Origin of the sequence: Pseudomonas gingeri (assembly GCF_013386165.1) — a bacterium.
In the GTDB taxonomy this organism is placed as follows: Bacteria; Pseudomonadota; Gammaproteobacteria; order Pseudomonadales; family Pseudomonadaceae; genus Aquipseudomonas; species Aquipseudomonas gingeri_C.
The window spans coordinates 694737-1156109 of the sequence record NZ_JACAOS010000003.1; the positions used below are offsets into that span (position 1 = coordinate 694737).

Below are 461373 nucleotides of genomic sequence, written 5' to 3' on the forward strand. Positions count from 1 at the left end.
GGACGACGGCAGTCTTCCACCGCCGAACCTTCCTTGAGGAATTCCGGGTTGGAGACGATATCGAATTCCAGGGTCCGGCCGACTTTGTCCAGGGCTGCCTGGATGTGGGCCCGCAGGGTGTCGCCGGTACCGACCGGAACGGTGGATTTTTCCACCAGGATCAGTGGGTCGACGCGGTGACGAACTACGGCGTCGCCTACCGAGAGGACGTACTTGAGGTCAGCCGAACCGTCTTCGTCCGACGGCGTGCCGACGGCGATAAACAGGACCTGGCCATGCTCGATCGCCAGCTTTTCGTCGCTGGTGAAGTGCAGGCGGCCGCTTTCCAGGTTGCTCTTGACCATGGTCTCCAGCCCTGGTTCGAAGATGGGGATGTGGCCTTTACGCAGCAAGTCGATCTTGTTCTGGTCGACGTCCATGCACACGACATCATGACCGACTTCGGCCAGCACAGTCGCCTGTACCAGACCGACATAACCGCTACCAATTACGCTGATTTTCATACGGAGTCCCTAGGACGGGGTATACGTGGAGAGTTGATCGTTAGCACGCCGAGAATGACCAGGGCCACTCCCAGCGATTTCGAAAGACTGAAGCTTTCATTGAAAAACGGCAGGCCGGCGGCCAACAGGTAGACCAGCGCATAACTGACGCTGAGCAACGAGTAGGCCCGGCCCAATGGCAGGTCGCGCAAGGCGGCCAGCCAGCAAAGCATGGACAGTGCGTAGGCGAGGATCGCTGCCGCCACCACGCCCAATGCGAGTAACGATACGTCCTGAGTCATCAGGGCGTCCAGCCACTGTGCCGGTTCCGGCAGGCGGGTCATGCTCCAGCGCATGCCCAACTGGGCAGCGCTGACCAGCAGGACGCTGCCGGTGGCCAGGGTAAAACCGCGAGCCTGGCTCATACGTGACGCCCCAACAGGACCACACCGGCGATGATCAACGCCACGCCCAACCAGTGGCGGGTGTCGATCGACTCCTTGAACAAGTAGTGCGCCACCAGGGTGATCAGGACAAAATTCAGGCTGAGCATCGGATAGGCAATCCCGACTTCCAGCCGTTGCAGGACCAGCAGCCAGACCAGCAGGCCGAAACCGAGGCTGGCCAGGGCCAGCCACAGCCAGGGCGAACGCAGTTTATGCAGCATGCCCTGGGAAGGACCGCGCCAGCTTTCGACGGCGAACTTCTGGGCGACTTGGCCCAGGCAGGTCAGCAAGCAGGCGCTGAGCAGCAGTATCAGGGTCATGGGGCGGTCTTCGAGAAAATCAGGATAACCATGTTGCCTTCTTCATAACGAACATGATCCTTGGGCAGTAGGTCGATCTCGTGCAGTTCGTCCTCATCCTTGACGCGCATCACCACACCCACCTGGCCTTCACGACGAGCGTTGTCCATCCAGGCCTGAATCTGGCTCAGGTCCTGGGAGCGCCCGGCGGTCTCGGGATAACCCAGGCCGTACTGCAATTCACCCTGGGTGTTGTAAAGGGTGATGTCACTGCGTTTCATGCGCCAGGCCAACGCCGAAGCGGCACCCAGGTCGTTGCTCAGGAAATGACGGCTCTGGCTCAGTTCTTCGGCATGGTGGGCGATGAACTGGTCGGGCATCTTGTTGTGCACGATCACGTTCGGCATCGCCGCCGGCAGCAGCAACACCAGCATGCCCATGCCCAGTGCCGGCGTGGCCCAGAAGGTCAGCGGCTTGAGCAAGGGCAGGAGGTTGACCAGGATCCAGCTGCCGATAAAGACGCAGAGCAGGGTCAGGTGCAACGGCTCGTTATCGTAGAACGGCTGCTTGATCTGGAAATACACCAGCGCCGCCAGTCCTGTCAGGCCCAGTACCAGGTTGATCAGGCCATTGAGACGGGGCACCTGGCCTTGGGCAAGCTGGAGACGCTCCATCAGCGAATGTCCCATCAACAGCGCCAATGGCATCAGGCACGGCATGATGTAGGTCGGCAGTTTGCCACGGCTGAGGCTGAAGAATGCCAGCGGCAGCAGCATCCACAGCAGCAGGAACACGGTGATGCGCTGACCCTTGGTGCGCCAGGCGTCCTTGAGGGTGACCGGCAGCAACACCGCCCAGGGCAGGCTGGAAACCACCATCATCGGTAGGTAGAACCACCACGGACGGGTGTGCTGTGCGTCTTCGGCGGCAAAACGGCGGATATGCTCGTGCCAGAAGAAGAAACGCCAGTAGTCCGGTTCCTGGAGGTGAACCGTCAGGACCCAAGGCAAGCTGATCAGCGCGGCCACGGCCACGGCCACCAGGCCATAACCCACCAGTTCGCGAAAACGCTTTTGCCAGATCATGTAGGGCAGGGCGATCAGCACCGGCAGCATCAGGGCGAGGAAACCCTTGGTCATGAAACCCATGCCACAGGCCAGCCCCAGGGCCACCCACGAATACAGCCGAGCCCGAGAGCTGCTGCTGTCGATGGCGAACCACAAGGCGACGAAGCTCAGGTTGACCCAGAAGGTGAACTGCGGATCGAGGTTGGCGTAGCCGGCTTGCCCGGCGATCAGGCCGAAGCTCATGTACAGCGCGGCGCAGGCAAATTGCTTGCGCTCGTTGTTCCACAGGCGGCCGGCGATCAGGTAGACCAGCAGCACGCTCAGCCCGGTGCTCAGGGCGGAAGCGAAACGCACACCGAAAAAATTCTCGCCGAAGATGGCCTGACCGATAGCGATCATCCAGTAGCCGGCGATGGGTTTCTCGAAGTAGCGCAGTTCCATGAAATGCGGCGACGCCCAGTGGCCGTGCGCGAGCATTTCCTGGCCGATCTGGGCGTAGCGGGTTTCGTCCGGAATCCACATGCCATGGGTGACCAGTGGCAGCAGGTAGAACAGCAGAAAAGCGAGAAACAGCAACGGCAAAGCCCAGCGCCTGGTCATCCCTGCTGTACCCCGAGCCAGCCTTCACGGCCGCCGAGGGTGCCACGTACCAGTTGCCCGGCAGGCAAACGGTCGAGTTGTGCGGGGAGCAGATTGACCAGCGGTTGGAACTCGATATCGCGTGCCTTGGCCTGGGCCAGGAGCTGGCGAAACTCGTTTGCCATCAGAATCCCTTCCACTTCTGCGTGAATCGTATAGACATTCAGGCGCGCCGGACTGAACCGGTCGAGGATGAACGCATTGAAATCTTTCGCGGCCAGATCCGCACCCACGACTTCGTCGAAGGTAGGAAGGTCCACGGGAATTTGTGGGGTGCCCAGGCTGCCATCCGCCAACCGTGGCAGAAACAGACCGTGCCCGCGGCAGTCGCTGTTATAGCGAAAACCGAATTGTTCCTTGGCTTGCACGACGCGCTCGTCCGCACGCCAACCGGCGGTGGCCGAACATTCGACGGCTTGCCCGGTGATATCGCTCAGGCAATCGACGCCGCGACGGATCTGTTCGATCAGTTCGGCTTCGCTCCAGCGCCCGGCATTGGCCTGCCAACCGTGGTGATCCCAGGCGTGCAGGCCGACCTCATGGCCGGCAGCCAGGGTCTGGCGCATCAGATGCCCCAGATCCCGACCGATCGGCTTGCCTGGCCAGGCAGTGCCGGCCAGCAAGATGTCCCAGCCGTAAAGGCTGGCAGCCTTGGAACGTAGCATCTTCAGGAGGAACTGGGGTTTGATGAGGCGCCACAAGTGGCGCCCCATGTTGTCCGGTCCAACGCTGAAGAAGAACGTCGCCTTGACCTGGGCCTCGTCGAGCAGTTCCAGCAACCGCGGTACCCCTTCACGGGTGCCGCGATAGGTGTCCACATCGATGCGAAGTCCAGCCTGCATCAGCGCTTGTCCGCGATTTCGAGCATGGCTTCCTTGAGGAAGAAGTCCAGGGTGTTACCGATGGTTTCGCTCATCTCGACGGTAGGCTCCCAGTTCAGCAGGCGCTTGGCGTTTTCGACGCTTGGTTTGCGGTGCGACACGTCCTGGTAGCCAGTACCGTAGAACGCCTTGCTTTCCACGTCGCGGAAACCGGCGAACGGAGGGAAGTTGCTGCGCAGCGGGTGAGCTTCGAACTGACGCAGCAGTTCTTCGCCCAGCTGACGGATGCTGGCTTCGTTGTCCGGGCTACCGATGTTGATGACCTGACCGTTGCAGCAGTCGTTCTCGTTGTCGACGATACGGGCCAGAGCCTCGATGCCGTCGGCGATGTCGGTGAAGCAACGCTTCTGCTCGCCACCGTCGAACAGACGGATCGGAGTACCTTCCACCAGGTTCAGGATCAGTTGGGTGATGGCACGGGAGCTGCCGATACGCGCCGAATCCAGACGGTCCAGACGTGGACCCATCCAGTTGAACGGACGGAACAGGGTGAAGTTCAGGCCTTTGGCGCCGTAAGCCCAGATCACGCGGTCCAGCAACTGCTTGGAAACCGAGTAGATCCAGCGCTGCTTGTTGATCGGACCGACGACCAGGTTCGAGGTGTCTTCGTCGAAGTTCTCGTCCTGGCACATGCCGTAGACTTCGGAAGTCGACGGGAAGATCACGCGCTTGTTGTACTTGACGCAGTAGCGAACCAGTTTCAGGTTCTCTTCGAAGTCCAGTTCGAATACGCGCAGTGGGTTGCGGGTGTATTCGATCGGGGTGGCGATGGCCACCAGCGGCAGGACCACGTCGCACTTCTTGATGTGGTACTCGATCCACTCGGAGTGGATGCTGATGTCGCCTTCGACGAAATGGAAGTTCGGGTGGCTGCGCAGGCGCTCGATGGCGTCCGAACCGATGTCCAGGCCGTAGACTTCGTACTTGTCGTCGCGCAGCAGGCGCTCGGACAGGTGGTTACCGATGAAGCCGTTGACGCCCAGGATCAGTACGCGGGTACGACGTGGCTTGCGGCCCGACTCGGCGCCACGCAGGAAGGAACCGTCAACCAGGCCCAGTTCGTTGGCCAGTTGCGGGCCGCTGAGGAACAGGCCGTTGTCGTTGCGCTGACCGGCGTTGATCACCAGGGAGTCTTCACCGCAAGCGATGCGCAGCGGATCGACGCTGATCACACGGCCAGGGGCCTGACCTTCGTTGCCCTTGACGACTTCGGCGCTCCAGACGATCAGCTTGTGCTCGCCCACGGCGCAGAAAGCACCCGGGTAAGGTTGAGTCACGGCGCGGACCAGGTTGAACAGCTCTTCGGCAGGCTTTTTCCAGACCAGCTTGCCGTCAGCCGGGGTACGGCGACCGAAGTAGGTGGCTTTGGATTCGTCCTGGGCGGTTTCGCTCAGTTTGCCGGCAGCCAGTTGTGGCAGGGCTTCACCCAGCAGGGCGGCAGCGCTGTCACGCAGCTTGGTGTGCAGGGTCAGGGCTGTGTCGGCACGCTCGATGGCGACGCGGTTCTGCGCCAGGATGCCACCGGCATCGGCACGCTTGACCATGCGGTGCAGGGTCACGCCGGTTTCGGTTTCGCCGTTGACCAGCACCCAGTTGGCCGGTGCGCGACCACGGTAGCTTGGCAGCAGGGAACCGTGCAGGTTGAACGCGCCGTTCTTGGCGGTGGCCAGCAGGGCTTCGCTCAACAGGTTGCGGTAGTAGAACGAGAAGATGTAGTCCGGGTTCAGCTTGGCGATGCGCTCGATCCACAGAGGGTGGTTAGCATCTTCCGGTGCGTGCACGGTAATGCCCTTGCGAGCACAGAGTTGCGCTACGGAACCGTAGAAGGCGTTCTCCTTCGGGTCGTCGGCATGGGTGAACACTGCGGCGATGTCGTAACCTGCGGCGAGCAGGGACTCGATGCCGGTGCAACCAATATCGTGATAGGCGAAGACGACAACTTTCGGATTCATGGTGCGACCTGATTGGAGGTAGTAGTAGAAGGGGTATCACCAGCAGCGCTGGCAGGAGACGGCTGACTACGCAGCACTTTCTCGATGAAGAAGCGCGGACGTGCACGCACGTCACTGTACATGCGACCCAGGTATTCACCCAGAAGCCCCATGCCGATGAACTGACCGCCGGTAAAGACGAACAGGATAGCAAACAGCACGAACGAACCGTCACCGGCCCAGGCAGCGCCGAAGATCAGGCGCAGTACCACCAGCAGCACGGCGAACAGTGCGCCGAGGCCGGCCATGGTGAAACCGATGATGCTCAACAGCCGCAGGGGCGTGGTGGTCATGCAGGTGACCAGGTCGAACATCAGGTTGATCAGGCGCATCGGGCTGTATTTCGAGTCACCGTGCTCGCGCTCGGCGTGCTGCACCAGGACTTCGGTGGTGTGCCGGGCAAAGCTGTTGGCCAGGATCGGGATAAAGGTGCTGCGCTCGCGGCAGGCCAGCATCGCGTCGACGATGGTCCGGCGATAGGCGCGCAACATGCAGCCGTAGTCGCTCATGGCGACGCCGGTGGAGCGTTGCACGGCCATGTTGATCAGGCGCGACGGCCAGCGGCGCAAGGCCGAGTCCTGGCGATTGTTGCGCACGGTACCGACCACGTCGAAGCCCAGTGCGGCCTGTTCCACCAGGCGCGGGATTTCTTCCGGCGGGTTCTGCAGGTCGGCGTCCAGGGTGATGACCACATCACCGGTGGATTGCTCGAAGCCGGCCATGATTGCGGCGTGCTGACCGTAGTTACGGTTCAGGATCACGGCGATGACCGGGCTGCCTTCACGCTCGGCGGCTTCCTGGAGAATGTCGGCGGAGCGATCGCGGCTGCCGTCGTCGACCAGGATGATTTCGACATCCTGGGTCAACTGCGCACAGGCCGCTTCGGTGCGGCGCAACAGTTCAGGCAAGCTCTGTTCTTCGTTATAGACCGGGATAACGATCGACACGCGCTGAATTGGATAAGGTTTCAAAGGCTTCTTTCCAGAATGGTTTCAATGGTGCGGCGATGCTTCAATCGAGCCGATAGCATGCCGGACTCAACGCTCAGGCACAATGAACGATGCCTTTTATGCGGGCAAGCATAGAGGCATGACCGTGGGATGATACAGGGCTAATAAAAAACATGCGGCGATTTAAGCCTGAAAAATGAAATGTCAAAGCTGCATAACAGCCTTATGTTCATGATTTTTATCAGTTCCCTGGCTCGGAGCGCGGGCAGGATTCTACGGTAAACGCCCAAATGTGAAAAGCCTATGAATAAGAGATGAACAACCTGTTGTTTTTGCTCAATAGACAGCCGCGATTCAGGTAACCTGTGTCGCTGCTGAAAAGATTCGACTTCCAGTGCTTGGAGCAGGGCCCCGGATGAACCAATACGCGCCCCACGACTGGCAGCCCCACGAGCGCCCCAGCCTGCCCGGATCGCCGTCGACGCCGCTGCACTCCACGCCCAGACGCTGGGCCTACGCCATGGTCGGGCTGCTGGTGGCCCTGACCGGTGGCCTCGGCAATTCGCTGGTGATCGCCAATTTGCCGTACCTGCAGGGCGCCCTGGGCGCGACCACGGCGGAAATGGCCTGGCTGCCGGCGGCCTATGTCATGACCAACGTCTCGATGAACCTGTTGCTGGTGAAATTTCGCCAGCAATTCGGCCTGCGGGCCTTCACCGAGGTGTTCCTGGTGCTCTATGCCCTGGTGACCTTCGGTCATCTGTTCGTCAATGACCTGAGTTCGGCGATTGCCGTGCGCGCGGCCCACGGCATGGTGGCGGCGGCCCTGAGTTCCCTGGGGCTGTATTACATGATCCAGGCCTTTCCGGCGAAATGGCGGCTCAAGGCCCTGGTGCTGGGCCTGGGCACCTCGCAGTTGGCGTTGCCCCTGGCCCGGCTGTTTTCCGAGGATTTGTTACAGATCGCCGAGTGGCGCGGGTTGTATCTGTTCGAGCTGGGGCTGGCCTTGGCGGCCCTGGGTTGCGTGTTCCTGCTCAAGCTGCCGCCGGGCGACCGTTTCAAGACCTTCGAGAAACTCGACTTCCTGACCTTCGCCATCCTGGCCACTGGCGTGGCGCTGCTGTGTGCGGTGTTGTCCCTGGGACGCATCGACTGGTGGCTGGAGGCGCCCTGGATCGGCATGGCCTCGGCGGCCTCGATCGTGCTGATCCTCGCGGGGCTGGCGATTGAACACAACCGCAGCAACCCGATGTTGATGACCCGCTGGCTGGGCAGCGGGGCGATGATTCGCCTGGGGCTGGCGGTGATCCTGATCCGCATGGTGTTGTCGGAGCAGTCCACCGGCGCTGTGGGGTTTCTCCAGGCGTTGAACATGGGCAGCGAGCAGATGCGCAGCCTCTACGCCGTGATGTTGCTGGGCAGCATCGCCGGATTGGCGGTCAGTGCCCTGACCATCCACCCCGATCATTTGCTCAAGCCGCTGATCATTTCCCTGGCACTGATGGCGCTCGGTTCGTCCATGGACAGCTTTTCCAACAACCTGACACGCCCGGCCAGCATGTACGCCAGCCAGTTCCTGCTGGCCTTCGGCGGGACCTTTTTCCTCGGCCCGACCATGGCCCTGGGCACCCGCAACGTGGTGACCAACCCGCGCAACCTGGTGAGTTTTTCGGTGTTGTTCGGGATCTGCAACAATCTCGGCGGCCTGATCGGCTCCGCCTTGCTGGGCACCTTTCAGGTGGTCAGGGAGAAATTCCACTCCAGCAACATCGTCGAGCACCTGACCCTGATCGATCCGCAGGTCGCCGCGCGCCTGCAAAGCAGCAGTGCGGCCTATGCCGGGGTGATTTTCGATCCGTCGGCGCGGACCACCCAGGGCATGCAGGCCCTGGCCACGTCCGCGACCCGGGAAGCGAATATCCTGGCCTATAACGATGTGTTCATGCTGATCGCGGTGATCGCGGTCTTGACCATGCTGTGGATCTTCGCCCGCAGCCTGTGGTTGCTCAGCATGAACAAGAAGATCGCCCGCAACCCCCCGTCTTCCACTCTCACCAGCGGTGCCCCCTCACGATGAGCGAACCTGCGACCACGACCAATGCGATTGCTGCCACCCCCGAAGGAGTCACTCCGGCCGGCGCCTCGTCCACCGAACCGAGGTCCCTGGGGGTTCGCATCGTTTCTTCCCTGGGCTTTGCCGCGATCGCCATCACCGGCGTGTTGATCGTGCTGTATGCCTGGCAGTTGCCGCCGTTCGGCAGCGCCATCGAAAGCACCGAGAATGCCCTGGTTCGCGGACAGGTGACGCTGATCGGCCCGCAGCTCAGCGGCTATGTGTTCGAAGTGCCGGTGCAGGACTTCCAGTTCGTCAAGGGCGGTGATCTGCTGGTGCGCCTCGATGACCGCATCTATAAACAGCGGCTGGACCAGGCGCTGGCCCAACTGGACGTGCAGAAGGCCGCCCTGGCCAACAACCTGCAGCAGCGTCGCAGTGCCGAGGCTACCATTGCCCAGCGCCAGGCGGCCCTCGACAACAGCCGGGCCCAGGTGCTCAAGAGCAGTGCCGACCTCAAGCGCAACGAAGCGCTGATCGCCGATGGTTCGGTGTCCCGGCGTGAGCTCGATGTGACTCGCGCCGACCATGCCCAGACCGATTCAGCCGTGGCCCAGGCGCGGGCGGCGCTGGATATTTCCCGCCAGGACCTGCAAACCGTACTGGTCAACCGGGGTTCGCTGGAAGCAGCGGTCACCAATGCCGAGGCGGCGGTGGAGCTGGCACGGATCGACCTGTCGAATACCCGCATCACCGCGCCCAGGGACGGTCAGTTGGGGCAGATCGGCGTGCGCCTGGGCGCCTATGTGAACTCTGGCGCGCAGTTGATGGCCCTGGTGCCGGATCGGCACTGGGTGATTGCCAATATGAAGGAAACCCAGATGGCGGCGGTGCGCGTGGGGCAATCCGCGAGTTTTACCGTCGACGCCCTCAACCATCGTCGCTTCAGCGGCCGGGTACAGCGCATTGCCCCGGCGACCGGCTCGGAGTTCAGCCTGTTGCAGGCCGATAACGCCACCGGCAACTTCGTCAAGATCGCCCAGCGGGTGCCGGTACGGATCATCGTGGACCCGGGGCAGGAGGAGATCGATCGGCTGCGCCCGGGGCTGTCGGTGGTGGTGAGTATCGATACCGCCAGTCAGGTCCAGCCGGTGGAGCCGGACTGACGGGCCGGAGGGCACTGCTCAGGGGCGACGGTTATCCATCGCCTCGACCAGGGCGTCGATACGTTGCAGGTGCTCGCGGTTGTCATGGTCCCAGGGATGGAAGCCGGGCTTGAAGTAGTCGAGCCAGGGCAGGGCGATCCGCGGAAACACGCCGTGGCGGCCGAACAGGTACTTCACCATGCTCCAGCAACCCTTCAGGTGATGGCCGGCCTTGCGGTCGGCGATCAGCAGGCGCACATGGAAATCGAACACCACCAGCCAGAACATCAGCGTGGTGCTCAGCATGCTGCCGACCCGGATCAGGTAGCGCCCCAACCCCGGCTTGACTGCGGCATTCCACACATCGAAGGCCACCGACTTGTGCTCGGTTTCCTCCAGCGCGTGCCACATCCACATCTGCCGATAACCCTCGACCGAGTCGCCGAAGCGACTCGGGTCGCGCAGCATCAGGTCGGCGAGCATCGCCGTGTAATGCTCCAGGGCGATGGTGATGCCCAGGTTGAAGGCGGGCGGGAAGTATTTCTTCTGGAAGTCGAGAATCATCCGCAAGCGCCGATCGAGCTTGTGCGCCGGCAGCCCGGCGGCTTGCAGCAGATCGTTGTAGCGCAGGTGCTCGCGGCTGTGCATGGCTTCCTGGCCGATAAAACCCTGGATCTGGCGCTTGAGCTCGGGGTCGTGGACCCGGTCACGGTAATGACGCACGCTGTCCATGAAGAACAGTTCGCCAGAGGGAAACAGCAAGGACAGGGCATTGAAGAACTGCGTGACCCACGGCCCCTGGGCATGCCAGTCCTTGGCACGTTCGGCGGGCAGGTCGACACTGACATCACGGCGTACAGGCAACATGACAGGCACTCCTTTCAATTGAGACCGCCCGGTTCCTTGGCTTCACTGGCGCCAGGCCGGGTCTTGCGTTTGCCCAGGGGCGACATCCGCCGGCTGATAAACACCACCAGGGCCTGATAGGCGCTGGGCAGCAGGCGCACCAGCCAGTCGAGGGCATGGGCGTCGCGGCCGATCAGCACGCGCCGACGGTTTTTCCGTACGCCGTGCAAGATCACCCGCGCTGCCTGGTCGGCATCGGTGATAAACAGCTTCTCGAAATCCGCCCGGGCCTGCTCCTCGTTGTCGATCAGCAGGCCCTTGACGTTGTCGCGGATCCGGCTGGAACGGGCGATATCGGTACGGATGCCACCGGGGTGCACACAGGTGGCCGAGACGCCGTAGGCCATCAGGTCGAGTTCCTGGCGCAAGGCTTCGGTAAAACCGCGCACGGCGAACTTGCTGGCGTTGTAGCCGCTCATGCCGGGTTGGGCGAACAGGCCGAACACGCTGGAGGTGTTGATGATGTGCCCGTTGCCGCTCTGCTTGAGGTAGGGCAGGAAGGCTTGGGTGCCATGGACCACGCCCCAGAAGTTGATCCCGAAAATCCACTCGAGGTCTTCCTGGCTCATGCCTTCGATGGTGCTCGACAGCGCCACCCCGGCATTGTTGAACACCAGGTTGACGCCGCCATGCTCGGCGGCCGTGGCGGCCGCCCAGTCGAACAGGGCCTGGCGCTCGGCGACATCGAGTACCTGGGTGGTGATGTGCAGCGGCAGCAGCGCGGCGGCCCGGGCCAGTTCCAGGGTCTGTGCCAGGCCTTGGGGGTTCTTGTCCGCGAGGGCCAGATGGCAACCTTCGCGGGCCAGGGCAATGGCCAGGGCACGGCCCATGCCGGACGCGGCGCCGGTAATGGCCGCGACTTTACCGTCGAAGGTCTTCATGGGCGGCCTCCGGGGGCTTGGGCCGGTTCCGGACGTGGGGATATCCGCGCAGAGACTTTGTAGTCGTTGAGCTGAAAGTGCCGCGTGACCTGGCGGAAGCGCCAGGTCGAGCCAGGCCAGAGGGTGGTGTTCTTGCCGGTGCGCGGGTCCAGATACCAGCTGCGACAGCCACCGGTTGACCAGATCGCGCGCTGCAGACGCTGCTGGAGTCGTTCATTGTAGCGCTGCTCCACGTCGGGCCTGACCTCCAGCGTTTCGATCCACTGGCTGCGCATCTGCTCAAGGGCCTGAAGGATGTAGGTGACCTGGGCCTCGATCATCAGGATCATCGAGTTGTACCCCAGCCCGGTGTTCGGGCCGATGATCATGAAGAAGTTCGGGTAGCCCGGCAGGCAGGTGCCCAGGTAGGCATGGGCGCCGTTGGCCCAGGCATCGAGTACGTCGAGGCCGTCGCGCCCGGTGATCAGGTCGCGGGGCAACGGCTCGGTGGCTTGGAAGCCGGTGCCGAAAATCAGGCAGTCGACCGGGTGGCGCACGCCATCGGCAGTGACCACGGCATCGGCCTCGATCCGTGTCACGGCCTGGCTGACCACCTTCACATGGCTGCGCGCCAGCGCCGGATAGTAGTCGTTGGAGATCAGGATGCGTTTGCAACCGATGGTGTAGTCGGGCGTCAGGGTCTTGCGCAGCGTCGGCGCGGCGACTTGCCGGTGCAGATGGCGCACGGCGACTTTCTGCACCAGCTTCATCAACTTCGGATAGCGGGCGAAGGCAATCACCCGGCTTTCCAGTGCCCAGTAAATGGCCGAGCGGGCCAGGCGTTGGGTGAAGGGCAGGTGCTTGAACAGCCAGCGTTCGGTCGTCGACAGTTCACGGTCCGGCTTGGGCAGAATCCACGGTGGCGTGCGCTGGAACAGGCTCAGATGCGCCACCCGAGGGGCAATCTGCGGCACGAACTGGATGGCGCTGGCCCCCGTGCCGATCACCGCGACCCGCTTGCCTTCCAGTGCATAGTCATGATCCCAGTGCTGGGAATGGAAACTTTTACCCTGGAAGTCCGCCAGCCCCGGAATATCCGGTAGTGCAGGGCGCGAGAGCCCGCCCATGCCGGAAATCAGCACCCGCGCCGACACCTGGCGTCCATCGGCAAAGCTCAGCGCCCAGCGCTGCCGGCTTTCGTCGAACACCGCGCGGCTCAGGGCCATGCCGAAGCGCAGGTGCGGCGTGACGCCAAAATTCTGCGCGCAACGCTCCAGATAGGTACGGATTTCCGCCTGCGGCGCAAATTGCCGGCTCCAGTGCGGATTGGGCGCGAAGGAGAACGAATAGACATGGGACTGCACATCGCAGGCGCAGCCCGGGTAGTGGTTGTCGCGCCAGGTGCCGCCCAGGCTGTCGGCCCGTTCGGCGACGAAGAAGTCGCCGATGCCGGCCTGCTTCAGGCGGATCGCCATGCACAGCCCGGCAAAGCCGGCGCCAATGATGGCGATATCAACGCTTTCGCCGTCTGGCGGGGGTGACGAGTACGCATTCATGGTGTGTACCTCGATTGTGGCAACGCCTGTCGGTGAGCGAAGGCGTTGAATGAATCGTTAGCATTGCATAATTAAATTAAATGTTTTAAAAAATAATTTAAATAACTTACCTGAAAATATCGCCTACGCTAGTGTTCTGTCGAACCCTGGCGACTCATCCGACCGATGGGCCTGTTCATCAGGTGTAGGCGATTCTCGAGGTGGCAGCCAATCCCGGCGCCGCGCCTTGGGGCAGGGATGCGAGGTTCGAACATGGGATGGGGTGTTGGGGTTGCACTCGTTGCGGCGGCGAATGTCGCGCTATGGGCTATCAGCTCGCGGATCAATCGGAATATCGAGGCCGCGGTGCCGTCCGAAGGGCGTTTTATCGAAGTGGGCGGCGAGTGGATTCATTACCTGGATGAGGGCAGCGGTCCGCCTCTGGTGATGATCCATGGGCTGTCGGGCTGTGGACGCAACCTGACCTATGCCTTGTCGCCGCGTTTGCGCGAGCAGTTCCGGGTGATCACCCTGGACCGACCCGGCTCCGGCTACTCTTCCCGACGTCCGGACGCCGGGGTCGATATTCCCGCGCAGGCCGGCCTGATCGCTGAATTCATCGATAAATTGAACCTGGACCGTCCCCTGGTGCTCGGGCATTCCCTGGGCGGTGCCCTGGCCTTGTCTCTCGCCCTCGATCACCCACAGTCGGTTTGCGGCCTGGTGCTGGTGGCGCCCCTGACCCATCCCCAACCCATCCTGCCTCCGGTGTTCCTGTCGCTGGCGGTCAGGCCGGCGTTAGTGCGGCGCTGGTTCGCGCAGGTCCTGGCCACGCCCATCGGCTGGCTCGGGCGCAAGGCTCTGGTCAAGGCCGTGTTCGCCCCCGAGTTGCCCCCCGATGACTTTGCCACGCGTGGCGGCGGGCTGTTGGGCCTGCGCAGCCGCAACTTCTATTGCGCCTCCAGCGAGATCGCCACGGTCAACCAGGATCTTCCCGGGATGGTCAGGCGCTACCCGCAACTGACGCTGCCGGTGGGCCTGATCTATGGCTCCAGGGATCGCGTGCTGAATTACCGCAAGCATGGCGAATCGATGCTCGGCAAGCTGCCAGGGCTAAGCCTGGAGATTATCGACGGGGCCGGGCACATGTTGCCCGTCACTGCCGTGGAGCCGGTGGCTGAACTGGTTCTCACCATCGCCCGGCGGACAAAGTCATCCCCCGATCTCGCCCCCAGCCTGGCAGCCCCGATACTGGGTGTTTCCTGATCGAGCCGCTTGCCGATTGATCGGCTGCTGCGTGATGACATTCACATTCAGTAAAAAAGTAGTTGACGAGCTAACGAAATCGGGCTAAATATTTAAAAAAATGTTTTGAATGTTTTTTTTAAAAATGCGATTGAGCGATTAAAATAATGAAAATAACGCTTTCTGACACATTTGCTTTCTCCCTGCCTGCCCAGCGTCCGGCTGCGCGATTGTCTTCCGTTGCGCTCCTGCGGAGGCAGCCATGAATGCTTCCGTGGCGGCACCTGGGATCTGGACCGATGGTAAACGGCATCTCTGGTGGTTGGGTGCCTTGCCGATGGCCACCCCCTTGTTGTCTGGCCTCTTCGCCCTCACCACCGGCATTCAGTCCTTGTGGTGGAGTGGGGTACTGGTGATCTTCGGGCTGATCCCGATGATCGATGGCCTGCTCGGCGAAGACCGCAGCAACCCACCGGAAACCGTGGTTCCGGATCTTGAAAAACAAACCTACTATCGCTGGATCATCTACACCTGCGTGGCTCTGGTCACCCTGTCGATGCTGAGCACTGCCTGGCTGGCTGCGGGCGGCATCGACTGGCTGATCGGCGGTGGCCTGTTACGGCTCAGCGAGGCGTTGTCGTTGCACGGCGCAGCGGCGACACTGTTGGCCTACATCACCGAGCGGGCCCAGGTGCATGGCAGCGTCAGTGCCTTCACTTACCTGGGCATGGCGATGTCCACCGGGGCCGCCACGGGCATCGCCATCAATATTGCCCATGAACTGGGACACAAGACCCGGCCATTGGAACAGTTCCTGGCCAAGTTGTCCCTGGCGCCGACCTTCTATGGTCACTTCTTCGTCGAGCACAATCGCGGCCACCATGTGCGGGTGGCGACCCCGGAAGATCCGGCCAGCTCGCGCCTGGGGGAAAGTTTCTGGAGCTTCCTGCCACGCTCGGTGTATCACAGCCTGCGTTCGGCCTGGCACCTGGAACGTGATCGGCTGGGCAAACTCGGACTGCCGGCCCTGCACTGGAAAAACACGGTACTCGGCGCCTGGATGTTCAGCGTGGTGATGTGGGGCGGCTTGATCCTGTGGCTGGGCAGCGCGGTGATTCCTTTCCTGCTGATCCAGGGCATCTACGGGTTCTCGTTGCTGGAAGTGGTGAACTATGTCGAACACTACGGCCTGCTGCGTCAGAAGTTGCCCAACGGTCGTTATGAACGTTGTTCGCCCCGGCACTCCTGGAACAGTAATCGGATTGTCACCAATATCTTCCTCTTTCAACTTCAGCGGCATTCCGATCATCATGCTTATCCGACGCGCAGTTACCAGGCCTTGCGTCACTTTGATGAGTCGCCGCAACTGCCTTACGGTTATGCGAGTATGATTGTCTGGGCCTATGTGCCGTTTCTCTGGCGGCGACTGATGGATCAACGGGTATTGGCGCACTATGAAGGGAATGTCCGCCTGGCCAACTTGCAGCCTTCCAAACGCATAGAATTGTTGAAACGCCACGGCACCCGCCACAGCGATTGAATAGAACCGTTGAATAACATGCCCACCTTGAAAAGTGTGCATGACGGGACAACTCACGTCGAGGTCGGCGGATGAGTCTCGGGAAAATATGAAGTTGACCCATAAAACAACAATAACGATCAGGAAGGACGTCAACCATGCATTCAATGCTATTAGCGGTTCGGGTACTTGCGGTACTGCTGGGTTTTTCGGCCGTGGCACCGGCGTTTGCCGCCGCGCGGATGGAACCGGCCAATAGCGAGTTCAGTGCCAAGGGCCCGATCAGTTTTGCCAAGAGCATCATCAATGCCGACTGCACCATTGAAGTCAGCGGCCGGATCAGCGCCGACGGCAGTTATGCCAGTGTCGAGAAAGTCGGTTTTGACGGTGGCCTGAAGTGCGGTCAGGTCGAAGCCACGCACTTGCCCTGGAAGCTGGTGGCCAGGGACGAGTCCAGCGGCTCGATGTCCGGCATCCAGGTCACGGTGCACGCGCCGCTTGTGGGCGGTGATTGCGGGCCGACCACAGCCCAGGGTTCCTGGAACAACAGCACCGGAAAACTCCAGGCGGCGGATGTGGCCCTGGACGGTGGCTGCACCATCAAGACGGTGTCGATCCAGATGCCGCCGAACTTTCGGGTTGTGCCCTGAATTGAATAATGCGTCGTTCAGCGCAGTTTAAAAGTTTTAGAGCGAATATTGAAAGTTTGGCTGGAAAAGGAAGCTCGGTCGCTGTTGCTGTCGTGGTACTCCGTGTTGCCCGTAAAGGCCATTATCCCCGGCGAAATGAATCGCCATACCATGTGAGGAATAACAACAATGAAAGGCATCAAAACTCTCGTATCGTTTACTGCCATTGCTGTCTGCTTAGGCGCGGCATCCATGGTTAACGCTGCAACCATTACTCCGATAAATACCACCTTCAGCGCACCCGGCACCATTACGGTGAAATCCCCGGCGTCGTTCAACCTGCCCGTGACCTGCAACATCACCTTTACCGGCAAGACCGCTGCTGACGGTTCTTCGGCGTCGATTACCGCGGCCACTGTCAGTGGTTCCAACTCCCTGTGCGGTGTGCCGGTGATGCAGAACCTGCCCTGGACGCTGACGCCTACCAGCACCAGCACCGCCACAGTGGCCGGCGTCAGCTTCAGTGTCATTTCGAACTGTGGCACCGCGACGATCAACACCAACTATGGTGGCGGCGCGCTGACCGTTCCAAGTGCCCAGGCCGTGGGCAGCTGCAGCATCACCGCACTCAGCGTCTCGCCTAGCCCGACCTTTGTGATTACCAACCCTTGAGGTTGAGTTGAGAACAACGTGCTGATCACTCGTTGATAAGACCGGCGCCTCCTCGGAGGCGTCTGTTGAGTGCTGGTGAGCTGGGATGACCTGTTGCGGTTGATAATAATAAGGAGTGGGGCATGAATAATAAGAAACAACAATTGCACGTCGCTATCGCACTGGCTGTTTTGGGCGGTTGGGTGACGGCAGGGCCTGTTCAGGCCGGTGGTTTTTCCACACCCACCTACGGTGCACCAGGCTGGGGGCGTGCTTTCGGTGGTGGCTCGCTGTTCAAGAACGACCCAAGCGCTGCCTACAACAACCCTGCGGCCATGGCCTTCATTGATCAGAGTGTCGGACAGTTCACGGTCGACTATGCGCGTATCAAACTGAAGTATACGGGGACGGCCACCGACTATCAGGGCAATCCTGCCTCGCAGACCCCTGTGGATGCCAATGGCATTCCCGGCGACCCCGTGCCCTTGACCGGCGATGGTGGCCAAGGCGGTTTTACGGCCTGGGTTCCAACCGGGTTCCTGGTCATACCGATCAATGATCGTTTTGCTTTTGGCCTTAGCCAGGTGGTCCCGCAGGGGATGCGCAGTACCTGGGATGAAGACTGGAAAGGTCGTGACTTTGCCGTGGATACCAAGATCGAGACCGTGGGGCTTACGGGCTCACTGTCGTTCAAGGTCAACGATGCCTTTTCGGTGGGCGGTGGTGTCATCGTGCAACACACCAACGGGTTCGTCAGCCAGAACCTCAACCTGACGGGCGCTGCAGCCTTGTCCCCGGGGCTGGGGGGCATTCCCTTCCCATCGGGCGTCGGCTCGAACCTGATGCGTGTCAAGGTAGACAACACCTCGCTCGGCTGGTTTACCGGGGTGGTTTGGAAACCGACCGATCGAGACACTCTCGGACTGAACTATCACGCCAAGATCAAGAACAAGCTGGAGGGTAAATACAATATCTACGCCGATGCGCTCGGTAGGCAGTACACCACCCAGCCGTTGGGGCCTAACGGTGAGACGCTGGTGGGGCTGGCCTATCCCGGGCTCAGCCTCAATCCGGACGGTGCCAACGCCAGTACCCAGCTGGATATCCCCGCCACGGCCGGCCTGGATTGGGTGCATGTGTTCAATGATCGTTTCACCCTGGGCGTCAGTGCAACCTGGACCCAGTGGTCTTCTTTCCAGAGTCTGACGCTGAAATCCGACGGCAATCTCATCGTCTCCATTCCCTATAACTACAAGGACACCATGATGTACTCGGTGGGCGGTGACTATCGGTTCACTGATCGCCTGACCCTGCGCGCCGGTGTGGCCTTCGACGAGACTCCGACCCGCAATTCGACCCGAGATCCGCGGATCCCGGACAACGACCGCTGGTTCACTTCCCTGGGTTTTGGTTATGAGGTCAAGGAGATACCGGGGTTGAGCATCGATGGGGCTTATTCGCATCAGTTTGTGAAGGACGCTCCGATCAATACCCAGAACGTGGATCGCCTGGGTGGCTCGACCCTGGATGGCAACGTGGAAGCTTCCGGCGATGTAGTCAGTCTGTCGACGACCTACAAGTTCTGATCGAAGTCGCCGCGAATGCTTTGAACGCGCGTAACGGTAGGAGCAGGGCTTGCCGGCGAAGCTTCTCGGCGTCCTCAAGGACGCCATCGCCGACAAACCGGCTCCTACCCGATGGCGATGAGTAACGCGTATTCAAGCCCAGATCATGCATCGGATTGGCAGACTCATGCGTTAAACTGATCAATCAGTTTCCGACGAGTCAGCCCGGTGGCCATCAACTTCGATTTGAACGACTTGCAGGCCTTCCGCGCGGTGGTCGAGCAGGGCAGTTTTCGCAAGGCCGCCCAGGCCATCAATATTTCCCAGCCGGCACTGAGCCGACGCGTGGACAAGCTTGAGGAAGCCCTCGGGGTCCGGCTGTTCGAACGCACCACCCGGCGGGTCAGCCTGACCCAGGTGGGCAGGGCGTTTGCACCCACCGTGGAGCGCTTGCTGGACGATCTCGACCTGGCGTTGCTGGGTATCACCGACGTGGCCTCGACCCGGCTCGGGCATGTCACGGTGGCGTGTGTACCGTCGGCGGCTTATTACTTCATGCCCAAGGTAGTGGCCCACTATCATCGGCAATACCCGAAGATCAAGGTCAAGGTGCTCGACTCCAGCGCCAATGACGTGCATGCCGCCGTGCTCAGTGGCGAGGCGGATTTCGGCCTGAGTTTCACCGGCAACCTGCAGGCGGAAATCGAGTTCGAGTTATTGGTCGAGGAGCGTTATGTCGTGGCCTGTCGCCGCGATCATCCGTTGGCCGGCCGTGCCAGTGTGACCTGGACCGAGCTGTACCAGCAGGACTACATCAGTCTCGACAAGACCTCGGGTAATCGTTTCCTGCTCGACCAGGCGCTGATGGGCATCGAGGCGCAGAAACCCAGCGTTTGCGAAACCCGACATGTCACCACCATGATCGGTCTGGTGGAAGCCGGATTGGGGATTGCGGCGGTGCCGACCATGGCGATGCCGGTGGCCAACGAGCATCCGATTCTCACCAGTGTGCCGCTGATCGAGCCGGAGGTGATGCGCAAGGTCGGTTTGCTCAAGCGCCGGGGCCGGGTATTGACCCCGGCGGCGCGGGAACTGGAGCGCTTGATTGTCGAGATGAAGGAGTCACACGGGTAGGTGCGGGCTTGCCCGCCGACATGTCAACGAGGGACGGAATCCAGCCCGGTGGCCTTCACGGTGGCCTGCGCCGCAGGCGCCGCGAGGTAGTCCAGCAAGGCCTTGGCCTGTGCGGGATGCTCGGCGCCCACCGGAATCCCGGCGGCAAAACGCGTGACGGACTGCACCGACTCCGGGATCTTGCCGACATAAGTCACCCCGGCTACCGGCAGCAATTCGCTGACCTGTTGAAAGCCCAGTTGATAGTCACCCGTCGCCACGACCGAGGCCACGGGGATCTTCGGTACCATGGTCGCCTTGGGCTTGAGTTGCGCTTCAATACCCAGGCGCTTGAACAGCTGAGCCTGGATATACACGCCGCTGGCACTGTCGGAGTAGGCCACGGACTTGGCCTTGAGCAAGGTGTCTTTCAACTCCTGCTCGGTGCCGATGGCCGGCTGGGCGCTACCGGCGCGCACCACCAGGCCGATCCGCGAATCCGCCAGCTCGACCCGCGAGCCGGGCAAGACCTTGCCTTGCTTGATCAACTCGTCGAGGGCGTAGCCGACCATGATCACCACATCGGCCTTTTCACCGCGCGCCAACCGATTGGGAATGGCTTCCGGGGCCTTGCCCATGGACGGCCCGAGAAAGGTGTCGAGGGTGTTGCCGCTGTCGGCGGCGAATTTCGGGCCGAGGAGTTTGTAGGCGGCGGTGAAACCGCCGGAGGTCATCACACGGATGTCCTCGGCCTGGGCGGCGATGCTCGCCAGGCCCAGGCCGCCGATCACGGCGAGTTTGAGAAACACTGTTTTCATCGGATCTCTCTTGTTATTGGTATTGAAGGGGCGGTTACACCGCCGGCTGCAACTGCATCCTGGACTTGCGATAGAGGAACAGCGTCGCGCACAGGGCGCACAGCGCGGCGAAGCTCATCCAGTAGCCCGGCGAGGCCTTGTCCCCGGTGTACTGGATCAGCGCGGTGGAAATCGCCGGAGTGAAACCGCCGAACACCGCAGTTGCCAGGCTGTAGGCCAGGGAGAAACCGGCCACGCGGACTTCCACCGGCATGATCTCGGTCAGGGCTGCAACCATCGCGCCGTTGTACATCCCGTAGAGGAACGAGAACCACAGCAGCACCAGTAGCATGCTGGTGAACGTCGGAGCCTGGACCAGCAGCGAAAGGGCCGGGTAGGCCGTGGCCAGAGTCAGGCCGGACATGGTCAACAGCACCGGACGGCGACCGATACGGTCGGAGAGGGCGCCGCCCAGGGGCAGCCAGCAGAAGTTCGAAACCCCCACCAGCAAGGTCACCAGCAGGCTGTCGGCGGTGCTCAGGTGCAGGACGGTCTTGCCGAAGGTCGGCGCATACACGGTGATCAGGTAGAACGCGGTGGTGGTCAGCGCCACCATCAGCATGCCGGCGACCACAATCACCCAGTTCTGCGCCAGGGTGTTGAACACCTCACGCATGTTGGGACGGTGCTTGCGCTTGGCGAATTCCTCGGTTTCCGCCAGGTTGCGGCGCAGCAGGAAGATAAACGGCACGATCATGCAACCGACCAGAAACGGGATGCGCCAGCCCCAATCGGCCAGCACGCTGGTCGACATCCACTGGTTCAAGCCGTAGCCCAGGGCCGCCGCGATCACCACGGCGACCTGCTGGCTGCAAGACTGCCAGGCGGTGAAGAAACCCTTGCGACCCGGGGTGGCGATTTCCGACAGATAGACCGAGACACCGCCCAGTTCGGCACCGGCCGAGAAGCCCTGGAGCAGGCGACCGAGCAGGACCAGGGCCGGGGCGAGCAGGCCAATGCTTTCGTATCCGGGGACCAGCACGATCAGGATGGTACCGCTGGCCATGATCGACAGGGTGACGATCAGGCCTTTGCGTCGACCGACGTCATCGATATAGGCCCCGAGGATCACCGCGCCCAGTGGGCGCATCAGGAAACCGGCGCCGAACACGGCAAAAGTCATCATCAGCGAGGCGAACTCACTGCTGGCGGGGAAGAAGGCGGCGGCGATATAGGTGGCGTAGAAGCCGAACAGGAAGAAGTCGAACTGTTCGAGGAAGTTACCCGAGGTAACGCGAAATACCGCGCCCGCCTTGGCACGGGCGGAACTGGCGGTCGGTGTTGTGGCGTGCATCGTAAGGTCTCCAGCATTTTTATGGCCTGCATCGCAGTGCAGATTTTTATTGGCCGGGATACTGGCGCAGCGCTATAGATTTGATAAGTGCATATTTAGAATGGATTGATGCGCTTGGCGAATTAATACCAAATATTTCTGTGCCCGGTGTGGCTGTGGCAGACCCGCTCGCCACAGTGTGGTTATTCGTCAGGCACAAAGAGCGTGCGGATCGTCTGTCGTAACCACATATGCCGCGGGTCCTTCTGGAACCGGGCGTGCCAGTGCTGCTTGAGGTCATAGCTGGGAAAATCGACCGGCGGTTCGATGGTCCTGACCGCCGACTCTTCGGTATACAGCCTGGCCACGGAGCGCGGCAGGACCACCACCAGGTCCGAGCGCTCGATGATCGCCGAAGTGCTCATGTAGTGGGACATCTGCAGCACGATATTACGTTTGACCCCGAGCGCCGCCAGATGGCTTTCGTACATCTCCTGGCTACGGCTGCCGTCGCGCACCTGCAGGTGTTCCAGGGCACAGAAGTCCTCCAGGGACAGGCGTTCTTCAGTGATCGGATGGTCACGCCGGATCAGGCACACCAGGTCGTGGGAGAACAGCCGCTGCTGGTAGATATTCGGCGCATCCAGGTCGGGAAAATAGCCCAACACCATGTCCACCTTGCCTTCGCGCAGGTGCTCGGTCAGGTCCTTGGGCGACAGGCTGAAGGTGCGGATCCGCGCCTTCGGTGCGACCTTGCGCAGGTGTTCGAACAGGGTCGGCAGAAACACCACTTCACCCACCTCGCTCAGGCAGAACGTGAACTCCTCGCTGCTGCCGGCAGGGTCGAAGGTCGGGTTGCTGAGGATGTCGCGGTCGATGATATCGATCACCTCGCGGGTCCGCTCGATGATGCTCTGGGCCCGTGGCGTGGCTTCCATGCGGCTGCCGGAACGGACGAACAACGCATCCCCCAGGGAATGGCGCAAGCGCGAAAGGGCGGCGCTGACCGCCGGTTGGCTCATGCCCAGGTGCTGGGCCGCCGTGGTGACATTACCGGCTTCATGGATCGCCAGCAGAACGCGAAGCAGGTTCAGGTCGGTGCGCATGCTCTATAACCAAATCAAATAGTCTGAATAAACAGAATTAGCTTCGATTATTTAAGCCGGGGCGCGAGGATTGTGTCCAGACAAAAATAATACCGAGGCTTCCCTCATGATCAATCTGCATGACATCCGCTACGTGCGTCTGGGCACGGCGGATATCGACCAGGCTCGCCAGTACGCCACGCAGGTACTGGGTTTGCAGGTCGCTCGCAGCGCCAACGGAGCGGTGTATTTTCGCTCCGACAGTCGCGACCACACCTTGTGTTACTACGAAGGTGATCCCACCGAAACCACCACCGCTTTCGAAATCAACTCCAGCGCCGAGCTCGACCACGCCGCCCAACTGTTGGAGGACAACGGCTTTGCCGTACGTCACGGCAGCCGTGAAGAAGCCGAGCTGCGCGCGGTCGCCGAATTGATTCACTTCCGCGATCCCAGTGGCAACCAGATCGAGCTGGTGCTCGCCCCCCACGCCTATGGCGGACGTTATTTCCCGTCACGGGATGCCGGGATCACCGGCTTCAGCCATATCGGTTTGCGGACCACCAATGCCAAGCGTGACGAAGCCTTCTGGACCCAATTGGCGAATGCCCGGGTCAGCGACCGGATCGGCGACGCACCGCTGCTGCGCATCGATGAGGTGCACCACAAGATCGCCCTGTTTCCCTCGGCGCATCCGGGGGTGCAGCACATCAACCATCAGGTCGAGACTATCGACGACGTGATGCGCGCCTATTACTTCCTGCGCGAGCGCGGTATCAAGATTCTCTTCGGGCCAGGCCGTCATCCGACCTCGGGCGCGGTGTTCCTCTACTTCGAGGGCCCGGACGGCATGACCTACGAATATTCCACCGGGGTCAGCCACATTGGCCCCGAGCAGGAAGCCACGCACCAACCACGGCAATTCCCATTGGCGCTGTCGTCGTTCTGCGCCTGGGGCTCGAAGCCGGATATCCCGGAGTTCAAGTCATGAGCCGGATGCCCGTTGCCACCCACAGCCAACAGATTGAATTACGCATGGCCGCCCGGGCGCTGTCCCGGGCCGGCCTGGCCCACGCCTACGGGCATTGCAGCCTGCGCCTGGATGCCGGGCACTTCCTGGTCTGCGCCGCCAAGCCCATGGGCCTGATTGCGTCGGGCGATGACGGTGTGGTGGTCGCCATCGATGCCGAACTGCCGGCCGGGGTGCTCGGCGAAGTGCGCATTCACCAGCAGATCTACCGCCGTCGGGCCGAGGTAGGTGCGCTGATCCGCAGCATGCCTGCCCAGGTGATGACCTTGTCCTGTGCCCGCCTGACCCCACAGTCGCGACACGGCATGGGCGCCTATTTCCACTCCTCGATCCCGCTGTGGGACGACCCGCAACTGTTGCGCGACGACCTCCAGGCCGCTGCCTTGGCCGAGCAACTGGCGGCCAATCCAGCGCTGGTGATGCGCGGTAACGGCGCCATTGTCGTCGGCGCCTCGCTGGTGGAGGCGCTGACCCTCAACTGGTACCTCGAGGACGCCGCCCGTATCGAGCTGCAACTACGGGCCGCCGGTCTCGTCGGGCCGGTGCTCTGTGCCGAAGAAACCGAGCGGCGCGCGACCAACTCGGGACGAATTTTCGAACGCATGTGGGACTACCTCACCGCCGGCGATGCCGAGGCGGCTGTCCGCTTACAAGAAGGAAACTGATCATGTCCAAACTGCCTTTGCGCGAGTTTCACAATTTCATTGGTAACCAGTGGGTCAAGGGTGTGCGCACCTTCGACAACCGCAACCCGGCCGACAACAGCCTGATCGGCCCGGTGCATGAAGCCGGCGAGGCCGAGGTGGATGCGGCGGTCAAGGCCGCCCGGGCGGCCTTGAGCGGGCCTTGGGGCAAACTTTCCGTGGCCCAGCGCGTGGCCCTGTTGCACAAGGTTGCCGAAGGTATCGAACGCCGGGCCGAAGAGTTTATCGCCGCGGAAATTGCCGACACCGGCAAACCCTACGGGCTGGCCAGTCACCTGGACATTCCCCGGGGGGCGGCGAACTTCAAGGTCTTCGCCGACCTGATCAAGAACGTGCCCACTGAAAGCTTCAGCATGGACACCCCGGACGGCGGCAAGGCCATCAACTACGCGGTACGTGCACCCAGGGGGGTTATCGCCGTGGTCTGCCCGTGGAACCTGCCGTTGTTGCTGATGACCTGGAAAGTCGGTCCGGCCCTGGCCTGTGGCAACACCGTGGTGGTCAAGCCTTCGGAAGAAACCCCGGCCACCGCCACCTTGCTCGGCGAAGTAATGCGCGATTCCGGTGTGCCGGCCGGGGTCTACAACGTGGTCCACGGTTTTGGCGAGCACTCCGCCGGGGCCTTCCTGACCGCGCATCCAGAGGTAAATGGCATCACCTTTACCGGTGAAACCGGCACCGGCGAAATCATCATGAAAGCCGCGGCCAAGGGCCTGCGTCCGGTGTCCCTGGAGTTGGGCGGGAAGAACGCCGGCGTGGTATTCGCCGATGCCGACCTGGACAAGGCGGTAGCCGGTATCGCTCGTTCGGCGTTTGAAAACAGTGGTCAGGTCTGCCTCGGCACCGAACGGATCTATGTCCAGCGGCCGCTCTTCGAGCGTTTTGTCCAGGCGCTCAAGGCCAAGGTCGAAACCCTGCGCATCGGCGCGCCGTATGCCCAAGGCACCACCCTGGGCCCATTGGTTTCCCTCGGGCACCGGGAAAAAGTCCTCGGTTACTACCGCCAGGCCGTGCAGGACGGTGCAACCGTGGTCAGTGGCGGCGGGATTCCCGAGATGCCGGCGGAATTGGCCGAAGGTGCCTGGATTCAGCCGACGATCTGGACCGGCCTGGCGGAAAACTCGGCAGTGATCCGCGAGGAAATCTTCGGTCCGTGCTGCCATATCGCCCCGTTCGACGATGAGGACGAAGTGGTGCGGCTGGTCAATGCCACCCCATATGGTCTTGCCGCCAGCGTCTGGACCAGCAACCTGCAAGTCGCCCACCGCATGGGTGCGGCGCTGGAGGTCGGGATCTGCTGGATCAACTCGTGGTTCCTGCGCGACCTGCGCACCGCTTTTGGCGGCGCCAAGCAATCGGGCATCGGCCGTGAGGGCGGGGTGCACTCCCTGGAGTTCTACACCGAACTTCGCAACGTCTGCGTTCGCTTGTGAGGCCGCCCATGAATTCCCCCCTGATTGCGCAACTCGGCGCCGAACTGCACCGGGCCCTGAGCGAGCACACAGCGATCGCCCCCCTGACCGAGCATCATCCCGCGCTGACGATCGAGGACGCCTACCAGATCCAGTTGGCGATGATCCAACCCCGGCTGGAAGCGGGCGAGCGGGTCATCGGCAAGAAAATCGGCGTCACCAGTCAAGTGGTGATGGACATGCTCGGGGTGGACCAGCCGGACTTCGGCCATCTGCTCAGCGGCATGCTCCTGGGTGATGGCGCATCCATTGCCTGTGCCGACCTGATCGCACCCAAGGCTGAAGGTGAAATCGCCTTTGTGCTCAAGGATGACCTGATCGGTCCCGGGGTGACCCTGGCCGATGTGCTGCGGGCCACCGCCTACGTGATGCCGTGTTTCGAGATCGTCGACTCGCGGATTCGTGACTGGAAGATCCGTATCCAGGACACCGTCGCCGACAACGCTTCGGCCGCCGCTTTTGTCCTCGGCGATGGCAGCGTCGCGCCCCATGAAGTCGACTTGGCCTGCGTCGGCATGACCCTGGAAAAGAACGGCGAAATCGTCGCCACCGGCGCCGGTGCCGCGGCCCTCGGACACCCGGCCAATGCCGTGGTCTGGCTGGCCAACACCCTTGGGCGCCTGGGCATCGGCCTCAAGCGCGGCGAGGTGATTCTCTCCGGCTCGCTGGCGGCCATGGTGCCGGTCAAACCCGGCGATCAATTGCGCATGAGCCTCGGCGGTATCGGCTCGGCCTCCGTGCGTTTCGTATAAGGAAAACCTGATGAACCTGACAGCACACACCATTGCCGGCCTGGCCGAGCACCTGGAAAACGCCGAACTGAACCGCGAAGCGGTGGCCAAGATCACCGACACCTATCCGGACATGGACTGGGAAGACGCTTATGCGATCCAGGATGCGATTCGCCAACGCAAGGAAGCACGGGGCGTACGCATCGTCGGCCTGAAGATGGGCCTGACCTCCTTCGCCAAGATGAAGCAGATGGGCGTTACCGAACCGATCCACGGTTTTCTCACCGACTACGGCTCGTGCATGGACGGCGCGGTGATCGATATCGATTCGCTGATCCATCCCAAGGTCGAGGCGGAAATCGCCTTTGTCCTCAAGCACCCGCTCAAGGGCCCGGGTTGCCACGTCGGCGACGTGTTGGCGGCCACCGATTTCATTTTGCCGGCGGTTGAGGTGATCGACTCGCGTTACGAGAACTTCCGTTTCGACCTCAAGAGCGTGATCGCCGACAACACCTCCTCGGCGCGTTTTGTCACCGGTGGACAGTCGCGCAGTGCCAACGGCATCGACCTCAAGTGCCTCGGCGTGGTGCTGGAGAAAAACGGTGAAGTGGTCGCCACCGCGGCCGGTGCGGCGGTACTCGGACATCCGGCGCAGAGCGTGGCGATGCTCGCCAATATGCTCGCGACCCAGGGCCGTGAATTACCGGCCGGCTGTTTCATCATGACCGGCGGCGTGACCGAAGCCATCGCAGTGGCGGCCGGCGACCAGATCACCGTGCGCTACCAGCACCTGGGCAGCGTTTCGATGCGCTTCCAGTCGCAATCATCCTGAGGAATCGGACCATGCCCATCATGCAGGTTTTCCTGATCGAAGGCCGTGACGAAGAACAGAAGGCTCGCTTGATCGCGGCCTTGACCGAGGCGGCGATCGAGTCGATCCAGGCGCCCCGCGAATCGGTGCGGGTGATCATCACCGAGGTCCCCAAGAGCGACTTCGGCATCGCCGGCAAGACCGCCAAGGCCCTGGGCCGCTGACCGCGAGGAACACGACATGAGCGAACACAAGAAAAAAGTCGCCATCATTGGCTCTGGCAATATCGGCACCGATCTGATGATCAAGATCCTGCGCCACGGCCAGAGCCTGGAGATGGCAGTGATGGTGGGTATCGACGCCGCTTCCGACGGCCTGGCCCGGGCCCAGCGCCTGGGCGTCGCCACCACCCATGAAGGGGTCGAAGGCCTGGTGCGGATGGCCGAATTCGCCGACATCGATTTCGTCTTCGATGCCACCTCGGCCAGCGCCCATGTGGCCAACGACGCGCTGCTGCGCCAGCACAAACCGGGCATTCGCCTGATCGACCTGACCCCGGCGGCCATCGGCCCGTACTGCGTGCCGGTGGTGAACCTGGAAGCCAACCTGCAGGCGACCAACGTCAATATGGTCACCTGCGGCGGCCAGGCGACCATCCCCATGGTGGCGGCGGTGTCGCGGGTGGCCAAGGTGCACTACGCCGAGATCATTGCCTCCATCAGCAGCAAGTCGGCCGGCCCCGGGACCCGGGCGAATATCGACGAGTTCACCGAAACCACCTCGCGGGCCATCGAAGCCGTGGGTGGGGCGGGCAAGGGCAAAGCGATCATCGTGCTCAACCCGGCCGAACCGCCGCTGATGATGCGCGACACGGTCTATGTGCTGTCGCAAGCGGCCGACCAGGGCGAAGTCGAAGCGTCCATTGAAGAAATGGCCCGGGCAGTGAAAGCCTATGTACCGGGCTATCGACTCAAGCAGCAGGTGCAGTTCGAAGTGATTCCGGCCGAAGCGCCGTTGAATATTCCCGGTCTGGGCCGGTTCAGCGGCCTGAAGACCACGGTGTTTCTCGAAGTTGAAGGCGCCGCCCATTACCTCCCGGCCTACGCCGGCAACCTCGACATCATGACCAGTGCCGCGTTGGCCACCGCCGAACGCATGGCCCGGTCCATGGCCCACTGAGGAGACTCCCATGACCTTCAATCCCGGTAAAAAACTCTATATCAGCGACGTGACCCTGCGTGACGGCAGCCATGCGGTGCGGCACCAGTACTCCATCGACAATGTGCAGACCATCGCCCGTGCCCTCGACAAGGCCCGGGTCGACAGCATCGAAGTCGCCCACGGCGACGGCCTGCAAGGCTCCAGTTTCAACTACGGCTTCGGCGCCCACACCGACCTGGAATGGATCGAGGCGGTCAGCGATGTGATCAGCCATGCCAAGGTCGCGACCCTGTTGCTGCCCGGCATCGGCACCGTGCACGACCTCAAGGCCGCCTACGATGCCGGGGCCCGTATCGTCCGTGTCGCGACCCATTGCACCGAGGCGGATGTCTCGCGCCAGCACATCGAATACGCCCGCGAGCTGGGCATGGACACCGTCGGTTTCCTGATGATGAGCCACCTGACCAGCCCGCAGAACCTGGCGGTCGAGGCGAAGAAGATGGAAAGCTACGGCGCCACCTGCATCTACGTGGTGGACTCCGGCGGCGCGATGAACATGCAGGACATCCGCGAGCGCTTTCGGGCGGTGAAGTCTGTGCTCAAGCCTGAAACCGAAACCGGCATGCATGCCCACCATAACCTCTCGCTGGGGGTCGCCAACTCCATCGTCGCCGTGGAGGAGGGCTGTGACCGCATCGACGCCAGCCTCGCCGGCATGGGCGCCGGGGCCGGCAACGCGCCGCTGGAGGTGTTTATCGCCGCCGCCGAACGCCTGGGCTGGAACCACGGCACCGACCTCTACACCCTGATGGATGCGGCCGACGATATCGTCCGGCCGTTGCAGGACCGGCCGGTGCGGGTCGACCGTGAAACCCTGGCCCTGGGTTACGCCGGGGTCTATTCGAGCTTCCTGCGCCATGCCGAAATCGCCGCCAGACGCTACGGACTCAAGGCCGTGGACATCCTTGTCGAACTGGGGCGGCGGCGCATGGTCGGCGGCCAGGAAGACATGATCGTCGACGTTGCGCTGGACCTGCTGCAAAGGTCGAAAATCTACCCGACCTGAACGCGCTGACAGCTGTTTCACCCCACTGACAAATCCAATAACAGGGGAAACACCATGAGTCACAAGACCGCCTCCATTGGCGAAATCATCGATGCCTGTGCGATATCCCGTTACCAGATCATTGTCCTGCTGCTGTGTTTCCTGGTGGTGCTGGTGGACGGTTTCGATACGGCCGTGATCGGCTATATCGCCCCATCCCTGCGCCAGGAATGGGGCCTGCAAGCGAGCCAACTGTCGCCGGCTTTTGGTGCCGGTCTGTTCGGCCTGATGTGCGGGGCCTTTCTGTTCGGTCCGATCGCCGACCAGTACGGACGCAAGAAGGTGTTGCTGGTGTCGGTGCTGATCTTCAGCCTCGGCACCCTGGCCTCGGCTTGGGCCCACTCCATCGACAGCCTCACGGCGTTGCGTTTTCTCACCGGGATCGGCCTGGGTGGGGCGATGCCGACCTGCATCACCTTGAGTGCCGAGTACTCGCCATTGCGGCGGCGGATGATCATGGTGACCCTGAGCTACAGCGGCTTCACCACCGGCCTGGCCCTCGGCGGGGCGGTGGCGAGTCAGATCATCCCGACCTTCGGCTGGCGCGGCGTGTTGCTGATTGGTGGGCTCGCGCCTTTGCTCCTGCTGCCGCTGCTGGCCTGGTGTATGCCGGAATCGGTGCGCTACATGGCCGCCCATCCGCGTTATGCCGTGGCTTTGCGCAAGGTGGTGGAGAAGATCAGCGGGCGTCGTGACTGGGATGCGGTGACCTTTGTCGAGGACCAGCGGCCGGCGCTCGAGCGCTCGCCGATCTCGCAGCTGTTCAGCGAGGGGCGGGCGCTGCGTACGCTGCTGTTGTGGGGCACCTTCTTCTGCTCGCTGTTTGTCTTCTACCTCCTGACCAGCTGGTTGCCGAGCATCCTCAAGGACGCCGGCTACGACATCGCCAGCTCGGCGCGGATCGGTGCGATGGTGCCGCTGGGTGGAACCCTCGGGGCGATTTGCATGGCGCTGCTGATGGACCGGGTCAGCCAGTACAAGGTGCTGGGACTGGCCTACCTCGGCGCGGCGCTGGTGATCGCGCTGGTGGGCTTCGCCCTGGGCCAGGCGGCCTGGCTGACGGTGGCGGTGTTCTTCGTCGGCTTCGGCGTGGCGGGGGCGCAGAACGGCCTGAACCTGCTCTCCGCAAGCATCTACCCGACCACGGCGCGGGCCACCGGGGTGAGCTGGGCCATGGCCAACGGCCGAGTCGGCTCGATCATCGGCTCGATGCTCGGCGCCTGGCTGATCGCCCAGTTGGGTCAACCCACGCTGTTCTTTATCGCCCTGGCGGTGCCGGCCTTGCTCGGCTCCATCGCGATTTTCTCGTTGCAGCGCTTCGCGGTACGGGAAGACGTGGGCGGCCCGCAGGTATCCGCCGCGCACTGAGGCACTGACGCCTACTCACTGACCGATCACCAACCATCCTGCCGTTCGCGGCGGGAGGGGCCGCGCTTTGCCCGCGTTCGGCCCCGGCTCCCAACAATAAAAAAACCAGGGGTGTAACTACCATGCGTCAACACAACATGCTCTCGTGTGCCTTCAAACCTGCGGCCTTGGGCCTTTCGCTGCTGACCCTGGTCACTGCGCAACAAACCCGTGCCGACGGTTTTATCGACGATGCCAAGGCCAAACTCGACTTGCGCAACGTCTACTTCAACCAGGACAACCGCAGCGGCGCGGCGGCGCCGTCGAAACTGCAGGAGTGGGGGCAGGGCTTTATCCTCAACTTCACCTCCGGCTACACCCAGGGACCGGTGGGTTTTGGCGTGGATGCGCTGGGCATGCTCGGGGTACGCCTGGACTCGGGCAAAGGCACCCATGGCAACCCGAACGCGGTGACCCAGGGCGGTTTCGTCTTTCCCAGCGACGCCAGCGGCCGGGCCGTGGATGACTTCGCCAGCCTTGGCCTGACCGGCAAGATCCGCATCGCAAAGACCGAACTCAAGGCCGGCACCTTGCTGCCGAAGATGCCGATCCTGATCTATAACGACGGGCGCCTGTTGCCGGAAACCTTCCAGGGCGTGCAGGTGACGTCGCGGGACTTCGATCACTTCACCCTGACCGGCGGGCAGGTCAGTGCGGTCAAGAGCCGCAACTCGTCGAACAATGAAGACCTGGCCATTTCCGGTGCCGGCGGGCCGGCCGGGCGCCGCAGCAATAAATTCAATTTTGCCGGGGTCGATTACCAGGTCGATCCGAGCCTGCTGTTGCAGTACTACTACGGCAACCTGGAGGACTTCTACCAGCAACATTTCCTCGGGCTGGTGCAGACACAACAACTGCCGCTGGGCAGTCTCAAGACCGACCTGCGTTTCTTCGACAGCACCTCCGCCGGCTTGAACGGGAGCCTGGCCGGGCGTCAGGAGGGTTATGTGAGCAGCGGTTATCACAACAACGGTGAAGTGGATAACCGCGCGCTGGCCGGGTTGTTCACCTACAGCCTGGGCGGGCATGCGCTGAGCCTGGGTTACCAGCACCTGAATGGTTCCAGTGATTTTCCGTTTCTCAATGAGGGCGATGGTTCGTCGACCTACCTGATCACCGACCGCCAGACCGGCGCCCGTTTCCAGCGTGCCGGTGAGAACACCTGGGTCGGGCAGTATGGCTACAACTTTGCGAGCCTGGGTTTGCAGGGATTGACGACGCAGGTGACGTACCAGCGCGGAGGACAGATCAAGTCCGATCAGGGCGACCAGCACGAGTGGGAGCGCGACCTGATGGTCAGTTATGCGTTCCAGGGTCCGATGTTGCGCGGCTTCGCCATGCAATGGCGCAACGCGATGCTGCGCAGCAGCGTGCCGAGCCAGAGGGCCCTGGACGAGAATCGCGTGTACCTGACCTACACCGTGGATCTGTTCTGAATCAGAGGAGGGAGGTGTTCATTCGTCAGGCAAACCGCCTGACCATGAACTCGATAAAACTGCTCAACTTCGGCGTCATCTGCTTGTCCGGCAGATAGACCAGATGCAGTGGCCGATCCAGGGTCTCATGATCTGGCAACAGGTGAACCAGGCGCCCATCTTTCAAGGCGTCCTCCACCAGTGTCTGCGGCAGCAGGGCGATGCCGATTCCTTCCAGCGCCGCGTTCATCAACGCGGTGCCATTGTTGGCCGACAGCTGGCCGTTGACCCGCACGCTTTCGCTGCTCACACCGTGGAACAACCAGTCACGCTGGGGCGTGGCCCGCAGGAACACGAGGCAGTTGTGCTGCAACAGATCCTCCGGCACCAGCGGCGTGCCGTGAGCTTCAAGATAAGCGGGCGAGGCGCAGGCAATACGCCGGTTCTTGCTCAGCAGGCGTCCGACCAAGCCGCTGCTGGGCAGCTCGCCGTAACGGAACACCAGGTCGAATCCATCTTCCACCAGGTCCACCACCCGATCGTTGAACTTCAGCTCGATCTCCACTTCCGGGTAGGCCTTGAGGTAGTCGGCGATCGCCGGGATCAGCCGGTCCGAGGCCAGGGTCGGCGAAGCACTGACCCGCAACCGGCCGCGGGGATGGGCGCGTTGTTCCCGGGCAATCAGTTCGGCGTGTTCGATCTGCCCGAGGATCGCCAGGCACTGGGTGTAATAACCCTGGCCGATCTCGGTCAGGCTCTGGCGGCGGGTAGTGCGATGCAGTAGCCGGGTGGCCAGGTGTTTTTCCAAAGCCTGGACATGGTTACCGACCATGGTCGAGGAAATCCCGATGGACTGCGCCGCGGCGCTGAAACTGCCGTGATCCACTACCTTGACGAAGACCTTCATGCTTGCCAGAACGTCCATTGCCAACCTTTTATTGGGAGTGATCCAAGAACGCGCTAGTTTATCAAGTGAAGCTAGGGGATCACCATGGGCGCGGGCGCCGGCTGAACCCGCGGTCGATGTCGTACAGCCGCGGTTCAGCAAAGCGTCGTCATCGATATTCGGCAAAAAGCTATGACCCGCTCTAGATAGCGGGTTTCGGGGGTGTGCGATCAGCGGGTCATCGGGAATTTTCAGGCCGCGTTTATCGCGTCAGGTCAGTGGCATGTTGGCGATTCTTATCTCCATCGCCCTGGCATCGCTGGACACCGCCATCGCCAACACGGCGCTGCCGGCGATTGCCACCAGCCTGCACACCACGCCGGCAGCCTCGGTGTGGATCATCAACGCCTACCAACTGTCGGCGGTAGCGACCATCCTGGCTTTCGCCTCGTTCGGCGGCGTGATCGGCCATCGCAAGATCTACCTGTTCGGCCTGGTCTTGTTCACCGTGTCGTCGGCGCTGTGTGCGATGTCCAGCACCCTGACGCAACTGACATTGGCCCGGGTCCTCCAGGGCGTCGGCGCGAGTGCGATCATGAGCGTCAACGCGGCGCTGATCTTCAGCCTGTTCCCGCCGGAAAAACTCGGCAAAGGCATGGGCCTCAACGCGCTGGTGGTGGGCATGTCGTTTGCCGCCGGGCCGACCGTGGCCTCGCTGATCCTCTCTGTCGCCACCTGGCCCTGGCTGTTCGGGGTGAATATCCCGATTGGCCTGATCGCCCTGGCCATGGCCATTCCCTCCTTGCCGCATACGCCGCCCAACGGCCAGCGCTTTGCCTGGGGCACCGCTTGCCTGAGTGTCGTGACCTTCGGTTCGCTGATCTATGCCCTGGGCGAGGGGGCACAGTTTGCCGGTGCGCTGCCGATCTGCCTGGCGTTGCTGGTCTGTGTCTGCGCCGGCGGCTTGATGCTGCGTCGTGAGGCCGGACACCCGGCGCCGATGTTTCCGATCGACCTGCTCAAGCGCCCGATGTTCGCATTGTCGGTCCTCACGGCGGTTTGCTCTTTCGCCACTCAGGGCCTGGCCTTCGTCTCGCTGCCGTTTTTCTTCGAGACGGTGTTGGGGCGTGATCCGGTCCAGACCGGCTACCTGATGACACCCTGGTCGGTGGTGGTGGCCTTGATCGCACCCTTTGCCGGGCGCTTGTCGGATCGTTATCCACCGGGCCTGCTCGGCGGTATCGGCCTGGGGGTGTTGTCCCTGGGCATGTTGTCCCTGGCGACGTTGCCCGCCGACCCGAGTGCCCTGGAGATCGGGGTGCGCATGGTGATCTGTGGCCTGGGCTTCGGTTTCTTCCAGTCGCCGAACCAGAAGGCCCTGATGACCAGCGCGCCGCGTGAACGCAGCAGTGGTGCCAGTGGCATGATCGCCACCGCGCGTTTGCTCGGCCAGTCCACGGGGGCTGCGTTGGTGGCGCTGAGCTTCGGCTTGTCAAGCCACTCCGGACCGATCCTGGCGTTGTATATCGGTGCCGGGTTTGCCGCCGTGGCGTGCCTGGCCAGCTTTTCCCGACTGGCTGCGAGCAGTTCAAACTGATCGGGGAACAGTCGGTTTTTACAAGGGCTCGTATGACTTTTAGGACGCTTCTTATTGTATTTTTCAAATGCGAGTAAATGGCAAATTGAAGTAATACATTGATCTGGCTGACCTCGTGAAATCGCGCTCGGGACTGATATCTTAATTGAAAATTCCCGGGCTTTTTAAACACGAGAGGTCAGCCGATATGAGTGTGGAGCAGGATAATTTTGCCGCCAGCTTGAAAGAACTTTCCAAGTACAGTTTCAAGGTGGATAGCATGATCATGGACACCGCCCTCGCGTTGTCCGGACTCGTCCCCCAGGGGGCTGGGGTCGTTGTGGCACCGATGGTGGGTGCCTACAAAATGGGGCAGCCGTCTTCGGCTTTGGTGGATAATCCTTATTTCAAGGTGAACGGTGTCGCGCGTCCTTCGCCCAAGACCAAACACCTGTTGCGCCATCGTAAAGTGCGTAATTACGTGCAGTCCTTTACCGGGACGGCGGCGTCGCTCGGAAGTATGGTGTTACCGGTCAACCCTTATGCGTTGATTCGTGATGGTAGTTCCGCCGGCGCTTCAATCGTGCACTTGTATCATTTTGCTGAAATGGCCAGGAACTGTCGGCAAAGTAAAACCTTGAGCCAGTGGTTTGAACTCTTGAAACTCATGAAGAGCCACAAGTTGTTCAACCGCGGTATCGGGTTCGGGTTGGCGACCATTCCCGGTGGGGTATCCCTGGCCGTCAGCGTTCCGATCAAGCTCTGCCTGTTGGCCAAGAATACCGGCGTGCTGGCTCAGGAGTCGGCGCTGTGCAAGATCATCGCCATGGAGTTGCACTGGCGCGCCTATCAGGAGCAGGGCCTGTTGAAAGGCAACGGCAGCGGCCCGGCAACCGCCATCGTCCGCGAACTCATGACCCGGCGCGGGGTCATGGGCGGTTTTTCCCATGACTACCCGGCATTGATCCAGGAGCCGGCCGGCTGGAATGCCTTTGCCGCCAAGATCATGGACATCTAGAGGGGCGTCGGCAGGTCGAGCTGGAGTGCGTCCTGTACCAGCACTTGCCTGAAGGTCGCCACCAGCGGTCGCAAGTTGATCCGATGCCAGGCCGCCCACAAGGGTGTGGTGTAGATCAGCCAGGGGAGTTCGCGCAGTACCACGCCCTGGGGCGTGTTGTGTCGCAGGCTCTGCTGGATCATGGTCAAGCCCAGCCCGGCCGCCACCAGCCCCAGCGCGGTCAGCGGCTCATTGGCCTGCAGCCGGACATTGGGGTTGAACCCGGCCTTGATACAGGCCTGAACAAAATCGTCCTGTTTGCCGGTGCGCTGGGGATGCTGCACGGCAATCCATTCCTGCTCCAGAAAGTCCGCCGGGGTCAATTCACTCAGTTGTGCCAGCGGGTGCTGTTCGGGCAGGGCCAGCAGCATGGGGTCGTTGAGCACGCGGGCGCAGTTCAGGTCCGGGTCATCGGCCATGGGCGGCTCGCTGACCAGGGCGATATCGAGGCTGCGCTGGCGCAAGCCTTCCAGTTGCTGCGCCGAGTTCAGGCTGTAGAGGGCGATATGCACATCCGGCCGGTCGACGCGCAAACTGCGCAGGGCCTGGGGCAGCACGCCCGCATGCATGGCGTTCTCGATGTAGCCGATGCACAGGCCGCCTTCTTCACCCCGGCCCAGCCGCCGGCCAAGGGATTCCAGCCGATTGGCATGGGTCAGGAACGCCCGGGTCTCGGCGAGAAAGGTCTGGCCGTCGGTGGTCAGGCGGATGCGTTGCAGGCTGCGCTCGAACAGCGTCAGGCCCAGGCGCTCCTCCAGTTGGGCGATCTGTCGGCTCAGCGGCGATTGGGAGATATGCAGCCGCTCGGCGGCCCGCCCGACGTGCTCTTCTTCGGCGACCGCCACGAAATAGCGCAGTTGGCGTAAATCAATCATGTCAGACCTTCCGGGACTCAAGTTGTGCAGATTATGTCTTGGACGGTCAAAAGTCTGCAACCTAGTATGGCTCCCGACAACGAGATCCGCGTCACCCCCGGCGGGTGAGGCGCACTCACCATTTCCAGTCAAAGGATCATCACTATGAGCATCAGAGACAAACTGCCGGGCACACTGGGTTTCGGCACTGCACCCTTGGGCAACATGTTCCGCGCCATTCCCGAGGCCGAAGCCATGGCCACCGTCGATGCGGCCTGGGACCAGGGCGTACGCTACTTCGACACGGCTCCGTTCTACGGTTCGGGGCTTTCGGAAATTCGCCTGGGTGAGGCCCTGGCCAAGCACCCACGGGATCAATATGTGCTCAGCACCAAGGTGGGTCGGCTGGTCCTCGATGAAGTGGAAGACGTCACAGCCCGCGACCTGGGTGAAAAGGCCGGGGTCTTCGAACATGGCCGTCCGAACAAGATGCTCAACGACTACTCCGCCGACGCCACGCTGCGCTCCATCGAAGGCAGCCTCGAACGCCTGAAGACCGACCGTCTGGACATCGTCTGGGTGCACGATATTGCCCAGGACTTCTACGGTGACGAATGGCTGGAGTATTTCAACCAGGCCCGTAAAGGCGCGTTCCGGGTGCTCAGCCGTTTGCGCGATGAGGGCGTGATCAAGGCCTGGGGCCTGGGGGTGAACAAGGTCGAGCCGTGCGAGCTGACCTTGCAACTGGACGAGGCGCAGCCCGATGGGTTCCTGCTGGCCGGGCGCTACACTTTGCTGGATCATGAACGGGCCCTGCAACGCTTGATGCCCGAGGCGCTGGCCCAACAAGTCGATATCGTCGTTGGTGGTCCTTACAGTTCCGGTGTACTGGCCGGCGGCGCGCATTTCGAATATCAACCGGCATCGCCACAAATCATGGCTAAAGTTGAACGGATAAAGGGCATCGCGCAGCGCTTCGGGGTGAGCCTCAAGGCGGCGGCCTTGCAGTTCTCCCTGGCCAACCCGGCCGTGGCGGCGGTGATTCCCGGCGCCAGCCGGCCGGAGCGGATCGCCGAAGATGTGGCGGCCTTGCAGGAGCGGATTCCACTGGCGTTCTGGCACGCGTTGCGTCAGGAAGGCCTGGTGGCGGGCAATGCGCCGTTGCCGCTGGTCTGAAATCAGAAAAGCGTCTATAGCTGTCAAACGGTCCGATCACGTCGCTGTCGTCAGCGTCGGGATCGGCCGGGTTATTCCACTTATTCCTGGAGAGTATTCATGGCCGCAACATCCGTAACCCTCGAAATCGGTGCGCCACCGGAACAGGTCTGGCAACTGATGGGCGGGTTCGACTCCCTGCCTGACTGGCTGCCGTTCATTCGTCAGAGCAGCCTCAGCGAAGGCGGGCGTGTGCGCAGCTTGCACACGGCGGACGGCGTACTGATCGTCGAGCGCCTGGAGGCGTTCGACAACCGCGCCCGGCGCTACAGCTATTCCTTTGTCGAGCAGCCGTTCCCGGTGGCCGACTACCTGGCCACGATGCAGGTTCGCGAAGGCAATGATCCACACACCTCGATCGTCGAATGGGCGGGGATCTTCACCCCCACCGGCGTCAGTGAAGAAGAGGCGGTTGATCTGTTTCACGGGATCTATGCCGACGGCCTGGCGGCTTTGAAGGCCAATTTCCCGGATTGAACACAGTGTTTGGCCCTGTGTTCAATCCACGGCAATCAGGTTGTCCCGGCAACTGAGGATCAAGCGTGCACCAGCCTGCTCGCTGGTGCCGATGTCGAGGGTGAAACCGTGCAGGTTGACGATGGCGGCGACAATCGACAAGCCGAGGCCGAAGCCACCGTGCTGGGCACCTTCGTCGCAGCGATAGAAACGCTGGAACACCGCTTCGCGCTCGGACACCGGGATACCCGGGCCGGAGTCGAGGACTTCGATACGGGTACTGCCCGCATCGTGGGTGGCCATCAATATCACCTCGCCACCCGGCGGGGTGAACTTGATCGAATTACTCAGGAGGTTGGCCAGGGCTTCGAACAGCAGCGCCCGATCGCCGGTGATTGCCGGCAAGGTCTCGGGGGCCTCGAGGCGCAGGTGGATCTCGGCTTCCTCGGCCAACGGCAGGTAGAAGTCATGCAGTTCGTGAAGTAACGGCAAGGGGTCGAGCACCAGGAAGCCGGAGCGGCGCTGGTGGTCTTCCAGTTCGGAAATGCGCAGCAAACCGCGAAAACGCGCCATCAAGGTGTCGGTCTCGGCAATCACCCCATCCAGTTGCAGGGACTCGGGCGAGCCGTCGACGGTCTGTTGCTGGATCCGATACAGCTGCGCGCGCAAGCGGGTCAGTGGCGTGCGCAGATCATGGGCGATGTTGTCGCAGACGCCCTTGACCTCGTGCATCAGCTTTTCGATCCGGTCGAGCATGGCGTTGACGATCGCTGCCAGCATGTCCAGTTCATCACGACGGTTCGACAGCGGCAGGCGATGGCCCAGGTCGCCGGCGATGATCGACTCGGCACTGGCCTGGATGGCCCGTATCCGTCGAATCGGCCGTCGCCGCAGCAGGTGCCAGCCGGCGACGCCGGGCAGAATGGTCAGCGACACCGCCCAGAACAGGGCATGGATAATAATCCGTGTTACACCGAACAACGAGCCGTTGTCGCGCACCAGCACCAGCCAGCGCCCGTCGTGGGTCTGGGTGACCACCGCGTCGCAACTGTCCTGGGGCAGGTTCGGGTCATCGGAGTCGATACAGTCGGCCAACTGATGGATTCGGCCGTCCATGGGCAGGTCGGGCGGAATTTCCTGGATCGGGCCACTGAGATGCAGCTTCTGTTCGTTGAACAGGCCATACGCATCCACCCCACGCATGTCGAAGGTCATGCTGGTGGTCAGCGCTTCCATCAGCGGTTGGCCCTGGAAGCGTGAAAACAGGTGCTGGCGTTGCATCAGGGAATGGCGGGCGAGGGTACTCAGGTAACCGGAAACCTCGTAGTACAACACCCCCATCAGGCTGCAGCTCCACGCCACGAACAGAAAGCTGTAGAGCGCCAGCAGCCTGCTGGTGGAGGAGCGCCAACCTTTAGAGGGGTTCGGCAATGACATAGCCTGAGCCTCGCACGGTACGGATCAGCGGCGCCAGGCCCGGGCCGTCGATCTTCTTGCGCAGGCGACCGATATGCACGTCGATCAGGTTGGTGCCGGGGTCGAAGTGATAACCCCAGACTTCCTCGAAAATCATCATTCGCGAGAGGATCTGCCCGGTATTGCGCATCAGGAATTCCAGCAGCTTGTATTCGGTGGGCAACAAGCTTAACAGCTGTTCGGCCCGGGAAGCTTCCCGGGTCATCAGATTGAGTTCCAGATCGGCCACCCGCAGCGAGGTTTCGAACTCCCGCGCCGGGCTCTTGCGCCGCAACAGCACTTCGACCCGAGCGGCCATTTCGTCGGAGGCGAACGGCTTGGTCAGGTAATCGTCGCCGCCGGCACGCAGGCCGCGCACGCGCTCGTCGACATCCGAGAGGGCGCTGATCATCAGGATCGGCGTGGCCACCCCGATGGTTCGCAGCGTGGTGACGATGGCCAGGCCATCGAGCTCCGGCAGCATGCGATCCAGGGTAATCAGGTCATAGTCGCCGCTGACAGCGCGGACCAGGCCTTCACGGCCATTGTCGACCCAGTCAACTTCAAGCCCGTGGCTGCTCAGTTCAGCCACGATTTCCTTGGCGGTTACAGCATCATCTTCGATGGTCAGGATGCGGGTCATGGGTTGCCTCGACGGACCTTCAAAACAAGTGGGCAAGTGTGCCAAGAACCCCGTGAAAACATTCTGAACAAATCTTCACGGGCCCTGGGCAGCTATTCACAGGGTGCCTCGAGTCTACAGAGAGGCTGGAAACATATAGCCACACCTTGGCTGAATAAAGCCTGTCAGTAAGTTTTCTGTAGGATATTGCGAACCGTCACGGGTATTTGTTATCTGTTACCTGTAGCCGCATTCGTTCGCAGTCTTGAACGAGCGCTTCTTTTGATCCGGCACCCAAGGGCGCCGGATGTCTGGTAGCTCCTGTACGGGTCTTTTTATGCACCGCCGCAATCTTTTGAAAGCTTCCATGGCCCTGGCGGCCTACACCGGCCTGTCGGCCAGTGGTCTGTTCGCGGCTCGGGCGCTTGCCGCCACCGCGGATGGCGAGATAGAACACTTCGACTTCGAGACCTTGCAGGCCCACGCGAAAACACTTGCGGCCAAGGACTATGTCAGCACCCGTCAGGTGTTGCCGCAGTCCCTGGCGGACATGACGCCGCAGCAGTTCAACGCCATTGAGTACGATGCCCGGCACTCGCTGTGGAATGAACTCAAGGGCCAGTTGGACATGCAGTTCTTTCACGTAGGCATGGGTTTCAAGCAACCGGTGCGCATGTACAGCGCCGACGCGCAGACACGTCAGGCCCGGGAAGTGCATTTCCGTCCGGCGTTGTTCAACTATGCCCGCAGTGGCATCGACCCATCGCGGCTCAAGGGCGACCTGGGGTTCTCCGGCTTCAAGCTGTTCAAGGCCCCGGAAATCGACCAGCACGACATTGTCTCGTTCCTCGGCGCCAGTTACTTCCGCGCGGTGGACAAGACCGGGCAATACGGCCTGTCGGCGCGTGGCTTGGCGATCGATACCTATGGGAAGAAGCGCGAGGAGTTTCCCGATTTCACCCATTTCTGGTTCGAAACCCCGGACAAGGACAGCACACGTTTTGTGGTCTATGCCTTGCTCGACTCGCCAAGCGCCACCGGTGCCTACCGTTTCGACATCGATTGCCAGGCCGAGCAGGTGGTGATGGCGGTCGACGCCCATATCAACGCACGTACCGCCATCGAACAGTTGGGCATCGCGCCGATGACCAGCATGTTCAGTTGCGGCACCCATGAACGACGCATGTGCGACACCCTTCACCCGCAGATCCACGACTCCGACCGCCTGGCCATGTGGCGTGGCAACGGCGAGTGGATCTGCCGACCGCTGAACAACCCGGCGCTGTTGCAGTTCAACGCCTTCGCCGACAAGGACCCGAAGGGTTTCGGCCTGGTGCAGACCGATCATGAGTTTGCCAGCTACCAGGACACCGTGGACTGGTACAGCCGGCGTCCGAGCCTGTGGGTCGAGCCGACCACGGCTTGGGGCGAGGGCTCCGTCGACCTGCTGGAAATCCCGACCACGGGTGAGACCCTGGACAATATCGTGGCGTTCTGGACGCCCAAGGAACCAGTGGCGGCGGGGGCTTCGTTGAACTACGGCTACAAACTCTACTGGAGCGCGATGCCGCCGGTGGGGACGTCGTTGGCACGGGTGCACGCGACCCGTTCGGGCATGGGTGGGTTTGTCGAAGGTTGGGCGCCGGGGGAGCATAACCCCGAGGTCTGGGCCCGGCGTTTTGCCGTGGACTTTACGGGAGGTGGGTTGGAGCGTCTTTCCCTGGCGGCCGAGATCGAGCCGGTGGTGACGACGTCCTGCGGTGAAGTGAAGGATATCGATGTCCTCAAGCTGGACGAGATCAACGGCTATCGGGTGACGTTCGACTGGTACCCGAGCGACGACCGGGTCGACCCGGTGGAGCTGCGGCTGTTCATTCGCACCCATGACCGGACCTTGAGCGAAACCTGGTTGTACCAGTACTTCCCGCCGGCTCCGGATAAGCGGCGCTATACCTGATAGGAAGATTTGCGGTCTGACACCGTCTTGTGGCGAGCGGGCTTGCCCGCGCTCGGCTGCGAAGCAGTCGCAAAACTGGTCATCTCGGCCTGTCTGACAGACCGAGTTCTCCGATTTCAGGGCCGCTTCGCGTCCCAGCGCGGGCAAGCCCGCTCGCCACAAGCCCTGGCCAGACTCAAGATCTGGCCTAGGGGGCTCGCCGTCAGTTGGCGTTCGGCACCAGCACCGGGTCAGCCTGGTACAGCTGCGGCTCAATGCGCTTGAGGTTTTCCACCTTCGGCAAATCATTGATGGCGATATACGGTGCGGACGGGTGCAACGTCAGGTAGTTCTGGTGATAACCCTCGGCCGGGTAGAACACCTTGCCGTCCTCTATCCGGGTGACGATCGCGGCAGGAAACGCCTTGGCCGCATCCAACTGGGCGATATAGGCCTTGGCGATGGTTTCCTGCTCGGCATTCATCGGGAAAATCGCCGAACGATACTGCGTGCCGCTATCCGGCCCCTGACGGTTAAGCTCCGTCGGGTTATGGGCCACCGAGAAAAACACCTGCAACAGCTGCCCATAACTGACCTTGCTCGGGTCATAGGTCACCTGTACCGATTCGGCGTGTCCGGTCGAACCTTCGCCCACCGATTCGTAAAGGGCGGTATTCGCCGCTCCGCCGGTATAACCCGACACCGCGTTCTCAACCCCGCGGACATGCTGGAACACCCCCTGGACGCCCCAGAAACAGCCGCCGGCAAACACTGCCGTGGCCTTGCCGCTGGCGCCGGCCGCTTGATCCAGCGCCGGTGGGGCGATCTGCACCGCATCCTCGGCCGACCAGGCCAGGCGCTGGAACATCAGCACCGACAGGGACAGGGTGGCGATCCCGGCGATTATCAGCAGCGGCGACTTGGTTTTTTGTTGCAGTACTGGCGTATTCATCGTGTTCATCCTCGTGGCGATCAACCGAAGGTAAAGGCGTAGGCTTGTACGCCGGGATCGAGAAATTCGATGGAGAAGGTGTGCTCGCCGATGTCCCCTGACTGGCGCACCAGTTGGTACAGACGCTGCTCGGTCACCATGCCGTCGCCGTTGGCGTCAGTATCGGTGCCGTGGTTGGCGCCCGGGACCGTGCCGTCGATGCGCACCTTGAAGTGCACCGGCTTGCCGTCCGCGCCAGGGCCCAGCACCAGGTGCAGGTCGCGGGCGTGGAAGCGGTAGACCACCTGGCCAGGGGCCTGGTTGAGCGTCACTTGTTCGGCGTGAGCGGTCCATTGACCGTCCAGGCCCCACTGGTTCAAGGCCGGCTGTTGCGGCGCCGCGTAGTTTTTCGATTTGTCCGCCACCTGGTCGCCCGGCGAGGCGAAGTTCTCGGCGCGGTCATAACCCAGGTAGGTTTCCGGCGATTTCACTTCGGCTTCATCGGCGGCCTGCATCACGCCCTGGGCCTGGTTACTGACCATGCCGCCGGAGACGTTCTGGTGACCGGCCTCTTTCAGCAGTTGCTGGATCACCTGCTCGGAGCCTTCGTAGTCGCCTTCACCGAAGTGGTGATAACGCACACGGCCCTGGGCATCGACGAAGTAGTGGGCTGGCCAGTACTGGTTGTTGAAACCGCGCCAGATCGCATAGTTGTTGTCGATGGCCACCGGGTACTGGATGCCCAGCTTGGTGACGGCCTGACGGACGTTGTCGATATCGCGTTCGAAGGCGAATTCCGGTGCATGCACGCCGATCACCACCAGGCCCTGGTCGTGGTACTTCTGTGCCCAGGCATTGACGTAGGGCAGGCTGCGCAGGCAGTTGATGCAGGAGTAGGTCCAGAAGTCGATCAATACCACCTTACCCTTGAGGTCGGCGGCGCTCAGCGGTGCGGAGTTGAGCCACTGCACGGCGCCCGACAGGTCCGGCAGGGTGCCTTCCACCGGCAGCGCACGTTCCGCGCCGCCGGTCTTGACGGCCATGGCCATCATGCTGCCGTTCGGTTGACCGGCATCGCTGTTGACCGCCGCCATCATGGCGCCGCCTTGCTCTGGTGCCTTCTTCGGCGTCAGGTTGTCGAGCAGCTTCTGTTCAAGGCCCGAAGTGGCGACCGTGGAGACTCGGGTCAGAATTCCGGTGTCCAGGCCCAGGGCGATGGCGACCACGCCGATCAGCATGGCCGCACCCAGCCCGCGACGCAGCCATTGGCCGGTGCCGAGGTTGCGCTTCATGGTGCTGAACAGCTTGCCACCGATCAGCAGCGCCCCGGCCAGGGACGTGGCGGCACCGGCGGCGTAGGCCAGCAGTAACAAGGTGGTGCCGATGTTCGCGCCTTGCAGGGCGGCACCGGTGAGGATCAGGCCGAGAATCGGTCCGGCGCAGGGCGCCCACAACAGGCCAGTGGCGATGCCGAGCACAAACGACGAGCGGGGGCTGGGCGAGCCGTCGTGGCTTTGTGCCGAGCGCGACAACCGGTCACCGGCCGCCACCAGCGGCTGGGTCAGGCGTTCGGCCAGGTGCGGAAACAGCAGGGTAATGGCAAAGAACGCCATCAGCGCCATGGCCAGCCAACGACCGTACTGGTTGGCCTGCACCACCCAGCCACCGCCGACCGCCGCCAAAGTGGCGACCAGGGCGAAGGTCAGGGCCATGCCGCAGAGCAACGGCAGGCCGCTGCGACGGAACGGCTCACCCGAACGGGCGAAGACGAAGGGCAGCACCGGCAGGATGCAGGGGCTGAGGATGGTCAGGAGACCGCCGAGGTAGGCCAGGATAAGCAGGAACATGATGGAGTCCTTGTTGAAACGTGGAAATCAGGCCGCGCCGGGGGCGAAGGTCATGGCGACGCCGTTCATGCAGTAGCGCAGGCCGGTGGGCTGCGGCCCGTCGGGGAACACATGGCCCAGGTGGCCGCCGCAACGGTGGCAGTGCACTTCGGTGCGCGAAACGCCGAAGGAAGTGTCGCGGCGAGTGGCCACGGCGCTTTCCAGCGGTGCGGTGAAGCTCGGCCAGCCGGTGCGGCTGTCATACTTGGCGGCTGATGAAAACAGCGTCAGGCGGCAGCCCGCGCAGGCAAACACGCCGTCGCGGTGCTCTTCATTGAGGGCGCTGCTGTAGGGCCGCTCGGTGCCTTCGTGGCGCAGCACTTCGTACTGCTCATCGCTGAGCATCGACTTCCACTCGGCGTCGCTGTGGCTGACTTCGAAAGTCTCATCGGTATCGGCCGAACGGCTGCCGCTGCCGAAGGTGGCACCCACGGCACGCCAGTCGAACAGGCCGGCGGCGAGCAGGGTGGCGGCACTGGAAACAAGAAATCGTCTTCTGGAGGACATGGCGTCGCGTCCACGGTGATTGATCAGGCTTTCATTGTCGGGCGGCGAGGGTCGCCAAATCCTCCCGTAAAGTTAACTTATTTGTGAACATTGCCCTGTGGCGATCCGGCACAATGACCCAGGCGTCGTTTCCGGCGCTTATCGATAGAGTGTCCCGCACGAAGGCTGCCCATGGATTCGCCCAAACGTATTCTGATCGTCGAAGATGACCTGCACCTGGCGGGCTTGCTGAGCCTGCACCTGCGGGACGAGGGTTATGACGTCACCCACTGCGCCGACGGCAACCTCGGTCTTGCCCAATTGAGCAAAGGCTCCTGGGATGCGCTGATCCTCGACCTGATGCTGCCGGGCGTCGATGGCCTGGAGATCTGTCGGCAGGCACGGGCCATGGCGCGCTACACGCCGATCATCATCACCAGCGCCCGCTCCAGCGAGATGCACCGGGTGCTCGGCTTGGAACTGGGCGCCGACGATTACCTGGCCAAGCCGTTCTCGATGCTCGAACTGGCGGCGCGGGTCAAAGCCTTGCTGCGCCGGGTCGATGCCTTGGCCAAGAGTTTGAAAATCGAAGCCGGAACCCTGGAGCAGGGCGGCCTGAGCCTCGACCCGCTGACGCGTGAGGCGATGGTCGACGGCAAGCTCCTGGACCTCACGCCACGGGAATTTGACCTGCTGCATTTCTTCATGAAAAACCCCGGTACCGTCTATTCGCGCATGGACCTGCTGAACCAGGTCTGGGGTTACCAGCACGACGGTTATGAACACACGGTCAACACCCATATCAATCGCCTGCGGGCCAAGATCGAAGCCGACCCGGCGCAACCCGAGCGGATTCTCACGGTCTGGGGCCGCGGCTATCGCTTCTCGCCGGTGAGTCGCCCGCAATGAACCTGACCCTTTCCCAGCGCCTGTCCCTCGCTTTTTCCATCCTCTTGCTGGCCTGCTGCGGCGCTTCGGTGTGGTTGCAGGTGCGGGCCAGCGACATGCATGAAAAGGAAGTGGTCCAGGGCCTGTCCCGGGACCTGGCCCAGAGCATTGCCCTGGACAACCGGCTGGTGGGCACCGAGGGCCTGACCATGGAGGGCGTGCGTGCGCTGTTCGGCCAGTTGATGAACGTCAACCCGAGCGTGGAAGTCTATCTGCTCTCACCCAACGGCAAGATCACCGGCGATGCCGCGCCGCAAGGCCACCTGCACCGCGATCACGTCGACCTGGCGCCGATTCGCCGCCTGCTCGACGGCCAGCCATTGCCGATCCTCGGTGACGATCCGCGCAGCGATGACGGGCGCAAGGTCTTCAGCGCCGCCGCCTTGCGCGGTGGCGGCAAGGATCTGGGCTATTTGTACGTGGTCCTCCAGGGCGAAGAACATGATCGCCTGGCGGCACAGGTCTCGGCCAGCTCGGTGCTGCGGACCACCTTGTGGGCCATGAGCCTGGTGGCCCTGTTGGGCCTGATCGCCGGTCTGATCGCCTTCCGCTTGATTACCCGTCCGCTGCGCCGATTGACCGAGACCATGCGCGATTTCGATACCGATGCCGCGCCGGCACAGTTGCCGGTGTTGTCCCGAGCCGGGGCCGGGCGTCGCGATGAGATCGAGGTGCTGGAAGCCAGTTTCGCGCAGATGGCCACGCGCATCGGTGAGCAATGGCGCAGCCTGACCCAGCTCGATCAGGACCGTCGCGAGCTGGTGGCGAATATTTCCCATGACCTGCGCACACCCCTGGCGTCGTTGCACGGCTACCTGGAAACCTTGTCCCTCAAGGACGCGGTGCTGGCACCGGACGAGCGTCGGCGTTACCTGGGAATCGCCCTGGCCCAGAGCAGCAAGGTCGGGCAACTGGCCCAGGCGCTGTTCGAACTGGCGCGTCTGGAGCATGGCGCGGTGCGCCTGCAGGTCGAAGATTTTTCCCTCAGTGACCTGATCCAGGACGTGTTCCAGAAATTTGAATTGATGGCCGAGACCCGCCAGTCGAAGTTGCTGGCGGCATTGCCCCGTGGCGCTTCGATGGTCAGCGCGGACCTGGGCATGATCGAGCGGGTGCTGACCAATCTGATCGACAATGCCCTGCGCCATACCCCCGAAGGCGGCACCATCGAGGTGGCGCTGGCCCATGGGCGCGGCAAACTCCAGGTCACGGTCAGCGACACCGGGCCGGGAATCGCCCCGACCTTGCTGGAAAATCTGTTCCGTCGGCCCTTCAACCAGGATGGCGACCGGCGTTCCGGTGGCCTGGGGTTGCTGATTGTGCGGCGTATCCTGCAACTGCACGACAGCCAGATTCGCCTGTTGTCGGTTCCCGGCAAGGGTGCGGTGTTCTATTTCGAGCTGACGGCGGTCGGCTGATCTTCAGGCGTCAGCGTCGGCCAGCAGAAAGGCCTTGGCGGCGTTCAGGAATTCGTCCGAGATCGCCTGGCCCCGGGTCGAGCGGGCCAGGGTCAGGGCGCCGACCAGCAGCGCCTGCTGCACCAGGGCCTTTTGCCGGACCTGCGGGTCGTTGGCGTCCAGCAGCGAGGTGTAAGTCTCGAGCAGGGTTTCCAGGCCCTTGACGTAGTTGTGGCGCAGTTCGGTGTCAGCGTTCTCGTGGGCCAGGTCACCGCAGAAGGCCGCCACCGGGCAACCTTCGCCGGGGGTATCGCGATGTTGGGGGCTGAGGTAGCGCTCGACGATGGCCTGGCGCGCGGCTTCGCCTTGGCCGTGGGTCTCGGCGGCCTGTTGCCAGCGCTCGTTCGACTGCTCGAAGCTGCGGCTGCAGGCTTCGGCGGCCAGGGCTTCCTTGGAATCGAAATGGCCATAGAAGCCACCGTGGGTCAGGCCTGCGGCCCCCATCACCTCGACCAGGCTCAGGCCTTTCAGGCCACGCTCACGAAACAACCGCGCAGCGGCGTCGGTAATGCTTTCGCGGTTGAGTTCGGCCTGTTTGCGCGATACGCGGGGCATGAGGGGGCTCCTGAAGGGACACGATTGATCCTATAGCATCCTTCAGATAATAAATTGCTGTAAACATCTATCTGTTTTTTCGTGCTTTGGCTGACTTCCTTGTCATGAGTTTCAGGGGGTTTCCCTTCCCTTAACGGGTGTTGAACACCTGTTCCAGATGCTGTTTGTAGCGCAGCAGATCGCTTTCATATTCGGGGTTTTTCACCACGTCGAAGCAGGCGAAGGTCGGCAGCGCCTCCAGTCCGATCAATTGATGAGCCTTGTGGAATGGGAAGTAGACGGCATCGATGCCTCGGCCTTCAAAAAAGTCATCCTGGGCCTCGAAGGCGTGCCGAGGGGCGTTCCAGGTGGATGAAATCATGTATTTGCGCCCCTGCAGCAAACCTCCGCTGCCATATCCGAGGGCGGGGGCTGCCGAACTGCGGCCGTCGTCGGCGAAGAGCTGGCCGTGGTCGACAGTGAAGACTTCATCGATGTATTTCTTCAGTGGCCAGGGCGCGCCCATCCACCAGGCCGGCATCTGATAGATGATCGCGTCGGCCCAGAGGAACTTGGCGACTTCCTCTTCTTCCCGGTAACCCTCTGTCAGATGAGTGGATTGAACCTCGTAGCCGGCGCCGGTCAGCAGGCTGACCGCGGCATCGTACAGGTTGCGGTTCAGGTCGCCTTTGGCAAAGGCATACGGGGTCCCGGCGTTGATCATGAAAACCTTGTCCATCAGGGTGCTCCGGTTGAGTTGACTGGGAGCAGACGATAGCGACGAAGATCGGCTGGAAAAATAGTGCACGGATCCGTTTAGAATGGACTCCAGAGTCATCAATGGATGAGATATGGACAGTCTGAGTGCAATCGGGGTGTTTGTGCAGGCCGCCGAAGCCCGCAGTTTCGTGGCGGCCGAACGGGTGCTGGGGATTTCGGCGTCGGCAGTCAGCAAAAGCATGGCGCGGCTGGAAGAGAAGCTGGCGGTGCGCCTGTTTCACCGCAGCACCCGAAGCATCGCGCTGACGGGCGAGGGGCTGCTTTATCTGGAGCGCTGCAAGCGGGTGCTGGATGAACTGGAGGCGGCCAACGCCGAGCTTTCGCAACTGTCGTCGCAGCCCCAAGGGCGTTTGCGGATCAGCTTGCCGCAGATCGGCAAGCCGTTTCTGCCGGTGTTTGCCGAGTTCCAGCGGCGTTATCCGGCGATCCAGCTCGACCTGGAGTTCACCGACCGGGTGGTGGACGTGATCGAGGAGGGTTTCGATGCGGTGATCCGGACTGGAGAACCCAAGGATTCCGGGCTCAGTGCCAGGCCGTTGGGAGGTTTCCGCATGTTGGTGGCCGGTTCGCCGGCCTATTTCGCCCAACATGGAGTGCCGGGCAAACCGGTCGATCTGTCGGCCCATGCCTGCATTCATTTTCGTTATCCGCTGACGGGCAAGCTGCAGAGCTGGGTGCTATCGGGAGAAGGGGGTGAGGCGGACTTGCCCTGCTCGATGATCTGCAACTCCATGGAAGGGCGAACGGCTTTCGCGCTCGAGGGTCTGGGCCTGATCTACGTGGCGGATTTCCTGATCGCAAAGGAACTGGACAGTGGTGACCTGATCGCCGTGCTGGACAGCTTCACCCGGGAAACCGGCCAGTTCAATGTGCTGTGGCCGTCGGGCCGGCATGTGGTGCCCAAGTTGCGGGTACTCATTGATTTTCTCACTGGGCAGCTGCCGTTTGTGCGGTGAGCATGCGCGGCATGATGATATTCAGTTCCTCCCCGAGAAAACTCTGCAGCGCCTGGACGGCGGCGGCCTGCACCGCCGGTACCCGACGGACATACAGGGCGAAATCGACGATCGGTGGCGCCGGCAGGCCATCGGCCGGCCCCAGCACGCGCATGCTCTCGCTGCGGATATTGCCTTCCAGCAACACCGTGATACCCAAGCCGGCTTCGACCGCCGACTGCACCGCCGGCAGGCTGGTGCTGCTGCAGACCACGCGCCAGGGAATGTGGGCCCGGTTGAGGATTTTCACCACCTGACCATGCCACAGGCAGCCGCCGCCGAACGTCACCAGCGGCAGGCTCTGGGTGCTGAGGTCGGCGGGCAGGCTCAGGCCACGGGCGCCAACCCAGAACAGAGATTGTGTCCAACAGGCCTGAGGCTGGGCGCTGATGGCCGAGGCGTCGCCGATGATCACATCCAGGGTGCCGTCGGCCAACTTGGCGGACATGGCCGCGCTGCTGTCGACAACGATTTCCAGCGAGATGTGCGGATAGGCCGCAGAAAAGCGCCGCAGTGCTCGGGGCAGGCTGCCCACCGCGATGTCCTCAAGCAGACCGAGGCGCACGGTGCCGGCGATCTGGCTGGCGGACAAGGCGCGCCGGGCATCGGTCCCGGCGCCCAGGATGCTGTGGGCGTAAGGCAGCAGCAGGTGACCGGCTTCGGTCAGGCGCAGGCCCCGTGGCGAGCGGTCGAACAGGCGGCGTTCGAGGTCGTCTTCCAGGCGTCGCAACTGCATGCTGACGGCAGCCTGTGTGCGTGCCAGGCGCTGGGCGGCGGCACCCACGGCACCGGTTTCGGCGACAGTGACGAAGGTTCGCAACAGGCTGCTGTCGAGATCGCGCATTATCAATATTCGTGAAGTCGGGATAAGAAATATCAGCTTATTTGAAGTCTGCGCGACTGGCTAGGATGGCTCGACATTCAACGGAGACTTCAGCATGCAGGACAATGCCAGCGGCCTGACACTTTCGGACACCCGTGGGGGACAGCGCCGCGCGCTGTTGTGGGCGGCGCTGTTGTGCGTGCTGTCCATGGTCAGCGTCCAGTTCGGCGCGGCGCTGTCGTCGCCGACCATGGACACCTATGGCTCCCTCAGTACCACCTGGCTGCGCCTGTGCTGGGCGGCGGCGATTCTGGCGCTGTTGGTGCGGCCGCGCCTGCGCAGGTTTTCGCTGTCGCACTGGCTGGCCGCCGGGAGTCTGGGTTTGGCGATGGCCGTCATGACCACCTGCTTCTTCGCGGCGATCCAGCGCATTCCGTTGGGATTGGCGATTGCCATCGAGTTCCTTGGTCCGTTGCTGGTGGCCAGTCTGGGTGTGCGCAGCTGGCGGGCATTGATCTGGCCGGCGCTGGCGGTGGCCGGGGTGCTGCTGTTGGCGCGTAACGAAGGTGGCTGGGTCGGCGACCCGCTGGGTTTGCTGCTGGCTTTCGGTTCGGCGGCGGGCTGGGCGGCTTATATCCTGATGATGAAAAAGGTCGGGCGGCTGTTCGAGGGATTTGAGGGACTGTCGATGTCGCTGTTGGCCGCGGCCCTGATTGCCACACCCCTTGGGCTTTGGCAAAGCGGCGGCCATCCGCCGTTGTTGCAGATCGCCAGTTGCGCGGGACTGGCCCTGTTCGTGCCGTTGTTGCCCTATGGCCTGGAGATGGTCGCCTTGCGGCGGATGCCAACGGCTTCGTTCGGCATCCTGATGAGCGCCGAGCCGGCGGTCGGTGCCCTGGCCGGTTACCTGGTGCTGGCCCAGCCGATGATCCCGATGCAGTTTGCCGGCACCGCCCTGGTGGTCAGTGCCAGCCTGGGTGTGCTGGCGTTGCCCTGAGTGTCTGCGGTTTACGAGAGCACAAGGGGCTCTGGCGTTTTCGCGGCCACGGGCAGCAGTGGGTACTCTCGGTCGGTCATTTGCGCCACCGCATGGCCATGCCGGGCGATACGTTCGAACACTTCGGGTTTGAGGCGGTTCAGGCTGGTGGGGAAGTGTGCGGCAAACTCGGCGTCGCTGCCTTTGGCCGGGTCGATCAGGGAACTGGCGATGCTCAGGTAACCGCCGCGCCCGGGGGCTCTCTTCAGGTATTCGACAAAGGTGCGGCTGCGCAGTGCACGGCTCTGGTCGGACATGATGTCGGCCAGGCGCTTGAGGCGCCACGGACTCAGCACCCCGGCGTCAAATCCCGGCTGCAGCGGTGCGCCGGCATCCGAGACGATGATCGGGTATTCGTAGCGTTTGGTCTGGCCGGTCGCCGCGTCGAAAAACGGTTCCAGGCCAAGGTTGTCGTAGACGCCACCGTCGTAGAGTCGCAGCTTCTTGAAGGGCAGGCGCACCGCGACGGCACTTTTCAGGGGGGCATCCCACAGACGCTGCATCCATTGGAAGCGGCGGGTCTTCAGCGACAGCGGGCCGATACCGCCGGGGAACGCCGCCGAAACCGCCAGGGCCTTGGCCAAGGGGAAACCGTGGGTGGCGGCATAACCGATGGAGTAGTCGCCCATATCGTTGCGCTTGAAGCGAAACCGTTTGCCGTTTTCCGCAGTGGTGCCGTTGATCGACCAATCGGGGCTGGCAGCAATCTCCGGCAGCAACGCAGTCACCCCCCATTCTTTTTGCAGGGCCAGGGCCAGCAGGTTGGCCCGAGACAGCAGGAAGCGCCAATTCAGCGGGTTGAGCAATTGACGCAAGGCACTCCAGAGCAGGCTGCGTGAACACAGCTTGGCTTGCAGGGCAGGGTAGATGCGTTGCAGGAAGGTCGCGGAGTCGGGCCATTGGCCTTGGTTTTCGTGAAACATCAGGCCCACCAGCAGGCTGCCGCCGGACACCGTGGAAATCTGCGTGACCCGTTCCAGGGCCTTTTGTTCGGCGAGGTACTTGAGCACGCCGAGGTGAAACACCATGGCTCGAACGCCGCCGCCGGAAAGGGCAAGGGCAAAATTCGAACGCTGGCCAATCGAGACTGCAGGAGACTCCATGTTTCCTCTCTGGTGGGGATTGTCGTAGGCAATGGCTTTTCGATGTTAGTGCTTTCCTGGAGCGCGGCATAGAGCCGCGAGCCAATGCCAGTCAGCCAGGCCGCATTCAATTTTCGACACACAATGAACCTTGCAGGCGCCGGATTTGCCCGCGAAGCTTTTGGCGGTGTCCGGAAAAAAGTTTTCGTGGGTTGTCGATTCCGCGCTCGCTTGTTCGATTAGTCGACAGAGCCACTGATTGGCTTGTTGAACTTGTCTACCACTGTCATCAGGAGATATGACCATGCGATTCATGGTGATCGTCAAAGCCAGCCCGGAATCGGAAGCCGGCGAAATGCCCAGTCAGGAACTGCTGGCGGCCATGGGCGCCTACAATGAGGAACTGGCCAAGGCCGGGGTGATGCTCGCCGGCGAGGGCTTGCACCCCAGTTCCAAGGGGGCCCGCGTGCAGTTCAGCGGTACGCAGCGCAGCGTGGTCGACGGACCTTTCATGGAGACCAAGGAACTGATCGCCGGTTTCTGGATCTTCAAAGTGCAATCGCTGCAAGAGGCCATCGACTGGGTCAAGCGTTGTCCGAACCCGATGGTCAGTGATTCTGAAATCGAAATCCGCCAGGTCTTCGAAGCCGAGGATTTTGGCGAGAACTTTACCCCCGAGTTGCGTGAGCAGGAAGAACAGCTGCGCGCGAAGATGTCCGGTCAATCCTGAAAACCTGCCAGAACAGGAGATCTATCATGAGCCTGAAAATTATTCCCTACCTGACCTTCAACGGTAACTGCAAGGAGGCCTTCGCGCTGTACCAGCAGGTCCTCGGCGGCGAGCTGTTTTCCCTGTCGTACGCCGATGCTCCGGCTGAGGCCTGTGTACCCACGGATGCCCCGAACAAGGACAAGATCATGCATACCCGCCTGACGGTGGGGGACTTCAGCCTGATGGCGTCCGATTGTCCGCCGCATCAACCGTTCAGCAAGATCCAGGGTATTTCGGTGTCGCTCAATGTCGATAGTGTCGCCGAGGCCGAACGTCTGTTTCATGGTTTGAGCGCGGGCGGCAGTGTGCATATGGCCCTGGGCAAGACCTTCTGGGCGGAGCGTTTCGCGATGTTCGAAGACCGTTTTGGCGTGGCCTGGATGGTCAACTGCGAGATTGCCCAGTAAACGTCGACGGCCGGGCTCCTTCGGGCCATGAATCGTAGGAGCCGGCTTGCTGGCGATCCAGGCGACGAGGTTTGACAGAACACCGCACCGATAGCATCGCCAGCAAGCCGGCGCCTACATGATCCTGCGCGACATGGGCCGTTCAGGTAATTGTCTTGCAGGAGTGAGACACTGTGCCCCTCGGTTCATGGGCGTAAAACAGCAATGACGATTTCAAACAGCGCCGTGCAGGAGCTTGGAACCTGTGTGGCCTTCGATTTTGACGGGACCATCACCACCACTGACAGCCTGCGGGATTTCGTCCGCTATCAGGTCGGCAACCGGCGCTTCCTGATCGGCGGCCTGCTGGTCTTGCCCTGGCTGGTGGGCATGGCGACGGGCTTGTGCGAGCGGGCCGAGGCCAAGGCGCGATTCCTGGCGGTCACCCTGCGTGGCAGGACCCAGGTCGAGCTTGAAGCGGCGGCGGCGCGTTATGCCGCCGAACGGCTGCCGACCCTGATCCGTCCGGAAATGCTCGAGCGGATCGAGGAACACAAACGCCTGGGTCACCGTCTGGTGCTGGTCAGCGCGTCACCCACGCTCTACCTCGGGCACTGGGCCCAGGCCGCCGGTTTTGATGCGGTGCTGGCGACGCAACTGGAGTTTCGCGACGGGCGTTTTACCGGACGCCTGGCGTCGCCCAACTGCTGGGGGCCGGAAAAAGTCCGGCAGTTGCAGCAATGGTTGGGCGATGCGCGTGGACGGGTGCTGTTTGCCTATGGCGACAGTCGCGGTGACCAGGAAATGCTGGCGTTTGCCGAACACGGCTGGTTGCGCGGGCTGAGTGCCTTGCCGTCACTCGATGCCTGGCCTGATGGGTTGCACCACGGCTGAAGGCTTCACGCCCTCAAGCAGCAGGCGGCGTTCTTGCAACACATTGCTCAGCGCCATCCGTGCGGACGGGTCCAACTGATGTTCCCGTTCCTTGAGTTCCAGCAGGATGGGGCTGGACCAATTGCGATAGGCGCGTTCTGCAGTACGAACTGCGGTCATCTCTCTCTCCTTGTTCAAAAGCCCGCTGAATAGTCGGGCGACTCCATGAGCAGAAAATCCTAGCCGAGAAATCGAGGCTGCGCTAATGCACCCGCCGTACGGTTGTCTGTTGACTTCGATCAAGGCGCCGTCGTGGTGACGCTTTACTGTAGCGGCTCCGGTCGGGCCATGGATTGCTCGTTGCAGCAGGGGCCCGGCGCATTGCTCAAGGAGGAGTTCAGTCATGCATTCGTTGAAAATCATTCTGCTGGCATCGGCATTCAATGGCTTGACCCAGCGCGCCTGGTTGGAGCTGCGCGAAGCGGGGCACGTGCCGAGCGTGGTGTTGTTCAGTGACGAAGAGGCGGTCTGCCAACAGATCGAGAACAGCCAGGCGGCCCTGGTGATCTGCCCGTTCCTCAAGGACCGCGTGCCGGCCCGGCTATGGCAGGAATCGCAGCGTCCGGTGGTGATCATTCACCCGGGGATTGTCGGGGATCGCGGGGCCAGCGCACTGGACTGGACGATCACCCGGCAGTTACCGGTCTGGGGGGTAACCGCCTTGCAGGCCGCCGAGGAAATGGACAGCGGGGCGATCTGGGCCACCTGCGAGTTCGAGATGCCGACGAGCATTCGCAAGTCGGAACTCTACAACGGCCCGGTGGCCGACGCGGCCATGGCCTGTATCCACGAGGTGGTCGCCCGGTTCGGCAGCGACTTTGTGCCCCAGCCCCTGGATTACAACTCGCCGCAGGTTCGCGGCCGTTTGCAACCGAACATGAAACAGAGTGACCGCGCCTTCAGTTGGCAGGATGACGCCGAACTGATTCAGCGGCGCATCGACGCCGCCGACGGGCAGCCCGGTGTACTGGCCGAGCTGCTGGGCGAAGCCTACTACCTCTATGACGCCCATCTCGACAGCCGTTGTGGCACGCCGGGCCAACTGCTGGCGGTGCATGACGATGCGGTATTGGTGGCGACCGGCGACCGCAGCCTGTGGCTCGGCTCGCTGCGGCGCAAACCCCGGCCAGGGGAAGAGACCTTCAAGCGCCCGGCGCGGCATGTGCTGGCCGGGCGGCTCGACAAGGTGCCGACCTTGAACTGGTCCGTCGCCAGCCACCCGTATTGCAAGGAGGCCTACCAACCGATCCGTTATCGTGAGCTGGACGGTGTGGGCGAGCTGACATTCGAGTTCTACAACGGCGCCATGAGCACCGAGCAATGCCGGCGGCTGGTCAGTGCCCTGCGCTGGGCCAAGGCCCAGAACACCCAGGTACTGCTGTTTAGAGGCGGGCGTGGCAGTTTCTCCAACGGTGTGCACCTCAACGTGATCCAGGCGGCGACGGTGCCCGGTCTTGAGGCCTGGGCCAATATCCGTGCGATCAACGATGTCTGTCGCGAGCTGTTGACCGCCCCGCAACTGGTGGTCAGCGGCTTGACCGGCAGCGCCGGCGCCGGTGGGGTGATGCTGGCTTTGGCGGCCGATGGCGTGTTCGCCAGGAGCGGGGTGGTGCTCAACCCGCACTACAAGAGCATGGGTCTCTACGGTTCCGAATACTGGACCTACAGCTTGCCCCGAGCGGTGGGCTATGAGCGGGCGCTGCAGCTCAGTGAAGACTGCCTGCCGATCAGCGTGACCCAGGCGCGGGAGATGGGTTTGGTCCAGGATGTCGGCCCGCGTTGCCCGCAGGCCTTTGGCAACTGGCTGATGGCCCAGGCGCAGCGCGTGGCCCATGACCCCCTGTATGAGGCGGTGCGCGAGCGCCGGCGAACCCGCAATGTGGCGGACATGGAGCGCTGCCGCGATGAAGAACTGGCGCAGATGCAACTGGATATGGTCCAGGACCGTCACCACTTTGCGCAAAAGTGCCGACACTTCGTGTTCAAGCAGCGGGTTTGCGGGACGCCAGGGCGACTGGTGGCGCCCTGGGCGAACAGCGCCGAAGTGGTGAGCGTCTAGCCGACGTTCTGCCGACCCAGCACATGGGCATGGCCGATGGCCGACACCCGCACCTCGCTGCCAACCCTGGGGGCCTGCATGCCGGAGCTGCGCACCAGCAACGAACGCTGCTGCCCGTCGGCGGCGGGTGCTTTCAGTTCCACGGTCAAGGTGCAGGTGTTGCCGCCGAAGTCGCATTCGGTGACCCGCGCCGGGCTACCGTTGCCGTCCGGCTGCCCGGGTACGTGGGGTGCGAGTTGCAACTGCTCGGGGCGCAACATGATCTGTGCCTGGCCATGGCGGCCCTCGTCGTTGACCGCCAGGCGGCCCAGGTCACACTGGGCCCAGCCGTTTTCGATCAAGGCGGGGAGGATCACCGCCTCGCCGAGGAACAGCGCGGTGTCCGCGTCGTCCGGACGCAGGTACAGGTCCATCGGCGGACCGGCCTGCACCAGGCGGCCCTTGCGCATCACCGCCAACTGATCGGCAAAGGACAGCGCCTCGGCCTGGTCATGGGTGACCAGGATGGTGGTCACCCCGGCTTCGGATAACAGGCGCGCAACCATCTTGCGCATGGACGCCCGCAGGCCGGTGTCGAGGGCCGAAAACGGTTCGTCCAGCAACATCAGGCGTGGCCGTTGCGCCAGGGCGCGGGCCAGTGCCACGCGCTGCTGCTGGCCACCGGACAGCTCATGGGGCCAGCGTTTGCCCATCTGCGGCTCCAGGGCCACGCTGTCCATCAACTCCGCGACCCGCTGTTGCCGGGTGGCCTTGTCGACGATCCCGAAGGCGATGTTATCGGCCACCGTCATATGCGGGAACAGCGCGCCGTCCTGCGGCACGTAACCGATCAGGCGCTGGTGGGCCGGGACCTGGGTGTTGGCATCCACCAGCGGCTGGCCGTTGAGGGTGATGCGGCCGGCATCGGGAAATTCGAAACCGGCGATCATCCGCAGCAGCGTGGTCTTGCCCGAGCCGGAAGGGCCGACGATGGCGGTACGGCTACCCGTGGCAATCGACAGGTTGATATCTTCCAGGGCCGCTTGCGAACCGAAGGACTTGTACAGCGCGTTGAGTTCAAGAGCGTTCATCGGCCAGCCGTGCGTTTGGATTGATGATAGAGAAGCCCGGTCAGCGGCAGTGACAGCAGGATCATGAGCAGCGCGTAGGGCGCGGCACCGGCATAGTCGATTTCACTGGTCATGGCCCAGAAGCCGGTGGCCAGGGTGCGTGTGCCGTTGGGCGCGAGCAGCAGGGTGGCGGTCAGCTCATTGGTAATGGCCAGGAACACCAGCGCGGCACCGGCGGCGGCACCCGGCGCGGCGAGGCGCAGGGTGATTGCCCAGAGGGCACGGACCGGTGAGCGACCGAGGCTGCGGGCGATATTTTCCAGCTCCACCGGCGCCTGGGCGATACCGGCGCGCAAGCTGACCAGGGCGCGAGGCATGAACATCAACAGGTAAGCCAGCAGGACGGTGATCGAGGTCTGGTAGATCGGTCGGGCGAAGTTGATGGTGACCGTGACCAGAGCCAGGGCCACGACGATGCCGGGCAGCGAGCTGGTGATGTAGTTGCAGCTTTCCAGCAGGCGATGCAGGCGTCCGGGGGAGCGGATCGACAACCAGGCCACGGGCACCGCCGCGCAGGTGGTCAACAGGGCACCGGCGGCACCCAGCAGCAGTGTCTGTTCCAGGGCCGGGAGCAAATCGTCCAATTGCCAGACCTCACGGCCTCCAGCGATCAGCCAGTTGCCCAGGGTGACCAACGGGACGCCGAGGGCGAGCACGCTGCTGATGAGCGGAATGCTCAATGCCAGCCCCTTGGTCATGGGGCTGAGGCGTACCGTGCGTTGCTGCCGGGCACTGCCGGAACCGACGCGGGCATAACGGGCCTTGCCACGGGCGGCCGATTCGACGGTCAACAGGCCCAGACAGCACAGCGCCAGGATACCGGCCAGGGTATGGGCCGCCGGGCCGCTGAAGGTCGACTTGAACTGGTCGAAAATGGCCGTGGTAAAGGTGTCGAAGCGGATCATCGCGTAGAGGCCGTATTCGGCCAGCAGGTGCAGGCCGACCAATAGCGCGCCGCCACAGATCGCCAAACGCAGTTGCGGCAGGACAATGCGCACAAACACCGCCCAGGGCTTGAGCCCCAGGGACTCGCCGACATCCTCGATGGCGGGATCGAGGCGCCGCAGGGTCGCGGCAATCGGCAAGTAGAGAAACGGGAAGTAGGCAATCACCGAGACCAGCACGCCGGCGAACAGACCGTTGATCGGCGGCACCAGGCTGACCCAGGCGTAGCTGTGGACGAAGGCCGGTACCGCCAGGGGCGCGGTCGCCAGCAAGGACCAGGCGCGTCGGCCGGGTAGGTCGGTGCGTTCGGTCAGCCAGGCCAAGCTCAGTCCCAGTGCCACGCACAGAGGAATGGTGATGACCATCAGCAACAGGGTGTTGACCAGCAGCTCGCCGACCCGAGGGCGCCAGATCAGGGCTTCAAGGGTGGTCCAACCGGTTTGCCAGGAAGAGAGGATCACGAAGGCGATCGGTAGCAACGCCAGCAGGGACACCAGCACTGACAGCCCGATAATCCAGGCATTGCCCTGGCGCCCGAAAAAGTTTCTGGATCGCTGATGCGAAAGCGCCGCAGGCGCGTGAGCGACTGCGGCGGTGTCCAGAGGAGAAGTGGACTCTGGGATCAATTACAGGATTCCGGCCTGGGTCATCAACTCCACGGCTTTCTTGCTGTCGAGCTTCGAGGCATCAACCTTGGGCGCGTCGAGATCCTTGAGCGGCACCAGTTTGGCATTGGAGGTGGCGCCCACGCCCACTGCGTATTCGAACGAGTTACCGTCCTTGAGAACCGCCTGGCCTTCTTTGCCGGTGATCCACTTGAGGAACGCCTGGGCTTCTTCCAGGTGTTTGCTCGACTTCAGCACGCCACCACCGGAGGTGCTGACAAAGGCGCCCGGGTCTTTGTGCTTGAAGTAGTGAAGGGCGGTGTTATTGCTGTTTTCGCCGGTCTTGGCCTGGTCGCCGAAGCTGTAGTAGTGGTAGATCACGCCGCTTTCGACTTGCCCGGCATTGACCGCTTTGAGCACCGAGCTGTTGCCGCGATAGACCGAAGCGTTGGTTTTCATTGCCTTGAGCCAGTCCAGGGTCGCGGCTTCGCCCTTGAGCTCCAGCACGGCGGCGACGATGGCCTGGAAGTCGGCGCCCGATGGCGAGGCAGCCCAGCGGCCTTTCCACTCAGGCGAGGCGAGGTCAAGCAGGGACTTGGGCAGTTGCGCTTCGGTCAGCTTGCTCTTGTTGTAGACGAACACGGTGGAGCGCGCGGCGATGCCGATCCAATTGCCGTGGGCCGGACGGTAGGCCGCATCGACCTGTTCCAGGGTGGTCGGTGCCACTGGCGCGAACAGCTTGGCATTGTCCACCAGGACCATGGCCGGGGAGTTTTCGGTCAGGAACACGTCCGCCGGCGACTTGTCGCCTTCCTGGATGATCTGGTTGCCCATCTCGGTGTCGTCGCCATTGCGCAGGGTCACCTTGATCCCGGTTTCCTTGGTGAAGCCGTCGATCCAGGACTTGGTCAGGCTTTCGTGCTGGGCGTTGTAGACCACGATGCCGTCGGCGCTCGGGGCGGCGTAGACATGCCCGGCACTCAGCAGCGCGGTGGCCACCAGGGCGGTTTTCAGAAACGAAGGAAGACGGGAAATCATTGCGTGGGTAGCTCCTGCGGTCTTTGATTGTCGAGATGGCTGACGATTTCTGGTGCATCCGCACACGCTTCGCCAGTCCAGTAAAACAATGGGAATCATTCGCATGTTTTGTCTGGACGGCAATTTAGAGGGGGAAATGAGAAAAAAGCGTCAAAACCAGCATGACGTCCAAACAAATCTTAATCAATGTCGTTCGTATTTTGACTAAGGTAATGCCGCAGATTGTGTCATGAATACTTCGTTATCGGTTTGTCTTGTTGCACCTGGGGGGTGGTTGGAGCGGCGAAGCGGATCACCAGACGGGCAAAGAACGCACCGGTGAAGATCACCGCCAGCAGTCGCAGGGTCTGCATCGCCAGGACCAGGCCGACATCGGAGTGGGTGTCGACCGCGATGATCGCCATGGTGTCGAGCCCGCCGGGGCTGGTGGCCAGGTAGACCGAGAGGAAGTCCTGGCCGAGCAGCTTGGCCAGGACCCAGGCCGAGGCCGCGCACAGAGCAATCAGCGTGATGGCGCTGAGGATCATCGCCGGCAGGCGTTTCCAGACATAGAGCACGGTGGGGCGGTCGAAGCGCAGGCCAACGTAGCAACCGATGGCCCCGTAGGCGGCCGCCAGCAGCCAGGCGGGCAGGGTGATAGAAAGCATGCCCGAGACCTGCAGGCTGGCCCCGAGCAGCAGCGGCACCAGCAGGGCACCGGCCGGTATACGGGTGCCCAGCAGCACGCCGATCACTGCCGTGACCAGGGTCAGCCCCAGGTTGAGCACGCTGAAAGAGTGCTGTAGCGCGCCGGCGGCCTGCAGTTCGCTGCCGTTGGCCGGCACTTCCAGCGCATGGCTGACCAGCGCGCCGATGACCACCACGCACACCACCCGCACATACTGCATGGTCGCCACGATCCGGGCATCGGCGCCGAAGTCATCGGCCATCGCGACCATGGCCGAGGCGGCGCCCGGCGATGTACCCCAGGCCGCAGTGCTGGCCTGGATCCCGCCGAAGCGCACCATCGCCAGGCCCACCAGCGAACTCAGGCCGATGGTCAGGACCGTGGCCACCAGCATCAGGTGCCAGGACTCGGCCATCGAAGTCAGCACCGCCAGGGTCATCGAGTGCGCGGCCAGCAGGCCGATGCAGCCCTGGCTCAGGCGGAAGGCCTCCTTGTGCAAGCGGATGCGGGCGCCGCTGACGCCAAAGCCGATCGCCACCAGCATCGGGCCGATAAATTGCCCGGCGGGCAGCTCGAAGTACTTGAGCAGTTGTCCGCTGCCGCCGGCCAGCAACAGCAGGGCCAGCCATTGCAGCGAACGGGGCCAAGTGCTCAGGGAAAAACGCGATGATGTGGACAAGGGGACCTCCAAAGCGCTGAACGCTCCTGTTGCAGGACGTTGAAAGCGGCGCGATGGGTAAATTATTGATAGCGCAATTGATCAAGTCCAGTTTCTAATTGTGATGAAACGATAACTTTGGTTGATCAATATGGATCTGCGGGACCTCACCTATTTCGAAACCATTGCCGAGCTCGGTCATCTGGGCCGCGCGGCGCAGAAACTCAATCGCAGCCAGCCGGCGCTGACCAAGAGCATTCAGCGGCTGGAAGAGTCGTTCGGCACCAAGCTGTTCGAACGCGAGGGCCGGCGGATCAAGCTGACGCCGGTCGGCGAGTTGTTGCAGCAGCGCGGTCGGCAGTTGCAGCAGAGCATTGCCGAGACCCATCGTGAGATCCGCGATTTCGCCAGTGGCGTGCTGGGCAATATCCGCCTGGGGTGTGCGGCGAGCATGGCCGAGTACCTGCTGCCGCAACTGACCGCCGCCTTGCTCGAACGGGCGCCGGAGATCACCTTGAGCCTGGCGATCGGCCAGGACGATATGTTGCGCGAGTCCTTGCGCTCGGGACGGTTGGATATGGTGATCTGCCCGCTGTTCGATAACGACCCGCAGTTGTCGTTCCATCCGTTGCTCGATGACGAGGTGGTGGTGGTTGCCAGCCGCAACCACCCGATCTTCGACGCGCCGATTCGCCTGAGTGAGTTGGGACGTTATCGTTGGGTGTTGCCGGCGGCGGGGGTATCGTCCCGGCGCTGGATCGACAATGTGTTCCTCGCCCATGATCTGCCGTTGCCCTCGGTGCAGATCGAAACCAACACGATTTCCCTGCTGCCGCGGCTGATCGGCGAGACCCGCTTGCTGAGCTTCCTGGCGCGCGCGACCCTGGAGGACGTCAAGGGCGCGACGCACCTGCGTGAAGTCCGGCTCAAAGAGACCACCATGAAGCGGACGCTGGTGGTTGCCGTGCGCGCGGGCGGGTACCTGTCGCCGGCGGCGCAGACGATGATGGATCTGCTCAAGCAGGATGGTCGGTTCTTTTTCAGTGAGCGTTGATTGCTTGTGGCGTCCTTGCGGACGCTATCGCGAGCAAGCTCGCTCCTACAGGAATTGCGTCGTGACGCAGACTTGTGAACGACATCGCCCCCTGTAGGAGCGAGCTTGCTCGCGATGAGGCCCTTGCGGCTAACGCTGCTCCACCCGATTGAGAAACCGCCGGGTCCGCTCATTGTCCGGCTCCACCAGGATCTCCCGGGGCGTGCCATCAGCGACGATCCGCCCGGCCTCCATGAACAGCACCCGGTCGGCGATGTCCTGGGCGAACTTCATTTCATGGGTCACCAGCAACATGGTGACCTTGTGTTCATGGGCGATCGAACGGATCACCGCCAGCACTTCCCCCACCAGTTCCGGGTCGAGGGCCGAGGTCACTTCGTCGAACAGCATCACCTTCGGGCGCATCGACAGGGCCCGGGCGATGGCCACCCGTTGCTGCTGGCCGCCGGACAGTTGCGCGGGGTAGGCATCGGCCTTATGGCTCAGGCCGACCATCGCCAGGTAGGCCTGGGCTCGATCCAGGGCTTCTTCACGGCTGACCTTGAGCACCTGCAACGGCGCCTCGGTGATGTTCTCCTGCACGGTCAGGTGCGGGAACAGGTTGAACTGCTGGAACACCATGCCGACCCGATGCACCACCGGCGCCTTTTTCGAACCGGGCCAGCGCCAACCGCCGCCCTTGGTGGTGACCGCCACACCGTCGACTTCGATGCGACCCTGCTCGTAGCTTTCCAGGCCCTTGATCAAGCGCAGCACGGTGGATTTACCCGAGCCGCTGGGGCCGATCAGCGCGACTTTCTGCCCTTGGGGAATGCTCAGGTCAAGGTGGTCGATGACCCGGGTCGCGCCGAAGTGCTTGACCACCTGGGTGAGGCGGATCTGCGCCGGCGCCGTGGCCGCGAGGTGTGCTACGTCAGACATGACTGCGCCTTTCCAGGTACTTGAAGAGCAGGGAGGTCGGCACGCTGATGATCAGGAACAGCACCGCCATCAGCGTATAGGGTTCGGTGTAGCGATAGCTCATGCCGGCCACCTGTTTGGCGGCCTGGAACAGTTCCGGAATGGTGATCACCGCCAGCAGCGGGGTTTCCTTGAACATGCCGATCAGGTAGTTGCCCAGCACCGGCAGCATGGGTTTCAGGGCCTGTGGCAGGACGATCCGGCGCCAGGTGGTGGCCGTGTTGAAATCCAGCGCTCGAGCGGCTTCCCACTGGCCCGCCGGTACGCCGTCGATGGCGCCGCGATAGGCCTCGGCGATATAGGCGCTGTAGTAGAGCCCGAGGCCGATCACCCCCGTGGAAATCGCCGGCAGGGTGATCCCGGCCGACGGCAGGGCAAAGAACAGCACATACAACTGGACCATCAACGGTGTGTTGCGAAAGAAACTCAGGTAGCCCTGGCAGGCGCGCCGTATCGCGCCGATCGATGAGCGTTGGGCAATCGCCAGGACCAGCCCGAGCAGCACCGCCAGCAGGAAGCCGAGCACCACCACTTGCACGGTCACCAGCAGGCCAAGCAGCAGGTCGGGCAGGATCGACCAGGCAAACTCGAAGTCGAATTCCATGTTTACTCCCGCACCTGTCGCCAGGCCGAACTGTGTTGTTCATAGCGCCGTACCAGCCAGCTCAGGGGCCAGGCCATGACGAAATAGCAGACCAGCACGATGCTCCAGATCAGCGTCTGCTGGCCCAGGGTGGTGACCAGCTGATTGCCGGCGAAGGTCAGGTCGCTGAGGGTGATCAGTGACACCAGGGAGGTGGTCTTCATCAGCTCGACCAACTGGTTGCCCAGCGGCGGCAGCATAAACGGCAGGGCCTGGGGCAGGATGATCCGCCGAAAGGCCGCCAGCGCTCCGAAGTCCAGTGCGCGCAACGCGTCACGTTGGCCGGCGCTGACATTCACCAGCGCGGCCCGGACGATCTCCGAACCGTAGGCCGAGAAGGTCAGGCCGAGGCCGATCACCCCGGTGGTCATCGGCGACAGGCTGATACCGAACAGTGGCAGGATGAAAAACAGATAGAACAGCAGCACCAGCGCCGAGATGCCGCGCAGCACCTCGACGTAGGCCGTGGCGAACCAGCGCGCGGCCCTCCAGGGTGACAGGCGCATCAGTGCGATGGCAAAGGACAGCACCAGTACCACCAGTTCGGCGAGGAAGGTGATCTGCACGGTCACCCACGCGCCATGGGCCAACTGGCGCGCGATGAACAGGGCCGTTTCCACGGCCGGGGTATCGAGGGACATGGCCTGTACTCGTGTGGGTTTGAGGCCGTTTCAGCGAGGGCTTACTGGCTGCAACGTTGGGCGGCGGTGACGTCCACGTCGGGCAGCTCGTTTTCGGTGTAGTCGTATTTCTGCAGGATCTTCAGCAACTCACCGGAGGCCCGCAGCTTGGCCAGCTGTTCGTTGAATGCCTGGGTGAAGGCCGGATCATTTTTCGGCAGGCCATAGGACTGGTAGTTCCAGCTTGGCTTGCCCTGGGCATCGGCGATCTGCTCGAAAGGCAGGGCGCGCTCGATGGCCGGGTTGGCGGCTTTCTTGAGCAGGCCGATGATTTCGGCGTCGGGGAAATACACCACGTCGATGCGTCCGGCCTCGAGGGCGGAGAGGGCTTCGGTGTCCTTGTCGAACAGCACCAGGTTGGCCGCTGGAACGCCGCTGTCGCGGGCTTCCTGGACCTGGTTGGTCCCGGCCTGGGTCGCCAGGCGGGCCTTGCCGCTGCTGGCCACGTCCTTGAGGCTGTGCAGGTTCAGCGGGTTGCCGGCCTTGACGATAAAGGCCCCGCCGGAGCGGGTGATCGGGTTGGAGAAACCGATCACCTTGCAGCGGTTGGCGTTGATGAACAGGCCTTCGCCGATCAGGTCGAAGCGCTTGGCGGTGACGCCGGGTACCAGCGAGCCGAAGTCGGTGATCGGCGTTTCGAGCTTGTTGATCCCCAGCGGACCGAGGATCGCCTTGAGCACGTCGACATAGGCACCGGTGACCTTGCCGTCGGTGCCGATGTAGGCATAGGGCTGTTCATTGGCGATACCGGCGCTCAGGCCTTCGCTACGACCCTTTTCCAGCAAACCCGCGGCCTGGGCCGAGGAGGTCGGGGCAAGGTTCAACAGCACGCTGACGCACAGCGCGGCCGACAACGACAGGGATTGGGTGGCGTTCATGGAGGACCTGGAGAGTAGTGAAATGGGGAGACGCGGTGCCAGTCAGTTAAGCCGAATTTACGACCTGTAGGAGCAGCCGGTCGACGCTCGATTGCTCGCGATCAGCCGGCAGGCTGGGGCGGCATTGAGGCCGCCATCGCCAGCAAGCCGGCTCCTACAGGTTTCGTCAGCGTTTTCAAGATCCCATTTCCTTAACTGACCGGTGTCGGTGACAAGCCCGTTTGTCACGTTATCCAGCCCTGCCCGAGGTCGCGTTCAGCCTCGACTGACAGAATCTGGAAATGATTTTATAGATATAAGCGAAAAGTTTTAAATACCGTTAGGTCATAAGCATATGTTGTTTGCCGGGGGATGCCCTGCGGTGTCTGGGTTACCATCGCGTCTTTCAGCTCCCACCCTCGCTACGACCGCTGCTGACCTCCGCGGGTACATCATCGCCGGCCATACGCTTGCGAAACAGCCCAGTCCGGGCCAACAGCAAAGTGGTCACCGGCACCGTGATCGACAGCAGAATCGGGATCAGCCAGGCGTGCACCACCGGCTCTGACTTGAGCGCCGAAAAGTACAGGATCGACGCCAGCGCCACGCACCAGGCGCCGAGGGTCGAGGCCAGTGCCGGTGGGTGCATGCGCTGGAAGAAGTCCTTCATGCGCAACAGGCCGATGGCGCCGCACAGGGCGAACAGGCTGGCCGCCACCAGCAACAAGGCCACCGGGATTTCGATCCACAGCGATAACGCATTCATTCGATCACCTCGCCACGCAGCAGGAATTTGGCCAGGGCAAACGAGCCGACAAAGCCGAACAGCGCAATCAACAGCGCCGCTTCGAAGTAGGTGTCACTGGCATAACGGATGCCCAGCACCAGCATCATCAGCATGGCCACCAGGTACAGGTAGTCCAGGGCCAGGACCCGGTCCTGGGCCGACGGTCCCTTGAACAGCCGGATCACGGTGATGACCAGGGCCAGGCTGAAGATGAACAGGCTCAGCAGGATCGCGTTGGCGAGCAGTCCGCTCATTCGAAGATCTCCATCAGGGGGCGTTCGTACGTCGCCTTGAAGTGCTGGATAAACGGCGCCTCACCGTCCAGGTCGAACACGTGCAACAGCAGCACGCTGCGGTCCAGGGCCAGTTCCGACCAGACGGTGCCGGGAATCACCGTGCAGATCATCGACAGCGCGGCCAGACCGTTGGCGTCGCGCAGGTCCAGGGGGATCTTGACGAAGGCCGAGCGCGGCGGGCGGCGGCTGGCGTTCAGCACGCTCCAGGCAACGGCGAGATTGGACAGCACCACATCGGCCCCAACCCGCACGAGCAGGCGCAGGATCACTCCGGGGCGACGGATGCGGATCGGACGCGGGCGCAACGGCGCCATCATCACCGGGGCGAAGATCCCGAGGGCCGCCCCCAGCAACAGGTTGCCGGGGCTGACCGACAGGTTCAGCACCAGCCACAACAGCGCGAGCGCCAGGGACAGCCAGGGCGCGGGGAACAGGCGCTTCATGGCTGCACCTCCACGGCGGCGCTCGGGTTCGGCACCGGGCGGGTGGCCTGCACGGCGCTGATGTACTGCCCCGGATTGTCGAGGGAATCCGCCGCCGCCTGGGTGTAGCGCAGCAGCGGCTCGGCCTTGACGGTCAGCAGCATGCACAGGCCCAACAAGGCAATGATCGGCAGGCATTCGAAACGCCGTAGCGCCGGCGAGGGGCGTTCCTGGGGTGTCCAGAAGCGCGAGATGCCCATGCGCGAGAAGGCCAGTAGCGAGGCGAGTCCGGACAGCACCAGCAACGCCAACAGGGCCCAGGCCGCAGGCGAGATCGGCGCATCGACGCCCAGGCCCCGTGGGTTGAGCAGGGCGCTGAGCAGGGCCAGCTTGCCGATAAAACCAGACAGCGGCGGCATGCCGATGATCAACAGGGCGCAGGCGATAAAACTGAGGCCGAGGAAGGCCATGGTCCAGGGAATGACCTGGCCGACCACGGCTTTCTGTTCATCGTCCAGGTTGGTGCCGGGCCGTGGGTGCAAGGACTCCAGCGGCCGTGGCAGCGGGTCGATGTCCTCGTCCAGAGGCAGTTCGTTGGCCGAGCGCGAGCGCTCGATCAGTTCGGCCAGGAGGAACAGCGCACTCAGGGCCAGGGTCGAGCTGACCAGGTAGAACAGCGCGCCGGCCATAAGGTTCGGCTGGGCGAAACCGATGGCTGAAAGCAGGATACCCGCCGAGACCAGGATGCTCAGGCTGGCCATGCGTTCCAGGCGCTGGGCGGCGAGGATCGCCACGGCGGCGCAGGCCATGGTTGCCATGCCGCCATAGATCAGCCAGTCGCCGCCGAAATGCGCCGAGGCACCGGCGTCGCCGGAAAACAGCAGGGTCCACAGACGCAACAGGGTGTAGATCCCGACCTTGGTCATGATCGCGAACATCGCCGCCACCGGAGCACTGGCCGAGGAGTAGGCGGGCACCAGCCAGAAGTTCAGCGGCCACATACCGGCCTTGGCCAGGAAGGCCACGGCGAGAATCGCCGCGCCAGCGTGCAGCAGGCCGCGATCGGCTTCCGGCACCAACGGAATCTTCAGGGCCAGGTCGGCCATGTTCAGCGTGCCGGTAACGCCATAGATCAGCGCCGCGCCAATCAGGAACAGCGACGAGGCCAGCAGGTTGATCGCGATATAGTGCAAGCCCGCCGACACCCGCGAGCGCCCCGAACCGTGCAGGACCAGGCCGTAGGAGGCGGCCAGCAGGACCTCGAAGAACACGAACAGGTTGAACAGGTCAGCGGTCAGGAAGGCGCCGTACAGGCCCATCAACTGGATCTGGAACAGCGCGTGGAAGCTGGCGCCGGCACGGTCCCAACGGGCCATGGCGAACAGCAGGGCGCTGACGCCGATGATCCCGGTCAGCACCAGCATCAGCGCCGAGAGGCGGTCGACCACCAGCACGATACCGAACGGCACCTGCCAGTTGCTCGGCAGGTAGACGCCGATGGAGCCGGTTTCGCCGGCCTGGGTGCCGATCAGCAATGCCACCGAGATGCCCAGGCCGATCAGGCAGGACACCAGGTTCAGGCGCGCCTTGAGCGGCCGGTGTTTCTCGCCGAGCATCAGCATCAGCGCCGCCGTGAGCAGCGGTAGCAGGATCGGGGCGATGATCAGGTGCGACATCGGGTTCATTCCTTGGGCTCCCGGCCGTCGACATGGTCAGTACCGGTCAGGCCCCGGGAGGCCAGCAGCACCACCAGGAACAGCGCGGTCATGGCGAAGCTGATGACGATGGCGGTGAGCACCAGGGCCTGGGGCAGCGGGTCGGTGTAGTGGAGCAGGTCCTGGGGCACGCCGTCCTTGATGATCGGTTCGTTGCCGATAAACAGGCTGCCCATGCTGAAGATAAACAGGTTGACCCCGTAGGACAGCAGGCACAGGCCCATCACTACCTGGAAGGTCCGCGGGCGCAGCACCAGCCAGACGCCGGAGGCCGCGAGTACGCCGATGGCAATTGCAATGACTTCTTCCATCAGGCGGCTCCTGGCTTGGGTTGGGCGGCGAGTTGCTGGCTCGGCCGATGGGCACGGACCGACTGGTGCGCCAGGGCGGTGAGGATCAGCAGGGTCGAACCGACCACCACCGCATACACGCCGATATCGAAGAACAGCGCGCTGGCGACATGGATATCCCCCAGCAGCGGCAGGTGCAGGTGGGCGGTGTGGGTGGTCAGGAACGGATACCCGAAGGCCATCGCCCCAAGACCGGTGACCGTGGCGAACAGCAGGCCGGTGCCCATCCAGCGCAAGGGCCGCAGGCTCATCTGCGCCTCGACCCACTGGGTGCCGGCAACCATGTATTGCAGGATAAACGCCACCGACATCACCAGCCCGGCGACAAAGCCGCCGCCCGGTTGGTTGTGGCCGCGCATGAACAGGTACATCGAGACCACGAAGGCGATCGGCAGCAGCAGGCGCACCAGCACCGCCGGCACCATCATGAAACCGAGGGCGGTGTCGCTGGCGCTGCGCGGGTTGACCAGATCGGTGGCCACGTCCGGGGCCAGCAGGCGCTGCTGGTTGGGCAGCTCCAGGCTTTCCTTCGGTGGGCGGAAACGCCGGAGCAGGGCGAACACGGTGAGGGCGGTCGCCATCAGCACGGTGATCTCACCGAGGGTGTCGAAGCCACGGAAGTCCACCAGCATCACGTTCACCACGTTGCTGCCTCCGCCTTCAGGCAGGGCGCGGCTGAGGTAGAACGAGGAAATGTCGTTGGGGGTCTGGCGGGTCAGCATGGCATAGGACAGCAGCGCCATGCCGCCGCCGACACCGACCGACAGCAGCAGGTCGCGCAGGCGGCGAATCCGCGCCTTGCGCAGGCTGCTCGGCAATGGCGAGACTTCTTCGATACGCCGTGGCAGCCAGCGCAGGCCCAGCAGGATCAGCACCGTGGTCACCACTTCCACCACCAGTTGGGTCAGGGCCAGGTCCGGCGCGGAGAACCAGACAAAGGTGATGCAGGTCATCAGGCCGCAAACACTGACCATGATCAAGGCGGCGAGACGGTGGTACTTGGCTTGCCAGGCGGCGCCCAGGGCGCAGGCGATGGCCAGCAGCCAGAGGGTGACAAAGACGATGGAGCCGGGGATCTTTGGCCGGTCGCCCCAGGACAGGCTGCTGTGCAGCATCGGGATCAGGCCGGCGACCACCGCCGCCAGCACCAGCAGGAACAACTGGGTTTGCAGACGCTGGGTGCTGACCCGGCGTTCGAGGCGCCGGGCGTAACGCATGATCAACACCAGGCTGCGTTCGAACAGGCGCTTGCCGTTGAGACGGCCGATCAGCGGCGGACGGCTGAAGCGACCGCGTTTGAGTTGCTTGCGCAGCAGCAGATAGAGCAGCACGCCGCCGGACATGGCGATCAGGCTCATGATCATCGGCGCGTTCAGGCCGTGCCAGATCGCCAGGCTGTATTCGGGCAAGGTCCCGCCGACCACCGGCAGGGCCGCGGTGGCAAGGATCGAACCGACCACCTGGGCCGGGAAGATCCCCACCAGCAGGCAGGTGAACACCAGCAGTTCCACCGGCGCGCGCATCCAGCGCGGAGGCTCGTGGGGTGTGTGGGGCAGGTCGGTGGCCTTGGGGCCGAAGAACACGTCGACGGTGAAGCGCAGTGAGTAGGCGACACTGAAGGCCCCGGCGACGGTGGCGATCACCGGCAGGGCCATTTCAACCCAGGCGGTGGAATTGATGAACACCGTTTCGGCGAAGAACATTTCCTTGGACAGGAAGCCGTTGAGCAACGGTACCCCGGCCATGGAGGCGCTGGCGACCATTGCCAGGGTGGCAGTGAACGGGATCAGCTTGATCAGGCCGCTAAGCTTGCGGATATCGCGGGTGCCGCTTTCGTGATCGATGATGCCGGCGGCCATGAACAGCGAGGCCTTGAAGGTGGCATGGTTGAGAATGTGGAACACCGCGGCGACGGCGGCCAGCGGGCTGTTCAGGCCCAGCAGCAGGTTGATCAGGCCCAGGTGGCTGATGGTGGAGTAGGCCAGCAGGCCCTTGAGGTCGTTCTGGAACATGGCGCAGTAGGCGCCGAGTATCAGGGTCGCGGCCCCGGCGCCGCCGACGATCCAGAACCATTCATCGCTGCCGGAGAGCGACGGCCACAGCCGCGCCAGGAGAAACACCCCAGCCTTGACCATGGTCGCCGAGTGCAGATAGGCCGAAACCGGTGTCGGCGCGGCCATGGCGTGGGGCAGCCAGAAGTGGAAGGGGAACTGCGCGCTCTTGCTCAAGGCGCCGATCAGGATCAGCGGCAGCAGGACGGGGTAGAGGACGTGGGCACGGATCCGATCGCCGGCCGCCAACACGGTGTCCAGGTCATAGCTGCCGACCACATGGCCGAGGATCAGCACCCCCGCCAGCAGGCACAGGCCGCCGGCGCCGGTGACGGTCAAGGCCATATAGGCACCGCGTCGGGCGTCGCTGCGGTGATGCCAGTAGCCGATCAGCAGGAAGGAGAACAGGCTGGTGAGTTCCCAGAAGAACACGATCTGGATCAGGTTGCCCGACAGCACCAGGCCGAGCATGGCGCCCATGAACGCCAGGAAAAACGCGAAGAAGCGTGGCACCGGGTCTTCGGGAGACATGTAGTAGCGGGCGTACAGCGACACCAGCGTGCCGATGCCCAGCACCAGCATCGAGAACAGCCAGGCAAAGCCGTCCAGGCGCAGGACAAAGTTCAGGCCCAGGCTGGGCAGCCAGTTGATGGTCTCTTGAATCACGCCGCCGTGGGCGACTTGCGGGTACAGCAGCGCCATCTGAAGAGTGCCGACCAGGGCAACCACACCGGCCAGGATGGATTCGCTGTTGCGTGCGTTATGCGGCAGCAAGGCCGCCAGACAGCTGCCGATAAAAGGCAGAAGCAGTAGAACTATCAGGGACATAGGCTTCTAATCTGCAGGAGTTTGCGAAGGATCATACGTGGCGCGCCGAGGATCACCAACAGAGAACCTGTGGCAGAATCCTACAAGGTAGGTGGTAAATGGCTGATGTGCCTGATCTCAATTGCCAGCAGATGACCGATTGATGAGGTCAATTGGCTAGAGGTGGCAAATTAAGGAAGTGTGAAACCGAGCGATATTTTGTGGCGAGCGGGCTTGTCGGAACGCCGCACCGCCGCTCTCGGCTGCGAAGCAGTCGTAAACCCTGTGATTGCGGTCTGCCTGATACACCGCAATCAGCGGTTTTAGGGCCGCTTCGCGCCCCAGCGCGGGCAAGCCCGCTCGCCACGGTCTATGGCTTGTTCGGGTCCAGGGCCTCTGTTTCGACATCGTCCTCGACCGGCTCGGCATTTTTGCCCTTGGTCTTCAACTCACTGACGATCACCGCCGCCACAATCAACGCTGCCCCCAGCAGTGCAATCCCCGGCAAGCGCTCACCGGCCAGACGCCCGACGATCCCGGCCCAGACCGGCTCCCCGGCATAGATCAAGGTCGCGCGGGTTGGCGAAACACTCTTCTGCGCCCAGTTCATCGCCACCTGGATCGCCGCACTGGCGGCACCGAGACCAACCGCGCTGGCCAGCAGCAGCCAGGAAAACTCCGGCAACGCCTCCTGGGTCGGGGCGATCATCAGAAACGCCAGGATCGACGCCGTGGCCAACTGCACCACGGTCACACGCCGCACATCGACCTTGCCGGCATAGTTGCTGATCAGGATGATTTCAGCGGCGATCGCGATGGCGCTGATCACCGTGGCAATCTCCCCGGAACTGAAATTCAGCTTCGCGCCATTGGGCCCGGACAACAGCATCAATCCGGTAAACGCCAACATGATCCCGATACTCGGCATCAGCCCCGGACGCTTGCCCAACACCAGCCATTGCAACAGCGGCACGAAGGGCACGTACAAGGCGGTAATAAAAGCCGACTGGCTGCTGGGAATGCTTTGCAGGCCCACGGTCTGCAGCCCGTAGCCGAGCATGATCGCGGTCCCGATAAAGAACCCCGCCTTCAGTTCGAAAGCGGTGATAGCCCGCAGGCTGCGGGCCGAGAACAAGGCGACAATGCTCGCCGCCGCCGCAAAGCGCAGGCCGACGAAGAACATCGGGCCGCTGACGGTCATGGCGTTCTGCACCAGCAGGAAGGTGCCGCCCCAGACCATGGTGATCAGGATCAGCACGCACTCGGCCTTGCTGAACCGCAGGGTCGAGGCAAACGAGGTGTTGGAGTTCGCCGCAGTCATGGCCTTGCACACTATCCGGGTGAGACGCACAATGCGCCGAAGCTGGGCAGTATACTGCGCAAACCAACCAAGTGAGCAATATAGTGCACAAAGAAACTTCGCAACGGGCTTCGGTACTGCAACATGTCAGCTTGAACGTGCGTCGCCTGCGCCATGAGGCTCAGTTGAGTCAGACCGCGTTGTCGGAAAAGTCCGGGGTCAGCCGCCGTATGTTGGTAGCGATCGAAGCGGGGGAAAAGAATGTCAGCCTGACCACCCTGGATCGGGTGGCCGAGGCGCTGGGTGTGGCGTTCAGTGACCTGATCCAGGCGCCGGACGCCCGCGACCCGAGCCGGATCAACGAACTGGCCTGGGCCGGGGTGATCCCGGGGAGCAAGGCGGTGTTGTTGGCCAAGGCCATGGCCAGCCGTGAAGTCGAACTCTGGGAGTGGCGCCTGGAGCCGGGCGAACGCTATGACTCGGAGCCGGACTACGACGGCTGGAGTGAGCAGATCTACGTCTTCGAAGGGTGCCTGACGGTGATGCTCGGGGAGCAGTCGCGACGGGTAGCAGAGGGGGAGTTCTTCATGTTTCCCAGCAACCAGCCCCATGGCTATCGCAACGATGGCGAAGTGGCGACGCGGTTTATTCGTAACGTAGTGTTGTAGACGCGAGCCGGCAGCAGGCCAGGGACGCAAAAGCCCCGCCGAGTGTTGCCAGGGCAACAGTGTCTGGACAGTTTGCTGTTCTGCAGTTGCATCTGATTCTAGGTTTTTCTCTTAATAGCCTGAAAAATATGGATTTTATTTTCAGGCACGACTCCTGCTATGTCCTTGTCATGCGTTTTGCATTTTCAAGGACTCGGGAGTCGGTCTATGACAACTGTCGCCAAACCTGCTTACACCGCCCATGTCATCCGCTCGGATGAAGAGGCCATTGCCGTGGCCAGAAGCCTCGCTGCCCGTTTTGCCGTCGAAGCCGGCGTGCGTGACCGCGAGCGACGCCTGCCCGCCGCCGAACTCGACGAGTTCGCCGCCAGCGGCCTGTGGGCCATCACCGTGCCCAAAGCCTACGGCGGCGCCGGGGTTTCCTATGTGACGGTGGCGGAAGTCATCAAGATCATTTCCGCCGCTGACTCGTCCCTCGGCCAGATCCCACAGAACCATCTCGGCGTGCTCGATATCCTTCTGCAAACCGCCAGCGAGGAACAAAAGCACTACTATTTCGGCAAGGTGCTGCAAGGCTATCGCTTCGGCAATGCCTTCTCCGAAGCCAAGAGCAAAAACGCCGGCACCTTCGACACGCGCATTCGCTTCATTGGCGACAGCGCACACATCGACGGTGAAAAGTTCTACTGCACCGGCGCCTTGTTCGCCCATATCGTTCCGGTGGTCGGACTTGATGAAGCCGGCAATGCCCAGATCGCCTTTGTCGAGCAGGGCACGCCAGGCCTGACCATCATCGACAACTGGGACGGCTTCGGCCAGCGCACCACCGCCAGCGGCAATGCTCTGTTCACGGACGTCAAGGTGCCGCGCAGCAGCGTGATTCCGGCCCACAAGGCCTTCGACCTGCCCACCGCCAACGGCCCGATTTCCCAGATCATCCAGGCGGCTGTCGATACTGGCATTGCCGTCGGCGCCCTTGAAGAAGCCAAACGGCATGCCCGTCAGGCGCGGCCGTGGATCGACAGCCAGCAGGAGCACGGCTGGCAGGACCCCTTCACCCAGGCCGCCATCGGCGATCTGGAGTGGCGGGTGCACGGCACCGAAGCGATCCTGGAAAAGGCCGGCGTGGCGATTGACCACGCCCTGGCGCAGCCCAGCGAAGACAGCGTTGCCCTGGCTTCTGTGGTGGTGGCCCAGGCCAAGGTGCTGTCTGCCGAAATCGCCTTGCTGGCCAGCAGCAAGCTCTTCGAACTGGCCGGTACCCGTTCGGTACTGGCCAAGCACAACCTCGATCGCCACTGGCGCAACGCTCGCACCCACACCCTGCATGACCCGGCGCGCTGGAAATACCACCTGATCGGCAACTACCTGCTCAACGGCGTCAAGCCGGCCCGGCACGCCTGGAACTAGGAGCCCACGATGAACGCATTGACTCATCCCGTTAGTCATAACCCCGCCCTGGCGCGGGTGGCTGGCGATCTGCACAACGCCCGCCAATCCCTGGAACGGACCCTGGATGTGGTGCGGGGCCATGCCCAGCTCGCCGCCGATCACCAGGTGGTCGGCAAGTTCGGCGACCTGCAGATTCGCATCGACGTGGCGGCGGCCCTGCTGGAGCGCGCCGAGCGGATCGTCGCCGGCACCCAGGACGAAGCCGAAAAAACCATTGCGGTCGCCGAAGCCAGCATTGCCATCGCCGAAGCCCTGGCCCAGGTCGGCCAGGTCGAACTGGAGCTGACCGGTCAACGCACTGAATGGCCGCCCAGCCATGATCCGCTGCAGGATCCGTTGCATCTCAAATACCGATTGATCGGTGACTTCCGCCTCAATGGCGTGGTTCCGCCGAGTGCCAGGAGTGCTGTCGATGTCCCGTGAAATCCGCCTCAACGCCTTCGACATGAACTGCGTCGGCCACCAGTCTCCCGGGCTCTGGGCCCATCCGCGGGATCGCTCCTGGCAGTACAAGGATTTGGAATACTGGACCGACCTGGCGAAGATTCTCGAGCGTGGCAAGTTCGACGGCCTGTTTATCGCCGATGTGCTGGGCATCTATGACGTCTACAACGGCAATGGCGATGCGGCGATTCGTCAGGCGGCCCAGGTACCGGTGAACGATCCGTTGCAGTTGATCCCGCCGATGGCACTGGTGACCGAACACCTGGGCTTCGGTCTCACGGCCTCGTTGTCGTTCGAGCACCCGTATCCCTTTGCCCGACGCCTTTCCACCCTGGACCACCTGACCAAGGGGCGCGCCGGCTGGAACATCGTCACCTCGTACCTGGAAAGCGGCGCCAAGAACCTTGGCCAGCACGCCCAGACCGAACATGACGCCCGCTACGACTATGCCGAGGAATACCTGGAGGTTTGCTACAAACTCTGGGAAGGCAGCTGGGAAGACGGCGCAATCCTGCGTGACCGGGCGCGCAAGGTGTTCAGCGACCCGAGCAAGATCCATGAGATCGAGCATGTCGGCAAACACTTCCAGGTGCCGGGCATCCACCTGTGCGAGCCGTCGCCGCAACGCACACCCGTTCTGTATCAGGCAGGCGCCTCCAGCCGTGGCAAGCAGTTCGCCGCCGAGCATGCCGAGTGCGTGTTCGTCGCTGCGCCGTCCAAAGTGCTGCTGAAAAAGGTCGTGGCGGATATCCGTCGGCGGGCGGCCGAGGCCGGTCGGGACCCGCGGAGCATCCTGATCTTCAACCTGCAGACGGTGATCCTTGGCGAGACCGACGCCAAGGCCAAGGCCAAGTTCGAGGAATACAAATCCTACGTCAGCTACGAGGGTGCCATGGCGCTGATCTCGGGCTGGACCGGGATCGACTTCAGCCAGTTCAAACCCGATGAGCCCCTTCGGCATGTGCACACCAACGCCATCCAGTCGGCGGTGGAGACCTTTTCCACGGCGGACCCGAACCGGATCTGGACCCCCAACGAACTGGCCGACTGGGTCGGGATCGGTGGCTTCGGGCCGTTGTTTGTCGGCAGCCCGGAAACGGTGTCGGACCTGTTGCAGGAGTGGGTCGAGGAGACCGATGTCGACGGATTCAACCTGGCCTATGCGCTGACCCACGAGACCTTTGTCGACGCGGTGGATTTGCTGGTGCCGGAGTTGCAGAAGCGCGGCGTGTACAAGACCGAATACGCCCCTGGGACCTTGCGCGAGAAGCTGTTCGGCGCTGGGCCGAAGCTGGCGGATATTCATCCGGGGGCGGGGTACCGGGATCTGGCGGCGCGGCGCGAGAAGAACGTGCGCTCGGCCTGATAGCGAGTGGGGGGCCGAGGCCCTCCAGATCGCCAGTTCCTCCAAAGACATACATGAATTCAACAGCCGCCAGCGGACCACCGCACGCCAAATGACTGAACGAGGTGAACCCATGAGCGTGCACGAACTGAAGCGTCCGCCGGTTATCCATCCGCCACAGCGTGAAACGGTCGCGATCTTCCCCGCGGCCCTTGAGCAACTGCGCCACTGGGCCCAGGTCAGCCCGTTGCAGAGCGCCTTGCGCCACAAGCGTCACGGGCAATGGCACAGCTGGCGCTGGATCGATGCCTTGCGCGAAGTCGAGCGCCTGGCCGATGGCCTGCGCCAACAGGGTTTCACCGCCGACTCACGCCTGGCTGTCAGCGGCGCACTGCAACCGAACCTGTTGCTGCTGGCACTGGCGGCCCATTCCATCGGCGCTCAGGTCCTGAGCCTGGCCCCGGACCTGAGTGCTGAAGCCCTGGCCCAGACCTTCTGGCGCCTGCACCCCAGCCATGGCTTTGTCGACAACCGTCAGCAACTGCTCGCTTGGCTTGGGGTCGCCGACTCAGACGCCGCTCCTGCCGTACTGATCGCCAATCAATTACCCGGCCGTCTAGTGGGTTCGTCAAGGCAAACCGTGCTCACCTTCGCCACCCTCAGCGGCGACAACCAGGAACCACGCCCGTTGCTGTTATGGCCTGCAACAAGCGCCCAGCCGCAGTTATGGAGCGAGGAGGACACCCATTGGCAGGGCGGCATCAGCGTGGTTCTGGAGCAATGGCTGAACACTGGCCACAGCCTGGCCTTCCCGGAGAGTCGCGACAGCGCCAGCCGCGATCGACGAGAAGTCGCGCCGTCCGGCCTGCTGCTGTCGGCGGAACGCCTGCAAGTGCTGGCGGACGAAATCGAACAACGCCTGGCCCCTCCAGGCAGTTGGCGTCGGCGCTTAAGCGAATGGGCGCTGGCCCACCCGGAACGACTTGTGGCCCGTCTGCTCAAGCAGCGAGTCCGACGCCTGCTGGGCTTTCAGCGCCTGCAATACCTCTGGCAACCGGCGACCTTGTCGCCAGTGCCGGCGGCCTTCAATCAATGGCGGGTCGATGCCCCCGGACGGAAAAGCGCATGAGTACGCTCGAACCGATTCTGCAAGTACGCGGCGTGTCGCTGTCGTTCAAGGGCGTGAAGGCCATCAATGAATTGTCATTCGACGTGCAGCGCGGAGAGATCTGCGCCCTGATCGGCCCCAACGGCGCGGGCAAGAGTTCGTTGCTCAACCTGTTGAACGGGGTCTATCGCTTCGACAGCGGCGAGATCGTCTTTGAACAGCGCCGTTTTCGCCGTATCGATCCCCTGGATGCGGCGCGCCAGGGCATTGGTCGAACCTTCCAGAACAATGCGCTGTTCAAGAAGATGAGCGTGATCGACAACCTTCTCACCGGACTGTCGCGGCATATGCGCAGCCATTTTCTCGAACAGGCCCTGGGCCTGCCCCGGGCGCGGCGGGAGGCCGAGGCCTTTCGCCTCAAGGCCCAGCACATTCTCCAGTTGCTGGAACTGCAGGCCCTGCGCGATGTACCGGTCGGGACCTTGTCCTATGGCCTGCAAAAGCGCGTGGAACTGGGTCGGGCGCTGATCGCCGGGCCCACGCTGTTGCTACTGGACGAGCCCATGGCCGGCATGAATGCCGAAGAAAAACAGGACATGGCGCGGTTTATCGCTGACGTCAATCGCGACCTCAGTACCACCGTGGTGCTGATCGAACATGACATGGGGGTAGTGATGGGCTTGTCCGATCATGTGGTGGTGCTCGATTACGGGCGCAAGGTCGGTGACGGCACGCCGGCCGAAGTGCAGGGCAATCCCGAGGTGATCGCGGCCTACCTGGGAGCGGTGCACTGATGGCTTTTTTCCTCGAAACCCTGATCGGCGGATTGCTCGCCGGGACCCTGTATTCCCTGGTCGCCATCGGCTTCGTGCTGATCTACAAGGCCAGCGGCGTGTTCAATTTTGCCCAGGGCTCGATGCTGCTGTTCGCCGCCCTGACCTTTGTCAGCCTGCACGACCAAGGCGTGCCGTTTGCCCTGGCACTGCTGCTGACGGTGGGAGTGATGGTGATCGGCGCGCTACTGATCGAGCGCCTGGTGTTGCGGCCGCTGGTCAATCGTTCGCAAATCACCCTGTTCATGGCGACCCTGGGCCTGTCGTTCATTATCGAAGGCCTGGCCCAAGGGCTGATGGGTTCGCAGGTCCGCGCGCTGGACCTGGGCATCGACGACGTGCCGCTGTTTGTCCACGGGGTGATGCTCAGTCAGTTCGACCTGATTGCCGCCGCGGCCGCCGTGGTCCTGGTGGTGGTCCTGGCGCTGCTGTTCAACAAGACCCGGATCGGCGTGTCGCTGCGGGCGGTGGCCGACGACACCACGGCGGCGTTGTCCATCGGCATCAACCTCAACCGCATCTGGCAGATCGTCTGGGCGGTGGCCGGCTGCGTCGGCCTCGTGGCGGGCCTGCTCTGGGGCGCGCGCCAGGGGGTGCAGTTTTCCCTGTCGCTGGTGGTGCTCAAGGCCTTGCCGGTGTTGATCATCGGCGGCTTCACCTCGATTGGCGGGGCGATTGTCGGCGGGCTGATCGTGGGCGCCTCGGAAAACCTCGCCGAAGTTTATATCGGGCCGCTGATCGGCGGCGGCATCACACCCTGGTTCGCCTATGTCCTGGCGCTGGCCTTCCTGTATATCCGCCCGGCCGGCCTGTTCGGCGAGCGGGCCATCGAGCGAGTCTGAAACATGTCTGTTCCCGTGATGAGTGAAACGGCGCCCTGGGTGCTGATTGAACGGCGCTTGCCGTGGTCGTTGCTCGGCCTGCTGGTGCTGGCGTTCGGCGTCGTGCCGTTGGTGGGCAACGATTATTGGTTGAGTGCGATCCTGATCCCGTTCCTGGTGCTGTCCCTGGCCGGGCTCGGGCTCAACCTGCTGACCGGCTATGCCGGGCAGACCTCGGTCGGTGCGGCGGGCTTCATGGCGGTGGGGGCCTTTGCCACCTATGGTTTTCTGCTGCGACTGCCGGAACTGGGCTTGCCCCTGGCGTTGCTGGGTGGTGGGATCATCAGCGGCTTTGTGGGCTTGTTGTTCGGCCTGCCGAGTTCGCGGATCAAAGGTTTCTACCTGATGGTCACCACCTTGGCCGCGCAGTTTTTCCTCGAGTGGCTGTTCGTCAAATTCCCCTGGTTCTACAACTACGGTTCGTCCGGGACCATTTCCGCGCCGAGCCTGTCGGTGCTCGGGCATGACCTGAATACCCCGGTCGGCCGCTACCTGCTGACCCTGGTCAGCGTGTTGCTGCTGACCTGGGTCGCACGCAATCTGGTGAACAGCCAGACCGGGCGCAACTGGATGGCGATCCGCGATATGGACACCGCCGCAGCGGTGATCGGTATTCCGGTGGCGCGCTACAAGCGCCTGGCGTTTGCCGTCAGCTCGTTCTACCTGGGCATTGCCGGGGCACTGTGGGCGTTCGCCTACCTGGGCACGGCGAGCGCCGGCAGTTTCGATATCAATCGATCCTTCCAGATCCTCTTCATCATCATTATCGGTGGCATGGGCAGCATCGCCGGCAACTTTGTCGGCGCGGCCTTTATCTGCCTGTTGCCGATCCTTCTCAGCCACCTCGGCCAGGCCTTGCTGGGCGGAGCGGTGGACGCCGGGCAGTTGCAGAACCTGCAGAAAATCATCTTTGGCGCGCTGATCATCCTGTTCCTGATCAAGGAACCGGAAGGGCTGATCCGTCTGCTGAGCAATACCCGTGAACGCCTTCGGCACTGGCCGTTGCGCTTCTGACTTGCCGACTTACCCTCCTTGGAGAACGATTCCACCATGCGTGCACTTTTCAAACGTTCACTGACGGCTGCGGCCCTGGCCCTGACGATTCTCGGCACCACGGCGCCCATGGCCCAGGCCTCGCCCGACCAGCAATTCTTTCCCCTGGCCACCTACCGGGTCGGTGCCTACGCTTCCAGCGGCGTGCAGGTCTGGGCCGGGATGATCGACTACCTCAACTACATCAACGAGGTGGAGGGCGGGATCAACGGCGTCAAGCTGGTCTGGCAGGAGTGTGAAACCGAATGGACGGCGGAGAAGGGCATCGAGTGCTACGAGCGCTTCAAGAACGGCCTGGATGGCGCGCCGGTGGCGGTCTATCAGCCTAACGGCGCCCCGGCCGCCTACGCCCTGAGCGAACGGGCGGAAGTGGACAAGATCCCCTTGATCACCCTCGGTTACGGGCGCACCGAAGCCACCGATGGCAAGGTTTTTCCCTATAACTTCCCGGTGATGCTGACCTTCTACAGCGAAGCCTCGACCCTGGTGAACTACATCGCCCAGCGCGAAGGGGGGGTCGACAAGCTCAAGGGCAAGAAGATCGCCACCGTCTACCACGACTCGGCCTATGGCCGCGAAACCCTCGGGCCGCTGAAACTGTTGGCGGAAAAATACGGCTTCGAAAATATCCAGATTCCGGTGGCCGATCCGGGCAACGAGCAGTCGGCGCAATGGCGGCAGATTCGCCAGCTCAACCCGGACTGGGTGTTCCTGCGGACCTGGGGCGTGTCGACGCCGGTAGCGGTGAAGACCGCCGCGCGTTTTGGTTTCCCGGTCGACCATATCGTCGGTGATATCTGGGCCAGCTCCAGCGAAGACGTGTTGCCGGCGGGCGCGGCGGCCAAGGGTTACCTGGCACTGACGCCGTATCCGGCGGGTGCTGACTTCGAGATCCACAAACGCCTCAAGCAGTACATCCTCGACAAGGGCAAGAGCGACCTCAAGGACCTGAGCAACTTCGGCAGCGTCTACTACAACTCGGGCTTGGTGAACGCGGCGATTGCGGTGGAAGCGATTCGCACCGGGCAGGCCAAGTTCGGCAATCGACCGTTGCATGGCGAGGAAGGCCGCTGGGGCCTGGAGCACCTGAATATTGACGATACGCGACTCAAGGCCATGGGCTTCTACGGCCTGATGCAGAACCTGAAACTGTCCTGCAGCGACCATGAAGGCGGCGGTTCGGCGCGGGTTCAGCAATGGGACGGCAGTCACTGGAGCCTGGTCAGCGACTGGATCGCGGCGGATCGGGCGCTGTTGCGGCCGTTGATCGACGAGAAGTCAGCGGCTTTCGCGGCGGAAAAACACCTGACTCCGCGCACCTGCGCGGCGGGCGAGTAAGCCATGGGCCTGCCCGTGCTTGAAACCAGCGGTGCCGCGCTGTTGCAGGTCTCGGACATCGAAGTGATCTATGACCGGACGATCCTGGCGGTGTCCGGAGTTTCCCTGAGTGTGCCCAAAGGCGGCATCGTCGCCTTGCTGGGGGCCAACGGTGCCGGCAAAAGCACCACCCTCAAGGCGATCTCCGGGCTGGTGCGGGCCGAGCGGGCCCAGGTGACGCGGGGCAGCATCCACTTCCAGGGCCGTGACAGCCTGGCGGTCGACCCGAGCCAGCGGGTGCGCGACGGCCTGGTGCACGTGCTGGAGGGGCGGCACGTGTTCGGTCAATTGACGGTGGAGGACAACCTGCGCAGCGGCGGGTTTGTCCGCGGCCTGAGTCGGCGGCAGATGCTCGAGGACCTGGAGCGGATCTATGCCTGGTTTCCGCGGCTGAAAACCAAGCGCAAGACCCAAGCCGGGCTGACTTCCGGCGGCGAGCAGCAGATGGTCGCCATCGGTCGGGCCTTGATGACGCGACCGACTTTAGTCTTGCTCGACGAGCCTTCCATGGGACTGGCGCCTATTATCGTTCAGGAGATTTACGAGATCGTCGCTCAGCTCAATCGCGAGCAGCAGGTCAGCTTCCTGATTGCCGAGCAAAACATTAATGTAGCGCTGAAATACGCGACCCAGGCCCATGTGCTCGACACCGGCCGGGTGGTACTCAGCGGGACCGCGGATGAACTGCTGGCTCGGGGCGACCTGCACGACTTCTACCTGGGCAAGCACTGACAAGAGAGTAAAGAATGAGTGAGACCCTGAGCGGACAGGCGACACACGCCATCCCGGCTGCCGATGTGTTGATTGTCGGCGGCGGCCTGAGTGGCGCGATGCTGGCGGTGCAGTTGCTGCGCCTGCCGGGTCGACGGCGAATCCTGATCGTCGAACCGCGTGCCGAGTTGGGACGGGGAGAGGCTTATAGCGCCACGGAGCTGGGGCATACCTTGAACGGCAACGCGGCGCGGATGAGCGTCGACCCGGACAATGCCGATGACCTGACGCAATGGTTGCAAGCCTATATCGCCGCCGGTGGCTGGCCCGAGTCGGATCAGCAACATGTGCCGGTCAGCGAGCTGTTCATGCCTAGGGGTATTTTCGGTCTCTACGTCCAGCAGCGCCTGGCCGAAGCCCGGGAGCTGGGGGCGACCCGGGGTTCGACGGCCGAGCATGTGCGCGGCGAAGTGGTCGATCTGCAAAGCGACAGTGGCGGTGTGCTGCTGACGCTGGCCGAGGGTGAGCGCTTGCAAGGTGCCCGCGCGGTATTGGCCACCGGCATGTTCCCGGCGGCGCGGACCCGGCAGAAACAATCCAGCGGCTTGAATGCGGCGGCGGTGGACCCTTGGGATGTGGCGACCATGTCGCGACTCGATCCCCAGGGGACGGTGCTGATCATCGGTTCCGGGCTGACCATGGTCGATGCCGTGGTCTCGTTGGAGCAGGCCGGGCATCGCGGGCCGATCCGGGTGATTTCCCGGCACGGGCTGTTGCCCCATGTGCGCCGTCAGCCGCCGACCTGGGTGGACTTCCTGGCCGCTGATCAGAGCATTCGTAGCCCACGGCAGTTGTTGCGTGAGGTGCGCCGTCAATGCGCCAGTGCGTTGGCGGCCGGGATCGACTGGCAGGCGCCCTTGGACACGGTGCGCGCCCATATCGGTCGGCTCTGGAGCCAGGCCAGCGATGTTCAGCGTCGGCAGTTCGTGCGGCATGTGCGGCCGTGGTGGGAGAGTCATCACCACCGTTCGCCGCCGCTGAGTGCCGAGTTGGTGGAGCGCTTGTATAAAGAAGGGCGGTTGACCATCGAGGCGGCGTCGCTCAAGGGGCTGGATGAACCACGGGATGGGCAGGTGAGTATTTCCATCCGGCCACGGGGAGAGGCGCAGACACGGACAGTGACCGGAGTGGCCTTGATCAACTCCACGGGCATTGAATATGACTGGCGCCGGGTAGACCGCCCGTTGCCCCAGCAATTGCTGGCACGCCGACTGATCCGGCCGGGGCCACTGGCGTTGGGCATTGCGGCTGATGTCGGCGGGGCGGTGGTGGACGCCGAGGGCGATGTCTCCACACGTTTGTTCGCCATGGGCCCGCCATTGCGGGGGCTGTGGTGGGAGAGCACGGCGGTGACCGATGTGGCCGCCCAGGCGAAGGCACTGGCGGCGCGTCTGGCGCAATCGGACGTCGCGCAGAAAGACTGAGGCTGACCTAAAAATTATTAGAATTCAGGGGGTTGCCAGTGTCATTCAACTAGGACATAATGCGCGCCATCAGCACGGACGGCAACGAACGTAAGCTGAAGAATCAAGGAGTTGCGGCAAGCCAGTCTTGCAAGGGCGCTCGATTCGACCTGAGGCCGAGTAGCAAAATGGTTATGCAGTGGATTGCAAATCCATCTACGCCGGTTCGATTCCGACCTCGGCCTCCACTATTCAAAAGCCCCGTAGATTAACGTCTACGGGGTTTTTTTTGCCTGTAGAAAATCAAAATCCAATGCATTTGGGACAATTCTGGGACAGTGAGAAAATTTGCCTGTCCCTTCACGCTTAGCGACTTGCGACGTGTGTGGGTGCCCATTTTCACGCTGCCAGCTTGTGCCAGTATCGGCTTGACGCCGTATCACCCAAGCTATTGCGGCATATACGTCTTCTGCCAGCGCCGGGGAATTATGATCGAAACCCCGGCGAGGCAGATAGCCATTGCGCCGTCGATTGCAAAGGCAAGAATGCCGAGCTTGCGCTCAAGCAGCGCACCTGCCACAGCACCCAGCAGCATTCCTGCCCATGGAATCAGTTGAACTCTCCATCCATGCTTTCGTTCACCTAACATCCAGCGTCCAAGGCCTCGTCCAAATCGTGACAAGGCACCCGTGACGTAGGTCAGTCCGATAGGAAGCCCATTTACCTCTTCTACCACCGCATTGATCATGCCCATGGACAGCACGGCACACACAAGTGCAAGGAACTGAGTCGGCATCAAGGTGGCCAGACAGAGCAGGGCGCCTACGCAAAAAAGCAACGGCCAAGAACGCCGGCGTACGATGCGGGCGACGATTGCACCCAGGGCATTGCCGAGGATGAACGTCAGGATCAGCGCGGCGATGGTGAAAGTGGTGGAGGAATCGTCAGCCCCAATTGAAACCGCGAGTCGAGTGGTATTCCCACTCATGAAGGACACAAAGTCACCTGTGGTGGTAAAGCCAATGGCATCTGTCATGCCCGCGAGAAAAGATAGCGCCGCAACGAAGTAAAGACCCACCTTTCCGCGTATCTGAGCGATACGTTTTGCCCGCACTGTGTAGAGATTTAACTCGGGTAGCATCGCAACTTCTCCCATCAGTCATCGCAAAGCAGACTATCACTCTGGTGAGTTGAGAATCGCCAGGGTCATGGTGATGAACTCCAGATTGTTGTCGAGCGGCCAGAGTGCGGCGCGGATTTTGTCAGCGACCTCGGTTGAACCACGTTGCTCGATCCAGTTGGCAAGTTCTTCGATGGCGGCGCCCAAGGCGAGTTGGTTCTCGTTGAGCTTCGTCAGCAGCTCGGGCAGAAGGTCGCTGTTGGGCATGGTTGTTCCTCCGTTATGGAAGAAGGGTATCAGTAAGAAGGGGGGATTGTGTTCGTTCGGCAGGACGCCGGAGAAGGGGGTAATCAGTTCCGCAACTCGCCATGAAAGGCTTGATTTTAAAGGCCTACAGAACAGATAAATTCGCTATGGTGCGGAACTGAATTTTTCGTAATTTATTGAAATATATAATATTACTCGTGGATTGCAAATCGATCTACGCCGGTTAGATTCCGACCTCGGCCTCCACTCTTCAAAAGCCCTGTAGATTAACGTCTACGGGTTTTTTATTGCCTGAAAAACAAGATCACCTCCGCAGCGACGCGGCGATAGGCCTTTTTCTTCACCTCTTCTTTCGAGCGCCCGAGCAACCTGCCTGCGTGCCCGATGTCCTCGATTTCGCTCGCAGCCTTTGGTCGGATGTCCCGAAACAGGGACTTCTTGATGCCCGGGCAGTGTGGTGGTTTGGTTTCTGAGATCGACTACAGTTCAGCGATCAGCCAGGCGGAGGCAGTGATGAGCAATTACGTGTGTGCGATCTGTGACGGGAAAGGCAAAGAGGTGTTTTCGGCTGGTGAGTTCAAAGATGTCGAATGCCCCGAGTGCGGGAAATACCTGATCTCAAGGACTGTCTTGGACGACATGAGAGCAAGAAATAGAAGGTTCAATGTCCAAGCGACCAGAGAGTGCATCAATGGATTTATCGCAGCAGGAAAACCAGCAGTAATTTCTCGCGCGGAGGTCGCGGTCTATCAGCTGTTCGCTACGTAGCCTTCAGTTGCGCTAAGAGGCGCTGGTCGATCCAGTGAGCAAGTCTATAGCTTATTGCGTCGGCGAAGGCTCTAGCCTGTCGGTCTTCGAAGGTACGCAACAGAATGTTATGGCCCTTGATGATAGAGAGGACGGATGCGCGTGAGCGCTCCATCTTTAACTCTTAAAAAGGTAGTTATTATGACTCGGCAATTGAAAACATTCATAAACTCTTACGGCGTTACGATTGAGTACGTGGAGGAGATCAAACCAACCTCAGAAGGCTTTGTATTCAGTCTGCTATCTGTCTGGAGGATCACAGCGGATGAGCTGAGAGCGCTTCGTAAGGAAGCAGAATATAGAAACAAGGTCTAGGACCGCGGGGGTCTCCGATGCCGGAGTTCCGGCATCGGTCAGGCTGCCTTATTATGCTGCTTCGGCGGCCATTTACTGAAGCCAACCTTCGGTGCTTTCGTCTTCGGGTTGATGATTGGCTCGACCTTGGCGTCGACTCGCACTGCCTTGGTCTTGACGCACAGGTCGTGGCACTTAAGGGGCTTGCAGGCTAGGTCTTCAGCAGCGCCCATCTAGTTTCTCCAAGGAAGTACAGAACAGCATAACGCCACTACGCCTTTGCCGATTCCCGGTATTGTCTTTCCACTCACGCTGGATGCCTGGCCAGGACGGTATGTTTGCCTCGTGATGGCAAATTGACGTATCTCAGCCGCAAATGTAGATTTAGCGGTGAAAGATCGGCACTCCCTGCACAAGCGGGAAAGCACTTATCGTATGAAGGGAATCAAGTTGGCTAAATTTATGTGGGGCGTCACCATCATCATGTCGTTGATCGGTGCAATTGTGGGTTTCGGTGGTATGCACGCGGCAACGAGCGCACCTCAAGAAGCAGCTGCTGCCGCGATGGGGCTTACCTGCGCAGTGATCCCATATTGTATTGCTCGGGCGTTCACTGAGCTTCGGTCTCTATAGAAAAAGCGGAAACGTATGGAACCCAGCACCCGCTGGGCTTTTTGCATCTGGCTTCCCCAGCGCTACAGTCCCGCCAAGCCAAAAGAGGGAGCGACATGCTGACTTTGATAGCGACGGTAGCAATGCTGGCGAGTGTTCTAACCCACAGCCAAACCGGATACGGGACTTTTTTATGCTTGAAAACACTGTTTGAAGACGACGGGATAGTGGCCTTTTGCTAAAGTCCGTTTTTTATAGGGACGAAACCAGATGAAACGGATGTTGCTTGTTGGGCTTATGGCTGTGTTGTTGGCGGGTTGTGGGGATCCCAAGCTCGATTCCACCACAGAGGCGACGTTGCAGGAGTCCACGAAAAAAGTCGCTGAAAAGCTCTCTCCTGAGGAAAAGAAACAGTTTGCTGCCGACCTGATGCTCATTGCATTGAGCAAAATGGACCTGATGAACAAGTCGGCTGACGTCATGCAACAGGAGATCAATTCGAGCTTGAACGGCAAGACCGCCGCCGAATTGAACACGATGGCCAACAACATTCGTTTTGAAAGGGATAAAAAGCAAAAGGAGCAGGCCTTGCTGGAGATCAAGGCGCTGCAGTCCAAGGTGGCCGCCGCCGCAGTCGCCAAAGCTGAGCTTTCGAAGTTCACCGTACCCAAGTCAAGGGTGCTGAGCCAGGCTGAAAAGTACTCGAAAATCCCTCAGCCAATTATTGAACTGACGGTTCAGAACGGCACCACCCACCCGATTTCCCGAGCCTATTTCAAGGCAACCATTGCCAGCCCTGAAAGGGCCGTGCCCTGGTTTGTTGATGTTTTCAGTTATGACATCGGTGGTGGGTTGGAGGCGGGCGAGGGCGCTGTCTGGAAGCTGCTGCCGGATAAATACGGCAAGTGGGGCCATATTGAAGCGCCTGCCAGCGCCTATGTCTCTGTTGAGGTCTATAGGCTTGATGGGCCAGATGGCAAGACGCTTTTTGACGCCAGTGGCCTGAGTGAGAGCGAGCAGGCGCGGTTGGATACCTTGCAGAAACAGTACGGCGCGATCTGATAGCGGCTTGTTTTCATGGGCCCGCCGTGGTGGGCTCATGAGGACTGGATTTTCTATTTTTTTGCCTTCAACTCAAGCGGTTAGCTGCTAAGTAAGCGCCATTCAAATCTGTCCCTGAGGGATCCCCACAAATCTACTCAAAGCCCTGCACCTGTTGATGCACCTCATCACGAAGGGCTTGCTCGGCTTTTTCCAAGGCTCTCCACGTGCTTGAGCCTCCCCGGCAGCGCCAGTATTCCAGACCCAGTCGCCAGAGTGACAAGACGTGCTTTTCTTTAACACTGTTGCTCTGGAAGCGTTGCTCGTGGCCTGCTGCACGAGCTGTAAGGCCCGTCAGAAAAATGATGTAGTTGGCGAGTGTAGCGATCAACAGCAGCACCTCAATCCGCTTCGGACAGTGGCTGCGGTGCAGGCTCAATCCGATGCCCAAGTGCTTGCTTTTAACATCTCGGAAGCCTTCCTCGATCTGCATTCGCTTTTTGTAAATCGCCACGACCTTCGCAGGATTCCATTCGGATTCGGGCAGGTTACTGGCCAGCAACCACGGCTCCCGTTCACGTCGTGCCGATTGCCGGCTAAGTTTGTTTTTGGCAATGGACCCCGTGACACGCTGGTGTTTACGGCCTTTGGCTGGATGTTTGACGCAATACAAATGGATGAAATGGGGAGCGCTCTGGGTCATTTCGATAAAGCCCAGTGACTTGGGCAAGTCTGTCGCCAGCGCATAGAGGCTCTTCACCGGTTCCCAGGTTTGCGAGTCGCGACGGCATAGCTCCCGGTTACGGATTCAACCGACGTAATACCAGCCCTGGGCCTCGACAGCCTTGAACCATGGGCGCCGAAAACCCGCATCGGAGACGAGGACCGGAATGCAGCCAGTTGGAAGCATGAGAGCCAATGCTTGAAGGAGTTGTTTCTGGTATTTCGGACAGCTCTCACGCTCATGAATACGCTCGTAAATGGGAAATGAACGCCCGGCCAAAGGGATCGCTGCCCTCAACACAAAGGCCTTGCCAGGTGCATCGATTCGAGACCAGTCGACCAGAATCAGCGGATGCTTTAACGACCCCAGCAGGGCTTGCAAAATGACCCAGTAAAACAGCGGGCGCTCGGCGTGGAGATGAACATTGCCCAATAAGCGATCCACTCGTTTGATGGCGTGTTTGGGATACGCCCGGCCCGGCATGGATCGGCCAATCCCGGTCAAGGTCAGACGCCGGCCTTGTAGTAATGCGCTGACACAACACATCAGTGCAGTCAGACGGCGGGAATGGAGAGTGGGCAGTGCTTGTGCGAACGCGTTGTGTAAAAATCGGATGGCCTGCATGGGTTCGGGATCTTGCTTTTGTGTGGTGCAAACCAAGCTGCCGACTCATGCAGGTCTCTTCAATATTCCAACTTCTTGATTTCCTGTGTGAAAAAGCGGGGATCCCTCAGAATCTGTCCCCTTTTCCTTGGCGATCCGCATCGACTCGATCTGGCTGGCGACCGAGCCGATGGATATGCGCTCTGGCACCGAGAACGCGCGCTCCCGTGTTGTGGCAACATGTCTGGTGTAAGACTTCAGTCCCAGCCGTTCAGGCGAACATGCACGCAACTTCTTGAGAGACTGGAAAGTCCTGTTGATCTGCGACGAAGTAGTTGCGCAAGACGGGATGCCCGAACGCTTACGGCCATACTACGCCGAGCTGATGAACACGTTTAACAGAAGGAACTCCTTAGGCGATCAAGTGCTTTCTTCAAGCGTTGAATATCCGCCTTGATGACCGATTATCGTTTTCTCTGTCAATTTCACTTATGCAGTGATTAGGCCACCTACTATTGATAAAGCGCTACTCGAGCGCTGGAACAGGTATGAGGACGTTTCCAGTTCCTAATCTTTTTACGATGCACTTGCTGCATAGGTGAAAAAAATGACCATGGAAATCTTTAACCAGAGTGGTAACTATACTTTTGTTATGCCTGAGGAAGTCGACAGGATGACAGTCACTGTGATTGGTGCCGGCGGTGGTGGCGGCGGCGGTGGTGGTGCCTTTGACCTGATTCTTAAAGGGCGTGGCGCAGGGGGTGGTGGAGGGGGTGGTGGCGCCATTCTTTCTCCCGGTCGTCCCGGTACGAGAGGCTATACTTTCAATATTCAGGTCGGTCAGGGAGGCTCGGGAGGTGATGGGGGCAGCTCTGGCGGTAGCGTGGGAGGTGATGGCGGCGCGACCAGTTACTCAGTCCGAGATGGTGATGGCGTCCTGCGTGATGAGGTATCTGCTGGTGGTGGATATGGCGGAGGCGGTGGCAGTTTAGGAGGGGTCATTCGTAACACCCCAGGTTCCGGCGGTAATGGCGGTCGTGGCGGCTCGAAATTTTCGGGCGGTCTTGGTCAGGACGGAGGCAACAATGGTGGCAGCCAATCCTCTGGTCGTGGTGGAGTTGCCGGCGGCGGACAGTTTCCGATTCCGGCCTCGTACGGAACGGCCGGTAATGGAGGTGACGGCGGCATGGGCGGCGAGATTAACACCAGCACCAATACAGGGATGGCAGGCCAGTCGGGCCTCTCAGGTTCAGACGGCTGTTGCATAATCGAATACTGAGAGAATTGGCTTCAGCTTTGCGGACAATGCGGTGGACTTGTGTTGCCGCCTTGGTCTTGGCCGCGTTGTCGGGAGGGTAGTATCGGAGTCCCCCCGACAACAATTTGATGAGTTGGCGTGCCGGGACAAAAATGGGACAGATTTGAATGGCACTTACAGCCTTTTTCAAGGTGGTTTTCCTCGGCGTGTGTTCGCAACTATCACCGTAGACCCATTCCAATCCGTCTTCATTTTTTCTCATCTCAACATCATCGGTTTTTTTGAAATCAGGCCACTCATATATTGATTTAAATCACGTAGATCCTGAATGCTCCAAGCGTACGGCGATAGCTTTACGCCATTCTCTTGCAGCGTTTTTGGAATCAGGTTTCCATTTGGACGAAGTACTACCGATGACACAATAACGCCCGGATAATCATTTAACCGTTTCTTGAAAGCGGCGGTTGTAAGGTCAGGTGTAGGCGGATTGCTTTTGTTGGCTAATGGTCCTGTTCCTTTGATATCTATGCCGTGGCACATGACACATCTCTGTAGATAGAGATTTTTCCCATTGATATTGTCTGCTGAGGATAACGATGCTTGAATTAGAGCTAAAATTCCTAGCAAGGTGATGGGTAGTGTTTTCATTGGGCGGAAACTGATAAGGTGCGGGGTATTTGGGGGGAGAGGGTAAGCGGAAGAGCAGACGTATTTGTAGCTGTGGTATGAAACATGCCAATCCCTTGAGCAATTGTAATTTTATAGATCGCAATGAATACGAGTCTTTGCTCGCGGGCGGTATTTTCCTAGTTGTTACAGGGTATGTCAATGCCGGAACTGAACAGTGATTGGGGGCTGGCGTTTCACTCTGCCCCTGCTAGGGCGAGTCACTGCTAGCTGCATAATTTTAGTGCTATGCATAAGGAGATGTGGATGCACTTGTTTGAAACGCAGAGACTGATTTGGCGACCACTTTCACAGCAGGACTTGCCCGCATTGGCGGAGATTTTGGGCGACCCTGAAGTCATGAAATACTCCGTGCGCGGTGTTTGTGATGAGAGTGCCACTTGCAATTTTATTGAATGGTGTTTGGGGTGTTATGTATCTCATGGTATGGGGCCATGGGCTTTGGTAGAGAAGGGCTCTGGGGCGCTTGTTGGGTTTTGTGGTGTGGGGCCAGAAATGGTTGGTGGGGTGGAAGAGGCTAATCTGGGCTATAGACTGGCCAGAAAATACTGGGGGCAAGGGCTCGGGGCCGAAGCGAGCCAAGGAGTGTTGGATTATGTTTTTACTCAGAAGCAAGTGGCCTCTGTCGTTGTTGTCATCGAGCCAGAGCATCTGGCTTCGCTGCGAGTAGCTGAAAAGGCGGGATTTAAAGACTTCAGCATTCTTGAATTTCATGGGCGCACTGTTCGTGTGTACCGAATAACGCTTGATGATTGGAAGAGTTCGATATTGCGATAGGGTCAGAATAAATATGTCCCGAATGGCAAATGAAATATTTGTTAGTTGTCCCAAGCCACTACGACGTCGACCATGCTCTGGAGTCAACGCCTATCACGCTACTTCAGCACGAGGGAAATTTGTTCCATGCATCAGAAGAAACATTTATCGCAGCACACTGTAATCCGCAGACTGAGCTTGCGCGCGGCGGGTGCTGTCGCAATCACCCTCGCTACCCTGAGCTGCGCGCAAGCGGCCACGTCCGCCACGGATACCATCAAGGCGTTCAAGCTGTGTACTGGCGCGGATAACGCTTCCCACGTCCTGGAAGGGACCATCGACCAGAACGTGCGCAACGACGTGACCGCCATTCACTTCAAGCAAACCCCAGCGCATACCTCCTATGGCTGGCATAAGGATCCAGAGCCTCAGTACGTCATAACACTGTCCGGCACTTTGGCGTTCGTGACCCGCACCGGCGAGAAGTTCACCCTGCACCCGGGTGAAGTGCTGATTGCCGAAGACAACACAGGCTCGGGGCATCGCTGGGATCTGGTCGATGATCAACCCTGGCGGCGTGGGTATGTAGTCCTGAAGCCTGGCGCGCCGGACTCGTTCATCCCGAACGATCCCGTCGCTGCGAAAGTGTGTAAAGCGCCTTAGTCCTGCCGATCACACCGGCTCTTCGCGAACACCCATTCGATAGCGTGATCGAGGTCAGTCGTTCACTGGGGCCGGTGAGTTTGCCCGATAGTCCATCTGCCAACACAGGCCTGGGGAGCGCGAACAGAGCGGTATCCCCATCGATCTTGGCATACTCGTCAGGTGGAAGGCTTGCCCAGGCGCTTACCCTTGTGGATGGCACTGTCATACTCTAGTCTTCGAACCCACAGAAGGTCGCGAGCATCGAGCATGGCTTTTTTATCCAATGGCATCGAAATAGACCCGCAGTTGCCGTTGGACGCTGAATGCCGCGTTGACGCCGGTGGTAAGCTTCTTGGATGGCTGTGTATCGTACTCTTCTTACCTATTGCCTGTTTTATGGTTTATGCATTTGCAGAGAATCTCAGAGAGCACTATTTTGCTCATGATCTGCATTTCAATTTTTCAATGGTTTTCGTGGCGCTGTCTTGCATGTTATTTGTCTGGGTTGCTTGTTCAAGTATCCAGCGAGTGCGCTCCGCTCACTTACCGGTGATACTATTGCGTCCGGGTGAGTTAAGATTTTGCAATAGCCTGGCACCGATAGCGCTGACGGACATACAGGCCATTGAATACTCGTTCTATCGGAACTCAGCGATCGTCACCTTGATAATCAAGCCGCAGGCTGCTCTACCGTTATTGGCTCCTCATCGGTTCGGCATGCCTGATGGCCGGCGTGTGTGGCGTAAGCACCGAGTTATGTTCTCGCTGCTCCAATCGACATACGCCGGTCAACTGGTAACAAACAGCTCCGTCATTCAGCGAATGGAACAGTATTGGGCCGCAGCTAATTCGCAGCGATCAGCCGGTTCTGTAACCTAAGCATGCGCCCAACGTACTTTGCAAAATGACAGAAACTGACAGATCAGCTTGATGGTTTTGAAAAGACGTTCACCAGACTTCCATCGGGATCACGGAGCAGCAGTGACGTATTGCCCCAAGGCATAACCGTGATTGGCATCACAACCTCCGCATCACTCACCCGAAGTAGCACTGCCTCGACATCATCCACTTGAAACTCCAGGATTGCCGAGCGATTGCTGGCGGCTACCGCCAGTCCGTTGTTATGAAGGCGGATCAAACGCTCATCACTTATCGCCAAGACGACTCCGTCGAAATGAATTTCGGCGAACCCTTCAGCAAGATGCTTGGGCTCAATAGTCGAGAGATTTTGATAGAACTGGACAAGGTGTTCAAATTTATTGGTAACGAGGCGAACAGACGAGAATTTCATGATTTGGCCTGGCAAAAATGAGAGGCCTTAATCTACTTCAAGCCAGTGTCAGTGTCTGACAGGATCGTTTTGCCAGAACCCAGACCGGCTGATCGGATGCGACCCTTATACCCCGGCGCAGATCAGCGCCAATCAGTACGCGAAATCACCTTCCAAAAAAACTCATATTTCCTACGCGTTTCAGGCGCGGGAGAACGTTGCGTGCGCCAAACCTCAGGGTTACTGTTCCACTGTCGCTGCAAATTCAGCGATACAGGTTTTGCAGCCTGGAATACAGAGTTCCTTTTCGTAACAGAGGAGCTTTACCGTGACCAAGAAAATCACTCCCGATCTACCTCCGACTCGCAAAACCCTAAGCACCGCTGACAGGGCGACATACCTACATAAGCTCCCAGACACACCATCCAACGACCCCGATCTGGCCCCGGCAAACACATCACGTTTGCTCGATACCCTCGCGCTCACCTGCTCCAAACCCGTCACGCCACATGCCCCATACAAGCCCACGCTGTTTGCCATCCAGCCGGGTATCAATGCCCAGGACGCGCTGACCTACGTTTCGAATCTGCTCGAAACGGCGGAACTCAATGGCGACGAAATCAGCCTGCATACCAATCCCGTCGAACGTGCGCTGTTCTGGGGCATGCTGCATTCGGTGGAGGTGGCACGTGCGGTGGTGGATGCCCTGCTTGAGGGCGCGCCTGCGTCCAACCCACTATCGTCCGCCGGCACAGGCTGCGGTTGTGGTCAGCAGACTTGAGGGGAGGGCGGTCGCTGCATTCAACCCGCGCATCGGGACACCCATTGCCCCGATGCGCGGGCGGTCATGATCAACACCCGCCTGATTGATCAGCCCTTGAGGGTGACCGGGCCGTGATTGTCGCAGTGGCTTCCATGGGGATGGTGCAGATGCCCCTCCACCAGATAGTCCACATGATCCCCATGTGTCACCGCCTCATGCCCACAGCCCGGACCATGCACATGATCCTTGGCATGTCCGCTGCAGCTATGATCCGGTGTGCAGCTATCGGGATTGCGCACATTGACCTCCAGGCTATGTTCATCGACATGATCGCCATGCACGTGGTGCAGATGACCATCGTGCAGGTAGTCGATATGGCCATTGTGCTCGATCGCCGTATGTCCGCAGCCAGGGCCATGTTGATGGGTGTGATCGGGATGCTTGTCACATGTGCTCATACCTGATTCCTCTTTCTCTTCGTAGTGGAGATTGGGTGTCTTCAGGTTAGGCACAGGTCCGGTTTCATGCCTCGATTACCTTTGAAACTGTCTACCAGTCGTCGCCTGTGATGGGCATGTAACCGACTGCGGTGGCGCACCACTTGCATGTGCTTGACCTTCTCTTTGGCAATTTCGCTCGGAATAAGGATTTTCCCCTTGGCACTGCACCTCTGGTTTACTTTCGCGCTGGCTTACTTGGCAACCACGCTATCCCCCGGCCCCAACGTACTGTTAGTCGTACGCAACGCCCTGCGTTATGGTCCCCCAGCCATGGCCGTGACACTGCTCGGCAATCTTGGCGCCCAGTTGCTGGTGACCAGCGGTGTGGCACTGGGCGTGGGTGCCATCCTGATTGCCGTGCCTACGGCATTTCTGGCGTTGAAGGTGGTGGGCGCCGGTTACCTGATCTATCTCGGGGTGCGCCAGTTGTTGGCCCGCACGCCTGTGGCCCGTCCAGCCGGAGAGGAGCCAACCAGCCTACCGGCCTCGAAATGGAAAATTGGGATGGAGGCGTTTCTGGTCTCCGCGAGCAATCCCAAGACGCTGATTTTTCTCTGCGCTTTTCTACCGCAGTTTCTTGATCATGATCAGCCGATTGCCGGGCAGTTCCTGACGATGTACCTCACCATCGCTGCCATCGTGGTGATCGTCCATTCGGTTTACTGCTACACCGCTTACCGATTCAGTAAGCGCCTCAGCTCCGCACACTGGGTGGCGGCGTTGAAGCGCACCACCGGGGCGATTTTCATTGGTCTGGGTGTGCGTTTGCTGAACACCAAGGCGCTGTGAGCCAACCCCCTCCCTCTACCGCACATGCCCAGGTTGGCCCGATTTGAGGTTGCTTAATACAATGGAGGTGAAACCTTCCTTTTTTGAGGAACACTCCATGACCCGCGCACAAGCCAATGGCCGTTTTGACGTTACGCTGAATCCCGAGCCCCTTAGCGATATCGCTGCGGGGACGGGCCTTGGACGCATGTCCATCAACAAGGCGTTTCACGGTGACCTGGTGGCGACCAGCCAAGGTGAAATGCTGTCCTTCCGTGGCAGTTTGCTGGGGTCGGCGGGCTACGTGGCAATGGAAACCGTGACCGGTACGCTGGGTGGTCGCAAGGGCAGCTTTGTATTGCAGCACAGCTCCACCATGACACGCGGGGTCCCCGAACAGTCCATTCAGGTGGTGCCCGATTCCGCTACCGGGGAGCTTGCGGGACTGGCCGGTCGCCTGGTGATCACGGTCGCGGAAGGTCAGCATTCCTATCGGTTTGACTACTCATTGTCCTGAGATCGGCAGGGAGAGGCGAGGAGGGTCACACCTCTCCTGCAAGCCTCACGGGTAGCTGACCGCCTGCACCCAGTTTGCCCCTTTGCCAGAAGGCGCGCTGGCGCTACGGGTGAGCGTGCCGTGCAGCGGATCGATGGCGTACACACCCACCTCAGGGCTTTTCTCTCCGGTCACCAGCAACCATTTCCCTGAAGGGTCGACGGTGATTCCCCGTGGTTGTTCTTCGACCTTGATGTTCTGCACAAAGCTCAGCTTGCCGCTTTTGCCGTCTACCGAAAAGGCACTGACCGTGCTGCCGGTGCGCTCCGAGGTGTAGAGGAAGCGCCCGTTGGGGGTGAGCTTGATGTCGGCGGCCCAGATCAGGTTGTTCGCCAGCGGCGGCGGTGTCGGTTGGCCTGGTTTGATCATCGGCCTTGCAATGCCACGCACCAGGCCCGAGTCGGCGGGTATGGCATTGACTTCGGACAGCGCTTTCAGGCCTCCGCTCTTCGGGTCGATGGCAAAGGTGGTCACGGTGCCGGCCATTTCGCTCAGCAGGTAGAGAAAGCGGTTGTCAGAGGAGATGACCGGATGGCGCGGACCACTGCCCTTGGGCATGTCGATATGGCCCAGTGGCGTGAGCTTGCCGCTGACGGCGTCGAACTTGAATTCCAGGTACTGATCGGAACCCAGGTTGGCGGCGTACACGAAACGATTGGTCTTATCGACAATGATCGAGTGGGCGTTCGGACCGGTCTTGATCACTTGTCGTACATCATCGCTGACAACGCCCTTGGCATCGATGGCGTTGACGCTGATCAGGTCCTCGCCGTAGGACGCACCGAACAGATAGTGACCGGCCTTGTCCGTCGAGATGTAGGCCAGGCTGTCGGCAACTGTGGCGTTCTTCAGGTGCTTGAGGGCGCCGTTGGCGGGGTTGATGGCGTAGGTTGCGACCGAATAGGGCTTGGCGCGTATGGACGCGTAAAGTTTGCTGTGGTCGGGGCTCAGCGCCAGGGGCATTACGCCAGCTCCGACGTCGGTGGTGGCCAGGGGTTGCAATTGCCCCTTTGCCGACAACGCATAACTACTGAGCGTGCCGTCGGTGGCGTTGGAAACGTAAATGTAGGTATTGGCCCAGGCCACGGGGGCGATCAGCAACAGGGCGGCACTGGCGAATCCTTGCAGGGTTTTGGTTCGGCTCATTTCGGGGACTCTTTATTGTTGTTTTTAATTGTCTGTCATCGTATGACTTGGTTTGATTGTTAAGCGGCCGTGCCTTCCTTGTCAATCCTGAGGTGGATCAGGGAGGGATGTGCCAAAGCGCTGCAAGTCGCCGTCAGAAGCCGTGTGTAAGGGTCGCGTAACTGACAAGAGTTTCACCATCAGCGTACCGGTCCAGAAAGCTTAGGTTCAGGTTGCCGGGCGCAACCTCGATAGCAGACTAACCTTCAGTGCACCGGCCAGTGGCCATGTCGGTGCAGCAGCGCGCCCCAGGGGAGAAATGAGTGAAGCACAGCAAGGGAACAAGAATTCTGCTGGTGGTCGTGGTGCTGGGGCTCCTGGTGGGCGGCTGGGCGCTTTATCACCGTACGAGCAAGCCCAGGGGCAAACCACCGTCGATGGGCGATCCGGTCACCGCCGTCGCCGTCAAACTGATGGATGTGCCGGTGTATATCGATGCCCTGGGCACGGTGACGCCGACCCGCAGCGTGACGGTGGTCAGTCAGGTCTCCGGGATTCTGTCCTCGGTGGATTTCAAGGAAGGGCAACGGGTCAGCAAGGGCCAGGTGGTGGCGCGCATTGATGACCGGGCACTGAAGGCCCAGTTGGCCCAGGCCAAGGGCGTGCTGGCCCACGATCAGGCGGTGCTGGTCAATGCCCAACGTGACCTGGCGCGCTTTCGCGAACTGATCAAGGTCGGCTCGGTCAGTCAACAAACCCTCGATACCCAGGTCGCCACGGTGCAAGAGCAAGTGGGCACGGTCGCGGCGGATGACGGTGCGGTGCAGAACCTGCAAGTGCAGGTGAGTTACTGCACCATCACCTCGCCGGTGGACGGTATCGTCGGGCTGCGCCTGGTGGACCCGGGCAACTTTGTGTCGGCGGGCAGTACCACGGGCATCGCGGTGATCACCCAGATGAACCCGGCGACGGTGGTGTTCGCCGTGCCGGAGGACGATCTGGGCGCCATTGACCAGGCCATGGCCAAGGGCACGGTCGATGTCCTGGCCTATGACCGCAACAAACACAACCTGCTGGCCAGCGGCACCTTGCTGGCCCTGGACAACCAGGTCGATACCACGACGGGCACGGTACGGGTCAAGGCGCAGTTCAACGACAGCGGTAACGCGTTGTTCCCCAATCAGTTCGTCAATGCCCGGCTCAAGGCCGACACCCTGCTGCAGGTCTCCGTGGTGCCGACCCTGGCGATCCAGCACGGCAGCAAGGGTGACTTCGTCTTCGTGGTGCAAGGCAACAAGGCCAGCCTGCGTAATATCAAGAGTGGCCCGGTCAGTGGTGACCTGACGGCGGTACTGGAAAGTGGTGTGAAAGTCGGCGAGCAGGTGATTACCGAAGGTGCCGACAAACTGGACAATGGCTCCGCGGTGAAGGTGGTCAGTCAGTGAGATCAGCGATGCGTCAGACCCTCCGTTTGTGCCGTCCAGGTAGTCACTGCTCATGAACATCTCAAGACCCTTTATCGAACGTCCCATCGCGACCACGCTGTTGATGGTCGCGGTCTTCCTGATGGGGCTGCTCGGCTACCATTTTCTCTCGGTCTCGGCCCTGCCGGAAGTCGACTATCCGACCATCCAGGTCTTCACCCAGTACCCCGGGGCCAGTCCGGATGTGATCAGCTCTTCGATCACCGCGCCGCTGGAGCGTCAGTTCGGCGAGATGCCCGGTCTCAAGTCGATGGGCTCCACCAGTTCCGACGGTGCGTCGGTGATCACCCTGCAATTCGACCTGTCGCTGTCGCTGGATATCGCTGAACAGGAAGTGCAGGCCTCGATCAACGCCGCCGGCACCTTCCTGCCGGCCAACCTGCCGTACCCGCCGGTCTACAGCAAGGTCAACCCGGCTGACGCGCCGGTCCTGACACTGTCACTGACCTCGGATGTGCTGCCGCTGACCAAGATCGAGGACCTGGCCGATACCCGCCTGGCGCAGAAGATTTCGCAGATTTCCGGCGTCGGCCTGGTCACCATCAGCGGTGGCCAGCGTCCGGCGGTGCGGGTCGAGACCAATACCTCGGCGCTCAACAGCATGGGCCTGTCCCTGGAGGATGTGCGCAGCGCCCTGGGCAGCGCCAACGTCAACCAGGCCAAGGGCAATATCGACGGCAAGTTCCAGGCGTTCTCCATCGGCGCCAACGACCAATTGCAATCGGCCGAGGAATACCGCGACCTGGTGATCGCCTACAAAAACGGTGCGCCGATCCGCCTGGCGCAGATCGCCACCTCGATCCAGGGCGCGGAGAACCCGCGGCAGGCAGCCTGGACCAACGACACGCCGTCCATTGTGCTGAATATCCAGCGCCAGCCGGGGGCCAACGTCATCCAGGTGGTCGACCGGGTCCAGCAACTGCTGCCCAAGCTGCGCGCCAGCCTGCCGGGGACCCTCAAGGTCAGCGTGCTGACCGACCGCACCCAGACCATCCGGGCCTCGGTCACCGACGTCCAGTACGAACTGGGGGTCGCGATCTTGCTGGTGGTGCTGGTGATCTTCCTGTTCCTGCGCAATGTGCCGGCCACGGTGATTCCGGCCGTTACCGTGCCCTTGAGCCTGATCGGCACCCTGGCGGTGTCCTACGTCCTGGGCTTTTCCCTGAACAACCTGACCCTGATGGCGCTGACCATTGCCATCGGTTTTGTGGTCGATGACGCCATCGTCATGATCGAAAACATCACCCGCTACCTGGAGGAGGGCGACACGCCGTTGCAGGCCGCGCTCAAGGGGTCGGCACAGATCGGTTTCACCATCATCTCGCTGTCGGTGGCACTGATCGCGGTGATGATCCCGCTGTTGTTCATGGGCGATGTGGTCGGCCGGCTGTTCCGCGAGTTCGCCATGACGGTGGCGGTGACCATCGTGATTTCCGCAATCATTTCCCTGACCCTGACACCGATGATGTGTTCGCGCATGCTACGCAATCACAGCGGCGAGCGCCGCCCGGACTTTTTCGACAAGATCAACAGCTACTACGTGCGGGGCCTGGACTGGGTCTTGGTGCACCGCACCCTGACGCTGATCTCCATTGTCTTCACCGCGCTGCTGACCCTGTTCATCATCGTGATCATGCCCAAGGGCTTTTTCCCCGAACAGGACACCGGGCTGATCCAGGGTATTTCCCAGGGTTCGCCCACCGTATCGTTCCAGCAGATGGAGTTGCAACAGCAGAAGCTTGCGGCACGGATTCTCAAGGACCCGGCCGTGGCGAGCCTGTCGTCCTTCGTCGGTATCGACCAGACCAACCCGACCATCAACCAGGGCAACCTGCTGATCAACCTCAAGGATCGCGGCGATCGCGACAGCGCGGCGACGGTGATTCGTCGGCTGTCAGACGCCAATGCCGATGATTCCGGAGTGCGTCTGTACCTGCACAGCGTGCAGGACCTGACCCTCGATGCGACGATCTCCACCACCAGCTACCGCCTCGGCCTGCAGGCGACTGACCCGCAGACCCTGGAAGAGTGGACCACCAAACTGCTGGCGGCCATCGGCAAGGACCCGCTGTTCAGCGACGTGCAAAGCCAGGCGCTGCAGTTCGGCAATCAGATCCAGATCAATATCGACCGCGCCACGGCCTCGCGCCTGGGCGTCACCCCGCAGGCCATCGATAACGTGCTGTACGACGCCTTTGGCCAGCGCCAGGTGTCGACCATCTACACCCAGCTCAACCAGTATCACGTGGTGATGGCGACCGACCGGCCGCCGCGCAATATCGCCGATCTGCTGACCGGGCTTTATGTCACCACCAGCAGCGGCGCCGTGGCACCCCTGGCGAGCATGGCCACCCAGCAGGTGATTCGCACCCCGATCACCATCAACCGGCTGGGCCAGTTCCCCTATGCCGACATCTCCTTCAACCTGGCCCCCGGACAGACCCTGGGCGCGGCCGTGACGCGCCTGGATCAGATTGAAAAAGACGTCGGCCTGCCCTTGACGGTCCAGGCCAACCTGGAGGGCGCCGCCGCGACCTTCCAGTCCTCGCTGTCAAACCAGATCTTCCTGGTGCTGGCGGCGATTGTCGTGGTCTACCTGATGCTCGGCATTCTCTACGAGAGCTTCGTGCACCCGGTGACCATCCTCTCGACCCTGCTCTCGGCAGCCCTCGGTGCCTTGCTGGCGTTGCTGGTCACCGGCACCCAGTTCGACATCATCGGTTTGATCGGCATTGTGCTGTTGATCGGGATCGTCATGAAAAACGGCATCATGATGGTGGACTTCGCCCTCGAACTGGAGCGCAAGGACGGACTCGACCCGGTGGCGGCGATTCGCAAGGCGGCGGAACTGCGTTTCCGCCCGATCCTGATGACCTCCATGGCCTCGCTGTTCGGCGCGGTGCCGCTGGCCCTGGGCACGGGCATCGGTTCCGAGCTGCGCCATCCGCTGGGCATCGCGATCATCGGCGGGCTGTTGCTCAGTCAGTTACTGACGCTGTTCTCCACACCGGTGATTTTCCTGGCGATGAATCAGCTGGAACGGCGCTTCAGCAAGCGTCAAGCCGAGACCGAGGGCTGATGCCATGAACATCAGCGCGCCGTTTATCCAACGTCCGATTGCAACCATTTTGCTGGCGGTCGGCCTGGCCCTGTTTGGCGGGCTGGCGTTCCTGCTGTTGCCGGTGGCGCCGTTGCCGCAAGTGGACTTCCCGACCATCAGCGTGCGGGCCTCGTTGCCCGGCGCCGATCCGGAAACCGTCGCCACCTCGGTGGCGACGCCGCTGGAACGGCAGTTCGGGCAGATCGCCGGGGTCACCCAGATGACCTCGTCGAGCAACCTGGGCTCGACCCGTATCAACCTGCAATTCGACCTGAGTCGCAATATCGACGGCGCCGCCCGCGATGTGCAGGCCGCGATCAACGCCGCCCGCAGCAGCCTGCCCAGCGATCTGGCGGGTAATCCGACCTACCGCAAGGTCAACCCGGCCGACTCGCCGATCATGATCATCAGCCTGACCTCCGACAGCGCCACGCCGGGCCAGATGTATGACGTGGCCTCGACCTTGCTGGAGCAGAAACTGCTGCAAACCAGTGGGGTTGGCGACGTGACGGTCGGCGGCGGGGCGCTGCCGGCGGTGCGGATCGAGCTCAACCCGGACCGGCTCAACCATTACGGCGTGAGCCTGGAGCAAGTCCGCGGGGTGATCACCGCCTCGAACGCCAACCTGCCCAAAGGCGCGTTGTCCATTGGCGATCGTTCCTACGGGATCGGCGCCAACGACATGCTGCTCAAACCCGAGGATTACGCGCCGCTGGTGGTCAAGCAAAGCAACGGCGACGTGGTGCATATTTCCGACCTGGGCTATGTCCGTGAGGATGTCGAGGACCTGCGCAACTTCGGCCTGTCCAACGGCCGGCCGGCAGTGCTACTGGTGGTGTTCAAGCAGCCAGGGGCCAACGTCATCGAGACGGTGGATGCGGTCAAGGCATCGTTGCCGTTCCTGCAAAGCTCGATTCCGGCCTCGATCAAGCTCAATATCCTGCTGGATCGCACCACCACCATCCGCGCGTCATTGCACGATGTTGAAGTCACCTTGCTGGCGTCGATTTTCCTGGTGACCCTGGTGACCTTCGGTTTCTTCCGCGACTGGCGCAGCACCCTGGTACCGGCCATCGTCGTGCCGTTGTCGTTGCTCGGCACCTTTGGCGCCATGTATTTCCTCGGTTACAGCCTGAATAACCTGTCGCTGATGGCGCTGACCATTTCCACCGGCTTCGTGGTGGACGATGCGATCGTCATCGTGGAAAACATCATGCGGCACCTGGAACGCGGCGAAAGCCGGGTGCAGGCGGCACTGGCCGGGGCCCGGGAGGTCGGCTTTACGGTGTTGAGCATCAGTGTGTCGCTGATCGCCGTGTTTATTCCGTTGCTGATGATGGGCGGTATCGTCGGGCGGCTGTTCCGCGAGTTCTCCATCACGCTGTCGGTGGCGATCCTGATTTCGATGCTGATCTCCCTGACCGTGACGCCGATGCTCTCCAGCATCCTGCTGCGCCCGAGCCAGGAGACCGGTTCGGATCACGAATACCCGGATTCGCGCTTCCATCGGTTCTATGACCGGACCCTGGTCTGGGTCGTCGAACATTCTGCACTGATGGGGCTGTTGACCCTGCTGGTTATCGTGCTCGCCGGCGTACTCTATGTGCTGGTGCCCAAGGGCTTCTTTCCCCAGGAAGACACCGGGCGCCTGCAGGGCAGTATCATTGCGCCGCAAAGCATTTCCTATGCGGCGATGCAGGAAGCCTTCAGCAAGATCAACCAGACTGTCTCCAAGAACCCGAATATCCAGACCGTCGGTGGTTTTATCGGCGGTGGTGGGGGCGGTGGCGGTGCGATCAACAGCGGGCAGATGTTCATTGCGCTCAAGCCGATAGGAGAGCGCAAGGACGGTGCCGACCAGATCATCGCCCAGATACGCAAGGCCCTCGGCGAACTGCCGGGGACCCGGCTGTACCTGCAATCGGCCCAGGACATCACCGTCGGTGGAAGGCAGAGCGGGGCGCAATACCAGTACACCCTGACCGCCGATGACCAGGACACCCTGGACGAATGGGTGCCCAAGGTCGTGGCCGTGCTGCACACCTTGCCGCAACTGACCGATATCAACACCGACCAGCAGGACAACAGCCTGCTGGCGAATATCAATATCAGCCGCGATACCGCCGCTCGCCTGGGGGTCAATATCGGCAATATCGACCAGACCCTCTACGACGCCTTCGGCCAGCGCCAGGTCTCGACCATCTACAAGGCGGCCAACCAGTACCATGTGGTGATGGAAGTGGCGCCGCCGTACTGGACCGATCCGTTGGCCCTCAAGTCGATCTATGTCCCGACCGGGGCCGTGGCGTCCAGCCAGACGGGGGGGGCGGCGACGCCACCAACGCTGGTGCCGCTGTCGGCCTTGTCGGGTACCGGCATCCAGCGCACGGCGATCTCCATTGCCCACCAGGGTACCTTCCCGGCGGTGACGGCCTCGTTCAACCTGGCGCCCGGTACCTCCATCGGCCAGGCCACGGCACTGGTGGAAAACGCCGTGGCCCAGTTGCGCATGCCGGCCAGTGTGGTCGGGCAATTCGCCGGCACGGCCCAGGTGTTCCAGTCATCGGTGGCCAGCGAGCCGCTGTTGATCGTTGCCGCGTTGTTGTCGGTGTATATCGTGCTGGGGATTCTCTACGAGAACCTGATGCACCCGCTGACCATCCTTTCGACCTTGCCGTCGGCCGGTGTCGGTGCGCTGATCGCCTTGCTGCTGACCGGCACCGAACTGTCGATCATTGCCCTGGTGGGGGTGATCCTGCTGATCGGGATCGTCAAGAAGAACGCGATCATGATGATCGACTTCGCCATTACCGAGCGGGTCCAGCACGGGCGCAGTGCCCGTGAGGCGATTCACCGCGCCTGCCTGATCCGCTTCCGGCCGATCATGATGACCACCCTGGCGGCCATTCTCGGCGCCTTGCCGCTGGTCCTGGGCAGTGGCTACGGTTCGGAATTGCGCCGGCCCCTGGGGATTTCCATTATCGGTGGGTTGCTGCTCAGCCAATTGCTGACGCTCTACACCACACCCGTTATTTATCTGTGGCTGGACAGCGCTTCCGAGCGGCTGCGTCGGCGCGGCAAGGAGTCTTGAAAATGCTGATGGTTCGACACGCCCCGTACCTGGTCCTGCTGCTCAGCCTGAGCATCAGTGGCTGCATGGTCGGGCCGGATTACCAGAAACCGCCAATCGAACTGCCGCAGACCTTCAAGGAAGGCGCGCAATGGCAGCGGGCGGCCGCCAATCCCCAGGGTGCATTGAACAGCCAGTGGTGGCTGGATTATCACGACCCGGTTCTCAACGACCTGATGGTTCGAGCGGCCAAGGCCAACCAGTCGATTGTTTCCGCCGAAGCGGCTTACCGCCTGGCCCAGGCGCAGGTCGCTTCCAGCCGGGCCGGGCTCTGGCCGACGGTGACCGCCGGCTTGTCCGGTTCCCGTGGGGTGGGCAAGAGCGGGAGCAGCGGCACGACGTCGAGCGCTTCGGGTGGCTCGGTCGAACAAAGTGTCAGCGCCACCCTCGGCGCCAGTTGGGAGCCGGACCTGTGGGGGCTGGTACGGCGCGGCATCGAATCGAGCCAGGCGTCGGCCCAGGCCTCCGATGCGCTGTTGGCCGGCGTGCGGTTGTCCATCGGTGGCAGTGTCGCCAGCAACTACTTCGGCATCCGCCAGCTGGATATCGATATCCGCCTGTTGGATGAACAGCAGCGGATCAATCAGCAGTTGCTGGACATCACCCAGGCCGCCTTCACCCAGGGCACCGCGTCCAACGACCAACTGCTGGTGGCCCAGGACCAGTTGACCACGGTAGTGGCGGCCTTGCAGACCTCCCAGCGTTCGCGGGAGCAGTTCGAGCATGCCCTGGCGGTGCTGGTGGGCGTGGCGCCGGCGCAGTTCAGCCTGGCACCGGTCGACAGTTTTGCCTTCAACCTGCCGGCGACGCCGTTGAACCTGCCGTCCGGGTTGTTGCAACGGCGTCCGGACGTGGTCGCCGCCGAACGTTCGGTGGCCGCAGCCAATGCGAAAATCGGCGTTGCCGACGCGGCGTTCTATCCCAATCTCGACCTGACGGCCCAGGTTGGCTACACCGGCAGCGCCCTGGGCGGCTTGTTCTCGTTGCCGAACCGGATCTGGAGTGTCGGCCCGGCGCTGGCCGAGACCCTGTTCGACGGCGGTGCGCGCTCGGCTGCGGTCAAGGAGGCCGAGGCCAGCTATGACGAGGAAGTCGCCAACTATCGCGGCACGGTGCTCAGCGCCTTGCAGAACGTGGAAGACAACCTCTCGGCGCTCAATCACCTGCAGACCCAGGCCCAGTCCTACCAGCAGATTTACCAGCGCAACCAGCAACTGTTCGGCAGCCAGCAGGCCCAGCAGAAGGCCGGGACGGTCAGCCTGCAAGACGTGTTGACCCAGCAACTGATCCTCTTGCAGACCGAACAGAGCCTGCGCGACACCCAGGGTCAGTTGACCCAGGGCAGCGTCAGCTTGATCCAGAGCCTTGGCGGCGGCTGGCAGGAGGCCCCTTTGCCCGCCAAGTGAGGCGTCATGGCCTATGCCGGTCTATCTCAAATCTGGCCGAAATGTGTGGCGAGCCCTGATGTCAGTCAGTTAAGGCCGTTCATGCCGAGCACGGTCTTGTGGCGAGCGGGCTTGCCCGCGCTCGGCTGCGCAGCAGTCGTAAAACCTGACTCCTCGCTGTGTCAGGCACAACGAATTCTCTGGTTTAAGGGGCGCTTCGCACCCCAGCGCGGGCAAGCCCGCTCGCCACAAGGCTCGGCCAGCCTTTAAGATGCACGCGCCCCAAGCGGTTTCTTTTATTCAACGAGCCTGAGCATGCCCTTTACGCACACAACCGGAGCATTGGCACCGCAGAGCGCCCTCGGTTATCAGGAGGCGATTTTTCCTCTGGTATCTCGTTCCTTCGCCCTCACCATCCCGCAATTACCGGCGCCGTTGAACACGGTCATGACCACCGCCTACCTGCTGTGTCGGATCGCCGACACCATCGAAGACGAGCCGGCCTTGTCGGTTTCCGAGAAACAGCAGTATGAAACGACGTATATCCGGGTGGTCCTTGGGGAGGTCGATGCCCGGCAGTTCTGCGAGGCGCTGACCCCTCGGCTGTCCGAGGCCAGTTCAGCGGCGGAACGGGCGTTGCTGGGCCAGCTGCCCCGGGTGCTTGAGGTCTTGCGTACGCTCGACAAGTCCCAGCAGGCGGCCATTGTGCAGTGCCTGCGGGTGATGTGCCCGGGCATGGGCGACTTCCAGCGTGCCGCCGGCCTGCAGGGGCTGCCAACCTTGGCCGAGCTCAAGCGCTACTGTTATTGCGTGGCCGGGGTGGTCGGTGAAATGTTCACCGAGTTGTTCTTCAGCTTTGCTCCGGAACTGGCGGCTCACCGGGCGCGCATGGACTCCCTCGCGCCGTCGTTCGGCGAGGGTTTGCAACTGACCAATATTCTCAAGGACCAATGGGAAGACCGTCAGCGCGGCGTCTGCTGGTTGCCGCAGGATCTGTTCGCACGCCATGGCGTGGACCTGCTGTCATTGCAGGCGAGTACGCAGCCCGGTTATGGGCCGGCGCTGAGCGAACTGATCGGTATCGCTCATGCCCAGCTGCGCCAGGCCTTTGACTACACGCTGTTGATCACCCCCGAGCATCGCAGCCTGCGGTTCTTCTGCCTGCACTCCATTGGTTTGGCGATACTGACGTTGCGCAACCTGCATCGCCGGGCCGACTTTCACTGCGGCGCGCAAGTGAAGGTGTCCCGAGGGCTGGCCGCGGCGGCCTTCAAGACCCTGAGTGCCTTGAGTGCCGATGACGCCGGCTTGCGGACGCTGTTTGAGCGGGCGACACGTTCGTTACCGCTGGCCCGTCCCTGAAGCGGGTGTTGAGGTAATATGCCGACGAAACAGGTCCGCCGCGTTCGATAAGGTTCGTATGTCCTTGAGTTTTTCTGCCCGCAGGCTGATTCCCCTTGGCCTGCTCCTGCTGTTCAGCGGCTGCCAGCCCGAACCCGCAACGGCCCTCGACCAACAACTCTACATCTGGCAACGCCAATGGCGTCCGGTCCATGAGCAGGCCCTGGCGCAGAGCCGCGCCGATTTCTCGACCTTGCGCGTCCTCGCACTTCAAGCCCAGCCCAAGGCCGGGTGGAGCAGGGCGCAGGTGGACTTGGCACAACTCAAGGCCGATGGCCGGCCGGTGATCGCGGTGGTGCGTCTCGATGGTCAGCTTCCGGCCCTGGATCTGGACCTGGCGCGCACACAGATTGCCCAGTTGCTCGAAGCTTGGCAGGCCGGCGGTGTGACGCCCGCCGGGCTGGAAATCGACCATGACAGCGGCAGCGCGCGCCTGTCGGGCTATACCGATTTCCTGGTCAAGCTGCGCGGCCTGCTGCCATCCTCATTGAAACTGAGCATTACCGCCTTGCCGGCGTGGCTCGACAGCCCGCAGTTGCCGGCCCTGTTGCAGGCGGTGGACAGCAGCGTGTTGCAAGTCCACGCCGTGAGCAACCCCAGGCTTGGCCTGTTCAATCCCGGACAAGCCAGGGACTGGGCTGATCGCTGGGGCCGGGTCAGCGACAAGCCGTTTTACCTGGCGTTGCCGGCGTACGGCATCGCCTTGCTGCCGGACGATCAGGGCGGGCTCGTGGTGGAAAGCGAAGTGCCGCTGAACCAGGGCGGTGAGCGCCGCGAGCTGTTGGCCGATCCGCAGCAACTGGCAACCCTGGCCCAACAACTGCGCAGCAAACCGCCGGCGCACCTGGCCGGGTTGATCTGGTTTCGCCTGCCGCTACCCGGTGATCGCCGGGCCTGGAGCCTGACGACCTTGCGTGCGGTGGCCCGTGGCGAGACGCTCTCGAGCCGATGGCAAGTTGAACTGTCGGCCCGAGACGGTCTCTACGACATAGCATTGGCCAACCTCGGCAATCTCGACCAGCCGCTGCCCGAGCGGGTGGTACTCAACGCCGAGCAGTGTGATGGCGTCGACGGCATCAATGGCTATACCTTGCAGCAAACCTCGAAGCAGCTCATTTTTACCCGCCAGTCCAGCGCGCGCATTGCCGCCGGTGGCCAACGTGCGCTCGGCTGGGCGCGCTGTACCCGAATCGATCAAGGAGCGTGGAATGTCTACCCGTAACTGGCCTCGGCACATGCTGTGCCTGTCCCTCAGTCTGCCGCTGTCGGCATTGGCCTGCGGCCCGGACTTCCCCTTGCGCCTGCTGAACGATCGAGCACAGTCCCTGGCCGATCTTCCGGAAACCAACTTCGCCTTCGAAGTCACGCGCTTCGCGCAAGCCGTCACGGGCTTGAAAGCGGCGACCGAGGCGACCCTCACGCCGTACTGGGAAAGCGACGACAGCAACAAGCCTTATCGCGAGCAACGGGACAAGGTGGAGGCCAGTGAGCTGCCGGAAAACCTGCGGGCCGAGGTGACGCGCCTGCGCAATCTGCAAGACCCGCAGCAGGTGGAAACCCAGGGCGCGAGCCTGCCGGCCGAACTGCGCCTGTACACCGCCGGTGCCGTGGCCTTCGAGGCTGGTGACGCGCAACGGGCCGTGGACTACTTTCGCCAGGTCCTGGCGTTGCCGGCCGATCAGCGCAAACTGCGTAGCACCTGGGCCGCGTATTCCCTGGGACGGTCTTTGGTCGCCCTGAGTGTCCAGGCTCAAGCTGGCCCCGACGGCGCCGAGGGTAGCGCTCCGGCTGCGGTGGTCACCGATGCCCAGTTGCTGGCCCAGGCCCGGCTTGCATTCCAGCAGACACGGGCCTTGAGTGCCGGGGATTTCAGCGATCCACTGGAACTGGGGATTGCCAGTCTCGGTGAGGAGGCCCGACTGGCCCTGCTCGACAACGACTGGGATGGCGCCATCGCGCTGTATGCCAGCCAGAGCCAGTTGGGGTCCAACACCGGTTACTCCTCGCTGTTGCAGGTCGTTGGTGAGTTGACGAAGAAGCCGGATGCCGAATTGAGCACCTTGCTCAAGGATAAAAATGTCCAGATGCTGGTGACCGCGTATGTGTTGAGCCGTGGCGGTGAATCTTTCGATGAGCAGCCGGAGCAGCAAAAGCGGCTTTCCAAGGTGTTGCTGGCGAGTGTTGCCGGTAGTGTGGACAACGCCGATCGCCTGGCGGCCCTGAGCTATCAGAAGGGTGACTACGCAGGGGCCAAGACCTTTGTCGAACATGCCGGCGATGGCGGCCTGGCCTGGTGGGTACGGGCCAAGCTGGCGCTGCGCGACGGCGACAAGGTTCAGGCCGCAGCCGCTTATGCCAAAGCGGCCCAGGCCTTTCCCAAGGATGAAGCCTGGGGCTCGCGGCGGGCGCCGGACTGGAGCTTCGAGACCGTGCAGCCCGGCTGCCGGGTCGAGGGTGAAAGCGCAATTCTCGCGCTGGACCGTGGCGACTACCTGCAAGCGTTCGACCAGCTCTACCGCAGCCAGGATATCTACTGGCTGGATGCCGCGACGGTGGCCGAGCGAGTACTGAGCACCGACGAGCTGAAAACCTACGTCGATGCCCATGTGCCCGCGCCGCCGGCGGCCAAGCTCGAGGACAAGGATAACTACGTGCGACGTCCGGTGGCCGCGCGGTTGCGCGAACTGCTCGCGCGTCGCCTGTTGCGCGAGGGGCGCTTTGATGAGGCGCCGCAGTATTTCGATAGCCCCGAGTTGCAGGCCACGGCGCAGGATTATGGTCGTGCTCGCCAGCAAGCGGTGTCGCGCTGGACCTCCACCGGGCGCGCCGAATCGCTATTTGCCGCCGCCACCTTGGCGCGCAAGTCAGGCATGGAAATCCTCGGCTACGAGATGGCGCCGGATTACCGCTCCCTGGACGGTTACTACAGCCTGGATGTGCCCCCGTTGCAGCCGGCTCCGTTTCTCGAAGCCGCGGAAATCCAGCGGCAACAGGCTACCGTGGCCAAGCCCGACCGGCGTTATCACTATCGCTGGATCGCGATGGACCTGGCCAACCAGGCCGCCGATCAGTTGCCCCACAGCAGCCAGGCGTTTGCCGCGGTGTTGTGCAAGGCGGCGAGTTGGGTGGCGGGGAGCGACGAGGAAATCCAGCTTTACCAGCGTTATGTCGAGCAAGGCCCGTATGTGAGCTGGGCGACGAATTTCGGCCAGCAGTGTCAGGAGCCGAACTTCGACCAGGCCAACAAGCGTTACCTGACCCAGCCGCTGAACGCCGTGCGTTCGGCGTTGCGACCTTACAAGGTGCTGTTGATCGTCGGTGTTCTGGCGGTGCTGGGCGCGGTGGCGGGATTGTGGGTGCGTCGGCGTAAAGCGAAGCTTTGAGGCAGGGTGGGCCGAGGCGTGCTATTGCTTAGGGATGCATCGCCTTGAACTTTTCATGAAGTTGGCGGCTCTGGTGCTTCATGTATTGCCCACAGACCCAAGAGGTGACGATATGCCGGTCAAGCACGATTTGCTCGCGGACCTGAAGTTGGACAAAGAGGCGCTTGCGCAGCACAGGAGCAAGGATCCGAGGCTCAACCAGTTGCTTGATCAGTACGACGATATCGACAAGGAAGTGCTGGCGGCCGAATCGGCCCAGGCGGCGGATGATCCGTTGAGGGTGCTGAAGGAGCGGCGACTGAAAGTGAAGAACCAGATCGTCGAGCGTCTCCAGGCGCTTTGATCCGGGTGGCAGCCTTGGTGCGCTTGCTGACGCCATCGCCAGCAAGCCGGCTCCCACCGTTCGGGGCCACGCCACAAATTACCGTTACTGGCCCGGCCCCTGTAGGAGCGAGCTTGCTCGCGATCAGCCGGCAGGCTGACTTTCAGCTGCGCCCCCGAAATCCCTGACTCAATCGACAGTTTCGATATTCTATTTCCATATATTTCAATATTTTGTAGGCGCTTTATAAAGCTTGTGTAAGGCTATGGGTGAGGCCAGGGAGTGCCGCACCATCGGAGGAAGGTACGCCTGGCCGTTTCCTCCGAGCACCATAAAAACAGGGAGTTTCAATGTCCGTCTTGTTCCAGCCGCTGTATCGGCACATCGTGCCATCCCCGCGTTTTACCCGTCTTGCGCTACCCCTGCTGTTCGGCAGCCTGGCGTTGTTGACCCACAGCGAGACCCAGGCCCAACCGGCCCCTGTCGATGAGTCCGCCCAGGGCGAAACACTCAGCCCCGAGGCCGCACCGCCGGCGAAGCAGGGTGCCTACCTGTCCGACTGGTTCAGCCAGGACCTGACGGTGATCGGCAGCAAGGACATCAGCTTCGGGCCACGCCCGGCTGATGACGTCTACCTGGAGTACGAATACTTCGGCCGCAAAGGCCCGTTCGAGCTGTACGGCTACGTCGATATCCCCAAGGTCTTCGGCGTCGGCAACAGCCACGACCAGGGTGCCTGGGACCACGGCTCGCCAGTGTTCATGGAGCACGAACCACGGATCTCCATCGACGCCCTGAGCGGACGCAGCCTGGCGATCGGCCCGTTCAAGGAATGGTATGTGGCCTTCGACTGGATCTACGACCACGGCAGCCGCACCGCCAACCGCGCCAACACCTTGTACAGCGGCCTGGGCACCGACATCGACACCCATTCGCGGGTCAATCTGTCGGCCAACTTCTATGGCCGCTACCAGTGGGAGAACTACGGGGCGAGCAATGAATATTCGTGGGACGGCTACCGCGCTCAACTCAAATACATCGTGCCCATCGACCACTTCAGCAACGGCGCGTCGCTGACTTATATCGGCTTCACCAACTTCGATTTCGGTTCCGATCTGCACAAGACCGACCCGGCGCGCACCGCCAACGCCACGGTGGCGACCAACGTGCTGCTGTATTCCTTTACACATTTGCGCTTTACGCTGGTGGGCCGCTATTTCCATAACGGCGGCAACTGGCGGGACGGCAGCCAACTGAATTTCGGCGACGACGATTTCCGCGCCCGTTCCAATGGCTGGGGTTATTACGCCGGCGTCGGCTACCAATTCTGAAACCTGAAACCCTCATTGATAGGAACGTTCATGCGCACAGTGACTCGTCATTCCCTGATCGCCGGCCTGCTGCTCGGCAGCCTCGCCGGACAGGCCGCCTGGGCCGCGCCAGCGGCACCGATCAAACCCAAGGTCATGCTTATCACCATGTTCGCGCCGGAAGCCCAGGCCTGGATCGAGCGCCTGGCCCTCAAGCGCGAAATTCCGCTGCCGGGCCTCAGCGCCGAGTACCCGAACATTCACTGCAATGACCAGGACACCTGCCTGTTGGTGACCGGCATGGGCCAGACCAATGCCACGGCGTCGACCCTGGCCCTGGCGTTGTCGCCGCAGTTCGACCTGCGCCAGTCGTATTTCCTGATTGCCGGGATTGCCGGGATCAACCCGCATCAGGGCACCATCGGCACGGCCGCCTGGGCCCACTACCTGGTGGAGTTCGGCACCCAGTGGGAGCTGGATTCGCGGGATGCGCCGAAAGACTGGCCCACCGGCTATATCGGCATCAACACCCGTGGCCCGAACGAAAAACCGCCGCTGGACTACAAGACCGAAGTCTTCGAGCTCAACCCCAAGCTGCAAGCCAAGGCCTTTGCCCTGTCGCATCAGGTCACTTTGAGCGAGAGCAAGGAATCGGCAGCCTGGCGGGTCAAATATCCCTACGCACCGGCCAACCAGGCGCCGGTCGTGACCCAGTGTGACACCCTGGCGGGCAACACCTGGTTTTCCGGGACGCGCCTGAGTGAGCGGGCCGAAGTCTGGACCCGGCTGCTGACGGACAACAAGGGGGTCTATTGCACCACCCAGCAGGAGGACAACTCGACCTACGAAGCCTTGCTGCGGGCGAGCAGGGCCGGGCGGGTGGACATCAACCGCCTGGCGGTGGTGCGTGCCGGCTCGGATTTCGACCGGCCTTATCCGGGTTACAGCGAAGTCGACAACCTGCTCAAGTACGCCGACCAGGGTGGCTTTGTCCCGGCCCTGGAGAACCTGTACCGCGCGGGCAACCCGTTGGTCCAGGCGATTCTCGGCAACTGGAAGGCCTGGGAACACGGCGTTCCCGAGAACTGAGTGGTTCGGTGGGGCGGGTCGCCAGTGCTAAGCTGGCCGCCCCACCGATCGCCCGGAGACCCCCGACCATGCTCAAACCCCTGGCCCTGGCCTTGTTGCTGGCCTGCACCGCCTCGGCGGCAGAGGCCGAACTGCTCGCCGATATGCCGTTGACCTACCAGGCGCAGGCCAATGCCGATACCCATGACCAGCCGCTGGTGATCTTCCTGCATGGTTACGGCAGCAACGAAGACGATCTGTTCGGCATCAAGGACGACCTCCCGGCCAACTACACCGTGCTGTCGGTGCGCGGCCGCCTGGAGCTGGACCTGGGCGCTTATCAATGGTTCCACAAGAAGGTCGGGGCGGCGCAGTATGACGGCGACAGCGACGACCTGCGCCAGAGCGCCGCGGCCATCACCGACTTTGTCACCCGGGTCACCGAGAAGTACCACACCCAGCCGGACAAGGTGTTCCTGGTGGGCTTCAGCCAGGGCGCGATGATGACCTATGAGGTCGCGCTGCGGCATCCCGAGGTCCTGCGCGGTATCGCCTCCCTCAGCGGCCGGGTGCTGCCGGCGTTGCGCGCGGAACTCAAGGGCGGGCCGAAGTACGCCGCGCTGAAGGTGTTTATCGGCCACGGCACGGCCGATCCGCAGGTGCCTTACGCCGGCGCGACCGAGACCCTGGGCGTGTTGAAGGGCCTGTCCATCGAGCCGCAGTTTCATTCCTACCCCGGTGTCGGCCACACCATCAGCGCCACGGAAGTCGAGGATCTGAAAAACTGGATCAGTGCTTCCTTGAAACACTGATCGGCCCATCGTTCTTCCGACTGCACTTGCACGTTGCCCCGGGGTCAGATGCTTGACCCTGTCGGCCATTTGGGAGAAACGATGAGCCAGGATGTCCTCGCGACCGAAACCAACCGCCGTCAATTGCAGCAGATCATCGCCGGCTTGTCCGAAGGCGTGATCCTGATCGAAGTCGACCAGAGCATTCTCTGGGCCAACGAGGCGGTGTTGGCCATGCATGGCGTCAGCCAGCTCAGCGAGCTGGGTGCCAATGCCGAGCAGTACCGCGAACGCTTCAACCTGCGTTATCGCAACAACCATCCGCTGAGCGCTGACCAGTACCCCATTGTCCGGGTCGCCAATGGCGAGACCTTTGACGATGTAGTGGTCGAGATGACTGTCCAGGCTGAAGAGGAACAGCGCCTGTGCGTGTTGCGTATCCGCAGCATGATCCTGACCAACCGCGCCGGCGAACCCGAGTCCCTGGTGCTGATCATCAGCGATGCCAGCGACTGGGCCAGTGCCGAGCAGCGCTTCGAGAAAGCTTTCGGCGCCAACCCGGCACCCGCAGTGATCTGCCGGCTCAGCGACCTGCGTTACGTCAAGGTCAACCAGGGCTTCCTGGAAATGACCGGCTACAGCCGCGAGCAGGTCATCGGCCGCTCGGTCTACGAACTCGATGTGCTCGAGGACGCCGAGCGCCGGGACCTGGCGATCCAGCGCCTGGGGGAGGGCGCGACCATTCCGCAGATGCAAGCCGAGATAAGGCTGGCGGACGGTAGCCGCAAACTGGTGATCGTCGCCGGCCAGCCCCTGGATATCCACGAGGACAGTTGCATGCTGTTTTCCTTCATGGACCTGGAGCCACGGCGCAAGATCGAAATCGCCTTGCGCCAGAGCGAAGAGCGTTTTGCCAAGGCCTTTCGCCTGACGCCGGTACCGACCCTGCTCTGCAGTGCGGACAACCAGGAGTTGATGGACGCCAACGAAGCCTTCCTGAACATCACGGGTTATTCCGCCGAAGCATTGCTCGGGCACAGCGTCCAGGCCGTGGGATTTATCGAGGACACCGGGGTGTGCGAGCAGCTGTTCGTGGCCCTGGAAAAAGCCGGTAGCCTGGAGGGCCTGGACCTCAGGATCCGCCAGAAAGACGGTGAGCCCATCGATTGCGTGCTGTCGGCCGACACCGTGCTGATCCAGGACGCACCATGCTACCTGCTGGTGCTGACCAATATCACCGAGCGCAAGCGTTCGGAGCAGGAGTTGGTAGCGGCCATCGAGGCGGCGATGCAGGACGCGTCCTGGTTCAGCCAGAAACTGATCGAAAAGCTCGCCACGGTGAAAAATGTCAGCGCGCCCAACCTGGCGGGCTTTTCCTTCGCCGACCTGACGCCCCGTGAGCGCGATGTGCTGGGCTTGATCTGCGAAGGTCTGGCGGACAAGGAAATTGCCGCGCGGCTCAAACTGGCCCTCAATACCGTGCGCAATCACGTGGCCACGGTGTACTCCAAGCTGTCCGTGCACAGCCGCAGTGAGGCGATTGTCTGGGCCCGCGAGCGTGGCCTGTTTGTCAGCAAGCGCTGACGGTGCAAATGCACCAGTGCCACCAGTGCATATACGGGTGTATAAGCGCCCCCGGTTTTTCTTAGCATGGTTGCCTGACGCGCGGGCGGGCCGCCCGCGTGACGAATAACCAGGTACGGGACTCACCGGTGTGCTCTCTCTAATGGAACTACGTAGCTTGCTCGAAAAGGGCTTTGCGCCCCTGGCCTGTGAATGTGTGCCGGGCGACGCTTCGCTGAGCGTCCGGGTCTATGATCCCGAGAGCGGGCGGGTCGACCTGATGGTCACGGGCATTTCCCTTAGCGTGTTGCACCAACGCGAAGGGGCGCTGCGGCTGCTTGAGGAACTGCGCGAGGAGCTTGCGGCCAATACGCTCAAGGCTGAACGGGAGTCCGCTGCCCGTTAGCCGACCCAGTGCAACCCGAGACTGGTTAAATCCTCTGGGCGTGGCAGACTGCCGGCTACCGCGAATCAACCAGGGTGGGGAGAAACAGGATGGACCGGCTGTCGGCGATGGAAACCTTTGTCTGTGTGGTCGAGACCGGCTCGTTCTCGGCGGCGGCCAGGCGGCTCGAGGTCGGCCAACCGGCGGTGTCCAAGACCGTCGCGCAACTGGAGGAGCACCTGGGAGTGCGACTGTTGTTGCGCTCCACCCGGGGACTGACCTCAACCGAAGCCGGTGCGGCGTTTTTCGAGCGGGCCAAGCGCGCCATTGAAGAGGCCAGCGAGGCGGAACTGGCCGCACGGGGCGCCGGCTCCAGCCTGACCGGAACCCTGCGGGTGTGCGCCGCCGTGACCTTTGCGCGGCTGCATGTGCTGCCGCACCTGGGGGGATTCCTGGCTTTGCACCCGGGGCTGGATATTGATGTGGTGCTGGATGATCGCAGCGTCAACCTGGTGGAAGAAGGTATCGACGTGGCGTTGCGCATGGGCGAGTTGAGTGACTCCGGGCTGACGGCGCGCAAGATCGGCGAATGCCCGCGTATGGTGTTGGGCACTCCGGCGTATTTCGAGCAGCAGGGCGAGCCGACGTCACCGGCGCAGCTGGTGGACCATCAAACGGTGATTTATTCGCAGAACGGCGGTGGCACCCACTGGCTGTTCCGCTGTGGCGACAGCGAACAAGCGGTCACTGTGTCGGGGCGGGTGCGGGTATCCGCGGCGGAAGGCGTGCGCACGGCGGTGCTGGCGCACCTGGGGCTGGCCATGTCGTCAGAATGGATGTTCGCCCCGGAACTGGCCAGTGGCGAGGTGCGTCAGGTGCTCCAGGACTGGCAACTGCCGGGCCTGGACCTGTGGGCGGTGTTTCCGAGCGGGCGCATGGCCAGCGCCAAGGCCCGGGCGTTTGTCACTTATGTCGAGCAGTTGCTGGCGAACCCTTGAGGCCGCCACCGCAGTGGCGGCCATGGCTTAACCGCGCAGTGCCGGCAGCAACTCGGACGGATCCGGACGCTGCGTGTAGTCGGGATTCACCTCCGCGTAGAGCAGGATACCGTCCTGACCAATCACGAAACGCCCCGGCATCGGCAAGCTCCAGCTCGGGTCATCGTTGAAGGTCGGCAGGTCGTTGCCAAAACCCTTGTACAGTTCCACCAGATAGTCCGGCAGTTCGAAGCGCAGGCCAAAGGCCGCGGCGACCGCACTGCGGGTGTCGCTGAGGATCGGGAAGCTCAGGTTGTTCTGGCGCACCGATTTGCGGCTGTTGGCTTTGATCTGCGGTGAGATCGCCACCAGATTGGCGCCCAATTCGTGGAAAGACGGCAAGGCTTCCTCAAGCGCCTGCAACTCCATATTGCAGTAAGGGCACCACACGCCCCGGTAGAAACTCACCACCAGCGGGCCCTTGGACAACAGCTCCAGGGAGGAAACCGGATGGCCGTCGGGATCGTCGAGGGTGAAGACCGGGGCTTTGTCGCCGACTTTCAGGGCGCGCTCGGCCAAGCCGCTGGCGATCAGTTCGTCGGTGGCGCGTTTCATCACCGCATGGACCTGGGGCGGTGCGTTGTAAGGCGGTTTGCCGCCGACGAAGTCGGCTTTGAAAGCATCGAGTTTTGCTTGCAGTGTCATGATGGTTTCCTGATAAGTCCCGGTGATTGATCGTTCAATCGCCAGGTCATGGTCACAGGCCGACCGTGGGCCCGGTAGGGAGTGCGTTGGCATAGCTCCTATTCTTGCCAGGAATGCCGGATAATCATTTTCGGCGTGCGGCCATCCGGTCGTTGTGCACCTGACCTCGCGGAGTCTTGAATGGCGTTGCCGGAATCGTCGCTACACACTGAAACCACGGTTCGTTCCAGAATCGTCCTCTGCCTGGTGGTGATCCTGACCGGCATCGGTGCCGGCCTCGGCGGTACGTTGCTGGCGATGCTGTTGCATGCAATCCAGCATTTGGCCTACGGCTATGGCCAGGATAGCCTGACCAGCCATGAAAGTTTCCTGATCGGCGTCAGCAGCGCCTCGACGTCCCGGCGGATTCTGGTCCTGGCGCTCTGCGGCCTGGTGGCGGGTCTGGGCTGGTGGGCGATCTACCGGTTCGGCCGGCCGCTGGTGGGCATCAAGAAAGCCGTGGCGCCCGACGGGCCGGCGATGCCGCCCAAGACCACGGTGTGTCATGCGCTGCTGCAAATCATCACGGTTGCCTTGGGCTCGCCGCTGGGCCGCGAAGTCGCGCCACGGGAGATCGGCGCCCTGGTCGGCGCCTGGTTATCGCGCAAGGCGCAATTGGCGCCCGAAACCCATCGTATGCTGATTGCCTGTGGGGCAGGGGCCGGATTGGCGGCGGTCTATAACGTGCCGTTGGGTGGCGCGGTATTTGTGCTGGAAGGATTACTGGTGGCCTTCAGTTGGCCGGCGGCAATCATGGCCCTGGCGACGTCGGCGATTGGCGCCGCGGTGGCGTGGGTCGGGCTGGGCGCGCAGGTGCAATACGTGGTGCCAAGCCTGACCCTGACACCGGGACTGCTGGCCTGGTCGGTGCTGGCCGGGCCGCTGTTCGGGCTCGGCGCCTATGGTTTCGTGCAACTGACCGGCCGCGCCCGGATCCATGCCGCCCGCGGCTGGCGTTTGCCGCTGCTGTCCTTGATCAACTTCACCCTGATCGGTTGCGTGGCGGTCTATCTGCCCCAGGTGCTGGGTAACGGCAAGGGGCCGGCGCAGCTGGGTTTTGACAGTGAGTTGACCCTGGGGCTGGCGGCCGCCTTGTTGGTGGCCAAGGTGCTGGTGACCAGCGCCAGTTTGCGCGCCGGGGCCGAAGGCGGGCTGTTGACGCCAGCCCTGGCCGTCGGCGCGTTGATGGCGATTCTTCTCGGTGGGCTATGGAGCCTGGCCTGGCCAGGTATCGCCCTGGGGGCGTTTGCCATTGTCGGTGCGGCGGCGTTCCTGGGGGCGTCGATGAGCATGCCGATCACGGCCATTGTGCTGGTGGCGGAGTTCACCCGGATCGATCACGACTTCCTGGTTCCGATCATCCTCGCGGTGGTGGGATCGGTGTGCATGAGTCGTTTGTGTGAAGTGATCGGCCGGCCAAAGCGCTGATTCCCCTGATGGGGACCTAGAGGTCGCGGACTGGCCGCAAACCGCTGGCGAGGATCCTGCTGGCCCGCTTGGCCTTGGCCAGGCCATCGGCATCGCCATTGAGCAGGCCTTGCAACGCCCCCGCACAGAGCCGCGACTGGAAGTCATCGCGTCCGGCGAATTGCTGATGCAGCAGTTCGACCCCTTGCAAGGCCATGGCCAGGATCGCCTCGACACCGCCCGGCCCCTGGATCGAACTGATCATCACATGGCGCAGGGCCTTCTTGTACTGGCTCTGGGTGCGGATCGCGGTGATATCGACACCGCTATCGGCAAAGACCTTCTCCAGCAACCCGCGCACGGCGTCGTCCTGGACAAAGGGTTCGCCGCAGTCATCCTCGAACACCAGGCCCTTGGCGGTGAGGGTGACCCCTGTGCTGTGCTCGGTCATTCTGGCTCCTTGTAGATCACGGCAGGTTTCCAGTTTGCAACCAACCGGGTGATCAGACAAATGAAAAGCGCTCGAAAAAGTGCTACTCGTCATGACTGTTCAAGAGTTTCAGGCAACGCTGCAACACCTCCGAGACATCGCCCGCGCGGTAACTGAGGACGATCGGCGAGGTGATGCTGCTGTCCTGCAACGACGTATAGCCGATGTCATCCCGGTGCAGGCGCTGCACCGACGCCGGCACCAGGGCAATGCCGACCCCGGCGGCCACCAGGCCGATGGTGGTCTGCAGTTCGTTGGCCATCTGCGCCACGTGGATACTCAGGCCATGCCCGGCAAACACCCCCAGGACATGGTCGGCATAACTCGGCCGAGGGCTGGCGGGGTAGAGGATAAAGGGCTGCGTAGCCAACTCTTGCAGGCTGACCGGCCGCCCGAGCAGCGGATGCCCGGCCGGTAAGGCCGCGACCAGAGGATCCTGGCGCAGGACTTTCTGCACGATGGCCGGGTCATCGAAGAGCATCCGGCCAAAACCGATATCGATCCGCCCGCTTTTCAGCGCCTCCAGTTGTTGCAGGGTAATCAGCTCCGACAGGCCCAGTTCGATATCGCCGAAACTGCGCAGGCGGCGAATCAGGTCGGGCAGGGCGCCATAGAGGGTCGACGGCGCAAAGCCGATACCCAGCCAACGCTTGCGACCGGCCGCCACGCGCCGGGTGTCCTCACAGACCCGATCCAATTGCTCGAGCAACTGGCTGGAATGCTCCTGGAAAAAGCGCCCGGCCTCGGTCAGGCGCAACGGCCGCGAGCGTTCCAGCAGCGCAACCCCCAACTCGTCCTCCAGTTGCTGGATCTGCCGGCTGAGGGGCGGCTGGGCGATATTCAACTGCTCGGCCGCGCGGGTGAAGTTCAAAGTCTGGGCGAGCACCTTGAAATAACGCAAATGACGAAGCTCCACGATACCTCCTGGGTATGAAGCGAGACTTATTCAATATTGGACCGGCGCCGCCTGGAGCGTCAATCATGGCCTGAAGACAAACACTCCGTAGATGGATACGCCATGAGCGCTGTAACGATCGAACACTTCGATACCCAGATTGTCGACTTGCCCACCATTCGGCCGCACAAACTGGCGATGCACACCATGCACGGGCAGACGCTGGTTATCCTGCGTATCCGTTGCAGCGATGGCATCGTCGGCATCGGCGAGGCCACCACCATTGGCGGCCTCGCGTACGCCGGGGAAAGCCCGGAAAGCATCAAGGTCAACCTCGATACCTGGTTCGCGCCGCTGCTGGTCGGCCAGGACGCCAGCAATGTCAACGCCGCCATGCAGCGGGTCGACCGGGCCATTCGTGGCAATACCTTCGCCCGTTCGGCGGTGGAGACCGCCTTGCTCGATGCCCAGGGCAAACGCCTCGGGCTGCCGCTGGCCGAACTGCTCGGTGGCCGGCTGCGGGACGGCGTGGAAGTGGCCTGGACCCTGGCCAGCGGCGACACCGCCAAGGACATCGAGGAAGCCGAGCGCATGCTCGACTTGCGCCGCCATCGGCATTTCAAACTCAAGATCGGCGCCGCTGAACCGGCCCGGGACATCGCCCATGTCGCGGCGATCAAGCGTGCCCTGGGCGACCGCGCCAGCGTGCGGGTGGACGTCAATCAAGCCTGGAGCGAGGCGGTGGCGGTGCGCGCCTGTCGGCAACTGGCCGATGCCGGGGTCGAACTGATCGAACAACCGCTGTCCCGGCATGATCGCGCGGGGATGGTGCGCCTGAGTGCCCACAGCCCGATCCCGTTGATGGCCGATGAAGCCATCGAGTCGGTGCAGGACAGCTTTGCCCTGGCCCAAATGGGCGCCGCGAGCATTTTCGCCTTGAAGATCGCCAAGACCGGTGGCCCCCGCGCGGTATTGCGCACGGCAGCGATTGCCGAGGCAGCGGGCATCGGCCTGTACGGTGGCACCATGCTCGAAGGCAGTATCGGCACCCTGGCAGCCGCGCATGCTTTCGCCACCCTCGACAAACTGGAGTGGCACACCGAGCTGTTCGGCCCGTTGCTGCTGACCGAAGACATTCTGATCGAACCGCCGACTTATCGTGATTTCCAGTTGCTGATCCCGCGTACCCCGGGGCTTGGCCTGCAACTCGATGAAGCACGCCTGGCGCGCTTTGCCCGCCACTGACTTCCTGAACCGAGAGGACCTTCACACCATGCTTTTTCACGTCCGCATGACCGTCAAACTGCCCACTGACATGCCCGCCGAACAGGCCGCGCAGCTCAAGGCCGAGGAGCGCGAACTGGCCCAGCGCCTGCAACGGGAAGGCACCTGGCGCCACCTTTGGCGCATCGCCGGCTTGTATGCCAATGTCAGCGTTTTCGATGTGCCGGATGCCCAGGCATTGCACGACACCTTGATGCAACTGCCGCTTTATCCCTATATGGAGATCGAGGTCATGGCGCTGTGCAGGCATCCTTCTTCGGTCCATGCCGACGACCGCTGAGCCCGGGTTTTCCAAGGTTTGCATCCACAAGAACAATGATGAGGAACACCAGCATGACCGTTCGTATTTCCCAAACTGCCGAAGTCCAGAGCTTCTTCGAAGGTGCCGCCGGTCTTGACCAACCGGCCGGCAACCCACGGGTGAAGCAGATTGTCCATCGCGTGCTGACCGACAGCATCCGCCTGATCGAAGACCTGCGAGTCACCCCTGAAGAGTTCTGGAAGGCGGTGAACTACCTGAACGAGCTGGGCAGCCGTCAGGAGGCTGGCTTGCTGGTCGCCGGCCTGGGCCTGGAACATTACCTCGACCTGTTGCTGGATGCCGAAGACGAGCAGGCCGGCCATGTCGGCGGCACCCCACGGACCATTGAAGGCCCCTTGTATGTGGCCGGCGCGCCGCTGTGCGAGGAGCAGGCACGGCTCGATGACGGTCTTGATCCGGGCACCTTGCTGTTGATGCGCGGCCAGGTCCGCGACCTGGAAGGCAAGCCGCTGGCCCACGCGATTGTCGATGTCTGGCACGCCAACACCGGCGGTACCTATTCCTACTTCGACCCGTCGCAATCGGAATTCAACCTGCGCCGGCGCATCCGCACCGATGCCGAAGGTCGTTATCGCTTTCAGAGCATCGTGCCGTCCGGCTACGGCTGCCCGCCGGACGGCCCGACCCAGCAGTTGCTCGATCAGCTGGGCCGACACGGCCAGCGCCCGGCGCATATCCACTTCTTTATTTCCGCTCCGGGGCACCGCCACCTGACCACGCAGATCAACCTGGCCGGTGATCCGTACCTGCACGACGACTTCGCCTATGCAACCCGCGACGAGTTGATTGCGCAGGTGGTCTTCAAGGAGGACGCCAGCGGTCGGCGTGCCGAGATCGATTTCGATTTCGCCCTGCAGTCGACCGACGCCGCCAAGGAGCAGGACAAGGGTGAGCGGGTGCGGGCCCTCGAAGCCTGACCCTCGCCGCGTTCCGGCGTAACAGGTCCCGCGTGCATTTGCCCGCGGGGCTTTTGTCGTGACGCCAGCCTTGAATAGAACAACAACAGAGGCTTATTCCATGACCACCCTGTTGAGTGAGCGCAGCCGAATCTTCGACCAGGCCGATGCCTACGCGGTCTCCGAATATGTCAATCAGCATGTCGGCAGCCATTGCATTCGCCTGCCGCCCAAAGGCCGTCCGCAGGCGAGCATCAAGCACCGCACGTTTTCCAGTCTCGACCTCTGCCGCATCAGCTACGGCGCCCGGGTCCAGGTGATGTCGCCGGCCCTGGAGACCATCTACCACCTGCAGATTCTCCTGAGCGGACATTGCCGCTCAAGCGCCCGTGGCGAGGAGCGGATCTATACCCCCGGTGAGATCCTGCTGATCAACCCGGATGACCCGGTGGACCTGACGTATTCGGCCGACTGCGAGAAATTTATCGTCAAACTGCCGGTGCGGCTGCTGGAAAATGCCTGTCTGGACCAACACTGGTTGCTGCCGCGCCAGGGCATCCGCTTCGACGCTGAGCGCCGCGACCTGGCCGGGCTGGACGGTCTGGTGCCGTTGCTGACGCTGATCTGCCACGAAGCCGAGAGCTGTGCGGCGCCCGAAGTGCAGGCGCTGTATGAGCGCATTGTCGCCAGCAAGTTGCTGGGGCTGATGGCGAGCAATGTCCAGCGGGTCTGCCCCAATACCGGGGACAGCAGCGGCTTTGAGGCGGTACGGCAGTTTATCGAAGCGCATCTGCGCGATGAGATCGGCATCGCGCAACTGCGCGAGGTGGCGCGGGTCAGCGAGCGCTCCCTGTACTTGCTGTTCGAGCGCCATGTCGGCCTCTCGCCCCGCGATTATGTACGCCAACGCAAGTTGGAGCGGGTGCACGCCGTGCTTCAGTTGCCGGGCGCCCGCAGCGTCACCGAAGTGGCACTGGACCATGGTTTTGTGCACCTGGGGCGCTTTTCCGAAACCTATCGCAAGCGCTTTGGCGAGCTGCCTTCGCAAACCTGGCGGCGTCGGCAGGAGGCGGTTGCGCTGGGCGGATAGCGATTTGCAGGGGGCGGATATTGTGACGGTCAGGGCAGGCATAAGGTGAGGGCGCCTGAGACAAGAACAATGGAGGGCCCAGCCCATGACCGAGACACTCGACAGACTCGCCGGCCAGATCCGCGAGTCGGTTCAGGACGACCCCGCTCGCGGAGTTTTCCGCTGCCGCCGCGATATCTTCACCGACCCCGAACTCTTCGCTCTGGAGATGAAACACATTTTTGAAGGCGGATGGGTCTACCTGGCCCATGAAAGCCAGGTCCCGGAGATCAACGACTACTTCACCACCTTTATCGGCCGCCAACCGGTGGTGATCACCCGCGACAAGCAGGGCGTGCTGCATGGCCTGGTCAACGCCTGTGCCCACCGTGGCGCCATGCTCTGCCGACACAAGCAAGGCAACAAAGGCTCGTTCACCTGCCCGTTCCACGGCTGGACCTTCAGCAATAGCGGCAAGCTGCTCAAGGTCAAGGACGGCAAGACCGGCGCCTATCCCGATCAGTTCGACTGCGACGGTTCCCACGACCTGCGGCGCCTGGGGCGTTTCGAGAACTATCGCGGGTTCCTGTTCGGCAGCCTGTCGGAGCAGGTTCCAACGCTGAAGGATTACCTGGGGGAAACCCGGATCATCATCGACCAGATGGTCGATCAGGCCCCCGAAGGCCTGGAGGTCCTGCGCGGCAGTTCGACCTATGTCTACGACGGCAACTGGAAGCTGCAAATCGAGAATGGCGCAGATGGTTACCACGTCAGTTCCGTGCACTGGAACTACTCGGCGACCATGCAGCGGCGCAATTATGAGTCCGAGGGCACACGCACCGTGGACGCCAATGGTTGGTCGAAAAGCCTGGGCGGCGTCTACGCCTTCGAGCATGGTCATATTCTGCTCTGGACCCGTTTGCTCAACCCGCAGGTGCGTCCGGTGCATGCCCATCGCCAGGCCCTGGTCGAACGCCTGGGTCAGGAACGTGCCGACTTTATCGTCGATCAGACCCGCAACCTGTGCCTGTACCCCAATGTCTACCTGATGGACCAGTTCTCGACGCAGATCCGCGTGGTGCGGCCGCTCGCCGTGGACAAGACCGAGGTGACCATCTATTGCATGGCGCCCAAAGGCGAAAGCGCCGAGGAGCGCACCACCCGCATCCGCCAGTACGAGGATTTCTTCAATGTCAGCGGCATGGGCACGCCGGATGATCTGGAGGAGTTTCGTTCCTGCCAGACCGGCTACCAGGGTTCGACTCCGTTGTGGAACGATCTCAGTCGCGGGGCGAAACAATGGCTGGAAGGCGCCGACGAGAACGCTCGGGCAATGGGCATGAACCCGCAGCTCAGCGGTATCAAGACCGAGGACGAGGGTCTGTTCGTACGCCAGCATGCGCACTGGGCCGCCAGCCTGCTCACGGCGCTGGAACGCGAGCGCCAGGGCTTGATTGCCACGGACAAGGAGGGCCAGGCATGAACGTCTCACGCGACCGACTGCTGGATTTCCTCTACCGCGAAGCCCGTTTGCTCGACGACCACCAATGGGACGACTGGCTGCAATGCTACAGCCCGCAGGCGCAGTTCTGGATGCCCGCCTGGGATGACCAGGACCGCCTGACCGAAGACCCGCAGCGCGAGATCTCGTTGATCTACTACCCCAACCGCGACGGCCTGGAAGACCGTGTGTTCCGGATCAAGACCGAGCGCTCCAGCGCCAGTACCCCGCAACCGCGCACCCTGCACCTGATCGCCAATCTGGAAGTGCTCGGCGGCGATGAACGTGAGGTCGAGTTGCGTTTCAACTGGCACACCCTCAGCCATCGCTACAAGACCACGGACGCCTACTTCGGGACCTCGTTCTATCACCTGGATGTCAGCGGAGAACAGCCGTTGATCACCCGCAAGAAGGTGATACTCAACAACGACTATATCCACCAGGTTATTGATATCTATCATATTTGAGGGTGACCACATGACCTACCGCATCGCCCTGAACTTCGAGGACGGGGTCACCCGTTTTATCGACTGCAAAGCCGGTGAAAAGGTGCTCGACGCCGCCTTTCGCCAGCGGATCAACCTGCCCATGGACTGTTCCGACGGCGTCTGTGGCACCTGCAAATGCCGTTGTGAAAGCGGCGTCTATGACCTCGGCGAAGAGTATCTGGAGGAAGCGCTGGGGGCCGATGAAGTCGAGCAGCGACAGGTGCTGACCTGCCAGATGGTTCCGCAAAGCGACTGCGTGCTGGCCGTGCCGGTGCCGTCCAGTGCTTGCAAGACCGGCACCTCGCGGTTCGATGCGACCTTGGCCGAGATCACCGCCCATGCCGATGCGGCCCTGGAAGTTCGCTTTTCACTCGACCAGGCTCCCGTGTTCCTGCCGGGGCAATACGTGAATATCGGCGTTCCCGGCAGCGAACAGACGCGCTCGTACTCGTTCAGCAGCTTGCCCGGTGACTGCCACGCAAGCTTTCTGATCAAGCATGTCCCTGGCGGGTTGATGAGTGGTTGGCTGGGCCGGGCGAAACCCGGCGAGAAGGTCTCGATGAGCGGGCCGCTGGGCAGTTTCTATCTGCGCGTAGTGACCCGGCCGCTGCTGTTTCTGGCCGGCGGCACCGGGCTGGCGCCGTTTCTGTCGATGCTCGAAGTCCTTGCCGAGCGCCGCGAACGTCAGCCGGTCCACCTGATCTATGGGGTTTCCCGGGACCAGGACCTGGTCATGCTCGACGCGTTGCTGGGGCTGTGCGAGCGCTTGCCGAATTTCAGCTTCGTCACCTGTGTCTCCGACCCGCAGACGTTGCATCCACGCCAGGGTTATGTGACCCAACATATCGCGCCCGAGATGCTCAACGCGGGTGAGGTCGACGTTTATCTGTGCGGACCGCCGCCGATGGTCGATGCCGTACGCCAGCATTTCAAGGCCGAAGGCGTGACCCCGAGCAACTTCCTGTATGAGAAGTTCACCGCCAATACCGTCGCTACCGGCCATGCCGCCTGAGGAGATCGTGATGAACCCACGTTTCAAGGACAAGGTCGCGCTGGTCACCGGCGCGGCCCAGGGCATCGGCCGGCGAGTGGCCGAACGCTTGCTGGAGGAGGGCGCCTGGCTGGTGGCCGTGGACCGTTCCGAACTGGTCCATGAGCTGCGCGGCGAGCGCACCCTCAGCCTGACCGCCGACCTGGAGCAGCATGCCGGCTGCACGGAAGTCATGGGCGCTGCTCATCGGCGTTTCGGGCGGATCGATATCCTCGTCAATAACGTCGGCGGAACTATCTGGGCCAAGCCTTTCGAGCACTACCAGGAGAGTGAGATCGAAGCCGAGGTCCGCCGCTCGTTGTTCCCGACCCTGTGGTGCTGTCATGCGGTGTTGCCCTATATGTTGGAGCAGGGCAGCGGGGCGATCGTCAATGTCTCGTCGGTGGCGACTCGCGGGGTCAATCGGGTGCCCTATGGCGCGGCCAAGGGCGGGATCAATGCCTTGACCGCGTGTCTGGCCTTCGAGACCGCCGGGCGTGGAATTCGGGTCAATGCCACGGCACCGGGCGGCACCGATGCGCCGCCACGGCGTATCCCACGCAACACCCAGACACCCAGTGCGGATGAACAAGCCTGGTACCGACAGATCGTCGAGCAGACCGTGGACAGCAGCTTGATGAAACGTTACGGCCGCATCGATGAACAGGCCGGGGCGATCCTTTTCCTCGCTTCTGAAGACGCCTCCTATATAACCGGGGTGACCTTGCCGGTGGGAGGCGGTGACCTGGGCTGACCCCCTTCTCCGTCCGGGTGTTTCGGCACTCGGATCGGCTTAAATCCGCTGTAGCGGAGCGGATTCCGCGCATAACCCCCTATTTTTCTCAGACGTTGGACGAGGAAGCCAGGGGTTTGTCGTCCTGCGAGGCGCAGACCAGAGCCTTCTGAAAAAGTTTCATCTTTCAAGGGTTAAGTTTCATCTGAAACAAATTGTATTAAAAAAACGTCAGGCCTACCATGCGCGCAATTCGAGACCGGTTCTCATTTCGATTCTCATTTTGACCCTTTTGCCATGGCCAAACCGTATTTGCCGTGTGCAGTAAGGATCAAGTCCTTCTGGAGTCATCGATGCGCGCAATGTCGTACCACCGATCCACACAGCGTGTTGTTCTGTCGACCGCCCTGGCTTGTTCTGTTGCCTGGTTATGGGTCAACCCCGCTTGCGCGGCAAGCGCTGCACCGGCAGCCAATCCGTCCGTCGCGGCGGACGACGTCAACCCTGCGGATCTGCCCGAGGCGGACCTGGCAATCAAGGCTGAGCCCGCGGGTCAGTGGACCGGTTTCCTGACGCGTCAGAACATGCTCGGCGATATCGGTGGGCTGCGCTCCAGCCTGGCGGCTTATGGCGTGACCCTGGGGCTGACGGAAACCAGCGAATACCTGAACAATGCCAAGGGTGGCTTGAATCGCGGCGGGGACTATGACGGTCTCACCACCATGACCCTGAAGCTCGACACCCTCAAGCTTTTCGGCCTGGCCGGCGGCACCCTCAACATCAGTGCGGTGAACGTTCACGGGCAAAACCTGAGCGCGAACAAGCTCGGCACTCTGCAAACCGCCAGCGGCATCGAAGCGGACACCGGCACCCGTCTGTGGGAAGCCTGGTACCAGCAGAAATTCCTCGACGAGACCCTGGACTTCCGGGTCGGCCAGCAAAGTATCGACCAGGAGTTCATGGTCAGTCAGTACGCCAGTACCTTCGTCAATACCATGTTCGGTTGGCCGGCAGTGCCGTCCTATGACATGCCGGCCGGTGGTCCTGCTTATCCGCTGTCTGCCCTGGGTATTCGTGTGCGGGTCCATCCGACCGATGCGGTTACCGTGCTCGCGGGTGTCTATGACGGTAACCCGGCCGGCACCAACGACGGTGATCCGCAACGGCAGAACGCCCACGGCACCAACTTCGACCTGCACACCGGCGCACTGTATATCTCCGAGCTGCAGTACGCCGTCAACCCGGCCTCGCTGGGTCAGACGGAGACCGCCAACCCTGGTCTGCCAGGTCTCTACAAACTCGGCGCCTGGTATAACACCCAGAACTTCGCCGACCAGCGCTACGGCACCGACGGGCTGTCCCTCGGCGATCCGAACAGCAATGGCACCGCCGCCGAGCACTCGGGCAACTACAGCGTCTACGCCGTGGCCGACCAGATGATCTGGCGCCAGGCCCCGGACAGCATGCGTTCGGTGGGTGTGTTCACCCGTCTGATGGGCGCGCCGGGTGATCGCAACCTGATCAGCTTCAGTGCCAACGCCGGTGTGACCCTCGCCGCGCCTTTCGAAGGTCGCGATGCCGATACGGTCAGCCTGGGCCTGGGTTACGTCAAGGTCGGTCGGAACGCCGCAGGTCTCGATCTCGACAGCGGCAACCGCGTGCGCAATGGCGAGACCTTTCTTGAAGCGACCTATCAGTACCAGCTGACCCCTTGGCTGCAACTGCAACCGGACATTCAGTACACGCTTAATCCAGGCGCGGGCCAGAGCCCGAACGATCCGACGCTGCGACTGGGCGACACGCTGGTCTGGGGTCTGCGGACCAACATCACCCTCTAGACCGGACGCTGGCTGGGCGCTTTGCGCCGGCCTGACTGCACCGATCCGCTTTGTTTGATTTCGGCCCTGCCTGACAGGGCCTGTCGACTTCGAGAAATCAGGAGTATTGCATGACGTATTCGAGCCTGCCGCGTCTGGGCAAAGGCCTTGTGGCCCTGGCCACGCTATTGACCTTCAATGTCGCTCTGCCGGCACACGCGGATGACGCCCAGGGTTTTCTGACCAGCATCCACAAGCACCAGCCCCTGACATCCACGGTCCCGGACAATGGTGACCAGAACCCGTACGCCATTGCCGTGGCACCGGTGTCCGCCGGGAAAATCCAGAAGGATGACGTGCTGGTCGACAACTTCAACAACGCGGCCAACCTGCAGGGTGTCGGCAGCACGATTGTCGATTACAACCCGACCACCAAGCAGATGTCGCTGTTTGCCCAATTGCCCCACGATCTGGCGCAGTGCCCGGGAGGCGTAGGCCTCAGCACCGCGATGACCATGCTCAAGAGCGGCTGGGTGATCGTCGGCAGCACACCGAGCAATGACGGCACCACCGACACCAAGGGCGCCGGTTGCCTGGTGGTGCTCGACCCGAACGGCAAGGTGGTGGATGTCTGGTCCGGGCCGAACATCAACGACCCATGGGGCAACATGGCGGTGATCGACAACGGTTCCACCGCGACCTTGTTTGTCAGCAACGCCGGCTTTGGTGTCGGCAGCGCCAAGGGCACGCCGCCGGTAGTGATCCAGTCCACGGTACTGCGCCTGGACCTGAAAATCCCGGAAGGCAAGCCACCGGTGATCGCCAACCAGACCGTGGTCGGCAGCGGCTTCAGCGCCCAGGCTGACAAAGGCGTGTTCCTTGTCGGTCCTACCGGCCTGGCGATGGGCAAGGACGACAAGCTGTACGTCTCCGACACGCTCGCCAACCGTATCAGCGAAATCTGGGATGCCACTACCCGGACCACCAGTGCCGGTGTTGGCCGTACGCTGACCAAAGACGGCATGCTGCTGCGTCCTCTGGCGCTGACCACCGCACCTAACGGCCACCTGCTGACCACCAACGGCTTGAACGGCAAGGTCGTGGAAATCGACCCGGACACCGGCAAGCAGCTCTTTGCCCAATGGATCGATGCCAACAAGGCCCAGGTTCCACCGGGTAACGGCGACCTGTTCGGCCTGGTCATCACGCCGACCGGTGACGGCTTCTACTACGTGGAAGACGATATAAACATGCTGGTCCTGGCCAAATGAATACGCACGACGACAGTGCTCCCGGCCTGTCTCGGCGTCGTTTCCTTGGCGCTGCCAGCAGCCTGGCGGTGGCTGCGGGCGTGATCGGCTCGGGCGGCGTTGCCGCCGCCGAGAGCCTGGTCAAGTCCCCGGCTGACCAGGCTCTGGCCGCGGTCGAGCCGTTCTATGGCGTGCATCAGGCCGGGATAGTGACGCCGCAGCAGACACACTCGTTGTTTGCCGCGTTCGATCTGGAAGCCACGGCCCGTGCGGACGTGATCGCCTTGCTCAAGCGTTGGACCCTTGCGGCCAACCGCATGAGCCACGGCGAGACCGCCCAGCCGCTGAAGGCACCCAAGGATGCCGCCGCGCTGGATGGCGGTTCGGCCGAGGGGCTCAGGCCGGCTCGGTTGACCGTGACCTTTGGCTTCGGCCCGGGCTTGTTCATGAGCGACGGCAAGGACCGCTATGGCCTGGCGTCGCGGCGTCCGGAAGCGCTGGTGGATCTGCCGAAATTCAATGGCGATCAACTGGTGCTCGAGAAGTGCGGTGGCGACTTGAGCATCCAGGTCTGTGCCGATGATCCGCAGGTGGCGTTCCATGCCCTGCGCGAACTGCTGGCCCTGGCGGACGGCGTGGCCCTGATCAAGTGGATGCAATCGGGTTTTACCAGCCCTCCGGCTGGCGGCGGCACCACACGTAACCTGATGGGCTTCAAGGACGGGACCAATAATCCATCCACTCGCGACAGCAAGATGATGGACGAAGTGGTCTGGGTCGGCGATGAAGGCGGCTGGATGAAGGCCGGCTCCTATGTCGTGGTACGGCGCATCCGTATTGCGCTGGAGCACTGGGACAAGACGGAGCTGGGGTTCCAGGAAGAAGTGGTCGGCCGTGACAAGGCCAGTGGCGCGCCGTTGGGCAAAACCCACGAGTCCGACCCGCTGGATCTTGAGGCGCAAGACAAGGACGGCAACTCGGTCATCCCGGACAACGCCCATGCGCGCCTGTCCGCCGCCGCTGAAAACGACGGCTCGCAGATTCTCCGTCGTGCCTACTCCTACAACGACGGCGTAGGCTTTTATGCCGAGCGCTGGCCGCCATGGCGCCAGGGCATGATGCTCGATGCCGGGTTGTTCTTCGTGGCTTACCAGCGCGACCCGCGTACAGGCTTTATCAAGATCAACAAGAAACTGGCCACCCAGGACATCATGAACCAGTTCACCACCCATGTCGGGAGTGGGATCTTTGCTTGCCCGCCGGGTGTCAGCGAAGGTTCGTATATTGGTGCCGGATTGTTCGAAGGGCTCGACAGCTAAGGGCTGTCGAGCAGGGCGCAGCCCCCATCGGGGTGCGCGCCTTGGGCTGTAATAATCGCTGTATCTGGAGTATTGCGCATGTCTTTCAAAGTTTTTAACAACAGGTTGCCACGCACTTTCCAATTCGCCTGCCTGGCAGCCGCGATGCTGGCCGGCGGTGTTGCCCAGGCGGCCTCACTGACCCTGTACAGTGCGCAGCATGAACAGACCGTCAATCAGCTGGTCAAGGATTTCGAAAAGCAGACCGGTATTTCGGTAAAAGTACGCACTGGCGAAGGCCCGGAACTGGCTGCGCAACTGCTGGCTGAAGGCAGTGCCTCGCCCGCCGACGTGTATTTCACCGAGAACTCTCCCGAGCTGATGTTGCTCGAAGAGAAGGGCCTGCTGGCGCCTGTGCAGCCTGCCACCTTGTCGACTATCCCGGCGCGCTACAACTCGCCGAGCGGTGAGTGGGTCGGCGTGTTGGCCCGTGAGAACGTGTTGGCCTACAACACCAAGCTGGTCCAACCGGCTGAATTGCCAGCCTCGCTGCTCGACCTGGCCGAGCCGGCCTGGAAAGGCAAGGTGGCCATTGCGCCGGCCGATGCCGACTTCCTGCCATTGGTCAGCGCGATGCTGGCGATCAAAGGCGAAGCCACCACCCTGCAGTGGCTCAAGGGCCTGCGCACCAACTCGCAGATTTTCAACGATGACGAAGGCGTCACCGCTGCCGTCAACCGTGGTGGTGTGGCTGTCGGCGTGATCAACAGCTACTACTGGGCGCGCCTGCACACCGAAGTCGGTGACAAAGGCACCCACAGTGCGCTTTATCACTTTGCTCACGCCGATGTCGGCGCGTTGATCAACGTCTCGGGCGTTGCGGTCCTGAAAACCGCCCGCAACCAGGAAGCCGCGAACAAGTTCGTTGCTTATCTGACCAGCGAGAGCGCCCAGCAGCTGATGGCCAGCAACAAGGTGACCTATGAGTACCCGCTGCGTGCCGGCGTTGCGCCTGATCCTCTGCTCATGCCTTTCAACCAACTGACGCCGCCGACGCTGGACATGAAAACCCTGGGTGACGATAGCCACGCGGTCAAGTTGCTGCGCCAGGCCGGCTTGCTGTAAATGGCCAGTTTGACCGTTGCGGTCAAGTCCGGACGGCGTACGCCGTTCGGACTTTTGCTTGTCTGCACCTGTGTCGCGCTGCTGGTGCTGATGCCGCTGGCGTTCACTCTGAAGCAGGCGACCAGCTTTGGCTACGATGATGCGATCGAATTGCTGTTTCGTCCTCTCGTCGGGGAACTGGCGGTCAATACCTTGCTGATTGTCGTGGCGGCCACCTTGGCCTCGGCGGTGATCGGCACGGCGGTGGCCTGGTTCGTCGAACGTACCCACCTGCCAGGGCGGGGCGCCTGGGCGGTGCTCGCGGCGGTGCCGCTGGCGGTGCCACCGTTCATCACCAGTTATGCATGGGTGTCCTTGAGCCTGTCGTTGCAGGATTTTGCCGGCGCCTTGCTGGTGGTCACCACGGCCTACTTTCCACTGGTTTACCTCCCGGTTTCCGCTGCGCTCAGGGGCATGGACCCGGCCCTGGAGGAAACCGCCCGTTCCCTGGGGCTGGGGCCGTGGCGCTGCTTCTTCCGTGTGGTGCTGCCACAGCTCAAACCGGCCTTGCTGGGCGGCGTGCTGTTGGTTGCCCTCAGTGTACTGTCCGAGTTTGGCGCGTTCGCGCTGTTGCGTTTTCGCACCTTTACCACCGAGATCTACGCCGAATACCGCGCCAGCTTCGACGGTGCCGGGGCGGCGTTGCTCGCCTGCGTGCTGATGCTGTTGTGCCTGATCTGCCTGGTGGCGGAGTTCAAGGTGCGCGGACTCACGCGTTATGACCGGCTCGACCGGGGTACCCGTCGATCGGCCAGCCGCTACGAACTGGGCAGGATGAAGTGGCTGGTCTGGAGCGGCTTTGCCGGTTTGACGATCACGACCCTGGGGGTGCCCCTGGGGATGATCGGCTATTGGTTGCTGCAACACAGTGAGGCGGCGGTGACACCCGTGGAGTTCTCGGCGGAGCAATTGATCAACACCACCTGCGCTTCACTGGGCTTCGGCCTGGCCGGGGCCGTGCTGACCACCTTGCTCGCGCTGCCGCTGGGCTTTTTGCTGGCGCGTTTCCCCAGTCGTATCAGCACGCTGCTGGAACGGATTGCTTATCTGGGGCAGGGCGTGCCGGGGATCGTGATTGCCCTGGCGGTGATTTCGATTTCGATCCGCTTCATCCAGCCGCTGTACCAGAGTGCGGCGATGTTGGTCCTGACCTATGCGATCCTGTTCCTGCCACTGGCCCTGGTCGGTGTGCACGCCACGCTGGTGCAGATCGAACCGCGTCTTGAGGACACCGCACGCTCGTTGGGCCTGCGCTGGTGGCAAACGGCATGGCGGGTAATTCTGCCCCTGGCCGGGCCAGGCATCGGAGCGGCGGCGTCGATGGTGTTTATCACCATCGTCACGGAACTGACCGCCACCTTGCTGCTGTCGCCCATCGGCACCCACACGCTCGCCACCCAGGTCTGGGTCGATACTTCGGCGCTGGCCTTTGCCGCCGCCGCGCCGTATGCGGCCATGCTGGTCGGTATTTCACTGTTTTCCACCTGGCTGCTGATGTCGTTGTTCGGCAAATCGGCGGTGCTGGGTAGCTTCCAATCATAGGGATCGACATGGCTGATGTAGAGATTCGCGGCCTGTGTAAAACGTTTGGCCACAGCCCGGTATTGCGCGGCGTCGACTTGTCGGTGGCCTCCGGTAGCCTGGTGGCCATTCTCGGCCCCTCCGGCAGCGGCAAGACCACCTTGCTGCGCCTGCTCTGTGGTTTCGAGCGCGGTGATGCAGGGACGATTCAGATCAATGGCCAGCGGGTCAGTGGCCCCGGGGTGTTTGTTCCGTCCGAGAAACGTCATATCGGTTATGTGCCGCAGGAAGGCGCGCTGTTTCCGCACCTGTCGGTGGCCGAAAACATCGTCTTCGGCCTGTCGCGGCCACTGCGCAAGGCCCGTCATCGCGTCGCCGAGCTGCTGGAGCTGGTCGGTTTGCCTGGCGACTTTGCCGATCGTTCACCGCATTCATTGTCCGGCGGACAGCAGCAGCGGGTGGCACTGGCACGAGCACTCGCGCCAGCGCCGGCATTGGTTCTGCTGGACGAACCGTTTTCCTCGCTGGATGCCGCCTTGCGTGTGGAGACCCGGCAAGCGGTGGCCCAGGCCTTGTCGGCCGCCGGCGCGACCGCGTTGCTGGTCACCCACGATCAGTCCGAGGCGTTGTCGATGGGCAGTCAGGTCGCCGTGTTATGGAATGGCGAACTGGTGCAAGTGGCGAGCCCCGAGAAGCTGTACCGGATGCCAGTGAGTCCCGAACTCGCCCGTTTTGTCGGCGATGCCATGCTGTTGCCGGGAATCGTCCATGGCGCCCATGTCGCTTCTGCCCTGGGGGCCTTGCGTCTGATGGCTGGCATGCCCGACGGGCCGGTGCGGGTGTTGCTGCGTCCGGAGCAACTCAGGCTTTCAGCCCTGCATGACGGCATGGGCATGGAGGCCGGCAAGGCGCGGGGCAGGGTGCTGAAAGTGGACTACTACGGGCACGATGCCTGTGTGCACCTCAGTCTCTTGGGGGAGGCGGGCTTATCGACCACACTGATTGCGCGTTTATCCGGCCACTCGTGTCCGCGCTCGGGTGATGAGGTCGCCATCAGCGTTGAGGGCGAGGTACTGGCCTATCCCGTGTGATGCTTCAGCACTCAACCAATGCCTGGGCCGGCGGCGCGCCGCCGGTCTTGATGGTCTTGGTCACGATATAGGTGAAGTAGCGTTCTATGCCCAGGTCTTCCAGTAGCAACTGATCGATAAAGCGCTGGTACTGATCGATGTCCGCCGCCTGGATCATGGCGATGTAATCCACACCGCCGCCGGTGGCATAACAGAACGCCACTTCCGCCGCGTCGCTCATGCGTTGTTCGAAGCGGCGCATCTCCTGGGCCGTATGCCGGGCCAGGGTGATCTCCACCAGCAATTGCTGACTCTTGAACACCTGGTTCCAGTCGATCATCGCTCGGTAGCCTTTTACCAGACCTGCGCTTTCCAGCTTGCGTACGCGCTCCCAGGCCGGGGTCACCGATAGGTTGATGGCTTCAGCCAGATTCGACTTGGTGATACGCCCGTCCTCGGAAAGGATCCGCAGGATTTTCAGGTCATAACGGTCAAGCTTGTGCATCGTGAACGAACTCCGCAGGCGACGGGTGGCTATCAGGCCATCAGTCGGGGCCAACTGCAACCGGGTGGTAACGGCTACGACAAAACCCCGATTTCCCGGGTTTTTGTCGTCTCTGCCGAGCGGCCTGGCTGAACTCAGCCGAGGATTTGCGTGGCGACCTGGTCAATCGCGCCTTTGGTGATACCAACGATCAGATCCGCCTCGGCCTCGGTCAGGATCAGCGGTGGGGCGAAGCCGAGGATATCGCCATGGGGCATGGCCCGGGCGATCATGCCGCGTTCGAGGCAGGCGGCCGACACTTTCGGGCCGACTTTCAAGGCCGCGTCGAACGGCGTGCGTTGCTCACGATCGGCCATGAACTCGACGGCGGCAAGCATACCGTCGCCACGCACTTCGCCCACCAGCGGATGGCCTTCGAGGGTTTCGCGCAACCGACGATTCAGGTAACCGCCAACCTGCTCGGCGTTGGCCGTGAGGTTTTCCCGCTCGAGGATATCCAGGTTGGCCAAGGCGGCCGCGGCGCAGATCGGATGCCCGGAATAGGTCCAGCCATGGCCCATGGCACCTTCGTTGGTCGAAGCCTTTTCAATCACGCTCCAGACCTTCTCGCCGATGATCACCGCCGACAGCGGCGCATAGGCGCTGGTCAGGCCCTTGGCGGTAGTGATCAGGTCAGGCCGCATGCCGTAACGCTGGCTGCCCATCTTCGAACCCAGGCGGCCGAAGGCGCAGACCACTTCATCGGCGATCAACAATACATCGTACTTGTTCAGCACCGCCTGAATGGCCGCCCAGTAACCGGCGGGCGGGACCACGATGCCGCCGGTACCCATGACCGGTTCGCCGATAAACGCCGCGACGGTATCCGCGCCCTCGGCGAGGATCATCTTCTCCAACTCATCGGCGCAATAACGGACAAAGGCCGCCTCGTCCATGCCGGCCGGGGCCTTGCGATACCAATGGGGGCAGACCGTGTGTTGGACGCCTTCCACTGGCAGGTCGAAATGCTGATGGAAAGCCGCCAGTCCGGTCAGGCTGCCGGTCATGATGCCCGAGCCGTGATAGCCCCGGTCACGGGAAATGATTTTCTTCTTCTGCGGCCGCCCCAGCACGTTGTTGTAGTAACGCACCAGCTTGACCTGGGTTTCGTTGGCATCGGAACCGGACAGGCCGTAGTAGACCTTTTTCATCCCCTCGGGCGCCCAGTCCATGATGCGGCTGGACAGCTCGATGATCGCTTCGCTCGAGTGGCCGACATAGGTGTGGTAGTAGGCCAATTCCTTGGCCTGTTTGTAGATGGCCTCGGCGACTTCGGTGCGGCCGTAGCCGATATTCACGCAATACAGCCCGGCGAAGGCGTCGATAAATTCGCGGCCCTCATGGTCGCGAATCCGGATGCCCGAGGCGCTCTTGATGATCCGGCCCTTGAGTGCACCACTGGCGTGGTCGTGGGCATGGGTCGAAGGGTGCATGAAGTGCGCGCGGTCTTGTTCGAACAGCGTGTCGAGTGCTTGGTCCATGGTGGATCTCCTTAGCATTAGCCCTGGTGGTGCAGGCAGAAGTATTTGGTTTCGACAAAGGCTTCGAAGCCCTCGGTGCCGCCTTCGCGGCCCAGTCCCGAGGCCTTCATGCCGCCGAAGGGAATCGGGTGACCGGTGAATTTCACGCCGTTGACCGCGACCATGGCGTGGTCGAGCCGGCGAATCAGTGGGTAGATCAGGTCCAGGCGGTTGGAGCAAATGTAGGCGGCCAGGCCGTATTCGGTGTCGTTGGCCATGTCGATGGCCTGCTCCAGGGTGTCGAACGGCATGACCCCGGCGATTGGCGCAAAGTTTTCTTCGCGATAGATGCGCATCTGCGGGGTGACGTCGGCCAGCACCGTGGGCTGGTAGAACAAGCCACCCAAGGCGTGGGCTTCGCCACCTACCAGGCGTCGTGCGCCCAGTTGCAGGGCGTCGGCGACACGCTCAGCCGTCACATCGAAAGCGGCCTGGTGCATCAGCGGGCCGATATCGACGGTTTGTTCCTGCTCGCCCAGCAGCGCCGGACCGACCCGCAGTTCACGCACGGCGGCGGCAAAGCGGCTGAGAAACGCCGGATAGAGCGAGCGCTCGACCATGATCCGGTTGGCCGCGCAGCAATCCTGGCCGGAGGTCTGGAACTTGGCCTCCACCGCGACCTTCACCGCCAGCTCCAGGTCGGCATCGGCGCAGACAATAAAGGGCGCATTGCCGCCCAGCTCCAGCGACACTTTTTTCACGTCAGAGGCCGCGGCCTGTAGCACCAGCTTGCCGACCCGGGTCGAGCCGGTGAAGCTGACCGAGCGTACACGGCTGTCCTGAACCAGGGTTTGCATGACCATCTGCGGTTCGCCCAGTACCACATTGAACACGCCCGCCGGGAAGCCGGCTTCTTCCGCCAACTGCGCCAGTGCCAGGGCCGAATAGGGCGTTTCATGGGCCGGCTTGACCACCACGGTGCAACCGGCGGCGAGTGCGGCAGCGGCTTTGCGGGTGATCATCGCCGAGGGGAAATTCCACGGAGTCAGCAGCGCGCAGACGCCCACCGGCTCCTTGACGGTACCCAGGTGCGCACCGGGTATATGGCTGGGAATGTTCTGGCCATAGAGGCGCCGTGCTTCTTCGGCAAACCAGGGAATGAAACTCGCGGCATAGGCGATTTCGCCGCGGGACTCGGCCAGGGGCTTGCCTTGTTCCTGGCTGAGAATGCGCGCGAGATCTTCCTGGTGTTCGAGGATCAATGCCGCCCAGCGCCGCAGGCTCGTGGCGCGGGCCTCGAGGCTCAGTGCCCGCCAGGGTGCGAACGCCCGGTGCGCGGCATCGATGGCCGCGACAATCTGCGGTTTTTCCAGCATCGGCACATGACCGATAAGGCTGAGGTTGGCCGGGTTGTGCACGGCGATGGTGCTGGCGCTGTCGCTGTGGACCCAATGCCCGTTGACGTAGCACAGGGCCTTGAACAATAGCGGGTGTTTATAGGTCATGGTGTTCACTCCGGATCGTCTGAGTGGAACTAATGCTAGGGGAGTGCGGTGCGCGGGATTACCGGTTTGGCGGGGTGGCGACAGTGGTTTTTTTCTGATTGCGGGCGAGCAAACAGCGGTTTTTGCGGTGGAGGCAAATGCCTCCTTGCCCAGCGATGACGGCCGCAAGAACTGTGCTGATTTCAAGGGCCGCATCGCCGGCAAGCCGGCTCCTGCTGGAGGGAATGCCAGGGTTATCGGGTTACTTGGCGGTTTTTGCCTGGGCCACCCACGCATCCAGCGTCGCCTTGTTTTCGCTCATCCAGTCATCCGCCAATTTGCGGATGTTGCGTTCGCTGGAGCCACCCTGGCTGATGGTTTTTTCCCAGTAGCTCCAGGTCGCCTGGGAGAAGCCCATCTGCTCCACCAGGGACTTGATCGCCGGGTTGGCGGCGACGAACTTCTTGTTGCCGATCGCATACCAGTTCCAGGCAGCCATCGCCATGCGACAAGGATCGGCGCCACCGGCACAGCCAGCCACCCCAGGGGTCAACGCCGAGGCCGCCGCGGATACCGAACCCGGCAAGGCATCGAACGGCGTCGGCAACCAGACCACGTCTTTGCCCGGCACCATGGTGTTGGTCATCCAGGACGGCGCCCAGGCATAGAAGAACACCGGTTCGCCACGTTTGAGGCGGGCGACGTTTTCGAACATCAGGGCTTCATATTTACCCCGCACCGGGTTCACCGTGTTCTTGAGGCCGAACTTGTCGAGCTGGTAGTCGACCACATCACCACAGCCCCAACCCGGATCACAGCTGATCAGGTTGGCCTTGCCATTTTTGCCAAACAGCCCGGCGATCTTCGGGTCTTTCAGCTGTTCCAGGCTGGTGATCCCGTAGGCATCGGCGGTTTTCTTGTCGATCATGTAGCCGTTGTAACCGGCGCCCTGAATAAAGCCCGCGCCCACCACCTCGGTGTTTTCCTTGACCTTGTCGAAGCTGGGTTGCAGTTGCGGCAGGGTGACGTCCATCGAGAGATCCAGATCGCCCTGGGCCGCCGCTGGAAAGAACAGGGTGGTGTTGACGGTGCTCAACTTGGTCTCGTAGCCCAACCGCTTGCTGGCTTCGATGGCGATCTTGGTCAGTACATAGTTACCACCGGTGCTTTCCGATTGCACAAAACGGATGGTTTTGCCGCTGCCTGGCAAGTCCTCGGCCATCACCTGCGAGCAGGCCAGGCCGATCAGGGACAACGTTGCTGCAAATCCAAGCAAGGCTTTGAATGGACGCATCATGATTTCCTCTTTTTTTCTCGTTATGGTTAAGGGATGGCAGTGAAGAAAAGCGCTCGACAACGGGCATTCATGATTGTTGTTCTTGTGCCGGCTCAGGCATTGACCGCGCGGGTATCGAGCAGTCGCCTGAACAGCGACTTGCGTTTGCGCACAGTGGGTTGAGCCAGTTTCTGGGTGATCCGGTCGAGCATCATCGCCAGCAGCACAATGGCGATGCCGCCCACCGCCGCGCGGCCGACGTCCATGCGTCCCAACCCCTGCAAAACCACCAGGCCGAGGCCTTCGGCGCCGATCATGGCCACCACCACCGACATCACCATGGCCGTGAGCACCGTCTGGTTGAGGCCGCCGAGGATGGTCGGGATCGCCAGGGGTAACTGGATTTCCCAGAGCAATTGCCGGTGATCGGCACCGAAGGCATGGCCGGCTTCCACCAGTTCGGTGTCGACCATGCGGATACCCAGGTAGGTAAAGCGAATCAGTGGCGGGCAGGCGGAAATCACCACCGCCACCTCACCCGACACGGTGCCCACGCCGAACAACATCACCACCGGCACCAGGTACACGAAGGTCGGTGTGGTCTGCATGATGTCGAGGATCGGCCGCATCACCCGCCAGACCCGTTCGCTGCGGGCACACCAGACGCCCACCGGAATCCCGACGAGCATGCAGATGACAATGGCCGTGGTGATCAGCGACAAGGTGGTCATGGCTTCGTCCCAGACCCCCAGGGCAGCGATGACCACCAGGGCGACGGCACTGAACAACGCCACCCCCAGGCTCGCGGCACGGTAGGCGATGAGGAACATCAGCAGCACCATGATCGGGAAGGGAATGGCGTGGATCAGGGTGTCGCTCAAGGCCAGCAGGTTCTCCACTGGCCAACGGATCGCCAGGAACATCGGTCGCAGATGAATGCCCAGCCACTCGACGGACTGGCTGATCCATTGGTCCACGGGAAACACCGCGAGGTCTTCTGAACTAAGCATGTTGGGCAACCTCCGCCGCGCTTGGGCGCTGGGCCGCGACGCTGGCAATGCAATCAAGAATGTGGGCGCTGTTCAGGGTGCCGGCAAACAGCCCGGCGCCATCGACCACCGCCACCGGCAAGCCTGGTTTGAGCAGGCGCGCCACTTCCACCAGCTTGGCGCTGGCCGGCACGCTGACAAACTGTGTCGACAACCGTTGCAACGCATCGGCCCCCCCGCCAACGGCCAGCAGCGCGGCCGAATCGAGCACACCGACCACCTTGCCGAGGCTGTTGAGGACAAAGGCGCTGGCGCTGTCATTGCCGACGACGCGGGTGTCGCCCTGGACCAGCAAGGTGTCGGCGGCTTGCATGATCGAGCGGGCATCGAACAGCCGCGAACGGTCGACATCCCGGGTGAAGGCGGCGACATAGTCACTGCCGGGGTCCATGACGATTTCCTGGGGCGTGCCTTCGCGCACCACCTGGCCGTCGGCCATGATCGCAATCCGGGTGCCGAGCTTCAGGGCTTCCTGGAAGTCATGGGTGATGAACAGGATGGTTTTCTTCAGGGTGCGTTGCAGGCGCAGCAACTCGTCCTGCATCTCCGTGCGAATCAACGGGTCGAGGGCGCTGAAGGCTTCGTCCATGATCAGCACATCGGCGTCGGTGGCCAGAGCCCGGGCCAGGCCGACCCGCTGGCGCATGCCGCCGGAGAGCTCATGGGGATGATGATCAGCCCATTTGGCCAGGCCGACGATGGCCAGCACTTCTTCGGCGCGTTGACGCCGTTCGGCCGAGGCGACTCCGCGCAGCTTGAGACCGAACTCGGTGTTCTCGATCACGGTTTTGTTCGGCAACAGCGCGAAGTGCTGGAAGACCATGGAGATGCGCGTCCGGCGGACCTCCCGTAGCTGGTTTTCGTCGAGCGTCACCAAGTCCTCGCCGTCGAGCAGGATCTTGCCCGCGGTCGGTTCGTTCAAGCGATTGATGCAACGGGCCAGGGTTGATTTTCCCGAGCCGGACAAACCCATGATCATGTAGATCGCACCGCTGGGAATGGACAGCGATACGTTGTTGAGGCCGACCACGGTGGCGGTCTCGGCCAGGATACGGTCTTTGCTGGCCCCAGCCGTCAAGAGCTGCATGGCCCTTTCCGGCGAAGAGGAAAAGACCTTGTAGAGGTTTTCAATCTTCAGTCGTTCGCTCACCCATTGCCTCCAATTGTTGTTTTGCAATCTGCGGAAAACTTCATTAATAGAAATTTTTGGGCTACTGGCAGTCAAAGGTCATTCAGTCATGCAAGGGTGCAGTTTCAAAAATTTCTTGTTGTGGTGCCAAGGCACTTACAGCATGAGCGGTGTGACGAGTGCAACGCCGAGACGCCGGTCGGTAGCACTAACGGCTTATCCATGGCCTACCTGCGAATCGAGCAGAAAGTCCCGCAGGATCGAAGCCACCTGTTCCGGCGCCTCGATCAGGATGCAGTGGCGCAGCCCCGGCAGGATCTTCAACTGTGAGCCGGCGATGCGTTCGTGCATGAACGCGGCCATCCGTGGGTTGGAACCGGCGTCGTCGGCGCCGGTGGCGATCAAGGTCGGGCAACTGATCTGTGGCAGTTGCTCGCCGAAATCCGACTCCGCCAGCACCCGATACGCCGCCGCGTAGCAGCCCGGATCGTTGTCGGCGTTTTGTTGGCGCAGACGGGCGACGGCTTCGGGATGGCGCGCCTGGAAGTCCTCGGTCAGCCAGCGTGACAGTGACGCTTCGTAATGGGCGACGGGCTCACCGCGTTGCAAGGCAACGAGGCGCGCCTGGACCCGCTCACGTTCCTCGGCGTTACGTCCGGCCACTGTCGACAACAGCACCAGGCGTCGAACCCGTGAGGGATGGGTCAAGGCCAGGCGCTGGGCGATCAGACCGCCCAGGGAAAAGCCGGCCAGGTCGAAGCGCTCGAAGCCGATATGATCGGCCAAGGCCAGCGCTTCGCCGACCAGATGATCGATCTCATAACGACCCGGTGTGCGCGAGGAGTGGCCGTGGCCGCGCAGGTCGAAGGTCAGAACGGTGAACTGTTCTTGCAAGTGCTCCACCACCCCGGCCCAAGCCTCAAGGCTGGAGCCGACGCCGTGGATACAAAGCAGTGCGCGCGGTCCCCGGCCATCGAGGCGATAGTTGAGGGTGACGCCGGCTACGCTGAAACGTTGTGCATCGCTCATGGTGCTTACCCTGTGACGTGGTCGCGGCGTTTGGCACGCTCACGCTCGGCGAATACCGGCATCACTTCATCGATAAACAGGCGCAAGGTCTGTTTCTGCAGTTCGAACGGCAGGTTGAAGGTCAGGCCCAGGCAATATTGGTCGACCCCGGCGGCCTCGTAATCGAGCAGCTTCTCGATGATTTCTTCGGGCGTGCCGAACATCAGGTTGCGCCGCAGGTTTTCCGGGTTGTAGTTGTCCTTGCCGCGCACGCTTTCAAAGGACACCGGTTCAGGAAAGCCGTTGTGCACGGTGCCGATGTTCTGCATCAGGTTTTCGAAGGCCCGGCCGAAGTCCATGCTGTGGCGTACCGGCAGCTCCCAGTCGCCGGGCTTGGCATATACGCAGGTACGCCGCTGCATCATGAAACGCGGACGGGGCATATGGGGGTTGTCGGCCAGCGCTTTTTTGAATTTTTCCCCAAGTACGGCGATTTCCGCAGCGGGTGCCGAGAGCGGGGTGGAGAGGATATTGGCGCCGATGCCCACCGCCCAGTCGAACGTGCCGGGATCCCGCGCGGCGACCCAGATGCGCGGATGATCCTTTTGCAAGGGCTTGGGCACCGCCGCCGTCAGCGGGAATTTCCAGTAATGGCCATCGTGGGCGTAATCCCCGGACCAGAGTTTTTGCACCGCTGGCACCAGCTCCTTCATATAACCCACGCCTTCCTGCTGTTGCAGGCCGGGGGTCATGCGGTCGAACTCATACTGGTAGGAACCGCGGGCAATACCGAATTCCAGGCGCCCGCCGGTCAGGTGGTCGCACAACGCGGCTTCGCCGGCCAGGCGGATCGGATGCCAGTAGGCGGCCGCCAGGGTCGCGGTGCCCAGGCGAATGCGCTGGGTGTGCTGGCCGAGCCAGACCAGGGTCTGGAACGGGTTGGGCGCAATGGTGCATTCGAGGGTGTGGTGCTCAGAGGTCCACAGGGTTTCGAAGCCGCCTTCATCGGCCATTTGGGCCAGTTCCAGCAGGTTGGCCATGACGGTCTGCATGGGCACGTCCGGGGAAAAGCGTTCCATGCTCAGGGACACGGCAAATTTCATGGGTAGCTCCTTGAATAACGGGCAGTGGGCAAAGAAGTCTCAGCGCAGGCGGATGACGAAGGGGTCCTGCATGTCCCCGGAGTAATCGATGATCACGTTCTTGGCCCGGGAAAATTCGCGCATCACGTCAAAGCCTCCGCGGCGGCCGTAACCGCTTTGCTTGAAGCCGCCATTGGCGGACATGTAGGCGGAACTGCGGTAGGTGTTGATCCACACCGTGCCGGCGTCGATCCGATGGGCGAAGCGCATGGCACGGTCGATGTTCTGGGTCCAGATCCCCGAAGCCAGGCCATAAGCGGTGTCGTTGGCCAGGCTGATCATCTGTTCTTCGGTGCTGAATGGCATGACGCCCACCACCGGGCCGAACAGTTCGTCACGCATAAAGGGCATGTCGTTGCTGGCGTTGGCCATGACGGTCGGTTCGAAGTACCAGCCTTCGGACAGGTGCGCGCTGCTCGGACGTTTGCCACCGATGGCCACCTGGGCCCCTTGTTGCACGCCGTTGGCGATATACCCTTCGAGCTTTTGCAGTTGGGCTTGCAGGGCCAGCGGGCCGATATCGGTGAACTCTTCCATCGGGTGGCCGAGGCTGATGCGCTCGGTACGGGCCACCAGGGCTTCAACGAACTGCTCGTAGATCGGCGCCTCGACAAAACAGCGCGAGCCGGCCACACAACTTTGTCCGGCGGCGGCGAAGATCCCGGAAACCACGCCGTTGACCGCTTTATCGATATCGACATCGGCAAACACCACATGCGGTGACTTGCCGCCCAGTTCCATCTGGCAGGGCACCAGGTTGTTCGCGGCATTGCCGGCAATCCGTCGTCCGGTATCGGTGCTGCCGGTGAACACGTACTTGGCAATCCCGGGATGGCGGGTCAGGGCCTCACCGGTGAGCCGACCGTTACCGCTGACGACGTTGACCACACCGTGCGGAAACCCGGCCTCGATGATCAATTCGGCCAGGGCCAGGGTGGAGGCGCTGGCGTGCTCGGACGGTTTGATCACCACGGTGTTGCCAATGGCCAGGCAAGGCGCCAGGGTGCCGGTGAGCAACATCAGCGGCGAGTTCCACGGGGTGATCATGCCGACCACGCCCAAGGGTTCGCGGGTGCTGTAGTTGAGCTGGTTGAGCTTGTTGATCGGAATGGTTTCGCCCTGCAGCTTGTCGGCCATGCCGGCGAAATAGATGTAGGCGTCCGGCAGGGCGTTCATCTGTGCGCGCATTTCCCGCAACAGCTTGCCGTTGTCGCGGGTTTCCAGGAGTGCCAGGGCTTCGGCGTTCTCCAGCACCAGCTGGGCCAGGCGATACAGCAGTTTGCCGCGGGCCGTGGGCGTCAGGTTGCGCCATTGCGGATCGTTGAAAGCCCGCTGGGCCGAGGCCACTGCACGGTCCACATCGCTGGCATCGGCTTCGGCGAACTGGTACCAGGACTTGCCGGTCGTGGGATCGAAACTGTCCTGGTAGGTGGCGCTGTTGGGGGCGACGAACTGACCGTCGATAAACAGGTTGAGGCGGCTGCCCTCAAGGGCACTGACCGTGGTTTTCATGCAGGAGTCCTGTGGGTGCGTATCAAAGGCATTCATGGGCCAGCGCGGCGTTCTCGATCATCTCCACCCGGCCGCTCTCGGCGGAGCCGGTGTAAATGCCGAACTGCTGGTTCTTGCGCTCACGGGCGTAACGGCGCACCACCGAGCGCAATTCGTTGACCGGCATCTGCTCGATGGGCAACTCGTCGAGGGGGAAGAAACGCAGGGTCTCGGGCAGCTCGAAAGGTCCCTGGAGGGGATCGAGTTGGGCGCGGTAGATCAGGTAGCCAGGATCGGTGTCGTCGACGTCGAATACCGAGTACAGAAAGGTCGACTCCAGTTCGATCGACAGGGCGTTCTGGCCCACGTCGATAAAGCCCTTGCGCTTGCCGGCCACGGGCAGGGTCCAGCCACCGGCGCCGTCGGCACGGAACAGGATCGCGTCACCAGCTTCGATCAGGTAGCCGATGATCATCTTGTGGGAGTCCAGCCAACTGGCCGGCAACGGGTCCTGGATATTGGCGTAGCGGCCTCGGCAGAAACACAGCGGCAACTTGGGACTGGTGCCAAAGGCGCGGACCTGGCCGATCAGCACCAGGTGGTCGCCGGCTTCGATACGCTGGTCCACGGTGCAATCGAACCAGGTCAGGCTGTCGGTCAGGATCGGCGCGCCGGTGTGGACCTTGTCGTGGTTGACGGTGTGGAACTTGTCCGGCGATTTGGAGGCAAAGGTCCCCGAAACGTCCACCTGTCCTTCATGCAGCAGGTTGACGGCGAAGTGCTCGGTGCCAGCGAACGCACTGTAACTGGCCGCCGACTTGCCGACGCACACCAGCAGCAGCGGCGGGTCGAGGGATACCGAGGTGAACGAATTGGCCGTCATGCCCCGTGGGTTACCCTCGGCGTCATGGGTGGTGATGACGGTAACCCCGGTCACGAAAGTGCCGAAGGCCTGGCGCAAAGCGCCGGGATCGACTGCTGCAAGGTGGGTGTTGACCATGCTGCTCGGCATCGGAGTACTCCTGTTTCTTGTGGTTTGATGCAGCCTACGAGGGCGGGAACCGGTAGGCTTGCGTCGATCAAGAGGAACCTGGGTGGAATTTTTGCTGCGCTTCGAAGGGGGGCTTCAGTCCTTTGGACGTTCCGCGTCCATCTCCGCCATGTCCTGGTACCGATCGGCAATGCGCGGGTGCGGGCGCGAGCCGTCGGCCGCACCGATGGCGATCAGCACTTCGTCCGGCCCCGGTGCATCGGCGATCTGGAAGTTGGCGGTGAGAAAGTGCGAGCGCTTGCCGGTTTCGCTTTTGTGCACCATCGGCAGGGCGAGCAGGGCGCCTGGGGCGTTGCGGGTGTTGGTGAAGCTCAGGTAGGCCGTGCCGTCTACCGCTTCGCGAAACAGGTTGCCAAAGCGCAGGGTGTGGATCAGCCCCGAGGCGTGCTCGATTTCACCGTTGACCCCGACGGCAGCGGCCTTGCCAAAGGCTTCGACCTTGTGGCCAGGCATCAGGGCCGTCAGACGTCGAGTCATTTCGTAGCCCAGGCCTGGCGCCAGGCGCAAGATCTCCGGGCGCAGGTTTTCGACGAAGCCCTGGCCGGCCCAGGGGTTTTTCAGCACGGCGGCTACCACGATCAAGGTGATGGGTTTGCCGGCGTCCTTGCCGCCTTCGATAAAGGTTTCCTCGATAAAGGTGGAATACTTTCTGACGCCCAGATTTTCCAGATTCATGATGACTCGTCGCCCTTGTGGTTGTTGGTTTTGACAAAGGCTATGGGCAAAGGCAAAACCCGTCTTCCGGGGTTCAGGAGTACAAATCATCTGGACATTGCTCGGAACCGGCGCAAGTATCAGCTCGGCCGGGCAGGCAAGTTGACGGCCATGACCTCCATGTTCAGGTGAGCGCCTTGAATCGAGAAATGCAGATACTGTCGTTGCGTGATGTGGCCAGTCAGATCAACTCCGGCGGCGATCTGCAGTCGATGCTGCACCAGTTGGTCTACGCCAGTTGCCGTCATACCCACTGGACCATGAGCTCGATCATGGCCATTGATATGGAGGCCGGTTTTGGCCATGTCATTGCCCGCCATGACCCGACCCTGGTGCAGCGCCCGCTGGTGGATTGCTGGGAGCTGTCTTCGAGCCCGGTGATGACCGCCTTGCAGCGTAATGAACCGGTGTTTATCCGCGACGTACGGGAATCCGAGTACCCCGGCTACCGCCGTGAGTCCCAGGAACGCGATTACCGTACGGTGATGGTGATGCCGATGAACTGCACCGATTTCGACGGCCGGCCCATGGTGCTCAGCGTGATTTCCCGCACGATCATGGACGTATCGGAAGAGGACCGGGTGTTCCTCGGCATGATCATCCACCTGGGCGCCATCGCGGTGGAACGTCAGCGTCAACTGGAGGCCGAGCGCCGCGCCGCCGAACGTATGCAGCAGGCGTTGCACGTACACACCACCTTGCTGGAACACGTGCTGGGCGGCGGCTCGGTGACGTCGCTGTCGCTGATGGTCGGCAACCAGTTGCCCAACCCGGTGATTGCCGTGGACTTCACTGCCAATCAGGTGGTGGCCGGCCGCTCGCCGGATACCGCACTGTTCGATGACCTCGCCTGGCAGGCGGCGGTCGCCGGGGTGCTGAGCGTGCAGATTTCCAAGGCGGCCCATGAAGGCCTGAGAAGTGTCCTCAGGAGCACGGTCAATCTGTTTCTCGACGACGGCCAGCGTCAGTTCACCCTGCGGGCGCAGATCGAGCCGCTGATGGTCGATCACGAACTGGTGGGGGCGTTGCTGCTGTTTCCCGTGGCCCAGCCGTTGAACGAGCTGGATCTGTTGATGCTGGAAAGCGCCAAGTTCGCCTTGAGCGTGCAGATGATGCGCAGCTTTATCCGCTTTCGCTTCGAAACCCGAACCCAGACCGAACTGCTCTTCGAAGTGCTCGAAGGCCGCTGGCGCGACGCCGATGATATCCAGCAACGGGCCCAACGCCTGGGCATCAGCTTCAGCACCGCGCAGCAGATGATCATTATCGACTACGGCGGCAAGGCCCGTGAGCCGAAGAATCTGCATCACAACGTGGCCCGTATCCTCCAGCGCGCGGCAATCCATTCAACGGTGATCGTGGTCGACAACGGCCTGGTGTGCCTTGTGCCCGTGGACGGTGAGAAGGGCCGGGAGCGACTGGCCAAGGTCAAGCGGCAGATTGCCGATGACCTGGCGCACTACCTGGGGAGCGAACCGATCTTGCTGGCGAGCGGCATTTGCACGGCGTTGAGCGATTATCCCGCGGCCTGGGAGCGCTGCCGGCGCTTGATCGATATTGCCCGTTCATTCGGCCGCAGTGGTCCGATCACCGACCAGGACTTCGGGCCGATACCGATTTTTGTGGCGGCGGTAGGCGGTGAAGATATTCGTACCTTCGTCAACGAAAGCGTCGGCGCCATGCTGGCCCATGACCGTAAGCATCACACGCCTTACCTCGAGACACTGACGGTCTATCTGAGGGAAAGCTGCCGCAGTCAGGCCTGCGCCGATGCCATGGGACTGCACGTAACGACGCTGAGGTACCGGCTGTCGCGGATTCAGGAACTGTTCGGGATCGATGTCGAGACCCCGGAACGGCGATTTGCCACGGAGTTGGCGATTCATCTGCAACGGGTGATTGACAGCTAAGGAGCCAACCGGCCGAAGACGGGCATGGGCTTCGTCGGCGTGCTCCTTTCAACTGGGCATCAAAGGTGGTCGGCGTCGATGACGGCCTGGGCGAAAGCCCGTGGATCTTCCTGCGGCAGATTGTGGCCGATACCGCCCTTGATCAGCCGGTACTCATATTGGCCGGTGAAACGTTTGGCGTAGTCCTCGGCCGCGGGGTGCGGCGCGCCATTGGCGTCGCCTTCAAGGGTGATGGTCGGCACGCTGATGGAGGGCGCCTTGGCGAGCTTTTGCTCCAGAGGGTCGTATTTCGTTTCACCCTGAACCAGGCCCAGGCGCCAGCGGTAATTGAACACGGTGATGGCGACGTGGTCGGGGTTGTCCAGGGCGGCGGCGCTGCGATTGAAGGTGGCGTCGTCGAAAGCCCATTTCGGCGAGGCCGTTTGCCAGATCAATTTGGCGAAGTCATGGGTGTTCTTTTCGTAGCCGGCGCGGCCCCGTTCGGTGGCGAAGTAGTACTGATACCACCACTGCAACTCGGCCTTGGGCGGCAAGGGCGCCTTGCCGGCTTCCTGGTTGCCGATCAGATACCCACTGACCGAGACCAGTGCCTTGACCCGCTCCGGCCAGAGCGCCGAGACGATGTCCGCCGAGCGTGCCCCCCAATCGTAGCCACCGAGCACGGCCTGCTTGATCTTCAGTGCGTCCATGAAGTCGATGACGTCACTGGCCAGCGCGGCGGGTTGGCCATTGCGAACGGTATTGGCGGAAAGGAAGTGTGTCTCCCCGTAGCCACGGGCATAGGGCATCAGCACCCGGTAACCCTTTGCCGACAGCAAGGGGGCGACTTCGTCATAGCTGTGAATGTCGTAGGGCCAGCCATGCAGAAGAATGACCACCGGGCCGTCGGCAGGACCGGTTTCGGCGTAGGCCACGTCCAGCAGACCGGCGTTGATATGTTTCAGCGGGCCAAACGGGGAGGCGGCGACCACGCTGGTGGCTGCGGGGGCGCTGACTTTTGCGTCGCTGGCCTGTGCGTTCGCCATGCCGAAAACACCGAATTGCATCAGGGTGAACGCGAGGACGGATGGGCCAATCAGGCGGCGCTTTTGCTCGGCATGGCTTTTCAGCGGATTCATATTCATGTTGAGGTCTCCTTTCAAGCGACGGGTCAGGTGTTCTGGCTGACTCACATTTGAGCGCGGTGAGGTATCTGGCTTGTTTCAGGATCTGCGTGGGGTGTAAACGGATGTACCGTCGTGGTTTGAGACACAGAGTGATACACAACACCTGCTGCCTATACAGGCGGAGAAACGCCCAGGAGGTGTAACCAATAACCGCACCAATCGGATCTCCAGCGCACACTATTGGGGCGTATGGGAACTGAGGGTGGCAGCGCGCCAGTCAGGTTTTACGCCGGTTAGAGGCTCTGGCACGCATGGTCCAGTGGGGCGACAGGGAGCGGCACGGTAAATGCTTTTAGCTGTATATACAGGAAGCCCCGATCGTTCTTTATTGCCCCTTGACCCCGACCTCAGGAGTGAACATGTCTTCGAGTATCCATCTACCTCTGATCGATATGTCCGGTGTGCGCGAAGGTGACCCGGCGAGCGTTCGCCGGGCCGCCGATGCCATCCGAACGGCCTGCTGTGATATCGGCTTCTTCTACATCATCAATCACGGCGTGCCGCAGTCGGTGATCGACAGGGCAATGGCGGCGGCCGGACAGTTCTTTGCCTACCCGGCCGAGGTCAAGCGCGAGGTGGCGGTGAATAAACGCCATCGTGGCTGGCACGCGCTGGGCGGGGCGACCATGTACGAAGCCAGCAAACCCGATCACAAGGAGTTTTTCAGTCTCGGGCTCGAGCTGGCCGAAGAGGATCCCAGCGTGCTCGCCGGTGAGGCGCTGCGCGGGCCGAACCAGTGGCCGGCGTTCATGCCGTCGTTGCGCGAGGTCCTGGCTGAGTACTATGAGGAAATCGGCAAGGCCGGGGCCGACCTGCTGAGGGTGGTGGCGGTGGGGTTGGGAATTGACGAACACTTCTTCACCGACAAATACACCAAGCCTTTGCAGCGCACCCAGATGGTCTATTACCCGCCGCAACCACCCCAGGCCGACGCCGATCAATTCGGGGTGGCGCCGCACACCGACTATGGTTGCATCACCTTGCTGTATCAGGACAACAGCGGCGGTTTGCAGGTCCGTGAGCTGGGCTCCAATCGCTGGATCGACGCCACGCCGATTCCGGGCAGCCTGGTGGTGAATGTCGGTGATCTGTTGGCGCGTTGGTCCAACAATCGTTTTCGCTCGACCCTGCATCGGGTGATCAACCGCTCCGGCCATGAGCGTTATTCCATTGCGACCTTCTATGATCCGACCTATGGGGCCCTGGTCGATCCCTGCGAGCTGGGGATCGAGTCGACCCTGAGTCTGTATCCGCCGGTGGCGGCGGGGGACTACATACTCAAGCGCATCGACGATTCGATGGCGTATCGCAAGAAGGCTCAGTGAACTCAAGGCTCACCGTGGCGATAAATAGCGCTCTTTTATCCGGGCCAGCGTCCCGTCCTGACGGAGCGCTTCAATCGCCTCGCGCAAGTCCTCTACCAGCTTGGCGGAACATTGCTTCGAACAGGCGAGATAGAGATCCATCGTGCTCATGGGGGGGCTCATGAGCAGTTTGCGGCGAGACACTGCGGACCAAATGTACGGGCTCTCGGGAACACCGTTGAACCAGGCGTCGATGCGACCTTTCAAGAGCATTTGCGCGGGGTTTTCGCCGATGGTCAACGGGTAGATCTGCTCGTCGCTGAAGCCTTGTGCACGGAGGATTTCCTCTTGCGCACTGCCCAGGCCAACGCCGATCAAATGGTAAACCCTCTTGGCTTCCGCAAAGCTGCTCACGCGATGTTCAAGGCTGAAAAAGGCGCGATCCATGGACATGATGGGTGCGATCCAGGTGAAGTGTTCTTCGCGTTCCGGCGTTCGGGACAAGGGGGCGATCAAGAGGTCGTGTTTCTCGCTGACGTATTTTTGCGATCGGGCCCAGGGCAGCGCCTGTATACGAGCGACATAGCCGGCTTGGGCAATCGCCATCAAGGCGGCGTCTCCGACGATGCCGTGACCTTTGGCATCATCGACCAGCGTCAGTGGGGGCGCATCGATGATAAACAGGTCGACCGGCAGAGGGGCGCCCCAGACGTGACCGGTCATCAGCAGGCTTATCGACAGGCACAGTCTACCAAGCGCTTGGCTACGAATATGGGATACGCGTGTGATCTGGCTCATGACTTGATCTCTCAAGCACGGCTGGCAGCTCCCGGAAATAGCCGAGGAAACCATGGCAACCGCTGCCTAAGCGTAGCGCGGATTCGAGCGTGGGCTTCGGGACGAAAATTCCTCTACCTGGCGGGGTGTTCCGCTGTTTTACATTCCGCCAGAAAGGCTTTTCCCATGGTGGTCATCTGGGCATCGCTGTAGACCAGTTGCTGGTGGCGGGTATCGGCAACAGCCTGCGCATAATTGAAGCTGATCAAGCGTTCCAGCGTATCGACCTCGGCAGGATCCTTGACTTCATTCTTGCCCTGGGAGATTTCATTCAGGAGACTGTAGAAGGCGGTGTCTTGTTTGTTCATGATCAAGCCTCTTTTCGGGGGAGCCCGCTAAAGTGGATCAGCCAGGTATCGAAGGGTTTCATTTATTTCAGGGCGCTCGACGTTTACTGCTCGCGCATCGGAAAGAATAGCTCGAAGCAGGTCAGTCCACCCTCGCTGGTGACCTGGTAGAGACCACTGTGCAGTTGCATGATGGTTGCTACGATCGACAGGCCCAGCCCGTTGGAATGAGCCGAGCGCTCACGTGATTGATCAACCCGATAGAACCGCTCGAAGAGTCGCGGAAGGTGTTCCGCCGGGATGTTTGCACCGTGGTTACGCACACGCAGATGGATGCCGGCGTCCGACGGTATGGCCTGGATCAACAGTTCGGAATGAGGTGCGCCGTACTTGATCGCGTTGGAACACAGATTCGCCAGGGCGCGCCGCAGCAGAACGGGCTCGGCCCAGATAATCCCTTCACCCTCTGCGCGGATGGTGATGCCGACATCCGCCGCCAGACCCTCAAAGTAGTCCGCGATGCGTTCCACTTCCTCGGCGGCGTCCAGTTCCTGACGTTGATGACGGGCACTGCTCGGGTCGGTGCGGGCGAGGAAGAGCATATTGTCGAGCATCCGCGCCAGGCGTTCGAGTTCCTCCACATTGGAGGCGAGTAGCTGCTGATAATGTTCGACGCTGCGGTTTTGTTGCATCGCGACCTGGGTTTCGCCCAGCAGGTTGTTAATGGGGGTGCGTAACTCATGGGCCATGTCGGTGGAGACCTGACCCAACTGTTCAAAGCCCTTGCCCAGGCGCTCAAGCATGGTATTGAAGGCGTCGATCATCGGTAACAGTTCTTTCGGAGCACCCTGGCTGTCGAGGCGCTCGGTCAGATTGCCGACGCCGATACCATGGGCGTGCTGTGCCAGCCGTCTCACCGGCAGCAAACCACGGTAAACCATCAGCCAGCCGGCCAGGGCCAGGACAATGGCCGCCAGGCTGGCGAGGATGTAGACGTTGAGACGGTAGCTGGCCAGCACGGCTGTGCGTTCGGTCATCAGGCGGCCAATGGTCAATTGCAGTTTGCCCGAGTCGATACTCGCGGACACTGCGGCGAAGGGTGCACCATTGACTTCCGCGACCTTCCGCACATCGCTCAGCTCCAGGGTGTGCTCCATCGCGACCGGAACCAGCTGGGGAATATTGAGGTGCCCGGGATTGACCTCGAGTAACGGAGGCCCGCCTGGAGCCCCGATACTGAGTACGGCTTCGCGATTGTCCATCATGTTCTGAAACAGCACGGGCTTGGTTCTGATCAGATCCCGGGTGTTGCTGTCATTGAGCAGGTTGCGTAACTGATTGACACGGTAGACGAGTGCGGCTTCGTCACGGCGTATCAGCTCGCTCTCCAGTTCGCGGTAGAGTGCGACACCCATGGTCGCCAGCAGGGTAAAGGCCAGCAAGGCAAAGACCACGGCCAGGCGCAGCGTCAGGGAGTAATGGCGACGCTTCATGGTTGCGTATCGAAGCGGTAGCCAATGCCACGCACACTGTGGATCAGCTTGAGCTGGAAAGGGTCGTCGACTTTCAGGCGCAGGCGGCGCACCGCCACGTCGACCACGTTGGTGTCGCTGTCGAAGTTCATGTCCCAGACCCGCGAGGCGATCAGCGAGCGGGACAGCACTTGGCCCTGATGTGTGGCAAACAGGTGCAGCAGTGCAAACTCCTTGTTGGTCAGTGTGACTCGCACGCCGGCGCGGGTGACGCGGCGTTTGATGACATCGATCTGCAGGTCGGCGATCTGCAGTTGCTCTTCTTCCCGGGTCGGACCGCGTCGGGTCAGGGTGCGCAGGCGGGCGACCAACTCGGCGAAAGAGAAGGGCTTGATCAGATAGTCGTCGGCCCCCAGTTCCAGGCCCTTGATGCGGTCGGCGATATCATCTCGCGCGGTGAGGAACAGGACCGGTGTATCAGCCTCCTTGCGCAGCTGGCGCAGGACTTCCCAACCGTCCATTTTCGGCATCATCACATCCAGCACGATGACGTCGAATGAGGTTTCCAGGGCCTGGTGCAAACCGTCAACGCCATCGCGGGCCAGGCTGACGGAGTAGCCTTGCTCCTGCAGGCCGTTGAGCAAATAGTTGCCCGCTTTGGGCTCGTCTTCTACGACCAGAATATTCATGAGTATTACCTTGGTTCAGTTTCGGTATTCGATTCACGAAAGCGGACCAGAAAGCCGCGAGCAGGTGGCGCGAGTATAGCCCGATCACTCGGTTGCGCCGCGCATTGCCCCTGCTCTTTATCAGTCATATTCGTAAACCTTCAATCAGTTCTGGTTGGAGCAATTGCCTTGAACTTGATAGTCCAGGACATGTTCCCGGCCCTGATGATCCAGGTAATCGAGACGCGCCGGAATCACGCCGCACTGGTCCGAAAGGTCAGTCGTGGACAGGACTTTCGCGACGTCCAGATTGACGTAGAAGCCGGTTTTGTCATGAATCACCGACGAGCTATCAGGGGTGGCGGCGAAGGCGGAACCGGTGGCGAGGAGGGCGGCGAATCCGAGGAGGAAAAGTTTCATGGCATTGTCTCTCTGTTCAAGTGGGCTGCCTGTTGTCTGGCAGTGAGTTCACAGTAACAACGCGACTCAAACAGCTAACGAACAAAACAATGACAAAGCTGTAATGCAATTTCGTCCGGGATCAGAGGGGGGGCCAGCGGCGTGTCAGCGATAAAAAATGACGGTCACAGGGGAAGGCCCCAGCTTGGGTTGCCTAGGATGAGGCTCTTCTATTGCTGAGTAAGGTGTGATCTGGCTTCCATTGCGTCATGCAGAATTCGGACAACCTCAATGACGTTGTCGTCAACCCGTCGATAGAAAACGACGTGGCGAGGCCTTTGGACAATGCCGCTGGAGCTTGCAGCGCGCTTACGTACATAGATCAGATGGAAACTTCTCAAACCGGGTGAGATTTCGTCACGGGGGCTGCTGCCGACCCTTTCCGGTGTGACTGCAAGGTCTTCGATCGCGGTACGTATAAGCGTCTGATATCTGATCCTGGCGCTTGTTCCAAACTGTGCCTGGGAGTACCTCAGAACATCCTCGACATCGACCAGAGCCGTATGAGCAATACGGTACTTCGCCATGCTCAACGCTTCTCGGTCACTGACAGGGCAGCCTTTTCACCGATGTCAGCGAAAAGTTGCCCGAGATGGTCACTTTCAACTTCGATGAAGCGACCTTGCTCAAGGTCCATGAGTCCCACTGAGGTGGCCTGACGTAGAACCTCGAGCTTGGCTGACTCTTCTGCTTCGCGTTGCTCCAACAGGCGAAGCCCTTCGCGCATGACCTCGCTGGCGTTTTGGTAGCGGCCAGAGATAACGAGATCATTGATGACCTTATCCAGGTGATCAGTGAGAACGACATTTCGGGTAGCCATGATGCGCTCCGGGTGCAAGTGATGTTGATTCGGATATTGGCATATTATGCCATCACGTTGATCGGCGCATAGTTCAAGTCTGTGTTTCATGTCGAGTGGCCTCTTTGCAGGGGTTGCCAAACTGAATGAGAGAGACGTGACAAATGGATCTGTCTGACGAGGTGTCAGGGGCGTCACGTTCGAACGAGCCTCCAACGGTGGCGCATCAAAGTCTTATCAATCTGCGGGTATTATTTTGGCGCTTTGCTGGGAATGGGCTCGGCGATGGTCAGCAACAGCACAAAGCTGATAAACGAGCCGATGGCCAAGTAGGTGAACACATAGTTCCAACCGTAACTGTCCAGTAGCAGGCCGGTTAGAAATGGCGTTGCGGCGGCGCCTAGTTGTCCGACCATGTTGATGATCGCGTTGGAGACCGGAAAGGTGGTCTTCGATGTAAGGCCCATCGGATAGGACATATAGGAGGAAAAACCCAGGCTCAGAACGATGCCGGTCAGCATCAGCAGAAGCCCGTAGGGCAGGGGGGCCGCAGGTGAGTTGATCAGCAGGTACATCATTGCGCTGGTGCCCGCGGCCGACAGGAGCATACCGGGTTTGCGTCGTCCGACAAGAAAGCGGTCAGAGCAAAAGCCGCCGAGTAAGTTACCCAGAACAGCCCCTACCCAAGGAGCCGCCGACACCAGCCCCATGTTCATGACGGAAAAACCCTTGACGGTCATGAGGTAAGTCGGGATCCAGGACAACAGGACGCTGGACACCCCTAACTGGAAGCAGTAGCTGGTGGCGCAGCCCCAAATATTCCAGGACTTGAACACCTGCCGGTTGGTGATGAGAGGGGCCTCGGCCCGACGCCTGATGAGGATGTCGAGTTTCCTCAGCCAGTTTGGGACAGGCCTGGCAACTACCGAGTGTTGCTGGGTAGCGATCTTGTCATCGTCAAGTATGTACTGGAGCTCCACCTTGTTGACGAAACGACTCTTCGAGGGATGATCGGCGACGAGGAAATACCAGACGAAAGACAGCACGATGCCGGGCACTGCGAAGAAGAAAAATACTTCCCTCCAATCCCATACCGAGATGATCACCGCACACAGCGGCGGCACGATGACCGGTCCGAATTTGACCGCAGAAAGGAAAATGCCCGAGGCGATACCTTTCTCCCGGGCGGGAAACCAGTTGTTGATCGTCGTGGTCATGCTGATCGGCAATGGGCCTTCAGCGAGTCCCAAGCCAAAACGATAGATTTTCAACGCAACCAGCGAACCGGCCGAGCCGACAAGGCCGGTGAGCAGCGAGGTCAAGATCATTGCCGTGGGTAATATCTTGCTGACGCCCATTCGAGCAAACGCGAAACCTGCGGGAATCTGAGCCAACGCATAGGCCAGGAGAAACAAACTCATCAACCCGCCAGCTTCTGCGTTGCTCATGTCGAACTCCTTGCGGATGAACGGCATTGCCACGCCAAGGTTGGCTCTGTCTGCAGCTGCGATGGTGTAAATGACGAAAATCAAACCGGCTACAACCCAGCGGTACTTACCGCTAGCCATAGATTCGGCAGTCCTGGAGTCAGCCATGATGCAACCCTTATTGTTATAGGTATTGGGGCGTAATTTACGGGTGGCCAATCAGTCAAAAAAAGCGACAAATACTCACGATATTCCATTTCTTTTGGTGATGATTTGCTGGTCAACGGGTGATTCGTGCCCCGACGGTTTGCCAATGCCTGAATAGGTGCGATGGGTTAAAGGTCCACCAATAGTGATGGGTGGGTGGCATAATCCAGTTGTTTTTTTCAGCCTGGGCACTGCAATGATCACGCTTAAACAGCTGGAAGCGATTTACTGGATTGTGCAGTTGGGAAGCTTCGAGGCCGCATCGATGAAGCTGAACATGTCTCAATCGGCGATCTCTAAACGGGTCCAGGAGTTGGAGGACGCGTTTGATGTCCCGATCTTCGATCGCTCCAAGCGCAGTGCCAGGCTCACCGAAAAAGGCGAGGAGCTTTTCGAGTGTGCCGTCGAGATGCTTCGCCAGAGGGATTACCTGTTGGAACGCGTCAGTTCCAAAGAGTCGTTGGTCAGGCGCTACCGCGTGGGAGTGACCGAGTTGACCGCGCTGACCTGGTTACCGGCGCTGGTTGAGCAGATTCGTGCGGCCTACCCCAAGGTTGCATTGGAACCGTCGATCGAGCTGAGTTCGGAGTTGTTCAAGAAGCTGGAAAACGATCAGCTGGACCTGATCATCGTTCCCGACATTTTCAGCGACTCCCGATTTGTCAGTACCGCCCTCAAGAGTGTGGAAAACGTCTGGATGAGTGCTCCGGACCTCTATGCGGACGATGAGCCTATGGACTTGCAGTCGTTGGCTTCGTATACCGTGCTGACCCAAGGTGGCAGCTCGGGGACCGGCCTTATTTATGAGCGCTGGCTTGCCGAACACAATGTCCGATTGAACAAGACCCTGATCAGCAACTACCTCGTCGCTCAAGTGGGCCTGACGATTTCTGGCGTGGGTATCAGCTACTTGCCTCGTGAGTGCCTTGCTCCGCTGATAGAACAGGGTCGATTGAAAGTCATTCAAACCCCATCACCCTTGCCGCAAATTCGCTATACCGCTGTGCATCGCGCGGACCGCTTGCAAGGCTTGAGTCTCGAGATCGCACGCCTGGCAGAGCAGTGCTGTGATTTCAGTCGCCTGATCCTGGAACCTTCAAGGTAATGCTGTTAATCATGATAAAAAGTAATCATTTTTCATAGATAAATATCGCTAAAAGTATCTATCGGCCTTCCATACCATCGAGTCAGCCCATGAGGGTTAACTCGTATACGGAGGTCATCATGTCTTTCCCTGGTTCTCGCATCCTCACATCACCCGCCTTGGCGTCAGTCGATCTGATCGAAGCGTTTCGTAGCGTTGTCACCCCTCACATCAGTGACAACATGGGTCGCCACATTGGTGCGCGCGGACTCAACCGCTACAACCGCACCGGAAAGCTGGTGGGAACGGCATTGACCGTAAAGACTCGTCCAGGCGACAACCTGTACATCTACAAGGCGCTGACCTTGTTGGAGGAAGGGCACGTCCTGGTGATCGATGCCCAGGGCGATAGCAACAATGCGGTGATCGGCGAACTGATCAAGCTCTATGCCCAACAACGCGGCTGTGTCGGTTTCATCGTCGACGGCGCCATTCGTGATGTCGCCAGTTTTGAAGACACGCCTTGCTACGCTCGCAGCGTCGTCCACTGCGGCCCTTATAAAAGTGGCCCGGGTGAAATCAACGTCCCGGTGTCGATCGGCGGCATGATCATCAATCCCGGCGACATCATCGTCGGCGACGAAGACGGCTTGGTTGCCTTCTCTCAGGCCGATGCAGAACAGGTTCTGGTCAAGGCGCGTCAGCACGAGGTCCATGAAGAAAAGGTGAAGGCGGAAATTGCGACCGGTGCGATCGACCAGTCCTGGCTGGACAAAGTTCTCGATAACGCCGGCCTGGCCAACTGAGTAAGCATGATGAGCAAGACATTTCTCTCTCGCCGCGTCCTCGGCATCGAACCTTCACCCAGCATCGCTGCCAACGCCCTGGTGACCCAACTGCGGGCTCAGGGCAAAGACATCATCAACTTTACCGTGGGCGAGCCGGATCTCGATACGCCGACGCACATCCTGCAAGCCGCGCAAAAGGCGATGTTCGGCGGTGATACGCATTACACCAGCACGTCCGGAACGCCGGCATTGCTTCAAGCCATTGTCACCAAGCTTCAGCGCGACAATGGCTTGAGCTATGGCGTTGATGAGGTCATCGCCGGGGTGGGCGGCAAGCACATCATTTTCCACGCGATGGCCGCCACATTAAATGCCGGTGATGAAGTGATCGTGCACGCACCGTATTGGGTTTCATACCCCGACATTGCCAAGCTCAACGACGCCACACCGGTGATTATTCCCGGCAACGAAGCCAGCGGATTCAAGCTGACGGCCGATGAGCTTGAGGCGGCAATCACCGCCAAAACCAAATGGGTGATTCTCAACACCCCGAACAATCCCAGTGGCGCGGCCTACAGCGCTTCGCAGTTGAACGAACTGGCCGAGGTACTGCGTCGGTATCCCCATGTACTGGTGATGTCCGATGAAATTTACGAGCACTTTGTCTACAGCGAGGCGGGTCACGCTTCGTTCATCAAGGTCGCGCCCGACCTGAAGGATCGCACGCTGATCGTCAATGGTGCCTCCAAAGGCTACGCCATGACGGGATGGCGCCTTGGTTTTGGCGCGGGTCCGAATTGGATGATCGCAGCCATCAGCAAGTTGCTTTCCCAGACCACGACCTGCCCAAGCTCTGTAAGTCAGGCGGCGGCTGTTGCCGCGTTTGCGGGCGACCAGGCTCCCATCGCAGCCATGCGCGAGATCTATACAGCGCGTCGTCGACGCATGCTTGAGCTATTGGCGAACATCCCCGGAATCAGCTTCAGCCCTCCTGATGGCGCGTTCTACGTGTTCGTCAATGTCAGCGGTTTGCTGGGCAAAACTACCGTCGATGGGGTGCGCCTGGAAACGGACACCGATGTCGTGGCCTATCTGCTGCGCGATGCCGGTGTTGCCTCCGTCGCAGGCGCCGCCTACGGCATGTCGCCGTACATCCGGTTGTCCTTTGCCAGTGCCATGGAGGTGATCGAGGAGGGCTGCGAGCGCATCAAACGTGCTTGCCAGGCGCTGCGCTGATCGACCAGAGAGTCGACGGCTTTACTGCGATTTACGCTTCAACACAAAAAAACTGCCCGAAACACCCCAGACGGTAATTTTTCAGAGGCAATCATGCATAAACCACGCATTCCCCTAGTCATGCAAATTCTGATCGGCCTGGCCGCCGGTATTTTAGTTGGTGTGCTCTTGAACCAGTTTCCGGAAGCTCGGCCTTGGTTGATTGCCAATGTGCTGCAGCCGGCCGGGGATATTTTCATACGGCTGATGAAAATGATCGTTATCCCGATCGTGTTCGCTTGCATGGTCGTTGGTATCGCCGGGAACAGCGACGCCAAGTCGCTGGGGCGTGTCGGTGTACGCACGTTGTTGTATTTTTTCGCGATCACCACCAGTGCGATCATCGTCGGTCTGGTAATAGGCAATTTACTGCAACCCGGTGCCGGGACGGATATTGCCAGTTTGAGGGCTGTTGCCGTGAGTGTGGTTCCGGTTACGAGTAGCGGGCACGGACTGGCGCAGATCCTGCTGAACCTTATTCCGGACAATGTCGTGGATGCGATGGCCAAGGGCAACATTTTGCCAGTGCTGTTCTTTTCGGTAATTTTCGGCGTCGGCGTATCGGGACTGAGTGAGGAGCGCAAGCGTCCCCTTGTCGAGGCCTTGCGGGGCCTGTCGGAGGGCATGTTCCGCGTGACCTCCATGGTCATGGCGTACTCACCGATTGGCGTTTTTGGCATGATCGCCGTGACGGTTGCCAACTTCGGTTTCAGCTCGCTACTGCCCTTGGTCAAGCTGATCGCAGTTACCTACCTGGCCATTGTTCTGTTCGCGTTCTTTGTGTTGGGCAGTGTGGCGCGCATTGCGGGTATCCCGTTCTTCAAGCTGATCAGGCATATCAAGGACGAGCTGATACTGGCGTTTTCAAGCGCCAGTTCGGCAGCCGTCATGCCGCAATTGATGGTGAAGCTGGAAAGTTTCGGCGTTCCACGTTCGATCGTCAGTTTCGTGGTGCCCGTGGGTTACTCGTTCAACCTGGATGGTGCATCGCTATTTCTGGGGATTGGTACGTTGTTCGTCGCCCAGTTGTATGGCATTGAACTGAGCCTTGCAGATCAGGCGATGCTGGTGGTGACGATGGTGCTGACGTCCAAGGGCGCCGCAGGCGTACCGGGTTTTATGTTTGTGATCTTGTCGGCGACATTGAGCAGCGCCGGCCTGCCATTGGAAGGCATTGCCTTCATCGCCGGGGTGTATCGGATTATGGACATGGGCACCACCACACTGAATGTCTTGGGCAATGCCTTGGCCCCCTTGGTCATTGCTCGATGGGAGCAAAAGAGCGGAAAAGTCCTGCTGCCAGATACCAAGGAGATCCAGGTTCACGCCGATCCGCAGGCCATGCGGTAATCGAGTTCCGCATCGTGATCTGCGGGCAATATCAGCGTCGAGACACAGATCACGATTCACCTGGAAACCTTACTTTTTCGTGCATTGAATCGTGTATCCGTAAACTTCCCATCAGTTTTGGTTGGAGCAGTTTCCTTGATCCTGATAGTCCAGGACATGTTCCCGGCCCTGATGATCCAGATAGTCAAGACGCGTCGGAACCACGCCGCACTGGTCAGAAAGGTCAGTCGTGGACAGGACTGTCGCCACGTCCAGATTGACGTAGAAGCCGGCTTTGTCATGAATCACCGAAGCGTTATCAGCGGTGCCGGCGAAGGCCGAACCAGTGGCGAGGAGGGCGGCGAATCCGAGGAAGAAAAGTTTCATGGCATTGTCTCTCTGTTCAAGTGGGCTGCCTGTTGTCTGGCAGTGAGTTCACAGTAACAACGCGACTCAAACAGATAACGAACAAAACAATGACAAAGCTGTAATGCAATTTTGATGCGGGATCAGGGCTTGTGGGCGTAGGTGACGTGACGGCGATTGCTCTGGTTTGGACGCGTGCAGGGGTGGGGTAGGAGAGGTCATTGTAATGCGCGCTCCACGCACGGCTCGGTAATACGCCATTGCCGGGGGCATTCTGTCTTTCAATGGGGTTTGCTCATAAACCAAGGGGCAAGCTCTTAGCTTGCCCCTTGGTTGTACTGAAAGTTTCAGTTATGCAGAGATGGTTTTGGAATGCGCGGCGAAGAGATCAGCCTCTTCTTTAAGCGCTTTCTGGACCGATGGCAGCGCGTCGATACGTGCTTTGTAGGCCATCAGGTGTTTCAGATGGTCGATCTGTGCACCGGAGCGTTCGTGCCACCAGGTGCCAAACACGTAAGCGTCGGCGACAGTGAACTTGTCACCGGTGAGGAACGCGCGGCCATCGGCAAGGCGAGCATCAAGGGTGGCATAGGCAGACACAACTTTGGCACGGGTCCAGGCGGCGCCGTCTTCGGTCAGCAGTTTGCGCATCAGCGGGATGTGTTTCTGGGCAATCTCGGTGGCGATGAAGGTCAGCAGTTGATCGACCTTGACACGATCCAGTGTGCCACGAGCAGGAATCAAGCCGAACTCTGGATGCTGGTCTGCCAGGTAGGAAGTGACGACGATCGTCTCGGACAGGATGTCTTGTTGATCGTTCTCCAGGGCCAACGCCGGAACGTAGAGCAGTGGGTTTACTTCCGCGAAGTTATCGCCGTTGGAAGTGCTTTTACCGAAAACGTCGAAATGAACCAGCTCAAGATCGAGGCCAATTTCGTTCGCGATGATTTGTACGGCTTGGGAACAGGTTTGGTTAGCGATGTAGAGTTTCATGGCTGGATTACCTTTGTGGTTTGTCGAGTTCAGGCCCGTGAATCGGGTCAGTGGGCACAGTCTGTTCTCGGCAAAAAAAACAATAAACACCGTAAATAGATACTGTCTGTAGCCTCATGAGCGACAATTGAACGTCCTTTTACCTCCCCTCGGCCTAATGAGTTTTGTCGCTTCGTAGGAGACAGAGCGTCGCTTTACGCCTGGCTTATCGCTCCTCGATATCCGGGCATAGTGAAGCCCTGTAAGCGACGGCTACGTTGCCGCCGATCCAATAAAGAGTGAGGAATTCATCATGTCCGAACACGCGCAACTCATCCCCTTCCATATTGACATTCCCCAGGCTGAACTCGATGAGTTGACGCGCCGTCTGGATACCACCCGCTGGCCAGATCGTGAAACCGTGGACGACCATTCTCAGGGCGCTCAGTTGGATGATGTCAAAGCGCTGGTCGACTACTGGCGCACCCGCTACGACTGGCGCCGCCTGGAAAAACGCCTGAATGGGTATCCGCAGTTCAAGACCGAAATCGACGGTCTGGGCATTCATTTTCTCCACATCAAATCGCCGCACGCAGACGCCATGCCGCTGATCATGACCCACGGCTGGCCAGGTTCGATCATTGAGTTTATCGACACCATCGATCCGCTGGTGAACCCTACCGAGCACGGTGGCGAAGCGAAAGATGCGTTCCACGTCGTTCTGCCTTCGATCCCAGGTTACGGTTTCAGTGATAAGCCCACTCGGAAAGGCTGGAACCGCACTCGTATCGGCACTGCGTGGCACGAATTGATGAGTCGTCTGGGTTACGCAGAGTACGTGGCACAGGGGGGGGATTGGGGTAGCGTGGTTACAACTGAAATGGGACGTCTCAAGTTGGAAGGTTTGAAAGCCATCCACGTTAACTTGCCGTTCGTTGTGCCCCAGGACCTGCCCGCGGAGTTGACCGCTGAAGAGCAAGCAGCATTGGATCAATGCGTGCTGTTCGCATCGGACGGTATCGCGTATCACGACCTTCAGACCACCCGCCCGGAAACAATCGGATACGCGCTGGCCGATTCACCGGTGGGCCAGGCAGCATGGATCTACGAGAAGCTTGCGCTGTGGAGCGACAGTGGCCGTAAAGCGGAAAACGTCTTCAGTTATGATCAGATGCTCGACAACATCATGTTCTACTGGATTACCAACAGTGGCGCTTCTTCGGCACGGATGTATGCCGAGCATCCGGGGCTGAACTTTGGAGCGGTGGCTGTCGACATTCCCGTCGCCGTTTCTGTGTTCCCGGGTGAAATCTATACCCCGCCAAAAGCCTGGGCCGAGAAAGCGTTCAGCCAGTTGATCTACTGGAACAGGGCCAGCAAAGGGGGGCATTTTGCGGCTTTTGAGCAACCGCAAATTTTTGCTCGTGAGATCCGCGCTGCCTTCGCGACCCTGCGTTGATCCTTGGCTGTCGCATCACTCAAAATAATCCTACGTTCTATTAATTGGCGCTGACCATGGGTGTTGCTTTGCAATGTCGAACTCGGTAGCGCGTTAATTAAATTAGGGCTCTACAGTCATGCTCATTAACGAAAAGCCATTTCTTGATCTCGACCTTAATTTGTTACTCGTCTTTCTGATTATTTTCAGAGAGCGCAGTTTGACCAGGACTGCCCAGCTCCTGGATGTTACCCAGCCTGCTGTCAGCGGCTCGTTGCTGCGACTTCGGCAGCATTTTGATGATCCGCTATTTATTCGCCTGCGCGGGCGAATGGAGCCTACTGCTAAGTCGATGACGGTCGCGCAAGTCTTGCTACCTGCAATGTTGCAGATTGAAGCCGTCCTAAATATGAGCGTGGCCGCTCGACCTCGCACGCTGGAGGTCAAGGAGGTGAAAGGTTGAGATTGTCTCTCTCGGGGCTACTTACAGTCTCGCTGAGCGTTGTTTATCCGAGACTGAGCGTAGGTCACTATTCGCTCATGGACCGCCAAAACACTGACCCGCGAACCATGGAGTTTCACCCAGGCGTTTTCGGCACCTGAAGGGAAGGGATCCCGAACCCACCACCCATAGGGGTGAGTTGAAGTAGAGGCCATCGATAATGCTGACAAAACAATTGATCATCTCTGGTGATTACTTACTGAATTTTGGTCATGTACCGGAAGACATTTTGTGGCCGCTTGAGCGCATCGAACAGTCGATGCACGACACCATGAAAGAGCGCCCTACACACGGTGATTTCTGGATTTTTGCTTATGGTTCTTTGATTTGGAACCCCTTACTGAATTTTGCAGGGCAGCAGGTTGCAACGCTCCAGGGCTGGCATCGAAGCTTCTGTCTACGAATGATCGCTGGGCGCGCGACGATGGATATACCAGGGCGGATGCTGGCGCTTGAACCAGGGGGGGCAACTCAAGGCATCGCGTACCGCCTGACAGAAGCGGTCGCTGAGGCGGAGTTGATCCTTCTGTGGGTCCGCGAGATGCCCACAGGCGCGTACCAGCCAGTCTGGACCGAAATTGAGCTGGAGGACGGGAGTGAGGTGACAGCCCTGGTTTTTGTCGCAGAACCCGATCACCCGCTTTATGAAAGCGATTCAGCTGTGGAGTCCATTGTCGACTGCATCACAAGCGCGGAAGGACCGATGGGCAGTAATGCGGATTATGTGCACAAGCTCTGCTCTGCACTTAGTGAAAGTGGAATTGCGGATGAATACATTGGTGCTCTGTCCGCAGAAATAATGTTTTAGACGTTTTAAATAACGACGGGAATGCCGGGCTGATTATTACCTTGGCCCTCTAATTCCGTTCTTTGAGTGATGTACTGATCGACATTTTGTGAAATGGCCGAACGGTATCGTTGCGCCCGCAGTTCGTAGTTTTCTGAATGATATTTAATGAGCAGGAGAGAGAAAATGATCGCCAACCGTAAACGGCTATCCGCCGCGTTAAGTGCGCTCTTAGTGGCCGGCATCGCCGGTATCGTTGTGAAGTATGGCGATCACTTCGAGCCCATCAGTTCTGCCCACGCAGCCTCAGATGTTGTCGCACCTAAGACTGAGGTGGACGTGGCCACTGTGGTCTTTAAAACCATCAGCGAGTGGCAGAGTTATTCCGGCCGCCTTGAGGCTGTAGACAGGGTCGACATTCGTCCGCTGGTACCAGGCACGATTGTCGCCGTACATTTCAAGGATGGCGCGCTGGTGAAAAAGGGCGATCTGCTGTTCACCCTGGACCAGCGTCCTTATCTGGCTGAGGTTGATCGGGCTGCCGGCCAACTGGCGGCTGCCGAATCCCGCGCCATCTACACGGCGACCGATGCGGCTCGCGCTCAGCGGCTGATCGAGCAGAACGCCATCGCCAAGCGTGATTTTGACGAGAAGCAGAATGCCTCCCGCGAAGCGGCCGCTAACGTCAAAGTGGCGAAGGCCATGCTCGACGCTGCCAAGGTCAACCTGTCCTACACCCTGATCAGTGCGCCTGTGGCAGGGCGTGTGTCCCGTGCCGAACTGACTGTGGGCAATATCGTCTCGGCGGGTACCTCGCCGCTGCTGACGACGCTGGTTTCGGTCTCGCCGATCTACGCCTCGTTTGATGTCGATGAGCAGACCTACCTGCGTTATCTCAATCAAGCATCCGGGAGTACCGCGCCTGTCTCGCTGGGATTGGCGGACGAAAACGGTTATTCGCGTAAAGGTGCTGTCGACTCCATCGACAACCAGCTGGACACCCAGTCCGGAACCATCCGTGTGCGTGCTCGTTTCGACAACGCCAACGGTGCTCTGCTGCCGGGCCTTTACGCGCGAATCAAGGTAGGTGGCGGCAAGCCGTTTGAAGCCGTGTTGGTCAACGACTCTGCCATTGGAACCGACCAGGCGAAGAAGTTCGTGCTGGTGGTAGGTGCCCAGGACCGCGTTGAGTACCGCGAAGTCACGTTGGGCAACCTGCATGAAGGGCTGCGTGTGGTGACCGCTGGCCTCAAGGCCGGTGATCGCGTAATCGTCAACGGCATGCAGCGCGCCCGCCCCAACGATGCTGTCCACGCCAACTCGGTGGACATGGCTGATGTCAGCCGCGCTGCCAAGCCTGCGGCTTAACGAGAACCCATCATGAACATCTCAAAATTCTTTATTGATCGGCCCATCTTCGCCGGCGTGCTGTCGGTGGTGGTTGTATTGGCGGGGCTGATTGCCCTGACCAAACTGCCCACCGCCGAGTACCCGGAAGTGGTGCCGCCCTCGGTGGTGGTACGCGCTGAATATCCGGGTGCCAACCCGAAGGTCATCGCCGAAACCGTGGCCTCGCCGATTGAGGAACAGATCAACGGCGTCGAAGATATGCTCTACATGCAGTCGCTGGCCAACAGTGACGGCAAGTTGACCACAACCGTGACCTTCAAGCTGGGGACCGACCCGGACAAGGCGCAGCAGTTCGTACAGAACCGCGTTGCCCAGGCGCTGCCGCGCCTGCCCGAAGACGTGCAACGCCTGGGTGTGACCACGGTCAAGTCGTCGCCGACGTTGACCATGGGCGTGAGCATCCTGTCGCCTGGCCAGCGTTACGACCTGACCTACCTGCGCAACTACGCCCTGATCAACGTCAAGGACCGCCTGGCGCGGATTCCAGGCGTGGGTGAGGTGGTGATGTGGGGCGCCGGTGATTACTCGATGCGCATCTGGCTCGACCCACAGAAAGTCGCGCGCCTGAACCTGACTGCGACCGACGTGGTGAAAGCCATTCGTGAGCAAAACGTGCAAGTCGCCGCCGGTATTGTGGGAGGCGCACCGATGCTGACCGACGTGCCGCTGCAACTGAGCGTCAACGCCCAAGGCCGTCTGAAAACCGAGCAAGAATTCCGCGACATCATCCTCAAGACTACCGGTGGGGCGGTGTCCCATCTGTCCGACGTTGCGCGGGTCGAGATGGCAGCGTCCGAGTACACCCTGCGGGCAATGCTCGACAACAAGCCTGCTGTGCAGATGATCATCTTCCAGCAGCCAAACGCTAACTCGCTGCAGATCTCCGATGACGTGCGCAAGGTCATGGAAGAGATCAAGCAGGACATGCCTGACGGTGTTGACTACGGCATCAAATATGACCCGACCCAATTCGTGCGTGACAGTATCCATGCAGTCATCACGACTCTGCTCGAAGCCATTGCCCTGGTGGTTTTGGTGGTCATCGTGTTCCTGCAGACCTGGCGCGCCTCGCTGATTCCCTTGCTGGCCGTGCCGGTGTCGATCATTGGTACGTTCGCGCTGCTGCTGGGGTTTGGCTACACCATCAACGCCTTGTCGCTGTTCGGCATGGTCCTGGCGATCGGTATCGTCGTGGACGACGCCATCGTGGTGGTGGAAAACGTCGAGCGCAACATTGCCGACGGCCTGTCGCCACGAGATGCGACCTACAAGGCCATGCAGGAAGTGAGTGGGCCGATCATCGCCATCGCCCTGACACTGGTTGCCGTATTCGTACCCCTGGCATTCATGTCTGGCCTGACCGGCCAGTTCTACCAGCAGTTCGCGATGACCATTGCGATCTCGACAGTGATCTCGGCGTTCAACTCGCTGACCTTGTCGCCGGCGCTGTCGGCCATCCTGCTCAAAGGGCATGGCGAGCCGAAAGACCGTCTGACCCGGGTCATGGACGCGCTGTTCGGGGGCTTCTTCAACGCCTTCAACCGCGTGTTCCATCGTGGCTCGGAACACTATGGCAGTGGCGTGCGCAGCGTGGTCAATCGCAAGCTGGTGATGCTGGTGGTCTACGGCATTCTGCTCGGCGGTGCCGTCCTGATGGGCAAGATCGTGCCCGGTGGTTTTGTGCCTGCGCAAGACAAAGACTACGTGGTGGCCATTGCTCAGTTGCCAAGCGGCGCAACCTTGGACCGTACCGAGAAGGTTGTCCGTGAAATGGGCGATATCGCCCTGGCTATTCCAGGGGTCAAGAACCTGCCGCAGTTCCCGGGGTTGTCGGTCAGTCTGGCCAACTCCCCAAGCAGTGCGCTGGTTTTCCCTGTGCTCGAACCGTCCAAGTACCGCTCCAAGGACCAAGCGGCCTCGGCCATCGTGGCACAACTGAATGCCAAGTACGCGGGGATCAAAGACGCTGCAATTGCCGTGTTTCCACCACCGCCAGTGGCCGGTCTTGGTACCGTTGGTGGCTTCAAGCTGATGATCGAAGACCGTGGCGCGCTGGGTTACGAGGCGCTGAACAAAGTCACTCAGGACTTCCTGGCGGCGGCGGCCAAGGCACCAGAACTGGGCCCGGCGTTCTCGACGTTCCAGATCAACATGCCGCAACTAAACGTTGACCTGGACAGGGTCAAGGCCAAGCAGCTGGGTGTCTCGGTGACCGATGTATTCGACACCCTGCAGATCTACCTGGGTTCGATGTACGTCAACGACTTCAATGCTTTTGGTCGTGTGTACCAGGTACGGGCTCAGGCCGATGCTCCATTTCGTGCCACTGCTGAAAGCATCGGCGTGCTGAAAACCCGTAACGACAAGGGGGAGATGGTGCCGCTGTCGTCGCTGGTGAAAGTCAGCACGACATACGGTCCAGAAATGGTCGTGCGTTACAACGGCTACACCGCTGCCGACATCAACGGTGGTCCAGCCCCGGGTTACTCCTCCGGTCAGGCGCAGGCCGCTGTTGATCGCATCGCCAAAGAGGTATTCCCTCGCGGCATCAAGTACGAATGGACTGACTTGACGTACCAGCAAGTGCTGGCCGGCAACTCGGCGCTGTGGGTGTTCCCAATCAGTGTACTGCTGGTGTTCCTGGTGCTGGCGGCGCTGTACGAAAGCCTGACGTTGCCACTGGCGATCATCCTGATCGTGCCGATGAGCATTTTCTCGGCGCTGGTCGGTGTATGGCTGACCAAGGGAGATAACAACATCTTCACCCAGATTGGTTTGATGGTGCTGGTGGGGCTGTCGGCGAAGAACGCGATCCTGATCGTCGAGTTTGCCCGTGAGCTGGAGATGCAAGGGCGGACCATCGCTCAGGCCGCCATCGAAGCCAGTCGTCTGCGTCTGCGGCCAATTCTGATGACCTCCATTGCCTTCATCATGGGCGTGGTGCCACTGGTGTTCTCCACGGGTGCCGGTGCCGAGATGCGCCATGCCATGGGGGTCGCGGTGTTCTTCGGCATGCTCGGTGTGACCCTGTTCGGCCTGATGTTAACGCCAGTGTTCTACGTGCTGTTGCGCAAGCTGTCGGGTGTCGAGCATTTGGTGGACAAACATGGCAAGCACCCGCACCTGGGGGCTGACCTGCCACAACAAGAACGTGCCCAGGCGACCCGTCTCGACAACCACAGTTCGCACACTTCGGCGCGCATCGCTGAAGCCGTGTCCGAGTGAGGAGAACGACATGAAAGTTTTTGCTTTGAACCGGATGCTGCTGGGTTCAGTGTGGCTGGTGACCGTGCTGGCAACAGCAGGTTGCTCGCTGGCACCCACCTACCTTAAGCCGAATGTTTCGATGCCTCCGGCTTACAAAGAGGAAAAGGTGCAGGAGCCTCGTACCGCGTTGTCGGCTGCTGAAGCTGGTTCGTGGAAAACGGCCGAACCGTCTGAAGAAGTGGCCCGTGGTGACTGGTGGGCAGTGTTCAAGGACCCGACCCTGAACAGTCTCGAAAATCAGGCCGCCAGCGCTAACCAGAACCTGGCCGCGGCCACCGCCCGACTGAACGAAGCCCGTGCACTCAACGTTGCTGCCCGTGCCGGATTGTTCCCGACGTTGGACGCGGGCATCGGCCCGACCCGGCAGAAGGTTTCCGGCGCTTCGCAAGGTCTGTCTAACAGTGCCAACGTTCCTGCGCAAACCCTGTGGCGCGCGCAGGCCGGGATATCCTACGAGGTCGACATGTTCGGTCGTGTTGCCAACACCGTGGAAGCGGCGAAGGACGACATGCAACAGAGCGAGGCGTTGTTCCGCTCAGTACACTTGGCGTTGCAAGCGGATGTCGCACAGAACTACTTCGCACTGCGTGAATACGACGCCGAAGCCAAGGTTTTCGCTGATTCTGTAGCCTTGCGCGAGCAGACGTTGAAGCTGGTGCAACAGCGATATGACATGGGGGAGATCAGCGAGTTGGATTTAGCTCGTGCACAATCGGAGCTGGCCTCGGCGCGCTCCGAGTCGATGACCGTCGAGCGTCTGCGCGCCACGTCGGAGCACAGCCTGGCAGTGCTGTTGGGCAAGGCGCCGGCAGAGTTTTCCATCGCACCGAATCCGCTGGTAGCGGTCAACTTGCGCATCCCCGCCGGGCTGCCGTCGTCACTGCTGGAGCGCCGTCCTGACATCGCTGCGGCAGAACGTGCAATGGCTGCGGCTAACGCGCGGATTGGTGTTGCCAAGGCAGCATTCTTCCCGTCGCTGACGCTGACTGGAGTTGGTGGGTTTGAGTCGGATTCGTTGGGCAGCCTGTTCAAGTGGAGCAGCAGAACGTTCCTGTTGGGGCCTCTGACGGGTACTGCGCTGAACCTGCCGATCTTCGACGGCGCAAAGCGCAAGGGCGATTTGGCTAACGCACGCGCCGTGTACGAAGAGAACGTCGCGACCTATCGTCAGCAGGTGCTGGTGGCGTTCCAGGAGGTCGAGGACGGGTTGTCGGACCTGCGTATCTTCGAGGACCAAACCCGCACCCAGGCTGAGGCTGTTGATGCAGCGGCCCGTGCGGCACAACTTTCCCGTGCGCAGTATAACGAAGGTGCGGTGAACTACCTCGACGTGATCGACGCTGAGCGCACCGTGTTGCAGTCGCGACGTACGGCGGTGCAGTTGCAAGGCCTGCAAGCTGCGTCGACAATCAATCTGATTCGTGCGTTGGGTGGCGGCTGGGGGGATGTCGTGCCCGTGAACGAAGCGCTCAAGGTTAGTCAGAAGTAAATGATGGGGCATTAAGTCTGGTGACAAACCGAAGCCTGTATGTGTAGGGCTTCGGTTTGACGAAGGACGTTATCTGAGCCGGTCGGCCAGGTAGTTGAGTACTGCTCGCGTCTTCGCAGGCATCCGGTGACCCAGTGGGATCAGGGCGTGCACGGGTGGGCCCGGTGTATCAACGGCGGGGAATATCCGAACCAGTTTTCCGCTGTCGACATAGGGCTGAGCGACCTTATCGAATATTTGCGCGATGCCCAAACCGACAACCGTCGAATCGATCAAAGCCTGACCGTCGGAAACAATCAGTACCGGGGCCGGGGAAAGCTCCCTGACATGGCCGTTTTCGGCAAGCGACCACGGGCGCAAGCGCCCTGTGAATCCCCGAAAGATGACGGCGTCGTGGTTGACAAGGTCCGACGCCGACTCAATGGGAGGATGACGAGTCAGGTAGTCAGGCGAGGCATATAGGCTCAGCGTGATGTTGCACAGTTTGCGTACTGTCATTTCACTGTCGTGAGGCAAGTCTCCGGCGCGGACCACAATGTCCCAGCCTTCACCGACGGCATCGGACATCCGGTCAGTCATGGACAGTTCGAGGGTTACCTGCGGGTACTTGTGGCGAAGCTCTGAAATAGTTGGAAGGAACAGCTGGCGAAACCCCGATGGGATATCCAACCGAACACGACCGATTGGTTCTTCTCTGCGCGCCGCGAGAGCCTGAGCTGCGTCCCGTAGGCTGTCCAGCGCTGCCTGCGCAGCAATCAAGTACGTCTCTCCGTCTTCGGTGAGACGCACGGCCCTTGTGGTGCGCTGAAACAGGCGAGTACCCAGGCGGCTCTCCAGACGCTGAACCGCCTTGCCGACGTTGGATTTGCTGGTGGCAAGGTTTTCGGCTGCGCGGGTGAAACTACCCGTTTGGGCGACCCCGACGAAGGCAGCGATATCGGGGAATGACGTGTCGGCACGTTCCATGATTGTCTCTCTTGAAGCGACTAAGCGTCTCATTCAGGTGTGTTTATCGATGATTCTTAGTCAGCAACAATGACACATCTTTTCGAAAAATAGGTGGTTACCCCATGACAAATATCGCCCATAAGGCGAGCGCGCGAGACAAGTTGCTCATTCTCGCCGCTATATGCCTGTCAGCGCTTGTCCTGCCCCTCAGCTTCACAGGAGGGGCTGTTGCCACCCCGGCAATTGGTCGTGAACTGGGAGGTAGCCCGGTTGCCCTGACCTGGATCACCAACGCCTTTATGCTGTCATTTGGCAGTCTGTTGATGGCCGCCGGCGCACTGGCCGATGTATACGGTCGCAAAAAGTTGTTCACCATTGGCATGATGCTGTTCACCGCCGCTTCTGTTGCACAAAGCCTGGCCCCTTCGGTGTTCTGGTTGGATATTCTGCGTGCGGTCCAGGGCGTTGCAGGTGCGGCGGCATTGGCCAGTGGTTCGGCGGCCATCGCCCAAGAGTTCGAAGGCCATGCCCGTACTCGCGCTTACAGCATGTTGGGCACGACGTTCGGTATCGGTCTGGCGTTCGGCCCCCTGGTGGCTGGCGGCTTGATCGAAGCGTTCAGCTGGCGCGCAATCTTTGTGTTCACTGCAGCCATTGGCGTAATCGCAATGGTTTTCGGTCTGCCGCGTATGCGCGAAACCCGTGATCCAGGGGCTCAGGGTTTGGACTGGCCGGGGACCATCACTTTCACCGGCGTGCTTGCACTCTTCACCTTTGGTGTCATCCAAGCGCCTGAAAGTGGTTGGGGCAGCCCGCTAGTGGTAGGGCTTCTGGTCGGCTCTGCGGTGCTGATGGCGTTGTTCGTGATGATCGAAATGCGCGTCAAGCGTCCGATGCTCGATCTCACGCTGTTCCGCTACCCGCGTTTCATCGGTGTGCAGATGCTGCCAATCGGCACTTGCTACTGCTATATCGTATTGGTGGTCATGCTGCCACTTCGCTTTATCGGTGTTGAAGGTCTGAGTGAGATCGATGCTGGCCTGCTGTTGCTGGCGCTGTCTGCTCCGATGTTGGTCATTCCGATGATGGCGGCGTCGATGGCGCGTTTTGTTTCACCGGGCATCTTGTCTGGTGTGGGCTTCTTGATTGCGGCTGTCGGTTTGCACTGGTTGAGTTTGTACAATGTCGGTGAGCCGAAATTTGGCTTGGTAGGGCCAATGCTGCTGATCGGCATTGGCGCTGGGTTGCCATGGGGGTTGATGGACGGTTTGTCGGTCAGCGTGGTTCCGAAAGAGCGCGCCGGTATGGCTGCTGGCATCTTCAATACTGTACGCGTTGCCGGGGAAGGGATCGCACTGGCCAGTGTGGCAGCCATTCTGGCTTCGCTACTGCAAACGCACCTGGTTGAAATCATGCAAAGCGCGCCGGGCAATATCGATATGGCCGCTATTGCCGAAACCGCTCAGCGTGTGACCACTGGGGACATGGCACATGCGATCAATCGCGTACCAGGTTTGGCAAACGAGACGTTGATCGCAGGCTATGCCCAAGCCTTCCAGTATCTGTTGCACATCCTGACCATAATCACTCTGTTTTCGGCAGCGGTGGTGTTGGGTCTGCTTAGCAAAGATCGCACAGTCGTAGAGGAGCCTGGTCGTAAAGCCGTGGCCTAATCGACTAGCTTGGTGTCTCCACAAGGCCGCCAGCAGCAGGGTTGGCGGTTTTTTCTCATATGTGTTTCCCAGCGTACATACCTTTACTCTGCCTAACTGCCCCCTACCAACTGGGTGGTGACTACAGCGTCGCGGATGCTTATTTGTATACCTTACTTCGATGGCTGAAATGGTTCGGATTTGGGCTTGAAAGATGGCCCAGCCTGCAGCGATTTCAGGAGCTAATTGCACTGCGCCCCGCCACTATTGAGGCTCTCGCAGCAGAGCCGTCGGGGGCGGCTGAGTCATCTCATTGATTCTGAGATGACTTAGCTATCGGGCGAATTGTCTCGCGGGAGTCCGAATAAGTGATCCGGGTGATTACCTTCAGATGGCAATGTCACCGGCACCGTTGATTCCTATCCGGTTGAAACACACCGACGTAGTACGCAGCCGCTGGAAATCGAGAGTGCCAGTTATGTCGAGTTTCTGGAACGATGGTCACCCTCTGTTCGGCCCTTGAGTGATCATTTGAGGTGAGTGCGAGTGTTGAAGAACATACCTTCTGATACAGTTCTAGATCCAATTTTGACGCATGGTAGACACCACTTCATGACGAAATTCTCGCGCCGTCAGATTATCGCATCCATGACGGTAGCCAGTGCAGCAATCGCGATCCAGGCGCCTGCTTTGGCTGTTCCATCTCCCTCGGCCACCACTGACAACGACCTAGAGAAACAGCTGCAAAAACTTGAGCGCGAGCATGAAGGAACGCTAGGCGTCGCATTGATGAACTGCTCTACAGGGGCCATCGCCAGCCATAGAGGCAATGAGCGAGTCCTGCTCAATAGTACGAGCAAGCTCTTCATCGCAGCAGCGGTATTGGCAAGGGTGGACAGCGGTAAAGAGAAGCTTGATCGTCTCCTCGTGGTCAGAGAGTCAGATCTTGGTGGGTGGACACCTATCACCGAGAAACGGCTCGGCGAGCCAGGTATGACGGTCGCAGAACTATGCCTGGCCGCTGTGGCGTGGACTGACAATGCAGCCTCCAACGTTTTAATTCGCAGCGTTGGAGGCCCGGAGGCAGTCACCGCCTATTTGCGCTCTATCGGTGACGATATCACCCGGTTGGATCGTTACGAGCCGGCCCTCAACGAACATGATCATGAAGGTGATGAACGAGACACCACGACACCACTGGCCATGATGAAAACGTTAAAAACACTGCTGCTCGGAGACGCGCTTTTGCCCTCTTCTCGACATCAGCTCGCAGCGTGGATGATAGAGGGCAAGACAGGAGCGACTCGCCTGCGCGCTGGCATGCCTGCATCCTGGCTGGTCGGGGAGAAAACCGGTACTAATGATGTAGGCAACGCCAATGATGTTGGTGTCGCCTGGCCTACTGATCGGGGCGCCGTGATAGCAGTGGCCTATACGTTTTTGCCAAAAGCATCGAAAGAGCAACGTGACAAAGCGATCGCGATGATCGGAGAGATGGCTTCCAAGCTGTGAGTCGGTACTGGGAAAGAGCCGGGCCCGACGCCGGGCAAGCGTGTTGACCTCAGGACTCAGGTTCAGTCGACGCCTTGTCACGGCGAATCTGCATGATCGCTGGCAGCTTTTCCTCGATCCAGTCCACCATGGCTCCGACGCGTTCGGCAGCCTCGTGCCCCAGGGGCGTGAGGCTGTATTCCACATGGGGCGGCACCACCGGCAATGACACGCGGCTCACCAGCCCATCGCCCTCCAGACCTTGCAGGGTCTGCGCGAGCATTTTTTCGCTGATCCCGCCAATCTTGCGGCGCATATCACTGAAACGATGCATGCCGCCCGACAGCAATACCAACACCAGAACGCCCCAACGGCTGGTCATGTGCTTGAGCACATCGCGCGAAGGGCAGTTGGCGTCGAGCACTTCACCTCGTTGGACCATTCTGGAAAACGTCGACGCGGGGGCCTCGGGAAGATTCATGACACTTACCTTTTTGTACGTACTTACTATTAGTTAGCTAGGTGTGTACGTTGAGCGCTCTTCCTCATTCACGCAAGGTGTTTCTTCATGATTGCTATTACAGGTGCGACAGGACAATTGGGCCGTCTGGTGATCGAGGCGCTGTTGGAGCGGGTGGCTGCCAGCGAGTTGGTGGCGCTGGTCAGGGATCCGCTCAAGGCGCAGGACCTCAGCGCCAAGGGCGTTACCGTTCGCCAGGCGGATTACAACCAGCCGCAGACGTTGGCCAGTGCGCTGAGCGGGGTCGAACGCTTGCTGCTGATCTCGTCCAACGAGCTTGGCCAACGCAGCGTGCAGCATCGTGCGGTGATTGACGCGGCAAAAGCGGCAGGCGTGAAACTGCTGGCCTACACCAGCGTATTGCGGGCCGACACCTCGGCATTAGGCTTGGCGGACGAGCACCGTGAAACCGAACAGGCCTTGAGCGTGTCGGGGCTTGAGCATGTGCTGTTGCGCAATGGTTGGTACAACGAAAACTACACCGCCGGTGTACCGACGGCGGTGGCGCACGGCGCCCTCCTGGGCAGTGCCGGTGAGGGCCGGATCGCTTCTGCCGCACGCGCTGATTATGCCTTGGCGGCTGCGGTGGTTCTGACCAGCGAGGGGCAAGCGGGCAAGGTCTATGAACTGGCTGGCGACACGGCCTACACCTTGAGCGAACTGGCCGATGACATCGCGAAGCAATCGGGCAGGGCGGTGGTCTACCAGAACCTGCCCCAGGGCGAATACCACGCGGCACTGCTGAGTTTCGGTTTGCCGGAAGGTATTGCCGCCTTGCTGGCCGACTCCGATGCCGCCGCCGCCAACGGTGCGCTGTTCGATGATCGTCGGCAACTGAGCGCATTGATTGGCCGCGACACGACGCCTGTCGCTACATCGGTAGCCGTGGCCTTGAAGGGCTGAAGCGCTGTGCCAAATGCCGGTTTCGAGTGTTCAGCCATTCGCCGCCGCAATACATTAAAAAAGAAGCGCCCAAAGGCGCTTCCATTGTTCACAAGGCAATAAAATCAATTGCTCGCCGGTAAACAGGCGACAGACAATTCCCCATCCAGAGTTTTCGTATATAGGTAATTGCAGTATGCCTGTGCCACTGGTATATCCGCGCCACCCGGCGGCGACGAATCGTTGCTTGGGGGAGCCAAGTTGGCCGCAGTTTGTGCTTGAGCAAGCGTGTAGGGAACGCCATTTGTTGACGGAAGGTTCATCGCGGCTACATGGGTCCCGAAATTCATCAGGTATCCAGCCACTGCTGCGCCGGTACGATTAACGCCCGAATCGCAGTGAATATAAATAATGGCATCCTTTATTGAGGTTAATGCCGAGGGAGCGTTGGGCAAGTTGGCCGTCTGACCTTGCAGCGCGTTCCAGATCGCCCATATCAGCCCGGAGTAATCGAAACCTTCCTTATCTGTCCCCGTGCCGATAGAGTTGGCTGGAGAAGGGTTCCAGGTCGCGCCAACCGTTTCCAGCAATTCGGTTCCCAACGCCTGAATCGGCCAATACATCATTGTGCTCCCGGCGGTAACCCCTGTGTTTGTCGCGCTGAAGTAGACGGGGTAAGGGCCCGAATTACCGTTGGGAGTGGTGCTGTTTTCGGTAAACCACTTTATCTCGGCCTCTACAATATATTTGTCTTTATCACTGCCAAACCCGATCAGGCAGAAGTCGATCACCATCGGATTGGCGGCGAGCGTGATACCGGTGCTTGAAAAATTTTCATCTTTCTTAATGGCGCCGACTAAATCAGAAATGGCAAATGGCTCATCAGTTTTAATGTTTGCACCGAAAGCAGAGCTGCCACGCACCAGAATATTATTGAAAAATGTATTGTAGTCCACCACTCGAACTGAACCAGGTATGAAGCTACCATCTCCGTGAATTTTCTTTCCTGAAGAATCCATGCCATCTCCCATGATGTTTTTTACCTCAATGTAAGGGTCAGAGGTTGTTGTGGTACGTGGTTGCTTTAACGTGTGCGCTAACAATAAGGTGAGCTGATACGTGCCGCAGGAGCGGAAATCAATAGATTCTTCAGGGCGCTCTCCGCAGACGGGCGCTGAATGATGGCCAGTGGCCTTGCCAGCCAAGCCTGAATATAGATGCCTTTTGCAGGACCGCAAGCCGATGTCGGGCTGAAATCGGAAGTTTCTCGGCAGGCACACAAATTACGGTGGGGGGCAGGGCACACAGGGTTCTAGCTCGCCCCACAGAACGGCACTGTCGAAGAGTCGGGCTGCCAATTGTTAGACCGTGACGATGAGGGTATGCCGAGCAAGGTATCGCCTGATACTGCGGTTCAATGGTTCAGAATAGAATCGCGCGACCGCTGCGCTTAGTGCCGCGGACAGCACGAAGAACATAACCAGAAGCAGCGTTTTTTCATCGCCGACGACGACGCGAGGCGGGAATATCGTTCTCATTGCGCCGAGCACGATGAGGTGAAACAGGTAGAGTTCGTAGCTAAGCCTTCCAAGCCATCCGAGCCCGGCCAGGAGGCGGGTGTGCTGGAGGTCGCTGCCTGACGGATGATGGTGCGCACCCAGCAACAGCACCGCGGTACCAAGCGCCATCGCAGTCACACCAAACACGTTTGATTGCCCAATCGGCCAATACAAATAGAGGAATGCCATAGCGCCGAGGGTCAGTGCCTGCAGGATCTTCGCTACAGAACCGTACAGAGGCATTCGCCCGGCAAGCAAGGCCGTGCAGCATCCAATGGCGATGCCGTCGAAGCACGCGAAATAGTCATAAAGGAAGCCTTCCTCATCGCCCTGATGAGTGAAGCGGTACAAGGGGGCGGCGATAATAATCATGCCCCAGAAGGCAAGCAGGCGCGACTCCCGCTGAAGGAGGCGGCAGAGAATCGGGAACGTGAGGTAGAACACTTCCTCGACCGACAACGACCACAGTACACCGAGAGGATAATTGACCCACCCTCGGGCGCTGATCAGCACATTCATCCAGAAGGTCAGGGACGCCAGATTCACGGTCCAGAACGAGACCGGTGTCCCGGCGGACATATTATTCTGGAAGATCGCCACACCGCCCAAAGCAAGCACGTTGACGATGACGACCAGCAACAGAAGGCACGGGACAATACGCGCGATACGCATTCCGTAGAACGCACGCGCACTGATGCCGACGAGCCCAGGCCAGCGACGATGAGCATTCGACGTAATCAAATAGCCCGAGATGACGAAGAACATCGTCACCCCATAGTTACCGTTGCGGGCGACAGCACGGACGGCATCCCAACCCAATACATCAGCAAGGGTCGTATCGTTTAGATGATAAGCGATGTTGAAATGGTGAAGCAGTACGAGAAAAATAGAGACGCCTCGAATCAGATCGATCCGAGGATTACGCAGGCCAACGCTCATCGTTAGATTATCCCTTTGCCCATTCTACAAATGCCGAACCGACCTCGTGCAAGACTGCCTCACGAGCGTCCAGGCTGAGTTAATGGGGTATCCATAAATATTATTGCAATCATTGTCATGCACTCGGTGCCGCTTAAGTTATCACAGGGGGAGCACGGCACGGTAAGCGTCAGGCAGGCATGCCTTTCTGAGGCATTCGTCAGTGACGTCTACAATCAACTTGGGAGTTGTCACGTTAAATTTAACTTTGCGTGAGGATTATGGGATGTGCAGGCCTACACAATCCCCGATAGACCTAACGCTCGGAGCCGATCATGTCAGCGTTGCCCACATCGACCCATGCACATCCGGTGACCAGCCATCCTCGATGGCTAAGGTTGACTCATTGGTTGAACGCCTTGGCCGTGCTGGTGATGGTGACCAGTGGTTGGCGAATCTATAACGCGTCCCCTCTGTACGATTTCAGTTTTCCCTCTTCGATCACGCTGGGCGGCTGGCTGGGCGGGGCGCTGCAGTGGCACTTCGCGGCCATGTGGTTGCTGGCTTTCAATGGCCTCGTCTATCTGTTCATCAATGCCGCCAGTGGCCGTCTGTCACGACGCTTTTTCCCGGTCTCACCCAAAGGTGTGCTGCATGACCTATGGGCTGCGTTGAGGGGCCGTTTGGGACATGCCGACTTGAGCCATTACAACCAGGTGCAGCGGGTTGCCTATCTGTTCGTAATGGTCGACATCACCATGATGGTTGTTTCCGGGTTGGTGCTTTGGAAATCCGTTCAGTTCGCAACGCTACGCGAGTTGATGGGCGGCTATGAAGGCGCACGCCATGTGCACTTCATCGCGATGGCGCTGCTGATGGGGTTCGTCGCGGTGCATCTGGTGATGGTCGTGCTGGTTCCTAAAACCCTCTGGGCAATGATCGTCGGTCGTAAGGAGCGCGTATGAACAAGCGAAATGAAAGGAGCGGACTGGATGAGTCGTCGATCCTGACAGACGCCAGGAAAATCATTGCGCCTCAGTTGCAAATAGAGGACCGCTCGCGCCGCTCGTTCCTGCTGCGGGGCCTGACCCTGGGTGGGGTGGCGATGTTGTCCGGTTGCAGCCTGAGCGACAGCGACAGCGTTGAAACCGCGCTGTCATCCATGTCCCGGTTCAATGATCGGGTGCAGGGCTGGTTGTTTAACCCCAACGCACTGGCGCCCACCTATCCGGAGTCGATGATTACGCGGCCGTTTCCCTTCAACGCCTTCTATAGCGTTGACGAGGCCCCGGTCGTCGAGGAAGCCGACTATCGACTGGAAGTGACCGGGCTGGTGGCGGACAAGCGCACCTGGCGGCTCGAAGAACTGCGAGCCATGGCGCAGACCGAGCAAATCACCCGGCACATCTGCGTCGAAGGCTGGAGTGCAATCGGCCGGTGGGGCGGGGTGCGCTTCAGCGATTTCCTGAAACGGGTAGGGGCCGACACCGACGCAAAATATGTCGGCTTCAAATGTGCGGACAATTACTACACCAGCATCGACATGCCCACCGCACTGCATTCGCAAACCCTGCTGACCCTGACCTACGACGGCGCTGTCCTGCCTCGCCAGTACGGTTTCCCGATGAAACTGCGCATGCCCACCAAGCTCGGCTACAAGAACCCCAAACACATTCAGGCGATATTCGTCAGCAATACCTACAGTGGCGGTTACTGGGAGGACCAGGGCTACAACTGGTTCGGTGGTAGCTGACGACGTCGCCGTCTCAGTGCCCTCGCACGGTCCAGGACACTAGCCGGGCAACGATCGGGCGCACGATGAGCACACAGATGAAGGCCGAAGGCATTGCCACTCGATACGCACTCATCACATTTTCCAGGTAATGTTCATTCATGCCAAATTCGGCGGCGGTGATCACCAGGCACATGAGAAACGCCATGATGGTCGCCATGTAGAGCGCGAATAGGTAAGGTGCCGTGTGTTTCGGAAAGCGAAAGCGTGCAGAATTTGCGGCTGTTCTAGCGGTCATCGATTAACCCTCGTCAACGCTGGTGGGTGAAAGAGCGGCCAACCTAACAAGCGCTCGGGCATGCGGGTAGTCGTGTCACGCTTGAATCATTATTAAGTAAAATCAACGAATTGAAGGGCAAGGGTTGGATGGACATCCTGGGCTTGATCAACAGTTACATCCGCGTGGTGGAAACCGGCAGCATCGCGGCGGCGGCCCGCGCCCAGGGCATGAGCGCGGCTGCCGTCAGTCAGAGCCTGGCGCGACTCGAAGCGCATGTGGGTGTGCGCCTGCTTTCGCGCACCACCCGCAGCATGGCGCTCACCGAAAGCGGTGCGCGCTATTTCGAAAAGGTGCGCCACATCCCGGGTGATATCGATCTCGCCTCGCAAGCGGCGGCCGTGGCGACCGAGCCCCAGGGGGGACTTTGCATCGCCACCACGGCGGCGTTTGGGCGTCATGTGCTCGCGCCACTGATGCCCGCGTTCAAGGCGGCCTACCCGCGTATCGATATCGAGTTGATCAGCACTGATCGGCGCGTTGATCATCGGTTGGAAGGGGTGGACATCAGTCTGCGCATCGAGGCGCAACTGAACGACCGGCTCGTTGCCCGGCGCATCGCATCGCGCCCGTTCGTGATTTGTGCTTCGCCGGATTATCTTGACCGCGCAGGTATCCCGGTCACGCCCGAGGAGTTGCAGCAGCACGCTTGCCTGGTCTTTCGCTACCCCACGGATGGGCGCTTTCTACCCTGGAATTTTGTGATGCAAGGCCGGCGCTTCGAGGCGAAGCTCAATCCTGCCTTTGTTTGCGATGACATCGACATGCTCGCACAGATCGCCGTCAACGGCGGCGGCATCGTACGCCTGGCCAGCTTCGTCGCACAGCCGCTCATCGACAGTGGAAGACTGCTGCCGTTGTTCGAGTCGGACAGTCGCAACGCCGCCGCTGCTGAGCTGGTGCCAATGGATATCTATGCGTGCGTCACCGAGTTGTCGGCATTGAATACGAAAGTGCGTGCGTTTATCGATTTTCTCGAGAGGGCGATGCAAGTCGAATCGAATTAGTGGCAACAGGGGCGGATGGCGGCCAGGTGCACCCCCTCAAAGCCCCATCATGTCGCGATGAACTTCAAGGGCGTTACGCTCGACCCAGTTATGGGCCAGCAAGCCGTCCGGACGAACCTCCCAAACGGCGGTACCCAGCATTTCGAAAGGCGTGCGGCATGACTGCCCACCGATGAACCCCTGGTTTTTCCCCGAAAGTTTCCAGCGTGAAGCCACGCGGGTGCCGTCCTTATTTTGAAAAGTCTCGATACTGCCAAAAGTGAAATCTTCGATTTTCGACAGAAAAATCCCGATCCACTGAATAAAAGCTTCACGCCCGACAATATCGACGCCTCCAGACGTGATGACAAAGTCTTCAGCCACAAAGCGCGCTGCCGCTTGTGGGTCTTTCGCCTGCCAGACTTCACGCCAAAAACTTTCAACAATTTCTACAGCTTTATTGTTCGCCATTTGGGGCTCCTAGATTTTTTTTGGGGGGGGGCTTTGCGGCCCGCTCAGTGGGACGCTGAATGGATTTCAGACATTCGCGGTTGGAGCGATTTCCTTCGCCTGCATGGGATATTGGTTGATCCCGTGACCCAATATTCGGAGTTTGCTATCAAGAACTCAAACGCATAAAGTTAATGGCATCTAGTTGAAAGACGAATTCATCATGCAAGCTGGAGATATTGAAATCGACCTGTTGCGGGCATTCATCGCCGTAGCGGAAACGGGTAGTTTCACCGCCGCCGCCGAGGTGATTTCCCGCTCGCAATCGGCGGTCAGCCAAAAGATCATCCGTTTGGAAGAGGTGCTGGGCCTGCGGGTTTTCGAGCGCACCAGCCGTACCTTGACCCTGACATCGGACGGGGAGCGCCTGCTGGTTGGCGTGCGCAAATTGATGGTGCACTTCGACCATTTCGTACGGGAAATCCGGGAGCCGGCGGAGGTGAATGTGCTGCGCCTGGGGATCTCCGAAAACCTCGTGCCCACCCAGTTGCCCAAGCTCTTGTCGCGGTTCAGCAAGCTCTATCCCGATGTCCAGCTCGAACTCACCACAGGCCTGAGTAACGACCTGCTGGACGACCACGAAGCCGGGCTGCTGGATGTGGTGATTGCCAAGCGCAAGATCAGCGTTAACGCTCAACGGGGTCGAGTCATCTGGCGCGAGCCGATGGTCTGGATGGCTGCGAAGGATTATGAAATCGAAGCTTCGCGACCGGTACGCCTGGTGATGATGCGTCCGCCGTGCGCGTATCGCGCAATCATGATCGAAGCGATGGCGTCGGTAGGGCGAGAATGGTCTTCGGCCTGCGTTGCCAGCAATCTGATGGGCGTCCAGGCCGCCGTCGCCGGCGGACTGGGTATTACCGCGCTGGGCACTTCATTCCTGCAGGAAGGCATGCGGATTATCAAGCCTTCGGAGAAACTGCCAACGCTGCCGTCGACTGAAGTGGCGGTGATCGGTGATGAGCCACGTACCCAGCATCTGGTTCAGCCGCTTGTGTCGTTGTTGACTGAAGGCTTGATGTCCGGTACTCGTTTGACCTGATGTGTCCGGGCAGGCATAGCTTCTGACACTTCGTATACTTTTACCCAGCGAGCAGGAATTATGAAGTCGACACTGGCATGCTCTGTTTTTTTGCTAACCGCTTTCAGCGGTGCACAAGCCGCTGAAATCAAAGTGCTGACCACCGGAGCATTCAAACCGGTGTTATCGGCTATTGCGCCGCAGCTTGAGGCCTCAAAACACATTACCTTGAACATATCAAACGGCACGGCTGGGGAACTGAGTAAGAGGATTGAGTCAGGAGAGCGTTTTGATGTGGCGATTCTGACTGATTCGCTGGTGAACAAGTTTGAAGCCACCGGGAGTTTGGAGAAAAGTACTGCAAAGAACGTGGCGAAGGTGGGGATCGGTGTCGCCGTTCCGTTGAACGCGCCGAAGCCTGCAATTTCCTCGGTCGATGACTTTAAGGCCATGCTGCATTCGGAAGCAAAAATTGCCTATATAGACCCCAAGTCTGGAGGCTCGTCAGGCATATACCTGGTGGGGCTATTCGATAAGCTCGGCGTTTCTGAAGAGGTTGCCAAGAAATCTGTCCTGGTGAACGGGGGATTGGTGGGTACGAAACTCATCGATGGAGAAGCAACCGTTGCCATTCATCAAATCAGCGAATTATTGGCCGTAGAAGGCATCCAGTTTGTTGGCGCGCTGCCGGCCGAAATTCAAAGTTATACGACCTATGTCGCCGCCATGGCTAAAAACTCTCAAAATACCAAGGACTCGCTTGAGCTGATCAAAGCGTTAAGCGAAGAACCAGCGGTGAGTTTATTGCAGGCAAAAGGGATGGAATGAGCCCATGGGCTTGAAGCGTCCCTGAGGTTCTTACAGGCTCGGCAAAAATGAATCTGCCGTTTCGGTCATCTTCTACACTGTGTTCAGCCGTCGGAACCCTCCGTCGGTGTGGTCGACCGAGTGAGCAAGTCGTGAGCGAGTCAACCGCAGCCAACTCGTCATCGTTCACAGAGTCCAGCCTGGAAAGCACTGCAGGCACATTATCAGACGCTGCACACACGGCATCTGCGGCAGCTGTTTGACGACGATCCAGGACGTGGCGAGCGTTTTAGCGTGGCGACGGGAATACCTGACTGGCTGGTAGCGCTCTCAGGCAGGGATAATCATCACCCTCATGGCGGCTGGACGATGGGGCAGGGTGGTCGTTGATTCGGTTTTTAACAAAAGGAGTTGAACATGAATACGCGAGCACTGATAGACATCACCAGGAGACTGGTCGCCGACCACAAAGGGTTGCTGGCCATGGACGAAAGCATCCCGACGTGCAACCGACGCTTCGCCTCTTTGGCGATTGCACAGACCGAGGAGGCCCGACGACTCTATCGAGATCTGATTGTCACCGCGCCGGGTCTGGGCCAGTACATCAATGGTGCGATTCTCTACGATGAAACCATTCGGCAGCGCACGACAGAGGGCTTGTCCTTCAGCGATGCGCTGAACAATGCCGGCGTTATTCCGGGTATCAAAGTCGACATCGGTGCAACAGACCTGGCCGCTCATCCTGGAGAAAAAATCACCGAAGGCCTGGACGGGCTGCGCAATAGGCTCAAGGAATACTTCCAGATGGGCGCCCGATTTGCCAAATGGCGCGCGGTGATCACCGTGGCCGGCGACATTCCCAGCACCGGTTGTATCGAGGCCAACGCCCAGGCATTGGCCCGCTATGCCGCGTTGTGCCAGGAGGCAGGACTGGTTCCCATCGTTGAGCCGGAAGTGCTGATGGACGGTGACCATAGCCTGCAACGCTGTGCAGCGGTAACGGAGGATGTTCTGCGCATAGTCTTCAAACAGCTGCACGCACAACGGGTGCTGTTTGAAGGGATGATTTTGAAACCTAATATGGTACTTCCCGGTTTGGCTTGTACCGCGCCGACAACCCTGTCCGAGGTGGCCGATGCGACGGTGACCTGTCTCCTGCGGACGGTACCTGCTGCTGTCCAGGGTATTACGTTCTTGTCAGGTGGGCAGTCAGCAGAATTGGCCTCGGCCCGCTTGAATGCCATGAATCTGGAGTTCAGGTCACGACTGCCCTGGGCCTTGGCGTTTTCGTTTGCCCGTGCCGTTCAGCAACCGGCTTTGGAGATCTGGCGCGGCGAAGCGGCCAATGTGCCGGCGGCCCAACAGGCCCTGTTACACCGACTCGCTTGTAACCACGCGGCCTGCCGGGGTGAATACGACGCGACTCAGGAGCGGTCCGCGGTATGAAAGAGCCGGTTCATCTCTATCTGGTCAGACACGGCGAGACTGAATGGGCGCTGTCTCGCCAGCATACGGGCCGTACAGATATTCCGTTGACGGCACACGGCGAAGACGAAGCGAAGAAACTTGCCCCGCAACTACGGGATATCTGCTTCACCCATGTGTTGAGCAGCCCACTGCAACGCGCGCGACAGACCTGCGTATTGGCGGGGAAGGGTGCGTCCGCCGTTATCGTCCCGGACCTGGTGGAATGGGACTACGGTGACTACGAAGGACGGCGCTCAGTCGACATCCTCAAGCAGCGGCCGGACTGGAGTCTTTTCCGCGACGGCTGTCCGAACGGTGAAACCCCGGTGCAGATTGCCGATCGCGCTGATCGGCTTATTGCCTATCTGAAGACGCTGGACGGCAACATTGCACTGTTCTCCCATGGCCAGTTTTCTTCCGTCCTGGCCATGCGTTGGGTGGGCTTGTCGGTGGTCGCCGCACAGCATTTCCCACTGGATACCGCGTCGCTCAGCGTCCTCACTTACGACGTCCATCACCCGGAGGTGGCGATCATCAAACGTTGGAACGTGTGATCGGATCACTGGGCTGTGATCGACGAATCAGCAGAAACGCACCCCCAACTCACGCAAACGTTCTTGCGTAGTGTCGGCGCCAGTGTGATGAATACCTTGCCAGCCGAGGGCGATCGCTGCTTCCACGTTGCTTGCAACATCATCGATAAACACCACTTCAGCGGGCTGGATATCCGGTAGATGTGCACGGACCTGATCCAGGCTGAGCTGGTAGATCGCCGCGCCGGGCTTGATCTGTTTTACTGTGCCCGAGACCACGATGTCGCGAAAATACTGGAGGAAGGGATAGTTGGCCCGTGCATAGGGGAAGGTCTCGGCCGACCAGTTGGTCAAACCGAACAGCGGCATTTTGGCCTCATGCAGCGCCTCCAGGATGGCCACGCCCTCCGGCAACGGGCCGCGCAGCATTTCGTGCCAGCGGTCGTAATAGGCCCGAATCAGCGATTCATGTTGCGGGTGCTGAGCAATCAGGCTGCGGGTGCCTTCGGCCAAGGTGCGACCGGCATCCTGCTCGGTGTTCCAGGCCTGGGTGCAGACGTTGTCGAGGAACCACTGCCGTTCCTGTTCATCGCTGATCAACTGGCGGTACAGGTGCTGTGGGCTCCAATCGAACAGGACTCCGCCGAAATCAAAAACTACTGCACGAATGCTCATAAGGTTCTTCCGTTGAGGGGTTAATTTAATCCAGGGGGAGGGCGGACGTACGACGTTCGCTGATGCGTTCGATCGTTTGCATATGCTCCGTGCCCCAAACACAAAGTGTTCCGAGCGCAGTCGCCAGAGATTGTCCGAAGGGGGTCAGGGAGTACTCGACTTTGGGTGGTATTTCCTGGAAGTCGATGCGCGTAATGATTTCATCACGCTCCAATTCCTTGAGTTGCTGGATCAACACCTTATCGGTCACGCCGCCAATCGCGCGTCTCAATTCGCCGTACCGATGAACACTCGTCGCCAGGTTATAAAGAACCAGAGGTTTCCATTTACCGCCAACCACCGCCAGGGCGGCCTCGAGCCCGCAATTGAACGTATTGTTCGCCATGACCGTGACCGCTCCAGGGTACTTACTAAAAGGTGCATACTATTCAAAAGAATAGCGCGGATCTACAGTTGGGCCTCAACATTCTTGGGAATTCATCATGAGCAGGCTCAACGGAAAAATTGCAGTGATCACCGGCGGCAACAGCGGTATCGGCCTGGCAACCGCCATTCGCTTTGCAGCGGAAGGCGCACAGGTTGTGATTGTGGGACGGCGTCAGGAGGAATTGGACAAGGCGCTGCACCTGATCGGCCCTGAAGCCATCGCCATCCAGGGCGATATTTCCAACCTGGACGATCTGGATCGCATTTTCACTCGAGTCAAAGCCGCCAAAGGCCGAATTGACGTGCTGTTCGCCAATGCCGGTCTGGGGGATTTCCAGCCGATCGGATCGATTACCGAGGAGTCGTTTGATCGCACATTCGGCATCAATGTCAAAGGCACGCTGTTCACCGTGCAAAAAGCGTTGCCATTGATGGGGGCGGGCGGCTCGGTGATTCTGACCGGCTCAACGACGGGCACCATGGGCACGCCGGCTTTCAGCGTATACAGCGCGACAAAAGCCGCACTGCGTAATTTCGCCAGGAGCTGGGCGCTGGACCTGAAAGGTACCGGCATTCGCGTCAACGTACTTTCACCTGGGCCGATCGCAACACCTGGTTTGGACCTGGCGCTTTCCGGCACGGGTCAGAAGGATGCAATCATTGACGGCATGACTGCGCAGGTTCCACTGGGCCGCATAGGCCAACCGGAGGAAGTCGCAGCGGCGGCGTTGTTCCTCGGGTCAGACGACAGCAGTTTCATGACCGGTGGCGAAATGTTTGTGGATGGCGGGTTTGCTCAGGTTTGAGCCCCGGCTCTCAGAACTGGAGTCGTGATTTTTTGCACTAAGGGCGCGCGATCTGCTCAACCGGAGGAGCTTGACTTCAAGCAGTATGCTCATCATGCTTGCGCCCACCAAGCAGTACGTCCGTACTGCTTGGTGGGCATCGGCGTGACAGCCGTACAGTCAGCGCTGGCATGCCTGTAGCCACCTAACTTCGGTCTATATGCGTCAGGAGTAGCTCATGAATACCTATCTGGTCAGCGGCGCCACGGGAGCGACCGGCGCTCCAACCGTCAAATACCTGCTGGAAAACGACCACCGTGTTAACGCATTCGTGCACCGCGAAGACGAGCGTTCGGAGCAACTCAGGGCGCTCGGTGCGACCGTTTTTGTCGGCGATGCGTTGAAATTGAAAGAGGTGCGCCCGGCAATGAAAGGCGTCGACGGCGCTTACTTCGTCTATCCGCTGGGCAATGGCCTGGTAGAAGCGGCAGCGGTGTTTGCCCAAGCGGCCAAGGAGGAGGGGGTTAAAATCATCGCCAACATGTCGCACAAACAATCGCGCCCCGATGCCCGCAGTCAAACCACTCTCAATCACTGGCTGTCTGAGCAAGTATTCACCTGGTCAGGCGTGCCAACCACCCATCTGCGCATCACGTTTTTTGCCCAGTGGATGCTTTATATCGCACCCTTGATTCGTAGTGGCCGCTACCTGACACCGTTCGACGCAGACAGCCGTTTTGCGCCGATCGCCACTCGCGATATCGCCAAAATCATTGCAGGTGTTCTGACCAACCCCGAGCTCCATGCCAATAAGGCTTACGTACTGAACGGGCCGATTGAATACAGCCACCGCGAATTGGCTGGCGTGATCGGCGACACCTTGGGTAAAGAGGTCGCCTTCGAGCAGGTTTCCCCGGAAGAGTTCGTCAAGATCCTGGGCCTGGATGCCGACCCGACATACGTCACGCACTTTTCCGCGGTGAAAATCGACCAGCAGGAAAAACGCCTGGAGGGCCTGGACAGCATCGGCTCAGCCATCATCGGTGGGCCGCTGCAGACACCCGCTGAGTTCATAGCGGAACATCGCGACCTGTTGAACTGACGCTGACGCAACACATTGAGCTGAACAGTCCGCTGACGCTTTCAGCTCGATATCCCACCAGCTTCCGTTAGCCAAACGCGATGAGTAGACTCATCTCCATTCAACATTTGTTCATGGGGTCTGAGAGCCGTAATGCGTTATCCAGCTGAAGAAACTGCCGAAAAGCACCGAAAAATCCTGCTGCAGGCGTCCATTCTGTTTCGCGAGCGTGGCTTCTCTGGTGTCAGCGTCAGCGAAATCATGAAAGCCACCGGGCTGACCCATGGCACGTTTTATCACCACTTCGAATCCAAAGATGCGTTGATCACGGAAAGCTTGAGCGACGCTTCATCCAGGGCTTTGGCATCCATGCAGGATGCCAAAGCGTCCACCGAACTGATGCACGCGTTCATTCAGGAATACCTCACCGAAGCGCACCGCGACAACAAGGGTGTTGGCTGCCTGATGACCGCGCTCGGCGCGGAGGTGGCGAGGGAACCCTTGGTACGTCCGCCCCTCACTCACCATATCAAGAGCATGATTGAAATCATGGCCGCACCCTTTGCCGCCGCGAAAAAACGCAATACCCGGCGCAAAGCCATTCACCAGGTCACCAGCATGGTCGGCGCCATTATCCTGGCCCGGGCGGTAGATGATCCTGAGTTGTCGGAAGAGATATTGCGTGAGGTGCGTGACGAGCTCAGCGACTGATGGTTGAGGCGACAGCGACCCTGAAGACGGCGTCGAGGATTTAGCCATAACGTCTATATTAAAATACCTCAACTTGTCGGGAGCAAGGACGCCATGGCTTGTGAACATCGACCAAGTCTTCGTGTTGTTGAAGAAGCGCGAGACTATTTAAAGGCTGCGCAGCTCATTGAGCAGCATGCCTACAGCGGCAATTCGAGGCTTTTTTGGCCTGCGGCAATGAATGCTGGATTAGCCTCAGAGCTGTACCTCAAATCATTTCTTGTCGAGTCTGACCCAGACCATCCAGCCGATATGGATGATCCCGAAGGGTTCCTGAAGCTGATGAGCGGTTTGCCCAGCAAGCACGATCTGCTTGCTCTCTATGAAGCAATTCCCGCCGAGTTGGCCAAGCAACTGCGTCAAATCTCGAATCGTCTTTCACCTGGTTTCCCGCTCGAGGAAAGGATCCGGACGTGCTCAAATCTTTTCGTCGAAACTCGTTATACGTACGAGGCCAGATCCGCTCAAAGATTTGACACCGAGGTGTTTGAACTAGCGCCGCACCTGGACCGAGTGCTGGAGGAAATGACGCGCCAACTAGTCAGCAACTGATTGTGAGGGATTCATTTTCGAGGACGCGAAAATGACTGACTGGAGACGGTGCCAGAGCTTCAAAGCTGACCGGGAGTCTCCTGGCTCAGTACAGTTAACTTCGCATAATGTATATTATGTTAAACCAGATGCCATGTTAGAAATGTTCATGAGGCTCGTAAGACACTGATTCGACAAACCCGCTTCTGACGTCCACTCTCTCAACGGGCCATGTACTCCATGTTCATGGCGAGCCCTTGAATGTCGCCATGGTTTCAACAATCAGCTGTCACCGGTAGAGTTTGAAAAGCGTTACGTAATGAGCTTGCAAGGTGTCCAGAGAATCCGGGGCGATTCAAGGTGTAGGTAGTCATTAATCATAAGGCTGGCGTCCACCTATACAGGAGATGCACCTAATCGCCAAATAGGCCTTTCATCCATTGCGGATCCCCAGATTGCACAGGGGAGCCTTGAAACATCGGCAGCCCCTCCTCAATCAAAACCTCTTGGCCCTGCCGTTCATCTCGAACACCTGCTCACGGCCAACGCCTTCCTGAGGCAGGAAAAGCCCTTCCTTCCAGAGCGCCAGGATCTCCTGAGCTTGTTCAGGGAGCCAGTCTTTTACCTGATCAGTTGCAGCGCCAACAACCGCGTCTAAGGGCCTCGCCCGGCCCAAATCCTGAAGCAGCCTGTAGAGCCAGGTAGCAGGCCTTAGCTGGATGCTGTGATCGCGGTTGTACCGAAGCGGGATGCTGATGCCCGTCGGATCGAGATCGCCGAAATATTCGGCACCAGCACCCTCGACTTCAAGCAGAACCTCATCCAGCGCGGTTCCCGTTGACGTGAACGCATTCCCGCTGCCGTACACGACCGCTGCATAACGGCCCGTTTCGACGTTCCAGGCGCCAAGGCTGGCAAAGGTGTGGTGATTTTCGATCACCAGCACAGGGCGACCAGGAAGGCCTGGGGATGGCCGGTACGCAAGCGGCATATCGACCCTCTCAGCACCTATGACAGCGAGAGGCAGACGCCCGCTGAAAAGCGATGAGCCCTTAACCCGGAGGTCGAGGAATTTCTCGTTGCCGAAGATATCCAGGGAGCGCTCCCGCATCGGAACCATCTGAAAGCGTCCATCGCGCTGGATCAGCCACTCATTAATCACCTTGGCGGTCGCCTTCTCCGACCCGGTCAGGTTCATCCAAAACCCGAGTTCAGGGCGCCAGGGGATCGCTGCCCAGTCCATTTTGATGGCCGTGATTGTTTCGATATTCATCGTCACGAACCTAGGCATCGCCGGGGAGCCAAAGCTCTCGAAGCTGCGGGGTGCAGGAAGCTTCAGGAGTCCACGGTGCGCGGCTACGTGCAGAGCCTTAAGGATCAGGCTGTCGCGGTTAGGGTGTTCCTGTTGCTCAGGATGCAGCTCCAGCCAAAGGGTGCGCAGGTAGAGGAGTTCTACACGCTTATTGCGACGCTTCTTAAGCACCTCAAAAAAGGATTCCACGGTTAAACACTCCAGGCAGGTTGTTGGATTTCCGTGTTGACGGTCGACTTGACCATCTGGAGCTGCGTCCGCTTGGTGACCGAGTTAACCCCTCCCTTACGCAGGCGGATGACCTTCTGGAAGCCGGCCAGTGTGTTCACCTCTTTAGTCGCCGTGAAGAAGATCAGTTGCACGCCGACGGCTTTAGCCAGCATCAACTGAACATCGATCAGGGCTCTGGTCTGCACCTTGGCAAACGGGTTATCGAGGATCAGCGGGCAACCACCATCCACCCCGGAAGAGACCCTTGAGTCAGCGCGGAGCTTCGAGATCAGCAGGTACAGGAAAATGGCGATCACCACGCTTTGGCCGCCCGACATTTTCAATGAGTTGGCGAACTGGTACTGGTGGCTAACGTTCTGCTCCATCTGCAAGATCTGCAGCCCGAACGCTCGTTGCGGCGCGAAGAGCACAAGCCCATCAGACACCAGGTTCGAGCCATTCTCTGGAATGTGGTTATCCTCGATCAGCTTGTTGAGGTAACCGGCGATAATCACCTTGCCAGACTCCTTAACGATGCCCGTGATTTGCTCCTTCATCCGGATGATGGGCTTGCCGCCGATATACGGAGCATCGATAGGCACCGCAACCTTCGCCGCCCGATTAAGCACCATGGCACCCTGCTCGATCAGTTGCTGTAACTCGCCTACGCACCGGTCAAAATCAGGCACCATTTCACTCAATTGAGACTCAGTGACCTTAATGCGTTCGTCCACGAGCTCCTGCAGATCGTCATAGTCGTTGCAGGCCTGGTCGAAGTTGAATTCATAGAGCTTCACCGACAGCTCGGGAGCCAGGGCCCTGAATTCCTGTAATGATGCGATACGCTGATACGTCCGGTACCCGGTATTAGCATCCGACCTTTTTGTTTCTACGACGGCACTGATCTCCCGATTGTGCCTCAGGAGTTCACCAACCTGGTCTTTGCCGCTGTCGATCAGTTCAATGTACTCGCCGGCCATGTTGTCGACCGCCATGGCATCGCGGAGCATCTTGAGGTTGTTGTTCAAATCCTTGAGCAAAAGCTCTCGACCTACCTTATCTCCCCTGGCTTTTTCATAGTCGACGCTATCCGTATCGACAGTGCGCTGCAGGGTCGAAATATCTTCGGCAAGCGCCTCGATACGCTGATGCACATCATCGTCAGACAGCTGCAGCATGGCCTCGGAAATCGGCGACGGGTTGTGCCGCTGAATGAACTGAGCACTGTTGTTGTCAGCCACCGCAAATTTACGGTTCAGCTCACGACTGACTTCCTCAAGCCGATCATTCTCGATCTCCTGGCTTTTCCGCTCCGGCACAAGCTCAAGGCCGAGCAATGGCTCAACCTCTGACTTGTCCACGCCGGCATGGTCTTGATCGAACGCCTTACGCGCCTCACTTACCTCGCAGCGATAATTTTCAACACTCTTCAGGCGGACTCCGATTTGGTCTTTTTCCGCATACTCGTAAACCGATTTGTCGCTCTCGTAGGTGCTGATCAGCACATCCAGGCTAAAGCCAGGCTCGAGCGCGCAACCTGGCGCACCCTGCGTATAGAACTGAACAGCAGACTTCTGCGCTTCCAGCGTCTTTAACCGCTCACTGAGGCGGTGAAAATTCTCCTGGGAGTCATTGATGATTTCGCCATTGCCCTCGACCAGATCATCCAGAACCTGCTTGCGGGCTAACAATTCCGCGAGCGCGCCCTGCACAACAACTAGTCGTGCAACCTTCCCTGCAAGGTGCTGCTCCCAATCGTTACGGTAGTCGGTCAGCCGGGTGATCAACAGATTGATCTTGGTGATGTCAACCGGGATTGTCCTCAGCTTCAGGTTAAGCTGGTTAGCGAGCTCCATTTCCTTGGCAGCGTCTTCCACGCATTCCTTTTCACTCGCCCTGAGGGCTTCGACTTGGTCGTTGAGGAGATTCTTCTCGCGACGCATCTCAGCCATACGGGCTTGGCCGTAGAGCTCCAGATAGCGGTCAAGCTTTCGGCTGGCCGTGCGGGCGTCCGAAAGGTTGCGCTTATAATCCCCTTGCTCTTCTTCTACCCGGTCGATATTGCGTTCGAAATTCTCCAGAACACTTTTCGCGGCCTCATGGTTGTAGGCGGCATCATCAGGGGAGCCGATGACCAGAAGATCCTCGGTAGACGCTGTTTGATCCAGCGTCGCGACGGCCACAGCGACAGGAGCGGCAAGGCTTAGATTCGCCTTCGATAGCAGGTTGCGGGTCTTATCCCACTCACCCTGTGCGACACAGACACCGAGAAAACGAGCTGGGTCAGACATCACCAGATCGCGAGACTTCTGGGCATCGGGGACGAGCTCGGCCAGGTAGGTGTTGGCCGCTCGGGCTGACTGCACCCGATTCTCCGTCAGAAACCGTACAACAGCCTCGACATCATGGCTATAACCACCCAACCCGGTTTCCGATATCGACTTTTTGGCCTCTTCAAGATTAGCCAGGAGGATGTCACACCGACGGATTTCATTCGTCAGTGACTGCTCGTAATCGTTAAGCAGCCTCGGCAGCGTTTCAGCATCAGGGTCGGCAAGCTCCAACTCCTGCAAACGGGCCAGGACGCTGGACTGCTCGAGATCCTCTTTAAGACACTCGGCAGAATCCAATCGGCCGTTGACAGCCTGCTTCTCCAACTCCGTAGCCTGAGCTTTCAGGCCAAGGTCTTTTGCTTGTTCATATAAACCCTTAGCCTTGGCCTCATGCTGGGCCTTCTCAGCCTCAAGACGCTCCTGGTTAGCATGCAGGGCTTCTACCTGAGCTTCGTGCCTGGTGATGGCCGATTCAGCATCTGGATCATAAGGATCGATGACCCCTTCATTGCGAAGCCGCTCCTGCTGTGCCGCTTCACCCTTAATAAAGGCGGCAAGGTCGATTTCCTCCCGCGTCAGAGCTTTTTGCTCGAAATCATTCGCGACGATCTCTTGCTTGGCTTTCGCGGTGGAGGCTTCGGCAGCCTTGCGTTTGTCTACAAAGCCATCTTTTTCAGTCGTGGCAAGCTCCAAGTAATGGTCGTAGCCGGCGCGCAGAAGTGCTCCCTGCTCATCAACCTTTTCCCTGATCGGCTTAAGACCTTCCTGCTCCTCTTTTAAGGATTCCTCTTCGATACGCAGCTTTTGCTGAGCCTCGAGCACCTTCTTGTGCGCGATGGCCGCATGAACAAGGCGCAAGTGTTTACGACCATGCTCGAGGTCAGTGGCAGAAGTCTCATACGCCGATTTGGCGCGTTCGCTGATGCGGGACAGCTCAAGGGCGTTATAGGTCAGGGACTGCGCCTGGGAGCTTTTGATCATCCCCTCATTTGCAGTGATCGTATCCTTTAGTGATTCGACGAACAGCTTGAGCTCGCCCACCGATTTAGAGACCTCACCGGCTGCGGTTTCGATGGCAAACGCAAGGCCCGAAGCACGGCTAAGCAGACCTTTTTGCTCAGCCTTCATGGCCAGATAGGATTTCGAGGCATGACCGAATGGCACCATCTGAGCCGACAGCCGATTAAGCAGCGCCAGGGTTTGATCCATTTGCGGCTTATTCTTCATCTTGTCCGCCACGTTGGCGACCATCTGCCTGACGTCAGCAACACGGTCCGAAGGCAGGGTGAGAACCATGAGCTTATTGACCAGATCGGCCTCATCTTTGAAGGCCAGGAAGCCCTCATCGACACCACCCTCCTGAGAGTTGAATTTGACCTGCATCTTAAGCAGCTCAATGTCGATCTTGCGGACTTCGCTTAGGTGCTTGACCCAGTCGTTATTTTGCCTCGTGTGAAAAAAATCGCCCTTGGATCTGCGCGCCGCCTGGTGAAGCCAACCGGTGAACTCCGCGAACGTTTTAATACCAGCGGTCAAGCCCAGACCGGGCGCAGGAATATCCTCGAAGGCGAGACCGGCCAGTGATTCGAAGGCGAAAAATACCCGCGGCAGATTGGCTTCGCGGTCGAGACCTTCTTGAACCGCGACAGCCTGCCCCAAGATCACTTTTATGTTAGGCGCGCCTGGGCGGCGCGAAGGCATCGACCACTCCACGAGGATGAACGACAGCTCGCCACCCTGATCGAAGTAGTCCTGCATCTTGTGGTTCGACTGCTGGATATGCTGAATAAACCTCGACTTGTGCGGGTCGAAAAGGCTGAACACATAGGACAACAGGGAGGTTTTACCACCCATGTTTTCCAGATTGATGATCGCGTTGACTGCCTCGCGCGTCACCGGATCGGTCAGATCAAAGTCATGTGAGTCATACCAGGCAGTGTTGGTACCGAAACTGCTGACGAAGAAGCGGCTGATGCATTTCATGGAAAGCCTTCCTTATGCGTTGACCTGGCCGCGGATGTAATCAAAAAGACGCGGCAGCGTGCGCTCGCGCAGATTGATCCTTAACCGGTGAGTTGGGGTGAAATCCCGCGAATCATCATCGTCATCACCGCGTGTGGCGGTGACCAAACCGCTTTCCTTCATTTGCCGCAAGACCATCCTGATGAGCCCATCGACTGAGCTAATCGAATTAGGTCGCTCAGGTTGCATAGGGGCTATCTGGAGGATGTAACCCCAGCCTGGCCGCATCTCTTCAATGACCAGATTGTCATCACCATCCTGCTCCTTCATGCGCTCGGCAAGCACCAGCAGCGAATCGCGAAACTTGGGTACCCTCGCCGGAATTGGGAATCGCGACTCGTCGTCGAGCAACTCCTGGGTGGGATAGAAAACCGCCGAGATGGCCAACATGCATAGGGCCGTTGCAACCTTCTGCTCCTCAGACATCGGTTGTTTACGCAGATCGCTCATGCGCAGGGAGAAGCGACTCTCTTTGCCAGTAGGGGCCACAATCAGCCCGCGCTCTGAAACATCCAGAACCTGCAGTTGCATGCCCTCCGCCACCTCGGCGAGTACCTGCTTTAAAACAGGGTTGCTTCGGTAACGCGCCAGCAACTCGCGATACTCGGCATCATTGGCCGGAGAAAGATTGATCTGCAGGGCCTTGTACAGCAGGCGTGAAGCATCACTGGCGTGGTTATCCATCAGAAGGTTCCTGGGATGCTGATTTAAGATCGAACCGAAGGTTGTCCCCGGACACGACAAAGGTTTCGAAGGTGCCATCGGCAACAGCGTGTCGAGCTGGGAATGCGGACTCGCTGTCCGGGTAGCTGAGGTACATCAGGATCCCAATGCACTGCAGGCGTTTGTGGTCAAAACCTTCTGCCTCCCCGGCGGCAATGAGCTCATCGAGCTTCCAGGGGCGGTTGGCCATGAGCTTCAGCTTGATCCAGGCGAGTACCTCCCCCACCAACTGCTCTGGGAACGGATCCGGCCAATCCTCGAACTCCTCGATATGCCCGTCCTTTTCGGGAGGCGCAGGCTCATTGGTGCTCCGGCGCTCCAGCAGCAGCGCCAGGAGATCAGATAGATCCGGAACCTTGGGAAAGACCGCAGGGAACACACTGAGGTAGATTTCCTCTGCGACCTGGGCGAAGTGCTTAATCGGAGCCTTAAGCACGGTCGGGAGGATGGTGGCATCCAGATCCGGAAGCCCTGAGTGCTTCTTCGGCCGGAAAGCTGAAATCTGTGCATCCAAAAAGTTCTTTTCGGTGCTTGTGATGTCTCTCTGCAGGCGCGCCCGCACGGCGCTGGACGCGCTGATGATTTCTTTAAGCTCAATCAGCTCATCTTTAGAGGCCTGGGTCTCAACGACATCCAGCTGCGATTCAACGGCCATCTTCAGCTTTAGGTCTTCACCCTGTCGCTCGCTCACGTGAGAGCGGGCCGAATTGAGGCGCGGTGCCAGGTCACGCTCCCATTTAACGCTGCCCGGCGAGCGGCGCATCTGCAGGAGGAATTCATTGATCTGCTGGGCGTACTCGATGGACAAGACCCGCGCGTTCCGGGCGACTTCCTTGGCCTGCTGGATACGCCCGCGCTCAATCAGGATCTGGAGCATCCGCTCCATCAGAATTTGCTGGTCTTCGACGTCGATGTCGAGCATGCCGATGAGCAGCAGGTAGCCTTCTTTACTCGGCCGGTACCGGTAGACGCTCTCCATGTCTGGCTCAAGGATCACGAGCCGAAAGCGGAAGGTCAGCATGGTCATGCTCGGGGCATGGAAATAGCCTGAAGCGAACTCCTCATGGTTGTTGTGAATGGCCTCAAGCACTACATCGGCTGCTTGTCGGCAGGTCGCATCGCTGTTTTCTGGACGGATCCGGCTAATGGTCGCTGTCAGGGAATCCCGCACATCATCCATGGTGCAGCCGGCGGCCATGGCCGAACCTTCCATGATAAAGTTCAGCGCCCACAGAAACAGGTACTGGGTGTCCAACCCATCGAATAGCGGCGTTTCACCCTCGGAGACGAACCGATTTCGGGAGAAATACAGCTGACTCACGGGCTGGGTCAGCAGCATCTTGCGTTGCTGAGAGCTCAGGTCGGTCAGCTCGCTGATGACTCCTTTGGAGGGAGCCTCGAGCGCTTTTTGCGCTAAATCGCTCATAGGGCTGGCTAGTGTCCGTGCCAAGTTTTAAATTTGGTCATCATTTTGATGATAATGCTCGCAGTCTATTGATGATCGTGTAGTATGGCAACTGTCGTCACTACCGAATTTTCAGCGCGCATGATTCACGACCTAAGCCAGCCGCAAAGAGACCGCCTAGCCTTCATCGACCTTCGCTTGCGGCTGCTAGGCGAGCTTCGGCGCCAGCACCTGATTGATCGGTTTGAGATCCAGGCTGCCGCCGCGACGCGAGATATCGCCCTGTACAAGGAGCTGGCCGGGGACAACATCGACTACGACACGAGCAGCAAAACCTACGTCGCGAGCGAAGCCTTCAAGGCCCTTTTCGACACACCCACGGCGTTGGCCATTAGCTGGCTGATGACGGGATTGGGGGATGGGGAGCCGCGCCAGCAGGCCCCCGGCATACCGATTGATTTCCCCGACCAGCTGTCGTGGCCAAAGATCGACATTCTCAGCGTGGTCACGCAAGCGATTAACAAGCCCTGCCCGGTCTTGATCAGCTATGAATCGCTCAATGGCTCGAGCACGCGGGTCATCTCACCCTTTGCCCTGATCGACAACGGTCTGCGCTGGCACGTACGGGGGAACGATAGAAAGACTGGTCAGTTCAGGGACTTTGTGCTGACACGCATCAGCAAGGCCGAGCTTTTACCGGATGCACCTGTCTTGGATCACGAACGCGGCGACCAAGACATCGAGTGGGTGCATATCGTAGAGATCATCCTGGTACCTCACCCCGATCAGCCCAGGCCGGAGGTCACTGTCTTGGACTACGGCATGGTCAACGGCTATCTGAAAGTGAATCTCAGGGCGGCAACCGTCGGCTATACCCTCCGAAAGTGGAGCGTCGACTGTTCGCCCGACCACAGCCTGAGAGGCCACGAGCACCGTCTGTGGATGAAGAATTGGCGGGTGTTGTATGGCGTAAGGAACGCCGTGCTGGCCCCAGGCTTTAAAGAACCTGAAGACTGATCAGCAGCGATTAGGATGCTTTGAACAGGCTGGGGATGTCGCAGTCGGCGAACACGCTCTTCATGCGCGCAATCAGGCCCGTGTAGCGCTTGTCGCTAACGGTGGTTTCCACAGCTCCCTTAAGGGCGCTCGGGCTCCCGATCATTAGCAACAAACGCTTAGCCCGCGTGGTGCCCGTGTAGAAGAGGTCCTGTACAGGAGCAAAAGGACTGAACAGGCCCTGCTTCCATAGAGACCTCCGAACCTCACACTTGAGGCTATTGGGAGGTGCCATGAGCAACCAGCTCCGGGACAAGCCAGACTGCTCAATTCTGAGCCTGCCAGGTTTTTCCCGATTTCCAACCAGATCCCCAAACATGTTTTTTTGAAAACCAGCATCCATCACCCTTTGGACTGCGACCGTCAGTGGTCGGGGCGGCGAGGCTAAGACGGGCGGGAGAACTAGGTCTATGAACATCAATCGATGAACAGCCGCATTCATTACGAGAGCATTGACCCAGTGACCTCAGGTCCGTGAGCTGCTTATGAACATATAACATCGCCCACTTGTTAAATCATATATTAGGCTTAGGCAGCGCCACCTGCCTGTCGTTACTCTGCATCAACCATTTGCATAACTATTGCTGCAAGCACCTCAAGTCTCCACCATCACTTGGCCCTACCATTGGCGGGCCAAGTGACTTCGGTTCGTCAGTGAGTTTCCACCAGATCTCTCTCAGCGGAATGTTCCAGCTGCCGTTTTGGCTTGATCTTGAACCAGATAGCGTACAACGCCGGTAAGAACACCAAGGTCATTATGGTCCCGCCAAAAGTGCCGCCGATCAGGGTGTAAGCCAAGGTGCCCCAGAACACAGACTGGGTCAGCGGGATAAAGGCCAGCACTGCAGCCATCGCCGTCAACAGCACCGGGCGTGACCGCTGAATGGTCGCTTCCACCACGGCATCGTATGGCCCAAGACCCTGCTCCTCATTGGTGTGAATCTGCCCAATCAGAATCAGCGTATTGCGCATCAGGATGCCTGCCAGGCCGATAAGGCCAATCAAGGCGTTGAAACCAAATGGCTGATGGAAAAGCATCAATGTAGGCACCACCCCGACCAGCCCCAAGGGGGCGGTTGCCAAGACCATTGCCATGGCCGCCAGCGACCTCACCTGGAAGATAATCACGATCATCGTCAACAACAGCATGATCGGAAACAGAGGTGCAAGCGCCTCATTGGCCTTACCTGCTTCTTCGATCGCACCCGCCATCTCGATTCGGTACCCGGACGGCAGCTTTGTAATCAACGGCTGGAGTTCGTTCCACACAATCATGGAAACATCAGGTGGCTGAGTGCCCTCTGCGATATCGCCCCTTACGGTGATTGTGGGTGTCCGATCTCGGCGCCGCAGAATCGGATCTTCCTGCCTGACCTGAACATCAGCAACCTGGGACAGCGGCACGCGCTTGCCCCCTTTGGCAACGAGCGTAAAGTCCTCAATTTTTCCCGGATCCAGGCGAGTGTTGCCTGAAGATCGCGCCATCACGTCGACTGTACGGATATCCTCACGCACCTGGGTGACCGCTACGCCCTTGAGCAGGAACTGCAACTGCTCGCCCGCCTCTTGCGAACTGAGCCCAAACGCCTGAAGACGATCCTGGTCGAGCACCAGGTGCACAGTCGGCACCCGCTCGGTCCAATCGGTATTGACGGTGCGCATGTTGGGATCAGCTTGCATGATTGCGCGTACGTTATCGGCGATTTCCCGCACCTTGTCGGCATCAGGACCCATGACCCTGAAGGCTACCGGGTACGGCGAGTAAGGGCCAAACACCAACTGGGTTACGCGCACCCGAGCTTGCGGAGCAAGACCGTTTGAGACCGCGTCGCGGAGTTTTAGCTTGAGCGCCTCACGTGCTGATTCGTTCTCGGTCAAAACGACTATTTTCGCAAATGACGGATCAGGTAGCTCTGGGGCCATAGCCAGGTAAAACCGGGGAGCACCCTGACCGACGTAGGATGTGACGATCCTGGTTTCCGGCTGTGTCTTCAGCCATGTTTCGATATCAGCCGCGGCCGCCCCCGTTTCGTTTATTGACGTTCCCTGTGGCATCTGAACTTCGATCAGGACTTCGGGCCGATCGGAGGATGGGAAGAACTGCTTGCGCACTGATCCCATCCCCATGATCGCCAGGCTGAACAAAAAGATCACGACAGCCGCCACGATCCATTTACGGCGGATGACCAAGCCTAGAAGCCTGCGAAAGCGGTTGTAGTTCTTGGTGTCGTAGATTGCCGTGTGGCCGCCTTCAACCTTTTTGATGTCTGGCAGCAGTTTTACACCGATGTAAGGCGTAAAAAATACGGCAACCAGCCAGGAGGTAATCAGCGCAAAGCCCACGATCCAGAAGATGTTGCCTGCATACTCGCCGGCCGTGCTGCGAGCAAACCCCACGGGCAAGAAGCCAATGATTGTCACCAACGTGCCTGAGAGCATCGGCGCTGCCGTGTGGCTCCAAGCGTAGGCGGAGGCTTGGATACGGTCATAGCCCTCCTCCATCCTGACCACCATGGTTTCGATCGCGATAATCGCATCGTCCACCAGTAGCCCAAGTGCCAGGATGAGCGAGCCCAAGGTGATCCTGTCAAAATCACGCCCGGTCGCGAGCATGATCACGAATACGGTTGCCAGCGTCAGCGGCACGGCAGCTGCCACCACCAACCCTACCCGCCAGCCCAGGCTGACAAGGCTCACAATCATCACAACGGTAAGCGCGACGAAGAACTTGAGCATGAACTCGCCAACGGCTTCATCGATGTTCACGGACTGGTCGGTGACTTTTGTCAGGCTCATCCCGACGGGCAGCTCCTGGTTGATGGCACCGGCTTCCTGCTCAAGCGCTTTGCCCAAGCTCAAGCCGTTCCAGCCATCGCGCATCACGACACCCAATACCAGGGCATCCTCACCATTGTTACGAATGAGGAACGTGGACGGATCTTCATAGCCACGTTTGACCTCAGCGACATCCGAGAGCTTGAGCGTATTTCCGTTCACCAGGATGGGCGTGTTACGGATCTTTTCGAGGTCGTTGAGGGCCCCATCCAGACGTACCTGTATCTCTGGCCCCTTGGCCTCGATGGAGCCCGCCGGCGTCATTGCGTTCTGCCCATGAAGGGCGATGAAGATGTCGTTGGGCGAGAGACCGAGTGTCGCCAGCCTGTCGTAGGAAATGTCCACGAAGATGCGCTCGGCTTGCTCACCGATGATATTGACCTTCTTTACTCCTGCCACATGAAGCAGGCGTTGACGCATGGTTTCAGCTTCGCGAGTCAGCTTTCGCTTGGGTTCGCCCGGAGCTTTCAATGCATAGAGTGCAAAGGTCACGTCCGAATACTCGTCGTTCACAAGCGTCGGAGAAACACCTGAAGGTCGACTGGAATCAGCATCCAAAATCTTCTTCCTGGCCTGATAGAACTCCTCCGGCACGTCGTGCGGCGGTGTACTGTCGAGCAAGTACAGAGTGGTGAACGCCAAGCCCGGACGGGTGAACGTCTCAGTGCGGTCATACCAGCGCAATTCTTGCATGCGTTTTTCAAGGGGCTCGGCAACCAGATCCTGCATTTCCTGGGCAGTAGCGCCTGGCCAAGCGGTCACCATCGTCATCTGCTTCACGGTGAAAGCTGGATCTTCAGCCCTGCCCAGCTTCAAGAAGGCAAGCGCTCCCGAAGTAAAAATGGCGATCAGGAGAAACAGCGTGATGGCTCGCTCTCGGACTGCAAACTCGGAAAGGTTAAAGCTTTTCATGGCCCTGCCCCTCCGCTACACGTACTTCTTCGCCTTCATGCAGTTGATGAGCGCCCAATGCCACAAGCGTTTGCCCATCCGTCAAACCAGAGCCAACGACGGCAGTTTCCTCATTGACCCGAATGACATTGACGGCCTTGTAATGGACTTTTTTATCGTCCCCCACCACCCAGACACCTGGCCCCTGCCCCCGGTCGTAGATCGCGCCGAGTGGAAGTTCTCGCTCATCGCTGATGCCCGGTTTTTCAAGCGAGATCACGACGGTTGACCCCAGAGGAATGGCTCGTGAATTGCCATCCAATACATACCGGGCCGCGAACGTCCTGGTTACGGGGTCGGCGGAACCAGAAAGCTCCCTCAACCGAGCGGCAAATTTCTGACTCTCATTTCCGTAAAGCCGTGCAGTGACCTGGGAGCCCAGTGCGGGACGGACAGTCTCAGGCAGCGCGATCCGCGCTTCGCGCGGGCCATCCTGAGCTACCACAACAACAGGCTGACCGGCAGAAACCACCTGGCCGGTATCGGCGAAACGGTCGACAACCACACCATCGACATCGGCTCGAAGGATCGCGTAGCCGTAAGCATTATGCGAAAGGTCCAACTTCGCTTTGGCGGCTTCCAGACCAGCATGGGCCGCGTTTTTTGATTGCTGGGCTTCATCGAATGCCTTTGCGGACACAGCCCCTATGGAAACCAGCCCCTGCAGCCGTCCAAAGTCTGCATCGGCTTTCACCACGGCAGCTTGGGCTGCGGCCACTGCCGCTTCTTGATCTTTGACATCCAGTCCGAAGTCGGTGATGTCGAGCTTCATCAGCGGATCGCCGCGTTTGACTTGCTGGCCTACGTCGACCATTCGCTGAGAAATTTTGCCCGAGACGCGAAAGCCCATTGAGCTTTCGACTCTTGCGGCGATAACGCCGGTGAATCTTCGCTCTCGTAATTGCGGGTTCGCTTTCACCGTCGCGGTGCTTACCAGCGGTGGGCGGTCGATCCTGGGATCGGGCGCGGTGTGCTCCCCACATGCCGAAAGAAGCGCGCAGAAAGCAATTGGGGTCAGGGTAAGGCGCAAGCGAGCGTGTGTGAACATAGAAGCCTCCGTCAGTTGGAGGCATTCTGTTTACAGGTTACGAATCTGTCAATATGAAAACTATAATTATGGCGCAAGGCTTCTCAAAATCATGCTCGTGGTGGCCAGCATCCCTGCTTCTAAATCTGGCATCTGCCGGCGATTCATCGCCGAAGGACGGGTATAGGGAATGAGCGCTTCCTGGATGCCGAGGACGACCTCATCCAGCGGCGTTTTGCGCTCAAACTCACCCTCGTTGCGACCCTGTTCGATGATGGAGCGGATGATGTCATTGAGCGCTTCCTGGTGGCCAGCGGTGGTGCACCAGCTCTCCTCCTCGGAAACCCGAACCAGTTCAAACAGCTTGTTCTCGTTCATGAACAGAGCATGACTGAGGTGCAAGGCATGCTTGGCAAACGCCCGTAGCTTGCGGGTTGGAGTCGATTCCAAATCACTCAGTCGACGTAACTCGGTGTCGAGATCGCCCAACACCATGGCGCAGATCGACTCACCGATGGCCTGCTTGGATTCGAAAAACCGATAGATGTAGGCGGTCGTGATGCCTATCGCTTTGGACAAATCAGCGACCGTGGTTTTGCGATATCCGTAGAGCCGGAAGTGGTCGTTGGCGACCTCCAGAATCTGCAGCCGCCGGTCGTGTTCAGCGGGGCCGCGCTGGCCGGACGCAGGCAATTCGATGCTGTCTTGCGTGGGAAGTTGTTTCATAAGGATCTAAACGTCCATTGACAGATTAGTAACTGTTTTACGATACTGTAAACACTTATTGGTGTTCGGGGAAACGAAAATGAATCGACATCTGGTCAAGAGTGCGCAAAGTGTACTCGCGTTAGTGATGCTGGGTGGCATCGATGGCTGCATGGTGGGCCCCGATTATCACCCTCCACAACCCGACGTAGCGACACAGTTCAACGGCACGCCCCTCCTTTCACAGAGGACCGCGCAGCCTTCTTTTGTCTCGATGGATGCCTGGTGGCAGGGCTTCAGTGACCCCGTTCTCAATAGCATCGTAGACACCGCACTGGCGCAAAACCTGACGCTGGCACAGGCCTTGGCACGCACCTCACAAGCTGCTGCTTACGCAGAAAGCGCCCATGCACAGTTATTACCCAATGGACAGGCCTCGGCGAGCGCAAGTCGTGCCAGGCAATCGTTGGAAGACCCGGTCGTCGCAGCTGAAAATGCATCGCTTCCCGGTTTTGATCGGACAGGCAATCTTTATGGCGCAGGCATCTCAAGCGCCTGGGAGATCGACCTTTCCGGGGGGTTGAGAAGAAGCTCCCACGCAGCGATAGCCGAGTATCAGGCTGCCCAGGCGGATGTGGCTGCAGCCAGATTGCAAGTCACGGCCAATGTCGTCGATCACTATTTGTTGGTTCGGCTGCTGCAAGCACGATTAGGCGTCGCCAGGGATCAGGTCAAGACTCAAGGCGACATTGAGCGGTTGGTCGACGTGCTGCGGTCGCGTGGCTTGGCTCCTGATCAGGACGCTAAACAGGCGAGTTCCGAGCTCTCCGTCGTACGTGCAAGCGTTCCTCTGCTTGAGGCTCGGTTGACGGCGGCCCGTAATGGTCTCGACGTTCTGCTTGGACGAACGCCTGGGACTGCCGCCCCAGACCTGGACAAAGTCGCACCGATTCCAAGCGCGCCCTCGATCGAGGCGGCAGGTGGAAGTGCTGCTCTTTTGCGCAGACGACCTGACCTGATTGTGGCGGAGCGTCGGCTGGCGGCCTCCAACGAACGCATTGGTCAGGCCATTGCCGAGTACTACCCGAAGGTTTCACTGTCGGCCCTGGTCGGGAGCACGACCACTCAGGGGGGCAACCTGTTCAATGGCGCGTCCAACGAGGCATTGGGCGCACTGGGCATTCGTTGGCGCCTGTTTGATTTCGGCCGTGTGGATGCTCAGGTAAAAGCCGCAAAAGGCGACTACGCCGTCAAGCTGGCGGGCTATCGCGAAAGTGTTCTTGAAGCGACCGCTGAGGTCGAAAACTCCATCTCCGCCTTGATTACAGGCGATGCCAGGGCCCAGATGCTGACCGATGGCGAACGAACCCGTGCCCAGGCTCGAGACCTGGTGCTGGCTAGCTATCAAAAAGGCAATAGCAGTTACATCGACCTACTCGAAACGCAATCGAGGCTCGAATTGATTCAAGCAGAGCGGCTGGATGCGTCTTACGCATCCTCGTCCTCTGCCGTCGCTCTTTACAAGGCACTGGGTGGGGGCTGGAACCAGCCAGTCATCGAGTAAGCGGCCACTTAATCACTGGAAAGTGTCGCCGTGGACGCAAGCCCACGTACGACGAGAGGAGTTTTAAAATGTCATCGCGTTTAGTGGTTACAGGCACCGGCATCGTTTGCCCATTGGGCTCAGGCACTGAGAATGTCTGGAAGCGCATGCTTAACGGCCAATCGGGCATTACTGCCTTGCCCGCGGAGTTCTCGGAGGGTCTGAGCTGTGCAGTGGGCGGTCGAGTGCCCACTCAAGTTGAAGATCCTGAAGCGGGATTCGATCCCAGCCAGGTTGTGCCAATAAAAGACTTGAAAAAGATGGATCGCTTCATTGTTTTCGCGTTGGGTGCCGCCAAAGAGGCCTTGACGCAGGCACAGTGGTTTCCCACCACAGACCGGGCTCGTGAAAGAACCGGTACGATTATCGCTTCTGGTATCGGTGGATTTGGCGCCATTGCCAACTCGGTAAGAGTCACTGACAGTCAGGGCCCCAAGCGACTGTCGCCCTTCACCATCCCCTCTTTTCTCGCAAACATGGCAGCAGGGCATGTCTCGATCACCCATGGATTGCGTGGCCCCCTTGGCGCTCCGGTAACCGCATGTGCCGCAGGTGTGCAGGCCATTGGAGACGCAGCCAGGATGATCCGCAATGGCGAAATTGACGTTGCCATCTGTGGTGGTGCCGAAGCAGCAATGGATCGGGTCAGCCTGGCTGGCTTCGCAGCCGCACGGGCCCTCTCCTCTTCATTCAATGACAACCCAGCCACAGCCTCTCGACCTTTCGATGTCGAGCGGGACGGTTTCGTGATGGGCGAAGGGGCTGGCATGTTCGTGATCGAGTCGCTGGATCATGCGCTGGCCCGTGGCGCAACACCACTGGCCGAGATTGTAGGGTATGGAACCAGCGCAGATGCCTATCACCTGACGGCTGGCCCGGAGGATGGAAGCGGTGCCGCCAGGGCAATGAAAACAGCTATTGAGCAAGCAGGCATTCAGGCCAGCGATATAGGCCACATCAATGCACATGCGACCTCGACCCCCGTGGGTGACAAAGGCGAACTCGCAGCGATCAGCAGCGTATTTGGTGACGCCAAACCTGCGATAAGCGCCACAAAGTCGTCGACAGGTCATTTATTGGGGGCGGCGGGCGGCATTGAGGCAATCTTTACGCTGCTCGCGTTGCGCGACCAGATGGCTCCGCCCACGTTGAACCTGGAAAACCCCGACTGCGCGGCGGACTACATGAATTTGGTCAGAACAAAGCCACAGAAATTTTCGTCGGAATATGCACTGTCCAACGGTTTTGGGTTTGGCGGCGTCAACGCCAGCATCATCCTCAAGCGCTGGGCGCAATAGTGCTGATCCGATGACTCACTCGGTGGGAGGTGCCTGATGCGCCGTAGAGGAAAGCGTGGGCTGGAAAGCCGTCAAAAAATCCTGGACGCTGCTTCAACGCTATATCGCCAGCATGGGTTCTCAGGTGTGGGTGTCTTAGCGATTGCGAGTGCGGCGGGCATGACCCATGGTGGTTTTTATACCCAGTTCCCTCATGGGAAAGAAGAGCTGTTAACGGCCGTAGTCGCGCAGGCTTTCCGTGATGGACAAAAAGATTGGGGCGAATGGATAGAACGCTTCCCTGAAGATCACGCATTGGTGACGATAATTGAGGACTACCTATCGAGTCGACACTGTGCCAATCCCGAAGTTGGCTGTCCGGTTGCAGCTCTGGCCGCCGACGTTTCTCGTCAGGGCCCATCGGTCAAGTCCGCGTTTACTGAGGGCGTCAAAGCCGAGTTGGAGGCATTAAGCGAGTTGCACTCGGACGGTACTGCACCGGAACGCCGGATCAATGCGATGAGGCTTCTCACCCGATTGGCCGGAACAATACTGATTGCCCGGGCAATTGACGATCCAGCATTGAGCTATGAGCTTCTGGCGGCGGCACGTATTCCCGACACTATATAGGCGTCCAATCTGGTCAGTTGCATTCATGCGGCCGTCTGAGCTTCGGATCATCGGCACGCTACATTGCTGCGTGCCTTTACTGCTAGGATGGCGGAAATAAACACTGTGAGATCGCAGTTCCCTCTCAGGGGCTCATCATGGCCACCCTCTATACCCTCGACAATCTTCACGCGAAGGAGCGCTTCGATTACTGGCACGAGGTTGTGTGCTCAACCTACGCGCCCGCAGAAAGCCGCAAGCTGATCGAGGGGCCGTTCGATGGTTCATTGAACGTAAAGAACATGGGTGAGATCACGCTGACGCAAATCAAGTCGCTGCCGGTGGAATACAAGCGTCGGCTGCGTGATGACGAGCGGGATCAGTTTTTGCTGTCACTTTCGCTAATCCCCGGGGCCTGCTTCGTGCAAAACGGGACTGAGTCCAGACAAGGCATCGGCGACATTGTGATCGTCGACAGCGCGCGACCCTATGAGTGTGGTTTCCCCCAGGGCGATAACCAGATTGTCGTTTCGGTGCCTCGTGCACTGTTTCTACGACACATTCCAACGCCGGAACTCTTTCTTGGGCGCACCCTTGAGTGCCAGACCCCACTTGGCAAAATCGCCAGCAATCTGCTGATGGAGATCTGGCAGCTGGACACGCTGTCAGAATCTGCTGGCGAACGCTTGAACACCTCGTTTCTGGATATTCTATCCACGGCCCTGGAAACGACCTTTCGTAACCCGGCCATGGAGCCCCCGTCTCATCAAACCCGTCAGTTGCAACGCGCAAAGCGCTATCTGCTCAATCACCTGCACGACCCTGAACTCAGTATCGACAGCGTTGCTCTCGCCATCCATGTCTCTCCAAGAACGTTGAATCGGCTGTTTGCCGCAGAGGGCACGACCGCCAGTCGCTGGTTATGGCGCGAACGTCTGGCAGCGTGCCATGACGTACTGCTCAAACGGCAACACCAAAGCGTCAGTGATGCGGCCTTGAGCTATGGCTTCACCAATTTGTCCCATTTCAGCCGAGCGTTCAAAAGCGTCTATGGCTACCCCGCGCAGCAACTGCTCCGCCAAAAAGTGAACAGATTGGCGCTGCGGGCAAATGGCGTGGCCGTTTAAGCAAAGCGCCCTCCTCCTTTTACTCCCATCATCACCCTGCAACCCGCGATAACGCTCAGTGAGCGTTCGCTGTGAGTTGTACAGAAATCGGTGCGCGTTCTGCGCTAAACCGAACCTGCAAGAAGATTACCCATTTCTCGATCCTTTTTTACTCGGAACAACTGCACCTTACCGACGGTATCGCGTTGGCCCTGGTGACGCTGTCCATCTTCGCCGCCGAGTCGCAGAAAAGCGCGCCTGCGCCCTTGGTGGTCGTCTGACACCCGCTGAGTACCTCGGCGCATATGAACGGCGTGGTACTCACGCGTTGATCCACGCCATTCAACCCTCATTTTCAAGGAAGCAGACCGTGACCCAAGCCGATAAAACCCTGAGACTGCTATTCCCTCAATGGCAAGGCGGCAACAACCCGCCCTACTTCTTCGGCGCGCAAATGCTCAACTGGCTGATGCCAAAAACCAGCGGCCCCGTTGAGCAGGTCGATGTCGCAGAGCCCGATGGACAGGCGCTCGCGATGGAGGATGGCATCGTCGGGCGTGCCGTGCTGCTCAAGCAACTGGCCGATGCGCGCAAGATCATCGATAAACACCAGCCTGACCGGATGGTCGTGCTCGGTGGCGACTGCCTCGTGGACTTGGCGCCGTTCGCCTATCTCAATGAGCGCTACGACGGCGAACTGGCGGTGCTCTGGATCGACTCGCATCCGGACGTCATGACCCCTAATGAATTCCCGCACGCCCATGCGATGGTGCTCGGCAACCTGATGGGCGAAGGCGATGCTGATTTTACTCAGGCCGTGAAGCGTCCGATCAAGCCCGCCAACGTCATGTACGCCGGCGTGCACAGCCTGCTGGCTAATGAGGTCGAAGTGATCAACCGCTTGGGGCTGCGCATTTCCGGTCCTGCCGAGATCGCCCAGAGTAGTGCCTCGGTGCTGCAATGGCTCAAGGACAGCGGTGCCCGTCACCTGGCCATTCATATCGATCTTGATGTGCTGGACGCCACGTTCTTCCGCTCGGTCTTGTTTGCAGAACCTGGCATCCCTGACAACCAGTACGACGGTGTGGCGCAAGGTCGTGTGACGATGGCTACCATTATCCGGTTGATCAGTGATGTCTCGAAAGTCGTCGACGTAGTGGGGCTGGGCGTCGCCGAACACCTGCCATGGGACGCTTTGGCGCTCAAGAACATGCTGGAAAAACTACCGCTGATTGGTACGCCGGATTGACGGCGAGTGTCCCTTCCCCTCTGTATCCATCAGACAATCCGACGCACCTGCCAGGCCAGAACCACGAATGAATGAAACCACCTTGCTCTTGAAAGACTACCGCAGTGATCGCAGTTTTATCGATCAGGCTATCGATAATGCCGTTCTGGATGAGATCATCCTTTGTGCACAACGCGCGCCTAGTTCGGCCAATGCGCAGCACAACTCGGTCATTGTCGTTAAAGACCCAGAAACCCGAAAACGCATTTCAGCACTGTGCGGCGGCCAGCCCTGGATCGCCGATGCCCCAGTGTTCCTCGCGATTGTCGTCGACTTCCATAAAACGGCAGTGGCGCTTGAAGTGGCGGGAGCCACTCAGGTCATCCATCAGCACATCGAAGGTACGATTGCCGCCAGTACCGATGCCGGTATCATCCTCGGCGCGATCCTCACGGCTGCACGCTCGCTTGGCCTCGGTACTGTGCCTATCGGCGGCGTGCGGGCCAATACCGCCTCGATGGGCGCGTTGCTGGGTTTGCCTGAGCAAAGCATGGTGCTGGTAGGTGTGGCACTGGGGCATGCCGACATCGGTAACCCGCGCAAGCCGCGTTTGCCGATGTCGACATTCCGGCACGACGAGAGCTACAACCGTACAGCCATCGTGCAGTCGGTCGCAGCCTATGACGAACAACTGCTTGCGCACTGGCAGGCATCAGCTCGTGTGGATGGTCAGGCGTGGTCTGAAAGCATCGCCAGTTATTACGCGCGAAACTACCGCCTGGAATTGAAGCAGGACATGCTTAGCGCTGGTATCGACACGCAATAACGTCACCGCAATGCCCGCGGGGCTCGAGAATTAAGGCTTGATCTTCTTCAGGTCGTCGAGCAACGCGAGCAATTCCTGCATTTTCTGCTCGCTGAACTGTCGCTGGATGCCCTGATAGCCACACTCATCCCTGCAAGTGGCCCGAGGAGCTATTCAACGCAGTCCGAACCCCATCCGCTTCAGCTCCTCAACCAGCTCCTCGCGCCCATGCAGGTTCGACACTCTTCGCAGCCTATTGATGACCTGCTCAGACCACCCGGAGGCCTTCATGCCTTCACGCTGATAGAACGCACCCAGGCGTTCATCATATTCTGCGAGAACGCCCTCCTCGCCGGCCGCCGAATAGGTTTCATGGTGAAGGACTGCGCGCTGGGGCAATCTCGGCTTCACCTTGGCCGGGCGATCTGTCGACGGGTACCCAACGCACAACCCGAAGACCGGGTAGACCTGCGGCGGCAATTCGAGCTCTTGGGCGACGCCTTCGATGTCGTTGCGGATGGCACCGATGTACACGCTTCCGAGGCCCAGCGACTCAAGAGCGACTACGGCGTTTTGAGCCGCCAGGGCGGCATCAATCGTCCCCAGCAAGAGGCTCTCCAGGTATGGCAGCGCCTCCAGCTCCGCATCGCTATGTTCGGCAATCCGCGAAACCCTGGAGAGGTCAGCAAGCCACACGAAGAACAGCGGCGCCTGGCAGATATAAGCCTGATTGCCTGCCAGTGCCGAAAGGCGATTCTTTCGCTCACCATCTTGAACCGCCACGACACTCCATACCTGCAGGTTCGAGGACGTTGACGCAGACTGCGCGGCGGCGACCAGCGTCTCGATCGTGCCCTCAGGCAGAGCCTGGTCAGTGAATGCCCGAACACTTCGATGGTCGAGCAGTTGATCCAGGGTTTCGTTCCATTGCCTAAGCGGCGCAATGTCCGGTGCGCCATAGCGAGCGGCCAGTTTCGGCTGGGAGTTGGCGGTCATGCGAGATCTCCAAAAGGAGACCGAGACTACCAAATCGTGCCGGGCGTGGCACACCTGACACGGGAAGTTTCATTTACCATGCCCTTAGTCTCGGCCAGATCAGCACAGCCTGGCGCAGAGTCGCACACGCCACTTCCTCCGATCCGAGCCCCCGACATCTCACACAGGAAGAGATCGTTTGTCAGCACAACCTCTCACCGCCCGCGAAACCTACCAAGTGCTTCGCGACATTGCCTTGGGTGTTCGTACCATGCACCGGCTAGGTACGCAGTCATGGGCAGAAATTTACTGCGGGCAGATGACTGTGGAAACGGATGGCTGGGTCATCACCCTGTACAACGATTGCGACACGCTGGATTACTGCGACAGTTGCTACAGCCCAGACGGCCGCGTGTATATATTTGACTCGATGCAGCGCTTCGGTACCGATCCGATTGAGCTGTTGAGCACCTGGGAGTACGCACAGCTCGAAAAGCTGTTGAGTGCCGCGTAGTTCCCATCTCGGGCATCTCGTCGTTGACCCCTCCTCTACTGCGACTGTCGTGATGCCGACCGGAGCGGTCGTTTACAGCAATGCCATGCTGATCAGTGCCCAGCACACCAGCGGCAAGCGCGCGCAATTGACGTTCGCAGACAGCAATGCGTTGAGCCGTTTGTTCGCGGTACCGGCAAAGTCAGGAGGTTTAGCCCTCACCATAGAATCCAGACGAGATCACCCCACTATGCGCATACTGGATGGTCAAGATGGCAATGTAGTATCATCAGGGTCGCAGATATTACTGCGCTAAATAAAGGACTATCGATATGCTTGGGTTCATTTTGGTTGTTGTAATTGCCCTTCTTTTCTTCATGGTGTGGGCTCAGCAGAAGGCGAAAACTAAAGCTCGTAAGGCATATCAGGCATCGTTGACCCATCTCAAAACTGACCCTCGAAATGCAGATCTGCGTCAGCAAACGCTGGCATTGGGACGTGCATATTCCAATCTTATGCGCGACAAGAAGGGGCGGACCGTTTTCGACGAGGTCGCGCTGATGAACGATATCAACGCCGCTTGCTCTGGTGCATCGGAGTTTCCGGTAAGCCAGCCGGCTCCCTCCGCTCCAGACGATACCGAAGCACGCTTGGAGAAGCTTCTGTCCCTCAAAAACCGCAATCTGATTGATGACAGTGAGTACTTGGTACGCCGCAAGGAAATCCTTGAGTCCATCTGAACTCAGGTTGCTACGGTGGGAGACAGAGGCCGCTCATTTCAACAACTTGCGAGACAACTCCCTTTCCATTGACTGAAATTTCCTAGAAAATCCCGGGCGCTTGTTTGAGCCGAATGTTGCGGATAGTCTCGACTTCGTCATCACCCTGCTGATGACACGGACGTGCAAGTCCGTTCATATCGGTGCTCACGCGCCATCAAGCAAGCTGCATCGAGGGGCTTTGTGCCTGCGATTCCTGCTTCATGGTGGCCGTGCGCAGGAGACTTTCGAGTCTGCCGGGGTCCGATATGCCCGGTCTTGCACACCTGCGTACGGCTGCCACCCTCATTCGCGTGCAAGCGAACGGTGACAGCTCCATTACATATCGGAGTTTCGCAATGTTCAAAGCAACCCCCAATCCCCCTGCAACAAACCACGTCGAGACCATCGACCCTCGTATCGTCGACCGGGCCTTGTCTCACTACAACCTCGGTCCAGATGCCGATTCGAAACCCGTCCATAGCACAACGCTGCCAGACCCTCGACCCGAACCCGGACATCAGGAAGACACCCTGGCCGATGTCTACTCAATTCTGCAATCGGCGGCGGCCACGGCCTATGAGCACGCCGACAACCAAACCGGTTCGAACCGCAAGGTGGCAATGGGTGTGGTTCACCTGATCGAGTTGGCGAAACTGAGGATGGACTCGGTACTGGACAAGTGGGCCGTCAACGGCTGACCAGGTGACACGCCGAACAACGGGAGGCCAAGCCTTAATATCAGTCAGTTAAGGCGATTTTGTAGGCGCAGCCGGTCGACTGCTCGCGATGGATTTGAGGGCGCCGCATTCGTCCAGAAAATGCTGCGTTATCGTTAACGTCCATCGCGAGCAAGCTCGCTCCTACAAGGGGCTGTACAGCCTCCCGTTTTCGATCATCACAGTAGCGAGATCAGGCGGGGGGCGATTGAAGTTTCAAACATCTCAAGAATCGCCAGCGTCACCGGCAGCTTGAAACGCCGCGGGCCTGCGCTTCCTGGGTTGAGATACAAGGTCTCATCGCGCCACTGTATGAGCGGCTTGTGTGAGTGACCGGTGATCACCAGCCTGACCTCCCCATCCAGCACGGCCGGCACATCGGCAATGTCATGTACCAACAACGTCTGCCATCCATTCAGCTCGAACCGCAGACGATCAGGCAAATGCTCCGCCCAGGGTATGTCCTGGTCGTTATTGCCGCGCACAACAATCAGTGGTGCGATAGCCGCCAGTTGATCAAGCACCTCAGGCCTGCCGATGTCACCCGCATGGATGATCCGCGCACATCCCTGCAAGGCGGCGACGGCTTCAGCACGGAGCAAGCCGTGGGTGTCGGAAATGACGCCAATTTTCATGTTCGTTCCAAAACAGGATCAAGCACCGTAAGACCGCGTAACGATATCAGCCAAAGGCAGACACCGACGCCCCGCCCCTTCATTGTTGGTCTCAGGCCTTATGATCATCACGAGGACTGCGCCCGAAAAAAGCCTTGTAGGCGCGGCTGAAGGCCGCTTCTGACTCATAGCCGATAGTGAAAGCTACTTCTCCTACGCGGCAGTTTTGCTTCGACAACAGGGTTCTTGCCAGCATCAAGCGCCATTCGTTTTGATAACGCAGGGGTGAGCGGCCTACCAGGGCGCTGAAGCGTTCGCAAAAACTGGACCGTGACATGCCGGCAATCTTCGCCAGCGCATCAATGCGCCATTGCTGCTTTGGCTGCTCGTGAATCACTTTCAAAGCCCGAGCTATCCGGCCATCTGATAACCCGCCCAACCACCCGGAAGCCTGCCCCTGATGAACCCAGGTTCGCAAGATGCGAATGACCGCCAGGTCAATCAGGCGCGAAACCATCAATGCGCCGCCAGGCTGTACGTCATCCGCCTCAAGCAGCATGAAATGCAGCAGGCCTTCAGCCCAGGGCGCAGCCTCGATCTGTTCGATATGAATCATCCAGGGCAAGGCAAAGAGCATCGCTTGAGAACTGCTGGCATCGAACCAAAACCGGCAGACGATCACTGTCGCCGGCGCCCCGCCCGCAGTAATCCGCAATCCAGGGGCATTGCGTGGCAACAGGAAGACATCGCCCTGTTCTACCCTCGCCCCCTGCTCTTCAGCGCTATCAACCTGCAACTGTCCTTGCTTGAGCACACAAACGTGCGCAGATCGCTCCTCCAGCTCAAGCGGCTCTCCAGCCCCCAGCACGCAGGAATAAACACAATCGCCAGTGAGACGAATCTGTGCCAGTACCTGAGATAACAGATCTCCCGCCGCAAGCCCCTCCAGCTGCATCTCCGGAAGAATGGTCAAGTTTTCGAGCGATTCCATCATGTCCGCCTTGCCGTATTTTCAATAGCCTACACGTCAATGGTAAAGCGCTCCAGGCCGCCCATCAGTAGCCAAGACGGACTTGTGCGGAGGGACATCGCTTGTGCCGATCATCCAATCATCAGAAGGAAATATTGATATGTTCGGGATATCGTCCCTTGGCTGGGTCCACACCCTCGGCAGCTTGCCGGCCATTCCCGTCGCAGCCTACATGTTCGCCCGTTACGGGCGGATCGTTCCCCGGTCTTCGCCAGGCTTGATTTACCTGGCGTCGATGATCATCGGTGCCGTCACCGTATTTCTGGTCGCTCATCAGCCGGTCAGCTACGTGATCGGTGTTGTCACGCTGGTGCTACTGCTGGCCGGTTACGCAGTCGGCTACGTTCGCCCGCTGGGACGTGCGATCGTTTACATCGAAACCGTCCTTCTGAGCTTGACGGCCTTTCTGCTGATGGTGCCGACCGTCACTGAGACTTTGCGTCGCGTTCCCGATGGCCACCCCATGGTCACGGATTTGAATTCGCCACTCCTGAAGGGCGCGCAAGCCTTCCTGCTCATCACGTTGATCATCGGCGTAACAGCGCAGATTTTTTACCTGCGCAAACGACGGGCACAAATATCACGGGGCGCCGCTAGCGCAGTGGAGATCCAGCACTAGGTGTTCAGCTTTCGGGAGTCATCACTATGGGACAGTCTTACCTTTTCGGTCGACATACCGATTGGTCCCCATGCCTTGAGACAAATTGGGATGAATCTCTTCCAGCTCATCGGTGCTCAGCTGTAGCGCCGTGGCTGCCAGCAGTCCATCCACTTGCTCAGGCGAGGCTCCCGGAAGTCCGCGCTGCGCATCGTCCTCGGGCAATTGCGCAATACGTGGGCACCACAACCATGAAGACGCCTTGGCCGACGTCTACTCAATTCTGCAAAACGCCTTCGCCGCCGACAACAGTCCCTGAAATCTCCGATACCGCTCCCGCAACACCGCCTGTTGTTCAATATCCGGAAAATACTGCGCCTTGACCGGCATCCCCGCCAGCAATAAATCCCCCCCCTTCCCGCACGCCACAAAACCCAGCTTGGCGGCCCCGATACAGGCGCTGAGTTCACTGCCGTACAGCGTAAAAATTTCCCGTTGCAGGATATTGGCCAGCAACTGCGCCCAATACTCGCTACGCGCTCCGCCGCCGACCAGCGCGCAACGCCCGACCGTCGCACCCGCCGACTGCACCGCATTCATCGCATCAAGCAGCCCAAAGCCCACGCCTTCCAGTACGGCATAACCCAGCATCGCCGGGGTGCAGTCGTGGCCCAGGCCCATGAAACCACCCCGCAGCAACGGATCATTGTGCGGTGTGCGCTCACCTGCGAGATAAGGTAGGAAAAACGGGGTCGACAGGGGCACCGACTGCCCCATCGGTAACGCGGCCTGTACTTGCTGCAACAGCGTCTGTTCATCGGCAGCCCCCAACAGGCGCGTGGCCCAACGCAAGCAACTGGCGCCCGCAAGCATCGCACCCATGGTGTACCAGCGGTTCGGCAACGCATGGCAAAAACTGTGCACGGCACTGGCAGGATTGCCCGCGGCGTGATCGGTGATTGCGACGATGGCGGCACTGGTGCCCAGCGTGATAAAGGCATCGCCCGCATTGATGGCTCCGATGCCGACCGCCGAAACCGGGTTGTCCCCTCCTCCCCCGGCGATCACCACGCCAGCAGGCAAGCCCAGTTGTATGGCCGCGGCAGCACTTAGATCCGCGCTGGCCGAACCACCCTCGACCAGCCTGGGCATCTGCGCTGGCTCAAGCCCGGTGGCACGCACCATGGGTTCGAACCACGCCCGTTTCGCCACCTCCAACCACAATGTCCCGGCCGCGTCCGAGACATCACTGATACGTTCGCCGCTCAATTTCAGCCGCAGGTAATCCTTGGGCGACAAGACACAGGCAATGGCCTCGAACACCTGCCGCTCATGCTCGCGCAACCACAACAACTTGGGCGCCGTCAGTCCCGCCATCGGCAGGCTGCCGGTGGCTTCGGCAAACGCGGGGTACTGCCGGGCCAGCGCCTCGGCCTCGGCAGCGGCCCGTGAGTCGTCCCAGAGAATCGCCGGATACAACACCCGATCATCATCGCCCAGCAGTACCGCGCCATGCATTTGCCCCGACAAGCCGATACAGCCGACGCGTGCGTATGCCTGCGGTTGACCGAGTCGCAATTGCTCCAGGGCACTGAGACAGGCCTGCCACCAATCCTGCGGATCCTGCTCGGACCATCCGCTGTGCAACCGCGAAACCGTCAGGCGGACACCCGCATGGGCCAGCACGGTTCCGCTCTCGTCCAGCAAGATCGCCTTGAGCTCCGATGTGCCGAGATCAATTCCAAGGGAAACAGCGCTGCTCATAAACATTCACTTCCACTGATCAAGGACAACCGCACGAATGGCGGATTTGCAACGTGGGTGCCAGGTGCACCGTCTGCTTTCTACTCGCGGGAGACTCAATCCGCTTGAGCAGCAAGTTGACCGCACGAGCCCCCAGCTCTTTGACCGGCTGTGCGATCAAGGTCAGGCGTGGGAGAAAGAAATCGGCCCAGTCGAAGTCATCGAAACCGACCAGCGCCATTTGCCCGGGGACGTTGATGTTCGCGTCACGCAACGCATGCATCGCCCCCAGGGTCATGAGGTTGTTGGCAGCCATGATCGCCGTGGGCGGCGTGTCCAGTAGCAGCAATTGCCCGGTGGCCTGTCGAGCCGGTTCACTGTTCGAACCCCCATCGACCAGCAACATCGGGTCAAAGGGCAAACCCGCCGCCCGCAATGCCGCTTTGTAGCCCTCGACCCTTTCATCGGTGGTGCTGAACCCGGCACGTCCGGCAATGAAGCCGATGCGCCGATGTCCATGTTCGATCAGGTGGGCCACCAGCGCCTGGGTCGACTGGAGATTCTCGACCCCGACCTGATCGAAACCCTTGGCAACCAGGCGATCTACCAACACCGCCGGAATATCGTTGGTTTGCAGATACGCCAGGGCCAGAGGCTGCGACCCGGTGGAGGGGGCCAGCAGGATCCCGTCGACCCGGCGATGGTGCAGGGCCTTGACCACGCGCAGCTCCTGCTCGGGATCGTCATGGGTATCGACGTACAGCATCATGATGCCGTGCTTGGCGCACTCGGTTTCAATCGCGTGCACGGTCTCGCTGAAATAATGGTTGGAGAGGGCCGAGATCGCCACGCCAATGGTGTGGGTCCGCGAGCGCGCCAGTGAACGGGCCAGGGTGTTCGGGATGTAGCCCAGTTCCTGGATCGCCGCTTCTACTGCGTGCACCGTGGCCGGGCTGACCTTGCGCGTGCCGTTCAGCACATGGGAGACGGTCGAGGCCGACACCTGCGCAATTTTTGCCACATCCTCCATGGTCACCACAGCGCGCTACCCTCCCCTTATCGACTCAGTGTTTGCTGGACCAGCCCGTGTAAGAACCGACATTGTCGCGGGTAATCAGCTTCGGTGTCAGCAAGGTCAGCGCCTGGGCTGGTGGTTTGCCGTTGAGCAGGTCATTGCCGATCATCACGGCCTGCTGGGCCATGGCCCACGGATCCTGGCTCGCGGAGGCCTGTACCAACGACTCGGTCTTCAAGGCGTTCTCGATATCCGGTGCGCCGTCGACGGACGTAATGATGATGCCGCTGCGTTTCAGTTGCCTGGCCGCCAGGTCACTGCCGATGGCCTGCGGGTCATTGATGGCGAACAGTCCGTCGATTTTCGGGAAGCGTGTCAGGTAGCCCTGCATCGCATTGAGCCCACCTTCACGAGAGCCCTTGGCATCCTGGTCATCGGACAGCACCTTGATCCCCGGCGCTGCCACCAGAGCAGTTTTACACCCTGTGACACGGTCGGTCACCGCAGTGACTTGCGGGCCGTTTTCGATGATGACATTGCCCTTGCCGCCAAGCTTGTCGACGATGAACTGGCACGCCAGCTTCCCGGCCTCGACGTTGTCGGTCTGTATGGTGGCATCCACGCCCTTGGCATTGACGTCCACCGCTACGACCACAACCCCGGCCTTGCGCGCTTTCTTGATGGCGGACTCGATGGCCGACGGATCAACCGCGTTCAGCAGGATCAGGTCCACGCCCGCCGAAATGAAGTTATCGATCTGGGTGAATTGCTTGCTCAGGTCATAGTCGGCCGACACCAAGGTGACCTTGGTATTTGGGTTCAGTTCCAGCGCTTTGGCCTTGGCGCCGTCGGCCAGGGTCACGAAATATGGGTTGCCCAACGACCCCAGGCTGATACCCAGCGATTTCAGTTCTCGGGCCTCGACGCCTTGGGACAACAATGCAGCCAGGCTCAGGGTGGCAACAACGGGGAAGATACGTTTGAAGTTCATGTTGGCTCTCTTGTGATTATGGGTGGCGCTTTTGGAATCGGTGATCGAGGACAGACGGTGAATTCAGGTGCGGGCACCCGACTGGCGATAGCGATCCAGCGCCACCGCCCCGATGATGACGATGCCCTTGATGATGTACTGCCAGATATCCGACACGCCGAGCAGCACCAGGCCATTGGTCAACACGGCAATGATCAGAGCACCGATCAGGGTGCCGCCGATGGTGCCCACCCCGCCGGTAAAGCTGGTGCCGCCGAGGATTACCGCCGCGATGGCATCGAGTTCATAGGATTGCCCCAGTTGCAGGCCGTTGGCGGCAAACAGCCGCGACGCGCTCATCACCGCGCCCAGCCCCGCCAGGGCGCCAGAGAGGGCGTAGACGAACAGCAGGACTTTCCACACCTTGATTCCGGACAGCCGCGCCGCTTCCGGATTGCCGCCCACGGAATAGATCTGTACGCCTATCACCGTGCGCCGCAGGATGAACCAGGAGAGACCGACCACCGTCACCGCGATCACCACCAGCCACGGGACACCGAGGATCGAATCGTTGCCGATAAAGGCAAAAGGCAAGTCAGGGTTGAAGACGGTCTTGTCATCCGCCAGCAGACGCGCCAACCCGCGCATTGCGGTCAAGGCACCCAGGGTCACGATAAACGGCGGCAAACGCATGAACGCGATCAGCCCTCCATTGACCAGCCCCAGCAACAAGCCGAAGCCAACGCCGGCAAAGATTCCGAGCATGCCGTATTGCGGCGACATCGACGCTTGCAGCGCCACCACCGCCGACGCCGCGAGGATCGCCCCTACCGACAGGTCGATGCCGGCGGTGAGGATCACGAACGTCATGCCCGCGGCCAGCACCACATTGACCGACGCCTGCTGGGTGATGATCGACAGGTTCTGCAAGGTCAGGAAGTTCTCGCTCGCCAGGGCGAACCCCACCAGCAACAGGATCAGCACTGGCAACATGCCGACCGTGCGCATCAGTTGACGTAGCTGCTCGCGTTTGCCAAGCACCGTCGTCACCGGGTTATCCAGGGTCAGCCCCATAACGTTCGTCTCCACTGTTTTTATTGTTGATGAAGGTGCGTTTGCCGATGCCTGGAATCAGACGGGCGCGGCCATCTGTTCGCCGCCGATGGCCAGGTCGATAATCACTTCCTGGGAAATCTCTTGGCCGGATGCTCCGCCGACTTCAGCCACCAACTGGCCTTCGCGCATGATCAGAACCCGATCACAGGTGCCGATGATTTCCGGCAACTCGCTGGAGATCACCACAATGCCGACACCGGCCTTGGCCAGCGTGTTGATGATTCGGTAGATTTCCGATTTGGAGCCGATGTCCACGCCCCGGGTGGGCTCATCGAGTATCAGTACATGCGGTTTGACTTCCAGCAGGCGCGCCAGCAGAACCTTCTGCTGGTTGCCGCCGGACAACGCACCAACACTCACCTTGCCCGAAGCGACGCGAATCGACAGCGACTGGATCGCGGCCAGCGCTCGTTGCGCGCCATTCGCGCGGTCCAGGACACCGCCGACATAGGCATCCGGGACACAGGCACAGACGTTGATGTTGTCGTTGACGCTCATGTCCAGGAACAGGCCCTGGGCCTTGCGGTCTTCGGTCAGGTAGACCACACCGGCACGAATCGCATCGGTGGGGTGGCGCAAGGGCGTCACCGTTTTGCCCGCCACTTCAAGCGTGCCGCTGACACGTGGGTCGGCGGCAAAGATCATCCGTGCCAGTTCGGTACGACCCGCCCCGACCAGCCCCGCGATACCCAGCACTTCACCGGTATGCAGATCGAAACTGCATGGGCGCACGCGCTTGCCGTCCGCCATATCGCGTACCCGCATCACCACGGCGCCCGGGTCATAGGCGGCGTGTTCCTTTTTATAGAACCCGGAAAGGTCCCGCCCCACCATCATTCTGACCAGCACCTCGGCCGACAAAGCGTCGCGCTCCAGCACGCCGACATACTCACCGTCGCGCAGCACCGACACGCGGTCCGACAACTCGTAGATCTCGGCCATCCGATGGCTGATATAGATAATCGCCAGGCCCTGGGTGCGCAGCTGCTTGATCAACGCAAACAGGCGGTCCGTCTCCCGTGACGACAAGGGCGTCGTGGGTTCGTCCATCACCAGGATTTTCGCGTTGGCATGCAGCGCCCGGGCAATTTCGACCAACTGGCGCTCGGCGATGGACAGCGTACTGACCTGGGTATTGGGCTTGAAGTCGGCTCCCAGGCGCACCAGCACTTCACGGCAGCCAACCTCCATGGCGTGGCGATCGATGGTCCAGCCGCGCCGCAGTTCACGACCGAGATAGATGTTTTCAGCCACGCTCAGGTTCGGGCACAGGCTCAACTCCTGATAGATCACCGCGATGCCGTGGGCTTTGGCCGCGCGCGGATCGTAGCGGGTGACCCGTTGGCCGTCGATGCGAATTTCGCCGCCGTCATCGGCCAGGTACGCACCCGAAAGGATCTTCATCAGCGTCGACTTCCCGGCACCGTTCTCCCCCATCAAGGCGTGGATTTCACCGGCATAGACTTTCAACCCGACGCTTTTTAGCACGCGTAGGCCGTTGAAGGTCTTGGAGATCCCGTGCATTTCAAGAATGGGAGCAGGAGCTGGTTGGGCGCTCATGGGCGAGGCCTCGCTTCATCGGCGAGCACGAACACAAGACGGATGATCTGGCCAGGAAAGGTGTCCATGGTTAACCCCGAGCTTTTTTATTGTTGTACCTGGATCACGACCGCCGAGGGGCGTCAGTTGACCTGGTTGAAAAAGACTCTAGTCAGATCAATTTGATTACGCAAGCGCTTGCGTCGGCATTTTTGTGAAAGATGAAACGTTTCACCTAGCGGAAATGGCGAGGGCTCTATAGACCTCGGAAATCACCTGCATCATTGCGTCTTCGACCGCTCCTTCATTACGGCATAAAACCCAGCCGTGATCTGCAATCGCTCGCTCGAACGCCTGGGTACAAGCGATATGTTCTTCCAGCTTAAGGAGCACGGTACTGCTCAACCCACGCCGTCGTGCCGCGGCTCTCGCCCATGAAAGATCGGGCGCGGTGACAACCCCGACATGCAGATCTGGCACGCGCACGTTTCGATCGATGTTCAACTGTAGAATTTCTGCAAACGGGACGATCCGGCGAAATGCTGCATCGGATGGGTACCAGCGATCGATCAGGATGATGCTGTCGGGTGGCTGTTTAGCCAGCACGTGTTGGGAGATCCAGGCACGGCTATCAGCAAGACGCTCGCACACCCTCAACTCCAGATCCCGGGTGGGATTTCTGACGAGTTGATTGACCAGGGCCATGGTTTCGCCCCTATCGGGATCGCTTTTGCTCTCGCAAAGCCGGATCACCTTCTTGTTGTCTGCCCTCAGTGCTTTCGTAACGGCCTCCAACAGTGTGGTTTTGCCGACGCCCTTGGGCCCATCGAGAGAAACAAACAACGGACGATTCATTCTTCACATATCGATTGATCTACGTTTTTTTGCCCTGTTCGTTTGCTGGAGCCGCTGAGCGCGACGACGCGAATCGAGTGGAGGGAGCCTTATGAACCGGTACTTTAGCATCAAGGGCAACGACAGCCGGCAGGCACAGGTCGGTCAAAGGCCGAGGCTCTCCTTCGGGCGTCTTATCGATTGCACTGATGATTACTATCGAAGGGCCGGCCTATAGGGTTGCCAAAACCGATTCCTATAATCGCCTCCACTTTCTCCCTCCCGTCTGGCTTCAGGCGAAACTCCCCCGGAACTCAACACCATGTCCAGCGCAAGCCAGGCCCCTCGCGGTCTTCCCGAACATAACCAACAGAGCGTCAAACAGCAGTGGTTGGCGATTCTCTCGGTCGCCGTGGGTGCTTTCGCCTTGGTGACCAGTGAGTTTCTCCCGGTGGGCGTACTCAACGACGTCGCCAGTGACCTGGGTATCAGTGCCGGCCACGCCGGGCTGATGGTGACCCTGCCCGGCATCATGGCCGCCCTCGCCGCGCCCTTGCTGTCTGTTGGCATTGGCGCCATGGACCGTCGTTATCTGCTGATCGGCCTGACGCTGATCATGATCATCGCCAACTCGGTCGTGGCCTACGCCAGCGACTTCAGTCTGCTGCTGTTTGGTCGCGTACTCCTGGGCATCAGTATCGGCGGTTTCTGGGCCACAGCCATTGCCCTCAGCGGCCGCCTGGCCCCCAAGGGAGTCGGCGTGGCCCAGGCCACCTCGATCATCATGGTGGGTGTGACATTGGCCACCGTACTGGGTGTGCCCGTGGGCACCTGGCTGAGTGGCCTGATGGGCTGGCGCATGACTTTCCTGGTCACCGCGCTGATGGGCGTACCGGTGCTGTTGGCGCAGATCTTCCTGCTACCGCGGCTCACCCCGGAAAAGGCCATTCGCATCAGCGACCTGCCGGCCTTGTTTATCAATCCACAATCTCGGGTTGGCTTGATCGCGGTATTGCTGATTGGCCTGGCGCATTTTGCCGCATACACCTATGTCGCGCCCTTCTTCAAACAAAGCGCCGGCTTCGACGGGCCGACGATTGGCTCGATGCTGCTGCTCTATGGCGTGGCCGGGGTGATGGGGAATATTTTCGCCGGTTTTGCCGCCAACCGCAGCGTACGTCATACCCTGTTGCTGGTGGCCCTGATGATCGGCACCAGCACCGCCCTGTTTCCCTACTTCGCCACCGGCATGACGGGCGCCGCGATGCTGATTGCGCTCTGGGGCTTCGCCTTCGGCGCCTTCCCGGCCTGCGCCAGCATCTGGATGTTTGTCGTAGCACCCAAGGATGTGGAACGCGGCATGCCACTCTTCGTCGCCTTGTTCCAGGTGATCATTGCCTTGGGCTCGTTCTTTGGTGGGCAGATCGTCGACAAACTGGGCAGCTCGGTGCTGTTGAGTCTGGCGACGGCCCTGGTGGGCTGCGGTTTTGTCACGGTGCTGGTGCTGGGGCGCAACGTCAGTAATAGCCTGGCGGCCCAACCCGCCTAACCCACAGAAGCGGGACTGATTTATTTCAGTCCCTTGGCATGGCTTATCATTCGAACTGCTGGCGATTCTCTGGAGTGATCAGTTTGAACGGCACCCAGATCAGCGGTGAATCGAGGCTCTCGCCCCGGGCCAGGCGCAATGCAACCTCCACCGCGCCATTCGCCTGGCCGATGGCGTCCTGGAACACACTCACGGCCATCTTGCCGTCGGCCATCAGTTTCAAGCCATCTGGGGTCCCATCAATGCCACCGACCCAATAGTCCTTGGCATTTTTACCCGCCTTTTCCAGCCCCATGATCGCGCCAATGGCCATCTCATCGTTATTGGCGGCGATGATCGAAAAGTCCAGGCCCGACTTGACCCAGTCGATAACAATGGCTGCCGCCTGGCTACGCTCCCAGTTACCGACCTTCTTCTGCACCACTTTCATATTCGGGTATTTAGCGACGACCTTTTCCACGTCTTCGGTGCGCATCAGCGAGGACTTGTTGTTCGGGTCCCCCACCAGGATCACCACGTTGCCCTTGTAGTTGGCACGGCGGGCCAGTTCTTCCATTTGCAACGTGCCGGACTCCACCTCGTCGGAACCGACGAATGCCGTCTGCGCCGGCCATTTGTCGGGGGTCGGATTACGGTTGACGAACACCAGGGGGATTTTCGCCGCACTGGCCAAGCGCAGCATCTCAGGGGCGCTCTTGGCATTGACCATGGCAACGACTATCGCGTCGACCTTGGAATTGACCAGGTTGCGAAACTGGCGCATCTGCAACTCGGTGCTGTCATGGCCATCCTCCATGAAGATATCGGCATCCAGCACGGCGGCGTGTTTCTGCACGCCATTGCGCAGGATGGTCTGGAAGTTGTCATCGTATTTGGCCATGGCCACACCCAATAGCGGCGTGGCGGCCTGGGCCAGGCCGGCCGTCAGGAAACTGAGACCCAAGGCAAGCGTTAACCACTGTTTCATGTTCGGTCTCCCCGGCGTCATACGCTGAAATGATGGAGCAGCTCGCGCTGCACCTTGGCCATGTCCGACAGGCCCTGGCTGCTGCTGGCCGTACGCTCGGCGCCCTCGGCGGCTTGTTGGGCGGAGTCGTTGATCTGGGTAACCATGCGGCTGGTTTCCTGCACCGTGGCACTCTGTTCCTCGGTGGCGGCAGCGATCTGAATGTTCATGTCGCGGATGGTGCCCACCGCCTCGCCCATGGCCACCAGCAATTCATCGGCGCCTGAGGCCAAGGTGACGCAGGTGTTGGATTGCGCCTGGCTTTCGTTCATCACCTGTACGGCAGAATGGATCTTGCCCTGCATCTGGCCGATCATTTCCTGGATTTCGCTGGTCGAGGCCTGGGTGCGGCTGGCCAGGGAGCGCACTTCGTCAGCCACCACCGCAAATCCCCTGCCTTGCTCGCCGGCACGGGCCGCTTCAATGGCCGCATTGAGCGCCAACAGGTTGGTCTGTTCGGCAATGGTGCGAATCGCATCAACGATGCTGTCGATGTTCTGGCCATATTTCTGCAGTTCGTCGGTGACCGCCGAGGCCTTGTTCACTTGCTCGGCCTGCTGGCGGATGTTGACGATCGTCTCGGCCACTCGCTGCTGCACCTTGTGGGTCAGTTCGCTGGTGTCGTCCACCGCGCTACGGGTGTCCTGTGCCCGTCGCGCGACTTCTTCGACGGTACTCTCCATCTCGGTCATCGCCGAAGCGGCGGAATGCAGGCGATCTTTCTGTTCATCGACGACCCGCGTGGTCTGCTCGCTGACCACCGCGTTGTCGCTCGCGGACTGGGCCAGGGTATCGGCGGAGCCGATCAGCTCACGGAAGGTGGTCTGCAAGGATTGGGTCAGTTCGTTGAGGTAGCCGCCGAGTTCACCGAATTCATCTTTGCGACTGACATCGAAGCGCACCCGCATGTCGCCCCGGGTAAGCTGCTTCAACACCTCGCGAAAGGCCGCCAGCGGTCGACGCAGGCTGAAGGCCACCCAGGTGCCGATCACCACGGCAGCCAACACCGCCAGCACGCAGACGATCAACAGCAGGCTGAGGCTGTTGCTGATGGTGACGTCAGCATCGCTTTTCGCCGCGCTGGCGACGTCAAGAGACTGGCCGCCAAACTCGCCAATCTTGTCCAGGGTCGCCTGCAGAGCGGCTTCCGTCGCCTGGCGTTGTTCGCGAACATGGTCGGCCAGGGTCGCTTGCTGCTGAAACGCACGGTACAGCCCATCGCTGCCGGTCAGGTCGTTGAGCAAACGGTTGACCATGACCGCGACGATGCGCCCTACCCTGGGGTCAACCGCCAAAAACGCCTGGACCCGCGAGCTGACCACCTCGTCCTGCAAGTTGAGCAGGCGCTGCAAGGTCACGATATCCGGCTTGGCGGCGTTGGCGGCCAGGCTGTCGTAGGATTTATTGACTTCCAGCAACAGCTTCTCTGCGGCGGCCAGCTGTTCATCGGCACCGGCACCGGCACTGCGCTCACGGGCGATATAGTCACGTAGATAGCTGGTCAGCTGGACGCCCTGGCTGCTGCTGTAACCTTGCAGCTCCTGGGTCTGGGCAACTTGCGCCACATACTGGCGATGGGTTGCCATCAGGTTCTGGGCCTGTTCGACATACGCCGCGCTGAGCTGGCGTTGTTGAGCCAGGTTGTCGCGTAGCTGCGGGTGATCGCCGATGTAGGTCGGAATGCTCTCGAGCAATTGGGTAAAGCGCACCAGGCTGTCGTTGAACGGCTGCTTGCCGTCGTCGATCTGCTTGGGGTCGTTGCTGATAAGCACAGCCAACAGTGCCTGATTGGCCCTGAGGATATGAACGTAAAGCTCGCTGGCCGCCCGGCTCAAGGGTGCAGATTGGCCGGTGATAATCGTCAAGCGTTCGCTGATCGAATGGGTGCTTCGATAGCTGATACCCACCATGGTGAGCAACACCACCAACAACACGGCAAACCCGCCAATCACTCGTTGAAGAATGGTCATGGCTATCCTCTTTATTTTTGTACTGACTCGAGCACGCGTTGCGCAGCGCACGAATCCTGCCGGTTTCGGGGTGACCTGGAAGGCTATCGGCGTGGCTATGGTCAACTTTAGACGCCGCTAGCCTTATCAACGCCTAATCAGTTGTATCGGTCGCAATGATGACCGCACTTTCATCGGTTATCGCCGCCGATCCGAATTTCTTTTCCCGCCGATCATTGATCCAGGTATCCACTTGAACGGGGAAGTTCGCCGGCGCTTTTCGTCCGAGTTTCCGGGCGAGATCAAGGATGGTTTGTTGAGCCAGGGCTTCTTCCATCCGGCTTTGTGCGGTCATCATCGCGACATGCACCGCGCAACCGCCCTCCAGTGCCCATGGAGGGGGGGAGCCTTCGAAAAGAGCACAACGCCCACGAATCTCGCGGCAATCGAAAATGAGCTTCTGGCCGTCAATTGCCCTGACGATATCCAGGACGCTTATTTCGTCAGCGGGGCGCGCCAGCTTGAACCCACCGCGTATGCCCTCAGTCGCCACCACCAGTTTTGCTTTCGCCAATTTGGTGAAGATTTTTGCCAGATAGTCCTGGGGCGCACCTTGCAACTCGGCAAGATCACGAACACTCGCTTCGCGGGTGTCCCCGCCAGGTCCTACCAGAAAAATCAGGCAGTGAATGCCGTACTCAACACCAGCGCTGTATAGAGACATGGGTATCTCCGACAAATTCAATCGCCGAATATATCGATTTTCACCGTTTTCGACAAGGTGCGGGTACAGCACTCCCCTGCCAATTTTCAGCGGTTAACCCCTTTAAACCTGGAAATTCTTGATGGATCTCCGCTCCGATTCTCAGCTGACCGACGAGGTACTGCACAGAAAAATCCCTTGCCTTTGTTAACGGCGACCAATATTGTCGTAGTTATCGAGTCCACATGAGCTGACTCAACGAAGGTTCATGGGGCTAGGCAAAACCTTTTTTTCCAGCGGAGAGTTAAAAATGAAGCAGCACATTTTGGTCATTGGCGCAGGTTTTGGTGGGATGTGGTCGGCACTCAGCGCCACGCGCCTGTTCAACCTCCATGGCCACAATGACGTCGAAGTCAGCGTCCTTGCTCCTCAAGCCGAGCTGCGCATACGTCCGCGCTTCTACGAGCAGAACGCTCATCTGCTGTCTGCACCGATCGGCGACCTGTTGAGTGCGGTGGGCGTCACATTCATCAAGGGCGCCGCAGAGTCCATCGATGTGCAGCAAAAACGCGTCGAGTACGTCGATGCCAGCGGTATGAAACTGTCCTGTCGCTACGACAAGCTGGTTCTGGCTACCGGCAGTCGACTCGCCATGCCGGGCATCCAAGGCGTAGCAGAGCATGCCTTCAATGTTGATCAGATCGAACAAGCCGTTCGCCTGGAAAACCATCTCAAATCGCTGGCACATCAGCCGCAAAGCAAGGCTCGCAATACCGTCGTGGTGGCGGGCGGCGGCTTCACCGGCATCGAAACGGCGGCTGAGATGCCAGCCCGCCTTCGTGCTGTCCTGGGTGAGGATGCCGATGTCAACGTGATCATTGTTGATCGTGGCGAAAAGGTCGGAGTCTCCATGGGCGCGGAAATCAGCACGTCCATCGCTGAGGCCAGCACAAAGCTGGGCGTCCACTGGCAGTTGGGGGCGTCGGTCGTGGCCGTTGATGAAAACGGCGTCACTCTGGACAACGGTCTGCACATCGAAGCCAAAACCGTGGTCTGGACCACCGGGGTGCGAGCCAGCGCCCTGACAGAGCAGATCCCGGGGGAGCGTGACTCCCTGGGCCGCCTGCATGTAGACGCCAATCTGAAAGTGATTGGGCAGGAGGATATTTTTGCCACCGGCGATGTGGCCTACGCGGCCACCGACGATCTCGGCAACCGCGCCCTTATGACGTGCCAGCACGCCATTATGCTGGGGCGCTTTGCCGGCAATAACGTTGCCGCACAGATCCTCGGGGTTGACGCCACACCGTATCGCCAACCGAAATACGTGACCTGCCTGGACCTTGGCGGGTGGGGCGCGGTTTATACGGAAGGCTGGGATCGCCAGGTAAAACTGGTCAAGGAAGAAGCCAAGTCGCTGAAAACACAAATCAACACGGTATGGATTTACCCTCCCGCGGCAACCCCTGAATTGGCATGGGCAGCAGCAGACCCTCTCATTCCAATCGCTTGATATTCCCGTCCGCGGATCCGTCGTTGCCGGCAATGGTGATGTAGTCGGTGTAGAGCTGCGGCGCACCGGAGAAAGAAGCCAGTTCACGCCATTCGTCGTACATGCGCTCGCTTTCCGGGTGCTCGCGGACGAATGTCAGGGCTTTTTCCGTTGAGACGTCCAGTTCCGGGTGAAAGGAGTTGAGGGAGTCCAGGCTTTCAATCTCCAGCATCACAGCGTATTGGTCGAGGCGGCTGCCGCCTTGCCCCTTGAGCATGTGAAACTTCCAGCCCGGATAGTCTTCGATCCGCTGAATATTGTCGGTGATGAACTGCTCGAACGTGTCTGCCGCCACGCCGGAGCGCAGGGCCAGGTTGTGGATTCCCACCACCCGGGCCAGCGGTTTCTGGCCAGGAGCGGCCTGGTAGTTGGGGCCTTCCGGCAGCGAGCTGTTGTTGTTCTCGGCCACTTGTGAATAGTGCGAGAAAATCGTCGGCAGCTCGGCAAAGGTCGAGAAGGTTTTCCACTCGGCAATCAGCGCCTGTGCCTGCGGATGATCGCGCCAGAACGCCTGCGCCTGGACGGTCTGGTCGCCGTTGCGGTCAATGTACTGGGCGTACTGTTCGGCGCCAGGTGCTTCATGGAGCATCAGGTACTGATTTTCCCTCTCGCCGCGCAGCCCTTTCAACAAGGTCCACTGCCAGCCCGGATAAGCCGGGATCCCGACACCGCGCTCACGCACGAAGTTTTCGAAGTGCTCGGCCGTCACGCCTTTTTTCAGGTTGAGGCCAATGTAGTGCAGGCTGAAAACCGGACCGGATAATTGACTCATAACGACTCCATTGATTAACAACGTCAGGCAGGATGAACAAGGTTTTGCCTTGAAACAGAAAACACCACCGCCATAGCCTCAACGCACGATGCGTCGGGCGCTGGAACAGACCAGCAACATAATCACCACCCCGGCACTGAACGCCGTGGTCAGGCTGGAATGCCGAGCGACCAGTCCGATCAGCGCAGGACCGCTCAACAGACCCGTGTAGCCGATCAGGGTCACCGCCGAAAGCGCGAAACTCGACGGGACATCTGGTTGGTTGCCGGCGGCGGTGAACAGAACCGGTACGATATTGGACAGGCCCATGCCGACCAGGATGAACCCCGCGAGGGCAACGCCCGGGAGATTGACCGCGACGATCAGCAGCAGCCCAGCAGCAGCGCACGAACTGCCCAGCATCAGCATGCGTTGCCGGCCGAAAGCGTTGACCAGGCGGTCGCCATACAACCGGCCCAGCGCAACGGCGATGGAATAAAAGGTGTAGCCAAAACCGGCGTGGCTTTGTTCCAGGCCACGCTCGGTGTGCAGGAAGACCGCCGACCAATCCAGCATCGCGCCTTCGATCATGAAGATGAAAAAGCACAACAGGGCAATGAACAGGGTCCCCGGATGCGCGAGCGCCTGAAACGTGCCGCCTGACTCGCCGGTTTCCGACGGGCATTTGGTGAGCAGGTGTGCGGATGCTTGAGTCACCACCAGCGCGATCAGCAGCACCACCAGCAAAATCGCCTGCAACGGCATCAGCCCCGCCCACAGCAGCAGGCTGACGCCCCCTGCCCCCGCGACACTGCCGATACTGTAGAAACCATGAAACCCGGACATCCTGGCCTGCCCGCTTTCCCGTTCGACAATCACCGCCTGGGCATTCATCGATACGTCCAGCAGGCCGTTCACCGCGCCAAAAACCAGCAATGCGCCGCCAAGCGCCATGGGAGAGCTGGCGCTCATCATGAACGGCAGGATGAGACAGAAGACCAGCGCGCAGGCGAGGATCAGTGCCCGGAAGCCGAACCTTGCGATGGCGCGTCCGGCAAACGGCATCACCAGCATGGAGCCCGCCGCAATACAGAACAGCAACAGGCCCAGCGTGCCGTCATCGATGTCGAGCCGGGATTTGACAAAGGGAATCAGCGGCGCCCAGGACGCCATTCCCAACCCGGCAATGAAAAAGATGCGGCGTGTGGCGCGCTGCTGGTGCAGATTCGAACCGGCCCCCATGAGGGATACATTTATAGTCATAGGCTTTGCGCCACCGACAGATAGTCGGTGTAGATCTGTGGTGAGCCAGAAAACGAGGCCAACTGCTTCCACTCTTCGTACATCTGCTTGGTGTCCCGGTGTGCCCGGGCAAATTTCGCCGCCTCATCGGTAGCCATATCCGGCTCGGGGTAAAACACATCGAGGGCTTCCAGGCTCGCGATCTCCATCAGCACCACGTACTGGTCCAGACGGTTGCCCCGCTCGCCTTTGAGCAGGTGAAACTTCCAGTCCGGGTAGTCCTCGATGCGGTGGTGGTTTTGCTCAATGAAAGTCTCGAAGGTCTGCGCCTGAACATCCGGGCGCAGCGCGAGATTGTGGATGCCGATCACCCGGGCGATCGGCGCCTCACCCGGCCGTTCCTGATAGCGTGGACCATGGGGCACGGTGCTTTTTCTGTTTTCCGCCAGCAACCGGTAGTCGGTGTACAAGGTGGGCAATTCGCTGAAGGTGCCGTAGCGCTTCCATTCCCCAAGAGTGTCCAAGGCTTGGGGATGCGCTTGCCAGAACTGGCGGGCCAGGGCGGTTTTATTGCCATCGGCGGCCACGTAGCGATCCCGGGCCTCGGCGCTGTCGATTTCAAACAGCATCAGGTATTGCCCTGCCCGCTCACCACGCAACCCGCGCAACAAGGTCCAGCTCCAACCTGGATAGCAGGGAATATGCACACCCTTCTGGCGAACAAAGTGCTCGAACTGTTCCGGTGTGACACCGGCTTCAGTATCGATCGCGATGTAGTAGAGGCTGAAGACCGGCGCGGACAGGATGTTTGGCTGTTCCATCGGCGGCCCCCTCAGGCTTGCGCTACAGCGAACTGGGTATTGATGACCGCTTCGACCAGCGTCACGCCGTCGGGCGTCAGGCTGACCAGGTCGCCATCAATGGTCACCAGGGCCTTATCCACCAAGGTATCGAGCGCACGGCTGATGATCGGATTGTCGTAAAGACTCCTGCCCTCAAAACGCTGTTTGAAGACCTTGTCGTCCACCGGAATCAGTGTCGAGAGTGCCATTTTGAAGGCGTTGACTTCACGCTGAAGCGGCGACATGCCACGGCTGCCTTCGATGGGCAGGCGGCCTTCGTCCAGGGCTTCCTTGTACTTTTTGTAGCCGGTGATGTTGATGGCTTCGGAGCGGGTACATTTCGAGCTGCCACCGAGACCGATCGCCACTTCCGGGTATTGGGAGTCGAGATCGGTGATGAGCCCTTTCCACTTCTCCGGCTGTCGATGGTTCTGGTGGAAGTACATGGTCGGGTGCTCGCGATACCCGGCGGACAGGTACTGCTCCACCAGCTCGCGCATCTGATACTGCTTGCCCAGGCCCGGGAAGGTCATGTTGTTGATATTGATCAGGCCTTTTTTCTGCCAATGGCTTTGTTTCTCCCCGGAGACGCCGGTCCGGGTTTTCATGAACTCTTCCATGTGCAACTTGCTGATGACCACATGGGAAAGCTCAAGCTCGAGGGACTTCTCCATGTCGTATTTCACATCGTCGACGCTCTGCCCGAGCATGCCGTAGATAAGGTCGACGCTGACCCAGTCCAGGCCGATTTCACGGGCGTGATGGATGGTTTCCACACATTCGTCGGCGGAATGCATACGTCCGCAGGCCGAAATAATGCTGTCGTTGAAGGACTGGGTACCGAAGCTGATCTTGGTGAAGCCCAGCTCCTTGAGCAGCAACAGATAGGTTTTGTTCAGGGTGCCCGGCTCGCCCTCAAAACGCAGGGTGGCGGCCGAGAAGTTGAAATGGCTTCGGTAAAACTCCATCAGGCGGCGCAGTTCCAGCTCCGGCAGCAGCGAGGGTGTACCGCCAAAGATGTTGAATTCGCCCACTTCCGCCTGCGCCAGGCCCGGGACTTTCTGAAGCCACATCGTGGCTTCCTTGATGTTGTAATCGACCAGATCCCGGAACACCTGCTGCGACGAAGCGGCCTTGGGGTTCAGGATAACCGTCGGATACTGGCAGAAATGGCAACGGTAGCGGCAGGTGGGGATATAGGCCCACAGGTGGATCTGCTTGGCCTGCTTGATCTCGCGATCCATGTCGGCAAAAAAGGAGCCCAGCGGATAATCGGGAATATCACCCGGGAACACGTGGCAGCCGAACGGGTCGTTGAACACATACTCGAGAAAGGCGCTGTTATCCGGCTGTGAGAGAAACTCGTATATCCGCGGCGTGGGATAGTTCGGGTCGATATCGTTCAGTGAGTTCAGAGCTTCGCTGGTCATCAAAACACCCCGCCATTGGCAAAATAGTTATGGGCTTCGCCGGACTCGCGGTCTTCGGAGAAGTAGTAGACAAACCGCTCGAAATCTTCGGGCTTGACCACATCGAAGCAGTCCGGCAATGGCGGCGGAAACCCGATGTCCTCGCCAACGGCGCGGCGCAGGGCCCCGAAAATTTCTTCACGAAACTCGAAATAGAGGCGATAAACCGGGGTTTTGTAGGCGTGGATCGGCTTGAAGTCGATGACGCGCGAGCCGTGTTTGATTTCATGGATACGCTGATACAAGCGGTCCGCCACTGGCCCGCTGAAGAACCCACGCACCTCCTGGCTTTCCAACAGGATCTGCGGGTTGAGCAGTGCCGGCAGCACGATGTTTTTCGGCACGAAGTCCTTGATGGAGTAATGCCAGGCCTGCTGTGACTGTACGGGGGTGGTGTCACGCAGCGTGGGGGTTTGCTCTTCCACGTCCGGGCGCACGTCCTTCATGATGATGATTCCGTCCTGCCCGTAGGCGTTACCGGTGATCACCTCATCCAGGATGGTATCCACCCGACGGCTATTGATTTCAATGCGCGACTCATGGGCATAGACCGGTTTGCCGCCCCAGGCGATCACCCGGATACCGAAATCCCAGTCATCGGAGAGGTGCTCCACAAAGCGGCCGTTGTTCAACTGGTAGAAAACTTCGATGCCGCCCACTTTGTCGTAGAGGCCCCGCTCCACGGCAAAACCCTTTCCGTCCGGGAAGCCGCCGAACAGTGAAAACGACATCTCGCGGCAGCGCAGGGTCTTCTGGATCTCGTTGAACAGGTTCGGACGTTTGCTGAAAGACGCTTCGTTGTAATAGTAATTACAGGTGCCCAGATCGCCGTTTTCCTCGATCATTGTTTCAATCAACGAATGCAGCCAGTCAGGGGCCACGGTGCAGTCCGCATCGGCGGAAGCAATGTAGTGTTTCTTTTCAACGCCCAGGCGAATATCCCGTTGTTTTGAGCGTAAAGAAGCGTAATCCATCCCGCATTTCCGGGCCGAGGAAACGCCCTGGACAGTCTCCCGGATAACATGAATATCCAGGGAGGGATTGTCTGCTCTGAAGGCGTTGATTTTTTCCACCGAATTATCCGTGGAATTGTTATCGACGATGATCAGCTCATAGGTGGATTGGCTGATCAGGTCGCCCTGTGTCGTCTGGTTGAACAGCGACGCCAGGACACTATCAATACGATCGCTTTCGTTATAAACCGGCAACACAACCGAGACAAAGACAGCATCACGCATATTTCCTCCTGAAGGACCCAAGTCCAGCATGCCAATGACGTTATTGGAGAGCACCTGCTGCCCGATGGAGAAGTTTTTACGCGCCACTTCGGCCATCAGTGCCTTGTTATTCAGCAATTGGTAGACATCATTGATAAAGGCATCGTCCGGCAGGCCATCCTGCTCTTCCGAGATCGGCATGACCGGCGCTTCGAATCCGTATTGGCCGTAAACTTCCTGATAGTATTCGTAGCGAGTCGTGATGTAACAACGCTGGCTGCTGATCGCCTCGCCCACCGGGTTGCCGTAGCTGTCATATCCCCAGGAAGTTAGAAAAGACACCAGGTCGCAGGAGTAATACAAGTCCTCGATGGTCGTGGACTTTTCCTTCGATGGCATGACGTCATGGGACAGTGAGCCAATGAACTTTATAAAGGGCTCGACCTCCAGTTCCCGTATCAGTTTATTGAGTTGTGCAAAATAAGCAGGGTGCTCATCAGGGTCGCCGGCGATCGCCAGGTAGACTTTTCGGCGGCTGCCGTTTTGAGCAAAAAGCTGGTTCAGCCGGTGCACCAGCTGGATATCCCGGTCCTGGCGTTTCTGCGGGATGATCCGGGTCGTGCGGGCGATCAGGACATCACTGTCGCGAATGTCCAGGCTTTCCTTGATGTTCAGGTACGTGCCCTGCCCGCTGAAATCATAAGTGTTCTTTCTCACCTGGACTTCAACCTCGTGATCACACCACTCCTCGAGTTTGTGCTTCAGGTGATTATTGAGGGTCACATAGGTGATGTACTTGGATTTGGCCGGTTTGATCGCGTGGGGATACGGCTCCGGACCGTACTTCATCACGGTCTTCTCACTGCTCCACATCAGGTCATGATCGCGCCAGATGACAAACTTGCCCAAGCCGTGCTTCTTTCCGTACGCCTCAATGGCCAGGTACAGCGCCTGGGTATAAATGATATTTTCCGGGAGCGTTCCATTTTCCACGATCACATAACGGATATTCAGCCTTTCCCATAACTGGAGCGCTCGTTGAGCCAGTGCCTGTGCAGACTCGTCAATCGCGCTCAAGAGCCGTTCCTGCTCTTCGGCAGAAACAGTTGTCTTGCGATTGATCAGAACGTTGTGCGAGTGCTCGATGAAACCCATGTTGTAATGGGGAACACTATCAATGCCGTCAATACGAACCAGGGTAAATACCCCTTGATAGATAGACTCTTCTTCACCATAAGGTTTGTTGAAATTGCCTTTGTCGACCTTGATGTCATAACCCAGATCGAGATAGGGCATGATCGAATTCTGCTCGAGGCGTTTAGCCATTTTTAACGCTTCGACGGTAATGCCTGAAACCGCAACAGCATCAAATGATATAAATATAGCGCCGGCATGCATGCTCATATCCTTCAATAGAGTAGGAAGTCATTGATTGCCATACATTCAAAACAGCTAGTTTTTATTACAGCCAGACGCCGGATAACGGCTCAGTGCCATCGAGGATGGTTAAAGTGCCATCATGTTAAAAGTGCTTCTCAAGCACCTCTTGTTGTTGGGGGGCAGCGTTGCGCTGTGGAAATAAAAGTACTCGTCTGTACGAGCTGAATCAACAGCCCGTACAGACGAGTTTGGCTTTTATTTATTCATGACCCGAGAAAGGGGGACATCGCCACTATGGAGTGATGGCACCGTTCAGTCAGCAACGGACCGGCCCCACGTCGTTGACATCTGTACAGTCACGCAATATTTTAAGTTACGTGATGTCGTCGGGATCGCCGAAGGGCCAATCCCGCCGCCTATTAAGCTAATGGACGCGCCGAGCGCCGTCGGAGCCGTGAACAACATGACTGAATTCTGGGAAAGCGCCTTCACCGAGAATCAACTGATGTGGGGGTTCGAGCCGACCCTCTCGGCCCTCTTCGCGAATGACTACTTCGTCAAGAGAGGCGTCAAGGATGTGCTGATACCCGGGATCGGGTATGGCAGGAATGCGAAGGTGTTCCTCGCGCACGGGATGTCGGTCACCGGGATCGAGATCTCTGACACAGCGATCGCCCTCGCCCGATCACAGCTGGATCTGCAGATCCCCATCCACCATGGTTCGGTGTCGGACATGCCGTACGACACCCGGCAATACGATGGGATCTTCTGCTACGGCCTCATCTATCTCCTGGACGCCGACGGGCGCGCGAAGCTGGTCCAGGACTGCTACCGGCAACTCGCACCCGGTGGGCAGATGATCTTCACGGTCATCTCGAAGCAGGCGCCGATGTATGGCCAAGGCACCAGGCTGGGTAACGATTGGTACGAACGGATGCCCGGCCTGAAGATGTTCTTCTACGACGCCGACTCGGTTCAGCGGGAGTTTGGTGCGTACGGTCTGGTGGAGTTCTCCGAGCTCGATGAGCCGACGCCCGGCGGTGGCTCTTTTCCGTTCATCAATGTGGTGTGCAAGAAAGTCTGAGCACCGGCGCTGAGCCCGACCTACTGCTGAGGCAACACGACACCCGACAACTCAGCGCAGGCGGATATAAAACGCTCCTGAACGGACGTATCGAAAGCTGCTTTCAAGGCTTCGGCGGGACGCTGGTGGTAGAAGTAGCCGCCCGTCACCTGGGTCTCGGCGGCAATGCCGGCGGCCAGCCAGGCCTGGGTACGTGGAGCAAGATCGAGATCATCGGGCGCGCTCGCCCCGCCCATCTTCGTCGGAACCCAGCCAGGCTCCAGGCCGTTGGAAAGGACCTCGGGCCAGCGGCGCGCCACGGCGAAAGCCAGAAGTACGTTATGCAGTTTTGCATCGGAATACGCCTGGGTTCCGTCCCATGGTCGCTGTTCCCAGGTGAGGTCTTGCAGGGACGGATCGCCGTTACGATGCAACTTCGAGCTGACGTAGATGAGTCGCTGGGGACGCTTCACCAGCGCGGTCAAAATGTAGGGGGCCAGCGCGTTGACAGCAAAGACATGGGGCAGGCCGTCGACGGTGGCAATACGTTTCGGCTCCTGATAACCCACCCCGGCATTGTGGATGATGGCATCAAAGTCACCAAGGGCATTGATCCGCTCGGCAAGGGCCTTGGTTTCGGCGATGCTCGACAAATCGGCGAAAAGCACCGTTTCAGCGCCCGGCACCTGCTCAATGGCAGACGCCGCCCGCGCTTCGTTTCGGGCGTGCAATACAACGCTGTGGCCTTCCTCCACAAGCAGCCGCGCGGCCATTTGACCGAGGCCATCAGAAGATCCGGTGATGAGGATGCGTGCCATGTTCATGATTCCCGTGTGTGCCAATACGGCGGTGTTCCAGGGCTAAGCCGCCTGCACACCGCATTGGAAGAATTCTGAGTGCCCGCTCGGGGAATGGCGATAGCGTGAATGTCACAGGACTGATGCTTGCGAATCAGTAATCGCGACAAAAAAGTGGGGGGGCTGGACCGGCGCCCTTCTCCCCCTCCAGAAGGCAGAACAATTATAACGCTATTAAAAAATATCAAGTCTATTTTGTTCTATGCACCTGCATTGACAGCTCTTTGATATCACACTTTAATCAGGCTTGCGTAACGCGACCTAATATCAGGAGTAAGCGCATGAGCAAGGACGTCGAAACCATCGAATCTCCCCCGCCGAAAATCCCATTTCCCAAATAAGCTGACTTAATACGCTCTCAGCCATCGGCTGACGTCTGTGCGTCACAGTGTCGCGCCCGAGGACAAAGGGTAGCGTACTGCCGAGCCAGTCATATGTACACCGCGGCTTTCTATATAGGCTGAAGTGGATCGGATCGAACAAACAACGGGAGAGGTATCATGCAGCATTACGAAGAAAAGCATAACGTATCTTCCCTGCCTTTCTGGGTATTGTCCGCGAGACAACTTTGCGATCTGGAGTTGATCGTTAACGAAGCCTTTGCGCCTCTCACTGGTTTCCTCGGACTGGAGGATTATCTCAGCGTTGTTCACCATATGAGATTGAGCTCCGGCGCCCTTTGGCCGATGCCCATTACCCTGGATATCCCGCAATCACTGGCTGATCAGCTAACCGCGGGCAGCGAGCTGGCGCTGCGTGACCCGGAGGGCGTGACGCTGGCCGTGCTGACGATCGACTCCCTCTACCAACCGGACCATCACATCGAAGCACAGCAGGTTTTTGGCACTCAGGATAAAGGCCACCCAGGCGTGGCGGCATTATATCGTCAGCATCCGTTTAATGTCGGTGGTGCCGTCAAGAAAGTTGAATCAGTAACACACTACGACTTTGTTGACTTACGTTTATCCCCCCGTCAAGTCAAGCGTGAAATAGCTCGCCGCGGCTGGGAAGCCGTTGTTGCCTTTCAAACCCGTAACCCCATGCATTGCGCCCATGTTGAATTAACACTTCGCGCGATGAAACAGGCCAATGCAGCGTTGTTGCTACAACCGGTAGTCGGTTTGACCAAACCGGATGATATCGATTACTACACCCGTGTCAGGTGTTACAAACATGCCTTGAAGTCTTACGCCACCGATACCGTGTTGCTGTCATTACTGCCATTGGCCATGCGCATGGGTGGCCCCCGTGAAGCGGTTTGGCACGCACTGATCCGCAAGAACTTTGGGGCAACGCATTTTATCGTTGGGCGTGATCACGCAGGCCCGGGCAATGATAAATACGGCAAGGCGTTTTATGCGCCCTACGCCGCCCAGGAAATGGCCTTGGCCCATGCAGAAGAAATCGGCCTGCAGATTCTGGCCTTCGAGGAAATGTTGTATCTCAAGGAGGAGCAGCGTTATGCCCCCGCCTCGGAGGTGCCACCGGGCGCCGCCGTGCTGAGCTTGTCGGGAACCGCCGTCAGGGAAAAGCTGGCCTGCGGCGCCGAGATTCCCGATTGGTTCAGCACACCCGATATCGTTGCCGAGTTGCGTCAGTCCTATCGACCTAAACAACAGCAAGGATTTGTCCTGTTCTTTACCGGCTTGTCGGGCGCGGGCAAGTCGACGATTGCCAACGGCGTTGCCGTACGGCTACGGGAAGACGGCAGACGGACCGTCAGCTTGCTGGATGGCGACGTGGTCCGACACAGCCTCTCCAAGGGGCTCGGATTTTCAAAAGAGGACCGCGAGGCCAATGTCGAACGCATTGGTTTTGTGGCCATCGAGATTGCTCGCGCCGGAGGCGTTGCCATCTGTGCGTGTATTTCCCCCTATGCGAGTACGCGCCAGGTCTGTCGAGACTTGGCCATGACCCATAAGACAGCCTTTTTCGAGATATACATCGCCGCGGATCTGGACGTCTGCGAAAGGCGTGACCGCAAGGGGTTGTATGCCAAGGCACGGGCCGGGAAGTTGATCGGCATGACGGGCATCGATGCCCCTTATGAAGCGCCGACTTGCCCGGATCTACAGATTGATACCGCCTCTGTGAGCGCGGCCCAGGCGGTGCAATTGATCATGTCCACCCTGGTGGAACTGGGCTATCTCCCCGCCTCTATCCTTCAGGCCTCCTGAATCGCAACAGCACTTTATGAATTCAATAACCTCCCGCCAGGTTGAGCCCGCGGTGCTCCAAAGGAGAGCAATGTGAACGTCACCGACAAACCCGCAACCCATGGCAATACCCGTCCAAGACCGATATTGATGATCCCGTTGCGTCGCTGTGGTAGTCACGCACTGCGGCTGCGTCTCAACCTTAATCCCCAGTTCTATTCCCCCTATCCATTGCATATCACGGACTTCATGCCGCTTGTCCCGCTCTATGGTGATATTGCCGACGACAAGGCTTATTTTCGCATGGTGGTGGATGTTGTCGGTCTGCAGGCAGCCGGTGTCGTCAAATGGCCCGGCCCCGCCTTTGATCCGATCGATATTTTCGAGAGGCTTCGCAACCAACCACGCAGCGTGCATCGAATTGCCTGGGAGTTATTGCTCTGCGCCGCTGAACAGCACCAAGCGCAAGTGGTGATGGATAAGTCTCTGGACAATGTGCACTACGTCGATGAACTCATGCAGCTGTTTCCAAACATGCTGCTGCTGAATGTTGTACGCGACCCACGGGCCCAGGTCGCGTCGATGAATCGCGCGATCATTCATGACTTTGACACCTTGATCAATGCGCAAACCTGGCTGGCCGCCCATCGAGCGGCCCAATCCTTGATCGAACGTTACCCGGAGCGCGTGCTGACCATACGTTACGAGGACTTTCTTCTTGACGAGGAAGCCACCCTCAAACAGATCTGCCAATTTTTCGGCATTCAATTCATGGATAAAATGCTGAATATCGCTGAATCGCAGGAAGCCCGGCAGATTTCACAGATATCGGCGCTTTGGTCATCCAACTGCTTTGCGCCGATTACCGCGAACATTGACAAGTTCAAGGAGCAATTGAAAACCCATGAAATCGAAATGATCGAAACCCTGACCAAGCCGTTCATGCTGCGATATGGATATGAACCCATGACGCAGGCCAACTTTGCCTTGGACACTCACACGCTGGCCGCCGCCGCCGAGCGCTCGGGCGACGCCAGGAAATGTGCCTGGCAAGACCTGGAACAGAAGAACTTCCAGGACTACCTCCTGCGTCAATACCGTGCCGATTACGTTACCTCAGTGCGCAACCGGCTCGACCGAAGCCGATAAGGCGGTTCCCTCCTCCAATAACCGCTCAATCAGGCGATTGACTTGATCCAATCGCCTGAACGGGCCTTTTGTCGCGATCAGGAAGCAGGATGTTATGCTGCGGCCCCAATTCAGGCACTCACTGTACGGTCCTCCCCTGGAGAGTCCGTACGAATATTGGGTGGGTGACTGAAACCAGATCACTGATCACTATGATGACCCAGCGGATGATCCCCATGGCAAACCACGACATCACCTTCCTTCCCGATCCCGACGCGGACTCCATCTCCTCCGACGTTGCCGGTTTCGGCGGCATGCTGGTCTCGACCCAGATCCCGACCCACGCCGACGGCAGCCTGGAATTGGGCGATATCACCCGGCAAAGTGAGTGCACCCTGCAAGCACTCAAAGTGGCCCTGGAACGCGCCGGCAGTTCCATGGACCGGGTTCTGCACCTGACCATCTACCTCACCGACATTGCCGACCGTCCGGCTTTCAACGAAGTCTACAAACGCTTTTTCGCCAAGCCCTGGCCGGTGCGCGCCGCCGTTGGCGTAGCGGCCCTGGCGGTCGAAGGCATGCGCGTGGAAGTGACAGCGATGGCGGCCAAAGGCTAAGTCCGGCGCTCTGGCTGGCGGCCCGGCCCAGCGAGTGGCCGCCACTGGCAAGTACACGGGTGTCGCCCAGGCGTTTCGCGGCTACAATGCGTGCCTTGACCGTGACAAGCCAGACTAAAAAAACATGTCCTTACCCAAGCATCACCTGGAATTGCTCAGCCCTGCCCGCGATGTCGCCATCGCCCGCGAGGCCATTCTGCATGGCGCCGACGCCGTGTACATCGGCGGCCCGAGCTTCGGCGCCCGCCACAACGCCAGCAACGAAGTGAGCGATATCGCCGAGTTGGTGGAGTTCGCCCGTCGTTACCATGCCCGGGTGTTCACCACGATCAATACGATCCTGCACGACAATGAGCTGGAGCCGGCCCGCAAGCTGATCCACCAGCTCTACGATGCCGGCGTCGACGCGCTGATCGTCCAGGACCTCGGCGTGATGGAACTGGATATCCCGCCGATCGAGCTGCACGCCAGCACCCAGACCGATATCCGCACCCTGGCGCGGGCGAAGTTCCTCGATCAGGCCGGTTTCTCCCAGTTGGTACTGGCCCGTGAGCTGAACCTGCAGGAAATCCGCGCCATCGCCGACGAGACCGAGGCGGCCGTCGAGTTCTTCATCCACGGCGCTCTGTGTGTCGCGTTCTCCGGTCAGTGCAACATTTCCCACGCACAGAATGGCCGTAGCGCCAACCGTGGCGACTGCTCCCAGGCCTGCCGCCTGCCCTACACCCTGAAAGATGACCAGGGTCGTGTGGTTGCCTTTGAAAAACACCTGCTGTCCATGAAGGACAACAACCAGAGCGCCAACATTCGCGCCCTGGTCGAGGCCGGTGTGCGCTCGTTCAAGATCGAGGGCCGCTACAAGGACATGGGCTATGTGAAGAACATCACGGCCTACTACCGTCAGCGCCTGGACGATGTCCTCGAAGATCGCCCGGACCTGGCTCGCGCTTCCAGCGGTCGTACCGTGCACTTCTTCCTGCCCGATCCGGAAAAGACCTTTCATCGCGGCAGCACCGACTATTTTGTCAGCGACCGCAAGATCGACATTGGCGCCTTCGACACGCCAACCTTCACCGGCTTGCCGGTGGGTACGGTCGAGAAAGTCGGCAAGCGCGACATGCAGGTGGTGACCCATGAGCCGCTGTCCAATGGCGACGGCCTCAATGTCCAGGTCAAACGCGAAGTGGTGGGTTTCCGCGCCAACATCGCCGAGGCCAAGGGTGAGTTCGAGGAAGACGGCGAGAAGCGCTATCGCTACCGCGTCGAGCCCAACGAAATGCCGGCCGGGCTGCACAACCTGCGGCCGCACCACCCGCTGAATCGCAACCTCGACCACAACTGGCAGCAGGCGTTGCTCAAGACCTCCGCCGAGCGCCGCATTGGCCTTTCCTGGGTCGCTCGTCTGCGCGAAGAGCGCCTGGAACTGACCGCCACCAGCGAAGAAGGCGTCAGCGCCAGCGTTGCCCTGGACGGTCCGTTTGGCTTGGCCAACAAACCGGAACAGGCCCTGGAACAACTGCAGGATCTGCTTGGCCAGTTGGGTACCACCCAGTATCACGCCACGGATATCAAGCTGGATGCGCCACAGGCGTATTTCATCCCCAATTCGCAGCTCAAGAGCATGCGTCGTGAAGTGATCGAGACGCTGACCACAGCGCGCATTGCGGCCCACCCACGGGGCGGTCGCAAGGCCGAGACGACACCGCCGCCGGTGTACCCGGAGTCGCATCTGTCGTTCCTGGCCAACGTCTACAACCAGAAGGCCCGCGACTTCTATCACCGTCACGGCGTCAAGCTGATCGATGCGGCCTTCGAGGCGCACGAGGAGACCGGCGAAGTGCCGGTGATGATCACCAAGCATTGCCTGCGTTTCTCCTTCAACCTCTGCCCCAAGCAGGCCAAGGGTGTGACGGGCGTACGGACCAAGGTCGCACCGATGCAACTGATACACGGTGACGAAGTGCTGACGCTGAAGTTCGATTGCAAGCCTTGCGAGATGCACGTGGTCGGCAAGATCAAGGGCCACATTCTTGACCTGCCGCTACCGGGCAGCGGCGTGCAACAGGTCGTTGGCCATATCAGCCCTGAAGATCTGTTGAAGACGATTCATCGGGCACCACACTGAGTGATGAACGGGGAGCACTGCTCCCCGTTTTCACCTGTTTACGCCATGCAATACAGCATCAGTCCTGATGCGTTCTTGAATACACCTTCATACGGTGCCTAAGCGTACGTCCCCTTGGGAAAAGTCCGACTACCTCTTCCAACTGGTTTAGCCGAGTATGCGAACTGGATCGCTGTTGTTCACAGCACTCGGCCAGGAAGGCTACGTTGGCGGCTACCCCCTTGGGGCTGCCGTCAGAGAATGCCTCCAGGTCGCGGGTCAATTGCAGGAGGCATGATGAAACTACCGCTCACCTTATATGATGCACTGACAGCTGCCACCATCCCAACCAACAGGGCCAAGGCGGTTGTAGATGCCTGGGAGGCCGATGTGGAAAATCTCGCGTCAAAATCTGACTTGCAACAAACCGAGACATATCTGAAAGCGTCCATCTCGGAGTTGGGCTCCGCCATCAGGGAGCAAGGCGTTGAACTGCGAGCGCTGATCAAGGAGCAAAGCGCCGAGCTGCGCGCACTGATCAAGGAACAAGGTTCCGAACTGCGCTCTTCCATTTCGGGGTTGGAGTCGCAGAACAAAATCCTGCGCTGGCAGTTCGGCCTGATTTTCATCTGCGTGGCGGTCCCAATCCTGAAAATGGGCCTTGAGCTGGTGGCCAGATCAGCCTGATCCGCCGGCTACACAAACATTGCCGCGACAACATGGCCGGCGGTGAAGGCTTGCCGTTCAGCGGCTGTCCAACCGATTGACGCATTGGCGGTATTGTTCTGAATGGCGAGTGCCGCTGCCTGCTGGGCCGCAGGTGTATTGCTCCAGGGTGCCAGGCCAAGGGGCTCCGGTGGCAACGGCGGTGGTGGCGGTAGATGAGCCTGGGGAATGGCTTGAATCCGGGCGGATCGAGGGCGGCCCAAGCCAGCAGCCATTTGTGCAGCGGCCAAAGCGGCTGCTTGCGCATTCAGGGCCGCATTCCTGGCTGCAGTGGCAGCCAGAGCGTAAGCCGCATGAGCGGTCCGCATCCAGTGTTTTACCATCATGATCTTCCATCGATTGCGATCTATCACAGGCATCGCGCCAATGGTTTCATCGAAGAAAGTCGCAAGGCCGTGCATAGCCGCCATCAACCCGTCGATGAGCAAATCTTTGTTGGCGTTGCTGGCAACGAGATAGTTCGCAATGGATCCCGCTCCCGCACCAGAGTTACTTGCCACCGCCCAGACCCGGAAGCGGGTCGGGATGTTGGGGCTGGTCCAATGAATCAATAGGTTGTTTTGATTGAACTGAAGTTTGTTGGCCACGTAGTTGTCACCTACGACGGCATAGTCGATTTCAACCACCATCACCTGCTGCGCTCCATTGCCCAGCGCCACCTCCATGTCGCGCCATGCACCACCCCCGGAACCCTGCCAGAGCTCGTATTGCGGCACGATATTCGCGCCAATGTCGCAGCCCCCCAGTTCCAACGCCATGATATGCCCCTTGGCAAAGGGCGTTCCGGCGGTATCGAAACCCGAAAGACAGTTCGGCGGTCCTGGCCGCAGAGCTGTTGCCTGGCGATAAATCTCTCCGACCAGGTACCTCGGTCTTCCAGTGGCATCGCTGTGAATAAAGCAATTGTGATTGATCTGGTTAAGCGCGTTTCCACTGTGTATTGGCATACGAAGATCAAACTCCAAGAAAAAATTCCGACACCTGAAAGCTATCAGCGCCCTTCCCGGGCCGGCACTCAAGAACAGACGGTCAAGTGCACCCATGATAAAGTCGAGGCCCTGCTCTTACAGTCAAAGGGGCTTTTACATGGGCTGTCCCCAAGTCTGCTCAGGCGCCACCCTGCAATGCACCTTCGGCCTGGCGCCCGGCGTACTCAACGTGCTGCCGCAGAACCGTACCCTGGTGTCCGGTATGCCCGCGGCCAACCTCATGGACCATATCCCGCTGGTCAACATCATGCCGTTCGGCATGTGCCAGAGCCTGGCCAATCCCATGGTGGTCGCTGCTACGGCGGCGGCACTCGGAGTGCTGGTGCCGATGCCGTGCATTCCCGTGACCGTCGCCCCCTGGATACCCGGCGGTGCACCTACCATGCTGCTGGGGCCGATGCCCGCGCTGGATGCCAACAGCACGCTGATGTGCAACTGGGCCGGGGTGATCAAGATCCTCTTCCCGGGCCAGGTGCAGATGCTGATTCCCTGATCAGGCATCGGGCGGTTGCCGCCATTTCAACCACCAGGCTTTGCAACGCGCCATGGGTTTTCCCGAAGCCTCTAGCGGGCGTCCGTCCGCAGCATAGGATTGCGCACCTTCCTGAGGCTGGCCCTTGTCGTATTCAATCCGCGCCGCCAACTGGCCGTTGCCATGGAAGCGCTGGTAAAGCCCCTGCAGTTGCCCTTGCCGATAGTGTTCGCGTGAGGCCAGCGTGCCGTCGTCGAAGTAACTGAGCACCTGCCCGTGCAGCAAGCCGGCGCGGTACTGCGCCTCGCGGATCAAGGCACCTTGCGGGTTGTGGAACACTGCCTGGCCATCGAGCTTGTCCTTGAGAAAATTCAGGCGCGCCGAGGGCTGGCCGTTGGGGTGATAAATCACCATGGGGCCCTCCAGCGTTCCCTGGTTATAACTGAGCACCGCTTGTGGCCGGCCGCTCTCCGTCACTCGAGCCGGTCCTTCCAGCTGGCCGCCGATCAGGGTGGCATTGAGTAAGCTGTCGCCGCTGACGACCTCAACCTTGGTGGTTTTGTCCATGCCCCCTCCTCAGTTGACCTTGACCAGGCCGCCCTTGATGGTCAGCATCGCGCCACCATCCACGGTCTGCGAAGCACCACCCTTGTTCATCAGGCTGACCCCGGCGTCGTTGGTCAGTGTGGTGCCGGCCTTGTTTTCCAGGGTGGTCCCGGCTTTGTTGCTCAAGGCGGTACCGGCCTGGTTGCTCAGGGCCATACCGGCCTTGGCGCTGAGGTTGGCGTCGCTTTTCGCCGTGAAGTCACCGCCGCTTTGCAGCGTCAGAGTGCCGGTCACCTTGATGGTCAGGTTGCCGTCCACGGTCAGTTGGTAGTTGCCGCTCACCGTGTGGCTGTAGTTACCCGTGGTGGTGTGGGTCTGGTCGCCGCCGACCTTGAGTATGCGGTCACCCTTGACGTCGAGGGTGTCGCTGCCGGTCTGCAGGGTCACCGTGCGCTTGCCCTTCTCCAGGGTGACGGTTTCATCGCCTTCCTTGACCGTGCGCGTACGGGCGTTCTGCACCGTGAGGGTTTCGTCGTGGCCGACGGTGGCGGTGGTGTCGTTGAGCACATTGAACTTGAGGTCCTTCTGCGCCTGGAGGAAAACCTCCTCCGCGTCTTTCTTGTCCTCGAAGCGCAGCTCGTTGAAACCCTCGCCTCCCTTGGAGGACTGGGTCTTGATCCCGGACTGGGTCTGGTTTGCCGGCAACGCATAGGGCAGCGTGTTTTCGCCGTTGTAGATGCAGGCGGTGACCAGCGGACGGTCGGGATCTCCATCGATAAAGGTCACCACCACTTCCTGGCCGATGCGCGGAATGAACTGCATGCCGAAGCCCTTGCCGGTCCAACCCTGGGCGACGCGGACCCAGCACGAGCTGTTCTCGTTCTTTTCACCCTGGCGGTCCCAGGTGAACTGGACCTTTATCCGCCCGTACTCGTCGGTCCAGATGTCCTCGCCGTCTTTGCCCACCACCCTGGCTGTTTGAGTATGCATGGTCGGCTTCGGGGTCAGGCGCAGCGGGCGGTAGTTGACGCTCTTGGGAATCGCCTCGAAGCGATTGCGATAGTGTTCGTGGCTGGCCTCATGGCTCACCGAGATCAGCAACCACTCGATGTTTGCGCTGCTGTCGTCATGCCCGGTCAGGGTGAAGGTGTAGCCGGGCAGCAACCAGCGGCAATCGCTTTCACCGATCAGGCGCAACGCCTGGGTCCGCAGGGCGTCCATACGCTGTTTGCCCAGGGCATCGCCCCGCGCCTTGGCCGTATAGCCACCGGGGTGTTCATAGACAGAAAGCGGCCCCGACTCGGCCTCGGCCCGGCCGTACAGCGAAGTGGTGGGAGTGACGAACTGATAGTCGGTGGCACTGTAGACACCGGACACCGCCTGCTGGCTGATTTGCGCCGAGCGAATGCCCTGCAACTCCCGATTGCCGATCTGCTGGCCGAGGTAGGCGATGCTCGCGCCATTCGGGCAAGCGACAAAAGCGCTGTTGCTGTCCGCCAGTATCAGGGTATGCAGCCCTTCGGCGTGACTGAAGAACCAGAAGATGCCCTCCTCCTCCAGCAACCGGCAGACAAAGGCGAAATCGGTCTCGCCGTATTGGATGCAGTATTCGCGCGGCTCGTAGCTGCCGGAAAGCTTCAACTCGTAGTCGCTGAAACCATGGGCCTTGAAGATGCTGGTGACGATGTCGCTGGTGGCCAGGTTCTGGTACACCCGGTTGTTGCTGGCCAGGGTCAGCCACCAGAGCCAGGGGCGCAATTGCAGGCTGTAGCGCTCGGCGGTGGCATCGGCCGGTAACTGGCGAATTTGTGCGCAGAGCCCGTCCACGGGACGTTTCAGCGCATCGTTATGCAGAGTCAGGGTCACATGGGTAGCCACGGCGCTGGCCATGGTCACCGTCTCGGTACTGTAGCCGGTAACACTGAACTCCCCCAGCTGATTCAGGGACTCTTCGCCGCTCAGGGTTTCGGGAAACAACGGCGCCATGACCGCGCCGCTCAATGACAGCGTGGTGTTGGTATCAATGGGACGTGGCATGGTGTTCCTTGAAGATCATCTTTGACTACCTGTATTCATTCCAGCACCCATTGCGCCAACTGCCCTGCCACCTGCTCCATCAGCACATGCTCCACATCCCGCGCGCCCGCCGTGCTGCAACGGGCCAGCACGGCCTTGACGATGCCGTCGTCGTAGTCGAAACGCTTGCCGGTGGCCGTCAGGTAGCGCGCACGCAGTTTCTCCAGCTTGGCCAGGACAATCCCTTCCAGGGTCACCTCATCAAGGGCGCGGTACGGTACCACGGTCATGCGTGCCAGAAAGGCCGGGCGGAAGGCTTGCAACAACACAGTGTGCAGCTGCTGGTTGAAGGCTTCGCTGGTTTGTTGCCCGGCGACGCTATCGAGGATCAGTTCGGCGCCGACATTGCTGGTTGCCAGCATCACGGTGTTCTTGAAGTCGACCACCAGACCGCTGCCGTCCTCCATCAGGCCTTTGTCGAACACGTTGTAGAAGGCTTCAAGCACATCCGGATGGGCTTTTTCGATTTCATCCAGCAGGACCACGCTATAGGGCTTGCGTCGCACCGCTTCAGTCAGCACCCCGCCGCTGCCATAACCGACGTAGCCCGGCGGCGCGCCTTTGAGTTGGCTGACGGTGTGGGCTTCCTGGTATTCGGAGAGGTTGATACTGATCAGGTTGCGCTCACCACCGTACAGCGCATCGGCCAGGGCATAGGCGGTTTCGGTTTTGCCCACCCCCGTGGGGCCCAGCAGCAGGAAGACCCCGACCGGCTTTTGCGGATCGGTCAGCCCGGCGCGATAAGCTTGCAGTCGTTGGACGATGGCGCCAAGGGCCGGGCCCTGGCCCATCACCCGCTGGCCCAGACGTTCGGCCAGGGTGCGCAACGCATAGGCTTCGTCGGCGAGCACCTTGCCTTGCGGAATACCGGTCCAGGCGGCAATCACCGCCGCGACGACTTTCGAGTCGACCTGTTCCGGGACCAGTGGATCGTCCTCGCGAATCGCGTTCAGACCGCTTTCCAGGCGCACCAGTTCGCTCGCCAGTTGCTCGAGGCGATTGTCCAGTTCCTCATCATCGCGGTTCGGATCGACACGTTCGTTAAGCGCGAGCATTTCGCGACGGGCCCTGAGCAACTCGGTCACCGCTTCGCGCTCCTTGTGCCAGCGGGTTTCCAGTTCGACGATGGCCTGGCGGTCCTCCTGCTCCTGCAATTCGAGCGGCCGGATCCGCAGGTCATGATCATGCCCGATGGCCTGCTCGCGACGCAGACGTTGCAGTTCATCGAGGGTCGCCGCCTGGCGATGGCGCAGGCTTTCCAGGGCCGGCGGCACGTCATGCTGGGCCAGTGCCACGCGAGCACAGGCGGTATCGAGCACGCTGATGGCCTTGTCCGGCAGTTGTCGCCCGGAAATGTAGCGCTGGCTGAGTTTCACCGCATCCTGGATCGCCGCGTCGAGGACTTCGACGCCATGGTGCTGCTCCAGCTTGCCGGCCACGGCGCGCAGCATCTGCACGGCGGTCTGCTCGTCCGGCTCCTCGACCTGGACCAGTTGGAAGCGGCGTGCCAGTGCCGGGTCTTTCTCGAAGTATTTCTTGTATTCCAGCCAGGTGGTGGCGGCCAGGGTGCGCAACTCACCACGGGCCAACGCCGGCTTGAGCAGGTTGGCCGCATCGTTGTGCCCTTCGGCGGCGCCGGCGCCGATCAGCGTATGGGCTTCATCGATAAACAGGATGACCTTGCCGGCGGCATTACGGACGCCCTCGATCACCCCCTTGAGTCGTTGTTCGAATTCACCTTTGACCCCGGCCCCGGCTTGCAACTGTCCCAGGTCGAGTACCCGCAGGCTGACCGCCTGTAACGGTGGCGGTACGTCGCCCTGGGCAATACGCAGCGCCAGGCCCTCGACCACCGCGGTCTTGCCAACCCCGGGAGCGCCCACCAGGATCGGGTTGTTCTGCCGACGGCGCAGGAGGATATCGATACATTGGCGAATCTCCCCATCGCGACCGATGATGGGGTCGATACGTCCCTGGCGGGCATCTTCCGTGAGGTCCTGGGTGTATTGCTCCAGCAAGGAAGCATCCGCGCCACCCGCTCGCGGCGAGGCTTTTCCGGGGCGGGCCGGCACGCCAGATTCGCAGGAGGGCTCGGTCAAGACCATGAATTGGCTGCGCAACGGGTCGCGGGCGATGCCGAGCAATGAGGGAATGCTGCCTTGCAGCAGCGCCCGATACTCGTCACGGTCGAGCAGTGCCAGCAACAACAGCCCGGAGCGCACCCCCGTCGAACCGAACACACTGGCCTCGACCACCGCGTCCTCGATCAGCGCCAGCAACGGCTTGGACAGCGTCGGCGTGCGGGTATTGCCGGTCTTGAACAGTTCCAGGGCAAGGTTGATTTCGCCCGCCAGACGGTCGCGCTCCAATCCCAGCGCCGGCAGCAGGCAGGCCAGGTCACCGCCTTCGATGTCCAGCAACTCCAGTAACAGGTGTTCGATTTCGACAAAGTGCTGGTTACGCTGCCAACTGCGCTGAGCGGCCCGCTCCATCGCGTCGCGACACGGGTGGTTCAAGCGCGAGATCAGCACGGCGATTTCCATCTCAGGTATCACCCTCTTCGTTCAGGCGCAGGTCGATCCGGAAATCCCCCTGGCGGGGTTTGCGCAGCAGCCAGGTGCCTTGACCCAAGGCACTTGGCTGCTGGCTGCCAATCTTCGTTTCTTCGGCCTGGGTCACGTGTACGGACACGCTGCATTGCAGTTGCGCGCCGAAGTAGAACGCCACCAGCTCCGCCAACTGGCGATGGGAGTCCTCCTCGGGCATGAAACCCTTGGCGATTTCGGGTTCCAGCGGACCCAGGCGAATATGAATGCCTGCATGCTCGTCCCAAACCCGTGTCCCACACAACGCGTCACGCCCCAGGCTGAGATTGCGTCCCTTGCGGCCCAGTACGCTGCGGTCGCTGCTGGCAATCTGTCGCCAGGCACCCTGGTAACCTTGCAGTTGAACGGGCAGATTGAAGTAATGCTTGAGCAGGTTCTGGAACCCGGCCAGGGATCGCCGCCCATTGGCCAGCAGTGCGGCGCGGGCGACCAGGGCTCGTTCCGGCAGCACGCTCGTCTGCTCAGCCGAACTGGACGACAACCCGCACAAGGCGCGCAACTGCTGATACACCGGGCCGAGCGTTGGCTGGCGGTAAGGCAAAGCCACCCGCTGGCGCTGTTCTACCCGATACAGCAGGCTCAACAAACGATGCTGGAACAGATCGAGAAAGGCCACCGTGCCCTGATCCCGATTGCGCGCCCGTTGCTGCAACCACTCCTGATAGGCATAGGGCAACGGGCCGTCCGGGCCGCCGAGGCCGAACACCTGGGTGTGCAAGGTCAACCGGGATCCGGGCAGTTTCGCATTCTTGACTTGCCGCAAGCTGCTGATCTCGCTCGGCGCGAACTCCGGCAGCAGCGGCCCGCGCAAGCGCACCACTTCGCGCCCGGGGTCACTGCCGGTACCCAGCGAGTCGGCCTCTTGCTGCTCGCGCTCGAGAATCATCAGCGCTTGCAGCAACTCAAAACGCTGGGGAACCTGACGCAGGAGTGCGCTTAGAGAGCCAGGATCGGGTTGCTGCTCGGACTCCATAGCTTGATCTCCTTATCGCCCTCTACCAGCAGGGTGCGAACAAAACAGTTGGCATTGGCATACAGCGCAAAAAAGTGCGCGAGCACGCCGGAGAACAGCACTCGACTGCTGCCGGAAAACTTGCTCGGATCCAGCTCCAGACGCACCTCCAGGCCATTGCGCCAGCCGCGCCAGGCATCTTTGCCGACACGGCCGACAACCCGTTCGGTGTTCAGCGAAAGAATGCCATTGATCTGCAAACGCGCGGAGGGTTCGTCCCGCAGATTGTGCAGAATCAGCATCTCTCTGAGCGCCTCCAGCGCCTGGGGGCCTTCCGTCAGCGACAGGTGATTGAGGTTGAGTTGCGAGATCAGGCGCCAGCGTGAAGCGCCGTCCAGTTCGGGCATTGACTGCGGCGTGGGGCTCCTCAGCAAGTTGATGGTCGCCACCGGACCGCTACGTTCGAACTTCAAGCCGCTGCCGCTCAACAGGTTTTGCGCCATATGCCGATTGGTGCACCAGACCTGCGCGGTAAAGGTGTTGTCAGGCGACGCGGAGCCGGGCTGGAAATCGCTGTCCACCAGGCTCAGGATCATGTCGGTACCGGCCCGCGCAATGCCGGGTGCGTTGATCCGCCGGGCGTGCCAGAAGAGGCCGTCATAGGCTTGCCCGTGCTGGTAGCCATAGTACTGCGGCACGGTCTGGTAGCCGCTGGCCGTACCCGCCACCAGCTTGCGGATGCTGTGGACTTCGACACTGTTGTCACGGTGCGAGTCGGCCACCAGGCGATATTCGCTTTGCGTGCCATCCGGGCGCAAGGTTTCGGCCGTACGGGAAAACAGGTTGATGACGGGGGTGCAACCCAGGGCGATGTCCTCGCGTTGCAGGCTCATGCGACTGGCGGGGACACGGTCGAGGGCGATGTAGACCTCAAGCAGATCGGTGGCCTGCGGCGGCACCTTCAGCGCGAGATCGAAAAACGCGAATTTCTGCGCAAAGGCAAAATACTCCACCAGCAGATGCAGCCCGGGATGCACGCCGTCTTCTTCCGGTAGCAGTCGCTCGGTATCGCTATAACCAACCGGCAAAGGCAGGGCATTGACGGCCTGGCCGAGAGTGCCAGGCAGGCCACAGACAATATTCAGGCTATGGGCGGCCAACAGATCATAGAGTTGTGAAGAATTGCCAACCGGCCCCGCCAGGTGAATACGCAAGGTCTGGATCGGTAGTTCGGACCAGGGCTTTCCATTGTTGCATTTCAAAATCAGGCGCAGCGCCGCCTCGGCATTGTCGATGCCGGTGACCGACTGTGCGGCGCTGCCCTCCACCAGGCTGACGTCCTGAACCTCCAGGGGCCATAAAGTGACATCGGCGCAGGTGCGGAAATACAGGCTGTCGAGCTGTTCTTTCTCGGGCGCCTTGAACACCTGTGTGCCTCTGGGCAGGTGGTAACCGGCGGCCAGGCTGCCTTTGCTCGGATCCGGTCCGAACTGCACGATGGCGCAGGAAGGCATCGGCCTTAATACCAGCGGGTACATCTGTTCCAGCAAGGCGTCGCTGAATTCGGAGTAACCGTCGTCGAGCCGGCGTTGCAAACGCGCCGCGAGCAAGGCGAAGCTTTCGATCAGGCGTTCGACATGGGGGTCCTGGGAACCACTGGACGACAGCTTCAGGCTGCTGGCCAGGTTGGGATGATTAGCGACGAAATCGCTGCCGGCACGGTGCAGCCAGGTCAGCTCGCGCTGGTAGTAATCGAGCAGTCGGGCATCAATCGAGTCACTCATGCCTGACCCCGAAGCCGCTTTCACCCAGCTCCAGGACAAACGACATGTTCGGAGTCGATTCGAGACCCCGAACATGCCCGCTCACCCGTACCGTCATGCGTGTACGTTGCCCCGGCAGCGCCTGCACGTCGACATCATCCAGCGCCAGGCGTGGCTCGAAACGGGTAATCGCACCGCGGATATCGCGGATCAATACGCGATGATCCTCTTCGCGGTCGGCATACAGGGTGCTCCAGTCGCTCATCCCGTAGTCGATGATGGTCGGGGCGAACCCATGTACCCGCTCGCTGCGCCGGGTGTTGAGCAGGCGCTCCAGCTCGAGGCGAATGGACTCGACGATCCGCAACGGATCACGGGCATCGAAGTAGCCCTCCGTGTCCCCCGCCAGGAGGTCGAACAGCGCAACACGCATGAAAATCTCCAGCCGGATGAAAACAGGCGATCAACCCTTGATGAGTTTGTTCGCCGCCAGGTCCCAGGTAGAGGCCGCGGTGCCTTCCTTGGTGCCGTCGTCTTTCTGGGCCGTCAGTTCCCACTTGATCTTGGTGAAGTTCAGCGACAGGGTTTCCACCGGCTTGCCACCGGCACCGCCGCTGACACTGACGTTGGAGACCACCACGTTGCTCAGGGTGTAGATGATGAATGGCATCAGTTGGCCGCTGCTCTCGGCGGCGTTGCGGCCGACGGTGACCTTGACCTCGGCGATCGGCTTGCCGCTGCAGCAATACTCGTTGATGCTCGGGGTGGCGGAGTCGATGAACTTGGTCAGGGTGAACTCACCGATATGTGGCTTGCCGGAAGTACGTTCCGAGTTGCTGACGTCGTTGGTGACTTGCATGGCCACGTTGTGGCTGTAGGACATGACTTCGATCTTGTCGGCGTAGCCTTCCAGCAGGGAGTCGCCTTTGATCGTGGTGCCCAGGTCGAGAATAATTGCATCCATGGGGTGTTGTTCCTTGCACGACTAGCAGAAATGGAGGGCCCGCCGGGTCACGGCGGGCGGGATGAGCGGGATCAGGCGGCGGCAGGTGCCGGCAACGCGGCAACCAGGCGAATCGAAGCCGTCAACTCTTCCAGCTGGAAGTGCGGCCGCAGGAACACCGTGGCGGTGTAGCTGCCGGGACGTCCAGGCACATCGCTGACATCGACCCGGGCTTCACGCAGTGGGTACTGCGCCTTGATTTCCTGGGGCGCGTTGTCGTTGATCAGCACGTAGTCGGCGATCCAGTTGTTGAGGTAGGTCTGCACATTGTCGCGCGTCGCGAAGCTGCCGACCTTGTCGCGCAAGATCACCTTCAGGTAATGGGCAAAGCGCGAAGCCGCCAGGATGTACGGCAGCATGCCGGAGATCCGTGCGTTCGCATTGGCCTCGAAGGTGTTGTAGAGCTGCGGCTTGTTGGTGGTCTGGCCACCGAAGAACACCGCGACATTGCTGTTCTTGCGATGGCACAAGGCGATGAAGCCCAGCGAGTCGAGTTCCTTTTCACGACGATCGGTGATCGCCACTTCGGTCGGGCACTTGATCGCCAGGTCGCCGACCTGGGTATTGAACTGGTAGACCGGCAAATCGCTGACCGTACCACCGCCTTCCGTTCCGCGAATCGCGGCACACCAGCGGTAATGGGCAAAGGCGTCGGTGATACGCTGGGTCAACAGCCAGGCGGCGTTGCCCCAAAGGAATTTCTGCGAATCGGGCTCGACCATCTTTTGCGCATCGACATCGGCGCTCTGAGGCGGGATACCGGCGGCTTTGGCTGCCGCAACGGCGGCAATGGCTGCCGCTGCCGCCGTCGCGCCGCTGGTGGTGTTGACATCCTCGACAAAGGTCGACATGCCCGGCACCGGATTGTTCAGCGGATCGTACGGCAGGCGTGACAGGTAGTGCGGCAGGACCATGGCGACATAGCGCGAGTCCTCGGTCTTGCGAAACGCGTTCCACTCGATCAGTGCGCCACTTTCGAAGACCTTGCTCAGGTCACGGGGCACGCCCAGGTCGGCGAAGGACTTGAGGTCGAACAGGGCCGGACTGGCCGCCGTGATCAGCGGTGCATGGGCTGCCGCCGCAACGCCCGACAGGTTGGTGAGCATCTTCACGTCGACACTGTTGCGACCAAATTCGTAGTCGCCCATCAAGAGGCTGAACGGGCTGCCACCGAGGGTGCCGTACTCTTCCTCGTAGACCTTCTTGAACAGCACGCTCTGGTCGAAATCGATGGCTTTTTCCAGGTCTTGCTGCAGCTCGCCCTTGGTGACGTTGAACAAGCGCAACTTCAAGGACTCGCTCGTTTCGGTGTTCATCACCAATTGGTGCAGGCCACGCCAGGAAGCTTCCAGGGCCTGGAACGAGGGGTCATGCAGCACCAGGTTGAGCTGTGCGTTGATCAGCGTGTCGAGGTCGGCGATCCGCTGGCTGATGGTGGTCAGCATGTTGCCGTTGGCCTGGACGTTTTTCTCGCCCACTTCGTCGGCGAAAACGCTGAGCATTTGCTGGGCGTATTTCTTCTGGACGCCATCCTGGGCCCCCAGGATCATCGCCTGGACGATGCTTTCGAGCAGTGGGGTTTGTGCGCTCTGGTCAGCTGCGGCTGCGGGTGCGTCCGCTGCTGGCGTAGATGCGGGCGTCAAAGCTGGGTCATTAGGCATCGCGATTCCTCCATGATGGGGAGCTGATCAACTAGGGTTTGGCAGGATCGACAACAGGCGCTGGGGGATCTACAGGCTTGTTGGGGTCCACAGGATCGACGGGCGCCACTGCGGGATCGGTCTTGACCGGATCCACGATCGCCGCCGGGTCAGCCTTGACCGGATCAGCCGGCACCGCCGGGTCCGCTACTGGCGCCGCGAGGGCCTTTTGCAGGTCGTCCTTGAAGGCCAGAACCGCTGCGTCATCGTGCAACCGGGCAATCAGGCTCTGGTCCAGATCATCGTTGCCATCGAGCTTGATCAACAGGTCCTGCAGCTTCTGACGTTTGTTGTAGAGATCCTTCAGCCCGTCAATCTGGGAAACGATATTTTCCGGGCTGAAATCCTCGATCGTCTTGAACGACAACGAGGCCCACAGGCCATCTTTTGACGTATCAATCAGGTTGGCTACCTTGAACTTCTGCTGCGGGTTGATGCGGCTCAGCACCGTATCGAAGCTGTCGCGGTCGATATCGACAAAACCGCGCAAAGACAGGGGGTCGGGCTTGTTCGGTTGATTGTTGCCCGAGAGGTCGGACAGGATGCCCACCACCAACGGCAGCTCTTGTTTGGTGGTGGCATTGCCGATTTCGACGTCATACGTGATTTGTACACGCGGCGGGCGATTACGACCCAAATACTTCTGCTTGCTTTCCTGATCAGCGGCCATGCCCTTCTCCTTCTGGCGCGCCTACCGAACGGCAACGCGCTCCTGGTGGTATAAACCTTTCCGACAGCTTGAGTGCGAATTTTCTGTAGGAAAATCGGCTGTGCAAAACCTTAGAAGAGGTCTATAAGACAAGCAAGGAATATCTGGCAAAATCTACTTTTGAATCCTATGAAGCGAATTAAGTTCCTCGGTACCCGCTGCGCGCTAGCTATTTTCATGATATTTCAGATAAGTGGTTGCAGCTTGTTTGCGCCCAAGGTCTCGCTGCAAAAAGTCATCATAGACGTCGAACCCTTGGCCAACAGCAATACGCCGCTGGCCCTGGATTTTGTCGCCGTTGCCGACCCGCAATTGCTCGAGCGCCTCAAGGGCACCCCGGCTGATCAGTGGTTCGCCCAGCGCGAGCAGTTTCGTCGCGATTTCCCCCTGGGCTTGAACGTGTGGAGCCTGGAGGTGGTTCCGGGGCAACTGGTGAAGTACGCGAGCAATCCTCTGCAAGGTGAAAAGGCCGAAGGTGTTTTGTTGTTCGCCGGCTACAGCACATCGGGCGCGCACCGGTTGCTGCTCGACAAACAACCTGATATCTGGCTCAAGGTGGGTGCCCGCGAGATGCGCCTGCTCGATGCCCAAGGTCAGTAAAACCCGTATTCCAGGAAGGCTTAGGAGTAAAGGATGCGCGCTATACCGGATGTAATCCCGGATGCGATCTGTTGGAGCGAAGGCATGCAACTGCTTCCACAGCATTTCCAGTTGCAGAACCTGCGAGCCGAAGGCCTGAGCGCCCGTCTCGCCGCCAATGCCCGGCCCTGGTATTGGGGCGTGCAGAACCTCGAGCAACAGATCTCGGACAGCGGCGAAATCACCCTCAAGGCCCTGGATGCGGTGATGCCTGACGGCCTGGTGGTCAATCTTGACCCGGTCAAGGACAAGGACTGCTACCCCCTCCAACTCAAGCTCAAGCCCGAAGATTTCGGCGATCAGACCACCCTGATGATCTACCTGGCGGTGGACCCGTTGTGGCGCGCAGGCGTACTCGGAATCAGTGGACGCCTGCGTTCACTGAACGTCGACGCCTTGGACTTGAGCGACAGCAAAAATCCGAGATCCGAAACCGTGAGCGCCTGGCGACCGATCCTGAATCTGGTGACCAGCAACCAGCGCTCCGACTACGTGTGCCTGCCGCTGTTCAGGATCAGCTACTCCAGCAGCGTCTTCAGTCAACTGGACTATGTGCCACCCTGCCCCATCCTCGAATCGGATTCGCTGCTCGGCAAACGGATCGGCGCGGTGTGTGCGACGGCCCGTGATAAATGTGAATTTCTCAGTGGGCGTTGGCGCCAGGCGCAAGAGTCCGGCAAGCTCCCGGAAAGCATCGAGTTGCGCGCCCAGTTGGTTGCCATCTGGTCTCGCCTGCCGGAATTGCAGGCGATGCTGGAGACCGATATCGCTTCACCGGCCGACCTGTATCTGCAACTGAACGGGTTTGCCGGGGCGCTGTACGGCCTTCAACCGGGGTCGGTGGTGCCGGCCTTTGGTCCATTGAAATTCGACGACCTGCTTGCCGGATTCGACCCGTTGCTGGGCTGGATCGAAACGCAATTGGGGAATATCCGCGCCAGTTACACCCGACGCAGCTTCGAGCACAAGGGCAAATATTTCGCCATCAATCTGAAGGACCAGCAGACGTCGATCCAGGAACTGGTGATCGGCCTGCGCATGCCTGCTGGCGCGAGCCCACAGGCTGCGGCGGACTGGTTGGAGAACGCGTTCAGGGCTTCACAGCCGCAATTGCCGGCCCTGGTCAAGCAGCGTTCCCAAGGCCTGGCATACAGCGCGCTGGGACGCACCGAACAAGCGGCCTATGTCGTCGCCGAGGACATCCGCCTGTTCAAATTGCAGGCCAGCGGCGGTTGTTTCGATCCCCAGGCCTACCTGTGCCTGTACATGCCGCCGGGTAGCGAATGGCGCGATCCTATTGAGATACTGATGTTCGACGCCACCCGGGACTGAACTTGATCAGGGATTGATGAGCAATGTTGGATAATGACTCACTACCGGCGTTCGACACATTCGAGGCGGCGCCGCTGAGCAGCGCTTTCAACCGGGCCTGGAATGAATGGCTGGTGTTCTGGCAGGCCCTGCCGCACACCACCGAGGCCTCGGTGCAGGTCACGCAAGTGGCCGGTCAAGTCAGTCAGATCGCCAGGCGGTTATGGCGCAGTACCTTCGCAGCCGTCGGTGATGCCCAGGGCCAGCAAGCCAAGGCAACGCTCTTCGCCTTCATCGGCCTGGTCGATGAACACCTCCTGTTCGAGGACTGGCCTGGGCAACCCGCCTGGCAGGATCGCCCCATGGAGGCCCGCCTGTTCGGCAGTCGTTCGGCCGGCGACCGGATTCCAGTCGCCATCAAGAAGCTCCTGGAAACCCGTGATCCGGCCCTGCGCGACCTGGGCAGCGTCTATCTCTGCTGTCTGATCCTCGGTTTCCAGGGGCGACTGCGCAATGGCAGCGGCCCGGCCCTGCACGAAAAATGGCGGCGCAGCCTGTTTATGTTCACCCATCAGCGCGGTGCCAGTGACAACGATATCGCCGCGCAACTGCAGCGTCCGAGCGCCATCGCCCCCCAACAGCTACCGGTGCGCCGCAGCCTGCCCGATGGCTACCGGCTGAGCTTGGCACTGGGGCTGGGATTGCTGTTGTTACTCGGCATCAGCCAGTTGTTCTGGTGGAATATTCAATACCGGGTGCAGCCCGGCATTGAGCAGGATCTTCAAGCACAGGCCACGGAGCTCAAGCGCTGATGGCTTACCTGGGTGAAATTCTCGCCGCTCTGCTCTTGCTGGTGTTGCTGGCAGCCTTGTTGTGGAAGTACTCCGCGCGACTGAACGGTGCCAATCGCAGCTTCTATGCCGCAGTGAACGAGTGGGAAGAGGCGCTGGGTGTACAGACCCGCTATGACACGCCGTGGTTGCTGATGCTCGGCGATGCGCCGCAGATCGAGGCACTGCTCACCGGCTGGGGGCTGACCAGCGTGGCACAACCGGCCTGGTTCGGACGCTGGTGGTACGGCCCCGACGGTGCGGTGCTGGTGGTGCCCGCAGCCCTGTTCAGCCATGGCGAGCGTGCCAGCGTGCAGCTCAAGCTCTGGCGCCAGCTCCTGGAACTGCTGGTCCAGGCCAGGGCCAACCGCCCGGCGGACGGTATCATCTGGCTGTGCGACCTGGAGCAACTGACACCCGATCAGGACACCGCCGCAGCCGGCCTCGCGGCGCGGCGCAAGTTCGTCGATGTGCAACAACGCCTCGGCCTGAGCCTGCCGGTCTACATGCTGCTCAGTGGTTTCGACAGCCTGCCCGGTAGCAGCGAGCTGCTGGAGGTGTTGCCGGTGGCGGCGAAGGGCGCGCCTCTGGGCTGGACCTCGCCCTACACGACACAAACCCCTTGGCACCCGGACTGGATCAACCAGGGCCTGGGCCAACTCGAACAGGCCATGGCCGACCTGCTGGTGGAAATCGGCACGCTGCGTGGCCAGGTCGGCGCCGAGCTGTACCTGCTGCCCCGGCAACTGCAAGCGCTGCATGATCCCCTGCGTTCCTTGTGCGACCCGGTTTTCCAAGCGAACGCCATGGGCGAAGCGCCGCGTTTGCGTGGCTTGTATTTCAGCGCCCAGGCCAGCCGCGCCGCGCCGGCAGCCGACGCCGACCCGTTTGCCGAAGGACCGACACCGATCCCGGCCCCCCCGCTGTTCACCCCGCGGCTGTGGCGCCAGCGCATCATCGCCGAACAGGGGCTGGCCCAGCCGGTCGCACGCATCCTGCAAGTACGCCAGCGCTCGCAACAACTGGTGGCGGTCGCCGTGGGGGTGATCGGCCTGTTCTGGGTGATCGGCATGCTCTGGGCCTGGCATGGCCGTAGCGATGCCGCGACGCAATTGAGTGCTCTGCTGCACGAGGATCAGTTGCACAACCCCGTGACCGATGACGACGCCGCCAGGCGCGAGCGTATCGCCAGTTTCTGGCAACTGCTCCAGGCCTCGCCGCGTTGGCATATGGGCACCTCGATTTTGCCAGGCTCCTGGTTTTCCGCACTCGACCAACAACTGGCGCAGGAACTGCGCAGCCGGGCCCGGGTGCAATTGTTCACCCCGCTCAAAGGCAGACTGCAGGATGAACTCAATAACCTGATCGCGCCCCGCACGGTGGCCCGTCCGCGAGCCGGCAGCAGCAACAATGAAGAGGCCTATCGCCAAGCCATGCAGGTGCTCGACCAGGCCCTGGCGGTGGAGAGTCACAACAAGCGTTTCGCCCAGAGCGTGCAAGGTGACCAGCGCCCGCTGGATGACGCCATCGCCCTGGCCAACGATTTGCTTGGGCTCAACTTCCAGACCAAGGGCCTGCCGCTGGGCGACGATTACAACCACCTGCTGGCCACGGCCGAGGTGCCACTGGCCAGTCCCTTGCAGTTGGACCCGGTGAAGCCACAGATAGCCACGCGCTACGTCGATAGCATGCGCTTGTGGCTCGACAGCCTGTTCGCCAGCTCCGACTTCACCACCACCGCCGCGGCCCTGAACAGCCAATTGCAGGCGTTACAGGGTGGCCAGCGCAACAGTCTCGCCGAGCTTGAAGAGCTGGACGCGTCCATCGTCCAACTGCGCCAGTTGCTGGCCCTGACCAATGCAGCCTGGAGCCAGGGCAATGGTGCGCAGTTGGCACCTGGCTATCAGGAGAGTCTTGAAAAGGCCCGGCAAAGCGCACTGATCGGGGTGGCCGCGGTCGACAAGGTGGAGAGTTATGCCGCGAGTTCCAAAGGGAACTTCCACGACCGCTGGTTGGCGAAAGGTGACGAGGACCAGGCTATCTTGCGCCAACAGAGCAGCGGCGGCCTGGAGCTGCAAACCAATGTCGACAAGCTCGGGCAGGTGGTCTCGGCGCTCCTGCACCAGGACTTCAGCCAGATGGCCCTGAACCAGGACGACGCCCCCCCGTTGAATGGCCAGGGGCTGCGCGAGCTCGACGGTGGCAAGTTGGACGCGGCGCTGCATTATCACGACAGCTACCAGCTGTGGCTGCAACAGAACGTCGCGGAACTGCCCTCGCCTTACCGCAAGGCGCTGATCGCGGCTGCCCGCTCGGCGACCTCCATCGCCATGTGGCAAAGCCTGAACAGTGTTTCCAGCCTGGGTACCGGCAAACCTGCGGAAGCCGATCGCGGTACCACCTTCAACCTGCCCGCCGACAAGGCTTTGCAGGTGCTGCAAGTGTTCAGCGACATCAGTGACACGCGCCAGACCGAGGCGCTGCGCCAAGAGCTGAATACCCGGGCACTGAATGACCTGCATCGCTCCATGGACGAGATCGATGCCTTGCCGCTGTTTCGCCAACCCATCGACTTCAGCCAATGGGACGGTACCCGCAACCTGTCGCTGCGGGCCTTCCGGGAAAATGATCCGCAGGCCTTGAAACAGGACTTGAACCGCCAGTTCACCCTGATCGGCGATTCGTTGAGCACCGCGCGTCCGGCCATCGAATGGCTCGACCAACAGCGTGATCGACTCTCGCCCAGTGATGATGGGATCCTCGACAGCTTTGTCGACATGAATGCCGAGCTCAAGAAGTACAGCGACCAGAATCCGGCCAGCTCGCCGCTGCAGTACCAACAGATGGTCCTGCGCGACTTCAATGACATGGACCTGGGCAACTGCGCCAAGACCCTGTCCGATTCGGTCTTGCCGATGGGCCGTGGCAATATTGCCCAGCTTGCCCGCAGCGCTCATGACCGGGCACGTCAACGTTGCGACAGCTTGCAGAATTACACGGCGGCGGTGGCCTGGAAGCGTCTGGACGACTACTTCAGGACTTACCTGGCCGGGCGTTTTCCCTTCAGTGACGACAGCACACCGGTCGATGCCAATCCCGACCGGGTTCGCGAATTCCTCGACCTGATCGACAAGAACCTGCCCAGCGCGTTCAGCGGCCTGGAGAACAACCATTCGGCGAAGTCGTCCGCGGCGGCCGAGTTCCTGTTCAACCTGCAAAACGCCCGGGCCTGGCTCGGCCCATTGCTGCTGCGTGACAAGGATGGCGTAAGGGGCCTGGATCTGGAGATACGCTGGCGCACCGATCGCGACGAAGAACGTGGCGCCGATCAGGTCATCGACTGGAACCTGAGCACCGGTGCGCGGGTCGTCAGTTATCCGGCCGAAAACCTCAGCCACGCCAATTGGACCGTCGGTGAGCCGGTGCGCCTGGCCCTGCGCTGGGCCAAGGGCAGCAACCAACGGCCCCAGGACGCTCCGGCACAATCGGCGCTGGCCGTGGCCGATCTGCAGGCCAGTTGGTCGTACGAGGGGGCCTGGGCCCTGTTGCGCTTTATCCACGCCCACCAGGCCGGCAATCACTTCACGACCCAGGATGAGGGTGACCGGCCGCTGGCCCTGCAACTGCCGTTGCGCTCGCCACTGCCGGGGAATGCCGATGCGCTGATGTTCCTGCGCCTGTCGCTCAAGGCGGTCGGTGGCAAGCAGCCGCTGATCCTGAGTACCCTGCCGACGCGCGTGCCGGCCTCGCCCTACGGGTCGGTCTTCCCGCTGCCAGTGGCCAGTACCGAGATTCAACCATGAGTAACGATGTGCCCTCCCTCGATCAACTGCGTCTGCGTTTGGCGGGCCTTATCGAGCCTTTGCACGGTCCTGACCCGGCCGGCATCAGCCTGCGCTCGGCACCGGAGATCGACGTATTGCGTGAGGCCCGGCGCGAGGACGATGCCAGCTTGCCCACCGGTGTCTGGCAGGCCGACCTTAAACGCGCGGACTGGTCCACGGTGGAAAATCTCGCCAGTGAGCTGCTGAGCAAAAGCAGCAAGGACCTGTTGGTGGCCACCTGGCTGGGAGAAGCCTGGCTGCAGCGCTATCAATTACCCGGCTTGTGTGTGGCGCTGGAACTGGTGGACGGGCTGTGTGAGCGTTATGGGCTGGCACTTTATCCCCGGGGTGACGACGCCAGTTGGCTGGCATCGCCCTTGGGTTTGCTGGTTCGTCAGTACAGCCTGTTGCTGAATATCCGCCTGCCCTTGCTGGGTGCTGCGGCGCGCGGGTTCGAAAGCCTGACACTGGAACAGTGGACACGGGCGCAGAAACAGCTGCTGAACAAAAGCGAGGAACGTAAGGCCAAGGCCTTGGCGCAGGAGTCCCAGGACTTGCTGCGTGATTGGCGCGAGGCGGTGCTGCGGGTTCCCGTCAGTGAGCTCGATGCACGCTTACAGTTGCTCAATGCCTGCTCGCAGAGCGTTGAGCGCCTGAACGACTGGGGCAACCGCCAACTGGGCGACGAAGCCCCGAGCTTTGCGGCCTTGCAAAATATCCTCGATCTACACGTCCAAGCTTTGCGGGAGTTTATCGCCATGCACCCGGAACCGTTGCCGGTGTTCGTACCGGACATCCTGCCTGCCGAACCGGCCACGACCGAGGAGCCGGTCCTCACAACGGCGGCTTTGCCGCTGTCGGCACCGGAGTCACGCCAGGCCGCCTATCGGCAGTTGAAGGTTATTTCCGATTATTTGAAGCGGGTCGAGCCCCACAGTCCGGTGCCCTACCTGATCAACCGTGCGGTCGATTGGGGGAATATGGAGTTGCCGGAATTGCTTGGCGAGTTGATCAAGGCCGACCCCGATATCCAGCGAATCTGGAGACTGCTCGGGGTCTTGCCTTAAGCACCAATGGTCTGGTCTTGCGCGGTCACTGTAGGAGCTGGCTTGCCAGCGATGAGGCCCGCAAGCATTGCATCGACTATCCGGCCGCCATCGCCAGCAAGCCGACTCCTACAGATTTGAAACCTGTATTGTCTCAGTGCATGTCGGCGTGATCGGCCATGCTGTTCAACGCCCGAGCCCGAGCCTTGACCTCGATCGACTCCTTAACACCCTGGGCATTTTCCACCACCAGCGTCAGCGGCACCTCATCGCCCTCCTTCACCTGCCCCACCAGATCAATCAGCATCACGTGATAACCCTCGGGCTCGATGGCCACGGTCTTGCCCGCCGGCAGCGCTACGAAAGTCACAGGCTGCATGCTCATGATGTCGTTTTGCATTTTCGACTCATGGATCTGCACGATCTTGGCCACCGGCGATTTCGCCTCCAGCAGCTTGGCGTTGTCACTTGAGGTGATCCGCATAAACGCCCCGGTCGAAGGCTGGCCCGGCACGGTGGCGCGCACCCAGGCATCGTCCACGGTGGTTTGCGCAAAAGCCGGGACGCTCAGCAAGGCGAGCAGGGAAAACATCAGGGCGTTCAAGGGTTTCATGGCAGTGACCTTCTTAATTCGAGTATTCATCAGCAGACTTCCATCACCGTGAGCAGATCCTCTGCACACTGTTTGGCCGACAGCGATGGCGACAGCCCCAAGCGCAACACGCCCCGCGTGTCATAGACAAAACTGGTGGCCGAATGGGACAGCGTGTAGGTCGAACCGCTGGGGATTTTTTCGTAGAACACCTTGAATTCCTTGGCGGTGGCCGCGGTTTCTTCCAGGGTGCCGTAAAGCGCGACGAAGCTGGGGTCGAAGGCTTTTACATAGGCATCGAGCACCTTGGGCGTATCGCGCTCCGGGTCCAGGGTGATGAAGATCACCTGCAAACGATCACCGTCCACGCCCATCAGCTTCTTGGCCTGGACCGCCCTGGCCAGCGCGGTCGGGCAGACAGCCGGACACTGGGTGAAACCGAAAAACACCATCGGCATCAGGCCGCGGTAGCTGGACAGCGTCTTGACGTTGCCTGCGGTGTCCTTCAGCTTGAAGGTCCGCCCGAGGATCTCGTCGCTCAGGTCCTTGCCGTATTTGTACGACAGGCTGTTGGAGCTGTCACAACCGGTCAGCGCGCCGAGGCCGAGCAGGCCAAGGCCGGCAACCACCTGGCGGCGAGTCAGCAATTCATTCATGTTCTGTAGTCCTTCGTATGGAGCGATGTCGCGGCCTTGCGCTACCGAAAAGGCCTATTGACGCACATCAGCGGGCGTCAGGGCGTATCAGGTAGCAGGCCGTCCCGACAATGATCGGTACAGCAGATCAGACGCTGGCCTGAGGCGGCGCACGGGAGCGGGCACCCGGGAAAACCGGGGCCGAAGCTTGCTCGGGGATGAAATGATTGTGCGCAAAGCTGACCGGGACCAGGGCCAGACGCGGCGCCAGGGCATGGGAGTCGCTGAGCGCCGGGTGCTGGAACAGCAGCGAGCAATAGCCGCATTTCTCCCAGAGCATCGTCCCGTGATGATCCGCCAGGCTCGGGCCGGGGACGGCGCCACAGATATCATCGTTCGCCGGGGCGGCGCCGTGGGCCAGACTCAGCCCCTGCCCGATCAGCGGGCCGGCGAAGACCAGCAGCATCGCCAGCAGGCTGAGCCAGGCGCCGATGCGACGGCGTCCGGACGATCGAAGGGACTGAATGGGTTTCATAGGCGCAGAATGTAACACCGTCGCCGTGGCCGGTGGTGCGACAAAATGGCACATCGAGCACCGCCCGGGGCCACAGGCTTCACGCCAACTTGACGTTCATGGTGATACGCGCCGTGAACACCTGCACGCCCTCCTCGTCACGAATGTCCACCACCACGACCTTGTCTCCCGGGCTCGACCAGTCGACGGCACTGCCATCGGCCACGGCGCGCACGTCGGTCTTGGCCTTGGCCAGGTATTCAACGCTCATGCCCTTGGGAATCCAGCGCGCCCCTGGCGGAATCGACACATCGGTCATCACTCCGGCCGCCAGCTCTGCGGCGTTGCACAGGGCAATGGCGTGGACGCTGCCCAGGTGATTGGTAATTTCCCGACGAAACGGTACCTGGACCTGCGAATGCCCCGCACGCAGCTCACTGATCAACGGGTTGATGGTGCTGAAGTAAGGGGCCATCTGGCAGGCCATCTGACTGAATTTTTCCGGACCGACGCTGGTGAACATGCTCAGGAACTGGCTCATGGGGTGTACCTCTGTGGATGTCTTGTTTGAGTTGCAGAATATTATTCTGTAAAAGAACAATATTCTGTTTGTTGAAAATCTGTCAAGCTCACTCCACCCTCCCCTCCGATTCCTGCCTTGCCACCGGACTTAGGTTGTTGCTTCCATGGAAAACCTTGATCTTCTCGAACGCTGTTACCCGGGCCGTCGGGCCGAATTGAAACGCGCGATCCTGGCGCAGGCGCTGTCCAGTTTTAACGAGCACGGGATCGAAGCCACGACCATCGAGACCATCCGCGCCGAGTGCGATACCAGTGTCGGGGCGATCTATCACCACTTCGGCAACAAGGAAGGCTTGGTGGCGGCACTGTTCTTCGCCGCGCTGGAAGACCAGGCCGGGTTGCGTGAGCGTTATCTCTCGGCTGCCCGAACCTTGCAGGACGGTGTTCAGGCACTGGTGCACAGCTATGTCGACTGGGTGGACGAGCAACCGCAATGGGCACGCTTCCAGTTCCAGGCTCGATTTGTCGTGGCCCAGGGGCCTCACGCCACGGAGTTGGCCAGCCGTAACAAGGCACGTAATCGGCAGTTACGCGAATGGCTGAGCGAGCCGGCCCACGCCGACGGCCTGAAGAACATTCCTGCCGAGTTGTTGCTGTCGTTGATTGTCGGGCAGGCCGAGAATTACTGCCGGGCCTGGTTATCCGGGCGGGTTCAGAGTCGCCCCGCGACGTTCAGGACCGAGTTGGCCGTAGCGGCCTGGCGTTCGTTGCAGGTCTAACGGATGGGTGGGAAATTGGCGGAAGGCAGCCGGAGTCGAACCTGCCCGGGAACAGATGCCGTCCCCAACCGGGTTTGAAGCCCGGCCGCGCCACCGGGCGCGATTGCCTTCCTTGAAATCTTCAGCGCAGGCCTTCACGGGCCAGCGCGTTGTCAGCGCGAATAAAACGCAGGTTGCCGACCCGCCGCGTCAGACCGATCCGGTCGAAAAACTCGAGTATCTGAATGCAGCGTTTACGCCCCAACCCCAACCGATCACGAAAGGCAATCACCCGCACTGTCGGGTTATCCGCCGCCAACTGCACCAGCATAGCTGCCAATTGCCGGACTGCCGCCTCCGTGTAAAAACGGTCGTTCACCACCTGGTAGACCTGCCCCAGTCTTGCCAGCTTGCGTAGCAACAGGCGCACGGCGGCTTCATCCTGCCCGGTGGACTGCGCCAGACTGCGTACCCACGGCGGATCGACGGCGCTCTGCTCCAGCAGTGGTTGCAGCTGTCGCCACAAACCATCGTCGTCATCGCTCAGGCGCACCTGGTGCTCGGGCAGATGCAACCAGGGGCCGCTGGCAACCAGCACGGCTTCTTCGAGCAAAGCGTCCAGCAGGCTGATAAACGCCGGGCGTTCCAGCGACAAGGCGGCAAAGCGCCGCAAGCGATCACGATCGGGCCCCAATTGATCGGGTTCCTGGGCGTGAAAGCGCGCCAGATGCGCCAGCAAGGCATCCTTCTGGGCTTGCCAACCCACGGTGCTGAACAGCAACGGCCCTTGCCGCGTGGTAATCACTCGGATGTCGGCGGGCAGGTTCCAGGTACCGCGCAGGCGATTGAACTGGCGCTCCAGCCGTTGCGGATCAAGACCGCCGGCGCTGCCGGCGAGCAATGTAGGCAACACCGCTTCCAGGTTCGGGGCCCCGGCCAAGGCCTGCAATTGCGCCAGACGCTCGGGACTGCGCCGGTGACGGGTCGGCGCAAAGGGGTCCAACACCCGGCCCCCGCCCAGGGTTCGTTGGGCGCTTTGATCACGTAACACCAGGCGATCGCCGTACACGGCGTGCAACGGTCCATGGCTGATCAACTGGGCAAAGGCCCGCCCTCCCGGTGCCAGCCGCGTGGTGTCCAGGAGTGCCACCCGGCCGAGTACATCCTGGGTCCCCAGATGAATGTGCACCGGGCTGAAATGTTCGAACTGGCGTATTTCGCTGGGAAGCAGTTGCAGCTCGATGTCCAGCCGCTGAGTCGGTGCGTGCAGCCACTCGGACTGCAACCAGTGGCCGCGGTGAATCTGCTCGAGTGTCAGGCGCTCGGCACTCAGGTTCAGCGCGACCCGTTGCCCGGCGAACGCCTCGTTCCCCGGCTGGTTCTGCGCGTGCAGGCCGCGAACCCGCACGGCTTTGCCCGTGGGGCCGAGTGCCAGGATGTCGCCGGTACTGACATGGCCGGACAACGCCGTCCCCGTGACCACGATGCCACTGCCCGGCACATTGAACGCACGGTCGATGGCCAGGCGAAAGCCGCCTTCGGCACTGCGTCGGCGAATCTCATCCTGGGCCTGGAGCAAGGCCTGACGAAGTGTCTCGATGCCTTCTGCGCTGACACTGGAAACCTCGATCAGCGGCGCCTGCGCATAAGGGCCAGAGGCCAATAGCGCCTGGATCTCGGCGCGCACCTGAATCCTGCGCACCGGTTCGACCCGATCGCATTTGCTGATCGCCACCAGCGCCTGGGGAATGCCCAGCAGTTCGACAATCGCCAGATGCTCACGGGTCTGGGGCATCACCCCATCGTCGGCGGCCACCACCAGCAATACCAGGTCGATCCCCTGGGCACCGGCCAGCATGTTATGGATAAACCGTTCATGGCCGGGCACATCGATAAAACCGGTCAGCGCGGCGCCGCTCGCCAGCGGGGCATAGAGGTAACCCAGGTCGATGGTGATACCGCGTTCGCGTTCCTCCCGGCGTTTGTCGCCGGCCTGGCCGGTCAATGCCTGGAGCAGGCTGGTCTTGCCATGGTCGATATGCCCCGCCGTGCCGACGATCACCCTACCCGACTCCCCTGCGACCCGCTTTTTGTAGGAGCAAGCTTGCTCGCGATAAACGATGACGCGGTCCCAAGGCTCAACCCCTCAAGCTGTGCCACCCAAGCCGCCTCATCATCCAACTGACGCAAATCCAGCCACAAGGCGTCATCATCGATTCGCCCCAACACCGGAATCGGCAAGCCCCGCAGCGCCGCCTCCAGTCCATGCAGACTACGTCCGCGCAAACGTTTCGAGGTATTGGCCCGCAGGCACAACGCCGCGCTGGGCAAGCGCGCCACCGGTTGGCTGCCGCTGCCGATCATGCCCAGCGCCGGCACTGCCGAGACATTCCAACCCTCCCCCAAGACAGCGACCAACAACGGGCGCAGACGCTCGGCCTGGGCCAGGATCTCCGCCTGGGGCCGGGTCAACAGACGCAAGCTGGGCAAACGCTCGGCCAATCGATCCGGATTACGGTACAACCCCAGTACCGCCTCCAGGGCGGCAAGGGTCAGTTTGTCGACCCGCAATGCCCGTTTCAGTGGATTCTTCTTGATCTTCGCGATCAGTTCCTTGCGCCCGACGATCAGCCCGGCCTGGGGGCCGCCGAGTAATTTGTCACCGCTGAAGGTCACGATATCGGCACCGTCTTCCAGCGCCTGGCGCACCGTCGGTTCGGCCGGCAGGCCCCAGCGTGTGAGATCGAGCAGGCTGCCGCTGCCGAGGTCTTCGAGCAATGGCAGCCCATGGCGATGGGCAATCTGTGCCAGCTCGGCGGTGGGCACCTGGGCAGTGAAACCCTGGATGTTGTAGTTGCTCGCATGCACCCGCATCAGCAGGCCGCTGCGTGGGCCGATGGCGGTTTCATAGTCACGGGCATGGGTGCGATTGGTGGTGCCCACTTCATGCAGGCGGACACCGGCGCGGGCCATGATGTCGGGAATGCGGAAGGCGCCGCCGATCTCGATCAGTTCACCCCGGGAGATAATGCCTTCCTTGCGTTGCCCGAGGCTGTTGAGGGCCAGCAGCACGGCGGCGGCATTGTTGTTGACCACGGTGACGGCTTCGGCGCCGGTCAGTTCGCGAATCAGACCCTCGATCAGATCGTCACGCTCACCACGCTTGCCGCTGTGCAGATCGAACTCCAGGTTCAGCGGGTAGCGGGCAGCCATTTGCACGGCGTCGATGGCTTCTTCCGGTAGCAATGCACGGCCAAGGTTGGTGTGCAACACCGTGCCGGTCAGGTTGAATACCCGTTGCACACGGCTACGGTGCTGGTTGAACAGACGTTCGCCAACCCGGCCCGCGAGAACCGGCGGGGTCAGTTCGGCGGCGCTGAGTTGGCCTGAGCGGGCCGGTTCGCGCAGTTCGTCGAGTAGCTGGCGCAGACTCGCCAGCAAGGCATCGCGGCCGTAACGCTCGACCAGGGGTTGGCAGGCGGGGTCGCGCAACAGGCTATCGATGGAGGGCAGACGGGGCGGGATAGCGGCAAGGCTTGAGGACATCAAGGGTTTCCTGAAAGCACGATGCGAAAACCTGAGTGTAGACGCCATCGCTCCCTGTAGAAGCAGCCGGTCGACGCTCGATTGCTCGCGATGGACGTCAACGATAATGCGCGCACTCTGACACCCAGCGGTGCCTGGACTACCATCGCGAGCAAGCTCGCTCCTACACGGTCAATCGCCGCCTGGGGCCAGCAGCAGGTTCGGGGCTTGACGCAGGTAGCCTTCCTGGTCGAGACGAATGTCCAGCGCCAGGCTGGTGATATCGGCTGACAGCGGCTCAGCCTCGGCGTCTTCTTCCAGGTAGATCAACTTGAGATAGCTGTTGCAACCCGGGCAGATTTCCGCGCGCAACGGCGCATGACCCGCCGCGTGCAGGTCATCCCCCAGGCTCAGGTACTTGAGCCCCTTGCTCTGTTCGCAGTAGATGCACTTGACCCGCACCACATGCCACTCGCAGGCGCACAACGAACACACCAGGTAACGCAGGCCATTGAACTTACCCCGGTGCCGAATCACCCCGGCCATCGCCGGCGAACCACAGGCCGGGCACTGGCTCAGGCTGTCACAGGGTTTCAAGGCGAGGTTCGGCACGCTCAACAACCAATGGCTCCAGGCCGCCTGCAACGCCGCGCCAAGAAACGGCACCAGCGCCGCCGGCAGCCCGGCATATTGGCCACCAAGCAAAGCCAGCGCCCAGACTTTGCGTTGCCCGGCCCGGCTGTCCCGCAAGGTGCCGATAGCCTGTCTTACGGCGGGAACGCTGCTGGTATAACCCGAGAGCAAGGCATCCAGCCAAGGCAGCCAGAGGTCTTCGCGCACCAGGCTGTCGGCGGCCAACGGTGGCAGGCCATGTTCCAGGCACAGCCGCTGGCGCTCAGGGTCGGGCAACAGATTACTCGGTGGCTGCTCCAGCAACCGCTGCTGCTCCTGGCAAAGCCCGGCCACCAAGGTGATGTACTCGGCCAATGGATGCCCGACCGCCAAATGCTCCAGCCGGGCCGCGCGCAGGGCGAACAGCGTCGGCGGCGGCAGGTGCAGGAACGGCGGCGAACTGGCCGAGGCTTCGATCTGTCCAGGTTCCAATATCGTGCTCAAGCGCTTATCCCTTTTTCCGTGGCTCGGCGGTCGGAGCTTCGCTGCGGGTGACTTCGCGGTACCACAACTCATGGTGTTTGCGCGCCCAGGAGCGGCTGACCCAGCCATGCAGCATGGCCCCGACCGAGCCCTTGATCCAGATGCCGGCATAAATATGCACGATGATGCTCAACACCAGCACGAACGCCGCCAGTGCATGGAGCAACACCGCCAGGCGAATGCTGCCGATACCGAAGTACTGGCTGAAATACGCCCGCCAGATCACCACCCCGCTGACCAGCAAGACCAGCATGCAAGCCAACAGCGTCCAGAACAGCAGCTTCTGTCCAGGGTTGTACTTGCCAATCGGTGGTACGCCCTCCTCCTCGTTGCGAATCACCCGGTCGACCCGCCTGAGCCACAGGCGGTCATTGGCGATAAAGAAGTTGGCCCGCCAGAAACGGATCACCAGCCCGAGGAACAGCAGGAACATCAGCAGGCCCATGAACGGATGCAGGATACGAGTCCAGGGCCCGCCGCCGAACAGTTGGCTGAGCCAAAACAACGACGGGTGAAACAACGCCAGCCCCGACAGGCCAGCCATGAAGAACAGGATCGCCACCAGCCAGTGGTTGGTCCGTTGGTTGGCGGTATAACGCAGGATCGGCTTGCCGCTCATGGCCGTGGCTCCTCACCGGTTTTCGGATCAAAGACATGCACGCTGGGGTCGACCTGATGGACGCTGCTGTCCGTCGGCGCTGCCGGCTCGTCCTCCTCCACCCGTTGCGGGCCGATGCGCACATAGTGGAAAAAGCCCGCCAGCACCGCCACGCCCATCGCCAACAGGCCCAGGGGCTTGCTGAGGCCTTTCCACAACTCGACAAAAGGACTGATGCTCGGCTGGTTCGGCAGACCGGCGTACAGTGACGGTTGGTCGGCGTGGTGCAGCACGTACATCACATGGGTGCCGCCAACGCCTGCCGGGTCGTACAAGCCGGCCTGGTCGAAACCACGGGACTTGAGGTCGACGATGCGCTCGGCGGCGTGTTCCTTCATGTCTTCCTTGCTGCCGAAGACAATCGCCCCGGTCGGGCAGGTTTTCACGCAGGCCGGCTCCAAGCCCACCGCCACCCGGTCCGAACACAAGGTGCACTTATAGGCCTTGTGGTCCTTTTGCGAGATACGCGGTATGTCGAAGGGACAACCAGTGATGCAATAACCGCAACCGATGCAATGATCCTGGTTGAAGTCGACGATGCCATTGGCATGCTTGATGATCGCCCCCGGACTGGGGCAGGCCTTCAGGCAGCCGGGGTCGGCGCAATGCATGCAGCCGTCCTTGCGGATCAACCATTCCAGGGTGCCCGCCGGGGTCTCATGCTCGGTGAAGCGCATCAGGGTCCAGCTTTCGGCACTCAGGTCCTGGGGATTGTCGTAGGTGCCATGGTTGTGGCCGACCTCGTCGCGCAGCTCATTCCATTCCGAACACGCCACCTGGCAGGCCTTGCAGCCGATGCACTTGGTGGTGTCGATCAGCTTGGCGACTTCTTCCTGCTGGCGCACGGAGGGCGGCAAGGTGGTGGTTGCCGAACGGGCAATGATGTCTTGGCTGGCCATCAGATTTTCTCCACGTTGACCAGGAACGACTTGGATTCCGGAGTCTGTGAATTACCATCGCCGAGGAACGGCACCAGGGTGTTGGTCAGGTAGCCGTGTCGCGCCACGCCGGTGAATCCCCAGTGCAGCGGGATACCGATATGGTGGACGACCTGATTGTTGACCTGCAGCGGTCGAATCCGCTTGGTCACCACCGCCACCGCTTCGATATGCCCACGCTTGGAGCTGACCCGCACCCGGTCGCCGGCAACAATGCCTTTCTCCTTGGCCAGCACCTCGCCGATCTCGACGAACTGCTCGGGCTGGACAATGGCGTTGAGCTTGCAGTGCTTGCTCCAGAAGTGGAAATGCTCGGTCAGCCGGTAGGTGGTGGCGGCATACGGGAAGTCCTTGGCCTGCCCCAGGGTGTCCCAGACCGAATCGAAGATCCGCGCCGCCGGATTGCTGGTGACTTTCTTGTTGTCCGGGTGCAGTGGGTTGATGCCGATGGGGGTTTCGAACGGCTCGTAATGTTCCGGGAACGGTCCTTCGGCCATCTTGTCGACGGCAAAGAACCGAGCAACGCCTTCGGGGTTCATGATGAACGGATTCATCCCGGCCTCCGGCGGCACATCGGGCTTGTAGTCGGGCACGTCGGTGCCGCCCCAGGCCTTGCCGTTCCACCACACCAGGCGTTTTTCCGGCGACCAGGGTTTGCCCTGGGTGTCGGCGGACGCGCGGTTGTAGAGAATCCGCCGGTTCATCGGCCAGGCCCAGGCCCAGCCCAGATGCTGTTTCATGCCGTAGGGGTCGCTGTTGTCGCGCCGGGCCATCTGATTGCCCTGCTCGGTCCAACTGCCACAGAAGATCCAGCAGCCCGAAGCGGTGCTGCCGTCGTCCTTGAGCTGGGCAAACCCGGCCAGTTGCTGGCCGGCCTTGATCGCGCTGCCCGTGGCATCGGTGAAGTCCGCGCTGGCATAGCCGTTGATTTCCCGGGCCAGTTCTTCCGGGGAGGGTTCATTGGCGATCTTGTAGGGCCAGCTCAGCTTGAGGATCGGCTCGGCAAAGGCCCCGCCGCTAGCCTGGTAACGCTGGCGCAGCCGCAGGAACAGTTCGCTCATGATCTTCACATCGGTGCGGGTTTCCCCCGGCCCCTCGGCGCCTTTCCAGTGCCACTGCAGCCAACGGCTGCTGTTGGTCAGCGAGCCGTCTTCCTCAGCGAAGCAGGTGGTCGGAAAGCGAATGACCTCCGTCTGGATACTGCCGGTGTCGACATCGTTGTAGGGCCCGGCATTGCGCCAGAACTCCGAGGTTTCGGTGGACAGCGGGTCCATCACCACCAGCCACTTGAGTTTGCCCAGGGCCGCGGTCACGCGGTTCTTGTCGGGCAACGCGGCAATCGGGTTGAAGCCCTGGCAGATATAGCCGTTGACCAGTCCGTGGCCCATCCGGTCGAACATGCGCAGGATGTCGTAGCCGGGGTTGTCGAGCTTGGGCAGCCAGTCATACCCCCAGTGGTTTTCAGCCGTGGCATTGGCGCCGTACCAGGCCTTCATCAGGCTGACATGGAACTTGCCGTAGTTCTGCCAATAGGACAGTTGGCCCGGACGCAGGGGCTTGAGGGCGCGCTTGGCGATATAGGTGTCGTAGTCCTGCTCGGCATCGGAGGCCAGGGTCAGGTAGCCGGGCAACGAGTTGGACAGCAACCCGAGGTCCGTCAGCCCCTGGATGTTCGAGTGACCGCGCAAGGCATTGACCCCGCCACCGGGCATCCCGACGTTACCCAGCAACAGCTGGACCATGGCGGCGCTGCGGATGATCTGCGAGCCGATGGAGTGCTGGGTCCAGCCCAGGGCATAGAGAATCGTCATGGTCTTGCCCGGTTGCGAGCAGGTGGCGATCTCGTCCCAGATCTTGCGCATGGCGTCCTGGGGCATGCCACAGGTCTGGCTCGCCAGCTCCAGGCTATAGCGGCTGTAATGCACTTTCATCAACTGATAGACGCAGCGCGGATCCTGCAGGCTCGGGTCGACCTTGGCGAAACCGTCCTCGCCCAGCTCATAACCCCAGGAAGACTTGTCGGTGTAGGTGCGGCTGGCCGCATCGTAGCCACTGAACAGCCCGTCCTCGAAACCGAAACCGGCTTTGACGATAAACGACACATCAGTGTAGTTGCGCACGTATTCGTGCTGGATCTTGTCCTCGGTCAGCAGGAAATTGATCAGCCCGCCCATGAAGGCGATATCGCTGCCGGTACGAATCGGCGCGTAGTAGTCGGCCACCGAGGCGGTCCGGGTAAAGCGCGGGTCGACCACGATCAGGCGGGCCTGGTTGTGGGCCTTGGCTTCGGTCACCCATTTGAAGCCGCACGGATGCGCTTCAGCGGCATTGCCACCCATCACCAGGATCAGATTCGCATTGGCGATATCGGTCCAGGTGTTGGTCATGGCTCCACGGCCGTACGTCGGGGCAAGACTTGCCACCGTCGGGCCGTGTCAGACACGTGCCTGGTTGTCGAACCCCAGCATGCCGAGATTGCGAATGACCTTGTGGGTCAGGTAACCGGCCTCATTGGACGCCGCCGAGGCGGCGAGAAAGCCGGTGGTCAGCCAACGGTTGACCGTCTGCCCCTGGGCGTTCTTCTCGATGAAGTTGGCGTCGCGGTCGGCCTTGATCAGGTCGGCGACGCGGTCCAAGGCTTCATCCCAGGAGATCCGGGTCCATTCCTGGCTGCCCGGCTTGCGCACCTGCGGGTACTTGAGGCGGTCGGGGCTGTGGATGAAGTCCAGCAGGCCGGCGCCTTTGGGACACAGGGTGCCGCGGTTGACCGGATGGTCGGCATCACCCTCGATATGGATGATGTTCTGGGCCACGTTCTTGGCGGTATCACCCTGGCTGTACAGGATCAACCCGCAACCGACCGAGCAATACGGACAGGTGTTACGGGTTTCATGGGTATGGGTGAGTTTGAAGTGGCGCACTTGCTCGGCAAAGGCAGGCGTCGGGGCCATGCCCAACGCGGCCAGGCTCGAGCCTCCAAGGCCGATAGCGGCGACCTTGAAGAACTGACGACGGTTGAGATCCATCGTGTACTCCCGATCAGGTGGTGGGCCCGGTCAGGTGCCGGGCTCTTTGAAACGATCACGGTGGCGGCAGGATTGCCGTCAGTTTCACTCTAGCCAAGATTGGCGATTGTGCGATGTGACCTGATCATCGGTGCCATACCATTGTAGGGGCGGCGTCAGGGCTTGCCGGCCACCTTGGCCGTTAGCGGCACGCCCTGCTGGCGAATCGAACGCTGGGTCAGCAGGACACGCTCCAGCGCCTGCTCCGCCTCGGAATCCTGCATGGGCGCATGAATGGCCGCCGAGACCAGGCTGATCAACTTGGCCATGACTTCGGCATCGGTGGCCGGGCGCCCCAGGCTCATGGCCTGCATCAGGAAGCGCAGCTCGGTCCCGGCAATCACCCCGGAAATCGCCTTGAGGGCGAATTGCAGGCGCACCCCGACTTCATTACGCGGCATATCCGGCAGCGCCAGGGCGAAAGCATTGAAGAACCGCTCGAACACCGGCTGGTAATGTTCCTTGAGGTATTCTTGGATAAAGGGCGAGGTATCGCTGTAGACCCGCCCCAGGAAACGAATGAAGGAACGGCTTTCATCGCCGTCGCCGCTGCGCTCCAGGCCCATGGCCGGGGCGAACAGCACCCCCAGCAGGGTCTCGCAATCCAGTGGGCCATCGGCCTGCTCTTCGCATTTGGCCAGCAGTTCCAGGCGCTGTTCGTTGAGCGGCCCCAGGCGCTGCATCAGCAAGGCGGTCATCAGGGAATCCTTGTCCCCGAAGTGGTAGTTCACCGCAGCCAGGTTGACCTGGGCGCGTTCGGTGATCTGGCGCAACAACACGGCGTCGTAGCCGTATTTGATAAACAGTGCCTCCGTGGCATCCAGCAATCGGGTCTTGGTGACATTCGGGGCACTGAGTTTCTTTGCGACCATATGTGAGGAGCCTTCGCGGGGGTGAAAATTTGACCGGATGAACAGCGTTTTAAAAATAAATTTGATTTTTTATACCCGTGAAAGCCTTTGAAAGCAAGCCTCTACGCCGGCTACCGTCTCTTATCGGGTGTTTGAAAACCATTCTATTTGGTTTCAAAAAGGACACAGTCCGATGCAATTTTGCCCAGGTCATCGCGCCTCACGGAAACGCTCAATCGACGCCGAACGGCTCGTGATCGCAGCCTGACATCAGCTTTCGGCACGCTCGGCACTGTTATCCGGGTAAGGCTAGCGTCTGCACCCGTAGCAGCGGTCATGTCTGACCAATAAAGTGTATCCAGTTGTCACGAAGTCCCGCTGGAAACGCCTGGGTTTTCCACGAAATAGACGGCTAGCGCCGACCCAAGATCACGGCTACTATTCAAACAATTATTTAAAATAAGAAAATAAACCCTGTGCTCGTCCCTGCCCCGAGAACCGCCTGAGCGTTCCACAACGCGCCCGGGACGGCGGCTCCTGTCAGGCCGGGCCGGCCGGCGCGATCAGCCATGACAGACACGATTGCTCACGAAGGCTTCATCTCCCTGCAAGGCATCGGCAAGCGTTATCGCCTCGCCGAGCAAACCCTCACCATTCTCGATAATGTCTCGCTGTCCATCGCGGCCGGTGAAAGCTGCGCTATTCTCGGTGCTTCCGGTTCGGGCAAAAGCACCCTGCTCAATATCCTCGGCCTGCTCGACCTGCCTGACGATGGCCATTATCGTTTTGCCGGCCATGACATCTTCCAGGCCAGCCCCGACCAACTGGCGGCGATCCGCAACCGCCAGATCGGCTTCGTCTTCCAGAGTTTCAACCTGCTGGCACGCCTCAGTGCCCTGGACAACGTCGCCCTGCCCTTGAGTTATCGCGGCATTCCCCGTGGGGAATCGCTGACGCGGGCCATGGCCATGCTCGAACAGGTCGGCCTGGAGGCGCGTGCGCACCATCGCCCTGCCGACCTCTCCGGAGGCCAGCGCCAGCGGGTAGCAATCGCCCGGGCGCTGGTGGGCGAACCTTCGGTGATCCTTGCCGACGAACCCACCGGCAACCTCGACAGCAGCACCGCCCGGGAAATCATGGACCTGTTGCTGGAGCTCAATAGGGTCCGCCAGGTCACGTTGATCATCGTCACCCATGACCCGCAGATTGCCCAACGCCTGGAACGGCAGATCCGCGTGCACAACGGCGTGATACACGAGGCTTGCCCGGCATGAACGCGCGGGTCGAACAAAGCGCCAGCCAACTGCTTCACGAAGCCTTTGTCAGCCTGAGGACCCTGGGAAAACGCTCACTCCTGGCCTTGCTGGGGATTGTCATCGGCAGTTCATCGGTGATCGCCCTGATCAATATCGGCCATAACGCGGCGCAGGAAGCCTCGGCGATCTTCAAGGACATGGGCACCGATACGCTGTCAGTCGCGTTCCCCGGCAACGCCGATATGCGCACACCGATGCCGGCGACCTTCGACGTGTCATCGTTGAGCACGGCATTACCCAGCCTGCTGGATATCGCCCCGATCACCCTGTCCAGCGCCGCGGTGGTATTTCACGGCCGGACCAGCAACGCCAACCTGGTGGGCAGCACCGCGCAACTGATGGGCGCCATGCGCCTGCAGCTCAGCGAAGGCCGCTTCATCTCCGACTTCGATCACGGCGAAACCTACGCCGTGGTCGGGTCCAAGGTTGCCCAGGCACTGGGCAAGCCCGGAGATCCGCTGCGCCTGGGCGAACGCATCCGCATCAATGACTACCTGTTCCAGGTGATCGGCATTGCCCGTAGCCAGCCAGCCGCCATCCTGATTCCGGTGCAGGCCGACGACTCGCTGTTTCTGCCCATCGAAGGCCTGCGCAGGATCATGAGCGACCCGCAGATCAGCAACCTCATCGTCCGGGTTGCCCCCGGCCAGGACACCAATAAGGTCGCCGATGCCTTGAGCCAAGCCTTGAAACAGACGTTCAGGGGCCGCCAAGTCGAGGTTCAGGTGCCGCAACAGATCATCGACGGCATGACCCGGCAAAGCCGGACCTTCGGTTATCTGCTGATGGCCCTGGGCGGCATCTCCCTGGTCGGCGGCGGCGTCGGGGTGATGAACGTAATGCTGATGAACGTCTCCGAGCGCCGCCGGGAGATCGGCGTACGCATGGCACTGGGGGCGCGGCGCAAGGATATCCGCAACCTGTTTCTGCTGGAGGCGGTCACTCTGACTGCGGTCGGTGCAGTATCCGGCGCCCTGCTGGGCATGGGCGCCGCCTATGTTTACGCACGCATATCCGGCTGGCAATTTTCCCTGGCGGTCCTGTCACTTCCATTGGGGGTCGGCAGCACCCTGTTGGTCGGCCTGTTTTTCGGCCTTTACCCGGCCATTTCGGCATCACGACTGCAACCGGTTGAGGCCCTGCGCGATGAATAGACCCCGGCCATGGATGGCGATGCTGCTCTGCCTGTTTTGCTACCCGGCGCTGGCCGCCGACACGCTCATCGGCCAGCCATCGGCTCCGAGCCTGCGTGGCAGCCAGGCCCGCGGCGCACTGCTGAGCCAGCAGAACACCGACCTGACCCTGGGCGATGCGGTGTATCTGGGCTTGCGCAATAACCGCAGCATTCGTAGCGCCTACCTGCAACGTATCGGGCAGAAGTTCGACCTGCTGGTTTCCGAAGATCTGTTCAACCCCAAGCTGCTGATCAGCGGCACCTACCAGGCAAACCGGGGCTCCAAGGACAGCGCGCGCAATGCCACCCTGTCGCCGACCACCAGCCTGCTCAGTGAGTACGGAACCCGCCTGAGCATGGCCTGGACCCGGCAACTGACCAATGCCGATATCGCCGGTCGTTATCGCAGCGACGGCCTCGACCTGGCGATCATCCAGCCGCTGATGCGTGGCGCTGGTTGGGATGTGACCACCGCGCCGTTGCGCCTGGCGCGGATCACCGAGCAGGTCAACCGCCTGAGCCTCAAGTCCGGCGTCGCCCAGACCATCAGCGACATCATCTCGGCCTACCGCGAACTGCTCAGGTCCCAGGAGCAACTGAGCATTGCCGCCGACGCCCTCAAGCGCGCCCGTGCCCTGCTGGACGTGAACAAGGCACTGATCGCGGCCGGACGCATGGCCGAATTCGAAATCGTCCAGACCGAAGCCGACATCGCTACCCAGGAGCTGGGGGTGGAGGAAGCCCGCAACCAGGTGGATGTCAATCGCCTGTCCCTGCTGCGCCTGCTGGCCCTGGACCTGTCCACGCCGATCCACGCCACCGAGGCGTTGGAGGCCAACCCGATCACCATCAACAAGCAGGACGCCTTTCGCGTGGCCCAGGTCCAGCAGCCGGACTACCTCGCCTCCTTGCTCGGCAGCCAGCAAGCCGACCTCAACCTGGTGATCGCCAAGGACCAGAGTCGCTGGGATGTGTCGCTGGTGGCCGGGGCCAACCAGATCCGCGATCGCACCGATAACGACAGCGGGAATGTCGGCAGCCGCCGTTGGGACAGCTACGCCGGCGTCCAGGTGCAGATTCCCATCGGCGACCTCAGTACCCGCCAGGCCGAAGTGCATGCCCGGGTCGATGTGGAGAATCAGCAGATCATCCTCGCCGATGCCAAGCAGGCGTTGGAGCGCAGCGTCAGTGACGTGGTGCGCGACCTGGGGACCCGCTGGCGGCAATACGAGATCGCCCAGCGCGCGGTGGACCTGTCCCGGCGCAAGTTGGATATCGAACGGGAAAAACTCAGTGTTGGACGCTCCAGCAACTTCCAGGTGCTGAGCTATGAAGGCGATCTGCGTAACGCCGAAAACGCCCGACTCAACGCCCTGATTGCCTATTTGAACGCCCAGACCCAATTGGATCTGACCCTGGGCATGACGCTGGAGAGCTGGGACATTGCGCTCAATGACTACTGACAGAACGATTCGCCGTAAACGCTGGCTGCAAGGCGGCGCCCTGGGGTTGGTGGTGGTCGCTGCCGCCACGCTGATCGGCTATCGCGCCCCCGCCGCCGATCCGCCAAAGAACGCCCAGTGGATCCCCGTGCAGGCCGCGCCGCTGGTCCACCAGATTGGCCTGGTGGGCAAGATCGAACCGCAGAAGACCATCACCCTGACCGCACCCTTCGACGGCAATGTTCGCGCCGTGCTGGTGGAGCAGGGACAACGGGTCGAGTCCGGGCAGGCCCTCGTACAGATGGACCCGGCACTGCTGGAAATCCAGCTGCGCGATGCCTTGTCCGCCCAGCTCAAGGCCCGCCGCGCCGTCCAGGAGTTGCAGGATTGGAACAACAGCCAGCAGGTGGCTCGCTCCCGGCGTTCCCTCAGGGCGGTGGAAATGTCCGTCAGCAATAACGAACGCAAGCTGCGGGAAAGCCAGACCCTGCTCCAGCGCGGCATCATCGCCCGTAGCGAACTGGACGATCTGCAGCAGCAACTGCAAACCCAGCGCCTGGACCTGGCGGCGGCCCAGGGTGACCTGCAACAGGCCCTCGACCAGGGCAAGGGCGAATACCGTCAGATCGCCGACATGGAACTGACCAATGCCACGGTTAAATATGAAGCCTTGCGGACCCTGCTGGAGGGCAAGAATGTGCTCGCGCCCTTTGCCGGCATCGTCGTGCCAGCACCTGGTGCGAGTAGCCCCCAAGGCACCACAACCAACAGTTCGGGGCCAGTCCAGAACGGCAGCCGGGTCACCCAGGGGCAGGTGTTGTTCGGCCTGGCCAATATCGAACAACTGAAGATCGTCAGCAAGGTCTCGGAGCTGGACATCAACCAGTTGCATCAGGGCCAGCGTGTCGAAATACTCGGTGATGGTTTCGACGGCGTGCGGCTCGACGGTGCCGTCGACATTGTCAGCAGCCTCGCGCTACCCAGCGATTCGCCCGGCGGCAGCGCGCAGTTCCCGGTGACACTCTCGGTGCCGAAACTGAGCCCGGAGCAGTTGCAACGGGTCCGGCTGGGCATGAGCGCCCGCCTGACCATCATCACTTACCGCAATGATCAGGCAATCGTGCTTCCCCCTGCGGCGCTCCAACATATCGATAACGGCCTGGTGGTGGAGTACCGCGAGGCGGTCGATCAACCCATCAGACGCGTGACGGTCAGCGCTGGCCAGGCAACGCCGGAAGGCGTCGAAGTATTCGGCTTGCAACCGGGGTTTGTACGGCTGTTGGAGTGACGCGCCGATGACCGCTGAACAGGCGCCAACTGTGCTAAAGCACCCTGCGCTTGCGGAGGATCTTCCTGCTGACGAGGGGAGCTTTACCTACAAACAGAGTGATTCTCTAGAAAGCTCCTACACATATATCCGCAAATATAACGGCTATTAAAATCCGCTCATAACTAGCACCCGGCCACGCCTGCTTTAGACTAAAAAGGTCGAGTTTTTTACCCTGTGTTCTCCTTGCGCAGTGCACATATTCTGCGGAGCATCCGTCATGTCCAATGAAGATTGCGACCTGTTACCGCCTACCGCCCTCAAGGCGGACGTGCCCTATGCGCACGGGTCAAGTTCGGCCAACGGTAGCGCGTCAAACCCGGCGCCACCTTTGAGCAAGTTGATGGCACTACGCGATGCACTGGTGGCACTCAAAGGCCCACTGTCCAACGAACCCGGTTTTCGACAGGTGATTGAGAGCGTCCTGCTCAACAATGAGGTCCATGAACGGGTATTGGGCAAACGGGTTCGCGAGGCTGAGCCCCGTCAGCCAGCGGCTACCCCTGCAACGGCGCCTTGAGATCTACCCCCAGGGCCTGGGCGAACGCCTTGACCAAAGGGCTGCGCGTCGTGTTGTGACGCAGGATCAGATTGAATGAGGTGTTATAACTGACCCGCTCCGGCATCAAGGCCCGTAACAAGCCCCTGGCCACCCAAGGCGCGGCATAGTGCTGCGGCAGGAAGCCGAGAAAACGCCCGGTCTGGACCAGTATGGCGACGGCTTCCACCTGGGACGCCGAGGCGGAAAAACTGTCGTAGGTCACGAAGTCGAGCTTGTCCCGATGAATGGCATAACGGTGGTTGACGAAGGGATGTTCGCGCAGTACTTCGACGCTGTTGTGCGCATCCTCCGAGTCGAACAATGGGTGCCCGACGCCACAGTAAGCCTCGGAACGTTCTTCATAGAGCGTGAAATAATCAAACTCTTCTCTTTTTTGATAAACCGGTACGATGCCGGCAATATAACGCCCTTCTACAACCCCTCGCTCGACTTCATCAAGCTGTGCCGCGTGCAAACGAAATCTTACTTTCGGCGACTCATCATTGATTTTCCGTAATGCGGCAACTAACGGTGAATTAAGATCGGAAATAGTATTGTCCGCTACTCCCACACTCAGGTCGCCGATCAGTTCGTTCTGGGCCGAACTCAGCCGATCACGAAAGTTGTCGACCGAGGCAAACAAATCAATCGAGGCCTGATACACCAGGCTGCCTTCCTCGGTCAGGCAAAAGCCTTCCCGCCCGCGGGTACACAGGCGCATGCCAATGCGGATTTCCAGGTCGGAAATCTGCTTGCTGATGGCGGCAAGCCCCACATTCAGCTCATTCTGAGCTGCACTGAAGCCCCCGGCCTCGACCACCGCCTTGAACACTTTGAGTAACTTGAAGTCCAGTCCACTGAGGGCCAATGGCGCTCGGTGTCCAGGTTTCGGCGCCGGGTTTCCAGAATTGGAAAGCTGGGTTTCCATCATGCTTATTGACCTCGAACCGCATATTCAACAGGCTTAGCTCCACAAGAAAAACGTCGCCGGTCGATAATAATGAACCCAGAAAACCAGGCTTGGCAACCACTGACTCCTTTTGCAAATCGGCCACAAGTCGCTGATTGCAAGCGCTTAAAAGCCATTCTTTTTTTCTTGTAGCTGCCACCGAACGTCCAGCGGGTGCTTCTACAAGGATTCGTAACTGCCCTCCTGATAATGCATGACCTTGCCCCTCCTCGAAGGCTGGCAACGGTCCTGTGTCGAACCCTTTATCTGTGTGAGGAAAACAACAATGGCCCACGCCACCGACCGTCTCTGGGGAGCCCGTTTCAAAAGCGGCCCATCCGCTGCCCTGGCCGCCCTCTCCCGCTGCCCGGATCGCTATTTCCGCCTCACCCCTTATGACCTCGCCGGTTCCCGGGCCCATGCCCACGAGCTGCAACGAGCCGGCCTGCTCGACGAGCAGGAAACCCAAAGTATGGTCGAGGCCCTGGACACTATCGGCGAAGATTTTCGCGCCGGTCGCGTTGAACCGACCCTCGACGACGAAGACGTGCACACCTTTATCGAACGCCTGCTGACCGAGCGCCTCGGCGCCCTGGGCGGCAAGCTGCGGGCCGGGCGTTCGCGCAACGACCAGACCGCCAATGACCTGCGCCTGTTCCTGCGTGACCATGTGCGCACCCTGGCGGTAGAGGTCCTGGCCCTGCAACAGGCGCTGGTCGACCAGGCCGAGCAACATGTGCAGAGTATCTGCCCCGGGTTTACCCATTTGCAGCAGGCGCAACCGATCGTGTTCGCCCATCACCTGCTGGCCCACTCCCAGGCGATGTTGCGTGATGTCCAGCGCCTGGTGGACTGGGATGCCCGCACTTCGCTGTCGCCCCTCGGCGCGGCAGCCATGGCGGGGTCCGCCATCGCCCGTCAGCCACAGCAATCGGCACGGGAAATGGGCTACAGCGGCGTCTGCGAAAACTCCATTGATGCGGTGGCCAGCCGCGACCATGTCGCCGAGTTCCTGTTCGTCGCCAGCATGCTCGGGATCAACATCTCGCGCCTGGCCGAAGAGTTCTGCCTGTGGTCATCCCGGCAGTTCCGCTGGGTGGCGCTGGACGATGCCTATGCCACCGGCAGTTCGATCATGCCGCAGAAGAAAAACCCGGATATCGCCGAACTGGCACGGGGCAAGGCCGGCCGCCTGATCGGCAACCTGACCGGGCTGCTCTCGACCCTCAAGTCCTTGCCGCTGTCCTACAACCGCGACCTGAGCGAAGACAAGAACGGCGTGCTCGACAGCGTCGACACCTTGCTGCTGGTGCTGCCGGCCATGGCCGGGATGGTCGCGACCATGACCGTCAACGTCGAGGAACTGCGTCGCCAGGCACCCCTGGGCTTCACCCTGGCCACCGAAGTGGCCGATTGGTTGGCGATCCGCGGCGTGCCGTTCAAGGAGGCCCATGAAATCACCGGAGCGCTGGTCAAGGCCTGCGAAGCCGGCGACCTGGAGCTTTGGGAGGCGAGCCCGGCGCTGTTGGCCGAGATCGATCCGCGCCTGACGCCTGAGGTGCGTGAATGCCTGACCCTGGAAGCCGCCATCGCCGCTCGTAGCGGTTGGGGCGGAACCGCGCCGGCACAGGTTCGCGAGCAGATTGCCCGGTTGAAAATCGCCTTGCAGGCACAGCAGCAATGGGCCGCCGAATACGCCGGCCTGCGCGTTTAACAAGGCTTTGAAAACACCGACGTCCTTCTCGGAGCCAGGCTCCTGCAAGGACGGTGTACACCCGAAACAAGGCGGCGCCCCCGGTACCGCGTACGGAGAAACAGCATGAGCCAATCCCAGGCAGAACGTTTGCTCGCTGAGCGCAAACTGGCCGAGAATCAGTTCGATATCACCCAGTACGAACACGTACCGCGGCGCTATTACGGACGGATCTTCTTCGCCACCCTGATCGTCGTTGCCCTGGTCGGGCTGGTCCGGGCCTTTGCCCAAGGTCAGATCGAATGGTCCTATATCGGCCAGTTCCTGACCGCCAAGGCCATTCTCACCGGCTTGCTGAACACCATCATCATGGCGATCCTGGCCATGGCCCTGGGCGTGGTGTTCGGGGTGATCACGGCGATCATGCGCATGTCCGCCAATCCGATCCTGCGCTACGTGGCGATCACCTACACCTGGCTGTTCCGCGGCACTCCGCTGATCCTCCAACTGCTGCTGTGGTTCAACCTGGCGCTGATCTTCCCCAACATCGGCATTCCCGGGCTGTTCCAGTTCGATACCGTCAGCTTGATGACACCTTTTGTCGCCGCGTTGCTGGGCCTGTCGATCAACCAGGGCGCCTACACCGCCGAAGTGGTCCGCGCCGGCCTGCTGTCGGTGGACACCGGCCAGTATGAAGCCGCCAAGTCCATCGGCATGCCGCAACTGCAAGCCCTGCGCCGGATCATCCTGCCCCAGGCCATGCGCATCATCATCCCGCCGGTGGGCAACGAGTTCATCGGCATGGTCAAGATGACCAGCCTGGCGAGTGTGATCCAGTACTCGGAACTGCTCTACAACGCCCAGAACATCTATTACGCCAACGCCCGAGTCATGGAGCTGCTGATCGTCGCCGGGATCTGGTACCTGGTCGCCGTCACCGTGCTGTCCTTCGGCCAGAGCCGCCTGGAACGGCGTTTTGCCCGCGGCGCCGGCAAGCGCTCGTAAGTGTCCTGGAGAATTCGAACATGAGAAGCATCATCAAGGCTGTCGGCCTGAACAAATACTACGACTCCTTCCACGCCCTCAAGGACGTCAACATCGAGGTCGAGCAAGGCGAAGTGCTGTGCATCATCGGGCCTTCCGGCTCGGGCAAAAGCACCCTGCTGCGCTGCGTCAACCAGCTGGAAAAGATCGACAAGGGCGGCTTGTGGGTCGATGGCGAGCTGGTGGGCTACCGGATCGCCGGCAACAAGCTGCATGAACTCAACGAAGCGCAGATCGCCCGCCAGCGATTGGCCACCGGCATGGTGTTCCAGCGTTTCAACCTGTTTCCGCACATGACCGTGCTGGAAAACATCATCGAAGGCCCGGTCCAGGTCCTCAAGCGCTCGCCCAAGGAGTCGGTCGAGGAAGCCCTGGAGTTGCTGGCCCGGGTCGGCCTGGCGCACAAACGCGACAGCTACCCGATCGAGCTGTCCGGCGGCCAGCAGCAACGGGTAGCCATTGCCCGGGCACTGGCCATGCGGCCCAAGCTGATGCTGTTCGATGAACCCACTTCGGCACTCGACCCGGAACTGGTCGCAGAGGTGCTGTCGGTGATGCGCGACCTGGCGCAAACCGGCATGACCATGATCGTCGTCACCCATGAACTGGGCTTCGCCCGCGAAGTCTCGAACCGCATGGTGTTCATGGATGGCGGCCAGATCGTGGAGGAAGGAAGCCCCGAAGAACTTCTAATAAGCCCACAAAACCCACGCACCCAAAGCTTCATTTCTGCCGTTCGAACCTAGGTTCCCCTGAGCCTTCACAACATTCATAAGAGAACGACCATGAAGAATTTCGTTATTCCCGCAGTACTCGCCGGCCTGATGGCTTCCAGCTTCACCTGGGCCGCCGAATTGCCCGCCAGCATCAAGGCCAAGGGTGAGATCGTCGCCGCGATCATGCCCAACTACCCGCCGATGGACTTCAAGGACCCGGCCAGCAATGAGCTGACCGGCGTCGACTTCGACCTGGGTAACGCCCTGGCCCAGCATATGGGCGTGAAAATGAAGTGGCAGGAAACCTCCTTCGAACAGATGATCAACGCCCTGACCACCAAGCGCGTGGACATCGTGCTCTCGGGTATGACCGACACCGCCGAGCGCCAGAAGGCCGTGGATTTCGTTGATTACTTCACCAGCGGTTCGCAGTTCTACACCCTGGTGAAGAACAAGGACATCAACGAGATGACCGATATCTGCGGCAAGACTGCCGGTACCAGCCGTCGCACCACCTTCCCGGCGGAAATCGCGGCCTGGAGCACTGCGCACTGCCCGGCTGACAAGCAGATCAAGGTGATCGGCACCGAAGGTTCGGCCGACGCCCGCGCGCAGCTGCGCCAGAGCCGCATCAACGTTGCCGTGCAAGGCAGCGAAACCCTGCCGTACCTCGCTGCCCAGGAAAAGAACACCTTCAAGATCATCGGCACACCGATGGTCGTGCAGTTCACCGGGATTGGCGTGAGCAAGGAAAACGTGCAACTGCGTGATGCTATTCAGGCCGCCCTGCAAAGCATGATCGCCGATGGCAGCTACCAGGCCATCCTGAAGAAATGGGACCTGTCGGTGGGCGCCGTCGATAACATCGCCGTCAACAAGGGTCAGTAAACAGGAGTTGCCACCCATGTCCTCGACCCCGACCTGGCCGGATGGGCACAAAGCCTGCCTGGCCCTGGCGTTCGACCTCGACGGCCCGACCGGAGATGCCATGCTCGATGGCTCGATCTGGCACAAGCCCGAGTACTTCGGTTTTGGCGGTTACGGCCCGTATCGGGCGTTGCCGCGGATTCTCGACCTGCTCGACGAGTTCCGCCTGCCGACCACTTTCTTCGTCCCGGCCTGGGTCGTGGAAAACTGGCCGCGGCAATGCCAGGCCATTGTCGAACGGGGACATGAGGTGGCCTACCACGGCTACAAACACGAATCCTTTTACGCCCTGACGCTGGAACAGCAGCGGGACGTGATGAACAAATGCCGCGAGGTGTTCTGGCAACACTTGAACATCCGTGCCGAGGGCTTTCGCACGCCCTCCGGCGACTGGCGCGCGGAAACCCCGGCGATGCTGGTGGAAGCCGGTGTGACCTACTCCAGCAGCATGCGCGGTGACGACCGGCCCTACCTGGTGCAGGTCCCCGGCCACGCGCAACCGCTGGTGGAGATCCCCGGCCGCTGGGAAATGGACGACTACGCCTCCATTGCCTACACCCGCGAACCGAACTTCCCTTCCGGGCTGGACCGCACCGCCAGCTACGAGTTGACCCTGGACAACTGGTGCCGCGAATTCGACGGCGCCGTCGACGAAGGGCTGTGCCTGACCACCCTGTTTCACCCCAAGATCACCGGCAAGCCGGGGCGCATCCTGCTGCTGGAGCGATTGTTCGAGCATATGCGCCAGCGCGATGACGTCTGGTTTGCCACCTGCCGCGATGTCGCCCATTGGTGGCTGAAGGAGCATCACCATGGCTGAGTTCCAGCGTCCCGTGTTCCAGAGTCCATGGCCGGCTCCGTATCGTTGTGCAGTGGTCATTACTGTGGATTACAACGACATACACGGCATTCTTACCCAAGCCCCTGAGGTTGCCGGGCGCGACAAGAGCCTGTCGGTCTGGCGCTATGGCAGCCAGCGCGGAGTCGAGCGCCTGCTTGGCCTGTTCGAGGAATTGGGCATACGCAGCAGTTGGTGCATCCCGGGGATCGTCGCCGAGGAGCAGCCGGCGCACATCCGGGCGATCCAGGCCGGCGGCCATGAAATCGCCTGTGCCGGCTATCGGCACCAGAACTACGACCATCTGCCCCTCGAGGAACAGAAGGCCGCGCTGGCACAAGGCTGTCAGGCCCTGGCGACCCTGACGGGCGAGCGACCCAGGGGCTTCCGGATTCCGGCCGGTAACTGGTTGCCGGGATTCACCGAGGCCCTGCACGACGAAGGCATCCTCTGGTCATCCTCCTGGCGTGGCGACGACCTGCCCTTCGCCCATCCGACGGCGCCACAAGTGATCGAACTGCCGTTGCACTATGAGTTGGAAGACGAACCCTACTTTGCCTTCAACCTCAGCCCGGCGGTACCACCGGCGCAATCGCGGATCGCTTCCTACAGCCATACCCTGGGCAACTTGCAGATGGATTTTGCCGGTTTCCATCGATTCGGGCTGTGCTACGTGTTGCGCCTGCACCCGGAAGTCATTGCCACGCCGGGGCGTATCGGCGTGCTGCGAGAGTTGCTCAAGGGGATCCAGCAACACGATGATGTGTGGATTGCCACGGGCGCCGAAGTCGCCCAGTGGTGGGATGACAACGGTTGCGCCATGACGGCGGACCATCCGGCGGCGGTCTATGAGCGGCACTACCGCAAGTACCTGCCGTGACTGTGCAGCGGTTTTCAAAAACAAGGATATAAGCACCACCGTGGCCACCTACTCCCTCGTTATTCGCCGGCTGATGATCTGCTCCGTGACCATCGTCGTCAGCCGCGCCATCACCAGCCCGTTGCTGACCCTGTTCCTCAGCAGGAAACTCGGGCTGAACCAGCAGGATGTCGGCCTGCTGATGGGGATTGCGGTGTTTATCGCCACCCTGCTCTCGCTGTACGGCGGCTATATCATCGACCGCCTGGAAAAACGTCGGTTGATGATCCTGGCCATGCTCTCCAGCGGCATCGGTTTCACCCTGCTGACGTTCGCCCATGACCTGTACCTGACCACCCTGACCCTGGTGATGACCGAGACCGCGTCGGCGCTGTTCCTGATCGGCTCCAAGGCCATCATCAGCGAGAACCTGCCCATCGACCTGCGGGCCAAGGTCTTCTCCCTGCGCTACACCCTGACCAATATCGGCTACGCCACCGGCCCGATGCTCGGCGTGGTGATCGCCGGGGTGCAGCCCCTGGCACCGTTCCTGATGGCCGCCTGCATCGCCTTTGGCAGCATTTTCCTGATGCTCGGCATCGCGCCGACCGCCCAGGCGCAGATCGGCAAGCCGCCCAGTTTCATCAAGACCCTGGTGACACTGCGCAACGACCGGACGCTGATCCTGTTTACCTGCGGCAGCCTGCTGAGCACCATTGTCCATGGCCGCTTTACCCTGTACCTGTCGCAGTTCCTGCTGGTGACCCACAGCAGCCAGGATGCCCTGACCACCTTGTCGGCAATCCTGGCCTGCAATGCCATCAGCGTGATCCTGCTGCAATACCAGATCGGCCGTTTTCTCAAACGCGAGCAGTTGCGTTACTGGATCGCCATCGGCACCAGTCTGTTTATCGTCGGGTTGATCGGCTTCAGTTTTGCCCAGAGCCTGGTGACCTGGTGCGCGGCGATGTTCATCTTCACCCTTGGGGAGATGATCATTTATCCGTCCGAGTATCTGTTCGTCGACACCATCGCCCCGGAGGATCTGCGGGGCAGTTACCTTGGCGCGCAGAACCTGGCGGCCCTGGGCGGTGCGTTGAGTCCGGTGATCTGCGGCTACCTGTTGATCCACACGGCGCCGGGGACGATGTTCTACGCCCTGAGCGGGCTCACCGCCATCGGCGGCAGCCTGTGTTTCCTGGCTGGGCGCCGGGTGCATTTGCTGCAGAAATAATTCGTGCTGAAGGTAATACCGCTCATTTGAACCCATGGAACCCATGTAGGAGCGAGCTTGCTCGCGATAAACGCCAGGACACCGCGGTATTTCAGAAAGCCCGCGTTATCGTTGACGATTTTTCGCGAGCAAGCTCGCTCCTACAGGTGAGTATGGCCATCCCAGCCACCGCCCATTGCCGCGATCAACTGGACGCTGGCGATCAACCGGCTCTGCAGCAAGGTCAGCACGCTACGCTCGTTGGTCAGCGCCGTGGTCTGCACCGTGACCACATCCAGGTAAGTGATCAACCCGGCCTTGTACTGATTGTCGGTCAAGCGCAAGGATTCCCGGGCCGCGTCCAGCGCCTGGGCCCGCACCGTCGCCTCGTCTTCCATCACCTTGAGCTGGACCATGTAGTTTTCCACTTCGCGGAAACCATCCAGTACGGTTTGGCGATACTTGGCCACGGTCTGGTCGTACACCGCTTCAGTGCGCTCCACTTCCGCCGAACGCTGGCCGCCATCAAACAAGGTGGTGGCCAGTTTCGGGCCCACCGACCAGAAACGGTTCGGCAAGGTGACCCAGTTCTCGAAGGTACTGCTGCTATAGCCGCCGGACAGGCTCAAGGTCAGGTCCGGATAATAGGCGGCCTTGGCCACGCCGATATTGGCGTTGGCCGCGATCACCGAACGCTCCGCCGAGGCGATGTCCGGACGCCGCTCCAGCAGTTGCGACGGCACCCCCAGTGGAATCGACGGCAAAGCCGGCACCGTCGTGGTCGCCGCCAATTTGAATTGCGCCGGTGGCAGGCCGATCATCACGGCAATGGCGTTTTCGAACTGAGCCCGTTGCCAGATCAGGTCGATCAAGTCGCCCTGGGCACTCTTGAGCTGGGTTTGCGCCTGGGCGATCGCCGCCTTGCCGGAAACACCAAAACGGTACTGGCTTTCGGTGTTCTTCAGCGAGCGCTCGTAGGCCTCCACCGTGGCTTCAAGCAGGCGTTTCTGTTCGTCGATCACGCGCAATTGCAGGTAGTTCTGCACCAGGCTCGACTGCTGGCTCAGGCGCATGGCCGCCAAGTCGGCAAAACTCGCCTGGGCACTGGCGTCGTTAGCCTCCAGGCCGCGCCGCAGCTTGCCCCAGACGTCCGCCTCCCAACTCACCCCCAGTTGCGTGTTGTAGGTATCGAGAATCCCGCTGGAAGAGCGGCTCAGGCTCGAGCTGCTGCTGCCGGTGCCCTGGCTGGAGCGGGTTTTCCCGGCACTCAGGTCAACCGTGGGAAAGAACGCCCCGGTGGAACTCTTGACCAACGCCAGGGCCTGACGGTACTGGGCCTCGGACTGCGCGACGGTCTGGTTGGCGCTGTTGAGTTTTTCCACCAGGCCATTGAGCGTCGGGTCGCCATACAGCTCCCACCAGGCGCCGCGGACCAGCGAGTCGCTCGGCTGGGCCTGACGCCAGCCGGCGGCTTCCTTGTATTGCGCCGGCGTGGCGGCGTCCGGGCGCTTGTAGTCCGGGCCCACGGCGCAGGCACTGAGCATCAGCCCGCACAAGGCCAGGCTCAGCAGGCGTGAACCTCGGATGGTCTCCAGGCGTTGGGCGGCCAGAGGCCCTTTGCATTGCGATTGGTCAGTCATAGCGGAGTTTCCAGAGCACCATCAGTGCGTACGCCACGCCAGTTGTTGAAGCGATGGCGCAAACGGTCGAGATAAAGGTAAACCACCGGGGTGGTGTAGAGGGTCAATATCTGGCTGAAGATCAACCCGCCGATGATGGTCAGGCCCAGGGGCTGGCGCATTTCCGCGCCTTCGGCACTGCTCAGCAGCAACGGCAAGGCGCCGAGGATCGCCGCCAGGGTGGTCATCAGGATCGGCCGAAGACGCAGCAGGCAGGCCTGGCGAATCGACTCCAGCGGTTCCAGGCCCGAGTGGCGTTCCAGTTGCAGCGCCAGGTCGATCATCAGGATCGCATTCTTTTTCACCACGCCGATCAACAGGAACAGCCCCAACAACGAGATCAGGCTGAACTCGCCGCCCAGCAGGTAGATGCTGAGCAAGGCACCGACGCCGGCCGACGGCAGCGTGGACAGGATGGTCAGCGGATGGATGTAGCTCTCGTAGAGAATCCCCAACACCAGATACACCGCCACCAGTGCGCCGAGGATCATGAACGGCTGGCTTTTCTGGGTCGCGGCAAAGGCATCGCTGGTACCGGCCATCTTGGCGATCACCGCTTCCGGCAAGCCGAGCTTGGCGATAGCCCGCTCGATGGCCGCGGTGCCCTGCTCCACCGTCACCCCGGGAGACATGTCGAACGACAGGCTTTCCGAGGCGAACTGGCCTTCGTGATCGACCCGGTCGTCCTGCAGGCTGTTCTCGTAATGGGCGATGGCCGACAGCGGAATGCGTTGCCCGCTCGAACCGATCACCTTGACCTGATTGAGGGTTTCCGGCGACTGCGCGTATTTCGGGTTGATCTCCATCACCACCTCATACTGGTTCAAGGTGTCGTAGATGGTGGAGATCTGCCGCTGGCTATAGGCGTTGTTGAGCACCGTGGTGACCGTGTTCATGTCCACGCCCAGGCGCTTGGCGGTATCGCGGTCGACCACCAGGGTGGTCTGCGGAGCTCCGCGGCCTTCTCGCGCATCGACGGCCGTCAGTTCCGGCAGGGCCTTGAGGGCCGCGACCACTTTCGGGTACCACTCGCGCAACGCGCCGAGGTCGTCGCTTTGCAGGATGTAGGAGTACTGCGCGGTCTGTTGTTCGCGACCGCCACCGAACTGCAGGTCCTGGTCGGCCATCAGCATCAGCCGGGCGCCGGGCACCTTGGGCATTTCGTCGCGCAGGCGCTCGATGACCTTCTGCGCCGAGACATTGCGTTCCTTGATCGGCTTCAGGCGAACCAGCATGAAGGCATTGTTGGTGCCGTTGTTGCCACCGATAAAGCCGGCCACGCTTTGCACCGCCGGGTCGGCCAGCACCGCCTTGCGGAAGATTTCCATCTTCGGCTGCATATTGCCGAACGACATGCCGTCGTCGCCGCGGACAAAACCGATCAGTTGCCCGGTGTCCTGTTGCGGCAGGAAGGTTTTCGGCACCACCACGTACAGGGCGATGTTCACGCCGATGGTGACGAGCAGGCTGAGCAAGGTCAGGCGCTTGTGCCGCAAGACCCAGTCGAGGCTCACGGCGTAGGCCGCGATCATCCGTTCGTTGGCCTTTTCGCTCCAGCGTTGCAGGCGAGTCGGCTGGCCCTGCCGGTGCGGCTTGAGCCAGCGCGCGCAGAGCATCGGCGTCAACGTCAGGGATACCACCAGGGAGACCAGGATGGAGGCCGCCAGGGTGATGGAGAACTCACGGAACAGGCTCGCGATGATCCCGCCGATGAACAGGATGGAGAGGAACACCACCACCAGCGACAGGTTCATCGACAGCAAGGTGAAACCGACTTCCTTGGCCCCCAGGTACGCGGCCTTCATCGGCGGGACGCCGTCGTCGATATGCCGGGAAATGTTCTCCAGCACCACGATGGCATCGTCCACCACCAGGCCGGTGGCCAGGATCAAGGCCATCAGCGAGAGGTTGTTCAGGGAGAAACCATAGAGGTACATGACGGCAAAGGTGCCGACCAGCGACACCGGCACCGCCAGGGTCGGAATCAGCGAGGCACGGAAATTGCCGAGGAACAGGTAGACCACCAGCACCACCAGGGCCACGGCGATCAGCAGGGTCATCTCGGCTTCGTGCAACGTGGCCTTGATCACCGGCGAGCGGTCCATGGCCAGGTTCAGCTGGACGCTGGCCGGCAACACCGCTTGCAAGGCCGGCAATTGGGCCTTGATCTCGTTCACCGTCTCGATGATGTTGGCGCCGGCCTGGCGGTTGATCACCAGCAGGACCGCCTCGTCATTGTTGAAGAAACCGGCGTTGTAACGGTCCTCGACGCTGTCGCTGATCTTCGCCACATCCCCCAGGCGCAACGCCGCGCCATTCTGGTAGTGGATGATCAGCGGTTCGTAGTCCTTGGCTTTTTCCAACTGGTCGTTGGCCTGTATCTGCCAGTTGCGGTCGGCATCCTCCAGCGAACCCTTGGGCCGGCGCACGTTGGCATTGGCAATGGTGGTGCGCACATCGTCCAGGGCCACGCCGTACTGGTTCAACGACTGCGGTTCTAGTTCGATGCGCACCGCCGGCAGCGAACTGCCGCCGATCTGTACTTCGCCCACGCCCGGAACCTGGGACAGGCTCTGGGACAGGATGGTCGAGGCCAGGTCATAGAGTTGGCCCTTCTGCAACACCTTGGAGGTCAGCGACAGCACCATGATCGGCGCCTGGGACGGGTTGACCTTCTTGTAGGTGGGCATGCTGCGCATACCGCTGGGCAACAGGTTGCGCGACGCATTGATCGCCGCCTGAACTTCCCGCGCCGCGCCGTTGATATCGCGGTTGAGGTCGAACTGCAGGATCACTCGGGTAGAACCCTGGCTGGAACGGCTGCTCATGGTGTTGACGCCGGGAATCACGCCGAAAGAGCGTTCCAGCGGCGTGGCCACGGTGGAGGCCATGACTTCCGGGCTGGCGCCGGGCAGGCTGGCCTGGACCACGATCACCGGAAAGTCCATCTGCGGCAGCGGCGACACGGGCAGCAGGCCGAAACTAACGGCCCCCAGCAGGACAATCGCCAGGCTCAGCAGCATGGTTGCTACCGGCCGGCGAATGAACGGTCCCGACAGGTTCATGTTTCCACCTGCTCAAGACGGCTCGGGTGCCGCCCCCAGCGCCGTCCGAGGCGATCGAAATACAGGTAGATCACCGGCGTGGTGAACAGCGTCAGGACCTGGCTGACCAGCAAGCCGCCGACCATCACCAGACCCAGGGGCTGACGCAACTCGGCCCCGGAACCGGTGGCGAGCATCAACGGAACGGCACCGAACAGCGCCGCCAGGGTGGTCATCAGGATCGGCCGGAAACGCAGCAACGCCGCCTGGTAGATCGCCTGTTCCGGCAACATGCCCTGGTTGCGCTCGGCGTCGAGGGCGAAGTCGATCATCATGATCGCGTTCTTCTTGACGATACCGATCAGCAGGATGATCCCGATAATGGCGATCATGCCCAGGTCATTACCGCTCAGGATCAACGCCAGCAAAGCCCCGACCGCTGCCGAAGGCAAGGTCGAGAGAATGGTCACCGGGTGGATATAACTCTCGTAGAGCACCCCGAGCACGATGTACATGGTGACCACCGCCGCCAGAATCAGCAGCAAGGTGCTCGACAACGACGCCTGGAAGGCTTCGGCCGCGCCCTGGAACTGGGTCTGTACGCCCAACGGCATGCCGATTTCCTGCTTCACCTGGTCGATGACCTGTACCGCTTGCCCCAGCGCCACGCCCGGGGCCAGGTTGAACGACATCATCACCGCCGGGAACTGGCCGATATGGGAGATGGCCAACTGCGCCTGACGCTCCTCGACACGGGCCAGGCTGGAAAGGCGCACTTGCCCGCCGCTGGTGGTCTTGACGTGGATCTGCTCCAGCGCCTGCGGTCCGATCTTCTCCCCGGCCTGGGCCTGCAGCACCACGCGGTACTGGCTGGCCTGGGTATAGATGGTGGAAATCTGCCGTTGGCCGAAGCCGTCATACAACGCGTCGGTGATATCCGCCACGGCCACGCCGAGGCGCGATGCAGCGTCCCGGTCGATCACCAGGAACACCTGCAAACCCTTGTCCTGCAAGTCGCTGGCGACGTCCGTCAGTTCCGGGCGCTGGGCCAGGGCATCCACCAGCTTGCCACTCCATTCGGCCAGCAGGTTCGGGTCCGGCGAGGACATGCTGAACTGGTACTGGGTACGACTGACCCGGTCTTCGATGGTCAGGTCCTGCACCGGCTGCATGAACAGGCGGATGCCAGACAGCTTGTCGACTTCCGGTTGCAGGCGGCTGATGATCTGCGTGGCGGTCTCGCTGCGCTGGTGGCGCGGCTTGAGGTTGATCAGGAAGCGGCCGCTGTTGAGCGTGGCGTTGTCGCCGTCCACGCCGATATACGACGACAGGCTTTCCACGTCCGGGTCGGTCAGGATGACCTTGGCCAACTCCTGCTGGCGCAGGCTCATGGACGCAAAGGACACCGACTGCGGCGCTTCGGAAATCCCCTGGATCACCCCGGTGTCCTGCACCGGGAAGAAGCCCTTGGGCACGATCATGTAGAGGAATACGGTCAGCGCCAGGGTGCCGACCGCCACCAGCAAGGTCAGCGACTGGTGCTTGAGCACCCACTGCAACTTGCGGCCGTAGGCTTCGATCAGCCAGTCGATCCAGGCACCGCTGGCCCGGTAGAAACGTCCCTGCTCCTCGGGCTTGGGCTCGCGTTTGAGCAACCGCGCGCACATCATCGGCGTCAGGGTCAGGGACACTACCAGGGAAATCAGGATCGCCACCGCCAGGGTGATGGCGAACTCGCGGAACAGCCGCCCGACCACATCGGCCATGAACAACAGCGGGATCAGGACCGCGATCAGCGACAGCGTCAGGGAGATCAGGGTGAAGCCGATCTGCTTGGCGCCCTTGAGCGCCGCCTGCATGGGGCTGTCTCCCTCCTCGATAAAGCGCGAGATGTTTTCCAGCATGACGATGGCATCGTCGACCACGAAACCAGTGGCGATGGTCAGGGCCATCAGGGTCAGGTTGTTGACCGAGAAGCCCGCCAGGTACATCACACCGAAGGTGCCGATCAGCGACAGCGGCACGGCCACCGAAGGAATGATGGTGGCGCTGGCCCGGCGCAGGAACAGGAAGGTCACCATCACCACCAGGGCGATGGAGATCAGCAGTTCATGCTGGACGTCGCTGACCGAGGCACGAATGGTCTGGGTCCGGTCGGTCAGTACCTTGACCTCGATGCCGGCCGGCAGGTTGTCGGTGATGCTCGGCAGCAGGGCCTTGATCCGATCCACCACCTCGATCACGTTGGCCCCGGGCTGGCGCTGGATATTCAGCAACACGGCCTGGTTTTCATTGGCCCAGGCGGCAAGGCGTTCGTTCTCGGCGCCGTCGACGATCTGCGCGACATCCTTGAGCCGCAGCGGCGCGCCGTTCTTGTAGGCGAGGATCAGTTCGGCGTATTCCTTGGGCGAGCGCAACTGGTCGTTGGCGTCGAGCATCGACACCCGGGTCGGGCCGTCGAAGTTGCCCTTGGGCTGGTTGACGTTCGAGACACCAATCAGGGTGCGCACGTCCGACAGGTTCAGGCTGTTGGCCGCCAGGGCCTCGGGATTGACCTTGATCCGCACCGCCTGGCGCTGGCCGCCAGCAATGCTGACCATGCCGACGCCGCTGATCTGGGCGATCTTCTGCGCCATGCGGGTGTCGACCAGATCATTGAGCTTGGGCAACAGCATGGTTTTCGAGGTGATCGCCAGGGTCAGCACCGGGGTGTCCGCCGGGTTGACCTTGTTGTAAACCGGCGGCGCCGGCAGGTCCTTGGGCAACAGGTTGGTGGCGGCATTGATCGCCGCCTGGACCTGCTGCTCGGCGACATCCATGTTGATGTCGAGGTTGAAACGCAGGGTCAGGATCGAGGCCCCACCGGAGCTGGTGGAGGCCATCTGGGTCAGCCCGGGCATCTGCCCGAACTGGCGTTCCAGGGGCGCGGTGACCGCGCTGGTCATCACGTCGGGACTGGCCCCCGGGTAAAGGGTCATCACGCGAATGGTCGGGTAGTCGACCTGGGGCAACGCCGACACCGGCAGCAGCCGATAGGCGATCAGGCCGGCCAGGATAATGGCCAGCATGCTCAGGGTGGTCGCTACCGGGCGGAGAATGAACAGCCGCGAGAGATTCATGCGCCGACCTTTTTCGCCTTGCCGGCTTCAGCCGGTGCCTTGGCTGCCGAACCGTCCTTCAACTGCGCGGCGGGCGCCTTGGGCACGTCCTGGCCGTCGTTGACCACTTCCACGTCGCCGCCGTCCTTCAAGCGGTCGGTGCCTTCCAGGACCACGCGGTCGCCGACGGCCAGGCCGTCCTTGATCACCGTGACATTGCCATCGCTGGCGCCGACTTTCAGCGGCCGGATCTTGACCTTCTTGTCACCGTCCATGACATAGACGAAGGTGCCGTCGTTGCCGAACTGGATCGCCGCGCTCGGCGCCAGTACCACGCCTTTCAGGGTGTCGGCGAGCAGGTGCACATTGACGAACTGGTTGGGGAACAGGCTCTGTTCGCGGTTATCGTAAAGCGCCTTGAACTTGAGGGTACCGGTGGTGATGTCGATCTGGTTATCGATGCTCTGCAGTACACCGCCGGCCTGTTGTTTCACGTCGCCACGGTCCCAGGCTTCGGCGGGCAGTTTCGCCCCGCCGTGAAAGCGCGTGAGCACGGTGTCGAGGTTGTTTTCCGGCAAGGTGAAGGCGACGCTGATCGGCTGGGTCTGGGTGATTACCACCAGAATCTGGCTGTCGTTCGCCGCCAGCAGATTGCCGACGTCCAGTTGGCGCAGGCCCAGGCGCCCGGAAATCGGCGCGCGGATCTTGGCAAAATCCAGGTTCAGCTTGGCGGCGTCGACTGCGCCCTGGTTGGCCTTGACCGTGCCCTGATACTGCAGCACCGAGGCTTCGGCGGTGTCCAGGGTCTGTTTGGCGATACTGTCCTCGGCGAACAACCCGCGATAACGCTGCAAATCGACCTGGGCGTTCTTCAATTGCGCCTGGCTTTGCAGGAGCGTGCCCTGGGCCTGGAGCAAGGCACTTTCGTAGTTGCGCGGATCGATCTCGGCCAGCACATCACCGGCCTTGACCATCTGGCCGTCCTGGAAGTTGATCTTGACCAACTGCCCGGCCACCTGTGTCCGCACGTTCACCGTGTTCAAGGCCGTTACCGTTCCCAGGGCCTTGTAGTACACCGGGAAGTCCCCCACGGTCGCCGGCGCTACGCGCACAGGCACCGGCCCTGCAGACGCACCGAAGCCCGGACGCATCATGCCCGACTTGCCCCCATGCCCGCCGGCCTTGGCTTGTGCGCCCTTGTGATGCGCGCCGGACGGCCAGAAATGCCAGCACAGTGCGCCGATAATCAGCAGGATCAACAGGCCGAACAGCCAGCGACGAGAGGTGCGAGGAGCAGAAGATTGCATGGAGTGATCAACCATTGTGCGCGAGGACTTTTTTTGGGGAGGTTGCAAGATAAGCACTGAATTGTTTCAGGAAAAGCGCCTTTACCGGCAATTTACCTTGGCATAACTCTCCTCAGCGTTTGGGTAAGACACTGAACCACAAATAAAAACGACCTGGACAGGGTCAGGCCGTGAATAATTGTAAGACGGCTTGTTTCAGAACTGTTTATTCCAAGGCCGCAAGGGCTGCCTGGTAATCGGGTTCCTGGCCGATATCCACCACCAGTTCGCTGTGCAGCACCTTGTTGTGTGCATCCAGCACAACGACTGCACGGGTGGTCAGACCCTGGAGTGGACCGTCGGCGATCTCCACGCCGTAGTCGCGCATGAACTCACGCCCCCGCAGGGTCGACAGATTGACGACATTGTCCAGGCCTTCGGCAGCACAGAAGCGTGCCTGAGCGAACGGCAAGTCAGCCGAGATACACAGCACCACGGTATTGGCCAGTTGGCTGGCGCGCTCGTTGAACTGGCGCACGGACTTGGCGCAAGTCGGCGTGTCGACACTGGGGAAGATATTCAGCACCTTGCGCTGCCCGGCGAGGCTGCCCAGGGTGATATCGGAGAGGTCCTTGGCCACCAGGGAAAAAGCCGGTGCCTGGGAGCCGGGTAGCGGCAACTGTCCATTGATCTGGACGGTTACGCCCCTGCGGGTAACTTGAGCCATGTGTTTGCCTCCTTGTAAACACAAAATCCTACCTTGAAACGCGAATCTGCAGAAGTGAAGCGGGCGTTCGATTATACGCAAACCCTGTAGGCGCCGGCTTGCTGGCGATAAGGACTTATCTCCACTGCAAGCCGGCGCCTTGCCATTACTTCAAGACGGCCAGGGCCGCTTCGTAGTTAGGCTCTTCGGCAATTTCCTTGACCAACTCGCTGTGCAGCACGTTGTCATTCTCGTCCAGCACCACGACGGCACGGGCGGTCAGGCCGGCCAATGGGCCGTCAGCGATTTCAACGCCGTAGTTGAGAATGAACTCGCGGCCACGCAGGGTGGACAGGTTCAGGACGTTTTCCAGGCCTTCGGCGCCGCAGAAACGTGCCTGGGCGAACGGCAGGTCAGCCGAAATGCACAGCACTACGGTATTGGCCACGTCATTGGCCTGGGCGTTGAACTTGCGCACGGAAGTCGCGCAGGTCGGGGTATCGACGCTTGGGAAAATGTTCAGCACTTTGCGCTTGCCGGCAAAGCTGCCCAGCGTTACGTCAGCCAGACCCGCGCCTACCAGGGAGAACGCTGGAGCCTTGTCGCCGGCTTGCGGCAGTTGGCCATTGACCTGAACCGGGCCGCCTTTGAGGGTGACTTGAGCCATGAACTGAATCCTTCTAAACGGTTTCGATTAAAGAGGTCGGAGTTAAACATGAAAATGCCACCCGACCTATGGGGCAGATAAAGTGTCACAGGATTTGCGGCCCGGCAAACCCTCTCGGGCTTTTTTTGTCGTGGGAATCCGACCGGGCCCATGCCGGAGGCTTCAGTGATATTCGCGGGGAATCAGGCTCTGCAACTGCAAGGCCAGGAAGTCGGCATCGAACGCGTAGATATCCGCGTCCTTGAGGCCGTTGGCCTTGCGCCACTGCCAATCGCTGGTACCCGGCACGTCCGCCAGCGAAACACTGCCATGCCGGGCCGCCGTGTGCCCCATGACCGCCAGGGAAATCGCACCACCGCTGCCCATGACTTCCGGGACAAACTCCATCACCCTGCCGGCGATCTGGATCGTCAGCTTCTGAGTCTTGAAGGTCGAGGCTTCCGCCGTCAGGTTCGGGCCAAAAGCCACATAGGCTTCGCGCTGCGTCTCCAGCAGGTTCGGGCTCTTTACCGGCTCAAGCCACTGTTCCATGCGGTCGAACAACTCGATGATACGTGCGGCCCAGTGCGCTGATTGCTTTTCAAACAGTTGCTTCTTGTGTGTTTCAGTATCGGCGTAGTGCCGAAGCATTTCCCCCAGTTGCTGTACACCATTCATTGGAGCGCTCCTTGGGTGAACCTGAATCGAAGATTCGATCATGGCAGATCGCACAGCAGGACGTGCGATTAACTCGACGCGGGGTTCAAGCAGATCGACGTAACCGCGCCATGTTCAGGGTGTCCACCAGTTCGCCGTCGCGAATCGCGTAGTCGCGCATCACGCCCTCGTCCTCGAAACCGAACTTGCGATACAACCCCTGGGCCGCGGCGTTGTCGACATACACCGTCAACTCGACGCGCCGCAGGTTCATCCAGTTGTCCGCCACGTCCAGCACAGCGGCCAGCAACCGAGAACCGATGCCTTTGCCCTGCCAGGCCGTCGCCACCCCCATGCCGATAGTGCCGGCATGGCTACGGCGCACCCGTGCGTACTGCTCCAGTGAACAGCTGCCGATCACCACGCCCTGGTGCAATGCCACCAATGACACCAGACGTTCGTTGTCCTGGCGCTGAAGCAGCCGCTGACGCCAGACCTCAGCGGACTGAAATGGCATCTGCAGCACCTGGCGGCAGACGGCGGGTTCGTTGTAGAGCGCGGTGATTCCGTCGACATGGGCTTCGCGAAAACGCTCGATGACGATGGTGGGGGTGTCGGCAGGCATCGTTTTTTCATCCATAAAAACAACCAGGCCAACCAGTGTAGAGTGATTTGCAGTGAGCAGGCAAAGCCTGCTCCGCAGCTCAAATCCGGGGGGCTTTTACTCAAACCACTCCCGCCGCTCCCTGAACGTGCCCTGCACCAGATCGACGATCAACTGCACCTCTTCCCTGCCCTGGGCTTCACGCCGGGTCGCCAGCCAGGCGCGGCGCTGCATGGGGGCCCCGAACAAACCCGGCAATGCCGCCAGCCCGCGATCAAAACGGGTGATATAACAAGGCAACAGACCGATGCAGGCACTGCAACGGATCATTTCCAGCATCAGTTCATAGGAGTGCACCTGCACCACGCCCGCCAGACGCTGTTCCACCAGATGATTCCACGGCTGGAAATCATCGATCTGCCGGTCCTGCTGCCATTGCACCAGCATGTAGTCCTCAAGGTCGGCAAGCACATCCGGGCGGGCCGCCACCCGCGAATAACGCTTGGCGATATGCGGCAAGTAATCGAGCCGTGCCAAGGGTTGCGGCTCGCTGATGGCGAAGCTCGGCGCCGAAACGGGCGCGTCCGGGCCGCACAACCAGACCACCACGTCGGCGCTCAAGGCTTGCAAGGACAGCACACTGTCCACCGGGATGATTTCCAGGCGGATACTGGCGTTGCGCCGCAGCAAAGCGATCAGATCACGACCGAGGATGTCGTGCAGGATCGACTCGGCGATCGCCAGGCGCACCAGCGGTTGCTCCGTGATCGGCAGCCTTCGTTCGTGGGCCAGGGCGATCAGTTGCGCCTGCAACTGCTGACCGTCGCGACTGAGGACCAGCGTGCTGTCCTGATACACGAACAATGGCCGATTGATTCGTTCTTCGAGCGATGCCAACTGCTTGCGCAGTTGGGTTGATTTGATATTCAAGCTACGCGCCGCTTGCATAAAGCAGCCGCAGCGGGCGCTGGCCAGAAAGACCTTGGCCGTTTGCGGTTCGATCAGCCTGGCCAGGCTCAGCCAGGGCTCGTTCGGCTCGCTTGGGCTGCGGTACTCCATGACGCCCGTACGCGGGGCGTGTTCATTCAACGACATAATACTGACTCCCTGTCGGCATCCGAGAACGCCCAACCATCCAATGGCAATTTCTTATTAGGGTTTTTCTTCCAGCACCTGGTTCAAGGCCGCGCCGTCGATACTCAGGGTCGCGGTGTTGAGCATGCCCGCCAGGTAGGCCTTGGCAATCTGTTCCTGACGCTGGCTGCGCAAGGCTTCGCGCAGACGGTCACGCAGTTCGTCCAGGGTCGCGGTACGCGCCGGCTGCATTTCGTTGAGTTTGACGATATGAAAGCCCGCCGGGCTCTGCACCGGGTCCGCCACCGCACCGGTCTTGAGCCGTGACACCGCGCCACGAACCTCCGGTAGCAGTTGTTGCAGCGGTTGCAGGCCAGCATCGCCACCGCGCTTGGCACTGTCGCGATCCTGGGAATACTGACCGGCCAGGTTAGCGAATTCAGCCGGTGCGGCCTGGGCCCGGCGACTCAGCTCCAGCGCCTGCTTGCGCACGCTTTCCAGCGATTGCTGATCCGGCACCGCGAGGAAAATCTGGCTGACCCGATACAACGGCGGCGTCTGCCAGGCGGATTTTCCAGTGTCGTAAGCCTGTTGCAACTCCTCGGCACTGGGGTAATCCGCCGGCACCTGGCTGACCGAGGCCAGGTAGCTGCGAAAGACGATCTGCTCGGCGGCGGCGCGGGTCTGCTGCTCGATATCCGGGCGCTGCGGCCAACCCTGGGCGTCGGCCTGTTCGATCAGGGCCTTTTCCGCCAGGCGAGTGCGAATCCAGTTTTCCAGGGCCCCGCGATTGCCCCGCAGTTGCTCGCGGGAATCGGCCGGCAGGGCCGCAAACACGGCTTTCAGTTCGCTGGCGTCGACCTGCTGGTTGCCCAGGCGCGCCACCGCCGGCGCGTTCGACGTCGCTTGCAGCAAGGCCGACGCCGGCTGCACGGCTGCGACCGGATCGTTACCCGGGCGCATGACCAGGGCAACCGCCCCGGCCAGCAAGGCCACCGCGCCTGCGCTGGCCAGGAAAGTAGTTTTTTTCACAGGGCTGGCTCCTCCGTACCTACAACGGCCTCGGTCGTCTGGGCCGGAACGTTGATCTGGGCCGCGTGCTGGCTGTAGTCACGCAGGTAGACGATGAACTCCTGCAACAGGCGATCCCAGAGTTCCAGATTGCCGCGCAGGTAGCTCACGCTGACACCGGCAGCCACCACCACGTCCATTTCCATCACCAGGAACTCGCCCTGCACCGACAACCGGGCGAAGCGCCGCGAGGTGTTCCACAACTCGGCCAGCCCGGCGGGCAGCTCACCCTGCACGCGCAAAGCGCAGCTGTAGGTGAAGTCGACATAGCTGCCCGCATGCGCGGCCGGATTGCCGAAGCGCACCGCATAACCGATACCCTGACTGGCACTGAGCAATTGCACGATGCCATTCTGTTCCGTGCGGTTGACCCGGTAGCCGGCGCCTTGCAGCAGTTCGGTCAGGCTGTCGGGGGTCACGTGTTCGATCAGTTGCTCGTTCATGGGCTCTTCCTTGGTTTTCAATGGCTGACAGAGGCGTGAGCCCCGTCGAACTGGTTCTTGTAGAGGTCGTCGCCGAAGGCCTGGGCCATTTCTTCGAACTTGACCCGGGCGCTGCCGGCAAAGGGTTGGCGGATCTTCATCACCTCGGCCACGTCGATTTTTTCGTAGGCGGCGAGGATCTCCTTGGCGACCCCGTACATCTGTTGATTCTTGACCGAACATTGCTGCACTTGTGTGTCACGTTCAGTCAGTTGCCCCTGCAAACGTGCACGCTCGGCCTCCTTGGCCTTGGCCATGACCAGCAGGTCGTCATAGGCTTTCTTGAACTTGCCCAACTGCTCGTTGCTGGCCACGGCAAACGCCTGGGCCTGGCTTTGCAGGTTCTGCTGCTGTCCGGCCAACTGCTCGTTCATCCCCTTGGCCTTGGCCAGCTCCGCTTCGAGTTGCTTGACCTGCGCCTGGACCGCCTTGGTCTGGTTCTCGGCGGCGATCCGTGCCGCGCCGGCCTGGGCCTGTTCGCTTTGCAACGCTTGCAGTTGCTGGGTGGTGCTGCGCAACTGGGTGCGCAGGCGCTCTTCCATGCTTTCGGCGGACGCGCCGTTGGCCAGCACCACGCCGACCACCAGCAAGAGCATCGACCAGCGCACCTGGGCTCGCATGTTCATGGGTTCTCCCTCGCGCTTAGAAGCGCGTGTTGATTTCAAGCTGCAAGACATCGATATCGAACGGCGCGCCATACACCGCCTCCGAGTTGAGCCAGCGCGCGGTGGCGATCACGTTCTTCTCCACGCCGTAGTTGGCGCCCAGGAAGTACCCCTTGGCGTTGGTCCCGCCGAGGTGGAATGAGTTGTCGTTGAAACCGTCCGGCAAGGCATCCGGCTGGATGTACTTGTAGCCGGCGAAGACGTTCCAGTCGCCCTGGCGCTTGAGTTCCAGGGCATTGCCGAGGGTGAACTGCACCATCGCGGCATTGGCGCCACTCTGGATCTTGCCGTTGTTGTCCAGGTTATTGACGATCTGCCCGGCGGCGCGGCGGTTCATTTCGCCTTCGTCGTAGCCCAGGTTGTGGACATAGTCGAACTGGCTGCGCAACTGGAAGTCTTGCGGCAGCTCGCTGTCGAGCACCAGGTTCAGGTCCAGCAGGTTGAACTTCGAGGCCAGGCCGACGAACTGCGGCTGCGCCGTTGTGGTCGGAGTGGCGGGATTGATGGCGATATCGCGGAGCAGGAAGACCGTGTTGCCTTTCTGCATGAACGAGGCGCGGGTACCGTCGGAGCTGCAGCCCGGGTCCCCGGCCCAAGGCTCGCAACTGTCGGAGCGCTGGCCTTCGATACTGTCGAACCGGTAGTAGGCCAGCGCACCCTTGAGTTTGTTGTGCTGGCTGATCTGCCAGTTGGCCCCTGCCTGCAGGCCATACAGCCACTTGTCCGCGCTCGCCTGCTTGTCATAACCGTTGCTGGTGGAGGTGTCGGAGCTGTACTCGATGGGGAAGGCGCCGACGGTGCCGAAGACGCTCCAGTCGGCGTTCAGTTTCTGATTGAAAAGCGCCGCCACGCCGTCGAAGTTCAGGTCAGGCGAATACAGTATGTCGGTGGAGAAGAACGGGTTGGCGATACGTCCGCCGGTCAGGCTCAGGCGATCGGAATACTTCCAGGTCAGATAGCCCTGGTCGAGCCAGAGGTCCTTCTTGGCGAAACCGCCGCCCAGGACCTGGGTAGTCGAGACCGGGTTGTTGTCGGTACCGGTGCCGATGCGGATGCCCGCTGTCCAGTCCGGGGCAATGACCGCTTTCATGCCCAGTCGGGCGCGGATGCGAAAAGAGGTCTCGCGGTCTTCCCGGGTGTTGAGCAATGGCGGCAGGCTGGTGCTGGTTTTCGGGTTGACGTCGTAGGGACCGCTGGCATTGAGCTTGGCGAAGTCGACGATCTGGTTGCTGTTGCCGCTGGAGTAGTAGCGCGACTCGTCGCGCAGGCGCAGGTCGCCGTCGAAACTGATACGCGAGACCCAGTCCGGGAAGGTGTTGGGCTGGGCCCAGTTTTCCTGCTTGGCGGTGGCCATGACCTCGGCCTTGACCTGGTCGCGGATCTGATCGCGGACAATCGCCGGGACGTACTGTACACGCACCTCCCCCGGAGTCGCGGGCGGAGCGCTGGCAGCAACCACGCTGGCCTGGCGCGCCTGGACGGCTTCTTTTTCGGCCTGGGCAATCAGCCCGTCAGCCTGCTCCTGCTTGAGCACACCCTGCTGCACCAACAGGCGGATCAGGTTGATCGTGGCGTTTTCCGAGGGCGCTGCGGGCGTTGCCGCTGCCGCCTGGCCGACCAGGGTCGCAACGACCAGGCCGACCGCCAGGCTCAATCGATTCACATTGGAAATCATTTTCACACAACTCCTAAGACAAGACTGCGAATGGGTTGAACTAGCCGGGACGCCGGCCTTGCAAGGCAATACGCAATGGCAGCGTGATCGACGCCGGAGGTCGTTCGCTCAACCGCGGCGCGGCGCGCAGGGCTGCCAGTACCTGGGTATCGATCTTCGGATCGCCGCTGGACTTGACCAGCTCGACCCGGGTGATCTCCCCGGCCGCGCTCAGCCAGATATCGGTCTGCAGCGAAAACGCCAGGCTGCGCAACTGCGGGTCCTCCTTGAGCAAGCGCTGGAAGGCATAGGCAATAAACTGGCTGTAGGTGCCAGTGCCCAACCGTCCACCTCCCGCCCCAGCCATCCCGCCGCCCTTCCCCGCGCCGATGTTGAAGGCATCGCCACCGGCCTGGGCGTCGCCGTCGATCTGCATCGGGTTCTCCAGGTCGTTGGCCGGTGACGGCGGTGCTTCCTCCTGGGGCTTGACCTGTTCCGGCTCGGGGGTCGGTTCGGGAATTTTTTCTTCCACCGGGGTTTCCGGCTCCTTTGGCTTTTCCGGCTCTGGAGGGGGCGGTGGTGGGGGCGGCAACGGAATCAGCATCGGCACCTTCGGCGCTTCCCGGCGCACACCGCTCATGTCGTGGGCCCACTGCCACAGGAACCAGGCCGCAACGGCCCCCAGCAGTAGCCCTGCGCCCCACTTCAACGGGCGCAGCGGCGACTTTTTCAGCGGATCGGGGCTGATCGGTAATTTAGCGGTCATGGTCAGCCCTGGGTCGGTTTGCCAGTGACCAGCCCGACCTGGGACAACTCCAGGCGTCGCAGCAGGTCGAGCACTTCGATCACTTTCTGGTACTGCACCGTGGCGTCGCCGCGCACGATGATCGGAAAGTCCGGGCTTTGCGCCTTCTCGATCCGCAGGCGCTCTTCCAGCTCCGGCAACGTCACCGGGTAGGCATCGAGAAACACCTGGCCGCCGTCGTTGACCGAAATCGCCTTGGTCTTGGCCTGGGACAACGACACCGAGGCGCTGGCCTTGGGCAGGTGAATCTGGATACCCGAGACCTGGGCGGTGGCAGTGAGGATGAACATCACCAGCACCACCATCAGCACGTCCACCAGGGGCGTGATGTTGATGCTATCGACCGCGGCATCGTCATCGTCGTCGTGGGAGGCATTTACGCTAGCCATGGCTATTCCCCTCAGGCCGGAATCGACGCGTTGTGTTGATCGGTATGCACACCACGACGATGGGCGTTTTCGTGGGACTGACTTTCACCGTGCATCTCGGCCAGACGAGTGATGAACTCGTCGACGAACACCCGCATATCGGCACTGACTTCCTTGTTGCGGGTGATCAGGCGGTTGTAGCCGAACAGTGCCGGGATCGCGACGAACAGGCCCATGGCCGTGGCCAGCAAGGCCGCCGCCATGCCCGGGGCGATGGCGTTGATGTTGACGTCACCGGCCATGGCCGTGCCGAGAAACACCACCATGATCCCCAGTACGGTACCGAGCAGGCCGATATAAGGGCCGCCGGCAATGGCGTTGGACAGGGTCGAAAGCTTGGAACTCAGTTGCTGGTTTTCCCGGGTGCGCACGCCGTCCATGGAGCAGCGGATGGCTTCGATGGTCGCCGCCGAGACCGACGAGGTGTCCGCACCCTGGGCACGGCGGGTACGGATTTCCTTGACCGCCACCAGGTACAGGCGCCACAGCGAAGAGTGTTCCAGGCGGCGGGCCAGGTCCTGGTTGTCGGCGAACATTTCCAGGCGCGTGCCAACCTGGGCGAACTGTTCGCGGAAGACTTCGTTGGCCCGGCTGACGCGACCCAGGGCGCTGTTCTTGCGGATCATGATGAACCACGACTGGAACATCATCAGCACCAGGACGACGATGATCACCCAGGCATCCGCCGGTACGGCCTTGAGCAGGAAGCCCAGGCTGCCGAAGCCGAAGCCCGACTGTTCTTCATCCGCGCCATAGACCACCAGCTTCGATTCAGCGCCCTGGGACATGGCATCGGCCAGCAGCGCAGCGGCCGGACGCACGACCTTGGACAGGCGCAGTTCGTCGATGGCGCCCTGGAACGGCTGGTAAAGCGCTGCGACTGGCGCTGCTGGATCGGCGGCTGGGAACTCGGCCCCCACGGCAATCGGTGAGTTCAGCGCCGGGACTTCCTGGGCCAGGCTTGCGCTCTCGCGACCGTTGACGAACAACGTCACCTTGCTGCCCTGCACGGTGACTGCCAGGTGTTGCCATTGCCCCGGATTCAGCGCCTGGATCGAAACTCCGCGCTGGCCATTGACCTCCACAAAGGGCGTGCCCTGGCTGACACCCAGCACAAAGTCATGGCCGCCTTCGCGTCGAGCCACTACCACATGCTCACCCGTGGCCTGATCCAGGCGCACCCAGGTACTCAGGGTCAGGGCGCCGCCAGCGCTGTGTTGCAGAGAAGGACTGGCCGGCAGCGACAAGGCCTGGCCAGCCAACTGCAAGGCACCACCGATCACGCCGTCAATACGGCTACCCGTGGCGTTCTGGGCATTGTTGGCGAAAGCCGTCGCGTCCTTGGGTGGCGTGCCCACCGCGCCGTCGAAGTGATAGACCGCGGTGTAGTTGGGATCGAACGCCAACTGGCCGTTGCTCACCGCCGGAGCCTTCGCGTTGCCGTAGTACATCCACAGGTCCTGGCGTTGGGCACCTTCGACCTTGGGCACATCGACCCAGATCAGTGCCATGCCCATCAACGGATCGAAGCTTTCGATCTGGTAGTTGAGCTGGGTCTTGTCGTCGGCCGCGACGAAGCGCAGGTCCGAGCCGTCCTCCTTGACCCCGTCGAAGGTGAAGTTGCCGGTGTGCAGGCGTACCAGCAGGCTGGTACGCCCCGGGGCATCATTGATCGCCGCACCTTGTGGAGTGGTGTCGACGGAAATCTGCTTGCGGTAATGCCAGTCATCCTGCCACCAGGCATTGGCAGTTGCCGGAAGCACGAGGCCCAGGCAGATCAACAAGGAAATCATCAGGCGCTGCATGAAAATTGCTCCGTAATAAGGTTCAGAAAGTCGCTTGCAGGCTGAAGTGCAAACGCGAGTCCTGCTTCTGCGTGTTCGGTCCATTGACCAGCGGGTATCCCCAATCGAGGCTGCCGGACAGCCATTTGCTCAAGCTGGCCCGAGTGCCAAGACCGACACTGGCCAGGCTGTAGTCGGCCTTCTGCTCAGGCAGCGGCTCGCGCAGGTAAAGCTGGGCGCCCTCGGCGAAGGCATACAAACGCCACTCCTGGACATAGCTGCCCAGGTACTTGGCCAGGGACGGCGTGCGCAGCTCCTGGGAAAACACCACGCCTTGATCGCCGGTGACCTCGGCGGCCAGATAGCCGCGCACCGAGGTGGCGCCGCCGGCGGACATCTGTTCGTTGGAAATCAGTGGGCCGGAGGCCAGTTGGAACGAGGTCTTCGTCGCGCTCTGCCACTCACCGAAAATGTCCTGGGTGTAACTCAGGTCACCCCTGAGCGCGGCGAAACTGGGGCTGGCGCGGTACCGCTTGTTGTCGAAGTCCTGGTCGTTGCTGCCATAGCCGAAGAAGGCCCGGGTCCCGACCACCAGGCTCAGCCCCAGGCCCAACTGGGATTTTTCGGTGTAGCGATAGCCGTTGTAGCCGAAGGTCAGCGGCGCGTACTTGAGCGGTACGGTGTCGCTGCTGCCACCGAACTTGAGCTGCTCTTCGAAGTCCTTGAAGTCCACTCCCAGGGACAGCGAGTTGGACCAGACGCTGCCCCCCGGCACGGTGTAGATCGCCGAGACACCATAGGAATGGCCCTTGCCCAGCACGTTGCTGCCGCCGATGGTGGCGACGTTGCTGTCGGACTGATAACCGGAAAACTGCACGGCCCAGCGCTGGTTCAGCGGCGCGCTATAGGAACCGGACCAGACCTTGGCGTTGCTCTGGTCCTCGGGCGCGGTGAAATAGGTCAGGGAGATGCTGTGGCCCAGTTGCCAGAGGTTGTCGTAGCCAACCGAGGTCACCATGCGCAGATCTTTGGTGTCGGCACTGTGGTCGTTGTTCAGGCCGACGCTGGCGTGCCAGGGATTCTTGTCGTCGACTTGCAGGTCGACGTCCATGGTCCCCGGGCGCTGGCCTTCGCGGACCAGCGGCATGACCTGCCGGCCTGGGCTCTTGTTCAGCGCCGCCAGTTCACTCTGAACCTGGGCGAAGTTGGGCACGTCGCCCTCCTTCAGGGCCGGGACATCGTCACGGATCTCCACCGGCGAATAGTGCTGGGCACCGACCACACGGACCCGGCCGACCTTGGTTTCGCTGATCTGCAGGTAGACAATGCCGTCCTCGACCTTCTGTTCCGGCAACTCGACGTACACCGACTGGTAACCCTTGGCCTGGTAGCTTTTCTGCAGGGCATCACGGGCCCCTTCGATATCGCTCAGGGCCTTTTGCGGGCCGAGAAATGGATACACCGCTTCTTCGATATCCCGCGCCTGCAGCACGGTGTTGCCGCGCACCACGTATTCATTGACATCGACCAGCTTGGCCTTGGCCGGCGCCTCATCGGCCAGCAATGGACGCCCCAGCACTGCCAGGACCAGCCCGCCGCACAGCGGCAGCCAGTGCCCGGCCAGCCTCGGTCGTGCTCTTTTGAAGAACAAATGCTCCACACCGCCCCCTTGATTCAAAATGGCCTCGAACGCGGTCGAGGCCCTATGGGCCCGGATCAATACCCCGGACACCTCAGTTATTTACGGTCGATATCGACGGGTGCCGGGCCAGCCAGGTATGCAGCTGGGCGAAGTTCAGGGAGAACTCCGGCATCTGCAGCAAGGCGCCGCAGAACACTTCACCGATGATTTTCTGGATCAGCAGCACCGCCTGCGGGTTGTCCAGCAGCGTGGCGATGTCCTTGCTCAGCACACTGAAGTTCCAGACCTTCTGGTTCAGGTCCAGACCGACGAACCAGCGGAACAGCAGGTTGTAATTGAGCTGCTCGTAGAGTTGCTGCTCGCTGGGTACCGAATAGAGCAACTGCAGCAGGAGAATGTGCATGACGGTCTGGGGGGCGATCTGCATGCCGGAATCGGCATTCAACGAGCGTTGGAACTCGCGATCGTCGTCGAGCAGGTCATCGATCTGCGGGCGCAACAACACCAGGGAATGACCGGGCGGGATATAGCTGGAGACCTCCTTCAAGGCGCCCTGCCAATCGTCCTGGGACACAATCCAGACCCAGGGCGCACCGTAGCGATAGACCGAGACAGGCTTCTTGCGGGCCGCCTCGACGATCTTCGACAAACGCTGATCCAGTTCCTGCATGCCCACTTTCGAGTAACGTTCCATAGTTCTCCTCGTCTCTCTACCGGCGTTGCCATGGGCCTGGGGACATGTCCCCTTGCGTGCCCTTGACCGCTTCACATATCCATGACGGGACTGGCCTTGTGCTACCGAACTTTTGTCACAAAAGCTTCATTCCGCAGCTGGGAATAAGGGGTGTACTCCCCTCCTGTAGGAGCGAGCTTGCTCGCGATGACGGCCTCCCAGGCGAAAAAAAGGCGGCCATAAAGGCCGCCCCAGAGGAGAAACACAAAGTGATTACAAGGTCAGATTGCCCCGCTCCTCTTCGGTCAGCCGGGCCCGCGCCTGCTCGCTCAACGTCCCGGCGCCCAGCACTTGCACCGGGCTGTCAGGGTTGTAACTCGGCGTGCCGCGACTGGCACCATCACGAGAAGGTTCCAGACGTTCCTGGCCAAAGCTCAGGACCTGCACGCTGAATACCGACGGCTGGTTCTGCCGTGCACTGGCCTGCTGCTGACGCGCGACGTTGTCGGCTGCCTGGGCGGCGGAAGTGGCCGCAGCGCTGGCCGAGGTGATCGCCCCGGTATTGACCGATGCCACCACCGGCACCCCCGAAGCCTTGCCCTGTACCTGGATGTTTGCGGCGTTCACCACTTGCAGGGCGGCGATGTTGACGTTGCCCGAGACCCTGATCCCCGCCTCCCCCGCATCGATGGTGCCCTGCGGTGCAATCAGGTCGATGTCGCCGGGCAGGACCTCGGGAATCGGGTTCAGGGTGGCGATACCGGCCCCGGTGCTCGGCACCGACGGTGACAGCGTGACATTGCCCCAGGTGTCGTAGACCCGCTTGGGCGGCGTGTAGACCACGGTGGTCTTGGAACCGCGTCCGGCGTTGATATCACCGTTGGCCGACCAAGCGGTGATCGAACCGCCGAAGGTGGTCATGACCCGGCTCTGACCGAGCAGGATGCTGTCCTGGGCGAAGAGTTGGATATCACCCTGGCCCTGGGTGATGATCCCCGCCGAGGATGGCGGCGCGTTGCCTTCGATGCCGAATACCAGGCCGCCACCGGGGGCCAGCATCTGGATATCGCCGCCGAAGTTGGTGTGCACGCCCGACGGGCCGTAGAGGGTGATGGCGCCGTTGTAGAGGATCGGATTGCCGGCGACGTCCTTCTCCGGGAACAACGCGGCAATCGCGTCACGGCCGCGCAGGTAGCTGCCCTGGCGGACACCGCCGACCTGGTTGTACTCGCGGCCAGCGGCCTTGAGTTCGGCGAAGTAGACGGTACGGGCGAAGATGTCCTGCTGCTGGGTCGGTAACGCCGCGTAATAGGCCCGCGCCTCGTCGACGCTGCCGGTGAAGCCGTAGCGCTCGGTAAGCCAGGTGACCAGTTCCGTGTCGTAGGTCTTGGCCACCTTGCCGGGTTGGCTGGCCAGCGGCGTTCCGGCGTCGGCCTGGTTCGCCGGGTCCAGGTAGGGAGCGATAAAGGCCTGGTAGTTCGGCCCGTTTGGCCCGACACCCGCCTGCATGACAATGCTCGCACCCGGACGTGAATCACCGGGTACCACGGCGCCGAGGCTGGTGATGCTGGTCTTGTCCTCCATCAGGAGATTGCGACCGGCGCTGACCACCAGGGTGCCGGGACCGGCGACATTGAAGTTGCTGTAGAGGATGTCGCGACCGGCCGAGACCAGGGAGATATCGGTGGGATTGTTCTGGATGAAGAGGTTGCCTACGGTAGTGTAGTCACCGTTGAACGGAGTTTGTTTTTCCCCGGCAGGTGAAGTACCACTGCTGACAATATCTCGCCCCGCCTGCATCCAGACAGGCCCGCCACCTTCATACCAGGTTTGACCGTTACGAGAGTCGACCGGATTGGTATAGGTAACGGTCCGACCACTTCTTACCCCGATCAGGTCCCCGCTCAGGGCATAGAAGCGTGCAGGCTCGGCGTCTGCGTTCCATTGTCCGGAAGCGCTATCGGGGCCGAATGCGAACAAGGGTCTGGTGCTGCCCAAGACTATGTTGCCATCTGTCGATAGATTGCTACTGCCGCCAATAAGAACGCCACTGGGCAATTGGGCAATGAAAGCAGGATGCTCAGGCGTGGCCAGCGCATCGGGGTTCGCGCTGGATTGGCTGATGGTCAGATTGCCGCCATAGATCGAATTAGCGGCCAGAAGCTGCAATTGCCCTTTGTTCGAAGGCACCAAAGTTAGCGCGGCAGCAATGCTTGCGGTCGGATTGGTATAGGCAGCATCTCCGTAATAAAGGCTACCGTTAGCGGCAATGGCATTCAGGATGGAAGGATAAACCACGGCATTATCGGACTGTTGGCCGTCGTAGGACAGCGGCGTCAGGTTACCACCAGCCGAAAACAGGTTGATGGCCGTATGGTCGGTCCACAGCGAGAACCAGCTCAGGCCATAACCATGGCTACCGTCGCTGGCCAGGTACGGTGATGCGCCCATCGCCGTCGCGCGCCCAGGGTTGCCGACTGTCTGCACTACCAGATCCCCTAACGTCGACAGGTTAAAGGTCGAGTCTCCAGGTATCAGCGTCAGCCCCCCTTCCGCAGTGCTGCGCGTTGAAGTGAAGGCTGTGTAGCCACGGGTTTCTCCTGGCGCCTGCTGTTGCGCCCCGCTGCCATACAAGAGGTTCAGTGCGCCAATGCTGGTGCTGTCCAGTTCGACGTGACCGCGAAGGTTGGTGATCACGCCGTTTTGATCATCCCTGGCAGCTGTCGCCGCCGGGTTCAGATCGCCACCGACCCGCAAGGTCAGGTTGCCGCCCCCGGTCACCTGAACACTGCCATCGGCTGCGACCCGCCCCGTGCTGCCGACGGCCAGTACCAGACCCTGGGTATGCGGATCGACACTGTCGGCGCCGATCGCATTCCCGGCCAGACCTGTCAATACACCCGCATTCCCGGCGACCTGAACGTTCAGGTTACCACCGCCCAGGGTGCCAAACCCGGTAAAGCCGACCATCTGGTCCACACCGGATGTCATCGATGCGGCATAGGTGCCGAAATTGATCCACCAGGCCGTCGGCTGCGCTGAGGTTCCCGTATTGACAGTGCCGTTACCCTGGCGCCAGAGCCAGTTAGCGACATTGGCCGAGTCGTGATCGGTATCGCCGTTGGGTTTGGAAATCCCGTTAGCCGTGGGCAAGACAATATTCCCGCTCAGATCGCCCCCCACCTTGAGTGTCAGGTTGCCGCCACCCTCGGGATACCAGGCGCGATACACGCTGTCGGCGCCACCGTTTACCAGACTCTCATCACCACCGAACAAGGCAGTGAGCACGGTACCGTTGCTACCCAACGCTCGGGATTGGTTATAGGGGTCATTGGCCGACGTCGGGCGGGAAGACGTACCTGCGGTATAGACGCCAAACAACGAATCCATACTCAGGTTGCCGCCAGATATCAGTTCAAGGTCAGCAGCTCCCGTGCGTATGACGCTGAAGCGTGTACTACCTGCCTTAAGGTCGTAGGCCGAGCCTGGAATAATTGCACAGTACTCGGGGATATCACTACAAAGCGATGGCCAACCCAACGCGACGAGGTCAATAGGTTGCCCCTCCAAACTGGGGTCACCCATCAAATCAATAGCCCCCTGCAAGGTGTACACCGGAGCCCCAACGCCGTACATCCCATAATGGCTGTCGGCAAGGTGGATATCGCCATGCACAGGATTGACCTGCACCACACGGTTGTCAGCCGCCGTGGTATCCGCACCGGCCACCAGACGCAATGACCAGGATTGGGAACCCTCGGCAAGCATCGGGGCGATGCCCCAGAGCTCACCTTGGCGTCCGGCGACTTCGGGGCGCAGTTCAACCGAATCCACCCCGCCTGGCAACAGCACATTGGTCCCCGATGGAATCAAGGCCCCCCTGGCCAGGGCCAGGTCGCTATTGAGCGTCAGAACATTGGTCGACGCCAGGGTGCCGCCGGCGATGCTTGGCAACGCCACACCCTTGGGCCAGGTGAGGGCGCGAAGAGCGGTATCGGCGCCCAACAGGGTACCGGCATCCAGTTGCGTGCCCGGCGGTAGGCTCTGGGCCTGGGTCAGCAAGGTGCCGGCGGCAAACAGTAGGGTACCGGTGCTGTCACGCACGGCGGCAGCCAGCACGGTGCCCGCGGGTAGCACCAGCGTCTGGTCCAGGATCACGCCGGTAGGCAGGCGTGTGCCCGCCGCGAGGGTCATGGCGCTGAGCGGCACATCGTAATTCAGGGTTGAGCCCGCCGGGAAACGGGTGCCGCTGGCCAGGGTCACTCCGGCCCCTGGCACGATGATATTACCCCCGGTGAAATCAATCCCGGACAACAACAGCCAGCCGGTGTCGTCATCAGTCAGGGGTGGAGGAGCAAAGCCGTCGGTGATACTGCCGTAGATATTCAGGTCGCCGCCGGCACGCAGGGCCAGCTTGCCCACTTCGCCGGAGCCGTCTCCCTGCACACCGGTTTGCTGGGTGTGGGGATTCAGGCTGGCATAACGATAACCGGACAGGTCGATATCGCCCTGGACCACCAGGTCGCCGTTTGGCGTGGCACTGACGATTTCCACGGCCGGACGCAAGTGCAGTACATCGCCATAAGTGGCGTTATTCAGACCGGCGAGCTTGTTCTGCAGCAGATTGTTATTGCCCAGCGCCGCATCGATAAACGCACGACTTTGCTGGTCGATACCCTCCAGATAGGCTTGGGTGATCACCTGATAAGGTCGGCCGCTGGCCGCCGGGTCGGTACCCAACGGCGCATCGCTGTACTGCCAAGTACCATTGACGGCGATGGAGCGTGCCCCGCTGATCGCCAGACTGCCGCTCGCATCGATGGCGATATCGCCAGCCGAAACCCCGCCCAGGCGTGGTGCGTCGAGTTCCAGGGTACCGCGCACGCGGCCATCGTTCTGGCCCGGCGCGCTGCCCATGGCCACGGCGGTGCCGGCCCGCAGATCGATGGCCGCCCCGCTGGCCAGGGTCAACAGGCCCTGGCCGGAATTCAGCTCGACTATTGCCCGGTTGGGTGAGTCGATGATCTGGCCCCGGCTGTCGACCTGCAAACCGCTGCCATGGGCGTCAAGCACCGCACTGCCGGCCAAGGTCAGGCCCTGGCTGGCAGACAGGTTGATATTGCCCACCTGGACACCGCTGGCATCGACCTTGCCGTTGATCAGCAGGCTACCGTTGTCCACTGACACCACAATGGCATTGGCCTTGAGGTCATTGCCGATGGTCAGGTTGCCCTGTTTGAGCTGGAAGCTACGGGCGCCGTAGACCTGCCCGGCATTCAGGCGCTGGTTGAGAGCGGCGAATGCGGCGTCTTCGCTGCCGACGCCCCCCAGGCGCTGGGCCTGGATATCGACAAAACCGCCTGGATAAGGCAAGTAGGTGCCACCGGCATCGTAGTAGCCACTGCTGCTGCCCAGGATGCTGCCCTGCAGATCCACCAACCCCGCAGTCGGGTCCACCGCTTGGGCGGTGAGTTGGCCGGCGCGGTTGTTCTGCGCCGACAGGTCGATACGCGAACCGGCGGCCTGGTAAATATTGCCCGTAGCGCTTTTCAGGGTGACATCGCCACCCCAGCTGTATTGCGTCACATCGTTGAATGGGATCGCCCGACCAGACATGTCGATCTGCGCACCGTTACCCAGCGTCAGGTCCTGGGTGGCGTTCAGGTTCAACTGGCCGCTGGACAAGACCACGGCGGTGTCCAGGGTCAGGCTGTTGGCGGTCAACGAAAGTTTTGCGCCCTCGCCGCCAGTGCGGGTCTGCATACCCGGCAAGGCAGTGATATTGAGCGCACCACCCACGGTGATGTTGTTTACCGCACCGGCTTCCCCGGTCAGCAGGGGCGCGGAAATATTCAGGTTGCCGCCGCTGTAGGCAAAGCCCGAGCCGGCCTGATAGGCGCCCTGGCTCTGGTACACCGACAAGCTGCCCTTGTGGTTGGCGGTCACGCGCTGGCTGGCACTGATATCAACCTCGGAAAAGCCCAGGAGCAAACGGTCCAGACTGGTAACCGAGTTGGGCTGGGTATAGGGCCCATAACCGAACTCCAGGGTTTCGGTCTGCAGGTTCAGCCTGCCGCTGCCGGTACCCGCTCCGCCTGCAACCACGTTTCCAGCCGGGTTGGCCGCGCCGTTCCAGATCAGGTCGGCGGTATGGATGGTCGCCACATCGCTGGCACCACCGGCACCATAGATGGCCGGAGTACTGAGGATCAGGTTGTTGAGCAAGGATTTGCCGGTCAACGGGTCATAAGTGTCCAGGGTCGCGCTGCCATATACATTCAAGGCGTCATGGGCGGACAACTCCAGGGTTTCCAAGGCGGGGGCACCCAACTGGGTATCACCCTGGAGCAGGCGCGTCAGCACGCTCTGGTTCAAAGTTAGCCCAGCTGGCAACAGGTTGCGGCTGGCGGCATCAGCCAGGGCCTGGTCACTGCCGAGATTGATAGCACTAAGGGCCAGAGTCAGGTGGCGCGTGCCGTAACGCACGCTATCTGCCAGAACGAAGTCGTTGCCCGTGCCCACGACGATGGAACCGGAGGAATACAGCGAGGTTTGCCCTGTACAAGGTGCTGAACTGCAGACGCCGATATGGATGCCCGCGGCACCTGGCAATGAAGGAGCCAGGACCTGAAGCAAGCCATTGGAGATCCCGAGAAAGTTGTAGCGAGCAGGTTGACCGATCGGGGTCATCAGGTTGTAGATATACCCCTGGCTCGCGTCATAGGCAGTGGGGCCCATTCCGAGAGTATTGATCGAGGCACCTTGCTCGACAGTGATCGCCCCACCGTTGGACACCAGGAGTACCTCCGGCGCCACCAGTTTCGCGCCACTGCGCAGCACCACGCTGCTGCTGAGGTTGAAACCCAAACCGATATAGTTACCGCTCTGTCCATAACTGATCGCCGGCATGGCACCGATCATCAGGCTGGCTGCCCCCAAGGCATTCAGGCTGCGATCATCTACCGTCACCCCGTTGAACGGCGCCAGAAGCGCACCATCGGCGGAGACCACCTGTAGTGCTCCCGCACTGATCACACCAACCGTACCGGAATGGCCATTTTCAGCAGCGGTGAAGAGACCGGTGCCGTTGAACGAAAAGGCGCTGCCGCTCGCGCCTTGCACGAGGTTCAGTTGCAGGCTTTTCGCATCAGCCTCAATCATCGGACGTGGTACGCCCAATCTGGCGGCATCAGCGATAGCAAATTGGCTGTAGCTGGTTTCGTTGTATTGCGAATAACTGCGCAATACGCTGGCCGACGTCAAGATGATCTGGCTGGCCACATTGTTGCGAATACCGGTATTGGCGATCGATAGTTGTCCTGAGGTGCTCCAGGAACCATTGCGCATGCGCAAGGCCCCGACTCCCGTACCCTGCCCAGCCAGGCCGTTCAATTCAACCCGGAAGGCCCCGGGCATGAGGGCATAAGTGGAAGGCATCAGCGTATAGGTGCCCGGCGCCAGCCCAGGGACTCCGGCGCCAATGGTGATCTGCTGGCCGATGACCGGATCCTGGGCACCGGATTTGCCGGCCGACGGCGCATATACGGGTTGTACCCCTGGCACGATGGCATACACCGGGTTGGTCGACAGGCCTGGCAAGGTGAAGGTGCCATTGGCATTGACCTGCACCAGCGGGTTGTAACGTGCATCGGTGGAGCCCCCGCGACCGGAGATAAATCCGGCACCCAGCAGATCGCCGCCACCGGAAAGGTCCAGGGTAGCGCCGGCCTCCACGACAACCGATTGACCGCCCATGACCACGCCGATTCCGCGACCGTTATTCAAACCGGTCTGGCCATATAAGGTTACCGCCTGGCCATTGTACAGATAGGATTGTCCATCCGAGGTCCCACCATAGGGCATTATCAGGCCATTGCCACTGACGGAAGTGAGGCTGCCGGGAAGCAGGTCCACATGATGGGTCGTGCTATCGCCTAATTGAATGAACCCCAGTGGTGAGCGCACCACACCACCCTGCTCAATATTCGGGGCCAGCAAGGTCAGGCTGCCAAACGCCGAATACGGCATTTCGGGAGTATCCCCGGTGGTACGACCAATGGTCAGGGTGCGCACCCCCAGCGTATCGCCCGCTCCCGCAGTGATCACAGCACCGTTGCCCGTTTCAGGGAATAACTGTGCGGCATTCAGATGCAGGTCACCCGATGTAAGCAGTTGAGTGGTTGGAATGCCTGCATCTGCGGGGATACCTGCCAGAAAGCGCAAATCGCCCTGACTGGTCAGATTCACCTGGTCGAAACCACGTCGTTCGACCAGTACCTGGTTTCCGCTGATATCGGTAAAGGAGCCTTTGGAGCCGAACACCACATTGTTACGCAGATCGATCACCGCCCCTTCGGCGGAGAATTCAGCCTGGCTCGGCAATATCGAACTGGCGGGAGCCCCTGTCGAGACAGGAGAGACATTGGTCAAATTGGTTAGAAGCGGAGGCTTGACACCACCCAGCAGCAGGGAGGGCGCTGAAATATTGACATGGAGGGTATCCGGTACGTTTTGCGCCAGGGTGAAGGCACCGGCATAAAGCTGCAGGCTCTGGCTCAGACTGAGATTCAGGTTGCCATTGAACGACAAGAAACCATTGCTGTAGACCGCCAGATTGCCGAAACCACCCGCCTGTACCTGATCGGCAGCCAATTGACCATGGCCATAGACCAAGGCATTCAGATCCGGAGCAGGACTGGAGTCGGCTGTTTGCACCAGCACCATCTCACGACTCTGCATCACGCGGTCAGTCGCTGGCGTGTCCCCTTGCCTCGAGTAGAGCGGCGTCTGCAGTACCACTGACAGACTGCCGCCCGCCGCCCCCTCGCCACCGGCACGGGCGTTGAAACTACCCAGCAGATAGAGGCCATTATTGGACCCCAGGGAAATGCTGCCACCATTGCTGGCCACCTGCGTACGGCCCTGGCCGGCAATATCCAGACCGGCCTGCGTGCCGGAGGCATCCAGGAGCGCGCCCTTGCTGACCACGATAAACAGATCAGCCGCCGTCGCCGTACCGGCTGCCGCATTGATTGCTCCACCGCCGATAACAATGGAACCGCCGTTGGCCACCTGGCCGTAGATCTGGCCGCGCATATCCACTGCGGTCACAGCCCTCGCCGCGACGTCGATCACGGCGTCATCGCCCAGCAGGATGGAGCGGCTGTTACCCGTACCGTTTACCGGCTGTGCGGCGTCCACGGCACCGATGGTGTTGAGACTCACCGCCCCACCCCAGGCATTCAGGGTGCCGTTCAACGTCAACTGACCGACACTACCCAGGTTGATCGACTGGCCAGGATCAACACTGATGACCGCGCCGGAGCCAACGAGCAAGGCCGTGGTCGCCCGCTGCGCGTCGGTGACATTAGGGGTACCAGCCTTCAAGCTCAAACCCGCACCGCGCCGTTGAGTCAGCACACCCTTGAGCGGATCTTCCTGATACAGGTCCGGCGTCCAGACCTCCAGTACCTGCGCCGGGTCGCTACCCGAGGCGAGGCTATTGGCATCGGCACCCAGGCGATAGACCGGCTGGCTGACATTCACCTGGGCCCCGTCGGCGACGATCAGTCCCTCATTACCGGTGATGTCATAGGCCGAGAAGCCTTGGTTGAAGAAGTCGCCACCCAACTCGATGGCGCCGGCTACCGGGATCGCCGGCGTGCCGATCAGCACCTGGCTGCTCTGCAAGGTCAAGGTACCGCCACCGTTGACACCTATCGCCCGGATCTCACCATCCAGGTTCAACACACCCCCCACACCAAACCCGCCGGCATTGGCCGCCAGGGTCAGATTGCCGCCCTTGCCACCGAGGGGCTTGCCACTGGCCAGCAGCGCCGCGCCTGACGAGACATCAATCAGGCTACCCGCTTGCAGAGTCAGGTCACCGCTGCTGCGCAGGGAAACCAGGCCGCCGTTAACATAAGGCAGATTCTGGTTATCGCTCGAATTCAGCAGTTGGTTGGTCCACAGCCCCGAGGTATTGAGTGTTACACCCGAGCCCACGGTGATACTGGCCAGCGAACCGCTGGGTGGTGTGATCAACGTATCCTGCAGTTTGAATGACTGGTTTGGATCAATCTGATTCAACACGTTGCCCAACTGCAACGAGCCGCCACGGGCCGTCAAGTCGGCATTCACCGTGACCTGCGGGCCATACAGCGTGATTGCTCCACCGTTGGCGACGCTCAGGTTATTGTCGACTTCGATCTGTTGCTTGGCAGCGACCTTGATCGCGCCCAACTGGAATCCGTCCAGCAGATTGCTGTCCAGCACCAGGGTGCCCTGCCGGCCCGGGGGTATCGCCGAGTCAAGGTCGACGCTCGCCGCAACAGGGGCCGGGTTGGCCACGAAACTGACCTGATTCAGGTTAGCCGCGAGGTTGAAATTGACCACGCCCGCGATCGGATCGTAGATCGGGGTATAGGTCCCCGCGATCAATTGTGCCCGACGCGCGACAGCCGTCTGGGATTGCTGATAGCCATCGAGGTTCGGGTTGGCGGCCTGGTTTTGCTGCGTCCCACGATACACGTCACCGATCACCTGGCCTTCAAGCACTGCACTGCTGGTCGAGATCACCAGGCTGCCGGCATCGCGCCCGACGGTGTAACCCAACTCGTAACGCGAGCGCGGAGCGATCAATGGGTTGTAGTAGTAATCGGTCTGACCCCAGCGTTGGCTGGTGTCGGCGAAACCTTTGTAGACACCGGTGTAGATCAGGTCACCCGGCGCGCTGGACAAATCATACAGGCGGCCGTCGGAGCCGGTCAGCCAGGTCTGCTGGATATAGCCGCTCTGCACATCCAGCGTACCGCCGGAGAGATTGATCTGGGCGCCCTGCTGGGTGACCACGTCCCTGCCGGTAAAGGTCAGGGTACCGCCCTGGGCCATCCATTCGCCAATGCCATGTCCTTGCGTGCCCAGATAACCGCTGACTTCCAACAAACCACCGGCGGTGTACCAGCGCGCCGTGGGGTAACCGTCAGTGCCGGCCGGCACGTAGACCAGGTCACGGGCATCGACCCAGACATCATTGCTGCTCAGTTTGCCGGCGTCACGGTTGCCCGACGCATCCCGCAGTTCGTTACCCTGTACGTTGACCTTGATCGAGTTGGCCTCCATCGCCACCTTGACCCCGACCGCGCCGGACACGTCGATGACCGAGCCATCGCGCACCAGGCTGCGTTGTCCGGCGCTGACCGCGACCTGGCCGCCAGTGGCCAGGGTCAGCGAACCGTTCTGAAAGTCCACGGTCCCGCCGCTGACGATCTCGACCCGCGACTGCTCGATGCGGTCGACCACAGTGCTGAGGTTATCGAACTTGCCGGTGATCAGATTGCCGGGAAGGCCGTTGAGTGCGGCCAGGGCAGCATCACGCTGACTGTCCAGACCGGTCGCATTGCTACCATCGAGGAGGATCGCAGTCGTGCTGCCGGCGCCCAGGGTGATGCTGCCGGTGCTGTCGCCCGCCGAGTTGAGCAGGTGCACCGTGCCCCGGGTGGTGGTCGAGGTGCTACTGGCGATCACGCCGTTTTGCAAAATCTGGTGGCCAGTCAGGGTGATATCGCCAGTGGACGCCGTAAGCAACCCGCTGTTGATCACGGTACCGGCACTGCTGCCACTGTTCAGGGTGCTGACCACTTCATTGCCACGGGTGGTCGAGCGTGGGTTGCCGGTGGTGGACTGGCCGCGACGGATATAGAAGTTGTCACCCGCCGCCAGCGTAACCTGGCCGCCCGGCGTCACCAGGCTGCCATCGTTGTGCACTTCGCTGCCCAGCAACAAGGCATAACCGCCAGAATCGGTCGATGTGGCAGGGTTCAAGGTCTGGATCAAGGCACCGCGCTGGACTTCGATCTGCCCTACGGCGTCGGTGAAGGTCGGTTGCGTGCCGGTGCTGTCCACATACAGGCCACCGTTATTGAACTGGGTATCACTGATGGTGGCGGCGGCCGCCACCAGATTGCGCACATTGACCTGGCTGGTGCCGCTGAAGATCACGCCGTTGCGGTTGACCAGCATGACCGTGCCATTGCCGGTGATCTGCCCCTGGATCTGGCTCGGCTGCGCCAGGGGATCGTTGATACGGTTGAGCACGGCCCAGCTCGACTGCTGGTCGAACGCGACGGTGGTATTGCGCCCGACGTTGAAGGTTTCCCAATTGAGGATGGCCTTGTCGGCGGTCTGGGTGATGTTGACGGTGGTCTTGCCGCCCGCCTGGGTCTGCGTGGGGGCCTTGGCATTGAGCCAGCCCTGGGTCAGGCCGGTGTCGACCTTCAGGCCGCCCTCGCCCAGACCATCCGGCACCGTTGCTGGCAAGCTGAACGCCACCTGACATCCGGCCGCCTGCATCGCCTGCTGCGCGGCAATCGCGGCGACGCTGTTGTTGAAGTTGGCCAGTGAGCGCTGCAACTGCTGATTGGCCTGCTGCTGTTGGGCCAGCGGCGGCGGCATGCCCGGCAACTGCACACTCGGCTGACCTGCGCTCGCCGCCTGGGCAGCCCCCTTGTCGGCAAACCAGCCGGCACTGAATGCGGTCTGCGCCTGGGCGCTGCCGGCCATCAGCAACAGGGCAATCGCCTGTGCCACGGGCTTGAGCACCCAGATCGACGATTCGCCATGACGCGCTTGAGCATTGAGTCTTGCCGGAGGTTTGCAGCGGAGCATCACTACCCTTCCTTGATCTGTTGCACAGTGGGCTGCCACACCAGCCTGTCGCAGGCCGGTGTCGCTTATATGACTAAGGCCGATACCGAAGGCCGGGACCGAACCTTTGTCATGGAATATTCATCTGGGCGATATCGAGTTGTAGGCATACGCAAAAAATCAGCAACGGCTCGCGCCGTTGCTGATCAGGTATTGCGTTACGGTGAAGCGGGGGTTACAGCGGACGACCGATGGCGTTGCAGACGCTGGTGTTACCGACGTACTGAGCGTTGGTGGAAGTCAGGAAAGACTGACGCAAGGCCAGCTTGAAGGCTGCAGACATTGGAACGAAACGGTTAGCCGTTACCGCGGCATCGTTGGCACTGGTGCCAGCACCGTATTGCTGAGTCAGGAACGAACGCACCAGACCAGTCTGGGTTGCGTCGGTGTAGCACTGGCTGAAGATCATGTTGGTGAAGCCGATGATTGGGTAGCCGCTCGAAGGGAAAGGGAAAACGCTTGGGTCGGTAGGGCTGGTAGTCGCAGCAAAGACCGGTACCCACAGGTTCGGGTTGGAGCGGTTGGCAGTAGCAGGCGCAGTAACACCGGAGACGGCGGTGCCGACGTTGGTGAGGTTGGGGGCGATGGAGTTGACGGTGGCTACTTTGGTCGCGTTGTCCAGATCGGCGGTGGCGGTCACTGCCAGGTCTGGACTCATGTAGGTGATGCGGCTGTCGGCGGCGTTCAGAGCTGTCATGACTGCTGGGCTGCCAACGGCGCTGACGAAGTTGGTAGGGATGGTACCGTTCGGATAGGCCGTGTAGCTGGAGCCAAAGCTGGTGGTCACATTGAAGATACCGGCTTCGGAACACTTGGCGTTCAGGAAGCGGGTGAAGAGTTCAGTGGTACCGCTGCTGTCACTGCGATAGACCACGGTGAGCGGGCCGCTACGACCGCCATTGCCCGCAATACCGCTCCAGTCGGTCACACGGCCGGAGAAGACGCCGCACAGTTCCTGGGTGGTGAGGTTCAGGTTACCGCCGGCCTTGTTAAACGGAATCGTCACCGCAGTTGCCATGGCAGGCACCTGAATCAGCGGGCCCCAGGCAGCGCCGTGGTTGGTGTTGTAAGTGGTGATATCGGTAGACGCGAGTTTCGAGTCGCTACCCGCCCAGTGCACATTGGTGCCGGCAGGCAGGCCGAACTGGGATGGATCGTTGTTCAGGAACGCGAGTTTACCCGCGCCGCTGCCAACGCCGATGTAGGCAGCAAAACCGGCAGGCAGAACGCCAGAAGTATTGTAGAACGGAGCAGCGAGGGTACCGCCACCACCATTGACAGCAGCCATCGATTGGGCCGAGGCCAGTGCAGCAACAGCCAGGGAGGCGGCCATCAGAGTGCGCTTAAACATGAAGAATCTCCTTTCGTCGTGTTCGTACGTTGAGTGTTTTGCTCGTTCTTGACGCCATGGCGCTCGAGGCGTCGCCTTAGTTCCAGACGACTTGTGGGGTGAGGCCATGGATGAGAAGTTCTCAAGTTCCGGTGACAGATCAGGGAAAAAACCTCGGGTGAATCCCATTGATTTTTAAATAATTTCTCGGGTGTTCGCAGCGCTTTCACCGCGTAATGGCGGCGTTTTTACGGGAGTGGCAAAGAGCCTTGCGCTGCAGGCGGCGGGACACGGGACGGGGCGAGTTGGATATGACAGAACGAGGAACCCGAGTTCTGCCGATTCACGGCACGGGTGCGCGGCGATTTTGTATGACGGGGTCCATGCTAAGGTGCCTGGATACTTGGAAACCGAGCGCCGTTATGCCCCATCTCGTCCGTACCCATCCACGCTTGACCATCGCCGCCCTCCTCGGCGTGGCGGTTGGCGCACTCGCCCCGGTCAGCCCGGTGCTGTCCAAGATCCTGGTCGGCTGGAATGCCGGAGTCTGGTCCTACCTGGCCATGATGTTGTGGCTGACCGTGTATTCGCGACCCGAAGACGTGCAACGTTTCGTCGAACGGGAAGACGAAAATGCCGGGACAGTGCTGTTGATCGTGTCGATTGCCGCCATTGCCAGCCTGGCCGCGATCGTCGTCGAACTGGCGGGTAGCAAGGATCTGGAAGCCCATGCCCGGGCCTGGCATTACGGTTTCACCGGATTGACGGTGATGGGCTCATGGTTGCTGATCGGGGTGATTTTCAGCGTGCATTACGCGCGGCAGTTCTATCTGGGCGAACCCGAGGAGCCGCCCCTGCGCTTTGCCGATGGCGAGAAACATCCGGACTACTGGGACTTTCTGTACTTTTCTTTCACCATCAGCGTGGCAGTACAGACTTCAGACGTGGGCGTGGCCACCAAGGCCTTGCGCAAGGTGGTACTGGCGCAGTCGTTGATCGGCTTTCTGTTCAATACGGCGATTCTGGGATTTTCGATCAATATTGCCGCGGGGTTGTTTGGCTGAGCCAGAACAGCGGCCCCGGGAGGGGCCGCCTGTAGAGCAGGTGATGATTACTCGGTAGCGAGTACACCACGACGAACCTGGTCACGCTCGATGGACTCGAACAGCGCCTTGAAGTTGCCCTCGCCAAAACCATCGTCGCCTTTGCGCTGGATGAATTCGAAGAACACCGGCCCCATGAGGGTTTCCGAGAAAATCTGCAGCAACAGACGCTTGTCACCCTCTTGGGAAGAACCATCGAGCAGGATCCCACGCGATTGCAGCTCGTCGACCGGCTCGCCATGGTTCGGCAAACGGCCTTCAAGCATCTCGTAGTAAGTCTCAGGCGGCGCCGTCATGAAGCGCATGCCGATCTTCTTCAAGCGGTCCCAGGTCGCGACCAGGTCGTCGGTGAGGAAGGCCACGTGCTGGATGCCCTCACCGTTGAACTGCATCAGGAACTCTTCGATCTGCCCGGCGCCCTTGGACGATTCCTCGTTCAGCGGGATGCGGATCATGCCGTCCGGTGCGGTCATCGCCTTGGAGGTCAGGCCGGTGTATTCGCCCTTGATGTCGAAGTAACGAATCTCGCGGAAGTTGAACAGTTTCTCGTAGAAGTTCGCCCAGTAGGCCATGCGCCCGCGGTAGACGTTGTGGGTCAGGTGGTCGATGATTTTCAAGCCCGCGCCCGGAGGATTGCGGTCGACGCCGTCGAGGTAGACGAAGTCGATGTCATAGATCGAGCTGCCTTCGCCGTAACGGTCGATCAGGTACAGCGGCGCGCCGCCGATGCCTTTGATCGCCGGCAGGTTCAGCTCCATCGGACCGGTGGCGATATGGATCGGCTGGGCACCCAGCTCCAGGGCACGGGCATAGGCTTGCTGGGCGTTTTTCACCCGGAAGGCCATGCCACACACCGACGGGCCGTGCTCGGCAGCGAAGTACGACGCCACGCTGTGGGGCTCGTTGTTGAGGATCAGGTTGATCGCGCCCTGGCGGTACAGGTGCACGTTCTTGGAACGGTGGGTTGCCACCTTGGTGAAGCCCATGATCTCGAAGATCGGCTCCAGGGTGTTCGGGGTCGGCGATGCGAATTCAATGAACTCAAAGCCCATCAGGCCCATCGGGTTTTCGAAGATATCGGTCATGGTGACGCCTCATCATTTTTATCAAGTAACGAATCGTTAGTTGCTATCAATGCGGACGTTGGCGGGTGGCGCACAGGAAATGCCCCGCACACTGCGGGCCAGGAAGTCGCCGTAGATCAGTTGAAACCCAAGTATCTTCATGTCGACCCAGTCTCTCCGGGCGAGGCTTCTGCTGCCAGAAGACGTTATTCTTATATGCGTAACCAGATTCTACATGGCGTAAACTGGTTTGTCCGTATCCCTTTTCTATTTCCTCGCCGGCAGTCGAGGCGCAGGCCGGTTGCACAGGTAGATGCCGACCAGGATCAGCCCGCCCCCCAGGCACATGATCAGCGTCAATTGCTCGCCCAGCAAGAGCGCCCCGAGGATGACCGCGGTCAGCGGGTTGAGGCCGATAAACACACCTGCGCGCGTCGCGCCGATGCGCTGGATGCCATCGTAATACCAGATATAGGCCAGCGCCGAACCCAGGCCGCCCAGGTAGACCAGGCTCAGCAACTGATGCGGGTTCAAGGTTTCGATCAGCGCCAGACTGGCCTCCCCGCGCATCCAGGTCGCCAGCCAGAGCATGGCCGTCCCGAGCCAGATGGAATAAGTCACGGTCGTCAACGGCCCCAACACGCGGGTCAGGTTGCGTGAGAACAGCGAGTAGACCGCCCAGGACAGCACGCAGCCGAAGATCAACAGATCACCGACCCAGGTCTGGGCCGTGCCTTCGAACAGACTGCGGTTGCCGCTGATGATCACCAGCCCCGCCCCTCCCATGCAGACCAGGATGCCGAGGACTTTCGCGGTACTCAGTCGTTCTTTGAAGAACAACCATGACGCCAACCCGAACACCGCCGGGTTCAGCACGACAATCAGTGACGCCCGTGACGCGTTGATGTAGTGCAGGCCATAAAAGAAGCAGAGGTTGTAGAAGAAGATGCCGAAAAATCCCAGCAGCAGCAATTGCGCGAATTGCTTCCGGTCCGGCAGCACCAGCGGGATGCGCGTCACCCCGATGAATACCAGCAGGATCACGCTGGCCAGCAGGAAACGCAGGCTGGCCAATAGCAGCGGCGCGATATCAGTCGACAGGAAGCGCCCGGCGACAAAGGTCCCACCCCAGATCATCGAGACCCCGGCGAGCTTGAGATAGACCCGCAAGTCGCTGCCGACGGCGAAAGTGGATGCTTGTGTATGCATGATGGTTCCTGCGGATCGAGAAGGACGGTTGTCAAACTGAGTGCATTATTTTATTAATGTCGACTCATCGTAAAATGAGTAAAAGCTCATGACCCTGACCCAACTCGAAGTGTTTTCCCAGGTGGCCGAGCTGCGCGGTTTTACCAGCGCAGCCCTGCGCCTGGGGATCAGCCAGTCGGCGGTGTCCCATGCCCTCAAAGGGCTGGAGCAGGAATTGGGGGTCGAGTTGCTGCGCCGGCACCAGGGCCAGGTGGAACTGACGGATATCGGCGCGCAATTGCTGCAGCGGGCCCGGACCATGCTCGGCCTGGCGGACACCTTGCGTCAGGAAGCCGCCGATGCCCGCGGCATGAAACGCGGGACCCTGCGGATCGGCTCCTTCGGGCCAACCTCCTCGACCAAGCTGCTGCCGGCGCTCCTGGCCCGTTACCGGCTGGTTCATCCGGGTATTCAGGTCCAGGTCGACGAAGGCCCCGACCGACAAGTGCTGCAATGGCTGGAAGAGCGGCGGATCGACGTGGGGTTCGTGGTGCTGCCCCAGGAACGCTTCGACACCTTTGCCCTGGTGGAAGACCAGATGGTCGCCCTGCTTCCTGTCGGCCATCCGCTGTGCGAACAACCGGCCATCGAGCTCAAGGCACTGTGCCAGGATCCGTTCATCCTCACCGGCGCCGGCTCCGGGGACTTGGTGTCACAGTTGTTCGCGGCCCAGCGGCTGGTCCCGGACATTCGCTACCGGACCGCGCAACTGCTCAGCACCCTGGCCACTGTAGCCCGTGGCGAAGGTGTCACGGTGGTGGCGGAACACGCCCTGCCGGACCACCCGGCCCCCGGCTACGTCAGCCGCCCCTTGTCGCCACAGGTCAAACGCCAGATCGGTATCGCCGTGCTCGATCGGCGTCAGGTCTCACCGGCGACCCAGGCTTTTATCGACCTGGCCAGCCGATTCGAATATAGATAGCCTGTTATAGGGGCGGTGCTTGCCTGCGAAGCTTTTGGCGCTCTTACGGACGCCATCGCTGGCAAGCCAGCTCCCACAAGGTAGGCACTCAAGATCAAGTAAGTGAGCAGCATTGCTCTTCCAGGCACCCTTGCCCCTACAGGTTTCCTTCAATGCCATTGACCGCCAAAGGTTCTCGCTCCCGGATCGTTCGTTACGCCTTGAGCCTGCTGATCGGCCTGCTACCGATACTGTCGGGGATCGCCATCCTGCATTGGCAAGCCGGTCGGACCTTGAGCCAGAACGCCGGAAAAACCGCCAGCGAGGCCCTGAAGCAGTTCGACCTGATGCTCGACAATGCCGCCGAGTCCGCCAATGTCATCCTGCCCCTGGCCGGCCAGCCCTGCGACGACGTCAAACTGGCTCTGCGCGAGCAGGTCACCCGGCGGCCCTTCGTCCGGGCCGCGAACCTGGCCTGGAACAACAACCTGTATTGCACTTCATTGTTCGGCCCCTACCAGGAGGCGGTCGACCCGGCCGACTATGTCGATGGCACGCTCTGGCTGATGAACGGCAATCCGGTCACCCCCAAGTCCTCGCTGCTGGTCTACCGCCTGCAGGACGGCAAGGGCGCCGCCATGGTCAGCATCGATGGCTATCACCTGGCCAATATCCTGCGCCTGATCGGACGCGAAGCCGGCTTGCGCCTGCAGGTCGGCAATGTCTGGATCTCCGGCCAGGGCCAGGTACGCGAGGGCGAGGCCCCCGGCTTTGCCGTCGGACAGGCACACCTGTCCTCCAGCCGCTTCCCCTTCAGCGTCAGCGCAGGCTTCCCGGCGGGAGAAGCCTGGCGTTACGTCGGCAAGGAATATCCGGCCCTGATGGCGTTGCTGCTGGTGCTCGGCGTGCTCGCCGGGGCCACCGCGCGCTGGTTGCAAAAGCGCTCCAACGCACCGACCCACGAGTTGCAGCGGGCCCTTGAAGCCCGCGAATTCACTCCTTATTTCCAGCCCGTGGTGCGCAGCGAAACCCGGCAGTGGGCCGGGGCGGAAGTGTTGATGCGCTGGCAGCATCCTCGCGAGGGACTGGTGCGCCCGGACCTGTTCATTCCCCTGGCCGAAGATTCGGGCCTGATCGTGCCGATGACCCGTTTATTGCTGCAACAGACTGCCACCCTGCTGGCCCCACAGGCGGCGACATTTGAACCCGGCTTTCACGTCGGCGTGAATATTACTGCCCGGCACTGCCAAGACCTTGAACTGCTGAACGATTGCCGTGACTTTCTCGGCGCCTTTGCCCCCGGTCAGGTACGCCTGGTCCTGGAGTTGACGGAACGGGAGTTGATTGAGCCCAGCGCCATTGCCCGGCAATTGTTCGCCCAGTTGCGGGAAATGGGTGTGATGATTGCCATTGACGACTTTGGCACCGGGCATTCGAGTCTCAGTTATTTGCGTCAGTTCAATGTCGATTACCTGAAAATCGACCAAAGCTTCGTCGCCATGATCGGCGCCGACGCGTTGTCAGGGCATATCCTCGACAGCATTATCGAATTGAGCACCAAGCTTGAGCTGGGCATCGTTGCCGAAGGTGTCGAAACGCCCTTGCAGCGCGACTACCTGACCTCCCGGGGCGTTGAATTTCTCCAGGGCTATTTGTTTGGTAAACCGCTGCCGGCGGAGGACTTTCTCAACAATTTCAAACGGCAAGTCAGCGCGCAAGAGGATAAAGTCGTGCTGCCAGAATAAACCACCCACACTTGTCTATCGGTATTTCTTCAATGTCTAACCACCGTTATTTACTCTTGGCTTGATAACTACTACACTTTTTCATGCCCGCAGTAAATTGATAGGAAGCCCTTCTGGCTTATAAGTAACTTTCCGTACTGCCACACCCAGGTGCATACGCGTAACGAAAGCCGTTGCAAGCAGTGGCTTGTCGTTTTGTTTTAGGTAGATGGCAGCCGAATACAACTCGTGGAGATAAACATCTTGTCCAAACTCGCCGAATTTCGTGCCGCAGAACTGGCCCTTCAAGCACAACTCGCTCAGCTTGAAGCCTTGAAGAACGATGCCGGACTCAAAAAGGAGATCGAGTTCGAGGAAAAACTCAAGGGCCTGATGAAGACCTACGACAAGAGCCTGCGCGACGTCATCGCAATCCTCGATCCAAACCCGAGCCGGCTCGGCGCCGCAGCGCCCAAGCAGCGCCGGGCCCGGGTGGTCAAGGTCTACCAGAACCCTCACACCGGTGAACTGATCGAGACCAAGGGCGGCAATCACCGCGGCCTGAAAGCCTGGAAAGAACAATACGGTGCTGCAACCGTTGACGCCTGGTTGCGCGGCTGACTTTACAACCGAACGCAAAAAGCCCTGCCTGAGCAGGGCTTTTTTCTTGTCGCCGGCAACCCTCACCGCGACGACAAAAACACCGATATCGACGACAAGTCTTTCCGACAAGAGTTCCAACTCGGCGACGAACGTCGGGAATGCAGAGCTCAAAAACGACAGCGTACCGATTATTCGCTGAATCCTCGCGCGCCGACAGCGCTTAGTGCATGTAGAAAATCTCTCACCGCGGCCCGAAGGAATGCCCTTCCCCTATTACGCCTGTCGGATGAAAAATAACTTGTTCGCGCTCTTCACACATTTTTCACATCGATTCTTACAGGATGAAGGCTGCTAAAGGATTAGCGCCCCAATGCCCGCTTCGGCGGGCTTCTTTATGCCTCCTCGGCGCGTTTTATACACTTCGCTATAACTTCCCGACAAAATCGAAGTAGCCCGCTATTACCCGGCACCGCTGTGCCCGAGCCTAAAATCCGTCCGAATTTGGCGCCTGCGCCGCGGTTCAGTATGATCCTGCCCCATCGGATCGGAATCGGCGAGTCTGCCTGCCGCGTCCATGATCGCCCGCTTTTTTTCACCTGCTTTGCGGAGAGTCCATGAGCCTGCAAGACCTGAACACCTTTCCCGGCGTTACCGCCCAACCCGACACCGCCACCCAGGGCTTTGTGTTCAACCACACGATGCTGCGAGTGAAGGACGCTACCCAGTCCCTGGACTTCTACACCCGCGTGCTGGGTTTTTCCCTCGTGGAGAAACGTGACTTCCCTGAAGCCGAATTCAGCCTGTATTTCCTCGCCCTGGTGGACAAGGCGCAGATCCCTGCCGACGCCGCCGAGCGGACCCGGTGGATGAAGTCGATTCCCGGCATCCTGGAACTGACCCACAACCACGGCACCGAAAACGACCCGGATTTCGCCTACCACAACGGCAACACCGACCCACGGGGCTTCGGCCACATCTGCATCTCGGTGCCGGACATTCGTGCTGCCTGTGAGCGATTTGAAACCCTGGGCGTCGAATTCCAGAAACGCCTGAGCGACGGTCGCATGAAAAGCCTGGCCTTCGTGAAGGACCCGGACGCCTACTGGGTTGAAATCATCCAGCCGACACCGCTGCAAGACGCCTGATAGCACCCGGCAAACAAAAAGCCCCATGAATCGTCGATTCATGGGGCTTTTTCATATGCACCTACGGCCCTGTGGGAGCCGGCTTGCCGGCGATGGCATCGACGCGGTCCGTCTGGAACACAGCGCCGCCTGGATCGCCAGCAAGCCGGCTCCTACAGAAGATACGCGGCGCTTGTCGGTACGGACTCAGGCCGGCGCAGAGGTGCGGATCAGATGATCGAATGCACTCAGCGAAGCCTTTGCACCCTCGCCCACCGCAATCACGATCTGCTTGTACGGCACCGTGGTGACGTCACCGGCAGCGAAGATACCCGGCAGTGAAGTCTCACCCCGTGCATCGACGATGATCTCGCCACGCGGCGTCAGCTCGACGCTGCCCTTGAGCCAATCGGTGTTCGGCAGCAAACCGATCTGCACGAAGATACCTTCCAGATCGACCGTGTGGAACTCACCCGAGTCGCGATCCTTGTAGACCAGCCCGGTAACCTTCTGCCCGTCACCCTTGACTTCACTGGTCAGCGCACTGGTCACCACGTTGACGTTCGCCAGGCTGTACAGCTTGCGTTGCAGCACGGCATCGGCGCGCAGCTTGCTGTCGAACTCCAGCAGCGTTACGTGGCTGACGATACCGGCCAGGTCGATGGCCGCTTCGACACCGGAGTTGCCACCGCCGATCACCGCGACACGCTTGCCCTTGAACAGCGGACCGTCACAGTGCGGACAGAAGCACACGCCCTTGGCCTTGTATTCCTGCTCGCCCGGCACACCCATTTCACGCCAGCGGGCGCCGGTCGCGAGGATAACGGTCTTGGCCTTGAGGCTGGCACCGCTTTCAAAACGCACTTCGTGCAGATCACCGACATTCTTTGCTGGCACCAGAGCACTGGCGCGTTGCAGGTTCATGATATCGACATCGTACTGGCGAACGTGCTCTTCCAGGGCGCTGGCCAGTTTCGGCCCTTCGGTTTCCTGGACCGAGATAAAGTTCTCGATCGCCATGGTGTCCAGCACCTGGCCGCCAAAACGCTCGGCGGCGACGCCGGTGCGGATGCCTTTACGGGCGGCGTAGATGGCCGCAGCAGCACCGGCTGGGCCACCACCAACCACCAGGACATCAAAGGCGTCCTTGGCGTTGAGCTTTTCAGCTTGTTTCTCGATGGCCCCGGTGTCGAGCTTGCCGAGGATCTCTTCCAGGCCCATGCGACCCTGACCGAAGTTCACACCGTTGAGGTAGACACTGGGTACAGCCATGACCTTGCGATCGTTGACTTCATCCTGGAACAGCGCGCCGTCGATGGCGACGTGACGGATGTTCGGGTTCAGTACCGCCATCAGGTTCAGTGCCTGGACCACGTCCGGGCAGTTCTGGCAGGACAGCGAGAAGTAAGTCTCGAAGTTGAACTCGCCCTTGAGCGAACGGATCTGTTCAATGACTTCGACACTGGCCTTCGAAGGGTGGCCGCCGACTTGCAGCAAGGCCAGCACCAGCGAAGTGAATTCGTGGCCCATGGGAATACCGGCGAAACGCAGGCTGATATCGGCTCCCGGGCGATTCAACGAGAACGATGGCTTGCGCGCATCAGTGCCGTTGTCGAGCAAGGTGATGTCTTTGGAAACACTGGCGACTTCTTTGAGCAGTGCGAGCATTTCCTGAGATTTCGCGCCGTCATCAAGGGAGGCGACGATCTCGATCGGTTGCGTAACCCGTTCCAGGTACGACTTCAACTGGGCTTTAAGATTGGCGTCCAACATGCGGGCGATTTCCCTTTTTCAGTACTTTAGAAATAACAACGCCCAGGTGATTACCACCCGGGCGTTATTGGGCGGTGCGGCTGACTTATGAGGTGCGGATGACCGCCCTTGAATGACTCACGGACTTAGATCTTGCCGACCAGGTCCAGAGAGGGAGCCAGGGTGGCCTCGCCTTCTTTCCACTTGGCTGGGCAGACTTCGCCTGGGTGAGCAGCAACGTACTGAGCGGCCTTGATTTTGCGCAGCAGCTCGGAAGCGTCACGGCCTACGCCGCCATCGTTGAGTTCAACGATTTTGATCTGGCCTTCTGGGTTGATCACGAAGGTACCGCGGTCGGCCAGGCCAGCTTCTTCGATCAGCACGTCGAAGTTGCGGGAGATGGTCAGGGTCGGGTCGCCGATCATGGTGTACTGGATTTTGCCGATGGCTGGCGAGGTGTTGTGCCAGGCAGCGTGGGCAAAGTGGGTGTCGGTCGAAACGCTGTAGATTTCAACGCCCAGTTTCTGGAACTCAGCGTAGTTGTCAGCCAGGTCTTCCAGTTCGGTTGGGCAAACGAAGGTGAAGTCAGCTGGGTAGAAGAACACGACCGACCATTTGCCTTTCAGGTCAGCGTCCGAGACTTCGACGAATGCACCATTTTTGAAAGCGGTTGCTTTGAACGGTTTAACTTGGCTGTTGATGATAGGCATCGTTGACTCTCCGTCAGGGGTTAAGAAGTTGATGGGAGAATCCTAGCCATTCTTTTGCGTTCTGGCTCATTGGCAAAGCTGATGCTGCCGATTGCTTTTCGCTATGAGCAGACACTATTAATAGAAGAAATCTTATGCTCCCTGATCCACGGCCTTTTCGGCGCTCAGTTCCAGGCCTGGAAAGGGGCTGGCCTCGATATAACGCATGGCGGATTTCATGTCCTTCCAGCCGACATAACTCATCAACGACTTCAGGTCCCAGCCACTGCGGTGGGCCCAGGTGGCAAAGCCACGACGCAAGGAGTGGCTGGTGTAGTGCTCGGCGGCAATGCCGGCGCGCTCCAGGGCCTGGCGCAACAGGGGAATGACGCTGTTGGCGTGCAACCCCTCCTCCCCCAGATGCCCCCAGCGGTCGATGCCGCGAAACACCGGGCCGCGCACCAACGCGGCACTGTTGATCCAGTCGATATACGCCTGCACCGGGCACAGGCGCTGCAAGGCCGGGGCCTGGTAGGTCCGGCCGAGGTTTTCGCGGTCGCTTTTGCTGCGCGGCAAATACAGCGTCATGCCGGAACCCGACACGGCACGGACATGCTCGATCTCCAAGCGACAGAGCTCATCGCTGCGAAACCCCCGCCAGAAACCCAGCAGGATCAGCGCCTTGTCACGCCGGGCCCGCAGCAGCGCCGGCCGATCATTGATGACCTGGGCCTGGGTCGCTTGCCCATCGAGACTGGCGACGACCTGCTCCAGATGCTGCAACTGCAGCGGTTCGGCCTGCTTCTCCCGTGCCGGGTGCAGGGCTCGAATGCCTTTGAACACCTTGCGTACCAGCGGCGCCTTGGTCGGATCGGTGAAACCCTGGCTGTTGTGCCATTGCGCCAGGGCCGAGAGGCGCAGCTTCAGCGTATTGATCGAGAGCACGCCGGCATGGGCCATCAGATAACGCACCACGCTGTCGCTGGTGGCGGGCAGAAAACCGCCCCAGCTCACTTCGAAATGTTCTATGGCGGCCTGATAGCTGCGACGGGTGTTGTCCCGCGTCGCCGCCTGCAGGTAGCGGTCCAGCTCGTTCATGGCCTCGATTCCCGGCATTCGTACGGATTCCCCGGGCAAAAACGCAAAAACGGCTCATCACACGGGGTAATACCAGTATATCCCGTGTTAATAATTTCAAATATCAGCTTCTCTATTTTATCTATATACTATGTAAATACATAGTACGTAATACAGTACGAAATCGTAGGAGAGAACATGGCTCGTGGCGGCGTAAACAAGGCAGTGGTGCAAACGGCACGCTTGGCGATCCTCGCCCGTGGCGAGCACCCGAGCATCGATGCAGTCCGTATCGAAATGGGCAATACCGGCTCAAAAACCACCATCCACCGCTATCTCAAGGAGCTGGATGACAGCGACCGACAACAGGGAATGCCGAACGAATCCATCGACGCGGAGCTGGGTGAGCTGGTCTCCCGGTTGGCCCAACGCCTGCAGGAACAGGCCCGAGAGCCCGTAGAACGGGCCCAGGCACAGCTGGCGGTGGAAAAAGCCGAGTGGCAGGCACAACTGGCCGAGATGACGCAGCAACTGGAGCAGCAACAGCGCCAGTTCGAGATCCAGGCCGTGGCCCTGGCCGAGGAGTCGAGCAACCTGTCGGCCACCCGCTTGATGCTGCAAACCGAACAGACCCGCAACGCCGGCCTGAGCCAGGCTTGCAGCGACTACGAGTTGCGCCTCAAGGACAAGGACCAGCAAATCCGCTCGCTGGAGGACAAGCATCAGCACGCCCGCGAGGCACTGGAGCATTTCCGCAGTGCCGCCCGCGACCAGCGCGACCTGGATCAGCGCCGGCACGAAACACAGATTCAGCAAGTGCAGATGGAGTTGCGCCAGGCCCAGCAGACGGCCCTGGTGCGCCAGGACGAGATCACTCAACTGCACCGTGACAATGAGCGACTGCTGGCGGAGAGCCGGGGAACCTCGAAGGCGCTCAAGCTGGCGCAGGAACAACTGGAAAAAGACCGACTGCGCGGGGAGCAGCAGCTCCAGCACGCGCGGACGCTGGAAAATGAAGCCACCCTGCTCCAGGAGCGCTTGCGGGTGTCCTTGGCGGACGGCGAGTCGCTCAGAGCTATGGTTGTGGAGCAGCAGGCACAGGTTCAGGTGCTTGAACTCAAGCTGGCAGAGACCGAGGCGGTATTAAAAGAGCTCAGCGCTCCCCTGTAGAAACAGGGCTGTCAGCACTGGAGATGCAAGCTGCCGCGACGCCATCGCCAGCCAGCCGGCTCCTACGGATTTGCGCCCACCGCCACCTATCGCGGTACGCACACCCCTTGTAGCCGCTGGCTTGCCAGCGATGGCGAGCGACTATCCACCCTCGCCATAACGCCTGTAACAAGGCGCCGAAGCACTGCAAATATGTACGGATTCACCCTCGACTCGCCCCAAAAATCCCCGCCACCCTAGCCCGCTCAACCCTTGCGCCCACCTGCGACATTCTGCCCCAGTGCAAAAAAGTACCGAACAAAGTGTCGTCAAGGATTTGTCAGGACGGCGTTTGAAGGCTGTAATCAATGCCAGATTCTTCCTGGGCACCGGAAGACACAACAACAATAAACTGACCTTCAGCGCCTCCGTGCGTCATGAAGAGGAGTGTTCGATGAAAGCCATTGCAACTGCACTGCTTGTCACCACCGGCCTCACCCTCAGCGGCGTCAGCCTCGCCGCCCAGACCTTGACCATCGCCACCGTCAACAACAGCGACATGATCCGCATGCAGAAGCTGTCGAAGACTTTCGAAGCCGAGCATCCGGACATCAAGCTCAATTGGGTGGTACTGGAAGAAAACGTCCTGCGCCAACGCCTGACCACCGACATTGCCACCCAGGGCGGTCAATTCGACGTGCTGACTATCGGCATGTACGAAGCTGCACTCTGGGGCGCCAAGGGCTGGCTGGAACCCATGAACAACCTGCCTGCCGCCTACGATATCGACGACGTATTCCCCTCGGTACGTGACGGTCTTTCCGTCAAGGGCACGCTGTTCGCCCTGCCGTTCTACGCCGAAAGCTCCATGACCTACTACCGCACCGACCTGTTCAAGGATGCCGGGCTGACCATGCCCGAGCGCCCGACCTGGGAACAGATCGGCGAATTCGCCAGCAAGCTCAATCACCCCGAGAAAGAGCAATACGGTATCTGCCTGCGGGGCAAGGCCGGTTGGGGCGAGAACATGGCTCTGATCACCACCGTGGCCAACGCCTATGGCGCTCGCTGGTTTGATGAGAAGTGGCAGCCGGAATTCAACGGTCCGGAGTGGAAAAACGCCCTGAACTTCTACGTCGACACCATGAAGAAGTCAGGCCCGCCGGGCGCTTCGAGTAACGGTTTCAACGAAAACCTGGCGCTGTTCAACAGCGGCAAGTGCGCCATGTGGGTCGACGCCAGCGTGGCCGGTTCCTTCGTCACCGACAAGACCCAGAGCAAGGTCAGCGACCACGTCGGCTTTACCTACGCGCCGCACCAGGTCACCGAGAAAGGCTCCGCCTGGCTCTACTCCTGGGCCCTGGCAATCCCCACCAGTTCCAAGGCCAAGGACGCGGCGAAAGTCTTCAGCAGCTGGGCCACCTCCAAGGAATACGGGGCCCTGGTCGCCAAGGAAGACGGCATTGCCAACGTACCGCCAGGCACTCGCGCTTCGACCTACAGCGAGGCCTACATGAAGGCTGCGCCGTTCGCCAAGATCACTCTGGAATCGCTCAAGGCCGCCAACCCGAAAGACCCGAGCGCCAAGCCCGTGCCTTATGTCGGTATCCAGTTGGTGACCATTCCTGAGTTCCAGGCGATCGGCACCCAGGTCGGCAAGCAGTTCTCCGCCGCCCTGACCGGCCAGACCACGGTCGACAAGGCCCTGGCCGACGCCCAGACCTTCACCGAACGCGAAATGAAACGCGCGGGTTATCCGAAGTAACCCCATTCAGGGACAACACACCGTCCCTGTAGGAGCCGAGCTTGCTCGCGAAGCGTTTGACGGCCTCAAGGCCGCCATCGCCAGCAAGCCCGGCCTCCCGATTCCGCGCAGTACCTGTTCGCTATTTGCCTTCCATTGGTTCTGATCACCATGAATACTTCCACTGCCAAAGCCCATATGGAAATACCCCAGCCCCTGCGCAAAAGCCGTCTGCGCAACCCTGGCTGGTTTCTGGTCTCACCATCAGTCGGCCTGTTGCTGCTGTGGATGATCGTGCCCCTGGGCATGACCGTTTACTTTTCGCTGATCCGCTACAACCTGCTCTACCCGGGCGAAAACCAGTTTGTCGGCCTGGAAAACTACACCTACTTCCTGACCGACTCGGGCTTTCTCCCCGGCGCCACCAACACCTTGTTGCTGGTGGGCAGCGTGCTGCTGATCAGCGTGGTGTTCGGCGTGCTGATCTCGGCACTGCTGGAAGCCAGTGAGTTCTTCGGTCGCGGCATCGTCCGGGTACTGTTGATCTCGCCCTTTTTCATCATGCCCACCGTCGGTGCGCTGATCTGGAAAAACCTGATTTTCCACCCGGTCTCGGGAGTTCTCGCCGCGTTGTGGCGAGTGTTCGGCGCGCAGCCGGTGGACTGGCTGGCCCACTACCCGCTGCTGTCGATCATCATCATCGTCTCCTGGCAGTGGCTGCCCTTCGCCATCCTGATCCTGATGACTGCCATGCAGTCCCTCGACCAGGAACAGAAAGAAGCCGCCCGCCTCGACGGCGCCGGTCCCGTGGCGATCTTCTGGCACCTGACGTTGCCACACCTGGCCCGGCCGATGGCCGTGGTGGTGATGATCGAAACCATCTTCCTGCTCTCGGTATTCGCGGAAATCTTCACCACCACCAACGGTGGTCCGGGCTACGCCTCGACCAACCTGGCCTACCTGATCTACAACCAGGCCCTGGTGCAGTTCGATGTCGGCATGGCTTCGGCCGGAGGCCTGATCGCTGTGGTCATCGCCAATATCGCCGCGATCATCCTGGTACGGATGATCGGCAAAAACCTCACAGACAAGCCTTGAGGCCCGCGCCATGACCCTCACTCTCAAACAATCCCGGCGCCTGCAAAGCGTTCTGCTCGGCATCCTCGCCTGGGCCATCGCGATCCTGATCTTCTTCCCGATCTTCTGGATGGTACTGACCAGCTTCAAGACCGAGATCGACGCGTTCGCCACGCCGCCACAGTTTTTCTTCACGCCGACGCTGGAGAACTACGTGCACATCCAGGAGCGCAGTGACTACTTTCACTTCGCCTGGAACTCGGTGGTGATCTCCTTCAGCGCCACGCTGGTGTGCATGCTGATCGCCGTCCCGGCAGCCTACTCCATGGCGTTTTATGAAACCCAGCGGACCAAGCGCACCCTGTTGTGGATGCTCTCCACCAAGATGCTGCCGCCGGTGGGCGTGCTGATGCCGATCTACCTGCTGGCCAAGACCTTCGGTCTGCTGGACTCGCGCCTGGCGCTGATCGTGATCTACACCCTGATCAACCTGCCGATCGTGGTCTGGATGATTTACACCTACTTCAAGGACATCCCCAAGGACATCCTCGAGGCCGCCCGTCTCGACGGCGCGACCCTATGGCAGGAAATGGTCCGGGTACTGCTGCCCATCAGCAAGGGCGGGCTGGCCTCGACCCTGTTGCTGTCGCTGATCCTGTGCTGGAACGAGGCATTCTGGTCATTGAACCTGACCTCCTCCCAGGCCGCACCGCTGACGGCATTGATCGCCTCCTATTCAAGCCCCGAAGGTCTGTTCTGGGCCAAGTTGTCGGCCGTCTCGACCCTGGCCTGCGCACCGATCCTGATCTTCGGCTGGATCAGCCAGAAGCAGTTGGTCCGCGGCTTGTCCTTCGGCGCCGTGAAATAAGCGCTTTTTCAAGAACACAATAGAACCTGCAGGAGCGAGCTTGCTCGCGATGGCGTCCTACCAGACGCCGGAGAATCCGCCTACCGGCGGATCGCGAGCAAGCTCGCTCCTACAGGGTTCGTAGCAAACTTCAAGAGGAGCCTCACCATGGCCAATCTGAAAATCAAGAATCTGCAAAAAGGCTTCGAAGGCCTGTCCATCATCAAGGGCATCGACCTGCAAGTGAACGACCGCGAGTTCGTGGTCTTCGTCGGCCCGTCGGGCTGCGGTAAATCGACCCTGCTGCGCCTGATCGCGGGCCTTGAGGAAGTGACCTCGGGCACCATCGAGCTGGACGGTCGCGATATCACCGAAGTCAGCCCGGCCAAGCGCGACCTGGCCATGGTCTTCCAGACCTATGCCCTGTACCCGCACATGAGCGTGCGCAAGAACATGTCCTTCGCCCTGGACCTGGCCGGCGTGGCCAAGTCCGAGGTGGAGAGCAAGGTCAATGAAGCCGCACGGATCCTCGAACTCGGGCCGCTGCTGGAGCGCAAGCCCAAGCAACTCTCCGGTGGCCAGCGCCAGCGGGTCGCCATCGGCCGTGCCATCGTGCGCAACCCGAAGATCTTCCTGTTCGACGAACCGCTGTCCAACCTCGACGCCGCCCTGCGGGTGCAGATGCGCCTGGAACTGTCGCGCCTGCACAAAGAACTGCAGGCCACGATGATCTACGTGACCCACGACCAGGTCGAAGCCATGACCCTGGCCGACAAAGTGGTGGTGCTCAACGGCGGGCGCGTCGAACAGGTCGGCTCGCCCCTGGAGCTCTACCATGCACCGGCCAACCTGTTTGTCGCCGGCTTCCTCGGCACACCAAAAATGGGTTTCCTCAAGGGCAAGGTCAGTCGCCTCGACGGCCAGGGCTGCGAAGTCGAACTGGAGGCTGGTACCCGTATCAGCCTGCCGCTGAGCAACGCCGGCCTGAGCGTCGGCAGCCCGGTGACCCTGGGCATTCGTCCGGAACACCTGGAACTGGCCAAGCCTGGCGACTGCACCTTGACCGTCACCGCCGACGTCGGCGAACGCCTGGGTAGCGATACTTTCTGCCACGTGCGCACCGCTTCCGGCGAATCCCTGACCATGCGTATCCGCGGTGATATGGCCAGCCAGTACGGTGAAACCCTCAAGCTGCACCTGGATAGCAGCCACTGTCATTTGTTCGATGCCAACGGTCTGGCCGTCGCCCGTCCGCTGCGCGCTGCCGCCTGATTGTCGAGAGCCTTAATCATGAAACTGAACAAACAGAATCTGCACCAGCTGGTACCTGAAGTCCGCCTGCCCCTGTACAACCTGGCCGATACCCGCCAGGGCATCGCCCATATCGGCGTCGGAGGTTTCCACCGCGCCCACCAGGCCTACTACACCGACGCCCTGATGAACACCGGCGAAGGCCTGGACTGGGCCATTTGCGGGGTCGGCCTGCGTACTGAAGACCGCCGCGCTCGGGACGACCTGGCCGGACAGGATTATCTGTTCACCCTGTACGAACTGGGTGATAGCGATGACACCGAAGTCCGCGTGATCGGCGCCATCAGCGATATGCTGCTGGCCCAGGACGACCACCAGGCCCTGATCGACAAGCTCGCTTCGCCAGAGATCCGCATCGTCTCGCTGACCATCACCGAAGGTGGCTACTGCATCGACGACAGCAACGGCGAGTTCATGACGCACCTGCCGCAGATCCAGTACGACCTCACTCATCCCGAGGCACCGCAAACCGTCTTCGGTTTTCTCTGCGCCGCCCTCGCCAAACGCCGGGCCGCCGGGATCCCGGCCTTTACCCTGATGTCCTGCGACAACCTGCCCCACAACGGCGCGGTGGCCCGCAAGGCGTTGCTGGCCTTCGCCGCCTTGCGCGACGCCGAGCTGCACGACTGGATCGCCGAGCATGTGAGCTTTCCCAATGCCATGGTCGACCGCATCACCCCGATGACCAGCACCGCCCACCGTCTGCAATTGCATGACGAGCACGGCGTCGACGATGCCTGGCCGGTGGTTTGCGAACCGTTCGTGCAATGGGTCCTGGAAGACAAATTCGTCAACGGTCGCCCGGCCTGGGAAAAGGTCGGCGTGCAGTTCACCAACGACGTCACGCCCTATGAAGAGATGAAGATCAAGCTGCTCAACGGCAGCCACCTGGCGTTGACCTACCTGGGCTTCCTCAAGGGTTATCGGTTTGTCCACGAGACCATGAATGACCCGCTGTTCGTGAAGTACATGCGCGCCTACATGGACCTGGACGTCACGCCGCAACTGGCACCCGTACCGGGGATCGACTTGACCGCGTACAAGGAAACCCTGGTGCAGCGCTTCTCCAACCAGGCGATTGCCGACCAGTTGGAGCGGGTGTGTTCCGATGGTTCGTCGAAGTTTCCCAAGTTCACCATCCCGACCCTCAACCGGCTGATTGCCGACGGTCGCGAGACCGAGCGCGCGGCGCTGGTGGTGGCGGCCTGGGCCTTGTACCTCAAGGGTGTCGATGAAAACGGCGCGACCTATAGCATTCCCGACCCACGGGCCGAGTTCTGTCAGGCGCTGGTGAAGGATGACACGCTGCTCGTGCAACGCCTGTTTGCCGTGGAAGAGATCTTCGGCACGGCGATTCCACAGTCCGCCGCGTTTATCGCCGCGTTCGAACGCTGCTACAACAGCCTGCGGGAAGTCGGTGTGAGCAAGACGCTGGAGCACCTGCTGGCCAACCTCTGACGCCCCTTGTAGAGTCGGCTTGCTGGCGATGGTATCGACAACGGTGTCACCCGGATCGCCAGCAAGCCGGCTCCTACAGGATTGGGTCCACCCGAACATCTCGCCAGATACCACCATGAATCAGAAACTCTTTCTCGGCATCGACTGCGGCACCCAGGGCACCAAGGCCATTGTTCTCGATACCGTCAGCGGCCAGGTGCTGGGCCAGGGCTCGGCACCGCACAGCATGATCAGCGGCGCCAACGGCCGCCGCGAACAGGACACCCGGCAATGGCTGGACGCCTTTGTCCAGGCCACCCGCCAAGCGCTGACAGCAGCGGATGTCGACGGTCAGGCAATCCTCGGCCTCGGCGTCTCTGGCCAGCAACATGGCCTGGTCGTGCTCGATGACCAGGGCCAGGTCCTGCGCCCGGCCAAGCTCTGGTGCGACACTGAAACCACCCCGCAAAACCAGCGCCTGCTGGAGCAACTGGGTGGTGAACAGGGCTCACTCGAACGCCTCGGCCTGGTGATCGCTCCCGGCTATACCGTGTCCAAGCTGCTTTGGACCCGGGAACAGCACCCCGAACTGTTCGCACGGATCGCCCATATCCTGCTGCCCCACGACTACCTCAACTACTGGCTCACCGGCCGCAGTTGCGCGGAATACGGCGATGCCTCGGGCAGCGGCTATTTCGATGTGCGCAAGCGCTGCTGGGACCTGCCATTGCTGCACGACATCGACCCCAGCGGGCGCCTGCAAGCCGCCTTGCCGGAGCTGATCGAAGCTCACCAGCCGGTCGGTCGGGTTCTTCCCGAGATCGCCGGGCTGTTGGGCATCAACCCCAACGCCCTGGTGTCCAGCGGCGGTGGCGACAACATGATGGGCGCCATCGGCACCGGCAATATCCAGGCCGGGATCATCACCATGAGCCTGGGCTCGTCCGGCACGGTCTACGCCTATGCCGACCAACCATTGGTCAGCCCACACGCCTCGGTCGCGGCTTTTTGCTCCTCCAGCGGTGGCTGGCTGCCGCTGATCTGCACCATGAACCTGACCAACGCCAGCGGCGCCGTCCGTGAGCTGTTCAATCTCGGGCTCGACGACTTCAACGCCCGTGTCGAGCAGGCCCCGATCGGTGCGGAGGGCGTCAGCATGCTGCCGTTTCTCAATGGCGAGCGGGTTCCCGCCCTGCCCCAGGCCACCGGCAGCCTGCTGGGCCTGACCCTGACCAATCTGACCCAGGCCAACCTCTGTCGCGCCGTGGTCGAAGGCACCACTTTCGGCCTGCGTTACGGGCTCGACCTGCTGCGCGAAGCCGGCCTGCAGAGCCACGGTATCCGCCTGACCGGTGGCGGTTCGAAAAGCCCGGTGTGGCGGCAGATGGTCGCCGATATCATGGACACCCCGGTGGTCTGCACCCGCCAGAGCGAAGCCGCGGCCCTCGGCGCGGCAATCCAGGCCGCCTGGTGCGAGTCCGCTGGCGTGCAAAGCCTGGACGAACTGTGCGAACGTTGCGTGAGCCTCGATCCGGCGAGCGAAACCCGGCCGCTTGCAGCCAACGTCGCCGCCTATCAACCCGTTTATCAGCGCTACCGCCAACAGGTGGCAGCCCTTCAAGAGTGAATTTCCATGTATCTGGTCTGTGGTGAAGCGCTGTTCGATTTTTTTAGTGAGCCTGATACGAGTGGGCAAACCTCGAAGGTGAATTTCAAGGCGATTGCTGGCGGTTCGCCGTTCAACGTCGCGGTCGGCCTGCGCCGCCTTGGGGTCGACGCGGCATTGTTTGCCGGCTTGTCCAGCGACTACCTCGGGCGCCGCCTGCAACAGGTCCTGCAGGAGGAAGGTGTGCGCGCCGATTACCTGCTGGACTTCGATGCGCCGACCACCCTGGCGATGGTCGCAGTGGGTGCCAACGGCTCGCCCCATTACAGTTTCCGCGGTGAAGGCTGCGCCGATCGCCAATTGCTGCCGGGCCACCTGCCGAAGTTGGGTGACGAGGTGCGTGGTCTGCATATCGGCTCGTTTTCGCTGGTGGTGCAACCGATTGCCGACACCCTGCTGACCCTGGTGCAGCGGGAAAGTGGCCGGCGGCTGATCACCCTCGACCCTAATGTCAGACTCAACCCGGAACCGAATATCGAGCTGTGGCGCCAACGCATCGCAGCCCTGGCCGAGCATGCCGACATGATCAAGGTCAGCGACGAAGACCTGAACCTGCTCTACCCGGATCGCGACCCGCAGAGCATCGCCCGGGAGTGGCTGACCCAGCGCTGCCAACTGGTGTTCCTGACCCGTGGCACCGAGGGCGCCAGCGTCTACAGTCGCCAGCATGGCCACTGGTCGGTGCCGGCCCGCGAAGTCATTACCGCTGACACCGTCGGCGCCGGCGATACCTTCCAGGCAGCGCTGATCGCCTGGTTGACCGAACAGCAGCTTGATTCAGTGGAGGGGCTGCAACACCTGGACAAGGCACAGATCGACGCGATGCTGAACTTCGCGGTCAGCGCCGCAGCGATTACCTGCAGCCGCACCGGGCCGGACCTGCCCTATCGTCATCAGGTGGTGTAACAAGAGGACGTGTTGACCCGACCGACGGCGTGCATAACTGTCATTTCTGACAGGTGGCAAAGGGGTAGCAGTGGAGTTAACTGGCCCCGTCACTTGTAGAAAAGCCGTTACAGGTGAGCGAACCCTTTTGCTCATCAGGGATGGACCCAACATGAACAACCCTCTGAAGACTCCAGCCACCTCTCTATTGATGATCGGCGCCTTGTCCGCCAGCTTTATGCTGATGTCGGCACAAGGGGCCACCCTTCAACCCGTCGGCCCCACCACCGTCACTGCCAGCAGCCTGGCATTCTCGGTGAACAGCAACGGAACAATTGCCGGTGCCGTCGGCTCCGATACCCCTGGCGGACCCAATAGTGCCTGGGTGGCGCCGGGTGTCACGCTGACGCCATTGGTTCCCGGCGATTCGTGCCAGGCCACCAGCCTCAGCAACGAACCCAACGCCAGGGATGTGCTCGGTAGCTGTACCACCACGGCGGGGCCGGCAAAGGTCACCACCTGGTCATCCACGCTGAATAATCCGATGGAAAACAAACCCTTGTCGTTACTCGGCACTGGGCTGCTCCCCGACCCCAGCGCCCAGGCTACCGCCAGGAGCCGGGTCACGGGCCGTACCGCCGGCCAGAGTTTCGACAGTGCCGGACAAGCGGCAGCAGTCGTCTGGAATCAAGGCGCCGCCATCGCCCTGGCATTGCTTGACGTACCGCTGGTGCGGGACAACTGTCTACCGGTCGCCGTCAACGATCGGGCACTGAGTAATGTCGATATCGCCCTCAACTGCCCCAACCCCGATGGTACCGTGACACCCAAGCTCGCCACCAATGGCTTGCTTGGCTTTACCGTGGTCAACCTGCCGCTGCCAGCCAATAGTCACTGCGAAGCCGTGATGGTAAACACGGTCCGCGAGGTATTTGGCACCTGTGTCGACCCGGCGACCTCGCAACCGACCGCCACCTACTGGGCCACCCCATCCAGTGTGCCAAAGTTGCTGAACATGACCGGTCACCCGGCGAACCAGGCCAAATTCGCCAACAACCTGGGCTATGTCGCCGTCACCTATCAACTGGCCTCCGGCGGTTTTGGCGCGGCGCTCTGGCATCCAGCTACCAGTCAGATCTTCCTGGTCACCCCGGCAGCGAACATTGCCTCCCTGGCCATCGTCGGACTGGCGGACAGTAATCGGATATTGCTGAACCAGACGGACACCAGCCAGATCGTGACCGGGGCCACCTCGACGGTTGAAAACGGCGTGCAACCCCTGGGGCCCTTCCAGGGACAACCGGTCACCGGGGTCGACATCGACAGCAGCGGCAGTTATGCCGCAGCAAGTGCCACTGTCGGCGGCAAACAGGTCGCGCTCAAAGCAACCCTCCCTTGAGCGTCACACTCGACACCGGGGCCGCCACGGGCGGCACCGGATCAACCATGGGGTGAGTTGCCATCCTCCACCAACCCCCAATCCTGGGCATCCAACTCCTTCGCCGCGACCGGCGGCGCGGGAGGTGTCTTCTGCACGGTCAGGGCCGCGGTGTCCTGGTGCAATTTCAGGCGCAGGCGCAGGTTGTTCACCGAGTCGGCATTCTTCAATGCCTCTTCCTCATCGATCGCCCCCTCCACCACCAGCTCGAACAAGGCCGTATCGAAGGTCCGCATGCCAATGAGTTCGGACTTCTCCATGATGCCCTTGAGCTCGGAAAACTCGTTGCGCTTGATAAAGTCGCGCACCGTCGGCGTGCCCAGCATCACTTCCACCGCCGCCCGGCGCTTGCCGTCCAGGGTGGCGACCAGACGCTGTGAAACGAAGGCCTTGAGATTATTGCCCAGGTCATTGAGCAATTGCGGCCGACGGTCTTCCGGAAAGAAGTTGATGATGCGGTCCAGCGCCTGGTTGGCGTTGTTGGCGTGCAGGGTGGAGATCGCCAGGTGCCCGGTATCGGCGAACGCCAGGGCGTGCTCCATGGTTTCGCGGTCGCGGATCTCGCCGATCAGGATCACATCCGGCGCCTGGCGCAGGGTATTTTTCAGTGCCGCATGGAAACTGCGGGTGTCGACCCCGACTTCGCGCTGATTGATGATCGACTTCTTGTGCCGGTGGATATACTCCACAGGGTCTTCAATAGTGATGATATGGCCGCTGCTGTGGCGGTTGCGGTAATCGATCAAGGCCGCCAGGGAAGTCGACTTGCCCGAACCGGTGGCACCGACGAACAGGACCAGGCCACGCTTCTCCATAATGGTTTCGAGCAGGATCGGCGGTAGCTTGAGGTCTTCGAAACGAGGGATTTCCAGCTTGATGTTACGCGCCACGATGGACACTTCGTTGCGCTGCTTGAAGATATTGATCCGAAACCGCCCGACGCCGGGCAGGGACAGTGCCAGGTTCATTTCCAGTTCCCGTTCGAACTGCTGGCGCTGTTCGGCGTCCATGATACCGTCGGCAATGGCGGCGACTTCACCGAGCTTCAGCGATTCGGTGCCCAACGGCTTGAGCACGCCATTGAATTTGGCACAGGGTGGCGCGCCGGTGGAAAGATACAGGTCCGAACCATCCTGGGCGGCCAGGGTTTTCAGCAATGCGTGGATTTCCATGGCAACGATGTCCGCAATACAGTCAAAAAGAGGTAGAGCTATTAAGCTTGTGTCATTTCAATATGACGAATGTCTACAGCTTGGCGGGATAATAAGCCGCGGTGCAACCCAAAGCTTCATCTTCAAGGCAGGTTTATGAATGGATCTCTTGGTGGCGAACACGTCACCCGACTGGGCACCTGGGACTGGGATATCGACCAGGACCTGTTTGTTGCCGATGCCCACTTCGCCCAGCTGCACGGGGTTGACCCGGCGAATGCCAGCCAGACGCCCATCAGCGTCTATCTGGACAGCGTGCACCCCGACGACCGCGCCTTGGTGGCCCACGGCATCAAGCAGTGCCTGGAGCAGCACACCGAGCACGCCGAAGAATACCGGGTACTGCAGGCCGACGGCCAGGTCCGCTGGGTTTTCGCCCGCGGACGCTGCCACCTCGGGCCCCATGGTCGGGCGCGGCGTTTTGTCGGCGCGGCCCTGGACATCACCGAACACAAACGCACCGAAGAAGCCCTGCGCAACCTCAATGAAACCCTTGAGGAACGTGTCGCCCAACGTACCCGGGCACTGGCCGAATCCAATCAGCGCCTGCAAAGCGAGATGTTCGAACGCGAACGGGCCGAAGAAGCGCTGCGCCATGCGCAGAAAATGGAAGCCGTGGGCCAACTCACCGGCGGCATCGCCCATGACTTCAACAATATGCTCACCGGCATCATCGGCAGCCTGGACCTGATGCAACGCTACATCGCCGCCGGGCGCAGCGACGAGATCGGCCGTTTTGCCGACGCCGCCGTGAGTTCGGCGCAACGGGCCGCCGCGCTCACCCATCGGCTGCTGGCGTTTTCCCGCCGGCAATCGCTGGACCGCAAGCGCATCGAGCCCAATCGGTTGGTGCAATCGCTGGAAGAGCTGTTCAGCCGCACCAAGGGCGCCCATATCAGCTTGAAAGTCGAGTTGGGACAGGATGTGTGGCCGGTCAACACCGACACCGGGCAACTGGAAAGCGCCCTGCTCAACCTGGTGATCAACGCCCGCGACGCCATGCCCGAAGGCGGTGAGTTGCGCATCGTGACCGCCAACAGCTACCTGGGCGGCGGCGATATCAGCACCCTGGAACCGGTCAAGGCCGGCGACTACGTGATGATCGGCGTCAGCGACAACGGCACCGGCATGAGCCCGTTGATCCTGGCCAAGGCCTTCGACCCGTTCTTCACCACCAAACCCATCGGCCAGGGCACCGGCCTGGGCCTGTCGATGATCTACGGGTTTGCCCAGCAGTCCGGCGGACATGTCACCCTGGAAAGCGAACCGGGCAAAGGCACCTGCGTACGTTTGTACCTGCCGCGTTATCACGCTGCGCAAACTGAAGCGCCGCCATTGCCCCGGCCACTGGCGGAGTCTCCCCTGGCCGAGGTCGACGAGTCGGTGATGGTGGTGGAGGATGATCCGGCGGTACGCATGCTGGTGCTCAACGTCCTCGACGAGCTGGGGTACACCGTGCACCCGGCGGCGGATGCGCGAACTGCCTTGCCATTGCTCGAGTCGAGCCTGCGGATCGACCTGCTGGTGACCGATGTCGGCTTGCCGGGAATGAATGGGCGGCAATTGGCCGAAGTGGCCCGCCAGCACCGCCCGGGGCTCAAGGTGCTGTTCATGACCGGTTACGCGGAGAAGGCCGCCGAGCGCCAGGGTTTCCTGGAGCCCGGCATGGACCTGATCGCCAAGCCCTTTACCCTGGATGCCCTGGCCAACCGGGTGCGCGACATGATCGGGCAAACGTCCTGATGTTCAGGCATAATCCCGCGCCCGCCGCATGCCCCAACGCTTCAAGGTAACGAAACGATGAAAGCCCAAGCCCGTCATATCCTGGTCAAGACCGCCGAGGAAGCCGAACAACTCAAGCAACGCATCGCCAAGGGCGACGCCTTCGATGTGTTGGCCAAGAAGTACTCCACCTGCCCGTCCGGCAAGCGTGGCGGCGACCTGGGTGAAGTCCGCCCGGGGCAGATGGTGGGTGCCATCGACCAGGTGATTTTCAAGAAGCCGCTGCGAACCGTGCATGGTCCGATCAAGAGCAAATTCGGCTATCACCTGGTGCAAGTCTTTTACCGCGACTGAAGCCGATATCACTTGTGGCGAGCGAGCTTGCCCGCTCACCACACTCTCAGTCTCGCGGAATCAGCGCCCCACGCACCTGAATCACCCGACTTGCCAGCCGATGCCCGGCCAACGCCGCCGAATGAGGATCACCGCCGGTCAAGCGGCTGGCCAGGTACGCGGCACTGAACGAGTCCCCCGCTGCCGTGGTATCCACCACCGTCTCGACCTTCTGTGCCGGCACGTCGAACGCCTCGTCCGCGCAGCGAATCAGACAACTTTCGGCACCGCGCTTGATCACCACTTCAGGTATACCGATGTTTTCGTAGGCGCGGAACACCGCCTCGCCATCGGCATAGTCAAACAGCGCCTGCTCGTCTTCCAGGGTCAGCAAGGCCAGGTCGACATAGGGCAATACCGAACGATACGCCATACGCGCCTGCTCGACATTCGCCCAGAGCCGCGGCCGGTAGTTGTTGTCGAAAACCACCCGGGTGTCGCCCCGACGGGCCTCTTGCAGCAGCGCAATGAGCTTTTCCCGCCCCAGTTCGCCCAGCACCGCCAGGGTAATGCCGCTGAAATACAGCACGTCATAATCCGCCAAGGCCTCCAGCACTGGCGCGGCGCTCGGCGCGGTGAAACAGTCGCGCACGGCCGCTTCGTTGCGCCAGTAAAGAAAGCGCCGCTCCCCCTGGGCGTCGGTCTGGATGCAGTACAACCCGGGCAAGCGTCCTGGCAGGCGTTGAACCAGGTCCAGGCCGATACCTTCCTCAAGCCAGATCCGGCACATGCTGTCGCTGAAGCTGTCGTCGCCCAGGGCGGTGACATAGTCCACCGACGCCCGCTGACCCAGTTCGCGGGACAGGTAGACGGCAGTGTTCAAGGTATCGCCGCCAAAGCTCTGGTGCAGGCTGCCGTCGGCATGTTGTTGCAGTTCGATCATGCATTCGCCGATCAGGGCGATGCGCGGTGGGGGCAGGGTCAATGGGGTCATTCTGGGAGTCTCGCGATGTCTGTCAGAACGTCATCGCGAGCGAGCTTGCTCCTACAGTCTCCGGGTCGTACATGAGGCTTGTGCACGGTCGAAGCCTGTAGGAGCCAGCTTGCTCGCGATAGCGATATCGGCTTAGAAACAGGTCTCGAAGGTTTCGATCACGCTCATCTGCTCATCGACAATGCAGCCAACCCGCCACTTGTCGAACGTCAGGCACGGATGGGAGGTGCCAAACGAGACGATATCCCCGACCTTCAGCGTGCAACCCGGCGCTACCGTCATGAACGCATGCTGGTCCATCACCGCCGTGACCTTGCAGGCACTGACATCCTCGCCCACCGCCGGCAATACACCCGGCTGGTAACGCAACAACGGCACCGGCAACCCGGCGTCGAACGCCACATCGCGCTTGCCCAGGGCGATCACCGCAAAGCCTGGCTCCGGCATCGATTGCACATGGGCCCAGACTTCCAGTGCCGGGCGCAAGCCCTCGCTCAAATCCCCCCGACGATGCAGCACGCAGCACTGGGCATCCTTGTAGATGCCATGGTCGTGGGCGACATAACTACCCGGGCGCAACACGCTGAGAAAACGCCCATCGGCGTCCTGGGCTTCAAACTCTTCGGCGATCAGGTCATACCAGGCCGAGCCCGAGGCGGTGATAATCGGCTTGCCGATATCAAACGAGCCGTTGTTCTGCAAGTCCACCGCCAGCCGCACCAGGGAACCGGCGAAGGCCCGAATCCCGCTCTCGGCCTGGTCGCCGTGAATCACCCCTTCATAACCTTCGATACCGGTCAGCGCCAACGCCGGCTGGGCCTTGATGGCCCGGGCCAGGTCCAGCACCTCCTGCTCGCTGCGGCAACCGCAACGACCGCCGACCACACCGTACTCGATCATCACATTCAAGCGCAGGCCGCGTTCGGCAAAAAAAGCCCCGAGCGCCGCGACGTTGTCCGGGTGATCGACCATGCAATGAAATTCGAACTGCTTGTCGGCCAGCAACCCGGCGATCAGCGCCATGTTCGCCGCACCCACCAGTTGGTTGGCCATCAGCACCCGCCGTACACCCGCCGCATAGGCGGCACGGGTCTGCACGGCAGTCGCCAGGGTGATCCCCCAGGCTCCGGCGGCCAGCTGCCGACCGAACAGCGCCGGCACCATGCTGGTCTTGCCGTGGGGCGCCAGTTCCGCGCCGCTACGGCTGACAAAATCCTGCATCCAGCGAATATTGTGCTCCAGGGCGTCGCGGTGGAGCACCAGGGCCGGCAGGCTGACGTCGCTCACCAAATGGGCGCCAACGTTGGCGGCGCCTTTTTCCACGGCGGCGAAGTTCAAGGCAGTAGACATTTCAAACTCCTTATCGGCGGCGCCCTTGGCGGCCGCGCTAGTCGTTGATGCGACGGGCCAGGTTGTTCGCGCTCTCGATCAGGACCCGGCGATAGTCGTTGTAGTGGGTCTTGGCATCGGCCCGCGGGGCGACGATGCACAAGGTCGCAATGCAAATGCCCCGCTCGTCCTTGACCGGCGCGGCGAAACAGTGGGTAAAGGTGTCGGCGACACTGTCGAAGGAAAAGAAACCATCGATCCCGGCCTGGCGAATTTCCTTGAGAAAAACCTCCAACGGCAGGCGCTCGCCGCCCGGCAGGATGAAGTCGTCGTAGTCGATCAGGTCGATGATTTGCTGGTCGCTCAGGTGCGCCAGCAACAGGCGACCGGATGCGGTCCAGGGAATCGGCGCGTTTTCACCGATGTCCGAGGAAATCCGGAAATGCCGCTCGCCTTCCTTCATCAGCGCCACGGTGTACTTGCGCCCGTTGAGCAGGCACATCTGCGCGGTTTCCCGGGTCTGGCTGACGATCTCCTGCAGGGCGTGATCGGCTTCGCGGCTCAGGTCGAAATGGCGCAGGTGCGCCTGGCCGAGAAAGTACAGCTGCCGGCCCAGGTAGACATGGCCCTCCTTGCCGACCGACTCGAGGATGCGCCGTTCCAACAGCGACGCCACCAGTTCATAGACCGTGGATTTCGGGCTGCCGATACCGCTGGCGATATCGTTGGGACGCAGGGGCTGGCCGACTTCCTTGAGGTAATCGAGGATATCGAACGCCCGGTCGAGCCCTTTTGCCCGGCGCTTGATGGTGTCTTCGGTCATGTCAGTGCCATCCCATTGGAAAATTTGCCGGGGAGTTTACCCATTGTCCAGCGGCGACCGTTAGGCCGCCGTCGAGGCCATCAGGCTTTCACTTCTTCTTGTACGCGATGCAATCGATCTCGACCTTGCAGTCGACCATCATGTGCGCCTGGACACAGGCCCGCGCCGGAGCGTGCTCGGACTTGAAGTACTCGGAAAACACCTTGTTGAAGCTCCAGAAATCCCGTGGGTCTTCCAGCCAGACACCGGCGCGCACCACATCTTCCAGGCCATAACCGGCCTCTTCGAGAATCGCGATCAGGTTCTTCATGGTCTGGTGAGTCTGCTCGACGATGCCGCCGACAATGATTTCACCATTCAACGCCGGCACCTGGCCGGACACATGCAACCAGCCATCGGCTTCGACGGCACGGGCAAAAGGACGCGGCTGACCGCCACCCGCGGTGCTGCCGGTGCCATAACGAGTAATGCTCATACTGTTCTCCTTGAATAAAAAGTCAAAAACGGGTGTTTTTCAGAAATTCCGCGAGACGCGGCGACTGCGGACGCTCGAACAGTTCTTTGGGTGGCCCCTGTTCTTCAATGCGCCCCTGGTTCATGAATACGATCTTGTCCGAAACCTCAAAGGCAAAGCGCATCTCGTGGGTGACCAGCAACATGGTCATGCCCTCTTCCGCCAACCCCTTGATCACCGCCAACACTTCACCGACCAGCTCCGGATCGAGGGCCGAGGTCACTTCGTCGAACAGCATCAGGCTCGGGTTCATCGCGATGGCCCGGGCAATCGCCACCCGTTGCTGCTGACCGCCGGACAACTGCCCGGGAAAGTGATTGCGCCGCTCCAGCAGGCCGACCCGCTCCAGCCATTTCTCCGCCAGCGCCACAGCCTGGTCCTTGGGCAGCTTCTTGACCTTGAGCAGGCCCAGGGTCACGTTCTGCAAGGCCGTGAGGTGTGGAAACAGGTTGAACTGCTGGAATGCCATACCGGTCATGGCGCGGTGCTGGGCGATGACTTTTTCCGGATGGCGGACGCGCTTGCCGTTCACTTCGCTGTAGCCGATGGACTCGCCGTCCAGGGTGATCTGGCCGCCCTGGAACTCTTCCAGCAGGTTCACGCAGCGCAGCAGCGTGGTCTTGCCCGAACCACTGGAGCCGATCAGCGTGACCACGTTGCCACGCTGCATCTCCAGATCGACGCCCTTGAGCACTTCGAGCTTGCCGTATTGTTTGTGCAGCCCGCGAATGCTGAGCAGTGCTTGAGAATCAGTCGTCATGGCAAAGCCACCCGCTTTTCGATAGACCGACCGAGCAACTCGATCGCGTAGTTGATGATGAAGAACAGGAAACCGGCGAACAGGTAGAACTCCAGGGTCATGAAGGTCCGCGCGATCACCTGCTGGGTGCTGAGCAGCAACTCGGCGACGCCAATGACCGAGAGCAGGGTCGAAGCCTTGACGATCTCGGTGGACGAGTTGACCCAGGTCGGCAGGATCTGCCGCAGTGCCTGGGGTAGCAGCACATAACCCAGAGATTGGCGGAAAGTCAGGCCGATGGCCTTGCTCGCTTCCATCTGCCCGCGGGGAATGGCTTGCATCGAGCCCCGCACGATCTCCGCCACGTGGGAGCCACAGAACAGTGTCAGGCCCAGGGCGCCGGCCTGGAAGGCGCTGATCTGCCAACCCAGGGCCGGGGCCATGTAGAAGCAGGCGAGGACCAGCACGAACACCGGAGTGCCGCGAATCAGGTCGACGTACAGGCGAAACGGCGCGCGCATCCAGAACTTGCCGTAGGTCAGCACCAGCCCGGCGACAATGCCGATCAGGGTGCCGCAGACAATCGCCAGGGCCGAACAGGCGACCGTGGTCTGGAAACCCTCCCAGAGGGTTTCCCGGGCGATCCACAACTCATGCCACCAACTTTGCGATTCGTACATGAGTGCCTCCTATCGGCGGATCGCCAGACGCTGCTCGAGGTAACGCAGGATCAGGGCAATGAGGTAACAGGCCACGACATAGAGCGCCGTGGTGACCATCCAGGTTTCGATCACCCGGTAGCTTTCCACGTTGATCTTGCGGGCGTGATAGGTCAGCTCCGGCACGGCGATGGCCGCCGCCAGGGAGGTGTCCTTGAACAGGGAAATGAAGTTGTTGGACAGCGCCGGCAGCACGTTGCGCAACATCACCGGTACCGTGACGTAGGCCCGTACCTGCCATTCGCCGAGGCCGATGGCCAGTCCGGCTTCACGCTGGCCCTTGGGAATGCTCAACAGGCCGGCGCGGAACACCTCGGTCAGGTACGCCCCGGCATACAACGACAGGGTGACGATAAACGAGGGAATCTTGTCCAGCCGGATGCCGAGGCTCGGCATGGCAAAGTAGATCAACAGGATCAACACCAGGATCGGCGTGTTGCGGATCACCGTCACATACACCGAGGCCAGCAGCCGTAATGCGCGATGCTTGCTGAGCAAGGCAAACGCCATCATCAGGCCGATCACGCAACCGATGGCGATGGACACCAGGGCCAGTTCCAGGCCCAGGCCCAGTCCCGCCAGCAAGGTGTCGAAATCGCGCCAGACGGCGGCAAAATTCAACTGATAGTTCATGGTTCGCAGTACCTTCGACCGGGCGCCCTATGGGCGCCCTGCCCTTCATTTCATTGGAAACGTAGCGAGCGAAGGAAAGACAAGGCGAAAAGAGGCGAGAAAGCGGAGTTGACTTTAGTCAATGAGCATTTCGAGCTTCTTTTCAACGCAGTATTTCCGAGCGCAGTAGTTTTCACTTGAATTCGACTGGGAAACCGATTTCCGGGGATGGAAGATCGACGCCGAACCATTTTTTGAAGGACGCCGCGTAGGTTGGGAACTCGACACCGGTCATGGCTTCATGCAGCGCGGTGTTGACGAAGTTCAGCCAGTCCTGGTCGCCGCGTTTGACCGCGCACGCGTAAGTCTGTGGGCTCCAGGCAAACGCCGGACTGCGATACATGCCAGGTTTCTGCACCATCAGGTACTTGACCGAGGACTGGTCGGTGGCGGCGGCATCGGCGCGGCCGGTGCTCATGGCCTGGTACATCAGGTCAACACTGTCGTACTGGTCGACCTTGGCCTTGGGCAGTGCCTGGTGCACCAGTTCCTCGGCGTAGACGTTCTGCAGCACGGCCACGGTAACGCCGTCGCCGGCAGCGCGCAGGCTGTCGATTTCCTTGTACTTGCTATTGGCCGGCAGCAGCAGTGCGACACCCTCACGGTAGTACGGCAGGGTGAAGGCGACCTGCTGGGCACGGCTGGCGGTAACGGTGATGAACTGGCAACTGATGTCGACCTTGTCGGTCAGCAGGTTGGGAATCCGCGCATCGGAAGACTGCACCACGTATTCGACTTTGCTCGGGTCATTGAACAGGCCCTTGGCGATCATGCCGCCGATATCGATATCGAACCCCTGCAACTTGCCGTCGGCGCCCTGGAAGTGCCACGGCGCGTTGGTGCTGCCAGTGCCTACAATCAGGTGACCGCGCTTGAGCACGCTATCGAGCTTGCTGTCCGCTGCTTGCGCAGCCACCGCCGCCGAAGCCGCAAGAAGAAAGACACAGGCTTTAAACAAGGAAAGTCCACGCTGCATGACGTTGCACTCCGATGATGTGTATTCCGCTACAGCGGAACTTAGTATGTAACAACGGAATACAGAGCAGAAAGTGTGCCACAGGCTTCAGCGCCGCCGCAGCCAGACCTGAATATCCATTAAAATCAATGAGATATATTTTCGTGCCGGTGGAGTGTTACAGAGAGTGGCAAAGCGCCGTGCTACGGAAGGCCACGCCAGGGTGGGTGTGAAGGCCCCAAAGCGGTGCGGGATGTGGGTGATTTGGGGGCAGGTTACCGATTGTCGGCAATTTAATTAGCAAGCTAATTAAAAGCCCTGCACTTAATTCAAAATTAATCCTGGGCGCGGAAAGTGAAGTCAACCGCGCTCGCTCAGGCTCATCCCTGATGCCCTCCGCGGCACCTCCAACGTCGTTGCGGCGCTGGATGGAACCTCAAGCCTGCTTCGGAGAAACACCATGAACCTACGTACCCTGCTGATGACCGGCACCCTGGCTCTCTCGGCTTTCGCCGGCATGGCCCAGGCCGATACCACGGCCGCCAAACCCGTACCTTATCAATACGGCATGCACCTGGACATCGCCAAGGTGGTGTCGATGAACGAACAACCTTCCCGGCAATGCAAAGTGGTCAAGGCCGATATGAAATACATCGACAGTGCCGGTCGCCCTGAAGACATGACCTACAGCAAAATGTCGGACTCCTGCGAATTCAATAACTGATCCCGCAAACACCGCGACCACTGATTCCCCCTACAGGGCCTCGGTAACACGATACTTTTCGGTGAGACGCGATCCCGTGGGAGCTGGCTTGCTGGCGATGGCGGCAGCAAGCTCGATGCAGACTTGCTGGCCTCATCGCTGGCAAGCCAGCTCCCACAATTGAGCGTCAGCGGGAAAGAGACTATCGACGCAAACGCAGTGCCAGACGCTCGTTCGAGCGCAATCCTCCGCCGTCAACACCCCCGCCATTCAGCCATCACTTGGCAATTACTGATCAAATCTGTTTAGTAATGAGTATCATTATGTTACAAGTTACCATCTTCTCTTACTGTGGTGCGTTGTCGAATGCTGGTTCCCTTCCTGATCATGCTGCGCGAAGGCATTGAAGCCGCGCTTATCGTTGGCATCATCGCCAGTTACCTCAAGCAGACTGGCCGGGGTCAGTGGATGCCTGCAGTGTGGATCGGGGTGTTTCTCGCCGCCGCCCTCGCCCTGCTGGTCGGCGGTGGCCTGGAGCTGGTCAGTGCCGAATTCCCGCAGAAACAACAGGAACTCTTCGAAGGCGTTGTCGGGCTGGTGGCCGTAGGCATCCTCAGCTCGATGGTGTTCTGGATGCGCAAGGTCGCCCGGTCCATCAAGCACGCCCTGCACGAATCCCTCGACCACGCCCTCGCCGGTTCCAAGCACCAGGTCTGGGCGCTGATTGCCATGGTGTTTTTCGCCGTGGCCCGTGAAGGCCTGGAAACCGTGTTCTTCCTGCTGGCGGTGTTCCAGCAGAGCGAAGGCCCGGGCGCGCCCATCGGCGCCCTGCTCGGCCTGATCCTGGCGATTTTCGTCGGTTTCGCCATCTACAGCGGCAGCATGCGCCTGAACCTGGGCCTGTTCTTCCGCTGGACCGGCCTGTTCATCCTGGTGGTCGCCGCCGGCATCCTCGCCAACTCGGTCCAGGCCCTGCATGAAGCCGGCCTGTGGAACCACCTGCAAACCGTGGTCTTCGACATCAGCGCCACGCTGCCGATGGACGGTCCGGCGGGCTCGGTCCTGGCTGGCATGTTCGGTTACCAGGATGCGCCGACGGTCAGCGTCCTCGGTGCCTACCTGCTGTACCTGGTGATCACCCTGGTGCTGTTTTTCCTCCCGACCGCAGCACCGGCGCCCAAGCACACTTCTTCCGTTCCCAACCAGTAAGGCTCCCCATGTCCAACCCTGCAACTGGCAAACCGCCCCAAGCCCTGCGCTGGGCGGTAGCCGGCTCGGTGATCGTGATGATCGCGGCCGGTGGACTGTTCTACTACGCCTCGCAACTGGCCGCGAGCAAGCGCCAGGCCCATCACAACGAAATCACCGTGACCATCCAGGCCCACGGCTGCGAGCCGAACGCCCTGAGCGTGCCGGCCGGGCAGAACAGCTTCCGCATCCTCAACAGTTCACAACGCGCGGTCGAGTGGGAAATCCTCGACGGTGTGCTGGTGCTCGAAGAGCGCGAGAACATCGCCCCGGGCCTGAGCCAGGTGATCAACGCCAACCTGCAACCCGGCGACTACGCCATTACCTGCGGGCTGCTGAGCAATCCCCGCGGCACCTTGCACGTGACGCCGACGGCCGCTTCCGAGGCCGCGGCCAAGGCACGTCCGTCGCTGACCGCTTTTATCGGCCCGTTGTCGGAGTTCCGTGTGTACCTGAGCAGCCAGAGCGGCGCGCTGATCAAGGCCGTCGACGCCCTGGAACAGGCGATTGCCGCCGGCGACCTGACTCAGGCCCAGGCCCTTTATGCGCCGGCCCGTGCCGCCTATCAACGTCTGGCCCCCGCCGCCCAGCGTCTCGCCGAACTGGATAACGCGATCAACGCCCGCGCCGACTATTACGAAAAACGCGAGCAGGACCCGGGCTTCGGCGGCTTCCACCGCCTCGAATACGGCCTGTTCCAACAGCGCAACCTCGATGGCCTGCTGCCGGTCGCCCAGCACCTGCAAGCCGATGTCGCCAACCTCAAGCAACAACTGCTGGCTCAGTCGCTGCCGCCGGAACAACTGGTCAGCGTCGTCGTCCGCAGCCTGCGCAGCATGGCCGACACCCGGGCCAGCAGCGGCGAAGAAGAACGCTACAGCCACGTCGACCTGGACGGCTTCGCCGCCAACCTGCAAGCCGCGCAAAAGGTCATCGACCTGATGCGACCGCTGCTGGTCAAGTCCTCCGGCGACCTGCTGGTGAAGATCGACGATGCCGCCGTGGCCCTGGACGCCGAATTCAACGGCCTGCGCAACGCCAACGGCTACGTCACCTACGACACCGTGAGTGCCGCGCAACGCCAGCAGATCAGCGACAAGGCCAAGGCACTGGCCGATGCACTCGATGGAATCGACCCCGCCCTCGGCCTTTCCGGCCTGTGAACAAGCAGACGATACGAACATGAGCGATTCAGAACACAACAACGCCGAATTTTCCGCCCAGCGCCGCCGCGTCCTGCTGGGCATGGGCGTGGCCGGTGCCGCCCTGGCCGGTAGCGCCCTGAGCTGCCCGGTCATGGCCGCCGGCCAGGCGCAAGCCCAGGTCACCGAAGCTCCGAGCAGCGACAAGACCGAGGACCGCCACGACTTCCACGGCAAGCACCAGACTGGCATCGTCACCCCGCGTCCAGCCGCCGGCATGATCGTCTCCTTTGACGTCCTGGCCAGTGACAGCGAGGAACTCGAGCGCCTGTTCAAGACCCTGAACAAACGCATCGCCTTCCTCATGAGCGGCGGCGCGGTAAAACAGGTCGATGAAAAACTGCCGCCCCTGGATTCCGGGATTCTCGGCCCAGTGGTCACTCCGGACAACCTGACCATCACCGTCGCGGTGGGTGAGTCGCTGTTCGACGAGCGTTACGGCCTGGCCGGCGTCAAACCCAAGCACCTGATCCGCATGGTCGGTTTCCCCAACGACGCACTGCAGCCGGAACTGTGCCACGGCGACCTGAGCATCCAGTTCTGCTCCAACACCCCGGACACCAACATTCACGCCCTGCGCGATATCGTCAAGAACACCCCGGATCTGCTGCTGGTGCGCTGGAAACAGGAAGGCACGGTACCGGCCCAGGCGCCGCTCAAGGCCGGCGAGCCGGCCCAGAGCGCACGCAACTTCCTCGGTTTCCGTGACGGCTCGGCCAACCCGGACTCCAACGATAACAGCGCCATGGACAAAATCGTCTGGGTCCAGCCCGGGGCCAGTGAACCGGCCTGGGCCGTGGCCGGCAGCTATCAGGCGGTGCGGATCATCCGCAACCTGGTAGAACGCTGGGACCGCACGCCACTGCAGGAACAACAAAGCATCATCGGCCGGGTCAAGACCACCGGCGCCCCCATGGGCGGCCAGACGGAAGCCCAGGTCCCCGACTACGCCAAGGACCCGGAAGGCAAGTTGACCAAGCTCGATGCGCATATCCGCCTGGCCAACCCGCGGACCGCCGAAACCCAGCGCAACCTGATCCTGCGCCGCCCCTTCAACTACTCCAATGGTGTGAGCAAGAACGGCCAGCTGGAAATGGGGCTGCTGTTCATCTGTTACCAGTCGGATCTGGCACAAGGCTTTATCGCCGTGCAAACCCGGCTCAATGGCGAACCCCTGGAGGAATACCTCAAGCCTATCGGCGGCGGCTATTTCTTCACCCTGCCGGGTGTCACGGACGATCAGGACTTTATCGGTCGCTCACTGCTTTCAGCTGTAAAACAAAAAACCACCGCTTGACCCTTAACTCACCAGGAAACGTCCCATGAAGAAGTCGCCTCTTGCTTTGTTGTTGGCCCTTGGCCTGTTCCACGCACCGCTTTCGGCTTTCGCGGCCACCGCGCCGTTGGATCTGGTGGGCCCGGTGTCCGACTACAAGATCTATGTAACCGCAGAGATCGATGATCTGGTCAGCAAGACCCAGCAGTTCACCGACGCCGTGAAGAAAGGCGACCTGGCCACCGCCAAGAAGCTCTACGCCACGACTCGCGTGCATTACGAGAAGATCGAGCCGATCGCCGAGCTGTTCAATGACCTGGACGGCGCCATCGATTCGCGCGTCAATGACCACGAAAAAGGCGTGAAGGCTGAAGACTTCACCGGTTTCCACCGGATCGAATACACCCTGTTCTCGGAAAACACCACCGACGGCCTGGGCGCCCTGGCTGACGGCCTGAACAAGGACGTCAAGGACCTGCAAACCCGCGTTGCCGGCCTGACCTTCCCACCTGAGAAAGTCGTCGGCGGTGCTGCTGCACTGTTGGAAGAAGTGGCGGCCACCAAGATCTCCGGTGAAGAAGACCGTTACAGCCACACCGACCTGTATGACTTCCAGGGCAACATCGACGGCGCGAAGAAAATCGTCGACCTGTTCCGTCCGCAGATCGAGAAGCAGGACAAGGCTTTTGTCGCCAAGGTGGACAAGAACTTCGCCGCCGTGGACAAGATCCTGGCCAAGTACAAGACCAAGGATGGCGGTTTCGAAACCTATGACAAGGTCAAGGAAGCTGACCGCAAGGCCCTGGTGGGTCCAGTCACTACCCTGGCTGAAGACCTGTCGACCCTGCGTGGCAAGCTGGGCCTGAACTAAGGCCTGTGGTTATCCTGGGCGGATTTTTTCGCCTGGGATGACCTCATCGCGAGCAAGCTTGCTCCTACAATGTCCCGGTTGAACGCACAATAGCGAACGACTCGATACCGTAGGAGCATGTTCGCGATAAACGATAACGCAGTACCCCCTGCTACCCCCCGCCTTACAACATTCGATACAACAACCGCTCGATCCGCACCCGACTGACCCGCCGCAGGAACTTGCCCACCGCTTCCGGATAGTCCATCAGGGTCTCCAGGCTCTTGAAGCTGTCGATCCGCTGGGTGTTTTCCATGATCAGGGCCAACTCCTTCGCCCGCACCTCGCACAACTCGCGACGTGGATCATCGATCAGCAAGGCATTTTCCAGATCCAGGCGGAACGCCCGTGGATTGAGGTTGTTCCCCGTCAGCAAGGTATAACGCTCGTCGACCCACATGCCCTTGAGATGGTAGGTGTTATCGCCGTCACGCCACAGGTGCAGGTTCAGTTGCCCGCTGTCGATCACCGCCTGGTGACGCTTGGCGAAGCGCCGCAGGCTGATCTCGTAGAGATAGGGCAAGGCGGCGATCACCTTGAACGGCTGGCTCGGTGGTATGTAGAAGTCGTTGGCGGTCTTGTCGCCGACGATGATGTCGATCTTTACCCCACGCTCCAGGGCCCGGTTGAGCTCCCGGGTCACCGCCAGCGGCATGTTGAAATACGGCGTGCAGATCGTCAGTTGCTGCTGGCTGGAGGCGATCAGTTCGCAGACCAGGCGGTTCAGCGGGTTGTTCTTGCCCAGGCCCATCACCGGACTGACCGACAGGCCGAAGGTCGGCTCGCTGCCGGCCGTGGTGTCATAACCGGCCTTCTTCAAGCGGCTGCGCAGATCACCGATGTCGCCCCGCAGGCTGCGGGTAGTGGGCAGCTCCGGCAGATCAAGACGGCGCACCGCGCGGGAGGCCAGCAACTCGTCGCGTATCAGCCCCTGCATCGAGTCGGCCAGGGCCGCGTTGTGCAACAGGTGGTAACGGTCGAAGCGGTATTTGTCGAACTTGTGCAGGTAGACGTTGTTCAGGCTGGCGCCGCTGTAGATCACGCAATCGTCGATCACGAAACCCTTGAGGTGGAGCACGCCGAACAGCTCGCGGGTCTGCACCGGCACGCCGTAGATCGGCACTTCAGTGCTGTGGTCGCGGGTTTGCGCCTGGTACCAGGCGCTGTTGCCTGGCTGCTTGCCCGCACCGATCAGGCCGCGCTGGGCCCGTAGCCAGTCGACGACAACAACGATCTCCAGTTGCGGATGGGCCGATTTGGCCGCATGCAAGGCATCGAGGATTTCCTGGCCGGCTTCGTCTTCCTGCAGGTACAACGCCACCAGCGTGATGCGCTGCCGGGCAGCGGCGATCTTCTCCAGCAGGCAACGCCGGAATTCGGCGGCCGACGGCAGGACGGTCAAGGCCTCGGCAGCCAAAGGGAAACTGCGCAGTTTGGGCAACAGGGAGCGTTTGAAGAGCGACGGCATAGGGCTCGCTAGGATCGAATGCGAAGGATCGATGAGTCTACACCAAGCGGCGGCCTTGGATGTGCCTTCGTAGAGGGCTTTGCTGCCAACCCGGGCACAGGCTTTGGAATCGTTCCCATAGACAAAAACGAATTCAGTCAAAGCCTTGTAAAGCTCTATAACTCAGCCCATCTAATGGCTCTCTGATATCAATCTCTCCCCCCTTGTACATGAGGAACCCCTATATGCCTCACTCCATGACCATCGCTAAACGCCTGGGACTGGGCTTTGGCCTGGTACTGTCGCTGTTGATTCTGGTGACCCTGATCGGCGTTCACCGGGTGGGTTTGATCGATTCGACCCTGACCAATGTCAGCAACGACAGCACCGTCAAACAGCGCTACGCCATCAATTTCCGTGGCAGCGTACATGACCGCGCCATTGCCATCCGCGACGTGGTGCTCGCTCGCGATGACGGCGCCCTGCAGACTCATCTGCACAACATCGAACGCCTGAACAACGACTACCAGACCTCGGCGCAACCCATGGATGCGATTTTTACCCGCATGGGCGCCTCACCGGATGAACGTCGCCTGTTGGACGCGATCAAGGACAGCGAGCGCAACACCCAGGCCCTCACCGCCCACCTGATCGAACTACGCAAACAGGGCGACCTGGACAAGGCCCAAGCCTTTGTCCTGTCCGATATTTCCCCGGCCTACCGGGAATGGCTGAATCGGATCAATGCCTTTATCGACTGGCAGGAAGCCTCCATCGGTCAGCAACTCGCTGGTGTGCGCGACACCGCCAGCAGCTTCGCCACCCTGATGCTGGTCGCCACCACCATCGCCGTGCTGCTCAGCGTGCTGGTCTCGGTGCTGATCATCCGCAACCTCAAGTCCACCCTGGGCGCCGAACCCGAGACAGTTGCCGAATCGATCCGCCAGCTGGCCAACGGGCAGCTCGACGGCAGCATCGATACCCGTTACCCCGATAGCGTCATGGGCGCACTGAAAACCAGCAACCGACATCTGGCCGAGACCATCACCCAGGTCCGGGCAGTGGCCCACAACCTGATGGGTTCCTCCAGCCAGCTGCTCGCCAGCTCCGACAACAACAGCCAGCAAATGCGCCTGCAAACCGGGGAAACCGAACGCATGGCTGCGGCGGTCAACCAGATGGCGAGCACCGTCAATGAAATTGCCGGCTATGCGCAGAAAGCCGCCCAGGCCAGCAGCGCCGCCGACCTGGCGGTGGAAAGCGGCAAGAACGTGGTGGAAACCACTGCCAGCGACATGCAGCGCCTGGCTCTGGTGCTCGACGATGCCGCTGAATCCGTGGGCCAGGTGGCCCACGACAGCCAAGCGATCGAAAACGTCGTGTCGGTGATCAACTCCATTGCCGAGCGCACCAACCTGCTGGCCCTGAACGCCGCCATCGAGGCCGCCCGCGCCGGTGAAGCCGGACGCGGTTTCGCCGTGGTCGCCGACGAAGTGCGCTCGCTCGCGACCCGTACCCAGGACTCGACCCGAGAAATCCGCGAAATGGTCGGCCAGTTGCAGTCCGGCGCCGACAAGACCGCCGAGATCATGCGCAACAGCCGGGAAATGGCCCAACACACCGTCGAGCAGACCCGCGTCGCGGAAAGCGCCTTGAGCCGGATCCGCCATGAGGTCGGCGCGATCAACGACATGAACGCGCAGATCGCCAGCGCCTCCTCCCAGCAAGGTGTCGCCGCCCAGGAAGTCAGCCAGAACATCAACCGCATCCACCACTCGGCCATGGAAACCGCCGTGGGCTCCAATCAGGTCGCCCTCTCCAGCCGCGAACTGTCGGTACTGGCCGATACCCTCACGCAGAAAGTCAGCTTCTTCAAGGTCTGAGCCGTCACGCCAAGTCTTATCCGATTGCCAGGGAAGGCAGCGTCCCGCTTTTGCGTCATTGCTTCCGCCGGTTTATTCCGACACGTTGATTGACCCTGTATAAGGAGGGAACTACTCTTTTTATGCGCACAACCACGCTGGCCGAACGCCGCAACTCGAAGCGCAAATGAAGGAGTAATGAGTTAAACCATCCGGCTGCATGCCGGAAGATGGGCGTTGTTATGAAGTGCCCCCATGACTGAAACGTTTTCATACGTACAGATGCAGGGGAATACCATGACCAAGCAGACAAAGAACGACTCCAGCACAGGGATGGGCTATGAAATCATCGAATTAGCGCGAGGCGCCGGACCACGGGGAATCGCCCTTAACTCAGACGGTACGCGTGCGTTCGTCTGCAACTTCCCTATCAATACCGTATCAGTGATTAACCTTGTAACCAAGCGTATTATTGCTGATATACCGGTTGGAGCGAACCCCTATTATGCTGCCTATGATCCAAATCGAAATCGCTGCTATATAACGTGCCTCAATACACCTGTCACCGTTTTCGTAATCGATGAACAAAGAGTCATCAAGGAAATCGTGGGAAGTCCCTCGCTCCTTCAGTATAAACGGATGACTGTCGATCCAATCAATAAGCGTCTCTACGTCACCAGGCCATATGCCCTAGAGCAGAATGCAAACATCATTGTCATTGACACCGATACGGACGAGATTATTGCCTCTATTGAAATTGCTTCAGGGCAGTTAGAGTCGAGTATAGCCGTCGACCCTGTCAAGCACCGTGCCTATGTGCCCATCAGTTACAGTAGAGAGAATGCTATAATACAGGCCATCGACACCCAGACATATAAATTCCTTGAGTTGGGTCCCTGGATTTCAGGTGAACCGAGAAATGCTGTATTAAGTCCAGATCGTGATTTATTGTACGTCGCGGGCGCCAGGACCAACACTTCCATTGTGGATACGCAGACCGCAAGCCTGGTGCGCTCCATACATCGCCCAGGTGAAGACATCAATTTGAGCCCCAAGGGTGATCGCGCCTACTTTTCATACTATTACTTTATAAAGGGAGAGAACTGGTGCGCGCTGCACACCGTTGATACCAGTACCGGCGAGCTCATTGGCAACCACCTCATCGCTCGGCATGTTCCGTTTGAAATGGTCCTTTCCCCGGACGGCAAATACGGTTATGCCCCCGGCCGCTCAGGGGAGTCGTCAAGGGTGCTTGTCTTTGACATTTCGAGTTTCTCAACGCCCTGAGGTGACAGTAGCCTGGCACCCGGGTCATCTTCACCTCACTGGCCGAGTTTGCGTGAGCGGATCCCGGGGCCATCCGGCCTAGTTTCAGCAAGACGATTGACAGAGTAGAACGATCGTTCTACCCTCTTTCCCATGAACGAAATCACGCCAAACCAGACCCGCGAAAACCTGCTGGATACCGCCGAGCAGTTGATCTATCAAAGTGGCATCCATGCCACCGGTATCGATCTCCTGGTGCGTACCTCCGGGGTGGCCCGCAAAAGCCTCTACAAGTACTTCGGCACCAAGGACGAACTGACCCTGGAAGCCCTGCGCCGCCGAGATATCCGCTGGATGCAGTGGTATCGCGACGAAGTCGACCAGGCCGCTGGCTCTGGTGAGCGCCTGCTCGCCCTGTTCAGCGTGCTGGGCGGCTGGTTCGCCAGCGAGGGCTTTCGCGGCTGCGCCTTTATCAATACCGCCGGCGAAACCGGAGATCCCCAGGACCCGGTGCGGCAACTGGCCAAGGAACACAAACAGAAGCTGCTCGACTATGTGGTCGAGCTCTGTGAAGCACATGGCATCGCCGATCCCCTGGCCACTGGCAAACAGTTGCTGATCCTGATCGACGGCGCCATTACCGTTGCACTTGTCATGGGCGACCCCGGTGCAGCCGATAATGCGCAATGCATGGCGCGAACGTTATTGGCGCTCTGAGTCGTGCCCCGTATCGCCAATACGCTCGGGATGAGCGATTGACGGGCGGGTCGGCGACCGCTTGACCCAAGCGCGACAACTTGTCTGAACCCTACTCAATTGGAGACATTGCCATGTCATCTGACGCTGAAGCTCGCCCGCCACTTCCCCCGTTCACCCGTGAATCGGCGATCCAGAAGATCCGCCTGGCCGAAGACGGCTGGAACTCCCGTGACCCGGAGCGTGTGTCCCTGGCCTACACCCTGGACACGCAATGGCGTAACCGCGCCGAATTTGCCCACAACCGCGAGGAAGCCAAGGCCTTCCTGAGCCGCAAATGGGCCAAGGAACTGGATTACCGCCTGATCAAGGAACTCTGGGCCTTTACCGACAACCGCATCGCCGTGCGTTATGCCTATGAGTGGCACGACGACTCGGGCAACTGGTTCCGCTCCTACGGCAACGAAAACTGGGAGTTCGACCAGAACGGCCTGATGTCCAACCGCTATGCCTGCATCAACGACATGCCGATCAAGGCTTCGGAGCGCAAGTTCCACTGGCCTCTGGGCCGTCGTCCGGACGATCACCCGAGCCTTTCGGATCTGGGGTTGTAACGCATCGGCCGCTCATTCCCGCCTGCGTGCGGGCCTGAGCACCTTTGCAAAAAATCGCCCGCTGGGCGATTTTTTCTGCAGGCATGAATAAATTCCGAACGCAGGGTGTTCTATTCATAACAGCCATCGAGCGCCTGATCACAGGGCACCGAAAATAAATTTCAGCCGCCGTGAATAAAACCTGTCCCTTTAGCGTTTACTACCCTGCAGATACCGGAGCATTACCGATGAGCATTCGTACCAGCACCATCGCGATTCCTTTTCTGATTGCCAGTTGCCTGGCCGCAACGCTGTTGAGCGCGCCGGCATTCGCCTCGGGCGAAAAAACCGAATCGATGCCACCCGTCTGCCCCAAAGGACAGATGTGGGACAAAGCCAAGAAAGCTTGCGTTCCCTATGTCAGCAGCCTGACGCCGGATGAAGACCGCACCGACTATGCCTATCGCCTGGCCAAGGACGGGCAATACCAGGCCGCCCTGGACCTGCTCGACACCCTCAAGCAGCCCAACACCGCCAAGGCCCTGAACTATCGCGGCTACGCCACGCGTAAACTGGGGCGTACCGACGAAGGCATCGGCTACTACCTGCAAGCCGTGGAGCTGGACCCGAACTACGCCCAGGTACGCGAATACCTGGGTGAAGCCTACGTGATCAAGGGCCGCGTCGATCTGGCCCAGGTGCAGTTGCAGACCATCAAGTCGCTGTGCGGCACCGGTTGCGAAGAATATGAAGACCTGGCCAACGCCATCGCGCACCCGATCCCGAGCTGATCACCGTTAAAGGGCGGAGGTTGTCATCGCCAGCGACAAGGAAATACGCACCGAGATGAGTCAGCACCTGCCGCGCCTGTGGCGTTACGCGCTGGTGCTGTCCCGCCAACGCCATGTCGCCGAAGACCTGGTGCAGGCGACCTGTGTCCGCGCCCTAGAGCGAGGCGATCAGTTCGTCTCGGGCACGCGCATGGACCGCTGGTTGCTGAGCATCCTGCATTCGATCTGGCTCAATGAGGTGCGCTCGCAAAAGGTTCGTCGAGGCCAGGGCCTGGTGGATGCCGACGAGACCCTGAGCTTCGACGGCGAGCAGGTGGTGCAGACCCATGTCCTTGCCTCCCAGGTGATCAAGCGTGTCGACGCCCTGCCCGACGCCCAGCGTGAAACGGTGTTTCTGGCCTATGTCGAAGGTCTGTCCTACAAGGAAGTGGCCCAGGTTCTCGAAGTACCTATCGGTACGGTCATGAGCCGGCTGGCTGCCGCACGGGGGAAACTGGCGGAGCATCCGCCGTTGCGCACCGTGCCCAGCTCAAACAGCGGAGAACGGCGATGACTGACCAGCTTTCGCACTACACCCCCACGGATGAACAGCTGGTGGCCTTTCTCGACGACGAAATGGACGCCGAGGAACGCAACCTGATCGAAGCCGCCCTGGCCCGTGACGAAGCCGTGGCCGAGCGCCTTGAGTGGCTGATGCGCAGTGAGCTGCCCTTCCAGGAAGCCTATGACGAACTGCTCGAACAGGCCCCTCAGGCTCGACTCGAAGCCATGCTGCGAGCACTGCCGAGCGAAAAAACCACGGCACCGATGAGCCGTCGCGGTTTCCTCGCCGTGGCCGCCAGTTTCATGGTCGCGGGGATCGCCGCGGACCGGCTGTTCCAGGTCTGGCAGACGCCCGCACCGTCGAGCGAAATCAGCTGGCGAGGACTGGTGGCCGACTACATGGTCCTCTACACCGCGCAGACCCTGGAGAACCTGCCCGGCGACGACGCCACTCATCGGGCCCAGTTGCAAAGCATCCAGCAACACCTGGGCCTGGCGCTTGACCCTGCCCAGGTGCAACTGCCGGTCGCGGAGCTCAAACGCGCGCAGATGCTCGAGTACGAACATATACCGATTGCCCAGATCAACTATCTGGATCCCCGGAGCGGACCGTTGGCGTTGTGTATCACCCACTCGAAAACCGGGACCAAGGCCCTGGCCCAGGAAGTGCGACATGGCATGAACGTGGTGTTCTGGTCCGGGCCGACCTATGCCTATATGTTGATCGGGCACAATCCGGTGGCTGAGCTGAACGATATGGCCGGGTTGCTCCAGCAGCGTTTCGCCAGTTGAAAGCCGTCCCTGTATGAGGGACCGGTCGACGCTCGATTGCTCGCGATGGCGCCCGTAATGACGCAGCAGGGCTCAAGGCCCTCATCGCGAGCAAGCTCGCTCCTACAGGGACGGTGGCGGCGCCCTGGCCAATGACGTACCCACCTCTCTGTAGACCACTTACATGCCGGAGCGCCGCCACCGGCCAGCAAGAGAGCTAGAATTTTCTTGCCCGAATCCAATTTCCAAGGAGGTCCCATGTCCCCGTCCCAATCCCTGCCGCCACTGAACGACCCGCGTTGCGCCCTGGTCGTGATCGATATGCAGAATGACTTCATCCCCGGCGGCCAACTGGCGGTCCAGGGTGGTGACGAGATCGTGCCGCTGATCAACCGCCTGGGAGCCCGCTTTCGCAACGTGGTGATCGCCCAGGACTGGCATCCCGCTGGCCATGTCTCATTCGCCAGCAGCCATCCCGGCCATGCGCCCTTCGACAGCGTGCAACTGCCCTATGGCCCGCAGACCCTGTGGCCGGACCACTGCGTGCAAGGCAGCCACGGCGCGCAGTTGCATGCCGAGCTGGATCTGCCCCATGCACAACTGATCGTGCGCAAGGGCTGCAACCGCGATATCGACAGTTATTCGGCCTTCGTCGAAGCCGACCGACGTACGCCCACCGGCCTTTCCGGTTATCTGAAGGAACGGGGTATCGACACGGTCTATCTGGTCGGTCTGGCGCTGGACTACTGCGTCGCCTGGTCGGCCCTGGATGCCCGGGCGGCAGGTTTCAATACCGTGCTGATTGTCGACGCCTGCCGGGCGATAGATCTGGAGGGTTCCCTGCAACGAGCGCTGAACGAGATGGAAGCCGCCGGGGTGAAACTCATCGACTCGATGGCGCTGGCGGCTTGAACACGGCGGCAAGAGACCCTGGGATCTCTTGCCGCCCCATCAGGGTCAGCTCGCGGTGCCAGGCCCCGGTGGTTGATTGACCTGCTGCACCACCGCATACACGCTCAAATCACTGAGCGTGACCTGCGCCAGCGTCTCGGCCGGTAGCGCCAACAAGGCCTGATGCGCCCCGTGCTTCAAGCGCGCGAAGAACAGCCGTTTACCTTCGCTGGGGAAACGCACGATAAAGTCCTGCAGGGCTTCCAGGCTGGTGCCGTCCAGGTCCGGCGATTCCTCCAGGCTGAGGATCAGCGAATGCACGGCATCGCCTTGCTCGTGAACCCGCCGCGAGACGCTACCCAGGATGCGTTCGGCATTGGCGAAGAACAACGGCTCCCCCGGACGTACGATCAGCACCCCGGGCACCTCACGTGCCTGGGGATGCAGTTGGCAGTCGACGAAATCATGACCCTCGGCAATATGCCCGAGCACCTGGATCGACGCCGAGGACATTTGCCGCAACATCAGCATCAGGCTGATCGCCACCGCCGCCAGCAAACCGTCCAGCACCCCGAGCAGCAGCACCGCAGCCACTGCGCAGATCGCCAGGACCCGGTCCCGGCGCCAGACAAAATAACGCTGCAAGGGCTCCAGGCTCAGGGCCCGGGTCAAGGCATGGATGACGATGGCCGCCAGTACCGGTTCCGGCGTCAGGGCGATCAGCGGCAACAAGGTCAGTACGATCACCAGCACCACCAGCGCCGCCACCACGCCGGCCAACCGTGAGGTTGCACCAGCCGCTTCATTGGCCGAAGTCGCCGAGTAGCCGGCCCCGGCGGGCATGCCATGGAACAGGCCGGACAACAGGTTGGCGCCACCCAGCACCAGCAGGTCGCGGTTGGAGCTCACCCGATCACCATGCTTGAGGGCAAAGGCGCTGATGGAGCCGTAGGACTCGGCATAGAGAATCATCACCATGGCAAAGCCCAGTTCCACCAGCTTCAGCCACTCGGAGAACGCCAGGCGCGGCAGCGACGGCACCGCCAGTTGCAGATCGATCACGCCGATCAGATTGACCCCATAGCCGGGCAGGTCCAGCCATTTGCCAGCGGCGACGCCAAGCATCACCACCAGCAAGCCGCCCGGCAAACGCCGGAAGCGGCCCAGTACCGAGAGCAGCACCAGGGCGACCACCGCCACCGCGACACCGGCCCAGTTCCAGCTCGGCAACTGGCTGAGCAATTCGGGCACGAAGCGGATCAGGTCGCCGTGGGCGGGACTCACATGGACGATGCTTGCGACCTGCTTGAGGATGATGGTCACCGCCAGACCAAAGGCAAAACCACGCAGTACCGGCTTGGCAATAAAGGCGGTGACGCTGCCCAGCTTGAACAAGCCGGCGAGCAGGAACATCAGGCCGGTGATCATCACCAGGCCGATGGCCATGGTCAGGCGCAACGCCATGTCGGGACCGGCCACCGAGACCGTGGCCGCCGCCAGCACCGCGGCCGACGACGAGGTTGCCGAGACGATGGCATAGCGGCTGGTGCCGAACAGGCCGTAGCACAGCAGACCGGCAAAAAGCGCGATGACCCCGGCCTGGGGCGGCACGTTGGCGATGCTCGAATAGGCCACCGCTTCAGGCAATAACAGACCGGCGATCGACAGCCCGGCAATCAAATCCGCCCAGCCGCGTTTGGACTGGGCCACCGGCGTCGGGGTAGGTACTACGGACGACTCAGGCATCGATCGGACCACTCCAACCCGGCAGATAACGCGCCGCCTGGCTGCGGGCCAGCTTGAGGGCGGCCGCCTGCACCTGCTCGCTCGAGCCGCCGAGTTCGGCGACGGCGAGGCGTGTGCGGAAGAAGTCGGCCCAGAGGAACTCGCTGAAAGGCGTGACATCCTTGGCAAAACCACCGGCCCGGCGCAAGGCACCCGCCAGACTGCGGTAGGGATCATCCTGCAGGTCGCTGATAGAGCCGGGCACTTTGTCGTAACCGCGGCGAATGCCCTTGGCATCGTAGGGATGGACCCACTGATGGAAATCCATGATGGTCCAGAAACTCGCGGGCTCGACGAACGAGAGGTCCTTGAGCACCAGCAGCGAGACCTTCTTCACTTCTTCCTGTATCAGCGCCAGGCCGAAGTGATGATGATCGACAATGTAGTGCCGCCCTTCAGGTCCGAGGACACAGGGAAACCAGTGATTATCGAGGGCGGCTTCGCGTTCCTTGCGCTTGAGGGTCTGCCATTGGGCTTGCTTGAGGGCGACCTCTTGCAGGCCGACGGTGACTTGGGTGGGGTGCAGTTTTGCAAGCTTTGCGCTGATCAATTGCGGGCGAGCACGAGCCATTGAGCATCTCCAGGCAGACCAGTCCGAACCTTGGACTGATCGCAAGCTTAGCCCTGAATGGCCTGTAGGCGCGAGCAATCGAGCGTCGACCGGCGGCTCCTAGCAAGAGCCGCGCGCGTGGTATCAGGCTTTTGCGCCGAGCTTCCAGACCCGAGCGATATCCCCCGCTCGTGCACTCAGCAGGCGCGGCGCGTCACGGCAGGCCTGCTCCAGGCTCATGGGCCCGGACGCCAGGGCAAACGCCGCATCGACCCCGTGGGCATACATCTGCTCATAACCTTCGCCGAGGGTGCCGGCCAGCACGATCACCGGCACGCCCTGCTCCTGGGCAATCCGCGCCACGCCGAACGGCGTCTTGCCGCGCAGGGTCTGGGCATCGAAGCGACCTTCGCCGGTAATCACCAGGTCGGCACCGCACACCGCATCGGCCAGCCCCACCAATTCCGCCACCACCTCAACGCCGGGACGAAAGCGCGCGCCCAGGAACGCCTTGGCGGCAAAGCCCAAGCCGCCCGCCGCGCCGCTGCCCGGTTCGTCACGCACGTCCTGGCCCAGTACCTGCGCACACAGATCGGCAAAATGCCCGAGGGCAGCATCCAGTTCACGCACCTGGGTCGGCGTCGCGCCTTTCTGCGGGCCGAAGATCGCCGAAGCGCCCTGCTCGCCGCACAAGGGGTTGTTCACGTCGGCGGCGATCTCGAAACGCACCTGGTCGATCCGTGGGTCCATTCCTTCGACGGTCACCCGCGCGACACCGGCCAAAGCCAGGCCACCGGCTTGCACCACCTGTCCCTGGGCATCGAACAGCCCCACGCCGAGGGCCTGCAAGGCACCGGCACCGGCGTCGTTGGTGGCGCTGCCGCCAATCGCCAGGATAATCCGTTGCGCACCGGCATCCAGGGCCGCGCGGATCAACTCGCCGGTACCGAAGGTGCTGGTGATGCAGGCATCGCGTTGCTCGCTCGGGACCAGTTGCAAGCCACTGGCCTCGGCCATCTCGATAATCGCCGTGGCGCTTGCCTGCAACCAGCCCCAATGCGCGTCCACCGGCTGCCCCAGGGGACCGCGTACCCGTTGCTGGCGCAACTCGCCATTGCACGCCGCCAGCACCGAAGCCACAGTCCCCTCGCCGCCGTCGGCCATCGGGCATTCAATCAACTGCGCCTCGGGCAGCACCTTGGCCAGGCCTTCGGCAATCGCCCGGGCCACACCTTCGGCACTGAGGCTGTCCTTGAACGAGTCGGGGGCGATGATGATTTTCATGGGGACGATCTCCAGTTCTTGTGACGCCCATGCTGCCAGTTGGAACAGGGAATGACGCCAGTCTGCTGCACAAGCCCGAACGGGGCTTTTTGTTCAATCCTACAAACCGCCCCCCATGACCGGTGATTCGCTGTGCGGCAACAATTGCACCCCGAGGTACAACGCCAGCATCCCGTCCAGGCGCAGCGGGTCGACCCCGCTGATCTCGGCAATCCGTTCCATCCGGTAGCGCAGGCTGTTGCGGTGAATCCCCAATGCCTCGGCACAGCCCTGGCTCTGCCCATCATGCTCGCACCAACTGCGCAGGGTCGCGAGCAACTGGCCGTTGCCGTCCTTGGCGATCACCTTGCGCAATGGTTTGAGCAACTCTTCCAGTGCATCGTCGCTGCGATGCCGCCAGAGCATCACCGGCAAGCGATAACGATTGAGGAGCAACAGGCGGCTTTGGGGCAAGACATCCCGGCCATAGGCGAGCAAATCGCTGACCCGCCGATAACAACGGCGCAGGCCCTGCAAGCCGTCAGCCTGCCCGCCCACCGCGACCCGGGCGACTTTCCAACCGAGGCTGTCGAGCTTTTCCAGCAGGCGCTGATCGTCCAGGATCACCGTCGAGGGTCGGCACCACAGCAGCGAGGCGGTCGAAGCACTGACACACCAACTGTCGGGATAACGCGACTGCAACCAGGCCATCAGTGCTTCGGCACTCTGCCCCGGGTCCAGCTCGAACAGGTAGGGAATCCGCGACAACTGCGGTTTGAGCCCCATCTGCCGGGCCTCGTCGATCAAGCGCGGCGAATCGCCCTCATCACTGAGCAACAACGCCAGCAGGTCATCGCAACGCTGGCGCCGCCATTGCTGCTCGGCCTGCTGATGACGCTGGCCCACCAGCATTTCGGCGGTCATGCGCACCAGCTCGGCATAAGTACGTAACTGCTCCGGCTCGCCGGTAATGCCCAGCACGCCAATCAGCCGTTCATCATGCATCAGCGGCAGGTTGATGCCCGGCTGCACGCCCTTCAGGCACTTGGCCGCCTGCTCGTCGATCACCACCACCCTGCCATTGGCCAACACCAACTGCGCGCCTTCGTGACGGGTATTGATCCGCTCCGGCTCGCCACTGCCGAGGATCAGGCCCTGGCTGTCCATGACATTGACGTTGTACGGCAGAATGGCCATCGTACGGTCGACGATATCCTGTGCCAGGTCATGGTCCAGTTCGAACATAGCGGTAGGGTCCTTGGTTCAGGTGGATCGGTGTTTGTTCAGCAGCACAGGGTACACCGACAAACCCTGTGCAATGGCACAAAGACAGCAACGCTGGGGTGACCGAGACTCACAGGGCGATCAAGTTACCCTTGCCTCGCAAAAAATCATAATAAAGAGAGACCGCCATGTCACAGAGCGCCGCGATATCCCAGGCCACCGCTGACTTGAAAGACACCGTATACAAGCGCATCACCCTGCGCCTGATCCCCTTCATCTTCATCTGCTACCTGTTCAACTACCTCGACCGGGTCAATGTTGGATTTGCCAAGCTGCAGATGCTCGACGCATTGAAATTCAGCGAAACCATCTACGGCCTCGGTGCCGGGATTTTCTTTATCGGCTATGTGCTGTGCGGCGTGCCGAGCAACCTGGCGCTGAGTCGCTTCGGTCCACGGCGCTGGATCGCCTTGATGATGATCACTTGGGGGGCGCTCTCGACCTGCCTGCTGTTCGTCAGCACACCGACCCAGTTCTATACCGTGCGCCTGTTCACCGGGGCCGCCGAAGCCGGCTTCTTCCCTGGTGTGGTGCTGTACCTCTCGCAGTGGTTCCCGAGCTTTCGCCGCGGACGGATCATGGCCCTGTTCATGTCGGCGATCCCGGTCTCGGGCCTGCTCGGCAGCCCTTTCTCCGGCTGGATCCTCAACCACTTTGCCGCTGGCCAAGGCGGCCTTGCCGGCTGGCAGTGGATGTTCCTGTTGCAGGGCATCCCGACCATCGCCCTGGGCATCGCGGCGTTTTTCCTGCTGGCGGATAAATTCGCCAACGCCAAGTGGCTGACCGCCGAGGAACGCACAGTGCTCGAAGCCGACCAGGCCGAGGATGCCGCCAACAAACCGAAGGCCGTCAGCGACTCGCTGGGTGAAGTGTTCAAGAACCCGGCCATCTGGGCCTTCGGCCTGATCTACTTCTGCATCCAGAGCGGCGTCTACGCCATCAACTTCTGGCTGCCGTCGATCATCAAGAACCTCGGTTTCAGCGATAACCTGGTGATCGGCTGGCTCAGTGCGATTCCCTATCTGCTGGCGGCGGTGTTCATGTTGCTGGTGGGGCGCTCCGCCGACTTGCGCAAGGAGCGCCGTTGGCACCTGGTGGTACCGATGCTGATGGGCGCCATCGGCCTGTTGATCGCGGTCAACTTCGCCACCACGCCAGCCATCGCGATTCTCGGCCTGACGATTGCCACCATGGGCGCCCTCACCGGCCTGCCGATGTTCTGGCCGGTGCCCACCGCCTTGCTCAGCGCAGGCGCCGCAGCCGGTGGTCTGGCGCTGATCAACTCCATGGGCCAGATGGCCGGCTTTCTCAGCCCCTATCTGGTGGGTTGGGTCAAGGATGCCAGCGGTTCCACCGATGCCGCCCTGTATGTGCTGGCGGCAGTGATTGTCGCTGGCAGCCTGTTGGCCCTGCGCATGACCCGCTCATTGCGCGCGGTATAAAGCAGCGGCAATAAAAAGCCCGGGGACCGACATCGCTGTCGCTCCTCGGGCGCGCCTCCCCCCATCAATACAATCAGGCGGTAGCATTCACACTTTGAGTCGTGGAAGTCATGGCTTTCTTGCTGTGCTTCTTGTGGTGTTTTTTCTTCTTGGTCGCCAACTGCATACCGGCCTTCTCGGAAGTGACCTTCTGGGTCTGAGTCGTCGGCGCGACCTGCGCTTGCGCCATCACCATCGGGACGACGCCCGCCTGGGCAACGACGATCGCCATGGCCAGCGCTTTAAGACGTTTCGAATTAAGCATCATCTCTCTCCATATTGAACGGGGTTATGTCCTGATGGCCTTACGACTGTACCCGCCGGACAAGCGGGCCTCTTGGCTATATATGACTTTAGTTCGAGCTGTCATAACAACCTGTCAGAATTGACAGTTCCGACAAACGGTCAATCGTTGAGATTGTTGTGCCATATCTCTGTTGGATGTCGGAATAGATGAAATTTTTGTGCAATGTTCCATAACTTGGCTGTCGGATATCAGCGAGCCAATTGAGAGATTGCTCAACGGCAGCGTTCTGGTATCTGATAAGCACCTTCTCTTACGTGCAAAAGGATGCTGTCCATGAGTTATCGCACCCTCGGCCATTCCGGACTGCAAGTCAGCGCATTGACACTGGGCAGCATGATGTTCGGTGAGCAGACCGACACCGAAACCTCCCTGCGCATCATCGACAAGGCCTGGGACCAGGGCATCAACTTTATCGACACTGCGGACATCTACACCGGCGGGCGCTCCGAAGAAATCGTCGGCGAAGCGATTGCCCGCAACCGCCATGAGTGGATCCTTGCGACCAAGGCCGGTATAGGCCCGGTGGATGGCAAGCCGAACCGTAGCGGCCTGAGCCGCAAGCATCTGTTCAATGCCATCGAAGCCAGCCTCGGGCGCCTGGGCACTGACTACCTGGACATCTACTACCTGCACCGTGAAGACCACAACACTCCGCTGGAAATCACGATATCGGCCATCGGCGACCTGCTGCGCCAGGGCAAGATCCGCCATTGGGGTCTGTCCAACTATCGTGGCTGGCGGATTGCCGAAGTGATCCGCGTGGCCGAGCGCATGGGGGTGGACAAGCCGGTCATCAGCCAGCCGCTGTACAACATCGTCAACCGCCAGGCCGAGACCGAGCAGATCGCCGCCGCTGCTGCCTACGGCCTGGGTGTGGTGCCCTACAGCCCACTGGCCCGTGGCGTGCTCAGCGGCAAATACGCCCCGGATGTCACGCCGGATGCCAACAGCCGGGCCGGACGCCAGGACAAGCGCATCCTCGAGACCGAATGGCGGGTGGAATCATTGCGCATTGCCCAGCAGTTGCAGGCCTACACCCAGCAGCGCGGCATCGGCCTGGTGGAGTTCGCGATTGCCTGGGTCCTGAACAATACGGCGGTCAGCTCGGCGATTGTCGGCCCGCGCACCGAAGAACAATGGGACAGCTACACCAAGGCACTGACGGTGAAGATCAGCGCCGAGGACGAAGCCTTTGTCGACTCGCTGGTGAGTCCGGGGCATGCGTCTACCCCAGGTTTCAACGATGTCAGCCACTATGTCTCCGGGCGCGTGCCACGGGCCCTTTGACCCCGATCAACGCGATCCCTGCAGGAGCCAGCTTGCTGGCGATGAACGATAACGCGGTGCACCTGATGCACCGCTATCGCTGGCAAGCCAGCTCCTAGATAGGGCTTCAGCCCGTCTGCAGGGGAAAACGATCCAGGGCCGCCTGCTGGAAATAACGGGCCTCTTCCACCGGCCTGGAAAGAAAGTAGCCTTGCGCTTCGTCACAACCGAAGTGCTTGAGTATTTCCAGGCAGCCGAAGCTTTCCACCCCCTCGGCCACCGTGCGATAGCCCAGGTCGCGAGCCACGCCGATGATCGACTTGGCCACCCGCTGATGCTGGGCGCTGTGCTCCAGGTCGAAAATCATCGACTGGTCGAGCTTGAGGATATTGGCCGGGATCTTGTGCAGATAAGAGAAGTTGCTGTAGCCGGTGCCGAAGTCGTCGATGGCCACATCAACGCCCATGTTTCTCAACTGCTGAAGCTGCTCGATCACCCCGGCGCTGGAGCGCAGCCACTCGCCCTCGGTGATTTCAACTTCAAGCATCGCCGGATCGACCCCCTGAGCCACACAGCACTGGGCAATCACATCGGCCACATTGCGCCCGTAAAAATCCCGGGATGACAGGTTCAGGGATATTTTCTTGTCCTGGGCATAACCCGTGCTGGCGATCAGCATCACGACCCGCTCGATCACCCAATCCGTCACCGAATGGATCAGCGAGCTCTTCTCGACAATCGGAATGAACTCCGCTGGCGAGATAAAGCCATGCAGCCGATGATTCCAGCGAATCAGTGCCTCGGCACTGACATGCCCACCATCGCTCAAGGAGAAGCGCGGCTGATAGACCAGGAACACGTCGTTGGACTTCAAGGCCGGCGTGATATCCGGCAGCAGGCTGAACAGGCGGCGAAAAGCCACATCGTCCTGATGGTTGTAATAGGCGTAAGGCTGGGCTTTCTGGCGAGCGCTCTCCAGGGCGAACAGGGCCTTGCGCAACAGCTCCCGAGCCGTTTCCGCGCCGCCCTCGAACTCCAGCAGCCCGGCACAGACCGTAGGCACCATCGGCAGATTTTCACTGATGGGCGCCCGACGCAGCCAATCCACCAGCCGCGGTAAAAAGCCCCGCGCTTCGTTGGCGTCCATCTGCATGGTGAAGGCAAAGCCCTTGACCATCACGTGATAGATCTTGATCCCGGTGCCGATAAATGCCTGGATCCGCGAGGCCATATCCCGCAGGACCGCTTCAAAGGGCAACATGCCCTCCGCCACCGTCAGGCGATGGGCCCAATCGGTGTCCAGGGCATCGACCGTCACCAGCACCCGCTTGCGCGTTTCGCCGGTCTGGATCAAGCCCTGCAGATCGGAGAGGAATTGCGTGCGGTTGGACAAGCCGCTGACCGCGTCCACACGCTTGAGCAGGTGCTGGCGCTCGATCAGTTGCATGATCAGCGCGGCGAAATCTTCCAGGGCCGCGTGGTCGTCCGGGGTCAGGCTGTGGGAAACCGTATCGAGGATACAGACGCTGCCAATGGCGTAGCCGCCGTCGGTGCGCAAGGGCGCACCGGCATAAAACGTCAGGGCATCGCTGCCCTTGACCAGGGGAAAATCGGCAAAGCGCGGGTCCAGACAGGCGTTGTCGACCACAAAGACGCCGTTTTGACGGATGGTATGAGCACAGAACGACAGTTCCAGCTCCGGTGCGTCCTGACCGGAAAAACCAGTAGTGGCCAGGAACCACTGACGATCCTGGTCGATCAGGCTGACAATCGCCACCGGCGCCTTAAAGCGCGAGGCGACCAACCGGCAGATCCGCTCGAAACCCTCTTCGCGGGCCACGTCCATCAGATCGAAGGCATGCAGGGCGGCCAGCCGCTCCTCTTCTTCGCGATCACGTAACAACATCTGCTCAACTGTCGTGAGTTTTTTCATCCGCACCCGTTGTCGTCAATCAGATTCATTCCGCCGGCCATGGGTAGATGGCCTTTTGCCGCTAATCATTACGCGGGCACCGAATAATATCCAGATATATAAGACCGGCGTCTGACAGAACGCTCACGAAGCTTGCAGGAGCCGACAATCGCGCATCGACCGACCACTCCTACAGGGTTACAGGCGACCTTCTTCGCGCAAACGTCGGCCAATCCGCAAGATCTCGGCCTCGCCCTGGGCCAGTGCCGTGGCGCTACTATGCACCGAGTAGTTGCCCAGCACCAGTTCGTGGGGATGCTTGCGCGCGGAGCCGAGCACAAAGAGGGTTTCACCCCGGGCCACCAACTCGATCGCCTCCTCGCCCTCCTCGAAGATCGCCAATTCACCTTCACCCAGCGGCTTACCGGCGGCTCCGGCATGAAGCTCGCCGATATCCACCGCCAGCCAACCGACGGTGTGACCGGCCGGTGGCGTGTAGGTCCAACGCTCACCGTCTTTCAAGCGCACGGCCAGGTAGTTCATCGGCGCGGGAGCGGCAATCAGGCTTTGGGCCGCGCCATAACGCCCCAACAGCACCCGCGCCGGTCCTTCCTGCGGCACCTGTGTCGGAGCCAGGTATTGGCTGAGGGCCGGAGCATTCTCAGCGGCCGCCGGTAATGCCACCCAGAGCTGAAAACCGCGCACGTGCTTGACCTCGGGGGCGATTGAGCCGGTATGCCAGACACCGTTACCCGCCTGCATCCACTCGACCCCGCCGGCCAGCAGGCTGCCTTGCTTACCGGTGCTGTCCTCATAGAAAAATGAGCCTTCGCTCAAATAGCTCAAGGTGGCGATGCCGGAATGCGGGTGCATACCGAACCCCGGCTGGCCGGCCCGAGCCTGGAAGCGGTCGAGAAAGACGAACGGCTTGAGCCACTCGCCCAGGTCGCCGGGGCTCACCAGACGGGTAATCGACCCATGGCTGCTGCCATGGGTTCGGTGAATAATCGCGCGCGGCTTCGGGGCGCGGGCATTGGCGGTGCTGACCGTCATGGGAATGCTCCTGAAAAATGATCGGATAAATCCCGGCAGGGCAATCAACACAGACGCGGTCCCGGGTCACGTGGGACGCAGTATGGAACGCCCGTTATTACTGGACTAGATGGCATAATTGGATTTTACTCATCCATTTATACGAGTAATTCAAGCATGCTCGACCTGAATGAAATCGCCATGTTCGTCCAGGTGGTGCGCTACGGTAGTTTTGCAGAGGCGGCCCGGCGCCTGGGCGTACCGGCCAATACCCTGAGCCGACGTATCCAGCAGCTCGAAGACCGGCTCGGCACGCGGTTGATGCAACGCTCCACCCGCAAACTGACGCTGACCGGCGCCGGTCATGCGTTCCATAACCGTTGTGCCGGGGCCGTCGACGGCCTGCTCGACGCCAGCCATGATCTGCAAGGTGGCAGCCAGGTTCCCAGCGGCCTGGTGCGCGTGGCGGCAACGGCCGACTTCTTCGAATTTTTCCCCATGGACTGGGTCGCAGAATTTCTCGCCCGTTACCCGCAGGTCAAAGTCGACTTCGTCCTCAGCGATGCCAAGGCCGACCTGATCGCCGAACAGATTGATGTGGCCTTTCGCGCAGGCCCCCTGCGCGATTCGGCGTTTGTCGGGCGCCAACTGCTGGGGCCGCGCAGCGACGGCCTGGTGGCCAGCCCCGCCTATCTCGCGGCGCGTGGCACGCCGCTGACGTTGCAGGAGCTGGTTCAACACGACTGCATCAGCGCTCCACACCCCAGCGGCCACACCACCTGGCGTCTGAGCAATACCGCTGGCGGCGAAGAAGAAGTACAGGTCAGCGGCCGTTTCAGCGCCAACACCGCCCAATCGTTGCGCAAGGCCGCCCTCGCGGGCCTGGGCATCGTCCTGTTGCCACCGACCATGGCCCGCCTCGACGTCCAGGCCGGTTCGCTGGTGCCGGTGCTGCCCGATTACCAACGCAAGAGCCAGGGCATGAACGTGCTCTACCCGAGCCGGCGTCAATTGCCACTGGCGGTGTCGACGTTTATCGAAACGTTCATGGACAAGCTCCATGGCCCGGATGGATGGCCCAAGCCCGTCCTCGACCCTGAGTAACCGGGCATCAAGCCAGCCGTGGCCGAATTTTCGCAGGCATAAAAAAACACCCACTGACCGGTCGCAAGAGCGGGCAATGGGTGTTCTTCGGTTCACTGAGCCCCGCCGAAGCGAGGCCAGGTTTTACAGCGCCATGTCAGCCGCTGGAGTGCCTTCAGCTTTTGGCTTGTCGCCCGCAGGTGCTGCAGGTGCAGCGGCGGTCTGACCGATCACCGGAGGCTTGGTCAGTTGCAGGATTTCAGCGGTGTAGTTCCACTCTTTCTGGACCGCTTCAGGACTGCCGTTCAGCTTGGTGCCGTAGCTTGGCACGATCTGGTGCAGCTTTTCCTGCCAGGCAGGCGTCGCGACCTGGTCCTTGAAGACCCGTTCCAGAATGGTCAGCATGATCGGCGCGGCGGTGGAAGCACCCGGCGATGCGCCCAGCAGGCCGGCGATGCTGTTGTCCTTGGCGGTGACCACCTCGGTGCCGAGTTTCAGGACGCCGCCCTTCTCTTCGTCACGCTTGATGATCTGCACGCGCTGACCGGCTTGCCACAGGCGCCAGTCTTCTTTCTTCGCTTCAGGGAAGTACTCTTTCAGCGCGTTGAAGCGGTCGTCATCCGACATCATCAACTGACCGGCCAGGTACTCGACCAGTGGGTACTGCTCGATCCCGACGCGGGTCATCGGCCAGACGTTGTGGGTGGTGGTGCTGGTCAGCAGGTCAAAGTACGAACCGTTCTTCAGGAACTTGGTGGAGAAGGTCGCGAATGGGCCAAACAGGATTACGCGCTTGCCGTCCAGGACACGGGTGTCCAGGTGCGGAACCGACATGGGTGGCGCGCCGGTCGAAGCAATACCGTAGGCCTTGGCCATATGCTTGAGGGCAATGTCCTGGTTATCGGTGACCAGGAACGAACCGCCTACCGGGAAGGCGGCATAGTCGTTGGCTTCAGGGATACCGGATTTCTGCAGCAGGTGCAGCGCACCGCCACCAGCACCGATAAACACGAACTTGGCGTCGGCTGCGGTTTCGCTGCCGTCTTTCAGGTTCTTGTAGGTGACACGCCAGGTGCCATCTTCATTGCGCTTGATGTCCTCGACTTCACTGGACAACTTCAGCGTGAAGTTCGGCTGGGCTTGCAGGTGAGCGACGTACTGGCGGGTGATCTCGCCGAAGTTCACGTCGGTACCGATTGGGGTCCAGGTGGCCGCGATCTTCTGCTTCGGATCACGCCCTTCCATCATCAGCGGGACCCACTTCTTGATCTGTTCCTGATCTTCGGTGTACTGCATGCCGCTGAACAGCGGGCTGGTCTGCAGCGCCGCGTAGCGATCCTTGAGGAACTTGACGTTGTCGTCACCCCACATGAAGCTCATGTGCGGCGTCGAGTTGATGAACGAGTGCGGGTTCTTCAGCACGCCCTGACGGACCTGCCAGGAGAGGAACTGGCGGGTGATCTGGAACGACTCGTTGATCTCGATCGCCTTGGAGATATCGATCTTGCCGTTCTTGTCGTACGGGGTGTAGTTCGACTCGGCCAGGGCCGAGTGACCGGTACCGGCGTTGTTCCAGCCATTGGAGCTTTCTTCGGCGACGCCATCGAGGCGCTCGACCATTTCCATCGACCAGTCCGGCTGCAACTCGTTGAGCCAGATCCCCAGGGTCGAACTCATGATGCCCCCGCCGATGAGCAGCACATCGACTTTTTTGGTCTCGGCCGCGTGTACAGACATCGCGCCCATCGACACTGCCAGCCCCAGCAGCGCTGTGTTCAGTTTCTTCAACATTCGGTAATACCTAGGATAGGTAGACATACAAGGCCCATGAAAACCACCGGCCTCACGTTCATGTCCCTCCTGCGCTGACTTTTTATTAGTCATTGGCTTCAGCTACGTTGGGTGACACTTGTTTTGTTTGCCTTTGATCGGACCCGGCCAATAAGCAGAATGGGTCAGCCCATTCAACCCAGCCCGTCAGGCTTTTTTCTCGACTCCTTCGACGTCCGGTCACCTCGGATAGGCACGCTAGACGCTTCCGTGCTGCGACATAATACCTCAGCTACGTGACTTGATGAAAACGACTCGCCTTTACACCGAAAAAACCTACCAAGATTGTAGGATAAGCTGACTGTCGTTCAAGTGCTCCTGCCGTAGGAAATCCGGCATCATGGGAGCAGTCCGTTCCAGGGAGATGCCCATGCGTTTCATACCATCGCTTATCGGTCTGGCCACATTGACGCTGGGCCCGGTTTTCGCGGCCAGTGCTGCCTCCACCGATCAGGTGCAACTGGTCGACTCGATCAACCACTACCGCAACCAGGTGCAGCGCTGCGGGAGCCAGGCATCGCTGGAACTGCCACCCCTGGCCGCCGACCCACGCCTGGTGCTGCCCATCGACAGCCCTGGCGACTTGCAACAGGCGTTGAGCGCCAAGGCCTATCCGATGGTCACCGTCCAGGCGATCAGCCTGTCGGGGCCACGCGACGCGGCGGCGGCGATGCAAGCGGTGCAGGAAAGTTTCTGCCAGGTGGTGCTGAACCCGCAGTTCGTCGATATCGGCGTCAACCGTGAAGGACGCGAGTGGCGCATCGTGCTGGCGCGGCCGCTGCTGAGCGCGCGCCTCGGTGACTGGCAGGCCGAAGGCCAGAAGCTGCTTGAGCAGATCAACAGCGTCCGCACGCAAGCCCATCAATGCGCTGGCCAGGCGTTTGCCGCGACCACGCCCCTGGCCTGGAACGCCGTGCTGGCCAGCGCGGCTGAAAGCCACAGCCGGAACATGGCCAACAACAACTTCTTCGACCACAAGGACCGCGACGGGCTCATGCCCGGTGATCGGGCTGAGCTGGCGGGCTACAACGGCCAGCTGATCGGCGAGAATATCGCCGCCGGGCAAGACACCGTGCGCAAGGTGGTCGACGGCTGGCTGGCCAGCCCCGGCCACTGCGCCAACCTGATGAATCCCCGGTTCCGCGAGCTGGGCGCGGCCTATGTGGTGGATCCGAAGAGTGATTCGGGGATCTACTGGACCGCGATGTTCGGCACCCCGTAAATAGCCGGGGATTAGCCCGCTTCACCCAGCCGTTCCAGGACAAAAGCCCTGACGTGGCGGGTCATCTGGTCGAGTTGGCGGTCACGTTGTTTCTCGGCATCGGTCATCGCCCGCTTGCCGTGTTGTTGCAGCAGATAGGCATGAATCTGTCGCACCTCGAGGGAGCGATAGATGGGTGCAATATCCAGCACCGCCACCAGGCCGTCGGTGCCGTGATCGCGGGTGTTCATCAATACCTGCGGCCCACGGGCGCCCAGCACCTGGAAACCCAAGGCCTCGAACACCGGCACCTTGCCGACGACGCAAGCCAGCTCGGCATGAGGGTAGCGTTCGAGCATCCGCTGCAGCATCTCCCGCGCAACACCTTGGCGCCGATAGCCTTCGCGTACCGCCATATAAGCCACTGAGCAGGCCTGCGCATCATCCTTGACCGGCAGACACAGCAGGAAACCCACGACCTTCTCGGCATCCTGTGCATCGGTGGCGACGATCAATTCGACGGCCAGGCCCTTGGAGCCGTCCATCGCCTGCATATAGAGATGCACTTCATAACCAACGCCGTACTGATACAGGTTGTAGAGCGGGTTGCTCGGCGCGATGGCCACCTGGCTGACATCGGTGACGTAATCGACAACCATCTGCTGGACCTGGCTGTGGATCGACTCCGGGGGTGGGGTTTCAAACAAGGTGATCGTGAACATCGAACATCGGGCTCCGAGGGTTGAGGCATGCCCTCGGCAGTCAGCAGCAAAGGGCCGGACATGATACCCCGTCTGGCCCAGGTCGGGCGGTTGAGCAACGCCAGGTCACCGATCAATTACCCCGCCCGCCCGCAAACGACCACTCATCCGCCTGGGTCGTGGTGATCACCACCATCACATCCTCCGGATCAATCCCCGGCGCCACCCTCAGGCGCTCCACCAAGCGCCGATAAAAACGCTGTTTCGTATCGGTATCACGGACGCGTCCCGCCGTAATCGCGATCAACACGAAGTCATCGCTGCGAGGTCCGCCCAGGTAGTCGCGATCAAAGATCAGCTCACCCCGCTCATGCTGATGAATAACCTGGAAACGATCAGTGGGCGGCACTTCGAAACACTCCACCAAGGCCTCATGCAGGACCTCGGACAACTGACGAAGGTACTCGGCAGACTTGCCCCGATGCAGGGAAATACGGGCGAAAGGCATACAACCTCCAACAAAACCGTGGATTTGACGGAAGCAGGTTAACCAGCGACGATAGTTCCGAATATCAGATTAGACAGAACCCATAATCCCGAATAAGTGGATGATTCCCTATGCGTCACCCCACCTTCGACCTTGATGTACTGCGCACCTTTGTCGCCGGCGTCGAACTCGGCAGCTTTGCCAAGGCCGCCGAGCGCCTTGGCCGCTCGACCTCGGCGGTCAGCGCCCAACTGAAGAAACTCGAAAGCCAGGTCGGCAGCGCGGTGCTGCTGAAGTCAGGCCGCGGTTTGCGGCTGTCACCGACGGGCGAGTCCCTGCTCAGCCACGCCCGGCGTTTGCTGGAGCTCAATGACGAGATTTTCAGCCATTTGCAGGGCGCGCGCATCGAAGGCACGGTGCGCATCGGTTTGCAGGACGATTTCGCCGAACACCTGCTCAGCGACGTGCTGCGGCGCTTTTCCAGAGTCCACCCGGGGGTCAGCCTGGAGGTCAGCATTATTCGTAATGCCGAGCTGTTGTCGATGATCGAGCAGGGTCGCCTGGACCTGGCGCTGGCCTGGGAAACCGCCGCAAGCACGCCTCACGCCACGCGCCTGGGTGAAACCCCGATGCACTGGATCGGCCCGCGCGAGCTGCCAATGCCCTCCCGGAGCGACGACACGCCGTTGCCATTGGTGGTGTTCGACGCCCCCTGCATCTTGCGCAGCCTCGCCACCCAAACCCTGGACCAGGCGCGCATCCCCTGGCGAGTGGCGCTGACCAGTCCGAGCGTCAGTGGCATCTGGGCCGCCGTCTCGGCCGGACTCGGCATCACCTTGCGCACCCGCATCGGCCTCCCGCCTCAGCTTATGGTGATTGAAAGCCTGCCGCCGCTGCCGATGCTCGGTTATGTGCTGCATCAGGCTGTAGCCGCGCCGACGGCGGCGGTCCGGCAACTGTCCGAGTTGATCCAGGCGAGCCTCGCCGAACTGCGCTAACTGGCCGCCACGCCTTCAATTGCGTACTATCCGCCCCCTTCTTTTCGCCGCCGGCTCGGCCGGCTCGTCTTTCAGGTACGCCATGAAACCCCAACGCCTGCGCGCCGACGCCCTGGCCGGACTGACCACCGCCTTCGCCCTGCTGCCCGAATGCATCGCCTTCGCCCTGGTCGCCCACCTCAACCCGCTGATGGGCCTGTACGGCGCCTTTATCATCTGCACCCTGACCGCGTTGTTGGGCGGGCGCCCGGGCATGATCTCCGGCGCCGCCGGGTCAATGGCCGTGGTGATCGTCGCCCTGGTGGTGCAACACGGCGTGCAATACCTGCTCGCCACCGTCCTGCTCGGCGGCCTGATCATGCTTGCCTTCGGCCTGCTGCGCCTGGGCAAGCTGGTGCGCATGGTGCCGCACCCGGTGATGCTCGGTTTCGTCAACGGCCTGGCGATCATCATCGCCCTGGCCCAACTGGAACACTTCAAGAGCGGCGAAACCTGGCTGAGCGGCACGCCGCTGTACCTGATGAGTGGGTTGGTGGTCCTGACCATGGCGATCGTCTACCTGTTACCGCGCCTGACCCGCAGCGTACCGCCGGCGCTGGTGGCAATCCTCGGCGTCGGCCTGGCGGTGTACCTGCTCGACCTGCCGACCCGCACCCTGGGGGATATGGCCCATATTGCCGGCGGCCTGCCCGTGCTGGCCCTGCCGCAATTGCCGTGGAACCTGGACACCTTGCGGATCGTCGCGCCCTACGCCTTTCTGATGGCCATGGTCGGCCTGCTGGAAACCCTGCTGACCCTGAACCTCACCGACGAGATCACCGAAAGTCGCGGCTACCCCGACCGCGAATGCGCGGCACTGGGCGTGGCCAACATGGTTTCCGGCCTGTTCGGCGGCATGGGCGGTTGCGCGATGATCGGCCAGACCGTAATCAACCTCAGCTCCGGCGGTCGCGGCCGGCTGTCCGGGGTGGTTGCCGGGGTGATGATCCTGCTGTTTATCCTGTTCCTCTCACCCTTTATCGAACGCATCCCCCTGGCCGCCCTGGTCGGGGTCATGTTCGTGGTCGCGCAGCAGACCTTCGCCTGGGCCTCGCTGCGAGTACTCAACAAGGTGCCGCTCAATGACGTGCTGGTGATCATCGCGGTGACCAGCATCACGGTGTTCACCGACCTGGCCACCGCCGTGCTCTGCGGCATTGTCATCGCCGCGCTCAACTTCGCCTGGCAGCAGGCCCGGGAACTCTATGCCGACAGCCATCTGGAGGCCGACGGCAGCAAGCTCTACCGCCTGCACGGCACGTTGTTCTTTGCCTCGACGGCACCTTTTCTCAACCAGTTCGACCCGGCCAACGATCCGGCCCTGGTGACCCTCGACTGCCGTCACCTGAACTTCGTCGACTACTCGGCCATCGCCGCCTTGAAAACTCTGCGCGAGCGCTACGAAAAGGCCGGCAAGCACCTGCAGGTGTTCCACTTGTCCGAGCGCTGCAAACGCCTGCTCAAGCGCGCCGGCGCCCATTGATAAACGCACCTCGAAGGGCGCAGAACCTCAGCGCCCTTCGAGCAGATGTTCGAGAAACAACCCCGCCGCCACCGACAGTCCCTCACGTGACCTCACGCAGACGCTGAGTTCACGGCACGCCCAGGTTTCGTCGAGCCTGACCACCCGGGTCCCGCTCAGGTTGTAGATCCCCACGCTGCCCTGCGGCATGATGCCGATGCCCACGCCGGCCTGCACCATCAGGCAGAGCGCATCGTAGCTGGAGACTTCCATGCGGATTTTCAGCGAACGCCCCAGATCGTTGGCGGCCTTGATCAACTGGAAATTGAGATGGGTGCCGCTGCGCAGCGCCACGCACTCATAGTCCAGGGTATCGCCGAAGCTGACTGAGTCTTGCGCCGCCAGCGGATGATCCTCGGGCACCAGCAACACCAGCCGGTCGCTGCGAAATGGGAACACTTCGATATCGGCACCATGGGGCAAGCGGGTGAAAATGCCGATTTCGGCACGGTTTTCCGCCACCGCCTTGGTAATCGCCAGGCTCTGCTGTTCTTCCAGGCTGATATTGATCAGCGGGTACGCGGTCATGAACGACTTGACCAGCCCCGGCATGAACTGGGTAATCGCCGAGATATTCGCCAGAACATGCACCGAGCCGCGCCGGCCATGGGAGTAATCGCGCATCTGCACGACGATTTCATTGAGGTTGTTCAGCGCGCTGCGAGCCATGAACAGCAACGACAGGCCGGCATCGGTCGGCGTGATGCCTTTGTTGGTGCGATTGAGCAGCTTCGACTCGAGCAGCTCTTCCAACTCACTGAGCCGCTTGCTCACTGCCGCCGCGGCGATATGTTCGCGCTTGGCGGCGGCGGCAATGGTGCCCTCTTCGATGACACTGACAAAGAGGCGCAGGGAGACGGGGTCGAGCTTCATGGGCGGTACCGGGGCATGCAGGCCTGAGTGGCGAACATAGTACCCCGTCCGCTGCCGACTCAGAATGCTCCGGACAACAGATGGCCGGCGTTCGGCACCTGGGCCTTGAGACCGAGGCTTTTGAGCATCTGGTAGACCGTCGCCACCGACGCCGACAGCACCGGCTTGTCGAGGCGATCCTGGACGATCTGGATCGCCGGCAACGAAGGCATCTGCACGCAGCACGACAGCACCACGCCGTCGGCCTGGCCGATATTCAGCTTGTCGGCGTGGGCCACCAGGTTCATCGGGTCCAGGCGACCGACCGCCAGGTTATCGGAGACTTCCAGGCTGATGGAGTCGACCACTTCGATCCCGGCCGCCTCGATGTAGTCGATGACCTGCTGGGTCAGGGGCTTCATGTACGGGGTGATGATCGAGACTTTTTTGTATTCCAGCAGGTTCAGGCTGTCGATCAGTGCGCCGGCGGAACTCAGCACCGGGGCGTTCGAGTGGTTGCCGGCGACGGTCTTGCCCAGGCGTTCCTGGGACACTTTGTGATACCCGGCGCCCTGGCACATGATCGCCACCAGGCAGGCGTAGGCCATGACATCGACCCGCGCATCACTGAGCTCCAGGGCACAGCGATCACTGTCGACATCCATCTTTTTCAGCTCTTCGGGGCTGACATGCATCATGCGCATCCGCGAAGAGTGGAAGGTGAAGTGTTCCTCTGGAAACAGCGAGTAGCGCGAGGTCAACATCGCCGGAATCTCGGTTTCCATGGTGGTGTTGGAGCTGGGAACAATCTGGCCGATTCGGAAGTTTTTCATGGATCTGTTCTCTTCAAGGGTGCGGATCAGTTGCCGCTGGTGAGTTGAACGCCTTTGGTTTCCTGCAGCGTGAACACCATGACCGCGGCGATGGCATAGGAAACAGAAGCGAGAGAAATGGTGGCGGTGAAGCCAATCAGCGGAATCAGCACTGGCACCAGCTTGATGCCGGCAATGGCGCCGACCCGCCCGAAGTTGAAGCAGAAGCCCGACGCGGTGGAACGGATGCTGGTGGGAAAAAGTTCCGAGTACCAGGCGCCGAAGCCACTGAAATAGCCGGTGAAGAAACCCAGCAGCGCCGCCAGCGAACCCAGGGTGATCACATTACCGGTGGTGAACAGCAGCTTGCCGTCGGTCAAGGGCATCAGGGTCGCCGAGTAGGCGAACACCGGCACCATGATCGCCATGCCGGCGAAGAAGATCGCGAATGACAGGCGACGGCCGATGCTTTCGGCCAGGTAGCCGTAGGCCAGATAACCAAGGGTCGCGCCGATGCCGATCCAGATGACAAACACCGGCGCCTGATCGATACGCACATTGAGGATGTTCTGCAGGTAAGCCGGCATGAAGGTGGTGATGATCCAGTAGCCATACATGCCCAGCACCGAAATGCTCAGGCCCAGCAGGGTCATCCTCAGGTACTGCGGGCGAAAGATCTCCGTCAGCCGGCCCTTGTCGGCGTTACGCCGCATAAACTCGCGGTTGGCCAGCCAGACCGGCGATTCCTTGACGAACAGCCAGATGAACACCAGGGTGAAATAGGCCGGAATCGAGGCATAGATGAACAACTTGCGCCAGGACTCGGGGTTGCTGGCGTCGAGGAAACTCCAGGCGAAAATCGCCGCCAGCAGGCCGCCGCCCGACCAGCCGGTCTGCATCACCGCAAAGGCCTTGGCGCGCCCGGCCGGCGGCCAGATTTCCGAGACCAGCGCCGCGGCCGCGGACCACAGGCCGCCGACGGCGATGCCGACGCAGAAGCGGAACAGATTGAGTTCCCAGAGACTGTCGGCATAACCGCAGAGCAAGGTACCGCTGCCATAGACGAACACCGACAGCATCATGGTTTTCTTGCGGCCGATCTTGTCGGAGATATTGCCCAGGAAAAACCCGCCGATACCGGTCGCCAGCAGAAACCAGGCGACGGTGGAGACGACGTCGTTCAGGCCCACCGAGAAGGTCTTGGCAATGGCCAGCAGCACAAACCCGAAGACCGTCGCATCCAGCGCATCAAACAACCAGGCGGCCCAGGAGCCCCCCAAGGTGGCATAACGCTGGGAACCGCTGAGTTCAGCGCTGCTGTCTACCGGAGCGGCACCGGCTGTGACCGTGGAAGCCAGGTTTTTCATGGAGGATCCTCAGGAAACTCGACTTATTATTTTTCGACAGAGCCCAAGCCAGCGTGCTGATCGGTGGGCGACTGTTCATATGAAACCGATGTTAGTAGCGGCTCCTGGCGCCGTATATCAGGCATTGGCGAGCCTGCCATCGCGGATGGCGATGGCAACTGCTACCCTCGGCCGCTCTTCTCTTTACTGCGGAGCACAGCATGCAAGACCGTGAAATCATCCTTCCCGAGTCAATGGCCCTGCTGGCCGAACGCGCGGGTTATGCACCCGCCGTGAAGGTCGGCGCCACGCTTTACTGTGCCGGCCAGGTGGGCCGCACGCCGGAGCTGGAAGTCATCGAGGATCCCGCCCAACAGTTCGCGGCGGCCTGGGAGAACCTGCGCCTGGTACTGGCAGCCGGCGGTTGCAGCTTCGATGACGTGGTCGAGATGACCACCTATCACGTGCACATGTCCCAGCACATGGCGGTGTTCCGCGAGGTCAAGAACCAGCTGTTCCCCCAGGGCCTGTGCGCCTGGACCTGCGTCGGCGTCAGCGAACTGGCCCGCCCCGGGCTGTTGGTGGAAATCAAGTGCGTGGCGGTACAACCCGCAGCGACCTGACGCGGATGTGGTTAAAATGCCGGCCCTTTCCCTGCTGGCACCCCCTGATGAACCCCGACGCCCTGTCTATCCTCCACACTCACCTGCTGACGGCCCTGGCGACCGCACCCGCGGAAACCCGGCGCCTGTTCCACGGCCGCGGTCGTTGCTGGCCAGGGCTGGAGCAACTGACCGTCGACTGGCTGCAGGGCGTGGTGCTGGTGTCGCTGTTCAAGGAGCCGGAGCCCGAGCCGTTGCAAGCCCTCAAGGATCTGCTGGGCGAAATCAGCCAGTCGCCCACCTGGCTGGCCAGCGGCGCCCACACCCTGCTCCTGCACCATCGCTACCTGCCCCTCAGCCCCGCCGAATGGCTGGTGGGCGAAACCATTGAGGAGTCGGTGATCACTGAAGGCGGCCTGCGTTATCAGGTCGACCTGGGCAAAAAACAGAACAACGGCCTGTTTCTCGATATGCGCTACGGCCGCGACTGGGTGCGGGCCAATGCCCAGGGCAAGCGGGTGCTCAATCTGTTCGCCTACACCTGCGGGTTTTCCGTGGCGGCGATCGCCGGCGGAGCCGCCCATGTGCTCAACCTCGACATGTCCCGTGCAGCCCTGAGCCGTGGACGCGACAACCATCGATTGAACGGCCACGACCTGGGCAAGGTCGGCTTTCTCGGCCACGACCTGTTCAAGTCCTGGGGCAAGGTCATCAGCAGCGGTCCTTTTGACCTGGTGATCATCGACCCGCCGTCTTTCCAGAAAGGCAGTTTCCTGCTGAGCAAGGACTACCAGCGCGTATTGCGCCGCCTGCCGGAGCTGCTCAGCGCCGACGGCCTGGTCCTCGCCTGCATGAACGATCCGGCCGTGGGCTCGGACTTCCTGATCGACGGTGTCACCCGCGAAGCGCCGGGGCTGGTGTTTGAACGGCGCCTGGACAATCCGCCGGAATTTCCCGATATCGACGTCGAAAGCGGATTGAAAGCCTTGCTGTTCAAGCAGGGTGCTATCCTGCCGGAAAAAATCGAACCCAGCGTTTCGTGAGGCTGTTGTGTCCCGAGGTATTGCTTTATCAGTGACGGCGTCCTGCCTGTTCGCCGTCATGTATTTCTATACATCTCTGCTCGCCCCCCTCAACGGTGAGGATATCTTTGGTTGGCGAATGCTCCTGACCGCACCCTGCATGACAGTGTTCATGCTGGTGTCCGGAGACTGGAAGCTGGTTCCCACGATCCTCGCCCGGATACGCCGGGAGCCGTGGTTGCCGATCAAGTTGCTGTTGTCGTCGGCCATGCTCGGCTCCCAGCTGTGGGTGTTCCTCTGGGCGCCGCTCAACGGGCACAGCCTGGACGTGTCCCTCGGTTATTTTCTCCTGCCCCTGACCATGGTGCTCACCGGGCGTATCGTCTACGGCGAACGCCTGTCGCGCCTGCAGACCGTTGCCGCCCTGCTCGCCCTCTGTGGCGTGCTCAACGAGTTGTATCGGGTCGGCAGCTTTTCCTGGACCACCCTGCTGGTTGCCGTGGTTTATCCGATCTACTTCGTGCTGCGTCGCCGCAACCGCACCGACAACCTCGGCGGCCTTTGGCTCGAAATGGTCTTGTTGCTGCCAATGGCCTGGTGGTTCGTCCAGCACGGTGAGCAGGGTTTTGCCGTGGTCAGCCAACGGCCGGCGCTGTATGGACTGATTCCCCTGCTGGGGGTGATCAGTGCCGCTGCGCTGATCTGCTATTTGTTGGCGAGCCGGATGCTGGCCTTCGGACTGTTCGGCCTGCTGGGCTATGTCGAGCCCGTGCTGCTGGTAATCGTTGCCCTGTTGCTGGGGGAAAGCATCGGACCGGGCGAATGGCTGACCTACCTGCCGATCTGGCTGGCGGTGGCGGTGTTGGTACTGGAGGGGGTAAAGCGCTTGCTGAAGCAGCGTCGCTGAACCCCCGAAGCGCCTTCAGCCGGTCGTCGGCAGCCACAAGCGGAAACGCGCCCCGCCCAGCGGCGACTGCTCGGCGGTCAGGGTGCCGCCCTGGGCCTCCAGCGCCCGCCGGCTGATGGCCAGGCCCAGGCCAAAACCGCCGGTGGCGCGATCGCGACTGCGGTCCAGGCGGTAGAACGGTTCGAAAATCCGCTCCCGATCCGCTTCCGGAATGCCGATGCCATCGTCATCGACCCACAACTCGCAGCCTTCCGGGTTGACCCTGACGCCAATCTGAATCCGCCGCTCGCAATAACGCATGGCGTTGCGCAACAGGTTTTGTACCGCCCGCGCGGTCAGGCGCGGGTCCAGCGCAAAGCGATCCAGCGAACCGTGCATCAACACATCCAGCACCGTGTCCGGGGCCTCCAGCTCCTCATCGAAACTGCCGAGAATACTGTCGACGAACTCGTCCAGCGACACCATGACCCGTTCCGGCAAGTGGGCCGGGTTCTGCAAACGGCTGTAGGACAGCAACTCCAGCACCAGTTCGTCCAGCTCACGGATATGCGCCACCAACCCTTGCAGTCGTTCGCGGGGCGCCGGCGGCAGTTCCTCCGACAAGGCCAGGGCCAGGCCGAAATCCAGGCGGGTCAAGGGCGTACGCAGCTCGTGGGACACCGCGTTGAGCAGATCACGCTGCTGGTTGAGCAAGCTTTCGATATCGTCGGCCATGGTGTCGAACACCGCTGCCAGCTCACCGATATTCGACCGTGGCGAGATGTTCGTGCGTTCACTCAACTGCCCCTGGCCCAGACGCCGGGCGGTCTGCTTGAGACGCTCCAGGTCACGCCAATGCGGTCGCAACCAGAACAGCAGGCAGGCCAGCAGTGCCGCGACGATCAGCACGTTCATGCTCCAATAGGGCACGTTCATGTCCAGCGAATCAGGCGGCACCCGCAACGCCACTGCCCATTGCTCGTCCAACGGCGACACCGCCAGGCTCCACGAGCCCCACTCACCCAGGTGGATCACCTCCTCGCCAGCGCGCAGGCGCTGCTGTTCAAGCGCGCTGAACATCCCGTCATCGACCCGCACCTGGGTGATCTGAAACGGCGCGAAACGCTGGTCCAGGCGCTGGGTCAGTGCTGGCCATTGATCCTTGGGTACCTCGCGAAACTGTTCGGTCAACAGACTGCGCAAGCCCCGGGACTGGTCGGTGTTGTAGCGCATGAAGCGCTCATGAAAGATCCCGATGACCAGCTCCGGCACCAGATAGATGGCCGCACTGAAAGTAATGATGGTGATCAGGTACAGGCGCACCAGGCTCTTGAGCATCCCCTCAGTACTCCCACTCGGAGCGACTGAACAGGTAACCCTTGCCCCAGACGGTCTTGATCTTGCGCGCCTCGCCGGCATGGTCGTCGAACTTGCGGCGCAACTTGGAAATCGCCACGTCCACCGAACGGTCGGTGCCGTTGAACTCGATGCCACGCAGACGCTGGAGAATCTGGTCGCGACTGAGCACTTCGCCGGCATGTCGGGCCAGCACCACCAGCAGGTTGTACTCGCCGCTGGACAGCTCCACCGGTTGCTCACGCCAGGTCACGGTGCGTTCCGACAGGTCGATGCACAGGTTGCCCATCAGGATCCGGTCGCTGGCCACCTGCGGATCGGTCAGGCTGCTACGGCGCAGCAGGGTCCGTACCCGGGCCAGCAATACCCGTGGCTCGCAAGGCTTGGTCACATAGTCATCGGCGCCCATCTCCAGGCCCAGCACCTGGTCGTGACTATCGTCGCGGGCGGTAAGCATCAGGATCGGCAGTGTCGCCGAATCGGTGCGCAGCAGGCGGCACACCTGCAGGCCGTCGAGGCCCGGCAGCATCAGGTCGAGGATCACCAGGTCCGGCGGGTTCTGTTTCGCCCGCTCGCGCACCAGGTCGCCACGGGCCAGCACGTTGACCTGGTAGCCGTTGCGCTCCAGGTAGCTGGCGATCAATTCACTGAGGGCGCTGTCGTCTTCGACCAGCAGAATGTTAGGCATAGGTAAATTTACGAAGCGGAAAACCGTGAAGGATATACGCCTGTGCCCCCCTGAGAGCATAAGCTTCACACTTTTTCACCAACGCCCTACATAGCTTCACAGCACCGCGTGACCACGGCCCTTAGCATGCGGGGGCCATTATTGGGACTCTGTTATGTTGAAAAAGCTGTTTGCCCCGCTTTGCCTGTCAGCCCTGGCGCTGGCCCTGAGCGCCTGTGACAAATCCCCGAAAGCCGCGGACACGCCGCCCCCGCCCAAGGTTCGGGTCGAGGTCCTGAAGAGCCAGAGCCTGTCGATCAACAGCGAGCTGAGCGGGCGTATCGCCGCGCCGCGTATTGCCGAAGTCCGCGCCCGAGTGGCCGGCGTGGTGCTAAAACAGGTCTTTCGCGAAGGCAGCGACGTGAAACAGGGCGACGTGTTGTTCCGCATCGACCCGGCGCCGTTCAAGGCCGACCTCGACAGTGCCGTTGCCAGCCTGCAAAAAGCCGAGGCCAACGCCTTCCAGACCCGCCTGCAACACCAGCGCTACCGCGACCTGGTGGAAAGCCAGGCGGTCAGCCGCCAGGACTACGACAACGCCGAAGCCGCCGCGCGCCAGAGCGCCGCCGACGTCGCCGCCAACAAGGCGGCAGTACAGCGGGCCCGACTCAACCTCGGCTACGCGACGGTCACCGCGCCGATTTCCGGACGCATCGGTCGCGCCCTGGTCACCGAAGGCGCCCTGGTCGGACAGAACGAAACCACCGCCCTGGCGCTGATCCAGCAGTTGAATCCGATCCACGCCGACCTGACCCAGTCGACCCGCGAACTGAATGACCTGCGCCGCGCCCTGCGTGCCGGGCAATTGCAGCAGGTCGGACAGAACCAGGCCAAGGCCACGCTGATCCAGGATGACGGCAGTGCCTACCCATTGCCGGGCAAGTTGCTGTTCACCGATATCAGCGTCGACCCCGGCACCGGCCAGGTGATCCTGCGTAGCGAATTCCCCAACCCGGACCTCGACCTGTTGCCCGGCAGTTTTGTCCGGGTGCGCGTCGAACAGGCGGTCAACCGCGAAGCCATCACCGTGCCGCAACGGGCCATCCAGCGTGACAGCGCCGGGATCGCCCAGGTGCTGCTGGTGGACGCCGATCAACGGATCAGCCAGCAGCCGGTGCAACTGGGGGCGGTGCAGAACGATCGCTGGATCGTCAGCGATGGCCTCAAGGCCGGCGAGCGCATCGTCGTCGAGGGCCTGCAACACGCCCGAGTCGGCGAGAAGGTCCAGGTCGACGACAGCCCTCTTCCCCTCGCCCAGTCCAAAGGACAGTGAGCATGCCGCATTTCTTTATCGACCGGCCGGTGTTCGCCTGGGTGGTCGCCTTGTTCATCCTGCTGGCCGGCGCCCTGGCCATCCCGCAGTTGCCGGTGGCGCAGTACCCCAACGTCGCGCCGCCCAAGGTGGAAATCTCCGCCGTCTACCCCGGTGCCTCGGCGCAGACCGTGGATGAAGGCGTGGTCAGCCTGATCGAGCAGGAGCTCAATGGCGCCGATCACCTGCTGTATTTCGAATCCCAGAGCAGCCTGGGCAGTGCAACCATCACCGCCACGTTCCAACCGGGCACCGATCCGGCCATGGCCCAGGTCGACGTGCAGAACCGTCTGAAAGCAGTGGAGCCACGCCTGCCCGCCGCCGTGACCCAGCAAGGCCTGCAGGTGGAAAAGGTGTCCGCCGGCTTCCTGCTGCTCGCCACCCTCACCTCCAGTGACGGCAAGCATGACGAAAGCGCCCTCAGCGATTACCTGGCGCGCAACGTGATGAACGAGATCAAGCGCCTCGACGGGGTCGGCAAAGCCCAGCTGTATGGCGCCGAACGGGCCATGCGGATCTGGATCGACCCGCAGAAGCTGGTCGGTTTCAACCTCACGCCAGCGGACGTCAGCGCCGCCGTGGCCGGGCAGAACGCCCAGATCTCGGCGGGCAGCATCGGCGACCTGCCGGCGCGACCGACCCAGGAAATCAACGCGGCGGTGCTGGTCAAGGGCCAGTTGAGCACGCCCAAGGAGTTCGCCGATATCGTCCTGCGGGCCAATCCCGACGGTTCCAGCGTGCGCATCGGTGATGTCGCCCGGGTGGAAATCGGCAGCCAGGACTACCAGTACGGCACCCGCCTGAACGGCAAGCCATCCACCGCCTTCAGCGTCCAGTTGAGCCCCGGCGCCAATGCCCTGCACACCGCCACCCTGGTGCGGGCCAAGCTCGATGAGTTGTCGCGCTACTTCCCGGCCGGGGTCGAATACAAGATTCCCTACGACACTTCGCCCTTCGTCAAGGTCTCGATCACCAAGGTGATCTACACCCTGGGTGAAGCCATGTTGCTGGTGTTCGCGGTGATGTTCCTGTTCCTACAGAACATCCGCTACACCCTGATCCCGACCCTGGTGGTCCCCGTGGCGCTGATGGGGACTTTCGCCACCATGCTCGCCCTGGGCTTCTCGATCAACGTACTGACCATGTTCGGCATGGTGCTGGCCATCGGCATCCTGGTGGACGACGCCATTGTGGTGGTGGAGAACGTCGAACGGATCATGGCCAACGAGGGGCTTTCACCACGCGATGCCACCCGCAAGGCCATGGGCCAGATCAGCGGCGCGATCATCGGGATTACCCTGGTACTGGTGGCGGTGTTTATTCCCATGGCTTTCATGCAAGGCTCGGTGGGGGTGATCTACCAGCAGTTCTCGTTGTCCATGGCGACCTCGATCCTGTTCTCGGCCTTCCTCGCCCTGACCCTGACCCCGGCGCTGTGCGCCACCCTGCTCAAACCGATTGCCCAGGGCGAGCATCATGCCAAAGGCGGTTTCTTCGGTGCCTTCAACCGGCGTTTCGAGCAGTTGAGCAACCGCTATGAAAGCTGGGTGGTCTATGCACTGAAACGCAGTGGTCGCTACCTGCTGGTCTACGGTCTGCTGCTGGTGGTGCTGGGGCTGTGCTTCATGCGCCTGCCGGCGTCCTTCCTGCCGGTGGAAGACCAGGGCTACACCATCACCGATATCCAACTGCCGCCGGGAGCGAGCCAGAACCGCACGATCAAGGTGGTGGAACAGATCGAAGCCCATAACGCCACGGAACCGGGTGTCGGCGACACCACCATGATCCTCGGTTTCAGTTTCTCCGGCAGTGGCCAGAACGCCGCCCTGGCCTTCACCACCCTGAAGGACTGGTCGCTGCGCGGTGCCAAGGACTCGGCCCAAGCCATCGCCGACCGCGCCAACCTGGCCCTCGGCGATATCAAGGACGCCGTGGCCTACGCCATTCTGCCGCCGCCAGTCGACGGTCTCGGCACCTCCAGCGGTTTCGAGTTCCGCCTGCAGGACCGTGGCGGCGTCGGCCATGAGGCGCTGATGAACGCCCGCAGCCAGTTGCTGGCGGCGGCGGAAAAGAGCCCGATCCTGGCCAACGTCCGCGAAAGCGCCCTGGCCGAAGCGCCCCAGGTGCAGTTGGAAGTTGACCGGCAGCAGGCCAATGCACTGGGGGTGTCCTTTGCCGATATCGGCGCCCTGCTCTCCACTGCGCTGGGCTCGTCCTACGTCAACGACTTCCCGAACCAGGGACGCATGCAACGGGTGGTGATCCAGGCCGAAGGCGACCAACGCAGCCAGGTGGCCGACCTGTTGAAGATCAATGTGCGCAACAGCAGCGGCAACATGGTGCCGTTGTCGGCCTTTGTCCAGGCCAAATGGACCCAGGGCCCGGCGCAACTGACCCGCTACAACGGCTACCCGGCGATTGCCATTTCCGGCGAGCCCAAGGCCGGTTACAGCACCGGACAGGCCATGGCGGAAATGGAGCGGCTGGTGACGCAACTGCCGGCCGGGCTCGGCCTGGAATGGACCGGTTTGTCCTTGCAGGAGCGCTTGTCCGGTTCCCAGGCCACCACGTTGCTGGGGTTGTCGCTGCTGGTGGTGTTCCTCTGCCTGGCAGCGCTGTATGAAAGCTGGTCGATTCCGACCTCGGTGCTGCTGGTGGTGCCGCTCGGGGTGCTCGGCGCGGTGCTGGCGGTGACCTTGCGCGGGATGCCCAATGACGTGTTCTTCAAGGTCGGCCTGATCACCATCATCGGCCTGTCGGCGAAGAACGCGATCCTGATCATCGAATTCGCCAAGAGTCTGTACGACGAGGGCCATGATTTGCTGGGCGCGACGGTGCAGGCGGCTCGGCTGCGCTTGCGCCCGATCATCATGACCTCCCTGGCGTTTATCCTCGGGGTGGTGCCGCTGGCGATTGCCACCGGTGCCAGTTCGGCGAGCCAGCAGGCGATCGGCACCGGGGTGATCGGCGGGATGATCACGGCGACGCTGGCGGTGGTGTTCGTGCCGGTATTTTTTGTGGTGGTGATGAAGTTGGCCAAGGGGCGGCGTCAGGATCGGTAGACCGCGTTATCGTTCATCGCGAGCAAGCTCGCTCCTACAGGATTTGTGTCGTTCACAACATTTGTGTAGGAGCGAGCTTGCTCGCGATACAGGTGCCACGGTCCTCCAGACTATTGCACCAACTGGTTGATCTCGATGATCGGCAACAACACCGCCATCACGATCAACAGCACCACCGCCCCCATCACCACGATCATCAGCGGTTCGAGCAGCGCGGTCATGCCCATGGCCCGCCGCTCGATATCCCGCGACAAGGTCTGCGCCGCCCGCTCCAGCATCGGCGGCAACGAGCCGGTCTTCTCGCCGCTGGCAATCAGATGGATCAGTACCGGCGGAAACACCTTCTCCACCTTCAGCGCCGCCGCCAGGTTGACCCCTTCGCGCACCCGCGCCGTGGCCTCGGTCACACTCAGGCTCAGGCGGTCGTTGGAGACCGTCTGCCGCGCAGCCTCCAGCGCCCGCAGCAACGGCACCCCGGCACCGCCGAGAATCGCCAGGGTCGAGGCAAACCGCGCGGTGTTAAGCCCCAGCACAAACCGCCCGATCAGCGGCAGGCGCAGGATCCGGCTGTGCCAACCCAGGCGCGCCGCCGGATTGCGCAAATACAAGCGCCAGCCCCACAGCCCAGCCACCAGCCCGCCAAAACACAACCAGCCCCAGGCGCGAATGAAATCACTGGCATTGAGCATCGCCACCGTCAGCCCCGGCAGGTCCTGGCGTGCCTGGGAAAAGGCGCTGACCACCTGGGGCACCACGTAGCTGAGGAGGAAAATCACAATGGCCACCGACACCAGCCCGACCACGCCCGGGTAGATGAACGCGGTAAGAATCTTGCCCCGCAGGTTGTTGCGCTCCTCGATGTAGTCGGCCAGCCGCTCCATCACCTGGGCCAGGTCGCCGGACTCCTCGCCTGCCGCGATCAGCGCCCGGTAGATATCGGGAAAATCCCGTGGCCGCTTGGCCAGGGCTTCGGCCAGGCGCATGCCGCCGCGCACATCGGCGCGCACCGCGCTCAGGGTCTGGGCAATATGCTTGCGCTCGGCCTGCTCCACCGTGGCACTCAACGCCGCTTCCAGGGGCAGGCTGGCGCCCAGCAGGCTCGCCAGTTGCCGGGTGGCCCAGGCCAGGTCGTTGTCGGAGAGCTTGGCGCTGAACATCCCGCTGGCGCTCGCCCCGCCCTGGACGCCGTCGGCCTGGACCAGCAAGGCGGTCAGCCCGCGACTGCGCAGCAGGCCCATGGCCGCGCCCTGGCTGTCGGCTTCCAGATGGCCGGTTTCGATCTTGCCCAGGGCGTCGGCGGCTTCGAAGCGATAGCGATTCATCAGGCGTCCCGTGTCACACGAAGGATTTCTTCCGGCGCGGTGGCGCCGCTGCGCACCCAGCGCTCGCCGTCCTCGCGCATGCTCAACATGCCGGCCGCCCGCGCGGCCAGGCGCAAGGCCTGTTCGCCGGCGCCCTGGTGGATCAGGCTGCGGATATCATCGTCGATGCAGAACAACTCGTGGATACCGGTGCGGCCGCTGTAGCCGGTGTGATTGCAGACACTGCAGCCCAGCGGCCGCCAGGTACCGGGCGCGGCCGGGTCTTCCTGGCGACAGTGCTGGCACAGGCGCCGGACCAGGCGCTGGGCAAGCACCCCGAGCATCGACGAGGCCAGCAGGAACGGCTCAACGCCCATGTCGATCAGGCGGTTGACCGCCGACACCGCATCGTTGGTGTGCAGGGTCGCCAGCACCAGGTGCCCGGTGAGCGAGGCCTGCACGGCAATCTGCGCGGTTTCCAGGTCGCGGATCTCACCGATCATGATGATGTCCGGGTCCTGGCGCAGTATTGCCCGCAAGGCCAGGGCAAAGGTCATGTCGATCTTGGCATTCACCTGGATCTGGCTGATGCCCGGCAGGTCGTACTCCACTGGGTCCTCGACGGTGAGGATATTGCTGGTACTGGCGTCGAGCCGGGCCAGGGCCGCGTAGAGGCTGGTGGTCTTGCCGCTGCCGGTGGGTCCGGTGACCAGCACGATGCCGTGGGGCTGGCGGATCAGGTGATCGAGTCGCGCCAGCAGGTCGGCGTCCATGCCCAGGGTTTCCAATTGCAGGCGCCCGGCCTGCTTGTCCAGCAGGCGCATCACCACCCGTTCGCCATGGCCGGTGGGTACGGTGGAAACGCGGATATCGATGGGCCGGCCGGCCACGCGCAAGGCGATGCGACCATCCTGGGGCAGGCGTTTTTCGGCGATGTCCAACTGCGCCATGATCTTGATCCGCGACACCAGCGCGCCGTGCAGGGCCTTGCGCGGCGAAACCACGTCGCGCAGGGTGCCGTCGACCCGGTAGCGCACCACCGAATGGGTTTCGAAGGGTTCGATATGGATATCGCTGGCCTCGTCCCGCGCGGCCTGGGTCAGCAAGGCGTTGATCATGCGGATCACCGGGGCGCCGTCCTGGGTGTCGAGCAGGTCGGTGATTTCCGGGATGTCCTGCATCAGCCGGTCGAGGTCCACCTCGTTTTCCGCCGCGCCGACCACGGCGGCGGCGCTGCCGGTGTCGGCATAGGCGCTGGCGAGCAGACCGTCGAGTTCTTCGTCACGGACCTGCTCCAGGCGGGCCGGGCCGAACTGTCGACGGACTTCGCTGATGGCCCAGCCCGGGGTTGAGGGGCAGGCGGTCAATACCGCACCGTCCTCGCCGTCGCGCAGCAAGACCCGCTGCGCCTTGGCCCAGGCATAAGGCAGCGCACTCATTGTGGCTGAACCCGTAATTGTGGCGAGCGGGCTTGCCCGCGCTCGGCTGCGCAGCAGTCGTAAAACCCGTCCATGCGGTCTGCCTGACACAATGAATGAGCTGATTTGAGGGGCGCTTCGCACCCCGGCGCGGGCAAGCCCGCTCGCCACAAGGAGAATGTTGCCGGCTTCATGGTTGCGGCCTTTCATTGAGTGACACGGGCACCGCACGAATCGCTGCCCGTGGCGCTTGCGCGGCCGACGGCGCGGAACCCGGGATCGCCACGGCCGCATTCGGCAACTGCGGCGCCTGCATGTCCGGCATGGCCCAGCTGCGTTCCGGCTGCAAACTGCCCTGGGCCCGGCGAATGAAGTCATAACGGTTCAGGGTGATGCTGCGTCCCGCCGCGCCGTCACGAATGATATAAGGCCGCAGGAACACCATCAGGTTGGTCTTGTTGGTCTCGCGTCGCTCGTGGCGAAACAGTGCGCCGATCCCCGGAAGGCTCGAGAGAAACGGTACACCGTCGTTGGTCTGGGTATAACCATCCTGCAACAGGCCACCGAGGACCATGATCTGGCCGTCATCCAGGAGGATGCTGGTGTCGATGGCGCGCTTGTTGGTCACGGTTCCCGCCGCAGCCGCCGAAGCACGGTCATCCACCGTGCTGACTTCCTGGTAGATATCCAGCTTGACCGTGCCGCCTTCGGAAATCTGCGGCCGCACATTGAGCTTGAGACCCACCTCCTCGCGCTGGATGGTCTGGAACGGGTTGTTGCTGGAACTGCTGCCGCTGGTCACATACTGCCCGCTGACAAAGGGAATGGTCTGGCCGACGAAGATGCTCGCCACTTCGTTGTCCAGGGTCAGCAGGTTCGGCGTCGACAGCACATTGGAGCCGCCCTTGGTTTTCAGGGCACGGGCCAGGACCTTCAGGTCCATGACCTGCCCGACACCGGGAATATTCACCGCGCCCCTGACCAGGCCGAGGCTCAGCCCCTGGGGCAGCACGTCGATACTGTTCTTGGCGGTGCTGACCAGGTTGCTGCCGCCCAGGTTGACCCCGCCGATCACACTATTGCCGGCCAGGTTGCCGGCTTGCCATTGCACACCGAACTCGTTGGCATCGTCTTCGCTGACTTCGACGATCAGGCTTTCGATCACCACCTGGGCGCGACGCTGGTCGAGTTGGTCGATGACTTCCCGCAGGTTGCGATAAAGCGGGTCCGGCGCGCTGATCAGCAAGGTATTGGTGGTGGCATCGGCCTGGATCGTCACCCCGCCTGCGGAGAACGCCACGCTCTGGTCCGAGCCCTGGGCGCCGCCGGCCGCCCGTGTGCCTTGGGCGCCAGAAGAACCGCTGGAGGAGCTGCTCGTGCCGCTGCTCGAAGTGCCGCTGGTGCTTTGGCTGCCGGCCTGGCCATTCTGGCTGCTGCTGTTGCTGTTCATCCCGCCATTGCTGAGTATGGCCCGGGTCGGGTCGCCCTTGCCGTCGCCGCTGTCGCTTTCCCCGGTGAGCAGCCCACGCAGGGCCTGGGCCAGCTTGCCGGCCTGGGCGTTGCGCAGGTACACCACGTGCAGGTTGCTCGGGTTGCTCTGGGCATTGTCCAGCTTGTAGATCAACTCCCGGGCCAGTTGCGTGCGTTCCGGGCTGCCGGAGCGAATGATGATCGAGTTGGAACGCGGGTCACCCAGCACGACGATCTTCTGGGTCGGGTCATTGCCGGGGCTGTCCAGCAGTTCGGAGACCATGCTGGCGATATCGCTGGCAATGCCGTTCTGGATCGTCACCACATCGGTGTCGATGGCGCTGGGCGTGTCGATACTGGCGATCAGCGTGGCAACCCGCTCCAGGTTCTGCGCGTAGTCGGTGATGACCACGGTGTTGTTGCCCGGATAGGCATTGATCGGGTTGTTCGGCGAGACGATGGGGCGCAGCACCGGGATCAGGTTCACCGCGTTTTCGTATTGCAGGCGGAAGGTGCGGGTCAGCATGCCGCCCTGGGCCGGCTTGTCGGCACTGTAAATCGGCCCGCCGAGCAACTTGGCATCGGCCTCCGGCACCACCTGGCTGACCCCGCCGACATCCACCACGCTGAAGCCCTGCATGCGCAGGGCCGCCAGCAACATGTCATAGGCACGATGGGCCGGCACTTCGCCTTCGGAAACCAGGGTCAAGGTGCCCTTGACCCGTGGATCCACCAGGAACTGCTGCCCGGTGGCGCGCGACAAGGCACGGACCACCGCCTGAATATCGGCGTCGACGAAATTCAACTGCACCGGCTGGTTGCCCAAGGGGCTGGCCGCAGCGCCGCCTTTGGGCGCGCTCCTGCCCGCCCCGGGATTGAGCGGTGCACGGGGCTGGCGATGCTGCTGCTCGACCTGGGCCTGGAGCCGCTGCCGATCGGCCACGGCATCGCCGCCCTTGGCCGTCGAGGCCAGAGGCCGACCCAACTCGCTTTCCACCAGCAACGGTGGCTGCGCCGCCGGCGGTGGCGTGCTGCAGGCACTCAAGGCCATCAACAACCAGGGCGCCGCGGCCTGCCGACAACGCAAGGCCGATAAAGAACCTGACCACTTCATGAAGCTTCCTTAGCGCCAAGCGCCTGATCCATGCGAACGGTTCCGGACAGTTTTCCCGTCGAGCCATCGGGTTCGGTCGTGCCCTTGCGTTGCAAACGGGCCTCGACCACTTCCAGGGTGAATGAGGGAGGATTGCTCAGCAGCCAGCCCACCAGGCCATCCGCCGGGGCATCGTCGAAGGTCAGCAGCCAACCGCCGCCGACGTTTTGCAATTGGTAGTGCCCGGCCAGGCCGCCGGCGTCCAGGCTGCTGCGCAACGCGCTCTCGAGATTCCCGGCAGTTGGGCCGCCGAGCCCTTGCAACAGGCCGTCGAGGGTCTGCGCCTGGGTACGCAATCTCGGGGTTTCCAGACGCCAGAAATCGATCTTCTGCAACGGCGGCTGGATCAGTACGAACCACACCAGCAAGCCCGAAACGCCCGCCGTCATGGCCAGCACCAACTGTCGTTCGCGCTGCGCCAGGCTTTGCCAATAAAGCCGGGCCTGGCTCGACAGCTGGTGCCAGCGGTTTCGATAACGATGGATAAAGGCCTTATTCACTGTCGTTCTCCGCCAGCGGTTGCGGCTGTGGACCGGTGGTTTTCAGGACCCAACCCTCCGCCACTGCGGTCGCCTCCACACCGGCCTGAGTCAGACTCACTTGCCAGGCCTTGTCACGCCCGCCGCCCGGCGTGCCCGGCAGCGGGCTCAAGTGCAACTCACCATGCTCGAAGACCAGGGTCTGCAGGCTGCCAACCATAAAGGGCATGGCGTTCCCCGCTTGCTGGACCAGCCGGGTAAAACCGCTGTCGCCGGGTGCGCCGTTCTCGCGCAAGGCCAGTTGCTGACGGGCCTGCTGCAACGGATTGAGGATCATCGGCAAGGCCGGGAATGCCTGCTGCACCCGCTGGGTCATCCAGGCCTTGAGTTGCTGGCCCTGCTCGACCTGGCGAGCGGCATAAAGATTGAGACCCACCGCCCAGACCGCCACCGCGAGCAGCGTACAAGCCACCGCCCGCCCCCAGCCTCCCGCGTTGCTGGCCATCGGCCCGGCCGCAGCGTGCAGCCCCCAACTCGGGGCCTTGCCGGACCAGGCGCGATCCTCGGGCAAGCACTGCACCAAGGCATTATCCGGCGCTCCGGCGCCGACCCAATGCACCACCCCGCCGCTATTGAGCAGATCCGCCAACGCCGCATCGACGGCCGGATGGACCTGGGCCTGATCCTGGCTGTGGCGTATCAACAGATGTTCGTCGCGCAGCACCACCACCGGCGCCTGGGTCGCGTCCACCGGCAAACAAAAGGCCGCCGGGTAGAGACCGCGCAGCTTGAACCCGGACTGACGCAGCAAGGTGCCGAACCGCTCCAGCAGCGCCCGCTGCAACCAGGCAACCTGCACCTGCCCCTCGGCATCCCGCGGACCATGGACGATATGCATCGACTCGCAACCGCCAAGGATCAGCGCCTGGGCCGCACAGCCCACCGCCGCCTGGATCCTGGCCGCTGGCAGGTTGGGTAATTCGATACTGGCCAGCAGGCTGTCGCACGGATGCAGGTAACACTCCACGGCGGCGCCCTTGTGGGTCTGCGCCAACTGCGCCAGGCTGCTTCGGCCTTGCTCGGTCAGCTTGCCCTGGCGATCCAGCCCGGCGAACGGCAACGGGCTGTCCGGACTCAGTGTCTCCAAAGGCGGCAAGGCCAGGCGTAGAGAAGTCATACGCCCACCCGCGACCAGATCACCTGGGGCATCTGCAACTCCTCGCGGTACAACAACACCGCCAGGCTGACCAGTCGGCTGTTGCTGCGTGAACGGGCATTGAGACGAAACCAGTCGCTGGTGATCCCGACCTGGATATCGCTGACCACCAGTTCAGGCATCTGCAAGCGATTGACGAAATCGCCGCGATTGATAAACCAGCGTCCGGCATCCCGCTCGGCCACCAGGTTGCGTGCCCGCGACAGGGACAATCCCGGCACCTGTGACGCCAGGACTTCAGCGCTGGCGGTATTGCCGTTGACCCAGGTGTTGGCCGGCAGGATCGTCACATGCCTTGCCAGCAACGCCAGCACCGCAGCGTCGACACCGGCCAGGGCGCCCAGGTCATCCAGGCTGTGCAACATCGGACGCGTCGCCGGCAGCGGCTTGAGCGCCGTCCCCGGTGAGGTCAACCGGCCGCTGTCGAAACTGCCCTTGACCGGCGGCGCAACGGGGACGTTATCCGCCAGCAGCGGGTAGGCGGCGGTCACCCGCTGGACAATCCGCTGGCCCACGGCGCTCTTGATGCCGATCGACTCGCACAACTGCTGGAAAGCCCGGACCTGCTGGGCATCGACCCGGCTGTCACGGACCAGGTTGCGCAGGTTGAACTTGCCCTGCTCGTCCTCCAGGCTCCCGCTGAACTCCCCGCCCCGTGCGCTCAGGCCATCGACGGACAGTGGTCGGGCCCAGGCCTGGTCAAGACGGGTCAACGGGTCATGCTGGCGGGCATCCCAGAGCAAGTGCCGACTCAGTTCCAGGCCGCCGCGCAATAGCCAGGCGCCCTGGACTCGCGACTGCTCGGCTTCGAGGCTGCGGGTGAAGACGCTCTGGCGGGCGAGCATGCCGCCGGCGATCACCGCCACCACGGCGGCGATCAGCAGGGCGCTGATAATTGCCATGCCGCGCTGTCCGGAAGCTGTCAGCGAAGGATTGGTCATGGCCCGGACTACAACTGCCAGGAGCCGATGTCAGCATCGGTGCCTTCACCGCCCGGCTTGCCGTCGGCGCCCAGGGAGAACACATCGACTTCACCGTTGGCCCCGGGATTGAGGTACTGATAAGGACGCCCCCAGGGATCGTTGGGCAAGCGTTCGAGGTAGGAACGCCAGTTACTGTCCTTGGCGTTCGCCGGCCGTTCGGCCAGGACCTTCAGGCCCTGGTTCTGGTTCGGGTAGGTGCCGTGGTCGAGGCGATAGAGCTTGAGGGCCTGCATCAGGCTGCCGATGTCCTGCCGGGCGGCGGTGACCCGAGCCTGGTCGGGGCGGTCGAGAACCTTGGGCACCACAATGGCCGCAAGGATCCCGAGAATGACCACGACCACCATGATCTCGATCAGCGTGAACCCTTGCTGAGCGCCGATCCGCGAGCGGGATTTGATGTGCGCGATATCCATCTCGACATTCCTTGGCTTGATTCGATTCGCCGCGGATTGTTGCAAGAAGATATGTCACCGGTATTGAAAATCCTCGGGAGGAAATCCTGTCCGGCCCGGCGTCCATTGCGGGCACGGCCATCGGGTCTCAGCCATCCGGGGCAGCCGGATCGAAGGTAAAAACAACAACACCTGTATATACAGCATGAAATTCCGGCCTCGCCGCACGCCGTTTGCCTTCCTGCGACAGCGCTTACACCAGAGCGACCATCAGCCCCGGGGAAACCTCGGGGCGAGCATAACCCTACTATCATTGGTTTCCATTCGCCCCAACTGGGGGCGAAGGGCGCGATTCTGGTGCGACTTTCGGTGACACATTCAAAGCTCGACAGACACGGAGGTTTTTCTGCAATCGACGACAACCGGGTCTGCAACGCCACTCCGGGGTGGGAATAACGGTATTGGCCCGCATATTGCTCATCCTGTATATACATGAACATATAGCTACCTATTCCACCCACCCTCCGCCTAGGACACTGCCATGCCCGCACCTCTGCTGCTCAAGCCCGGTCAACTCACACTGGATCAACTGCGCGTCATTTATCAGAGCCAATGCGCGATCGAACTGGACCCCGCCGCCCGCGAGGGCGTTGACGCCAGCACCCGCACGGTGAACGAAATCATCGCCAACCAGCGCACGGTGTACGGCATCAATACCGGCTTCGGCCTGCTCGCCAGAACCTCGATTGCCACCGAGTCGCTGGCCAAGCTGCAACGCAACCTGCTGCTCTCCCACTGTACCGGCACCGGGCCGCTGCTCGACGACGCCAGCGTCGGCCTGATCATGGCCTTGAAGGTCGGTTCCCTGGCCCGGGGTTTTTCCGGGATCCGCTGGGAAGTGATTGAAGCCTTGGTCAAGCTCTATCTGGCCAAGGTCTATCCATGCATTCCGTCCCAGGGCTCGGTGGGTGCCTCGGGCGACCTGGCACCGCTGGCGCATATGTCCGCCGTGCTGATCGGTGTCGGTCGCGTGCGCCATGATGGGCGGGAAATGGATGCCGTCGAAGGCTTGGCGATTGCCGGCCTGCAACCCATGGTCCTGGGACCGAAGGAAGGCCTGGCGCTGATCAATGGCACCCAGGTCTCCACCGCGCTGGCATTGCGCGGGCTGTTTGCCACCGAGAAACTGTTCAGTGCCGCCGTGGTCGCCGGCAGCCTCTGCGTGGAAGCCCTGAAAGGCTCCGACGTGCCCTTCGATGCGCGCATCCAGGCAGTACGCGGTCAACCCGGGCAAATCGATGTCGCCCAGTACTACCGGGACCTGCTGGCCGACAGCGAGATTCGTCGCTCGCATATCGATTGCGCGCGAGTCCAGGACCCCTACTCGCTGCGCTGCCAGCCACAAGTCATGGGCGCCTGCCTCGATCACCTGCGCTTCGCCGCCGGTGTGTTCCTGCGCGAATCCAACGCGGTTTCGGATAACCCCCTGGTGTTCAGTGCCGACGGCGACGTGCTCTCGGGTGGCAACTTTCACGCCGAACCGGTAGCGATGGCCGCTGACGTCCTGGCCCTGGCGATTTCCGAAATCGGCGCGCTGTCCGAACGCCGGATCGCCCAGCTGGTGGACCCGGCGCTCTCCGGCCTGCCGGCCTTTCTGGTGCGCGAAGGCGGCCTGAACTCCGGCTTCATGATCGCCCAGGTCACCGCCGCCGCCCTGGCCTCGGAAAACAAGACCCTGGCCCACCCCGCCTCGGTGGACAGCCTGCCGACCTCGGCCAACCAGGAAGACCACGTGTCGATGGCGACCTTTGCCGCCCGTCGCCTGCTGGATATGGCCGGCAACAGCAGCGCGGTGGTGGCCATCGAACTGCTCGGCGCCGCCCAGGGCGTCGACCTGCACGCCCCGCTCAAGACCTCGGAAAAACTCGCCGAAGTCCTGGCGATGATCCGCAGCGAAGTCGCGCACTACGACGAGGACCGTTATTTCGCCCCCGACATCGCGGCGGCCAGAAACTGGGTCGAATCCGCCGCCTTCGAGCGCTGGCTGCCGGCCGCACGCCTCTACGCCTGATCCAAACGGCTGGGCGCAGCTCTGCTGCGCCTCTTTCATCACACCATGGGGGCTGCCATGCGTCGCTATTATTCAGGGCCGGATGTTCACCGCGCACAGAGCATTGCCGAACTGGCGACCATGGCCCGGCAACGCCTGCCGTATTTCGCCTGGGAATACCTGGAAGGCGGCGCCGAAGAAGAGTGGACGCTACGGCGCAATCGCCAGGCGTTCGCTGAGGTGGCGCTGCTACCGCGCACCCTGGTGCCTTGCCAGGTGACAGACACCCAGCGCTCGCTGTTCGGGCGAGACCTGCCGCTGCCCATGGCCATCGGCCCCACCGGCTACAACGCGATGCTGTACCGCGATGCCGATATTCATTTGGCCCGGGCCGCCACGGAGCGCGGCCTGCCCTTCACCTTGAGTACGGTTTCCACCAGTTCCCTGGAACAGTTGGTCACGGCGGTCCCCGAGGTCAATCTCTGGTTCCAGCTCTATTGCCTGCGTGACCCCGCCGTCCGTGAAGACCTGCTGCAACGGGCCGACGCGGTCGGTTGCCGGACCTTGCTGCTGACCAGCGATGCCGTGCTGTTGGGCAACCGCGAATGGGACCGGCGCAACTTCGTCCGACCCCGGCAATTGAGCCCGCGCAACAAAATCGACGTGCTCTGCCATCCGCGCTGGATGGCCCAGGCGCTGTGGCCACGAGGACTGCCGAACCTGGGCAATATCGAGCGTTATCTGCCACCCGAACAACGCACCATCGAAGGCGCCGCGCACTTTATCGGCAGTCAGATGGACACCGGCCTCGACTGGGACGCCCTGGCCCGGTTGCGCGAGCGCTGGCCGCATCGGCTGCTGCTCAAGGGCGTGCTGCATCCGGCGGATGCCGAGAAAGCCGTGGCCCTCGGGCTCGACGGGTTGGTGATCAGCAACCATGGCGGCCGTCAGCTGGACGGGGTGCCCGCCAGCCTCGACTGCCTGCCGGCGATTGCCGCCGTGGCCAAAGGCAAGCTCGCGCTGCTGCTCGACAGTGGCATCCGACGCGGCAGCGACATTCTCAAGGCTTGCGCGCTGGGCGCCGACGCGGTGTTGCTGGGGCGATCTACCCTGTATGGAGTCGCCGTCGGCGGACAGGCCGGCGCCGGCCATGCCCTCGATCTACTGGCGCAAGAGCTGCGCCTGGCCTTGTCCTTGCTGGGCACTCCGAACCTGAATCAGCTTGATCGTCGTGCCCTGCTCACGACGCCCTCCTTCCCAGACCATGAGTTGAGCCGATGAACGATCTACAACAGACCCTCGAACAGCTACGTCAGGCGTTGGGGGATGACGCGGTCGTCACGGGCGCCGACATCAGTCAGCGTCACTACAGCGACTGGACCGGCCATGCCCCGGCCTGCCCCGCCGCACTGCTGTTGCCCAGGACCACGCTGGACGTGGCGAATGCCTTGCGCATCTGCAATAACGCCGGACAATCGGTGGTTCCCCAAGGCGGCATGACCGGACTGGCCGGCGGTGCCGTGCCGCGGGCCAGCGACATCGCCTTGTCCCTGGAACGCCTGCGCGGCATTGAAGAGATCGACGCGGCCGCCGCCACCCTCAGCGTCCTGGCCGGCACCACGCTGGAAGACATCCAGCAGGCAGCACTCAATGCAGGCTTTGTTTTTCCCCTGGACCTGGGAGCCCGTGGCTCTTGCCAGATCGGCGGCAATATCGCCACCAATGCCGGGGGCAATGCAGTGATTCGCTACGGCATGACCCGCGACCTGGTACTCGGCCTGGAAGTGGTCCTGGCCGATGGCCGGGTCCTCGATTTGCGCAACAAGATGATCAAGAACAACTGCGGTTATGACCTGAAACAGTGCTTTATCGGCAGTGAAGGCACCTTGGGCGTCATTACCCGGGCGGTCTTGAAGCTTGCACCACAACCGGGCCAGACCAGCACCCTGCTCTGTGCCCTGCCCGACTACGCCAGTGCGGTCAGCCTGCTGCGGCGGATTCAGCGTAGCGTCGGCACACCCCAGGCCTATGAACTGATGTGGCAGGACTTCTTTCGCCTCGGCGTGAGCTGGCTGGAAAACGCGAAAGCGCCGATGTCACTGGACTATCCGCTGTATGTGCTGCTCGAGTCCGCCGGTTCCCAGGAACAACTCGAAGCTTCATTGGAAGAGGCGCTTGCCGCCGGTGAGGTACTCGATGCGGTACTCGCCAGCTCCCAGACCCAGGCCCGGGGGCTGTGGAAAATCCGCGAAGCCACCGGTGAGTTCCCCATCCGCCTGAGCCCGTTGAACTTCGACGTCAGCCTGCCCATCGGCCTGATCGGCGACTTCGTCGAAAGTTGTCGCGCACGCCTGGAAGCGTGCTGGCCGGGTAATCACAGCGTGTATTTCGGACACATCGGTGACAGCAACCTGCACCTGACCGTGGACTGCGCGTCCCTGCCCCAGCCAGCGCCGATCCTCGCCATCGAGGAACTGGTCTACAGCGCCATCGGCGAACTCGGCGGCTCGGTGTCCGCCGAGCACGGCATCGGCCTGCTCAAGCGCGAGTTTCTCCATCACTCGGTCGGCCCCGAAGCCCTCGCGGTGATGCGCCAACTCAAGGACTGCTTCGACCCCAACGGCATTCTCAACCCGGGCAAGATTCTCGCCTGAGGGCTGTATATACCGGAGTGGCACGTTAACTGCTGTTGCCAAACCTGAACCACCGCTGGAACACACACTCAACCTCGCCGCATCCCCTGAAGGAGTGACACCATGCAACTCGATTCTCTATTCAGTAAACGATTCAACGGTCTGTGCCTGGCTCTAACCCTGAGCGTCGCGTCCCTGGCGGCACATGCCGATCAACTGGCGGACGTCAAGAAAGCCGGTGAACTGGTGGTAGGTACCGAGCTGCAATTTGCGCCTTTCGATTTCACCGACAACGGCAAGCAAAAAGGCCTCAACTCCGAGCTGTTCGAACAGTTGGGCAAGGAACTGGGGGTCAAGGTGAAGTTCCTCGACCTGCCGTGGCCGAGCGTGTTGCCGGGGCTTGAAGCGAAGAAATTCGACGTGGTCGCCGGCCCGATCATCGTGACCCAGGCCCGTAAAGAGCGTTATCACTTCATGCTGCCGATCGCCGAAGCGACCGTTGCCTTGATGATCGGTGCCAACGACAACAGTATCACCAAGCCCCAGGACATCGCCGGCAAGGCCGTTGGCGCGGGCAAAGGCTCGGCACAGCTCGAAGAACTGAAGACCTTCGCCGCCACGCTGCCAGAGAAGGTCACCATCCGTGAATACGTCGACAACAACCAGGCCTACGCGGACCTGGCGGCCAAGCGCATCGTCGCCGTCGCCAACTCGCTGCCGAATATCTCGTATGTCGCCGCCCAGCGCAGCACGACCTTCAAAGTGGTCCAGCCACCGTTCGGCAAAACCTCCTACTTTGCCTTCCTCGGACGCAAGGATGACGACGCCAACAGCCTGATCGCCGCACTCGATGCCGCCCTGCTGAAAATGCATGCGGACGGGCGCCTGGCGGCCTTGCAGAAAAAATGGCTGGGTGCCGAGATGAATGTGCCACAAGCCGACTTCACCCCGACCTGGTAAATCCACCTGCCCCTTGGAGGACCTGATCGCCGGCCGAGCCAGGCCGGCGATCAACTGAGTTGGAGTCACCGCAATGTTCGATTGGCCTTTGTTTTTGCAGAACCTGCCGTTGTTGCTGACCAGCCTGCTGGTGACCCTTGAGGTGTCCACCGCGGCCCTGGTGATCGGCTTTTTCATCGGCATCCTGATCGCCAGCCTGCGCCTGTCGCCCGTGCCGTTGTTCAAGCGCCTGGGCGGCGGCTATATCTTCGTGTTCCGGGGCATTCCGCTGCTGGTGCAATTGCTCTTTGTCTATTACTTCCTGCCACGGGTCGGCCTGCCCAACGTGTCGCCGCTGACGGCCGCGATCATCAGCCTGTCGTTGTGCGCCGGCGCCTATATCGCCGAGATCCTGCGGGGTGGTTTTCTCGCCATTCCCGGCGGGCAACTGGAGGCGGCCGGACTGCTCGGCCTGAGCACCCGGCAGATGCTGCTCCGTATCCGCGTGCCCCAGGCCGTGCGCCTGACCCTGCCGGCCCTGGTCAATGAAATGATCCTGCTGATCAAGGCGTCTTCGCTGGTGTCGGTGGTCGGGCTCGCCGACCTGACCCGTACCGCGCAGAACCTGGCGGCCAGTGACTACCTGTTCGTCCAGGACTACCTGATGCTGGCCGGCTTCTATTGCCTGATCAACATTCCCCTGGCGTTCTGTGGCGGCCTGTTGGAGCGACGCATGAAGGAGCAACAGACATGATCTTCGATTATCGGATCATCACCGAGCACCTCGACGATATCGCCCAGGGCTTCATGGTGACCCTCGGCACCTGGTCCGCCGGGGTGCTCCTGGGCCTGTTCCTCGGATTGCTGATTGCCGTGGCACAACTGTTTGGCAACAACCTGATTCGCGCGCCGTTGCGGGCGTTTATCGAAGTGATCCGCAGCACGCCATTCCTGGTCCAGTTGTTCCTGGTCTATTACGGCGGTCCAGCCTTCGGCCTCAGCCTGGACCCGATTCCCGCCGGGATCCTCGGGCTGGGCATCTATGGCAGCGTGTACTTCGCGGAGATCTTCCGCACCGGTTTCGAGTCGGTCGCCCGTGGCCAACTGGAGGCCGCCGACTGCCTGGGCATCAGCCGCTGGCAATGCATCCTGCGCATCCAGTTGCCGCAGATGCTGGTGATCATCCTGCCGGCGCTGGTCAACCTGGTGACCATCCTGTGCAAGGAAACCGCCGTGCTGTCGATCATCACCATCCCGGAACTGACCATGGTCATGACCGGCATCGGCTCGCAAACCTTCGCCTTCGTCGAAACCCTGTTGGTGTTGTGCATCGGCTACCTGCTGCTGGTGGAGCTTTGCTCACGCCTGGGCATGTACCTGGAAACACGGGTCGGGCGCTTTATGAGCAGGCAGCCGCAATGAACGACCTCCAACGCCATCTGAAACCTATTGTCCCGAAACAAGGTGACCCCATGAAGACTCCCGAAGCACTCCCCGGCGACTCGCAACCCATGGTGCGCCTGCACAATGTCGGCAAGAGTTTCGGCGCCCTGCGGGTACTCAAGGGCATCGACCTGCAAGTTCGGCATTCCGAAGTGGTGTGTCTGATCGGCCCTTCCGGCTCGGGCAAAAGCACCCTGCTACGGAGCATGGCCTTCCTCGAAGAGTACGACGAAGGCGAGATCCATATCGAAGGCCAGTTGCTCGGTTACCTGGCGGATAACGGCAAGGGCCGCAAACGTGCCGCGCAGGCGCAGATCAATCAGGTCCGGCGCAATATCGGCATGGTCTTTCAGCAGTTCAACCTGTGGCCCCACATGACCGCCCTGGGCAATGTCAGCGAAGCCTTGCTGCGGGTGCGCAAACTGTCCGGCGCCGAGGCCCGTCAACGCGCATTGGCCATGCTCGACAAAGTCGGCCTGGCGCACAAGGCCGACGTCTATCCGATCCAGCTCTCCGGCGGCCAGCAGCAGCGCGTGGCGATTGCCCGGGCCCTGGCCATGGAGCCGCACATCATGCTGTTCGACGAACCGACCTCGGCCCTCGACCCGGAACTGGTGGGCGAAGTCCTGCAGGTCATGAAGACCCTGGCCAAGGAAGGCATGACCATGGTGGTGGTGACCCATGAGATGGGTTTCGCCGCCCAGGTCGCCGACTCGGTGGTGTTCCTCGACCAGGGCCAGGTGGTGGCCCAGGGCACGCCGCAGCAAATCTTCCACAACACCGAACACCCCCGTCTGCAGCAATTCCTGCAGAACTACCTGGATCGCAATGCGTTCTGGCAAGACAACAAAGAGGTTTCCCCGGTATGAACGCTGCTGAACTGCAACTCCTTGCCCGCCCCCAGGTACGTGACCTCGCCAGCTACAACGCCGGCCTCGGCACGGAAGCGGTGCGCAAGCGTTTCGGCCTGACCCGGGTGGCCAAGCTGGGCAGTAACGAAAACCCCTTGGGCCCGGCCCCCGCCGTGGCCGCCGCCATGGCCCTGGCCTGCTCCAGCATCGCCCTGTACCCGGATGCCAGCTGCCTGGAGTTGCGCGCGGCCCTCAGCGCCAAGCTCGGCGTGGCGGGCGATCAGTTGGTGTTTGGCAATGGCTCCGAAGATTTACTGAGCATCATCAGCCGGGTGTTCCTCGACCATGGCGATGAAGTGGTCACGGTGGTGCCCTCGTTCGGCCTGCACTTTATCTATCCGATTGCCGCTGGGGCCCGGGTAACGGGCGTACCGATGACCGCCGAAGAGCGCTTCGATGTGCCGGCGATGATTCAGGCACTGACCCCGAAAACCCGCCTGCTGATGTTTTCCTGCCCGTCCAACCCGGTGGGCTGCACCCTCGACGCCGATGAGTTGCAACGCCTGTTGGCGGCCCTTCCGGCCCAGTGCCTGCTGGTCTTCGACGAGGCCTATTACGAATACGCGCAGTTCGAGGAGGGTTACCCCGACTGCCTCGCGCTGATCCAGGCCAGCGGCAAACCCTTTATCCTCCTGCGAACCTTCTCCAAGGCCTATTCCCTGGCCGGTTTGCGGATCGGCTACGGGATCGTCAGCGACCCGCTGCTGGCCGACCTGATCGACCGCTTGCGCACACCGTTCAATATCAACCGCGTGGCCCAGGCGGCTGCGATTGCCGCCCTGGCCGACGAAGAACATCTGCAAGCCACCCTCGCCCACGTGGCCCATGAGCGCCGGCATATGGTGATTGCCCTGCAGAACCTGGGATTGCGCACCGCGCCGTCGATGGCCAACTTCCTCTACTTCAGCACGCCCTATCCCGCTGAAACCATCAATCAGGCCTTGCTGGGCAAGGGCATTATCCTCAAACCCTGGCGTGAAGACGGCTACACAGAGTACTTGCGTGTTTCCATCGGTAGCTGTGAGGATAACGACCTTTTTCTCAAGGCCTTGGCAAGTGTGCTTGCCGCTCAAAAAAATGCGGACTGAATCATGATCAAAAATGCACCGCAAGCCCTCTATCGGCGCGCGAAGGACTTTGTGCAAGACAAGCTGCGCAACGGTGAATGGAAGCCTGGCGACTTGATCCCCTCGGAAAATCGCCTGGTGCAGGAACTGGGCATTTCGCGCATGACCGTCAACCGGGCCCTGCGCGAACTGACGGAAGAAGGCCATCTGTTGCGCATCTCGGGCGTCGGCACCTTTGTCGCCGAGAGCAAACCGCAATCGAACCTGCTGCGCATCACCAATATTGCCGACGAAATCATCGCCCGTGGGCACAGCTACTCTTGCCGCGTCCTGCACCTGGGGCGCGAGGCCGCCTCGATGCCGGTGGCCGCCGCCTTGGCGCTGCCCACCGGTTCGTCGGTGTTTCACCTGATCTGCGTGCACAGCGAGGAAGGCGTGCCGGTGCAGTTCGAGGATCGCTACGTCAATCCCGAACTGGTGCCGGATTTTCTCCAGCAGGAGTTCGGCGAACAACTGCAACCGGCGCGCTACCTGTTGCAAGTCATTCGCCCCGATGAAATGGAGCATATCGTCGAGGCCGGTCACCCCAGCGGCGACGAAAGCAAGCATATGCAGATCGATGCCCTGGAGCCGTGCCTGATCCTGGTACGGCGGACCTGGAGCCAGAACAAGATTGTCACCTATGTTCGCCTCACCCACCCCTCCTCGCGTTATCGCCTCGGCAGCCGCCTGCCGGTGAGCGGCGCCCACCGGGACAGCTAGGAGCCCCCGTCGGCAACTGGCGAAAAAGCTCGGGAGCTTCGGTCAGCAGACAGTCAGACAAGCCCTCTAGTCTGTTGCCTGGGTTCCTGTCTCGAGTCAATTTGATGCCCCGTCCACGCCAAGGCGGTTTCACCCTGATCGAAGTGCTGGTGGCACTGACCATCATCGCCGTCGCGCTGTCCGCCGCCGTGCGCCTGGCCGGGGTGATGACCCAGAGCAGCGGGCTGTTGCGGGATAAATCCATCGCCTTGCTGGCGGCCCAGAGCCGTCTGGCAGAGTTGCGCCTGGAAGGACGCCTGCCCGTCGGACGCAAGTCCTTCGAATGCGATCAGGGCCGGCTGATGCTGCGCTGCGACCAGGTGATCGGCGCGTTCGGCGTCGGTTTGTTCAAGGTCGATATCCGCGTGCTCGACCGCAGTCGCGAAGCACCGCCACTGGCACAGCTGGAGACCGTGCTGAGCCCGGCCCCGGCCGCCCTCAAGGGCGGGTCAGCTTCGGCAGGAACGGCGCAGTACTGAGGCGGGTGACGTTGAGGTGGAGCTTTTCCGTACCCCGTTCGACAACAATCCCTTCAGGCTCGATGGCCAGCAGACGCACGCCCTGGCTGAGGGTTTCGCCCGCCAGGAAGCTGCGCGGTGGACCGTCGTTGAGGCTGAGGATCGCCACCGCGCCGTGCACCCCGGCCATGACCCCGGAAACCTTGATATCGAGTACCGCCGGCTGGTTGGAAAACCACTGCAGCGCGGGGTTGTCACTGCGCGTACCGACGGTCTGCGAGAGGCCTTCGGGTAGCAGCGATGGCGTCGGTTTCAGCAGCAGGCCGGACCCGATCAGCGCACCGGCCAGGGCCGCGAGCAAGCCCAGGGCCTGGACAATCTGTGGCGGGGAGAAACGATGAGTCCATTGCATGCTTGAGGTCCCTTTCGACGATGATCCGAAACATCAGACTACCGATCAATTCTCACGTTTTTATTTCACACGCCCATCATCTTCGCGGCGCAGCATGTATTGACCCCCAAGGAGCCCTTGTCGAATGGATGTCGTGCGCCCCCAGGCCGGTTTCACCCTGATTGAATTGATGGTGGTGCTGGTGATCATCGGTATCGCCAGCGCGGCCATTGGCTTGAGTATCAAGCCGGACCCGCTGCACCTGCTGCGCAAGGACGCCGAAAGCCTGGCCCAGGCCCTGCAAGTGGCCCAGGCCGAAGTCCAGGCCGATGGCCGGCCGATTCGCTGGTTGAGCGACAGCAAGGGCTATCGCTTCAGCCGTGGCGACGACCAGGGCGGCGTCGAGCAATTCGCCCAGGACCCGCAACTGCGCCCGCGCGCCTGGCAGAGCACACCGATGCAAGTACGGATCGACCCGGGCAAAAGCCTGCTGCTGACCGCCGAATGGATCGGCGCGCCCTTGCGCCTGTCCCTCTCCGACGGCCAGCACAGTATCAGCGTGCTGCGCAGTGCCACCGGGGAGGTCAAGGTGCAATGAAACGCCAGGCCGGTTTTACCCTGATCGAAGTGATGGTCGCGATCATGCTGATGGCGATTGTCAGCGTGATTGCCTGGCGTGGGCTGGACAGCGTCAACCGCGCCGATGAACACCTCAAGGCCAGTGCCGGCCAGACCCGTGAGCTGCTGGCCGCCCTGGGACAGTTGGAGCGCGATGTCGCGTTGCGCGCCGGTATCGAACTGGTGGAGCCGCTGGTGGTGGATGTCGAACACCCGCCGCCGCCGGCTCCCGCGGCCCTGAGCGTACGCAGTGCCGAACGCAAGGGCTTTCGCCTGGAGCTGATCCGCGCCGCACCGCAGCAGGACGGCGGTCTGCAACGGGTACGTTGGTGGTTGCAAGGCGGCACCCTGTATCGGGCCGCGGGGCCTGCGCGCACGCAATTCCCGTTGCCGACGGCCAAGGATGGCGTGGCGGTATTGAGTCAGGTGCGGGAAATGGACTTGCGGGTCTGGCAACCGGGCAAGGGCTGGCGCAATCCGGGTGGCAATCATCAGGACAATCCCCTGGGCCTGGAGATTACCCTGGTCCGCGATACGCCCCAGGGACCGGAGCGTTACCGCCAAGTGCTAGGCCCCTTGCAATAGCGGGGCCCCACTAGCTGAGCAGCACCACTCCACCCGGCAACTCGGTGCACTTGGCCCCGTAGGCATCGCGAATCAACAAGGCCACGCCCGCCAACTGATCGAGGCTGAAGCGCGCCTGGACCTTGCGCTTGCCCAGCTCGGTGTTGAGCAGTACCAGCATCCCCGGGCGATAGCGGTTGATCTCGTCGATCACCGAGGCCAGAGTCGCGTCGTTGAACACCAGCATCTTGTTGCGCCAGGCGATCACATTCGCCGCGTCGACCGTTTGCAGTTCACCGGTATGCTGGAGGTCATAAGTCAGTTGCCGACCGCTTTCCAGGCGGAAACTGCGACCCTGTACCTGCACCGTCAACAAGCCCTCGATACAGGTCACACAAACGCTACGGTCAATATGACGCAAGTTGAAACGCGCCTGCTCGGCCTGCAGCCAGCCGGGACCGGCCTGGACGCTGATCGCCTCGCGGGAGCGCGTCACCACCTCGACTTCACCACTGACCAGTTCAATCTGTGCTCCACCGCCCAGCGAGGACAGGCGATTGATCCGGGTCTGGGTATTGAGTTCCAGGCGGATGTCGTCGCTCAGATCGATACGCCGTTGCTCGCCGACTTCGGTAATGTAATCGGCCCCCAGCCCGGAAAAACCGCCCGGCACCGTCTCGCGTATCAGGAAAAATGCCGCCGACGCGGCGATAGCACCACCCAGGAAGGCCCTGCGCCCGAAACTCCGAGCCCGTGGCGGATGCTGCAATTGCAAGGCGGCCGGCTTGAGGGATTGCCACATCGACTTGCTGTGCTCGAACGCCCGGGCGTGTTCCGGACTCAGCGCACACCACTGGCGCAGGGCCCGGGCATCGCCGGCGGTGGCCCGCCCCGAAGTCAGGAGGATCAGCCAATCCTGGGCTTCGCTGTGCAATCGAGCGGTCTCGTCGACCCGGGAATCAGTGATGGAAGTCGTGTTCAAGCGCGCAGGTACTCAAGAAGATTTTGCTGGTCTATTACCTAGACGGTTTTCCCGCACCGGGACCGAACCGCTGAATCACTTTTCTTTCCAGGCGCGCCGCGCAATGCCCCAAAGCGGCCTTCAACTCCTTCTCGACCATTCGCGTGGAAATCCCGAAACGCTGGGAAATCTCCAGGTGCGGGGCTTCCTCCAGACGCGCGGCAATAAAAATCCGCCGACGCCGTGGCGGCAGTTCATAGAGGGCATTGAGCAGCAACTGGATCTCCTTCTGCCCGCCCACGACCCGCTCCGGGTCCTGGGCTTCGTCGCGGACCTGCAGCAGCTCCTCGACTTCCTCGCCGGTCAACAGGCGGGCGTCGGCCTGACGACGATCGGCGGCGATATTCAACGCCATCCGATACAGATAGGCATTGGGTTGAGTGAGGTTGAGCGGCGCCTCCATGCGATCGACCCGCAGATAGGTTTCATGCAGGACGTCGTTGGCCATATCCTCGGAGCCCAGGCGCCGGCGCAAGCGCGCCTTGAAGTCGTCATAGGAGGTCAGGAACAACCGGACCATCGGACTGTGCCCGATATTTTTCATACCTCTCAGGCTCCTTCCCGCTCTGTGCATTCCATGCTGGTTCCTGCTGAATTCGGCGTTATTAGAAGAGTTATCGGCTGATGCAGCGACGTCGGGGCCGCTCGTTTGACCCGCACGCTGCTCAGGCGCGCCACCAGCGCCCCATCGCGCTGAACATCACCGGTGGAACTGACCAGGCGGCTGTACTGGACTTCGCCGGCACGCCCGATCCACACCTGCAAAACCGCCCGGTAAGTCCCCGGCCGGGTCAGCGGCAAGACACACAAGGCCTGTTCGATCGCCACCTGGATCGCCAGGGCATAACTGCTCGCCATGGCTTTCGCGGCCGAACTCTCGGCGACCTTGCCCACCGGACGCTCGCTGACCCGCGCCACTTGCAGGGTGAAGGCATCGGCCCGGGCATAACGCGCCATCAGACCGCTGCCACTGAGCAACAGGCTCAGGGCCTCGCCAGCGCGGTAGCGGCCCTGCACGGCAAAAGAACGACGTGCGCGGGTCAGGTCGCGGTCCACCAGCACCGCCATGCCGGTCAAGCGGCTGAACGTGTCCAGCGCGCCGGCCAGGTCCTGGGCGGCAATGTCCAGGTCCAGGCGCACCTCGGGATCCAACTGCACCGGCTCCGCCGCCAGGCAGGGCAACATCTCGCCCAGCAGCGCGCCGGACAGGGCCCAACCTGCCAGGAAATAGCGAAAGAACGACAGACGCACCGTCACGGATCGAAGTCCCTGCACAGCTGACGTGTTCCTGAAAATCGTCATCCTGAGGGCTGTTTATGAACCTGATGTTACGTGCACTGCAAAAAAACCATCACCCAGTGGCAAAAAGCTTTGCACTAGACTAAAGGATCAGAGAAACCCCTCTTCCGGGGTCGCCAGGAGGCTCCAATGAAAGGTTCTTCAATCTTCACTACCCTGTTGTTCGTCGCGCTATCAGGCCCGCTCCTGGCCGCCGAGCCGACAGCCGAACCGGTCGGCTGCATCGACGTCAGTGTCGGTGGCTACAAGGCCCCGGATTACAACTGCCTGAGCCAACAGATGAGCGACCCGGAACAGGCCCAGGCGCGGCAGAAAAACCAGGAAGCGCTGAACCCCGACATCAGCAAAAAAGCCCCCAACAAGCTGGGCCTGGCGACACCGGCCGCGACCAGCGTACGCATGGGCAACACCTTCGGCACCTCTGTGACACCGCAACGGCCAGCTGCGGGTCAGTGACCGCCACGGCCCTTGAGCAGGCTGAAAGCTTCCTTAGGGCATCCCCAGCCAGTGCGGCAGCGTCAGCGAGATCATCGGCACATAGGTGACCAGGATCAGGAACACCAGCAGGATCATCAGCCACGGCAATGCCGCACGAATGGTCTGGCCCAGGGTCAACCCGGTCACCGCCGAGGTCACGAACAGGTTCAGCCCCACCGGTGGGTGCACCAGGCCGATCTCCATGTTCACCACCATGACGATACCCAGGTGGATAGGGTCGATCCCCAGCTTCACGGCAATCGGGAAGAAAATCGGCGCGAGGATCAGCACAATCGCCGAGGGTTCCATAAAGCTGCCCGCCACCAGCAACACCACATTGACCATCATCAGGAAGCCGATCGGCGTCAGCCCTTCGGACACCACCCAGTTGGTGATCTGCTGCGGGATCTGCTCGGTGGTCAGCACATGGGCGAACAGGATGGCGTTGGCGATGATGAACATCAGCATGATCGCCAGGCGACCCGACTCCATCAGCACCTTCGGGCAATCGCGGATCTTCATGTCCTTGTAGATGAACAAGGCCACAAACGCCGAATACACCGCCGCCACCGCCGCCGCTTCAGTCGGAGTGAACAGGCCGCTGTAGATCCCACCGAGGATGATCACCAGCAACAGCAGGCCCCAGAATGCCCGGCGTGCTGCCGTCAACCACTCGCGAAAAGTCGCTCGCGGTTGCGCCGGGAGCTTCTTGATCCGCGCGACGATATAGATCGCCACCATCAACATCAGGCCCAGCAACAGCCCGGGAATCACCCCGGCCATGAACAGCTTGCCCACCGAAGTTTCCGTGGCCGCCGAGTACACCACCATGACGATGGACGGCGGAATCAGGATACCCAGGGTCCCGGCGTTGCAGATGATGCCGGCACCGAACTCCTTCGGATAACCCGAACGCACCATCCCCGCCACCGCGATGGAACCCACCGCCGCCACCGTCGCCGGCGAGGAGCCGGACAAGGCGGCAAACAACATGCAGGCCAGCACGGCGGCAATCGCCAGGCCGCCGCGAATATGCCCGACACAGGCGTTGGCGAAATCGATCAGGCGCTTGGCCACGCCGCCGGTGGTCATGAAGGCCCCCGACAACAGGAAGAACGGAATCGCCAGGAAGGTGTAGGCGTCCGAGGTTTCGAACAGCTTGATCGCCAGGGAACTGAGGGAATCCTGGCTGAAGATCAGGATCGACACGGCGCCGGACAGGCCCAGGGAAATGGCGATGGGCACGCCGAGAAACATGAAGGTGAACAACAGCAGAAACAGGCAGAGAACGGCCATCAGTGCTGCTCCTTGTGTTCGCTCGCCAGCTTGCTCGCTTCGCCGGCTTCATCGGCCAGGCCCAGGCCGGTCTGGCGACGGGTGAAAATGCGGTAGAAGATTTCAAGGTAGCGGATCAGCACCAGGGCGAAGCCCACCGGTACGATCAGCACGATGTAGCCGACCTTGACCCCGTACTGGTCGAGGTCCTCGGCACCGATACCGGCAGTGAGCACCGCGTTCAGCCATTTGTAGCTGGCCACCATGAACAGCCCGGCGTACGCCAGGCAGCAGGCGCAGGCGAGCAGCGCCAGGTAACGCTGCACCGGGCGCGGCGTCAGCTTGACCAGGGCGTCGACGCCCAGGTGCCCGGCGGTGCGCACGCCATAGGAGATACCGAAGAAGATCAGCCAGCCGAACATGGCCTTGGTCAGGGCCACGCTCCAGGTCATGTCCTGGGCCACGGTCATGGTGGCGTCGCCCAGGGAGCCGAAGAAGCCGCTGCTCCAGGCCCAGCGGTCGGCCAGGTTGAAGAACAGCGTGTAGATGTTGTTGGCCATCACATAGACAAAGGTCACCAGCGTCATGGCCGCCAGCAGGAAGGCGATGAAGCCTTCCTCGAAATGTTCCCAGATGCGCCGCAACGATTGCGTTTGCATGGGCAGGACTCCGCGAGAGGGAAAAGGAAGTACCGGGGCGTGGTGTCAGGGCTGGTTGGACTTGTCCGCCGCGTCGATCAGGTCGGCACCGATTTCACCCTCGAACTTCTTCCATACCGGTTTCATCGCCTCGCGCCATTGCCCACGCTCTTGCGGGGTCAGCTCGATGATTTCGCTGGTCTTGGCGTCGATGATCTTCTGCTTGGCGCTCTGGTTCAGCGCTTCGGCCTGTTTGTTCACTTCGACAGTGACCTCGGCCATGATCTTTTCCAGCTCGCTACGGATATCCGGCGGCAAACCGTCCCAGAACTTGCTGTTGGTGATCACCATGTAGTCGATCAGGCCATGGTTGGATTCGGTGAAGTACTTCTGCACCTCGTTGACCTTCTGGCTTTCATAGTTCGACCAGGTGTTCTCGGTGCCGTTGACGGTGCCAGTCTGCAAGCCCTGGTAGACCTCGGCGAAGCTCATCTTGCGCGGGTTGGCGCGGATCGCCTTGAACTGCTCCTCCAGCACGCTCGAGGCCTGGACGCGGAACTTCAGGCCACGGGCATCGCCCGGTACGTGCAGCGCCTTGTTCGCGGAAATCTGCTTCAGGCCGTTGTGCCAATAGGCCAGGCCGAGAATGCCCTTGCCCTCCATCGCGGTCAGCAGCGCCTTGCCCTGGGCGGCCTGGAAGCGGTCGACGGCGGCCATGTCGTTGAACAGGAACGGCAGGTCGTAGATCTGGATCTGCTTGGTGTACTGCTCGAACTTGGCCAGGGACGGCGCCAGCATCTGCACGTCGCCGAGCAGCAGGGCTTCCATTTCCTTGCCGTCGCCAAACAGCGACGAGTTGGGATAGACCTCGACCTTGACCCGGCCCGGCAGACGCTCTTCGGCGAGTTTCTTGAACAACAGCGCGCCCTGCCCCTTGGGCGTGTTTTCCGCGACGACGTGGGCGAACTTGATCACGATGGGCTCGGCCGCCTGCGCCAGGCTGGCGGTGAGCAAGGTGGCGGCGCAGAACAACGCCCGGGTCAACTTGAACATGTAAGTCACCTTCTTATTGTTGTGTGGTAGGCAGGTTGCCTAAAGCCATGCGTATAGAGAATTTCGAATTCTGAGTACCTGCGTTCGGTCCAGGTGAACGCTCCATAAACCCTGGGTTTATTGCCAAAGGTCGAGTAGGACGAGGTCTCCGCTTATCGCGTCAGGATCGGCCTGTCGTGCCTGCGGCAATGACCTACGTCAGCGCCAGCAAGCGCCGGGCCCGCAACAGGACGGGAGCGTCGACCATCTGGCCATCGACCTGGTAGGCCCCGGCGCCGTCGCTTCCGGCGTCCACCACGCGCCTGGCCCAGGCCAGGTCTACGGCGCTCGGAGCCAGGGCGGCGTGGATCACCGCTACCTGTCTTGGGTGAATGCACAGCGCGCCGGCAAAGCCCATTTCATAGGCATGGCGGATTGAGCGCCGCAGACCCTCGGGGTCGTCGATGGCCGGATGTACGCCATCCAGTGGCGCGACCAGGCCGGCGACGCGCGAATGCACGATCAGCGCCAGGCGCGCCTGGTCGAGGGCGAACCCGGCGGCTGGCGAACCGCTGGAGAGGTTCAGGTCCAGGGCCAGGTCCAGGCCGCCGAAGGACAGGCGCTCGACGCCAGGGGCACCGGCGATTTCAGCCAGGTTCAGCAAACCCCGGGCACTTTCGATAATCGGCCAGACCGCTTTGCCGGTCGCGGCCACGGCGCCGACCTGGGCCGCGTTCTCGACCTTGGGCAGCAGCACGCCGCTGACACCGAGGTGTTGTTTACAGAACGCCAGGTCGGCGCTGTGTTCGGCGTGGTCCGGGGCATTGACGCGCACCAGGACCCGGGCCTGGGGATGCTGGGTGAGGAATTGTCCGAGATGGTCACGGGCGATTCGCTTGAGCGGTTCCTCGACGGCATCCTCGAAGTCGACGATGACGGCATCGGCGCCGCTGGCCAGGGCCTTGGCAAAACGCTCGGGACGGCTGCCGGGGACAAAAAGCGCGGAGCGGGCTATGGATGAAGACATGCTGAATTCCTTGTTTTTCCGGAAATGACTGCAAGAGCGTCGAGACTCGTCACTGTAGGAGCCGGCTTGCTGGCGATGGCGTCCACATGCTCGCGGCAAGGCTCAAGGGCCTCATCGCCGGCAAGCCGGCTCCTACAAGGGCCGTGCTCAAATCACACCCCCAACGCGCAATCCCTCGATGGCCTCGGCGGAAAAGCCCAATTCGCCCAGAATTGCCCCGGTGTGCTGACCCAAGCCCGGCACCGCATCCATTCGCGGTGCAAACGCCGCATTACGCGCCGGTGGCAGCAGCGCCGGGAGTTTCCCCGACGGGCTCTCGACCTCGCGCCAACCATCGCGGGCCTTGAGCTGCGGGTGGTCCCACACTCCCTGCATGTCATTGACACGGGCATTGGCGATCTGCGCCTCTTCCAAACGGGCAATCAACTGCTCGCTGCTGAGCCGGGCAAAGCTGTCGACGATGATCTGGCGCAGCACCTCGCGATTGGCCGATCGCTTGAAGTTGGCCGAAAAACGCTCGTCCACCGCCAACTCCGGCGTCAGCAGCACCTTGTCGCAGAACGCCGCCCATTCACGCTCGTTCTGCAAGCCGAGCATCACCGTGCCGCCGTCGCCCGCCGGAAACGGCCCATAGGGATAAATGGTCGAATGCGCCGCGCCGGCCCGTGGCGGTGGCGGTGCGCCGTCGAAGGCGTAATACATCGGGTAGCCCATCCACTCCACCAGGCTTTCCAGCATGCTGACGTCGATACGACTGCCCTCCCCGGTTTTCTCCCGCAGCAGCAAGGCCGAAAGAATGCCGCTGTAGGCATACATGCCGGCGGAGATATCGGCGATGGAACACCCGGCCTTCGCCAGTTCCTCCTCGCCCGGCCCGCCCGTCACCGAAAGAAAACCACCCTCGCTCTGGATCAGCAGGTCATAGGCCTTCTTCTTTTCATAAGGACCGCCTTCGCCATAACCGGAAATATCGCAGACGATCAACCGTGGAAAACGTTCATGCAGTGCATCGAAGGACAAGCCCATACGGGCAGCGGCGCCTGGCGCGAGGTTCTGCACCAGCACATCGGCCTGCCCCAGCAGACTCTCGAGAATGTCGCCGGCCTGATCCTGCTTGAGGTCCAGGGTCAGGCTTTCCTTGGAACGGTTGGTCCAGACGAAATGCGAAGCCAGCCCACGCACGCGCTCGTCGTAACCGCGAGCGAAGTCACCGCTGCCGGGACGCTCGATTTTCACCACCCGCGCCCCCAGATCCGCCAGTTGCCGCGTGCAAAATGGCGCAGCAATGGCGTGTTCAAGGCTGATCACGGTGATGCCGTCCAGCGGGCGCGGTGCCGGGGTGTTGCCTGCGGCCGTTTTCATCAGCGCAGCTCCTTCAAGTCAGTGGTGTTGCGCAGGTCCCAGACCTGGCGGATCAAGCCTTCGGCCTGCTCCGGCGAACGGGCGCCGGAGAACTGCAACAGACGACGGAATTTATCTTCCAGTTCGGCCCGCGACAGGCTGTTGCCGGGATCGCCCTTGGGTTCATCGATGGCGCCATAAAGGCGGCGACCCTCAACCGTGGTGACCACCACCCGGCCCAGCCAGCGTTGCGGATAGGCCGCGTCGACTTGCGGGTCCAAGGTCATGCTGACCTTCTCGCGAAATGCCGCCACGGCCGGATCGGTCAAGGACAGCTGATGGAACTCCGGTAGCCCGGCCTTGCCATGCACGGCGATCAGGCCCAGCACGGTACCCATGGAAAACTTGGCCTGGTGCACGCTCTGCGGCACCTTGACCCGTCCCAGCACATCAATGGCGCCCTGATGCACGCGGGTTTCCACCTGCTCGATCTGTTCGTGGCCCAAGCCCTCGCGCGCCATCAGTTCCAACAGCGCATCGGCGGCCGGATGGGTATGGCGGCAGGAGGCATGGAACTTGAACGAGGTCTCCACCAGGGCCCAGCGACTGCCCAGGCGATCGGACAGCCGGGTCGGATCGGCATCGCTGGACATACCGGCGGCCAGGCCCTGGTCGCCTTCGAGGATATTCCGCGCGCCGGTCAGGCCATCAGCCGTCAGGTAGGCGGCCAGCAAGCCGTCCGCCGCGGCCTTGGCGGTGTGCAACTGCTTGGAGTCGGCGGCATCGCGCAGGAACTCCCAGAGCCCGGCGGCCTGGGTACCGGCGCTGCCCAGCAGGTTGATAAATTGCTCCCGGTCGAAGTCCAGCAACTTGCCCACGGCCACTGCGGCCGCCAACGTGCCGACAGTGGCCGTGGTGTGGAAGATCCGATAGTGGGAGCGGCCGAGGAATTCACCGATGCGAATCCCCGCCTCGTAGCCGGCCACCGACGCCAGCAGCAACTCACGCCCGGACTTGCCCAGGTCCTGGGCCGCCGCCAGCGCGGCGGGGAACACCACCGTGGCCGGGTGCAGCACGGAGCTGTTGTGCAAGTCGTCCTGCTCCACCAGATGGGAGGACGCCGCGTTCACCAGAGCAGCAAAATACGCCGAACTGCCCTGGCCATTGACCAGGATGCGCGCCGGGCCGTGCTCCGGGCCCATCTTGCGGGCATAGGCTTCGAACAGTGGAATCGGATGGGCACCCTGGCTGGCCAGGGCCGAGGCCAGCCAGTCGAGGAACAGATCTTCGCTACGTTCGAATACCGCTTGAGGCACCTGCTCATAACGCAGGTCAGCGAGGAATTCGCACAGCGCTTGGGTATGGCTCATGCTCAATACCTCAAAAGCTGCGTGGCAGTTCGAGCAGGTGCTCGGCCACGTAGGACAGGATCAGGTTGGTGGAGATCGGCGCCACCTGGTACAGGCGGGTTTCGCGGAACTTGCGCTCGACGTCGTATTCACAGGCAAAACCAAAACCGCCGTGGGTCTGCAGGCAGGCATTGGCCGCTTCCCAGGACGCCTTGGCCGCCAGGTACTTGGCCATATTGGCGCTGGCCCCGGCGTTCTCACCGTTGTCGTATTCCTCGCAGGCCCGCCAGCGCATCAGGTCGGCGGCCTCAATCTCGATATGCGCTTCGGCAATCGGGAACTGCACCCCCTGGTTCTGGCCGATGGGCCGCCCGAACACCACCCGGTCACGGGCATAGGCACTGGCCTTCTCGATAAACCAGCGGCCGTCGCCGATGCACTCGGCGGCGATCAGCGTGCGTTCGGCATTCAGGCCGTCGAGGATGTAGCGGAAGCCCTTGCCCTCTTCACCGATCAGGCTGTCGGCGGGGATTTCCAGGTTGTCGAAGAACAGCTCGTTGGTCTCGTGGTTGACCATATTGGCAATCGGTTGCACGGTCAGGCCGTTGCCGATGGCCTCGCGCAGGTCCACCAGGAAGATCGACATGCCCTCGGATTTTTTCTGCACCTCGGCCAGGGGCGTGGTGCGGGCCAGCAGGATCATCAGGTCGGAGTGCTGGACCCGCGAGATCCAGACCTTCTGGCCGTTGATCACATACTTGTCACCCTGCTTGACCGCAGTGGTCTTGATCTTGGTGGTGTCGGTGCCCGTCGTCGGCTCGGTAACAGCCATCGATTGCAGACGCAGTTCGCCGCTGGCCAGCTTCGGCAGGTAGAAGCTTTTCTGCGCCGCGCTGCCGTGGCGCAGCAGGGTGAACATGTTGTACATCTGGCCGTGCACGGTGCCCGAGTTACCGCCGCAGCGGTTCACCTCCTCGAGGATCACCGAGGCTTCGGCCAGGCCCAGGCCCGAGCCGCCGTATTCGGCTGGAATCAGCGCCGCCAGCCAGCCGGCATCGGTCAACGCCTTGACGAAGGCTTCGGGAAAACCCTTTTCCTCGTCGACCTTGCGCCAGTAGGCGGCATCAAATTCGCCGCACAGGGCGCGCACGCCTTCGCGAATGGCATTGAGTTCTTCGTTGTTATTCGGGTTCATGGGGGTGATGGCCTTTTTATTGTGAGTCGAAATGCACTTCAGCCTGCTGGGCCAGGCCGGCGGCATTGCCGGCCCACAACTGGGCGACGCCGGGGCTGAGGATTCGTCCGCCGACTTCGAAGGGCTGCGGTGCAATCAACGGGCGCACGCCGCGATAGGAGAAGCGCCGCAGGGTCGCCTGGGGATGGGCCCGGCAGAACGCCCGCAGGTTCAGGGTGGCGATCATCGGACCGTGCACCACCAGGCCCGGATAACCTTCGGTCTCGGTGACGTAGGGGAAGTCGTAATGGATGCGGTGACCGTTGAAGGTCACGGCGCTGTAGCGGAACAGCAAGGTCGGCGTCGGCTCCACGGTTTCGTGCCAGTCCCCCTGGACCAGGGCTTCGCCACTGCTTTGTTTAGGCGGCGTCGGTTCGCGGTAGACGATGTCCTGTTCTTCGCGTATCGCCAGCCGGCCATCCTGGGAGTAGTCATGGCGCACGGTGACGAACAGCAAGGCGCCGCTGCGTCCGTGTTTTTCCTCGATATGGCTGATGGTCGACAGCCGGCTGGCATCGTGACCGGCCCGCAGGTGCTCGAAGAATTCAAGGCGCCCCCCGGCCCACATGCGATTGCGATTGTCCGCCGGTGGCAGGAAGCCGCCACGGGCCGGGTGACCGTCGCTGCCCAGCAGGCTTTCGGCAAGCGGCTCCTGGAAGAAACACCATTGCCACAGCGGCGGCAACGCCTCGCCGTGGGCCGGAGCCGACTCACCAAAGGTCGCGGCGATACGCTTGAGCAGGTTGCGACTCAATTGGTCGTGGGCTTCTTCGGTCCGTCCGAGCCAGGCACTCAGATCCGTTGCACTCATGGAAGGTTTCCCCTTGCCGGTTGTTGTCATGAACCGATGATGCAAGGTGCAGCCCGTTCCGAGAATTTGCATTTCTATAAGCCGGCGTTCAGTTATGCTGAACGCCACCGTCCCTGCCCCCATCCGGGCCCTGACCGGAGTCGCCCATGCATTTCGACCTGGCGGATCTACGCCTCTTCATTCATATCGCCGAATCGCCGAGCCTGACCCAGGGCGCCCGCCGCGCCTTCCTCTCGCCGGCCGCCGCCAGCGCGCGGATCAAGGCCCTGGAAGCTCAACTCGACACCCGCCTGCTGTACCGCGACAGCCGTGGCGTGGAAGTCACTCCGGCCGGCCAGCGCCTGCTGCAACATGCCCGGCTGATCATGCGCCAGGTCGACTACCTGAAAAGCGAATTCACCAGTTATGGCGGCGATTCCGCCGGGCATATCCGTATCTTCGCCAACACCACGGCCGTGACCGAGTTTCTCCCGGAAGTGCTGGCCGGCTTCCTGTCCAAGCGTCCCGGGGTCACGGTGGACCTGCAGGAACGCCTGTCGCGGGACATCGTCCGCGGTGTCCTCGACGGCACCACCGACATGGGCATCATCGCCGGCCCGGTGGAAGCCAGCGGCCTGCAGGTCATGCACTTCAGCACCGACCGGCTGGTATTGATCGTGCCGGTGGACCACCCGTTGGCCACGCAGCAGTCGGTGACCCTCGGCCAGACCCTGGCGTTCCAGCATATCGGCCTGCACGAAGGCAGCACCTTGCTGAGCTTTTTGCGCGAACACGTCGAACGGCTCGGCAAGACCTTGTCGTTGCGGATCCAGGTCTCGAGTTTCGAGGCGATCTGCCGCATGGTCGAAGCCGGCGTGGGCATCGGCATCATTCCCGAATCCGCCGCCGTGCGGCACTGCCGGACCATGGAGCTGGTGACCGTGGCACTGGACGAACCCTGGGCGATTCGCGAGCGCAGCATTCTGGTGCGTGAGCTCGAAGCCCTGCCGGGGACCATTCGCGCCTTGATTGCCACGCTGATGCCTGGGACACCAACCTGAACCGCCCTACAGTTTGGGTTGCACAAACCCCTGCTTCGGCGGCATTCTTGAAGGCATTCGACAGATAGAACTTTTCACCGCAGCCGCACTCAATCAGTGCATGGATCCACGCCCTTCCCGACAGAGACGCTCATGACTTCGAAGCTTGCACAACTCAAGCAATTCACCACCGTGGTCGCGGACACCGGCGACCTCGACGCCATTACCCGCCTCAAGCCGGTCGACGCCACCACCAACCCTTCGCTGCTGCTCAAGGCCGCCGCGCTGCCAGGCTACGCCGACCTGCTCAAGGCCGCCGTGTCCCACGCCAAGGGTGATGTCGGCCTGGCCTGCGACCATTTCGCGGTGTCCGTGGGCAGTGGCATTCTCAAGGCGATTCCAGGGCGTATTTCCACCGAAGTCGACGCACGCCTGTCCTTCGATGAAACCGCGCTGCTGAGCAAGGCCCACCAGTTGATCGAGCTGTACGACAAGGCCGGTGTCAGCCGTGACCGCGTACTGATCAAGCTGGCTTCGACCTGGGAAGGTATCCGCGCCGCCGAGAAGCTGGAAAAGGCCGGCATCCAGACCAACCTGACCCTGCTGTTCTCCTTCGCCCAGGCCGCCGCCTGCGCCGATGCCGGGGTGTTCCTGATCTCGCCGTTCGTGGGCCGCATCTACGACTGGTACAAGAAGTCCACCGGCAACGAATACACCGGCGCCGACGATCCGGGCGTGCAATCGGTCACCCGCATCTACAACTACTACAAGTCCAATGACTACAAGACCGTGGTCATGGGCGCGAGCTTCCGCAACCTCAACCAGATCGAACAACTGGCCGGTTGCGACCGCCTGACCATCAGCCCGGACCTGCTGGAAAAACTCGGCCAGGACGAAGGCACCCTGGAGCGTCGTCTGGCGCCGGGTGCCGAGGGTGAAGCGCGTTTGAACCTGAATGAAGCGCAGTTCCGCTGGGCCTCCAACGAAGACGCCATGGCTACCGAGAAGCTGGCCGAAGGTATTCGCCAGTTCGCCCGTGACCAGGAAAAACTCGAAGCCCTGTTGGGCCAGTAACAAACCTCTGGAACTGACTAGCCAGCGATAGCGGTACCAGCTTCACCGCCGCTATCGCCAGCAAGCCGGCTCCTACAAATCCGTGCCTGACCCTGAACCATCGTCGCACACAACACCTGTAGGAGCTGGCTTGCCGCGATGGCGATGCACGTCGCGCCGCCGCTATCGCCAGCAAGCCGGCTCCTACATATCCGTGCCTGACCCTGAACCATCGTCGTACACAACACCTGTAGGAGCTGGCTTGCCGGCGATGACGATGCACGTCGCACCATCGCCGCCGCAGGCAGTCTCATGACCATGACGCCCCCGGCGTCAGTTGGTACGTTCAACGCTATCGGAACCTGTCTGTTTGCCGGCCGCTACGGCCTGGGCCTTTTCAGACTGCTGGTAATAGGCCATGGATACGTTGCGAGCCGCCTCCATATGCGCCATGACTTTATCACCGCCATCACCGCCGCCTTCAGCCATGGCTGCAACGGAGGCCGTCATCAAGGTCACGATCAACAACGCTTTAAGGGATTTCATCAGTCACTCTCCAATAGTTTGAGCGTCAGCGAGAGTTCCCGCTGACTTGGACTCATCCTAGCGAGCGGTGCATTTCAGACTCTTCCCCGCAGAATGAAACTTTTTACAGGAACATCCCCTTCAACAACCCACACCCGCGCGCCTCCAGACGCTGGATAAGCTCAAGACAACGCCCTAGAATCCGTCGCTATTGATTCTGGAAAAGAGACAATATGGACCGTATCGACTGTATGCGTGCTTTCGTTGCCACCGTTGGCGCCAATGGTTTTGCCGCGGCGGCCCGGGCCATGGATGTGCCGCGCTCGAAAGTCAGCAAGCAAATCCAGGCGTTGGAAGAGGCCATCGGCGTGCAACTGCTGCAACGCACCACCCGCAGCCTGCACCTGACCGAAGCCGGCGCCGAATACTACGAGGCCGCTCGCGAGTTGCTCGCGTCCCTGGACGAAACCGAGCAACGCGCCCGGGATGGCGTTGGCGAACTGCGCGGCGTGCTGCGGGTCAACGCGCCCATGTCCTTCGGCCTGCGGCGGTTGGGGCCGCTGATCCCGCTGTTTTACCAGCAGCATCCGAACGTGGAACTGCAACTGGTGCTCAGCGACCAGCAAGTCGATCCGGTGCGCGGCGGCTTTGATGTCACCCTCCGCATCGCCAGCCTGCCAGACTCTTCCATGGTCGCCCGTTTGCTCGCCCCCGCGCCACGGATCATGGTGGCCTCGCCGGCCTACCTGGCACGCGCCGGCACACCCCGGACACCGAAGGACCTGACAACCCACCAATGCCTGAACTATGGCTACTTGCAAAGTGGTGTCAGCCTGCAACTGAGCAATGGCAAGGAAACCCAGCGAGTCAACGTCACCGGGCCGTTGCACGCCAACAACGGCGACCTGCTGGCCCAGGCCGCGCAGGCCGGCATGGGTATCGCCCTGCTCCCGGACTTTATCGTCGAGGACGCCCTGGCCGCCGGGACCCTGGTCCCCGTGTTGTGCGAGTGGCAGGCCCCGGCGATCAGCATCAACGCGGTCTATCCCTCGGCCCGTCGGGTACCGCAGAAGACCCGGGCGTTTATCGAGTTCCTGGTGAAAGCCCTGGCGGTGGAGGCAACGGCCTGAGCCCTAGGCGGTGTTGAAGATCGACTGCTTGCCGATGGAAATACCCGACCACAGTTCATCCAGGTGCTTGAACCCCCACTTCTTCACCGACTCCAGGCTGGCAATCGCGTCGTGTTCACCGGCAGCGCCAAGGTCGATGACGCTTTGCTCGATGGGCATGCGCAGTTTCGAGGAGTAGAACACCTTCACCCGTGGGGTCAGCAACGACTGTTCATGCTGCTCCATGACGATCCCCAGGCGACCGCTGTGCAACAGCACCAAGGCACCCACCGGATAGATCCCGATGCAGCGGACAAAGGCATGAAAGATCTGTTCATCGAACTGGCCTTTCCAGTCGGCCATTTTTCGAATGGCCTCGGCCGCCGTCCAGGCCGGCTTGCCATGTCGCTCGGAGGTCACCGAGTCATAGCTGTCACACACCGCGGCCATCCGCGCAAACAGGCTGATCTGCGTGCCGCAGAGCTTGTGCGGGTAACCGCTGCCATCGACTCGCTCATGATGATGCAGGCAGACATCCATCACCCTCGGACTGAAATGGCGGGTGTCGAGGAGCATCTTCGCGCCGATTTCCGGATGGCGGCGCAGGCTCTCGAATTCGCTGTCGGTGAGGGCCGAAGTTTTACTGAGCAACTCGGCAGGCACCATCATCTTGCCGACCTCGTGCAGGATGCCCGCCATGCCGGCCTCTTTCACCAGGCCCTCGGGCAGGTTCAAGCGGTAGGCCAGGCTCATCATCAGGGCGCACACCGCCACCGAATGCATGTAGGTGTATTCATCGCTGGTCTTGAGCCGGGCCAGGCTGATCAGGGCGTCGGGATGACGCATCAGCGAATCCGAGATTTCAGCGATCAGGTGGGAAATCTGCTCGGGATGAACCGCCTTGCCCATCCGCAGGTCGCTGAACAGGGTCAACACCACGGCCTTGGTTCGGGCGCACAAGTTCAGCGCATGGATCACCTCGTCGCTCATGGCAATCCGCGGGCGATTACGTGGCCGCTCCTGGGCAGGAATCTCCAGCGGCTCCAGCGCCGGCTCAGCAAGCGAAGGTGGCGCCTCTATTTCGGTATCCAGCCCTTTGTCGGTGTCGATCCAGAGCGCGGCGAGGCCGCAGTTGCGGATCTTTTGCAGATCCTCTTCGTCATCGAGCAGAAAGTGGCTGCGCCAGAACGGGTGATCCATCCAGGAACCGCAAAAGGACTGCACATACATGCCGACACGAAGCTCGCTCACCTGTATCTGTCTTAGCATGATGGAGCCCCTGGTTCCTTATCACACTCAAGCGCCTCGCTGCAGCCAGGCTACAGTGAAAACCGCGCAATCAGGTGATTCAGGCTCCCGGCCAGTTTGGACAGTTCGCTACTGGCGATAGAGGTCTGGCTGGCGGCCGACGAACTCTGAATGGACAGATCGCGAATGCTCACCAGGTTGCGGTCGACTGACCTGGCCACCTGCGCCTGTTGTTCGGACGCGGTAGCGATCAGCAGGTTTTTTTCATTGATATGGGAGATCGACAGCGTCACCTCCTCGATCGCCTGGCCCGTCTCATGGGCCAGGGAGCGGGTCACGCGGGTTTCTTCGCTGCTGTGGCCCATCGACTCCACGGCCTTCTTCGAATCGAGCTGGATGCCCTTGACCATCTGTTCGATTTCCTGGGTCGACTGCTGGGTCCGATGGGCCAGCGCTCGCACCTCATCCGCCACCACCGCAAAACCCCGACCTTGCTCGCCGGCCCGGGCCGCTTCGATGGCCGCGTTCAACGCCAGCAAGTTGGTCTGCTCGGCGATGGCGCCGATCACGTCGAGGACCTTGGCGATGTTCTGGGCTTGCCCGGCCAGGCCTTCGATATCGGTTTTGGTCTGTTCGACGCGGCTGCTCAAGCGCTCGATGGAGTCGATGGTTTCACCCACCCGATCCTGGACGATCCGCGCCGAGCTTTCCGAAGCCTGGGTGGACTGTGAGGCCGAAACGGCGTTTCTGGCCACTTCCTCGACTGCCGCAGTCATCTGATTGACCGCAGTGGCGGCCTGGTCGGTTTCAAGGCTCTGCTTTTGAATACCCGCCGTCGACTCGTGGGTGATCGCACTCATCTGCTCAGCCGCCGAAGCCAGTTGCCGGGACGAATCGGCGATATGTTCGATGGTGTTCTTGAGACTCGAACGCATGGCGGCGGCGACGCTCTGCAAGTCGGTGATTTCATCCCGCCCACTGATCTCCACCTTACTCTTCAGGTCGCCATCGGCAATTTTCTGCATCGACAGGCGCAAGTCATTGATCGGCTGCGCGATGCTGCGGGTAAACAGCAGTGCCACGACGCAAGTGATCACCAGGGCCGTGACCATGAACACCAACGTCATCAGGAAGGAGCTGTCATAGCTGGCGTTCGCCACCTGGCCGGAGCGCTCGGCGCCCTCCTCGTTGATGGCCATCAGCGCTTCAATCGAGGTCTGCAGCCTTTTTGCCGATTCGCTGCTGGTGTCACGAATGAAATGAGTCATGGCCTCGAAGGAGGCGGTCTGACTCATGCTCACCAATTGGTCGAGCAGGTCCTGGTAACTGCGCACATTGGCAATCACCTGGTCATAACGTTGCTTTTCCTCGGGGCTGGAAACCCGCGCCGCGTATTTTCCGGTTTCCAGGCTCAGCGCGGTTTTCAGCGCCGCCAGTTTGTCCAGGGAGCTTTGACTCTGGCGGTTTTCATCCATGACAAAGCGTCGGCCATCGAGCCGGTAGAGCAGCGCGGCATTTTGAATTCGCGCGGCCTGGCGCACGCTCGGCAACCAGTCCGCCTGCAGCCTCTGGGAGGCGCTCTGGATTTCCTTCATCCGATACAACGAGGTCAGCCCGAGGCTGATCAACAGCAGGCAGATCAACCCGAAACCGAGGAGTGATCTGAAGGTCAACCTGATGTTCCTTGTCTTCATGAAACCACTCCGGGGCCAGGCTGCTTGAGCGTCCAGTTGCGGGGGACGTTAACCACTACCCAGTGTAGTACGTCCTCCGCAAAAGATCGGTCCCAGCGCTCGCGCGGCCTCAGGTCCCCGCCAACCACTCAAGCTCGCGGGCAGCCTTGCGCCACCCGCGAACCGACAGCCTTACGCCAGCAGCTTGCGCTCGGTCTTGCCGTACTTGATCGACTTCTCATCCGGAATCATCAGGCCGGTCTGTTCGTCGCGGCCCTGCAGGACGAAACGCGCGTCCGCCTTGCCCAACTGCTCGGCGGCCTTCTGGCTGTCGGCGCCGATCTCGCCCTTTTTCATGCGGTTGACGATCACACCCACCGCGGTTTCCTTGAAGTCGCGCAGCATCCAGGCATCGCCATCGCTGTCACCGGCCACCAGCACCGGGCCATAACCCTTCTTCTCCACCAATATATTCTTTATACCGATGGTCTTGCCCGGGCCGTAGTTGAAGTGCCAGCCCGGCAGATAGTTGCTGTCGTACTTGCCGTCGGTCATGGACAGGCGCAGGCCAATGACGTTTTCCGGTGGCACGCCGTAGCCGTAGTTGGGATTGCCGGCGAACACCCGAACCACGTCATCGATGGACGCGGTACTGACGTAGACGTCGATGCCGTTGGCCCGCAGGGTGTGCATCAAGCCACGGATTTCCTCGTGGATGCGGATGCCGTGGAAGTGCGAATCCGCCACCACCCCGGCCTTGCCCGGCAGGCTGCTCGGGCTCTGGTACTTGACCTTGCGCAGGCCATCACCCAGATCGTGGTTGTTGGACGCCTCGGCCATCGCCTGCAACTCGGCGGTGGTCATGTTCTTGTAGAAGTAGAGGATCCACTTGTAGCCGATCTCCACCGGGTAGCTGTCGCAGATCGCGTCGTACATGAAGTAGAGCTTGGTGAAGAAGTCCTTGAACTGATCGGTGGCCTGGATTTCCTCCAGGCTCTTGCTGCCGGCCAGGCCCTGGTAGTTGGCGTGCAGCCAGCGGTAGTCGGCTTCGACGTCGGCGGCGATGTCTTCCATGTTCACCGACTTGCCGTCGACCGTGAGGTAGTCCTTCATGAAAGGGCCGTTCGGCACGTCCTGGCGCAGCACGGCGGCAAACTCGTCGGGGCTGAGTTTGTACTGCAAGTGGTTCATCTGGTAGACCAGCAACGCCTCTTCACAGTCGTTCATGATGCAGGTGTTGTCCCAGTCGAACACCGCGTACGGGCGCTTGTTCGGGTGATAGGACGCACTCTTCACGCCATGTTGGTCGATCACCGCCTGCAGGCGCTTCTGGTTCAGCGGCGACCAACGCGCCGGGTCCAACTCGCTCGGCACGGGCTTGCTGGTGGCGGCCTCGGCAAGGCGACCGCTCAACAACAAGGGACTGACAACGGAAACGGCGGCAAGGGTGTTCAGGAACTGGCGACGCTGCATGGCATAACTCCTGGAATTAGAAGAATGGTCGCAAACGGGGCGACGGCGAGAGCGTGTTTCAAGACAAGGGCGCAGGGGGACGAGCCGCCCGGCGACGAGGCTAGCGCCAAATGCAACTAAATACAACAATGCCACAATATTACACATTTATGGCACATCGACACCTCCTGACCGGCGGTAATCCACCGCCGAACTTGACAGCGCGTCCACGCCTCCCACAATGCGTGGTCGGATAGTCATCCCAACAGCAAGGACATGAGGTATGTGGCAAGAAGAGCGTTACCAGCGAATTCGTGCACTGCTGGCAACCTTGCGGCGCGTGACCACCGACCGCATCGTCACGGAACTGAATGTTTCCCGCGAGACGGTCCGGCGCGACCTGGTGGCATTGGAAACCCTTGGCGAGTTGAAGCGCATCCACGGTGGCGCAATCAAGGTCGAGGATGAAGCGCCGATTGCCGAGCGTGCCCATATCAACGTCAAGTTCAAACGTGACCTGGCCCGGGCTGCGGTCAGCCTGCTCAGCCATGGCCAGACGATTTTCATCGACGCCGGCACCACCACTGAAATCCTTGCCCAGGAGCTGGCCAAGCTCGGCGGGCTGATGGTGATCACCAATTCGTTCAATGTCGCGTTGCAGTTGCGCGGCACCGCCGCTGCCGGCAGTCCGCGCAACGAGGTGATCGTCCTCGGCGGCTCCCTCGGCGACCGCTCACCGGCCACGGTGGGCGCCACCACGGTCGCGGAAATCGGCCGCTATCGCGCCGACCTCGCGCTGCTCTCGCCAGTGGGTGTGGACGTCCACCACGGCGCCAGCAACTACGACCATCGTGAGAGCGAGGTGGCCCGGGCCATGACCGAGCACGCCGAGCGGGTGGTGATCCTCGCCGACTACAGCAAGCTCGGCGTGCAGAGCCGTATCAGCTACTGTCCGCCCGAGCGCATCGACGTGCTGGTGACCAATCAGCGGGCCAGCGACGAAGGGGCATTCGACGCACTGAAGGCCGGGTTCAAGCAGATCATCCTGGCTTGATGCGCGAGGCCGCTAGGTCCCGCGTACGCTTGCCAGCACCGCACTCCCCAGCCAACGGCCGGTGCTGATAACCCACACCAGCGCGGCAATCAGCCCGATGCTCAAGAGCATGCCGTGCACGCCACCCTCGACGATCAGCTTGCCGGCCACGAAAGGAAAGCCGAAAACCCCGAGAAAATAGGCCAGGCTGAACAGCAACAAGGATTGCGCGGTCAGTCCTGGCGGCGCCTCGTTGGCTGCCAATCCGTTGATCACCGAATAATTCAGGCCATAACCGACGCCGAGCAACGCCGCCATGACGCCGTAACTCAGGCTGTCGTGCACCCATTGGCCGAAACCGAGCACCGCCAGCAGCATCAGCGTGCTCAACACACAGGACGCGGCAAACGGATTGCGCTTGACCACCCAACCGGCAATCAGCAGGCGACAGACGATGGCGGCCCCCATGAAACAGAGGAAAAACAGCGAATAGTCGAGTCCGAGGCTCGCGGCATAGCTGGTTTGAAAACTGCCCAGCCCACCGAAGATCGCGCCGCCCAGTCCGACCATCAGGATCGAGAACAGCGCCTTGGAACGCAGCACCTGAACGGCCGACGCCGCGCTGATCTTGACCACCTGCCGGTTGGCACCACCCGCCTCGTCGCGCGTGCCCAGGCGCCAGAAATACAGGCCGCCGAGGATCGCGGTGGCGGCCGCGCAGAAGAACGCCGTCTGGATCGGCAGGCCGAAATAGCCGGCGAGCTTGCCGGCAATCGGACCGCTGCCGATGCCGGTCAACATGCTGCCCGAGAGCAAGGCAAAGCTGTGGGTACGCCGGGCGGGTTCGATCATCGCCGCGACCATGATCGGCCCCAGGGTGTAGAAAATACCCCAGCCCAACCCCAGCACCAGGCCGCAGAGCAGCAGCCCGAAGCCCATCCCCTGAACCAGGGCAAAGCCCAGCGAAGCGCAGGCCAGACACCCGGCGGCGAAGGCGACACAGCGCGCGGCGCCCCAGCGATTCATCATATGCCCCGAGCCGATGACCGCCGCCAGGGTGCTGAGCATCGCCGTGGCGATCACTTGCCCGGCATCATGTTCGTTGCCGCCGAAGGACTTGACCAGCAAGGCCAGCAGAAAGGTCGAGCCGTAGGCGATCGAGAGCAGGAAGCTGGCCATGCAGAAGGCGCCAAATCCGGCGTTCGGGCGGTTGGTTGAAAAGGACGTCATGTTTTTTCCCAGGCGTGGTTCAGTGTGCTTTGTAGCACTGCCCGGCCCAGGGTTAGCTAGGGAAATCACGGAGTAAAGATAGAAAAGCTTGTACGCGATGGTGTCAGGACAAGCACCGAAAATTTCGAGGGCCTCATCGCTGGCAAGCCAGCTCCTACAAGGGACCGTGGCAGCAACGGTGTTTTGCGGCGATACGCGGACCTGTAGGAGCTGGCTTGCCAGCGATAGCGTCAGGACAAGCACCGCTGGCAGCCGGCCGATTATCTTGGTCGACGGACCACGCGGATCTTGCCGCTATTCCCGCCACCGCAAAAAAACCGATCCCGGCCATCCGACTCAAGCCCCGATACGCCCATGCCCGCGGGCAAATCGATTTGCTCCAGCAGCGCTCCCGTTTGCGGATTCAGCCGCCGAACATCGCTCTTGTCGTCTTCCCAGGTGCCATGCCAAAGCTCGCCATCGACCCAGGTCACACCGGTGACGAAACGCTTGGATTCGATGATGCGCAGAACCGCCCCGGTTTCGGGATCGACCTGATGAATTCTGCGGCCTCGATGCTGCCCTACCCACAGCGCGCCTTCAGCCCAGGCAAGCCCGGAATCGCCGCCATCACCGGGGGCCGGCACGCTCAACAGCACCGCCCCGGTTTTCGGATCGATCTTCTGAATACGACCTTCGGCAATCTGGAACAGATACCGGCCATCGAACGCGGTCCCGGCCTGTGCGGCGACATCGATCGAACGCACCAGCGTCCCACTTTCCGGGTCGAGGGCGTTGAGTTTGTCCCCCGAGGCAAACCAGACGTACTGGCCGTCATAGGTCACGCCCGCAACCGAGTCGGCCCCTGGGAAAGGCCCGTACTCACGAAGAATGTCAGCTTGAGAGTTTTTCATGCGCTGAGTCTAGCCGCTGCTCAGGGGACCTGGGAGTAACAAGGTTGACGGGAATCCCGGTACGGACGGGAGGGTCCAGCGGCAGGCCGGCCCACGACCAGAAGCTTGCACCTTGCCCGTCGCCGCCAAGGCATCGAGCGCCCGCTGCACCGTGCGCGGACTGCTGCCCAGGGCAATCGCCAGGGCCGAACTCGCCCACGATTCACCATCGGCCAGAAGCGCGAGCACGGCGCCGTGCCGCTCCTCGACAGGCGGCGCCAGTATGACCACCCCATTGGATTGTCGCGGCACCAGCACGAAGCCCTCCCCGGTCGCCCTCACCTGCGCGAATGGGCGAATCTCGCCCCGCAGCCGGCCGATCTCGACTCGTAACCGAACGCGGTACGACTCATCGGCCTGCTTGCCGCGAAATGCCCGGGCGATAAGGGCCTGCCGTGCGACAGCAGCCGGCCAGCGCTCGGCGAGGGCTCGGAGCAGCGTGAACAACACCGGTCGCGTCGTCAGCGCTACCTGGGTGCTCCCTTCACGCACCGTATAACGACAGGCATCCACCACCAGCGCCCCGGAGGCGAACAGTTTTTCGACCTCTTCCAGCAGCAGGAAGCGCTCCTCGCCCCGGGCAATCAGACGTGCCGCGGGCATTTTCAACGCCTGGGAAGCGCTGTCGACTTCGGCAACCAGTGAAGCAATACCCGCCTCATACGCGGCACTTTCTGCCCGCTGGAGTGCGGCGCGCGCCACTCCCGTCTGCAAGCGCCGGATGGCGATCCCTGCGCTGACCAGTTCATAAGCAGCCCGCAAGGGTGGCGCCAACACTATCGGTTCCAGTTCGGCAAGCAGACGTTCGGCCTGGTCAAGATGACCGGTCAACAGCAAGCGTCGGGCTTCGAGGTGACGCGCATGCGCGGCATTCAAACGATCGCCATGGGCTTCGAGAACCGCTCGCGCACCCGTGAGGGCCTTGACCGGCCAGGCCAGATCACGGGAGACCAGTGCAATCTCGGCTTCGGCGACGATGCAGCGCGCCCTCGCCAGCGCCTCTTGCGGGCCGAAGGCTCGGGCGGCCAGCTTGAGCAGCGCCCTGGCGCGAACCAGATCCCCCAATTGCGCCATGGCGATACCACGCAGCGCAAGCCCGGGCCCGTCGTCGCGCAGGGCCACCCGCTTCAAGGCGCCAAGGACATCGCCCGTCGCGAGCAATCGCGCCGCCGCCGCAATCATCGCGTCCATGGGCATCCCGTCAAACTTGTCACTCCCGCCATCTCCTGAGCCCGCCCTAGTCTGTTCACGACCACCCGGTAACCGCTCGCACGACCGATGGTACGACGAGCCACAACCAATGGAGAACCATCATGACCACACAGAAGACTGGCACACGGGAAGAATGGCTGGCGGCGCGACTCGACCTGCTGACCGAAGAAAAACAACTGACCCGACGCGGCGACGCCCTGGCCCAGCGGCGCCAGGCACTGCCCTGGGTGCGGATCGACAAGGCCTACCGCTTCGACACACCGGCGGGCAGTGTCGCCCTGCTGGATCTGTTCAAGGGCCGCTCACAGCTGCTGGTCTATCACTTCATGTTCGGCCCCGATTACAGCGCCGGCTGCCCGTCCTGCTCGGCGATTGCCGATGGCTTCAATGGCATCGTTGTCCACCTGGAGAACCATGACGTCGCCTTTACCGCCATCTCGCGGGCACCTCTGGACAAGTTGCAGGCGTTCAAACAGCGCATGGGTTGGAGTTTTGACTGGGCCAGCTCATTTGGCAGCGATTTCAACAGCGACTTCAGCGTCTGGTTCAACGAGGAGCAGCAGCGCGAGGGCGGCATCGTCTACAACTATCTGCGCGAGGCGCCTTTGGCCGGCCCTCCACGCGGCCAGGGCGTCCAGGAATGGCAGCAGCTAGGCAGCGACAGTCCGATTGCCCGGATCGCCGCCAGCACCGGCACCGACATTGCCACCTTCACCCGCGACAGGCCCGGGCTCAGCGCCTTTGTGCTCGAAGGGGGCGAGATCTACCACACCTACTCCAGCTATGCCCGTGGCCTGGACGGCATCTGGGGCATGTACCCGTGGCTCGACCGCGCGCCCAAGGGCCGTAACGAACAGGGCATCTGGTGGCGCCGCCACGACGAATACGACCAGGAGTAATCCATGTCCTCGTCCAGACAAGCGCGGGAAAGCCAATCAGAAAGCGCGTCAGGCGGCACTGCCCGAAGCATTGCCGCCTGGCTGGGCCTGGCAGCCGCGCCCACTTTCATCATCATGGCACTGCTCACGGCCATCAACGCCCGCCCTGACATGGCCTGCGCCTCCATGCAGGGGCCATTTGCGTTCGACGGTATGGTGACGATGTACCTGATCATGGGCGCGTTCCATCTGCCACCCTGGCTGCGGCTATTTTCCGGCCGCGCCAGTCGATCGGTTGGCTGATCAAGTCCTCGACACTGTCGGCAGGATTACTCGCTGGTAACGGTCAGTTTGTCCTGGGTACACGTCTCAAAATCGCTCGCGTCGTGACGCTCGCGCAACTGCCCGGAGAGCTCCCCGGAGACCCGGTTGACCATACGTCCACGCTTTACCGCCGGACGTGCGTCGATGGCATCGGCCCAACGCTGGACATGGGGGTAGTCCTGCACCGAAAGAAACTCCGCCGCCTCGTAGAGTCGACCCTTCACCAGGCCGCCGTACCAGGGCCAGATTGCAATGTCAGCGATGCTGTACTCGCTGCCCGCGATGTATTCGCTGACCGCCAGTTGTTTGTCGAGCACATCGAGCTGACGCTTGGTTTCCATCGCGAAACGGTCGATCGCGTATTCGATCTTGGTCGGCGCATAGGCATAGAAATGCCCGAAACCGCCGCCCAGGTAGGGCGCGCTGCCCATCTGCCAGAACAGCCAGGACAGGCATTCGGCGCGGGCGGCGGGCTCGGTGGGCAGGAACGCGCCGAACTTCTCGGCGAGGTACTGCAAGATGGCCCCCGACTCGAAGATCCGGATCGGTTTCGAACCGCTGTAATCCATCAGCGCCGGGATCTTCGAGTTCGGATTGACGTTGACGAAACCGCTGCCGAACTGCTGGCCTTCGCCAATATGGATCAACCAGGCATCGTATTCCGCGCCGGAGTGACCGAGGGCCAGCAGTTCTTCCAGCAGAATGGTGACCTTCTGGCCATTGGGCGTGGCCAGGGAATACAGCTGCAGCGGGTGACGTCCGACCGGCAGGTCCTGGTCATGGGTCGCACCGGCAATCGGCCGGTTGATATTGGCGAATTTGCCACCGTTCTCGGTCTGCCAGGTCCAGACCTTGGGTGGCAGGTACTCTGATGAGTTCGTCATGCTCAATACTCTCCTTGGTTTCAATGGGACGCTGCGGCGTCGCCTGCTGCAGCTTGATTGACTGCAACCTCAGGCTTGCCGTTCAACTGGGTGATGTTCCAACCGCCGCCCAGCGCTTTGATCAGGCCAACGTTGGCGCTCAACTGCTGAGTCTGCAAGTCAAGCACCGAACGCCGCGCCTCCAGGGAAGCGACCTGGGCCGTCACCACGTCCAGATACGCGACGGCGCCCTGGCGGTAGCGGGCCAGGGACAGGTCCTCGGAATACTGCGCGGCGGCCGCGGCGTCACGCTGGTCGACCAGTGCGCTATCGAGCCCGGCGATGGTTGAAAGATTGTTCTCGACCTGCTCGAAGGCGCCGAGCACGACACTGCGGTACTTGGCCGCGGCCTCGTCGGTAGCCGCCTTGGCGATGTCCACCTGGGCCTGGCGCGCACCACCGTCGAACAGGTTCGCCACCAGCGAAGGGCCAATGACCCAAAACAGGTTCGGTGCCGTCAGCAGGTTGGCGAACTCATCACTCTGATAGCCGCCTTGGGCACTCAGGGTGATCGCCGGGAACCAGGCGGCCTTGGCCACGCCGATACGGGCGTTGGCCGCGGCGATCCGGCGTTCCGCGGCGGCGATATCCGGACGCCGCTGCAACAGCGTCGAAGGCAGGCCGGTGGGGACACTGGGCAAGGCAATCGGAGCCGTGTTCGTGGCAATGGAATAGGTCGACGCCGACTCACCCAGCATCGCGGCAATCCCATGCTCGATCAGCGCACGCTGGACCCGGTTCTGGCTCAATTGCGACTTGACCGAGGACAGCTGGGTACGGGCCC

At 61.1% G+C, this 461373-nt stretch carries 406 protein-coding genes, 2 tRNA genes and 6 pseudogenes (2 of these 414 running past the window's edge); 206 read left to right on the plus strand and 208 right to left on the minus strand.

Going from position 1 to position 461373, the window contains the following annotated elements; genetic code table 11:
• The 7 genes in view from HX866_RS07615 to arnC are tightly spaced (each overlapping or abutting the next) and all read right to left on the minus strand, a layout consistent with a single transcriptional unit that may run on beyond the window.
• Positions 1-503, minus strand: the start of a protein-coding gene (locus HX866_RS07615; protein ID WP_177097723.1) for a UDP-glucose dehydrogenase family protein. The gene continues 859 nt to the left of window position 1, outside the view; the window shows 503 of its 1362 coding nt (coding positions 1-503); its start codon is at positions 501-503; its stop codon lies beyond the left edge, outside the window.
• Positions 500-907, minus strand: a complete 408-nt coding sequence (gene arnF, locus HX866_RS07620; RefSeq protein WP_177097724.1) for a 4-amino-4-deoxy-L-arabinose-phosphoundecaprenol flippase subunit ArnF — start codon at positions 905-907, stop codon at positions 500-502. The genes HX866_RS07615 and arnF overlap by 4 nt, the downstream gene beginning before the upstream one ends.
• Complete coding sequence (gene arnE, locus HX866_RS07625; RefSeq protein ID WP_177097725.1) at positions 904-1248, minus strand: 4-amino-4-deoxy-L-arabinose-phosphoundecaprenol flippase subunit ArnE; 345 nt, start codon at positions 1246-1248, stop codon at positions 904-906. Before arnE ends, arnF begins: the two co-directional genes overlap by 4 nt.
• Positions 1245-2894 carry a lipid IV(A) 4-amino-4-deoxy-L-arabinosyltransferase gene (gene arnT, locus HX866_RS07630; protein ID WP_177102018.1) on the minus strand — a complete coding sequence of 550 codons (1650 nt, stop codon included), beginning with the start codon at positions 2892-2894 and terminating at the stop codon, positions 1245-1247. The genes arnE and arnT overlap by 4 nt, the downstream gene beginning before the upstream one ends.
• On the minus strand, positions 2891-3775 hold the full coding sequence (gene arnD, locus HX866_RS07635; protein ID WP_177097727.1) for a 4-deoxy-4-formamido-L-arabinose-phosphoundecaprenol deformylase: 885 nt from the start codon (positions 3773-3775) through the stop codon (positions 2891-2893). Before arnD ends, arnT begins: the two co-directional genes overlap by 4 nt.
• A complete protein-coding gene (arnA, locus tag HX866_RS07640; RefSeq protein WP_177097728.1) occupies positions 3775-5766 on the minus strand; it encodes a bifunctional UDP-4-amino-4-deoxy-L-arabinose formyltransferase/UDP-glucuronic acid oxidase ArnA in 1992 nt (663 codons plus the stop codon). Before arnA ends, arnD begins: the two co-directional genes overlap by 1 nt.
• A complete protein-coding gene (gene arnC / locus HX866_RS07645) occupies positions 5763-6776 on the minus strand; it encodes an undecaprenyl-phosphate 4-deoxy-4-formamido-L-arabinose transferase (protein WP_121130878.1) in 1014 nt (337 codons plus the stop codon). The genes arnA and arnC overlap by 4 nt, the downstream gene beginning before the upstream one ends.
• Before the next feature lie 394 nt (positions 6777-7170).
• Between arnC and HX866_RS07650 the strand changes: the two genes are divergently transcribed.
• Positions 7171-8832, plus strand: a complete 1662-nt coding sequence (locus HX866_RS07650) for an MFS transporter (RefSeq protein WP_177124700.1) — start codon at positions 7171-7173, stop codon at positions 8830-8832.
• The gene (locus HX866_RS07655) at positions 8829-9974 is read left to right on the plus strand and encodes an HlyD family secretion protein (protein WP_177124701.1); all 1146 of its coding nucleotides are present in this window, start codon (positions 8829-8831) and stop codon (positions 9972-9974) included. Before HX866_RS07650 ends, HX866_RS07655 begins: the two co-directional genes overlap by 4 nt.
• An 18-nt stretch (positions 9975-9992) precedes the next feature.
• Here HX866_RS07655 and HX866_RS07660 read toward each other — a convergent pair whose 3' ends face one another.
• From HX866_RS07660 to HX866_RS07670, 3 genes are read right to left on the minus strand one after another with little or no spacing between them, the layout of a single operon-like run.
• The gene (locus HX866_RS07660) at positions 9993-10820 is read right to left on the minus strand and encodes a metal-dependent hydrolase (RefSeq protein ID WP_177124702.1); all 828 of its coding nucleotides are present in this window, start codon (positions 10818-10820) and stop codon (positions 9993-9995) included.
• Between the two features lie 14 nt (positions 10821-10834).
• Positions 10835-11740, minus strand: a complete 906-nt coding sequence (locus HX866_RS07665; RefSeq protein WP_177138815.1) for an SDR family NAD(P)-dependent oxidoreductase — start codon at positions 11738-11740, stop codon at positions 10835-10837.
• Positions 11737-13275 carry a flavin-containing monooxygenase gene (locus HX866_RS07670; protein ID WP_177138817.1) on the minus strand — a complete coding sequence of 513 codons (1539 nt, stop codon included), beginning with the start codon at positions 13273-13275 and terminating at the stop codon, positions 11737-11739. Before HX866_RS07670 ends, HX866_RS07665 begins: the two co-directional genes overlap by 4 nt.
• 252 nt (positions 13276-13527) lie before the next feature.
• Here HX866_RS07670 and HX866_RS07675 point away from each other — a divergent pair, with 252 nt between their 5' ends.
• The 6 genes from HX866_RS07675 (at position 13528) to HX866_RS07700 (ending at position 19997) form a co-directional block, all read left to right on the plus strand.
• Complete coding sequence (locus HX866_RS07675) at positions 13528-14520, plus strand: alpha/beta fold hydrolase (RefSeq protein WP_177097734.1); 993 nt, start codon at positions 13528-13530, stop codon at positions 14518-14520.
• Positions 14521-14761: 241 nt separating this feature from the next.
• Positions 14762-16039: an alkane 1-monooxygenase gene (locus HX866_RS07680; protein ID WP_177097735.1), complete on the plus strand. Its 1278-nt coding sequence runs from the start codon at positions 14762-14764 to the stop codon at positions 16037-16039.
• Between the two features lie 137 nt (positions 16040-16176).
• Complete coding sequence (praA, locus tag HX866_RS07685) at positions 16177-16668, plus strand: alkane oxidation protein activator PraA (RefSeq protein ID WP_177124705.1); 492 nt, start codon at positions 16177-16179, stop codon at positions 16666-16668.
• Positions 16669-16836: 168 nt separating this feature from the next.
• On the plus strand, positions 16837-17319 hold the full coding sequence (praB, locus tag HX866_RS07690) for an alkane oxidation protein activator PraB (protein WP_177097737.1): 483 nt from the start codon (positions 16837-16839) through the stop codon (positions 17317-17319).
• 122 nt (positions 17320-17441) lie between these two features.
• Positions 17442-18884, plus strand: a complete 1443-nt coding sequence (locus HX866_RS07695; protein WP_177097738.1) for an outer membrane protein transport protein — start codon at positions 17442-17444, stop codon at positions 18882-18884.
• A gap of 207 nt (positions 18885-19091) precedes the next feature.
• Complete coding sequence (locus tag HX866_RS07700; RefSeq protein ID WP_177138819.1) at positions 19092-19997, plus strand: LysR family transcriptional regulator; 906 nt, start codon at positions 19092-19094, stop codon at positions 19995-19997.
• Positions 19998-20020: 23 nt separating this feature from the next.
• On the opposite strand, the gene HX866_RS07705 is transcribed toward HX866_RS07700, so the two are convergent.
• From HX866_RS07705 to HX866_RS07715, 3 genes are all read right to left on the minus strand, one after another.
• Positions 20021-20794 (minus strand): substrate-binding domain-containing protein, encoded by a 774-nt coding sequence (locus HX866_RS07705; protein ID WP_177138821.1) that lies wholly within the window; start codon positions 20792-20794, stop codon positions 20021-20023.
• Between the two features lie 34 nt (positions 20795-20828).
• Positions 20829-22127, minus strand: a complete 1299-nt coding sequence (locus tag HX866_RS07710) for an MFS transporter (RefSeq protein WP_177097741.1) — start codon at positions 22125-22127, stop codon at positions 20829-20831.
• Positions 22128-22309: 182 nt separating this feature from the next.
• The gene (locus HX866_RS07715) at positions 22310-23212 is read right to left on the minus strand and encodes a LysR family transcriptional regulator (RefSeq protein WP_177097742.1); all 903 of its coding nucleotides are present in this window, start codon (positions 23210-23212) and stop codon (positions 22310-22312) included.
• A gap of 106 nt (positions 23213-23318) precedes the next feature.
• Between HX866_RS07715 and HX866_RS07720 the strand changes: the two genes are divergently transcribed.
• The 10 genes from HX866_RS07720 (at position 23319) to HX866_RS07765 (ending at position 33048) form a co-directional block, all read left to right on the plus strand.
• On the plus strand, positions 23319-24182 hold the full coding sequence (locus HX866_RS07720) for a VOC family protein (protein ID WP_177138823.1): 864 nt from the start codon (positions 23319-23321) through the stop codon (positions 24180-24182).
• Positions 24179-24886, plus strand: coding sequence for a class II aldolase/adducin family protein (locus HX866_RS07725; protein ID WP_177097744.1), 708 nt, complete (start codon positions 24179-24181; stop codon positions 24884-24886). Before HX866_RS07720 ends, HX866_RS07725 begins: the two co-directional genes overlap by 4 nt.
• A gap of 11 nt (positions 24887-24897) precedes the next feature.
• Complete coding sequence (locus HX866_RS07730; RefSeq protein ID WP_177139287.1) at positions 24898-26358, plus strand: 2-hydroxymuconic semialdehyde dehydrogenase; 1461 nt, start codon at positions 24898-24900, stop codon at positions 26356-26358.
• A gap of 8 nt (positions 26359-26366) precedes the next feature.
• Positions 26367-27149: a 2-oxopent-4-enoate hydratase gene (gene dmpE, locus HX866_RS07735; protein ID WP_177138825.1), complete on the plus strand. Its 783-nt coding sequence runs from the start codon at positions 26367-26369 to the stop codon at positions 27147-27149.
• A 10-nt stretch (positions 27150-27159) separates the two neighbouring features.
• Positions 27160-27960: a 2-oxo-3-hexenedioate decarboxylase gene (gene dmpH, locus HX866_RS07740; protein WP_177097746.1), complete on the plus strand. Its 801-nt coding sequence runs from the start codon at positions 27160-27162 to the stop codon at positions 27958-27960.
• A gap of 11 nt (positions 27961-27971) precedes the next feature.
• Positions 27972-28163: a 2-hydroxymuconate tautomerase gene (locus tag HX866_RS07745; protein ID WP_177097747.1), complete on the plus strand. Its 192-nt coding sequence runs from the start codon at positions 27972-27974 to the stop codon at positions 28161-28163.
• Positions 28164-28179: 16 nt separating this feature from the next.
• Positions 28180-29118, plus strand: coding sequence for an acetaldehyde dehydrogenase (acetylating) (locus HX866_RS07750; protein ID WP_177097748.1), 939 nt, complete (start codon positions 28180-28182; stop codon positions 29116-29118).
• A gap of 10 nt (positions 29119-29128) precedes the next feature.
• Positions 29129-30166 carry a 4-hydroxy-2-oxovalerate aldolase gene (dmpG, locus tag HX866_RS07755; RefSeq protein ID WP_177138827.1) on the plus strand — a complete coding sequence of 346 codons (1038 nt, stop codon included), beginning with the start codon at positions 29129-29131 and terminating at the stop codon, positions 30164-30166.
• A gap of 54 nt (positions 30167-30220) precedes the next feature.
• Positions 30221-31573 (plus strand): MFS transporter, encoded by a 1353-nt coding sequence (locus HX866_RS07760; protein WP_177138829.1) that lies wholly within the window; start codon positions 30221-30223, stop codon positions 31571-31573.
• A gap of 122 nt (positions 31574-31695) precedes the next feature.
• Positions 31696-33048: an OprD family porin gene (locus tag HX866_RS07765; protein ID WP_256344850.1), complete on the plus strand. Its 1353-nt coding sequence runs from the start codon at positions 31696-31698 to the stop codon at positions 33046-33048.
• Between the two features lie 25 nt (positions 33049-33073).
• On the opposite strand, the gene HX866_RS07770 is transcribed toward HX866_RS07765, so the two are convergent.
• Complete coding sequence (locus tag HX866_RS07770; protein ID WP_177097751.1) at positions 33074-33952, minus strand: LysR family transcriptional regulator; 879 nt, start codon at positions 33950-33952, stop codon at positions 33074-33076.
• Between the two features lie 244 nt (positions 33953-34196).
• Here HX866_RS07770 and HX866_RS07775 point away from each other — a divergent pair, with 244 nt between their 5' ends.
• The gene (locus HX866_RS07775; protein WP_177124711.1) at positions 34197-35510 is read left to right on the plus strand and encodes an MFS transporter; all 1314 of its coding nucleotides are present in this window, start codon (positions 34197-34199) and stop codon (positions 35508-35510) included.
• 145 nt (positions 35511-35655) lie between these two features.
• Positions 35656-36507: a hypothetical protein gene (locus tag HX866_RS07780; RefSeq protein ID WP_177097753.1), complete on the plus strand. Its 852-nt coding sequence runs from the start codon at positions 35656-35658 to the stop codon at positions 36505-36507.
• Here the strand turns inward: HX866_RS07780 and HX866_RS07785 are convergent.
• On the minus strand, positions 36504-37421 hold the full coding sequence (locus HX866_RS07785; RefSeq protein WP_177124712.1) for a LysR substrate-binding domain-containing protein: 918 nt from the start codon (positions 37419-37421) through the stop codon (positions 36504-36506). The two genes, HX866_RS07780 and HX866_RS07785, sit on opposite strands and share 4 nt — an antisense overlap.
• A gap of 144 nt (positions 37422-37565) precedes the next feature.
• On the opposite strand from HX866_RS07785, the gene HX866_RS07790 reads away from it, so the two are divergent.
• Both HX866_RS07790 and HX866_RS07795 read left to right on the plus strand, forming a co-directional pair.
• Entirely contained in the window at positions 37566-38576 is a 1011-nt protein-coding gene (locus HX866_RS07790; RefSeq protein WP_177124713.1) for an aldo/keto reductase, read from the plus strand.
• Positions 38577-38675: 99 nt separating this feature from the next.
• The gene (locus tag HX866_RS07795; protein WP_177124714.1) at positions 38676-39092 is read left to right on the plus strand and encodes an SRPBCC family protein; all 417 of its coding nucleotides are present in this window, start codon (positions 38676-38678) and stop codon (positions 39090-39092) included.
• 21 nt (positions 39093-39113) lie between these two features.
• Here HX866_RS07795 and HX866_RS07800 read toward each other — a convergent pair whose 3' ends face one another.
• Both HX866_RS07800 and HX866_RS07805 read right to left on the minus strand, forming a co-directional pair.
• Positions 39114-40508, minus strand: a complete 1395-nt coding sequence (locus tag HX866_RS07800; RefSeq protein WP_177097757.1) for a sensor histidine kinase — start codon at positions 40506-40508, stop codon at positions 39114-39116.
• Positions 40486-41169 (minus strand): response regulator transcription factor, encoded by a 684-nt coding sequence (locus HX866_RS07805; protein WP_121130787.1) that lies wholly within the window; start codon positions 41167-41169, stop codon positions 40486-40488. Before HX866_RS07805 ends, HX866_RS07800 begins: the two co-directional genes overlap by 23 nt.
• Before the next feature lie 316 nt (positions 41170-41485).
• On the opposite strand from HX866_RS07805, the gene HX866_RS07810 reads away from it, so the two are divergent.
• The gene (locus HX866_RS07810) at positions 41486-43105 is read left to right on the plus strand and encodes a glucan biosynthesis protein D (protein WP_177138831.1); all 1620 of its coding nucleotides are present in this window, start codon (positions 41486-41488) and stop codon (positions 43103-43105) included.
• 202 nt (positions 43106-43307) lie between these two features.
• Here HX866_RS07810 and msrA read toward each other — a convergent pair whose 3' ends face one another.
• The 3 genes from msrA to msrB all read right to left on the minus strand — a co-directional run bounded on the left by msrA (position 43308) and on the right by msrB (position 46408).
• Positions 43308-43952, minus strand: coding sequence for a peptide-methionine (S)-S-oxide reductase MsrA (msrA, locus tag HX866_RS07815; RefSeq protein WP_256261378.1), 645 nt, complete (start codon positions 43950-43952; stop codon positions 43308-43310).
• A gap of 104 nt (positions 43953-44056) precedes the next feature.
• On the minus strand, positions 44057-45862 hold the full coding sequence (locus tag HX866_RS07820; RefSeq protein ID WP_177124717.1) for a cytochrome c biogenesis protein DipZ: 1806 nt from the start codon (positions 45860-45862) through the stop codon (positions 44057-44059).
• A gap of 27 nt (positions 45863-45889) precedes the next feature.
• Positions 45890-46408 carry a peptide-methionine (R)-S-oxide reductase MsrB gene (msrB, locus tag HX866_RS07825; protein ID WP_177097762.1) on the minus strand — a complete coding sequence of 173 codons (519 nt, stop codon included), beginning with the start codon at positions 46406-46408 and terminating at the stop codon, positions 45890-45892.
• A 171-nt stretch (positions 46409-46579) separates the two neighbouring features.
• On the opposite strand from msrB, the gene HX866_RS07830 reads away from it, so the two are divergent.
• Complete coding sequence (locus tag HX866_RS07830) at positions 46580-47296, plus strand: response regulator transcription factor (RefSeq protein WP_177097763.1); 717 nt, start codon at positions 46580-46582, stop codon at positions 47294-47296.
• A complete protein-coding gene (locus tag HX866_RS07835) occupies positions 47293-48753 on the plus strand; it encodes a sensor histidine kinase (RefSeq protein WP_177101974.1) in 1461 nt (486 codons plus the stop codon). The genes HX866_RS07830 and HX866_RS07835 overlap by 4 nt, the downstream gene beginning before the upstream one ends.
• Positions 48754-48756: 3 nt before the next feature.
• Here HX866_RS07835 and HX866_RS07840 read toward each other — a convergent pair whose 3' ends face one another.
• On the minus strand, positions 48757-49347 hold the full coding sequence (locus tag HX866_RS07840) for a TetR/AcrR family transcriptional regulator (RefSeq protein WP_177138833.1): 591 nt from the start codon (positions 49345-49347) through the stop codon (positions 48757-48759).
• Between the two features lie 130 nt (positions 49348-49477).
• Positions 49478-50065 (minus strand): NAD(P)H-dependent oxidoreductase, encoded by a 588-nt coding sequence (locus HX866_RS07845; RefSeq protein WP_177138835.1) that lies wholly within the window; start codon positions 50063-50065, stop codon positions 49478-49480.
• A 112-nt stretch (positions 50066-50177) separates the two neighbouring features.
• On the opposite strand from HX866_RS07845, the gene HX866_RS07850 reads away from it, so the two are divergent.
• Positions 50178-51062, plus strand: a complete 885-nt coding sequence (locus tag HX866_RS07850) for a LysR family transcriptional regulator (protein WP_177138837.1) — start codon at positions 50178-50180, stop codon at positions 51060-51062.
• Here the strand turns inward: HX866_RS07850 and HX866_RS07855 are convergent.
• Positions 51034-51945, minus strand: coding sequence for a LysR substrate-binding domain-containing protein (locus HX866_RS07855; protein ID WP_177138839.1), 912 nt, complete (start codon positions 51943-51945; stop codon positions 51034-51036). The two genes, HX866_RS07850 and HX866_RS07855, sit on opposite strands and share 29 nt — an antisense overlap.
• Positions 51946-52039: 94 nt before the next feature.
• Between HX866_RS07855 and HX866_RS07860 the strand changes: the two genes are divergently transcribed.
• Positions 52040-52921 carry an EamA family transporter gene (locus tag HX866_RS07860; protein ID WP_177097769.1) on the plus strand — a complete coding sequence of 294 codons (882 nt, stop codon included), beginning with the start codon at positions 52040-52042 and terminating at the stop codon, positions 52919-52921.
• Between the two features lie 11 nt (positions 52922-52932).
• On the opposite strand, the gene HX866_RS07865 is transcribed toward HX866_RS07860, so the two are convergent.
• Positions 52933-54063 (minus strand): patatin-like phospholipase family protein, encoded by a 1131-nt coding sequence (locus HX866_RS07865; protein ID WP_177101967.1) that lies wholly within the window; start codon positions 54061-54063, stop codon positions 52933-52935.
• A gap of 283 nt (positions 54064-54346) precedes the next feature.
• Here HX866_RS07865 and HX866_RS07870 point away from each other — a divergent pair, with 283 nt between their 5' ends.
• The 3 genes from HX866_RS07870 (at position 54347) to HX866_RS07880 (ending at position 56094) form a co-directional block, all read left to right on the plus strand.
• Complete coding sequence (locus HX866_RS07870; protein ID WP_177097771.1) at positions 54347-54772, plus strand: YciI family protein; 426 nt, start codon at positions 54347-54349, stop codon at positions 54770-54772.
• A 32-nt stretch (positions 54773-54804) separates the two neighbouring features.
• Positions 54805-55221 carry a VOC family protein gene (locus HX866_RS07875; RefSeq protein ID WP_177102671.1) on the plus strand — a complete coding sequence of 139 codons (417 nt, stop codon included), beginning with the start codon at positions 54805-54807 and terminating at the stop codon, positions 55219-55221.
• Positions 55222-55425: 204 nt separating this feature from the next.
• Entirely contained in the window at positions 55426-56094 is a 669-nt protein-coding gene (locus tag HX866_RS07880; protein ID WP_177097772.1) for an HAD family hydrolase, read from the plus strand.
• Here the strand turns inward: HX866_RS07880 and HX866_RS07885 are convergent.
• A complete protein-coding gene (locus tag HX866_RS07885; protein ID WP_177138841.1) occupies positions 56056-56253 on the minus strand; it encodes a hypothetical protein in 198 nt (65 codons plus the stop codon). The genes HX866_RS07880 and HX866_RS07885 overlap by 39 nt on opposite strands.
• A 223-nt stretch (positions 56254-56476) precedes the next feature.
• On the opposite strand from HX866_RS07885, the gene HX866_RS07890 reads away from it, so the two are divergent.
• Positions 56477-58192, plus strand: coding sequence for a hydrogenase maturation protein (locus HX866_RS07890; protein ID WP_177138843.1), 1716 nt, complete (start codon positions 56477-56479; stop codon positions 58190-58192).
• On the opposite strand, the gene HX866_RS07895 is transcribed toward HX866_RS07890, so the two are convergent.
• From HX866_RS07895 to HX866_RS07910, 4 genes are all read right to left on the minus strand, one after another.
• Positions 58189-59262: an ABC transporter ATP-binding protein gene (locus HX866_RS07895; RefSeq protein ID WP_177097775.1), complete on the minus strand. Its 1074-nt coding sequence runs from the start codon at positions 59260-59262 to the stop codon at positions 58189-58191. The two genes, HX866_RS07890 and HX866_RS07895, sit on opposite strands and share 4 nt — an antisense overlap.
• A complete protein-coding gene (locus HX866_RS07900) occupies positions 59259-60869 on the minus strand; it encodes an ABC transporter permease (RefSeq protein WP_177139289.1) in 1611 nt (536 codons plus the stop codon). The genes HX866_RS07895 and HX866_RS07900 overlap by 4 nt, the downstream gene beginning before the upstream one ends.
• Before the next feature lie 3 nt (positions 60870-60872).
• On the minus strand, positions 60873-61889 hold the full coding sequence (locus tag HX866_RS07905) for an iron ABC transporter substrate-binding protein (RefSeq protein ID WP_177097776.1): 1017 nt from the start codon (positions 61887-61889) through the stop codon (positions 60873-60875).
• Positions 61890-62116: 227 nt separating this feature from the next.
• Positions 62117-63235 (minus strand): AbrB family transcriptional regulator, encoded by a 1119-nt coding sequence (locus HX866_RS07910; protein ID WP_177138845.1) that lies wholly within the window; start codon positions 63233-63235, stop codon positions 62117-62119.
• A 130-nt stretch (positions 63236-63365) separates the two neighbouring features.
• On the opposite strand from HX866_RS07910, the gene HX866_RS07915 reads away from it, so the two are divergent.
• On the plus strand, positions 63366-64268 hold the full coding sequence (locus HX866_RS07915; RefSeq protein ID WP_177097778.1) for a LysR family transcriptional regulator: 903 nt from the start codon (positions 63366-63368) through the stop codon (positions 64266-64268).
• Between the two features lie 129 nt (positions 64269-64397).
• On the opposite strand, the gene HX866_RS07920 is transcribed toward HX866_RS07915, so the two are convergent.
• The 11 genes and pseudogenes from HX866_RS07920 to HX866_RS07970 all read right to left on the minus strand — a co-directional run bounded on the left by HX866_RS07920 (position 64398) and on the right by HX866_RS07970 (position 75282).
• Positions 64398-65189 carry an amino acid ABC transporter ATP-binding protein gene (locus HX866_RS07920; protein WP_177138847.1) on the minus strand — a complete coding sequence of 264 codons (792 nt, stop codon included), beginning with the start codon at positions 65187-65189 and terminating at the stop codon, positions 64398-64400.
• Positions 65182-65832 (minus strand): ectoine/hydroxyectoine ABC transporter permease subunit EhuD, encoded by a 651-nt coding sequence (gene ehuD / locus HX866_RS07925; protein ID WP_177138862.1) that lies wholly within the window; start codon positions 65830-65832, stop codon positions 65182-65184. Before ehuD ends, HX866_RS07920 begins: the two co-directional genes overlap by 8 nt.
• Before the next feature lie 2 nt (positions 65833-65834).
• Entirely contained in the window at positions 65835-66512 is a 678-nt protein-coding gene (ehuC, locus tag HX866_RS07930) for an ectoine/hydroxyectoine ABC transporter permease subunit EhuC (protein WP_177097781.1), read from the minus strand.
• Positions 66513-66553: 41 nt separating this feature from the next.
• A complete protein-coding gene (gene ehuB / locus HX866_RS07935; protein ID WP_177138864.1) occupies positions 66554-67429 on the minus strand; it encodes an ectoine/hydroxyectoine ABC transporter substrate-binding protein EhuB in 876 nt (291 codons plus the stop codon).
• A gap of 385 nt (positions 67430-67814) precedes the next feature.
• Positions 67815-68174 (minus strand): Na+/H+ antiporter subunit G, encoded by a 360-nt coding sequence (locus HX866_RS07940; RefSeq protein WP_177097783.1) that lies wholly within the window; start codon positions 68172-68174, stop codon positions 67815-67817.
• Positions 68171-68449: a K+/H+ antiporter subunit F gene (locus HX866_RS07945; RefSeq protein WP_177097784.1), complete on the minus strand. Its 279-nt coding sequence runs from the start codon at positions 68447-68449 to the stop codon at positions 68171-68173. The genes HX866_RS07940 and HX866_RS07945 overlap by 4 nt, the downstream gene beginning before the upstream one ends.
• Complete coding sequence (locus tag HX866_RS07950; RefSeq protein WP_177138866.1) at positions 68446-68934, minus strand: Na+/H+ antiporter subunit E; 489 nt, start codon at positions 68932-68934, stop codon at positions 68446-68448. Before HX866_RS07950 ends, HX866_RS07945 begins: the two co-directional genes overlap by 4 nt.
• The gene (locus HX866_RS07955) at positions 68931-70598 is read right to left on the minus strand and encodes a monovalent cation/H+ antiporter subunit D (RefSeq protein ID WP_177138868.1); all 1668 of its coding nucleotides are present in this window, start codon (positions 70596-70598) and stop codon (positions 68931-68933) included. The genes HX866_RS07950 and HX866_RS07955 overlap by 4 nt, the downstream gene beginning before the upstream one ends.
• Positions 70595-70939 carry a Na+/H+ antiporter subunit C gene (locus HX866_RS07960; protein ID WP_040066597.1) on the minus strand — a complete coding sequence of 115 codons (345 nt, stop codon included), beginning with the start codon at positions 70937-70939 and terminating at the stop codon, positions 70595-70597. Before HX866_RS07960 ends, HX866_RS07955 begins: the two co-directional genes overlap by 4 nt.
• Positions 70939-73857, minus strand: a complete 2919-nt coding sequence (locus HX866_RS07965; protein ID WP_177138870.1) for a monovalent cation/H+ antiporter subunit A — start codon at positions 73855-73857, stop codon at positions 70939-70941. Before HX866_RS07965 ends, HX866_RS07960 begins: the two co-directional genes overlap by 1 nt.
• A 349-nt stretch (positions 73858-74206) precedes the next feature.
• A pseudogene (locus tag HX866_RS07970) lies at positions 74207-75282 on the minus strand (DMT family transporter).
• Between HX866_RS07970 and HX866_RS07975 the strand changes: the two are divergent.
• The 12 genes from HX866_RS07975 (at position 75241) to HX866_RS08030 (ending at position 86719) form a co-directional block, all read left to right on the plus strand.
• Positions 75241-75804 (plus strand): helix-turn-helix domain-containing protein, encoded by a 564-nt coding sequence (locus HX866_RS07975; RefSeq protein ID WP_177124732.1) that lies wholly within the window; start codon positions 75241-75243, stop codon positions 75802-75804. The pseudogene HX866_RS07970 and the gene HX866_RS07975 sit on opposite strands and share 42 nt — an antisense overlap.
• A 207-nt stretch (positions 75805-76011) precedes the next feature.
• A complete protein-coding gene (locus HX866_RS07980) occupies positions 76012-77214 on the plus strand; it encodes an SfnB family sulfur acquisition oxidoreductase (protein ID WP_177138872.1) in 1203 nt (400 codons plus the stop codon).
• A 9-nt stretch (positions 77215-77223) separates the two neighbouring features.
• On the plus strand, positions 77224-77679 hold the full coding sequence (locus HX866_RS07985; RefSeq protein WP_177138874.1) for a hypothetical protein: 456 nt from the start codon (positions 77224-77226) through the stop codon (positions 77677-77679).
• Positions 77669-79066 carry an LLM class flavin-dependent oxidoreductase gene (locus tag HX866_RS07990; RefSeq protein ID WP_177097792.1) on the plus strand — a complete coding sequence of 466 codons (1398 nt, stop codon included), beginning with the start codon at positions 77669-77671 and terminating at the stop codon, positions 79064-79066. The genes HX866_RS07985 and HX866_RS07990 overlap by 11 nt, the downstream gene beginning before the upstream one ends.
• 112 nt (positions 79067-79178) lie before the next feature.
• The gene (locus HX866_RS07995) at positions 79179-80174 is read left to right on the plus strand and encodes an AMP-binding protein (protein WP_177138876.1); all 996 of its coding nucleotides are present in this window, start codon (positions 79179-79181) and stop codon (positions 80172-80174) included.
• Positions 80171-80947: an ABC transporter ATP-binding protein gene (locus tag HX866_RS08000; protein ID WP_177097794.1), complete on the plus strand. Its 777-nt coding sequence runs from the start codon at positions 80171-80173 to the stop codon at positions 80945-80947. The genes HX866_RS07995 and HX866_RS08000 overlap by 4 nt, the downstream gene beginning before the upstream one ends.
• On the plus strand, positions 80947-81828 hold the full coding sequence (locus HX866_RS08005; protein WP_177097795.1) for a branched-chain amino acid ABC transporter permease: 882 nt from the start codon (positions 80947-80949) through the stop codon (positions 81826-81828). Before HX866_RS08000 ends, HX866_RS08005 begins: the two co-directional genes overlap by 1 nt.
• A 3-nt stretch (positions 81829-81831) precedes the next feature.
• Entirely contained in the window at positions 81832-82881 is a 1050-nt protein-coding gene (locus HX866_RS08010; protein WP_177097796.1) for a branched-chain amino acid ABC transporter permease, read from the plus strand.
• Between the two features lie 36 nt (positions 82882-82917).
• Positions 82918-84258, plus strand: a complete 1341-nt coding sequence (locus HX866_RS08015; protein ID WP_177138878.1) for an ABC transporter substrate-binding protein — start codon at positions 82918-82920, stop codon at positions 84256-84258.
• Positions 84259-84261: 3 nt separating this feature from the next.
• A complete protein-coding gene (locus tag HX866_RS08020) occupies positions 84262-85029 on the plus strand; it encodes an ABC transporter ATP-binding protein (RefSeq protein WP_177138880.1) in 768 nt (255 codons plus the stop codon).
• Positions 85030-85043: 14 nt separating this feature from the next.
• Positions 85044-86492, plus strand: a complete 1449-nt coding sequence (locus HX866_RS08025; RefSeq protein WP_177138881.1) for an FAD/NAD(P)-binding protein — start codon at positions 85044-85046, stop codon at positions 86490-86492.
• Positions 86493-86645: 153 nt separating this feature from the next.
• Positions 86646-86719: transfer RNA gene (locus HX866_RS08030), tRNA-Cys, on the plus strand.
• 200 nt (positions 86720-86919) lie between these two features.
• On the opposite strand, the gene HX866_RS08035 is transcribed toward HX866_RS08030, so the two are convergent.
• Both HX866_RS08035 and HX866_RS08040 read right to left on the minus strand, forming a co-directional pair.
• Positions 86920-87612, minus strand: coding sequence for a YoaK family protein (locus tag HX866_RS08035; RefSeq protein WP_177097800.1), 693 nt, complete (start codon positions 87610-87612; stop codon positions 86920-86922).
• A gap of 36 nt (positions 87613-87648) precedes the next feature.
• The gene (locus HX866_RS08040; protein WP_177097801.1) at positions 87649-87858 is read right to left on the minus strand and encodes a hypothetical protein; all 210 of its coding nucleotides are present in this window, start codon (positions 87856-87858) and stop codon (positions 87649-87651) included.
• Between the two features lie 1983 nt (positions 87859-89841).
• Here HX866_RS08040 and HX866_RS08045 point away from each other — a divergent pair.
• A complete protein-coding gene (locus tag HX866_RS08045; RefSeq protein ID WP_177101925.1) occupies positions 89842-90633 on the plus strand; it encodes a DUF6694 family lipoprotein in 792 nt (263 codons plus the stop codon).
• A 133-nt stretch (positions 90634-90766) separates the two neighbouring features.
• Here HX866_RS08045 and HX866_RS08050 read toward each other — a convergent pair.
• Positions 90767-91960, minus strand: a pseudogene (locus HX866_RS08050) (IS4 family transposase).
• Between the two features lie 586 nt (positions 91961-92546).
• Between HX866_RS08050 and HX866_RS08055 the strand changes: the two are divergent.
• Positions 92547-93218 carry a glycine-rich domain-containing protein gene (locus HX866_RS08055; protein WP_177097803.1) on the plus strand — a complete coding sequence of 224 codons (672 nt, stop codon included), beginning with the start codon at positions 92547-92549 and terminating at the stop codon, positions 93216-93218.
• A gap of 237 nt (positions 93219-93455) precedes the next feature.
• On the opposite strand, the gene HX866_RS08060 is transcribed toward HX866_RS08055, so the two are convergent.
• On the minus strand, positions 93456-93845 hold the full coding sequence (locus tag HX866_RS08060; RefSeq protein ID WP_177138884.1) for a c-type cytochrome: 390 nt from the start codon (positions 93843-93845) through the stop codon (positions 93456-93458).
• 285 nt (positions 93846-94130) lie between these two features.
• Between HX866_RS08060 and HX866_RS08065 the strand changes: the two genes are divergently transcribed.
• The 3 genes from HX866_RS08065 to HX866_RS08075 all read left to right on the plus strand — a co-directional run bounded on the left by HX866_RS08065 (position 94131) and on the right by HX866_RS08075 (position 96164).
• Positions 94131-94661, plus strand: coding sequence for a GNAT family N-acetyltransferase (locus HX866_RS08065; RefSeq protein WP_177138886.1), 531 nt, complete (start codon positions 94131-94133; stop codon positions 94659-94661).
• A 126-nt stretch (positions 94662-94787) separates the two neighbouring features.
• On the plus strand, positions 94788-95303 hold the full coding sequence (locus tag HX866_RS08070) for a hypothetical protein (RefSeq protein WP_177138888.1): 516 nt from the start codon (positions 94788-94790) through the stop codon (positions 95301-95303).
• Positions 95304-95552: 249 nt separating this feature from the next.
• Complete coding sequence (locus HX866_RS08075) at positions 95553-96164, plus strand: hypothetical protein (RefSeq protein WP_177097807.1); 612 nt, start codon at positions 95553-95555, stop codon at positions 96162-96164.
• A 43-nt stretch (positions 96165-96207) separates the two neighbouring features.
• Here the strand turns inward: HX866_RS08075 and HX866_RS08080 are convergent, their stop codons facing one another.
• Positions 96208-96576: a VOC family protein gene (locus tag HX866_RS08080; protein ID WP_177097808.1), complete on the minus strand. Its 369-nt coding sequence runs from the start codon at positions 96574-96576 to the stop codon at positions 96208-96210.
• 307 nt (positions 96577-96883) lie between these two features.
• On the opposite strand from HX866_RS08080, the gene HX866_RS08085 reads away from it, so the two are divergent.
• Positions 96884-97336: a hypothetical protein gene (locus tag HX866_RS08085; RefSeq protein ID WP_177138890.1), complete on the plus strand. Its 453-nt coding sequence runs from the start codon at positions 96884-96886 to the stop codon at positions 97334-97336.
• Between the two features lie 89 nt (positions 97337-97425).
• Here HX866_RS08085 and HX866_RS08090 read toward each other — a convergent pair whose 3' ends face one another.
• Complete coding sequence (locus HX866_RS08090; RefSeq protein ID WP_177138892.1) at positions 97426-97776, minus strand: hypothetical protein; 351 nt, start codon at positions 97774-97776, stop codon at positions 97426-97428.
• Between the two features lie 198 nt (positions 97777-97974).
• Between HX866_RS08090 and HX866_RS08095 the strand changes: the two genes are divergently transcribed.
• Both HX866_RS08095 and HX866_RS08100 read left to right on the plus strand, forming a co-directional pair.
• A complete protein-coding gene (locus tag HX866_RS08095; RefSeq protein ID WP_177097810.1) occupies positions 97975-98607 on the plus strand; it encodes a LysE family translocator in 633 nt (210 codons plus the stop codon).
• A gap of 97 nt (positions 98608-98704) precedes the next feature.
• Positions 98705-99103, plus strand: coding sequence for a DUF3224 domain-containing protein (locus HX866_RS08100; RefSeq protein WP_177138894.1), 399 nt, complete (start codon positions 98705-98707; stop codon positions 99101-99103).
• Between the two features lie 45 nt (positions 99104-99148).
• Here HX866_RS08100 and HX866_RS08105 read toward each other — a convergent pair whose 3' ends face one another.
• A complete protein-coding gene (locus tag HX866_RS08105; RefSeq protein WP_177097812.1) occupies positions 99149-100288 on the minus strand; it encodes a lactonase family protein in 1140 nt (379 codons plus the stop codon).
• A 416-nt stretch (positions 100289-100704) separates the two neighbouring features.
• Between HX866_RS08105 and HX866_RS08110 the strand changes: the two genes are divergently transcribed.
• The 14 genes from HX866_RS08110 to HX866_RS08175 all read left to right on the plus strand — a co-directional run bounded on the left by HX866_RS08110 (position 100705) and on the right by HX866_RS08175 (position 120587).
• Positions 100705-101712 carry an efflux RND transporter periplasmic adaptor subunit gene (locus tag HX866_RS08110; protein WP_177102667.1) on the plus strand — a complete coding sequence of 336 codons (1008 nt, stop codon included), beginning with the start codon at positions 100705-100707 and terminating at the stop codon, positions 101710-101712.
• Between the two features lie 52 nt (positions 101713-101764).
• Complete coding sequence (locus tag HX866_RS08115) at positions 101765-104830, plus strand: efflux RND transporter permease subunit (protein WP_177101912.1); 3066 nt, start codon at positions 101765-101767, stop codon at positions 104828-104830.
• Positions 104831-104834: 4 nt separating this feature from the next.
• Positions 104835-107942: an efflux RND transporter permease subunit gene (locus HX866_RS08120; protein ID WP_177124795.1), complete on the plus strand. Its 3108-nt coding sequence runs from the start codon at positions 104835-104837 to the stop codon at positions 107940-107942.
• Positions 107943-107944: 2 nt separating this feature from the next.
• On the plus strand, positions 107945-109387 hold the full coding sequence (locus HX866_RS08125; RefSeq protein WP_256344851.1) for an efflux transporter outer membrane subunit: 1443 nt from the start codon (positions 107945-107947) through the stop codon (positions 109385-109387).
• A 294-nt stretch (positions 109388-109681) separates the two neighbouring features.
• Entirely contained in the window at positions 109682-110728 is a 1047-nt protein-coding gene (locus HX866_RS08130; RefSeq protein ID WP_177124796.1) for a squalene/phytoene synthase family protein, read from the plus strand.
• A 58-nt stretch (positions 110729-110786) separates the two neighbouring features.
• Entirely contained in the window at positions 110787-111989 is a 1203-nt protein-coding gene (locus HX866_RS08135; RefSeq protein WP_177124797.1) for a DUF3142 domain-containing protein, read from the plus strand.
• Positions 111976-114150 (plus strand): hypothetical protein, encoded by a 2175-nt coding sequence (locus HX866_RS08140; RefSeq protein ID WP_177138896.1) that lies wholly within the window; start codon positions 111976-111978, stop codon positions 114148-114150. Before HX866_RS08135 ends, HX866_RS08140 begins: the two co-directional genes overlap by 14 nt.
• A 112-nt stretch (positions 114151-114262) precedes the next feature.
• Entirely contained in the window at positions 114263-114493 is a 231-nt protein-coding gene (locus HX866_RS08145) for a hypothetical protein (protein ID WP_177097818.1), read from the plus strand.
• Between the two features lie 329 nt (positions 114494-114822).
• The gene (locus HX866_RS08150; RefSeq protein WP_177138898.1) at positions 114823-115803 is read left to right on the plus strand and encodes a nucleoside-specific channel-forming protein Tsx; all 981 of its coding nucleotides are present in this window, start codon (positions 114823-114825) and stop codon (positions 115801-115803) included.
• A 30-nt stretch (positions 115804-115833) separates the two neighbouring features.
• Positions 115834-116871 carry a purine-nucleoside phosphorylase gene (locus HX866_RS08155; protein ID WP_177101901.1) on the plus strand — a complete coding sequence of 346 codons (1038 nt, stop codon included), beginning with the start codon at positions 115834-115836 and terminating at the stop codon, positions 116869-116871.
• A 68-nt stretch (positions 116872-116939) separates the two neighbouring features.
• The gene (locus HX866_RS08160; protein ID WP_177097821.1) at positions 116940-117662 is read left to right on the plus strand and encodes an alpha/beta hydrolase; all 723 of its coding nucleotides are present in this window, start codon (positions 116940-116942) and stop codon (positions 117660-117662) included.
• An 81-nt stretch (positions 117663-117743) separates the two neighbouring features.
• Positions 117744-119225: a helix-turn-helix transcriptional regulator gene (locus tag HX866_RS08165; protein WP_177138900.1), complete on the plus strand. Its 1482-nt coding sequence runs from the start codon at positions 117744-117746 to the stop codon at positions 119223-119225.
• A gap of 142 nt (positions 119226-119367) precedes the next feature.
• Positions 119368-119610: a DUF1652 domain-containing protein gene (locus HX866_RS08170; protein ID WP_177097823.1), complete on the plus strand. Its 243-nt coding sequence runs from the start codon at positions 119368-119370 to the stop codon at positions 119608-119610.
• A gap of 89 nt (positions 119611-119699) precedes the next feature.
• Positions 119700-120587, plus strand: a complete 888-nt coding sequence (locus tag HX866_RS08175) for a LysR family transcriptional regulator (protein WP_177097824.1) — start codon at positions 119700-119702, stop codon at positions 120585-120587.
• Between the two features lie 27 nt (positions 120588-120614).
• On the opposite strand, the gene HX866_RS08180 is transcribed toward HX866_RS08175, so the two are convergent.
• Complete coding sequence (locus HX866_RS08180; protein ID WP_177101892.1) at positions 120615-121271, minus strand: peroxiredoxin-like family protein; 657 nt, start codon at positions 121269-121271, stop codon at positions 120615-120617.
• Positions 121272-121451: 180 nt separating this feature from the next.
• Between HX866_RS08180 and HX866_RS08185 the strand changes: the two genes are divergently transcribed.
• A complete protein-coding gene (locus tag HX866_RS08185) occupies positions 121452-122738 on the plus strand; it encodes a chloride channel protein (RefSeq protein ID WP_177097826.1) in 1287 nt (428 codons plus the stop codon).
• 16 nt (positions 122739-122754) lie between these two features.
• Here the strand turns inward: HX866_RS08185 and HX866_RS08190 are convergent, their stop codons facing one another.
• Positions 122755-123168: a hypothetical protein gene (locus tag HX866_RS08190; RefSeq protein ID WP_177101890.1), complete on the minus strand. Its 414-nt coding sequence runs from the start codon at positions 123166-123168 to the stop codon at positions 122755-122757.
• A gap of 82 nt (positions 123169-123250) precedes the next feature.
• Positions 123251-124123, minus strand: a complete 873-nt coding sequence (locus tag HX866_RS08195) for a LysR family transcriptional regulator (protein WP_177097828.1) — start codon at positions 124121-124123, stop codon at positions 123251-123253.
• A 102-nt stretch (positions 124124-124225) separates the two neighbouring features.
• Here HX866_RS08195 and HX866_RS08200 point away from each other — a divergent pair, with 102 nt between their 5' ends.
• From HX866_RS08200 to HX866_RS08265, 14 genes are all read left to right on the plus strand, one after another.
• Positions 124226-125347, plus strand: a complete 1122-nt coding sequence (locus tag HX866_RS08200; protein ID WP_177097829.1) for a muconate cycloisomerase family protein — start codon at positions 124226-124228, stop codon at positions 125345-125347.
• A gap of 28 nt (positions 125348-125375) precedes the next feature.
• A complete protein-coding gene (gene catC / locus HX866_RS08205; protein WP_177097830.1) occupies positions 125376-125666 on the plus strand; it encodes a muconolactone Delta-isomerase in 291 nt (96 codons plus the stop codon).
• A 53-nt stretch (positions 125667-125719) separates the two neighbouring features.
• Entirely contained in the window at positions 125720-126625 is a 906-nt protein-coding gene (catA, locus tag HX866_RS08210) for a catechol 1,2-dioxygenase (RefSeq protein WP_177138901.1), read from the plus strand.
• 100 nt (positions 126626-126725) lie between these two features.
• Complete coding sequence (locus HX866_RS08215; protein ID WP_177138903.1) at positions 126726-127694, plus strand: AraC family transcriptional regulator; 969 nt, start codon at positions 126726-126728, stop codon at positions 127692-127694.
• An 85-nt stretch (positions 127695-127779) separates the two neighbouring features.
• Positions 127780-129156, plus strand: coding sequence for a Rieske 2Fe-2S domain-containing protein (locus tag HX866_RS08220; protein WP_177138916.1), 1377 nt, complete (start codon positions 127780-127782; stop codon positions 129154-129156).
• On the plus strand, positions 129153-129641 hold the full coding sequence (gene benB, locus HX866_RS08225; protein ID WP_177138918.1) for a benzoate 1,2-dioxygenase small subunit: 489 nt from the start codon (positions 129153-129155) through the stop codon (positions 129639-129641). Before HX866_RS08220 ends, benB begins: the two co-directional genes overlap by 4 nt.
• A 10-nt stretch (positions 129642-129651) precedes the next feature.
• Positions 129652-130674, plus strand: a complete 1023-nt coding sequence (benC, locus tag HX866_RS08230; protein WP_177138920.1) for a benzoate 1,2-dioxygenase electron transfer component BenC — start codon at positions 129652-129654, stop codon at positions 130672-130674.
• Positions 130675-130684: 10 nt separating this feature from the next.
• Positions 130685-131446 (plus strand): 1,6-dihydroxycyclohexa-2,4-diene-1-carboxylate dehydrogenase, encoded by a 762-nt coding sequence (locus tag HX866_RS08235; protein ID WP_177138922.1) that lies wholly within the window; start codon positions 130685-130687, stop codon positions 131444-131446.
• 332 nt (positions 131447-131778) lie between these two features.
• Complete coding sequence (locus HX866_RS08240) at positions 131779-133263, plus strand: carbohydrate porin (RefSeq protein WP_218177411.1); 1485 nt, start codon at positions 131779-131781, stop codon at positions 133261-133263.
• A gap of 110 nt (positions 133264-133373) precedes the next feature.
• On the plus strand, positions 133374-134513 hold the full coding sequence (locus tag HX866_RS08245; RefSeq protein ID WP_177097837.1) for a hypothetical protein: 1140 nt from the start codon (positions 133374-133376) through the stop codon (positions 134511-134513).
• Positions 134510-135811, plus strand: coding sequence for an iron uptake transporter deferrochelatase/peroxidase subunit (gene efeB / locus HX866_RS08250; protein WP_177138923.1), 1302 nt, complete (start codon positions 134510-134512; stop codon positions 135809-135811). Before HX866_RS08245 ends, efeB (HX866_RS08250) begins: the two co-directional genes overlap by 4 nt.
• Positions 135812-135889: 78 nt before the next feature.
• Positions 135890-136915, plus strand: a complete 1026-nt coding sequence (locus HX866_RS08255) for an iron ABC transporter substrate-binding protein (protein WP_177097839.1) — start codon at positions 135890-135892, stop codon at positions 136913-136915.
• Positions 136916-138496, plus strand: a complete 1581-nt coding sequence (locus tag HX866_RS08260) for an ABC transporter permease (RefSeq protein ID WP_177097840.1) — start codon at positions 136916-136918, stop codon at positions 138494-138496.
• Between the two features lie 8 nt (positions 138497-138504).
• Positions 138505-139566, plus strand: a complete 1062-nt coding sequence (locus tag HX866_RS08265; protein WP_177138925.1) for an ABC transporter ATP-binding protein — start codon at positions 138505-138507, stop codon at positions 139564-139566.
• A 4-nt stretch (positions 139567-139570) separates the two neighbouring features.
• Here HX866_RS08265 and HX866_RS08270 read toward each other — a convergent pair whose 3' ends face one another.
• The 11 genes from HX866_RS08270 to HX866_RS08320 form a co-directional block, all read right to left on the minus strand.
• Complete coding sequence (locus HX866_RS08270; protein WP_177124808.1) at positions 139571-140050, minus strand: Lrp/AsnC family transcriptional regulator; 480 nt, start codon at positions 140048-140050, stop codon at positions 139571-139573.
• A 134-nt stretch (positions 140051-140184) separates the two neighbouring features.
• Positions 140185-141570 (minus strand): aspartate aminotransferase family protein, encoded by a 1386-nt coding sequence (locus HX866_RS08275; protein WP_177138927.1) that lies wholly within the window; start codon positions 141568-141570, stop codon positions 140185-140187.
• Positions 141571-141587: 17 nt separating this feature from the next.
• Positions 141588-143054 (minus strand): NAD-dependent succinate-semialdehyde dehydrogenase, encoded by a 1467-nt coding sequence (locus HX866_RS08280; protein WP_177138929.1) that lies wholly within the window; start codon positions 143052-143054, stop codon positions 141588-141590.
• 241 nt (positions 143055-143295) lie between these two features.
• Positions 143296-144330 carry a glycine betaine/L-proline ABC transporter substrate-binding protein ProX gene (proX, locus tag HX866_RS08285; protein WP_177138931.1) on the minus strand — a complete coding sequence of 345 codons (1035 nt, stop codon included), beginning with the start codon at positions 144328-144330 and terminating at the stop codon, positions 143296-143298.
• Positions 144331-144422: 92 nt separating this feature from the next.
• The gene (locus HX866_RS08290) at positions 144423-145319 is read right to left on the minus strand and encodes an ABC transporter permease (RefSeq protein ID WP_177097847.1); all 897 of its coding nucleotides are present in this window, start codon (positions 145317-145319) and stop codon (positions 144423-144425) included.
• Complete coding sequence (locus HX866_RS08295) at positions 145312-146445, minus strand: quaternary amine ABC transporter ATP-binding protein (RefSeq protein WP_177138933.1); 1134 nt, start codon at positions 146443-146445, stop codon at positions 145312-145314. The genes HX866_RS08290 and HX866_RS08295 overlap by 8 nt, the downstream gene beginning before the upstream one ends.
• A gap of 258 nt (positions 146446-146703) precedes the next feature.
• The gene (locus HX866_RS08300; RefSeq protein WP_177138934.1) at positions 146704-147516 is read right to left on the minus strand and encodes an alpha/beta fold hydrolase; all 813 of its coding nucleotides are present in this window, start codon (positions 147514-147516) and stop codon (positions 146704-146706) included.
• 5 nt (positions 147517-147521) lie between these two features.
• Positions 147522-148598 carry an LLM class flavin-dependent oxidoreductase gene (locus HX866_RS08305; protein WP_177097849.1) on the minus strand — a complete coding sequence of 359 codons (1077 nt, stop codon included), beginning with the start codon at positions 148596-148598 and terminating at the stop codon, positions 147522-147524.
• Between the two features lie 39 nt (positions 148599-148637).
• A complete protein-coding gene (locus tag HX866_RS08310) occupies positions 148638-150149 on the minus strand; it encodes an aldehyde dehydrogenase (protein ID WP_177138935.1) in 1512 nt (503 codons plus the stop codon).
• 22 nt (positions 150150-150171) lie between these two features.
• The gene (locus tag HX866_RS08315) at positions 150172-151140 is read right to left on the minus strand and encodes a flavin reductase family protein (protein WP_177138940.1); all 969 of its coding nucleotides are present in this window, start codon (positions 151138-151140) and stop codon (positions 150172-150174) included.
• Positions 151141-151254: 114 nt separating this feature from the next.
• Positions 151255-151854: an amino acid synthesis family protein gene (locus HX866_RS08320; protein ID WP_177138942.1), complete on the minus strand. Its 600-nt coding sequence runs from the start codon at positions 151852-151854 to the stop codon at positions 151255-151257.
• Positions 151855-152042: 188 nt separating this feature from the next.
• On the opposite strand from HX866_RS08320, the gene HX866_RS08325 reads away from it, so the two are divergent.
• Positions 152043-153803 carry a helix-turn-helix domain-containing protein gene (locus HX866_RS08325; protein WP_177138944.1) on the plus strand — a complete coding sequence of 587 codons (1761 nt, stop codon included), beginning with the start codon at positions 152043-152045 and terminating at the stop codon, positions 153801-153803.
• 59 nt (positions 153804-153862) lie between these two features.
• Here the strand turns inward: HX866_RS08325 and HX866_RS08330 are convergent, their stop codons facing one another.
• A complete protein-coding gene (locus HX866_RS08330; RefSeq protein ID WP_177138945.1) occupies positions 153863-154927 on the minus strand; it encodes an alpha/beta fold hydrolase in 1065 nt (354 codons plus the stop codon).
• A 401-nt stretch (positions 154928-155328) separates the two neighbouring features.
• On the opposite strand from HX866_RS08330, the gene HX866_RS08335 reads away from it, so the two are divergent.
• Positions 155329-156294 (plus strand): isopenicillin N synthase family dioxygenase, encoded by a 966-nt coding sequence (locus HX866_RS08335; protein ID WP_177138947.1) that lies wholly within the window; start codon positions 155329-155331, stop codon positions 156292-156294.
• Between the two features lie 9 nt (positions 156295-156303).
• On the opposite strand, the gene HX866_RS08340 is transcribed toward HX866_RS08335, so the two are convergent.
• The 8 genes from HX866_RS08340 to HX866_RS08375 all read right to left on the minus strand — a co-directional run bounded on the left by HX866_RS08340 (position 156304) and on the right by HX866_RS08375 (position 162363).
• A complete protein-coding gene (locus tag HX866_RS08340) occupies positions 156304-157071 on the minus strand; it encodes a substrate-binding periplasmic protein (RefSeq protein ID WP_177138949.1) in 768 nt (255 codons plus the stop codon).
• 113 nt (positions 157072-157184) lie between these two features.
• Positions 157185-157418 carry a hypothetical protein gene (locus tag HX866_RS08345; protein ID WP_177097856.1) on the minus strand — a complete coding sequence of 78 codons (234 nt, stop codon included), beginning with the start codon at positions 157416-157418 and terminating at the stop codon, positions 157185-157187.
• Between the two features lie 83 nt (positions 157419-157501).
• Positions 157502-158890: a heavy metal sensor histidine kinase gene (locus tag HX866_RS08350; RefSeq protein ID WP_177138951.1), complete on the minus strand. Its 1389-nt coding sequence runs from the start codon at positions 158888-158890 to the stop codon at positions 157502-157504.
• Positions 158887-159558, minus strand: a complete 672-nt coding sequence (locus HX866_RS08355) for a heavy metal response regulator transcription factor (RefSeq protein WP_177097858.1) — start codon at positions 159556-159558, stop codon at positions 158887-158889. Before HX866_RS08355 ends, HX866_RS08350 begins: the two co-directional genes overlap by 4 nt.
• Before the next feature lie 144 nt (positions 159559-159702).
• The gene (locus HX866_RS08360) at positions 159703-159957 is read right to left on the minus strand and encodes a DUF2790 domain-containing protein (protein ID WP_177097859.1); all 255 of its coding nucleotides are present in this window, start codon (positions 159955-159957) and stop codon (positions 159703-159705) included.
• Positions 159958-160166: 209 nt separating this feature from the next.
• A complete protein-coding gene (locus tag HX866_RS08365; RefSeq protein WP_177097860.1) occupies positions 160167-160523 on the minus strand; it encodes a type II toxin-antitoxin system RelE/ParE family toxin in 357 nt (118 codons plus the stop codon).
• Positions 160524-160525: 2 nt separating this feature from the next.
• Entirely contained in the window at positions 160526-160816 is a 291-nt protein-coding gene (locus tag HX866_RS08370; protein WP_177138953.1) for a type II toxin-antitoxin system ParD family antitoxin, read from the minus strand.
• A gap of 230 nt (positions 160817-161046) precedes the next feature.
• Positions 161047-162363 (minus strand): MFS transporter, encoded by a 1317-nt coding sequence (locus HX866_RS08375; protein ID WP_177138955.1) that lies wholly within the window; start codon positions 162361-162363, stop codon positions 161047-161049.
• A gap of 262 nt (positions 162364-162625) precedes the next feature.
• Here HX866_RS08375 and HX866_RS08380 point away from each other — a divergent pair, with 262 nt between their 5' ends.
• The 4 genes from HX866_RS08380 (at position 162626) to HX866_RS08395 (ending at position 166926) form a co-directional block, all read left to right on the plus strand.
• Entirely contained in the window at positions 162626-163534 is a 909-nt protein-coding gene (locus HX866_RS08380; RefSeq protein WP_177097863.1) for a LysR family transcriptional regulator, read from the plus strand.
• 119 nt (positions 163535-163653) lie between these two features.
• Complete coding sequence (locus HX866_RS08385) at positions 163654-164319, plus strand: RraA family protein (protein ID WP_177097864.1); 666 nt, start codon at positions 163654-163656, stop codon at positions 164317-164319.
• A gap of 9 nt (positions 164320-164328) precedes the next feature.
• Positions 164329-165537 (plus strand): aminotransferase class I/II-fold pyridoxal phosphate-dependent enzyme, encoded by a 1209-nt coding sequence (locus HX866_RS08390; RefSeq protein WP_177139298.1) that lies wholly within the window; start codon positions 164329-164331, stop codon positions 165535-165537.
• A 93-nt stretch (positions 165538-165630) separates the two neighbouring features.
• Positions 165631-166926: a cation:dicarboxylate symporter family transporter gene (locus HX866_RS08395; RefSeq protein ID WP_177138957.1), complete on the plus strand. Its 1296-nt coding sequence runs from the start codon at positions 165631-165633 to the stop codon at positions 166924-166926.
• Between the two features lie 111 nt (positions 166927-167037).
• On the opposite strand, the gene HX866_RS08400 is transcribed toward HX866_RS08395, so the two are convergent.
• Both HX866_RS08400 and HX866_RS08405 read right to left on the minus strand, forming a co-directional pair.
• Entirely contained in the window at positions 167038-167292 is a 255-nt protein-coding gene (locus tag HX866_RS08400; RefSeq protein WP_177097866.1) for a DUF2790 domain-containing protein, read from the minus strand.
• A 330-nt stretch (positions 167293-167622) separates the two neighbouring features.
• Positions 167623-168264, minus strand: a complete 642-nt coding sequence (locus tag HX866_RS08405) for a glutathione S-transferase C-terminal domain-containing protein (RefSeq protein WP_177097867.1) — start codon at positions 168262-168264, stop codon at positions 167623-167625.
• Positions 168265-168556: 292 nt separating this feature from the next.
• Here HX866_RS08405 and HX866_RS08410 point away from each other — a divergent pair, with 292 nt between their 5' ends.
• From HX866_RS08410 to HX866_RS08420, 3 genes are all read left to right on the plus strand, one after another.
• On the plus strand, positions 168557-169702 hold the full coding sequence (locus tag HX866_RS08410; RefSeq protein ID WP_177138959.1) for an epoxide hydrolase family protein: 1146 nt from the start codon (positions 168557-168559) through the stop codon (positions 169700-169702).
• A gap of 118 nt (positions 169703-169820) precedes the next feature.
• Complete coding sequence (locus tag HX866_RS08415) at positions 169821-170144, plus strand: helix-turn-helix domain-containing protein (RefSeq protein WP_177138960.1); 324 nt, start codon at positions 169821-169823, stop codon at positions 170142-170144.
• A 199-nt stretch (positions 170145-170343) separates the two neighbouring features.
• Positions 170344-170991 carry a gamma-glutamylcyclotransferase gene (locus tag HX866_RS08420; RefSeq protein ID WP_177097870.1) on the plus strand — a complete coding sequence of 216 codons (648 nt, stop codon included), beginning with the start codon at positions 170344-170346 and terminating at the stop codon, positions 170989-170991.
• Positions 170992-170996: 5 nt separating this feature from the next.
• Here HX866_RS08420 and HX866_RS08425 read toward each other — a convergent pair whose 3' ends face one another.
• Positions 170997-171215, minus strand: coding sequence for a hypothetical protein (locus HX866_RS08425; RefSeq protein WP_177138273.1), 219 nt, complete (start codon positions 171213-171215; stop codon positions 170997-170999).
• On the opposite strand from HX866_RS08425, the gene HX866_RS08430 reads away from it, so the two are divergent.
• The 3 genes from HX866_RS08430 to HX866_RS08440 are packed head-to-tail and all read left to right on the plus strand — an operon-like array spanning position 171157 to position 177136.
• Complete coding sequence (locus HX866_RS08430; RefSeq protein WP_177124820.1) at positions 171157-172338, plus strand: efflux RND transporter periplasmic adaptor subunit; 1182 nt, start codon at positions 171157-171159, stop codon at positions 172336-172338. The genes HX866_RS08425 and HX866_RS08430 overlap by 59 nt on opposite strands.
• 12 nt (positions 172339-172350) lie before the next feature.
• Positions 172351-175605, plus strand: a complete 3255-nt coding sequence (locus HX866_RS08435) for an efflux RND transporter permease subunit (protein WP_256344853.1) — start codon at positions 172351-172353, stop codon at positions 175603-175605.
• 10 nt (positions 175606-175615) lie between these two features.
• Positions 175616-177136, plus strand: coding sequence for an efflux transporter outer membrane subunit (locus tag HX866_RS08440; protein ID WP_177138962.1), 1521 nt, complete (start codon positions 175616-175618; stop codon positions 177134-177136).
• Positions 177137-177205: 69 nt separating this feature from the next.
• Here HX866_RS08440 and HX866_RS08445 read toward each other — a convergent pair whose 3' ends face one another.
• The gene (locus HX866_RS08445; RefSeq protein WP_177138965.1) at positions 177206-178102 is read right to left on the minus strand and encodes a LysR family transcriptional regulator; all 897 of its coding nucleotides are present in this window, start codon (positions 178100-178102) and stop codon (positions 177206-177208) included.
• Between the two features lie 104 nt (positions 178103-178206).
• Here HX866_RS08445 and HX866_RS08450 point away from each other — a divergent pair, with 104 nt between their 5' ends.
• Both HX866_RS08450 and bla read left to right on the plus strand, forming a co-directional pair.
• Positions 178207-179757, plus strand: coding sequence for an MFS transporter (locus HX866_RS08450; RefSeq protein ID WP_177097874.1), 1551 nt, complete (start codon positions 178207-178209; stop codon positions 179755-179757).
• A 591-nt stretch (positions 179758-180348) separates the two neighbouring features.
• A complete protein-coding gene (gene bla / locus HX866_RS08455) occupies positions 180349-181248 on the plus strand; it encodes a class A beta-lactamase (RefSeq protein WP_177138967.1) in 900 nt (299 codons plus the stop codon).
• Positions 181249-181297: 49 nt separating this feature from the next.
• Here the strand turns inward: bla and HX866_RS08460 are convergent, their stop codons facing one another.
• Positions 181298-181708, minus strand: a complete 411-nt coding sequence (locus HX866_RS08460) for a winged helix-turn-helix transcriptional regulator (RefSeq protein WP_177097876.1) — start codon at positions 181706-181708, stop codon at positions 181298-181300.
• A gap of 87 nt (positions 181709-181795) precedes the next feature.
• Between HX866_RS08460 and HX866_RS08465 the strand changes: the two genes are divergently transcribed.
• Positions 181796-182650 (plus strand): SDR family oxidoreductase, encoded by an 855-nt coding sequence (locus tag HX866_RS08465; RefSeq protein ID WP_177097877.1) that lies wholly within the window; start codon positions 181796-181798, stop codon positions 182648-182650.
• Between the two features lie 104 nt (positions 182651-182754).
• Here HX866_RS08465 and HX866_RS08470 read toward each other — a convergent pair whose 3' ends face one another.
• Both HX866_RS08470 and HX866_RS08475 read right to left on the minus strand, forming a co-directional pair.
• The gene (locus tag HX866_RS08470) at positions 182755-183648 is read right to left on the minus strand and encodes a hypothetical protein (protein ID WP_177138969.1); all 894 of its coding nucleotides are present in this window, start codon (positions 183646-183648) and stop codon (positions 182755-182757) included.
• A gap of 342 nt (positions 183649-183990) precedes the next feature.
• Positions 183991-185127 (minus strand): acyltransferase family protein, encoded by a 1137-nt coding sequence (locus tag HX866_RS08475; protein WP_177138970.1) that lies wholly within the window; start codon positions 185125-185127, stop codon positions 183991-183993.
• A 314-nt stretch (positions 185128-185441) separates the two neighbouring features.
• On the opposite strand from HX866_RS08475, the gene HX866_RS08480 reads away from it, so the two are divergent.
• Together HX866_RS08480 and HX866_RS08485 are read left to right on the plus strand one after the other, a co-directional pair.
• Positions 185442-186071 carry a cytochrome b/b6 domain-containing protein gene (locus HX866_RS08480; RefSeq protein ID WP_177101834.1) on the plus strand — a complete coding sequence of 210 codons (630 nt, stop codon included), beginning with the start codon at positions 185442-185444 and terminating at the stop codon, positions 186069-186071.
• Positions 186068-186859 carry a molybdopterin-dependent oxidoreductase gene (locus HX866_RS08485; RefSeq protein WP_177097881.1) on the plus strand — a complete coding sequence of 264 codons (792 nt, stop codon included), beginning with the start codon at positions 186068-186070 and terminating at the stop codon, positions 186857-186859. The genes HX866_RS08480 and HX866_RS08485 overlap by 4 nt, the downstream gene beginning before the upstream one ends.
• Positions 186860-186872: 13 nt before the next feature.
• Here the strand turns inward: HX866_RS08485 and HX866_RS08490 are convergent, their stop codons facing one another.
• A complete protein-coding gene (locus HX866_RS08490) occupies positions 186873-187136 on the minus strand; it encodes a DUF2798 domain-containing protein (RefSeq protein WP_177097882.1) in 264 nt (87 codons plus the stop codon).
• Positions 187137-187264: 128 nt separating this feature from the next.
• Between HX866_RS08490 and HX866_RS08495 the strand changes: the two genes are divergently transcribed.
• Positions 187265-188182 carry a LysR family transcriptional regulator gene (locus HX866_RS08495; protein WP_177097883.1) on the plus strand — a complete coding sequence of 306 codons (918 nt, stop codon included), beginning with the start codon at positions 187265-187267 and terminating at the stop codon, positions 188180-188182.
• A gap of 36 nt (positions 188183-188218) precedes the next feature.
• Here the strand turns inward: HX866_RS08495 and HX866_RS08500 are convergent, their stop codons facing one another.
• Positions 188219-188632: an ester cyclase gene (locus tag HX866_RS08500; RefSeq protein WP_177097884.1), complete on the minus strand. Its 414-nt coding sequence runs from the start codon at positions 188630-188632 to the stop codon at positions 188219-188221.
• A gap of 202 nt (positions 188633-188834) precedes the next feature.
• Here HX866_RS08500 and HX866_RS08505 point away from each other — a divergent pair, with 202 nt between their 5' ends.
• From HX866_RS08505 to HX866_RS08520, 4 genes are all read left to right on the plus strand, one after another.
• Positions 188835-189713 (plus strand): LysR substrate-binding domain-containing protein, encoded by an 879-nt coding sequence (locus HX866_RS08505; protein WP_177097885.1) that lies wholly within the window; start codon positions 188835-188837, stop codon positions 189711-189713.
• A gap of 60 nt (positions 189714-189773) precedes the next feature.
• Entirely contained in the window at positions 189774-190520 is a 747-nt protein-coding gene (locus HX866_RS08510) for a molybdate ABC transporter substrate-binding protein (protein ID WP_177097886.1), read from the plus strand.
• A 396-nt stretch (positions 190521-190916) separates the two neighbouring features.
• Entirely contained in the window at positions 190917-191945 is a 1029-nt protein-coding gene (locus HX866_RS08515; protein WP_177138972.1) for a class I fructose-bisphosphate aldolase, read from the plus strand.
• Complete coding sequence (locus tag HX866_RS08520; protein ID WP_177138974.1) at positions 191942-192520, plus strand: histidine phosphatase family protein; 579 nt, start codon at positions 191942-191944, stop codon at positions 192518-192520. Before HX866_RS08515 ends, HX866_RS08520 begins: the two co-directional genes overlap by 4 nt.
• A 27-nt stretch (positions 192521-192547) precedes the next feature.
• Here HX866_RS08520 and HX866_RS08525 read toward each other — a convergent pair whose 3' ends face one another.
• A complete protein-coding gene (locus HX866_RS08525) occupies positions 192548-193174 on the minus strand; it encodes an HAD family hydrolase (RefSeq protein WP_177138976.1) in 627 nt (208 codons plus the stop codon).
• 25 nt (positions 193175-193199) lie between these two features.
• The gene (locus HX866_RS08530; RefSeq protein ID WP_177097890.1) at positions 193200-193559 is read right to left on the minus strand and encodes a winged helix-turn-helix transcriptional regulator; all 360 of its coding nucleotides are present in this window, start codon (positions 193557-193559) and stop codon (positions 193200-193202) included.
• Positions 193560-193656: 97 nt separating this feature from the next.
• On the opposite strand from HX866_RS08530, the gene HX866_RS08535 reads away from it, so the two are divergent.
• The 4 genes from HX866_RS08535 (at position 193657) to HX866_RS08550 (ending at position 196768) form a co-directional block, all read left to right on the plus strand.
• Positions 193657-194406, plus strand: coding sequence for an SDR family NAD(P)-dependent oxidoreductase (locus tag HX866_RS08535; RefSeq protein ID WP_177138978.1), 750 nt, complete (start codon positions 193657-193659; stop codon positions 194404-194406).
• A gap of 217 nt (positions 194407-194623) precedes the next feature.
• Positions 194624-195487: an NmrA family NAD(P)-binding protein gene (locus HX866_RS08540; protein ID WP_177138986.1), complete on the plus strand. Its 864-nt coding sequence runs from the start codon at positions 194624-194626 to the stop codon at positions 195485-195487.
• A gap of 132 nt (positions 195488-195619) precedes the next feature.
• Positions 195620-196177 (plus strand): TetR/AcrR family transcriptional regulator, encoded by a 558-nt coding sequence (locus HX866_RS08545; RefSeq protein WP_177138988.1) that lies wholly within the window; start codon positions 195620-195622, stop codon positions 196175-196177.
• A 93-nt stretch (positions 196178-196270) separates the two neighbouring features.
• Positions 196271-196768, plus strand: coding sequence for a hypothetical protein (locus HX866_RS08550; RefSeq protein WP_177138990.1), 498 nt, complete (start codon positions 196271-196273; stop codon positions 196766-196768).
• Positions 196769-197243: 475 nt separating this feature from the next.
• Here the strand turns inward: HX866_RS08550 and HX866_RS34700 are convergent, their stop codons facing one another.
• From HX866_RS34700 to HX866_RS08570, 4 genes are read right to left on the minus strand one after another with little or no spacing between them, the layout of a single operon-like run.
• Positions 197244-198248, minus strand: a complete 1005-nt coding sequence (locus HX866_RS34700) for a Wadjet anti-phage system protein JetD domain-containing protein (RefSeq protein WP_371319226.1) — start codon at positions 198246-198248, stop codon at positions 197244-197246.
• 2 nt (positions 198249-198250) lie between these two features.
• Entirely contained in the window at positions 198251-202585 is a 4335-nt protein-coding gene (locus HX866_RS08560; protein WP_177138992.1) for a hypothetical protein, read from the minus strand.
• Between the two features lie 12 nt (positions 202586-202597).
• A complete protein-coding gene (locus tag HX866_RS08565) occupies positions 202598-203308 on the minus strand; it encodes a hypothetical protein (RefSeq protein WP_177138994.1) in 711 nt (236 codons plus the stop codon).
• Complete coding sequence (locus HX866_RS08570; protein WP_177138996.1) at positions 203301-204773, minus strand: hypothetical protein; 1473 nt, start codon at positions 204771-204773, stop codon at positions 203301-203303. The genes HX866_RS08565 and HX866_RS08570 overlap by 8 nt, the downstream gene beginning before the upstream one ends.
• Positions 204774-204857: 84 nt before the next feature.
• On the opposite strand from HX866_RS08570, the gene HX866_RS08575 reads away from it, so the two are divergent.
• Complete coding sequence (locus HX866_RS08575; protein ID WP_256344854.1) at positions 204858-205769, plus strand: WYL domain-containing protein; 912 nt, start codon at positions 204858-204860, stop codon at positions 205767-205769.
• Between the two features lie 690 nt (positions 205770-206459).
• Here HX866_RS08575 and HX866_RS08580 read toward each other — a convergent pair.
• The 3 genes from HX866_RS08580 to HX866_RS08590 all read right to left on the minus strand — a co-directional run bounded on the left by HX866_RS08580 (position 206460) and on the right by HX866_RS08590 (position 211347).
• Positions 206460-209555: an efflux RND transporter permease subunit gene (locus HX866_RS08580; RefSeq protein WP_177126060.1), complete on the minus strand. Its 3096-nt coding sequence runs from the start codon at positions 209553-209555 to the stop codon at positions 206460-206462.
• Complete coding sequence (locus tag HX866_RS08585; RefSeq protein WP_177101808.1) at positions 209542-210642, minus strand: efflux RND transporter periplasmic adaptor subunit; 1101 nt, start codon at positions 210640-210642, stop codon at positions 209542-209544. Before HX866_RS08585 ends, HX866_RS08580 begins: the two co-directional genes overlap by 14 nt.
• Before the next feature lie 66 nt (positions 210643-210708).
• A complete protein-coding gene (locus HX866_RS08590; RefSeq protein WP_177138998.1) occupies positions 210709-211347 on the minus strand; it encodes a TetR/AcrR family transcriptional regulator in 639 nt (212 codons plus the stop codon).
• Positions 211348-211426: 79 nt separating this feature from the next.
• On the opposite strand from HX866_RS08590, the gene HX866_RS08595 reads away from it, so the two are divergent.
• The 7 genes from HX866_RS08595 (at position 211427) to HX866_RS08625 (ending at position 217975) form a co-directional block, all read left to right on the plus strand.
• A complete protein-coding gene (locus HX866_RS08595) occupies positions 211427-212890 on the plus strand; it encodes an efflux transporter outer membrane subunit (RefSeq protein WP_256344855.1) in 1464 nt (487 codons plus the stop codon).
• 68 nt (positions 212891-212958) lie between these two features.
• Positions 212959-214227, plus strand: a complete 1269-nt coding sequence (fabF, locus tag HX866_RS08600) for a beta-ketoacyl-ACP synthase II (protein WP_177139007.1) — start codon at positions 212959-212961, stop codon at positions 214225-214227.
• Positions 214228-214263: 36 nt separating this feature from the next.
• The gene (locus HX866_RS08605) at positions 214264-214836 is read left to right on the plus strand and encodes a TetR/AcrR family transcriptional regulator (protein ID WP_177097905.1); all 573 of its coding nucleotides are present in this window, start codon (positions 214264-214266) and stop codon (positions 214834-214836) included.
• Between the two features lie 137 nt (positions 214837-214973).
• Positions 214974-215942, plus strand: coding sequence for a helix-turn-helix domain-containing protein (locus tag HX866_RS08610; protein WP_177139009.1), 969 nt, complete (start codon positions 214974-214976; stop codon positions 215940-215942).
• Positions 215943-216013: 71 nt separating this feature from the next.
• Positions 216014-216202 carry a hypothetical protein gene (locus HX866_RS08615; protein WP_177097907.1) on the plus strand — a complete coding sequence of 63 codons (189 nt, stop codon included), beginning with the start codon at positions 216014-216016 and terminating at the stop codon, positions 216200-216202.
• Positions 216203-216291: 89 nt separating this feature from the next.
• Positions 216292-217170, plus strand: a complete 879-nt coding sequence (locus HX866_RS08620) for an arginase family protein (RefSeq protein ID WP_371319227.1) — start codon at positions 216292-216294, stop codon at positions 217168-217170.
• A 67-nt stretch (positions 217171-217237) separates the two neighbouring features.
• Positions 217238-217975, plus strand: coding sequence for a nitroreductase family protein (locus HX866_RS08625; protein ID WP_177139019.1), 738 nt, complete (start codon positions 217238-217240; stop codon positions 217973-217975).
• 153 nt (positions 217976-218128) lie between these two features.
• On the opposite strand, the gene HX866_RS08630 is transcribed toward HX866_RS08625, so the two are convergent.
• The gene (locus HX866_RS08630; RefSeq protein ID WP_177101796.1) at positions 218129-218950 is read right to left on the minus strand and encodes an NADPH-dependent oxidoreductase; all 822 of its coding nucleotides are present in this window, start codon (positions 218948-218950) and stop codon (positions 218129-218131) included.
• Positions 218951-219128: 178 nt separating this feature from the next.
• Between HX866_RS08630 and HX866_RS08635 the strand changes: the two genes are divergently transcribed.
• The 3 genes from HX866_RS08635 to HX866_RS08645 all read left to right on the plus strand — a co-directional run bounded on the left by HX866_RS08635 (position 219129) and on the right by HX866_RS08645 (position 220881).
• Positions 219129-219443 carry a DUF7693 family protein gene (locus HX866_RS08635; RefSeq protein WP_177097910.1) on the plus strand — a complete coding sequence of 105 codons (315 nt, stop codon included), beginning with the start codon at positions 219129-219131 and terminating at the stop codon, positions 219441-219443.
• 311 nt (positions 219444-219754) lie between these two features.
• The gene (locus HX866_RS08640; RefSeq protein WP_177139021.1) at positions 219755-220162 is read left to right on the plus strand and encodes a hypothetical protein; all 408 of its coding nucleotides are present in this window, start codon (positions 219755-219757) and stop codon (positions 220160-220162) included.
• A 377-nt stretch (positions 220163-220539) separates the two neighbouring features.
• Positions 220540-220881 (plus strand): DUF6124 family protein, encoded by a 342-nt coding sequence (locus HX866_RS08645; RefSeq protein ID WP_177139023.1) that lies wholly within the window; start codon positions 220540-220542, stop codon positions 220879-220881.
• A gap of 197 nt (positions 220882-221078) precedes the next feature.
• Here the strand turns inward: HX866_RS08645 and HX866_RS08650 are convergent, their stop codons facing one another.
• On the minus strand, positions 221079-221534 hold the full coding sequence (locus tag HX866_RS08650) for a metallophosphoesterase family protein (protein WP_177139025.1): 456 nt from the start codon (positions 221532-221534) through the stop codon (positions 221079-221081).
• A gap of 91 nt (positions 221535-221625) precedes the next feature.
• Positions 221626-222504, minus strand: coding sequence for an AraC family transcriptional regulator (locus tag HX866_RS08655; protein ID WP_256344856.1), 879 nt, complete (start codon positions 222502-222504; stop codon positions 221626-221628).
• Positions 222505-222607: 103 nt separating this feature from the next.
• Here HX866_RS08655 and HX866_RS08660 point away from each other — a divergent pair, with 103 nt between their 5' ends.
• The gene (locus HX866_RS08660; RefSeq protein ID WP_371319228.1) at positions 222608-223162 is read left to right on the plus strand and encodes a hypothetical protein; all 555 of its coding nucleotides are present in this window, start codon (positions 222608-222610) and stop codon (positions 223160-223162) included.
• Between the two features lie 252 nt (positions 223163-223414).
• Here HX866_RS08660 and xylB (HX866_RS08665) read toward each other — a convergent pair whose 3' ends face one another.
• From xylB (HX866_RS08665) to HX866_RS08690, 6 genes are all read right to left on the minus strand, one after another.
• Complete coding sequence (gene xylB, locus HX866_RS08665) at positions 223415-224905, minus strand: xylulokinase (RefSeq protein WP_177139029.1); 1491 nt, start codon at positions 224903-224905, stop codon at positions 223415-223417.
• A 19-nt stretch (positions 224906-224924) separates the two neighbouring features.
• Positions 224925-225923: a LacI family DNA-binding transcriptional regulator gene (locus HX866_RS08670; protein ID WP_177097916.1), complete on the minus strand. Its 999-nt coding sequence runs from the start codon at positions 225921-225923 to the stop codon at positions 224925-224927.
• 25 nt (positions 225924-225948) lie between these two features.
• Positions 225949-226890: an ABC transporter substrate-binding protein gene (locus tag HX866_RS08675; protein WP_177101789.1), complete on the minus strand. Its 942-nt coding sequence runs from the start codon at positions 226888-226890 to the stop codon at positions 225949-225951.
• Positions 226891-226953: 63 nt separating this feature from the next.
• Complete coding sequence (locus tag HX866_RS08680) at positions 226954-227943, minus strand: ABC transporter permease subunit (RefSeq protein ID WP_177139031.1); 990 nt, start codon at positions 227941-227943, stop codon at positions 226954-226956.
• 57 nt (positions 227944-228000) lie between these two features.
• The gene (locus HX866_RS08685) at positions 228001-229545 is read right to left on the minus strand and encodes a sugar ABC transporter ATP-binding protein (RefSeq protein WP_177139033.1); all 1545 of its coding nucleotides are present in this window, start codon (positions 229543-229545) and stop codon (positions 228001-228003) included.
• Between the two features lie 210 nt (positions 229546-229755).
• Positions 229756-230379, minus strand: coding sequence for a dTMP kinase (locus HX866_RS08690; protein WP_177139035.1), 624 nt, complete (start codon positions 230377-230379; stop codon positions 229756-229758).
• 301 nt (positions 230380-230680) lie between these two features.
• On the opposite strand from HX866_RS08690, the gene HX866_RS08695 reads away from it, so the two are divergent.
• On the plus strand, positions 230681-231907 hold the full coding sequence (locus HX866_RS08695; protein ID WP_177097921.1) for an MFS transporter: 1227 nt from the start codon (positions 230681-230683) through the stop codon (positions 231905-231907).
• A gap of 46 nt (positions 231908-231953) precedes the next feature.
• On the opposite strand, the gene HX866_RS08700 is transcribed toward HX866_RS08695, so the two are convergent.
• The 4 genes and pseudogenes from HX866_RS08700 to HX866_RS08710 all read right to left on the minus strand — a co-directional run bounded on the left by HX866_RS08700 (position 231954) and on the right by HX866_RS08710 (position 235586).
• The gene (locus HX866_RS08700) at positions 231954-232874 is read right to left on the minus strand and encodes a substrate-binding domain-containing protein (RefSeq protein WP_177097922.1); all 921 of its coding nucleotides are present in this window, start codon (positions 232872-232874) and stop codon (positions 231954-231956) included.
• A gap of 17 nt (positions 232875-232891) precedes the next feature.
• Positions 232892-233605 (minus strand): methyl-accepting chemotaxis protein, encoded by a 714-nt coding sequence (locus HX866_RS34705; RefSeq protein ID WP_371319239.1) that lies wholly within the window; start codon positions 233603-233605, stop codon positions 232892-232894.
• A 144-nt stretch (positions 233606-233749) separates the two neighbouring features.
• A pseudogene (locus tag HX866_RS34710) lies at positions 233750-234883 on the minus strand (HAMP domain-containing protein); the annotation flags it as partial.
• Positions 234884-235016: 133 nt separating this feature from the next.
• Entirely contained in the window at positions 235017-235586 is a 570-nt protein-coding gene (locus tag HX866_RS08710) for an RrF2 family transcriptional regulator (RefSeq protein ID WP_177101783.1), read from the minus strand.
• Between the two features lie 289 nt (positions 235587-235875).
• On the opposite strand from HX866_RS08710, the gene HX866_RS08715 reads away from it, so the two are divergent.
• Positions 235876-237078, plus strand: a complete 1203-nt coding sequence (locus HX866_RS08715) for an NAD(P)/FAD-dependent oxidoreductase (protein WP_177139039.1) — start codon at positions 235876-235878, stop codon at positions 237076-237078.
• Here the strand turns inward: HX866_RS08715 and HX866_RS08720 are convergent.
• The 5 genes from HX866_RS08720 to HX866_RS08740 form a co-directional block, all read right to left on the minus strand.
• Positions 237062-237889, minus strand: a complete 828-nt coding sequence (locus HX866_RS08720) for a hypothetical protein (protein WP_177139041.1) — start codon at positions 237887-237889, stop codon at positions 237062-237064. The genes HX866_RS08715 and HX866_RS08720 overlap by 17 nt on opposite strands.
• A gap of 78 nt (positions 237890-237967) precedes the next feature.
• Positions 237968-239131, minus strand: a complete 1164-nt coding sequence (locus HX866_RS08725) for an MFS transporter (RefSeq protein ID WP_256344857.1) — start codon at positions 239129-239131, stop codon at positions 237968-237970.
• Positions 239128-239931 carry a hypothetical protein gene (locus tag HX866_RS08730; protein WP_177139043.1) on the minus strand — a complete coding sequence of 268 codons (804 nt, stop codon included), beginning with the start codon at positions 239929-239931 and terminating at the stop codon, positions 239128-239130. Before HX866_RS08730 ends, HX866_RS08725 begins: the two co-directional genes overlap by 4 nt.
• A gap of 11 nt (positions 239932-239942) precedes the next feature.
• Positions 239943-241382, minus strand: a complete 1440-nt coding sequence (locus HX866_RS08735) for a radical SAM protein (protein ID WP_177126079.1) — start codon at positions 241380-241382, stop codon at positions 239943-239945.
• Positions 241382-244036, minus strand: coding sequence for a glycosyltransferase (locus HX866_RS08740; RefSeq protein WP_177139045.1), 2655 nt, complete (start codon positions 244034-244036; stop codon positions 241382-241384). Before HX866_RS08740 ends, HX866_RS08735 begins: the two co-directional genes overlap by 1 nt.
• Positions 244037-244481: 445 nt before the next feature.
• On the opposite strand from HX866_RS08740, the gene HX866_RS08745 reads away from it, so the two are divergent.
• Positions 244482-245102 (plus strand): class I SAM-dependent methyltransferase, encoded by a 621-nt coding sequence (locus HX866_RS08745; protein ID WP_177126081.1) that lies wholly within the window; start codon positions 244482-244484, stop codon positions 245100-245102.
• Between the two features lie 20 nt (positions 245103-245122).
• Here the strand turns inward: HX866_RS08745 and HX866_RS08750 are convergent, their stop codons facing one another.
• On the minus strand, positions 245123-245899 hold the full coding sequence (locus HX866_RS08750) for an SDR family NAD(P)-dependent oxidoreductase (RefSeq protein WP_177097931.1): 777 nt from the start codon (positions 245897-245899) through the stop codon (positions 245123-245125).
• A gap of 539 nt (positions 245900-246438) precedes the next feature.
• Between HX866_RS08750 and HX866_RS08755 the strand changes: the two genes are divergently transcribed.
• From HX866_RS08755 to HX866_RS08775, 5 genes are all read left to right on the plus strand, one after another.
• Entirely contained in the window at positions 246439-248115 is a 1677-nt protein-coding gene (locus tag HX866_RS08755) for a bifunctional sulfate adenylyltransferase/adenylylsulfate kinase (RefSeq protein ID WP_177101767.1), read from the plus strand.
• 72 nt (positions 248116-248187) lie between these two features.
• Positions 248188-249243 (plus strand): sulfotransferase family protein, encoded by a 1056-nt coding sequence (locus HX866_RS08760; RefSeq protein ID WP_218179654.1) that lies wholly within the window; start codon positions 248188-248190, stop codon positions 249241-249243.
• Between the two features lie 215 nt (positions 249244-249458).
• On the plus strand, positions 249459-249839 hold the full coding sequence (locus HX866_RS08765) for a RidA family protein (RefSeq protein WP_177097933.1): 381 nt from the start codon (positions 249459-249461) through the stop codon (positions 249837-249839).
• A gap of 124 nt (positions 249840-249963) precedes the next feature.
• Complete coding sequence (locus HX866_RS08770; RefSeq protein WP_177139047.1) at positions 249964-251964, plus strand: peptidase U32 family protein; 2001 nt, start codon at positions 249964-249966, stop codon at positions 251962-251964.
• Between the two features lie 276 nt (positions 251965-252240).
• Positions 252241-252630, plus strand: coding sequence for a DUF1640 domain-containing protein (locus HX866_RS08775; protein WP_177097935.1), 390 nt, complete (start codon positions 252241-252243; stop codon positions 252628-252630).
• Positions 252631-252638: 8 nt separating this feature from the next.
• Here HX866_RS08775 and HX866_RS08780 read toward each other — a convergent pair whose 3' ends face one another.
• Positions 252639-253427 (minus strand): hypothetical protein, encoded by a 789-nt coding sequence (locus tag HX866_RS08780; RefSeq protein ID WP_177097936.1) that lies wholly within the window; start codon positions 253425-253427, stop codon positions 252639-252641.
• Positions 253428-253755: 328 nt separating this feature from the next.
• On the opposite strand from HX866_RS08780, the gene HX866_RS08785 reads away from it, so the two are divergent.
• Complete coding sequence (locus tag HX866_RS08785) at positions 253756-254151, plus strand: DUF4280 domain-containing protein (RefSeq protein ID WP_100943185.1); 396 nt, start codon at positions 253756-253758, stop codon at positions 254149-254151.
• Here HX866_RS08785 and HX866_RS08790 read toward each other — a convergent pair whose 3' ends face one another.
• The 9 genes from HX866_RS08790 to tssB all read right to left on the minus strand — a co-directional run bounded on the left by HX866_RS08790 (position 254152) and on the right by tssB (position 265446).
• On the minus strand, positions 254152-254697 hold the full coding sequence (locus HX866_RS08790) for a toxin-antitoxin system YwqK family antitoxin (protein WP_177097937.1): 546 nt from the start codon (positions 254695-254697) through the stop codon (positions 254152-254154).
• Positions 254698-254706: 9 nt separating this feature from the next.
• On the minus strand, positions 254707-256713 hold the full coding sequence (gene tssI, locus HX866_RS08795; protein ID WP_177139055.1) for a type VI secretion system Vgr family protein: 2007 nt from the start codon (positions 256711-256713) through the stop codon (positions 254707-254709).
• A gap of 35 nt (positions 256714-256748) precedes the next feature.
• Positions 256749-259295, minus strand: coding sequence for a type VI secretion system ATPase TssH (gene tssH / locus HX866_RS08800; RefSeq protein ID WP_177139065.1), 2547 nt, complete (start codon positions 259293-259295; stop codon positions 256749-256751).
• A 1-nt stretch (position 259296) separates the two neighbouring features.
• Positions 259297-260331: a type VI secretion system baseplate subunit TssG gene (gene tssG, locus HX866_RS08805; protein WP_177097940.1), complete on the minus strand. Its 1035-nt coding sequence runs from the start codon at positions 260329-260331 to the stop codon at positions 259297-259299.
• Positions 260295-262094 carry a type VI secretion system baseplate subunit TssF gene (gene tssF / locus HX866_RS08810; RefSeq protein ID WP_177139075.1) on the minus strand — a complete coding sequence of 600 codons (1800 nt, stop codon included), beginning with the start codon at positions 262092-262094 and terminating at the stop codon, positions 260295-260297. The genes tssG and tssF overlap by 37 nt, the downstream gene beginning before the upstream one ends.
• Positions 262087-262506, minus strand: a complete 420-nt coding sequence (tssE, locus tag HX866_RS08815) for a type VI secretion system baseplate subunit TssE (RefSeq protein WP_177097942.1) — start codon at positions 262504-262506, stop codon at positions 262087-262089. Before tssE ends, tssF begins: the two co-directional genes overlap by 8 nt.
• A 30-nt stretch (positions 262507-262536) precedes the next feature.
• A complete protein-coding gene (locus tag HX866_RS08820; RefSeq protein WP_177097943.1) occupies positions 262537-263037 on the minus strand; it encodes an Hcp family type VI secretion system effector in 501 nt (166 codons plus the stop codon).
• Between the two features lie 71 nt (positions 263038-263108).
• Positions 263109-264737, minus strand: a complete 1629-nt coding sequence (gene tssC / locus HX866_RS08825; RefSeq protein ID WP_177097944.1) for a type VI secretion system contractile sheath large subunit — start codon at positions 264735-264737, stop codon at positions 263109-263111.
• A 31-nt stretch (positions 264738-264768) separates the two neighbouring features.
• Positions 264769-265446, minus strand: coding sequence for a type VI secretion system contractile sheath small subunit (tssB, locus tag HX866_RS08830; protein WP_177139083.1), 678 nt, complete (start codon positions 265444-265446; stop codon positions 264769-264771).
• Between the two features lie 216 nt (positions 265447-265662).
• Between tssB and HX866_RS08835 the strand changes: the two genes are divergently transcribed.
• The 5 genes from HX866_RS08835 to tssA are packed head-to-tail and all read left to right on the plus strand — an operon-like array spanning position 265663 to position 273156.
• On the plus strand, positions 265663-266085 hold the full coding sequence (locus HX866_RS08835) for a type VI secretion protein (protein WP_256344858.1): 423 nt from the start codon (positions 265663-265665) through the stop codon (positions 266083-266085).
• A gap of 33 nt (positions 266086-266118) precedes the next feature.
• Positions 266119-267456, plus strand: a complete 1338-nt coding sequence (tssK, locus tag HX866_RS08840; RefSeq protein WP_305729471.1) for a type VI secretion system baseplate subunit TssK — start codon at positions 266119-266121, stop codon at positions 267454-267456.
• Between the two features lie 23 nt (positions 267457-267479).
• The gene (locus HX866_RS08845) at positions 267480-268247 is read left to right on the plus strand and encodes a DotU/TssL family secretion system protein (RefSeq protein WP_177097947.1); all 768 of its coding nucleotides are present in this window, start codon (positions 267480-267482) and stop codon (positions 268245-268247) included.
• Positions 268247-272068: a type VI secretion system protein gene (locus tag HX866_RS08850; RefSeq protein WP_177139087.1), complete on the plus strand. Its 3822-nt coding sequence runs from the start codon at positions 268247-268249 to the stop codon at positions 272066-272068. The genes HX866_RS08845 and HX866_RS08850 overlap by 1 nt, the downstream gene beginning before the upstream one ends.
• Positions 272065-273156 carry a type VI secretion system protein TssA gene (tssA, locus tag HX866_RS08855; RefSeq protein ID WP_177139095.1) on the plus strand — a complete coding sequence of 364 codons (1092 nt, stop codon included), beginning with the start codon at positions 272065-272067 and terminating at the stop codon, positions 273154-273156. The genes HX866_RS08850 and tssA overlap by 4 nt, the downstream gene beginning before the upstream one ends.
• 133 nt (positions 273157-273289) lie before the next feature.
• Here the strand turns inward: tssA and HX866_RS08860 are convergent, their stop codons facing one another.
• The 4 genes from HX866_RS08860 to HX866_RS08875 all read right to left on the minus strand — a co-directional run bounded on the left by HX866_RS08860 (position 273290) and on the right by HX866_RS08875 (position 275417).
• Positions 273290-273748: a copper chaperone PCu(A)C gene (locus HX866_RS08860; protein ID WP_177139319.1), complete on the minus strand. Its 459-nt coding sequence runs from the start codon at positions 273746-273748 to the stop codon at positions 273290-273292.
• Positions 273749-273777: 29 nt separating this feature from the next.
• A complete protein-coding gene (locus tag HX866_RS08865) occupies positions 273778-274383 on the minus strand; it encodes an SCO family protein (RefSeq protein ID WP_177126089.1) in 606 nt (201 codons plus the stop codon).
• A 127-nt stretch (positions 274384-274510) separates the two neighbouring features.
• Entirely contained in the window at positions 274511-274897 is a 387-nt protein-coding gene (locus HX866_RS08870) for a DUF2946 domain-containing protein (RefSeq protein WP_177139097.1), read from the minus strand.
• Positions 274898-274976: 79 nt separating this feature from the next.
• Positions 274977-275417, minus strand: a complete 441-nt coding sequence (locus tag HX866_RS08875; protein ID WP_177097951.1) for a hotdog fold domain-containing protein — start codon at positions 275415-275417, stop codon at positions 274977-274979.
• A gap of 145 nt (positions 275418-275562) precedes the next feature.
• Here HX866_RS08875 and HX866_RS08880 point away from each other — a divergent pair, with 145 nt between their 5' ends.
• A complete protein-coding gene (locus HX866_RS08880) occupies positions 275563-276177 on the plus strand; it encodes a TetR/AcrR family transcriptional regulator (RefSeq protein WP_177139099.1) in 615 nt (204 codons plus the stop codon).
• 16 nt (positions 276178-276193) lie between these two features.
• Here HX866_RS08880 and HX866_RS08885 read toward each other — a convergent pair.
• The 8 genes from HX866_RS08885 to HX866_RS08920 form a co-directional block, all read right to left on the minus strand.
• A tRNA-Sec gene (locus HX866_RS08885) sits at positions 276194-276289 on the minus strand.
• 9 nt (positions 276290-276298) lie between these two features.
• The gene (selB, locus tag HX866_RS08890) at positions 276299-278218 is read right to left on the minus strand and encodes a selenocysteine-specific translation elongation factor (protein WP_177139100.1); all 1920 of its coding nucleotides are present in this window, start codon (positions 278216-278218) and stop codon (positions 276299-276301) included.
• Positions 278215-279702 (minus strand): L-seryl-tRNA(Sec) selenium transferase, encoded by a 1488-nt coding sequence (gene selA, locus HX866_RS08895; protein ID WP_177139102.1) that lies wholly within the window; start codon positions 279700-279702, stop codon positions 278215-278217. Before selA ends, selB begins: the two co-directional genes overlap by 4 nt.
• 171 nt (positions 279703-279873) lie before the next feature.
• Positions 279874-280797, minus strand: coding sequence for a formate dehydrogenase accessory protein FdhE (gene fdhE, locus HX866_RS08900; RefSeq protein WP_177139104.1), 924 nt, complete (start codon positions 280795-280797; stop codon positions 279874-279876).
• Positions 280798-280801: 4 nt separating this feature from the next.
• Entirely contained in the window at positions 280802-281455 is a 654-nt protein-coding gene (locus HX866_RS08905) for a formate dehydrogenase subunit gamma (RefSeq protein WP_177139106.1), read from the minus strand.
• On the minus strand, positions 281452-282393 hold the full coding sequence (gene fdxH / locus HX866_RS08910) for a formate dehydrogenase subunit beta (RefSeq protein ID WP_177097957.1): 942 nt from the start codon (positions 282391-282393) through the stop codon (positions 281452-281454). Before fdxH ends, HX866_RS08905 begins: the two co-directional genes overlap by 4 nt.
• Entirely contained in the window at positions 282393-285458 is a 3066-nt protein-coding gene (fdnG, locus tag HX866_RS08915) for a formate dehydrogenase-N subunit alpha (RefSeq protein WP_177139108.1), read from the minus strand. The genes fdxH and fdnG overlap by 1 nt, the downstream gene beginning before the upstream one ends.
• A gap of 155 nt (positions 285459-285613) precedes the next feature.
• Entirely contained in the window at positions 285614-286369 is a 756-nt protein-coding gene (locus HX866_RS08920) for a TetR/AcrR family transcriptional regulator (protein ID WP_177139116.1), read from the minus strand.
• 548 nt (positions 286370-286917) lie between these two features.
• Here HX866_RS08920 and HX866_RS08925 point away from each other — a divergent pair.
• The 5 genes and pseudogenes from HX866_RS08925 to HX866_RS08945 all read left to right on the plus strand — a co-directional run.
• Complete coding sequence (locus HX866_RS08925) at positions 286918-287622, plus strand: ABC transporter ATP-binding protein (protein WP_177097960.1); 705 nt, start codon at positions 286918-286920, stop codon at positions 287620-287622.
• Positions 287619-288818 carry an ABC transporter permease gene (locus HX866_RS08930; protein ID WP_177097961.1) on the plus strand — a complete coding sequence of 400 codons (1200 nt, stop codon included), beginning with the start codon at positions 287619-287621 and terminating at the stop codon, positions 288816-288818. Before HX866_RS08925 ends, HX866_RS08930 begins: the two co-directional genes overlap by 4 nt.
• The gene (locus tag HX866_RS08935) at positions 288811-290301 is read left to right on the plus strand and encodes a TolC family protein (RefSeq protein ID WP_177097962.1); all 1491 of its coding nucleotides are present in this window, start codon (positions 288811-288813) and stop codon (positions 290299-290301) included. Before HX866_RS08930 ends, HX866_RS08935 begins: the two co-directional genes overlap by 8 nt.
• Positions 290291-291568 carry an efflux RND transporter periplasmic adaptor subunit gene (locus tag HX866_RS08940; protein ID WP_177126099.1) on the plus strand — a complete coding sequence of 426 codons (1278 nt, stop codon included), beginning with the start codon at positions 290291-290293 and terminating at the stop codon, positions 291566-291568. The genes HX866_RS08935 and HX866_RS08940 overlap by 11 nt, the downstream gene beginning before the upstream one ends.
• Positions 291569-291932: 364 nt before the next feature.
• Positions 291933-292127, plus strand: a pseudogene (locus tag HX866_RS08945) (type VI secretion system contractile sheath small subunit); the annotation flags it as partial.
• On the opposite strand, the gene HX866_RS08950 reads toward HX866_RS08945, so the two are convergent.
• Complete coding sequence (locus HX866_RS08950; protein ID WP_177126112.1) at positions 292105-293076, minus strand: LysR family transcriptional regulator; 972 nt, start codon at positions 293074-293076, stop codon at positions 292105-292107. The pseudogene HX866_RS08945 and the gene HX866_RS08950 overlap by 23 nt on opposite strands.
• A gap of 307 nt (positions 293077-293383) precedes the next feature.
• Here HX866_RS08950 and argH point away from each other — a divergent pair, with 307 nt between their 5' ends.
• From argH to HX866_RS08985, 7 genes are all read left to right on the plus strand, one after another.
• Entirely contained in the window at positions 293384-294811 is a 1428-nt protein-coding gene (gene argH, locus HX866_RS08955; protein WP_177139118.1) for an argininosuccinate lyase, read from the plus strand.
• A 105-nt stretch (positions 294812-294916) separates the two neighbouring features.
• A complete protein-coding gene (locus HX866_RS08960; protein WP_177097966.1) occupies positions 294917-295795 on the plus strand; it encodes an amino acid ABC transporter permease in 879 nt (292 codons plus the stop codon).
• 20 nt (positions 295796-295815) lie between these two features.
• Positions 295816-296580, plus strand: a complete 765-nt coding sequence (locus HX866_RS08965) for an amino acid ABC transporter ATP-binding protein (RefSeq protein ID WP_177097967.1) — start codon at positions 295816-295818, stop codon at positions 296578-296580.
• 39 nt (positions 296581-296619) lie between these two features.
• The gene (locus tag HX866_RS08970; RefSeq protein WP_177139120.1) at positions 296620-297438 is read left to right on the plus strand and encodes an ABC transporter substrate-binding protein; all 819 of its coding nucleotides are present in this window, start codon (positions 296620-296622) and stop codon (positions 297436-297438) included.
• Between the two features lie 16 nt (positions 297439-297454).
• Positions 297455-298297 (plus strand): polysaccharide deacetylase family protein, encoded by an 843-nt coding sequence (locus HX866_RS08975; RefSeq protein WP_177101726.1) that lies wholly within the window; start codon positions 297455-297457, stop codon positions 298295-298297.
• Complete coding sequence (locus HX866_RS08980; RefSeq protein ID WP_177139122.1) at positions 298290-299195, plus strand: polysaccharide deacetylase family protein; 906 nt, start codon at positions 298290-298292, stop codon at positions 299193-299195. Before HX866_RS08975 ends, HX866_RS08980 begins: the two co-directional genes overlap by 8 nt.
• Positions 299196-299235: 40 nt before the next feature.
• Positions 299236-300408, plus strand: a complete 1173-nt coding sequence (locus HX866_RS08985; RefSeq protein WP_177139124.1) for an MFS transporter — start codon at positions 299236-299238, stop codon at positions 300406-300408.
• Between the two features lie 140 nt (positions 300409-300548).
• Here the strand turns inward: HX866_RS08985 and HX866_RS08990 are convergent, their stop codons facing one another.
• From HX866_RS08990 to HX866_RS09085, 20 genes are all read right to left on the minus strand, one after another.
• Positions 300549-302027 carry an efflux transporter outer membrane subunit gene (locus HX866_RS08990; RefSeq protein WP_177139126.1) on the minus strand — a complete coding sequence of 493 codons (1479 nt, stop codon included), beginning with the start codon at positions 302025-302027 and terminating at the stop codon, positions 300549-300551.
• Entirely contained in the window at positions 302024-305131 is a 3108-nt protein-coding gene (locus HX866_RS08995) for an efflux RND transporter permease subunit (RefSeq protein WP_177097973.1), read from the minus strand. Before HX866_RS08995 ends, HX866_RS08990 begins: the two co-directional genes overlap by 4 nt.
• Positions 305128-308229, minus strand: coding sequence for an MdtB/MuxB family multidrug efflux RND transporter permease subunit (locus HX866_RS09000; protein ID WP_177097974.1), 3102 nt, complete (start codon positions 308227-308229; stop codon positions 305128-305130). Before HX866_RS09000 ends, HX866_RS08995 begins: the two co-directional genes overlap by 4 nt.
• On the minus strand, positions 308226-309530 hold the full coding sequence (locus HX866_RS09005) for an MdtA/MuxA family multidrug efflux RND transporter periplasmic adaptor subunit (protein ID WP_177097975.1): 1305 nt from the start codon (positions 309528-309530) through the stop codon (positions 308226-308228). The genes HX866_RS09000 and HX866_RS09005 overlap by 4 nt, the downstream gene beginning before the upstream one ends.
• Before the next feature lie 190 nt (positions 309531-309720).
• Positions 309721-310221 carry a thiol peroxidase gene (tpx, locus tag HX866_RS09010; protein ID WP_177139128.1) on the minus strand — a complete coding sequence of 167 codons (501 nt, stop codon included), beginning with the start codon at positions 310219-310221 and terminating at the stop codon, positions 309721-309723.
• A 145-nt stretch (positions 310222-310366) separates the two neighbouring features.
• Entirely contained in the window at positions 310367-310867 is a 501-nt protein-coding gene (gene tpx, locus HX866_RS09015; protein ID WP_177097977.1) for a thiol peroxidase, read from the minus strand.
• A gap of 162 nt (positions 310868-311029) precedes the next feature.
• Positions 311030-311524: a hypothetical protein gene (locus tag HX866_RS09020; protein ID WP_177139130.1), complete on the minus strand. Its 495-nt coding sequence runs from the start codon at positions 311522-311524 to the stop codon at positions 311030-311032.
• Positions 311525-311609: 85 nt separating this feature from the next.
• Entirely contained in the window at positions 311610-312128 is a 519-nt protein-coding gene (locus HX866_RS09025; RefSeq protein ID WP_177098152.1) for a GNAT family N-acetyltransferase, read from the minus strand.
• A 96-nt stretch (positions 312129-312224) separates the two neighbouring features.
• A complete protein-coding gene (locus HX866_RS09030) occupies positions 312225-313202 on the minus strand; it encodes a LysR family transcriptional regulator (RefSeq protein ID WP_177126106.1) in 978 nt (325 codons plus the stop codon).
• 57 nt (positions 313203-313259) lie between these two features.
• Positions 313260-314144, minus strand: a complete 885-nt coding sequence (locus tag HX866_RS09035; RefSeq protein WP_371316713.1) for a peptidylprolyl isomerase — start codon at positions 314142-314144, stop codon at positions 313260-313262.
• 65 nt (positions 314145-314209) lie between these two features.
• A complete protein-coding gene (locus tag HX866_RS09040; protein WP_177101713.1) occupies positions 314210-314695 on the minus strand; it encodes a YbjN domain-containing protein in 486 nt (161 codons plus the stop codon).
• Between the two features lie 17 nt (positions 314696-314712).
• Complete coding sequence (locus HX866_RS09045; protein WP_177097982.1) at positions 314713-315360, minus strand: DNA repair protein; 648 nt, start codon at positions 315358-315360, stop codon at positions 314713-314715.
• A 16-nt stretch (positions 315361-315376) separates the two neighbouring features.
• Positions 315377-317074, minus strand: a complete 1698-nt coding sequence (locus HX866_RS09050; protein ID WP_177139132.1) for a putative porin — start codon at positions 317072-317074, stop codon at positions 315377-315379.
• 40 nt (positions 317075-317114) lie between these two features.
• The gene (locus tag HX866_RS09055; RefSeq protein ID WP_177097984.1) at positions 317115-317819 is read right to left on the minus strand and encodes an energy transducer TonB family protein; all 705 of its coding nucleotides are present in this window, start codon (positions 317817-317819) and stop codon (positions 317115-317117) included.
• Positions 317820-317821: 2 nt separating this feature from the next.
• The gene (locus tag HX866_RS09060) at positions 317822-318247 is read right to left on the minus strand and encodes an ExbD/TolR family protein (protein WP_177101709.1); all 426 of its coding nucleotides are present in this window, start codon (positions 318245-318247) and stop codon (positions 317822-317824) included.
• Positions 318248-318258: 11 nt separating this feature from the next.
• Positions 318259-320091, minus strand: coding sequence for a DUF2341 domain-containing protein (locus HX866_RS09065; RefSeq protein ID WP_177139133.1), 1833 nt, complete (start codon positions 320089-320091; stop codon positions 318259-318261).
• 22 nt (positions 320092-320113) lie between these two features.
• Complete coding sequence (locus HX866_RS09070; protein ID WP_177139135.1) at positions 320114-321730, minus strand: ShlB/FhaC/HecB family hemolysin secretion/activation protein; 1617 nt, start codon at positions 321728-321730, stop codon at positions 320114-320116.
• A gap of 73 nt (positions 321731-321803) precedes the next feature.
• A complete protein-coding gene (locus HX866_RS09075) occupies positions 321804-322406 on the minus strand; it encodes a transposase (RefSeq protein WP_177097987.1) in 603 nt (200 codons plus the stop codon).
• 252 nt (positions 322407-322658) lie between these two features.
• Entirely contained in the window at positions 322659-335051 is a 12393-nt protein-coding gene (locus HX866_RS09080; RefSeq protein ID WP_177139137.1) for a filamentous haemagglutinin family protein, read from the minus strand.
• A 214-nt stretch (positions 335052-335265) separates the two neighbouring features.
• Positions 335266-336441 carry a substrate-binding domain-containing protein gene (locus tag HX866_RS09085; protein ID WP_177125296.1) on the minus strand — a complete coding sequence of 392 codons (1176 nt, stop codon included), beginning with the start codon at positions 336439-336441 and terminating at the stop codon, positions 335266-335268.
• Between the two features lie 401 nt (positions 336442-336842).
• Between HX866_RS09085 and HX866_RS09090 the strand changes: the two genes are divergently transcribed.
• Positions 336843-337484, plus strand: a complete 642-nt coding sequence (locus tag HX866_RS09090) for a DUF1345 domain-containing protein (RefSeq protein WP_177097990.1) — start codon at positions 336843-336845, stop codon at positions 337482-337484.
• A 47-nt stretch (positions 337485-337531) separates the two neighbouring features.
• Here the strand turns inward: HX866_RS09090 and hppD are convergent, their stop codons facing one another.
• Together hppD and HX866_RS09100 are read right to left on the minus strand one after the other, a co-directional pair.
• Positions 337532-338608, minus strand: coding sequence for a 4-hydroxyphenylpyruvate dioxygenase (hppD, locus tag HX866_RS09095; RefSeq protein WP_177097991.1), 1077 nt, complete (start codon positions 338606-338608; stop codon positions 337532-337534).
• Positions 338609-338854: 246 nt separating this feature from the next.
• A complete protein-coding gene (locus tag HX866_RS09100) occupies positions 338855-339796 on the minus strand; it encodes a DMT family transporter (RefSeq protein ID WP_177097992.1) in 942 nt (313 codons plus the stop codon).
• Between the two features lie 88 nt (positions 339797-339884).
• On the opposite strand from HX866_RS09100, the gene HX866_RS09105 reads away from it, so the two are divergent.
• From HX866_RS09105 to gloA, 4 genes are all read left to right on the plus strand, one after another.
• Positions 339885-340757 carry a LysR family transcriptional regulator gene (locus HX866_RS09105; protein ID WP_177097993.1) on the plus strand — a complete coding sequence of 291 codons (873 nt, stop codon included), beginning with the start codon at positions 339885-339887 and terminating at the stop codon, positions 340755-340757.
• Positions 340758-340909: 152 nt separating this feature from the next.
• Complete coding sequence (locus HX866_RS09110; protein WP_177139139.1) at positions 340910-342481, plus strand: EAL domain-containing protein; 1572 nt, start codon at positions 340910-340912, stop codon at positions 342479-342481.
• A 243-nt stretch (positions 342482-342724) separates the two neighbouring features.
• Positions 342725-343081: a histone-like nucleoid-structuring protein, MvaT/MvaU family gene (locus HX866_RS09115; RefSeq protein ID WP_177097995.1), complete on the plus strand. Its 357-nt coding sequence runs from the start codon at positions 342725-342727 to the stop codon at positions 343079-343081.
• Positions 343082-343677: 596 nt separating this feature from the next.
• Complete coding sequence (gene gloA, locus HX866_RS09120; RefSeq protein ID WP_177097996.1) at positions 343678-344208, plus strand: lactoylglutathione lyase; 531 nt, start codon at positions 343678-343680, stop codon at positions 344206-344208.
• A 186-nt stretch (positions 344209-344394) separates the two neighbouring features.
• On the opposite strand, the gene ahpF is transcribed toward gloA, so the two are convergent.
• The 3 genes from ahpF to HX866_RS09135 all read right to left on the minus strand — a co-directional run bounded on the left by ahpF (position 344395) and on the right by HX866_RS09135 (position 347726).
• Positions 344395-345960 (minus strand): alkyl hydroperoxide reductase subunit F, encoded by a 1566-nt coding sequence (ahpF, locus tag HX866_RS09125; RefSeq protein WP_177139141.1) that lies wholly within the window; start codon positions 345958-345960, stop codon positions 344395-344397.
• A gap of 125 nt (positions 345961-346085) precedes the next feature.
• Positions 346086-346649, minus strand: coding sequence for an alkyl hydroperoxide reductase subunit C (ahpC, locus tag HX866_RS09130; protein WP_100941167.1), 564 nt, complete (start codon positions 346647-346649; stop codon positions 346086-346088).
• Between the two features lie 132 nt (positions 346650-346781).
• Positions 346782-347726: a site-specific integrase gene (locus tag HX866_RS09135; protein WP_177139143.1), complete on the minus strand. Its 945-nt coding sequence runs from the start codon at positions 347724-347726 to the stop codon at positions 346782-346784.
• 177 nt (positions 347727-347903) lie between these two features.
• On the opposite strand from HX866_RS09135, the gene HX866_RS09140 reads away from it, so the two are divergent.
• The 9 genes from HX866_RS09140 to HX866_RS09180 all read left to right on the plus strand — a co-directional run bounded on the left by HX866_RS09140 (position 347904) and on the right by HX866_RS09180 (position 359220).
• Positions 347904-348875 carry a DNA-binding protein gene (locus HX866_RS09140; RefSeq protein ID WP_177139153.1) on the plus strand — a complete coding sequence of 324 codons (972 nt, stop codon included), beginning with the start codon at positions 347904-347906 and terminating at the stop codon, positions 348873-348875.
• A gap of 433 nt (positions 348876-349308) precedes the next feature.
• Positions 349309-350619 carry an ABC transporter substrate-binding protein gene (locus HX866_RS09145; RefSeq protein WP_177098000.1) on the plus strand — a complete coding sequence of 437 codons (1311 nt, stop codon included), beginning with the start codon at positions 349309-349311 and terminating at the stop codon, positions 350617-350619.
• 150 nt (positions 350620-350769) lie between these two features.
• Positions 350770-351696, plus strand: coding sequence for a carbohydrate ABC transporter permease (locus HX866_RS09150; RefSeq protein ID WP_177125288.1), 927 nt, complete (start codon positions 350770-350772; stop codon positions 351694-351696).
• A gap of 10 nt (positions 351697-351706) precedes the next feature.
• Positions 351707-352543 (plus strand): carbohydrate ABC transporter permease, encoded by an 837-nt coding sequence (locus tag HX866_RS09155; protein WP_177098002.1) that lies wholly within the window; start codon positions 351707-351709, stop codon positions 352541-352543.
• A 147-nt stretch (positions 352544-352690) separates the two neighbouring features.
• Complete coding sequence (locus HX866_RS09160) at positions 352691-353794, plus strand: ABC transporter ATP-binding protein (protein WP_177101691.1); 1104 nt, start codon at positions 352691-352693, stop codon at positions 353792-353794.
• Positions 353795-353812: 18 nt separating this feature from the next.
• Positions 353813-355291, plus strand: coding sequence for a mannitol dehydrogenase family protein (locus HX866_RS09165; protein ID WP_177125287.1), 1479 nt, complete (start codon positions 353813-353815; stop codon positions 355289-355291).
• Positions 355292-355406: 115 nt separating this feature from the next.
• Positions 355407-356897 (plus strand): xylulokinase, encoded by a 1491-nt coding sequence (xylB, locus tag HX866_RS09170; protein ID WP_177139154.1) that lies wholly within the window; start codon positions 355407-355409, stop codon positions 356895-356897.
• A 6-nt stretch (positions 356898-356903) separates the two neighbouring features.
• Positions 356904-357842, plus strand: coding sequence for a carbohydrate kinase family protein (locus HX866_RS09175; protein ID WP_177139156.1), 939 nt, complete (start codon positions 356904-356906; stop codon positions 357840-357842).
• Between the two features lie 151 nt (positions 357843-357993).
• Positions 357994-359220, plus strand: coding sequence for a hypothetical protein (locus tag HX866_RS09180; protein ID WP_177101686.1), 1227 nt, complete (start codon positions 357994-357996; stop codon positions 359218-359220).
• A 41-nt stretch (positions 359221-359261) separates the two neighbouring features.
• On the opposite strand, the gene HX866_RS09185 is transcribed toward HX866_RS09180, so the two are convergent.
• Positions 359262-360431 (minus strand): PilT/PilU family type 4a pilus ATPase, encoded by a 1170-nt coding sequence (locus tag HX866_RS09185; RefSeq protein WP_177101684.1) that lies wholly within the window; start codon positions 360429-360431, stop codon positions 359262-359264.
• Positions 360432-360602: 171 nt separating this feature from the next.
• Between HX866_RS09185 and HX866_RS09190 the strand changes: the two are divergent.
• Both HX866_RS09190 and HX866_RS09195 read left to right on the plus strand, forming a co-directional pair.
• Positions 360603-362213, plus strand: a pseudogene (locus HX866_RS09190) (ATP-binding protein); the annotation flags it as partial.
• 57 nt (positions 362214-362270) lie between these two features.
• On the plus strand, positions 362271-362546 hold the full coding sequence (locus HX866_RS09195) for a peptidylprolyl isomerase (protein ID WP_177098009.1): 276 nt from the start codon (positions 362271-362273) through the stop codon (positions 362544-362546).
• A 46-nt stretch (positions 362547-362592) separates the two neighbouring features.
• On the opposite strand, the gene HX866_RS09200 is transcribed toward HX866_RS09195, so the two are convergent.
• The 8 genes from HX866_RS09200 to HX866_RS09235 form a co-directional block, all read right to left on the minus strand.
• A complete protein-coding gene (locus tag HX866_RS09200) occupies positions 362593-363519 on the minus strand; it encodes a sugar kinase (protein WP_177125282.1) in 927 nt (308 codons plus the stop codon).
• 132 nt (positions 363520-363651) lie between these two features.
• Positions 363652-364869 (minus strand): amino acid deaminase, encoded by a 1218-nt coding sequence (locus HX866_RS09205; RefSeq protein ID WP_177098011.1) that lies wholly within the window; start codon positions 364867-364869, stop codon positions 363652-363654.
• A gap of 37 nt (positions 364870-364906) precedes the next feature.
• A complete protein-coding gene (locus tag HX866_RS09210) occupies positions 364907-365671 on the minus strand; it encodes an IclR family transcriptional regulator (protein WP_177098012.1) in 765 nt (254 codons plus the stop codon).
• Positions 365672-365759: 88 nt separating this feature from the next.
• On the minus strand, positions 365760-366146 hold the full coding sequence (locus HX866_RS09215) for a RidA family protein (RefSeq protein ID WP_177098013.1): 387 nt from the start codon (positions 366144-366146) through the stop codon (positions 365760-365762).
• A 22-nt stretch (positions 366147-366168) separates the two neighbouring features.
• A complete protein-coding gene (locus HX866_RS09220; RefSeq protein WP_121140784.1) occupies positions 366169-366945 on the minus strand; it encodes an amino acid ABC transporter ATP-binding protein in 777 nt (258 codons plus the stop codon).
• The gene (locus HX866_RS09225; RefSeq protein WP_177098014.1) at positions 366942-367604 is read right to left on the minus strand and encodes an amino acid ABC transporter permease; all 663 of its coding nucleotides are present in this window, start codon (positions 367602-367604) and stop codon (positions 366942-366944) included. Before HX866_RS09225 ends, HX866_RS09220 begins: the two co-directional genes overlap by 4 nt.
• Positions 367605-367613: 9 nt before the next feature.
• Entirely contained in the window at positions 367614-368276 is a 663-nt protein-coding gene (locus HX866_RS09230; RefSeq protein ID WP_177098015.1) for an amino acid ABC transporter permease, read from the minus strand.
• Positions 368277-368448: 172 nt separating this feature from the next.
• On the minus strand, positions 368449-369291 hold the full coding sequence (locus HX866_RS09235) for a transporter substrate-binding domain-containing protein (protein ID WP_177098016.1): 843 nt from the start codon (positions 369289-369291) through the stop codon (positions 368449-368451).
• Between the two features lie 439 nt (positions 369292-369730).
• Between HX866_RS09235 and HX866_RS09240 the strand changes: the two genes are divergently transcribed.
• The 5 genes from HX866_RS09240 to efeO (HX866_RS09260) all read left to right on the plus strand — a co-directional run bounded on the left by HX866_RS09240 (position 369731) and on the right by efeO (HX866_RS09260) (position 374570).
• Positions 369731-369994, plus strand: a complete 264-nt coding sequence (locus tag HX866_RS09240) for a DUF2790 domain-containing protein (protein WP_177098017.1) — start codon at positions 369731-369733, stop codon at positions 369992-369994.
• Between the two features lie 345 nt (positions 369995-370339).
• Positions 370340-371182 carry an iron uptake transporter permease EfeU gene (efeU, locus tag HX866_RS09245; protein ID WP_177139158.1) on the plus strand — a complete coding sequence of 281 codons (843 nt, stop codon included), beginning with the start codon at positions 370340-370342 and terminating at the stop codon, positions 371180-371182.
• An 8-nt stretch (positions 371183-371190) separates the two neighbouring features.
• A complete protein-coding gene (gene efeO, locus HX866_RS09250) occupies positions 371191-372384 on the plus strand; it encodes an iron uptake system protein EfeO (RefSeq protein WP_177125357.1) in 1194 nt (397 codons plus the stop codon).
• A gap of 19 nt (positions 372385-372403) precedes the next feature.
• Positions 372404-373720 carry an iron uptake transporter deferrochelatase/peroxidase subunit gene (efeB, locus tag HX866_RS09255; protein WP_177125358.1) on the plus strand — a complete coding sequence of 439 codons (1317 nt, stop codon included), beginning with the start codon at positions 372404-372406 and terminating at the stop codon, positions 373718-373720.
• 25 nt (positions 373721-373745) lie between these two features.
• A complete protein-coding gene (gene efeO / locus HX866_RS09260; RefSeq protein ID WP_177101668.1) occupies positions 373746-374570 on the plus strand; it encodes an iron uptake system protein EfeO in 825 nt (274 codons plus the stop codon).
• A gap of 163 nt (positions 374571-374733) precedes the next feature.
• Here efeO (HX866_RS09260) and pssA read toward each other — a convergent pair whose 3' ends face one another.
• Positions 374734-376077: a CDP-diacylglycerol--serine O-phosphatidyltransferase gene (gene pssA / locus HX866_RS09265; RefSeq protein WP_177101666.1), complete on the minus strand. Its 1344-nt coding sequence runs from the start codon at positions 376075-376077 to the stop codon at positions 374734-374736.
• A 236-nt stretch (positions 376078-376313) separates the two neighbouring features.
• Here pssA and HX866_RS34715 point away from each other — a divergent pair.
• From HX866_RS34715 to pncA, 9 genes and pseudogenes are all read left to right on the plus strand, one after another.
• Positions 376314-376811, plus strand: a pseudogene (locus tag HX866_RS34715) (MCP four helix bundle domain-containing protein); the annotation flags it as partial.
• 540 nt (positions 376812-377351) lie between these two features.
• The gene (locus HX866_RS34720; protein ID WP_371319240.1) at positions 377352-377939 is read left to right on the plus strand and encodes a methyl-accepting chemotaxis protein; all 588 of its coding nucleotides are present in this window, start codon (positions 377352-377354) and stop codon (positions 377937-377939) included.
• Positions 377940-378173: 234 nt separating this feature from the next.
• On the plus strand, positions 378174-379205 hold the full coding sequence (locus HX866_RS09275) for a YncE family protein (protein WP_177098024.1): 1032 nt from the start codon (positions 378174-378176) through the stop codon (positions 379203-379205).
• A 132-nt stretch (positions 379206-379337) separates the two neighbouring features.
• The gene (locus HX866_RS09280; RefSeq protein ID WP_177098025.1) at positions 379338-379901 is read left to right on the plus strand and encodes a TetR/AcrR family transcriptional regulator; all 564 of its coding nucleotides are present in this window, start codon (positions 379338-379340) and stop codon (positions 379899-379901) included.
• Between the two features lie 113 nt (positions 379902-380014).
• Positions 380015-380494, plus strand: coding sequence for a nuclear transport factor 2 family protein (locus HX866_RS09285; protein WP_177098026.1), 480 nt, complete (start codon positions 380015-380017; stop codon positions 380492-380494).
• A gap of 227 nt (positions 380495-380721) precedes the next feature.
• The gene (locus HX866_RS09290; protein WP_177098027.1) at positions 380722-381264 is read left to right on the plus strand and encodes a tetratricopeptide repeat protein; all 543 of its coding nucleotides are present in this window, start codon (positions 380722-380724) and stop codon (positions 381262-381264) included.
• Between the two features lie 55 nt (positions 381265-381319).
• Positions 381320-381817, plus strand: coding sequence for an RNA polymerase sigma factor (locus HX866_RS09295; protein ID WP_177098028.1), 498 nt, complete (start codon positions 381320-381322; stop codon positions 381815-381817).
• Complete coding sequence (locus HX866_RS09300) at positions 381814-382599, plus strand: anti-sigma factor family protein (RefSeq protein ID WP_177098029.1); 786 nt, start codon at positions 381814-381816, stop codon at positions 382597-382599. The genes HX866_RS09295 and HX866_RS09300 overlap by 4 nt, the downstream gene beginning before the upstream one ends.
• A 237-nt stretch (positions 382600-382836) precedes the next feature.
• Positions 382837-383490, plus strand: a complete 654-nt coding sequence (pncA, locus tag HX866_RS09305) for a bifunctional nicotinamidase/pyrazinamidase (protein ID WP_177098030.1) — start codon at positions 382837-382839, stop codon at positions 383488-383490.
• A 45-nt stretch (positions 383491-383535) separates the two neighbouring features.
• Here pncA and HX866_RS09310 read toward each other — a convergent pair whose 3' ends face one another.
• From HX866_RS09310 to HX866_RS09325, 4 genes are all read right to left on the minus strand, one after another.
• On the minus strand, positions 383536-385215 hold the full coding sequence (locus tag HX866_RS09310; RefSeq protein WP_177098031.1) for a SulP family inorganic anion transporter: 1680 nt from the start codon (positions 385213-385215) through the stop codon (positions 383536-383538).
• Complete coding sequence (locus HX866_RS09315; RefSeq protein WP_177098032.1) at positions 385208-385825, minus strand: ParB-like protein; 618 nt, start codon at positions 385823-385825, stop codon at positions 385208-385210. The genes HX866_RS09310 and HX866_RS09315 overlap by 8 nt, the downstream gene beginning before the upstream one ends.
• Before the next feature lie 123 nt (positions 385826-385948).
• Positions 385949-387088: a glycerate kinase gene (locus HX866_RS09320; RefSeq protein ID WP_177098033.1), complete on the minus strand. Its 1140-nt coding sequence runs from the start codon at positions 387086-387088 to the stop codon at positions 385949-385951.
• A gap of 99 nt (positions 387089-387187) precedes the next feature.
• Positions 387188-388312 carry a sugar diacid recognition domain-containing protein gene (locus HX866_RS09325; protein ID WP_177098034.1) on the minus strand — a complete coding sequence of 375 codons (1125 nt, stop codon included), beginning with the start codon at positions 388310-388312 and terminating at the stop codon, positions 387188-387190.
• A gap of 167 nt (positions 388313-388479) precedes the next feature.
• Here HX866_RS09325 and HX866_RS09330 point away from each other — a divergent pair, with 167 nt between their 5' ends.
• Positions 388480-389793 carry an MFS transporter gene (locus HX866_RS09330; protein WP_177139159.1) on the plus strand — a complete coding sequence of 438 codons (1314 nt, stop codon included), beginning with the start codon at positions 388480-388482 and terminating at the stop codon, positions 389791-389793.
• Positions 389794-389866: 73 nt separating this feature from the next.
• Here the strand turns inward: HX866_RS09330 and HX866_RS09335 are convergent, their stop codons facing one another.
• A complete protein-coding gene (locus HX866_RS09335) occupies positions 389867-390097 on the minus strand; it encodes a hypothetical protein (protein WP_177125361.1) in 231 nt (76 codons plus the stop codon).
• 315 nt (positions 390098-390412) lie between these two features.
• Here HX866_RS09335 and HX866_RS09340 point away from each other — a divergent pair, with 315 nt between their 5' ends.
• On the plus strand, positions 390413-391426 hold the full coding sequence (locus HX866_RS09340; RefSeq protein ID WP_177101653.1) for an aldo/keto reductase: 1014 nt from the start codon (positions 390413-390415) through the stop codon (positions 391424-391426).
• A gap of 106 nt (positions 391427-391532) precedes the next feature.
• Here HX866_RS09340 and HX866_RS09345 read toward each other — a convergent pair whose 3' ends face one another.
• Both HX866_RS09345 and HX866_RS09350 read right to left on the minus strand, forming a co-directional pair.
• On the minus strand, positions 391533-393338 hold the full coding sequence (locus tag HX866_RS09345) for a sensor domain-containing phosphodiesterase (RefSeq protein WP_256344860.1): 1806 nt from the start codon (positions 393336-393338) through the stop codon (positions 391533-391535).
• Between the two features lie 177 nt (positions 393339-393515).
• Complete coding sequence (locus HX866_RS09350) at positions 393516-394370, minus strand: pirin family protein (protein WP_177098038.1); 855 nt, start codon at positions 394368-394370, stop codon at positions 393516-393518.
• Positions 394371-394526: 156 nt separating this feature from the next.
• Between HX866_RS09350 and HX866_RS09355 the strand changes: the two genes are divergently transcribed.
• Complete coding sequence (locus HX866_RS09355; protein ID WP_177098039.1) at positions 394527-395453, plus strand: LysR family transcriptional regulator; 927 nt, start codon at positions 394527-394529, stop codon at positions 395451-395453.
• A 123-nt stretch (positions 395454-395576) separates the two neighbouring features.
• Here HX866_RS09355 and mqo read toward each other — a convergent pair whose 3' ends face one another.
• Entirely contained in the window at positions 395577-397223 is a 1647-nt protein-coding gene (mqo, locus tag HX866_RS09360) for a malate dehydrogenase (quinone) (protein ID WP_177098040.1), read from the minus strand.
• A gap of 409 nt (positions 397224-397632) precedes the next feature.
• Between mqo and HX866_RS09365 the strand changes: the two genes are divergently transcribed.
• Complete coding sequence (locus HX866_RS09365) at positions 397633-398484, plus strand: CAP domain-containing protein (protein ID WP_177098041.1); 852 nt, start codon at positions 397633-397635, stop codon at positions 398482-398484.
• An 11-nt stretch (positions 398485-398495) separates the two neighbouring features.
• Here HX866_RS09365 and HX866_RS09370 read toward each other — a convergent pair whose 3' ends face one another.
• Together HX866_RS09370 and HX866_RS09375 are read right to left on the minus strand one after the other, a co-directional pair.
• Positions 398496-399185 carry a GNAT family N-acetyltransferase gene (locus HX866_RS09370; protein ID WP_177098042.1) on the minus strand — a complete coding sequence of 230 codons (690 nt, stop codon included), beginning with the start codon at positions 399183-399185 and terminating at the stop codon, positions 398496-398498.
• Between the two features lie 112 nt (positions 399186-399297).
• Complete coding sequence (locus HX866_RS09375; protein ID WP_177098043.1) at positions 399298-399672, minus strand: tautomerase family protein; 375 nt, start codon at positions 399670-399672, stop codon at positions 399298-399300.
• 110 nt (positions 399673-399782) lie between these two features.
• On the opposite strand from HX866_RS09375, the gene HX866_RS09380 reads away from it, so the two are divergent.
• The gene (locus HX866_RS09380) at positions 399783-400649 is read left to right on the plus strand and encodes a LysR substrate-binding domain-containing protein (RefSeq protein ID WP_177098044.1); all 867 of its coding nucleotides are present in this window, start codon (positions 399783-399785) and stop codon (positions 400647-400649) included.
• 82 nt (positions 400650-400731) lie between these two features.
• Positions 400732-402171: a SulP family inorganic anion transporter gene (locus tag HX866_RS09385; protein ID WP_177125368.1), complete on the plus strand. Its 1440-nt coding sequence runs from the start codon at positions 400732-400734 to the stop codon at positions 402169-402171.
• A 27-nt stretch (positions 402172-402198) separates the two neighbouring features.
• On the opposite strand, the gene HX866_RS09390 is transcribed toward HX866_RS09385, so the two are convergent.
• Genes HX866_RS09390 through HX866_RS09400 form a run of 3 tightly spaced genes read right to left on the minus strand, consistent with a single transcriptional unit; the run spans position 402199 to position 405241 of the window.
• Positions 402199-403083 carry a LysR substrate-binding domain-containing protein gene (locus HX866_RS09390; RefSeq protein ID WP_177139161.1) on the minus strand — a complete coding sequence of 295 codons (885 nt, stop codon included), beginning with the start codon at positions 403081-403083 and terminating at the stop codon, positions 402199-402201.
• Positions 403084-403142: 59 nt separating this feature from the next.
• Positions 403143-403895: a maleate cis-trans isomerase family protein gene (locus tag HX866_RS09395; protein ID WP_305729469.1), complete on the minus strand. Its 753-nt coding sequence runs from the start codon at positions 403893-403895 to the stop codon at positions 403143-403145.
• 26 nt (positions 403896-403921) lie between these two features.
• Complete coding sequence (locus HX866_RS09400) at positions 403922-405241, minus strand: MFS transporter (protein WP_177139163.1); 1320 nt, start codon at positions 405239-405241, stop codon at positions 403922-403924.
• Between the two features lie 200 nt (positions 405242-405441).
• On the opposite strand from HX866_RS09400, the gene HX866_RS09405 reads away from it, so the two are divergent.
• From HX866_RS09405 to rarD, 3 genes are read left to right on the plus strand one after another with little or no spacing between them, the layout of a single operon-like run.
• Entirely contained in the window at positions 405442-405843 is a 402-nt protein-coding gene (locus HX866_RS09405) for a RidA family protein (protein WP_177098048.1), read from the plus strand.
• A 47-nt stretch (positions 405844-405890) separates the two neighbouring features.
• The gene (locus HX866_RS09410) at positions 405891-406865 is read left to right on the plus strand and encodes a class I SAM-dependent methyltransferase (protein WP_177139165.1); all 975 of its coding nucleotides are present in this window, start codon (positions 405891-405893) and stop codon (positions 406863-406865) included.
• Between the two features lie 7 nt (positions 406866-406872).
• Positions 406873-407751, plus strand: a complete 879-nt coding sequence (gene rarD, locus HX866_RS09415) for an EamA family transporter RarD (protein ID WP_177101630.1) — start codon at positions 406873-406875, stop codon at positions 407749-407751.
• A 15-nt stretch (positions 407752-407766) separates the two neighbouring features.
• Here rarD and HX866_RS09420 read toward each other — a convergent pair whose 3' ends face one another.
• Positions 407767-409068 carry an ATP-binding protein gene (locus HX866_RS09420; protein ID WP_177139167.1) on the minus strand — a complete coding sequence of 434 codons (1302 nt, stop codon included), beginning with the start codon at positions 409066-409068 and terminating at the stop codon, positions 407767-407769.
• Positions 409069-409072: 4 nt separating this feature from the next.
• Entirely contained in the window at positions 409073-409774 is a 702-nt protein-coding gene (locus tag HX866_RS09425; protein ID WP_177098052.1) for a response regulator transcription factor, read from the minus strand.
• A gap of 154 nt (positions 409775-409928) precedes the next feature.
• Here HX866_RS09425 and HX866_RS09430 point away from each other — a divergent pair, with 154 nt between their 5' ends.
• Together HX866_RS09430 and HX866_RS09435 are read left to right on the plus strand one after the other, a co-directional pair.
• A complete protein-coding gene (locus HX866_RS09430) occupies positions 409929-411086 on the plus strand; it encodes an efflux RND transporter periplasmic adaptor subunit (protein ID WP_177098053.1) in 1158 nt (385 codons plus the stop codon).
• A gap of 2 nt (positions 411087-411088) precedes the next feature.
• Entirely contained in the window at positions 411089-414187 is a 3099-nt protein-coding gene (locus tag HX866_RS09435) for an efflux RND transporter permease subunit (protein WP_177139169.1), read from the plus strand.
• A 110-nt stretch (positions 414188-414297) separates the two neighbouring features.
• On the opposite strand, the gene gspF is transcribed toward HX866_RS09435, so the two are convergent.
• The 7 genes from gspF to gspG form a co-directional block, all read right to left on the minus strand.
• A complete protein-coding gene (gspF, locus tag HX866_RS09440) occupies positions 414298-415509 on the minus strand; it encodes a type II secretion system inner membrane protein GspF (protein ID WP_177098055.1) in 1212 nt (403 codons plus the stop codon).
• On the minus strand, positions 415509-416927 hold the full coding sequence (gene gspE, locus HX866_RS09445) for a type II secretion system ATPase GspE (RefSeq protein ID WP_177098056.1): 1419 nt from the start codon (positions 416925-416927) through the stop codon (positions 415509-415511). The genes gspF and gspE overlap by 1 nt, the downstream gene beginning before the upstream one ends.
• Before the next feature lie 169 nt (positions 416928-417096).
• Positions 417097-419490, minus strand: coding sequence for a type II secretion system secretin GspD (gene gspD / locus HX866_RS09450; protein ID WP_177139179.1), 2394 nt, complete (start codon positions 419488-419490; stop codon positions 417097-417099).
• Complete coding sequence (gene gspM, locus HX866_RS09455) at positions 419487-420029, minus strand: type II secretion system protein GspM (RefSeq protein WP_177098058.1); 543 nt, start codon at positions 420027-420029, stop codon at positions 419487-419489. The genes gspD and gspM overlap by 4 nt, the downstream gene beginning before the upstream one ends.
• Positions 420022-421185: a type II secretion system protein GspL gene (gspL, locus tag HX866_RS09460; protein WP_177139181.1), complete on the minus strand. Its 1164-nt coding sequence runs from the start codon at positions 421183-421185 to the stop codon at positions 420022-420024. Before gspL ends, gspM begins: the two co-directional genes overlap by 8 nt.
• A complete protein-coding gene (gene gspK / locus HX866_RS09465) occupies positions 421182-422165 on the minus strand; it encodes a type II secretion system minor pseudopilin GspK (protein WP_177139183.1) in 984 nt (327 codons plus the stop codon). Before gspK ends, gspL begins: the two co-directional genes overlap by 4 nt.
• 8 nt (positions 422166-422173) lie before the next feature.
• Positions 422174-422620 (minus strand): type II secretion system major pseudopilin GspG, encoded by a 447-nt coding sequence (gspG, locus tag HX866_RS09470; RefSeq protein WP_177098061.1) that lies wholly within the window; start codon positions 422618-422620, stop codon positions 422174-422176.
• Positions 422621-423140: 520 nt separating this feature from the next.
• Here gspG and hutH point away from each other — a divergent pair.
• The 10 genes from hutH to gspI all read left to right on the plus strand — a co-directional run bounded on the left by hutH (position 423141) and on the right by gspI (position 432922).
• Complete coding sequence (gene hutH, locus HX866_RS09475) at positions 423141-424670, plus strand: histidine ammonia-lyase (RefSeq protein WP_177139185.1); 1530 nt, start codon at positions 423141-423143, stop codon at positions 424668-424670.
• A gap of 57 nt (positions 424671-424727) precedes the next feature.
• Positions 424728-425930 (plus strand): alpha-hydroxy acid oxidase, encoded by a 1203-nt coding sequence (locus HX866_RS09480; RefSeq protein WP_177139187.1) that lies wholly within the window; start codon positions 424728-424730, stop codon positions 425928-425930.
• Positions 425927-427303: an FAD-binding oxidoreductase gene (locus tag HX866_RS09485; RefSeq protein WP_177139189.1), complete on the plus strand. Its 1377-nt coding sequence runs from the start codon at positions 425927-425929 to the stop codon at positions 427301-427303. Before HX866_RS09480 ends, HX866_RS09485 begins: the two co-directional genes overlap by 4 nt.
• 102 nt (positions 427304-427405) lie before the next feature.
• Positions 427406-428242, plus strand: coding sequence for a transporter substrate-binding domain-containing protein (locus HX866_RS09490; RefSeq protein WP_177098065.1), 837 nt, complete (start codon positions 427406-427408; stop codon positions 428240-428242).
• Positions 428243-428315: 73 nt separating this feature from the next.
• Positions 428316-428975 (plus strand): amino acid ABC transporter permease, encoded by a 660-nt coding sequence (locus HX866_RS09495; RefSeq protein WP_177101615.1) that lies wholly within the window; start codon positions 428316-428318, stop codon positions 428973-428975.
• Positions 428972-429643: an amino acid ABC transporter permease gene (locus HX866_RS09500; protein ID WP_177125383.1), complete on the plus strand. Its 672-nt coding sequence runs from the start codon at positions 428972-428974 to the stop codon at positions 429641-429643. Before HX866_RS09495 ends, HX866_RS09500 begins: the two co-directional genes overlap by 4 nt.
• Positions 429644-429732: 89 nt before the next feature.
• The gene (locus tag HX866_RS09505) at positions 429733-430533 is read left to right on the plus strand and encodes an amino acid ABC transporter ATP-binding protein (protein WP_177098155.1); all 801 of its coding nucleotides are present in this window, start codon (positions 429733-429735) and stop codon (positions 430531-430533) included.
• On the plus strand, positions 430530-431663 hold the full coding sequence (gene hisC / locus HX866_RS09510; RefSeq protein ID WP_177098068.1) for a histidinol-phosphate transaminase: 1134 nt from the start codon (positions 430530-430532) through the stop codon (positions 431661-431663). Before HX866_RS09505 ends, hisC begins: the two co-directional genes overlap by 4 nt.
• A 3-nt stretch (positions 431664-431666) precedes the next feature.
• Positions 431667-432404 (plus strand): histidine utilization repressor, encoded by a 738-nt coding sequence (hutC, locus tag HX866_RS09515; protein WP_177098069.1) that lies wholly within the window; start codon positions 431667-431669, stop codon positions 432402-432404.
• Positions 432405-432508: 104 nt separating this feature from the next.
• Positions 432509-432922: a type II secretion system minor pseudopilin GspI gene (gspI, locus tag HX866_RS09520; RefSeq protein ID WP_177101609.1), complete on the plus strand. Its 414-nt coding sequence runs from the start codon at positions 432509-432511 to the stop codon at positions 432920-432922.
• On the opposite strand, the gene HX866_RS09525 is transcribed toward gspI, so the two are convergent.
• Entirely contained in the window at positions 432882-433313 is a 432-nt protein-coding gene (locus tag HX866_RS09525; protein WP_177101608.1) for a general secretion pathway protein GspC, read from the minus strand. The two genes, gspI and HX866_RS09525, sit on opposite strands and share 41 nt — an antisense overlap.
• 124 nt (positions 433314-433437) lie before the next feature.
• On the opposite strand from HX866_RS09525, the gene HX866_RS09530 reads away from it, so the two are divergent.
• Both HX866_RS09530 and HX866_RS09535 read left to right on the plus strand, forming a co-directional pair.
• The gene (locus tag HX866_RS09530; protein WP_177101606.1) at positions 433438-433890 is read left to right on the plus strand and encodes a GspH/FimT family pseudopilin; all 453 of its coding nucleotides are present in this window, start codon (positions 433438-433440) and stop codon (positions 433888-433890) included.
• Positions 433887-434495: a prepilin-type N-terminal cleavage/methylation domain-containing protein gene (locus tag HX866_RS09535; protein ID WP_177139191.1), complete on the plus strand. Its 609-nt coding sequence runs from the start codon at positions 433887-433889 to the stop codon at positions 434493-434495. Before HX866_RS09530 ends, HX866_RS09535 begins: the two co-directional genes overlap by 4 nt.
• Before the next feature lie 10 nt (positions 434496-434505).
• On the opposite strand, the gene HX866_RS09540 is transcribed toward HX866_RS09535, so the two are convergent.
• The 3 genes from HX866_RS09540 to HX866_RS09550 are packed head-to-tail and all read right to left on the minus strand — an operon-like array spanning position 434506 to position 436752.
• The gene (locus HX866_RS09540) at positions 434506-435456 is read right to left on the minus strand and encodes a FecR family protein (RefSeq protein ID WP_256261257.1); all 951 of its coding nucleotides are present in this window, start codon (positions 435454-435456) and stop codon (positions 434506-434508) included.
• A 34-nt stretch (positions 435457-435490) separates the two neighbouring features.
• On the minus strand, positions 435491-436039 hold the full coding sequence (locus HX866_RS09545) for a sigma-70 family RNA polymerase sigma factor (RefSeq protein ID WP_177139193.1): 549 nt from the start codon (positions 436037-436039) through the stop codon (positions 435491-435493).
• A 5-nt stretch (positions 436040-436044) separates the two neighbouring features.
• Positions 436045-436752 (minus strand): TonB-dependent outer membrane receptor, encoded by a 708-nt coding sequence (locus HX866_RS09550; protein ID WP_371319232.1) that lies wholly within the window; start codon positions 436750-436752, stop codon positions 436045-436047.
• A gap of 171 nt (positions 436753-436923) precedes the next feature.
• On the opposite strand from HX866_RS09550, the gene HX866_RS09555 reads away from it, so the two are divergent.
• Positions 436924-437250, plus strand: a complete 327-nt coding sequence (locus tag HX866_RS09555) for a hypothetical protein (RefSeq protein WP_177139194.1) — start codon at positions 436924-436926, stop codon at positions 437248-437250.
• Positions 437251-437283: 33 nt separating this feature from the next.
• Here the strand turns inward: HX866_RS09555 and dctM are convergent, their stop codons facing one another.
• From dctM to HX866_RS09595, 8 genes are all read right to left on the minus strand, one after another.
• Complete coding sequence (gene dctM / locus HX866_RS09560; protein WP_121140651.1) at positions 437284-438567, minus strand: C4-dicarboxylate TRAP transporter large permease protein DctM; 1284 nt, start codon at positions 438565-438567, stop codon at positions 437284-437286.
• A complete protein-coding gene (locus tag HX866_RS09565; protein WP_177101602.1) occupies positions 438567-439205 on the minus strand; it encodes a TRAP transporter small permease in 639 nt (212 codons plus the stop codon). The genes dctM and HX866_RS09565 overlap by 1 nt, the downstream gene beginning before the upstream one ends.
• A 45-nt stretch (positions 439206-439250) precedes the next feature.
• Positions 439251-440237, minus strand: coding sequence for a TRAP transporter substrate-binding protein (locus HX866_RS09570; protein WP_177098077.1), 987 nt, complete (start codon positions 440235-440237; stop codon positions 439251-439253).
• Positions 440238-440430: 193 nt separating this feature from the next.
• On the minus strand, positions 440431-441243 hold the full coding sequence (locus tag HX866_RS09575; RefSeq protein WP_177098078.1) for an HpcH/HpaI aldolase/citrate lyase family protein: 813 nt from the start codon (positions 441241-441243) through the stop codon (positions 440431-440433).
• A gap of 147 nt (positions 441244-441390) precedes the next feature.
• Positions 441391-442605, minus strand: coding sequence for a CaiB/BaiF CoA transferase family protein (locus HX866_RS09580; protein WP_177098079.1), 1215 nt, complete (start codon positions 442603-442605; stop codon positions 441391-441393).
• Positions 442605-443954, minus strand: a complete 1350-nt coding sequence (locus tag HX866_RS09585; RefSeq protein ID WP_177139196.1) for an MmgE/PrpD family protein — start codon at positions 443952-443954, stop codon at positions 442605-442607. Before HX866_RS09585 ends, HX866_RS09580 begins: the two co-directional genes overlap by 1 nt.
• 10 nt (positions 443955-443964) lie before the next feature.
• Positions 443965-445128: an acyl-CoA dehydrogenase family protein gene (locus tag HX866_RS09590; protein ID WP_177098081.1), complete on the minus strand. Its 1164-nt coding sequence runs from the start codon at positions 445126-445128 to the stop codon at positions 443965-443967.
• 16 nt (positions 445129-445144) lie between these two features.
• Positions 445145-445978, minus strand: a complete 834-nt coding sequence (locus tag HX866_RS09595; protein WP_177098082.1) for an FAS1-like dehydratase domain-containing protein — start codon at positions 445976-445978, stop codon at positions 445145-445147.
• A 146-nt stretch (positions 445979-446124) separates the two neighbouring features.
• On the opposite strand from HX866_RS09595, the gene HX866_RS09600 reads away from it, so the two are divergent.
• Both HX866_RS09600 and tal read left to right on the plus strand, forming a co-directional pair.
• A complete protein-coding gene (locus HX866_RS09600; protein ID WP_177098083.1) occupies positions 446125-447018 on the plus strand; it encodes a LysR family transcriptional regulator in 894 nt (297 codons plus the stop codon).
• 132 nt (positions 447019-447150) lie between these two features.
• Positions 447151-448071 carry a transaldolase gene (gene tal / locus HX866_RS09605; protein ID WP_177098084.1) on the plus strand — a complete coding sequence of 307 codons (921 nt, stop codon included), beginning with the start codon at positions 447151-447153 and terminating at the stop codon, positions 448069-448071.
• A 312-nt stretch (positions 448072-448383) separates the two neighbouring features.
• On the opposite strand, the gene HX866_RS09610 is transcribed toward tal, so the two are convergent.
• Entirely contained in the window at positions 448384-448596 is a 213-nt protein-coding gene (locus HX866_RS09610) for a co-regulatory protein PtrA N-terminal domain-containing protein (RefSeq protein ID WP_177098085.1), read from the minus strand.
• A 212-nt stretch (positions 448597-448808) separates the two neighbouring features.
• Between HX866_RS09610 and HX866_RS09615 the strand changes: the two genes are divergently transcribed.
• Positions 448809-449705: a LysR family transcriptional regulator gene (locus tag HX866_RS09615; protein WP_177098086.1), complete on the plus strand. Its 897-nt coding sequence runs from the start codon at positions 448809-448811 to the stop codon at positions 449703-449705.
• A 3-nt stretch (positions 449706-449708) separates the two neighbouring features.
• Here HX866_RS09615 and HX866_RS09620 read toward each other — a convergent pair whose 3' ends face one another.
• The 3 genes from HX866_RS09620 to HX866_RS09630 all read right to left on the minus strand — a co-directional run bounded on the left by HX866_RS09620 (position 449709) and on the right by HX866_RS09630 (position 454078).
• Positions 449709-450953, minus strand: a complete 1245-nt coding sequence (locus tag HX866_RS09620; RefSeq protein WP_177098087.1) for an HD-GYP domain-containing protein — start codon at positions 450951-450953, stop codon at positions 449709-449711.
• Positions 450954-451003: 50 nt separating this feature from the next.
• On the minus strand, positions 451004-452626 hold the full coding sequence (locus HX866_RS09625) for a methyl-accepting chemotaxis protein (RefSeq protein WP_177098088.1): 1623 nt from the start codon (positions 452624-452626) through the stop codon (positions 451004-451006).
• 171 nt (positions 452627-452797) lie between these two features.
• Positions 452798-454078, minus strand: coding sequence for an HAD family hydrolase (locus HX866_RS09630; protein ID WP_177139199.1), 1281 nt, complete (start codon positions 454076-454078; stop codon positions 452798-452800).
• A gap of 262 nt (positions 454079-454340) precedes the next feature.
• On the opposite strand from HX866_RS09630, the gene HX866_RS09635 reads away from it, so the two are divergent.
• Positions 454341-455111: a DeoR/GlpR family DNA-binding transcription regulator gene (locus HX866_RS09635; protein ID WP_177098090.1), complete on the plus strand. Its 771-nt coding sequence runs from the start codon at positions 454341-454343 to the stop codon at positions 455109-455111.
• A 12-nt stretch (positions 455112-455123) separates the two neighbouring features.
• Here HX866_RS09635 and HX866_RS09640 read toward each other — a convergent pair whose 3' ends face one another.
• The 3 genes from HX866_RS09640 to HX866_RS09650 form a co-directional block, all read right to left on the minus strand.
• Positions 455124-456320, minus strand: coding sequence for an MFS transporter (locus tag HX866_RS09640; RefSeq protein WP_177139201.1), 1197 nt, complete (start codon positions 456318-456320; stop codon positions 455124-455126).
• Between the two features lie 260 nt (positions 456321-456580).
• A complete protein-coding gene (locus HX866_RS09645) occupies positions 456581-457213 on the minus strand; it encodes a Vgb family protein (protein ID WP_177098092.1) in 633 nt (210 codons plus the stop codon).
• A gap of 9 nt (positions 457214-457222) precedes the next feature.
• Positions 457223-458443: a helix-turn-helix domain-containing protein gene (locus HX866_RS09650; protein ID WP_177139202.1), complete on the minus strand. Its 1221-nt coding sequence runs from the start codon at positions 458441-458443 to the stop codon at positions 457223-457225.
• A 122-nt stretch (positions 458444-458565) separates the two neighbouring features.
• Between HX866_RS09650 and HX866_RS09655 the strand changes: the two genes are divergently transcribed.
• Both HX866_RS09655 and HX866_RS09660 read left to right on the plus strand, forming a co-directional pair.
• Positions 458566-459363, plus strand: a complete 798-nt coding sequence (locus HX866_RS09655; protein WP_177139204.1) for a DUF899 domain-containing protein — start codon at positions 458566-458568, stop codon at positions 459361-459363.
• Between the two features lie 3 nt (positions 459364-459366).
• Positions 459367-459645 (plus strand): hypothetical protein, encoded by a 279-nt coding sequence (locus HX866_RS09660; RefSeq protein ID WP_177139206.1) that lies wholly within the window; start codon positions 459367-459369, stop codon positions 459643-459645.
• A gap of 26 nt (positions 459646-459671) precedes the next feature.
• Here HX866_RS09660 and yghU read toward each other — a convergent pair whose 3' ends face one another.
• Entirely contained in the window at positions 459672-460550 is an 879-nt protein-coding gene (yghU, locus tag HX866_RS09665; RefSeq protein ID WP_177139208.1) for a glutathione-dependent disulfide-bond oxidoreductase, read from the minus strand.
• Positions 460551-460570: 20 nt separating this feature from the next.
• A protein-coding gene (locus HX866_RS09670; RefSeq protein ID WP_177139210.1) for an efflux transporter outer membrane subunit crosses the window boundary here: on the minus strand, positions 460571-461373 show its 3' portion. 685 nt of this gene lie beyond the right edge of the window; only the last 803 of its 1488 coding nucleotides appear in the window; its start codon lies off the right edge, out of view — the gene reads right to left on this strand; the stop codon is at positions 460571-460573.

What these genes read in the sequence shown, in the direction of transcription:
- arnF (WP_177097724.1), bottom strand. Translation starts at nt 907, where the DNA reads ATGAGCCAGGCTCGCGGTTTTACCCTGGCCACCGGCAGCGTCCTGCTG.
- arnE (WP_177097725.1), bottom strand. Translation starts at nt 1,248, where the DNA reads ATGACCCTGATACTGCTGCTCAGCGCCTGCTTGCTGACCTGCCTGGGC.
- arnT (WP_177102018.1), bottom strand. Translation starts at nt 2,894, where the DNA reads ATGACCAGGCGCTGGGCTTTGCCGTTGCTGTTTCTCGCTTTTCTGCTG.
- arnD (WP_177097727.1), bottom strand. Translation starts at nt 3,775, where the DNA reads ATGCAGGCTGGACTTCGCATCGATGTGGACACCTATCGCGGCACCCGT.
- arnA (WP_177097728.1), bottom strand. Translation starts at nt 5,766, where the DNA reads ATGAATCCGAAAGTTGTCGTCTTCGCCTATCACGATATTGGTTGCACC.
- HX866_RS07650 (WP_177124700.1), top strand. Translation starts at nt 7,171, where the DNA reads ATGAACCAATACGCGCCCCACGACTGGCAGCCCCACGAGCGCCCCAGC.
- HX866_RS07655 (WP_177124701.1), top strand. Translation starts at nt 8,829, where the DNA reads ATGAGCGAACCTGCGACCACGACCAATGCGATTGCTGCCACCCCCGAA.
- HX866_RS07660 (WP_177124702.1), bottom strand. Translation starts at nt 10,820, where the DNA reads ATGTTGCCTGTACGCCGTGATGTCAGTGTCGACCTGCCCGCCGAACGT.
- HX866_RS07665 (WP_177138815.1), bottom strand. Translation starts at nt 11,740, where the DNA reads ATGAAGACCTTCGACGGTAAAGTCGCGGCCATTACCGGCGCCGCGTCC.
- HX866_RS07670 (WP_177138817.1), bottom strand. Translation starts at nt 13,275, where the DNA reads ATGAATGCGTACTCGTCACCCCCGCCAGACGGCGAAAGCGTTGATATC.
- HX866_RS07675 (WP_177097734.1), top strand. Translation starts at nt 13,528, where the DNA reads ATGGGATGGGGTGTTGGGGTTGCACTCGTTGCGGCGGCGAATGTCGCG.
- HX866_RS07680 (WP_177097735.1), top strand. Translation starts at nt 14,762, where the DNA reads ATGAATGCTTCCGTGGCGGCACCTGGGATCTGGACCGATGGTAAACGG.
- praA (WP_177124705.1), top strand. Translation starts at nt 16,177, where the DNA reads ATGCATTCAATGCTATTAGCGGTTCGGGTACTTGCGGTACTGCTGGGT.
- praB (WP_177097737.1), top strand. Translation starts at nt 16,837, where the DNA reads ATGAAAGGCATCAAAACTCTCGTATCGTTTACTGCCATTGCTGTCTGC.
- HX866_RS07695 (WP_177097738.1), top strand. Translation starts at nt 17,442, where the DNA reads ATGAATAATAAGAAACAACAATTGCACGTCGCTATCGCACTGGCTGTT.
- HX866_RS07705 (WP_177138821.1), bottom strand. Translation starts at nt 20,794, where the DNA reads ATGAAAACAGTGTTTCTCAAACTCGCCGTGATCGGCGGCCTGGGCCTG.
- HX866_RS07710 (WP_177097741.1), bottom strand. Translation starts at nt 22,127, where the DNA reads ATGCACGCCACAACACCGACCGCCAGTTCCGCCCGTGCCAAGGCGGGC.
- HX866_RS07715 (WP_177097742.1), bottom strand. Translation starts at nt 23,212, where the DNA reads ATGCGCACCGACCTGAACCTGCTTCGCGTTCTGCTGGCGATCCATGAA.
- HX866_RS07720 (WP_177138823.1), top strand. Translation starts at nt 23,319, where the DNA reads ATGATCAATCTGCATGACATCCGCTACGTGCGTCTGGGCACGGCGGAT.
- HX866_RS07725 (WP_177097744.1), top strand. Translation starts at nt 24,179, where the DNA reads ATGAGCCGGATGCCCGTTGCCACCCACAGCCAACAGATTGAATTACGC.
- dmpE (WP_177138825.1), top strand. Translation starts at nt 26,367, where the DNA reads ATGAATTCCCCCCTGATTGCGCAACTCGGCGCCGAACTGCACCGGGCC.
- dmpH (WP_177097746.1), top strand. Translation starts at nt 27,160, where the DNA reads ATGAACCTGACAGCACACACCATTGCCGGCCTGGCCGAGCACCTGGAA.
- HX866_RS07745 (WP_177097747.1), top strand. Translation starts at nt 27,972, where the DNA reads ATGCCCATCATGCAGGTTTTCCTGATCGAAGGCCGTGACGAAGAACAG.
- HX866_RS07750 (WP_177097748.1), top strand. Translation starts at nt 28,180, where the DNA reads ATGAGCGAACACAAGAAAAAAGTCGCCATCATTGGCTCTGGCAATATC.
- dmpG (WP_177138827.1), top strand. Translation starts at nt 29,129, where the DNA reads ATGACCTTCAATCCCGGTAAAAAACTCTATATCAGCGACGTGACCCTG.
- HX866_RS07760 (WP_177138829.1), top strand. Translation starts at nt 30,221, where the DNA reads ATGAGTCACAAGACCGCCTCCATTGGCGAAATCATCGATGCCTGTGCG.
- HX866_RS07765 (WP_256344850.1), top strand. Translation starts at nt 31,696, where the DNA reads ATGCGTCAACACAACATGCTCTCGTGTGCCTTCAAACCTGCGGCCTTG.
- HX866_RS07770 (WP_177097751.1), bottom strand. Translation starts at nt 33,952, where the DNA reads ATGGACGTTCTGGCAAGCATGAAGGTCTTCGTCAAGGTAGTGGATCAC.
- HX866_RS07775 (WP_177124711.1), top strand. Translation starts at nt 34,197, where the DNA reads ATGTTGGCGATTCTTATCTCCATCGCCCTGGCATCGCTGGACACCGCC.
- HX866_RS07785 (WP_177124712.1), bottom strand. Translation starts at nt 37,421, where the DNA reads ATGATTGATTTACGCCAACTGCGCTATTTCGTGGCGGTCGCCGAAGAA.
- HX866_RS07790 (WP_177124713.1), top strand. Translation starts at nt 37,566, where the DNA reads ATGAGCATCAGAGACAAACTGCCGGGCACACTGGGTTTCGGCACTGCA.
- HX866_RS07795 (WP_177124714.1), top strand. Translation starts at nt 38,676, where the DNA reads ATGGCCGCAACATCCGTAACCCTCGAAATCGGTGCGCCACCGGAACAG.
- HX866_RS07800 (WP_177097757.1), bottom strand. Translation starts at nt 40,508, where the DNA reads ATGTCATTGCCGAACCCCTCTAAAGGTTGGCGCTCCTCCACCAGCAGG.
- HX866_RS07805 (WP_121130787.1), bottom strand. Translation starts at nt 41,169, where the DNA reads ATGACCCGCATCCTGACCATCGAAGATGATGCTGTAACCGCCAAGGAA.
- HX866_RS07810 (WP_177138831.1), top strand. Translation starts at nt 41,486, where the DNA reads ATGCACCGCCGCAATCTTTTGAAAGCTTCCATGGCCCTGGCGGCCTAC.
- msrA (WP_256261378.1), bottom strand. Translation starts at nt 43,952, where the DNA reads ATGTTCCAGCGCCTGGCCTGGTCGGCCGAGGATGCGGTGCAGATCGCC.
- HX866_RS07820 (WP_177124717.1), bottom strand. Translation starts at nt 45,862, where the DNA reads ATGTTCCTGCTTATCCTGGCCTACCTCGGCGGTCTCCTGACCATCCTC.
- msrB (WP_177097762.1), bottom strand. Translation starts at nt 46,408, where the DNA reads ATGTCCTCCAGAAGACGATTTCTTGTTTCCAGTGCCGCCACCCTGCTC.
- HX866_RS07830 (WP_177097763.1), top strand. Translation starts at nt 46,580, where the DNA reads ATGGATTCGCCCAAACGTATTCTGATCGTCGAAGATGACCTGCACCTG.
- HX866_RS07835 (WP_177101974.1), top strand. Translation starts at nt 47,293, where the DNA reads ATGAACCTGACCCTTTCCCAGCGCCTGTCCCTCGCTTTTTCCATCCTC.
- HX866_RS07840 (WP_177138833.1), bottom strand. Translation starts at nt 49,347, where the DNA reads ATGCCCCGCGTATCGCGCAAACAGGCCGAACTCAACCGCGAAAGCATT.
- HX866_RS07845 (WP_177138835.1), bottom strand. Translation starts at nt 50,065, where the DNA reads ATGGACAAGGTTTTCATGATCAACGCCGGGACCCCGTATGCCTTTGCC.
- HX866_RS07850 (WP_177138837.1), top strand. Translation starts at nt 50,178, where the DNA reads ATGGACAGTCTGAGTGCAATCGGGGTGTTTGTGCAGGCCGCCGAAGCC.
- HX866_RS07855 (WP_177138839.1), bottom strand. Translation starts at nt 51,945, where the DNA reads ATGCGCGATCTCGACAGCAGCCTGTTGCGAACCTTCGTCACTGTCGCC.
- HX866_RS07860 (WP_177097769.1), top strand. Translation starts at nt 52,040, where the DNA reads ATGCAGGACAATGCCAGCGGCCTGACACTTTCGGACACCCGTGGGGGA.
- HX866_RS07865 (WP_177101967.1), bottom strand. Translation starts at nt 54,063, where the DNA reads ATGGAGTCTCCTGCAGTCTCGATTGGCCAGCGTTCGAATTTTGCCCTT.
- HX866_RS07870 (WP_177097771.1), top strand. Translation starts at nt 54,347, where the DNA reads ATGCGATTCATGGTGATCGTCAAAGCCAGCCCGGAATCGGAAGCCGGC.
- HX866_RS07880 (WP_177097772.1), top strand. Translation starts at nt 55,426, where the DNA reads ATGACGATTTCAAACAGCGCCGTGCAGGAGCTTGGAACCTGTGTGGCC.
- HX866_RS07885 (WP_177138841.1), bottom strand. Translation starts at nt 56,253, where the DNA reads ATGACCGCAGTTCGTACTGCAGAACGCGCCTATCGCAATTGGTCCAGC.
- HX866_RS07890 (WP_177138843.1), top strand. Translation starts at nt 56,477, where the DNA reads ATGCATTCGTTGAAAATCATTCTGCTGGCATCGGCATTCAATGGCTTG.
- HX866_RS07895 (WP_177097775.1), bottom strand. Translation starts at nt 59,262, where the DNA reads ATGAACGCTCTTGAACTCAACGCGCTGTACAAGTCCTTCGGTTCGCAA.
- HX866_RS07905 (WP_177097776.1), bottom strand. Translation starts at nt 61,889, where the DNA reads ATGATTTCCCGTCTTCCTTCGTTTCTGAAAACCGCCCTGGTGGCCACC.
- HX866_RS07915 (WP_177097778.1), top strand. Translation starts at nt 63,366, where the DNA reads ATGGATCTGCGGGACCTCACCTATTTCGAAACCATTGCCGAGCTCGGT.
- HX866_RS07920 (WP_177138847.1), bottom strand. Translation starts at nt 65,189, where the DNA reads ATGTCTGACGTAGCACACCTCGCGGCCACGGCGCCGGCGCAGATCCGC.
- ehuD (WP_177138862.1), bottom strand. Translation starts at nt 65,832, where the DNA reads ATGGAATTCGACTTCGAGTTTGCCTGGTCGATCCTGCCCGACCTGCTG.
- ehuC (WP_177097781.1), bottom strand. Translation starts at nt 66,512, where the DNA reads ATGTCCCTCGATACCCCGGCCGTGGAAACGGCCCTGTTCATCGCGCGC.
- ehuB (WP_177138864.1), bottom strand. Translation starts at nt 67,429, where the DNA reads ATGAACGCCACCCAATCCCTGTCGTTGTCGGCCGCGCTGTGCGTCAGC.
- HX866_RS07940 (WP_177097783.1), bottom strand. Translation starts at nt 68,174, where the DNA reads ATGAATGCGTTATCGCTGTGGATCGAAATCCCGGTGGCCTTGTTGCTG.
- HX866_RS07945 (WP_177097784.1), bottom strand. Translation starts at nt 68,449, where the DNA reads ATGAGCGGACTGCTCGCCAACGCGATCCTGCTGAGCCTGTTCATCTTC.
- HX866_RS07950 (WP_177138866.1), bottom strand. Translation starts at nt 68,934, where the DNA reads ATGAAGCGCCTGTTCCCCGCGCCCTGGCTGTCCCTGGCGCTCGCGCTG.
- HX866_RS07955 (WP_177138868.1), bottom strand. Translation starts at nt 70,598, where the DNA reads ATGAACCCGATGTCGCACCTGATCATCGCCCCGATCCTGCTACCGCTG.
- HX866_RS07960 (WP_040066597.1), bottom strand. Translation starts at nt 70,939, where the DNA reads ATGGAAGAAGTCATTGCAATTGCCATCGGCGTACTCGCGGCCTCCGGC.
- HX866_RS07965 (WP_177138870.1), bottom strand. Translation starts at nt 73,857, where the DNA reads ATGTCCCTGATAGTTCTACTGCTTCTGCCTTTTATCGGCAGCTGTCTG.
- HX866_RS07980 (WP_177138872.1), top strand. Translation starts at nt 76,012, where the DNA reads ATGACAACTGTCGCCAAACCTGCTTACACCGCCCATGTCATCCGCTCG.
- HX866_RS07985 (WP_177138874.1), top strand. Translation starts at nt 77,224, where the DNA reads ATGAACGCATTGACTCATCCCGTTAGTCATAACCCCGCCCTGGCGCGG.
- HX866_RS07990 (WP_177097792.1), top strand. Translation starts at nt 77,669, where the DNA reads ATGTCCCGTGAAATCCGCCTCAACGCCTTCGACATGAACTGCGTCGGC.
- HX866_RS07995 (WP_177138876.1), top strand. Translation starts at nt 79,179, where the DNA reads ATGAGCGTGCACGAACTGAAGCGTCCGCCGGTTATCCATCCGCCACAG.
- HX866_RS08000 (WP_177097794.1), top strand. Translation starts at nt 80,171, where the DNA reads ATGAGTACGCTCGAACCGATTCTGCAAGTACGCGGCGTGTCGCTGTCG.
- HX866_RS08005 (WP_177097795.1), top strand. Translation starts at nt 80,947, where the DNA reads ATGGCTTTTTTCCTCGAAACCCTGATCGGCGGATTGCTCGCCGGGACC.
- HX866_RS08010 (WP_177097796.1), top strand. Translation starts at nt 81,832, where the DNA reads ATGTCTGTTCCCGTGATGAGTGAAACGGCGCCCTGGGTGCTGATTGAA.
- HX866_RS08015 (WP_177138878.1), top strand. Translation starts at nt 82,918, where the DNA reads ATGCGTGCACTTTTCAAACGTTCACTGACGGCTGCGGCCCTGGCCCTG.
- HX866_RS08020 (WP_177138880.1), top strand. Translation starts at nt 84,262, where the DNA reads ATGGGCCTGCCCGTGCTTGAAACCAGCGGTGCCGCGCTGTTGCAGGTC.
- HX866_RS08025 (WP_177138881.1), top strand. Translation starts at nt 85,044, where the DNA reads ATGAGTGAGACCCTGAGCGGACAGGCGACACACGCCATCCCGGCTGCC.
- HX866_RS08035 (WP_177097800.1), bottom strand. Translation starts at nt 87,612, where the DNA reads ATGCTACCCGAGTTAAATCTCTACACAGTGCGGGCAAAACGTATCGCT.
- HX866_RS08040 (WP_177097801.1), bottom strand. Translation starts at nt 87,858, where the DNA reads ATGCCCAACAGCGACCTTCTGCCCGAGCTGCTGACGAAGCTCAACGAG.
- HX866_RS08045 (WP_177101925.1), top strand. Translation starts at nt 89,842, where the DNA reads ATGAAACGGATGTTGCTTGTTGGGCTTATGGCTGTGTTGTTGGCGGGT.
- HX866_RS08055 (WP_177097803.1), top strand. Translation starts at nt 92,547, where the DNA reads ATGACCATGGAAATCTTTAACCAGAGTGGTAACTATACTTTTGTTATG.
- HX866_RS08060 (WP_177138884.1), bottom strand. Translation starts at nt 93,845, where the DNA reads ATGAAAACACTACCCATCACCTTGCTAGGAATTTTAGCTCTAATTCAA.
- HX866_RS08065 (WP_177138886.1), top strand. Translation starts at nt 94,131, where the DNA reads ATGCACTTGTTTGAAACGCAGAGACTGATTTGGCGACCACTTTCACAG.
- HX866_RS08070 (WP_177138888.1), top strand. Translation starts at nt 94,788, where the DNA reads ATGCATCAGAAGAAACATTTATCGCAGCACACTGTAATCCGCAGACTG.
- HX866_RS08075 (WP_177097807.1), top strand. Translation starts at nt 95,553, where the DNA reads ATGGCTTTTTTATCCAATGGCATCGAAATAGACCCGCAGTTGCCGTTG.
- HX866_RS08080 (WP_177097808.1), bottom strand. Translation starts at nt 96,576, where the DNA reads ATGAAATTCTCGTCTGTTCGCCTCGTTACCAATAAATTTGAACACCTT.
- HX866_RS08090 (WP_177138892.1), bottom strand. Translation starts at nt 97,776, where the DNA reads ATGAGCACATGTGACAAGCATCCCGATCACACCCATCAACATGGCCCT.
- HX866_RS08100 (WP_177138894.1), top strand. Translation starts at nt 98,705, where the DNA reads ATGACCCGCGCACAAGCCAATGGCCGTTTTGACGTTACGCTGAATCCC.
- HX866_RS08105 (WP_177097812.1), bottom strand. Translation starts at nt 100,288, where the DNA reads ATGAGCCGAACCAAAACCCTGCAAGGATTCGCCAGTGCCGCCCTGTTG.
- HX866_RS08110 (WP_177102667.1), top strand. Translation starts at nt 100,705, where the DNA reads ATGGGCGATCCGGTCACCGCCGTCGCCGTCAAACTGATGGATGTGCCG.
- HX866_RS08115 (WP_177101912.1), top strand. Translation starts at nt 101,765, where the DNA reads ATGAACATCTCAAGACCCTTTATCGAACGTCCCATCGCGACCACGCTG.
- HX866_RS08120 (WP_177124795.1), top strand. Translation starts at nt 104,835, where the DNA reads ATGAACATCAGCGCGCCGTTTATCCAACGTCCGATTGCAACCATTTTG.
- HX866_RS08125 (WP_256344851.1), top strand. Translation starts at nt 107,945, where the DNA reads ATGCTGATGGTTCGACACGCCCCGTACCTGGTCCTGCTGCTCAGCCTG.
- HX866_RS08130 (WP_177124796.1), top strand. Translation starts at nt 109,682, where the DNA reads ATGCCCTTTACGCACACAACCGGAGCATTGGCACCGCAGAGCGCCCTC.
- HX866_RS08135 (WP_177124797.1), top strand. Translation starts at nt 110,787, where the DNA reads ATGTCCTTGAGTTTTTCTGCCCGCAGGCTGATTCCCCTTGGCCTGCTC.
- HX866_RS08140 (WP_177138896.1), top strand. Translation starts at nt 111,976, where the DNA reads ATGTCTACCCGTAACTGGCCTCGGCACATGCTGTGCCTGTCCCTCAGT.
- HX866_RS08145 (WP_177097818.1), top strand. Translation starts at nt 114,263, where the DNA reads ATGCCGGTCAAGCACGATTTGCTCGCGGACCTGAAGTTGGACAAAGAG.
- HX866_RS08150 (WP_177138898.1), top strand. Translation starts at nt 114,823, where the DNA reads ATGTCCGTCTTGTTCCAGCCGCTGTATCGGCACATCGTGCCATCCCCG.
- HX866_RS08155 (WP_177101901.1), top strand. Translation starts at nt 115,834, where the DNA reads ATGCGCACAGTGACTCGTCATTCCCTGATCGCCGGCCTGCTGCTCGGC.
- HX866_RS08160 (WP_177097821.1), top strand. Translation starts at nt 116,940, where the DNA reads ATGCTCAAACCCCTGGCCCTGGCCTTGTTGCTGGCCTGCACCGCCTCG.
- HX866_RS08165 (WP_177138900.1), top strand. Translation starts at nt 117,744, where the DNA reads ATGAGCCAGGATGTCCTCGCGACCGAAACCAACCGCCGTCAATTGCAG.
- HX866_RS08170 (WP_177097823.1), top strand. Translation starts at nt 119,368, where the DNA reads ATGGAACTACGTAGCTTGCTCGAAAAGGGCTTTGCGCCCCTGGCCTGT.
- HX866_RS08175 (WP_177097824.1), top strand. Translation starts at nt 119,700, where the DNA reads ATGGACCGGCTGTCGGCGATGGAAACCTTTGTCTGTGTGGTCGAGACC.
- HX866_RS08180 (WP_177101892.1), bottom strand. Translation starts at nt 121,271, where the DNA reads ATGACACTGCAAGCAAAACTCGATGCTTTCAAAGCCGACTTCGTCGGC.
- HX866_RS08185 (WP_177097826.1), top strand. Translation starts at nt 121,452, where the DNA reads ATGGCGTTGCCGGAATCGTCGCTACACACTGAAACCACGGTTCGTTCC.
- HX866_RS08190 (WP_177101890.1), bottom strand. Translation starts at nt 123,168, where the DNA reads ATGACCGAGCACAGCACAGGGGTCACCCTCACCGCCAAGGGCCTGGTG.
- HX866_RS08200 (WP_177097829.1), top strand. Translation starts at nt 124,226, where the DNA reads ATGAGCGCTGTAACGATCGAACACTTCGATACCCAGATTGTCGACTTG.
- catC (WP_177097830.1), top strand. Translation starts at nt 125,376, where the DNA reads ATGCTTTTTCACGTCCGCATGACCGTCAAACTGCCCACTGACATGCCC.
- catA (WP_177138901.1), top strand. Translation starts at nt 125,720, where the DNA reads ATGACCGTTCGTATTTCCCAAACTGCCGAAGTCCAGAGCTTCTTCGAA.
- HX866_RS08215 (WP_177138903.1), top strand. Translation starts at nt 126,726, where the DNA reads ATGACCACCCTGTTGAGTGAGCGCAGCCGAATCTTCGACCAGGCCGAT.
- HX866_RS08220 (WP_177138916.1), top strand. Translation starts at nt 127,780, where the DNA reads ATGACCGAGACACTCGACAGACTCGCCGGCCAGATCCGCGAGTCGGTT.
- benB (WP_177138918.1), top strand. Translation starts at nt 129,153, where the DNA reads ATGAACGTCTCACGCGACCGACTGCTGGATTTCCTCTACCGCGAAGCC.
- benC (WP_177138920.1), top strand. Translation starts at nt 129,652, where the DNA reads ATGACCTACCGCATCGCCCTGAACTTCGAGGACGGGGTCACCCGTTTT.
- HX866_RS08235 (WP_177138922.1), top strand. Translation starts at nt 130,685, where the DNA reads ATGAACCCACGTTTCAAGGACAAGGTCGCGCTGGTCACCGGCGCGGCC.
- HX866_RS08240 (WP_218177411.1), top strand. Translation starts at nt 131,779, where the DNA reads ATGCGCGCAATGTCGTACCACCGATCCACACAGCGTGTTGTTCTGTCG.
- HX866_RS08245 (WP_177097837.1), top strand. Translation starts at nt 133,374, where the DNA reads ATGACGTATTCGAGCCTGCCGCGTCTGGGCAAAGGCCTTGTGGCCCTG.
- efeB (WP_177138923.1), top strand. Translation starts at nt 134,510, where the DNA reads ATGAATACGCACGACGACAGTGCTCCCGGCCTGTCTCGGCGTCGTTTC.
- HX866_RS08255 (WP_177097839.1), top strand. Translation starts at nt 135,890, where the DNA reads ATGTCTTTCAAAGTTTTTAACAACAGGTTGCCACGCACTTTCCAATTC.
- HX866_RS08260 (WP_177097840.1), top strand. Translation starts at nt 136,916, where the DNA reads ATGGCCAGTTTGACCGTTGCGGTCAAGTCCGGACGGCGTACGCCGTTC.
- HX866_RS08265 (WP_177138925.1), top strand. Translation starts at nt 138,505, where the DNA reads ATGGCTGATGTAGAGATTCGCGGCCTGTGTAAAACGTTTGGCCACAGC.
- HX866_RS08270 (WP_177124808.1), bottom strand. Translation starts at nt 140,050, where the DNA reads ATGCACAAGCTTGACCGTTATGACCTGAAAATCCTGCGGATCCTTTCC.
- HX866_RS08275 (WP_177138927.1), bottom strand. Translation starts at nt 141,570, where the DNA reads ATGGACCAAGCACTCGACACGCTGTTCGAACAAGACCGCGCGCACTTC.
- HX866_RS08280 (WP_177138929.1), bottom strand. Translation starts at nt 143,054, where the DNA reads ATGACCTATAAACACCCGCTATTGTTCAAGGCCCTGTGCTACGTCAAC.
- proX (WP_177138931.1), bottom strand. Translation starts at nt 144,330, where the DNA reads ATGATGCGTCCATTCAAAGCCTTGCTTGGATTTGCAGCAACGTTGTCC.
- HX866_RS08290 (WP_177097847.1), bottom strand. Translation starts at nt 145,319, where the DNA reads ATGCTTAGTTCAGAAGACCTCGCGGTGTTTCCCGTGGACCAATGGATC.
- HX866_RS08295 (WP_177138933.1), bottom strand. Translation starts at nt 146,445, where the DNA reads ATGCAGCTCTTGACGGCTGGGGCCAGCAAAGACCGTATCCTGGCCGAG.
- HX866_RS08300 (WP_177138934.1), bottom strand. Translation starts at nt 147,516, where the DNA reads ATGAGCGATGCACAACGTTTCAGCGTAGCCGGCGTCACCCTCAACTAT.
- HX866_RS08305 (WP_177097849.1), bottom strand. Translation starts at nt 148,598, where the DNA reads ATGAAATTTGCCGTGTCCCTGAGCATGGAACGCTTTTCCCCGGACGTG.
- HX866_RS08310 (WP_177138935.1), bottom strand. Translation starts at nt 150,149, where the DNA reads ATGAAAACCACGGTCAGTGCCCTTGAGGGCAGCCGCCTCAACCTGTTT.
- HX866_RS08315 (WP_177138940.1), bottom strand. Translation starts at nt 151,140, where the DNA reads ATGCCGAGCAGCATGGTCAACACCCACCTTGCAGCAGTCGATCCCGGC.
- HX866_RS08320 (WP_177138942.1), bottom strand. Translation starts at nt 151,854, where the DNA reads ATGAATCTGGAAAATCTGGGCGTCAGAAAGTATTCCACCTTTATCGAG.
- HX866_RS08325 (WP_177138944.1), top strand. Translation starts at nt 152,043, where the DNA reads ATGCAGATACTGTCGTTGCGTGATGTGGCCAGTCAGATCAACTCCGGC.
- HX866_RS08330 (WP_177138945.1), bottom strand. Translation starts at nt 154,927, where the DNA reads ATGAATATGAATCCGCTGAAAAGCCATGCCGAGCAAAAGCGCCGCCTG.
- HX866_RS08335 (WP_177138947.1), top strand. Translation starts at nt 155,329, where the DNA reads ATGTCTTCGAGTATCCATCTACCTCTGATCGATATGTCCGGTGTGCGC.
- HX866_RS08340 (WP_177138949.1), bottom strand. Translation starts at nt 157,071, where the DNA reads ATGAGCCAGATCACACGCGTATCCCATATTCGTAGCCAAGCGCTTGGT.
- HX866_RS08345 (WP_177097856.1), bottom strand. Translation starts at nt 157,418, where the DNA reads ATGAACAAACAAGACACCGCCTTCTACAGTCTCCTGAATGAAATCTCC.
- HX866_RS08350 (WP_177138951.1), bottom strand. Translation starts at nt 158,890, where the DNA reads ATGAAGCGTCGCCATTACTCCCTGACGCTGCGCCTGGCCGTGGTCTTT.
- HX866_RS08355 (WP_177097858.1), bottom strand. Translation starts at nt 159,558, where the DNA reads ATGAATATTCTGGTCGTAGAAGACGAGCCCAAAGCGGGCAACTATTTG.
- HX866_RS08360 (WP_177097859.1), bottom strand. Translation starts at nt 159,957, where the DNA reads ATGAAACTTTTCCTCCTCGGATTCGCCGCCCTCCTCGCCACCGGTTCC.
- HX866_RS08365 (WP_177097860.1), bottom strand. Translation starts at nt 160,523, where the DNA reads ATGGCGAAGTACCGTATTGCTCATACGGCTCTGGTCGATGTCGAGGAT.
- HX866_RS08370 (WP_177138953.1), bottom strand. Translation starts at nt 160,816, where the DNA reads ATGGCTACCCGAAATGTCGTTCTCACTGATCACCTGGATAAGGTCATC.
- HX866_RS08375 (WP_177138955.1), bottom strand. Translation starts at nt 162,363, where the DNA reads ATGGCTAGCGGTAAGTACCGCTGGGTTGTAGCCGGTTTGATTTTCGTC.
- HX866_RS08380 (WP_177097863.1), top strand. Translation starts at nt 162,626, where the DNA reads ATGATCACGCTTAAACAGCTGGAAGCGATTTACTGGATTGTGCAGTTG.
- HX866_RS08385 (WP_177097864.1), top strand. Translation starts at nt 163,654, where the DNA reads ATGTCTTTCCCTGGTTCTCGCATCCTCACATCACCCGCCTTGGCGTCA.
- HX866_RS08390 (WP_177139298.1), top strand. Translation starts at nt 164,329, where the DNA reads ATGAGCAAGACATTTCTCTCTCGCCGCGTCCTCGGCATCGAACCTTCA.
- HX866_RS08395 (WP_177138957.1), top strand. Translation starts at nt 165,631, where the DNA reads ATGCATAAACCACGCATTCCCCTAGTCATGCAAATTCTGATCGGCCTG.
- HX866_RS08400 (WP_177097866.1), bottom strand. Translation starts at nt 167,292, where the DNA reads ATGAAACTTTTCTTCCTCGGATTCGCCGCCCTCCTCGCCACTGGTTCG.
- HX866_RS08405 (WP_177097867.1), bottom strand. Translation starts at nt 168,264, where the DNA reads ATGAAACTCTACATCGCTAACCAAACCTGTTCCCAAGCCGTACAAATC.
- HX866_RS08410 (WP_177138959.1), top strand. Translation starts at nt 168,557, where the DNA reads ATGTCCGAACACGCGCAACTCATCCCCTTCCATATTGACATTCCCCAG.
- HX866_RS08415 (WP_177138960.1), top strand. Translation starts at nt 169,821, where the DNA reads ATGCTCATTAACGAAAAGCCATTTCTTGATCTCGACCTTAATTTGTTA.
- HX866_RS08420 (WP_177097870.1), top strand. Translation starts at nt 170,344, where the DNA reads ATGCTGACAAAACAATTGATCATCTCTGGTGATTACTTACTGAATTTT.
- HX866_RS08430 (WP_177124820.1), top strand. Translation starts at nt 171,157, where the DNA reads ATGATCGCCAACCGTAAACGGCTATCCGCCGCGTTAAGTGCGCTCTTA.
- HX866_RS08425 (WP_177138273.1), bottom strand. Translation starts at nt 171,215, where the DNA reads ATGCCGGCCACTAAGAGCGCACTTAACGCGGCGGATAGCCGTTTACGG.
- HX866_RS08435 (WP_256344853.1), top strand. Translation starts at nt 172,351, where the DNA reads ATGAACATCTCAAAATTCTTTATTGATCGGCCCATCTTCGCCGGCGTG.
- HX866_RS08440 (WP_177138962.1), top strand. Translation starts at nt 175,616, where the DNA reads ATGAAAGTTTTTGCTTTGAACCGGATGCTGCTGGGTTCAGTGTGGCTG.
- HX866_RS08445 (WP_177138965.1), bottom strand. Translation starts at nt 178,102, where the DNA reads ATGGAACGTGCCGACACGTCATTCCCCGATATCGCTGCCTTCGTCGGG.
- HX866_RS08450 (WP_177097874.1), top strand. Translation starts at nt 178,207, where the DNA reads ATGACAAATATCGCCCATAAGGCGAGCGCGCGAGACAAGTTGCTCATT.
- bla (WP_177138967.1), top strand. Translation starts at nt 180,349, where the DNA reads ATGACGAAATTCTCGCGCCGTCAGATTATCGCATCCATGACGGTAGCC.
- HX866_RS08460 (WP_177097876.1), bottom strand. Translation starts at nt 181,708, where the DNA reads ATGAATCTTCCCGAGGCCCCCGCGTCGACGTTTTCCAGAATGGTCCAA.
- HX866_RS08465 (WP_177097877.1), top strand. Translation starts at nt 181,796, where the DNA reads ATGATTGCTATTACAGGTGCGACAGGACAATTGGGCCGTCTGGTGATC.
- HX866_RS08470 (WP_177138969.1), bottom strand. Translation starts at nt 183,648, where the DNA reads ATGGATTCTTCAGGAAAGAAAATTCACGGAGATGGTAGCTTCATACCT.
- HX866_RS08475 (WP_177138970.1), bottom strand. Translation starts at nt 185,127, where the DNA reads ATGAGCGTTGGCCTGCGTAATCCTCGGATCGATCTGATTCGAGGCGTC.
- HX866_RS08480 (WP_177101834.1), top strand. Translation starts at nt 185,442, where the DNA reads ATGTCAGCGTTGCCCACATCGACCCATGCACATCCGGTGACCAGCCAT.
- HX866_RS08485 (WP_177097881.1), top strand. Translation starts at nt 186,068, where the DNA reads ATGAACAAGCGAAATGAAAGGAGCGGACTGGATGAGTCGTCGATCCTG.
- HX866_RS08490 (WP_177097882.1), bottom strand. Translation starts at nt 187,136, where the DNA reads ATGACCGCTAGAACAGCCGCAAATTCTGCACGCTTTCGCTTTCCGAAA.
- HX866_RS08495 (WP_177097883.1), top strand. Translation starts at nt 187,265, where the DNA reads ATGGACATCCTGGGCTTGATCAACAGTTACATCCGCGTGGTGGAAACC.
- HX866_RS08500 (WP_177097884.1), bottom strand. Translation starts at nt 188,632, where the DNA reads ATGGCGAACAATAAAGCTGTAGAAATTGTTGAAAGTTTTTGGCGTGAA.
- HX866_RS08505 (WP_177097885.1), top strand. Translation starts at nt 188,835, where the DNA reads ATGCAAGCTGGAGATATTGAAATCGACCTGTTGCGGGCATTCATCGCC.
- HX866_RS08510 (WP_177097886.1), top strand. Translation starts at nt 189,774, where the DNA reads ATGAAGTCGACACTGGCATGCTCTGTTTTTTTGCTAACCGCTTTCAGC.
- HX866_RS08515 (WP_177138972.1), top strand. Translation starts at nt 190,917, where the DNA reads ATGAATACGCGAGCACTGATAGACATCACCAGGAGACTGGTCGCCGAC.
- HX866_RS08520 (WP_177138974.1), top strand. Translation starts at nt 191,942, where the DNA reads ATGAAAGAGCCGGTTCATCTCTATCTGGTCAGACACGGCGAGACTGAA.
- HX866_RS08525 (WP_177138976.1), bottom strand. Translation starts at nt 193,174, where the DNA reads ATGAGCATTCGTGCAGTAGTTTTTGATTTCGGCGGAGTCCTGTTCGAT.
- HX866_RS08530 (WP_177097890.1), bottom strand. Translation starts at nt 193,559, where the DNA reads ATGGCGAACAATACGTTCAATTGCGGGCTCGAGGCCGCCCTGGCGGTG.
- HX866_RS08535 (WP_177138978.1), top strand. Translation starts at nt 193,657, where the DNA reads ATGAGCAGGCTCAACGGAAAAATTGCAGTGATCACCGGCGGCAACAGC.
- HX866_RS08540 (WP_177138986.1), top strand. Translation starts at nt 194,624, where the DNA reads ATGAATACCTATCTGGTCAGCGGCGCCACGGGAGCGACCGGCGCTCCA.
- HX866_RS08545 (WP_177138988.1), top strand. Translation starts at nt 195,620, where the DNA reads ATGCGTTATCCAGCTGAAGAAACTGCCGAAAAGCACCGAAAAATCCTG.
- HX866_RS08550 (WP_177138990.1), top strand. Translation starts at nt 196,271, where the DNA reads ATGGCTTGTGAACATCGACCAAGTCTTCGTGTTGTTGAAGAAGCGCGA.
- HX866_RS08560 (WP_177138992.1), bottom strand. Translation starts at nt 202,585, where the DNA reads ATGAAATGCATCAGCCGCTTCTTCGTCAGCAGTTTCGGTACCAACACT.
- HX866_RS08565 (WP_177138994.1), bottom strand. Translation starts at nt 203,308, where the DNA reads ATGGATAACCACGCCAGTGATGCTTCACGCCTGCTGTACAAGGCCCTG.
- HX866_RS08570 (WP_177138996.1), bottom strand. Translation starts at nt 204,773, where the DNA reads ATGAGCGATTTAGCGCAAAAAGCGCTCGAGGCTCCCTCCAAAGGAGTC.
- HX866_RS08575 (WP_256344854.1), top strand. Translation starts at nt 204,858, where the DNA reads ATGGCAACTGTCGTCACTACCGAATTTTCAGCGCGCATGATTCACGAC.
- HX866_RS08580 (WP_177126060.1), bottom strand. Translation starts at nt 209,555, where the DNA reads ATGAAAAGCTTTAACCTTTCCGAGTTTGCAGTCCGAGAGCGAGCCATC.
- HX866_RS08585 (WP_177101808.1), bottom strand. Translation starts at nt 210,642, where the DNA reads ATGTTCACACACGCTCGCTTGCGCCTTACCCTGACCCCAATTGCTTTC.
- HX866_RS08590 (WP_177138998.1), bottom strand. Translation starts at nt 211,347, where the DNA reads ATGAAACAACTTCCCACGCAAGACAGCATCGAATTGCCTGCGTCCGGC.
- HX866_RS08595 (WP_256344855.1), top strand. Translation starts at nt 211,427, where the DNA reads ATGAATCGACATCTGGTCAAGAGTGCGCAAAGTGTACTCGCGTTAGTG.
- fabF (WP_177139007.1), top strand. Translation starts at nt 212,959, where the DNA reads ATGTCATCGCGTTTAGTGGTTACAGGCACCGGCATCGTTTGCCCATTG.
- HX866_RS08605 (WP_177097905.1), top strand. Translation starts at nt 214,264, where the DNA reads ATGCGCCGTAGAGGAAAGCGTGGGCTGGAAAGCCGTCAAAAAATCCTG.
- HX866_RS08610 (WP_177139009.1), top strand. Translation starts at nt 214,974, where the DNA reads ATGGCCACCCTCTATACCCTCGACAATCTTCACGCGAAGGAGCGCTTC.
- HX866_RS08625 (WP_177139019.1), top strand. Translation starts at nt 217,238, where the DNA reads ATGAATGAAACCACCTTGCTCTTGAAAGACTACCGCAGTGATCGCAGT.
- HX866_RS08630 (WP_177101796.1), bottom strand. Translation starts at nt 218,950, where the DNA reads ATGACCGCCAACTCCCAGCCGAAACTGGCCGCTCGCTATGGCGCACCG.
- HX866_RS08640 (WP_177139021.1), top strand. Translation starts at nt 219,755, where the DNA reads ATGCTTGGGTTCATTTTGGTTGTTGTAATTGCCCTTCTTTTCTTCATG.
- HX866_RS08645 (WP_177139023.1), top strand. Translation starts at nt 220,540, where the DNA reads ATGTTCAAAGCAACCCCCAATCCCCCTGCAACAAACCACGTCGAGACC.
- HX866_RS08650 (WP_177139025.1), bottom strand. Translation starts at nt 221,534, where the DNA reads ATGAAAATTGGCGTCATTTCCGACACCCACGGCTTGCTCCGTGCTGAA.
- HX866_RS08655 (WP_256344856.1), bottom strand. Translation starts at nt 222,504, where the DNA reads ATGGAATCGCTCGAAAACTTGACCATTCTTCCGGAGATGCAGCTGGAG.
- xylB (WP_177139029.1), bottom strand. Translation starts at nt 224,905, where the DNA reads ATGAGCAGCGCTGTTTCCCTTGGAATTGATCTCGGCACATCGGAGCTC.
- HX866_RS08675 (WP_177101789.1), bottom strand. Translation starts at nt 226,890, where the DNA reads ATGAACTTCAAACGTATCTTCCCCGTTGTTGCCACCCTGAGCCTGGCT.
- HX866_RS08680 (WP_177139031.1), bottom strand. Translation starts at nt 227,943, where the DNA reads ATGGGGCTGACCCTGGATAACCCGGTGACGACGGTGCTTGGCAAACGC.
- HX866_RS08685 (WP_177139033.1), bottom strand. Translation starts at nt 229,545, where the DNA reads ATGAGCGCCCAACCAGCTCCTGCTCCCATTCTTGAAATGCACGGGATC.
- HX866_RS08690 (WP_177139035.1), bottom strand. Translation starts at nt 230,379, where the DNA reads ATGAATCGTCCGTTGTTTGTTTCTCTCGATGGGCCCAAGGGCGTCGGC.
- HX866_RS08695 (WP_177097921.1), top strand. Translation starts at nt 230,681, where the DNA reads ATGTCCAGCGCAAGCCAGGCCCCTCGCGGTCTTCCCGAACATAACCAA.
- HX866_RS08700 (WP_177097922.1), bottom strand. Translation starts at nt 232,874, where the DNA reads ATGAAACAGTGGTTAACGCTTGCCTTGGGTCTCAGTTTCCTGACGGCC.
- HX866_RS34705 (WP_371319239.1), bottom strand. Translation starts at nt 233,605, where the DNA reads ATGACCGAGATGGAGAGTACCGTCGAAGAAGTCGCGCGACGGGCACAG.
- HX866_RS08710 (WP_177101783.1), bottom strand. Translation starts at nt 235,586, where the DNA reads ATGTCTCTATACAGCGCTGGTGTTGAGTACGGCATTCACTGCCTGATT.
- HX866_RS08715 (WP_177139039.1), top strand. Translation starts at nt 235,876, where the DNA reads ATGAAGCAGCACATTTTGGTCATTGGCGCAGGTTTTGGTGGGATGTGG.
- HX866_RS08720 (WP_177139041.1), bottom strand. Translation starts at nt 237,889, where the DNA reads ATGAGTCAATTATCCGGTCCGGTTTTCAGCCTGCACTACATTGGCCTC.
- HX866_RS08725 (WP_256344857.1), bottom strand. Translation starts at nt 239,131, where the DNA reads ATGACTATAAATGTATCCCTCATGGGGGCCGGTTCGAATCTGCACCAG.
- HX866_RS08730 (WP_177139043.1), bottom strand. Translation starts at nt 239,931, where the DNA reads ATGGAACAGCCAAACATCCTGTCCGCGCCGGTCTTCAGCCTCTACTAC.
- HX866_RS08735 (WP_177126079.1), bottom strand. Translation starts at nt 241,382, where the DNA reads ATGACCAGCGAAGCTCTGAACTCACTGAACGATATCGACCCGAACTAT.
- HX866_RS08740 (WP_177139045.1), bottom strand. Translation starts at nt 244,036, where the DNA reads ATGCATGCCGGCGCTATATTTATATCATTTGATGCTGTTGCGGTTTCA.
- HX866_RS08745 (WP_177126081.1), top strand. Translation starts at nt 244,482, where the DNA reads ATGACTGAATTCTGGGAAAGCGCCTTCACCGAGAATCAACTGATGTGG.
- HX866_RS08750 (WP_177097931.1), bottom strand. Translation starts at nt 245,899, where the DNA reads ATGGCACGCATCCTCATCACCGGATCTTCTGATGGCCTCGGTCAAATG.
- HX866_RS08755 (WP_177101767.1), top strand. Translation starts at nt 246,439, where the DNA reads ATGCAGCATTACGAAGAAAAGCATAACGTATCTTCCCTGCCTTTCTGG.
- HX866_RS08765 (WP_177097933.1), top strand. Translation starts at nt 249,459, where the DNA reads ATGGCAAACCACGACATCACCTTCCTTCCCGATCCCGACGCGGACTCC.
- HX866_RS08770 (WP_177139047.1), top strand. Translation starts at nt 249,964, where the DNA reads ATGTCCTTACCCAAGCATCACCTGGAATTGCTCAGCCCTGCCCGCGAT.
- HX866_RS08775 (WP_177097935.1), top strand. Translation starts at nt 252,241, where the DNA reads ATGAAACTACCGCTCACCTTATATGATGCACTGACAGCTGCCACCATC.
- HX866_RS08780 (WP_177097936.1), bottom strand. Translation starts at nt 253,427, where the DNA reads ATGGCGTTGGAACTGGGGGGCTGCGACATTGGCGCGAATATCGTGCCG.
- HX866_RS08785 (WP_100943185.1), top strand. Translation starts at nt 253,756, where the DNA reads ATGGGCTGTCCCCAAGTCTGCTCAGGCGCCACCCTGCAATGCACCTTC.
- HX866_RS08790 (WP_177097937.1), bottom strand. Translation starts at nt 254,697, where the DNA reads ATGGACAAAACCACCAAGGTTGAGGTCGTCAGCGGCGACAGCTTACTC.
- tssI (WP_177139055.1), bottom strand. Translation starts at nt 256,713, where the DNA reads ATGCCACGTCCCATTGATACCAACACCACGCTGTCATTGAGCGGCGCG.
- tssH (WP_177139065.1), bottom strand. Translation starts at nt 259,295, where the DNA reads ATGGAAATCGCCGTGCTGATCTCGCGCTTGAACCACCCGTGTCGCGAC.
- tssG (WP_177097940.1), bottom strand. Translation starts at nt 260,331, where the DNA reads ATGGAGTCCGAGCAGCAACCCGATCCTGGCTCTCTAAGCGCACTCCTG.
- tssF (WP_177139075.1), bottom strand. Translation starts at nt 262,094, where the DNA reads ATGAGTGACTCGATTGATGCCCGACTGCTCGATTACTACCAGCGCGAG.
- tssE (WP_177097942.1), bottom strand. Translation starts at nt 262,506, where the DNA reads ATGCGTGTTGCGCTGTTCGACCTCCTGGCGGGGGACACGGAGGGCTAC.
- HX866_RS08820 (WP_177097943.1), bottom strand. Translation starts at nt 263,037, where the DNA reads ATGGATGCAATTATTCTCGACCTGGGCACCACGATCAAAGGCGACTCC.
- tssC (WP_177097944.1), bottom strand. Translation starts at nt 264,737, where the DNA reads ATGCCTAATGACCCAGCTTTGACGCCCGCATCTACGCCAGCAGCGGAC.
- tssB (WP_177139083.1), bottom strand. Translation starts at nt 265,446, where the DNA reads ATGGCCGCTGATCAGGAAAGCAAGCAGAAGTATTTGGGTCGTAATCGC.
- HX866_RS08835 (WP_256344858.1), top strand. Translation starts at nt 265,663, where the DNA reads ATGATATTTCAGATAAGTGGTTGCAGCTTGTTTGCGCCCAAGGTCTCG.
- tssK (WP_305729471.1), top strand. Translation starts at nt 266,119, where the DNA reads ATGCGCGCTATACCGGATGTAATCCCGGATGCGATCTGTTGGAGCGAA.
- HX866_RS08845 (WP_177097947.1), top strand. Translation starts at nt 267,480, where the DNA reads ATGTTGGATAATGACTCACTACCGGCGTTCGACACATTCGAGGCGGCG.
- HX866_RS08850 (WP_177139087.1), top strand. Translation starts at nt 268,247, where the DNA reads ATGGCTTACCTGGGTGAAATTCTCGCCGCTCTGCTCTTGCTGGTGTTG.
- tssA (WP_177139095.1), top strand. Translation starts at nt 272,065, where the DNA reads ATGAGTAACGATGTGCCCTCCCTCGATCAACTGCGTCTGCGTTTGGCG.
- HX866_RS08860 (WP_177139319.1), bottom strand. Translation starts at nt 273,748, where the DNA reads ATGAAACCCTTGAACGCCCTGATGTTTTCCCTGCTCGCCTTGCTGAGC.
- HX866_RS08865 (WP_177126089.1), bottom strand. Translation starts at nt 274,383, where the DNA reads ATGAATGAATTGCTGACTCGCCGCCAGGTGGTTGCCGGCCTTGGCCTG.
- HX866_RS08870 (WP_177139097.1), bottom strand. Translation starts at nt 274,897, where the DNA reads ATGAAACCCATTCAGTCCCTTCGATCGTCCGGACGCCGTCGCATCGGC.
- HX866_RS08875 (WP_177097951.1), bottom strand. Translation starts at nt 275,417, where the DNA reads ATGAGCCAGTTCCTGAGCATGTTCACCAGCGTCGGTCCGGAAAAATTC.
- HX866_RS08880 (WP_177139099.1), top strand. Translation starts at nt 275,563, where the DNA reads ATGGAAAACCTTGATCTTCTCGAACGCTGTTACCCGGGCCGTCGGGCC.
- selA (WP_177139102.1), bottom strand. Translation starts at nt 279,702, where the DNA reads ATGTCCTCAAGCCTTGCCGCTATCCCGCCCCGTCTGCCCTCCATCGAT.
- HX866_RS08905 (WP_177139106.1), bottom strand. Translation starts at nt 281,455, where the DNA reads ATGAGCGGCAAGCCGATCCTGCGTTATACCGCCAACCAACGGACCAAC.
- fdxH (WP_177097957.1), bottom strand. Translation starts at nt 282,393, where the DNA reads ATGGCCAGCCAAGACATCATTGCCCGTTCGGCAACCACCACCTTGCCG.
- HX866_RS08920 (WP_177139116.1), bottom strand. Translation starts at nt 286,369, where the DNA reads ATGGTCGCAAAGAAACTCAGTGCCCCGAATGTCACCAAGACCCGATTG.
- HX866_RS08925 (WP_177097960.1), top strand. Translation starts at nt 286,918, where the DNA reads ATGACAGACACGATTGCTCACGAAGGCTTCATCTCCCTGCAAGGCATC.
- HX866_RS08930 (WP_177097961.1), top strand. Translation starts at nt 287,619, where the DNA reads ATGAACGCGCGGGTCGAACAAAGCGCCAGCCAACTGCTTCACGAAGCC.
- HX866_RS08935 (WP_177097962.1), top strand. Translation starts at nt 288,811, where the DNA reads ATGAATAGACCCCGGCCATGGATGGCGATGCTGCTCTGCCTGTTTTGC.
- HX866_RS08940 (WP_177126099.1), top strand. Translation starts at nt 290,291, where the DNA reads ATGACTACTGACAGAACGATTCGCCGTAAACGCTGGCTGCAAGGCGGC.
- HX866_RS08950 (WP_177126112.1), bottom strand. Translation starts at nt 293,076, where the DNA reads ATGGAAACCCAGCTTTCCAATTCTGGAAACCCGGCGCCGAAACCTGGA.
- argH (WP_177139118.1), top strand. Translation starts at nt 293,384, where the DNA reads ATGGCCCACGCCACCGACCGTCTCTGGGGAGCCCGTTTCAAAAGCGGC.
- HX866_RS08960 (WP_177097966.1), top strand. Translation starts at nt 294,917, where the DNA reads ATGAGCCAATCCCAGGCAGAACGTTTGCTCGCTGAGCGCAAACTGGCC.
- HX866_RS08965 (WP_177097967.1), top strand. Translation starts at nt 295,816, where the DNA reads ATGAGAAGCATCATCAAGGCTGTCGGCCTGAACAAATACTACGACTCC.
- HX866_RS08970 (WP_177139120.1), top strand. Translation starts at nt 296,620, where the DNA reads ATGAAGAATTTCGTTATTCCCGCAGTACTCGCCGGCCTGATGGCTTCC.
- HX866_RS08975 (WP_177101726.1), top strand. Translation starts at nt 297,455, where the DNA reads ATGTCCTCGACCCCGACCTGGCCGGATGGGCACAAAGCCTGCCTGGCC.
- HX866_RS08980 (WP_177139122.1), top strand. Translation starts at nt 298,290, where the DNA reads ATGGCTGAGTTCCAGCGTCCCGTGTTCCAGAGTCCATGGCCGGCTCCG.
- HX866_RS08990 (WP_177139126.1), bottom strand. Translation starts at nt 302,027, where the DNA reads ATGACTGACCAATCGCAATGCAAAGGGCCTCTGGCCGCCCAACGCCTG.
- HX866_RS08995 (WP_177097973.1), bottom strand. Translation starts at nt 305,131, where the DNA reads ATGAACCTGTCGGGACCGTTCATTCGCCGGCCGGTAGCAACCATGCTG.
- HX866_RS09000 (WP_177097974.1), bottom strand. Translation starts at nt 308,229, where the DNA reads ATGAATCTCTCGCGGCTGTTCATTCTCCGCCCGGTAGCGACCACCCTG.
- HX866_RS09005 (WP_177097975.1), bottom strand. Translation starts at nt 309,530, where the DNA reads ATGGTTGATCACTCCATGCAATCTTCTGCTCCTCGCACCTCTCGTCGC.
- tpx (WP_177139128.1), bottom strand. Translation starts at nt 310,221, where the DNA reads ATGGCTCAAGTTACCCGCAGGGGCGTAACCGTCCAGATCAATGGACAG.
- tpx (WP_177097977.1), bottom strand. Translation starts at nt 310,867, where the DNA reads ATGGCTCAAGTCACCCTCAAAGGCGGCCCGGTTCAGGTCAATGGCCAA.
- HX866_RS09020 (WP_177139130.1), bottom strand. Translation starts at nt 311,524, where the DNA reads ATGAATGGTGTACAGCAACTGGGGGAAATGCTTCGGCACTACGCCGAT.
- HX866_RS09025 (WP_177098152.1), bottom strand. Translation starts at nt 312,128, where the DNA reads ATGCCTGCCGACACCCCCACCATCGTCATCGAGCGTTTTCGCGAAGCC.
- HX866_RS09030 (WP_177126106.1), bottom strand. Translation starts at nt 313,202, where the DNA reads ATGTCGTTGAATGAACACGCCCCGCGTACGGGCGTCATGGAGTACCGC.
- HX866_RS09035 (WP_371316713.1), bottom strand. Translation starts at nt 314,144, where the DNA reads ATGCGCCCGGGTAACGATCCGGTCGCAGCCGTGCAGCCGGCGTCGGCC.
- HX866_RS09040 (WP_177101713.1), bottom strand. Translation starts at nt 314,695, where the DNA reads ATGAACGAGCAACTGATCGAACACGTGACCCCCGACAGCCTGACCGAA.
- HX866_RS09045 (WP_177097982.1), bottom strand. Translation starts at nt 315,360, where the DNA reads ATGAACATGCGAGCCCAGGTGCGCTGGTCGATGCTCTTGCTGGTGGTC.
- HX866_RS09050 (WP_177139132.1), bottom strand. Translation starts at nt 317,074, where the DNA reads ATGATTTCCAATGTGAATCGATTGAGCCTGGCGGTCGGCCTGGTCGTT.
- HX866_RS09055 (WP_177097984.1), bottom strand. Translation starts at nt 317,819, where the DNA reads ATGACCGCTAAATTACCGATCAGCCCCGATCCGCTGAAAAAGTCGCCG.
- HX866_RS09060 (WP_177101709.1), bottom strand. Translation starts at nt 318,247, where the DNA reads ATGGCTAGCGTAAATGCCTCCCACGACGACGATGACGATGCCGCGGTC.
- HX866_RS09065 (WP_177139133.1), bottom strand. Translation starts at nt 320,091, where the DNA reads ATGCAGCGCCTGATGATTTCCTTGTTGATCTGCCTGGGCCTCGTGCTT.
- HX866_RS09075 (WP_177097987.1), bottom strand. Translation starts at nt 322,406, where the DNA reads ATGGAACGTTACTCGAAAGTGGGCATGCAGGAACTGGATCAGCGTTTG.
- HX866_RS09080 (WP_177139137.1), bottom strand. Translation starts at nt 335,051, where the DNA reads ATGCTCCGCTGCAAACCTCCGGCAAGACTCAATGCTCAAGCGCGTCAT.
- HX866_RS09085 (WP_177125296.1), bottom strand. Translation starts at nt 336,441, where the DNA reads ATGTTTAAGCGCACTCTGATGGCCGCCTCCCTGGCTGTTGCTGCACTG.
- HX866_RS09090 (WP_177097990.1), top strand. Translation starts at nt 336,843, where the DNA reads ATGCCCCATCTCGTCCGTACCCATCCACGCTTGACCATCGCCGCCCTC.
- hppD (WP_177097991.1), bottom strand. Translation starts at nt 338,608, where the DNA reads ATGACCGATATCTTCGAAAACCCGATGGGCCTGATGGGCTTTGAGTTC.
- HX866_RS09100 (WP_177097992.1), bottom strand. Translation starts at nt 339,796, where the DNA reads ATGCATACACAAGCATCCACTTTCGCCGTCGGCAGCGACTTGCGGGTC.
- HX866_RS09105 (WP_177097993.1), top strand. Translation starts at nt 339,885, where the DNA reads ATGACCCTGACCCAACTCGAAGTGTTTTCCCAGGTGGCCGAGCTGCGC.
- HX866_RS09110 (WP_177139139.1), top strand. Translation starts at nt 340,910, where the DNA reads ATGCCATTGACCGCCAAAGGTTCTCGCTCCCGGATCGTTCGTTACGCC.
- gloA (WP_177097996.1), top strand. Translation starts at nt 343,678, where the DNA reads ATGAGCCTGCAAGACCTGAACACCTTTCCCGGCGTTACCGCCCAACCC.
- ahpF (WP_177139141.1), bottom strand. Translation starts at nt 345,960, where the DNA reads ATGTTGGACGCCAATCTTAAAGCCCAGTTGAAGTCGTACCTGGAACGG.
- ahpC (WP_100941167.1), bottom strand. Translation starts at nt 346,649, where the DNA reads ATGCCTATCATCAACAGCCAAGTTAAACCGTTCAAAGCAACCGCTTTC.
- HX866_RS09135 (WP_177139143.1), bottom strand. Translation starts at nt 347,726, where the DNA reads ATGAACGAGCTGGACCGCTACCTGCAGGCGGCGACGCGGGACAACACC.
- HX866_RS09140 (WP_177139153.1), top strand. Translation starts at nt 347,904, where the DNA reads ATGGCTCGTGGCGGCGTAAACAAGGCAGTGGTGCAAACGGCACGCTTG.
- HX866_RS09145 (WP_177098000.1), top strand. Translation starts at nt 349,309, where the DNA reads ATGAAAGCCATTGCAACTGCACTGCTTGTCACCACCGGCCTCACCCTC.
- HX866_RS09150 (WP_177125288.1), top strand. Translation starts at nt 350,770, where the DNA reads ATGAATACTTCCACTGCCAAAGCCCATATGGAAATACCCCAGCCCCTG.
- HX866_RS09155 (WP_177098002.1), top strand. Translation starts at nt 351,707, where the DNA reads ATGACCCTCACTCTCAAACAATCCCGGCGCCTGCAAAGCGTTCTGCTC.
- HX866_RS09160 (WP_177101691.1), top strand. Translation starts at nt 352,691, where the DNA reads ATGGCCAATCTGAAAATCAAGAATCTGCAAAAAGGCTTCGAAGGCCTG.
- HX866_RS09165 (WP_177125287.1), top strand. Translation starts at nt 353,813, where the DNA reads ATGAAACTGAACAAACAGAATCTGCACCAGCTGGTACCTGAAGTCCGC.
- xylB (WP_177139154.1), top strand. Translation starts at nt 355,407, where the DNA reads ATGAATCAGAAACTCTTTCTCGGCATCGACTGCGGCACCCAGGGCACC.
- HX866_RS09175 (WP_177139156.1), top strand. Translation starts at nt 356,904, where the DNA reads ATGTATCTGGTCTGTGGTGAAGCGCTGTTCGATTTTTTTAGTGAGCCT.
- HX866_RS09180 (WP_177101686.1), top strand. Translation starts at nt 357,994, where the DNA reads ATGAACAACCCTCTGAAGACTCCAGCCACCTCTCTATTGATGATCGGC.
- HX866_RS09185 (WP_177101684.1), bottom strand. Translation starts at nt 360,431, where the DNA reads ATGGAAATCCACGCATTGCTGAAAACCCTGGCCGCCCAGGATGGTTCG.
- HX866_RS09195 (WP_177098009.1), top strand. Translation starts at nt 362,271, where the DNA reads ATGAAAGCCCAAGCCCGTCATATCCTGGTCAAGACCGCCGAGGAAGCC.
- HX866_RS09200 (WP_177125282.1), bottom strand. Translation starts at nt 363,519, where the DNA reads ATGACCCCATTGACCCTGCCCCCACCGCGCATCGCCCTGATCGGCGAA.
- HX866_RS09205 (WP_177098011.1), bottom strand. Translation starts at nt 364,869, where the DNA reads ATGTCTACTGCCTTGAACTTCGCCGCCGTGGAAAAAGGCGCCGCCAAC.
- HX866_RS09210 (WP_177098012.1), bottom strand. Translation starts at nt 365,671, where the DNA reads ATGACCGAAGACACCATCAAGCGCCGGGCAAAAGGGCTCGACCGGGCG.
- HX866_RS09215 (WP_177098013.1), bottom strand. Translation starts at nt 366,146, where the DNA reads ATGAGCATTACTCGTTATGGCACCGGCAGCACCGCGGGTGGCGGTCAG.
- HX866_RS09220 (WP_121140784.1), bottom strand. Translation starts at nt 366,945, where the DNA reads ATGACGACTGATTCTCAAGCACTGCTCAGCATTCGCGGGCTGCACAAA.
- HX866_RS09225 (WP_177098014.1), bottom strand. Translation starts at nt 367,604, where the DNA reads ATGTACGAATCGCAAAGTTGGTGGCATGAGTTGTGGATCGCCCGGGAA.
- HX866_RS09230 (WP_177098015.1), bottom strand. Translation starts at nt 368,276, where the DNA reads ATGAACTATCAGTTGAATTTTGCCGCCGTCTGGCGCGATTTCGACACC.
- HX866_RS09235 (WP_177098016.1), bottom strand. Translation starts at nt 369,291, where the DNA reads ATGCAGCGTGGACTTTCCTTGTTTAAAGCCTGTGTCTTTCTTCTTGCG.
- HX866_RS09240 (WP_177098017.1), top strand. Translation starts at nt 369,731, where the DNA reads ATGAACCTACGTACCCTGCTGATGACCGGCACCCTGGCTCTCTCGGCT.
- efeU (WP_177139158.1), top strand. Translation starts at nt 370,340, where the DNA reads ATGCTGGTTCCCTTCCTGATCATGCTGCGCGAAGGCATTGAAGCCGCG.
- efeO (WP_177125357.1), top strand. Translation starts at nt 371,191, where the DNA reads ATGTCCAACCCTGCAACTGGCAAACCGCCCCAAGCCCTGCGCTGGGCG.
- efeB (WP_177125358.1), top strand. Translation starts at nt 372,404, where the DNA reads ATGAGCGATTCAGAACACAACAACGCCGAATTTTCCGCCCAGCGCCGC.
- efeO (WP_177101668.1), top strand. Translation starts at nt 373,746, where the DNA reads ATGAAGAAGTCGCCTCTTGCTTTGTTGTTGGCCCTTGGCCTGTTCCAC.
- pssA (WP_177101666.1), bottom strand. Translation starts at nt 376,077, where the DNA reads ATGCCGTCGCTCTTCAAACGCTCCCTGTTGCCCAAACTGCGCAGTTTC.
- HX866_RS34720 (WP_371319240.1), top strand. Translation starts at nt 377,352, where the DNA reads ATGCAGCGCCTGGCTCTGGTGCTCGACGATGCCGCTGAATCCGTGGGC.
- HX866_RS09275 (WP_177098024.1), top strand. Translation starts at nt 378,174, where the DNA reads ATGACTGAAACGTTTTCATACGTACAGATGCAGGGGAATACCATGACC.
- HX866_RS09280 (WP_177098025.1), top strand. Translation starts at nt 379,338, where the DNA reads ATGAACGAAATCACGCCAAACCAGACCCGCGAAAACCTGCTGGATACC.
- HX866_RS09285 (WP_177098026.1), top strand. Translation starts at nt 380,015, where the DNA reads ATGTCATCTGACGCTGAAGCTCGCCCGCCACTTCCCCCGTTCACCCGT.
- HX866_RS09290 (WP_177098027.1), top strand. Translation starts at nt 380,722, where the DNA reads ATGAGCATTCGTACCAGCACCATCGCGATTCCTTTTCTGATTGCCAGT.
- HX866_RS09295 (WP_177098028.1), top strand. Translation starts at nt 381,320, where the DNA reads ATGAGTCAGCACCTGCCGCGCCTGTGGCGTTACGCGCTGGTGCTGTCC.
- HX866_RS09300 (WP_177098029.1), top strand. Translation starts at nt 381,814, where the DNA reads ATGACTGACCAGCTTTCGCACTACACCCCCACGGATGAACAGCTGGTG.
- pncA (WP_177098030.1), top strand. Translation starts at nt 382,837, where the DNA reads ATGTCCCCGTCCCAATCCCTGCCGCCACTGAACGACCCGCGTTGCGCC.
- HX866_RS09310 (WP_177098031.1), bottom strand. Translation starts at nt 385,215, where the DNA reads ATGCCTGAGTCGTCCGTAGTACCTACCCCGACGCCGGTGGCCCAGTCC.
- HX866_RS09315 (WP_177098032.1), bottom strand. Translation starts at nt 385,825, where the DNA reads ATGGCTCGTGCTCGCCCGCAATTGATCAGCGCAAAGCTTGCAAAACTG.
- HX866_RS09320 (WP_177098033.1), bottom strand. Translation starts at nt 387,088, where the DNA reads ATGAAAATCATCATCGCCCCCGACTCGTTCAAGGACAGCCTCAGTGCC.
- HX866_RS09325 (WP_177098034.1), bottom strand. Translation starts at nt 388,312, where the DNA reads ATGTTCGAACTGGACCATGACCTGGCACAGGATATCGTCGACCGTACG.
- HX866_RS09330 (WP_177139159.1), top strand. Translation starts at nt 388,480, where the DNA reads ATGTCACAGAGCGCCGCGATATCCCAGGCCACCGCTGACTTGAAAGAC.
- HX866_RS09335 (WP_177125361.1), bottom strand. Translation starts at nt 390,097, where the DNA reads ATGCTTAATTCGAAACGTCTTAAAGCGCTGGCCATGGCGATCGTCGTT.
- HX866_RS09340 (WP_177101653.1), top strand. Translation starts at nt 390,413, where the DNA reads ATGAGTTATCGCACCCTCGGCCATTCCGGACTGCAAGTCAGCGCATTG.
- HX866_RS09345 (WP_256344860.1), bottom strand. Translation starts at nt 393,338, where the DNA reads ATGAAAAAACTCACGACAGTTGAGCAGATGTTGTTACGTGATCGCGAA.
- HX866_RS09350 (WP_177098038.1), bottom strand. Translation starts at nt 394,370, where the DNA reads ATGACGGTCAGCACCGCCAATGCCCGCGCCCCGAAGCCGCGCGCGATT.
- HX866_RS09355 (WP_177098039.1), top strand. Translation starts at nt 394,527, where the DNA reads ATGCTCGACCTGAATGAAATCGCCATGTTCGTCCAGGTGGTGCGCTAC.
- mqo (WP_177098040.1), bottom strand. Translation starts at nt 397,223, where the DNA reads ATGTTGAAGAAACTGAACACAGCGCTGCTGGGGCTGGCAGTGTCGATG.
- HX866_RS09365 (WP_177098041.1), top strand. Translation starts at nt 397,633, where the DNA reads ATGCGTTTCATACCATCGCTTATCGGTCTGGCCACATTGACGCTGGGC.
- HX866_RS09370 (WP_177098042.1), bottom strand. Translation starts at nt 399,185, where the DNA reads ATGTTCACGATCACCTTGTTTGAAACCCCACCCCCGGAGTCGATCCAC.
- HX866_RS09375 (WP_177098043.1), bottom strand. Translation starts at nt 399,672, where the DNA reads ATGCCTTTCGCCCGTATTTCCCTGCATCGGGGCAAGTCTGCCGAGTAC.
- HX866_RS09380 (WP_177098044.1), top strand. Translation starts at nt 399,783, where the DNA reads ATGCGTCACCCCACCTTCGACCTTGATGTACTGCGCACCTTTGTCGCC.
- HX866_RS09385 (WP_177125368.1), top strand. Translation starts at nt 400,732, where the DNA reads ATGAAACCCCAACGCCTGCGCGCCGACGCCCTGGCCGGACTGACCACC.
- HX866_RS09390 (WP_177139161.1), bottom strand. Translation starts at nt 403,083, where the DNA reads ATGAAGCTCGACCCCGTCTCCCTGCGCCTCTTTGTCAGTGTCATCGAA.
- HX866_RS09395 (WP_305729469.1), bottom strand. Translation starts at nt 403,895, where the DNA reads ATGAAAAACTTCCGAATCGGCCAGATTGTTCCCAGCTCCAACACCACC.
- HX866_RS09400 (WP_177139163.1), bottom strand. Translation starts at nt 405,241, where the DNA reads ATGAAAAACCTGGCTTCCACGGTCACAGCCGGTGCCGCTCCGGTAGAC.
- HX866_RS09405 (WP_177098048.1), top strand. Translation starts at nt 405,442, where the DNA reads ATGCAAGACCGTGAAATCATCCTTCCCGAGTCAATGGCCCTGCTGGCC.
- HX866_RS09410 (WP_177139165.1), top strand. Translation starts at nt 405,891, where the DNA reads ATGAACCCCGACGCCCTGTCTATCCTCCACACTCACCTGCTGACGGCC.
- HX866_RS09420 (WP_177139167.1), bottom strand. Translation starts at nt 409,068, where the DNA reads ATGCTCAAGAGCCTGGTGCGCCTGTACCTGATCACCATCATTACTTTC.
- HX866_RS09425 (WP_177098052.1), bottom strand. Translation starts at nt 409,774, where the DNA reads ATGCCTAACATTCTGCTGGTCGAAGACGACAGCGCCCTCAGTGAATTG.
- HX866_RS09430 (WP_177098053.1), top strand. Translation starts at nt 409,929, where the DNA reads ATGTTGAAAAAGCTGTTTGCCCCGCTTTGCCTGTCAGCCCTGGCGCTG.
- HX866_RS09435 (WP_177139169.1), top strand. Translation starts at nt 411,089, where the DNA reads ATGCCGCATTTCTTTATCGACCGGCCGGTGTTCGCCTGGGTGGTCGCC.
- gspF (WP_177098055.1), bottom strand. Translation starts at nt 415,509, where the DNA reads ATGAATCGCTATCGCTTCGAAGCCGCCGACGCCCTGGGCAAGATCGAA.
- gspE (WP_177098056.1), bottom strand. Translation starts at nt 416,927, where the DNA reads ATGAGTGCGCTGCCTTATGCCTGGGCCAAGGCGCAGCGGGTCTTGCTG.
- gspD (WP_177139179.1), bottom strand. Translation starts at nt 419,490, where the DNA reads ATGAAGTGGTCAGGTTCTTTATCGGCCTTGCGTTGTCGGCAGGCCGCG.
- gspL (WP_177139181.1), bottom strand. Translation starts at nt 421,185, where the DNA reads ATGACTTCTCTACGCCTGGCCTTGCCGCCTTTGGAGACACTGAGTCCG.
- gspK (WP_177139183.1), bottom strand. Translation starts at nt 422,165, where the DNA reads ATGACCAATCCTTCGCTGACAGCTTCCGGACAGCGCGGCATGGCAATT.
- gspG (WP_177098061.1), bottom strand. Translation starts at nt 422,620, where the DNA reads ATGGATATCGCGCACATCAAATCCCGCTCGCGGATCGGCGCTCAGCAA.
- hutH (WP_177139185.1), top strand. Translation starts at nt 423,141, where the DNA reads ATGCCCGCACCTCTGCTGCTCAAGCCCGGTCAACTCACACTGGATCAA.
- HX866_RS09480 (WP_177139187.1), top strand. Translation starts at nt 424,728, where the DNA reads ATGCGTCGCTATTATTCAGGGCCGGATGTTCACCGCGCACAGAGCATT.
- HX866_RS09485 (WP_177139189.1), top strand. Translation starts at nt 425,927, where the DNA reads ATGAACGATCTACAACAGACCCTCGAACAGCTACGTCAGGCGTTGGGG.
- HX866_RS09490 (WP_177098065.1), top strand. Translation starts at nt 427,406, where the DNA reads ATGCAACTCGATTCTCTATTCAGTAAACGATTCAACGGTCTGTGCCTG.
- HX866_RS09495 (WP_177101615.1), top strand. Translation starts at nt 428,316, where the DNA reads ATGTTCGATTGGCCTTTGTTTTTGCAGAACCTGCCGTTGTTGCTGACC.
- HX866_RS09500 (WP_177125383.1), top strand. Translation starts at nt 428,972, where the DNA reads ATGATCTTCGATTATCGGATCATCACCGAGCACCTCGACGATATCGCC.
- HX866_RS09505 (WP_177098155.1), top strand. Translation starts at nt 429,733, where the DNA reads ATGGTGCGCCTGCACAATGTCGGCAAGAGTTTCGGCGCCCTGCGGGTA.
- hisC (WP_177098068.1), top strand. Translation starts at nt 430,530, where the DNA reads ATGAACGCTGCTGAACTGCAACTCCTTGCCCGCCCCCAGGTACGTGAC.
- hutC (WP_177098069.1), top strand. Translation starts at nt 431,667, where the DNA reads ATGATCAAAAATGCACCGCAAGCCCTCTATCGGCGCGCGAAGGACTTT.
- gspI (WP_177101609.1), top strand. Translation starts at nt 432,509, where the DNA reads ATGCCCCGTCCACGCCAAGGCGGTTTCACCCTGATCGAAGTGCTGGTG.
- HX866_RS09525 (WP_177101608.1), bottom strand. Translation starts at nt 433,313, where the DNA reads ATGCAATGGACTCATCGTTTCTCCCCGCCACAGATTGTCCAGGCCCTG.
- HX866_RS09530 (WP_177101606.1), top strand. Translation starts at nt 433,438, where the DNA reads ATGGATGTCGTGCGCCCCCAGGCCGGTTTCACCCTGATTGAATTGATG.
- HX866_RS09535 (WP_177139191.1), top strand. Translation starts at nt 433,887, where the DNA reads ATGAAACGCCAGGCCGGTTTTACCCTGATCGAAGTGATGGTCGCGATC.
- HX866_RS09545 (WP_177139193.1), bottom strand. Translation starts at nt 436,039, where the DNA reads ATGAAAAATATCGGGCACAGTCCGATGGTCCGGTTGTTCCTGACCTCC.
- HX866_RS09555 (WP_177139194.1), top strand. Translation starts at nt 436,924, where the DNA reads ATGAAAGGTTCTTCAATCTTCACTACCCTGTTGTTCGTCGCGCTATCA.
- dctM (WP_121140651.1), bottom strand. Translation starts at nt 438,567, where the DNA reads ATGGCCGTTCTCTGCCTGTTTCTGCTGTTGTTCACCTTCATGTTTCTC.
- HX866_RS09565 (WP_177101602.1), bottom strand. Translation starts at nt 439,205, where the DNA reads ATGCAAACGCAATCGTTGCGGCGCATCTGGGAACATTTCGAGGAAGGC.
- HX866_RS09570 (WP_177098077.1), bottom strand. Translation starts at nt 440,237, where the DNA reads ATGTTCAAGTTGACCCGGGCGTTGTTCTGCGCCGCCACCTTGCTCACC.
- HX866_RS09575 (WP_177098078.1), bottom strand. Translation starts at nt 441,243, where the DNA reads ATGTCTTCATCCATAGCCCGCTCCGCGCTTTTTGTCCCCGGCAGCCGT.
- HX866_RS09580 (WP_177098079.1), bottom strand. Translation starts at nt 442,605, where the DNA reads ATGAAAACGGCCGCAGGCAACACCCCGGCACCGCGCCCGCTGGACGGC.
- HX866_RS09585 (WP_177139196.1), bottom strand. Translation starts at nt 443,954, where the DNA reads ATGAGCCATACCCAAGCGCTGTGCGAATTCCTCGCTGACCTGCGTTAT.
- HX866_RS09590 (WP_177098081.1), bottom strand. Translation starts at nt 445,128, where the DNA reads ATGAACCCGAATAACAACGAAGAACTCAATGCCATTCGCGAAGGCGTG.
- HX866_RS09595 (WP_177098082.1), bottom strand. Translation starts at nt 445,978, where the DNA reads ATGAGTGCAACGGATCTGAGTGCCTGGCTCGGACGGACCGAAGAAGCC.
- HX866_RS09600 (WP_177098083.1), top strand. Translation starts at nt 446,125, where the DNA reads ATGCATTTCGACCTGGCGGATCTACGCCTCTTCATTCATATCGCCGAA.
- tal (WP_177098084.1), top strand. Translation starts at nt 447,151, where the DNA reads ATGACTTCGAAGCTTGCACAACTCAAGCAATTCACCACCGTGGTCGCG.
- HX866_RS09610 (WP_177098085.1), bottom strand. Translation starts at nt 448,596, where the DNA reads ATGAAATCCCTTAAAGCGTTGTTGATCGTGACCTTGATGACGGCCTCC.
- HX866_RS09615 (WP_177098086.1), top strand. Translation starts at nt 448,809, where the DNA reads ATGGACCGTATCGACTGTATGCGTGCTTTCGTTGCCACCGTTGGCGCC.
- HX866_RS09620 (WP_177098087.1), bottom strand. Translation starts at nt 450,953, where the DNA reads ATGCTAAGACAGATACAGGTGAGCGAGCTTCGTGTCGGCATGTATGTG.
- HX866_RS09625 (WP_177098088.1), bottom strand. Translation starts at nt 452,626, where the DNA reads ATGAAGACAAGGAACATCAGGTTGACCTTCAGATCACTCCTCGGTTTC.
- HX866_RS09630 (WP_177139199.1), bottom strand. Translation starts at nt 454,078, where the DNA reads ATGCAGCGTCGCCAGTTCCTGAACACCCTTGCCGCCGTTTCCGTTGTC.
- HX866_RS09635 (WP_177098090.1), top strand. Translation starts at nt 454,341, where the DNA reads ATGTGGCAAGAAGAGCGTTACCAGCGAATTCGTGCACTGCTGGCAACC.
- HX866_RS09640 (WP_177139201.1), bottom strand. Translation starts at nt 456,320, where the DNA reads ATGACGTCCTTTTCAACCAACCGCCCGAACGCCGGATTTGGCGCCTTC.
- HX866_RS09645 (WP_177098092.1), bottom strand. Translation starts at nt 457,213, where the DNA reads ATGAAAAACTCTCAAGCTGACATTCTTCGTGAGTACGGGCCTTTCCCA.
- HX866_RS09650 (WP_177139202.1), bottom strand. Translation starts at nt 458,443, where the DNA reads ATGGACGCGATGATTGCGGCGGCGGCGCGATTGCTCGCGACGGGCGAT.
- HX866_RS09655 (WP_177139204.1), top strand. Translation starts at nt 458,566, where the DNA reads ATGACCACACAGAAGACTGGCACACGGGAAGAATGGCTGGCGGCGCGA.
- HX866_RS09660 (WP_177139206.1), top strand. Translation starts at nt 459,367, where the DNA reads ATGTCCTCGTCCAGACAAGCGCGGGAAAGCCAATCAGAAAGCGCGTCA.
- yghU (WP_177139208.1), bottom strand. Translation starts at nt 460,550, where the DNA reads ATGACGAACTCATCAGAGTACCTGCCACCCAAGGTCTGGACCTGGCAG.